The organism is Emticicia sp. W12TSBA100-4, from assembly GCF_040253585.1.
Lineage (GTDB): Bacteria > Bacteroidota > Bacteroidia > Cytophagales > Spirosomataceae > Emticicia.
The window spans coordinates 1-369,980 of the sequence record NZ_JBELAU010000008.1 but is presented as its reverse complement, the minus strand read 5'-3'; the positions used below and the strand labels follow the sequence as shown (position 1 = coordinate 369,980).

General features: G+C 38.0%; 293 protein-coding genes. 153 read left to right on the top strand and 140 right to left on the bottom strand.

Annotated elements, in window-relative coordinates:
- From ABR854_RS13945 to ABR854_RS13915, 7 genes are all read left to right on the top strand, one after another.
- A partial coding sequence (locus ABR854_RS13945) for a VOC family protein (protein WP_350266022.1) occupies window positions 1-916 on the top strand: 916 nt, incomplete at its 5' end.
- Between the two features lie 76 nt (window positions 917-992).
- Window positions 993-1,625: a ribonuclease H1 domain-containing protein gene (locus tag ABR854_RS13940; protein ID WP_350266021.1), complete on the top strand. Its 633-nt coding sequence runs from the start codon at window positions 993-995 to the stop codon at window positions 1,623-1,625.
- Between the two features lie 90 nt (window positions 1,626-1,715).
- Window positions 1,716-2,426 (top strand): tRNA1(Val) (adenine(37)-N6)-methyltransferase, encoded by a 711-nt coding sequence (locus ABR854_RS13935; RefSeq protein WP_350266020.1) that lies wholly within the window; start codon window positions 1,716-1,718, stop codon window positions 2,424-2,426.
- Between the two features lie 31 nt (window positions 2,427-2,457).
- Entirely contained in the window at window positions 2,458-3,417 is a 960-nt protein-coding gene (locus ABR854_RS13930) for a glycosyltransferase family 2 protein (protein ID WP_350266019.1), read from the top strand.
- 80 nt (window positions 3,418-3,497) lie between these two features.
- A complete protein-coding gene (locus ABR854_RS13925; RefSeq protein ID WP_350266018.1) occupies window positions 3,498-5,828 on the top strand; it encodes a penicillin-binding protein 1A in 2,331 nt (776 codons plus the stop codon).
- A 2-nt stretch (window positions 5,829-5,830) separates the two neighbouring features.
- Window positions 5,831-7,006, top strand: coding sequence for an MFS transporter (locus ABR854_RS13920; protein ID WP_350266017.1), 1,176 nt, complete (start codon window positions 5,831-5,833; stop codon window positions 7,004-7,006).
- Window positions 7,007-7,059: 53 nt separating this feature from the next.
- A complete protein-coding gene (locus ABR854_RS13915) occupies window positions 7,060-7,959 on the top strand; it encodes a YihY/virulence factor BrkB family protein (RefSeq protein ID WP_350266016.1) in 900 nt (299 codons plus the stop codon).
- 1 nt (window position 7,960) lies between these two features.
- On the opposite strand, the gene ABR854_RS13910 is transcribed toward ABR854_RS13915, so the two are convergent.
- A complete protein-coding gene (locus ABR854_RS13910) occupies window positions 7,961-8,122 on the bottom strand; it encodes a hypothetical protein (protein WP_350266015.1) in 162 nt (53 codons plus the stop codon).
- Window positions 8,123-8,372: 250 nt separating this feature from the next.
- Here ABR854_RS13910 and ABR854_RS13905 point away from each other — a divergent pair, with 250 nt between their 5' ends.
- Window positions 8,373-8,768, top strand: a complete 396-nt coding sequence (locus ABR854_RS13905; protein WP_350266014.1) for a hypothetical protein — start codon at window positions 8,373-8,375, stop codon at window positions 8,766-8,768.
- A complete protein-coding gene (locus tag ABR854_RS13900; protein WP_350266013.1) occupies window positions 8,765-9,202 on the top strand; it encodes a DUF3299 domain-containing protein in 438 nt (145 codons plus the stop codon). Before ABR854_RS13905 ends, ABR854_RS13900 begins: the two co-directional genes overlap by 4 nt.
- Here the strand turns inward: ABR854_RS13900 and ABR854_RS13895 are convergent, their stop codons facing one another.
- From ABR854_RS13895 to ABR854_RS13875, 5 genes are read right to left on the bottom strand one after another with little or no spacing between them, the layout of a single operon-like run.
- Window positions 9,203-11,410: a carbohydrate binding family 9 domain-containing protein gene (locus ABR854_RS13895; RefSeq protein WP_350266012.1), complete on the bottom strand. Its 2,208-nt coding sequence runs from the start codon at window positions 11,408-11,410 to the stop codon at window positions 9,203-9,205.
- 13 nt (window positions 11,411-11,423) lie between these two features.
- On the bottom strand, window positions 11,424-12,119 hold the full coding sequence (locus ABR854_RS13890) for a M15 family metallopeptidase (RefSeq protein ID WP_350266011.1): 696 nt from the start codon (window positions 12,117-12,119) through the stop codon (window positions 11,424-11,426).
- On the bottom strand, window positions 12,116-13,486 hold the full coding sequence (locus tag ABR854_RS13885) for a DUF3526 domain-containing protein (RefSeq protein WP_350266010.1): 1,371 nt from the start codon (window positions 13,484-13,486) through the stop codon (window positions 12,116-12,118). Before ABR854_RS13885 ends, ABR854_RS13890 begins: the two co-directional genes overlap by 4 nt.
- A 1-nt stretch (window position 13,487) precedes the next feature.
- Window positions 13,488-14,906 (bottom strand): ABC transporter permease, encoded by a 1,419-nt coding sequence (locus tag ABR854_RS13880; protein ID WP_350266009.1) that lies wholly within the window; start codon window positions 14,904-14,906, stop codon window positions 13,488-13,490.
- A gap of 4 nt (window positions 14,907-14,910) precedes the next feature.
- The gene (locus tag ABR854_RS13875; RefSeq protein WP_350266008.1) at window positions 14,911-15,606 is read right to left on the bottom strand and encodes an ABC transporter ATP-binding protein; all 696 of its coding nucleotides are present in this window, start codon (window positions 15,604-15,606) and stop codon (window positions 14,911-14,913) included.
- Between the two features lie 144 nt (window positions 15,607-15,750).
- Here ABR854_RS13875 and ABR854_RS13870 point away from each other — a divergent pair, with 144 nt between their 5' ends.
- Window positions 15,751-16,017, top strand: a complete 267-nt coding sequence (locus tag ABR854_RS13870; RefSeq protein WP_350266007.1) for a hypothetical protein — start codon at window positions 15,751-15,753, stop codon at window positions 16,015-16,017.
- Window positions 15,984-16,403: a type II toxin-antitoxin system VapC family toxin gene (locus ABR854_RS13865; protein ID WP_350266026.1), complete on the top strand. Its 420-nt coding sequence runs from the start codon at window positions 15,984-15,986 to the stop codon at window positions 16,401-16,403. The genes ABR854_RS13870 and ABR854_RS13865 overlap by 34 nt, the downstream gene beginning before the upstream one ends.
- Window positions 16,404-16,461: 58 nt before the next feature.
- Here the strand turns inward: ABR854_RS13865 and ABR854_RS13860 are convergent, their stop codons facing one another.
- From ABR854_RS13860 to ABR854_RS13845, 4 genes are all read right to left on the bottom strand, one after another.
- Window positions 16,462-17,817 carry a DUF3526 domain-containing protein gene (locus tag ABR854_RS13860; protein ID WP_350266006.1) on the bottom strand — a complete coding sequence of 452 codons (1,356 nt, stop codon included), beginning with the start codon at window positions 17,815-17,817 and terminating at the stop codon, window positions 16,462-16,464.
- A 1-nt stretch (window position 17,818) separates the two neighbouring features.
- Window positions 17,819-19,267 carry an ABC transporter permease gene (locus tag ABR854_RS13855; protein WP_350266005.1) on the bottom strand — a complete coding sequence of 483 codons (1,449 nt, stop codon included), beginning with the start codon at window positions 19,265-19,267 and terminating at the stop codon, window positions 17,819-17,821.
- A gap of 10 nt (window positions 19,268-19,277) precedes the next feature.
- A complete protein-coding gene (locus ABR854_RS13850; protein ID WP_350266004.1) occupies window positions 19,278-20,276 on the bottom strand; it encodes an NAD(P)/FAD-dependent oxidoreductase in 999 nt (332 codons plus the stop codon).
- Between the two features lie 69 nt (window positions 20,277-20,345).
- Entirely contained in the window at window positions 20,346-22,847 is a 2,502-nt protein-coding gene (locus ABR854_RS13845; protein ID WP_350266003.1) for a TonB-dependent siderophore receptor, read from the bottom strand.
- A gap of 246 nt (window positions 22,848-23,093) precedes the next feature.
- Between ABR854_RS13845 and ABR854_RS13840 the strand changes: the two genes are divergently transcribed.
- On the top strand, window positions 23,094-24,305 hold the full coding sequence (locus ABR854_RS13840) for a GTP-binding protein (protein ID WP_350266002.1): 1,212 nt from the start codon (window positions 23,094-23,096) through the stop codon (window positions 24,303-24,305).
- Between the two features lie 53 nt (window positions 24,306-24,358).
- Here the strand turns inward: ABR854_RS13840 and ABR854_RS13835 are convergent, their stop codons facing one another.
- The 7 genes from ABR854_RS13835 to uxaC all read right to left on the bottom strand — a co-directional run bounded on the left by ABR854_RS13835 (window position 24,359) and on the right by uxaC (window position 35,100).
- Window positions 24,359-25,843, bottom strand: a complete 1,485-nt coding sequence (locus ABR854_RS13835; RefSeq protein WP_350266001.1) for a RagB/SusD family nutrient uptake outer membrane protein — start codon at window positions 25,841-25,843, stop codon at window positions 24,359-24,361.
- Between the two features lie 12 nt (window positions 25,844-25,855).
- Entirely contained in the window at window positions 25,856-29,020 is a 3,165-nt protein-coding gene (locus ABR854_RS13830) for a SusC/RagA family TonB-linked outer membrane protein (protein WP_350266000.1), read from the bottom strand.
- A 262-nt stretch (window positions 29,021-29,282) separates the two neighbouring features.
- Window positions 29,283-30,167: a 4-hydroxy-tetrahydrodipicolinate synthase gene (gene dapA, locus ABR854_RS13825; protein WP_350265999.1), complete on the bottom strand. Its 885-nt coding sequence runs from the start codon at window positions 30,165-30,167 to the stop codon at window positions 29,283-29,285.
- A 211-nt stretch (window positions 30,168-30,378) separates the two neighbouring features.
- A complete protein-coding gene (locus ABR854_RS13820) occupies window positions 30,379-31,653 on the bottom strand; it encodes a serine hydrolase domain-containing protein (protein WP_350265998.1) in 1,275 nt (424 codons plus the stop codon).
- A 140-nt stretch (window positions 31,654-31,793) separates the two neighbouring features.
- The gene (locus ABR854_RS13815; protein WP_350265997.1) at window positions 31,794-32,228 is read right to left on the bottom strand and encodes a nuclear transport factor 2 family protein; all 435 of its coding nucleotides are present in this window, start codon (window positions 32,226-32,228) and stop codon (window positions 31,794-31,796) included.
- Between the two features lie 50 nt (window positions 32,229-32,278).
- Complete coding sequence (locus ABR854_RS13810; RefSeq protein ID WP_350265996.1) at window positions 32,279-33,571, bottom strand: MFS transporter; 1,293 nt, start codon at window positions 33,569-33,571, stop codon at window positions 32,279-32,281.
- Window positions 33,572-33,699: 128 nt separating this feature from the next.
- Window positions 33,700-35,100, bottom strand: coding sequence for a glucuronate isomerase (gene uxaC, locus ABR854_RS13805; RefSeq protein WP_350265995.1), 1,401 nt, complete (start codon window positions 35,098-35,100; stop codon window positions 33,700-33,702).
- A 229-nt stretch (window positions 35,101-35,329) separates the two neighbouring features.
- Between uxaC and ABR854_RS13800 the strand changes: the two genes are divergently transcribed.
- Window positions 35,330-36,949, top strand: a complete 1,620-nt coding sequence (locus ABR854_RS13800; protein WP_350265994.1) for a T9SS type A sorting domain-containing protein — start codon at window positions 35,330-35,332, stop codon at window positions 36,947-36,949.
- Here the strand turns inward: ABR854_RS13800 and ABR854_RS13795 are convergent.
- Window positions 36,925-37,134, bottom strand: a complete 210-nt coding sequence (locus ABR854_RS13795) for a hypothetical protein (RefSeq protein WP_350265993.1) — start codon at window positions 37,132-37,134, stop codon at window positions 36,925-36,927. The two genes, ABR854_RS13800 and ABR854_RS13795, sit on opposite strands and share 25 nt — an antisense overlap.
- A gap of 39 nt (window positions 37,135-37,173) precedes the next feature.
- On the opposite strand from ABR854_RS13795, the gene ABR854_RS13790 reads away from it, so the two are divergent.
- Complete coding sequence (locus ABR854_RS13790) at window positions 37,174-37,323, top strand: response regulator transcription factor (RefSeq protein ID WP_350265992.1); 150 nt, start codon at window positions 37,174-37,176, stop codon at window positions 37,321-37,323.
- Here ABR854_RS13790 and ABR854_RS13785 read toward each other — a convergent pair.
- Window positions 37,320-37,955: a sensor histidine kinase gene (locus ABR854_RS13785; RefSeq protein WP_350265991.1), complete on the bottom strand. Its 636-nt coding sequence runs from the start codon at window positions 37,953-37,955 to the stop codon at window positions 37,320-37,322. The genes ABR854_RS13790 and ABR854_RS13785 overlap by 4 nt on opposite strands.
- 3 nt (window positions 37,956-37,958) lie before the next feature.
- Window positions 37,959-38,504 carry a hypothetical protein gene (locus ABR854_RS13780; protein WP_350265990.1) on the bottom strand — a complete coding sequence of 182 codons (546 nt, stop codon included), beginning with the start codon at window positions 38,502-38,504 and terminating at the stop codon, window positions 37,959-37,961.
- A 26-nt stretch (window positions 38,505-38,530) separates the two neighbouring features.
- Between ABR854_RS13780 and ABR854_RS13775 the strand changes: the two genes are divergently transcribed.
- From ABR854_RS13775 to ABR854_RS13730, 10 genes are all read left to right on the top strand, one after another.
- The gene (locus tag ABR854_RS13775; protein WP_350266025.1) at window positions 38,531-38,773 is read left to right on the top strand and encodes a LytR/AlgR family response regulator transcription factor; all 243 of its coding nucleotides are present in this window, start codon (window positions 38,531-38,533) and stop codon (window positions 38,771-38,773) included.
- Window positions 38,774-38,881: 108 nt separating this feature from the next.
- A complete protein-coding gene (locus tag ABR854_RS13770; protein WP_350265989.1) occupies window positions 38,882-43,249 on the top strand; it encodes a LamG-like jellyroll fold domain-containing protein in 4,368 nt (1,455 codons plus the stop codon).
- Between the two features lie 38 nt (window positions 43,250-43,287).
- A complete protein-coding gene (locus ABR854_RS13765; RefSeq protein WP_350265988.1) occupies window positions 43,288-44,097 on the top strand; it encodes an ester cyclase in 810 nt (269 codons plus the stop codon).
- Window positions 44,098-44,139: 42 nt separating this feature from the next.
- Window positions 44,140-44,553 carry a nuclear transport factor 2 family protein gene (locus ABR854_RS13760; RefSeq protein WP_350265987.1) on the top strand — a complete coding sequence of 138 codons (414 nt, stop codon included), beginning with the start codon at window positions 44,140-44,142 and terminating at the stop codon, window positions 44,551-44,553.
- Window positions 44,554-44,755: 202 nt separating this feature from the next.
- On the top strand, window positions 44,756-45,577 hold the full coding sequence (locus tag ABR854_RS13755) for a DUF6597 domain-containing transcriptional factor (protein ID WP_350265986.1): 822 nt from the start codon (window positions 44,756-44,758) through the stop codon (window positions 45,575-45,577).
- A 72-nt stretch (window positions 45,578-45,649) separates the two neighbouring features.
- A complete protein-coding gene (locus ABR854_RS13750; protein WP_350265985.1) occupies window positions 45,650-46,444 on the top strand; it encodes a hypothetical protein in 795 nt (264 codons plus the stop codon).
- Window positions 46,445-46,452: 8 nt separating this feature from the next.
- On the top strand, window positions 46,453-46,896 hold the full coding sequence (locus tag ABR854_RS13745) for a nuclear transport factor 2 family protein (RefSeq protein WP_350265984.1): 444 nt from the start codon (window positions 46,453-46,455) through the stop codon (window positions 46,894-46,896).
- A 101-nt stretch (window positions 46,897-46,997) separates the two neighbouring features.
- On the top strand, window positions 46,998-47,324 hold the full coding sequence (locus tag ABR854_RS13740; RefSeq protein WP_350265983.1) for a LytR/AlgR family response regulator transcription factor: 327 nt from the start codon (window positions 46,998-47,000) through the stop codon (window positions 47,322-47,324).
- Window positions 47,325-47,406: 82 nt separating this feature from the next.
- Window positions 47,407-48,000 carry a DinB family protein gene (locus ABR854_RS13735; protein ID WP_350265982.1) on the top strand — a complete coding sequence of 198 codons (594 nt, stop codon included), beginning with the start codon at window positions 47,407-47,409 and terminating at the stop codon, window positions 47,998-48,000.
- Window positions 48,001-48,036: 36 nt separating this feature from the next.
- Window positions 48,037-48,417: a hypothetical protein gene (locus ABR854_RS13730; protein WP_350265981.1), complete on the top strand. Its 381-nt coding sequence runs from the start codon at window positions 48,037-48,039 to the stop codon at window positions 48,415-48,417.
- Window positions 48,418-48,517: 100 nt separating this feature from the next.
- Here ABR854_RS13730 and ABR854_RS13725 read toward each other — a convergent pair whose 3' ends face one another.
- From ABR854_RS13725 to ABR854_RS13705, 5 genes are all read right to left on the bottom strand, one after another.
- Window positions 48,518-50,428: a glycoside hydrolase family 88 protein gene (locus tag ABR854_RS13725; protein ID WP_350265980.1), complete on the bottom strand. Its 1,911-nt coding sequence runs from the start codon at window positions 50,426-50,428 to the stop codon at window positions 48,518-48,520.
- Window positions 50,429-50,499: 71 nt separating this feature from the next.
- Window positions 50,500-51,858, bottom strand: coding sequence for a glycoside hydrolase family 88/105 protein (locus ABR854_RS13720; RefSeq protein ID WP_350265979.1), 1,359 nt, complete (start codon window positions 51,856-51,858; stop codon window positions 50,500-50,502).
- A gap of 47 nt (window positions 51,859-51,905) precedes the next feature.
- Window positions 51,906-52,220 (bottom strand): L-rhamnose mutarotase, encoded by a 315-nt coding sequence (gene rhaM / locus ABR854_RS13715; RefSeq protein WP_350265978.1) that lies wholly within the window; start codon window positions 52,218-52,220, stop codon window positions 51,906-51,908.
- A gap of 308 nt (window positions 52,221-52,528) precedes the next feature.
- Window positions 52,529-53,230 carry an acyl carrier protein gene (locus ABR854_RS13710; RefSeq protein WP_350265977.1) on the bottom strand — a complete coding sequence of 234 codons (702 nt, stop codon included), beginning with the start codon at window positions 53,228-53,230 and terminating at the stop codon, window positions 52,529-52,531.
- Between the two features lie 87 nt (window positions 53,231-53,317).
- Entirely contained in the window at window positions 53,318-55,711 is a 2,394-nt protein-coding gene (locus ABR854_RS13705; RefSeq protein WP_350265976.1) for a glycoside hydrolase family 95 protein, read from the bottom strand.
- Between the two features lie 334 nt (window positions 55,712-56,045).
- On the opposite strand from ABR854_RS13705, the gene ABR854_RS13700 reads away from it, so the two are divergent.
- Window positions 56,046-56,396 carry a hypothetical protein gene (locus tag ABR854_RS13700; RefSeq protein WP_350265975.1) on the top strand — a complete coding sequence of 117 codons (351 nt, stop codon included), beginning with the start codon at window positions 56,046-56,048 and terminating at the stop codon, window positions 56,394-56,396.
- Between the two features lie 201 nt (window positions 56,397-56,597).
- On the opposite strand, the gene glyA is transcribed toward ABR854_RS13700, so the two are convergent.
- The 7 genes from glyA to ABR854_RS13665 all read right to left on the bottom strand — a co-directional run bounded on the left by glyA (window position 56,598) and on the right by ABR854_RS13665 (window position 63,479).
- Window positions 56,598-57,890 carry a serine hydroxymethyltransferase gene (gene glyA, locus ABR854_RS13695; protein ID WP_350265974.1) on the bottom strand — a complete coding sequence of 431 codons (1,293 nt, stop codon included), beginning with the start codon at window positions 57,888-57,890 and terminating at the stop codon, window positions 56,598-56,600.
- 266 nt (window positions 57,891-58,156) lie between these two features.
- Window positions 58,157-59,476 (bottom strand): hypothetical protein, encoded by a 1,320-nt coding sequence (locus tag ABR854_RS13690; RefSeq protein ID WP_350265973.1) that lies wholly within the window; start codon window positions 59,474-59,476, stop codon window positions 58,157-58,159.
- A 145-nt stretch (window positions 59,477-59,621) separates the two neighbouring features.
- On the bottom strand, window positions 59,622-60,122 hold the full coding sequence (locus ABR854_RS13685; RefSeq protein ID WP_350265972.1) for a hypothetical protein: 501 nt from the start codon (window positions 60,120-60,122) through the stop codon (window positions 59,622-59,624).
- A 23-nt stretch (window positions 60,123-60,145) separates the two neighbouring features.
- Window positions 60,146-60,892 (bottom strand): CDP-alcohol phosphatidyltransferase family protein, encoded by a 747-nt coding sequence (locus ABR854_RS13680; RefSeq protein ID WP_350265971.1) that lies wholly within the window; start codon window positions 60,890-60,892, stop codon window positions 60,146-60,148.
- 75 nt (window positions 60,893-60,967) lie between these two features.
- Window positions 60,968-61,603: an MBL fold metallo-hydrolase gene (locus ABR854_RS13675; RefSeq protein WP_350265970.1), complete on the bottom strand. Its 636-nt coding sequence runs from the start codon at window positions 61,601-61,603 to the stop codon at window positions 60,968-60,970.
- Between the two features lie 92 nt (window positions 61,604-61,695).
- On the bottom strand, window positions 61,696-62,385 hold the full coding sequence (locus ABR854_RS13670; protein ID WP_350265969.1) for an SAM-dependent methyltransferase: 690 nt from the start codon (window positions 62,383-62,385) through the stop codon (window positions 61,696-61,698).
- Window positions 62,382-63,479: a PDDEXK nuclease domain-containing protein gene (locus tag ABR854_RS13665; protein WP_350265968.1), complete on the bottom strand. Its 1,098-nt coding sequence runs from the start codon at window positions 63,477-63,479 to the stop codon at window positions 62,382-62,384. The genes ABR854_RS13670 and ABR854_RS13665 overlap by 4 nt, the downstream gene beginning before the upstream one ends.
- Window positions 63,480-63,584: 105 nt before the next feature.
- On the opposite strand from ABR854_RS13665, the gene selD reads away from it, so the two are divergent.
- The 3 genes from selD to ABR854_RS13650 all read left to right on the top strand — a co-directional run bounded on the left by selD (window position 63,585) and on the right by ABR854_RS13650 (window position 66,641).
- Complete coding sequence (gene selD, locus ABR854_RS13660) at window positions 63,585-64,616, top strand: selenide, water dikinase SelD (RefSeq protein WP_350265967.1); 1,032 nt, start codon at window positions 63,585-63,587, stop codon at window positions 64,614-64,616.
- Between the two features lie 79 nt (window positions 64,617-64,695).
- The gene (locus tag ABR854_RS13655) at window positions 64,696-66,120 is read left to right on the top strand and encodes a glycoside hydrolase family 125 protein (RefSeq protein WP_350265966.1); all 1,425 of its coding nucleotides are present in this window, start codon (window positions 64,696-64,698) and stop codon (window positions 66,118-66,120) included.
- Window positions 66,121-66,323: 203 nt separating this feature from the next.
- Complete coding sequence (locus tag ABR854_RS13650) at window positions 66,324-66,641, top strand: hypothetical protein (protein WP_350265965.1); 318 nt, start codon at window positions 66,324-66,326, stop codon at window positions 66,639-66,641.
- Between the two features lie 95 nt (window positions 66,642-66,736).
- On the opposite strand, the gene ABR854_RS13645 is transcribed toward ABR854_RS13650, so the two are convergent.
- From ABR854_RS13645 to ABR854_RS13625, 5 genes are all read right to left on the bottom strand, one after another.
- Entirely contained in the window at window positions 66,737-67,168 is a 432-nt protein-coding gene (locus tag ABR854_RS13645) for a GNAT family N-acetyltransferase (RefSeq protein WP_350265964.1), read from the bottom strand.
- Window positions 67,169-67,173: 5 nt separating this feature from the next.
- On the bottom strand, window positions 67,174-67,605 hold the full coding sequence (locus ABR854_RS13640; protein WP_350265963.1) for a GNAT family N-acetyltransferase: 432 nt from the start codon (window positions 67,603-67,605) through the stop codon (window positions 67,174-67,176).
- 7 nt (window positions 67,606-67,612) lie between these two features.
- Window positions 67,613-68,140, bottom strand: coding sequence for a histidine phosphatase family protein (locus ABR854_RS13635; RefSeq protein ID WP_350265962.1), 528 nt, complete (start codon window positions 68,138-68,140; stop codon window positions 67,613-67,615).
- Window position 68,141: 1 nt separating this feature from the next.
- Complete coding sequence (locus tag ABR854_RS13630; protein WP_350265961.1) at window positions 68,142-68,561, bottom strand: DUF1801 domain-containing protein; 420 nt, start codon at window positions 68,559-68,561, stop codon at window positions 68,142-68,144.
- 141 nt (window positions 68,562-68,702) lie between these two features.
- A complete protein-coding gene (locus ABR854_RS13625) occupies window positions 68,703-69,731 on the bottom strand; it encodes an Omp28-related outer membrane protein (protein ID WP_350265960.1) in 1,029 nt (342 codons plus the stop codon).
- A 141-nt stretch (window positions 69,732-69,872) separates the two neighbouring features.
- On the opposite strand from ABR854_RS13625, the gene ABR854_RS13620 reads away from it, so the two are divergent.
- The 4 genes from ABR854_RS13620 to ABR854_RS13605 all read left to right on the top strand — a co-directional run bounded on the left by ABR854_RS13620 (window position 69,873) and on the right by ABR854_RS13605 (window position 75,478).
- Window positions 69,873-70,349 (top strand): TlpA family protein disulfide reductase, encoded by a 477-nt coding sequence (locus ABR854_RS13620; RefSeq protein WP_350265959.1) that lies wholly within the window; start codon window positions 69,873-69,875, stop codon window positions 70,347-70,349.
- A complete protein-coding gene (locus ABR854_RS13615; protein ID WP_350265958.1) occupies window positions 70,346-72,007 on the top strand; it encodes a DUF6029 family protein in 1,662 nt (553 codons plus the stop codon). Before ABR854_RS13620 ends, ABR854_RS13615 begins: the two co-directional genes overlap by 4 nt.
- A 21-nt stretch (window positions 72,008-72,028) precedes the next feature.
- The gene (locus ABR854_RS13610) at window positions 72,029-73,087 is read left to right on the top strand and encodes a DUF922 domain-containing protein (protein WP_350265957.1); all 1,059 of its coding nucleotides are present in this window, start codon (window positions 72,029-72,031) and stop codon (window positions 73,085-73,087) included.
- Between the two features lie 105 nt (window positions 73,088-73,192).
- The gene (locus ABR854_RS13605; protein ID WP_350265956.1) at window positions 73,193-75,478 is read left to right on the top strand and encodes a T9SS type A sorting domain-containing protein; all 2,286 of its coding nucleotides are present in this window, start codon (window positions 73,193-73,195) and stop codon (window positions 75,476-75,478) included.
- Between the two features lie 72 nt (window positions 75,479-75,550).
- Here the strand turns inward: ABR854_RS13605 and uvrC are convergent, their stop codons facing one another.
- Window positions 75,551-77,365, bottom strand: a complete 1,815-nt coding sequence (gene uvrC, locus ABR854_RS13600; RefSeq protein WP_350265955.1) for an excinuclease ABC subunit UvrC — start codon at window positions 77,363-77,365, stop codon at window positions 75,551-75,553.
- Between the two features lie 156 nt (window positions 77,366-77,521).
- On the opposite strand from uvrC, the gene ABR854_RS13595 reads away from it, so the two are divergent.
- The 11 genes from ABR854_RS13595 to ABR854_RS13545 all read left to right on the top strand — a co-directional run bounded on the left by ABR854_RS13595 (window position 77,522) and on the right by ABR854_RS13545 (window position 87,641).
- Complete coding sequence (locus ABR854_RS13595) at window positions 77,522-79,813, top strand: PQQ-dependent sugar dehydrogenase (protein WP_350265954.1); 2,292 nt, start codon at window positions 77,522-77,524, stop codon at window positions 79,811-79,813.
- 147 nt (window positions 79,814-79,960) lie between these two features.
- Entirely contained in the window at window positions 79,961-80,653 is a 693-nt protein-coding gene (locus ABR854_RS13590) for a DUF1361 domain-containing protein (RefSeq protein ID WP_350265953.1), read from the top strand.
- Window positions 80,625-81,032: a diacylglycerol kinase family protein gene (locus ABR854_RS13585; protein ID WP_350265952.1), complete on the top strand. Its 408-nt coding sequence runs from the start codon at window positions 80,625-80,627 to the stop codon at window positions 81,030-81,032. The genes ABR854_RS13590 and ABR854_RS13585 overlap by 29 nt, the downstream gene beginning before the upstream one ends.
- Window positions 81,029-81,652, top strand: a complete 624-nt coding sequence (locus tag ABR854_RS13580; RefSeq protein WP_350265951.1) for a hypothetical protein — start codon at window positions 81,029-81,031, stop codon at window positions 81,650-81,652. The genes ABR854_RS13585 and ABR854_RS13580 overlap by 4 nt, the downstream gene beginning before the upstream one ends.
- A 97-nt stretch (window positions 81,653-81,749) precedes the next feature.
- Window positions 81,750-82,043 carry a winged helix-turn-helix domain-containing protein gene (locus tag ABR854_RS13575; protein ID WP_350265950.1) on the top strand — a complete coding sequence of 98 codons (294 nt, stop codon included), beginning with the start codon at window positions 81,750-81,752 and terminating at the stop codon, window positions 82,041-82,043.
- A 68-nt stretch (window positions 82,044-82,111) separates the two neighbouring features.
- Window positions 82,112-83,623, top strand: coding sequence for a DUF4153 domain-containing protein (locus tag ABR854_RS13570; RefSeq protein ID WP_350265949.1), 1,512 nt, complete (start codon window positions 82,112-82,114; stop codon window positions 83,621-83,623).
- A 4-nt stretch (window positions 83,624-83,627) separates the two neighbouring features.
- Window positions 83,628-84,146: a hypothetical protein gene (locus ABR854_RS13565; protein ID WP_350265948.1), complete on the top strand. Its 519-nt coding sequence runs from the start codon at window positions 83,628-83,630 to the stop codon at window positions 84,144-84,146.
- Window positions 84,127-84,513 (top strand): ribosomal maturation YjgA family protein, encoded by a 387-nt coding sequence (locus tag ABR854_RS13560; protein ID WP_350265947.1) that lies wholly within the window; start codon window positions 84,127-84,129, stop codon window positions 84,511-84,513. Before ABR854_RS13565 ends, ABR854_RS13560 begins: the two co-directional genes overlap by 20 nt.
- A gap of 36 nt (window positions 84,514-84,549) precedes the next feature.
- Entirely contained in the window at window positions 84,550-85,308 is a 759-nt protein-coding gene (locus tag ABR854_RS13555) for an oxygenase MpaB family protein (protein WP_350265946.1), read from the top strand.
- 115 nt (window positions 85,309-85,423) lie between these two features.
- Window positions 85,424-86,686, top strand: a complete 1,263-nt coding sequence (gene clpX / locus ABR854_RS13550) for an ATP-dependent Clp protease ATP-binding subunit ClpX (protein WP_350265945.1) — start codon at window positions 85,424-85,426, stop codon at window positions 86,684-86,686.
- 238 nt (window positions 86,687-86,924) lie between these two features.
- A complete protein-coding gene (locus tag ABR854_RS13545; protein WP_350265944.1) occupies window positions 86,925-87,641 on the top strand; it encodes an alpha/beta fold hydrolase in 717 nt (238 codons plus the stop codon).
- A 138-nt stretch (window positions 87,642-87,779) separates the two neighbouring features.
- On the opposite strand, the gene ABR854_RS13540 is transcribed toward ABR854_RS13545, so the two are convergent.
- Together ABR854_RS13540 and ABR854_RS13535 are read right to left on the bottom strand one after the other, a co-directional pair.
- Complete coding sequence (locus tag ABR854_RS13540; protein WP_350265943.1) at window positions 87,780-88,328, bottom strand: nuclear transport factor 2 family protein; 549 nt, start codon at window positions 88,326-88,328, stop codon at window positions 87,780-87,782.
- Window positions 88,329-88,462: 134 nt separating this feature from the next.
- The gene (locus ABR854_RS13535) at window positions 88,463-89,224 is read right to left on the bottom strand and encodes a DUF2927 domain-containing protein (RefSeq protein ID WP_350265942.1); all 762 of its coding nucleotides are present in this window, start codon (window positions 89,222-89,224) and stop codon (window positions 88,463-88,465) included.
- A gap of 340 nt (window positions 89,225-89,564) precedes the next feature.
- On the opposite strand from ABR854_RS13535, the gene lysM reads away from it, so the two are divergent.
- The gene (gene lysM / locus ABR854_RS13530; RefSeq protein ID WP_350265941.1) at window positions 89,565-90,023 is read left to right on the top strand and encodes a peptidoglycan-binding protein LysM; all 459 of its coding nucleotides are present in this window, start codon (window positions 89,565-89,567) and stop codon (window positions 90,021-90,023) included.
- Window positions 90,024-90,097: 74 nt separating this feature from the next.
- On the opposite strand, the gene ABR854_RS13525 is transcribed toward lysM, so the two are convergent.
- The 4 genes from ABR854_RS13525 to ABR854_RS13510 all read right to left on the bottom strand — a co-directional run bounded on the left by ABR854_RS13525 (window position 90,098) and on the right by ABR854_RS13510 (window position 98,492).
- Window positions 90,098-92,629 (bottom strand): T9SS type A sorting domain-containing protein, encoded by a 2,532-nt coding sequence (locus tag ABR854_RS13525; RefSeq protein ID WP_350265940.1) that lies wholly within the window; start codon window positions 92,627-92,629, stop codon window positions 90,098-90,100.
- 206 nt (window positions 92,630-92,835) lie between these two features.
- On the bottom strand, window positions 92,836-95,778 hold the full coding sequence (locus tag ABR854_RS13520; protein WP_350265939.1) for a sensor histidine kinase: 2,943 nt from the start codon (window positions 95,776-95,778) through the stop codon (window positions 92,836-92,838).
- Between the two features lie 25 nt (window positions 95,779-95,803).
- On the bottom strand, window positions 95,804-97,666 hold the full coding sequence (locus ABR854_RS13515) for a tetratricopeptide repeat-containing sensor histidine kinase (RefSeq protein ID WP_350265938.1): 1,863 nt from the start codon (window positions 97,664-97,666) through the stop codon (window positions 95,804-95,806).
- Window positions 97,667-97,739: 73 nt separating this feature from the next.
- Window positions 97,740-98,492: a LytR/AlgR family response regulator transcription factor gene (locus tag ABR854_RS13510; protein ID WP_350265937.1), complete on the bottom strand. Its 753-nt coding sequence runs from the start codon at window positions 98,490-98,492 to the stop codon at window positions 97,740-97,742.
- 205 nt (window positions 98,493-98,697) lie between these two features.
- Between ABR854_RS13510 and ABR854_RS13505 the strand changes: the two genes are divergently transcribed.
- From ABR854_RS13505 to ABR854_RS13485, 5 genes are all read left to right on the top strand, one after another.
- Window positions 98,698-99,012 carry a ribosomal protein L7/L12 gene (locus ABR854_RS13505; RefSeq protein WP_350265936.1) on the top strand — a complete coding sequence of 105 codons (315 nt, stop codon included), beginning with the start codon at window positions 98,698-98,700 and terminating at the stop codon, window positions 99,010-99,012.
- Window positions 99,013-99,042: 30 nt separating this feature from the next.
- Entirely contained in the window at window positions 99,043-100,275 is a 1,233-nt protein-coding gene (locus ABR854_RS13500) for a hypothetical protein (RefSeq protein WP_350265935.1), read from the top strand.
- Between the two features lie 270 nt (window positions 100,276-100,545).
- Window positions 100,546-101,418 carry a phage tail-like protein gene (locus tag ABR854_RS13495; protein ID WP_350265934.1) on the top strand — a complete coding sequence of 291 codons (873 nt, stop codon included), beginning with the start codon at window positions 100,546-100,548 and terminating at the stop codon, window positions 101,416-101,418.
- Between the two features lie 11 nt (window positions 101,419-101,429).
- On the top strand, window positions 101,430-101,756 hold the full coding sequence (locus ABR854_RS13490) for a LytTR family transcriptional regulator DNA-binding domain-containing protein (protein WP_350265933.1): 327 nt from the start codon (window positions 101,430-101,432) through the stop codon (window positions 101,754-101,756).
- Between the two features lie 18 nt (window positions 101,757-101,774).
- Window positions 101,775-102,275 (top strand): ABC transporter permease, encoded by a 501-nt coding sequence (locus tag ABR854_RS13485; protein ID WP_350265932.1) that lies wholly within the window; start codon window positions 101,775-101,777, stop codon window positions 102,273-102,275.
- A gap of 60 nt (window positions 102,276-102,335) precedes the next feature.
- On the opposite strand, the gene ABR854_RS13480 is transcribed toward ABR854_RS13485, so the two are convergent.
- Both ABR854_RS13480 and ABR854_RS13475 read right to left on the bottom strand, forming a co-directional pair.
- The gene (locus ABR854_RS13480) at window positions 102,336-105,692 is read right to left on the bottom strand and encodes a PAS domain-containing hybrid sensor histidine kinase/response regulator (RefSeq protein ID WP_350265931.1); all 3,357 of its coding nucleotides are present in this window, start codon (window positions 105,690-105,692) and stop codon (window positions 102,336-102,338) included.
- Between the two features lie 108 nt (window positions 105,693-105,800).
- On the bottom strand, window positions 105,801-108,221 hold the full coding sequence (locus ABR854_RS13475) for a TonB-dependent receptor (RefSeq protein WP_350265930.1): 2,421 nt from the start codon (window positions 108,219-108,221) through the stop codon (window positions 105,801-105,803).
- Window positions 108,222-108,521: 300 nt separating this feature from the next.
- Between ABR854_RS13475 and rsmA the strand changes: the two genes are divergently transcribed.
- From rsmA to ABR854_RS13445, 6 genes are all read left to right on the top strand, one after another.
- Window positions 108,522-109,295, top strand: coding sequence for a 16S rRNA (adenine(1518)-N(6)/adenine(1519)-N(6))-dimethyltransferase RsmA (rsmA, locus tag ABR854_RS13470; protein WP_350265929.1), 774 nt, complete (start codon window positions 108,522-108,524; stop codon window positions 109,293-109,295).
- A 36-nt stretch (window positions 109,296-109,331) separates the two neighbouring features.
- A complete protein-coding gene (gene mgtE, locus ABR854_RS13465; protein ID WP_350265927.1) occupies window positions 109,332-110,687 on the top strand; it encodes a magnesium transporter in 1,356 nt (451 codons plus the stop codon).
- 89 nt (window positions 110,688-110,776) lie between these two features.
- Window positions 110,777-111,229 carry a D-aminoacyl-tRNA deacylase gene (gene dtd / locus ABR854_RS13460; RefSeq protein WP_350265926.1) on the top strand — a complete coding sequence of 151 codons (453 nt, stop codon included), beginning with the start codon at window positions 110,777-110,779 and terminating at the stop codon, window positions 111,227-111,229.
- A gap of 48 nt (window positions 111,230-111,277) precedes the next feature.
- Complete coding sequence (locus ABR854_RS13455; protein WP_350265925.1) at window positions 111,278-111,538, top strand: DUF8507 family protein; 261 nt, start codon at window positions 111,278-111,280, stop codon at window positions 111,536-111,538.
- A complete protein-coding gene (locus tag ABR854_RS13450) occupies window positions 111,535-111,948 on the top strand; it encodes a putative toxin-antitoxin system toxin component, PIN family (protein ID WP_350265923.1) in 414 nt (137 codons plus the stop codon). The genes ABR854_RS13455 and ABR854_RS13450 overlap by 4 nt, the downstream gene beginning before the upstream one ends.
- A 31-nt stretch (window positions 111,949-111,979) precedes the next feature.
- Window positions 111,980-114,148 (top strand): S9 family peptidase, encoded by a 2,169-nt coding sequence (locus ABR854_RS13445; RefSeq protein ID WP_350265922.1) that lies wholly within the window; start codon window positions 111,980-111,982, stop codon window positions 114,146-114,148.
- 99 nt (window positions 114,149-114,247) lie between these two features.
- Here the strand turns inward: ABR854_RS13445 and ABR854_RS13440 are convergent, their stop codons facing one another.
- Both ABR854_RS13440 and ABR854_RS13435 read right to left on the bottom strand, forming a co-directional pair.
- Window positions 114,248-115,687, bottom strand: coding sequence for a sulfatase family protein (locus ABR854_RS13440; RefSeq protein WP_350265921.1), 1,440 nt, complete (start codon window positions 115,685-115,687; stop codon window positions 114,248-114,250).
- Window positions 115,688-115,901: 214 nt separating this feature from the next.
- Complete coding sequence (locus tag ABR854_RS13435) at window positions 115,902-117,269, bottom strand: Gfo/Idh/MocA family protein (protein WP_350265920.1); 1,368 nt, start codon at window positions 117,267-117,269, stop codon at window positions 115,902-115,904.
- A gap of 209 nt (window positions 117,270-117,478) precedes the next feature.
- Here ABR854_RS13435 and ABR854_RS13430 point away from each other — a divergent pair, with 209 nt between their 5' ends.
- Together ABR854_RS13430 and ABR854_RS13425 are read left to right on the top strand one after the other, a co-directional pair.
- Window positions 117,479-118,276 carry an SDR family NAD(P)-dependent oxidoreductase gene (locus ABR854_RS13430; protein WP_350265919.1) on the top strand — a complete coding sequence of 266 codons (798 nt, stop codon included), beginning with the start codon at window positions 117,479-117,481 and terminating at the stop codon, window positions 118,274-118,276.
- A 35-nt stretch (window positions 118,277-118,311) separates the two neighbouring features.
- Window positions 118,312-118,839, top strand: a complete 528-nt coding sequence (locus ABR854_RS13425) for a DUF4833 domain-containing protein (RefSeq protein ID WP_350265918.1) — start codon at window positions 118,312-118,314, stop codon at window positions 118,837-118,839.
- A gap of 56 nt (window positions 118,840-118,895) precedes the next feature.
- On the opposite strand, the gene ABR854_RS13420 is transcribed toward ABR854_RS13425, so the two are convergent.
- Together ABR854_RS13420 and ABR854_RS13415 are read right to left on the bottom strand one after the other, a co-directional pair.
- Window positions 118,896-120,875, bottom strand: a complete 1,980-nt coding sequence (locus ABR854_RS13420) for a S9 family peptidase (RefSeq protein ID WP_350265917.1) — start codon at window positions 120,873-120,875, stop codon at window positions 118,896-118,898.
- A 462-nt stretch (window positions 120,876-121,337) separates the two neighbouring features.
- Window positions 121,338-122,702: an aldehyde dehydrogenase family protein gene (locus tag ABR854_RS13415; protein ID WP_350265916.1), complete on the bottom strand. Its 1,365-nt coding sequence runs from the start codon at window positions 122,700-122,702 to the stop codon at window positions 121,338-121,340.
- A gap of 212 nt (window positions 122,703-122,914) precedes the next feature.
- Between ABR854_RS13415 and ABR854_RS13410 the strand changes: the two genes are divergently transcribed.
- Window positions 122,915-124,723 carry a MutS-related protein gene (locus tag ABR854_RS13410; protein WP_350265915.1) on the top strand — a complete coding sequence of 603 codons (1,809 nt, stop codon included), beginning with the start codon at window positions 122,915-122,917 and terminating at the stop codon, window positions 124,721-124,723.
- A gap of 53 nt (window positions 124,724-124,776) precedes the next feature.
- Here ABR854_RS13410 and ABR854_RS13405 read toward each other — a convergent pair whose 3' ends face one another.
- The 8 genes from ABR854_RS13405 to panD form a co-directional block, all read right to left on the bottom strand.
- A complete protein-coding gene (locus tag ABR854_RS13405; protein WP_350265914.1) occupies window positions 124,777-125,124 on the bottom strand; it encodes a HopJ type III effector protein in 348 nt (115 codons plus the stop codon).
- Complete coding sequence (locus tag ABR854_RS13400; protein WP_350265913.1) at window positions 125,124-125,900, bottom strand: gamma-glutamyl-gamma-aminobutyrate hydrolase family protein; 777 nt, start codon at window positions 125,898-125,900, stop codon at window positions 125,124-125,126. The genes ABR854_RS13405 and ABR854_RS13400 overlap by 1 nt, the downstream gene beginning before the upstream one ends.
- A complete protein-coding gene (locus tag ABR854_RS13395) occupies window positions 125,897-126,640 on the bottom strand; it encodes a hypothetical protein (RefSeq protein ID WP_350265912.1) in 744 nt (247 codons plus the stop codon). Before ABR854_RS13395 ends, ABR854_RS13400 begins: the two co-directional genes overlap by 4 nt.
- A gap of 134 nt (window positions 126,641-126,774) precedes the next feature.
- A complete protein-coding gene (locus ABR854_RS13390; RefSeq protein WP_350265911.1) occupies window positions 126,775-127,911 on the bottom strand; it encodes an iron-containing alcohol dehydrogenase in 1,137 nt (378 codons plus the stop codon).
- A gap of 118 nt (window positions 127,912-128,029) precedes the next feature.
- Window positions 128,030-128,731, bottom strand: a complete 702-nt coding sequence (locus ABR854_RS13385; protein ID WP_350265910.1) for a zinc metallopeptidase — start codon at window positions 128,729-128,731, stop codon at window positions 128,030-128,032.
- 39 nt (window positions 128,732-128,770) lie between these two features.
- Window positions 128,771-129,250, bottom strand: a complete 480-nt coding sequence (gene rfaE2 / locus ABR854_RS13380) for a D-glycero-beta-D-manno-heptose 1-phosphate adenylyltransferase (protein ID WP_350265908.1) — start codon at window positions 129,248-129,250, stop codon at window positions 128,771-128,773.
- A gap of 26 nt (window positions 129,251-129,276) precedes the next feature.
- Window positions 129,277-130,260, bottom strand: coding sequence for a lysylphosphatidylglycerol synthase transmembrane domain-containing protein (locus tag ABR854_RS13375; RefSeq protein WP_350265907.1), 984 nt, complete (start codon window positions 130,258-130,260; stop codon window positions 129,277-129,279).
- Between the two features lie 43 nt (window positions 130,261-130,303).
- A complete protein-coding gene (gene panD, locus ABR854_RS13370) occupies window positions 130,304-130,654 on the bottom strand; it encodes an aspartate 1-decarboxylase (RefSeq protein ID WP_064198132.1) in 351 nt (116 codons plus the stop codon).
- 185 nt (window positions 130,655-130,839) lie between these two features.
- On the opposite strand from panD, the gene ABR854_RS13365 reads away from it, so the two are divergent.
- From ABR854_RS13365 to ABR854_RS13355, 3 genes are all read left to right on the top strand, one after another.
- Window positions 130,840-133,059 (top strand): carbohydrate binding family 9 domain-containing protein, encoded by a 2,220-nt coding sequence (locus ABR854_RS13365; RefSeq protein WP_350265906.1) that lies wholly within the window; start codon window positions 130,840-130,842, stop codon window positions 133,057-133,059.
- 54 nt (window positions 133,060-133,113) lie between these two features.
- The gene (locus ABR854_RS13360) at window positions 133,114-133,629 is read left to right on the top strand and encodes a gluconate 2-dehydrogenase subunit 3 family protein (RefSeq protein ID WP_350265905.1); all 516 of its coding nucleotides are present in this window, start codon (window positions 133,114-133,116) and stop codon (window positions 133,627-133,629) included.
- Between the two features lie 104 nt (window positions 133,630-133,733).
- Window positions 133,734-135,452, top strand: a complete 1,719-nt coding sequence (locus ABR854_RS13355; protein WP_350265904.1) for a GMC oxidoreductase — start codon at window positions 133,734-133,736, stop codon at window positions 135,450-135,452.
- A gap of 53 nt (window positions 135,453-135,505) precedes the next feature.
- Here ABR854_RS13355 and ABR854_RS13350 read toward each other — a convergent pair whose 3' ends face one another.
- Both ABR854_RS13350 and ABR854_RS13345 read right to left on the bottom strand, forming a co-directional pair.
- Window positions 135,506-136,435, bottom strand: a complete 930-nt coding sequence (locus tag ABR854_RS13350; RefSeq protein ID WP_350265903.1) for a DUF4249 domain-containing protein — start codon at window positions 136,433-136,435, stop codon at window positions 135,506-135,508.
- A gap of 31 nt (window positions 136,436-136,466) precedes the next feature.
- Window positions 136,467-138,908 carry a TonB-dependent receptor gene (locus ABR854_RS13345; RefSeq protein WP_350265902.1) on the bottom strand — a complete coding sequence of 814 codons (2,442 nt, stop codon included), beginning with the start codon at window positions 138,906-138,908 and terminating at the stop codon, window positions 136,467-136,469.
- Between the two features lie 213 nt (window positions 138,909-139,121).
- Between ABR854_RS13345 and ABR854_RS13340 the strand changes: the two genes are divergently transcribed.
- On the top strand, window positions 139,122-139,802 hold the full coding sequence (locus ABR854_RS13340; protein ID WP_350265901.1) for a hypothetical protein: 681 nt from the start codon (window positions 139,122-139,124) through the stop codon (window positions 139,800-139,802).
- A gap of 244 nt (window positions 139,803-140,046) precedes the next feature.
- On the opposite strand, the gene ABR854_RS13335 is transcribed toward ABR854_RS13340, so the two are convergent.
- Both ABR854_RS13335 and ABR854_RS13330 read right to left on the bottom strand, forming a co-directional pair.
- Window positions 140,047-140,370 carry a phage holin family protein gene (locus ABR854_RS13335; RefSeq protein WP_350265900.1) on the bottom strand — a complete coding sequence of 108 codons (324 nt, stop codon included), beginning with the start codon at window positions 140,368-140,370 and terminating at the stop codon, window positions 140,047-140,049.
- 126 nt (window positions 140,371-140,496) lie between these two features.
- Window positions 140,497-142,179 (bottom strand): N-acyl-D-amino-acid deacylase family protein, encoded by a 1,683-nt coding sequence (locus tag ABR854_RS13330; RefSeq protein ID WP_350265899.1) that lies wholly within the window; start codon window positions 142,177-142,179, stop codon window positions 140,497-140,499.
- Window positions 142,180-142,451: 272 nt separating this feature from the next.
- Between ABR854_RS13330 and ABR854_RS13325 the strand changes: the two genes are divergently transcribed.
- Complete coding sequence (locus tag ABR854_RS13325) at window positions 142,452-143,237, top strand: hypothetical protein (protein ID WP_350265898.1); 786 nt, start codon at window positions 142,452-142,454, stop codon at window positions 143,235-143,237.
- Window positions 143,238-143,240: 3 nt separating this feature from the next.
- Here ABR854_RS13325 and ABR854_RS13320 read toward each other — a convergent pair whose 3' ends face one another.
- The gene (locus tag ABR854_RS13320; RefSeq protein WP_350265897.1) at window positions 143,241-143,735 is read right to left on the bottom strand and encodes a dihydrofolate reductase; all 495 of its coding nucleotides are present in this window, start codon (window positions 143,733-143,735) and stop codon (window positions 143,241-143,243) included.
- Between the two features lie 175 nt (window positions 143,736-143,910).
- On the opposite strand from ABR854_RS13320, the gene ABR854_RS13315 reads away from it, so the two are divergent.
- The 4 genes from ABR854_RS13315 (at window position 143,911) to ABR854_RS13300 (ending at window position 149,602) form a co-directional block, all read left to right on the top strand.
- The gene (locus tag ABR854_RS13315) at window positions 143,911-145,326 is read left to right on the top strand and encodes an inorganic phosphate transporter (protein WP_350265896.1); all 1,416 of its coding nucleotides are present in this window, start codon (window positions 143,911-143,913) and stop codon (window positions 145,324-145,326) included.
- 237 nt (window positions 145,327-145,563) lie between these two features.
- A complete protein-coding gene (locus tag ABR854_RS13310) occupies window positions 145,564-146,787 on the top strand; it encodes a porin (RefSeq protein ID WP_350265895.1) in 1,224 nt (407 codons plus the stop codon).
- An 11-nt stretch (window positions 146,788-146,798) separates the two neighbouring features.
- Complete coding sequence (locus ABR854_RS13305) at window positions 146,799-148,106, top strand: putative porin (RefSeq protein WP_350265894.1); 1,308 nt, start codon at window positions 146,799-146,801, stop codon at window positions 148,104-148,106.
- A gap of 224 nt (window positions 148,107-148,330) precedes the next feature.
- Window positions 148,331-149,602: a sterol desaturase family protein gene (locus ABR854_RS13300; protein WP_350265893.1), complete on the top strand. Its 1,272-nt coding sequence runs from the start codon at window positions 148,331-148,333 to the stop codon at window positions 149,600-149,602.
- A gap of 63 nt (window positions 149,603-149,665) precedes the next feature.
- Here ABR854_RS13300 and ABR854_RS13295 read toward each other — a convergent pair whose 3' ends face one another.
- Window positions 149,666-150,580 (bottom strand): patatin-like phospholipase family protein, encoded by a 915-nt coding sequence (locus tag ABR854_RS13295; RefSeq protein WP_350265892.1) that lies wholly within the window; start codon window positions 150,578-150,580, stop codon window positions 149,666-149,668.
- 297 nt (window positions 150,581-150,877) lie between these two features.
- Here ABR854_RS13295 and ABR854_RS13290 point away from each other — a divergent pair, with 297 nt between their 5' ends.
- On the top strand, window positions 150,878-151,852 hold the full coding sequence (locus ABR854_RS13290; protein WP_350265891.1) for a polyprenyl synthetase family protein: 975 nt from the start codon (window positions 150,878-150,880) through the stop codon (window positions 151,850-151,852).
- A 239-nt stretch (window positions 151,853-152,091) separates the two neighbouring features.
- Here the strand turns inward: ABR854_RS13290 and ABR854_RS13285 are convergent, their stop codons facing one another.
- Window positions 152,092-152,895, bottom strand: coding sequence for an Fpg/Nei family DNA glycosylase (locus tag ABR854_RS13285; protein ID WP_350265890.1), 804 nt, complete (start codon window positions 152,893-152,895; stop codon window positions 152,092-152,094).
- A 127-nt stretch (window positions 152,896-153,022) separates the two neighbouring features.
- On the opposite strand from ABR854_RS13285, the gene ABR854_RS13280 reads away from it, so the two are divergent.
- Together ABR854_RS13280 and ABR854_RS13275 are read left to right on the top strand one after the other, a co-directional pair.
- Window positions 153,023-154,747, top strand: a complete 1,725-nt coding sequence (locus tag ABR854_RS13280) for a GMC oxidoreductase (RefSeq protein WP_350265889.1) — start codon at window positions 153,023-153,025, stop codon at window positions 154,745-154,747.
- A gap of 131 nt (window positions 154,748-154,878) precedes the next feature.
- Window positions 154,879-155,472, top strand: coding sequence for a gluconate 2-dehydrogenase subunit 3 family protein (locus tag ABR854_RS13275; RefSeq protein ID WP_350265888.1), 594 nt, complete (start codon window positions 154,879-154,881; stop codon window positions 155,470-155,472).
- A gap of 310 nt (window positions 155,473-155,782) precedes the next feature.
- On the opposite strand, the gene ABR854_RS13270 is transcribed toward ABR854_RS13275, so the two are convergent.
- The 3 genes from ABR854_RS13270 to ABR854_RS13260 form a co-directional block, all read right to left on the bottom strand.
- Window positions 155,783-158,764: an amidohydrolase family protein gene (locus ABR854_RS13270; protein WP_350265887.1), complete on the bottom strand. Its 2,982-nt coding sequence runs from the start codon at window positions 158,762-158,764 to the stop codon at window positions 155,783-155,785.
- Window positions 158,765-158,961: 197 nt separating this feature from the next.
- The gene (locus ABR854_RS13265; RefSeq protein ID WP_350265885.1) at window positions 158,962-160,425 is read right to left on the bottom strand and encodes a SusD/RagB family nutrient-binding outer membrane lipoprotein; all 1,464 of its coding nucleotides are present in this window, start codon (window positions 160,423-160,425) and stop codon (window positions 158,962-158,964) included.
- 33 nt (window positions 160,426-160,458) lie between these two features.
- Window positions 160,459-163,686 (bottom strand): SusC/RagA family TonB-linked outer membrane protein, encoded by a 3,228-nt coding sequence (locus ABR854_RS13260; RefSeq protein WP_350265884.1) that lies wholly within the window; start codon window positions 163,684-163,686, stop codon window positions 160,459-160,461.
- Window positions 163,687-164,130: 444 nt separating this feature from the next.
- On the opposite strand from ABR854_RS13260, the gene ABR854_RS13255 reads away from it, so the two are divergent.
- A complete protein-coding gene (locus tag ABR854_RS13255) occupies window positions 164,131-166,002 on the top strand; it encodes a M61 family metallopeptidase (protein WP_350265883.1) in 1,872 nt (623 codons plus the stop codon).
- 61 nt (window positions 166,003-166,063) lie between these two features.
- On the opposite strand, the gene ABR854_RS13250 is transcribed toward ABR854_RS13255, so the two are convergent.
- Genes ABR854_RS13250 through ABR854_RS13230 form a run of 5 tightly spaced genes read right to left on the bottom strand, consistent with a single transcriptional unit; the run spans window position 166,064 to window position 174,874 of the window.
- Complete coding sequence (locus tag ABR854_RS13250; protein ID WP_350265882.1) at window positions 166,064-167,518, bottom strand: FG-GAP repeat protein; 1,455 nt, start codon at window positions 167,516-167,518, stop codon at window positions 166,064-166,066.
- Between the two features lie 20 nt (window positions 167,519-167,538).
- Window positions 167,539-172,167: a 3-coathanger stack domain-containing protein gene (locus ABR854_RS13245; RefSeq protein ID WP_350265881.1), complete on the bottom strand. Its 4,629-nt coding sequence runs from the start codon at window positions 172,165-172,167 to the stop codon at window positions 167,539-167,541.
- 54 nt (window positions 172,168-172,221) lie between these two features.
- A complete protein-coding gene (locus tag ABR854_RS13240; protein WP_350265880.1) occupies window positions 172,222-173,025 on the bottom strand; it encodes a hypothetical protein in 804 nt (267 codons plus the stop codon).
- A 23-nt stretch (window positions 173,026-173,048) separates the two neighbouring features.
- A complete protein-coding gene (locus ABR854_RS13235) occupies window positions 173,049-174,482 on the bottom strand; it encodes a hypothetical protein (protein ID WP_350265879.1) in 1,434 nt (477 codons plus the stop codon).
- On the bottom strand, window positions 174,479-174,874 hold the full coding sequence (locus ABR854_RS13230; RefSeq protein ID WP_350265878.1) for a LytTR family transcriptional regulator DNA-binding domain-containing protein: 396 nt from the start codon (window positions 174,872-174,874) through the stop codon (window positions 174,479-174,481). The genes ABR854_RS13235 and ABR854_RS13230 overlap by 4 nt, the downstream gene beginning before the upstream one ends.
- Window positions 174,875-175,024: 150 nt before the next feature.
- On the opposite strand from ABR854_RS13230, the gene ABR854_RS13225 reads away from it, so the two are divergent.
- Window positions 175,025-177,028 (top strand): tetratricopeptide repeat-containing sensor histidine kinase, encoded by a 2,004-nt coding sequence (locus ABR854_RS13225; protein WP_350265877.1) that lies wholly within the window; start codon window positions 175,025-175,027, stop codon window positions 177,026-177,028.
- 43 nt (window positions 177,029-177,071) lie between these two features.
- Window positions 177,072-177,698 (top strand): response regulator, encoded by a 627-nt coding sequence (locus ABR854_RS13220; protein ID WP_350265876.1) that lies wholly within the window; start codon window positions 177,072-177,074, stop codon window positions 177,696-177,698.
- 5 nt (window positions 177,699-177,703) lie between these two features.
- Here ABR854_RS13220 and ABR854_RS13215 read toward each other — a convergent pair whose 3' ends face one another.
- Both ABR854_RS13215 and ABR854_RS13210 read right to left on the bottom strand, forming a co-directional pair.
- A complete protein-coding gene (locus ABR854_RS13215; protein WP_350266024.1) occupies window positions 177,704-178,063 on the bottom strand; it encodes a GNAT family N-acetyltransferase in 360 nt (119 codons plus the stop codon).
- A complete protein-coding gene (locus ABR854_RS13210) occupies window positions 178,036-179,148 on the bottom strand; it encodes a DUF2911 domain-containing protein (protein ID WP_350265875.1) in 1,113 nt (370 codons plus the stop codon). The genes ABR854_RS13215 and ABR854_RS13210 overlap by 28 nt, the downstream gene beginning before the upstream one ends.
- 662 nt (window positions 179,149-179,810) lie before the next feature.
- Here ABR854_RS13210 and ABR854_RS13205 point away from each other — a divergent pair.
- Window positions 179,811-181,574: a DEAD/DEAH box helicase gene (locus ABR854_RS13205; protein WP_350265874.1), complete on the top strand. Its 1,764-nt coding sequence runs from the start codon at window positions 179,811-179,813 to the stop codon at window positions 181,572-181,574.
- Between the two features lie 145 nt (window positions 181,575-181,719).
- Here ABR854_RS13205 and ABR854_RS13200 read toward each other — a convergent pair whose 3' ends face one another.
- From ABR854_RS13200 to ABR854_RS13165, 8 genes are all read right to left on the bottom strand, one after another.
- Window positions 181,720-182,094, bottom strand: a complete 375-nt coding sequence (locus ABR854_RS13200) for a hypothetical protein (protein WP_350265873.1) — start codon at window positions 182,092-182,094, stop codon at window positions 181,720-181,722.
- Between the two features lie 23 nt (window positions 182,095-182,117).
- The gene (locus tag ABR854_RS13195; RefSeq protein WP_350265872.1) at window positions 182,118-183,401 is read right to left on the bottom strand and encodes a Gfo/Idh/MocA family protein; all 1,284 of its coding nucleotides are present in this window, start codon (window positions 183,399-183,401) and stop codon (window positions 182,118-182,120) included.
- Window positions 183,402-183,471: 70 nt separating this feature from the next.
- Complete coding sequence (locus ABR854_RS13190) at window positions 183,472-183,879, bottom strand: OmpA family protein (RefSeq protein WP_350265871.1); 408 nt, start codon at window positions 183,877-183,879, stop codon at window positions 183,472-183,474.
- A 48-nt stretch (window positions 183,880-183,927) separates the two neighbouring features.
- The gene (locus ABR854_RS13185) at window positions 183,928-185,292 is read right to left on the bottom strand and encodes a CotH kinase family protein (protein WP_350265870.1); all 1,365 of its coding nucleotides are present in this window, start codon (window positions 185,290-185,292) and stop codon (window positions 183,928-183,930) included.
- Window positions 185,293-185,407: 115 nt separating this feature from the next.
- Window positions 185,408-186,757, bottom strand: a complete 1,350-nt coding sequence (locus ABR854_RS13180; protein ID WP_350265869.1) for a monooxygenase — start codon at window positions 186,755-186,757, stop codon at window positions 185,408-185,410.
- A gap of 182 nt (window positions 186,758-186,939) precedes the next feature.
- Complete coding sequence (locus ABR854_RS13175) at window positions 186,940-187,806, bottom strand: DMT family transporter (protein WP_350265868.1); 867 nt, start codon at window positions 187,804-187,806, stop codon at window positions 186,940-186,942.
- Window positions 187,807-187,809: 3 nt separating this feature from the next.
- Window positions 187,810-188,598, bottom strand: coding sequence for a TatD family hydrolase (locus ABR854_RS13170; protein WP_350265867.1), 789 nt, complete (start codon window positions 188,596-188,598; stop codon window positions 187,810-187,812).
- On the bottom strand, window positions 188,598-188,903 hold the full coding sequence (locus ABR854_RS13165; RefSeq protein ID WP_350265866.1) for a c-type cytochrome: 306 nt from the start codon (window positions 188,901-188,903) through the stop codon (window positions 188,598-188,600). The genes ABR854_RS13170 and ABR854_RS13165 overlap by 1 nt, the downstream gene beginning before the upstream one ends.
- A 154-nt stretch (window positions 188,904-189,057) precedes the next feature.
- On the opposite strand from ABR854_RS13165, the gene ABR854_RS13160 reads away from it, so the two are divergent.
- From ABR854_RS13160 to ABR854_RS13150, 3 genes are all read left to right on the top strand, one after another.
- The gene (locus ABR854_RS13160) at window positions 189,058-189,813 is read left to right on the top strand and encodes a glycosyltransferase family 2 protein (protein ID WP_350265865.1); all 756 of its coding nucleotides are present in this window, start codon (window positions 189,058-189,060) and stop codon (window positions 189,811-189,813) included.
- A 63-nt stretch (window positions 189,814-189,876) separates the two neighbouring features.
- A complete protein-coding gene (locus ABR854_RS13155) occupies window positions 189,877-190,380 on the top strand; it encodes a metallophosphoesterase family protein (RefSeq protein WP_350265864.1) in 504 nt (167 codons plus the stop codon).
- Between the two features lie 18 nt (window positions 190,381-190,398).
- Window positions 190,399-191,895 carry a hypothetical protein gene (locus ABR854_RS13150; protein WP_350265863.1) on the top strand — a complete coding sequence of 499 codons (1,497 nt, stop codon included), beginning with the start codon at window positions 190,399-190,401 and terminating at the stop codon, window positions 191,893-191,895.
- 1 nt (window position 191,896) lies between these two features.
- Here the strand turns inward: ABR854_RS13150 and ABR854_RS13145 are convergent, their stop codons facing one another.
- The 3 genes from ABR854_RS13145 to nhaD all read right to left on the bottom strand — a co-directional run bounded on the left by ABR854_RS13145 (window position 191,897) and on the right by nhaD (window position 194,966).
- Window positions 191,897-192,763, bottom strand: coding sequence for an FAD:protein FMN transferase (locus ABR854_RS13145; RefSeq protein WP_350265862.1), 867 nt, complete (start codon window positions 192,761-192,763; stop codon window positions 191,897-191,899).
- A 106-nt stretch (window positions 192,764-192,869) separates the two neighbouring features.
- The gene (locus ABR854_RS13140; RefSeq protein ID WP_350265861.1) at window positions 192,870-193,568 is read right to left on the bottom strand and encodes a hypothetical protein; all 699 of its coding nucleotides are present in this window, start codon (window positions 193,566-193,568) and stop codon (window positions 192,870-192,872) included.
- Window positions 193,569-193,706: 138 nt separating this feature from the next.
- Window positions 193,707-194,966 (bottom strand): sodium:proton antiporter NhaD, encoded by a 1,260-nt coding sequence (gene nhaD / locus ABR854_RS13135; protein WP_350265860.1) that lies wholly within the window; start codon window positions 194,964-194,966, stop codon window positions 193,707-193,709.
- A gap of 174 nt (window positions 194,967-195,140) precedes the next feature.
- Between nhaD and ABR854_RS13130 the strand changes: the two genes are divergently transcribed.
- From ABR854_RS13130 to ABR854_RS13095, 8 genes are all read left to right on the top strand, one after another.
- Window positions 195,141-196,187 carry a hypothetical protein gene (locus ABR854_RS13130; protein WP_350265859.1) on the top strand — a complete coding sequence of 349 codons (1,047 nt, stop codon included), beginning with the start codon at window positions 195,141-195,143 and terminating at the stop codon, window positions 196,185-196,187.
- 143 nt (window positions 196,188-196,330) lie between these two features.
- Window positions 196,331-196,906, top strand: coding sequence for an RNA polymerase sigma factor (locus ABR854_RS13125; protein ID WP_350265858.1), 576 nt, complete (start codon window positions 196,331-196,333; stop codon window positions 196,904-196,906).
- A gap of 4 nt (window positions 196,907-196,910) precedes the next feature.
- Window positions 196,911-197,213, top strand: coding sequence for a hypothetical protein (locus ABR854_RS13120; protein ID WP_350265857.1), 303 nt, complete (start codon window positions 196,911-196,913; stop codon window positions 197,211-197,213).
- 4 nt (window positions 197,214-197,217) lie between these two features.
- Window positions 197,218-197,745 carry a Spy/CpxP family protein refolding chaperone gene (locus ABR854_RS13115; RefSeq protein WP_350265856.1) on the top strand — a complete coding sequence of 176 codons (528 nt, stop codon included), beginning with the start codon at window positions 197,218-197,220 and terminating at the stop codon, window positions 197,743-197,745.
- Window positions 197,746-197,980: 235 nt separating this feature from the next.
- A complete protein-coding gene (locus ABR854_RS13110) occupies window positions 197,981-198,754 on the top strand; it encodes a YHYH protein (protein WP_350265855.1) in 774 nt (257 codons plus the stop codon).
- Window positions 198,726-199,310 carry a toxin-antitoxin system YwqK family antitoxin gene (locus tag ABR854_RS13105; RefSeq protein ID WP_350265854.1) on the top strand — a complete coding sequence of 195 codons (585 nt, stop codon included), beginning with the start codon at window positions 198,726-198,728 and terminating at the stop codon, window positions 199,308-199,310. Before ABR854_RS13110 ends, ABR854_RS13105 begins: the two co-directional genes overlap by 29 nt.
- Window positions 199,307-199,990, top strand: a complete 684-nt coding sequence (locus ABR854_RS13100) for an SCO family protein (protein ID WP_350265853.1) — start codon at window positions 199,307-199,309, stop codon at window positions 199,988-199,990. The genes ABR854_RS13105 and ABR854_RS13100 overlap by 4 nt, the downstream gene beginning before the upstream one ends.
- 62 nt (window positions 199,991-200,052) lie before the next feature.
- Window positions 200,053-203,268, top strand: a complete 3,216-nt coding sequence (locus ABR854_RS13095; RefSeq protein WP_350265852.1) for a S41 family peptidase — start codon at window positions 200,053-200,055, stop codon at window positions 203,266-203,268.
- A 57-nt stretch (window positions 203,269-203,325) separates the two neighbouring features.
- Here the strand turns inward: ABR854_RS13095 and ABR854_RS13090 are convergent, their stop codons facing one another.
- The gene (locus tag ABR854_RS13090; protein WP_350265851.1) at window positions 203,326-206,670 is read right to left on the bottom strand and encodes a VCBS repeat-containing protein; all 3,345 of its coding nucleotides are present in this window, start codon (window positions 206,668-206,670) and stop codon (window positions 203,326-203,328) included.
- A gap of 220 nt (window positions 206,671-206,890) precedes the next feature.
- Between ABR854_RS13090 and ABR854_RS13085 the strand changes: the two genes are divergently transcribed.
- From ABR854_RS13085 to ABR854_RS12915, 35 genes are all read left to right on the top strand, one after another.
- Window positions 206,891-210,001: a SusC/RagA family TonB-linked outer membrane protein gene (locus ABR854_RS13085; protein ID WP_350265850.1), complete on the top strand. Its 3,111-nt coding sequence runs from the start codon at window positions 206,891-206,893 to the stop codon at window positions 209,999-210,001.
- A gap of 22 nt (window positions 210,002-210,023) precedes the next feature.
- Window positions 210,024-211,568: a RagB/SusD family nutrient uptake outer membrane protein gene (locus ABR854_RS13080; RefSeq protein ID WP_350265849.1), complete on the top strand. Its 1,545-nt coding sequence runs from the start codon at window positions 210,024-210,026 to the stop codon at window positions 211,566-211,568.
- Between the two features lie 295 nt (window positions 211,569-211,863).
- Window positions 211,864-214,320 (top strand): glycoside hydrolase family 95 protein, encoded by a 2,457-nt coding sequence (locus ABR854_RS13075; protein ID WP_350265848.1) that lies wholly within the window; start codon window positions 211,864-211,866, stop codon window positions 214,318-214,320.
- A gap of 26 nt (window positions 214,321-214,346) precedes the next feature.
- On the top strand, window positions 214,347-216,017 hold the full coding sequence (locus ABR854_RS13070) for a glycoside hydrolase family 43 protein (protein ID WP_350265847.1): 1,671 nt from the start codon (window positions 214,347-214,349) through the stop codon (window positions 216,015-216,017).
- 21 nt (window positions 216,018-216,038) lie between these two features.
- On the top strand, window positions 216,039-216,659 hold the full coding sequence (locus ABR854_RS13065) for a pyridoxamine 5'-phosphate oxidase family protein (protein WP_350265846.1): 621 nt from the start codon (window positions 216,039-216,041) through the stop codon (window positions 216,657-216,659).
- A 26-nt stretch (window positions 216,660-216,685) separates the two neighbouring features.
- Window positions 216,686-218,239, top strand: a complete 1,554-nt coding sequence (locus tag ABR854_RS13060) for a glycoside hydrolase family 43 protein (protein WP_350265845.1) — start codon at window positions 216,686-216,688, stop codon at window positions 218,237-218,239.
- 10 nt (window positions 218,240-218,249) lie between these two features.
- Window positions 218,250-220,205 (top strand): glycoside hydrolase family 97 protein, encoded by a 1,956-nt coding sequence (locus ABR854_RS13055; protein WP_350265844.1) that lies wholly within the window; start codon window positions 218,250-218,252, stop codon window positions 220,203-220,205.
- 19 nt (window positions 220,206-220,224) lie between these two features.
- Entirely contained in the window at window positions 220,225-221,061 is an 837-nt protein-coding gene (locus tag ABR854_RS13050; protein ID WP_350265843.1) for a sialate O-acetylesterase, read from the top strand.
- 59 nt (window positions 221,062-221,120) lie between these two features.
- On the top strand, window positions 221,121-222,020 hold the full coding sequence (locus tag ABR854_RS13045; protein WP_350265842.1) for an alpha/beta hydrolase: 900 nt from the start codon (window positions 221,121-221,123) through the stop codon (window positions 222,018-222,020).
- Window positions 222,021-222,031: 11 nt separating this feature from the next.
- Window positions 222,032-223,594, top strand: coding sequence for a carboxylesterase/lipase family protein (locus ABR854_RS13040; RefSeq protein ID WP_350265841.1), 1,563 nt, complete (start codon window positions 222,032-222,034; stop codon window positions 223,592-223,594).
- A 21-nt stretch (window positions 223,595-223,615) separates the two neighbouring features.
- The gene (locus tag ABR854_RS13035; protein ID WP_350265840.1) at window positions 223,616-224,734 is read left to right on the top strand and encodes an esterase; all 1,119 of its coding nucleotides are present in this window, start codon (window positions 223,616-223,618) and stop codon (window positions 224,732-224,734) included.
- A gap of 19 nt (window positions 224,735-224,753) precedes the next feature.
- Entirely contained in the window at window positions 224,754-225,917 is a 1,164-nt protein-coding gene (locus ABR854_RS13030; protein ID WP_350265839.1) for an esterase, read from the top strand.
- Between the two features lie 6 nt (window positions 225,918-225,923).
- Window positions 225,924-227,000: an alpha/beta hydrolase gene (locus ABR854_RS13025; RefSeq protein WP_350265838.1), complete on the top strand. Its 1,077-nt coding sequence runs from the start codon at window positions 225,924-225,926 to the stop codon at window positions 226,998-227,000.
- An 18-nt stretch (window positions 227,001-227,018) separates the two neighbouring features.
- The gene (locus ABR854_RS13020) at window positions 227,019-228,134 is read left to right on the top strand and encodes an alpha/beta hydrolase-fold protein (protein ID WP_350265837.1); all 1,116 of its coding nucleotides are present in this window, start codon (window positions 227,019-227,021) and stop codon (window positions 228,132-228,134) included.
- Between the two features lie 179 nt (window positions 228,135-228,313).
- Window positions 228,314-230,440, top strand: a complete 2,127-nt coding sequence (locus ABR854_RS13015) for an endo-1,4-beta-xylanase (protein ID WP_350265836.1) — start codon at window positions 228,314-228,316, stop codon at window positions 230,438-230,440.
- 148 nt (window positions 230,441-230,588) lie between these two features.
- On the top strand, window positions 230,589-231,848 hold the full coding sequence (locus tag ABR854_RS13010; protein ID WP_350265835.1) for a family 8 glycosyl hydrolase: 1,260 nt from the start codon (window positions 230,589-230,591) through the stop codon (window positions 231,846-231,848).
- A 31-nt stretch (window positions 231,849-231,879) separates the two neighbouring features.
- On the top strand, window positions 231,880-233,805 hold the full coding sequence (locus tag ABR854_RS13005) for an alpha/beta hydrolase-fold protein (RefSeq protein WP_350265834.1): 1,926 nt from the start codon (window positions 231,880-231,882) through the stop codon (window positions 233,803-233,805).
- A 29-nt stretch (window positions 233,806-233,834) separates the two neighbouring features.
- Window positions 233,835-234,173 carry a hypothetical protein gene (locus ABR854_RS13000; protein WP_350265833.1) on the top strand — a complete coding sequence of 113 codons (339 nt, stop codon included), beginning with the start codon at window positions 233,835-233,837 and terminating at the stop codon, window positions 234,171-234,173.
- A 73-nt stretch (window positions 234,174-234,246) separates the two neighbouring features.
- On the top strand, window positions 234,247-236,523 hold the full coding sequence (locus ABR854_RS12995; RefSeq protein ID WP_350265832.1) for a beta-L-arabinofuranosidase domain-containing protein: 2,277 nt from the start codon (window positions 234,247-234,249) through the stop codon (window positions 236,521-236,523).
- Window positions 236,524-236,535: 12 nt separating this feature from the next.
- On the top strand, window positions 236,536-238,077 hold the full coding sequence (locus tag ABR854_RS12990) for an alpha-N-arabinofuranosidase (RefSeq protein ID WP_350265831.1): 1,542 nt from the start codon (window positions 236,536-236,538) through the stop codon (window positions 238,075-238,077).
- 203 nt (window positions 238,078-238,280) lie between these two features.
- On the top strand, window positions 238,281-238,979 hold the full coding sequence (locus tag ABR854_RS12985; protein WP_064198207.1) for an NUDIX hydrolase: 699 nt from the start codon (window positions 238,281-238,283) through the stop codon (window positions 238,977-238,979).
- Between the two features lie 128 nt (window positions 238,980-239,107).
- A complete protein-coding gene (locus ABR854_RS12980; protein WP_350265830.1) occupies window positions 239,108-240,745 on the top strand; it encodes a ribulokinase in 1,638 nt (545 codons plus the stop codon).
- Window positions 240,738-242,228 carry an L-arabinose isomerase gene (gene araA / locus ABR854_RS12975; RefSeq protein ID WP_350265829.1) on the top strand — a complete coding sequence of 497 codons (1,491 nt, stop codon included), beginning with the start codon at window positions 240,738-240,740 and terminating at the stop codon, window positions 242,226-242,228. The genes ABR854_RS12980 and araA overlap by 8 nt, the downstream gene beginning before the upstream one ends.
- 56 nt (window positions 242,229-242,284) lie before the next feature.
- On the top strand, window positions 242,285-242,755 hold the full coding sequence (locus tag ABR854_RS12970) for a methylglyoxal synthase (protein WP_350265828.1): 471 nt from the start codon (window positions 242,285-242,287) through the stop codon (window positions 242,753-242,755).
- Window positions 242,756-242,802: 47 nt separating this feature from the next.
- Window positions 242,803-243,507 carry an L-ribulose-5-phosphate 4-epimerase gene (locus ABR854_RS12965; RefSeq protein WP_350265827.1) on the top strand — a complete coding sequence of 235 codons (705 nt, stop codon included), beginning with the start codon at window positions 242,803-242,805 and terminating at the stop codon, window positions 243,505-243,507.
- Window positions 243,508-243,540: 33 nt separating this feature from the next.
- The gene (gene fsa, locus ABR854_RS12960; RefSeq protein ID WP_350265826.1) at window positions 243,541-244,197 is read left to right on the top strand and encodes a fructose-6-phosphate aldolase; all 657 of its coding nucleotides are present in this window, start codon (window positions 243,541-243,543) and stop codon (window positions 244,195-244,197) included.
- A 168-nt stretch (window positions 244,198-244,365) separates the two neighbouring features.
- Complete coding sequence (locus ABR854_RS12955; protein WP_350266023.1) at window positions 244,366-245,472, top strand: aldose epimerase family protein; 1,107 nt, start codon at window positions 244,366-244,368, stop codon at window positions 245,470-245,472.
- Between the two features lie 369 nt (window positions 245,473-245,841).
- Window positions 245,842-248,970, top strand: a complete 3,129-nt coding sequence (locus tag ABR854_RS12950) for a SusC/RagA family TonB-linked outer membrane protein (RefSeq protein WP_350265825.1) — start codon at window positions 245,842-245,844, stop codon at window positions 248,968-248,970.
- Between the two features lie 11 nt (window positions 248,971-248,981).
- Window positions 248,982-250,865, top strand: a complete 1,884-nt coding sequence (locus ABR854_RS12945) for a RagB/SusD family nutrient uptake outer membrane protein (RefSeq protein ID WP_350265824.1) — start codon at window positions 248,982-248,984, stop codon at window positions 250,863-250,865.
- 49 nt (window positions 250,866-250,914) lie between these two features.
- Window positions 250,915-253,941, top strand: coding sequence for a SusC/RagA family TonB-linked outer membrane protein (locus ABR854_RS12940; protein WP_350265823.1), 3,027 nt, complete (start codon window positions 250,915-250,917; stop codon window positions 253,939-253,941).
- Between the two features lie 42 nt (window positions 253,942-253,983).
- On the top strand, window positions 253,984-255,774 hold the full coding sequence (locus ABR854_RS12935) for a RagB/SusD family nutrient uptake outer membrane protein (protein ID WP_350265822.1): 1,791 nt from the start codon (window positions 253,984-253,986) through the stop codon (window positions 255,772-255,774).
- A 42-nt stretch (window positions 255,775-255,816) separates the two neighbouring features.
- Window positions 255,817-256,779 carry a DUF5627 domain-containing protein gene (locus ABR854_RS12930; protein ID WP_350265821.1) on the top strand — a complete coding sequence of 321 codons (963 nt, stop codon included), beginning with the start codon at window positions 255,817-255,819 and terminating at the stop codon, window positions 256,777-256,779.
- A gap of 30 nt (window positions 256,780-256,809) precedes the next feature.
- On the top strand, window positions 256,810-258,492 hold the full coding sequence (locus tag ABR854_RS12925) for an endo-1,4-beta-xylanase (RefSeq protein ID WP_350265820.1): 1,683 nt from the start codon (window positions 256,810-256,812) through the stop codon (window positions 258,490-258,492).
- A 179-nt stretch (window positions 258,493-258,671) separates the two neighbouring features.
- Window positions 258,672-262,757, top strand: a complete 4,086-nt coding sequence (locus ABR854_RS12920) for a hybrid sensor histidine kinase/response regulator transcription factor (RefSeq protein ID WP_350265819.1) — start codon at window positions 258,672-258,674, stop codon at window positions 262,755-262,757.
- Window positions 262,758-263,021: 264 nt separating this feature from the next.
- Window positions 263,022-265,172 (top strand): hypothetical protein, encoded by a 2,151-nt coding sequence (locus ABR854_RS12915; RefSeq protein ID WP_350265818.1) that lies wholly within the window; start codon window positions 263,022-263,024, stop codon window positions 265,170-265,172.
- Window positions 265,173-265,236: 64 nt separating this feature from the next.
- Here the strand turns inward: ABR854_RS12915 and ABR854_RS12910 are convergent, their stop codons facing one another.
- From ABR854_RS12910 to ABR854_RS12845, 14 genes are all read right to left on the bottom strand, one after another.
- The gene (locus tag ABR854_RS12910) at window positions 265,237-265,575 is read right to left on the bottom strand and encodes a YrdB family protein (protein ID WP_350265817.1); all 339 of its coding nucleotides are present in this window, start codon (window positions 265,573-265,575) and stop codon (window positions 265,237-265,239) included.
- A gap of 33 nt (window positions 265,576-265,608) precedes the next feature.
- On the bottom strand, window positions 265,609-267,030 hold the full coding sequence (locus tag ABR854_RS12905) for a CotH kinase family protein (RefSeq protein WP_350265816.1): 1,422 nt from the start codon (window positions 267,028-267,030) through the stop codon (window positions 265,609-265,611).
- An 86-nt stretch (window positions 267,031-267,116) separates the two neighbouring features.
- Entirely contained in the window at window positions 267,117-268,568 is a 1,452-nt protein-coding gene (locus tag ABR854_RS12900) for an arabinan endo-1,5-alpha-L-arabinosidase (protein ID WP_350265815.1), read from the bottom strand.
- 48 nt (window positions 268,569-268,616) lie between these two features.
- On the bottom strand, window positions 268,617-269,351 hold the full coding sequence (locus ABR854_RS12895) for an acetylxylan esterase (RefSeq protein ID WP_350265814.1): 735 nt from the start codon (window positions 269,349-269,351) through the stop codon (window positions 268,617-268,619).
- 218 nt (window positions 269,352-269,569) lie between these two features.
- Complete coding sequence (locus tag ABR854_RS12890; RefSeq protein ID WP_350265813.1) at window positions 269,570-271,000, bottom strand: family 43 glycosylhydrolase; 1,431 nt, start codon at window positions 270,998-271,000, stop codon at window positions 269,570-269,572.
- 53 nt (window positions 271,001-271,053) lie between these two features.
- Window positions 271,054-271,803 carry an acetylxylan esterase gene (locus ABR854_RS12885; protein ID WP_350265812.1) on the bottom strand — a complete coding sequence of 250 codons (750 nt, stop codon included), beginning with the start codon at window positions 271,801-271,803 and terminating at the stop codon, window positions 271,054-271,056.
- A gap of 133 nt (window positions 271,804-271,936) precedes the next feature.
- On the bottom strand, window positions 271,937-272,278 hold the full coding sequence (locus tag ABR854_RS12880; protein ID WP_064198230.1) for a hypothetical protein: 342 nt from the start codon (window positions 272,276-272,278) through the stop codon (window positions 271,937-271,939).
- Window positions 272,279-272,325: 47 nt separating this feature from the next.
- The gene (locus ABR854_RS12875) at window positions 272,326-273,429 is read right to left on the bottom strand and encodes an endo-1,4-beta-xylanase (RefSeq protein ID WP_350265811.1); all 1,104 of its coding nucleotides are present in this window, start codon (window positions 273,427-273,429) and stop codon (window positions 272,326-272,328) included.
- Window positions 273,430-273,988: 559 nt separating this feature from the next.
- Window positions 273,989-274,819 carry a fumarylacetoacetate hydrolase family protein gene (locus ABR854_RS12870; RefSeq protein ID WP_350265810.1) on the bottom strand — a complete coding sequence of 277 codons (831 nt, stop codon included), beginning with the start codon at window positions 274,817-274,819 and terminating at the stop codon, window positions 273,989-273,991.
- Between the two features lie 70 nt (window positions 274,820-274,889).
- Complete coding sequence (locus tag ABR854_RS12865; protein WP_350265809.1) at window positions 274,890-276,164, bottom strand: mandelate racemase/muconate lactonizing enzyme family protein; 1,275 nt, start codon at window positions 276,162-276,164, stop codon at window positions 274,890-274,892.
- 286 nt (window positions 276,165-276,450) lie between these two features.
- On the bottom strand, window positions 276,451-277,398 hold the full coding sequence (locus tag ABR854_RS12860) for an RraA family protein (protein WP_350265808.1): 948 nt from the start codon (window positions 277,396-277,398) through the stop codon (window positions 276,451-276,453).
- 37 nt (window positions 277,399-277,435) lie between these two features.
- A complete protein-coding gene (locus ABR854_RS12855; protein ID WP_350265807.1) occupies window positions 277,436-278,377 on the bottom strand; it encodes a bile acid:sodium symporter family protein in 942 nt (313 codons plus the stop codon).
- Between the two features lie 63 nt (window positions 278,378-278,440).
- Window positions 278,441-279,994 (bottom strand): SusD/RagB family nutrient-binding outer membrane lipoprotein, encoded by a 1,554-nt coding sequence (locus ABR854_RS12850; protein WP_350265806.1) that lies wholly within the window; start codon window positions 279,992-279,994, stop codon window positions 278,441-278,443.
- Between the two features lie 17 nt (window positions 279,995-280,011).
- On the bottom strand, window positions 280,012-283,161 hold the full coding sequence (locus ABR854_RS12845) for a SusC/RagA family TonB-linked outer membrane protein (protein WP_350265805.1): 3,150 nt from the start codon (window positions 283,159-283,161) through the stop codon (window positions 280,012-280,014).
- Window positions 283,162-283,465: 304 nt separating this feature from the next.
- Here ABR854_RS12845 and ABR854_RS12840 point away from each other — a divergent pair, with 304 nt between their 5' ends.
- The 4 genes from ABR854_RS12840 (at window position 283,466) to ABR854_RS12825 (ending at window position 290,428) form a co-directional block, all read left to right on the top strand.
- Window positions 283,466-284,632 (top strand): LacI family DNA-binding transcriptional regulator, encoded by a 1,167-nt coding sequence (locus ABR854_RS12840; protein WP_350265804.1) that lies wholly within the window; start codon window positions 283,466-283,468, stop codon window positions 284,630-284,632.
- Between the two features lie 341 nt (window positions 284,633-284,973).
- Window positions 284,974-287,388, top strand: coding sequence for a TonB-dependent receptor domain-containing protein (locus ABR854_RS12835; protein ID WP_350265803.1), 2,415 nt, complete (start codon window positions 284,974-284,976; stop codon window positions 287,386-287,388).
- Between the two features lie 544 nt (window positions 287,389-287,932).
- Window positions 287,933-289,747, top strand: coding sequence for a histidine kinase dimerization/phosphoacceptor domain -containing protein (locus ABR854_RS12830; RefSeq protein ID WP_350265802.1), 1,815 nt, complete (start codon window positions 287,933-287,935; stop codon window positions 289,745-289,747).
- A 6-nt stretch (window positions 289,748-289,753) separates the two neighbouring features.
- The gene (locus ABR854_RS12825) at window positions 289,754-290,428 is read left to right on the top strand and encodes a LytR/AlgR family response regulator transcription factor (protein WP_350265801.1); all 675 of its coding nucleotides are present in this window, start codon (window positions 289,754-289,756) and stop codon (window positions 290,426-290,428) included.
- Between the two features lie 87 nt (window positions 290,429-290,515).
- Here the strand turns inward: ABR854_RS12825 and ABR854_RS12820 are convergent, their stop codons facing one another.
- The 7 genes from ABR854_RS12820 to ABR854_RS12790 form a co-directional block, all read right to left on the bottom strand.
- Window positions 290,516-291,097 (bottom strand): collagen-like triple helix repeat-containing protein, encoded by a 582-nt coding sequence (locus ABR854_RS12820; RefSeq protein WP_350265800.1) that lies wholly within the window; start codon window positions 291,095-291,097, stop codon window positions 290,516-290,518.
- 352 nt (window positions 291,098-291,449) lie between these two features.
- The gene (locus ABR854_RS12815; RefSeq protein ID WP_350265799.1) at window positions 291,450-293,117 is read right to left on the bottom strand and encodes a M6 family metalloprotease domain-containing protein; all 1,668 of its coding nucleotides are present in this window, start codon (window positions 293,115-293,117) and stop codon (window positions 291,450-291,452) included.
- Window positions 293,118-293,639: 522 nt separating this feature from the next.
- On the bottom strand, window positions 293,640-293,816 hold the full coding sequence (locus tag ABR854_RS12810; RefSeq protein ID WP_350265798.1) for a hypothetical protein: 177 nt from the start codon (window positions 293,814-293,816) through the stop codon (window positions 293,640-293,642).
- A 32-nt stretch (window positions 293,817-293,848) separates the two neighbouring features.
- The gene (locus ABR854_RS12805; protein ID WP_350265797.1) at window positions 293,849-295,558 is read right to left on the bottom strand and encodes a CotH kinase family protein; all 1,710 of its coding nucleotides are present in this window, start codon (window positions 295,556-295,558) and stop codon (window positions 293,849-293,851) included.
- Between the two features lie 231 nt (window positions 295,559-295,789).
- On the bottom strand, window positions 295,790-296,797 hold the full coding sequence (locus ABR854_RS12800) for a Gfo/Idh/MocA family oxidoreductase (protein WP_350265796.1): 1,008 nt from the start codon (window positions 296,795-296,797) through the stop codon (window positions 295,790-295,792).
- A gap of 44 nt (window positions 296,798-296,841) precedes the next feature.
- A complete protein-coding gene (locus tag ABR854_RS12795; protein WP_350265795.1) occupies window positions 296,842-297,192 on the bottom strand; it encodes a LytR/AlgR family response regulator transcription factor in 351 nt (116 codons plus the stop codon).
- 128 nt (window positions 297,193-297,320) lie between these two features.
- A complete protein-coding gene (locus ABR854_RS12790) occupies window positions 297,321-298,433 on the bottom strand; it encodes a C1q-like domain-containing protein (protein ID WP_350265794.1) in 1,113 nt (370 codons plus the stop codon).
- A 159-nt stretch (window positions 298,434-298,592) separates the two neighbouring features.
- Between ABR854_RS12790 and ABR854_RS12785 the strand changes: the two genes are divergently transcribed.
- Complete coding sequence (locus ABR854_RS12785) at window positions 298,593-300,686, top strand: tetratricopeptide repeat-containing sensor histidine kinase (RefSeq protein WP_350265793.1); 2,094 nt, start codon at window positions 298,593-298,595, stop codon at window positions 300,684-300,686.
- On the opposite strand, the gene ABR854_RS12780 is transcribed toward ABR854_RS12785, so the two are convergent.
- Window positions 300,652-301,314, bottom strand: a complete 663-nt coding sequence (locus ABR854_RS12780) for a response regulator (RefSeq protein WP_350265792.1) — start codon at window positions 301,312-301,314, stop codon at window positions 300,652-300,654. The two genes, ABR854_RS12785 and ABR854_RS12780, sit on opposite strands and share 35 nt — an antisense overlap.
- Window positions 301,315-301,426: 112 nt before the next feature.
- Here ABR854_RS12780 and ABR854_RS12775 point away from each other — a divergent pair, with 112 nt between their 5' ends.
- From ABR854_RS12775 to ABR854_RS12765, 3 genes are read left to right on the top strand one after another with little or no spacing between them, the layout of a single operon-like run.
- The gene (locus ABR854_RS12775) at window positions 301,427-301,645 is read left to right on the top strand and encodes a putative signal transducing protein (RefSeq protein WP_350265791.1); all 219 of its coding nucleotides are present in this window, start codon (window positions 301,427-301,429) and stop codon (window positions 301,643-301,645) included.
- On the top strand, window positions 301,626-302,462 hold the full coding sequence (locus ABR854_RS12770) for a phosphatidate cytidylyltransferase (protein ID WP_350265790.1): 837 nt from the start codon (window positions 301,626-301,628) through the stop codon (window positions 302,460-302,462). Before ABR854_RS12775 ends, ABR854_RS12770 begins: the two co-directional genes overlap by 20 nt.
- Before the next feature lie 55 nt (window positions 302,463-302,517).
- On the top strand, window positions 302,518-303,186 hold the full coding sequence (locus tag ABR854_RS12765) for a carboxypeptidase-like regulatory domain-containing protein (protein ID WP_350265789.1): 669 nt from the start codon (window positions 302,518-302,520) through the stop codon (window positions 303,184-303,186).
- An 11-nt stretch (window positions 303,187-303,197) separates the two neighbouring features.
- Here ABR854_RS12765 and ABR854_RS12760 read toward each other — a convergent pair whose 3' ends face one another.
- From ABR854_RS12760 to ABR854_RS12725, 8 genes are all read right to left on the bottom strand, one after another.
- The gene (locus tag ABR854_RS12760) at window positions 303,198-303,404 is read right to left on the bottom strand and encodes a P-loop NTPase family protein (RefSeq protein ID WP_350265788.1); all 207 of its coding nucleotides are present in this window, start codon (window positions 303,402-303,404) and stop codon (window positions 303,198-303,200) included.
- A complete protein-coding gene (locus ABR854_RS12755; protein ID WP_350265787.1) occupies window positions 303,308-304,687 on the bottom strand; it encodes an ABC transporter transmembrane domain-containing protein in 1,380 nt (459 codons plus the stop codon). Before ABR854_RS12755 ends, ABR854_RS12760 begins: the two co-directional genes overlap by 97 nt.
- Entirely contained in the window at window positions 304,636-305,298 is a 663-nt protein-coding gene (locus ABR854_RS12750) for a cysteine peptidase family C39 domain-containing protein (protein WP_350265786.1), read from the bottom strand. Before ABR854_RS12750 ends, ABR854_RS12755 begins: the two co-directional genes overlap by 52 nt.
- A gap of 90 nt (window positions 305,299-305,388) precedes the next feature.
- Window positions 305,389-305,898, bottom strand: a complete 510-nt coding sequence (locus tag ABR854_RS12745; RefSeq protein WP_350265785.1) for a peroxiredoxin family protein — start codon at window positions 305,896-305,898, stop codon at window positions 305,389-305,391.
- Between the two features lie 4 nt (window positions 305,899-305,902).
- A complete protein-coding gene (locus ABR854_RS12740) occupies window positions 305,903-306,541 on the bottom strand; it encodes a hypothetical protein (RefSeq protein ID WP_350265784.1) in 639 nt (212 codons plus the stop codon).
- 297 nt (window positions 306,542-306,838) lie between these two features.
- Window positions 306,839-307,435: a hypothetical protein gene (locus ABR854_RS12735; RefSeq protein ID WP_350265783.1), complete on the bottom strand. Its 597-nt coding sequence runs from the start codon at window positions 307,433-307,435 to the stop codon at window positions 306,839-306,841.
- An 85-nt stretch (window positions 307,436-307,520) separates the two neighbouring features.
- Entirely contained in the window at window positions 307,521-307,709 is a 189-nt protein-coding gene (locus tag ABR854_RS12730; RefSeq protein ID WP_350265782.1) for a hypothetical protein, read from the bottom strand.
- A 92-nt stretch (window positions 307,710-307,801) separates the two neighbouring features.
- A complete protein-coding gene (locus tag ABR854_RS12725) occupies window positions 307,802-308,092 on the bottom strand; it encodes a hypothetical protein (RefSeq protein WP_350265781.1) in 291 nt (96 codons plus the stop codon).
- 324 nt (window positions 308,093-308,416) lie between these two features.
- On the opposite strand from ABR854_RS12725, the gene carA reads away from it, so the two are divergent.
- The 4 genes from carA to thrC all read left to right on the top strand — a co-directional run bounded on the left by carA (window position 308,417) and on the right by thrC (window position 311,536).
- Window positions 308,417-309,517, top strand: a complete 1,101-nt coding sequence (carA, locus tag ABR854_RS12720; protein ID WP_350265780.1) for a glutamine-hydrolyzing carbamoyl-phosphate synthase small subunit — start codon at window positions 308,417-308,419, stop codon at window positions 309,515-309,517.
- A gap of 79 nt (window positions 309,518-309,596) precedes the next feature.
- Window positions 309,597-309,806 (top strand): hypothetical protein, encoded by a 210-nt coding sequence (locus ABR854_RS12715; RefSeq protein WP_350265779.1) that lies wholly within the window; start codon window positions 309,597-309,599, stop codon window positions 309,804-309,806.
- A 4-nt stretch (window positions 309,807-309,810) separates the two neighbouring features.
- Window positions 309,811-310,212, top strand: a complete 402-nt coding sequence (locus ABR854_RS12710; protein ID WP_350265778.1) for a type II toxin-antitoxin system VapC family toxin — start codon at window positions 309,811-309,813, stop codon at window positions 310,210-310,212.
- Between the two features lie 13 nt (window positions 310,213-310,225).
- Window positions 310,226-311,536: a threonine synthase gene (gene thrC / locus ABR854_RS12705; protein ID WP_350265777.1), complete on the top strand. Its 1,311-nt coding sequence runs from the start codon at window positions 310,226-310,228 to the stop codon at window positions 311,534-311,536.
- Window positions 311,537-311,609: 73 nt separating this feature from the next.
- Here thrC and ABR854_RS12700 read toward each other — a convergent pair whose 3' ends face one another.
- The 5 genes from ABR854_RS12700 to bshA form a co-directional block, all read right to left on the bottom strand.
- Window positions 311,610-312,539, bottom strand: coding sequence for a DUF1338 domain-containing protein (locus tag ABR854_RS12700; protein WP_350265776.1), 930 nt, complete (start codon window positions 312,537-312,539; stop codon window positions 311,610-311,612).
- A 34-nt stretch (window positions 312,540-312,573) separates the two neighbouring features.
- On the bottom strand, window positions 312,574-313,650 hold the full coding sequence (locus ABR854_RS12695) for a saccharopine dehydrogenase C-terminal domain-containing protein (RefSeq protein ID WP_350265775.1): 1,077 nt from the start codon (window positions 313,648-313,650) through the stop codon (window positions 312,574-312,576).
- A gap of 320 nt (window positions 313,651-313,970) precedes the next feature.
- A complete protein-coding gene (nspC, locus tag ABR854_RS12690) occupies window positions 313,971-315,122 on the bottom strand; it encodes a carboxynorspermidine decarboxylase (RefSeq protein ID WP_350265774.1) in 1,152 nt (383 codons plus the stop codon).
- A gap of 214 nt (window positions 315,123-315,336) precedes the next feature.
- Entirely contained in the window at window positions 315,337-316,176 is an 840-nt protein-coding gene (locus ABR854_RS12685; protein ID WP_350265773.1) for an energy transducer TonB, read from the bottom strand.
- Window positions 316,177-316,379: 203 nt separating this feature from the next.
- Window positions 316,380-317,519: an N-acetyl-alpha-D-glucosaminyl L-malate synthase BshA gene (gene bshA, locus ABR854_RS12680; RefSeq protein ID WP_350265772.1), complete on the bottom strand. Its 1,140-nt coding sequence runs from the start codon at window positions 317,517-317,519 to the stop codon at window positions 316,380-316,382.
- A 205-nt stretch (window positions 317,520-317,724) separates the two neighbouring features.
- Here bshA and ABR854_RS12675 point away from each other — a divergent pair, with 205 nt between their 5' ends.
- Entirely contained in the window at window positions 317,725-318,588 is an 864-nt protein-coding gene (locus ABR854_RS12675) for a geranylgeranylglycerol-phosphate geranylgeranyltransferase (protein ID WP_350265771.1), read from the top strand.
- Between the two features lie 56 nt (window positions 318,589-318,644).
- Here ABR854_RS12675 and ABR854_RS12670 read toward each other — a convergent pair whose 3' ends face one another.
- The 10 genes from ABR854_RS12670 to ABR854_RS12625 form a co-directional block, all read right to left on the bottom strand.
- Window positions 318,645-318,983: a DUF2853 family protein gene (locus ABR854_RS12670; RefSeq protein WP_350265770.1), complete on the bottom strand. Its 339-nt coding sequence runs from the start codon at window positions 318,981-318,983 to the stop codon at window positions 318,645-318,647.
- Between the two features lie 158 nt (window positions 318,984-319,141).
- Window positions 319,142-320,245: a D-TA family PLP-dependent enzyme gene (locus tag ABR854_RS12665; RefSeq protein WP_350265769.1), complete on the bottom strand. Its 1,104-nt coding sequence runs from the start codon at window positions 320,243-320,245 to the stop codon at window positions 319,142-319,144.
- Window positions 320,246-320,348: 103 nt separating this feature from the next.
- On the bottom strand, window positions 320,349-320,738 hold the full coding sequence (gene gloA2, locus ABR854_RS12660; protein ID WP_350265768.1) for an SMU1112c/YaeR family gloxylase I-like metalloprotein: 390 nt from the start codon (window positions 320,736-320,738) through the stop codon (window positions 320,349-320,351).
- Between the two features lie 77 nt (window positions 320,739-320,815).
- On the bottom strand, window positions 320,816-321,277 hold the full coding sequence (locus tag ABR854_RS12655; protein ID WP_350265767.1) for a RidA family protein: 462 nt from the start codon (window positions 321,275-321,277) through the stop codon (window positions 320,816-320,818).
- A 25-nt stretch (window positions 321,278-321,302) separates the two neighbouring features.
- The gene (locus tag ABR854_RS12650; RefSeq protein WP_350265766.1) at window positions 321,303-323,453 is read right to left on the bottom strand and encodes a tetratricopeptide repeat protein; all 2,151 of its coding nucleotides are present in this window, start codon (window positions 323,451-323,453) and stop codon (window positions 321,303-321,305) included.
- Entirely contained in the window at window positions 323,429-324,664 is a 1,236-nt protein-coding gene (locus ABR854_RS12645; protein ID WP_350265765.1) for an ATP-binding protein, read from the bottom strand. The genes ABR854_RS12650 and ABR854_RS12645 overlap by 25 nt, the downstream gene beginning before the upstream one ends.
- A 251-nt stretch (window positions 324,665-324,915) precedes the next feature.
- The gene (locus tag ABR854_RS12640) at window positions 324,916-326,223 is read right to left on the bottom strand and encodes a GntT/GntP/DsdX family permease (protein WP_350265764.1); all 1,308 of its coding nucleotides are present in this window, start codon (window positions 326,221-326,223) and stop codon (window positions 324,916-324,918) included.
- A 234-nt stretch (window positions 326,224-326,457) separates the two neighbouring features.
- A complete protein-coding gene (locus ABR854_RS12635) occupies window positions 326,458-327,726 on the bottom strand; it encodes an McrC family protein (RefSeq protein WP_350265763.1) in 1,269 nt (422 codons plus the stop codon).
- Window positions 327,727-327,828: 102 nt separating this feature from the next.
- Window positions 327,829-329,823 (bottom strand): plastocyanin/azurin family copper-binding protein, encoded by a 1,995-nt coding sequence (locus tag ABR854_RS12630; RefSeq protein ID WP_350265762.1) that lies wholly within the window; start codon window positions 329,821-329,823, stop codon window positions 327,829-327,831.
- Between the two features lie 155 nt (window positions 329,824-329,978).
- On the bottom strand, window positions 329,979-331,661 hold the full coding sequence (locus ABR854_RS12625) for a hypothetical protein (protein ID WP_350265761.1): 1,683 nt from the start codon (window positions 331,659-331,661) through the stop codon (window positions 329,979-329,981).
- 222 nt (window positions 331,662-331,883) lie between these two features.
- Here ABR854_RS12625 and ABR854_RS12620 point away from each other — a divergent pair, with 222 nt between their 5' ends.
- Together ABR854_RS12620 and ABR854_RS12615 are read left to right on the top strand one after the other, a co-directional pair.
- On the top strand, window positions 331,884-332,765 hold the full coding sequence (locus tag ABR854_RS12620) for a nucleotidyltransferase family protein (protein WP_350265760.1): 882 nt from the start codon (window positions 331,884-331,886) through the stop codon (window positions 332,763-332,765).
- Window positions 332,766-332,771: 6 nt separating this feature from the next.
- Complete coding sequence (locus ABR854_RS12615) at window positions 332,772-333,317, top strand: GNAT family N-acetyltransferase (protein ID WP_350265759.1); 546 nt, start codon at window positions 332,772-332,774, stop codon at window positions 333,315-333,317.
- On the opposite strand, the gene ABR854_RS12610 is transcribed toward ABR854_RS12615, so the two are convergent.
- Window positions 333,314-333,535, bottom strand: coding sequence for a hypothetical protein (locus ABR854_RS12610; protein ID WP_305951801.1), 222 nt, complete (start codon window positions 333,533-333,535; stop codon window positions 333,314-333,316). The genes ABR854_RS12615 and ABR854_RS12610 overlap by 4 nt on opposite strands.
- Window positions 333,536-334,594: 1,059 nt before the next feature.
- Here ABR854_RS12610 and ABR854_RS12605 point away from each other — a divergent pair.
- Window positions 334,595-336,148, top strand: a complete 1,554-nt coding sequence (locus ABR854_RS12605; RefSeq protein WP_350265758.1) for an FMN-binding glutamate synthase family protein — start codon at window positions 334,595-334,597, stop codon at window positions 336,146-336,148.
- Window positions 336,149-336,818: 670 nt separating this feature from the next.
- Here the strand turns inward: ABR854_RS12605 and ABR854_RS12600 are convergent.
- From ABR854_RS12600 to ABR854_RS12590, 3 genes are all read right to left on the bottom strand, one after another.
- Window positions 336,819-337,457 carry a response regulator gene (locus ABR854_RS12600; protein ID WP_350265757.1) on the bottom strand — a complete coding sequence of 213 codons (639 nt, stop codon included), beginning with the start codon at window positions 337,455-337,457 and terminating at the stop codon, window positions 336,819-336,821.
- Entirely contained in the window at window positions 337,457-339,370 is a 1,914-nt protein-coding gene (locus tag ABR854_RS12595) for a sensor histidine kinase (protein ID WP_350265756.1), read from the bottom strand. Before ABR854_RS12595 ends, ABR854_RS12600 begins: the two co-directional genes overlap by 1 nt.
- 97 nt (window positions 339,371-339,467) lie before the next feature.
- The gene (locus ABR854_RS12590; protein WP_350265755.1) at window positions 339,468-340,703 is read right to left on the bottom strand and encodes a spore maturation protein; all 1,236 of its coding nucleotides are present in this window, start codon (window positions 340,701-340,703) and stop codon (window positions 339,468-339,470) included.
- A gap of 107 nt (window positions 340,704-340,810) precedes the next feature.
- Between ABR854_RS12590 and ABR854_RS12585 the strand changes: the two genes are divergently transcribed.
- Window positions 340,811-341,572 (top strand): M15 family metallopeptidase, encoded by a 762-nt coding sequence (locus ABR854_RS12585; protein WP_350265754.1) that lies wholly within the window; start codon window positions 340,811-340,813, stop codon window positions 341,570-341,572.
- Between the two features lie 124 nt (window positions 341,573-341,696).
- Here the strand turns inward: ABR854_RS12585 and ABR854_RS12580 are convergent, their stop codons facing one another.
- Window positions 341,697-342,086, bottom strand: coding sequence for a LytR/AlgR family response regulator transcription factor (locus ABR854_RS12580; protein WP_350265753.1), 390 nt, complete (start codon window positions 342,084-342,086; stop codon window positions 341,697-341,699).
- Between the two features lie 250 nt (window positions 342,087-342,336).
- On the opposite strand from ABR854_RS12580, the gene pheS reads away from it, so the two are divergent.
- Entirely contained in the window at window positions 342,337-343,371 is a 1,035-nt protein-coding gene (gene pheS, locus ABR854_RS12575) for a phenylalanine--tRNA ligase subunit alpha (protein ID WP_350265752.1), read from the top strand.
- Window positions 343,372-343,459: 88 nt separating this feature from the next.
- On the opposite strand, the gene ABR854_RS12570 is transcribed toward pheS, so the two are convergent.
- Complete coding sequence (locus ABR854_RS12570; RefSeq protein ID WP_350265751.1) at window positions 343,460-344,002, bottom strand: RNA methyltransferase; 543 nt, start codon at window positions 344,000-344,002, stop codon at window positions 343,460-343,462.
- A 120-nt stretch (window positions 344,003-344,122) separates the two neighbouring features.
- On the opposite strand from ABR854_RS12570, the gene ABR854_RS12565 reads away from it, so the two are divergent.
- The 4 genes from ABR854_RS12565 (at window position 344,123) to ABR854_RS12550 (ending at window position 346,732) form a co-directional block, all read left to right on the top strand.
- On the top strand, window positions 344,123-344,743 hold the full coding sequence (locus tag ABR854_RS12565; protein ID WP_350265750.1) for a LysE family translocator: 621 nt from the start codon (window positions 344,123-344,125) through the stop codon (window positions 344,741-344,743).
- A 71-nt stretch (window positions 344,744-344,814) separates the two neighbouring features.
- On the top strand, window positions 344,815-345,267 hold the full coding sequence (locus ABR854_RS12560) for a YHS domain-containing (seleno)protein (protein ID WP_305951811.1): 453 nt from the start codon (window positions 344,815-344,817) through the stop codon (window positions 345,265-345,267).
- 28 nt (window positions 345,268-345,295) lie between these two features.
- A complete protein-coding gene (locus ABR854_RS12555) occupies window positions 345,296-345,688 on the top strand; it encodes a DoxX family membrane protein (RefSeq protein WP_350265749.1) in 393 nt (130 codons plus the stop codon).
- A 33-nt stretch (window positions 345,689-345,721) separates the two neighbouring features.
- Window positions 345,722-346,732 (top strand): hypothetical protein, encoded by a 1,011-nt coding sequence (locus ABR854_RS12550; RefSeq protein ID WP_350265748.1) that lies wholly within the window; start codon window positions 345,722-345,724, stop codon window positions 346,730-346,732.
- A gap of 304 nt (window positions 346,733-347,036) precedes the next feature.
- Here the strand turns inward: ABR854_RS12550 and ABR854_RS12545 are convergent, their stop codons facing one another.
- Window positions 347,037-348,560 (bottom strand): McrB family protein, encoded by a 1,524-nt coding sequence (locus tag ABR854_RS12545; RefSeq protein WP_350265747.1) that lies wholly within the window; start codon window positions 348,558-348,560, stop codon window positions 347,037-347,039.
- Window positions 348,561-348,909: 349 nt separating this feature from the next.
- Here ABR854_RS12545 and ABR854_RS12540 point away from each other — a divergent pair, with 349 nt between their 5' ends.
- The 8 genes from ABR854_RS12540 (at window position 348,910) to ABR854_RS12505 (ending at window position 366,036) form a co-directional block, all read left to right on the top strand.
- On the top strand, window positions 348,910-352,074 hold the full coding sequence (locus ABR854_RS12540) for a SusC/RagA family TonB-linked outer membrane protein (protein WP_350265746.1): 3,165 nt from the start codon (window positions 348,910-348,912) through the stop codon (window positions 352,072-352,074).
- 19 nt (window positions 352,075-352,093) lie between these two features.
- Window positions 352,094-353,536, top strand: coding sequence for a RagB/SusD family nutrient uptake outer membrane protein (locus ABR854_RS12535; RefSeq protein ID WP_350265745.1), 1,443 nt, complete (start codon window positions 352,094-352,096; stop codon window positions 353,534-353,536).
- 887 nt (window positions 353,537-354,423) lie between these two features.
- Complete coding sequence (locus ABR854_RS12530) at window positions 354,424-357,618, top strand: SusC/RagA family TonB-linked outer membrane protein (RefSeq protein WP_350265744.1); 3,195 nt, start codon at window positions 354,424-354,426, stop codon at window positions 357,616-357,618.
- A 58-nt stretch (window positions 357,619-357,676) separates the two neighbouring features.
- Complete coding sequence (locus tag ABR854_RS12525; protein WP_350265743.1) at window positions 357,677-359,314, top strand: SusD/RagB family nutrient-binding outer membrane lipoprotein; 1,638 nt, start codon at window positions 357,677-357,679, stop codon at window positions 359,312-359,314.
- 39 nt (window positions 359,315-359,353) lie between these two features.
- Complete coding sequence (locus ABR854_RS12520; protein WP_350265742.1) at window positions 359,354-359,935, top strand: hypothetical protein; 582 nt, start codon at window positions 359,354-359,356, stop codon at window positions 359,933-359,935.
- A gap of 331 nt (window positions 359,936-360,266) precedes the next feature.
- A complete protein-coding gene (locus ABR854_RS12515; protein ID WP_350265741.1) occupies window positions 360,267-363,548 on the top strand; it encodes a SusC/RagA family TonB-linked outer membrane protein in 3,282 nt (1,093 codons plus the stop codon).
- Between the two features lie 39 nt (window positions 363,549-363,587).
- Complete coding sequence (locus ABR854_RS12510) at window positions 363,588-365,264, top strand: SusD/RagB family nutrient-binding outer membrane lipoprotein (RefSeq protein WP_350265740.1); 1,677 nt, start codon at window positions 363,588-363,590, stop codon at window positions 365,262-365,264.
- A 55-nt stretch (window positions 365,265-365,319) separates the two neighbouring features.
- A complete protein-coding gene (locus tag ABR854_RS12505; RefSeq protein ID WP_350265739.1) occupies window positions 365,320-366,036 on the top strand; it encodes a hypothetical protein in 717 nt (238 codons plus the stop codon).
- A 101-nt stretch (window positions 366,037-366,137) separates the two neighbouring features.
- Here the strand turns inward: ABR854_RS12505 and ABR854_RS12500 are convergent, their stop codons facing one another.
- Window positions 366,138-367,469 (bottom strand): alkaline phosphatase D family protein, encoded by a 1,332-nt coding sequence (locus ABR854_RS12500; protein ID WP_350265738.1) that lies wholly within the window; start codon window positions 367,467-367,469, stop codon window positions 366,138-366,140.
- A gap of 203 nt (window positions 367,470-367,672) precedes the next feature.
- On the opposite strand from ABR854_RS12500, the gene ABR854_RS12495 reads away from it, so the two are divergent.
- The 3 genes from ABR854_RS12495 (at window position 367,673) to ABR854_RS12485 (ending at window position 369,966) form a co-directional block, all read left to right on the top strand.
- Window positions 367,673-368,059 (top strand): DUF3127 domain-containing protein, encoded by a 387-nt coding sequence (locus tag ABR854_RS12495; protein WP_350265737.1) that lies wholly within the window; start codon window positions 367,673-367,675, stop codon window positions 368,057-368,059.
- Between the two features lie 120 nt (window positions 368,060-368,179).
- Window positions 368,180-369,400: a diaminopimelate decarboxylase gene (gene lysA / locus ABR854_RS12490; protein WP_350265736.1), complete on the top strand. Its 1,221-nt coding sequence runs from the start codon at window positions 368,180-368,182 to the stop codon at window positions 369,398-369,400.
- Window positions 369,401-369,432: 32 nt separating this feature from the next.
- Window positions 369,433-369,966: a Uma2 family endonuclease gene (locus ABR854_RS12485; RefSeq protein WP_350265735.1), complete on the top strand. Its 534-nt coding sequence runs from the start codon at window positions 369,433-369,435 to the stop codon at window positions 369,964-369,966.
- The last annotated feature ends 14 nt before the right edge of the window (window positions 369,967-369,980 follow it).

Genomic DNA, 369,980 nt, shown 5'->3' with positions numbered 1-369,980 from the left:
AAAAGGATTTTATGCAGTTTTTGCTTATCATTGCTCTTATTCTAAAAGAAAATCAGGTGTTATGCAGTTAAGAATCCTATTTTTATTGACTTTGGTTGGTCTTAATTATCCGTTATTTGGGCAGGTTTCACTCACGGGTATTTCTGTAAATCATGTACCAATCGTTGTGTCAAACCTACAACAAGTGAAGACTGTTTTTGCTGATTTAGGCTTCAAAATCAAAAATGGTAGAGAGCATGAAGGCATCAATAATTGTTTTACAAAGTTTCAAGATGGCACTTATCTCGAATTTATTGAACCGATGAACAATAAGCTCAGCATTGGTAAATATTATACAGATTTCTTGAAAAAGAAGCAAGGGGCAACTGCTTTGGCCATTGATGTGCAGAGTACGGAAGCCGCTAAACTTTTTTTGAGCAAACAAAACGTTCGTTATACGACTGATAGTAACAGTATTTGGCAAACAATAAACCCAGAAATTAAAGGTACAGAGTTATTTTATATAGAGTATGCCAATAAAAATTGGAAAGACACAAAAGAGAATACAACCCACCCCAATAGTACTTTACAGCTAAATACAACATGGTTTTTGACAAAAAATCTGAAAGAAAGTATTAAAAAATACAACAATCTCGGATTTGAGTCAGAAGGCAAAAGCGTACATTTCGGCATGAAAGCACACACACTTCGACTGGCGAAAAATAAGCTAATTTTACTTGAAGCATCGCCAAAATTACCATCATACATTACCAATAAAAGCCTTGAAGGAATCTGTGGATTTACCATCAAAACTTCTTCTGTTGATAGCGTGAGAAAGTTTTTCAAAGATAAACCTCAACAAATGATTGTAGCTAATCAAAAACAGACATTGGTATATTTCAGTGAGTATAATTTCTTCATTGAGTTTGTTGAATGATGAACTTATAATAGCTTTTTCGTGAATTTTTCTCTGAAATTGTTTTCAAACCCACAAAAATCTGCAATTTTGCAAAATGGCAAAAAAACAAAAATTTTATACAGTCTGGGAAGGGCGAAAAAAAGGAGTTTATGACTCGTGGGATGACTGTAAAAAGCAAGTTGAGGGAGTTCAAGGAGCAAAATATAAGGCTTTTGAGTCGAAGAGTGAAGCTGAAAAAGCTTTGGGCGAAAATTATTGGAAACATACGCAAAAAGCTGCCGAAGGAAAGCAAACTAAACTTCCGAAATCGGCATTTCCTCCGCCCAATTTAGAGTCGGTTGTAGTCGATGCCGCTTGGAATTCAGTCAAGAAAGACATGGAATACCAAGGGTTTTATCTGAAAACCAAAGAACGTTTGTTTCATAAAGGCCCGTTTCCACAGGCTACCAATAATATCGGTGAGTTTTTGGCCATCGTACATGCTCTGGCTCATTTGAAAAAACAGAATTCTTCGTTACCCATTTACTCAGATTCTCGAACAGCCATAAGTTGGGTGAAAAATAAACGAGCTAATACAAAACTTGACGAATCGACTGGAAATCCTGAGATTTTTGATTTACTCGAACGTGCTGAAAAATGGCTCAAAGAAAATACCTATCCCAATAAAGTACTAAAATGGGAAACCGATTATTGGGGCGAAAACCCCGCTGATTTTGGAAGGAAGTGATTTTTAGAGAAATTAGACAAGAGACAACAGAAAGTATTTTCAAATAAATCTCTTGTCTTTTGTCTAATCTCTCTTGTCTATTAAATAAAAATGCCTAAAAACTCATTCACATTCAAGCAATTCACGATAAACCAAGACCGCTGTGCTATGAAAGTCTGCACCGATGCGTGTATCTTGGGAGCATCGACTGATGTTGAAAATGTGAATAATATTTTAGATATCGGTACAGGAACGGGGCTTTTATCATTGATGCTGGCTCAACGAACTAATGGACAAATTGATGCCGTTGAAGTTGATGAAGATGCTTATCAGCAGGCTTTTATGAATGTGAAGGAAAGTCAATTTTCTGAAAAAATTGAAGTGCATCATCAACGGATTCAAGATTTTACTACGACCGAAACCTATGATTTAATTATTTCAAATCCGCCATTCTATCAGCAATCTTTAAAATCGACTGATGCTAAAGCCAACAAGGCCTTGCACGCCGTTGAGCTAAGTTTTGATGATTTGATTGATTCGGTACTCAGATTATTGAGTGTTGATGGGAAATTTGTGGTTTTGTTACCTCCTTTCGAGATTGAAAAATTGATAAAAATTGCACAAAAAAAAGGCTTATATTTGTCAAAAAAAATATTGATTCGTCACGATGAATCGAAACCCATTTTTAGGGTAATTGCTACGTTTCTGACTCAAAAAGTACATAATTTGGAAGAAAAAACGTTAATTATTCATAAAGAAGATGGCAAAACTTACTCGAATGAATTTCGAGATTTATTGAAAGATTATTATTTGATTTTTTAGCCCCTATCTCCCGATAAGGGCGTTTCCTAATATGAACCAACCACTGCAAATATCAATCGTTGTGCCACTTTACAACGAAGCCGAATCTTTACCCGAACTCCATGACTGGATTGTGAGAATAATGAATCAAAACAATTTTTCTTACGAAATTTTGTTTGTCGATGATGGCAGTACTGATGAGTCTTGGGATGTAATTAAACGTTTATCGATTAGTAATCAGGCTGTTAGAGGGTATAAGTTTACAAGAAACTATGGCAAAACAGCGGCTTTACAAACCGCTTTCATCAATACAAAAGGTAATGTTGTAATTACGATGGATGCCGATTTGCAGGATAGCCCCGACGAAATCCCCGAACTTTATCGAATGATTACGGAAGATGGCTATGACTTAGTTTCGGGCTGGAAAAAGAAACGTTACGACCCAATTACGAAGACACTTCCAACCAAACTTTTCAATGGGGTTTCTCGCTGGGTTTCGGGGGTGAATCTGCATGATTTTAATTGTGGTTTGAAAGCTTATAAATCGAGGGTTGTGAAAAGCATTACGATTTATGGAGAAATGCACCGCAATATTCCAATCATTGCAAAATGGAATGGCTTTAAGAAAATTGGAGAAAAGGTAGTTCAACACCAAGCTCGCAAGTATGGAACTACTAAATTTGGCCTTGAACGCTTCATCTTTGGTTTTCTTGATTTGCTAACCGTTGCATTTGTCAATAAATTTGGCCGTCGCCCGATGCACTTTTTTGGTACGATGGGCGTGCTGTCATTTCTGATTGGTAGCTTGATGGCCATGTATTTACTTTTTGAAAAATTATACAATATCAATCAAGGTCTTCGTTATCGAAATGTGACTGACAATCCACTGTTCTTTTTGGCTTTGGTGGCCATTATTATTGGCTCACAGCTATTTTTGGCAGGTTTTATTGGCGAACTTTTCGTGAAACAGAACTTTAAAAAAGACGAATATTTGATTGAAGAACAAGTGTAGAGCGTGTTGATAGATTATTTTATAAAAACCTTAGTAGAAATCATACATACACCATACATACAAACACTGACCCAACAAAAATGAAATTTCCTTTTTTTCAACTGGCAGATGGGCCGTATAAAAAAATCATCGGTAATATTTGGAAATTTACCAGATATGGAGTTCTTGCCTTTATAGTTTATTTAATAGCTGTAAACTTCAATTTCTTTTGGCTTTTTGGTAAAATGCCAAGTTCGGATGATATAGATAATCCGAATAGTGAAATTGCATCGGAAGTTATCTCTTCTGATGGAAAAGTTATAGGGAAGTTTGCCTATGAAAACCGTAGTCCGATTGATTTTAATGAGCTTTCTCCTAATATCGTTAATGCATTGGTAGCTACTGAAGATGTACGTTTTACGGTACATTCGGGCATTGATGCACGTAGTACGTTGCGTGTAGTTACAGGTATTTTTACTGGACAAAGAAAGGGTGGTGGAAGTACTATTTCGCAGCAATTGGCCAAAAATCTTTTCAAACTCCGTGAAGATGATTTCTATAAAGGCCCATTATATCATGTTCCAGGAATCAGACAGTTACTTATCAAAACAAAAGAGTGGATTACTGCCATCAAACTTGAGCGTCGCTACACGAAGCAGGAAATCATGGAGAAATATCTCAATACTGTTGAATTTAGTAGTGGAGCGTATGGTATAAAATCGGCAGCAAAAACATATTTCAAGAAAGACCCAAGCGAACTGAATCAAGAAGAGGCTGCAATTTTGGTTGGAATGTGCCAAAATCCATCAAGATTTAATCCTAAATTTCATCCAGTGGCTGCCAAAGAGCGTAGAAATATTGTTTTCGACCAAATGGTGAAATACAATAAGATTTCGCTCGAACAAGGTGAAGCACTCAAGAAAAAGCCAGTAATATTGAATTATTCACCCGAAAGTCATAATTCTGGTCCAGCTCCTTATTTCCGTCAATTCTTAAAAGATTGGCTAAAGGCTGAAATTGTGAAGGAAGGTTATGATGCCAATGATATTTATACAAAAGGATTTAAGATTTATACAACCATTGATTCGCACATGCAGACTTATGCCGAAGAAGCTTTGCGTGAAAACATGAAAGACCAGCAGAAGAAATTTTATGCTCACTGGAAAGGCAAAGGAAATCCGTGGGTGTTGGAGTCGAAAGCCAAAGAAGGGCGGTATGAAGAGATTCCGAACTATATTGAAAATATTGCCAAAACTACTGCTCGATTCCGTGAGTTGAAAGTTGAATATGATGGCGATATGGATAAAGTTTGGCGTGATATGAAAAAGCCGACAAAAATGAGAGTCTTTACTTGGGCAGGCGAGCGTGATACCGTGCTTTCGTCGATGGACTCGATTCGTCATTATAAATTTTTCCTACATTCGAGCTTCTTGGCAATGGACCCTCGCAACGGCCATATCAAGGCTTGGGTTGGTGGAATTAATTATAAAAATTTCAAATACGACCACGTTTATCAAGGAAAACGCCAACCTGGCTCGACCTTTAAGCCATTTGTTTATTGTACGGCGATTGATAATGGCTTTTCGACTTGTGAGCGGGTAGTTGACCAACCAATTACGATTCAAGTACCGGGAAGTAGTTGGACACCGAAAAACTCGGATGGTAAATACTCGTATCGCTCAATGACGCTTCGTCAGGCCTTGGGACAATCTATCAATACGGTGAGTGCTTATCTGATAAATCAGTTTAAGGCAGAAAATGTGGTGAAATATGCCCATCGTCTGGGAATTAAGAGTGAACTCGACGAAGTCCCTGCTATTTGCTTAGGTATTAGCGATGTTTCGTTGTATGAAATGCTGGCGGGCTATTGTGTATTTGCTAACCAAGGAAAATATACCGAACCAATTTTTGTAACCAAAATTTCGGATAAAAATGGCGAGGTAATCAAAGAATATTACTCTGATAGTAAGGAAGTTATTAGCCAAGAAACGGCCTATAAAATGATTCACTTGATGCGTGGAGCAACACAACCTGGTGGTACGGCGATAGGCTTATCAAGATACGGTGTTTTAGATGGTAATGAAATTGCCGCCAAAACTGGTACAACTTCAAACTTCTCGGATGGTTGGTTTATGGGCATTACGCCTACGCTCGTAGCGGGCGGCTGGACAGGCGGCGACGACCCAACGATTCACTTCCGTGATATTAATTTGGGGCAAGGAGCAAGGCTCGCAATGCCAACTTGGGGCGGTTTCTTCCAGCGTGTGTATGCTGATAAAACACTCGAATATAAAAAAGGAACATTCTTGAAGCCTTCAACTGTCTCAATATCAGGCGATTGTGTATTTACAGCAGGCGAAGGTGCATATATTGATTCGACGCAAAAATATACACCACCAACGGCCAAGCCTGCCGATGATGAGTTGTTGTAAGTATGTCGCAAAAACGCCCCTCATTTTTCCTACTCGTACTGGTTTTTGCACAATTTGCAGGAACTACCCTTTGGCTATCGGGAAATGCCGTATCAGCTCAAATTGAGGTCGAATTGGGCGTAAAATTGGGTGGTTGGCTAACGTCGGCGGTGCAGATGGGTTTTATATTGGGTACGCTTCTCAATGCTATCTTTGCCGTACCTGAGCGAGTGCTTAGTTCGAGACTCTTTCTGTTTTCGGCAGTTTTCGGGGCTTTGGCTAATATCAGTATTGCCGTGTTTCCGCTGAATGTGCCATTGGTTTTGATAAGTAGGTTATTTACTGGGCTTTTTCTGGCGGGGATTTATCCAATCGGGATGAAGATTGCCGCTGATTGGTACGGCAAAGATTTAGGTCGAGCAATGGGCTATTTGGTGGGAGCGTTGGTTTTGGGAAAAGCTTTTCCGTATTTACTGAAAGGCATTAGTTTTGAGCTTCCTTGGAAAACTTTTCTGTTTTGTATAAGTTTTATCTGCTTTTTTGGTGGGATATTATTATGGTGGCTATTGCCTGACAAACCTCTACCTTCGCAGCGTAATAGCTTTTCTATCAGTGCTTTAACTTCTATTTTTAAACTGCCAAACCTACGTGCAGCAGCCTTTGGGTATTTTGGCCACATGTGGGAATTATACGCTTTTTGGGCATTTGTGCCTGCTATTTGGAAGATCTACTTGCATTTTCATCCCGAATATAGTTGCAATGTCTCGATAGCAACTTTTACCACTATAGCAATGGGTTTTATGGGCTGTTGGATTGGTGGTTTACTTTCGGTCAGATTTGGAAGTGGTCGAGTTGCATTAGTTCAGCTTTTAACTTCTGCAATCTGCTGTTTTGTTTTGCCATTTTTATTGAGTTTTCCGTTGACCATTTTCTCAATTTTAATGCTCATTTGGGGCATAACGGTAGTAGGCGATTCTCCTCAATTTTCTACACTGGTTTCAAGATTTACACTTATTGAGCGGCGTGGCAGCATTATTACACTCGTTACGAGCATTGGCTTTGCTATTACTATTTTTTCTATTCAACTAATTGATTTTCTGCTTGCATATTTCTCAAACGATTTCCATATCTTTTGGGTGCTTTGTCTTGGGCCTGTGTTGGGTTTGGGAGTAAGTTTTCGACGAATATTCAAGGAATAGATGTGTTTTTGGTCAAAAATGTTCATATTTGCATAAACAACGAAAACTTTTCCTTGAAACGAGTCATTAAATTTCTCCAAAGCATTTACCTCTGGGACACCACCGTGTCGCTATACCATGTACTTAAAATTCTTTGGAAAAAAATCATCACTTTCGATATTGACCAGCGTGCCGCTTCGGTTTCATATAGTTTTTTACTGGCGGTTTTTCCTGGGGTTATCTTTTTGTTTACGCTCATTCCGTTTGTGCCGATTGATAATTTGGATGTTTTAATCATGAATTTCTTGCGTGATGCCATGCCGCAGGGAATCTATGAAAATACATCGAATACGATTCAAGACATCGTGAGCCGCCGCCGTAGCGATGTACTTTCTTTTGGCTTTTTTTTTACGGTTTTTGCCGCAACTAATGGCATGATGGCACTCATGCGAGCTTTCAATATGGCTCTACAAGTGCGAGAAAAACGTAGCTATCTGAAAGCTCGTTTTATTGCATTATTTCTGACCTTGCTTCTAATTGTAGTATTGATTTCGGCCATTTTGGTCTTAATCGTTGGTACAATTATCATTGATTTTCTTTTCAGTCGAGGACTTCTCAATGAAAACTTTAACTTCTATTTACTTCAAATTGTGCGTTATGGTGGTATTTTCCTAATCTTTTATTTGGGTATTTGTGCCATTTATTACTTTGCCCCAGCCGTCCATAAACGTCTAAAATTCTTTAACTTTGGAGCGTTGATTTCCTCAGTTCTTGGTATTTTGGTTACTAATCTTTTCTCGTTTTATTTAGCCAATTTCAACTCCTACAATAAACTTTACGGTTCAATCGGAACGCTTATCGCTCTCATGGTTTGGATTTATTTAGTAGCCTTAATTCTGATTTTGGGCTTTGAAATCAATATTTCGGTGCGTGATGCTCTTTTGGTGCATGGAGCAAAAGAAAGTAAGAAATAATCTATTGTTTCAAACGTTCAATTCGAGCTTTCATCATTTTTTGTTTTTCGGTATGAAAAGGCTCGAAGATATTTAAGTAGAACGAAAAAATAATCAGCCCTAAATTGAGCCACATCAGTACGTTTTCACCAGATAAACTGGTGTTTTGCTTCTTCCTTTGCATTATTCTCGATAGAAGAAATATAAAAATGATAAGTTGCATTCCCATCAGTAACTGCTTCGTAGTATCTGAAAAAAACAAAAATGACAAAAAATTGAAGCCCAATAAGCTAATTGGGAAAAGGCAGCACACCAAGTGTAGCAGCGTAGTGAGGATAGTCAGACCAAGTGTTTTCATTTTCAACGATTAATGTTGCAAAAGTATAAATGTATTTTTATATTTGCAACATTGTTGCATTTAATAAAAATTAACTATGAAATCAAAAATATTTTTTCTGAGTATTTTCGGAATAATGATGGCTTGTTCGGGAAAACAAGAGCCAAGTGAGTTATTGAAAAAAGCAAATGAGATTCATTTAGCGTCAGTAAAACTGCAAGAAGAGATTGAAAATGACTTAGATAGCTTAAAAAAACTGCCTGAATTGAAATTACAGGTCGATAGTTTGGCTGAGGTTTTAGAGAATTGGGAAGCATCTCTCATCGAAATAGAAGGTTTTGAGCATGAGAATAAACATGGCGAACATCACCACCATAAACATTCGTCTGCACCAAATATGACCGATGAACAAATGCTTGAATATCAGCAAAATACCAAAAGTGCGATAATCGAATTACGAGAAAGTGTTTTAAAACTGAAATCTAAGAAATGAAACTTAAAATATTGATAATCAGTGTTTTATTTGTCTTCGGGTTTGTGGTTGAAGAACCCATGAAACTCACTTGGAAGTTTCTGACACAAGTGAAGTTTAGCCGAAAATTGAATATCGAGGTAGGTGAATATTTTCTGTATCCAACATTCGGGAAAAATATTTTGGTACTCAATGGTCGCCCAGTTTCTATCAAAGGCTATATCATTCCGATTGATGTAAAATCGGGACTTTATGTGATTTCGGCTAACCCTATGGCTTCGTGTTTTTTCTGCGGTGCTTCAGGCCCAGAATCGTTGATTGAACTTAATTTCAAGAAAAAAGGACAGCATTTCAATACCGATGATGTCCGTACCATCAAAGGGATTTTTAAAACCAACGAGGCTGACATTGACCACCTCAACTATATCATTGAGCAAGCTGAGGTGGTGAGGTAATTAAAACTGTTTCATGTAGCTCAATTTACTAATAAACGCCTGATTTTGAGTGGGAGTATCTCGAAAATGGGTTTCGTTAAATACTAAATATAAAAAACTCAGTGGAGCAAATTCCCAACTACCACGCAGGTTGATGCGGCCTCGGTTATCAAAAGTATTGTATTGATAAAACGAAGAAAACTGTATGCGTGGATTAGGGGCAATGCGTAAACCAACCGAATACAAATCTGTACTAAAATCTTCATTTTTTACTCCAAAATCTTTAAAATTACTATGTTCGTAACTGGCTGTTAATGCCAAATGAGGAACAGGGACTAATCTACCCGAAAGGGTTAATGTGTTTAGTTTTCCATTGAAATAGCCTCCAAATTCATATCTTGACTCCAGCGAAACTTTTTTTGACGCATCGGTTTCGTACCTTATCATTTGTCTGATAACATTGTAATTTCCAATCGGTACCGTTCGATTTAAAATATTGAGAGTGAAATTATACGTTTGCCAAGTCGGGTAAATAGCATATTCAATTTGCCCATTGGTAGCCGTAATGACATATATCGGGAATAAATATAAGCTCGTTTCTTGCGTTTTTAGGTCGTTGGCATTTTGGTAATAATTCACAAAAAAACCTGGGTCCCAGCGGCGAATCATTTTTCCCAATTTACCTTTGGGTCGCCAGATATAATAGCCTCCTGGATTGTGATGGATGGTATTATTGGCAAAAACAAAACCCATACCTGGTATATATTTTTGGTCAACGTATTTGGTGAGCCAGCCCACATAAAAGTTTTGTGGCGAATACCCTGCAAAGAAATATGCCGCCAAACCTGTGCTGTCTAAGCTATTTTCTCTCGAAGCCGAAAGCATATAATTAATTGTCCAACTGTCGTTAGGTCTAACTAAACCATCAACCGTTAATGTTGTATTATTTCTTTGTAAAAAACCTTTTCTGATGTTGGCTTCATCGAGTCGGTGGGTCAGCATTACGCCGACGTTGTTTTGTTTACCATAATTTTTGAGGTAACGAAATACTCCAAAATTTGCTCCTGCTTGGTTGTCATTGCCTCGTTGATGCACATAAAGCCCCGCAATAGTACGTTTTTGGGTGCGGTCGGTGTAGCGTATGCCTGCATCTATCGGCACCGATTCGGCATTAAATTGAGCATTGGCCAAGCCTATGGTTCGGCTAAAAAACGGGTTGATACCTTCGGCACTTGCACCTGCATATATGCCCGAGTTTTCGAGAAAAAACTGACGGCGTTCGGGGAAAAATATATTGAATCGGGTTGTATTATTTACGGCTCTATCTACATCGGCCTGTGCAAAGTCGGTATTGAGAGTGAAATCCAAAACCGAATGAGAATTTACAGCCCACTTCACATCACCACCCAATTTTGGATTTGAAACAATGCTTTTTTTGCCATCAGTAGTGGTTATTCGGTCGTTTTGGTACAAAATATAAGGATTTGCTCTAATATTGACCGAAGGTTTGGGCAATTCCAATCCTTTTAATTGTGCAGCGTATGTCATTCTATAAGGCGAAAAAGATTGCGGAATGGCAGGAAACGAAGTCAGTTCATAATCACGGCGAGCCAATCGAGAAAAAGTAATCCCCCAAGAAACTTCATTGCTGTTTTTCTCATATCTAAGGGATTTGAACGGAATTGCAAATTCAGCAAAGTAGCCCTTATTGGTTTGGAAAGTTCTTACTCGCCAAAGTGCATCCCAGTCGTTATCTCTGAAAGTATCGTCGAAAGCCTGTAAGTCACGTTGATTTCCGTAGGGCGTGGTCTGAAAACTCACACAAAAACGTTGCAGATTCATGGGGTCGAGCTGCACATAGAAAATGTCATTTTCGCCAAACAAAAAATCACGACGTAAATCTTGTACTCTTATACCTTTTTTGCCTAAACTATCGGCACAAAATACTCCGAAATATAGGTTTTTGTCATCAAATAACACTTTTACCTCGGTTTTATGCTTGATTTTTCCTGCTTGGCGAGGTTCCATCATAAAAAAATCAGAGGTGATGGGGGCATTTTTCCAATCAATTTCGTCGAGTTTTCCGTCAATAATAAGTGATTCTTTTGCTCGAACTGCTTGCACCACTGAAGCTTTGGCAGGTGGAGCAAAATTACCCGTTGCCAACGAATCTTGACCGTAGATTTTAGTGTAAAGTATTGTTAATGAGAGTAGTAATAGTTTTTTCATAAAAAGTAAAATTTTATAATTCCAATCTCTCAAAAGGAATATTGAGCAGCTCAAAGACCGTATCACTCACATAATTAAAATGCCACCATTCCATTGGGTCCACCTTGAAGCCGTGTTTTTTCATGACACTTTTCAGCAATTCACGATTTTTAATGACTTCTTCAGGCAATTTCATAAACTCAGGATGAGCCGCATAGACCAAAGCATCAAATGGCGTAGGCATTTTGAGCTCTTTTTTGGTTTTGAGGTCAATTAATGTCAAATCCAAAGCAATGCCACGATTGTGCTTACTTCCTGTCCAAGGCAAACCCATATATAGTGTATCTGGCAGCATTTCAAACATCTGACAAGTAACCGAATAAGGTCTGTAGGCATCATAGATTTTCAGACTATAACCTTGCTCATTCAAATCTTTTTGCACCGCTGCCAAAGCTTTTGCCACTGGTAACCTCACCAAAGCAGCAGGCTTTTTGTAAAGTTGGGTGTAGAAAACATTTTGGGTAGTGGCGTATTTGATGTCTAAAGCAATGTTGGGTACATAGTCTTTGATGCGTACCAATGCTTTATTGGGGTCTTTTTTAATGGTTTCTTTGAGAATTTTTGGGTCTGAAATGATAGAAAGATTGTATTTATTGGTGTTTTGAGCCTTTGCAAAACCCCAAAAGCAAAGCGTAATTACAAAAGTTTTTATTAGAATTTTTCTCATCATTTTTTCATCATTATTCCAATTCCCCAAACCACAATGACGCTCAACAAAAGCATTAAAATTCCATTATTGGTTTCATTGTTGATTGGTTTTTTCTTGAATTCATATTTCGGAATCTGTTCAAAATCAGCAAGTTTGAAGGTTTTGTTTTGGAATATTTTGGTATAAAAAAAGACTTTCATTTCTGCATGAAAACGACCCGCTTCTTCCAAAAAATGATAATGATATCGAGTATCAGTTTGAGCTAAAGTATTGAAAATCTGCTGGGTAAGTGCTGCAGCAGAAAGTACGCCTAATTTTTGTCCTACCGATTCTTTTTGCAGGTTAATATTTTGGTATTTGGCAAATAATGGAGCAAGTCGTTCATCATAGAAATCATATTCGGCAAGCATGTATTTGTCTTCCCAGTTATAGCTGGTGTCCGATTTGTATTCAGGATACTTAGCTGCCAGTTTTTGTGCCGTTTGATAGCGATGGTTTTTGTCGTCATATTTTGCCCAAATTTCTTCAAACTCGTGTCTGATGGCTTGGGTGAGGTCGTTTCGGGGTGGAGCAGCATAAGCACTCGCCAAGTATAGATTGATAAGCGTTGGAACTACGATGACAATCACAATCCACGTACCCAACAAACTAAAGGCATTGAAAGAAGAGTTTCGTTTTAAATTGTTGATTATCAAAACTATACCGATCCAAAATGCAAAATACAGAGCCGTAGCCAACAACCACCAGAGCAGTGTATTATCTATTTTTATACCACAAATGATTACCGCCAAAACAACCAAAAACAGAGCAATTCCAAAACTCAATAACCATCTGAACGCTATTTTGATATACGTAATTTGGCTTTCTGAAATAGGATTTGATAAAAGCAAAGAAAGCGTGCCACCTTCTCGTTCGCCCGAAATGAGATTATAGCTAAGGGCGATAATAAACAAGGGAAAAATGTAAATCAGCACAAACGCCAAATCGAAATTACCCGTTAGCAATTTCTCTGGATTGGCAATCTCAGTAGTCATAATCTGACGGCTGAGGGTATAGTATCGCACATAAAGTTGATAAGGAAATATATCTCGCTGACCGATGGAAAGACTGGCCCAATCGGAAGGCGGATTTTCGACCAAGCGAAAAGTACGATTGCCGATGACGTTGGGCAGCGTATCGGTAGAAATTTTACTTCTGAGCGATTCCATTTTTTTGGCTTCATCGGCCCTAATTTCTTTCAAAACCGCTCGCTGCTGGTCCATTTCTGATTTTCCGTAATAAATCGCATACAATCCAACCAATAGCAACAAACCTATGGCCACCTGAAACAAGCGACTGCGAACCAAACTAATGGCTTCGTATTTGAACAATAATCGTATGTTTTTCATCTTAGCTAAGGCTTATGTTTTTAAGATTAGACACCATCTTTATGCACATAAAAACCCAAATCAAAAGTGCCAACAGGGCTACCCAATTTTGGCTTAAAACCGAGGTAATGGATGGGTTTTTGAAATCAAAATCAGGAATTTTGGCATAAATACCGGCATCGGCCTTTTTCTCCCAATCACCTGTTTTTGAGAAATCACGCATGTGAGTATTAAGTGTTTCCACCATTTCGTAGCGGTATTTTTCGGCGTATTTCTGAAAAGCCAAAGCCGTTTTGTAGTCGCTCCCAGCCAAGCCCATCGAAAGGTTTCTGACCGCCATAAAAGGATTTAGAATTGCCGAATACGCCGCCACCGAGTTTTGATTTTGATAGATGTTTTCCATCCTATCAAAATGCTTGTTATACACCATCGTCGAGTATTTTTCGCCTTCCTGCATAGCGATGGCATCGAAATTTACTGGGAGTTGTTCCACAGAATCGACCTTATATTGTGCCAGAACTTGCTTTTTTAGTGCCTCAAAACGTTTATCCGAAGGGTTGTGGCCGTCAATGCCGTTTTCTTCATCTTTGTGAATGGCCTCTCTGAACTCAAAATTGGAGGGTGCTTTGAAAATACTCGCTCCAATATTGGTGGTGGCTTTGGGCAAAATCACGCAAGCCAGCACCCAAATACCCAATAATGAAAGGAGGGCATTGCGAGAAGACCCAGCCCGTGCCGAAATAACTACCGAAAGACTGATAAATACAAAGAAATAGACCGCATAAGCCAGTAAAGTCAAGGCAAAACGGAGCAGTAAATCGGCTGAAAGTGAGCCTTCGGTGCCGATTAAAATCAAGATAAAAGTAAGTAACAAAGCAGGAACGATAATCCAAGCCAAGGCTTTTGAAAAACCTTGAATCTTGCCCCATGCAATTAGACTCATACTTATACCCTGACTAAGCATGAGTTTGAGAGTATTGTCTTCTTTTTCTTGCGAAATGCTATTGAAACATAAGAAAATAATGAGCAAAGGTACCAGCATTTGCAAAACAAAGGCAACGGTCATTTCGCCAAAACGAATCAAGGATGAACTATCCTGAGCCGCCGAAAACTTGGGGTCGTTTTGTCGGTGAGCTTCTAAATACACATTTGTACCCGTGAATGAATCTACTCCGAAATCGAAGAAACTCATTTCGGACTTAGGTCTGAGTGCAAACGAGCCGTAGTGAGCCGCCGAATGCGGATTTTTTTCTCCCTGATTGAGCCAAGTTTCACGGGCTTCTTTTTGTGCTAAATCTCGTTCTTTTTTGAGTGAACGATACGATGCAAATCCTCCTAAAAGTGCCACCAAAAGTAAAAAGGCAATCAAACCACCCATGAGTTTGAAGCGTTTGTCACGCAGCAGGGTAGTGTATTCTTTGTTTGCGATGATTTTTTTCATGATTTCACACCGTTTGTAAGTACAACTTCTCTAACTCATTAGCCGAAATTTCTTTGGCATCAATCACCGAAACCAAGTTGCCTTCTTTCATAATTCCGATGCGATTGGCTACTTCTTTCGCTCTGAAAATATCGTGGGTAGCCATCAAAACTGCCGTTCCATTTTGAGCCAATTCACGCAGAATCTCTGAAAATTCGTTGGAAGCTTTGGGGTCAAGTCCTGAAGTGGGTTCATCGAGCAAAAGGGCTTTGGCTTTTTTGGCAATGGCAATAGCAATGCCTACTTTTTGTCGCATACCTTTTGAATAGCCACCCACTCGTTGATTATGAGCCGTATTTTGCAAACCAGCTTTGCTCAAAAACGAACTTAATTCATCTTTTCCATACGAAAAACCTGCCAAAGAAGAGAAAAACTCTAAGTTTTCGATACCCGTTAGATTGGGGTACAACATCACTGTTTCGGGAATGTAAGCGAGGTATTTCTTGGTTTCGAGGGCATTTTCTGCCACCGAAACGTCATTGATGCTTGCCGAGCCACCCGAAGGCTGAATGAAGCCTAAAAAGCAATTGATAGTAGTGGTTTTTCCTGCACCATTTTGACCCAACAAGGCAAATATTTCGCCCTCATTGATGGTCAGATTCAGACTGTTGAGAGCCGTTTGCTCTCCATAAGTTTTGGTTAAATTTTTTGCCTGTAACATATCTTTAGATTTACGATTAATTCGATTTTTGATTGTGTTTTAAATCTGTGAAAATCAGCGTTTTGCAGAATCCGTTTCATCAGCGTGCCATCATGTCTTTACTAAATTTTAATTTCTTATTTTTGTACACAAAATGTATGTATAATGCTTACAATTCAATTACGTAATCTTCCCGAGAGCCTTTATTTGGCGATTCAGAAATCGGCTGTGGCTTCAAAACGTTCGATGACCAAAGAGGCTATTTTTTTAATAGAAACTGCCTTGAAAGTCAATCATTTGAGTGTAAATCAAGATTCCCCAAAAACCAAAGCATTATCAGAGTTGAAAAAGCTGGCGAACCAAAATCAATCACCACTCAGCCTTGAGGAAATCAACTCATTTATAAGCGAAGACCGAAACCGATCATTTTAGATACCAATGTTTACCTAAAATTTTGTTTTGAGCCTTCCGAAAAGCTTGAACAACTCATCAGTCAAAACGCACTTTTTGCACCTTCGCTTCTTCGCTTTGAGGTGGTGAATATTTTAAGGAAATACCATTTCTTTAAAAATGTACCTTTAGAGCTTATTCAGGCTTACGAAAAAAATGTGTTTGAGCTAATCGAGGCTTTTGTACCTGATGATGAACTTTTTACTACTGCCAAAGAACTTTCTTTTCAATTAAATCATCCTATTTACGACTGCCTCTTCCTCGCTCTGGCTTTAGAAACTGTTGATATTTTTGCCACTTATGACCAGAAATTATCCACAAAAGCTGCCTCTCTAAATATCGCTACTATTGACTTAAATGGCCTTTAGTGACAGACATTCTAATCATTAAATCTGCGAAAATCAGCGTTTCGCAGAATCCGTTTCATCAGCGTGCCATCATGCCTTTACCAAATTTCAATTTTGCCCAAAAAACACACAAAATGCTGATTATCAATAATGGTAAAAGTATTTTCAACCAATTAATACTCGGTTTTTCTTGGTAAAATTCTAAGCCAAATTTCTTCCAGTTTTCATCATTTACTGCCGCTTCGGTAAAGATTTTAGGGTAGAAATAAAGTCGTTTTTGCTCATGAAAATTTTCCAGTTTTTCGATAAAATTCAAGTAATTATCCATATCCGAAAGGCTCAAAGCATTGAGGCTCAATTGCGTATGAATACTCGGAAAAAACATACCAGCCGTACTGCTGAAGGCATTGCGTTTTTTGAGTTTCTCTTTAAATGCCAATGCTTCTTTTGCCGCCTCATCGTCGCCCATTTGTTGCATGGCGTAGTACCACAACCAACTATAATCCTTGCCTTCGGGGTGTTTAAATTGGCTAAACTGGGGGTATTGTTGATGAAATTTTGCTACGGTTGGTTCTTTGGGTTCGTCCCATTTATTGTGGTAGCCATCACGACTTTCCAACACAGTGCTGAATGCTTCGGGAACAGGATAAAGATTGACTGTAATTGCATTAATTCCAGCAGGAACTACGATGGTGAGTGTTACCCAAGAAAGCAATAAAATCAAGGCATTTTGGCTCGAATTTTTATGAAAACTGGACACCAACCAAGCCAAAGCAAACCAAAATCCAACATATAAAATGGCAGTAAGAACAAATGCCAAAAATGCAGTATCGAACGGAATGGACAAGTAGAATTTGGCGATGATGAGTAATGAAATTAAAACCAAAAGCACACTCACGAACCGAATTAAAATCTTTGTTCGTAGCATTTTTAGCGGATTCTCGGACTGGCTCAAAACCAAACTCCAAGTGCCTTCTTCTTTTTCTTCCGAAATAAGGTTGAAACAAAACGCAATAATAATGAGCGGAAAAAAGTAAATCAACACGAAACTAAAATCCATATTTCCGAGCATCTGATACATGGGGTTCATCAAATCGGTGGCGTATTTTTGCTCTTCCAGATTCCGAATCGTTACGCTTTGTAGCGAAGGATTAATATCTCGCTGACCAATGGCCAAACCCGCCAAATTGGGCATATCATTTACCAATCCAAAACGCACATAATAAAGCAATAAACCAATTTCTTTTGGGTGAAACTCTACGTTTTTGGCAATGCTTTCTTGCTGATAATGAGCAGTTTTTTCGATGATTTCTTTGTTTTTGTCTAAAAAATGTTTACCGATATTGAGGCTAATCAAGCCCGCCACAAACAGTATCAAAAGACCTGTCATTAAGCCTTTTGAACGAAGAAAGTTTTTTATCAATAGTGCTTCCATATCAAAATGCTTTGAGGTTTTTAATCGAATAATTAACTAAGAGAAACAGTCCTAAAGTCCATAAAATCAGTGAAATAATAGATATGACTTCGTTTTTAAATACTTCTGCCAAACTCAAAAACTGATGATGGAAATCGGGTAAATCGGCCCAGTGTTTTTTGCTGATAATGGCTTTTTTATCGGCCGATGATTTTACCTTATTGCCGATGTATTTTATCTGTAACTCGTTCATGGTTTGAGCCAATTTATATCGGAAATCTTCGGCTTGATTCTGAAAATCGTTGTAAGCCGAGTAATCAGTTCCCGAAAGTGCCATCGAAAGATTTTTGATAGCCATATAAGGATTCAGAAATGCAGTAAAACGTACTACATTTTGTTGTTTTTGGTAAGTTTTTACTAACGCAGCCTGATGTTTTTTGTAGGTTTCGGCACTGAGTTTTTCGCCTTCACGCATTATATAACCGCTGTAATTGAATGGTAATTTATGCGTAGAATCTACTTTGTAAGCAGTTAATAATGAGTCTTTTAATGCCTTGAAATGTGGGTCATTGGGGTTGTGGCTATCGCCCTGCTTGATGAGTTCTTGCTCTACGGTGGTATCAAACTCAATTTTTGATGGTGATGGAAAAAGATTCTGACCCACAACCTGCGAAACTTTAGGCAACATCAAGGTAAAAAACAACCAAAAACCAATAAGCGAAGTTAGAGCCGATTTGGAAGATTTTGCCTTAGCCGAAACTAAAACTGCCAGTACAGAAAGGATAAAAAAGTAAGCTAAATAACTGATAATGAGAAAGAAATATCGCAAATAGCTTTGCGGATTTTCGGAAGTAAATTCGTTGAAAACCAGCAAAATAAGACCAATAATGACCGATGGAACGAAAATACTGAGAGCCAAATCAAACAAACCGAGCGATTTGCCTAAAATGAGTTCTTGCCAACTTACGCCTTGTGTGAGTAAAATTCGCAGCGTGCCGTGTTCTCTTTCACGAGCTACCAAATCAAAGCCCCAAAAGAAAATGAGTAGGGGAAGTAAAAGTTGCAGAATCATCCCTGCCGAAATTTCACCAAAACGCAGCAATCCATTCGATAAACTGGCTTCTGAAAAGTTGACCGTATTTTGTTTGTGAGCTTCCAAAAAAACGGCATTTCCTACGTAGCTATCCATGCCAAAATCGAAGAAACTCAGCGGAAAGCGATTCCTAAATGCTACATAACCATAATGTGCCATGCGGTGCGGATGTTTATCGGGACGATTTTCCCAGCGTTCTCGCACTTCGTGGCTATAATGTTCTACGGTTTCTTGTTGATTTACAAGATTTTTGTATCCTGAAAACAAAGCAAAAAGTAATAAAACGTTAAAAATCCCAATCAGCCAAAGCGTACTGGAATTCTTGATTTTACTACTCCAAACCTGTTTTGAAATAAGTTTTAGTATGTTGATTCGCATTTTTCTTAATTTAAAAAGACTCTTCAATAAGTTCTCTATTGGCCATAATTCCTGCCAGTGAACCTTTGGCCACGGCATTGGCCACTTGGCGAAGTGGCGAAGCATTATCGCCAGCGGCAAAAACACCTTTCACGTTTGTTTGCTGGAAATCATTGACTTTTATAAAGCCCATTTCGTCAAATTCACAACCCAGTTGAGCTGCGATATCCGATTTTTGGCTAAACGGTGCTCGATGATAAATCACAGAAATAGGGAAATCTTCCGCATCATTTAAGCTAACTGAAGTTACTTTTCTTGCCAGATGATTAATTTTTACTATCTGATTCTCTATGATTTGGATGCCTTTCGATTTTATTTTTTGTGTTTGTTCTTCGCTTAAAGTTGAGCTACCATTTGTCAAAAGCGTGAGATTTTTTGTCCAATGATTTATCATTTTTAAATACTCAAAAGCTTCGTTTCCATTGGCTATGATTGCTGTTGGCTGATTTTTTACCTCATAACCATGGCAATAGGGACAGTGAATAACCGAATTTCCCCAACATTCTGACAATCCTTCTATTTTTGAAGTATCGTCTTTCAAGCCCCAAGCCAGAATTAGTTTTTGTGCTTTTACTTCACCATTTTCTTTAAGTTTTATTTCAAACCCATCCTCTGATTTGCTGGCATTTATAGCTGTATCATTTATAAATTCCACGGTTGGGTATGCCTCCAGTTGCCTGCGAGCTTCCGCCAAAATTTCAAGCGGAGGTTTACCGTCTTGAGTCAGGAAATTGTGTGAATGTGGTGTTTGGTTATTGCAAGGTTGCTGATTATCAATGATTAAGACCTTTCTTAACGAACGCCCCAAACTCATGGCAGCCGACAGTCCTGCAAAACTTCCTCCGATGATTATTACTTCGTATTGCTCTTTTTTCATATTTTGTTTTTTTGAGGGTACATCAAAAGGGAAAATTAGGCTTGCTAATGCTGCACTTGATTTCTTGATAAAGCTTCGCCTTTTATTGTTCATCCGTAATGATTTTTGCCACGAATTCACGAATGATTGAGTTTCAATTAGTGAATTCGTGGCATATTTTATTTAAAATTTATAAGACGCAGTCAGCATAAAGTTTCTTGGTGCTCCTGGAAACAAACGGGTATAATTCTGAGCTCCAATCCAGTAGGTTTTATCGAAAAGGTTATTCATGTTCAAAGCCATTTGCACATTGCTTTTGCTCGGATTGTAGTAAATCGCCGCATCAAAAGTGGTAAAGGCAGGCACTTCAAAAGCTCGACTGAACCACGGAATTCGACTACCTTGGGCGTTCATTCCTGCACCAATTCCCAAATCTTTAAGTTTAGAATTAGCTCCGAAATTGTAGCGAGTCCAGATATTACCGCTATGTTTGGCCACATTTTCTTTGCGTTGACCCACCAATGTTTCGTTGGCATCGGCCATGATTTTAGCATCAATAAAGCTATACGAAGCGTTGATTTGCCAGTTGGGCAAGATATAACCCGCCAAATCGGTCTCGAAACCACGACTGCGGTCAGCCCCACGCTGTACCAATAAGTCTGGCATGGCAGGGTCGTTGGCACTCATTAAAATATTTTTTTGATTGATTTCGTACAATGCCATGTTGAGCGTAAAGCGGTTATCTAATAATTCGGCTTTCATACCCAACTCTTTCAAATCGCTGATAAGTGGCTTGAAGGTTGCCGCTGAAGTTGGTGTCCAAAAGTATGCCCCAGTGCTTGGCATGAGCGTTACGGTGTTGGATTGTGGCTGATAGCCTTCTAAATAAGTACCGTAAACATTGATGTTTTTGGTTACTTCGTAAGTCAGGCCGATTCTCGGAATCAAAGCTGTGTTTTTGAAAGATGCTTCGTTGGGAGCGTTGTAGTTGGTTATATCTTCAAACCATTCGTTTCTTAAACTCAACAAAGCAGAGAATTTGTCGATTTTAAGCTGCTCTTGAATGTAAATAGCATCGGTCGTAGTCAATGCTGATGGCACTGCAATACGGCTATTCATGGTGTAATCATTCAAATTTCTGACGGTGTAAGTAGGATTATTGAGGTCAAAATAATTGACATTCGGTCTTGGTAATGTTTTTCCACCAATCGTAACAGTCTGATAATTAGCTGCATTGGCCACTACGAAACTTCCTGCCACCGAGCCATCTTTCAACAAAAAACCACGAGCAGCGTTTTGTCCACCACCTTTGAGTTTGTTCCAGCTTTGTAAGTCATAGCCCACCAAAAGTTTATGCGAAGTTTTGCCCGCATTAAAATTGAAATTGAAGTAAGCGTTTAGGTTATCAGTATTCCATAATTGCTTGCGTTGCACCATTTGCATTCCTACCAAATTCGTTACTTCGGCACCCGTGATGTCTCTCGCAAAGGCGTTAGTGGTGCGATGTTCCTGCAAATCTTCCGACCACGTTTGTTTCATATACGAGGCATTAAAACTGATTTTTTCACTGAATTTATGCGAAAGATTCGCCGTAAGAATCAATTCTTTCGATTTGAAAAAATCGTTAGCTGCACCTAAATTTAAGCTGATTGGCGTACTATTTAGGTTGGTTCTGCCTGCTACCGCCCCAAATATTGGCTGACCACGGTCGAGATTACCCACCATATTTGAGTAAATCAACTCCGTATTTATGGCAGTTTTATCGCTCGGCAAATAGGTAATAGATGGAGAAATCAAAACCGAATTATTTTTCACCAAATCACGGTAAGATTGTGCTTCTTGGTAAGCTCCGTTGATGCGATAAAGCAAAGTTTTTGATTCATTCAATGGTCCAGTAAAATCCAAAGCCCCACGCACTGTACTGAAACTTCCTGCACTCAGACTCACCTCTCTACGAGTTTCGGCCAAAGGTTTTTTTGTTACCATGTTGATACTTCCACCTGGGTCAACACTGCTAAAAGTAACCGAAGCTGGGCCTTTCAGCACCTCTACACGCTCCACATTGGTAGTAAGTGGTTGCAAAAAGTAAAACTGGCGGGTACGCATTCCGTTGATAATTTGCCCTTCCTCGTTTTGACTTATTCCTCTGATATTGAATTGATTATAAAAACTCGAAGGCGAAACCCCCGAAGCGATTTTTACGGCATCGGCCAACTGAAAAGCCCCACGGTCGGCAATCAACTCTTTGGTAACGGTGCTGAGAGCCTGCGGCAATTCCTTGTTTTTGATGGCAATTTTGGTAGCCGAGAAACTATAATCGGAGTTATAATCTTTCTTTGCACGGCCAACTATTTCCACGCTTTGAAGTTCGGTAGTGTTTGACTGTAATTTTATGACAATGTTTTGTTGATTATTGCTAATGACAATATTTTGTTCATACTTTTCGTAGCCCACTGAGCTTACTACGAGTCGATAGTTTTGGTTTGAAAGGTCTTTGAATTCAAAAATACCTTTTAAATCGGTCAGCGTACCTTTAGTTTCTGATGCCGAAATGAGCTTTACGCTGGCATTCACAACAGGTATTTTGCTTTCGTCGGTAATTGTGCCGACCAAAGTATTTTGGGCATTTGCCGCAAAAAACAGCATAAACAAGAGAATTGTACTAAGTAAATTTTTGAGAAGCATAAGACTAATAAATAAAAGTGTTTATTGTTTTAGAGTATTTTTTTGCTGATAATCAGTGGTTTATGGTTAGACTAAATCTATACATTGAAAAATCCACAGGCCATGAGCTTGTGGATTTTTTGTAAAAACATCTATACTTAAAACCTACCTTTTGCTTTAAGTGATGCAATATTATTGCATTATTATTTCATTTGCAACATAATTGCATTTATTTTTGCAACAAAGATGCAAAAATAAAAAAATAACATGAGAAAATTACCCGTTACTGTATTATCTGGCTTTCTTGGAGCTGGAAAAACAACTTTACTCAACCATGTTTTACATAATAAGGAAGGCCTCAAGGTGGCCGTCATTGTGAATGACATGAGCGAAGTAAACATTGATGCCCAATTGGTGGCTAAAGAAAATACGCTTTCTCGCACCGAAGAAAAACTCGTAGAGATGAGCAATGGCTGTATTTGCTGCACTTTGCGAGAAGATTTGATGATAGAAGTAGAAAAATTGGCCAAAGAAAAGCGATTCGATTATTTATTGATAGAATCGACAGGGATTTCTGAGCCTGTGCCTGTGGCTCAAACATTTAGTTTTGTTGATGAAGAAAATGGCATTGATTTATCGAAATGGTCGTACATTGATTCTATGGTTACGGTGGTAGATGCCTTTAATTTTGGTAGAGATTTCGGCTCGACTGATACCGTGAAAAGTCGAAAAATGAACGAAGATGAGCAAGATTACCGCACAATTGTTAATCTTTTGACCGACCAAGTTGAATTTGCCGATATTATTATTCTCAACAAAACCGATTTGATTACGCCTTTTCAGTTGGGTGAATTGAAAGCGATTATTAAGTCGTTGAATCCTATGGCAAAAATCATTGAATCGTCGTTTTCTAAGGTAAATCCTAACGAAATTATCAATACAGGTTTATTTGATTATGAAAAGGCAGAACAATCGGCTGGTTGGATTCAAGAGTTGGCGAATCGTGAAAATGGAATTGCTCATAACCCTGAAACGCTCGAATATGGAATCAGTAGTTTTGTTTTTCGTGATAAACGACCTTTTCATCCTGAGCGTTTTTGGAATTATTTGACTGAAAATTGGCATGCGGGCATTATTCGCTCAAAAGGTTTATTTTGGATAGCCTCTCGCCCCGACGAAGCATTGAATTGGAGTCAGGCGGGTGGTTCGCTTCGGGCAGAGGGGGCAGGAGTTTGGTGGGCAAGTATGCCTTTCAATGAACGAACACGATATGTTGCTTTCGTAGAAAATCAAAAAGAAATTGAAAGTAGATGGGACAAACGTTTCGGTGACCGACAAAATGAATTGGTAATTATCGGACAAGATTTAAACGAAGGTGTGATTCGGTTCGAACTGGAAGAATGTCTTTGTACCGAGGACGAAATCAAGCGAGTGGAACAAAAAGGAAAGTTTAAAGACCCATTTCCTGTAAGTATGTAATAAAAAAATCCGTAGGCATGGCTTACGGATTTTTTATGTTTAGTACAAAAATCTTACAATGGATTCTGTACGATTGCTGGGTTTGATTGTATTTCTCTTAATGGAATCATAAACTCCCATTGCTTATCACCAGCAGGAACATCAAATAAAACAGCTACTGATGCAATTTGGTTAGTTCCATTTCTGTTCAAAGGCTGATTTAGTCTTTTCAAATCAGTAAATCTTACACCTTCTCCCCACATTTCCACTCTTCTATGAAATAAGATTTCATCAATTAAGGCTGTACCTGTTGCTGTCGAAAGTTTATAACCTGTATCACGTTTGCTTATCAAATCGAATAATACTTTTGCGGCGTCGGCACTATTTCCTAAACGTGCTTTTGCTTCAGCTTCGATTAAGTACATTTCGGCAACTCTCATGTATGGTACATCGCCCATCGCAGAAGTAGAAGGCGTGCCTGGAAGTCTGAATTTTTGGTTCAAATATGCAGGTCTCACACCACCCGCAGGTACAATTGAGTTAGCTGCAGTAGGAGTTTTTACCCACATTTTCGAGCGAACATCCGTTGCAGGTATCTTATCATAAAGTGTATTATTGATTACTTTAGGATAAGTTCTGATTACGGTAGAGTTATAGTTACAAGAAATATATGAGTGATAACCGCCAAAAAACTCTGATTGGTCTTCGAGGTGGTCAAAACCCCACATCCATTCTGGATTTGTAATATCGGCAAATCCTTCTTGGTATTGAGCGGCTGTCATGATGCTTGAGCCTGTGCTACGTGCTTCTGCGGCAAATTTTGCAGCATCGGCCCATCTTTGTTGCGTTAATGCAACTCTTGCCAAGAAGCCTTTCACCACTTCAAGATTGATGTGTGATTTGAAACTTCTTGCTGATTTCAATAAAGTGGCTGCTTCTGTAAGGTCTTTGTTGATTTGCGTATAAACATCTTCAACTGTTGCTCTTGGAAGGCCTTCGGTTGTTGGTGTAAGTACCAATGGCACACCTAATTGTGCATTTGGTTTTGCGTTAGCATCATAGCGTTTGCCGTATAACTGTACCAAATTAAAATATGCCCAACCTCTCAAAGCCAATGCTTCTCCTTTTACTTGGTCTCTTTCTGCTTGTGTTCCTACGGCTTTATCAATGTTAGCAATACCAATATTGGCATTTCCGATAGTTCTGTAATACAATTCATAAGGAAAACGAGCCATCGTACCAACGTCAGTTCTGTGGCTTGTCCATCTTGTTTCGCCAACGTGCCAGCTTGCAGCTGTTGTTCCAAGAATCATGTCTTCGCCCATGTGGTCGAGAATAATCATCATTGCAGGGTGTCCCGAATGCCCTTGTGAGGCGAGATAACGGTATATCAATGAGCGGTAAATTCCATTAATTGCTGCAGCCGCATTTTTGGTTGTAGCATAAGCCGAGCCAGCATCAACACTCTCGGTAGGAACTGTATCAAGGTATGTTTTTTCGCATGAAATCGAACCCATGCTCAAAACGATGGCGAATAAAATTATTAATCTTTTTTTCATTGTTAATTTCAATTAAAGTGAAAATGAAACACCTAATACTATTGATTTTGCAGGGCTGAAAGCATTGCTTGTTACGCCATCAAAGTTCTGTTGAACGTTCATACCTTTTCTGCGAGAAACAATAACGAAGTTTTCAGCACTTGCATAAACCTGTGCATTTTCTAAAAATACTCTTTTAGACGCTCTGCTTGGTATTGCATAAGCTAAGGTTATGGTACGTATGTTTAAATAGCTTGCATCAATTAACCAACGGTCAGAAGCGGCATCGAAATCAGCAGTACGACCAGCATCCATTCTTGGTACATTTGTGATGTCACCAGGGTTTTGCCATCTGTTCATGATATCTACGTGTTTCGCATTATTATAACCCGCACCCATCAAACTCGCATAAGCACCATCGTAAGTTTTACCACCTAATTGGTAAATAGCTAAAGCTGACAATGAAAATCCTTTGTATTTAAAAGTGTTAGTAACCGCACCACTTACTAATGGAATAGATGAACCATTATAATGGAAACGAGCATTACTTACTACATTCGTTAGGGTATCGCCAGTTTCGGTAATACGTGAGTTGGCAGGTACATAATTGATTGCTCTATACTCTGCCACACCAGTTTCTGGATTTACGCCTTTGAATTCTCTCAACCAAAAATCAAAAATTGATTGCCCTTCTTTCAACTTTTTAGTACCACTGATAATCTCTTTACTGGCATCAGGCATTTTGGTTATTTGGTTCTTGATTTTGGTTGCATTCAAATTTATATTCCACGAAAAGTCTTTGCTTCTTACAAGTGCAATGTCTAATTCAAGTTCAACTCCTTTGTTGAACATCGTACCGATATTACGAGTTTGAGTAATGATACCCGCCGAAAGTGGCAAAGGCACATCAAAAATCAAATTGCTTGAACGCCTGTCAAAATACTCGATTGTACCATTGATACGATTTTTTAACAAACCAAATTCTAAGGCTATATCAAAAGCATTGCTCGATTCCCACTCAAGTTCTCTGTTTCCAAGACTTGATTGCAAAATACCTGCTTCGGTTGCATTATTATCACCCAAAGTATATAATGCTTGCCAAGCATAACGGCTAATATCTCCGTCGTTACCTGTTTGTCCGTATGAACTTCTAAGTTTCAAATTGCTAATAAACGTGAGTTCCTTAATAAATGCTTCTTGGTCTAAACGCCATGCCGCACTAACTGAGTAGAATGTACCCCAACGAGTATCTTTGTAGAATTTACTTGAACCATCTCTACGAGCAGAGAATGATGCAAAGTATTTTTCATTGAAGTCATAGTTAACTCTTGAAAAATAACCTTCTACTCTTCTATCTCTTCTACGAGAGTCGAGATTGGTAGTTGTAGTAAAGTTTAGGAGTTCAACGTTGCCATCCAAAATCTGACCTGACCTCGAACCGTTAAGTCGGTTATCAGTTTCGTTATAGTTTTCGTGACCAACTAATACACCAATGCTATGGCTACCAAGCGATTTATTGTAGTTTAATAACTGCGAAAGGTTGTAGCTCGTAACGTTTTCAAATATATGCGTAGCTCTTCCTGATGGAGCAGCATCACCTACGATTGGGTTACCATAAGTTATGGTGTTGATATTTGTTAAATCTACACCAAGATTAGTAGTAAATTTAAAATCTTTTAAGAAGGTAATATCTGCGTAACCACGACCACCTATAACATTTCTACGGAAAAAGTTTTGATTCAATGTTGTTTCAGCAAGTGAATGACGGCCACCATACACAGGTCTATTTGGTAAGCCCAAAGCACTTAAATTACCTAAATCATATCTTTTAGTGCCGTCTTCATTCAACAAGAATGAACCAGGATTTGCAGGGTCAAAAGCATAAACAGGGTAGATTGGAGCCATACCTCTTGAAAAGAAGAATGGATTTACAAATGATGTATTACCATCAGCATCTGCTTGGTTTGATTTTGTGATGGTTGTCGAAATGTTTGAACCCACTTTAAACCAAGATTTTATTTGATTGTTTACGTTCAAACGAGCCGTGTAACGGTCATAATCCGAACGAATCAAAAATCCTTTGTCTTTTAAGTACGATAATGAAAGGAAATAATCTGACTTTTCTGATGAACCAGAGAAGTTGATGTTAAGCTCATCACGCACACCTTGACGTACCAATGGCTTTTCCCAGTTCAAATCATCAGCACTATAAATCATAGTAGCACTCGGATTCAATTTCCCATCAACTCCCACCAACTGAGCAATCGGAACGTTGAATACGTTATAGGCTGCACCAGTAGTTGAATTAACACCTATTATTCCTGCTAAGTTAGCTGAAGCGTTGGTGCTGGCTGTTGCAAGTGCAATAGGATTTGTTGCTCTGTAAGCAAAACTATTACGGTTTGCTTCCCACATCAACGGATAATACTCTGCTGCTCCAACTCTTTCATATTCTTGTAAACCTCTGCTATTAAAGCCTTTTGTGAATTTTACACTGATGTTGTTTTTGCCTTTTGCACCTTTTTTGGTTGTTACCATTACAACACCGTTGGCTGCTCTTGCACCATAAAGGGCAGTAGAAGCTGCATCTTTCAAGACCGTAATTGTTTCGATATCATCATTGTTAAGGTTGGCGATACTTGCACTGTAAGGTACACCATCAACAACATAAAGGGGGTCGTTTGAAGAAGAAATCGAGCCGAAACCTCTGATTCGGATAGCAGGAGCAGAACCTGGCTGACCACTACCCACAGTAGTCTGAACACCAGCCGAAACACCAGCAAGGGCTTGTCCGATGTTGGTAATAGGTCTTGGGCCTATTTTGTCAGCCCCAATCGTGGCTGCCGAACCTGTAAATGAGGTCTTTTTAGCTGTACCGAAAGTAGTTACTACTACCTCGCTTAGAGTTTCACTACTTGTCTCAAGGCTAATTTTGAGAGAGGTTTGATTCCCAACTGCTACTTCTTGACTTACGAAGCCAACATAACTAAATACTAAACGTGCATTGCTCGGAACACTAATTTTGAAGTTGCCATCAGCATCTGTATTTGTGCCTTTCGTAGTTCCTTTTATGGTTATAGCTACACCTGGTAAGGCTGAACCATCATCACCGATTACTTTTCCAGTAATAGATTTCTCCTGAGCCATCGACGAGAATGCCAACGAGCAAAAGAAGAAGAATTGGAGAATTCTCTTCATAAAGTTCTTAGTTTGAAGTGATTAAGTAATATTTGAATTAAAATAAGTAACAAATGTATATTAAAATTGTATTAAAACTATATTGCGAAGCAAATAATTTAGACAAAATGGCAATGTTTAACTGATAAAGTCATGGATAATAGCTTTGAAATGGTATTTTTTAGCGAAAAATAACACTGATTTTAGTGAAATATTGGGGCAAAAAAAAATCTGTAAAAGATAACTTACAGATTTTCTTGAAAAAGTACTTTTTATTTTTTTATTATTTCCAAAAACCTTCGGCAAGCATCGCTTTTTCGAGTTTTACTCCCAGTTCGTCAGAGGCTTTTACTAAAGGCAAACGGACTTCTGAACTACAAATGCCTTTTATCTCGCAACACTTTTTGATACCAACAGGATTTGATTCTACATACAATAGTGTATCAAAATCAACGAATCTTTGTTGAATTTCTGCTGCTTTATCAAAATCTCCTTTTAAAGCTGCCCAAGTTAGTTCTCCAAATTCTTTCGGGAAAGCATTAGCAATTACCGAGATAACACCACTAAAGCCCATGCTGATTGAAGTTGTCACGAGGTTGTCATCGCCCGAAAGCAATAAGAAATCGGCTGGACAACGTTTCGTTAATTCAATCGCATTTTCGATGCTACTTGCATCTTTGATACCAATAATATTTGGGTGCTTGGCCAATTCTAAAACTGTCGGGATTTGAATTTGTGTAACCGTACGCCCAGGAACATTATACAATAAAACTGGCACTGGCGAAGCATCGGCAATAGCAGTAAAGTGAGCAATCAAGCCCGCTTGTGATGGCTTATTGTAGTAAGGACAAACTGATAAAATAGCCGAAACCCCACTTAAATCAGTGTTTTTGATGGTTTCGAGAACTACTTTTGTATTATTTCCCCCCAAACCATAAACAATTGGGAGCTTCTTTGGATTATTTTCTTTTACAAATTTCAGTAAATCTGCCTTTTCTTGAGCAGTTGTGGTTGAGGTTTCGCCCGTTGTACCTTGCACAACGAAGTAATCTACGCCTCCTTCGCTCGTAGTTTCGAGCAAACGACGCAAACCATCGTAATCAATTTCGTGGTTTTGGTCAAATGGTGTAATTAGAGCGACACCTACGCCCATCAATGGATGTTCCATTATTTTATTGTTATTTTTTCGAGCCGTAAAATTCGGTAGAATATTGTATTAAAGAAAGATTATCGCCTGAAAAGTTTGCGTAAAATATTAGTTTAGTTATTTTGCCAAAGGGCTGAAATGTTGTTTTAGTTGCAAATCGTTACATATTGTTAAAGCTTTTTTTCTTAATAAAAACAACCATCTGCAACAATTTTAACCATTAACAACATTTTCAAAGCATCGACTGATAAACCAAAACTCTGAATTTACGAACGATTTCAGAATAGTGGGCGTAAGGATGCACATTTGTAAAGACCAACATTATTGTTTCTTCTTTTGGGTCGATGGTGTATTCTGAGCAGTACATTCCCCCCCAAGTAAGCGAACCAGCTGTGGCGTTATCACCGTAGTGTGACTCGGGAGTTATGATTTGCAGCCCCAAACCAAATTTATCTTGTCTGTCCCATACAAAGCTTTCACCAATTTGATTTCTGCCCATGATTTCTACCGTTGAGCGAGCTAATAATCTTTTACCGTTAAATTCGCCTTTATTGAGAATAAATTGGCATATTTTGGCATAATCTTCAACCGTACTCAATAGACCAGCTCCACCCGAAAAATAGCTTCTTTCGCCAGAAATGGCATATTTTCGGTAAGTTTCGTTGGCGTGAAGACTTAATTTGTCGTTTATGTTTCCTTTCGAGTAAAGTTCTACTAAGCGTGAAGCCTTGGCATCGGGCAAATAAAAATATGTATCGTTCATGCCGAGTGGGTCGAGTACTTTTTTGCGTAAATATTCATCAAACGACATTCCCGAAAGTACCTCAATCAATCGGCCGAGTACATCGGTGTTTAGTCCATAAACGAATTGTGTACCTGGGTCGGCGATGAGTGGGCGAGCCGCAATTTTATCTACTACATCTTTCAGAATATCTTTATCTGTTGAGCAGAAAAATGGCACTTGGAATTCAGGCAAATCTTGCAAAGCGTGTTCGTACGGAATTCCTGCCGAATGGCTCATTAGTTGCCGAATCGTGATTTCAGATTTGGCAGGACGAGTGATATATTTACTTCTGTCCTTTTCGTCATAACTTACCAAAACTCTCGGATTTTTGAAAGCAGGAATATATTTTGAGATTGGTTCGTCGAGAAAGAATTTTCCTTCTTCAAAAAGCATTAAAAGCCCAACCGTAGTAATAAGTTTTGATTGTGAAGCAATTCTGAAAATATCATCTTTTTTGAGTGGCGTTTTTGACTCAAGATTGCTATATCCGAATGCTTTATAGTGAACAATTTTTCCTTTTTTTGCTATAAGCGTAACAATATTTGGGGCAATTCCTTTGTCAATTACTTCTTGAAAATGTGCATCCAGACGCTTCAAACGCTCGCTCGAAAACCCAACTTCTTCGGGTGTTTTGGCGGTTGTGAGGTTTTGAGGGACTTGGGCTTTTATTCCTGTAATGAGAAATAAAAATATGAAGGAAAGGAGAATAGATAAATTTTTCATAGAGGAATTTCATTCAGGGTTTTGTTTTTACAAAAATAGAGTAGAAGACAAAAGACAAGAGATAAAAGATTTTATAATCTAATATCTCTTGTCTTTTGTCCGCTTCGGCGAACCGATAATTTCTCTTGTCTAATTCCGCATCAATTAGCAAGTTTCAACGACTGCCAAGTGTTTAACTGCCAGCCTTTTTTGCCGTTTTGGTTATAAACAACGGTATATTTTAAGGGTAAAATAGTTGGTTTTCCACTTGCGATACCCTGTGTAATAGCAACTTTTCCAACGACAACTGCCGCTTTACCATATACTCTAACGTTAAGTTCCTGAACTTCAATTTTATCATACACACTTTTACCGTCTTTGATAGATTGAATATAGGCTTGCTTATCGTCTTGTTTTCCACTTGAGTGCGTGTAAACCAAATCATCGGCAAAGACTTTCTCCAAAAAATCAAAATCCTTTGAAACTTGAGCTGCAAAGCGTTTGCGTTCAAGATTTTCGATTACTTCTTGAGTACTTTGTGCCAAAGCCATTTGCCCAAACATGAGCGATAAAGCTACTATTAATATTTTTTTCATTTGATAAATGTTTTAAAACTATCGACCGTAGTCTGTTGACGATCGACTAATTAAATATCAACTTTATTCATGCGTGGTACTAAAAGATGCATAATGAGCCATGCCAAAAGATATGCTCCTGCACAAATCGCAAACATGATATAATATGCTGTTTCGATTTGGTTGATACTACGGTAGTACACAAACATATTTTTTTGTACAGCCCAAGTGAGCAAAATACCGCCCAAACCACCAGCCATTCCTCCGATACCAACTACCGAACCTGTTGCTTTTTTAGGGAACATATCTGATACGGTTGTGAAAATATTTGCACTCCAAGCTTGGTGAGCCGATGCTGCGATGCCAATCACAAAAACTGCCAACCACATATTTACTCGTCCAGCCATTTGTGAGAAAATTACTGGAATTACGAATAGGGCAAAGATAAACATCGAAGTTTTGCGAGCTTTGAATACTGGCATCCCACGGTTGATAAGAGCCATTGGCAAATATCCACCACCGATACTTCCAACGGTAGAAATGATATAAACTACCGCCACCGGAACCGAAATTTCAATGAGTGAAAGTTTGTATTGGCTTTGTAGGAAATCGGGCAACCAGAAAAGATAAAACCACCAAACGGGGTCGCTGAGGAATTTACCCAAAGCAAAAGCCCAAGTCTGGCGGAAGCCCAAAAGCTTAATCCAAGGCACTTTTTCTTCGTTTTTGATATTTTCTTCTTCCTCTTTATCTGAGTGAATATAATCGTATTCTGCTTTTGTTAGTTTCTTAGAATCTTTCGGAGAAGTATAATAAACTTGCCACAAAACCAACCAAATGAAGCCAATTACGCCCGTAATGATAAAAGCCCACTGCCAACCCCAAACTACTGCAATGGCAGGAACAGTTAACGGAGCTACGATTGCTCCAATGTTTGTTCCCGAATTGAAAATACCAGTGGCCAATGCACGCTCTTTTTTAGGGAACCATTCGGCCGTAGATTTGATAGCCGCAGGAAAATTACCTGCCTCAGTAAGACCTAAACCCGCACGAGCAATCATAAACCCAAACGCCGAGTTTGCAAATGCGTGTCCGACTGCTGCCAAACTCCAAAGTCCAGTTGCCCAAGCGTATCCCTTTTTTGTCCCGAGTTTATCAACGATACTGCCCGCAATGAGCATACCGAATGAATAAAATATTTTGAAAGTAATTTCGATGTTGGCGTAGTCGCCGTCATCCCATTTGAGTTCTGTTGTGAGAACAGATTTTAACAAGCTAATTACCTGTCGGTCGAGGTAATTGACTGTTGTTGCAAAAAACACCAGAGCACAGATGGTCCAGCGGTACTTCCCGATTTTTTCCATAATTTATTTTAGGGTTGAATAATCTTTGCTGTTAGCTTTTAGCAATTAGCTTTTAGCCTTAAAAAAGATACTTAATTATACTCAATTCCTTAGCTAAAAGCTAAGTGCTAATCGCTAAAAGCCAGTGTTTAAAATCCAAAATACTCTTTTGCGTTGTTATAGCAAATATTTTGCACGATTTGACCAGTCCATTTAATATCGTTCGGAATTTCACCATTTTCGATGTCGTTTCCAAGAATATTACACAAGATACGACGGAAATATTCGTGACGGGGGAATGACAAGAAACTTCTCGAATCAGTCAACATTCCGATGAAACGGCTCAATAAGCCCATGTTTGAAAGAGCGTTGATTTGTTTTTCCATGCCATCTTTTTGGTCGAGGAACCACCAGCCTGAGCCAAACTGCACTTTTCCTGCAATCGAACCATCGTTGAAATTACCAATCATGGTAGCGATGATTTCGTTATCGGCTGGATTTAAGTTATAAATAATAGTTTTGGCCAATTGATTATATTCGTCCAAACGACCTAAAAACTTAGAAAGAGCAATGGCTTGCGAGTAATCTCCGATTGAATCCCAGCCTGTATCTGGCCCCAAAACTCTCAAGGCACGAGTATTATTATTGCGTAAGGCTCCGAGGTGAAATTGCTGTGTCCAACCCAATTCGTGGTACATTACGCCCAAAGCGTGCAAAATGGCTGATTTGAAAATCAAGGCTTCTTCCGAACTTAGGGTTTTACCAGAAATCGCTTTTTGGAATGCTGCATTGGCTTGCTCAGGCGTGAAATCAGCGGCGTAGAGTTGCTCCAAACCGTGGTCGCAGAGTTGGCAGCCATTGCTTGCAAAGAAATCGGCACGTGTACGAAGTGCTTTTAATAAATCTTCGTAAGTATTGATTTCAAAATTAACGATTGTACCGAGTTTTTGTACGTAAGTAGCAAAATTCGGGTTTTCAATCAAGATAAATTTATCAGGGCGAAACGCTGGCAACATCTTAACTTTTGCCGTCGCATCTTTGTGGTAGGCTTGGTGATACTCAAGGCTATCGAGTGGGTCATCAGTTGTGCAAACCACCTCAACATTCATTTTACCCAATAGATTTCTTACCGAATATTCGGGCGTTTGAATTTTTGCCGTGCAATCATCATAGATTTTCTGTGAAGTGGCTGGATTTAAAACTTCGTGAATACCAAAATAGCGTTGAAGTTCCAAGTGTGTCCAGTGATACAACGGATTTCTTAATGTATAAGGCACAGTTTCTGCCCATTTTTCAAATTTTTCGTAGTCAGTGGCATCGCCCGTACAAAATTTTTCGTTGATGCCGTTAGTTCGCATGGCTCTCCATTTGTAGTGGTCGCCGTAAAGCCAAACTTGCGTGATGTTACCAAATATTTTATCGCCCAAAATTTGATCAGGCGGCAAGTGATTGTGGTAATCAATGATGGGCATATCTTTCGCATACTCATGGTAGAGAGTGCGTGCGGTCTTGGTTTGTAACAGAAAATCTTCGTCTAAAAACGTCTTCATCCTTTATTTAAAAATACATTAATTTCAATTAACAAAACTATTGAGTTTATTTTATTTATTTTACTATAATGTTTCTTTTTTTAATACTATTTTGACAAAGAAAATTACCAACTGTGCTGTTTTTGTTATTTCCCGTCGATTGAGTAGTCAAATATTCTATTTTTATAGTAGATGATGTTCATTAAGACTTATCACAATGAGAGAGTATCTATTTCAAATTAATAAAAATATGAAAAAGCTATTAGTATTTATACTTATTATCTCGAATCCAGTATTTGCACAAACAATGATTCGTTTTAAGGCGAATAAGACTCAAATTGATAGCAAAAATCAAGAATTTGGCCAAATTGAACAGGATGGAGAGAACTTTATTGGAAAAACCATTATTCAATTAGGCGATATAAAAATCAATTTATCGCTTACGGAAAGTCCGATAAAAAATTATAAAAGTGTTATTTATACAGAAGGAGAAGTTTTAAGCGATGTTGAGATATTTGTAGATTGTTCGCAAACAACTAAGTATTTTATGGCTACTATCAATAAGCAATTTTATAGTTTGTTGATGCTCGAAAATGGTCATCTGAGTAGCCTTGAAAAAGCAGAAAAAGGCATTTCTATTTACAAGAAAAACACGGTGATTGAGTCACAATTAAGTGAACAAATTGATATGGATTTACCTTCAAAGATAGGTTTGGCAAATCTCAAGACAAACACTGCGAGTGGCTGCGTTGAGTTTCCGATTGGGTTTATTGTAGATTATGCTCAATACCAACGTTATGAAGGTATTGAAAATGGTAGGGCTAAATTAGAGGCTGATAATTTACTACAAATAGCTGCCGTACAGGAGCTTTATGCCCCGTATGCGTTTAATGCCCGAATTAAGTTTAAGGTTCTCGGACAAATGATTTTTGATAAAACAGGAATGTCGCTTTGGCCAGAAGATGATAAAAAAATCAATTTGGGGCAAATCATTACTTATGCGTCAACCGCTATAAAAAAGCCTTTGGAGTGGCAAAATAGTAAGTTACTCATTACGATGATAATAACAGGTGCGGACTACGAATCGCCTTATATTTATGGTAGAGGGGGAAGTAGCCCAAAAGAATCTGACTTAGGGCAAGCTATCGTGAAAGGTTTTCTGGATAAAGAAAAGTTAGTATGGATTATGGCTCATGAATTAGGCCATGTTTTTGGAGCATCACACGATGATGGCTCTATAATGGCTCCACTTTATGAAGGGCGTGGGTATAATTTTAGTTTAAAGAGTAAGGCCGAAATCAATGCTGTTTTAGATATTTTGGATACGAATAAATGGCTAAAAGTATGCCCCGAAATCTCCTTGAACTGGGATATTCAGAATGATAGTTTAGAGTTTATTTGCCGAACAAATTATGATAAATTGGGTGACTATTTTACCGTCGAATACAGCGAAAATAATGCCCAAACGTGGAACAAAGTGGCCGAAATTAAATCGAGCGAGAAATTCAAGTACCAATTTGCATTACCTTTAAAAAAAGAATACATATCGGGTCTATATTATAGAGTAAGGCAGAATGGCATAAATAATATGACCTCTGAGCCTGCCTATATTTTGCTAACGCCTACGGAAGAAGAAAACATCCCAAACCAACCAGTTGTATTTTTGGATAATACAAGTAATCAATTAATAATCAATTCTTTAGATATTGAAAATGTAAGGATTTATGATTTTTACGGAAGACAACTTTTGCATGAAAATATCACAAATGAAGAGCAAATGATTGATATTAGTACATTTTCTACGGGTATTTATATAGTCAGATTAGAAGGGAAATCGGTGTTTAGTTATAAGATTTTTAAGGCTTTATAAAAACTATCTCGGTAAGACGTTCCGCCTATTCCGCCAACACTAACAGTTTTGTTGAAGCTAATAGTACCATCGGCTTCTTTTTCTACAAATTCATTCAGCATTCCTGCGTTACCTTTTTTAGTTGCGGCTAAATAGGTAGCTGGTAAATATCTTTTACGTACAACCAGCCCGCTACAATTCAGCAACTAACAGAAAGAGAGATTGAAATCCTGCGGTTGATTGCCATGGAGTTTTCGAGTAGCGAGATTGCCGATAAGTTATTCATCAGTATTTCGACGGTTGAAACATACCGTCGAAATCTATTTCAAAAACTCAACGTAAAAAGTGCCATTGGTTTAGGGAAATACGCCATCAAACATGGGCTTTCTGACTAAACATTTACTGCAATTTCATTGATAAAACCTTGGTTTTGGAGAGTTGAAACTTCCCAAGTACCATTCAAAGAATCGACTCTCGCTTTTACATTTTTCATGCCTTTACCATCGCTTTCGTTTTTGAATGTGCCAATACCATTATCGGCAATAAGGAGTTTCACTTGGTTTTCGGTGCGGGAAAGTTTAATTCTTGCCTCAGTTGCCTTTGAGTGTTTGATGATATTGTTTATCAACTCCAAACAAATGCTGTAAAGCTCAAACTCTACTTTTTTATCCAGTTTCCCGAAGTTGTCATCAATTTGTAAATTGAATTTGATGCTTGAATTTTGGTTTACTTTCCTTACGAAATATTGCAAAGCGGCCGTAAGTCCTTGTTTTTCAAACTCTTCTGGAAGTAGATTATGTGAGAGCAGCCGTACTTCATCATAGGCATTCGATAACATCTTTTTAAGGTTTTGATAGACATCTTTTTCTTCGGTAGCGAGTTTGTTGGCATCAATGGCATCCATCGTCCAAATAAGCGACGACATCGTACTTCCTAAATTATCATGTAAATCGGCGGCTACACGTTTGCGTTCGATGGTTTGGCCTTGGAGTAGAGCGGCAGAAATTTCTGCGTTTTTATTAATCAAAGATTAATTAACATTTCTCAAACGTTTATTAGTATAAAGTACATAGACCATAGTTAAAATGCCAATTATACTTAATGTAACCCAAAACCCCCGAAGCTGATTTTGTTTGGCATTTTCAGAACGTAATTTATCAAGTTCGGCCTTTTGAAGTTTTGCAGTTTGTTCTTGTAATGCCACTTGCGATTTCATTCCTTCAATATTATTTGTCTCAATTTTCTTTTGTTCTTCCAATAAATAGAGCTGGTATCGTTCAAGAGCATCTAAAGCTACTTTATGATTTCCTAAACCTTTTTCAACTTCATAAACGAATTTGGGTAAAATGTCTTTATGTAATTCATCATAGCTAAACTCTTCTAATTGAGGTAGATAGTGTTTTGCCTCTTTGAAATTTTTCTTATTCCAGTGATAAGAAATTAACTCTTTGTATGACTCCCAATGTAAGTATTTTTCATGTGAAGAATTAACAGAGATTTTTCTGAGTGTGGGAATTATTATATTCAATGCCTCGTCTAAGCTATCAAGTTTAAGAAGAGTAAAGCCTATATTCAACTTATTACCTAAATTATTATACGGTCATTCATCTATCCAACGGCAAGAAAACGATTGTTGCTACTCCATTAAAAACCCTCGAAGCTCGTTTTCATCCTTATGATTTTTACCGAACGCACAAATCGTTTCTGGTTAATCTGGCCTATATCAAAACGTATATGCCAACACACAACAAAGTAGAAATGGTTGGTAATCAGAAGGTTTTAGTTTCACGAAGAAAAGCAAATGGATTAAAAAGGTATTTGCACCAGCAATCAAAAGACCGTTAAATCGAAAACTCTACCGATAAATCGAATTTTGAAGAAGGTTTTCGGGAAGATTATAAAATTTGGAATAATAAATCTATTAAATGAATTAGGTCTAATTATTTACAATCAATGAAAAAACTATACATAATTTTTATTGCATTATTAGGACTTCCCTTCTTTTCATTTGCTCAGGGCCGTCCAGGTATTCCAGGTGTCTTCATTAATCCTGTGGCATCTACTTGTAAAAAAACGAATGGTTTGATATTCACTGTTGCCGCTCCAGTATCTGGTGGAGCTCCAACCTCTTATGTATGGACTGTCAGTCCAATCCTTGACCATCAATCAAATCCTGTTGCAAGAATTAATGGTAGCACAACGTTCCCTCTTGAAGTTACGGGTAGCACTCAGGGCAGAACCGTTACGATTGATATTTTAGATGCTTTGGTCTATACTTCTGTAACCATTTCTGTAAAAGCTAAAAATAGTGCAGGAGAAAGTAATGCACGAACCTACACACTGGCATTGAATGAAATCCCGACAGTTCCCGTAATAAACTCAAACGTCATCAATGCAGGTTCATTTGCCACTCTTACCTCCATTGGTTGTAATGGCAAGGTTAATTGGTACGCCAATCAAGAGACAAGCTCATTACTTCAAGCAGACACCGATACTTTTAATACAAGTGTAATGTATGAAAGTAGGCTTTATTATGCTAAATGCGTTTCTGATTTTGGTTGTGTTGGGCCTGTTGGCAGAAAAATGGTAAGTGTTGTCGAGGGTACTTATGAATGGGCGGCAGATGTAATTACCAAGAACAGTGACATTCCGGGTCGAACCACTGGAGGAGCAATAGCAATTGTAAAAACTGATGCTTCGGGTAATTTTTACATAGCTGGTAACATGGTGAATGCTTATAATTATACGCATAATAACACGACAAATGTTATAAATGGCTTTCATCTTGGAGAGTCCGAACTCTTCATCATGAAATTAGACCCTAATCGAAATTTTTTATGGGGTAAATCGCTCGGTATGAAAGACTCAAATGATGGCTTTGCCGACTTAGAAATAAGTAATGACGGTTTTGTTTATCTATTGACCAGTCACGGTGCTATGGGAGACGCAGAGGGGAATTCTACTACTCCTACTGATTTTAGATATGATAACATAAATTATCAGAATATCTGGTTTAGGGGTGGCACATTGACCAAAGTGAATGCTTCGACAGGAAATGCCATTTGGGTAAAGAGTGTCAATGGGTTGGATAATGGATTCACTCGCTGGGCTGGCCCCGTTGAGGTAAATGCAACCAGAGTTTTCTCAGTTGAAGCCATGACACCCACAAGTCAAAGTTGGAACATTCCTATGCTATTTGCTGCAGAGTTAAGCACTCTAAATGCCAGTTCTAATAACCAGATTGAAACAGCTAATAAAATATGGAAACTTGGAGGTGGCATAATGACCGATTTAGAATTTAGGTATTTCGGTGATTATAAATTAATTAATAATGGTAATAGCATGATTGTAACAGGTTATGCTGGAATAGATTGGGACGTCTTTGTAATGTGCCGATTAGATAATATAAACACAAACACGCCCACAGTCGCTTGGAAAAAAGATGTTGGTAAAGGCGTACATGGCTTTACAGTTGACAATAGTGGTAATGTATATACCATAGAGTCAATAGGGTTTAGTCCTAATTCTCCAAGTTCTATTTATACATTCGCTGGCGAAAATTTTGATTTAGGATGGGGCTATTCTCATGGATTCATCAAGAAATTTAATGCCAATGGTACAGAGGCTTGGGCTTTGAAATGGGATGCTCCGAACTATATTTCGGGTGGAGCTTATGACAAGATTCTTTCGGATGGTACAAATATTTATGCCATAAGTTCTATGTCGGAGTCATTTGTTTCGATTGGCGGCAAAGTAACAGGAGGCCCCGAAGTAAACAAGTGGTTAGTAAAAGTAAAACCCGATAAAACTGTTGATTGGGTTCACAACCTTAATTTAATGGGGCAACAATTGGATATTTCGTTCTATGTAAACCCTCAAAATTTGTTTTTTTATGCAAGTAATATCAACACTACACTTGGTATATTCAATTTAGCACCGGGTTTTTCTTTTGATAATAATCCCGAAGGTGCTACGCTTATTAAGTACCGACCAATAGACAGAAGTTGTTTGCCAACCAGTCCATCAAGCATTCAAACCCAAACTGTTAATTTATGTAAAGGACAAAAAAATGTAAGTTTTTCGGTAAATAACTCTCAAAGTACATTGAAATGGTTTTACAGAGGTAAGGGGATTCCGCTAAATTCAGATACAGGAAACCAGATAAGCCTCAATATCAATGTAGATGCCACCTCAGATACACTCTACTGTGTGCCTTCAAATACTTGTGGAGCGGGGAATTATCAGAAGATTTTCTTAAACATTAATCAAAATTCACCAACAACACGGATATCTCCTGCAACTGACGTAAACTTTATCGCTAATAATACCACAAGTTTTAAAGTAGATTTTACTGGCACTCCACCATATAATTTCACAATGTCAGACGGTTCGGTCTATACAAGTACGACCAACTCAAAGATATTTGAAAAAAACGGAATCACCCAAAGTCAACTTTTTACCATCTCAAGTGTTTCTGATGCTGCTTGCCCTGCTGGTTTGAACTACGGTGAGGTTTTCATAACACTCCCAAGATGTTTAGATAAGGCCTTAAAATTATCGGATGGTTCTTTCAGGAATGTAGATGGCTATTTTTTTAACGGCGATAGAATCACGGCTTCGGGTCTGCCAGAAATGAACAACGAATGGACGGTAGCGATGTGGATTCACCCATATAATACATTGGGGTCAGGAATTTTTGGAGGAGGAGGCCTTTACATTGGTTTGGCCAATGAACATTTAGTTGTAGGCACAACAGAATTGACTAATGTTTTAATCGAAAAAAATAAATGGACACACATTGCTGTTTCACCCTACCCAACTGAAGGTAAAATATTTGTTTATAAAAATGGCATTCAAGTTGCATCGATTGCCACTAATGCCAATTATGATATGAATAATAGTGGCTTTACTATCGGCAATGATGGTGGAGCAGGCCCTTACTATAGAGGTTTAGTTGATGACGTAATCGTTTTGAATTACTCGTGGCTGATTGATGATGTAAGGAAGTTTATATTAGGTAATTTAGGAGATTACTCCTACGATTTAAAATACCGTTTAGGTTTTAACAATAACGGAACAGGTTCGGGTATAACCGTCTCAAACTTGGCTTCAAACGGAACCGCTGGCAATGCCACAACCGCTGGCCCAACAACGGCATTTCCTGATATATGTATAGTTCCACCTGCCCCAAATCCGATTACAACCAATGTTACAAACTTTTGTAAAAGTACAGTGGCAGGTTTTAGCACCGATTTTACCCAAAATACAACTTATGCTTGGAGTTATAGTGGATCTGATGTGAGTTTGTTTAGAGAATATAATACAATTAAGCTAATTTTTGGTCCAAATGCAACCTCAGGCGTACTCAGTGTTCGTGCTTACAGCCCGAGTGGTTTTAGTGCACCAGTAAATTATACAATTAATGTTGGAAATTGTAACGCCATACCTTGTTTCAAAAATTCGATAAAAATGCAGGGAACTGATAACATTGTGGTTTCTAATGCACCAGATGTCAATACAGGTGCAACTTCAATCGCCTTCTGGATGAAACCAAGCTCTTTCGATGGGAAAGGTATTATGTTTGCAAATCATAATTTTGGGAATAATTTTATAAGGTTTAGTACTACTGGTAATCTTGTTTTTGGAAGTTATCATTATTGGTATGGAGTATCTGAGATTGCTACTCAAATTCCTTTTTCAGATACTTGGCAGCATATAGCTTTGTGCTCTAACTTACCATTAAATTCTACTGATGTTTACTTGAATGGTGCATACATTCAAACAATACAAAATGCGGCCTTATTTACAACTTATGCAGGCTTAACGATTGGGAGTGATTACAGGGCTAATTCTGGATTTGATGGAGAATTAGACGAAATAACGGTTTGGGATAAACAACTTTCGGCTGCCGAAGTCAGTCAGATTTACGAGGCAAAAACCTTGACAGGATACGAAAATAGCCTCGTGATGTACTATAACTTCAATGGTATAACTGGGCAAGGTCCAAATATAGCTATTCCTAATCAGGCTGTTTCCAATTCTCAAAACTTTTCTGGAACCACAAATAGTACTACCCCAACCAACCCTATCGTTTCACTATATTCTGGAGAATCTATTACTAATTCTGTTTCGGGGGTTATCAATTCAAACAGAAAAATAGTGAGTAATAGCATCTTATATGCTCCGCCGTCAAATCAGACAAATACTATATCTACTGGTACAAATGTAGAGTACTATGCCAACAATTCTGTAATGCTTCAGCCAGGTTTTAAAACTGACGAAGGAGCTGTATTTAAAGCCCAAATCGCTGGGTGTAATTAACAGAAAAAAACAAAATATCTTATAAAATATCAAACCCAATGAAAAAACTTATCATCTCCATCCTCTGCTTTTTAGCAGCCATTCAGTTTTCGTTTGCACAGTCGAATATTGAGAAATTATTAGATAAGGCCATTGAAGAATATAGCCAAAACCCTGCTGCCGCTATTCAGAAATACGGCTCAGATGATTTTACTTTTATTAATGCCGAAGGTAATATGTTGAATAAAGCTCAAACAGTACGGGTTGCTTCGGCAGGAAAGTTGGAAGACATAAAATTTACTGATAGAAACATTAAAACTTACGGCAACATTACGATAGTAAAGGGCATCAATACCGCAAGGTGGAACATCGGCGGTACGATTATTAACTACAAAGATGCCTTCACGTACATCTATCAAATCAACGGAAACGACATCAAATGGCTTTCGGCTCAACATTCGTTGGTTACTCCTAAAGACCGTAATAAAGCTGTTTATAGAGAAATGAATCAGGCATTTAATAGGAGACAAGTTTCAGACTATGGGAAATACTACGCAGATTCTCACGAAGTAAAGGGTATCGGAAAAGGCCCGAAAGCTATTGACGAATTCTATAGGATAAATTTGAAAGGTTTTCCCGATTTGCAAATTAATGTAATCGAACTTATTGCAGAAGGAGACTTGATATTTGCCCGTTGCGAAAATACTGGCACTCATAAAGGAGATTTTAATGGAATACCGCCTACGGGTAAAACTGGAAAAATTGCCCACTGGACGGTTAATCGTTTCAATGCCGAAGGGAAAATCGTAGAAAGCTGGAATCTGAATGATAATCTATCAATGATGCAACAGTTGGGAGTAATAAAATAAATGCAAACCTTAATCAAATGTGGCGACATAACGCATGAATCAATGAAAAAAATAATTCTTACATTAGCATTTTTGTGCTTCTCATCCATTCTTTTTGCTCAGAAGTCTTTTACTATGGTTACACTCAACGGAATTTTGGAAGAGTATGGAAAAGATTCCAAAGCTTTTTTTACTAATCGTTTGTCCAATGATTTCAGATATATTAGTGCTGAGGGGACTTTTAGCAACAGAGATGAAATCGTCACTCGTGACTCTCAGAAATATTTGAAAACTGAGGTATTAGAACCCGTAATCTTTCAATCGGGCGATTTGGCTGTTGTCAGTGGTGTACACGCCTATTATGATTCGACAGATGGAACTAAGATTACTGGAAAAGTGGCCTGTACTTACACCTTTCAGCTAAGGGCTAATAAATGGATGTTTATTGCATCCCATCATACGGCAATTAAAAAATAATAAATAGCTACCTTTTTAGTTGTAGGCTATAATCACATAGAATGACGCCAAATAAGATTCATTGTTGATACCAATGGTTTACGTCAAAATACGCTAAGGGTTTTCATCTATTTTAAATCCTCCCCCAAATTAAAATAGATGAAAACTATAATTATCCGATTTATTTCCATAAATTGCTTTCATTGGAAATAAGAAAACTGCTATGTATTATCGTAAATTTCTACCTCCACCTCACCTCCTTTCGTATATAGAATGTTTCTATATATGGGAAACCGATTTCTTACATAACCCCATCCTTGTCGAATCGCCTCCGAGTGGTTTTTGTTCCATGGTTTTTAACTACCAACAGAGCTATCAAGTAATCAGTGCTAAACATCAAAGTCAATTCATCAGTACACCACAGAGTTTTATTACAGGGCAAGCCACCAAAAGTTATCAGCTGCAACTTCAAGGACAAATCGGCATGGTTGGTGTTGTTTTTAAGCCATCAGCAATTGCGAGTGTTTTCGGGCTACCGATGTATGAATTTGTGGACGAACGCCACGACCTAAGGGCGGTTTTAGGGAAAGAAATCGAAACTATTGAAGCCAAAATACAAGACTGTGTTTCGCATACTAAGAGAATTGAAGTCTTGTCAAATTACTTTTCTTTCAAATTATTGAGGGCAGAGCTAAAAAATACCAGAATTGACTATGCTGCAAATTTGATTGGCGAACAAAACGGATTAGTTAATCTATCCGAATTGATTGATGATATGTTTGTTTGCAGAAGGCAATTTGAGCGTCAGTTTTTAGTAAAAGTTGGGGTTTCGCCAAAATACTACGCACGAGTCCGAAAAATAAGCCATTTGTGTAAGGTAATTGCCTCAAAAAGATGGAATATTGATGATTGGCAAGAGTTGATTTTTCAAAATGGATATTACGACCAAGCCCATTTTATCAAAGAATTTAAAAGTTTTACAGGAAAATCTCCATCATTCTACCTAAAAAACAACATTGAATTAGCACATTTTTTGGATTCCTAAAAATGTCGCATTTCTACAATTTTCATAAATCAGAAGTTATCAATTTTGGGTATTCAATTCAATATTCAAATCATGAAGAAACTTCTATTTTTAATCACTATTGCCGCTTTGATGTTGTCGGCGTTTATCGAAAAAGAACCCGTAAGTAAACTTAACGGAGCATACATAAGAAGCGAATTTAAGTTTGGCGATATGACCGAATGGGGTAAAGACAAAGACCAAAAAGTAGTAAAGCTTTTCAAAAATGGCTATTATATGATATTTTACTACGATGACCACCGTCCAAATCGAAAGCTTTTCAACGGTGTAGGTGGAGGTACTTACGAAATCATTGATGGAAAATACCACGAAGGCCATGATTTCTATTCGTGGGATTCGACTCATATCGGACAGATAACCGTCATGGATTATAAAGTAGATGCCAACGTATATGAGCAGTATGGTAAAATAAATACTGCCAAATACAAAGATTATCAAGTAACCGAAAAACTGAGCCGAATAAAACCTACCGAACCTCTAAAAAACAACAAACTCGAAGGTGTTTGGGAAATGACCGAGGGTACTTGGGGCGGAGCAACCAAATTTGGTGAAGGAAAATACAAAGATGCCACCGTCAGAATGATTTTTCAGTATCCAAAAATGGCAGTAGTTTACTATAACCCAAAAAATAAAACCTTTGATGGGGGCGGTATTTTTAATTATCAATTTGATGGAAAAACATTTACCGAATATTGTGAAGGTTACTCGTGGGATTCTACACAAGTAGGCAAAATAGGAAAGTTTTTAATCAAGACTGATGGTAAAACATTTACCAAAACCAGCGAAAATTGGGCAGGATTTAAAGAAGTTTTCAAACGTATAAAATAAAAATAACCATGACTACCGAAACTAAAAACAACGAAACACAGTCGCTCACTCGCAAAGGTACTTGTGTAGAATTTTTCTCTGCTTATCAAGACCATGAATATGAAAGAATGGTGTCGTTGTGTACACCAGATGCCGACGTAAATTTCACGCCACTCGGCGAAAACGGAAAAGGCAAAGTAGCCGAACTGGGCAAAGGGCTTTGGGCAGCCTTGATGGATAGTTTCCCAGATATTGATAACACAATTGATACATTTGAAGAAAATGACGATGCTATCATTTGTAAGGTTTCCATATTCGGTACACAAGCGAAAGATTTTGCAGGAATCCCATCAAAAGGTTTGAGGTTCGAATCAGACCACATTTTTATCTTCCGCTTCAACGATGACGACCAAATCACTTCTGTCGAAATCAGTTGGAATCACGAGAGTTTTTGTACGCAATTAGGAAGCTAATTCAGTAAAAAGCCCAGCTTCAACTATTATTCCATCAGTGCTACACTGGTGGAATAACTTCCTATTGTCTTTACGCAAAAAATTAAGCCTTAAACTTCAACATGAAAACAAACAAAATTGCTGTGGGCGGCCGTACATCCGTAAATCCAGAAGAGGTAATAATCCTAAAGGCCGATATAAATTATACGATTATTCACTTCAAAAACGGTCAAAAATGTATGGTTGCCACCCCTCTTAAAAGCCTCGAACAACAATTTGAGCCATACAATTTTTATCGTGTTCATAAATCGTTTATGGTCAATTTAGCTTACGTAAAAACCTATTTTCAAACCAATAACAAAGTCGAGATGATAGATAACCAAAAGGCTTTGGTATCGAGACGAAAAGCCGTTGGTTTGAAAAAGTACTTGTTAGCTAACCTAACATGACCGATAATCGAAAACTATACCGATAAATCGAATTTTAAAGCCAAACTTAATAAAATACTCAATATTTGTTCAAGTAGAAATCATGAAAACAATTTACATAATACTTTCATTTCTAACACTTTGCCTTTCTGGTTTTTCTCAAAACGCAGAAAATAACGACCTAAAAGTTGTTGTTGAAAACCTAAATCGAACAAGAGACGATTTGATAAAAGTAACCGAAAATCTAACACCTGCTCAGTGGAATTTCAAGGAATCGCCTGAGCGGTGGAGCATTGCCGAAATTGTTGAGCATTTAAGTATCTGGGAAATTTTATGGAATAAAGAGTTGCAAGTAATGACTCAAAATAAACCCCAACCTGAGCTTCGAGCAACCTGCCTACCCGATAGCTATTACAAGGAGTTTATTTTGGAAGAAAAAACACACAATTCGGCTGACATAACACATCCGAGAGGCTTTATAGAAAGTAAAAACACAATTGTATGGTTTACTAAATTACGTGATATTAATATCAAGTTTGCTGAAAATCTAAAAATTGATATGAGAGATTACTTTGAGCGAACTGGCACGCCAAATCCTCGAAATATGTATAATGTATATATCTACGTTTGGGGGCATATCGACCGACATATTCGCCAAATCAACAAAGTAAAAGCACACCCAAATTACCCTAAATAATTTTTTTAAACATTTATACCTAAACACTTTTCAACCATGACACGTCAAACCTTCATTCTCATCGTTAGTATCTATGGTTTTTTGCTTGGAATAAGCATGCTTTTATTCCCTAAAATGGCACTGAGTTACTTCGCCATGAACGCTGAAGATACTTTTACCATAGGCTTAATGCAGTTTTTCGGAATTTTGCACATTGGCCATAATTATATGTCTTTTATGCTCCGTAAAACGCATGATACCACCGTAGCCAAAGCCTTTTTATTAGGTGGAGCTTTCATTCTACTTGCATCATTGGGTTTAGGGCTTTATAATGTTTACGGAAGAAACCTTCCTATGCACAGCACTGCTTGGCTCGATTGGAGTTTCTGGGGGATTTTAGGAGCTGCCAGCCTTTATTTTTGGAGTAAAGAAAAATAATATTTTTTATTCAGCATCATGAATAAGCAATTATCAGAAGAAAGAGACACATACATCAATATGTGTCTCTTTTGTAGCTCTTAACTTTTAGGAATCAAAATTACTTCACTCCCAAAGCCCATTTTGCCAAATCTTTGGCCGCACTGAAGTTTTCGTAAATCATCGGAATTCTTCGTCCGTCGGTATATTCGTTGTATAGCCACGGGTCGCCTACAATAAATACACTTCCTTTGCCTACTTTCGCCGTTGCAATGATGTTATCGCCACCTTCGCGTACAATCGTTTTGGCTGGGGCCTTCACATTGAGTGTTACTAATTCTTTGATATAAACCAATTTAGTATTTTTGAAAACTGGATTTCCCGCAGGAATATCTACACGGCCTTGTTCCCATTTTGTGCCTTGCACCATGTTTCGGCTTTTGTTCGTAAACTCAATACCAAAGGCTTTTGCCAGTTCATTAAAATGAGGAATCTCGCAGTTAGCAGTATCATTGGCCATCATAATGAGTGTTCCACCTGCTTTTACCCAATCAGAAATCACTTTAATATCTGATTTTTGAACAAAATTTGGGTTAGCCGTTTCTTTCTTGGTGTCAGGGTCAACGATGATATAAACATTTACATCTTTTAGATTTGCCGCCGTTGGGGCTGCTGAAATCGTTTTAAGTTTTGCTCCCAATTCTTGGTAAATTTGTCCCCAAACCCAAAAACCTGAGTGCATACGGTCGTCCCAAGTATAGTGGAAAGATTCTTGATTTCCGTTTAAATCTTTTCTGAATTCATTATTGAAGTAATTATCAACCGCTACGGTCTTGCCTTTGCCGAGTGAATTTTCGGCTGCGATTTCCATTTCAACACTTGCAAAAATAAATGGACCAACGCCTTTCAAATCATTTTTGCGGATTGGTTCGCTCAGATAATATTCGTAGCTACCATCACGGTAAGGTGTTCCGCCCAAACCTCCAACACTGACAGTTTTGTTGAAGCTGATTGTACCATCGGCTTCTTTTTCTACAAATTCTTTCAACATTCCTGCGTAACCTTTTTTGGCAGCGGCTAAATAAGTGGCTGGCAAATAACCTTTGCGTACACCTTTGGCGAGGGTATAAACAAACATCGCCGAACCAGAAGATTCAAAATAATTGCCTTTGCGAGTGCCTTGGGTGGTCATCTGATACCATACGCCAGATTTTGGGTCTTGGTATTTGACCAAAGCAGGAGCAAGGCGTTGCAAGTATTTGATAAGATTAGCCCTTTCGGGGTGATTTTCGGGGAAATAATCAAGTACATCGACCAAAGCCATGGCGTACCAGCCAATCGCACGACTCCAAAAATGTGGCGAAAGTCCAGTTTTTTTATCAGCCCATTTTTGTTCTTTGCTTTCGTCGTATCCATGATAAACCAATCCAGTTTTGGCATCAACGGCATATTTTTCAATCAATGCAAATTGCTTGGCAATATCATTGAAATGTTCTGGTTTATTGAAAATCTTGCTGTATTCGGCAGCGAAAGGCTCGCACATGAAAAGTCCATCAAGCCACATTTGGAATGGATAACGTTTTTTGTGCCAATAGCCCCCTTCGTTGGTTTTTGGTTGGTTTTCTATTTGTTTCCAAAGTGCATCGGCTGCTTTTTGGTACTTTTCTTTATCTGGTTGAGATTGTTGGGCAAGCATTAACAAAGCACGGCCAGTTGGTATGTTATCGAGATTGAAATCATCGTATTTGTAAGTACGAATGCTACCATCTTTTTGCACATAACGGTCTAAATCATGGCGGATATACTCAAAATATTTGCCATCACCTGTGCGATACCATACTTTTTCGAGAGCTTTGAGCATCAAACCTTGCTCGTAGTCCCATGCGGCAGGTTTTCCTTCTTTCACGGCAATCGAATCTTTATGACGTTTCATGAAAGATTCTGCCATCCAGACGGAGTATGATTGCCCCCAAACTCCTAAAGGGGAGCTAAGGATAATTAATAAGTAGAAAAATAGTTTTTTGGTATTCATTATGAAAAAAGATTTTGATTTGGATATTAATATTCCCCTTTAGGGACGGTCAGCCGCCGCTGTTAGGGGATTTATTTAGTCAACATTATCGCACTATCATTGAGAGCAAACTTGTGTTTTTTAATAAGGTTAATGATTTCTGCACCCGCAAAAATAGCTGGGCCGTAGCCGTGAGCAGCATACACATTTACTGGGCGATAGTAATAAAATGCTGGTTCGAAGCTCATTCCAGTGCCTACGCAAACGCCTTCTACTTGTCCTTTTTCGGTAACTTTGGTGGCTACGGCATTCCAACCCAATAGTGCCATTGGGCCGTAAGTGGCAGCATCGAGCCAACCTTCGTTGATTCCCTTTGCAATACAATAGGTATAAATAGCGGTTGCCGAAGTTTCTAAATAAGAATCGTTTTTATCGAGCAATTGATGCCAAAAACCTGTACCTGTTTGGTAATAAGCCAAACCTTTGGCGTGGGCTTTGTATAAAGCTAAAATTTCAGCACGCCCTTTATAATCTTTTGGTAGAATATCCAATACCTCAACCATTGTCAGAATTGCCCAGCCGTTGGCTCTTCCCCAGTGAAATTCGGGGTGAGTTTCCATGCTTTCAACCCAACCGTGCATAAAAATACCTAAATCTTTATTGAACATTCGCTTCGAAAAAAGTTGAATTTGTTTCACGGCATCATCATAATATTTAGTATTGCCCGTAAGTTTTCCCATTTGAGCAAGAGCGGGTACACCCATAAACATATCATCGAGCCAAAGTGTGTTTTTGAGTGGACGATTACGAGCCAAAGTACCATCGGCTAAACGATATTCTTTTGTGTAAATGTAATTTAGGTAATTGTCAATCAGTGGGCGAACGTTTTCTTTTACCAAACCATCTCGCATCGCTTTTATCATTGAAACCGACATTGCTCCACAATCATCTAAGGCGTGTGGGGCAATGATTTGGCGAAGTGGCATTCCTGAACTAACAGGAAATTTTGCTTTGATGATTGGCGTCAATTCGGCCAAGAAATTAAGGCGTTGCGTGGTGTATTGAGCAAAACGTGGGTCGCTGGTTGCTTTGCTGGCTGCCAACATTGCTGCATACGTAACACCCCATTCGTAGCTTGTTAGACTAAAATCACCACGATAAACGGTTGCGTTTGTATCAATTTTAGAATAATCTTTAATTTCTTCTTTAGTTGCTTTATTGATAACTCTTATTGGCGTAACGGTATCTAAATAACCGTGAATACGATTTAAAACTTGTGTAACTTCCTCTATTTTCGGACTTCCATAAGGTGTCGGATAGTCAGGTTTGGCTGTATGTAGAGCCTCCGAGTGTAGGGTAGAAGCAGGGGCTTGAACTTGGGCGTAAACAGTGTTTACAAGGAAAAAAGCTACTATTACTTTTTGAAATAAATTTGATGAAAATTGTATCATGATTTTAAGTAAAATTATCGACTGTCGTCTGCGGACTATCGACTAAATTAAGCTAAATAGAAAACATCTTTTAAATCAACACTAACAGGTGAATTATCGGGGTTTGTGTCCATAATATCGGCCATGTATGCCCACCAACGTTTCGTGACGGGGTTATGAGGAATTTGATTGAATTTTTCTAAATCTTCTACTTTCAGCGTTCCGAAAAGAGTATTAGTTTCTTCATCCAAAAAAATCGAATAGTCGCTTACGGTGGCATCTTTCAACACTTGTCCAAGTTCGGGCCATAGTTCGTCGTGGCGACGTTTGTATTCTTCTGCTTGTCCAGCGTGAAGTTTCATTTTAAATCCTAAACGGTGCATATAACTAATGATTGAATGAGCGAATGAATGTTTTATGCTTTATTGGATTGAATAATTTAGGGTCTAAAGCCTTTAAAATTAGCCCGATTTTTGTAGTAAACCAATAATTTTTATGGCTTATTTTACGCAAACGTTATCGGGAACGTTCCCGGAATGGAATTCCCGAAATGATATTTTGAGAAAAAACAATTATGGATAATGAAGGTGAATATTTTGGTAAAGAGAAGGATAGGTAAGTTGAATGTAATAATTGTACTAATAAAATAGCGTATTTTTTATATTTGTTAAGTGAGAAGACACTGGAAAGATTAATCTATGCCTAAATCATGACATATTTTCTTATCAGGTGTTATGAAATGTATTTCGAGTCCTGCCGCATCAGCAATTAGATAGTTTATGATTGATTCCATTTCAATTCTACTTATACCAGTATTTTGAGATAAGGTAGAATAGTTTAAGGAGACTATTTTTGGTGTAAAGTCCAAAACGAATGAAGGGGTAATAGTCGTTCTTAATGGTTCAAGTTTCTTTGAAATGATAGTTGTTAGGATGATTCCCAAAATAGGGGAGACAAGACTCCATTTTGTGTAATCGAAAACTATAATTAGAATTGCTGAAATAAGAAGTCCACCAAGAATTGTTATCACACCAAAATAGTTTAAAAATTTACCCCAAGATTCATTTAAGGTGAGATTAGGGACTTCTAAATTTAAGTTTTTTGAAAATTTTAGATAGAAATCTTTTCGATTTTCTTTTGGAAAAACATCATTTAAATTAGTTGAGAGCAAAAAATCTTTCTTTTGAAATTTAAAATTATCAAAGACATATTGGCGAATTTTGTAGAAAAGCGACTGAGAAATGCACTTTTCTTTATTCTGGTGGTCAAGTTTCCCCCAAACTGCATTATGCAATTCTCCAACTGTTTCTATTTCTTCAGCTTCGTGGTCTGAAATTGATATACTAAATGTTTTTTCAATTTTCACCAGTAAATCAACACTATCAAGTCCCATAATATTCTGTCAATTTTAGGGAATATACATAAAATTATTCCCGTAATCTTATAAAAGTTTTGCAAGATTACGGGAATGATTTTTGATTTACCAAACAATCTCCATTTTCTGCCCAGCAGTCAGCGAAATAGCTTTGGTTTTATTGCCCGAAATCAAGGTAGTTTTACCGCCTTTTTTCGATGAAATGATTACTTTTTTTAGCACTTTTTCGTTCCAATCAAGCGAAACTTCAAATCCACCTCTGGCACAAATTCCTTTTACTGAGCCACTTTCCCAAACGTCGGGTAGGGCAGGGAGGAGGCGAATCTCCTGTTCGTCAGATTGCACCAACATTTCGGCATAAGCGGCTGCTCCACCAAAATTACCATCAATTTGGAAAGGTGGGTGAGCATCGAAAAGATTCGGATACGTTCCGCCACCATTCATGCCTTTCGGTCTAATGGCATCAGGTTCAACATAATTCAATAATTCACGAATCATCTTGTAAGCGTGATTGCCATCTAAGAGCCTTGCCCAAAGATTAATTCTCCAACCCTTACTCCAGCCTGTTGTTTCATCTCCTTTAATTTCAAGCGTTTTGCGGCAGGCGTCGGCCAAAGCAGGGGTTTTTAGTGGCGAAATATGGTTTCCTGGGAAAAGTCCAAACAAATGAGATTGGTGGCGGTGCTGTGGTTCGGCATCTTCCCAATCATAATACCATTCTTGCAGATTGCCTTTTTTACCGATTTGATACGGATATAATTTTGCTAAAGCCGTTTCGAGTTTTGCTCTAAATTCGGCATCGGTATTTAGTATTTTCGATGCTTTGATAGTTTGTTCAAAACATTCACGAATCATGGCTAAATCGGCTGTTCCGCCGTACATGGTAGCTCCTTTATAGCCATTAGGTGCGATGTAAATATTTTCGGGAGACGTTGATGGTGAGGTGATAAGCTTACCATTTTTATCTTCTACCAACCATTCTAAACAAAACTGTGCCGCACCTTGCATGAGCGGATAAGCTTCGTTTTTCAAGAAATTTTGGTCTTTCGTAAAAATATAATGTTCCCACAGGTGTGTACTGAGCCACGCACCACCCATATTCCAGTTGGCCCAACCTGGGTCGCCATCACCAAAATCACCTACTGGATTGCTCATTGCCCAAATGTCTGAATTATGAGCAACCGCCCAGCCATTTACCCCATAAAATGTCTTGGCCGTAACTTTGCCAGTAGTGGCTACATTCTTGATAAATTTCATCATTGGCTCGTGCATTTCGCTCAAATTCGTATTTTCGGCCAGCCAATAATTTTCTTCGGCATTGATGTTGGTTGTGTAATTACTGCTCCACGGTGGACGCATGAACGGATTCCATATACCTTGTAGATTGGCTGGAACTCCCATGGTGCGTGAGCTACTGATGAGTAAATATCGGCCGTACTGAAAATAAAGAATCTCTAAGTTTTTATCTTCTTCGCCTTTGGCGTAGCGTCTGAGACGTTCGTCAGTTGGAAGATTCGGAGCAGTTGTTTTTCCTAAATCTAAACTCACACGATTGAAAAACTTCTGATAGTCAAGCAAATGAGCTTGTTTGATTTGGGTGAAAGTTTTACCAAAAGCTTTGCTTAAATTACTTGCGGCAATTGCTTGATTATTAAGGCCTTGCGTAGCGGGGTTTTTATCGAAACCATTAAAGCTTGTGGCAATCGAAACGTAGATAATGGCTTCGGTTGCACCTTTTACACCCAAAGTGCTATCAGTGCTTACAATTGAGCCGCCAGTATTTTTTATTTTTGCCAGTGTTGTGAAGCGTGTGCCTTTGTTTTCATCAAAAACAATAGGGTTCTCAACCCTTCTATAATTGGGCTCGGCTTTGATTGGTGCGTAGCCATTGGCCTGCAACGTTTGGTTAGGTGTAGAAACCTTGTATTTGAGTAAACTATTAAACTTTACATCAAATGTCAACGCTCCTTTTTGACTACTTGTGAGTTTTACGACCATGATTTGGTCAGGTTGGGAAACAAAATATTCACGAGTATATTTAACACCGTTAATTTCGTAAGTAACCTTTGAAATCGCCTGCGAGATATTCAATTCACGGTAATAGTTTGAGTAATTGGCAGTATTGGCGTGATTAATAAACATCGTTCCGAGCGGTGCATAAGACTCCGAAAATTTACCTTGCAATTTGCGTTGAAGTTGGTCGGCCAATTTATAATCTTCATTTTTGAGAGCCTCTCTGATGGCAGGTACGTTTTTATACGCATCAGGATTCATATTGGCGTTGACTGGCTCGCCCGACCAAAGTGTGGCATCATTAAGCAAGATTTTATCTGATTCTACCCCACCAAAAACGGTTGCTCCAAGTTTTCCATTTCCGAGAACGAGTGTTTCTTCAAAATGCTTAGCAGGTTGTTTGTACCAAAGTGTATTGGTTGATTGAGCGAAGGTTTCGCACGAGAGTATAAGCAAAGCCAATACTTTCAGAGACTTATTGAACATAATTGATTAAGGAGGGTTTATTTTTTGTAAAGATAAAAAAACACGTTTAAATAATCGCTTGTATTTGAAATATTACTATATTTATCTACATTTGTATATATTTGTTAAAGAATGTTAACAAGTAGAAAAATATCTGTTTTAATCTGCAACTTTGTACTACGTTTTTGCATCTTATATATGTAATCTGTTTTACGAACCATTTATCATAATTTTCGACCGTTCATCAGAAAATATGAAAAATAAAAGGTACTATGTATTGCATAATACTAAATAAAACACATATCTTTGTATTGTCAATCAGATAATGAGTTCAGACACGCTAAACGCAACACTTATGAAAAAGCTATTATTACTTCTTGCAATCACTTCAATCAGTTTCGGTTCGATGGCTATGGGTTTTCCTCAGAATACCTACGAGCAGCAACGCACATTGAGTAAGAATATCAAGCAAAAGAATTTGGTAAACGAACTCGAAAAATCAATTAAAGTAAATCTTGAAAGTATTACAAGCGTAAAAGAAGATACCAACGTACAATCGTTTGTAGAAATGTTAACGAATTATGTGGTTGAGTTTTTTTCAGAAAGATTATTTGGCAAAAGTGTAGCGAAATGCGAAATTTTGAAAGAAACTAAGAATGAATGTTTGGCAATCAAACAAGAATTTGAGTATTATTTTGTAGCATAATCTGTCGAACGAAGCGTCGTTTCGTTCGCAAAGAATTTATATACGGTTTAGTTAGGGTTTAGAAAAAGGCTTGATTCGTTTGAACCAAGCCTTTCTTATTTTTTGTGGAGCGAACATCCTGTTCGCATAATGCACAAAAAAAGTGTGATACAGTCTGAAACCATATCACACTCTCAAACAAGTTAGAAACTTATTCTACAATCAATATTGAAACAACGGATAGTTTTTCATCCAGTTGTTGATTTCGCCTCTTACATTCGCAATTTTTGTTGCGTTATCGTGGTTCATCAATACTTCATCAATCAAATCTACGATACGAATCATGTCGGCTTCTACCAAACCACGAGTGGTCATGGCTGAAGTTCCTACACGCATACCCGAAGTAGTCATGGCGGTTTTATCATCAAACGGAACCATGTTTTTGTTTACCGTAATATCTGCTTGAATCAATGAGTTTTCAGCAATTTTACCAGTTAAGTTTTTCGGACGTAAGTCAATCAACATCAAGTGATTATCTGTTCCGCCAGAAATAACTTTATAGCCACGGTTCATAAATTCTTGAGCCATTACTTTGGCATTTTTCTGAACTTGTACTTGGTAGTTATAGAAACCTTCGGTTAATGCTTCGCCAAAAGCAATTGCTTTAGCGGCTATAATATGCTCCAATGGCCCACCTTGTGTTCCTGGGAAAACACCAGAATCCAATAAAGACGACATCATTCTGATTTCGCCTTTTGGCGTTGTAATTCCGAAAGGATTTGGGAAATCATTACGCATCATGATTACACCACCACGAGTACCACGGAGGGTTTTGTGCGTAGTTGTTGTCACGATATGGCAGTGGTCGAATGGGTCATTTAATAAACCTTTCGCCACTAAACCTGCCGGGTGAGAAATATCTGCTAATAGAATAGCACCGATTGAATCGGCAATCTGACGAAGACGGATATAATCCCAGTCACGAGAATAAGCCGATGCTCCACAGATAATCATTTTTGGACGCTCACGGTGAGCAGTTTCTTCCACCTTATTCCAGTCGATTAGACCAGTTTCTTCTTCAACACCGTAGAAGAATGGTTGGAAGTACTTTCCTGAAATATTTACTGGCGAACCGTGCGAAAGGTGTCCACCGTGGGCAAGGTTAAAGCCCAAAATTTTATCACCAGGTTTCAAACATGCCACAAAAACTGCCATATTCGCCTGAGCTCCAGAGTGCGGCTGAACGTTTGCCCAAGTAAGATTAAATAATTGTTTGAGACGGTCGATAGCGATTTGCTCAACTTGGTCAACTACCTCACAACCACCATAATAGCGTTTTCCTGGAAGACCTTCAGCGTATTTATTTGTCAAAACACTACCTGCCGCTTCCATCACCTGTGGCGACACGAAGTTTTCAGAAGCAATCAGTTCGATGCCATGTAATTGGCGATTGTTTTCTTTCGTGATTAAATCAAAGATTTGCGTGTCACGAATGATGGAAGTTTCTACAGACATAATTTGGTAAATTGGTTATCAGTTATTGGTTATTGGTGTTTCCAACCAACACCAGCTTTGGAGTCATTAGATTACAAAATTAACTGATAATTAATAGAAGATGAATTTTTGACAAAATAATATTTGGCAGACTTTGAATTGTTGAGGAGTTTCTTGGTAAAGTTATATTTTTAGTGTGCAGTTTGTTGTCTTCAGTTTGCAGTCAAGAATCTTTAAACTGCTCATTGAGCATTGCCCACTGAGAACTGCCTACTGAAGACTGTAAACTATCGCACAAACGTACTTTCTTTCAGCATTTTTTCTAAAACCTCACAGCTTGAAACATACGAAAGTTCGGTTTGATAACTACCTCCATTAATAATAAAGACTCGTGGGTGTGCCTTGAAAAATGCTTTTTTGTAGGCATCTGCCAATGTTTCTAAGCCAATATCAAGGCGTTTTTCGTTGATTTCGGCTTCGCTGTATTCTTGTAATGATTCTTTCTGCCAATAATTTCTCGAAATCTTTCTCTCTAAATCTGGAATATTACACTTTAGATTGGCATCTATTTGAATGCGATAAGCCTTTACTTTGCCAAATGAAAATATATTAATTGCATCATTTGAATTATTTGCGACTGCTTGACTCCTAAAACCTCCTCTGCTTGCATAAACTCTATTAATATGATGAGGCAATAATTTCCCATCTCTGACAGCCTGAGTAATTATTGAGCTAATATCGTTTTCTTTTGCTGGGAATGAACTGGAAAAAATGTCAAGAACGATACTACTATTCAGCATCGAATTATTGAAATTTTGCTCAGAGAAGTAAAATATACGTCTATCTTTTGAAGGGTTTTGGGAATCTCTACCCGAAAGCCCAATCAAATTTTCATCAGGATATCCGCTATTTTCGATGATTCTGATAATGGAATTATATACAAGGTGCTGATTTTTTGAGAATATCTCGTTATTAATTTTTCTTAAACTGTCTTGTTGGAGTTTGAGTTTTCCTGATAAATTATTAAAAAAATATAGACTATCAGTAAAGCTTATTCGGTTGATTGTTATGGTTGTATCTTTTCCATTTCTTTTGACGTTTATTGTCTGGGGAAGTGCTTGGCTCTTTTTAAAGTAATCTCTTAAATCAGCTGTGAGAGGTGTATAAATTTCTTTTGTACCGAAAGCATAAATTTTATTCAAACTATCTCTCAGTTCTCGATTGATATTGGGCTTTACCTGCTTCATTTGGCTCTCAAATTTGTTCCATGTTTTGCAAGTATCAGCCACATAATGAAAGAAAACATCTTTACGCAAACTATCCCAAGGATAACCTTTTTCTACGATTTTTTCTAAATAATCAAACATAGTTGGCATCTTGCCTACCATTGCGGCACAAATGGCGGCATTGTAATAATCTTTGGCGAAGGGCTTTTTTACATTATCGAAAGCGGCTTTATAATAATCGAGTGCTTCGTAATAATTAGTATCGACAATTGCCAATTCGGCCGAATTGATGATTGGGTGGTAGATACGAGTAAAATCGCCTTGGGCGAATAAAACCCGATAGGGGAATAAATAGATAAGTATCAGTAATAGGTTTTTCATAAATGTGGTGCGAGTCGTGTATTTGTTGAGAATAATCGTAGGAACGTCCAAATTGGACGTTCTGAGGAAAATCTATCTAAAAATAGAAAAACCTACTCAAAGTTGAGCAGGTTTTAGGAAACATTAACATTGTTTTAACAAATTCTTAGGATAAAAACTTGAGGTTCATTGCATAAAGCCCTGAGAAAATAGCGGCATTAATCAAAGCCATAACTCCAATACCCCAGCCAGCAGCTCCACCCATGATAACGATTGGAGCAATAATACCAATGGCATTGCCAGCAATATATACCCAAAAGCCCTTTTTACGGAGTCCCCATATCCAAACTGCACCTAAAATCAATAAAACACTCGAAATCAAGGTCATCACTCCCGAAGTAACTAAAGTATCTTTTTGAATGAGTTTGTTGGCTTCTTCTTGCGATTCTTCAATTTTTTCAAGGTCTTTTTCCGACATATATTTTGAAAACATATCCATTACCATTTCGTTGGCTTGTTCTTTACTTTCGATTACTTTTTCGGGAGTAAAAATATTCGGAATTGCTCCATAGAATTTGTAGGCGTTCCAGACAAGTGTTAGAACACATAAAATCGTCAGAAACATCGGACGAACGGAGGTTTGGTTTTCTTCAAATGGATTTTGCATGATTTTATATTTTAAATGACGGTTTATGAGTTTTTCGGTAGAAAGTTATTGATAACCGATAAAATGATATACAAAAATATGATTAACGGTATGGCCAAGAATTTTAAACTCACGAGTAAAATTACAGAAAGAATCAGAAAAATGTATTTGATTTGATTAGATTTCCAAGCAAAACTCTTGAATTTGAGTGCAAATAATGGTATTTCTGAAATTAGTAAATAACTCATAATGAGCGTGTAACTAATTAAGAATGTAGAGTTAAGAATTAAGAATTTGTATTCGGGATTAAATTCTAAAATCAATGGAAACGAAGCCACCACAAAAGCATTGGCGGGTGTAGGAACACCAATAAATGAATCGGACTGACGGGTATCAATGTTGAACTTGGCCAGACGCAAACATGAAAAAAGTGCCAAAATAAATGCCACATAAGCCAAAGTAGGCAAATGTGTTTGTGATAAAAGATTTGATGGAATTAAATCAGATAAAACGGTATTTTGGGTTGTTGTAATCTGAATCAATTTGGCAAGAATAAACGAAGGCAAAACGCCAAACGTAACCATATCGGCCAACGAATCGAGTTGTTTACCAATTTCAGAATGCTGTTTGAGTAAACGAGCCACAAATCCATCTAAGAAGTCGAGCACTCCTGCTATAAATATCAAATAAGAAGCCCAAAGCAGATTTCCTTCAAAAACAAAAACGATACCCAAGCAACCACAAAGTAGATTGCCGAGTGTCATTATATTTGGAATAGTAAATAATTTCATAAGATTGTAGAACAAGTTTCTAACTTGTTCGATTACGTCAATAAATTTATACAGAGAACAACTCACAAAATTGTTCTACAAAAAAGGATTTGTCTTACGTTCGTAGCCGATAGTCGTTGGGTCGCCATGACCAGAATAAACCTTATAATCATCATCAAGCGTCAGAAACTGCGTTTCTATGCTATGAATCAATGCTTCGTGGCTGCAGAATGGAAAATCGGTTCTGCCAACGCTTCCTCTGAAAAGTACATCGCCACCAATCACAAATTTTTGAGTATGATTCACAAAAGCTAAATGTCCAGGAGCATGACCTGGCACAAATCTGATTTCAAGTTCCGAATTTCCGAAGAAAATTTTATCATTTTCATCAATAAAATCATCGGCTTCAACTGGTTCGTAGCCTCTTATTCCCCACATTCGGCAGCGGTTTTCTACATCAGCCAAAATCGGAATTTCGTTTTTGTGAATCAGCATCTGCACGCCGAATTTACGCTTCACATAAGCAGCTCCAAAAACATGGTCGAGGTGACAATGTGTTTGCAATAACTGTTTTACTACCAAACGATTATCGGCAATAAAATCGGCCAGTTCTTCTTTTTCGTATTGTGCCAAACAGCCAGCATCAATAATGACGGCTTCGTGAGTTTCGTCCCACAAAATATATGTATTTTCCGCAATCGGCGAGAATGTAAAGAAATGTATGTTTATCATAAATGATTAGTCAACGATCGATGGACGATAGTCCACAGGTTTTTACTTATTTGTTTTTTCTATCGACTATTGTCTATCGACAGTCGACTATATCACAAAAGTAAAAAAATAGTGGGCTTTTTGTGTAAATCGGGTTTAGATTTTCGCCAGTCTTTCACTCTTAGCGTTTTGATGAACTCGTCTTGGTCAGTTACGTTGCAGGCGATACATAGTAAAGTTTCGGGGTTGAGGTTTTGCAAAACATCTTCCAGTAGTTGATTATTGCGGAAAGGTGTTTCCATAAAAATCTGCGTTTGGTGTTTTTTCTTGGCCAATTGCTCTAAATCTTTCAAGACTTTTATTCGTGCTGATTTATCAATCGGAAGGTAGCCATTGAACGTAAAACTCTGCCCGTTGAAACCGGAAGCCATCAAAGCCATGAGAATCGAACTTGGACCCACCAATGGTACAACTTTATGCCCGAGTTGGTGAGCAAAACCTACGGCAACCGCTCCAGGGTCGGCCACACCTGGGCAACCTGCTTCGCTAATGATACCCGCATTGGTTTTTAGTTTTTTGAGCTGAGCAAGGGTTTGGTCGTGGGGTGTATCTTTGTTTAGTTCATAAAACGTAATATCATCAATTACTTTATTGAGCTTTAGGCTACTAATAAATCGTCGAGCGGTGCGGAGTTCTTCCACAAAAAATACATTCAATTCGCTCACGACTGCCTTTATTTGGGGTGGTAAAACGGTTTCTTGCGTGTCGGGTGCGAGAATGGTAGGTATCAGAAAAAGGGTCATAGTTTGTTTAGTTCAGCTTCAATTTCTTCGATGCTTGGAAGGCTTCCTTTGAGTTTTTCGGGTAAAATTTTCCTTAAATCATATTCTGAGATGCCAATTGGTTTTTCAATGCCTCTGAGAGCGTATTCGGCTTCTAAATTATCTTTCGTTTTGCAGATGATTATTCCAATCGTTGGTTGGTCGGTTTCATGTTTTAGCTTTTCATCAACAACATTCAAATAGAAGTTGAGTTTTCCTGCAAATTCGGGTTGAAATTCAACAACCTTTAGCTCAATAACCACAAAACACCTGAGTTTGAGGTGATAAAAAAGCAAATCAATAAAATATTCTTTTTCACCTAAATAGATAGGATATTGCTTGCCAACAAACGAAAAGCCAGCACCTAATTCGAGCAAAAATTCAGTAATTTGCTGAATGAGGGCTTTTTCTAAATCTCGCTCATTATACTTTTCGGTTAATTGAAGAAAATCAAATTGATATGGGTCTTTCAGCAATTGATTGGCGAGGTCAGACTGAGATTGTGGCAAAGTGGCAATAAAATTATTGACAGCTTTACCCTGTCTTTCGTATAAATTACTTTCAATTTGATGCAATAAAATACTTCTACTCCAATTATTTTCAATTGTTTTTTGAATGTAAAATATCGCTTCTTGGGTATTTTTTATTTTTTGAATAATTACAATATGATGTCCCCAAGGAATCTTAAATAATTCATTATCTAATTGCAAAGCAGCTTGTTGACTTTTTATAAGTTGTTGATTATTAGTGGTTTCAAATTCGTCAACAAGTTGTTGGCGAATTTGATTAGAATTATAAAAGAGAAAAAATTGCTTACAATACTTTAGATTAGACACTGAAAATCCACCAATATTAGGAAACTCAGCTTTTAAGTCTTTGCTAAGTTGGTCAATAAATCCACTTCCCCATTTGGCGGTTTCTTGCTTCTCTACAATTTGCTGACCCAGTTCCCAATAAAGTTGAATCAACTCTCTATTAACAGCCAGCGATGCTTTTATTTGACTTTGTTGAATCTTGATTTTTAGTCCAAAAAGCCAGCTTTTATAATCAATATTACTTATTTCACTATTCATCATAGATAATTTTGTTTCTGGAATGCTGATTTTAAAAACCAGTTTTATCAAAACCATTCTACAATATTATGTATTTTTACGACGGTTTACAAAATCATCAATTCTACCATGTCTGAAATAAAACTTACACAATATAGCCACGGCTCTGGCTGCGGATGCAAAATTTCCCCGAAAGTTCTTGACCAAATCTTACACACAATTACGCCACAAAATACTTTTTCGAACCTTTTGGTGGGAAATAAAGATAAAGACGATGCCGCAGTTTTTGATTTAGGCAATGGCGAAGCCATTATCAGTACGACTGACTTTTTTATGCCAATCGTTGACGATGCCTTTGATTTTGGTCGAATCGCTTCGACCAATGCTTTGAGCGATATTTATGCAATGGGTGGAGAACCAATGATGGCGATTGCCATTTTAGGTTGGCCGATTGATACAATTCCTGCCGAAATTGCTCAGAAAGTGTTGGATGGAAGTCGTGCGACTTGCACAGCCGCCAATATTCCGTTGGCAGGTGGACATAGCATTGATAGTCCCGAGCCATTTTTTGGTTTGGCCGTAACTGGAAAAGTAAAAATTGAGCATCTAAAACAAAATTCAACTGCTACCGAAGGATGTTTATTATACCTCACAAAACCGCTCGGTGTTGGCCTTTTGGCAACGGCTCAGAAAATGGGGATTTCAAACCCAGAATATTTGCAAGTGGCTGTTAATCAGATGGCTACGCTCAATAAAGTAGGGGCAGATTTAGGAAAACTTTCAGAAGTAAAAGCCATGACTGATGTAACAGGTTTCGGACTTTTAGGACATTTGGTAGAAATGTGCGAAGGAAGCAATCTAAGTGCTGAAATCTCCTACGAAAAAGTGCCGAAAATGCCCGAAGCGAATGATTATTTATATCCGTTTTGTGCTCCCAAAGGCTGTAATACCAACTGGGAAAGTTATGGTGAAAAAGTTTCGGCCATCAATGATACTCAAAGGATTTTATTGGCTGACCCACAAACCAGCGGCGGACTTCTGATTGCCGTAGAACCAGCAGGAAAAGAAGCATTAGAACGAATTTTGCAAGAAAATGGCATTTCGGCTGAGCCTTTCGGACAAATGATTGCTAAAACTGAGAAAAGTATCAATGTGATTTAATTACCCAATTTTTTATTCATAGCGATGGGTTTGCAAACCCATCGCTATGGAATTTGAGAACAAAACATCGACCATATAAATGCAAAACATCAACCGTCGCAAATTTATTCAGCAAAGTACATTGGCTGGTATGGGTTTATTGATTCAAACCAAAGGTTTCGCACAAGAATTTCCAAGTGTGAGGGTTTCGGCCGACAAACGAAATTTCAGTAGCCCCGCTATCGAAGCGACCATTAGCCGCATGAAAACTCAGATTAAAGACCCTGAGTTGGCGTGGTTGTTTGAAAACTGTTTTCCGAATACACTTGACACAACAGTTCATTTCAAAAAGAAAGGCGACCGTCCCGATACTTTTGTGATTACGGGTGACATTCACGCCATGTGGTTGCGAGATAGCACTGCACAAGTAACACCGTATTTGAGTTTGATGAAAGAAGATGCCGCTCTGCAACAACTCATTGCGGGGGTAATCAACCGCCAAACCGAATGTATTTTGATTGACCCTTACGCCAATGCGTTTAATGATGGTGCTGGAAAATCAGAATGGATGAGTGACCATACCGACATGAAACCCGAACTCCACGAACGTAAATGGGAACTTGACTCGCTTTGCTACACAGTTCGTTTGGCTTATAATTATTGGAAATTAACAAACGATATAAGTGTTTTTGATGAAAAATGGCTGAAAGCTGCCCAAAGTATTATTGCCACTTGTCGAGAACAACAACGTTTCAATGGTGTAGGAAAATACCGTTTCGGACGAACAACTTCTTGGTCAACTGATACTGTTCCAGGTAATGGATTAGGCAATGTAACCAAACCTAATGGCTTGATTCACAGTATTTTCCGCCCGTCGGACGATGCCACGGTTTATCCGTTTTTGATTCCTGCTAATTTGTTTGCCGTAGTTTCGTTCCGACAAATAGCTGAGATTGCAACAAAAGTTTATAAAAATGCAGGTTTTGCCAAGGAATGTCAAGATTTTGCGAATGAAGTAGATGCCGCCATTAAAAAACATGCTGTTATTTCGCACCCAAAATTTGGTAAAATCTACGCCATGGAAGTAGATGGTTTCGGGAATTGTTTACTGCAAGACGATGCCAACGTACCGAATCTGATGAGTTTGCCGTATTTGGGTGCAGTAAAAGCTACCGACCCAATTTACCAAAATACTCGCCGATTTGTGTTGAGCGACTCGAACCCGTATTTCTTTAAAGGAAAAGCGGCAGAAGGAGTTGGTAGTCCACATACATTGGTTAATCAGATTTGGCCATTGAGCATTATTATGCGAGCTATGACCTCGACCGATGATAAAGAGATTTTGCAACAACTCAAATTTCTGAAAAATACGCACGCCAATACGGGTTTCATGCACGAGTCATTTGATAAAGATGATGCTGCTAAATTCACAAGAAAATGGTTTGCGTGGGCCAATACACTTTTTGGTGAAATGATATTGAAAGTTGCCAAAGAACGCCCACATTTATTGAAAAACATGCTTTGATTGTAGGGCAGATTTGTAATTTGGCAATTTTATTTTTGCTCTCCGAAGTCGGAGACTTCGGAGTAGTGTTAGCTGTTCTCTGAACAGCAGTATTTGGATACGTCGTTCAGAGAACGACATTCACACCTATGAAGTCACAGACTTCGCAGAGCGTTTTTAGCACTAATTAATTTAGAAACATTATTATCCCAAGCTGTAAAACAATGAAAATATTAAAGATAGCCATCTTAAAAGATGATTTTGATGAGATTTTGAGTGGAGAAAAAAACGAAGTATATCAAGATTTTATACCTTTTTGGGAAGAACAACTATTGATAAATGACAAAGAAGGAGTCCGATTCAGAGAATATGATGCTGTGGAGTTTAGAAATGGATTTGAAGCAAATGTTCCGATAATACTAATAGAATGGAAAGGCACAGAACTCGAACTTTTTGATGAAGCACCAAGAGGCTCGAAAGACCCAGAAGATTATTATTTTGTAATCAATTTAGGTAAAATCATTGAAACCAAAAATTGCTGATGAATTATGAATCGAAAACGCTTGTGTTTGTCTTGTACCGAAATAGATGCACGTAAATAAATGGCAATAACTAAGACAGTCTGATTACAAAGAAATTATAGTCTCATTTTCAGAATCGGATAAGGTTTGTTACAGCCATCGAGTGGTGTACGTTCGTATTGTACAAAACCTAAGTTTTGATAGAAACAAACTGCATTTGTATTATCTTCGTTTACATCAACTTCATTGACTTTGAGTTGCTCAATGGCAAACTTTGTCATTGATTTCCCTAATCCTTTACCTATATAATCGGGTTTCAGAAATAGCATTTCGAGTTTTTGTTCGGCTATTCCCATAAATCCAATAAGCTGATTTTTATCAGAAAAAGCACAATAAACCTCAAATTCATTGAAATTTATATCTTTTACTAACGATTTGTAAAATTCTATATCTGTTTCGCTCAAAAAAAGATGCGTTGCTCTGACCGAACTTTCCCAAACCTCAATTATCTCATTGCGGAAGCTATTTTCGTAAGGCTTTAAATTCATGATTTTTATTCAAGAATCATTTTATAAACATTGGTTTCTCGTTTATTGAAACCCACTCTTGGATAGAGTTTATTGGCTGCAATTCGGCTTGGGTGTGAGGTGAGCATCAATAAACTTACATTTTTCGATTTCACAAACTCAATAGCGTGCTGCACCAGTTTTTCGCCAATTCCTTGTCCACGAAAAGTATCATCTACTACTACATCTTCAACCCACGCCTTTTTGCCAGTTGGACTGTAATACATTCCTACGGTTAACATCCCCATTATGTGTTCTACCTCATCAAAAGCTAAAAACAAATGGCTGTTTTCGGATTCTACAAGAGCCGTAAGAGTCTCATTAGAAGCCGTATAGGGCGTGGTTACGAGCAAGTCAATGAAATGTTGAATGGCTGTTTGTATGGTTGGTGTAAGGGTGGTTATCTCTTTGATTATCATTGGGTATCTATTTTTCAAATATATAAACTTTTGCATTAGCGGGACTACCGAAACTTTTGCCTTTGAAACCCCTCCTTTTTAACTCTTTTTGCAAATATATCATCACAAATCCATGACTCACCACAAGCGTTTGTTTTTCTTCTTGTAATAATAGTTCATCAACAAATGCTTTAATCGTATTTCTAAATTTTTTCAGCGTATCGTTTTCAGAAGAAGATTTAATACGAATGATTATTGCCCAAACGATAAAAGGAAGTTTTAGATTACTATTGAGTAAAGGAGAAACCGCTAATTCTTTTAGTTCATTGAGTATTTCAATCTCTCCGTCGAAAATAGATTTTGCGGTTGTCATGGCTCTTGGAAGTGGACTACTAAAACATCTTTCCCAATTTACATTTTTCAAATCTACTGCTTGATGCTCTACATCTGCCAAATCGTATCCCGAAAACCATTCGATAACTTCAGAAGTAGTTAGTAATATTTTTTCTGGGGCTTTATGCTTTACTTTAAAATGTCTGACTAATCCAATTTTCATTTCAAGATGGATATAATTGTTTGAGAGAATTCACCGAAATATCAATCAACTCATTAAGTATATCGAGGTTAATATCAGCGAGTTTCTTTACATAAATACAGCCTTTTCCTGATTTAGTTTTGCCCAGTTTTTGCAATAAATTCTCTCTCCGTTCGGCTGGTAAATGCAGATACAAAGAAATGGCTGTAGCTCGTGGCGAAAATGCTACCAATGGAGCGTCGCCTTCATGCCCGCTGGCATATTTATAATGATAACTTCCGAAACCAATGATACTTGGTCCCCACATTTTAGGTTCAAGATTTGTTTGATTTTGGAAAATCTCAACTAACCGAAAGCCATCGTTGCGTTTGATTTCGTCAGTGATTTGATTAATAAAATCGCTAATGCTTGCGTTTGTTTCGGTGGTTTTATTGGTTGCCATAGTAAATTTTATTTTGCCTTCTAAATAAACAAAAAACCTCTGTATATCAAAATATACAGAGGTTTTCAAGATATTTTAATGATTGAAGAAAGAATAAATTTGCTTTTCTGTGGACGGTTGACTGAAAACTGCCGACTAATTTTATTCCCAATCTTTCACTTTTTCAATTGCAGCAATCTGAACGTTTACGATTTCATTGGTTTTCTGATTTATTAAAAATGCCACAATTTGACAATTTTCTTTTACCTTAATGCTATTTGGAAGCGTAATTTTGAATAGTTTCTTGTAAAGTTTACTGTTTTTGGTAGCTGCGGTTGGGATATTTAAACCTCCAATCAAAGGAGCGATTGCATCACGAGCAACGTTTTCGTGCAGAATATTATCAATCATTGACGGCAAAGTATAGGCTTCATATTTCTGAAAAAGGGTATTTCGGCTTGCATAATTTGCCTGTGGAAAGCCAGAAACTTTATCTTCTACCAAATAAATCCCCAAACCATAGGTGTCATCCGCAACGGTATTTACCTTTACATGACTCAAAACCGTGAGTTCGTTTCCAGTTAGATTACTTTCTATGGCAATTCCTGCCGCAACTTTCTCGGTTTTTAGTAAATCATTGACATTTGCGGCCCAATCGCTCTCACCAATGATAAATGTACTTCCCACAATCGACTTTCTACGATTTACCATGCCTGAAGGCCAAGCAGGATGCCCATATTTATTTTTCAGTGGATTATAAATTTTATCTTTATCGGCCGTCATTTCATCATTATAATGAATCTCAACGCTTATCACTCTCGAATTTGCAGTCAGCTTTTTAGAGGTTTCTTTGGCCAACGGACACCAACCGCACCAAGTGCCAGAGTGCTCTTCGAGTAAGATTTTTTTTGTGAAATCTTGTGGAGTTGTGCTCGAAATCATACTTATATAATCATATTTACAGCTACAATCATCTTCGGTGGCGGTTGATTTAAAATTGGTAGCAACGGCATCTGTACAACCAATATTTGGGTCGGTCGAAACGGGTTCGGTTATAACAATAGGTTCTGGCTCGGAGGCAGTTTCTTTGGTACATTGCACGAACACAAACGTGCTAAAAACAAAGACAATCGCCTTGAGAAGTGTTTTATTCATCGTGATGTATTTTCCTGAAACAATTACAAAAATCATGCCTTACAATCTTTGGCATTAGAATTGCGTTTTTATTTATAAATGAAACTTATGAATCGAGGTTCAAAGCCACAAAGGCACAGAGGCACAAAGACAAACCCAAATAAGTTAAGGAATATAAATGCCAAAGTTCTTAAAACTATGTGTCTTTGTGCCTTTGCTACTCTGCACCTTCTCAACACTTTCGCTCAAAAATCGCTACCCGATGTTTCAATAAAAGACCTAAAAGGCCAGTCGATTTCTACAAAACAATTTGGTGAAGCCTCTCAACCAACAGTCATTAGTTTTTGGGCTACTTGGTGTAAGCCTTGTTTGCAAGAAATCAATGCCATCAACGAAAATTTAGAAGATTGGAAAGCCGAAAAAAAAGTCAGATTTATTGCTATTTCAGTTGATGATAGTCGAAGTAAAGGGCGTGTGCCGACGTTTGTAAACAGTAAAAAATGGCAGTTTGAAGTGTATATTGATGAAAATGGCGATTTTCAACGAGCTTTGAATGTACTTAACGTACCGCATACGTTTGTGTTAGATGCCCAAGGTAAAATCATTTATCAGCACACTTCTTACGCTTCGGGCGATGAAGAAGCTTACATCGAAGCTATCCGAAAAATTAAATGAGAAAGTATTACTGTTTTAGACTAAAGTCTGATAATGTTTGTTTGAAGTACCGTCAGATAGAGCAGACAGGTTCGCCCAAGACGGCAATGAATAATATTTCCACTATTCTTTCGATTTTTCTTTTCATAATTTCCCCATCGAGGATTTGGGGGCAGTCATTTTCTGGAAGCATCCAATCTGATTTTCAGCGATATACCAATGATAATTCACTGATTTATGAACAATTAGATTCAAAAATAGCCTCAAATAATTACCTTACATTACAAGCACAATATCGTAAATTTAGAGCAGGAGCGAGGTTTGAAGCATACCTTCCTCCCTTGTTGGGTTATCCATTAAATTTGGAAGGACGAGGATTAGTTAATAAATTTTTGACCTACCAAAACAAAAAAATCACGGCAACGGTAGGCAATTTTTATGAACAATTTGGTAGTGGAATGATTCTCCGAACACAAGAACAACGCTTTTTGGGTATGGATACTTCGCTCGATGGTTTTCAACTAAAAGCCAATCCAACTAAAAATTATACAATAAAATTGATAGGTGGTAAACAAAGATTGGGTTTTAAGCATGCCGACGGATTGGTAATTGGGCTTGATAATGATTTTAAATTTAGTAAAGATTCGGCCACCAATCAATGGAGCGGGGGACTCAGTTTTGTAAACAAAAACGAACCTTATGATGGTATTCTGACAAGCGTAAAACCCAACGTTTGGACAGTTGGTGGAAGATTAAATTTTCAGAGAAATAATTTTAGTTTTTCGACGGAATACGTCACGAAATCGGCTGATGGGACGCCAGCCAATCGCTACATTACGCATCGAGGTTCGGCTTTATTGATAAATAGTAATCTGGATTTCGATAAACTTTCGTTGGCGTTAAATCTCAAACGTATTGATAATTTCGATTTCCGCAGTCAACGCTCCGAAACCCTCAATAATGCACTACTAAGTTTTATTCCTGCCACAACCAAACAACATTCTTATCGACTGCTGACGCTTTATCCGTACGCCTCGCAAGTGATGGGCGAAGTTGGCGGACAGCTTGATGCCATTTATACATTTAAAAACGATGCTACGCTTTCGCTCAATTTTGCGGCACTCAATGCTCTGAATAAAAAAACAATTGAAGGCGAAGAAGGTTATAAGAGTAGTTTTTTTGAAATTGGAAAAGAAAGATATTACCGAGATTTGAATATAGAATTTGAGAAAAAATGGTCGAAGAAGTTTAAGACCAACATCGTTTTCGTTTATCTCAATTATAACAAAGGACAGATTTTGGGTACTTATCAAGAAATGGTAAAATCTTATACTTTTATTTTTGACGGAACTGTCAAGTTCTTGAAAAAGAAGGCTTTACGTTTTGAATTACAGCATTTAGCCACCAAGCAAGACAAAGGAAACTGGGCCATGAGTTTGGTAGAATACAGTGTTTCTCCCAAATATTTTTTTTATATTTCTGATGAAATCAATTATGGTAGCTTTAGCTTTGAAAAAGTAACGCATTACCCAAATATTGGTTCGGCTTTTAGCTATAAAAGTCACCGATTATCACTTGGCTACGGTCGTCAGCGTGAAGGGCTTTTGTGTGTGGGCGGTATTTGTCGGCTTACGCCTGCTTATACGGGTTTTAGTGCATCACTTACGAGTAGTTTTTGAGTTTTAAACACCAGAAATCCGATGAAAATACTCAGACTTTTACCAATTTTACTGTTATTTTTCGAGTCTTTTGGGCAAAGAATGATTAGCCTTAGTATGGAAAAAGTGAGCTTTTCTCCGAGTTTTTCCATCAATAGTGTAGTTGATGTTCGACCACAACGAGAAAACATTGGAAGTGTTTTTTTATCAGCTACACAAAAAGAATCGATTAGTTTTAAAGGTGGAATTGAGCCTACAATTAAGAAATTTCTTACGCAATCGTTGCCAAACAAAGAAACCCAACTTTCGCTTAGATACCGAATTCTTGATTTAAAAATAAGTGAAACAAAACTGCCAAACGGCAATTTTTCGGGACAAGTACAGTTAAAGGTTGCTTTTGACCGAATCGGTAAGAAAGACACGATTTCGCTCACTGAAACTACCACCAGTACCTCATTTTTACGCTCAGATCCCCAAATGCCCAGTGGGAAATACGAGACTATTTTAGCTTCTTTATTTATCAAGTCACTCGAATATTTTGATAAATGGCTCACCCTCAACGGGAGCAAACACGAAGCACTTATTAAAGGCGTTAAAATTGTTTTTCTTCCCGAAACAGATGTAAACGATAACGACACGATTTATCATCATACCCGGAAAGTTACGTGGGATGATTTCAGAGGAAAACCAACAAACACTCGCTATGGAGCTGCTATCTTTGCCAACTTTGCTTATGGGGCAAGTTTTCAGGTAATTGACGGCTATATTGTGGCCAAAGTTTCAACAAAAACTTACATGGTGAGAGGGATGTCTTGGGTTTTGCCAAGTTCTCTAAACGATTATGCTTTGGCTCACGAACAACTACATTTTGATATTGCCAGAGTAGTAACCGAGCGTTTCAAAAAGAAAATTGCTGCCATGAAAGCAGATTTGATTATTGATTTGAATAGTATGATTCAATACGAATATTTGGAATCTTATCGAGAAATGAATCTGCTTCAAAAGCAATATGATGCCGAAACCAATCACAGTCTTTTTCGTCAAGGGCAAGCAGAGTGGGAATCAAAAGTAAGAAAATGGCTGAGTGAAAAGAGTAGTTAAGGCAGCAAATTTCTTTTAATAATTCAAAACTCATGTTGTTTTAAGAAAGATTTAAGAAAATGACTATATTTGTGGTCATTTTTTAACAAAATACAGTATTTACTGATGCGAAACCTTGTTTTGTCTGTTGTTTTATTATTCATTAATCTTGCTGGATTTGCCCAAATTACAATTAACCTGCCATTAACAAGAAGTGTCTTCCAAAGAGATAATAATAACACTTCAAGTGTCTATATATCAGGAATTTATGAGGGAGTTGTCGAGAAAATAGAAGCAAGGCTCGTGCCTATAAAAGCGGGACAAGGCGTAGCTACTGATTGGACTATAATAAAAGATAAACCACAAAATGGCTCATTTATAGGCTCAATAAAAGGTTCGGGTGGCTGGTATCAGCTACAAGTGAGAAGCTGGAAAAACGGTGCCGTTGTTGCTCAATCTTCAGTCGAAAAAGTTGGTATTGGTGAAGTGTTTTTGATTGCTGGTCAATCAAATGCTGAAGGAAAAAGAAATTTTGGAGAAAAAGCCTCTGTCGATGACCGTGTAAATTGTTTTGATTATCAAAAGATAGACTTTTTAGACGAAATCCCTCCATTTCAAAGTTTTTCTCACATCGAACGAACGTCATTTATTGCTCCACGTGGTCAAGGTGCTTGGTGTTGGGGTGAATTAGGCGATTTACTGGCCAAACGCCTCAATGTGCCGATTATGTTTTTCAATGCTGCTTACGAAGGTACGAGTATTGAAAATTGGTACAGTAGCTCGATTGGGGTTTCTACCAAACATCCATTTTTTCAGTTTACATTCCCTCGTGAAACACCTTATTCTTATTTACGAATTTCTTTACAATATTATATTTCTCAGTTAGGACTCCGTTCGGTTTTGTGGGATCAAGGAGAAGCTGAATCAGAACTCAATACTACACAAGAGTATTATGTAACGGCTCTTAAAAAAATCATCGAGAAAAGCCGAACAGAAACGGGTAAAAAAATAAATTGGATGGTTTCTCGCTCTTCTTTATTCAAAACTAACCAAACATATCCAACCGTAATCAATGCACAGAATAGTGTGATTAATCCTGCGGATTTTATCTTTGAAGGGCCATTTACTGATTCTATTCAAGTTCCTCGACCAGAGGGTGTTCATTTTACAGATGCTGGTATTTCAGATTTGGCAAAGGCTTGGGATACAAAAATGACAAATCGTTTTTTTACTCAATCAACGCCATTTTTACCTTCACCAATTGTTTCTTTAAATGCTTCTTGCCAAGTAATTGATAAAGTTACGCTGAGTTTACCCACTTCATATAGTTCACATAAATGGTCAAATAATACAACTGCTACAACGCTTTCGGCATCAGAAGGCGTATTTAGCGGAACAGTACGTGACCAAACAGGTAACTATTTCTTTACCGCTACTATTGATGTAAAAAAAGTATTTCCTTCCACAATACCTTTTGCTTATGCAAAGCAAAGTCCTTTTTTCTGTGAAGGAACAAGTACAGATTTATTGACCGACAGCCCCGATTATACTTCTTTTCTGTGGAATACTGGCGAAACTCAAAAACAGATAACTGTAAAAAATACAGGATCATATAGTGTGCGAGGAATTAATACTTCTGGTTGTGCTTCGCCTGAATCAAATATCATTCAAGCCCAAATGCTTGCATTACCAGGCAAACCTGTGATTTATCAGAGCGATGTCGCAGTATGTGAAGGAAATACGATTACTCTGGCATCTACAAGTATAGCAGAAAGTGTTTGGAGCACTAACCAAAATGCTCCTGTTATTACGTTAGGAAATGCAGGAGATTATAGAGTGACTGTTCGACAAAAGGATAGAAATGGATGCTTTTCGGTTGAATCTGAGCCTGCAATTTTTTCAATAAAACCTCGCCCAGAAACCCCCGAAATTACCCAAGTTGGTGCATTCACTTTACAAGCAAAACAAAAAACGGAAGTTAGCGATTTGACTTACGAATGGAAACAAGATGGCAATATTTCACCGAATAGCACTGGATTTCTAAAGACGAGCAATCAAAGTTTCATAACCGTTACAGCACTCCGAAATTTTACGGTATCAAACAAAAGTCTTACTTGCCGTTCTAATCTTTCGGGTGCGTATTCATTTGTACCAAATACTGAGTTATCAGGAATTATCGTTTACCCAAATCCAACACCTAATGGTGTGGTTACCTTGGAATCAAAAGAAAATGTAGAAAATTCACTGTTGGCAGTCTATAACGAAAAAGGGCAATTTGTTCATTCTGAGGCTATTCTCAATCTCTCGGAGCGTCGTTTTGTTAATTTATCACATTTGAGTTCAGGAAAATATATATTGAAGTTTAGCTACGGTGCTTTTGTAGAGACGAAAAGTATTTTGATTATGAAGTAAGGTTATTTCTAAAAGACCTTAAAATTGTTTCCGTGGCACGTACTGCGTGCCACGGTTTGATGAGATTATTTCCTAACTCTCCTTCTCCAAAAACTCCTTAATTCGGTGAGTCTTATCTTTCCCGATCAGTTTGATTAAATCTTCTTCAGGTGCATTTTTAATATTAGAAATTGTCTTGTATTGCTTTAAAACTTTGGTAGCCGTTAGTTTGCCGATGCCATCAGCACTTTCGAGGCTACTAATCAAGAAATTCTTACTGCGGCGGTCACGGTGATGTGTAATTCCGAAACGGTGAGCTTCGTCACGGCAACGCTGAATGAGTTTTAATGACTCTGATTTTTTATCAATATAAAGTGGCAGCGTATCTTCGGGGAAATAGATTTCCTCCAGACGTTTTGCAATACCAATGATTGGAATTTGTCCATAAAGACCGATTTCTTTGAGTGCATCGCATGCTGCCGACAGTTGACCTTTTCCACCATCAATAATAATCAAATCAGGTAGTTCCGCTTTTTCTTCCATCAATCGGCTATATCTTCGGCCTACGACTTCTTTCATCGTCGCAAAATCATTTGGCCCTTCAACAGTTTTAGGAATGTAATGTCTATAATCTCTGACCGAAGGCTGACCATTAATAAAACAAACCATTGCTGAAACAGGGTTTGTACCTTGAATATTCGAGTTATCGAAACATTCTATGTGGCGAGGAAGCGATTTTAACTGCAAATCTTGTTTGAGTTTTACCAATACACGGTCCCGTTTATTAGTTGCCCCACTGGCTGCAATGGCCTCACGTTCGGCTTTTTCACGCTGGAAATACATCACATTTTTAAGCGACATTTCCATCAATTTTCTCTTATCACCAATTTGTGGAACGGCAATTTCGGCTTTCATATCAATTTCGAGCGGAATATTCGTCACAATTTCTTTCGCCTTACTTTCATACGTTTGTCGAAGTTCCACTATCAACATCGTTAAGATTTCCTCTTCGGTTTCATCCAGCTTTTTCTTTACTTCTAAAGTCTGACTCTGCGTAATTGTGCCGTTGATCACTTTGATGAAATTGAGGTACGCCGAATTTTCATCAGAAACAATGCTGAAAACATCCAAATCCTTAATAGCAGGATTGACAACCGTAGCTTTGCTTTGATAATTTTGCAGAAAATCCAATTTCAACTTATACTGATGAGCTTCTTCAAATTCCAGTTTAGCGGCTGAATCTTGCATCTTTTGTGCAAAAAATTGCTTGGCTGGAGCAATGTTACCTTTGAGAATATGATGTACTTGCTCAATTTCTTTGTTATACTCTTCTTCTGATTGACGATTTTCGCAAGGGCCTTTGCAGTTGCCGATATGGTATTCTATGCAAATTTTAAACTTCTTGGCCGCCACATTTTCTTCCGAAAGGTTCAGAATACAAGTCCGAATTGTATAAAGTTGGCTAAACATTTCGAGCAAAGCATACATGGCTCTCGAATTGACAAAAGGCCCGTAAAGTTTGCCTTTGCTCTTATCTTCCATTCGGCGGGTGGTAATTACCCTCGGAAAACGTTCGTTTGTGACGCACACATACGGATACATTTTATCGTCTCGCAGCAAGATATTGAAGCGAGGCTGATGCTTTTTTATAAGTGTATTTTCGAGTAAAAGTGCATCGTATTCGGTCGGAACGATGGTAAATTCGAGCCTCCGAATGTTTATCACCAAACGACGTGTTTTGCGGTCGTGGCGATTGAAATTATAAAAATAACTACTTACCCGATTCTTTAGATTTTTGGCCTTCCCGACATAAATTATCTCGCCAGTTTCATCGAAATAACGATAAACCCCAGGTTCTTCGGGGAGTTGTGGCAGTACAGATTTATAATCAAATGTTATTTCAGACATATACTATTTTCAAAAATTAGTAGCACAATTGCTACTTGGTGTCTATCGAAAACAAAATTAACTTATTTTACGGTTCAATATTTTTTTAGTGCCTCTTTGTTTGACAACTTATTGCATAAATTTGTTCTATGTTTTTTTGAAATTTATGTAGCTGTTATGACTAAAAAGATATTTTTGCTTGTTTTTGGGTGTTTTATTCTGCAACTCTTCCATTTTAACTCCTTCGCTCAGCCTTCTGGTTTTATTGATGAAGTTATTTCCGACAATTGGACGATACCGACTGGCCTTACTTTTGATGCTAACGGGCGAATGTATGTATGGGAAAAGAGTGGAAAGGTTTTTATCGTTGAAAATGGCGTAAAATCTGCCAAACCAATTATTGATATAAGTGAAGAAGTACTCGACTACGGCGACCATGGACTCAATGGTTTTGCTCTCGACCCTGATTTCTTGAAAAATGGTCATGTTTATTTAATATATGCCGCCAAACGCTATCATGTGCTGAATTTCGGCAAACCTGATTATACACCTCAAGAAGAAACGCCTTTTCAGACTACAATTGGGCGTATTACTCGCTATACTTTAACTACTTCGAGCAATTTTACTGAAATTGAGTTGAACTCAAGAAAAGTTTTGGTTGGTGAAACGCCTTCGACTGGTATTCCGATTTTGGTTGATAATCATGGCGTTGGTTCATTGGTTTTTGGGCTTGACGGAACACTTTTGGCAACAATTGGAGATGCCGCATTGGCCACCGATGGCGTGGTTGATGATACCCAAAGCGATTGGTTTAAAGAGGCTGTAAGCTTAGGTTTTATAAAGCCCGAAGAAAATATCAATGCTTATAAAAGTCAATACCTCAATTCTTTAGATGGTAAGTTAATAAGAATCGACCCAAATACGGGTGATGGCTTGCCTTCTAATCCATTCTATGAAGCTGCAAATCCACGTTCGCCTAAATCAAGGGTTTGGAGTTATGGTTTGCGTAATCCATTTCGGTTTTCGATTAGACCAAATACAGGAAGCACAAATTCGGCAGATGGGAATCCTGGAATAATTTACATGGGCGATGTGGGTTGGTCGCACCGAGAAGAAATAAATGTAGCTGCCAAAGGCGGGCTAAATTTTGGCTGGCCAACTTATGAAGGTATTGATTATGTGAATAAATCTTATCAAAACCCTCAGTTTTTGCCACAAAATCACCAAAAACCAGTAATTGACTGGCGTGGAACTTTTGCACAGGGAATTGTCGATGGCGAGGCTTTTGCGGTGAGTTCACCACAATTTAAAGGAAATAAGTTTTCAGGAATTTCTTCAATTGGTGGTATTTGGTACAAATATCAGCAGTTTCCGAGAGAATACCAAAACCTTTATTACCACGGCGATTATGAAGGTTGGATAAAAGCTTTTAAGTTTGACACGAAAGGGAATCCGACCGAAGTTATTGATTTTGTAAGTGATATTCATCCGACTTCTTTTGCTATCAATCCGAAAGATGGAGCAATTTATTACACCAATTATTTTTATCCTAACATTCACGAAATCAGACGATTATCGTATAATCCAAATGCCAATCGTCGCCCAACTGCTGTTCAATCGGCCACTCCAATTTTCGGAAAAGCTCCCTTGACTGTCAATTTCCGAGCCAGTGATTCTAAAGACCCAGAAGGCACTTCGCTGAAATACGAATGGGATTTTGGCGATGGAAATAAATCGAATGATGCAAATCCAAATCATACTTACAATTCAAACGGAAAAGTTGCAACTTATACCGCAACCGTGAAAGTAACTGACGAGGCGGGGCTTTCGTCGAGTAAATCAATGAGTATTTTTGTCGATAATACGCCTCCGCAGATTAATAGCACGAGCCTTGATAAAATCGAAGAATTTGATAACTCAAAAGATTTTCCGATTACATTCAATGCTGAAGTGACCGATGCTGAACAATCAAAAGAGCAGTTGAGGTATTTATGGTCTGTGCTTTTATACCACGACGACCATATTCATTTTGTTACATCTTCATATCGTTTAACTGGCGAAGCAGTGCTGAATATTGTCCCTTGCGATGCTCAAACGTATTTTTATAAAGTTACGCTCACTGCCACCGATGCCGAAGGGCTAAGTTCGACTTATGAAAAAATTATCAAACCAAAATGTCCTAATGCTGGCCCAGTTTTAAGCACCGAAACTTTAAATACCAATTTTAGTGTTGCACCCAATCCAACTGAACATACGATTGATATTTTTCCACTCAACGAACTTACTAATAAAACACTGAAAGCAACATTGTACTATGCCAATGGAGGAGTTTTGATGGAAAAAGAGGCTTTTTGGCAAGAAATTAAACCTATTCTCGACTCAAAACTTATCGCCGCCGAAAGCGGAATGTATCTGCTCAAAATTACCACTGATGGTTTTTTTAAAACATTTAAGGTGATAAAGAATTAGATTAAAAATTGAATTCTGCTCGTAGGAACGTCCAATTTGGACGTTCCTATCGAATTTATCAAAACATTAGTGTAAAAAAATCTACAAAATGCTTGCATAATGACTTTTTTAAAATTTACTTTGCAGTACAAAGTTCTTTTTAAAATAATGCAAACGAATCAAATTAGAATATTTTTCAGAATCAGCCGAGCCACTTTGAGTTTGGCTTTGCTTTCGGCATTGTGCTGTTTGTTATTGATCATCAGAGCGATACAAACCGAACAGCTTCGAGGTTTATTTTTACTTTGGAATCTGTTTCTGGCTTGGATGCCATTACTTTTTGCCCTCGTCGCTCGCCGAATATCCTCATCTGTATTTATTTCAAAACCCATGCAGCTACTTATTTTTATTAATTTGGGTTTATGGTTACTTTTCTTTCCGAATGCCCCTTATCTAATTACTGATTTGATGCACTTAGGAGAGTACAATAATCAAATTTTATGGTTCGATACCGTAGGATTTTTTATTGCGGCTTTGGCAGGAATCTGCACAGGATTATATTCGCTGCAAGTTACCCATCAAGTACTTAATCAGTTTATTAGCAATGTTTTAGCTTGGATCGTTATTTTAGCAAGCATTGTTTTATCAGGTTTTGGTTTGTATCTTGGACGTTTCGTAAGATTCAATAGTTGGGATTTATTCACGAATCCATTGTATTTGTTCCGAAAATCGTTTCAAGAATTACAAAATCCACTGGCTATTCAGACAACTTTGGTTTTTACGTTGGTTGTGGCGGTGTTGTATGTTTCGATGCTCATTTTAATTCCGAATCATGATGCAAATCTTAAAAATGCTGCGTAGCTTTCGCCATGCTTTTGCTGGGTTACGATTTTTGATGGAAGAGAACAATGCACGATTTCATGTATTAGCTGCTATAATTGTCTTAACAGCAGGTTTTTATTTGAAACTATCAGCCATTGAATGGACGATAATTATTACTCAAATCGGATTAGTTTTGGCTGTCGAGACACTCAATACGGCAATCGAAAAGCTCTGTGATTATGTATCACCCGAATACCATCAATTAATCGGAAAAGTAAAAGATTTAGCTGCTGCGGCAGTTTTGATTATGTCGATTGTTGCGGTTATTGTCGGAATTATCATATTTTTGCCAAAGATTTTTGGGGTAAATAATTTATTCACTCATTCAATCATTCAAAAATCATTCATTGTTTCATGAACGAACATCTCGAAAATCTAAAAGAAATTCGCTCCTTGATGGAACGCTCCTCGAAATTCCTTTCGCTGAGTGGACTTTCGGGTATTTCGGCGGGCGTATGTGCTTTGTTGGGTGCTTGGTATGCTCACCAAAAAATTCATATCGAGGGCTTATATTTGCTTTTTGACCCTACCGTTAGACAAGAAGTCGTGCCTTTGCTTTTAGTTGATGCTTTATTAGTATTGGTAGGAGCGTTGTTTTTTGGAATATTGTTTACTGTCAGAAAATCTCGGAAACAAGGTTTGAATGTTTGGAATTCTACTTCTAAACGCCTATTGTTCAGTATGCTCGTTCCATTATTTGCAGGAGGTATTTTTTGTTTAGGTTTATTATACAACGGTTTCTTTTGGATTTGCTTTCCTGCCACATTAGTTTTTTATGGTGTGGCTTTAGTTAATGCCAGTAAATATACGGTACATGATACTTATTATTTAGGCTTGGGACAAATCATTTTAGGATTAATTTCGCTATTTTTGGCACGTTGGAATCTGATTTTTTGGGCGATGGGTTTTGGGGTGTTTCACATTATTTATGGTGCAGTAATGTATTTTAAATACGATCGTACAGCTCCCAAATCGTAGGGGCTATTCGCCATCAACAGAGTAATGGAAGCATAACTATTTGATTATCAGTATTTTTTAATGCTAATAGCTAAATGCTAAAAGCTAATAGCCAAAGATGTTAATATTACAGAATTTTAATAAAGCATTTGAAAGCAAAGCTCGACTCGGTATTATGTCGGTGCTGATGGTCAATGACGAGGTAAGTTTCATAGTTTTGAAAGACCTCTTGTCGATGACTGACGGCAACTTAGCTACGCATTTACGTGCCTTAGAAGAAGCCAACTATATTACATTCAAAAAAGAGTTTATAGGCCGAAAACCAAGCACGGTTTATAGCGTAACCGAAGAAGGGAAAAAAGCATTTGAAGACCACCTTAATGAACTTGAGAAGTTTATAAAAGGCACGTAAATATATATTTTTTGTCAATTAACTTTGAAAAACAAAGTACTTTCAATTAAATAAAAACTGAAACAAAAATGAAGAAACAGACCATTCAAACCGCCAGCCTGATAGGGCTACCACTGCTTTTTAATGCTATTTTTTGGGAAGAAGATTTTGGTATTAATCTCTTCATATTCAGTAATTTAGTAATGTTTGTTTTAGCTTTCTTTTTGTTTCCTGAAAGTATTCGTAAACGTAATGTGCAGGTAGTTGTCGTACTTACTTTGGTGTCGGGTTTGATGGTGCTTGTGCATAATTCGGTGGTGAGTAAGCTTGGGCATTTGGCATCGTTTTTTCTGATGATTGGTTTAATGCAAGAAAGTCGCTCAAAAACACTTTTTGAAGCGGCTTTGCAATATATCATCAATTTTTTTACGACATTTATCGAAGCTCCAAGATTACTACAACGAGCCTCGGAGTCGGTATTTGGTGAAAATAAATTTGCCAGATTTATTAGTCGAAATATATTTTTGACTATCATTCCGATGTTGGTTTTTGGCGTATTTTTCTTGATATTCTTTAATGCCAATCCTGTTTTTAATGAGTTGGTGAATAATTCTTGGAAATATGTAATTAGTCTTTTCAATCTCACTTTCGATGAAGCCTCGTTGGGTCGAGTTGGGTTTTTTCTGTTTGCTACTTACCTGACATTTAGCATAATATTTGATTGGGGTGTGGCGAAAAACCTTCTAAAACTATTTCCTCAAAATGAATATATTACGCCATCGGAGGAAGTTTCGGAACAAGGTTCAAATTACCAACGTAATGAGTATAAAATTGCATTAATGCTTATTGGCTCAGTGAATGCTTTATTGCTGATTATCAATGTAATAGATATCAATTTTCTTTGGTTGAGCTTCGATTATTCGCAGGCGGGGAATCTCTCGAAGTTGGTGCATGAAGGCACAGGAACGCTTATTCTAAGCATCTTTTTGTCGATAGCCATTCTACTTTATTATTTCCGTAAAGACCTCAATTTTTATCAAAATAATAAACTGCTGAAATCTTTGGCCTACACTTGGATTGGACAGAATGTGGTTCTGATAATATCAGTCAGTCTGCGAAACTACTATTATATTGATTTTTACGGACTGACGCATTTACGTATTGGTGTTGGTGTTTTCTTACTAATAACTTTGATTGGATTATGCACTTTATGGCTAAAAATTAAAGATTTTAAGTCGTTTTTCTATATGTTTCGTGTAAATACTTGGGCTTTATATGCAGTATTTATGGGACTGACTTTGGTAAATTGGGATGTGCAGATTGCTCGTTATAACCTTTCAAATACATTCAAAAATGGCGTTGATTACAACTATTTACTTACGCTTTCTGATAAAACCCTGCCGATTATTTATGAAAATCGTACAAAGCTACCAAGTGAAGGGAATCAAAACTGGTTGATAGCAAGAATAGAACGATATTTTAAACGCCAAGAAGGATATACTTGGTGTTCATGGAATTTTGCAGATGAGGCCGCTGTTGAAAAACTAAAAGCTCAGGTTGCCGCAAGTCCGATTGTACCAGTTGTTCAACCCAAAAACTAAAAAAATGGAAGAAGAAGAACGCTTGATTAGGATGCTTCGAGGCTTGAATGTTTTGCCTTTAGTTGTCTGTTTTCTTATCGGAATTCTGCTTATTGGAATTGGAAAAGGCAAAGAGTTATTACTTTTTCTAATACCTTTATTTTGTATAATTTCTTATTTTTTGATTTATTTCATTGATATTGAAGAATCAAAAAACATGAAAACGGCTTGGATTTTTTCCATAAATCTAATTTCGACAACGTTTTGGTTGGTGATATTTTCGGCACTTTCTGCTGAAATGTTGAAAACGATTGATATTATGCCGATTTTGTTGAGTATTTTCATTATCGGTTATCCATTGTGGATGCTTTATTATAATTTCAGACTATTTATGAATGAAATTTCAAAACCATCATGGCACGCTGATGACGCTGACGGTTCGCCGCTGCGATGTTCCACCGCAGATTTTTACGGATTTTTGTTGATGAAATTTATTGCAAATCTGTCCCATCAAAAAATATCTTATGTTTACGTTCAAATTTAAACCGTTTATTACTTTTTTACTGCTGTTTTTGGTAGAAGTCGGTATCGCTATTTGGGTCGATGATGCTATTGTTCGTCCCTTTTTTGGAGATTTCTTGGCAGTAATTGCCTTATTTTTTCTACTAAAAACTTTTCTAAACTCGTCTGATTTAAACTTAGCTCTTGTATCGGTTGGTTTTGCTTATTTTCTTGAATTCTTACAATACTGCCGTGTTCTGAATCATTTGCCTTTCAAACCCAGTAAGTTTCTGGTGATTCTTATCGGTAGCACTTTCGACTGGCGAGATATTTTTGCTTATACGCTGGGTATTTTGGCTGTTTTTCTTTTCGATAAAGAAACCTTGGGTTTGAGCGAGAATAAGGTCTGACGGCAAGTCTGACCAAATAAAATAAATATCAAGAGCATGAATTTCGTACATAAAAACTCAATTGTCCGTGAAATTTGGGGCAATGCCGATACCATTTTGTTTATTTTTGGTGGGGCAGCGGCCGAATTTTCATTAAATAAGGCTGTAGATTGGCTCTATTTTACTGGTAAACTTCCCGCCGACCCGCTCGGTAGATTATTTTCTACGGTGGTTTATGCCCAACAAATTATTTTTTCTGATGAGCGAACTGCCCTTGCAGCTATTGATAAAATCACGGCAATTCACCAGTCGGTTGAGCAGAGTAGGGGCAAGAAGATTCCCGATTGGGCGTATTGTGATGTGCTTTTTATGCTTATTCATTATTCAATTTCTGCCTTTGAATTGCTTGAAAGAAAGCTAACCGATGCCGAAAAAGAAGAGATATTCGATGTTTTCAATCGGGTAGGAGAGCGAATGGGTTTGAAAGATTTACCTCGTAATCACACCGATTGGTTGGTAATTCGGGAAAAACATTTGCAAGAGAACTTGCTCAAAAGTGCCTTTACTGATGATTTATACAAGCAATACCGTAAGCATTTGGGTGTATTACGATATTTGATTTTGTGGGAAGGGCAAAAACTCGTTGTGCCACTTCGGGCAAGAAATTTACTGTCAATGTCTCGTTTTTCTGTTTTGAAGCCTTTTCTGCTATTTTATAAATTCACACAAAAAATTAAATTTGATAAATTCCTAAAACAAGCACTTTTACCGCCTGATTATGCTCAGCAAATTATGGCTTTGGATAGAATGGCGTAGTTCGGTAGCACAATTTTCTAAATTGTGCTGTTAGACAACAATTTAGAAAATTGTGCTACAACAAACCCAAACATTTTTCGTATTTTTGTAGGATAAATCAAAAAAATACGCTCGAATGAATGCTGGACAAGCTTATTGCTCTTTTTGTGGCAGACGTAAAAACGAAGTTGAATTATTAATATCTGGGTCAGAAGCGAATATCTGTAATTTTTGTGTCGAACAGGGTTTTCAATTAGTACAACAAGAATTAAACGGAGGAGTGACTCCACCTAAAAAAGAAAAGAAAAAGAAATCAGAATTACCAAAGTTTGATTTAAGACCGCCAGTTGACCTCAAAAATCACCTTGACCAATTTATTATCGGGCAAGATGAGGCCAAAAAGGTATTGAGTGTGGCGGTATATAACCATTATAAACGCCTAACACAGCCAAAACGTGAAGATGATGTAATGATTGAAAAATCGAATATCATTATGGTTGGCGAAACTGGTACAGGCAAAACTTACTTGGCTCGCACGATTGCAAAGGTGCTTCAAGTACCATTTGCCATTGCCGATGCAACAGTGCTTACCGAAGCAGGTTATGTGGGCGAAGACGTAGAAAGTATCTTGAGCCGTTTGCTCCAAGCGGCCGATTTTAATGTAGAATTAGCCGAACGTGGCATTGTTTATATTGATGAAATTGACAAAATTGCTCGCAAAGGTGATAATCCTTCTATCACTCGTGATGTGAGCGGCGAAGGTGTGCAGCAAGGACTTTTAAAATTATTGGAAGGTTCAATTGTGAGTGTGCCACCACAAGGCGGACGCAAGCATCCAGAGCAAAAATTGATTCAGATAAATACCGAAAATATCCTTTTTATTTGTGGAGGAGCATTTGATGGTATCGACCGCCACATCGGAAAACGTATGAATACTCGCCCGATTGGTTTCTCAAATACGGGTAAAAGTATTGACCTTGCCAGCGATACAAGTTTATTGCGTTTCGTGACTCAGCAAGACCTTAAATCATTCGGTTTGATTCCAGAGTTGATTGGTCGTCTGCCTTTATTGACGTACCTCAATCCGCTCGACCGTTCTGCACTTCGTAGAATCTTGACTGAACCTAAAAATGCGTTGGTCAAACAATACAAAAAACTTTTTGCGATGGAAGATGTTAAACTCGAATTTTCGGATGAAGTTTTGGAGTATATCGTTGACCAAGCTATGGAGTTTAAACTCGGGGCAAGGGGCTTACGCTCGGTTTGTGAAGCAATCATGACCGATATTATGTACGAAATCCCGTCGGATAAATCAATCAAAAACTTTACGATTACGCTTGATTACGCACAAAATATGTTTGAACGTTCGGCGTTCTATCAGTTGAAAGTAGCTGCTTAGTTAAAGTTGAGAAAGAATATTTTATTGCCGTCTGCTTTAGCTGACGTATAGAAGAATCAAGTAACCGATAGACTTTAGTCAAATCGTAGTCGTGATTTAGACTAAAGCCAATCTTGTTTTAATTATTAATGACCGTCAGCTAAGGCAGACGGCAATGAAAAATAATTCTATTAAAGTCTCATTTTGTTGTCAAAATGAGACTTTTTTTGTAGCTTTCATTATAAAATCTACAATCAATATGAATGTTGTTTTCTTGCATGGTTTTGGCGAAGATGCCACCATTTGGACCGATTTTCTGAAACTTTTACCCAAAAAGCATACTTATTTTTGCCCTGATTATGCCTCACTAACCAATATCGAAAGTATTGATGGCTATGCTGATTGGTTAAAAGCATACACAAATGAAAAGTCTATTACTGAATCTGTAATCATAGGACATTCGATGGGTGGTTATATTGCGTTAACTTATGCCGAAAAGTTTGCAGATGAAGTTCTGGGCTTGGGGCTTTTCCATTCATCGGCTTATGCAGATAACGAAGAGCGAAAAGAAATTCGACTCAAAACCGCCCGTGTAATTGACCAGCAAGGGACTGCCAAATTTATCAAAGGTTTTTACCCAAATATGTTTACCGAAGAGTTTAAGGAAAAAAATGCTGATTTCATAGAAAAACAAATCGAACGCTATTCATATTTTCCGAAAGCAGCATTGATGGATGCCCAAATTGCGATGCGTGGGCGAGAAGATAAAACCTCAGTTTTGAAAGAAGCCGATTATCCAATTATGATTTTAGCAGGAGAAAAAGATACTTTTGTGCCAAAAATAGCTGCTTTGGAGCAAATTGCTTTGTTGAAAAACAGCCAAAGTGCAGTTCTGGATGGCGTAGCTCATGCAGGAATGTTTGAAAACCCAACCGAAAGTGCAAAAGTTGTGACAGTTTTTTTATCGAAAATTTAAGAAAGTATTTGTGGCACATCTTTAAGATGTGCCACAAATTTCTCGCACTAAATGAATAAAAACCACAAAAGCCAACACATCTGCTGGCTTTTGTGAGATATATCTGCTGATTTGCGAACTATCGATCGTTAACTTATATCATTTCCAACCATCGTCCGAAGGCTTTGGTTTTGGGGCAGGTTTTTTAGCTGCTGCATTTCCTTTAGCTGGAGCAACTGATGCTGCCGTAGAAAAACCACCACCACTTGGACTTGACGAAGCAACTGCCACATTTTTCTCAACTCTCGAATACACACGGCTTACGATTTTCCATTCACCATTGATTTTCAAGAGATTCAAGAAATCAACGAATTTAAAAGTTGGTAACTCTTCTTCGGTTACGGCTGTTGCGGCTGTGCCAGCATAGCTATAATTTACGATTTTACTCGTCCATTTTGCTCCACCCGCAGGCACGGAAGCAATGAATTTTTTCACGGGCATTTCCGAAACTTTGCCTTCTTTACTCAGATTGCGTAAGTTGGCATAAGCAAAAAAAGCACGATTTAATCGAGCTGTATCGCCTACGGCACCGCCATCCAAGTAATTATTGAGGGTTTCTTTAATCGCCTCATCTTCCGATTGTGCAAAGGTGCTTATCGAAATGCCTAAAAAGGCTACAAGTGCAAGTAATGATTGGTTGAATTTCATCGGTATAGATATGTTTGTAATCCTATGGTAAATTAACGAAAATATTTTTTGACTATTGCTATTATCTAATTTGTAAATTTAATATTGACACAGGTTTTGTTTTCAAAAGTCTGAAAAACAGTGTTTTATAAGTTTTATTTGGCTGCATATTCCTTTATTACAGCACTAATATTGGCCTCTGAATTGCCCTGTTTTACTCTATTGTCAGCCAAAATTTGTATCACTCTTTGATCTAAAATCGAAAAGTTATTGAAATCATAATTATTACTACTCATTACTGCTACCATTATTGATTTGGTGTTTTCGGTATGTCCGATGCCCAATGCGTGTGTAAGTTCGTGACGTAAAACCCCATTTTGTATCGTAGTTGGAGCAGAGGGCGATAGCCATACAATTGCCTTCGTGATGGCATCACTTGTCCACTGCGTAAAAGTTGTTCCTTGAACCGAACTATTAGTTATTTTATAACTGGCATATTTATTATTGTGGGTAGCTACATCGACACGATTAATGATAATATCGGCTTCGGCAACTACCTCTGTTCTGACCATTTTATTAAATTTATTAAGAGCATTCATATCTGCCATTACTTTATCTAAAGCACTTATCAAGGCACTTGTTCGACCTCCGTCCCAATAAATTTTTATTTGGGTTTTGCTCGGAAGCCATTTTCTAATAGTCATTGCCGCAGTGCCTGCCGAATTTTTGAGTGTAAGACGCACAAAAGTATCATAAATTTCTTGGCTACTTGGTTTTAAAGTTGTTGTGGTGGAAGTGGATGTATTTGTCGAATTGGTAGTTGTATTACTAATTGGTGTAATATTTTCTTTTGAGGTTTGGCAAGCAATCGTAAGAAAAATTAATGAAATGGCTGTTAGGGTAATAATAATTTTCATTTTTGGTAAATTTTATTTCAACTTCTCAATAGAACCTTAATAGTACTTTGTGTGAAAATTATACTAAAAATAAAGCAAATTTCATACCATCAGAATCCGAAAAAACTTTTATTTTAGACGAACAGCAGCCATGGATATAATTATCTAACGAAAAAAAAAATAATTTGTTACTTTCAGGATAAAATTCGTCAGAAGGGATGTAAATGTAATAATTGGTAGCTTTTATACCGAAAAGTAAATAAATTCATAAAAAAAATGAATTTTATCTTGCGGAAACTAAGTTTTTAATACATTTGCAATAGTTAAATTTTATTTACTCCAAAACCAAAAATTACACAAAATGGGATTAATGTCATTTTTTAAAGGTGTAGGCGAGAAACTTTTCGGAAGCAAAGAAGAGGCTGCACCAGTAGAACAAAAAGAAGAATTGAAAGCAAGTGTACTATTAGCACATGTTCAGAAACTTGGATTACCTTTCAATACCCTTACTGTTAAGATTGCTGGTGATACTGTAACCTTAGTTGGGGAAGTAGATAAGCAAGAAGATGCTGAGAAAATTGCATTAGCAGTAGGAAATGTAGAAGGCGTACACGTAGTTGATAATCAATTAGTGGTAGCTACTCCAGAGCCAGAAGCTCAATTCCACACAGTTGTAAGTGGCGATACTCTATCAAAAATTGCTAAAACCTACTACGGCGATATGATGAAATATCCTGTGATTTTTGAAGCTAATAAGCCAATGCTTACGCATCCAGATAAAATCTATCCAGGTCAAGTATTAAGAATTCCTGCTCTTTAATTTGTATAAGAGAAGTTATAGAAAAGCCCCTCCTGTAAAGAGGGGCTTTTTGTGTTAATATCTGCAATCTAATTTTATTTTTCAATCACTATCTTTTTAATGATGGTTTTATCATCGAAAAAGCTTTTTATTAGGTAAATACCTGATGAATACTGGTTTATATCAAAAATTTCCTCCTGTTTTCCTATTCCTTTTAGTTTTCGTTCCTGCATTATTTTCCCATTAATATCTGTAATACTAATGCCTGCATTTTTAGGTGTTGTCTTGAAAAACTCAACCACAAACTGCTCACTTGTCGGATTTGGGAAAATGTTTACTGTATTTTCTACTGGCTCTTCAGCTGCTAAAGGCTCTAAAATTGTTATTTTAGCACTGCCATTTATGAAACCCACACCACATGAGTTTTTGATTTCTTTTAGTGTGTAAGTGGTTGATTTAGAGGGCCTTACCTCGATGATAAATGGTGTTTGATTAGCGATAAATGAACGACCATCCGATAGTTTTAGTTCGGCAGGAAGTTCACCTGTCAGATTTACTTTCAGTAGAGTGCTATCTCCATTTAATAAGCTTGCATCGCCGCTGATGGTGGCGGTTGCGAGTGGAATAATGGTTACATTAATTTTAGCTTTTTTGCTTTCACAGCCATAGCTATTACTTTGGCTAACGAAGTAGCTGGATATTCCAACATTACCTGTCGGTGGAGTGATATTCAGAAATGGTTTTATATCAAGTTCGCCTGTGTACCATTTTAGATTTGTACCTATGGCAGTGAGAGCAGCAGTTTCACTGTTTTGACAAAAAGTATAGTTCTCAACAACAACAGGAGGTTGCGGAGGGGGGATAATACTTAAAGGCCCTAAAACTGAACTAAAATAGTTGGTGTTTTTGGCGGCTACTTTTATTCTGTATCCACTTCCAGTCTGAAAATTCATAGGGATTTGTGCCGAAAGCGTAAACAAAGAAACTTGGGTTGGTAAATCAGTATAATTATTGCCAGTTGGGTCAGAAATTTGAATAACTAATTGGTTGTTGCTGGATAATTTACCAATTATTGAAATTGAAAGTCTAATATTTTGCCCCTGACACATTGTACTGGTAGATAGTGCTTCAGCTTGAATTTGTGGCTGAATAACATTGATAGCCGCTGAACCACCAGTGCTGCCAGTTCCGCACATATTTTTTACTGAAATAATTGAGTAGCTTGTGCTTTCAGTAGGCGATTTGGAAATTACATAAGAATTTTGCAGAAAATTCTCAACTAAAGTCCCATCTGAAAGTTGAAAAGACCATGCTCCACTTCCTTCTAAATTTACAACTAAGTTGGTACTTTCACCAGCGTAAATGTTGGCGTTTGTGCTTGAAATAGTAGCACTTGGATAGGTTCTTACGGCAAAATGCTCACTGATTGGACTTATAGTTTCGGGGCGTGTTGCTGTTAAGCGAATACGGTAGTTGTCTCCTTCGGGTAGCGTGAATGGTAGTTTTATCGCTATTTTGTCACCAATAAACTTTGCTTCAATTCGTTGAAAATTCTTGCCGTTTTTGTCTGAAATATCAACAAATAATTGATTGTTGTTCTCAAACATTCCTTCCAGATTAAACTTAATTTTTACCGAATCTCCTATACAATAAACTTTCTTATCAAGCTCTTCAACACTCAAAAAATTAGAATTTCGCGAAACAATTTGGTATTCAGCCAGTGGTGAAAAGCGAATGGCAAACGAAGCCTGCATTTTTTGGTATTGCTGTTCGGTGAAGACATTGCCACAACGCTGCTGATACGACATAATATTATCAATGGGCGGACTGAAAGTATTTCCGTGAGCATCTTGCAGATTTGAGGGTGTTTTTTCATCGCAATTAAAGGCATAAATGAGCGGCAGGCGTTCAAATGGGTCGGCTTGGGTGTCGCAGAGTTGGTCGCCAGTTGATACGCAGTTAGAGCCTGCTCCACGAGTGACGAGTTCTCTTTTGCTTATATCGGCATGATTACTATCTTGAAAAGTGTGTAAAAGCCCAAAATAATGCCCAATTTCGTGAAGAAATGTTTTGTTCTTTAGATTATTGAAATCGTCTTCGGTTCGCTCAAAATAAGAATAAAAAATACGATTGGTGCTTGCAGCATAACTTGGCAAGGCAGCATAACCGCTCAAGATTGTGAGGTTTTGAAGCGTAATATATTTTACAAAATAGATATTAATGGCATCCGAAACATCGTTTGCCTGACGAAGAGCTACTTCATCGACAATCTTGAAATCGGCGTATTGGTCGCTTTTTATCTGAAATACTTTATCGTTGTAGAGATAAAGCTGAATGTTGATATTTTGTAGGTAAAGATTTGCATTATTGATAATCTCTCTCACATCAGATTCGCTCAAAAAACTACTGGCATTTGTACCTGAAACTACGTTTGCTTTTACGGCTACTCGATAATTGGTAATTACTCGTGCATTTTTTTGCTGTTTGAACTGCTGAAACAACTCAAGTAATTCTTGTTTCTGTTGGTCGTTTGGGGAAGGTGTACCGCACTGAAACTGGGCAAAAACATTTTTGCCTTGCCCCAGCAGAAGAAGCAATAGAAGTATTAAAAATTTTACTTTTTTCATTTATTATAAGGGACTCTCTCAATTTTTCATCGTAACAACAGCGATGCGTTTTTTACAGCAAAAATTTTGCCGAAGGAATTTTTGGGACTGTATTTTTATATAAAGGTAACAAATTGATGGGCTTGAGAAGAAATGTTCGTCAGAATTTGAGTGAATTTTTCAAGGTTTTTATCGAATGGTCAATAAAAAAACTTCATGCCAAAATCTTATAACGGAATCGTAATTTTTACCTCCGTGCCTTCGAGAAGGTCTTGATAAATAATAAAATCGTGCTTTGTTGAGGCGTTGGATAGAAGTTTTAATCGCTCTTCGGTAGCCGAAGTAGAGAATGAATCAAACTGCCGTATTCGTTTGGCGTTTATTTCTTGGGCTTTTGCTCGCCCGATTCCGTTGTCGGTTACCGTACAGATAATATTTTCTTCGGCAGTATCTAATTCAAAGTGTATTTCAATTAATTTTTTGCCGTTTTTGTGGAGCAAACCGTGTCGAATAGCATTTTCGACAAAAGGCTGAATCAATAAGGGTGGAATCTGATGATAATCTTCGTCAATTGTATCGCCAAGCGTAATAGCATAACTGAAACCTTCAGAAAAACGCATCTTTTCGAGGTCGAGGTATTTGGTCAGAATTTCGATTTCGGTAGCAATTGGAATGCTTTTTTTGCTTGAAACCTCTAAAACTTGACGTGTAAGGTGCGTAAAGTTGCTCAGTTGGTCGCTGGCGGTAGATTTATCGCCAAACAAAAACTGCTCTTGAATGCCATTGAGCGTGTTGTACATAAAATGCTGATTCATCTGCGATTTGATGGCCGTGAGCAAATGTACTTGCAGGTTTTTTTCGAGCGTTAATTTCTCAGCTTGCAGTTCGGCTTCTCGTTTGACACGTCTGATGTTTTGACTAATGAAAAAATAGGCCACAAGTGCAATCAACCCAAGAATTAAACTCCAAAACCAAAACGTTTTCCAGAAAGGTTGATTGATGGTAAACTTAAATGAAACTATTTTACTTTCAAGTCCATCCGTATCGACGGCTTTTATCTGCACTTGGTAGTTATCGGGCGAAAGTTCGGGTAAACTTAGGGTGTGAGCATTGGTGGGTAGGAGTTCCCAGTTTTTATTATTGATTTTATAATAGGTTTTTATTTCGCCGATATTTCGGTATGATAAAACTGAAAAATGAATATCAATATTATTTTGATTGTAGTCAAGTGTCTGATTATCAGTTAATTGTATTTGTTTCTTGTTGCTTTCAAAATCGTTGATGATGATTTTGGGTGGAAAAGTACTTTTGCTGGCTTGGTTGGTCGGAAAGCTAACTAAGCCCGATAGAGTTGCCACATAAACGGTATCTTTCACGAAAGCCAAGTCTTTGAGGTCGGCTTCGGGCAGGCCATCGGCTTTGGTAAAGGTCTTTATATGTTGGGTGGCAAAATCGTAGGTTTGCACGGCTCGCTCGGTGAGCCACCAAAGCTGATTATTATGGTATTTTATTTTATAGATGCCATCGTCTTCGAGGCCGGATTCTTTGTTTAGATGTTTTACTACCCGATTGTTTTCTATAAAATAGATGCCTTTGGTGCTGGTAGCGGCAAAAATTGTACTTTTTGAGCCTTCTCGAATGGCCAAGTCTAAGGCTGAAATTGTTTCGTTTTGGGCTTTGATTTCGGATTGTTGCTTGGCCGAATCTAACCGCCAAAGCCCGTTAGAAGTAGCAAGGAAGATGGCTTTTGTAGAAGTATCAATTACGGCTGAACGAAATCGTACGGCTCCCACACTAAACTGCTCAACTTTATGCACAGGATTCCAATCGTAGGTTCCTGTAAAGCCTGTTGCAGCTACCAAAACTTTGTTTTTATCATAAGTTTTAATGTCTTTTATGGCATATTTCCCGACTGGAGTTACTTTTTTTGTCTTAATGTCAATCTGATAAAACTTATCGGAGCTAAACAATATTCTCTTTTGTCGATTATCGTAATGCAGCGAAAACACCTCATCGTTGGTGTGGCCATTGTGCAGGTTTTGCTTGGTCAGTGTTTTTAGATTTAGCTGATAAATTTCGTTTTTGGTAGTACCAAATACGATACTATTTTCTTCACCGACGGCTCGAAGTTTAGAAAAACTGAGTTGAGGGGCAATTACTTTCATGCTCAACGATGGAACAAACAAAATCCCTGAATTGATGGTAGAAATCCAGAAATTTCCTTCGTTGTCTTTGATAGCAGCCGTAATATTTTTGTCGGTAATGTTAGGGAAATATTGTTTTTTTAGGCTTTGTGTATCTACCAAATAAAAACCAGAAGAAGTATAGACTCCTAAATATTGCTGGTCGATTAAACTCATGTTTTGAACAAGGCTTGCTCCGACAAGCGAAATTTTGTCTGTTATTTGTCCATTTTCAAACACAAAAATGTGCGTTGCGTTGAGTTTTGGTATAAAATAAATTTTGTTATTGTAAACCGCATGATAAAAAGCGTTTTCCTGTTTGGGTATCGAAAACTCGATTTGTTTTCCATCGGACGATGTTCCGATTATTTTGTTTAAAAGCTCAGAATATCTATAACAATATTGTTTATCGGTACTGGCGTGGGGCGATGGCGATTCTTGAAAAACGGTTCGGGTAAGTTTTTGGAGTTTTATGTCAAAAATTCTTACGCTACGATTTCCCATTGATAATAGGTAGCGGCCTTGCAGGATTCGTCCTTGATAAAAATTGCCGATTGGTGTAAGCTGATGACAGAAATTAAGGCTGTCGGCTTCGGTATAGAAAAATTGCCCTGAGAAATTCTGACACCAGATTCGGCCATTGCCGTCTTCTATCAAATTACTGAGCGATTTACCATCTTGTTTTTTGCTCGAAAAAAGCTTGAATTCACTGCCATCGTAGCGATAAAGGCCTTTGTCTGTGCCAAACCACATAAAACCACGTTTATCTTGCAATAAATCATAGACCGTATTGGTAGGCATTCCGTGGGCTTTATCGAGCGACCGATAACTAAAATCTTGACTAAAACTGACTTGAAAAAGAAATAAGAATAGGGGGGCGAGTAGTCGGCGAAGACTCAGATACCAATTATCTGACGCTTCATAAAATGTAGAAGAGAGCTTTGTTTTTTGGCTATAAAGTTTCGATATTGGTGAAAGAGTAAACATTTTTTATAACAGCATGATGTGGGTTTTAGCTTAAAGGAATCTTGATAGTCACTTTTGTGCCTGTCGAGTTTCCGTTAGTATCTTTTAAATCTTCGTAATGTACAAAGTCGGTGGTATTGAATTGGTTGCTGAGCAAGCGGAGACGTTCTTCGGTGGCGGCAGTTGAAAACGACTCGTGTTGTTGGATGCGTTTACTCTTGATTTCGGCCGATTTTTCACGCCCAATACCATTGTCTTCAACGGTGCAGATGATATTTTCTTCGGAAGTATCTAAATCGAAATTGATGTATATTTTTTTGTCTCCTTGCTTGTGCATGAGGCCATGCTTGATTGAGTTTTCGACAAATGGCTGAATCAGCATCGGCGGAATTTGGTGGTAGTCTTCGTCGATATTTTTGCCTTGTGAAATCTCGTATTGGAAACCATCAGCAAAACGAATTTTTTCGAGTTCGAGGTATTTTGTCAGAATCTCTTTTTCGGTTTCGAGCGAAATACGTTTTTTGCCAGAAATGGTCAGGATTTGGCGAGTTAAGTACGTGAAATTGCCCATTTGCTCATTTGCCAGATTTTTATCGCCGAACATAAATTGCTCTTGAATACTATTGAGAGCATTGAACATAAAGTGCGGATTCATTTGGCTTTTCAGTGCTTTCAGTTCGCTTTCAGTGGCTTTTTGTTCGATTTCGATGCGTCGTTTGGCTTCTTCGAGTTGGTTTTGTAAAATTTCATTCTCTTTCTTAGTCCTGAATCTTGTAAACGAAAAATAGCTGATAGAAGCCAAGGCCAAAATACTTATCAAAATACCGTAGATAAGGGTAGTTTTTCGTTTTGATTCAAGTTCAGAGATTTGTGTTTGCTGTGCAAGGGTTTTTATTTGTGCTTCCTTTTTCTCGGTTTCATATTTCGTATTTAGCTCTTGAATAGATTTGTTTTTTTCGATGCTAAAAAGGCTATCTTTTAGTTGGGTATATTTTTGCAGATAAAAATACGCATTTCGTAAATCGTTTATCTTCGAGTAATTTTTTTGCAACTCAAAGTAAATATCGCTCATGCCCTCATTGTCTTGGTTGGCGACACTTATGGTTTTGGCTTCGTTGAGGTATTTAAGACTTTGTATGGGTTGCCCCAAAACGGCATATACTTTGCCTAAATTTTTGAGATTTTTCCCTCGCACAAAGTCAACATGGTTTTTTTCGATTTCGGTTTTGGCTTGTTCAAATAAAACTCGTGCTTTTTCGTATTGATTTAGTTCAAAATAAGATTTCCCTAAATTATCAAGTGTTAGAGCAATTCCAAAACCAATATTTTGTTTTTTACAAATAGCCAGAACACTTTCATAAATCGGGATGGTTTTTGCAAATTGTTTGAGATTTGTATAGGAATTAGCCAAATTTGTAAGAATAGCCGCCCGATTTTGTGAAAGAGTATCGCCTCGCTGAATCAGAAGTTGGTCGGCTTCGGTCAATAATTGAATGGCTTTATCATCATGGAATGTATGCGAAAAAACATTAGCCAAATTACTTTTTCCGATGATTATATTGGGGTAATCATTGGTTTGTTCGGCCAATTTGAGAGCCTGTAAGTAGTAGCTGATGGCTTTATCGTTTAATGCTCGATTGAAATAATAATTACCAATACAGTTGAGCGACCTAATTTTACCGAGTCGATAATTTAATTTATTGGCAATCTGATTGGCTTCGGTAGCCATTTTCAGTATGAGTGTATCGGCCCTGAAAGTAGCTGCCACACAAGCATCAATCAATAATTCGGTACGGATGGTATCTTTTTGTGGATGATTTTGTAAATCTTTTAGTAGGTTTTCGTATGTTTTTTGTCCGAAAGATTCAAACGAAAAGCAGAAGATTAGAAAAATAGTTAGGTGCTTCATAGTTTATGGGTCAGGTCTTATTGTAGTTGTTTTTACTTCCATTGTCAGTATCTTCACTGACAATGGCATAATTTCATACCTTCACTCCTGCAATAAACTCATCAAACTCTTTCACTTTTTCACGGGCAATTGGGGCCGAGAAACCATTCGGAAATTCTATCATTGCTCCATCTTTTTTATTATACTTAATAATCTGATGCGTATTTATCAGATAAGAGCGGTGTATTCTGTAAAAACGAGTATCATTCGCCAGTAACTCATCAAATTCTTTGATTTTTTTACTTACAAGGGTTTTTCCTGTCTTCATAATCACATTGGTGTACGAACCATCGGCTTCAAAGAAATAAATGTCTTCGAGTTGGACGAACACTAAGCTATCGGACATCGGGAGAGCAATTTTTTGAAGTTTATTAACACTCAAGTTTTCCTTCAAGACATTCACCCGTTGAATGATTTGGTTTTGTCCCACCATTTTGACTGCTTTTTCGGCGGCGGCTAACACTTTTGAAATACTGATTGGCTTCAAGATATAATCAACGGCCGAAACCTCGAAGGCTTGCAGGGCAAAATCAGAATAAGCCGTGCAGAAAATTGTCTCGAACGTAGGCTGATTGAAGTAATCAAAGAGCATAAAACCATTTTCTTCGGGCATTTCGATGTCCAAAAAAACTAGGTCAATCGTGTGTTTATTGATAAGTTTTACAGCCGATTTTACATCAGAAGCTTCATCAATTATATGAATCATCGAACAGTGTTCGGTAATTATTTGGCGAAGCAATGAGCGTGCCGCAGGTTCGTCATCTACGATGATGGCGTTGAGAATCATAAGTATAAACTAAAAATGAGAGGTTAAATATATCACTTAGTTTTTAGAAATAACTAAAAAAAGTACGGATAGTTTGAAATCCTTCGTGAAACAAAACCAACAATTCATGATTTATCGGCTACACTTCGTGAAGTTATAATAAATACGTATAAGCGGGTCATGTAGTTTTGAAACGTTAAATCAAAAACGCTAAAACATTAGTATCATGAAAAAAATATTTTTTGTATTCGCCCTCGCTATTATCGGATTAACAGCTACTACCATTCAATCGAAAGCCCAAAGCACTTTTCAGAAAGAGCAACCACAAATTTTCATTATTAGAGCAAGTCAGTCAAATGCCAAGCAGTCGGTTTCTAAAGTGTTATCATCATTGTTCGGGATGAACTTCGGTACAGCCATGAAACAATTGGGGCAAGGAGGAACAGTTATTTTGCCATTGAAAACAGGCGTAACGAAAGAAGAAGCAGCTACTATCAAGTCGGCACTCGAAGCAGCAGGTGCTGAGGTTGAAGTGAAATAACCAAATCATGACATTTTAATATTTACTCCCATGAAAAAAACAGTATTATCATTTCTTTTACTCGTCTGTTCGTTCTCTGGTTTTTCGCAGTCATTTTCGGTTGATAGTAAAAGTCTTTCAGTTCCTCGTTATGCCAATCAGGCAGCCATAAATACGGCGAACCCCTCGCCAACTGCTGGTAGGTTAGTTTACGATAACTCGCTTAATCAATATGCTTATTATAATGGTAGTGCTTGGACGAATTTTCCAACATCTTCGAGTGCTTCCACTAACTATTGGGTGCTTAACCAAACAACTGGGCGAGTAGAATTAATGGCGGGATTACCGAATGGTATTGAGGCCAATAGATTTACATCAAATGGTGTAACTTCGGCAACCGCTCCGCTGATTAATTCAATCGGTAATGCCAATACATTTCTTCGTTATGGGCAGCCGCAGGGTAATCATGCCATTATGCAAGAATCTACAACAGGTAACAATTTGAGTGGTTCCAGCATTAATTGGCGATATTATGATAACGCTAATCCGCAAGGAATTACCCATTTATTTGGTTATTCGGCCAATACATTTAATGTTACTGGTGGATTGACTACCACAGGAAATGCAACAATCAATGGCACAAGTACTGTCACTCAAGCAAGTGCTTTAAGAGGCAAGACCACCATCGGAACAACGGCAACTGCGGGTAATGGCTTGGAAATTCAATCAAGTACAACAAATGCGGCAAGCCCAGATATTTATATTAAATCGCCTAACAATATAATCAGATATGGTGGAACAACTGGAAATGCAGGTATGATGCAATCAGTTATTAACTCGGCAACGCCAGCCAGTGCGTCAATGTCTTTTGTGCATTTAGATAATGCTGCTACGCCAACTCAAACAACAATGATGACCTTAGATGGTGAAGGAGATATGACAGTGTCGGGCTTTACAAAATTAGGCGGTTTCGGAGCTGATGTGCCAGCCATCAAAACAAAATATTATACTGGTACAATGACCACCGCCAATGGAGGCTGGCCTGCTGCGAGTTATGATATTGCACATGGGCTAACCTTCTCAAAAATTATCTCAATGTCCGTTTTGGTATCAGGGTTGTCTAATATTACAGTTGGAGAAAACTCGTCTCTTGGTGGATACCAGTATATTGCCTATTTTGATACCAGCAATATTAAGTTAGTTCGTGGGGCTTCAAGTGCCAGTATCACACCTGCGGCAGGGTTAAATGTTACTTTTAAGGTTTTAGTGACATATATACCTTAATGTGATACACGTAGGAGGAAACTACCAGCTTCAAGCACTTCAATATAGACGCTGATGTAAACTAAACATCCAGCAATAGCTATTTTACCGAAATAAGAAACCTCTCGAAAGCCAAGTATTATTTGAGAGGTTTTTTTATAGAAAATTTTCAAAATGCTTTATGGAATCAAAGCAACAGTTCGTGTGTGTAGAATGGTCTTTCGTGAAGTAAACAAAAATAAAGAAGTGCTGTTATGTAGCTTTGTTTCATCAAAAAACAACAATATTACCATGAAAAAAAAAATATTATCATTTGTTTTCGTAGCATTTGCCATTTCGGGTTTCGCTCAATCATTTTCGGTTGATAGCAAAGGCATATCTGTACCGAAATTTGCCGACCAAGCAGCTATCAGTACCGCAATTCCGACCCCAACCACAGGAACATTGGTTTATGATAATGCTCTCAATCAATATGCCTACTATAATGGTAGTACTTGGATAAACTTCCCTGCGGCAAGTGTTAGTCAGTGGCAAACTACAGGGTATTATACCCCCAATGATATACAGTTTAGTGCTGGAAATGTGATTATAGGAAATATTACAAGCAATAGATTTTTACAAATTCAAAACCAAAGTGACCTTGCTACCAGTTTAGAGTTACTTGCCAGAAGTTCTACTAATCAAATGAGATTTACCTCTCTGAATCCATCAGCAACTATCAATCAAAAGTTTGTAGGAAGCTCTACTGCGGCAAATTCAACCCTTTCTTGGAATCGTGTTGATTTAAATAATAATCAGGCTGAAACGCCCTTGATGTCAGTGCAAGGAAATGGAAATTTTACGGTCAATGGTTTCTCAAAATTTGGTGGTTCAACTTCTGCTTTTCCTGCTATGAAAACAATGATGCTCACCGGAACAACTGCAGCATCTGGACTCACAACAACGGTAGTACATGGCTTAACGGCCTCTAAGATTATAGGTTTTCAAGTAATAGTTGCAGGTGGAGTATCAAGTGATATCTATGTGCCGAGCAATCATCCTGACCCTGGTATGACTTTCTTTAGTGCTTATGATGCTGGTTCTTTCTATATCACAAGAAGTAGTTCAAATGGCTCGCAGCTCATATCGAAACCCTACAAAATTATTATTACTTATACGAATTAATATTTATAGTCATGGAAACTAATATAAAACTCGAAAATTCGCTCGTACATGTAGGCGGACGTAAAAAATTGCCAACTCGAAGCATTATCAACATGGACGCCGATGAAAACTATACCATTATCACGATGAATACAGGGCAGAAAATAATTGTGGCCACAACCTTGAAGAAAATTGAAGCCAAAGTAACCGATTTCAAAAATTTCGTTAGGGTCAATAAATCAACAATTTTGAATACTGATTATGCTTGTCTGCACGAAAATACCTTTATTCTTCCTGACAAAAGAGTAGTAGAGTTTTCAAGAAGAAAGTGGAAGAAGTTTCAAACAGAAAATTATTAATTATCAAATTTAAACATCATGAAAAAAGTATTATTTAGCCTATTATTTTTGAGTGCATCGTTTGCAAAAGCCCAAAATGTTGTTGAATTAACAGAAGATAAACCTTCTGCCAATAATGGAATTGAATACACCTACACGATTCGTAATGAGCGTACGGAAGATACATATTCTCGCTATGAAGTAAGCGTGATGGCACAAAATAAAAGCGGTTGTATGCTGATTTATTTCAAAAAAGCAGGAGACGAACTTAATAGTATTTTTGAAGGAGACCCATCGGCAATCGCTCGTTTTGAATGTATAAATGCTACGGGGAAGCGTCTTACATCGAAAGGGGCAAATGTAAAAGCAAAACCTTTCAAAGTACCTTATATTCAAAATGGCACAACCATTCAGGTAGAAGGTGGTTTTTTGTTAAAAAATGGCTCAACTGTATCAACTGACCTTATCGTGATTGTACCAAAGGGTGAGCGACCTAAATTTAAGGTTCGTACACAACAATTTGCCGAACTAACAGATTGATCTTACAGCTTAAACTCTTGAAGAAGGGTAGTAGGAGTGCGTCCTACTACCTTTTTTGCTTTAAAGCAAAGTCTTATACTTTTCTCTAAAGATTTTAAATTCCTCTTCTAAAAAAACTAAATTCTCTTGAAAATGAGTTAAATCGCCCGTTTTTGAAGGGACTTCGATGATTTCGGTAATATCGTGGATGCGAGCAAGTCCGATAGTTCCTGAATTTCCCTTCAGCGTATGAAGTTCTCGTTGAATCGTTTTTACATCATCAGGGTAAGCATTTTTTGCATTTTGAATTTGTTCTTCTGCCTCTCGCTCAAAATCTTCAAAAACTGAAATTAACAATTCTTCACCCACCATTTCTTTCAGTTGATTGACAATTTCCATATCAAAAACTTGAAATTCAGGGTTTATCGGACTGTTATGTGTAGATGTTACATCAGAAATTTGAGCTTCTAAAATACTATTTAGTGTTGGAGAATTTTGCGTTGATTTTTCTCTCTCCCTATCGGACGGTTCGACGGGTCGAAGGGTCGGGGTGGGGCTTTTCGGCACAATTTCATTCACTTTCTGAATCAAAATTGAGGCACGAATCGGTTTTGGCACGTAGTCATCCATACCTTCGCTCAAAAATCTCTCACGGTCGTGCTGCATTGAATAGGCAGTCATGGCTACTACTTTTGGTAGTGAATTTCCGTATAATTCACGCATCTTTTTTGTGGTTTCAATACCATCCATTTCGGGCATCTGAATATCCATAAAAATTACGTCGAAGTTGTGCTTTTCGCCAAAAACTTCAATGGCTTTTGCTCCACTGTCGGCCGTAATTACTTCACAACCAGCTTTAATCAGAATTTCAGACGCTACTTTTCGGTTTACTTGGTTATCATCCACCAGTAAGATTTTTGGCGTATGATTACTAAAGAAATCGGTCAGTTTGATTTCATTCTCGTTGTTTTCGCTCACACTCGGGCTGATGGTTGTTGAGCGTACTTCAATCGTAAACCAGAATGTACTGCCTTTTCCTTGCTCAGAAACTACGCCCATATCGCCTTTCATCAATCGACAAAGTTCACGAGAAATAGCTAATCCGAGTCCAGTTCCGCCAAATGATTTTTTGGTCGAATTATCGACTTGCTGGAAAGCTCCAAACAATAATTTTTGGTCTTCGTCCGAAATTCCGATACCTGAATCGGTAATCTCTCCTTTCAGTACATGGATTTTACCGTTTGATGAAATTCTTGATAATGAGATAGTTACATCACCATTCTCGGTAAACTTGAGGGCGTTTGAGGTAAGATTTGAGAAAATTTGTAATAAACGAGTTTGGTCGGCTATCAAATACGCAGGAACATCTTCCGCAATTTTATAAATCAATTTATTGTTTTTCTCAATGGCTCGTTGGCGGAAAAGTGCCACCAATCGCTCCAAGATTTCCTTAATATCGAGTGGAGCATTGTGCAAATCCATTTTGCCCGCTTCGATTTTCGATAAATCCAGAATATCATTCAAAATCGTGAGTAAAGTCTCCGACGATTTCTTGATGGTCTGTACATAATCTTTTTGCTCGGGGTTGAGTGGCGTTTCGTACATCAAATCAATCATTCCGATTACGCCATTCATCGGAGTACGAATCTCGTGACTCATGTTGGCCAAGAAACGTTCCTTCACTTTTAGCGAGCGTTCGGCTTCGTCTTTGGCAATCAGAAGTTCTTCGGCAGTTTTCTTTAATTCCGAAATATCACGAGCCACACCTTCTACCTCAACAGGGATTCCTTTGGCATCTTTAATCATTCGGATGTTGAGCATAAATTGGCGGAGTTCACCATTTTTACGCTTTACAATCACTTCAAAATTTGTAATACTTCCTGCTTTCAGTAATCCTTTGATATTTTTTGAACTATCAACGGCATTCTCAAAGAATTTATCAACTTTATTGCCCATCACTTCTTCAAGTGTATAGCCTGTGTGGGTCAGTACCGAAGGCGAAATCATTGTTATATTTCCTGCTAAATCGGTTCGGTAATAAATATCAATAAATGACTCGATGGTGTCTCTAAACTTCTGTTCGCTTTTTTGAAGCGTAATCGTCGAGTTTTTCTTGTCGGTAATATTCTGAGCAATGCCCGAAACTTCTTCCACTTGTCCACTTTCTGACGAAAGAATGGGGTTCAAGAAAAACTCGTACCAGTCATCGCCACCGTCAATATTTCCCCAGTGCATTTCAAAATACTGCGGTTTTCCTGTGAAAGCCTCGTTGTACTTTTCCCGTAAAATAGGGCGGTCTTCGGGCGAAATAAGTTTCCAGCCGAGCTTTTCGATACTCATGTTAATTTCGGGTAAAGTACCTAAATTTCGCTGTATCAGATTGACGTAGTTTTTGTTGAAAGAACTCAACTGGCGTTTCTGGTTTACCGTCCAGATTACGTGCGAGCTGCTATCAAAAACAGCATTCAAACGAGAGGTCTGGCGAAGCAAATCTTCCTCTTTTTGTTTACGAACGAGAGCAACGGCAACTTGTCCAGAAACAAATTCGAGTAACTCTAAGTCTCTGATATTGAATTTGTTACGGTCGCTGTAAGATTTTACGCCAATTACGCCCGTAGTGCGGTCTCCTACGTGAAGTGGCACGCAAAGCATGACTTCGGGCAGTGATGAACCATAGAAATATATTTTATCAACTTCGACCAGTTTTTTGATGTCTTCGTTAGATAAAAACAGTGGTTTGTTTTGCACCATTGAATATTCTACGATGCCGTTTCCGAGTTTTCGACGGTGATAATTTTCTTCGGTTTCGGAATATTCATCAATAAAATAAGGGAAGTTAATTGTTCCATCTTCGGGTTCAAAAAGAGCCACAAAAAAGTTATTAGCTTGCATATTTTTCTGCAATTCATCATGAACTTGCGTCAAAAACTCTTGCAGATTGGGTGTGTTGAGGTTGAGTTGAGCGATTGTATAATAAAGCTGTTGGGCTTTTTCGGCACGTCGTCGTTGGGTAATATCACGGAATAAACAGCGGAAAGCCGTAGGTTTTCCATTTTCAAATCTGCAACTAATGTCTCCCAAAAGATAAACTCTTTTACCTTCTTTGTTTCGTGCAACTGTCTGAAAATCAACTACTTGTTCGTCTCCATCTTTGATTCTTTGGAGGGTTTCGAGGGTTTCTTCAGCAAATTGTGGATGTAGTATTTCTTTTAGAGTTAATTGCGAAAGTTCGGTATCAGAATATCCAAAAGCTTCACGAAAAGCAGTATTAACGAACAAAAAACGCCCACTCAACGATAGCAACATGATGATTTCGGAAGTATTATCTACCAAATCTTGAAGCTGGTCGATGCTTTGTTGATGTTCGGTCTGTGAAAGTTGTACTTTTAGTTTTTCGATTTCGAACAAAAGTTCTTCGTTGGATTTTTCTGTGAGCATACCGCAAAATAATAGAATTAATGATGCGGTAAATATAAGAAGATTTTGATTAGATTTGACAACCTACGAATCGCTGTAACGTTCAAAGGTTGTCAAATCTTGGAATCATCACCCTTCCAACTCCAACTTTTTACCCTTACTTGCACCTTTCGTTTGCTTGATGCGGTAGTTGAGCGTTAGGTTAAATTGTCTTCTTCTGAATTGAGAATTGCCTTCTGTACGGAAATTTATGCCTTCGGTGATACTTCTAAATTTACGGGTATTAAAGACATCTAAAATACTAAAATTAAGTGTTCCGTTGCCTTTCAGAATATCCTTACTGGCCGATAAATCGAAGTAATAAAGTGGTAAGCGAGTGCCTTGAACGGTTTTTTGTTTGGCTTCGTAGTTGGCTCTAAGCTGTACGTCTAAGCCTTTAGGAAGTGAAAAACGTGAAGTTTGACGCACAAACCAGCTGTTGGTTTCTCGGAAATAGGTTTTGTCGATATTGCTACCATCAATTTCAGCATGAAAAAGGTTGAAATTAAAATCAAGTTTCCACCATTTTACGGGTGTAAATTGACTCGTAAATTCTACGCCGTAGGCTTGTTCGCCCAATAAATTTTCGGGGCGAGTGGTGGCAAATCCTGTTTCATTTACTTGGCGAATACGCTCAATTTTTCCGTCGGTATCTCTATAATAAACCGATGAACCAAGCGAGCCTTTTTCAAAATATTTGATATGCCCAACTTCGTAAACATTACTAAACTCAGGGTTCAGATTTGGATTTCCACTAAAGAAGTTTCGGTTATCAGAAAACGTTGAAAATGGACTTAAATCATTGTAAAAAGGGCGACGAACTCGGCGACTATAACTTACTTGAAAAGAGTTTTCTTTCGGCAAAGAGTAGGTCAAATGCACACTCGGAAATAGATTTGCGTATTTTCTTGGGTTTACTTCGTTGGTTTCTCGAAGCGTAGTTTTTACGTTTGTCCATTCGGCACGTAGCCCCGCTTGGTACGAAAACTGCTTGGTTTTATTGCCTAAAATAGCGTAAGCCGCATGAATATCTTCGTTATAGATAAAGTAATTTTTTAAACCAGGCACAACCACAAACTGTCCAGCTTCATTTTTCTGATTTACCACATAGTCATTGACCATATCTCGGAAACTACTTCTTGCACCCGTTTCAAATTTTCCTTCTTTTCCAATCGGTTGTACATAATCAACTTGTAATAAATATTGCTTTTCGTATTCATCATTCAGCGAGTTCTGAACCAAAGATTTCGATGCAATTGGCGTTTCGTTGGGCGTGAAATATTCTTGCGTAAAAAGCTGGTCAGAGCTTTCCCAGTTATCTAAGAAACGGACTTCGGCATTGAATTCTTGACCTTTTCGAGCATACGTTTTTTTATAACTCAATACATACTCAGAGTTTGGCTCGGTTTCTTGTTCGTCTTGCTGGCGTTTGCTGATTCCTGTGAGATTTTTATCGGTCAAAATATAATCTTCATAGCGTAAATTTGTAATGCGTCGAGCCTTGCTTCGGCGATAAAGATAGGAAGCTGTAAGGGTATTTTTATCATTGAAAAAGTAGTCAAGTCCACCTCTAATATTGGTATTAAAACCCGTAATTGTTCCGTTATTGTTTTGTTTTAGGAAAAATAAAGAATCATTGCTTTGGCGTTCTTGGTAAATAGACGAAACATTCGGACGGATATTATAGGCCAAGCTATAATTAACAAAAAAATTGACTTTTCGGTGGCGATAATTGATATTTGCCGCACCGCCATAATTGACAGGTTGCCCCGTAATAATATCAAAAGAGCCATTAAATCCTTGTTTTTGGTCTTTTTTCAAGACAATATTGATGATTCCTGCCATACCTTCGGCCTCATATCGTGCAGATGGATTGGTAATAACCTCTACTCGCTCAATCATGCTTGCTTGGAGTGATTGCAGTCCACCGCCACCTTTGAAACTCACCAAACCTGATGGTTTTCCATCAATCAAAATTCTTACGTTATCGCTACCACGCAGTTTTACGCCACCGTCGGGGTCAACGGAAACCGATGGAATATTTGTTAGAATATCCGATGCCGAACCACCTGCATTAGCTAAATCTTTTCCGACATTAAATACTCGTTTATCGAGCTTCATTTCCATTGAACTTTTTTCGGCTTGCACCACGACTTCTTTCAAGGCATTAGCCGACGATTCAATTTTTATAGTACCAAAATCATGCGTTGGTTTTTCTTTTGTTACCGAAATTTTGCCCGTTTTGGTATTTTTATACCCCATATATTCCACCTCAACTACATAATTTCCGAAAGGTGCAGGAATCGAAAATTCGCCTTTTTCATTCGTGATATTTCCCGTAATGAGTTTATTATCAACACTATTCGAGATTCTGATACTTGCAAAGCTGAGTGGCTCGTTGGTGATGGCATCAACAACAATTCCCTTCACTTGAGCTTTACTGCCCGCTTGGGCAAAAAGTAGCTGTTGAGAAAATAAAATTAGGCTAAAAGCGAGTAAAAAAGATTTCATTAAGATTGAATTTTGAATAGATAGGATACTACAAATTAAGCAATCAAAGGCGAGATTTTAACAATAAATCTACATCTGATACTTAGAATCCTATAAATGAGCATTTTTACTCGACAATTATTAAGACATGAGATACGAGACATGAGATACGAGACATGAGATAGGGGATACGAGATAGAAGATTTAGATTTTAGCGTTTGCGAAATAGAAATATATAAAATTTGTGATTTTTATGAAATGACCTTCTCGTATCCCGAATCTCGCATCTCAAATCTCGAAAAAAAGACGTAATTTTGACCTATGGAAAAAGTAAAAGCAAAAAAACACCTCGGCCAGCACTTCTTGAAAGATTTGGATGCCGCTCAGAAAATCGTCAATCTGCAATCGTTGCACCGTGGCTATAATAAAGTATTGGAAATTGGCCCTGGAATGGGCGTTTTGACCCAATATTTACTTGAAAGAACTGACTGCGAGACATTTGTGGTGGAAATTGACCGTGAGTCAGTGACTTATCTCAACGAACATTTCCCGACGCTCAGAGGGCGTATTTTCTCAGAAGATTTCTTGCAAATGAACCTTGCCGAACTTTTTAAAAACGAGCCTTTTGGAATCATCGGAAATTTGCCATATAATATTTCTTCGCAGATATTTTTTAAAGTACTCGATTATAAAGATTTAGTGCCAGAGATTGTCTGTATGCTTCAAAAAGAAGTTGCTCAACGCATTGCTTCTGGCCCTGGAAAGAAAGACTATGGCATTTTGAGCGTGTTTTTGCAGGCTTATTATGATATTGAATATAGTTTTACGGTTTATCCCGAAGCCTTTATTCCACCACCAAAAGTTGATTCGGGTATTATTCGTTTACGACGAAATAATGTAGAAAAACTGGACTGCAATGAGAAAAAGTTCATGCAGGTAGTAAAAGCAGGTTTCAACCAACGCCGCAAGACCCTCCGCAATGCTCTCAAGCCGCTGGGTTTGAATTTTGAGCATGAATTATTAAATAAAAGAGCCGAACAATTGGGTGTGGCCGATTTTGTATTATTGACTAATTTGTTTGCCGAGAATGCTTGATTGATAATTGATAACTGATACTTGTTCACTGAGAAAATGACAACTTTCGAGCTAACCAAAGAGTATTTAGAGAAAATAGAAACCGCCATTGAGCAAAAGGATGAAACTATGCTCAAGGCTGAGATGGAAGAGCTATACCCTGCCGATATTGCCAGTATATTGCTCGAACTTGATGGTGAACCCGCTCATTATCTGATGACGCTCGTCGATACAGAAATGGGTGCCGAAATCTTGTCGCACATTGAGCCAGACGACCGCAAACGATTCATCAAAGAGCGTTTTACAGTCGAAGAAATTGCCAAATACGTCAACCTTTTTGACTCCGACGATGCTGTCGATTTACTCAATGAACAAACCATTGAGGTGCGTGAAAAAGTAATCGCCCTTATCGAAGACCGAGAACAAGCACGATTTATCTTGGATATGCTGCATTATCCAGAGGACGTAGCGGGTGGTTTGATGCAAAAAGAGTTGATAAAAGTAAATGCCAATTGGACGGTTAGTGAATGTGTAGAAGAAATTCGTCGACAAGCTGAAGATGTAGAGAAAGTTTATGCCGTTTATGTGGTTGATGATGAGCAGAAATTGAAAGGAATTGTTTCGTTGAAACGCATCATTTTAGCTCGAAAAAATACCAAAATTGAAAATATTTTTGATGAAGAAATAGTTTACGTAGAAACCACTCGCCCAGCCGAAGAAGTGGCCGAAATCATGCAACGTTATGACCTTGATGCAATTCCAGTAGTAAATACTTTGGGGCGTTTGTTAGGTCGAATCACGATTGATGACGTGGTCGATTTTATTACCGATAAAGCCGAAGAAGATATTCAGGTGATGGCGGGTATCACGGGCGAAGCCGAAGAAGATGATAGCGTTTGGCAGTTGGCCAAAGCTCGTTTGCCGTGGCTGATTGTGGGTGTAATTGGCAGTTTGTTGGCCGCCACAGTTATCGGAAGTTTCGAAGATGAGTTCAAAAAAGTAGCGGCACTGGCGGCTTTTATTCCAATCATGGGTTCGACGGGCGGAAATGTAGGTATTCAAACTTCATCCCTGATTGTGCAAAGTTTGGCCGAAAAGTCAGGACTAACGACCAGTTTGGGGCAGCGTTTGTTTAAAATTATCTTAGTTGCACTTGTAAACGGCATTATAATTGGCTCACTGGCAGGACTTTATATTTATGTCAGTGGTGAAACCCAACTGTTTTTTGTTGTGTGTTTATCACTGCTTTCGGTGGTGGTTTTGGCTTCATTTACGGGTACAGTCACGCCACTTTTATTGGATAGACTCGGCATTAATCCAGCTATTGCTTCTGGGCCATTTATCACAACAGCCAACGATATTATCGGTATTGGTACATATCTGATGATTGCTAATTTGCTGTTGCATTTGTAGGTTTTCAGACAATAGAAAAGAGACAATAGACAAAAGATTTTTTTAATATAAAACTGTTGACTGTCGTCTGTGGACAGTGGACTAAAACCATGATTGCAGTAATACAAAGAGTTACCCAAGCATCCGTAACGATTGATAATGAAATAAAAGGTCAAATAGGCTTAGGATTCATGATTTTGTTGGGCATTACGCACACCGATTCCCAAGAAGATATTGAATGGTTATCTAAGAAAATCGTAGGCCTAAGAGTATTTGGCGATGAAGAAGGCAAAATGAATCTCGACCTAAAATCAGTTGATGGAAATATTCTACTGATTAGTCAATTCACACTTCATGCCAGTACAAAAAAAGGAAATAGACCTTCGTTTATTGAAGCCGCTCGCCCTGAAATTGCTATTCCGCTCTACGAAAAAATGATTGCTCAATTAGAATTTGACTTAGGAAAACCCATCAAAACTGGCACTTTTGGTGCTGATATGAAGGTTTCATTGCTCAATGATGGCCCCGTAACGATTATTATTGATTCTAAGAATAGGATTTGATATTAAACTCGTATTATTTATCTTTGTTTAGTAAACACTTTACATTTTATGGGAGTAGCTATTCAACCACCATTTACGGAAGCTCAAATTGAGTTGCTAAGTTTGTTTAAAGTCAAACTCAACCAATCTGATATGCAAGAATTACGTCAACTTTTGTTGGAGTTCAAGTTCCGTAAGTTGCAAGAAAATATCGAGCAAATTACCGAAGAAAAAGGCTATACCGAACAAGATTTTGATAAAATGAAGCAGGAACACAATCGTACTTCGTATAAATCATATCGTAAACATCTTCAAAATAAATCTTTATGAGGGTCGTTATTGATACCAATCAGTTATTGACCTGTTTTTCTGCTCGTTCAAAAACGCATTGGCTTTGGCAGGCTTTTCAAAAGCAACTATTTGAGTTATGCGTTACTACCGAAATATTAGATGAATATGCTGAGGTTTTTGAGCAAAAGTATAATTTCGATGCTGCTGAATTGATTCTTGATATTTTAATCGAAAGCCCTAATGTAGTTTTTATTAAGGAATATTTCTTCTGGGAATTGATAAAAGTTGACCCCGACGACAATAAATTCGTCGATTGTGCTTTAATGGCGAATGCTGATTTCATTATTACAGAGGACAACCACTTTAATGTACTGAAAAATATTCCTTTCCCTAAAATAGAGGTACTATCACTGACCGAGTTTCATCAATTAATACTCAATAAACTTTAATTATTATCTTTATCACCCACCTCAAAGTTATATGAAAAACAAAAATCTCTTATTACTCTCATTCCTAATTCTAACAACCCTCGTCCAAGCCCAACAAATCAGATGGACGAAAGATGGCAATGCTTACACACGCACCGAAGGTGGCGAAGTGGTGGCTTATACTTTGCCAACGCAACAAAAAACGACTTTAATAACTAAAGCCCAACTCTCGCCCAAAGGAGCAGAAAAACCTTTGAATGTAAGAAGCTATACATTGAGTGCTGATGACTCAAAAGCACTCATTTATACGAACACTAAACAAGTGTGGAGATATGATACCCGTGGTGATTATTGGGTTTTAGACCTCAAAACCAATGCTTTATATCAATTGGGGCAAGGTAAACCTGCTTCGTCGTTGATGTTTGCGAAATTTTCCCCCGATGGCTCGAAAGTAGCTTATGTGAGCGAACATAATTTGTTTGTGGAAGATTTGGCAACAAAAAAAATCAAAGCCTTGACAACCAATGGCACTCGCCGAATGATAAACGGCACTTTCGATTGGGTGTATGAAGAAGAATTTGCTTGTCGTGATGGCTTTCGTTGGAGTCCAGATGGGAAAAGTATTGCTTATTGGCAAATTGATGCCACCAAGATTCGTGATTTCTTGATGATAAATAATACTGACTCGATTTACTCATATAACGTGCCAGTTGAGTACCCAAAAGTGGGAGAAAGTCCATCACCATATAAGATTTTGGTGGCAAATGTAGCTACTGGAAAAACCATAAAAATGAACATCGAAGGCGACCCGCAACAAACTTACGTGCCACGTATGGAGTGGGTGCCAAATACGAATGATATTATTATTCAACAATTGAATCGTAAACAAAATCAGAGTAAAATCATTATCTGTCAGGCACTTACGGGTAAAACTAAAACTATTGCTACCGAATCAGACGAGGCTTGGATTGATACAAAAGAGCGTTGGGCCGATGAGCAAGAAGGCTGGGAATGGCTAAAAGGGGGCAAAGAATTTTTGTGGGTAAGCGAGAAAGATGGCTGGAGACATATCTATAAAATGGATTTGAATGGAAAAGAAACATTGCTCACCAAAGGTAATTATGATATTGTTCATATTCCATTGATTGATGAAGCAAACGGTTATGTTTATTTCACTGGTTCGCCACAAAATGCACTGCAAAATTATCTTTTCCGCATCAAATTAGATGGTAGTGCCGAAATGCAGCCAGTTTTGCCAAATGCTCCCGCAGGAACGCATAATTATGTGCTTTCACCGAATGGAAAGTTTGCTCGACATTCGTTTTCAAGTGCGAATATTGCCCCAATGACCGAATGGATAAATTTAGCTGACCATTCACCATTGTCCGAAAAAGAAAGCATTTCGGCTAAATTGGCCAATTTGAAAGTAAACAAGCGAGTAGAGTTTTTCAAGGTAAAAACCGAAGACGGTATTGATATTGAAGGTTGGATGGTAAAACCTACTAATTTTGATTCTACGAAACGTTATCCAATTGTATTCAATGTTTATGGCGAGCCAGCATCTGCTACCGTAAAAGATACTTATGGAACAGGAATGAATGGACTTTATAATGGCGATATGGCAAAAGATGGCTATATCTACGCTTCGGTCGATAATCGTGGTACGCCACTGCCCCGTGGACGTGCTTGGAGAAAAGCCATTTATCGCAAAATCGGTGTCGTGAATATTCGTGACCAAGCGATGGCGGTAAAGGAAATCAGAAAATGGAAATATGTTGATACTACTCGTGTGGCAGTACATGGCTGGAGTGGGGGAGGGTCTTCAACTTTGAATTTACTTTTCCAATATCCTCAATATTACCAAACTGGTATTTCGGTGGCGGCCGTTGGAAATCAACTTTGTTATGATAATATCTACCAAGAACGCTATATGGGACTTCCACAAGAAAACCGTGAAGATTTTGTCAATGGTTCACCCATTACGCACGCTAAAAATTTGGTCGGAAATCTATTGTATATTCACGGAACAGGTGATGATAATGTGCATTACCAAAATGCTGAAATGCTTGTAAATGAACTAATTAAGCATAATCGCCAGTTTCAATTTATGCCTTACCCGAATCGTAGTCATGGAATTTATGAAGGAGAAGGAACTCGTAAGCACTTAAATACGCTTTTTACAAATTATTTGAAGCAAAATTGCCCTCCTGGCGGGAAATGATATAAGTGTTAGAACGCAGATTATTAAGATTTTTATGATGATGTATGATAATCATAATTAATCATAAAAATCCGCTAAATCTGCGTTCTAACATTATTTTCAATCAATCAAACCACTCGCTCTCACATTTTTGCCTTTTCTATTTGTAAGGTCATCGCCGAGGTCTTCTCTGGCTTCTTCGGCAATTTTTTGTAGTTCGGCTATTATTTCTGGATAAAGTTTTTGTACATCATATTGCTCCGATGGGTCACGGCGGAGGTCGTAGAGTGCCATCGGTGTCAGAATATCTTCGGGGGCTTTTCCTGCAAAACCATCATTTCCTGGCAATTGATTCATGTATGAGCGACCTTTGTGCTCAAAAACCAATTTCCAATTACCCATTCTCACAGCTTCTAATGAGTTTTTGCGATAATAATAGTAAAAAGTCTTTCGTGGACTTTCACTCAAATCTCCTTTGATTAATGGTAAAATATCAACACCATCAATTTTATTTTTCGGCAATTCTGTACCAGAAATTTGAGCAATCGTTGGTAAAATATCAATCGTTGAAGCAAGCTTATTGCAAACTACTCCTTCGGGTGTTGTGCCTTTCCATCGAATTATGCACGGTACTCTTTGTCCACCTTCAAAACTTGTACCTTTTCCTTCCCGAAATCCACCCGATGAACCTGCATGATTGCCAAAGTTTAGCCACGGACCATTATCACTCGTAAAAATCACCAGCGTGTTTTTATCCAAGCCATTTTCTTTCAAAGTTTTCATTATTTCACCTACTGACCAATCTATTTCCATCATCAAATCGGCGTAGAGACCTTGCTTGCTTTTTCCTTTAAATTTATCCGAAACGGCAATCGGTACGTGTGGCATCGAATGAGGTAAATACAAGAAAAATGGATTTTTTTTGTTCTTTCTGATAAAATCTACGGCCTTCTCGGTGTAGAGTGTCGTAAGCTTTGCTTGGTCGTCGAGGGTTTTTATTTCTTCTTTTTTATCATTATTCTGAATCAACGGCAAAACAGGGTATGTACTTGCATTTTGATTGGGAGTAGCTGGTTTTCCATCATAGTAAACTGGCCACATATCATTTGAGTAGGGCAGACCCACATATTCATCAAAACCGTGTTGGAGCGGTAAAAATTCTTTGTGATGTCCCAAATGCCATTTTCCAAAAATTCCTGTGGCATAACCTTTTTGTTTGAGCATTTCGGCAATTGTGGTTTCGTTGGAATTAATACCGTTTTTGCTGTATGGCATCAAAGCTCCCGAAATACCAATCCGATTTGGATAACAACCCGTGAGCAATGCCGCTCGTGAAGCACTACAAACCGCTTGAGCTGCCAAAAAATTAGTAAATCTTATGCCTTCAGAAGCCAGTTTGTCAATGTTGGGTGTTCGATAATTGACTGCACCATAACAACTTAAATCGCCGTAACCCATATCGTCCATGAAAATTAAAATGATATTGGGTGTTTGCTCTTTTTTAGGGCTACTGCTTTGTAATAAAGTGATGGCGAGAAGTGAAAAGAAGACTTTTTTCATAGATTAGGTGTTAGTTTTAGGTGTAAAAAAAGCTTCCCGAAAGTTGTATATTTCAGGAAGCTTGATGTCAGTAAGGACACTGACATCGGCGTTGGATTAATTTCCGATTGATACGGAATAGCCCGTGCGATTTAAGATTACTAATTGATGATTTTTTCTAAGAAAATCATTCTTCAATTTGAAATCCTTAATCGTCAATTCTAACTAACTGATTTTACACATTCCCTACTTCGGGGTGTTTCCACGGTCCACGATAGGGTCTGCGGAGTAAAGCATTTGCATCTTTATCGTTGACAACTTCTCGTTTTTTCGGGTCATAAACCAACGGACGGCCTAATTTCATTGACATATTTGCCAGAATACAACTGGCCGTTGAAATGTGTCCTTCTTCAATATCAGCAACTGGGCGAGTATTATTTTCGATGGCATTCAAGAAGTCCAACATGTGCAGACGAGTGGCAGGTGCGGCATTCAATTCGATGCGTTCTTCGGTCAAATCTTCTGGATATTTTTCTTTTTCATAAACCACATCTTTATCTATTTTCTGACCTTTGCCTTGCGGAACAAACGTATATTTCATGGTGCTTGCATAAAGCGTTCCTTTTTCGCCATACAAAATAAATGCCCATGGATAATCCGCATTGGCGGGTGTTCCCCATGAACGATGTTGCCAGACACAGTTTAGTTCATCATATTCAAAAACAGCCGATTGCGTATCAGCAATATTCGATTTCCCTTCTTTTTGTACATAAATGCCACCTTGCGAACTCACACGTTTTGGCCAACCGAGTTTGAGCATCCACCGTACAGTATCGAACATGTGGATACACATATCGCCCATGATTCCGTTACCGTATTCATTAAAAGTTCTCCACCAACGAATGTGTGGCAAACCATCGTACGGACGCATCGGAGCTGGGCCTGTCCACATTTCATAGTCGAAAAAGGCAGGAACTGGCTCAACTGGCGGGTTTCCGTTGTTTCTCATGTGATAATAACAGCACATTTCTACATGTGAAACTTTCCCCAAAAGTCCAGCATCAACGATATTTTTCTTGGCATCAATTAAGTGAGGCGTACTTTTACGTTGCGTGCCAACTTGCACTACCTTGTTATATTTTCGGGCTGCGGCTACCATTGCTTCTCCCTCGATAATATCAACACTGATGGGTTTCTGCACATAAACATTTGCCCCTGATTTCATGGCTTCGATAGCGTGCAGAGCGTGCCAGTGGTCGGGCGAGCCTACCAATACAATATCGAGTTTGTTTTCAGCCAATAGCTTTCTGAAATCGCCGTAAAGTTTTGGTATTTGCTTCGATTCTTGTCTTTTGGCTACCAAATCTCCTGCGGCTTTGAGCATATTTTGGTCAGGGTCGCAGAGGGCAACAACTTCAACTGAAGCTACTTGTATGAGTCGGAAAAGGTCACTTTTGCCATACCAGCCTGTACCGATTAAGGCGACTTTATAGGTTTTTGCGGGCGTAAAAACAGGTTTGGCTTGCGTTCCAAGTGTCGATAAGGCAATCGTAGCCGAAACTCCCTGAATAAATTTTCGGCGGTTGAGATTGAGGGTTTCCATTTGTTTTTATAGAGGATTGAATAAGATACGAATTGTATTATCCAAATATATTTTATAATCCGAACAAAGACAAATTATATAGATATAGAAGCAAAAAAACAGGACGATAATACTGAATGAAACAAAAATCTTGCGTAGAGTAGGGGAATGCTAAAAATGAGTTGTCTTTATTAAAATGGCTCGAAAGCCAACACACTTTACACAAAATTATGAAAAAACATACAGTTATTACAGGGGCAAGCTCGGGGCTTGGTCGAGCCTTTGCTATTGCCTTTGCCAAGCGTGGGCATCATCTTGTTTTAGTAGCTTTACCAAACGAAAATCTCTTAGAATTTTCCACAGATTTACACAAAGCGTATGGTGTAAATGCTGCCTATTATGAAGCGGATTTAAGTAATCGTTTAGCAATCGAAAACTTTGCTAATTGGTTGAAAAACAACAAAATAAGTGTTGATGTCTTGGTAAATAATGCAGGTATTGGTGGCTCAAAATCTTTCCAAGAATCTGATACTGACCAACTTGACAGAATCATTCAGCTTAATGTAAAAGGTACAGCAATTCTGACTCGAAGTTTGTTGCCTTTTTTGCTACAAAATACAGATTCATACATTTTGAATGTGGCAAGTATTGCAGCTTTTTCGCCGCTTCCATATAAAATGGTGTATCCTGCCACAAAAGCATTTATCTATTCGTTTTCGTTGAGTTTAGGTTCTGAATTGAAAGAAAAAGGCGTAAAAGTTTGTGTGGTAAACCCAGGTGCGATGCCTACCAATGAAGATATTCGAAGAAGAATAAAAACGCAAGGCTGGCTTGGCCGTATTAGCATAACAAGTACCGAATACGTTGCCGAAAAAGCAATAGAAGGTGCTTTTTCGGGTAAAACAATTGTAGTGCCAGGTTTGGTAAATTGGTTTAATTATTGGATATTTAAGCTTGTTCCGTGGTATTTCATCGAGCCACTCGTTAGTCGAACTATTCGCCGAGAATTAGTGGTATCAGCTTCTTAATAAATTACGTTATCAGTCTCTTGAAAAGCTACTCTATGAAAAAAATAAAAATATTTATAATATTGATAGTCAGTAGTTTACAGCTATTGGCCCAGAAGTTTCCTGCTCCCCCTGCATCACCCAATCGTTTGTTTTATATTCAGCGGAGTAATAATGCTCATACGGTTGTTTATGATGCCAATTTTGTAAATGTTAAGACACTTCATCATGAAAATCCCGTAAACGTATATTGGATTAGGTATGATGAAACAACACACACGCAAAAGCTAAATGCAGTAGAGAAAGCACTTGCTTATGGCGTAGAAACTGAGCGAAATGCCAAAGAAAAAGATAGTTTTGATGTAAAAATTGTAGCACTTAAAAAACGAATGTTGAAAGTAAAAATCAATGATTCGGGAAAGCCGATAGCTTTAATGCAAATAAATGGAATTGAAGGACAGTTATGCAAAGTTTTTGTACAACTTGAAAACGATGATGCTTTAAAACCAACCGTAAAATACATTGAACTTTTTGGTAAAAACCTTTCTACAGGCGAAGCTATTTATGAGAAGTTTGTACCGTAAACTATGTAAGAAGGAAGGCTTCGTTTCAAACGAAGCCTTCCTTACTCCTCCAAATATTATTTCTTCAAATATTTATTAAACCAAGCAATATATCGCTCGAAACGGTCTTTTTGATAACTCGGATTGGTAATTCCATGAAATTGGTCAGGATAAATAATCAATTCAGTTGGAATACCCAACGAGCGGAATGCCTGATACATTTGCTCGCTACCCACCGAAGGAACATTAAAGTCGCTTTGTCCAACCATAAACTGAGTAGGAGTTTTGATGCGGTCGGCTTTTAAGAATGGATATGAAAGGGCAATATATTTATCAAAATTCTTCCACGGAGAGCCTAATTCATGCTCATATTGCAAAATATATTGGTCAACACCATACAATGAAGAAATCAACGACACTCCCGCACCACTTGATGCCGCTTTGAAACGAGTATCAGTTGCAATCGTGTAGTTTGTCAAGATTCCACCATAACTCCAACCACCAATGCCCAGTTTTTCGGGGTCAGCAATACCATTTTGAACTACATAATCGGTTGCTCCCAAAATATCCAATACCTCTTTATTACCCCAATCGGCCGAAATAATTTTGCAGAAATCTAAGCCTCGTCCACTCGAACCACGGTAATTTACTGCCACAACGGCATAACCCGCAGCCGCCAACATTTGACGAGACATATCATAACTAAACTCATCTTGTGCCACTGGCCCACCGTGAATAAATAGTAAAGTTGGTAGTTTTTGACCTTTTTGTGCCGTAGCAGGCAAATAAAGCAAGTTTGAAACCGAAGCCCCATCTTTACTTTTTGAAGTAAAACCTTCAACCGTTGCCAATGCTAATGGTGCCAAAAACGCATCTTGGTGTTTGGTGAGTTTTCTGACAACCGCTGCTTCAATAGCATAAAGCTCGCTTGGTGTTTGTGGGTCGCTCATGCTCGCAAGCAAGTTTCCAGAAGTATGTCTTTCTATACCTGTAAAACTTCTATTTCCACCCACTAACTTGGTCATTTTACCATCTACCGCTGAAAAATTAGCAATGTATCTTGTACGGTCATCAGAAACAATGGCGAATATCGAAGTTCCGTCTTTGCTCCATCTTGGGTTACCAACTGGGCGGTCTAAAGATTTACTCAATAGTTTTGGTTCGCCACCATCTTTCGATATTGTACACAAAATCGACTGGTCGTACATGATATAACTTTCGGCCGAAGTGGTGCGTAAATAAGCAATTTGTTTGCCATCGGCACTCCATTCGTGGGCATAATCACGTCCTGTAAAAGTCGTGATTTGCTTCATAGTTGAGTTGGGTTTTGCATCAATTACCCAAATGTCGGTGTTTTCATTACGGTCGGGGTCTTCGGTGCGATTGCTGATAAAAGCGATTTGCGTTCCGTCGGGTGACCATTTTGGCGAAGTTTCATCGTAAATTCCCTTCGTAAGCGTATCAATTTTCTTGGTTTCGAGGTTATAAAGGTATAAATGCGTTGTTTTTTTCATTAAATAACCTTCCACATCTTGCTTGAAATGAAAACGGTCGATAACAATCGGTTTTGGCGATTTTGATTTTGCGGTATCAGCATCGTTTGTAATTACTAAGGCAATCTTTTTACCATCGGGCGACCACGCATAATCCGATAAATCACCTTTTTTTATATCGGTTAATTGCTTGGCTTCTCCGCCACGGCGGTCCATGAGCCAAATTTGACTTCCAGTTAAGCCTCCACGAGAAGAAGTAAAGGATAAATATTTTCCATCAGGACTCCAACGAGGTTTTGATTCTCCATCGGGTGAAAAAGTGAGTTGGATAGATTCTTTTCCATCCCACGATTGCATCCAAATATCAGAATTGCGTTTGTTTTTTACTGAATCAACACTCGAAAGTGAATAGGCTACCCAATTGCCTTCGGGCGAAATTTGTGGGTCACTCAAACTAACTTGGCGATATACATCCGATGGTTTGAGTTGCCTTTTGGCAGGAGCTATTTGTGCAAAAACACCCGAACTAAAGACTAAAAGTGTAAATAGTATTGTTTTTTTCATGCTTTGGTTATTTGTTGATTGGTGAAATTGTTGATTTGTTATTAGGAAACTGGTTACTGGTAAATTCTCTTTGCTAAGGAAAAGCCTGAAAGGCTTAAACTTGAATAGTAGTAGGCAACGCCTACGGAATGTTTATAATGTGATGATGCAACTCTGGAGGAGTTGAACATGCTATTGTGTTTTTGTTTAACCCCTTCAGGGTTATGAACTGCCTTCATTTCTTGTTTCCATAGGCGTTGCCTACGGCTATTCAAGTTTAATCCTTTCAGGATTATTTTACAATAAACGCTACCTTCGTTTCTTGTTTGCGTAGGCGTTGCCTACGGCTATTCAAGTTTAATCCTTTCAGGATTTTTAATTTTTATCTTTCGTTTCAGTAGGTTTTACCTACGGCTATTTATGTTTAACCCTTTTAGGATTTCAACTCATCATTCGTCAATCGAATCATTCGTCAATCAAAAATCAACCTCTTAAATGCCAAGCTTTTGGCTTCACAAATGCACGAATACCTGCGTGCGAGAGTGTAGCCCCAAAGCCCGAATGTTTACGTCCACTCCAAGGAAGCGGAGCCGAAACACGGTCGCAACAATTCCAATAACTGCTTCCTGCATTTACTTGTTTCAAGATTCTTTCAGCACGTTTTTTATCGGGCGTATAAACTGCCACCGTGAGTCCGTATTCGGTATCTTGCATTAATTTTGTGGCTTCTTTGTCGTCTTTTACTTTCATAATACCGATAATTGGCCCGAAAGATTCTGCCTGCATCACATCCATTTTGTGGTTGACGTTGGTCAAAACTGTTGGCTCGAAGTAATATCCATTTCCTACAATTCTTTTACCACCAGTAAGTAGCGTTGCTCCTTTTTTTACGGCATCTTGTACTTGTTTTTCGAGAAAATCTACCTGAGATTTTCGGCTCAACGCACCGATGTAAACACCATCTTCGGTTGGTTTGCCAATCTTGAAGCTTTTTACTTCCTTCACAAATTCCTCAACGTAGCGGTCATATACTTTTTCGTGAACATAAATACGCTCAACCGCACAACAACTTTGCCCATTATTATAGAATGCTCCATCGGCAGTTCCTGCTGCAACTGACTGAATATCAGCTACATCATCGGCCACATAGAGTGGGTCTTTACCGCCTAATTCGAGTTGGCAAGGCACCATTTTAGGTGCTACTTTTTCATAAATATAAAGTCCAGTTCGGTAAGAACCTGTGAAGAAATAGCCATCAAGCGGCATTGCTAAAAGTTGTTCACCTACTTCTTTTGCACCAACTGCCACCGCAAAAACATCTTCGGGAACACCCGCAGCTTTCAAAAACTTTTCAATTTTTAAACCAGTCAAAGTTGAAAACTCAGATGGTTTGTAGAAAACGGCATTTCCACCAATCAAAGCAGGAATAAAAACATTTACACCCACCAAAAACGGATAATTCCATGCCGAGATATTACAAACTACGCCCAAGGGTTCGTATGAAATACGTTCGGTTAGTCCTTCTTGCTTGGTCATTACTTCATCTTTCAAGTATTTCTGCGAATTTTCCACAAAAAACTTGATTCTTCCTCTGGCTCCGTTTACTTCATTACGGGCTTGTTGGAGTGGTTTTCCCATTTCAGAAGTGAGCGTTGCAGCCAATTCTTCGATATTTTCGGCCAATAATTCAGAGAATTTGGCGATGATAGCGATACGTTTTTTTAGATTAACTTTCGCCCAAGATTTTTGCCCTTTTTGTAAGGTTTTTAGTTTGTTTTTAAGGCTTTCGGCCGAATCTTCTTGTAAAGTAGCAATGATTTCTTCGGTAGCTGGATTGATGATTTGCATATAAATTTATAAAAGTTAAGTCAAATTTTTTGGACACAGAGTTGATAGGAGTTTTTCACAGAGTTTCACTGAGTTACTTTGTGAAAAACTTTGTGTAACACTGTGACCCAAAATATGTACGATTATGGACAAAAATAAGCATAAACTTTTCATTTATTCCTAAAACTCCGACATAGTTGGCTATTTTTGCGACAGATACAAAAATTGCTTGCATGGAAAAGACTTATCAAGAAAAAATAACCACATTACTTACCGAAATAACCACCTTAAAAAAGAAAAGCGACCAGATTTCGATGTACCGATTATTGCTGATAATTGGACTGTTGATTTTGGTATATCAGCTTTTTAAACTCAATGAAATCCTTGGCGGACTTTCAATTATTGGCGGCATTTTAGGTTTCTATTATTTAGTAAAGTACCACGAAAAAATTGATGCCGAGATTGATTTAAAAGAAACTACGCTCGCCGTGATTCAGAATGAATTGACGTGCTTAGAGAGAATTTCGGGAATGTATTATAATGGTCAAGAATACGGCCGACCAACGCATAATTTCAGTGAAGATTTAGATATTTTCGGTGAAGGAACGCTGTTTCATTTAATCAACCGAACAAAAAGTAAGTCGGGAAGTGATTATCTGGCTCAACAGATTTTGGGTGAAAATCAAACTTTTTCTATCAGTCAAAAACAAGAAGCGGCTAAAGAAATGGCGGCCAAAACTGACTGGCGTTTGAGCTTTTTTGCTTCGATGTTTAAGATTTCTAACGAGGAGCGAGGCGTGAGCAAAGTGCTGAATCAAATTGAACACCCACCAGTCTTGAAGCTGGAAAAGTTTATTGCAATTTATGCCAAAATCTTGCCCTTTTTGTGGGTAGCGGTCTTTGCTTCTGCTTATTTTGTGTCGCCATCGTTTGCTGGTTATGGAGTGGCGGCTTTGGCTTTGATAAATTTTAGACTTACGGGCATTAACCGCAATCACACTGAAGAATATTTTGAAACAGTGGCAGGAGCGGGGCGTTTGATGGAAAAATTTGGAGTAGCAACTGGCCTTATCGCTCAAGAAAATTGGCGGTCTGAAATCTTAAAAACGGCTCACGAACGATTGCCAATTTCAAAACTAAATACCAAAAATCCGATTGATGACTTTGTAGTGATTCTGAAAAAACTTGATATGCGACGCAATATGTTGGCTTCGCTTTTTTTGACTTTGGCTACTCCCTTTCAGCCAGTTCAGTTAATCAAACTGAGGGCTTGGCTGAAAGAAAATCCTGATTTTTTTGAGAAAATATTTGATGTAATTGGTGTTTTTGAACTTTATGCCAGCATCGGGAATCTACATTTCAATAAGCCTGACTGGTGTTTTCCTGCAATAAATAGTAGTAAAACTTTCAAATTATACGGGCAAGAGATGGGGCATCCACTCATCAATACCAAAAATGTGGTTTGTAATAGTTTTGATTTTGATGAACGAAATCGACTAACGCTCATTACTGGCTCAAATATGTCGGGCAAAAGTACATTTTTGCGTACGGTTGGGCTAAATATTATCTTGGCGTATGCTGGTTGTCCAGTTTTTGCCAAGAAAATGAGTGTAAGTGGCGGCATAAAACTGATTTGTTATATGCGAATCAAAGATTCTATTCAGCAAAATGCTTCAACTTTTAAGGCCGAAATTGAGCGAATTAAGCTCGTTCTGGCGGCAATCAATAATAATGAAAATGCTTTGTTTTTGATTGATGAAATGTTGAGAGGAACAAATTCAGAAGATAAGTTGGCGGGTTCGATGGCTTTGTTGGAAAAAATAGTGAATTCAAATGCGTATGCAATGGTAGCTACACACGATTTGCGTATGACTGAAATTTCGGAAGAGTATCCCGATGTAGTGAAAAATTATTATTTCGAGTATGCTACTGAAAACGGCGAATTATTATTCGATTATTTGATAAAAGAAGGCGTTTGTAAGAGTTTCAATGCTTCACTTTTATTGAAATCTATTGGCTTGCCGATTGGTGAAAACCTTTAAAAAGTAGGTGCAGATGTGGCACACCTCCGAAGGTGTGCCACATTTTGCTTACTTTACTTTTTCTCAGTTAGAGCGGTTCCTTCAAAAGAAATTCCTTTCCAACCAGTTTTCATAAAGTTTCTGATATTTTGGTGGTTCGTTGCGTCAGGATTTTCGAGAACATCTTTGTGGTAAAAATCACCAAAACAAGCGAGCGTTTGTTCTACCGAAAAGTTTTGAAGTTTTGCGAATGAAAATAATTTGCATGAACCCGAATTTTGTCCAGCTTCGTTGTGTAAATCTCCATTTTGGAAAGCCGTTGGCGTAAAATCATAGAGTGCTTCCACAACGGCCATAGTATCTGTAAATGCTACTTCTTGAGGGGTTTCGTTGAGTTTTTTTAGAAAAGAATCGAGTGTCATTATTGAATTTTTGATTGAATATTTTCGACGAAACTTTGTCGAATTTTATAAGAAAAATTATTTTGTTCAGCATTGATAATGCGTTCGGGATGCCACTGAATGAGCATTAAATAATGGCTTGGTTGGCTTCGACTTCGCTCAGTCACCGAGTCAGAATCTGTTGGGTGAGCGGAGCCGAACTCAAGAGTGAAGTCGTACTCCAAACCTTCCACCACTCTATCATCTGATAAGGCATTGATTTTTAGCGGTTTGGCAATAATATCAGCCGATTGATGATGTGCTGAATTCACATCTCCAAATACAATATTGGTAATTTTTGAAAGTTCGGAGTCGTGAATGATTTCTATGTTATGATAACGGTCTTTTCCTTCAAAATACTTTGAATGATTCTCTTTCCCAGCAGTAGGTAAATCTGGAATCAGCGTACCACCAAGAAATACATTCACCAATTGCAAACCTCGGCAAATGCCTAAAACTGGCACTTGATTTTTGAAGATATATTCACACACTTTCCATTCAAATTCATCACGGCGTTCGTCCATGAAATTTGGATTGCACAAATTCAAAAACTCAGGCCGATTATATAAACTTGGATGCACATCTTCGCCACCCGATAATATAATGCCGTCGCATTGCTCAATTTCGTGCAAATTGTTGAGTTTATAACCAAGTTTAACAACTTCGATGTGAGAATTGCCGACCAAAGCATTTTGCGACAAAATCCATTTTTCATAGATTGGATGTTTCTCTCCGCAATCTGTAATACCTATTTTCATTGTGGATTTTCGAGTGAGTCGTAGTATTTAAAAGTACTTACGAGTCCGTTTTCTGTTTTAAGATTGATATTATTTGCCTTTACATACTGCTCAACTAAAGGCTTTTTGTCTCCAAAAAGATTAAGAAAATTTTTGCCTCTCGGCAACTGCACCACCGATTCGTCTTTCAGAATAAAAAACTTAGAAGACTTTACAAATTCACCTTCATATTCACCAGAAGCTTCATAGCCAGTTTTTTCGGTATTAGAGCTATGCAAAACGCATGAATATTCTTTCAAGAGTGTATTTTTACTGATGTGAACAACTTCATAATAGGCGTTTTCAAACTTACTGAAATGATGCCCCATTATTGTAAATGCTTCAGGCTTGATAGCGATTGCATCTTTATTGATGTCTTCTACAATATAAAGTTCGTTTTTCTGTACATTAAAAGCCATCAAAAACTGCATATCTTTCCCACTTTCGGTGCTTATTTTTCCTTTGTACCACCCATTCTTAAAAAATGGTGTGCCTTTATAGATTTTTGTAAACTCTTGTTGGGTGTTATTTACCACATCTCTCGAATTATAATACGCCTGAAAAGTAGTATCGCCATTGTTTTTATTTACAACTATTCTACTGTCGCTACTTCCCGCAATTTGCATCTTCCTCAAAAAATAATCGTATTTATTATTGGTTATTTGCCCAAAAATTTGGTTAGAAAATAAAAATAAGAGAATAAAAGTCAAAGAGAGTTTCATGACAGTAAATGTTTAGAGTTACATAAATAAAAGGAGTTTTATGAAATATAGTTAACCACAAACAACACATAAAATTCGAGTATTTGTGGTGTCTAATTAATGTTTTTTTAACAAATTTAAACTATTATAACAAATTATAACGCTTCGAGGTAAAGATTCTTGAAGTCTTCTCTCGACACTGGTTTCGGGTTATTTGGGTGAGCAAAATCGGCAATTGCTAAATCGGCTAAAGTTTCGATATGCTCAGATTTTACACCAATATCTCGCAAACGGTGCGGAATATTTACTTTAGTATTTAGCTCAAACAAATACTGCACAACCGCCTCGCCCGATTCATCTTTCAAATCAAGCGTGCGAGCAATTCGGCGGAATTTATCTTCAAAACCTGCAATATTAAACTTCATTCCATACGGAATGTTTACTGCATTGGCTAAACCGTGATGTGTATCAAGCAAAGAAGATAGTGGGTGAGCCAATGAATGTACTACTCCCAAACCTTTCTGAAATGCCACGGCACCCATCAATGAAGCAATCAACATTTTACTACGAGATTCTAAGTCGGGTTTGTTGACTGCCTTTTCTAATGACTCATGTATCAAAGCAATTCCTTCCAGAGCAATACCATCACACATCGGATGCCAGTTTTTTGCCACAAAAGCCTCCATGTTGTGGGTGAGTGCGTCCATTCCCGTAGCTGCGGTGATAAATGGTGGCAAATCCATCGTAAGTAATGGGTCGGCAAATATGATTTTAGCGAGCAATTTTGGCGAAAAAAGAATTTTTTTCTGATGCGTTTCGTCGTCGGCAATGATGGCACTGCGACCTACTTCACTGCCTGTTCCTGCTGTTGTCGGAATCGTGATAAAATGCGGAACATCGTTGGTTACATAAACATCGCCACCAATCAAATCATCGTATTTGAATAAATCTTCTCGGTGATTGATTCTTAGTAAAATAGCTCTCGCTACATCTATTGCTGCACCACCACCGATTCCAATGATGCTATCACGCTCAGTGCCATAATAGGCTTCGTCTCCTTTATAGACATCTGATTTTACTGGGTTTTTATGAATATCGCTGAAAACTTCAACGCTGATACCTTTCGAGGATAAATCTTGAACAATTTGTTTGAAAAATGGCAAATTTGCCACATTTGGGTCGGTCACGACCAAAGGTTTTGAAAGATTATTGTCTTTCAGATACGCAGGAAGTTCGGCAACGACTCCCGCACCGAATCGGATTTTAGTAGGAAAATTGAATTGTGAAATCACTTTGTTGGCTTTTATTAGTTTGAGAGTGACGAAAATACAACAAAAAACCACGAATTCAACAAAAGGTCTGTTAAATTCGTGGTTTTGTAATACAATTCTCTTGAATTGTCAGAAAGGCTTAGTCGTCTCTTCTACCTAAGAAAATGCTTACATAGTAAAGTAAATTGGCTACTGCACCTGCGGCAGCTACTACGTACGTTAAAGCGGCCCATTTGAGAGCATCTTTTGCCATATCGTGTTCGCCTGTTGTTACTATTGAACGAGTTTCCATCCATTTCAAGGCACGGTTACTTGCATCATATTCTACGGGTAATGTAATGAGCGAGAATATTGCCAAAGCAGCATTTGCCACAATTAAAATCATCAATAACATATTGCCAAACGAGCTACCACGAGAAAGCATATATACTCCTCCGAACATCAAAAACATATTGGCAAAGTTCATGACATTTGTAGCAACGTTAACGGCTGGTACTAATGCCGAACGCATCTTGAGCGGTGCGTAAGCCATAGCATGTTGCACGGCGTGGCCACACTCGTGAGCTGCCACAGCAGCCGAGGCGGCACTTGCACCTGTGTAAACATCATAGCTGAGGTTTACGGTTTTATCGAGTGGGTTATAGTGGTCAGTTAATTGACCATCTACTTGAATGATTCTTACATCATAAATACCGTTATCGTGTAGCATTCGTTGAGCTATTTCTGCTCCTGTCATGCCATTTCGCAAACGTATTTGAGAATATTGAGCAAATTTACTTTTCAAGCGTCCTGATACTATCATGCCAAGTACCATAAAGACGATACCAATAATTATTATCATAATTTTTGTGTTTTTTGTTGAAAACTGTTTGTCTATCGACTAATAATTTTCTTTTATTTTCTGAATAATTGAGCTGGTTGAATACCCTTTCACCAACGAAATAGTTTTTACCTCGCCTCCATTGGCTATAACAAAATCTGAACCAACGATATTTTCGACCGTATAATCATCGCCTTTGACCAAAATATTCGGACAAAGTGTCTCAATTAACTCCTTTGGTGTTGGTTCGTCGAACAAAATGACAGCATCGATAAAACTCATCGCTGCCATCATGCGTGAACGTGCGTATTCATTTATCACGGGGCGACTTTCTCCTTTTAAACGTCTCACCGAAGCATCGGTGTTTAGGCCAAGTACGAGCTTATCACCTAAATTTCGGGCTTTTTCGAGGTAATCAATGTGCCCGAGATGTACAATGTCGAAGCATCCGTTAGTAAAAACGATTTTTTTGCCTTCAGATTGCCATTGTTCGATTTGTTGTTTAGCTTCTGTTAGACTTAATATTTTTGATTCGGTCATTTTTTGTAAAATATTCTAAAAATTTATTATTTAACCTCTCTCTTGGGCAAAACCAATGTTAATAAAAAAGCAATACTACCAAAAATAGCTACAAAGACCATCCCTTGCATGGCATGAAGGAATGTAGCGAGTGTGATACCATCTTGTTGTGAAAGTCCATAAAGCACTACAATACTTCCTACTAAAAAGTGATAACTTCCTATACCGCCTTGCGTTGGTGCTGCCATTCCGATTGACCCCATCACGAAAATAGAAAGTGCAGCCAATGGCGAAAGGTTAGCTGTTTCGGGCAATGCAAAGCAAAGAACGTAAGTCATAACGAAGTACATTGTCCAAATCAGAATTGTATGGAAGATAAATGCCGAAGGATTTTTAAGGTTTCTGACACTCATAAAACCACTGGCAAAACCACCGATTATTTTAGCAACTTTCTGATAAAGAGCATTTTGTGCGATTTTCTCTTGATTTTTCTTGAATAAAAAATAAGCCACTACAAGTAAGCCGATTCCTACTAAAGCATAGCTGCCGAGTAGGAGCGGATTTTTGAATTTTTCGCCAAAAAAATTAAAGAAAACGTCTTTCAGACGGTCGAATTCGAGAATAAAATTCAAGAAAATCAATAATAAAAGTACCAAAACATCAATCAAACGCTCAGCTATTACTGCTCCAAACGATTTTTCAAATGGAATATCTTCTAATTTATTAAGTGTTCCGCAACGAGCCACTTCACCCGCTCTTGGAAAGATTAAATTTGCTCCATAACCTACTAAAACCGCCAATGTTGTACGAAAAACCGAAGGTTTATAGCCCATCGGCTCAAGCATCAAAACCCAACGATAAGCTCTACTCCAATGTGCCACCAAAGCCAAAACGGCCGAAAGGGCTACCCAGCGATAATCGGCTTGTTTTATTTTTTCCCAGAGGGTGTTTAGGTCGATGTCTTTGAACGTAAACCAAACCAAAACAGCGGCAACTGTCAGTGAGATAAGGTACTGGAGTGTTTTTTTCATTAAAAAGAGGTTTTATGTACAATTCTGGAGAATTGTGCTACAATTATTTTACTACCAAGTTATTTTCGTCAGGAAAAACAATCATTGGCTTGTGAGTTTTTGCTTCTTCTTGGGTCATCCAAGCATAAGAAATAATAATTACAATGTCGCCCACTTCGGCTTTGCGAGCGGCGGCTCCGTTCAGACAAATAATACCTGAGCCGCGTTTACCTTTGATAGCATAAGTTTCCAGACGCTCACCATTATTATTGTTTACGACTTGTACTCGCTCATTTTCCATGATTCCTGCGGCATCGAGCAAATCTTCGTCGATAGTGATGCTCCCTACATAATTGAGTTCGGCTTGAGTGACTTTCACTCGGTGGATTTTTGATTTGAAAATATTGACTAACATCTGTCTGAATTTACGATTATACGAATTACGATTTACGACTGAGTCGCCCGAGCGATGATTTATATTTTAAATCTTCAAACGGACTGCAAAATTATAAAATTGCTTGTGAAAGAAACATTTGGCACAACAATAAAATTCAGATTAAATTTTTTAATTAGTTTTGTGGTGAAAAAGCTTATTACGAAATGATAAAAAAACTACTCCTCTTTGTTTTTGTAGCCACTACCTCTATTGCCTTTGCTCAGGATGCCAGTATTTTTGAACCAGATTCGATTAAGAAAAAAATTGAAGCCTCTCCGATTCGTACTTCACTTCGCATTGACGGAGTGATGAATGATGCCGAATGGCGAAAAGTAAAACCAACATCGGGCTTTACTCAAATCGAACCCTTTCAAGGCAAAAAGCCTACGCATGACACCGAAGTAAAGGTGCTTTACAATAAACAATACCTCTACTTTGGTATTTTCGCTAAAGATTCTTTGGGCAAAAAGGCCATTCGTGCTACCGATTTTAAGCGTGATTTTAGCTTTCGCCAGCATGATATGGTAGCCTTATCGTTTGATGGATTCAATGATAAACGCAATGCCATGGTTTTGGTAACGAATCCGTATGGTGTACAGCGTGATTTACTTTCGTTCGATGACCTCTACTACGATGTCGATTGGGATGGGCTTTGGCGAGTACGTACCACTCGCACCGATTCGGGCTGGGTGGCAGAAATGGCTATTCCGTGGCAAACGTTGCGTTATCCGAAAACTTCTGATAGCCTACATACGTGGGGATTTAATGTTTTCCGTAGCCGCCGAATGAGCAACGAACAAACGGCTTTTTCGCCGTATCCTCGTACATTTTCTAATCTACGCATGACCTATGCGGGAGAACTGAAAAATCTTCAGCCACCACCGCCATCGCCTAATATCCGAATTCAACCTTATTTCTTGACTTCGTACGACCAATATAGTGGTCAAAAAATACCGAAACCGACCGAAACAAATTTTAAATTGGGCGGAGAACTAAAATGGGCGATTAACTCAAATGCCGTTTTAGACCTTACGACCAATACTGATTTTGCCCAAGCCGATGCCGACCGCCAAGTGAATAACGTTACCCGTTTTTCGGTGTTTTTTCCTGAAAGGCGTCAATTTTTCCTTGAAAATGCGTCCCTTTTTGGTGTGGGTGTAGGGCCTAATGATGATTTATCGGGTGGAACGATGCGTGTACAACCTTTTTTTAGTAGAAGAATTGGCTTAGATGATTTCGGGAATCCGATTCCGATTGATGCAGGTGGACGTTTTGTGTATCGTTCATTGAAGCGAAATTTTGGAGTAATTGCGATGCGTCAGCGTGGCGTAGGAGAGACTCCAGCAACCAACTTTTTTGTTGGGCGTTTTTCTGAAAACTTTGGCGAACAAAGCCGTGTTGGTGGACTCGTAACAGTGAAAAATCGTCCAGAAGGCTCAAATATTGTTGGTACGGTTGATGGATTTTTCCGTTTGAATCAATTGCATTCGGTCAATGCGATGGCTACTTACTCGAAAACAACTAATACTGGGCAGCAAGGTTTTTCGGGTTTTGCTCAATATTATTTTACGAATAATCAGTTTAAAGTTTGGTGGACACAGTCGGTTGTTACGAAAGATTATAATCCTGAATTGGGTTTTGTTTCACGTACCGATGTCATTGGCACAACCCCAGGGATTTTTATTTATAACCGTGGAAATTGGTTACCGAAAAAATACATTCGTGCATTCGAGCCTGGAATCATGACGGAGTTTTATCACCAAGCTTCAACGGGGCAGTTGATAGAACGCCAAATCAATATTAATCCTATTTGGTTTAATTTTCAGAATGGTGGATTTTTCGGATATTTGGTTAACCCAACTTTTCAGCGTTTGAATGAGCCATTTCAACCATTAGGCGTAACAATTGACGTGGGTGATTTTAATTATGTTCGCCATCAAATTTTTGCGAGTTCCGACCCTTCAAAAATTATTAATGTTGTAGTTGACCACAGTTGGGGAACGTATTTTGACGGAAAACTTAACTCAACCGATATTAAATTACAATTTGCACCAATTCCGCATGTTTCGGTTGTAGGGCGTTATAATCGAAATGGTTTTAAAGACGTTGGCGATGCAATTGATGGCAAAAAAGTTGATTTGTATTCAATCGAAGGACGTTTTGCTCTTAACCCAAGAGTACAATTGATTGGTTTTTACCAGCAAAATTCGGAGAATAATTCAAAAAATTATAACATTCGTTTATCGTGGGAATACCAACCTTTATCGTATATTTATGTAGTTTTTAATCGCCGAGGATTCAATAATGTAAATGAGCCAAGCGATATTCGTTACGAAAAAGAAAGTCATGTAATTGCTAAAATTAGCTATTTGAAGCAGTTTTAAACAGTAAAATATTCAACGACAATATAATTTATTCAACCTAAAATCAACAAAACTATGCAACGACGCACCGCACTGAAAAGCCTTTCGGTGGCTCTCGGTGGTTTGGTGTCCATGCCCGCTTGGGCTACAAGTTGGACTCCCGACTCAATCGGCAACGACAAATCTTTATCTGCCAGCGACGAGGCTATTTTAGCCGAAATCGTCGAGACAATTATCCCCGAAACCAAAACTCCTGGGGCAAAATCGCTAAAAGTGCACCAATTTGCCTTACGCATGATTAATGATTGTTATGGAGAAACTGCCCAAAAAAGCCTACGACAAGGCCTTGCTAAAACTGATGATTTGGCTAAACAAATCAACAGCAAACCTTTTATTGAATGTGATGCTCAACAACGCAAGGATACTATTTTGCAGCTAAGCAAAGCCGATGACGCAAGCAAAAAGTTTGTGGAAATGATAAAAAACCTTACAATTCGTGGCTATACAAATTCTGAATATTATATGGTCAATGTTCAGAAATACGTCATGGCTCCAGGTTTTTATCATGGCTGTGTTCCTGTAAAACAATAAACCCTCTACTCAAAAGAGAGCCTTTAAAGTAGCTTTTAAAAAAATATTCTTCGCTTTAGCCCTCCCTATCGGGGAGGGTTGGGTGGGGTTAATCAACGAAAAAAATGCCAAATTTTAATATAGATTCAGTAAAAGACCGCACATTCGATGCCATCGTGGTTGGCTCAGGAATTAGTGGCGGTTGGTCAGCTAAAGAGTTGACAGGCAAAGGTTTACGTACATTGTTATTGGAGCGTGGGCGTGACGTAAAGCACGTAACCGACTACCCAACTACGATGATGAATCCGTGGGAGTTTGACCACCTCGGACAAATTACGAAGGAACTCAAAGATGCCAATCCGATTGCGAGCCGCTGCTATGCATTCAACGAAGATGCTGCTCATTTTTTTGTAAAAGATGCCGAACATCCTTACGTACAAGAAAAACCATTCGATTGGATTCGTGGCTATCAAGTTGGTGGAAAGTCGTTGATGTGGGCCAGAGGTACACAACGTTGGTCGCAATACGATTTTGAAGGACCAGCACGTGATGGTTTTGCGGTAGAATGGCCGATAAACTATGCAGATATAGCTCCGTGGTACAGCTATGTAGAGAAATTTGCGGGTATTTCGGGAAATAAAGATGGACTTCCTCAGTTGCCCGATGGCGAGTTTTTACCGCCTCACGAGCAGTCGTGTGTGGAAAAGCATTTCACCAAAGAAATGGCCAAGCACTATAAAGGTACTCGACCAATTATTATTGGGCGTTGTGCTCATCTTACTGCACCGCAGCCGATTCACTTTCAGCAAGGCAGAGCCAAATGCCAACAAAGAGACTTATGCCAGCGTGGATGTCCGTATGGTGGATATTTTAGTAGTAATTCATCAACTATTCCGTGGGCCATGCGTAGCGGAAAATTGACCATGAAAACTGACTCGGTGGTTCATTCAATCATTTATGACGAACAAAAAGGCAAAGCCACAGGCGTGCGTGTGATTGATGCCCACACCAAACAAATGACCGAATATTATGCCCGTGTGATTTTCTTGAATGCCGCCACGCTCAATACAAACTTAATTTTATTAAATTCTACCTCAAATCGTTTTCAGAATGGCTTGGGCAATGATAATGGACTTTTAGGAAAATACATAGCGTTCCATAATTTCCGTACGACGATTTCGGGAGAATACGAAGGTTTTTTGGATACCACCACCGAAGGTATTCGCCCAAATGGTAGTTATATTCCTCGTTTCCGCAATGTTTTCAAGCAAGAAACCGACTTTTTGCGTGGATATGCTGCAGGTTTTAGTGCCAGCCGCATGACCTATCGAGATACGTCAGGCATTGGAGAAGATTTGAAAGAAAGCCTCAATCATACACGATACGGAAATTGGAGAGTTGGCTCGCACATGATGGGCGAGACGATTCCGAAAGAAAGTAATTACGTGGCACTCGATAAAAATCTGCTTGACCCGTGGGGAATTCCTCAGCTAAAAGTGTCGGTCGCTTATGATGATAACGATGAAAAAATGATAAAGGACTTTCATGAGCAACTCACCGAAATGTACACAAAAGCTGGCTTTACGAACATCAAAACGCATGATAAGCCAGATAAAGCCCCAGGTTTGGATATTCACGAAATGGGGGGGGTACGAATGGGCAAAGACCCAAAAACATCAATGCTCAATAAATGGAATCAGTTTCATAATTGCAAAAATGTATTCGTGACCGACGGAGCTTGTATGACTTCCAATTCGACACAAAATCCATCTTTGACTTTCATGGCTATTACGGCTCGTGCCGCCGATTATGCCGTGAAGGAGTTTAAGAAAGGAAATTTATAGTGAAGACTAAAACCGAAGACCTCCCCAAATTTATAAATTTGGGGAGGTCTTTTTTATTTTGCATTAAACTCCTGCCAAGTAGCATTGTAAGCACCAAAACAACCAAATCCACCATTGATATTGGTATAGAGCAACACAGGTTCGGCAAATGGATTATTGTTTTCTCGTTGTCGGCGGAGTGATGTATGATAATTGTAGTAATGAATATCGGTTTGAAATAAACCAACTTTTATTTTATTTAAGCGTTTATCACTTACTACTCGATTATTTTGCACACCAGCAATATTAATCGACGGCAAGAAGGTTCTGTTCAATGAAAGTAATTGACCATCAGTGTCTTTATCATCAATGGTTCGTAAATCTACAAGGCTCGAAATTAATGTATCGCTTAGTTTCTTATTTGTTCTTGTTTCCGAAATCTCATAATTGACATCATAAGCACTGATGGCTCGATAATAATTTGTTTCGCCTGCTTTATCTTGCCAAATTACTTTTACATCAAATTCGGTATTGGTAACCGTATTCCCTCGCTGAAAATCATTCACGGTTGAGGAGTCTATTTTTACTTCCTTTATTGTAATATTATTCGGAACAGTGGTTGAGGCATTTATTTGTCGGCCATCAGGTGTACTTACTGTAATTGTATAAGTTTTTCCTACTAAAATTGGTAATTCTGAAGGTAAAGCACGGTAATATCCCAATTTTGGACTGTAAATCAATCGAATACTTTTATTGCCATCCGATAAATTTACCGTTGCGTTCGTAATATCTTTTCTAATATCGCCCGTAGTCCCAATTAGCAATTTGGTCTCGGTAACTTTGGCCGCCAAAACCGTATCTTGTGGAGAAATAAAACAAGCCACAACCAACTTAGAATCAGTTTCGGGCAGAAACGAAGGGTCAATCTCCTTAATCAAACTTTCACACGAAAGCAGAAAAGACTGACTGAGAATAAGTATAATATTTAAAAACTTGTTTTTCATTTTTATAAAATCCCCCTTTAGGGGTTAGTTTTTAAAACTTAAAATTATAACTAAATGATGGAATAACAGGAAATATAGAATATCGCTGTAAGATATTGATAATCTGGTTATTAGCATCAACTTTGGTATTGAGCTGGTAGAAAAACGGATTTTTTCTATTATAAGCATTATAAATACTAATTTCCCAAGTGCGTTCGTGGCGGCGTTTCTTTTTGCTAAATTGAATGCCCAAATCAAGTCGATGATATGGCTCCGCTCGGAAAGTATTTTTCTCGCCATATTCCTGCACAGCTCGCCCTGCAAAAAGTGGACTTACTGGGGTTGAAGTATTATTGATAGCATTATTTGCCCCAAAACGAGTATTAAAATTGCTATACCCATTATACCTCGAAAGCGGCACTGTGAGAGCATTTCCAGTACCGAAAACCCAAACTGCCGAAACCGTAATGTTTGGTTTTATATCATAAATTCCGACCAACGAAATATCATTTCGGCGGTCGTAGCGAGGGAAAAACTCTTTGCCAAAATTCAGTTCGTCAAATTGCCATTTTGTCCAAGAAAGCGTGTAGCCTGCCCAACCCGAAAACTTCCCGACTTTTTTCTGCAATAAAAACTCCGCTCCATAAGACCAACCTTGACCAATCGTTACGTTATCCTCCCAACGCACTCGGTTATTTGAAGTTGGGTCGTTGACCAGCAAAAAACTCGCCCCTTCTTTATAATTAATGAGGTTATTCATCTTTTTATAATATCCTTCGATGGTCAGCGTTAAGCCTTTTTTATCGAAATCCTTAGCAAAACCAGCCGCCACTTGTTGCGATTGTTGTGGGGCAACCCTGTCGGTAGTTGGTACCCAAAGGTCGGTTGGTAAGCCAATGCCAGTATTGGTAAGCAAATGCACATATTGATTCATCAGTGCGTAGGAAGCCTTAAAAGCCAAATCACTTTTCAGTTTGTAAGCCGCCGCCAAGCGTGGTTCTGGACGCACATAACTTGCTCCCGAAACTTGATAATTGCTGATTCGGAGACCAGCGTTCATTTTTAGTCGGCTGGTTGCTTGCCAAACGTCTTCGGCATAAATTCCCGATTCTACAACGTCGATATTATCAATTCTGTTTTCAAAACGGCTAATATCGGAGTCTTGTAGCACAACTGCACTTGGTGTAAACCGATGAAAAGTGGACTGAATACCAAATTTCAAGGCGTGCTTTGGGGCTGGAAAAAAATCGAAGTCGTATTTAATAGCATAGTCTCTTATGCCTGATTGATAATCTAAATTATAAGTAGAATTAGTATTAGTATTGAGGTCGAGGGAATTAACTACCGAACTAATATTGAAGCGATAACGGCTATAAATAAGTGATAAATTGCCAAAAAGCTTCTGTGAATAAAGGTGGTTCCAACGCAAAGTGGCAGTTTCATTACCCCAGTTTAGACCGTTTGATGAATTGCTTTCGGGACTTACAGTGTTTGTACTAAACTTATCTTTTCCAAAATACCCACTCAAATACAGTTTATCTTTCTGCCCGAAATCATAATTCATTTTAGCATTCAAATCATAAAAATAATAGCCGCCCTTAGTTTTTTCGATAGCATCCCTTTGAGACGCTTTCACGAGTGGAGCAGCCACAACATCAAGATAAGTGCGTCTTGCCGAAACAATAAATGAAGATTTTGTGGTCTTTTGTTTTTTTGTTTTAATCGGCCCTTCGAGGGTTAATCTTGAAGAAATAAGTCCGATCCCGCCCTCACCGTGCAGTTTTTCTTTATTTCCTTCCTTCATATTCATTTCAATGACTGACGAAAGTCGGCCTCCGAAACGTGCAGGAAAACCACCTTTGGTGAGTTCTACACTTTTGAGGGCATCGCCATTAAAAACTGAGAAAAACCCAAAAAGGTGACTGGCGTTATAGACTACGGCATCATCTAAGATTATCAAATTTTGGTCAGGGCCTCCGCCACGCACATAAATTCCTGATTGGCCTTCCGAGCCTTTCTGTACGCCTGGCATGAGTTGAAGCACCTTCAAAACATCTTTTTCGCCCATAAAAGCTGGGATTTTCTTGATTTGATTGATTGGTACATCAATTTTACTCATTTCTACCGACTCGCTCACTCGCTCTTCTTGGCGTTTTGATGAAACTACCACTTCGTTGAGCTGATTGGCCGAAGCCAACTCAATATTTATTTCGATATTTTTGTTGAGTACAAATGTTTTTTCGATGCGTTCGTAACCTACAAAAGAGAAAACTAAAGTAGCGGCATCGTTGGCAGGAAGCGTTATTGAATAAAAACCGTAGTTATTGCTACTTGTGCCGAAAGTGCTACTGGGAACATAAACGTTTACACCGATAAGTTGCTCTTGACTGCCTTTTTCACGCACGTAACCACTGATTGTAAATGTTCGCTGGGCAAAAGTTGTATGACTCAAAACAGCTAAGAATATTAAAACTAAATGTATTTTTTTTATCATGGGTAGCAGATTATCCTATTATATTACTACGAAAAAGTGCCTATAAAAGTTGTGTAAAGTCTAAAAATTAAAAATTGTAGTGTTTTACGAAGATTAACAATAAAAAAACATCGCAATTGCTTAAATATCAGTTGTTTAGTTTTTATTTGTGCCAACAAAAATTGTAATTTTACGCCAACATTAAAAAGTCTTACCTTCAATCATAAAATTATTATGGCAGAGAACGAAAAAAGCGTTACAGATAAAGCAACGGAAATAGCTGGAGAAGCAAAGGTCGCTGCAACTGAAAAATTGACAGATTTGAAAGCAGAAGCAACTGAAGTAATCGGTGATTTGAAAGCAAAAGCATCGGAGTTAGTTAGTGAAGAAAAAATCAACGAAGTAAAAGCACAGGCAGCCGAGAAAATTGCTGATTTGAAAGAAGATGCAGCCGAGGCAGTAGAAGCTGCCAAAGCAAAAGCACAAGAAGTTGCTGCAGGTGCAAGTGAAAAAATTGCAGACTTGAAAGAAGATGCTGCTGAGGCAGTAGAAGCTGCCAAAGCAAAAGCACAAGAAGTTGCTGCAGGTGCAAGCGAAAAAATTGCTGATTTGAAAGAAGAGGCGGCTGAAGCAGTAGAAGCTGCCAAAGCAAAAGCTCAAGAGTTTGCAGCAGAAGCATCGGCTACGGTTGATAACTTGAAAGCTAAAGCTACGGAATTTATGAAAAGTGAAAACGTTGATGCTATGAAAGCAGAAGCGGCCGAAAAAATCGAAGATTTGAAAGCTGATGCTGCCGAAGCAGTAGATGCTGCGAAAGCAAAAGCTCAAGAAATTGCAGCTGAAGCAAGCGAAACAGTAGCCGAAGTTACTCAGAAAGCCAAAGGTTTTTGGAGTAAATTGTTTGGTGGTAAATAATCTGAATGATACACCAAAACGGTGAATCTGCTTGCAGGTTCACCGTTTTGGTGTCATGTACAAAATTGTATATATACAGCTTTATATACAGTTTCATACGAAGCATTTTCATAGAAAATTGGAACGCTGATTACGCGGATTCTTTCAGAAACGCAGATTTTCACAGATAAAATCCGTTTAATCAGCGTTGGCACATCAGCGTAATCAGCGTTCTATTTTTTAATATTATGGAAATTTCAAGTTTTTACAAAATACTACTCGCCGCCGCCATAGCCACAGCAATGACAATTGCGGGTAGATAGCCATCAATTGTGAGGTCGTCGGTGAATTTGTCAATTAATTTGAGTAAAAGAGCTGTCACGAGCATACGCACAATAAAAGTAAACATCCCCAGTGTCAAAAAATTGAGCGGTACTCGAATTAGAAAACCAATGGTGGCATTCAGGATACCCAAAATTAAAGCAACCACGATGGCAAAAACATAGCTTTTTACGTGCACTTTTGGCCATAAATAAGCGATTCCGAGCAAAACGCCCGCATTAAGTAGAATTTCTAATACAAATCTCATGGTGTTTGGGTTTAATGTAAATTTTTAGTTTAACTGAATTATTTAGACTAAAAAACTATGCCACAGTAAATTAATTATTTTTGCTGACCTAATTTGTGTACTGCGGACTATCGACAGTGGACTTTCTTACTCACTTTTCCACCCCGGTCCTTTCACAAATCTCCCCGATTTTATGCCAGTATGTTGGCCGTCTTTCACAACTTGCTTACCATTAACAAACACATGAAGCATTCCTGCTGAAAGCTGATGTGGCTTCTCAAAAGTTGCTTCATCCTGAATTTTATTGGGGTCAAAAACTACAATATCTGCATAATTGCCAACGGCTAAACGCCCACGTTTCTGAATTTTGAGATTATCGCAAGGTAAAGATGTGAGTTTTCTAATGGCTTCTTGTAGTGTAATCACCTTTTCTTCACGCACATATTTGCCCAAAAGCCGAGAAAAATTGCCATAAGCTCTCGGATGATTACTGGATTTCAAAAACACCCCAGCAGGATTCATAGAGGCCGCATCTGAGCAAAAACTCATGTAGGGTAGTTGAATCTGTTTTTTTACGTTTTCTTCACTCATCAAAAAATATACAACATCAACTCTTGACCCATCCGAAACCACCAAATCCATTGCGGTTTCATACCAAGTTTTTTTCTTGATGGCAGCTACTTCGGCTAAAGTTTTGCCAATATATTTTCGGAGAGAATCCTGCTTAAAACCAATCAATAATGTTTTATCTGCTCCTGCAGCTAAACATAAATTTTCCCAGTCATTTTGTGGTGAAATCATTTCTCGCCCGACTTGCTCTCTGATTGTGCCCGATTTGAGCCTTCTACTCCATTGGTCGAAACCACCTTCTTGCACCCACGGTGGCATGGCGGCGTCAAGTCCAGTTGCCCCAGCAATGTAGTTGTACATATCAGCAGTTATATTGATACCTGCTTTTCTTGCACTATCAATTTTAGTAATCACTTTATCAATTTTGGGCCAATTGTTTTTTCCTGCGGCTTTCAAATGATAAATTTCTGCGTGAATATTTGCTTCTTTTGCAATCGTAATTAGCTCATTGACAGCTTCTTCAAGTCGATTTCCTTCACTTCTTAAATGTGAAATATATGTGCCGCCATATTCGGAAGCTACTTTCGATAACTCAATGAGTTCGTGCGTGTCAGAATAAGTTCCGGGTGTATAAATTAATGCCGAAGCCACACCCATTGCCCCTTCTTCCATGGCCAGTTTCACGTGCTTTTTCATGCGGTCGAGTTCATCAGGTTTAGGCGGACGGTTGGCATAACCCAACTCCATTGCTCTTACAGTTGAAGCTCCCACAAACGAAGCTACGTTGGTCGAAACTCCTCGTTTTTCTAAGTAAGAAAGGTATTCTCCCAAAGTATTCCATGGAATATCGTATTTTATATTGCCTTGTGATTTTTTAGCATCAAGCTTCATTGCATCACTGATTGGCCCCATTGAGTCACCTTCGCCCATAACTTCGAGCGTAACGCCCTGCATTATTTCTCCCATCGAACGCCCATCTTCAATCAGACTTTCGGTACTCCAACTTAGCATATTTACAAAGCCAGGAGCAACTGCCATGCCTTTAGCATCAATTACGGTCACATCTTTTGTGTCAAATTGAAAACCCAAATTTCCAACAAATGCAATCGTATCATTTTTTATAGCAATATCGGCCAAAATAGGAGTAGTTCCATTGCCATCGAAGATAAGACCATTCTTGATGATGAGGTCATATTTGCTTTGATTACAGGAAAATAACAGCAAAAAACTGCTAAAAAAGAATAGTTTATGGGGTTTCATATAGGTTTCATTCAATTTGACTTAAAAATATAGAAAAACTATAAGCAATGAAATTTTTGTTGGCTATAAAGCGAGATTTTATTTTAAATGTAGAGATTTAATGGCAGTAGTATTAAAGAAAACTACTCTTTGAAGCAGGTCATAAATATCATAATTTTACCAAAAAATCTAAGTGGAGAATGTCGGCAGGTTTAAAACCCTGCCGACGTTAATTAACAAGTAAGTTTGCCTGCTATCTATTTGAATAATAATTTAATTAAACTCATTTTGCTATGAAGAAACTCATTTTATTTTACTCACTTTTTATGATGATAGAATCCCCAATTTTTGCTCAATCATTTCTTGGAAACTGGCAAGGTCAGGTGAAAGGAAGCAACGGAAGTTTAAAAGCTGAATTATTATTAAAGACAGCCAATGCAAACCAACTTTCTGGCCAAATGGTAGTTTTCTCTGGAGGAGAGACTAATACTTATCAAATTAAAGGAAATACGGCTGCAAATACGGCGTCGGGTACGCTTACTTATAATGATGGAACGGTGTTTACTTTTGTGATGCAATTACAAAATAATGCCATTCAGCAGAAAATTAGCTATAATAATCAGGTGATTCTGGAGGGGAGTTTTGCAAAAGCTACTGCTGCAGTTTCGCCACAGACAAACAATACAGCAGTAAAACCCGATGGTCTTTATCGAGACCCCAATTTGGTCGGAAAATGGACAAACCAAGAGAATTATTCATCAAATGGTGGGTTTTATGGCGGAAGTAGCACATCAATCATCCTTAATGCCGATGGCACGATTGACGATGGTGGTTCAAGTTCGTATGTGAGTGGGCCGAATAGTTCGGGAAACTCGTCGGGTGGTGGAAACTCAGCCATTGCTCAAGTAAAAGCAGCAGGGGCAAGGTGGTTTACAAAAGGGAATATTCTTTACTGGCGAGTAAATGTCAATGGTAAAATCACCGATGTTGCAAATTCAAAATATTATATCGAACGTGGAGCATTACTACTCACCGATGTAAATACGGGCAAAAAAATGCTCTATTATAAAGGTAAGTAAGTTTTATTTACGTTCAAAAGTCAAAATCGAGATGTCGTAAGGGGTATTTTGTCCTGCCGAAAACTCCTTACGTTCGATGATTTTAAATTCACTTTCATCAAACTCAGGAAAAAAAGCGTCTCCCTCAAAAGTTTCATTAACGAGCGTGAGATAAATCTTATTAGCATAAGGAATCGAAAGTCGGAATATTTCTTCACCGCCCAACACAAAAACTTCATCATCAAATTTACATTTTTCAAAGGCAGTTTCTAAGCTATCAACCACTTCAAAACCTTCATCTGCCACATAATCTGCTTGGCGAGTAATCACATAATTGCCAACTTCAGACCAAATTCGGTGTGGATTATCGTAGCTTTTTCGGCCCATAATCATTTTCTTTCCTTTTGTTACTTCTTTCAAATTATCCCAGTCAGCCGCAATAGGTGTCCACGGTAACGCATTATTTAGTCCAATCGCTCGGTTCAAACTCATTGCAGCAATCAAAGAAATTATAGGCATATTACTATTTTTTATTTTAATTTTACAACAATATCGCTGAAATAACCAATGTTAATCAATACTTAACAATTTGATAACATTGGATTTTTCTTGGATTAATCAAAAATACTCACTTTTGTACCCAAATTACAAACACCAATATAATCAATTAAAAATTAACTAAACCCCAAAAATTATGTTTGGCTTAGAAACCGACATTTTCCTCTTATTGTCATTCTGCCTTTTGGCTGCTTGTGCATTTGAATTTATCAACGGATTTCACGATACAGCCAACGCTGTTGCAACCGTAATCTATACCAACTCTCTCAAACCAACTCAGGCCGTAGTTTGGTCGGGTATTATCAACTTCATTGGGGTTGTGACTGGTGGAGTCGGAGTTGGAATGAGTATCGTAAACCTGCTTCCAGTAGAACTACTTATCGACCAAAATGTTTACCATAGTATCGCTATGGTGCTTGCTCTTTTGTTTAGTGCAATCATTTGGAATTTCGGAACTTGGTATTTTGGTATTCCAGCATCAAGTTCGCACACCTTGATTGGTGCGATTTTGGGTGTTGGTTTAGGATATGCTTTGCTTCCCGATAATAAAATGGGAATTGCAGCCGTAAATTGGGACAAAGCCAAAGAAATTTTCTCAGCACTCTTATTATCGCCGATGGTAGGTTTTGCTTTGGCGGTTTTCTTGATGTTTGCTCTTCGCAGATTATTGAGTAAACAAATCAGAAAACAAGTGTTTGAAGAACCAAATAAAGACGAAGTTCCTCCATTTTGGATTCGTGCCATCTTGATTACAACTTGTACGCTCGTAAGTTTCTTCCACGGTCGTAATGATGGACAGAAGGGTATTGGCTTAGTGATGTTGATTTTGATTGGGGTTTTACCAACTTATTTTGCTATCAATAAAACCATTGATTTCAATACATTAAAGCCAGAATTGGCAACAATTTCGAGTCAAATCTCTCTTATTGATACAACTCACGCTTCAACTGCCGAAAAAGAAAAAATCGCAAAAGTAAAGAGTAGTATTGCTTACTTAAATAGTGTTGCTGATAGCGGCAAAGTTGAGAAAGCCAATGCTCTGGATATTCGAAAAGCTCTTTTGACGGTGAGTGGAACTACCAAGAAATTGATTGAAGATGAAGAAATCGTATTGAGTGAAAATAGTAAATTAATATTAAAAAATCTGGCAACCAAAGAAGAAAAAGGTATCCGCCGTTTTACTGACCACGCCCCAATGTGGGTAATCTTAATGATTTCGTTATCATTGGGTCTTGGAACAATGATTGGTTGGAAACGTATCGTGGTTACGGTTGGTGAAAAAATCGGTAAATCTCACCTTACTTATGCTCAAGGTGCTTCGGCCGAACTCGTTGCAGCAACTACAATCGGTTTAGCTTCTTGGTTCAAACTTCCAGTAAGTACAACACACGCATTGTCTTCGGGTATTGCAGGTACGATGGTAGCGAGTAAAGGTATCAAAAATCTTCAAGCAGGAACAATCAAAAGCATCCTTCTTGCTTGGTTGCTTACTTTGCCTGTCGCAATTATTCTTTCGGCTTCGTTGTTTGTATTCTTCCGTTGGTTATTATAATCATCCTTTAGATTACAACGTATCATATCTCTCAAGTATGTCTGAAAATGACATACTTGAGATTTCCATTGCTTCATCAGTTCTATAAGTTTATATTAAAAGTATCTTTTCGTAAGAGAATTAAACGTGTAATATGCTTATAATTAGAGTATTACATTGAGTTTCTTCACAGCAATCCACACTCGCTGTACCTTATAACACTATTATTTTTAATAACACCAATATAAAAGAATCAAGATGAAACTCCGTAAGACCTTAATTGGACTGGCGATAGCTTTGTGCCCAATCATGTCCAATGCTTCCATTTTTCCACTTTCTACCAAAGACTCTACAAAGAAAGAAGTGAAAAAAAACTGGTACGATAATATCGCTATCAGAGGCTATATGCAAGTACGCTATAACCGTTTACTCGAAACTAATTCTCAACTAAAATGTGAGCAATGCGACAGGTCAATGGGCGATGGTGGTGGTTTTTTTGTGCGTCGAATGCGTATTATTTTTAGCGGAAATCTCGGTGAAAGAGTTTATTTCTATGTTCAGCCCGATTTTGCTTCATCGGCATCAAGTACGGGACTTCACTTCGGACAAATCAGAGATATGTACGTTGATGTTGCTCTCGATAAAAGGAAGGAATATCGCCTCCGACTTGGACAAAGCAAAGTTCCTTATGGCTTTGAAAATATGCAATCAAGCCAAAATCGTTTACCACTCGATCGCAACGATGCCCTCAATAGTGCTGTTTCCAATGAGCGAGATATGGGCGTATTTTTTATGTATGCACCCGCTAAAGTGCGTACACTATTTGCTTCTTTAGTAGCCGATGGCTACAAAGGCTCAGGCGATTATGGCGTTTTTGCTTTTGGTGCTTATAATGGACAAACCGCTAACCGACCAGAACTTAATAATGAAACGCACATAGTAGCACGTTTAACTTATCCATTTCAGTTAAAAAATGGGCAAATCATTGAGCCAGGTATTCAGGCTTACACAGGAAAATATGTTTTGCCAACCGATTTGCGTAGCACAGGAGTTACGAGTACAAGCAATTTCTCTTACCTCGACCAACGTGCGGCTGCTTCGTTTATTCTATACCCGAAACCTTTCGGTATTCAGGCCGAGTATAATATCGGAACAGGCCCAGAATTTAATAAAACAACTAAAGTTATTGAAAGTAAACCGCTCAAAGGTGGCTATATTACGGCAAGTTATATGGTGAAACAAAAACAAATTTTCATTCCTTTTGTGCGTGGACATTATTATGAAGGTGGAAAAAAACACGAATTAGATGCCCGTAGCTACCACGTAAAAGAATTGGAAGTTGGTTTAGAATGGCAACCCAACAAAAATTTCGAGTTAGTTACGATGTACACTTTCTCAGAAAGAAGGTTTGAAGATTTGAGAACTATTGATAATTTGCAAAAAGGACGCTTGTTAAGACTACAAGCACAATTGAATTTTTAAATGTATAATGAATGAAGCATACCAAAACGAAGAGTATATATTTTACGCTGATAATGCTTTTGGGTATTGTATCCCAACTATATGCCCAGCAAAAAGGCTCATTGATGGATGTGGATACTTCGACCGTAAAAAAACTCTTATCGACACTCAAAAAATATGAATATATAGGTATCAGCGGCTATATTCAACCACAATTCCAATTTGTACAGACAGAGGGTGCGAAGTCATTTAATGGAGGAGATTTTGCCCTAAATGTCAATAATCGTTTTATGCTCCGTCGTGGTCGTATTCGCTTCGATTATGCCCGATTTGATAAAAATAATATGCCCCAGCTAAATTTTGTTTTTCAGTTTGATGGAACGGAAAGGGGCGTTGTAATCAGAGATTTTTGGGGAAGAATTTACGAGAATAAGTGGAATATGTTTTCGCTCACTACGGGTATGTTTGCACGCCCATTTGGCTTTGAATTAAACTACTCTTCGAGCGACCGTGAAGCCCCCGAACGTGGACGAATGTCACAGTTATTGATGCGAACAGAGCGTGATTTGGGCGTAATGGCATCGTTTGAGACTCGAACCAAGACAACATTTATTAAATATATCAAATGGGATATTGGTGCTTTTAATGGTCAAGGTTTGGCAGGAACAGCCGATTTTGATAGCCATAAAGATTTGATTAGCAGACTTTCGTTAAAGCCTTATAAAATTTCGCCCAAATTAATTATCAGCGGAAGTATTTCGGGTTTGTTTGGTGGTATGGAACAATTTACGAAGTACATCTATCAAACAACTGATAGTAAATTGTTTATGGTCGATTCGTCAGCTTTAAACGTAGGCAAAATCGCACCACGAAAATACTACGGTGCTGATATACAGATAAGAATACCAAACCGAGTAGGGCAGACCGAATTTAGAGCAGAATACATCAGAGGAACACAAACCGCTACTCAAAATTCAACCGAAACGCCAGGCGTAGTACCAACACTCAATGGCAAAAATGCTCCGTTATACATTCGTCGTTTTGATGGGGCATACTTTTATTTTTTGCAACATTTAGGAAGCAAAAAACACCAATTTGTAGCTAAATATGATTGGTATGACCCAAACAAAAAAGTGAAAGGTACAGAAATCGGCAAAGCATTTACGTTGGCTGATGTCAGATTTAATACGCTCGGTTTTGGATATTTGATGTATCCGAACGAAAATTTAAAGCTAACATTTTGGTACGAAATACCCAAAAATGAAAGCACAAACTTGACCGATTATTCGACTGATGTAAAAGACAATAATTTCACTTGTCGTGTGCAATATCGTTTCTGAAAAGACAAAAAAAAAGAAGAAAATCCTGCCGAAATCTCCGCAGGATTTTTTTATACCAAAATTTATATCTTTTATAAAAATCAAAATACTTTTTCATAAATTTGTACAATGTTCAGTATGCAAGCATACTAAATTAAGCTTTTGTCAGAGGAATTACTTTTCAAGTTCTTTTGAAAAACTTTAGTTCTTAATTTTAAATTCTAAATTCTTAATTGCGTCAGCAAATGGAAACCTACGGTAAAATTCTTACGATTGCCAGTCCACTATTTTTATTGTTAGTGCTTATTGAAAAAGCCTACGGTTGGTACGCCAAAAAAGATTCATTCAAGGCAATGGATATGATTTCGAGCTTGACTTCGGGTTATACCAATTCTGTGAAAGACGTTTTGGGCTTGAGTGTTTCAATCCTAACTTATGATTGGATGGTGAGCCATTGGACTCTCTACAAAGTTGAATCAACGATTTGGGTGTATATCATTGCCTTTGTATCGCTTGATTTGACAGGCTATTTAGTGCATCGCATGGCACATTCCATCAATTTCTTCTGGAATAAACACGCTATTCACCATAGTAGCGAAGAGTTTAATTTGGCTTGTGCTTTACGCCAAAGTATTTCTTCGTTTGTAAGTTTATTTACTATCTTCTTGTTGCCAGCGGCCTTACTCGGAGTTGATACTAAAGTCATTGCTGTTGTTGCACCACTGCATTTGTTTGCCCAATTTTGGTATCATACGGTGTATATTGGCAAGATGGGAATTCTTGAAAAAATCATTGTTACGCCTTCGCACCACCGAGTGCATCATGCCATTAACCCTGAATATTTAGATAAAAATCACGGTCAGATTTTTATTATTTGGGATAAACTTTTTGGGACTTTTCAAGAAGAATTGCCCAATGTTCCGCCAGTTTATGGCATTACTCGCCCTGCCAGCACTTGGAACCCTATAAAGATAAATTTTCAGCATTTGTGGTTTCTGATAAAAGATGCCTATCATACGAATAGTTTGAAAGATAAATTCAGAATTTGGTTCATGCCCACTGGCTGGCGACCAGCTGATGTAGTCGAGCGTTTTCCTGATAAAAAAATAGAAAATCCTTACGATTTCGAGAAATATGCTCCAAAAAGCTCAAAAAATATGCTCGTTTGGATATGGTTTCAGTTTTTGTTTACTTTCGGAATGCTTTTTTATTTCTTCGGAAATATCGCAAAAATCGGTTCGCCCAATATGTTTATTTACGGCGGTTTTATTTACTTAACCGTTTTTGCATACACAGAATTGATGGACAGAAATCCTTATGCAATCGTATGGGAATTGCTTAAAAATATCATAGGTTTTGCCTTAATATACCAAATGGGCGATTGGTTTGGCAGTAGTTCGCAATACTCGTGGTCAACTGCCATAATGATGGTTTACTTCGTAGTTTCAAGCATCGTTACGGCCTATTTCGTTTGGTTTGAGATTCGGGAAGGGAAAGAAAAAATGACTTTGGCGTAAGTGTTTTCTCAGAGTAGCTGGAGATAAAATTTGGCACATTTCGAAGATGTGCCAAATTTGTTTTTAATACCCAAACAATGTCTGATGTCCATATTCGTAGCCTTGTTTGATGATTTCTTTTACGTCTTTGGTCGTAAAATCGGTCAATTCTATGTGCAGCGGTTCTTTTGGACGAATAACCGTGAGTTTGATTTTCTTCGTGAGATGGAATGGTCCGATATTTCCATAACTTTGAGCGTAATTTTCCGCCCATTCAATGTCGCTATTTTCAAACTGATTGACCGTAATATCTTTTATTCGCTCAATTAAACTAAAAAAACTACGGTAATTGAAATGCTCAAGCGGGCGGTTTTTCGGGTGAGTGGCCACGCAATAAATCTCGGTTGCTCCGTCTTCAATGGCTTTTCTGAGTGGCACAACTTCTCGCAAGCCACCATCCATGTAGGCTTGTCGGTGGTCGCCACCAATCTGAATGGCGGGCATGATAAAAGGCAACGAACTACTGGCACGTAGATAATCCAAAAAATGCTGTTCGAGCGGGTCGGTGTAGTGCATTTCGCCTGTATTGATATTGACTGCACCAACTTTTAGCTTCACAGGGCTTTTTCTCATTGTGGTTACATTGAGATACTTTTTTAGCTTTTCGTGCAGCGGATTAGTATCAATCAAGCCATCGAATCGACTTAAAAGTGTATCAATTCCCAACGAAAACTTCGATTTCAGTACGCCAATATCCGAAGGCTGCGTAATATTTTCAAGCCAAAATTGTAGTAATTTTTTATTGACCAAATCCCAGTCGATGCTACCTTTTTCGAGGTGCTGTTTGCCTGCTTCATTGACCATAAATGAGCCATTCAAAGCCCCCGCCGAAATTCCATAAATCATTTCTGGCTTAAAACCAGTGTCCAGAATCGAATGAATCACGCCAACTTGCCAAGCTCCTTTGAGTGAGCCACCACCTAAAACTAATGCCCTCATTATAAATAGTATTTTTTTATCACGTCAATAATACGATTAAAATAGCTAATTTTGAAAAAAAGTTTAGCAAATACAATGCTCAAAAAGTAAACCTTATTGTCAGACAGGGTGTTTATCTTTAAAATGAGCTTTTATACTCAAATATTATTAAAAACAAGTAATTGTAATTGATGTAATTCAAGAAAAATTTGAACAAAACCATTAAAATTAAGATATTTTTCTTTATTCTGCTCAATAAGTCAGAAATCAATTGTAAAATTGCATACCCAGAGCAAACAACATTTTGCTCACCTCTTCATGACGTTAGATATTAACCAAATACAAGCCCCAATCGAACAAGATTTGGAGATTTTCGAGAAGAAATTTCGCCAGTCGATGAAGACCGACGTAATGCTGCTCGATCAAATTATGAAATACATTATTCATCGGAAAGGTAAGCAAATTCGTCCGATGTTTGTATTTTTAACCGCTGGAACTATCGGAGAAATCAACGAAGCTACTTATCGTGGTGCTGCTCTTATCGAACTTCTACACACGGCTACCCTCGTACACGATGACGTGGTAGATGATTCAAACTACCGTCGTGGTTTTTTCTCAATTAAGGCACTTTGGAAAAATAAAATTGCCGTTTTGGTGGGCGATTATCTACTTTCTCGTGGTTTACTTTTAAGCGTTGATAATGGAGATTTTGACTTGTTAAAAATTGTTTCGACAGCCGTAAAAGAACTCAGTGAAGGCGAACTTTTACAAATTGAAAAAGCCCGTAAATTGGATATTACCGAAGATGTTTATTATGAAGTGATTCGTCAAAAAACGGCTTCTTTGATAGCTTCATGTTGTGCAGTTGGGGCGGCATCGGTCGGTGCAAATGCCGAAATTGTGGCCAAAGCAAAGCTTTTGGGTGAAAAAATCGGTATGGCGTTTCAGATAAAAGATGACCTCTTTGATTATGGCGATGCTGAAATTGGCAAACCAACGGGCATTGATATCAAAGAAAAGAAAATGACCTTACCGCTGATATATGCTTTGAATCATGCGTCATGGTCTGACAAACGAAATATTATCAATTTAGTAAAAAATCACTCCGAAAACCCTAAAAAAGTAGCAGAAGTGATTGATTTTGTGAAAAAATCAGGTGGAATTCAATATACCACCGAAGTAATGAAACGCTTCGTTCAAGAAGCAAATGATATCCTCTTTACATTTCCCGACTCTGCTTTCCGTCAATCATTACATGATTTGGTTCTATTTTCTATCGAACGAACTAAATAGATTGTAAATTCAAAATCAATTGTTTGTTTGAAATTTTTTAAACAAATTGTTTTTATAATATTTTCATATAAAAATAAATTTTCAGAATAAACTATATTTTTAATTTATTTTGATTTTTTTAATAAAATTGAGTTTACAAAATATTTAATTTTACCTGTAATTATTGTAAATATTGTATTTTCAATAAAAAATGAAATTAAACTTTGTTCAGTTTCATTGACCAGAATGTTCGCTTCCCCTTACAGGATTTGTCGAGTAGGGCAGAAGAATGTTGTTCGTCCACCAACTTTTGAAATGCTGATTGCTTCGCCGCAATCGGGGCATTTTCCTATTAAATCTTTTTGCTGAATTCCCCAACCTCGTGCGTGAATTAAGAAGTTTTTCGGGAAATCATCATAATTAGCTTGGCAATCAATGGCTGTTTGAATGACCAATTTGATGGCTTTGTCAATCTCAACTACTTCATTATCAGATAGTTGACTCGAAGTGCGTTCGGGGTGAATTTTTGCTTGAAACAACACATCATCAACAATCCAATTGCCGATTCCTGCGACGGTCGATTGGTCGAGCAGCACCGATTTGATGGGTGCGTTTTTCTTCTTTAAGGTTTTACTTAATTCTTCCACCGCAATTTCGAGGGCATCTTTGTTTATTTTCTTGCGTGAAAGATATTCGTCAATGTTTTCTACAATTCCGATTCTCTCAAACTTTCTTGGACATAAAAAGCCGAGTTTAAAACCATTCGCAAATCGGAAAACTATTCGGGCAAAGCGTGGGGTATCTTCTTCGTCTCGGAAATAGGCCAAATCGCCCGTCATGCCGAAGTGAAAATGTAGCCAATAAGAAGCATCCAGTTGAGCAAATAGATTTTTACCGATGCGTTTGGTGCCAATAAACTGCTTATTTCGTAGTTTTTCTACCAAAACATCATAATCTGTGGTAAGAAGTTTTGTGTCTTGCACATACACATCGGCAATGGGCTGATACAGACTCGTTTCTTCAAAATATCGACGGTAGGTTTCTACTTCTGGGAGTTCGGGCATGGAGTTTTGCTTTTTGTTTTTCTGATTTAACCCTTTTTTATGGCTTTTGTTCGACAAAATTTTTTGTCGAAATGAAATTATCAATTATCTTTCCTAATTTGTACTCTATTCAATCTTAAAACATAAAATGGCAAATCTGAATACCAAATTAAACAAAACCAATACCTATGATGCCATCGTGATAGGCTCGGGCATGAGCGGTGGTTGGGCTGCCAAAGAGCTTTCGGAGAAAGGACTAAAAACTTTAGTGCTCGAAAAAGGTCGAATGGTGAATCACATAGAAGATTACCCAACCATGATGCTCGACCATTGGGAACTCGAACACCGTGGAGCATTGACTGATGAAGACCGTAAGCGTCATCATATACAAATCCGAAGTGGCTTTGTGGGTGAAGCTGCCAAGCATTTCTTTACAAATGATTTGGAAAATCCGTACCAAGAAATCAAGCCTTTTGATTGGATTCGTGGCAACCACGTAGGCGGGCGTTCGATTACTTGGGGAAAGCATACGTATCGCTGGAGTAATTATGACTTTGAAGCAAATGCCCGTGAGGGAATCGCCATCGACTGGCCGATTCGCTACAAAGATATTGCTCCGTGGTATTCGTATGTCGAGAAATTTGTGGGTGTCAGTGGCGAAAAACTGGGTTTAGAGCATCTGCCCGATGGCGAGTTTTTACCGCCAATTCCGCTCAATTGTTTGGAAGACCATTTCAAGCAACAAGTCAAAAGCAAATTCAAAAATCGTATCGTAACGCCTGGTCGTGTGGCTCACCTAACGCAACCAACCGAAGTGCATTTGGCTTTGGGGCGTGGTAAATGTCAGAACCGAAACCGTTGTTCGAGAGGCTGTCCGTACGGAGCGTATTTTAGTAGCAATGCAGCTACTTTGCCCGCTGCCAATAATACTGGTAATTTTGTAATCAGACCAAACTCAATCGTCAAAGAAATTATTTTCGATGAAGCTACGCAGCGAGCAACGGGCGTAAGAGTGATTGATTCCGAAACCAACGAAGTGCATGAGTTTAAAGCAAAAATCATCTTTTCTTGTGCTTCTACACTGGCTTCTACACAAGTGTTGCTCAACTCAAAGTCGAGTCGTTTCCCGAACGGAATGGGTAATGATAGTGGCGAATTAGGCCATAATCTGATGGACCATCACTACCACGTAGGAGCAATGGGCGATTTTGATGGTTTGGAAGACCAATATTATAAAGGACGAAAACCCGCAGGACTTTTTATTCCGAAATACGTGAATATTGATGAAGCATCGAAGAATCCGAATTTCTTGCGTGGCTACGATTATCAAGGAGCGGGAGCAGGCCGAGCTGGTTGGGGCAGAGGGGCTGACGAACATGCCATTGGTGCAGATTTTAAAGAATCGCTCTACAAACCAGGCGGCTGGAATATGGGTTTGATGGGTTTTGGTGAAGTGTTGCCTTACCACGAAAACAAAGTGACACTCCACGAATCAAAAGTTGATAATTGGGGTATTCCACAGTTGGTTTTTGATGCTGAAATTAAGGATAATGAACTAAAGATGCGTAAGCAAATCATGGCCGATGCTGCCGAAATGCTTGAAGCGTCAGGTTTTAAGAATGTCCGAACTTTTGACAATGCTGGAGGTTTGGGCAATGGCGTTCATGAAATGGGAACGGCTCGGATGGGTAAAGACCCAAAAACTTCAGTTTTGAATGAAAACAACCAAATTCATGGAGTAAAAAATGTTTTCGTAACGGATGGTGCTTGTATGACTTCATCGAATTGCGTAAATCCATCAATTACTTACATGGCTCTTACGGCACGTGCCGCCGATTTTGCTGTTTCGGAATTGAATAAGAAGAATTTGTAGTTGAGTTATTACATCCCCCTGCCCCCTTCAAAGGGGGAGTTTTCTGTTCTCGTGTAACAATTCCCCCTTTGAAGGGGGCAGGGGGATGTCTTTTCAGCGAAAAAGTATTAAAAAAATAAAAAGAGGATACCATGAATCGTAGAGAATATATAAAAAATACAGCATTGGCATTGGGTTTGGGAGTTTCGGGCGTGGCTTTTTCCGAAATCTTTATTGCTTGTGCGAAAGATGCTAAATTAAGTTGGAAACCAGTTTTTCTATCTGCTAATCAGGCCGCCACCATTGCCGAAATTGCCGAAACTATTTTGCCGAAAACCAAAACTCCAGGGGCAAAAGAGTTGGGCGTACCACAGTTTATTGATAAAATGGTCAATGACACGATGGATGCTGCTGGCAAAGAAAAGTTTACGAAAGACCTCGAAGCTTTTGATGAGGTTTGTAAAGATAAATACGGTAAGAACTTTGTAGAACTCGAACCAGCTAAACGTGAGGCATATTTGCTTGAACTCGAAAAAGATAATCCACGCTCAGGCATGAATTTGTGGGGAATTAATCTCGAACCCGATGCACCGAAGCCAACGTTTTATAAGACCGTGAAAAGCCTAACATTATTTGGCTTTTATACTTCCGAAAGTATTGGCAAAAATGTGTTAGTTTACGACCCAGTTCCCGGTGAATATATTGCTTGTATGCCGCTTAATGGGCAAAATGCTTGGAATGAGTAAAGAAAAAGGCTGAATGCCCTGAGTTTTAAAAACTACCTCAGGTATTTTTAATGTAAGTTCGGGATTAAAATAGTTCGTATTTGCCCCAGAGGGGCTTCATATCGACGGTCGGCCGCTGCCGTAGAAATAAGCTAAATCTATCTTCTAAGCCCCATCGGGGCGAAATATTTCGCCCCGATGGGGCTTAGAAGTTTCTTGGTTCATTTTTTTCTACCAATATTTAACTCCTACGGAGTAATTTTGCACACATAACCCATTTACTATAAGGAATTTATTTTTCTAATAGAATTCGAGATGACTTAACTTTACCTCAAGGCTTTTTCAAAAGTTCTTCAATGGTATAGGCTTTTCCATTCACCAAAACGTATTTTACTCGTTGAGTATCTCGGATATTTTCCAAAGGATTTCCTTCTACGATACTGATATTGGCTATTTTTCCCACTTCCAAACTACCGAGGTCTTTATCTACATTAAGGGCTTTAGCAGCATTGATGGTGCTGGTTTGTAGAGCCTTGAAATTACTCAGTCCGTTTTCTACGTAATTCCAAATTTCTACGTGTAAACTCGTTCCGTAAGGCATAATGGGCGAGTCAGTTCCGCTCGTAATATTTGCCCCACTTTCCGAAAGCTTTTTTAGTGTTTTGCCAGTATTGCTATACGTTGCCAGCATCGGAAGTGGCTGACTTTTCATCTGTTTAGCAGTTTCGAGCATTGCCGTACGATAATAAGCTGGATATATTTGTTTGAATTGTGGTGTATCAAAAAGTGAGGTGTCTTTAGTAATCAATGTCCAAAATCCACCCGAGAGAGCTAAGGTTGGCGTAATAACCATTTTTGATTGACTGATAATTTGAATCATATCATCGTAGCTTTTGCCTGCGGTTGTGATTTTCGGCGAATATCCTCGGCGGCTCGTAGCGGCAATGTGTTCGACCGCATCTACACCATAACGTGCCGCAGGAAAAATCTCGTGCGATGACACCGACATTCCGTTTTGGTGGGCGTATTCCGTAATTTTCTTCTGCCATTCATCGGGCATTCTAACGTAGGTTTTTATGAGGTCATACTCTAAAGTCTTTGCTCTGTTGAGTTCCAATTTTAGCTGTTCTTCTGAGCCAATGGCGGTTGCCATGTTATAATAAATTCTTCCACCATCGGTCAATGCTCCTGTCAGGAAATGAAATGGGCCGGGACGTTTTCCGCTGTGCCACGATTCTCGTTGTTCGACGGCATCGTAAGGGTCAGAGCCAGGCTCACGCACGCTCGTAATGCCATAAGACAACCATATTCTACCTGTTTTTTCGCCAAATTGCGAGTCGAGGTGAGCATGAGTCTCGAATAAACCTGGCATAACGGTCAGATTCGAGGCATCAATTTTTTTATATGTTGCAGGATATGAATCTTTGTGAGCTTGAATAGCAATTATTCGATTATTTTCGATGATTATATCAACGTTAGTCAATAGTTTTTCATTTTTTCCATCAAAGAGTTTTCCTGCATGAATCACCGTTTTTTCTTGCGATTTTGTAATTGTCCAAGTCAAATCTAAGGGAATGTCTTTTTTAGAAGCATCTGCGATAGTTACTTGGCGAAGTTTATCAGTAGCTAAATAAACGATTGATTTTGAATCGCCCGTCCAAGTTGGGGCTTCGGCCAATTCAGTAGTTAAAGCACGAGGCTGCCCCATAAATTGTCCATCGGAGTTTACATCAATCACCCACAAAAGAGCATCTTTTACATAAGCCAGTTTTGTGCCATCGGGCGACCAAATCGGGCCGTTTCGGTATCTCATTGCCATTGTTTGGTGCGGAAATGGCGTAGTTGTCGAAACCGATTCGCCACTTTCGGCATTAACCAGCAAAAATTTACTAACACCCTCACGGAATTTTGAAGAATAAGCATCTAAGGCGGCCATCATAACATATTTCCCATTCGGCGACCAAGTTGGTTGACCAGGCAAAAACATAGGTTTGTGTACTTTCTTGACAAGGCCAGTTTTCAAATCCATGATATTGAGCATTGTTCCAACGCCCAAAGTATTGCGTAAACCTTGCTTTAAAAATGCGATTTTAGTGCCATCAGCTACCCACGAGCCTTGATTCTCATCTTCATCAGTTTTGGTAAGTTGTGTGATATTTTTAGTAGAAAGTTCTAATGTATATAAATCCATATTGCCCGATTTGTCGGCCGAAAAGAGAATTTTTGTGCCATCAGGCGACCAAGTTGGGTCGGTTTCGTAATACACATCATCGGTGAGTTTTACAGGTTTTGGATTGCCGATTGTCAGTAACCACATATCGCCCAAAGCCACAAAAACTACCTGTTTTCCATCGGGGGAAACCACTGGGCAACGAATTCCTTTGACATTTTTGGCATTTATTCCATCAAAATCGTAGGTTTTTCGTTGATAAACTGGCGTACTGACGGTCAGTTTTACTTGAAAAGGAATTTCTGAAATTTGTTCATTGTTGGTATCAGCGGTTTTTATTTTGCCATCTGACGTATAGAAAAACTTATTGCTGGAAACCCAAGAAGCACGGAAAGGGAAAACGTCATCTCCCTGTTTATTAATTTGAACGGTTTTGCCCGTTGCTACTTCTACTTTCATCAAAGAAGTTTGGCTTCCGTTGGCTACTTGATAGCTAAGCCAAAGGCCATCATTACTCCAAGCAGGAGCATTCGGAACTCCTTTGCCAGTAGCTGCCAGTAGTTTCTCGGAGCCGTTTTCATCAATAAGATAAATTCCTGCACCTTCGCTTCGGGTTGAGGCAAATGCTACGGTTTTGCTATCGGGCGAGTATGCGGGTGCGTAATCGTGGTCTTTGTTGGTGGTGAGGGCGGTCATTTCGCCCGTGGCGAGATTTTGTTTCCAAATATCATAATTACCGTTTCGGTCGGACGAACAAAGAATACTTTTGCCATCGGGCGATGCAAAAGGCTCTCGATGGTCGAATGGCCCAGTTGTGTGCTGTTTTAGGTCTTTTCCTTCGCTGTTTACGCTCCAAATATGAAACGTTCCCCCTCTGTATGACTGAAATACAATTCTTTTGCCGTCGGGCATCCAATGTGGTTGACGGTCGTCACCCATGCCATCAGTGAGAGCCAAAGCATTGCCACCACTCGATGAAATTTTGTAGATAGTGCCTTGTAAATCAAGAGCAATGCTTTTTCCATCGGGCGAAAGTCCAATAGCCATGTTTGTGCCTTCTTTCAAAACAAGCTGCTTGGAATTTAACTTTTGAGCCAAACAATTGACCGCAAAAAACAGCATAAAGAGGGGGATGAGTTTCATTTTTAGGTAGGGTTTAGGTAAGAGAGTGATAATTAAGAATGGTTAAGTAATTATTTATTATCCCACAGCAAATAGTTGTCCTATTGCAAAGAATAACAACACAGATGTAATTCGTATTAATTTCCCCTCCTTTTTCAAGGAGGGGAAATCGGCTTCTGCGTAATATGGGAATTAAGTACCTAAATTCTTAAGCACAATTATTTATAAATCGTCATGGTATCAAAAACACCTGGGACAGGCTTTGGTGCAAGCGGATTTCCGTTGATTTCGTTTTGAGAATAAATAAATCTCCACGGTAATCGTGTGCCTGTGCTTGGTGTTATTTTTACGCCAACAGCACTATTTCTATTTCGGCGTTCATCATTCCAGCCAATGGTTTGGCAGTAGAAAGTTACGTATCTTTCTTCTAATATTTCACGCAATAAAGCATCGTTTTTAGCGATATTATCTTTGTTTTCCATGCCACCACTTACAAAATCTGCATCTTCGTACGGTAAATATTTGAAAGTGAAGTTAGTGGCCGTTGTCGGATTGATATATCCACCACCCGAATTCATAAAGGCACGGTATTCATTCAAAAACTTTAACCCATCAGCAAAACTTCCTGCACGTATGGCCATTTCAGCTTGTGTGAGTTTGTTTTCTTGGAAAGTAACCAATGGAAACGAGGCATCAACACTCATAAAACCAACTTGGGTAGCACGCTTGATGGTATTTGGCTCAACACGATTGGCCACATTTACACCTTGACGAAGATAGTAAAAATTAAAACGAGCAGTTTCATCGGTTTTGGCGTTTCCACGGTACGAACTTGTGAGCGTTGGGTCAATGAGTTTTAATAATTGAGAAGCCTCACCTGTTTTCGTAACGGCGGCGGCATCGCCAATACGGCTTACTGCCAAGAAGTTATAAATAAAATTCTGGTTTTGATTCAAGATAGTTCCATGCGGAAAATACATCGAATTGGCTGCTCTACTTACGCCTTTGGCTGCTGCGGTAGCTGCTAAGGCATATTCTTTAGTATCGGTATAAAAACGTGCTTTTAAAGTGTAGGCCACTTCAATCCACTTTTTTGGGTCGCCACCCAACAAAATATCCGTTCCTGCTCTCGGAATACCAACACCAGTTTCGAGGTCAACAATTGCCTCATCTAATAGTTTTTGCATACTGGCATAGATTTCGGCTTGTGAGTCATATTTGGCATTAGGATAGGTTTCTAACTGTGCCGCTTGCGTGTATGGAATATCGCCGTAGAGGGCAGTCATTGTACCAATATTATGAGCCATCAAGACTTTTGTCATGCCCGCCATTACTTTCAAACCTTGTGGTTCGATTTTCTCCAAGATAATGCGGGCATTGCGATGAATGCCGTAATAACTACTGCTCCACATACCATCGAAGTACGAACCCGCCACGTTATATACCTGAAAATCAGCCCATTGGCGATCGTAGCCGATATAATATCCCGACCAAATACTTGATAACAAGGAGTTGTAACCTTCGTGTACTGATGCGGCTGCAAGCTCAATGCCCGTAAACATCAGCTCGGCAGGGGCATCTGTTGGGTTATTCAAATCGTCGTTGAGGTCGCTTACCAACGATTCACATCCTGTGAATGTCAGGGTAAAAGAAAGTGCCAGTAAAGAAATATATTTTTTCATTTTTTGTCGAATTAAAAGTTTAAAAATCGTCTATCAATAATTGATTCTTACTGAGAAAACCACCGATTTAGAACCTGGATTATTGAAGTAATCTTGCCCACGGCCATTTCCTGTCCCATTGAGCGAAGTTTCGGGGTCAATACCCACCACTTTTGTCCACAAGAATAAATTACGGCCTGTTGCCGATAAACTTATGTTTCCTAACTTTAATTTTTCTTTCAACCAACTGCTTTTCCAATTATAAGAAAGGGTAGCTTCACGCAGACGAGTCCAGCTTCCATCCACAATAAATTGTTCTTGCAAAGCACTGAAACCTTGCCCCAGAGTAGTGTACCACGCTTGGTCGAGCAATACTGGCCCAGCACCGAAATCTCTAATATTTCCACGCACGGTTTGTCCGCTTTCTATGGTTTTGCCATCATAGTTTTTCAAACCACCCGCAGGAATCGTTACTTCATTGCCCACATCGGCGTGTGTTCCAAAATTATACATAACCGATTGTGTATTTGGAGCAAACTGCGAGCCTTGGAAGGTTTCAAACAAAACATTTAGTGAGAAATTTTTATAATTGATATTTGTGCCAAAACCCGCACGATATTTCGGATTTGGGTCGCCAATTACGCCATAAGTTGGAGCCAATTGCGGAAAACCATTGGCGTTAAGGTCTAAACTTCCATCGGCTTTGCGAAGGTAAGTTCCGCCATAAAGTGCTGATAATGAATAGCCTACTTTGGCCACCGAACTTGTGAGTGTGCTAAAACCACCCAACACGATTTGGTCAGTTCCTGCTAAGTCTTCTACACGGTTTTTGTTCTGACTAATATTTCCAATCAATTGAATATTTAGGTCATTGTTTTGGAAAACATCGGCCGTAATTTCCGATTCCCAACCTTTGTTCGACATCGTACCTGCGTTGGTATAGCGGCTCGTAAAACCTGTCGATGGCGAAGCGGCCACTTCAAGCAATAAATCTTTGATTGTATTTTGGTAGTAAGTATAATTTACCGAAAGTTTGTTTGAGAAAAAGCGTAAATCTGTTCCGATTTCCCATTCGGTCTTGCGTTCGGGACGTAAAAGAGCATCTCCTTGCTGAGAAGATTGTACGAACGCACCGTTTCCGTAAGCTACACCACTGGCAGTACCGCCCCAACCACCCGTGAATTCGGCAGTAACGAAGTCAGTTGAGGTACGGTAAGGTTGTGGCTGAACCCCCACAATGCCGTAACCTCCACGAAGTTTACCAAAACTTAGCCATTTTAAGCCTTTTAATGCCTCTAATTTGGTGAATTGCCAAGCTAAATCGGCCGAAGGATAGTAGAAAGTACGGTCAGTTTTTTCGCCAAACGGAGAGCCAGATTCGGCAGCAATACCTAAATTAAGAAACATTTGGTCGTAGAAACCAAAGTTCGTTGTAGCATAAAGACGAGCTGTTCGGATACGCTGCTCGGTATCGAAAGGTGTGCGGTTTACGGCCGTTGCATTGCTGGCATCTTTCGGGCCATTGGGTATCAAGAAATTTACCATCGAATACCCTAAATTTAAGTAATCACGGTTATTTACGTTCCAACCAACAATGTAGGTTCCTGCAATTTTAGGCGTAATATCTTTTACCACACGAGCAATTAAATCGAAATTTAGTTCCGTTTCTTTGAGTTCTTCTTCTTGATAGCTACCCGTGTATGCTCCACCTGCCGAACCAACTGGGAAATAAGATTTACGTTCATCGGTATAAGAATCTACACCGCCTCGTGCTTTTAATTCAATCCATTTGGTTGGTTTGAAGTTGATTTCGGAAGCTGTAATGAAACGGTTAACTATTGTCGGATTTTCCAATTCATTGATTACCCAAAGAGGCGAATCGTAAATAGGATTATCGTTACCCAAATAACGACGATACGAACGCTGACGTGGAATTGGTGCAGCCGTAGGTGATGAATAATAAAATCCTTTATAATCGCTGTCGTCAAAATCGGGTGGAGTTCGTACCATACCCAAGTATAAACCATTCACATTCGAGCCAGTTTGAATACGATTCGAGGTTGACTTTACGTAAGAAGTTTTGGTCGAAACCGAAAGCATATTGCCAAACTTGCGGTCAGCATTGAGTCTAAATGTACTTCTGTGGTAATCGCTTTGCCCACGGATGATACCTTTTTGATTCAAATCTCCGAGACTCATGTAATAAGTGCTTTGTTCATTACCACCGCTGATACTCAAATTATTATCGGCAAAAAAGCCCGTTCTAAATACTTGGTCAACTCTTGCATCGTTGAAGATTTCTTTAGAGTTTTTCTTGGCAATTGGGTAATATTTAGTGCCATCTTCGGCTTGAAAAAATTGTCCAGTCGTATTAAATTCGTCGGCAGCACCTGAGCGAGTTTCTATTTTATCGCCCCATGACGTAGAAGAAGTCGGACTAAAAACGCCGTTGATGCCTTGACCGTATTTAGTTTGAAGTGGATGAAGAACATTTACTTTATCGAACGAAACCGACGAGCTAAATGAAATATCTGGTTTCGAGCTATTACGGCCTTTTTTTGTCGTAATCACCATTACACCGTTGGCCGCTCTCGACCCCCACAACGAAGCTGCTGCCGCACCTTTAAGCACTTGTACATCGGCAATGTCATTTGGATTAAGGTCATTGAGGCGAGATTGCTGACGCACACCACCTGCCGACTCTCCGATGCTACTATTGCTCATCGGAACGCCATCTATAATAATGAGCGGTTGATTATCGCCCGTGATGGTACTTTGACCACGTATTTGGATGTACGAACCAGCACCAGGGTCGCCCGACGAACGAGAAACTTGCAAGCCCGATGCTCTGCCAGCAAGCCCATTAATTACGCCCGTTTCGCCAGTTCGGGCCAAAGCCACGCCCGATACTTTTGAGGAAGTTGCTCCCTGTACATCTTTGTTTTGTTCAAAACCAAGAGCAGTTACTGAAACCTCCATCAAAAGTTGGGTTTCACTTTTAAGTTTTACATCAATAGTACTTTGATTTCCAATCGTAATTTCTTGTGTAGTCATACCAATAAACGAAACCACCAATGTTCCGCCAGTAGTAGGAACATTCATTGAGAAATTGCCATCTGTATCTGTGTTAACACCAACTTTTGTGCCTTTTAGCAAAATGTTTACGCCAGGTAGAGCAGAATTGTTGTCAGCATCGGTGACTTTTCCCGTAATTTTTCGGGTTTGTCCGTAGGTAGTCAGCACCGAGCAACCTAACAGAAAAATGAGTAAAAATGACTTCATAGGGCTTATTTAGTTTGTTTAATTGAAAAATCAACTAACAAAATCTAATACTGAAGCCACGGGAATGCAAATAATATTTTAAAATTATTTAATAATTCAAACTTATTATTTGTAAAATTATATTACCAACAAACAAATTATTTGTCTTTAATCTGAGTAGCCAAAGAAAGTACTGTTTTAAGGTTTTGGGCGAGATTTTTTAATGGAAAATTAATTGAAAAAACTTGTAAGTATTTTTACTGTTTCGTAGTGGGATGAATTTGTAAATGAGTATTTTTCATGAAGAAAAACGGCGAAATACTCATAAAAAAATACTTAAATGGCAGTTTATAGCTGTTTTCGACCCTTTATCCGCTATTTGGCTTGCTCATGAAATTCTATGGTTTTCAGAAAAGAATTTGGTTAATTTTGTAAAATTTTCAAAAAATCTAAAATAGATAACCTATGCAAAAAGCTCTGATGGTTCTGACCTTTGGTTTGCTCATGGCGAGCTGTACCAAAAATGCTGTCGTCAACTCCTCACAATCTTCTAATGGTTCTACGTACCAATATTCAGTTGATTTGACCAAAGTAGAAAACGATAAACTGGAAGTAACATTGATTAGTCCAAAAATCACGACTGATGAAATAACTTTCCGTTTGCCAAAGACGGTTCCTGGTACTTATTCGACCGATGATTATGGCCGTTATTTATCTGATTTTAAAGCCTTCGACTCGAAAGGTAATCACCTTATTACCAACAAATTAGATGTAAATAGCTACACGATTAAAGATGCTAAGAAACTCCATAAAATCAGCTACAAAATAGATGATACGTGGGATTCGCCTGAGATAAAAGGCACGAAGATTTTCGAGCCAACAGGTTCGGATATTGTAGCTGGTAAGGAGTTTTCTATCAATACGCATTGTTTCTTTGGCTATTTCGATGGCATGAAACAAGTGCCGTATCAGGTGACTTTCACGAAACCAAGCGGTTTTTATGGAGCAACTTCGATGGTGGCAAAAAGTAGCACAGCTACCACTGATGTGTTTGAGATGAATAACTACATGGATTTGGTTGATGCTCCGATTCTTTACACACAACCCGACACAACGGTGCTGAAAATCGGTGGTGCTGATATTTTGGTTTCGGTATTTTCACCAAATAAAAAAGCTACTTCTAAAGAAATTGCTGCCAACGTAAACACATTGCTTGAAGCACAAAAAGAGTATTTGGGTGGAAAACTTCCAATCAAAAAATATGCGTTTTTGATTGTGTTATCCGATAACCCGAACTTAACAAGTTATGGAGCTTTGGAGCATTCTTATTCATCATTCTACTATTTGCCAGAAGCTACTTCGGAGGCACTTTCGCAGACGGTAAAAGATGTGGCTTCGCACGAGTTTTTTCATATCGTAACACCGCTTAATATTCACTCAGAAGAAATCGGTAATTTCGATTATAACGACCCGAAAATGTCGAAACACCTTTGGATGTACGAAGGTCTAACAGAATATGCAGCTGGACACATGCAGGCAAAATATAACCTCATCACGTTGCCAAAATATTTGGATATGCTTCGTCAGAAAATCTCGACCATGAAAAGCATGAAAGATAATTTGCCGTTTACTGAAATGAGTGCTAATGTATTGGATAAATATAAAAATCAATACATGAATGTGTATAACAAAGGTGCATTGATTGGAGTGTGCTTGGATATTAAACTTCGCCAGCTTTCGGGTGGAAAATATGGTACACAAAATCTTATGCAAGATTTATCGAAGACTTATGGCAAAGAGCAGTCTTTCAAAGACGATGAATTATTTGATAAAATTACGGCTTTGACTTACCCAGAAATTCGTCAGTTTTTTGCTACTTATGTAGAAGGAAAAGACCCACTTCCGTTGGCTGAAATCTTACAAAGCGTAGGCATAGATTATTTGCCAGAGGCAACGGTAAAACAAGCAAGTTTGGGGGGAATATCGATTGGCTTTAATCAAGCTACGAATCGTTTGAAAGTTTCGAGTATTGATAAAGTAAATGATTTTGGCAAACAAATGGGCTATAAAGCCAACGATGAATTGGTTTCGGTCAATGGCGAAGCTATGGAAATGATGAAGATTCAGTCAATTATGAGTGAATTTGGTACTAAAACTAAAGAAGGTGATACCGTAACCGTTGAGGTAGCTCGCAAAAATGCCGAAGGCAAAGAAGAAATCATAAAACTTTCTGCTCCAGCAATTTTGGTAGAAACCAAACAAAAAAATGTTTTGCGATTGACCGAAAATCCAACGGCTGAACAATTGAAGTTGAGAAATGCTTGGTTGAAACCTTGATTTTTCTACAAAAAAATACAGCAAAAAGTCCATCTCTGTATTTCAGAGATGGACTTTTTTATTAAAAACTATGGTTATATTCTCCAAAAATCACCCTGCCAGCTCTTTTGCATGAGCTTGTAAAACAAAGGTCGTCGGCTTCTCCAATCAAATATAAACCATTATTTATAGTGGAAATACGGGCATTTCCATACAAATGGGTACGAAAATTAGGTAAACCTATCGTTTGGAAAGATACATCGGTGCTGTTTGTGCCAGAAGTTGTAACCTTAAAAAATTCACCAAATTTTTCATAGGTATCAAGTACTAAAATTTTGTCGTCATCAATTGCTACGGAAACTCCAAAATAAATGTCATAGCGTGCCGTTACGATTGGATTAACCGAAGTACTCAATAGATTGGTTGTGGTGTTATATACATATAATCCAGGGTTATTGTTTTGCCCACCAACAAGCACTAAATTTCCACTGATTTCAATATTTTGACCTAAATAAGCTAAATCACCGCCATTTATTGTTTGTACCAATGCAAAACTCGAACTTGTATTTCTATACATCTGTATTTTACCATTATTAATATTAGGCGAAATATCAAAATTTCTCTTGCCTGAAAGAATTGTAGAGGCATCTTTAAATCTAACAACCATACTTGAGCCTTCGTTACTTTGCCCGCTACTTTCCATTATTTTCTGAAAAAGTGTCCAAAACGTAGTAGAATTATAGGTATAGACATAAAAAGAACCAATACCCGCTACGCTCGGCGAAACAAGGTCATCGCCAGGAGAAGACGCAATAACCATCGGAACATTAGGCGTAACGGCTGTATTCAACAGAAAATCAATCGAACTTCCAAACAAATCGCCTGTGGAGGCATCCGATGGAATTATTTTTGCTTCTTGAGTCCAAACACCCGAAACTCTTTTAAAAACATAAACCGCACCTGTGTTTGAGTTACAACCCGTAGCCCCAACAATCAAATAGTCACCTTTCAGAATCACACTTTTACCAAAATTATCATTGGCTTGTCCGTCGGCAGCTACTAATTTCTGCGTCTGCGACCATGTTTTTGATGAAGTACTGTATGAATAAAGATACACCGCACCTTGATTGGTGTTGCTGCCGTTTTCGGCATTTAAAGCCCCAACAGCTGCCCGATTATTTGGTGTATCAAGGCTTACGGCTCTGCCAAAACCATCGTCGGCGGTACTATCCGATGCAAACACAGTTTGTGGTTTTCGGTCGGTAATCACATCATTTGATGCACAATACCAAGTAGAAGTATAATAAGTACATAAATTTTTGCGGTCTTGGTCAAAAACCATAAGTCCATCAACAGCATTTACTAAATTCAACCTTTCAACCGAAGTCATCGTCGGGATTTTATATCCACGCTGATAGTCATTACTTGTGTTTATCATAGCAGGGTTTTCATTAGTTCCAGGGCTAATCGTGATGCTTTGAGTATATGAATTTACAGATATCAATGAAACTAATAAAATAAAAAGTGATTTACGCATATTTGTATTGAATAAAGAGATTAATTACTACACCCACCAATTTCGGCCTTAAAAACATTTCCTGCTTTTACTTCAAAAACGCCATTAGTGGCGTTGAGCAAAATGTGTTTTCCTGCTTTAAAAGTTACGTTGGCACTGCCCTGAATCACGATATTGGCTTTAATGGTTTCGTTGGTATTTTGAGTAGAAGTGCCACCATTGATATTATCTTGTGGACTCACTAACACAATCGTACTATTACAATTATTCGCTCCGCAGGCAATCGTGTTAGTTATTTCGCCCACAAAAACATCATCTACATAATAATAAGCATTGGCGTGTTCAGAATTACCAAAGGTTTTGATAGCTTGAGAAGTAAACGAAATCGTAGTTTGGGCATCTCGCCTGAAATTTCCGAGATAAATATGGGTGTAAGCTTGGTCAGCCGTTACTTCTGCCGAAATATTTACCCAATTTTCGGTATCGCTAATTACTACATTATTGGTCGGATATACGATTCGCTGAACTGCCAAAGTATCAAACGTACTCACGATTTTTTCGCCGATATTCAATCCAAAACCTATGTTATTGGTAGCATATTGCATATAATCGGCCCTCGAAACCCACATACTCAGCACATATCTTTTACCCACTTGCATCGGGCTTGTAAATGCTGTTCCGATGTATTCTCTATAATTATTAATAGCCGTGAAAAATCCGGCATAAGCACCGCCATTGCGTGGCGATTGCACACCAAAACGGATATTAAATGGGGTTTCGATATTGCTACTATATTCGCCACAATCATTGAAGTAATCGGCCGAACCTTTGGTTGGTATTTTCCAGAAATTGTTGGGAGAAAGCCATTGTCCTTGCGTAGCAGGAGTAGGCGTAAAGTTGGTTGGACAAGTTTCATAATATTCAAAACCTGGATTTGGAATTAGATTTGTACCGATGCAAGTGCTGGCATAAAGCGGGTTATCATTGGTTTCGGTGCTGTTGAGGGCGTGAATTTTAAATTCCAATGGAATTTCGACGGTGCTAAAACCTACGGTAGTTTCGCCCGTAGAAATGACCCGAACAAAATACGTTTGTCCGACCGTAAGATTGATTAACGGCACCGAGTTATTATTCAGCCCAAATTGAGAAATGGAGTATGAACAGCCGATTTGGCTTAATGTTCCGCAAGTTCCACTATACACCGTTACGGCACTATTGGTAGATAAGTTTTCTACGATAACATTCATTCGGGTGTGCGTAGCTACCATCGAAAACCACACATCTTGTTTAGCTTTGTAGAAGCAGTCTGGCGTATCGCCAGTAGCATTTGCAGTCGAATGAAAACTGCCATTGACTAATGGAATTGCTCCCGAACAAAGGTCATTAACTGGAACAGATGGAGTAGTAACGGCAATTTTAAATTTGCCTTGATGGTGCAAAACTGTTGCCGAAGAACCCACTAAAATAAAATATTCCGTACCAACTGTCAATCCAGTTGCGTTAAATCCGCCACCACCATTAGCAATTCCTATACAAGTGCCTTTTATGGTCAAAGCTCCACAAGTTCCTGAATAAACACTCAAAATTGCACCTGTAAGATAACCCTCATATAAAATACGGTGCGTGGTGGCAGTTGCCGTAAATTTATACCAAACATCACCGCCAAAATTGCAAGTGGTTTGTTCATTTCCAGCCATTATATTGCTACCATTTGTAAAATTAGGCACATTATTGCTCGAAACACTCAAAACTGTAGCATTGGCACATAAATCATTGGTAGGAGCATCAACATCATCGGTCAAAGAGATAGAAAAACGTCCTCGAACAGTGGCCGAACTCGTAGAACTAAACACCCGAATCAGATAAGTTTGACCAGCCGTAAGTCCCGAAACGATTCGGTCTTGGGTAAATTCTCCACTAACGGCCGCACTACACATGACGGCCGTTAGAGCTGTGCAAGTACCGCTATAAACTACAAAACTTGGTTGTACAAAAGTTGCCGAAATCCTGAGCCTTACTCGACTTTTGGTGGCCGTGAAGCTATACCAAACGTCGTCATCGTTAGCACCTAAGCCTGTGCAGCCCAAAGTTTGTGAACTGGCCGTTGCATTGGTAGTGATGCCAGCCGTAAAAGTTGCCGTTGGTGTACTTGTTTGAATCGTGAGTGTCGTTGGCGTAGCACATTCATTATTGGTTGGGGCTGTGGTTTCTTGGTTTACTTGTATTCTGAAACTCCCCTGTGTGGCGGTGGTGGCAGTTGAGGCATAAACTCTAATAAAATAAGTTTGTCCGATAGTTAAAGAATTAACTTTCAGGAAGTTTTCTGTTGTCGAAACCATTGAGGTTGTTAGGCACGAAAGCTGCGAAATGCTATTACAATCGCCCGAATAAACCGCCACCACAGGCGTTGTCATCTCTATATCATTCGTAAATCGAGCAATGGCTACCAATGCTGAAGTGCTGGCAGCTGTAAATTTATACCAAACATCAAAGGTGTTGGCTTGGCCGCACGTATTAGTGCCTGTGGTAGCATTGGCATCTAAGGTGCTGCCCGTTACATAATTAGAGGTTTGCCAAGTGGCGTGGTGCGTAAGCGTAGTAGCATTTGTACAAATATCGTTGGCTGGTGGCGTGAAAGTTTTCAGACAACCTTCAAAATAAGTAACAGTTGATGAGGAAGAATAAACTCTGATAAAATATTGATTACCAACGCTTAATCCTGCAAAAACTTTTTCCTCGAATGTGCTGATATCGCCTGAGCAATCTACGTACGTGAGTGTTCCACACGAACCAGCGTAAAGTTCAAACTTAAAATTCCCTCCCGAAATTTTACTAAAACGAATCCTTTGCTGAGTAGCCGTAGCCGTGAATTTATACCAAATATCTCTTATCAAAGTGGTGTTATTGCCCGTTCCTGCGTTACATTCTTTGATAGATGATTGAGAAGTATTTTGTAGATTACCCGAAAAAGTATTACACTCTAAAGCACTTCCCGATGCCGTAATGGTTACCGCTCCGCTACATTCATCATTGCTCTGAAAAGTTGGGGTAGTGATACAAACCCGATAACTATTGAAAGCATTATTGGTTGTAATAATTCTGATAAAATAGGTTTGTCCAATCGTTAGTCCGCCTAAATTGAAAAGAGAATCGAGACTTGAACCACAACGTAAATGCTGTAAACTTCCGCAGGTCCCTGCATGAAACGAGGTTATAAAGCCATTGTTTTCGATATTTATAATCTTGATTTGGTGCTGTGTGCTGGTCGCTACAAATTTTAAGTAAATATCTTTCGAGACATCATTACAAGTGCCAGAAATGCTTGAAGGAAAGGCATTTGACATCGTTACAATTGTATTTGTACAACTTGAATTGGCTGAAACTGGAATTGTGAATGCCGTTGAACATTCATCATACACCGAAAATGCAGGTGTTGTAACCGCCACCGAAAACACCGATTGCCCCGAACCTGTGGCGGCACTGTATGCTCTGAAAAAATACGTTTGTCCAGCCGTTAGTCCAGTCAAAACATTGATGGCTGTATCGCCCGAAAAAGTGGTAGTATTACAACCCAATGAAACCAACGAAGCACACGAACCACTAAAGGCTTGGATTCTACCAAGGTTCGACTGCCAGCCTTTTACCTTGATTTTATGCACGGCTTGGGTGGCTACAAAACTATACCAAACATCGTCGTCAGTAGTGGTCGAATTATTACAGTCGAGCGAAGATTGAGTAGCCTCAAAGCTACTTCCTAACATTGCTCCCGAAAAATTTTCTCCAACCGTTGGCGTAAGGCTGGTAGCTTGCAAACAATTATCGTTGGTAGCATTTGAAGTGATTGCTACCGAAAATGTTCCACCAGAATTTGTCCCTTCCGAACTGTAAACTCTAAAAAAATAGGTTTCTCCAATAGTTAAACTCGTAAAAAGTGCCGAAGAATTATCTAATGAAGTAAAACCCGATGAAATACATTGTTTGGCTACCAATGCCCCGCACGTTCCTGAAAAAAGTTGAGCTTCGAGTGAGCCATTAAATATCAACGATTTCAAAAACAACCGATGCGAAGCCTGTGTAGCCGTAAACGAATACCAAACGTCATCGTCGGCCGTTCCGCTACAACCTGTCAACGATTGGCTGGCAAACTTGGTAGTTCCGTTGGTGCGATTGATTGGAGCATTTGAAGTATGAACCGTAAGCGAAACTGCACCCAAACATTCATCATTGACTGGTGGAGTGGGGGTAATCAAGCAAATATCGAATGTACCTTCCTCAAATTCTTCACGAGTAGAAACGGTAATAAAATATTCGTTTCCAACAGTCAATCCTGCCAAAGTTTTGGTAATTACAACATCGTTTGTGCCTATTCCACAGGCACTTACAGCTGTTCCACTACAATTTGACCAAACATCAACCGAAAAATTCTGAATACTTCCACGAGTAACCTGAATGATTTGATTGGGAGATGTAGCCGTAAACCTATACCAAACATTGCGTTTATTAAATTCGGCACAGTTGTCATAATCAGTACTTATTACGCCTACGTTTGTGCCACTGGTAGAGCTACACGCAGTAGCGGATGTAAGCACAATTGCATTTTCGCAATCATCATTGGTGGGTGCTTGGGCAAATAAACCAAGCGAAATCAGAAGCAAAAGTAAAGTTTTCATGGCATATAATTATTGAGGTTAAATCGGAATGATAATTCTCTAACTCACTGATAATCAATTTGCGTCTATCACATGCCAACGGCTTTCAGTTCCATCATAAATAAGGGTTGCTCCCCCTCTTACCGATAAAATATTAGCCGAACCTGTGGTTGTTATAATACGATTTATAGTGATTGAACCAGCGTCTTCATTTTCTAATCTAATCGTAAAGTTATTTGTCGGATAAATCCAGAGCATCATGCCATCAACTCCACCTGCTATGCCCGTAAGGGTAATGGTTTGGGATGAAGCAGCAGCACCTGTACAAATAACAGAAGCTCCATTTCTATCTAAATTATTGACAGTCTGAGTAGTAGTGGGTAGAAGTGTTTTTTTGCGAATTACTACATCGCCATTTAAATCTAATTTGGCTGTAGGAGTGGTTGTGCCAATACCTATATTACCTGTTCCTTTTTCAATTTGAAATCGAGAACCACCTCCTCCAAATTCAAAAATTTGGAAGTCATCGCCTAATGGTTCATTCCTTACATTCCATTTAATTATACCGCTTTTGGCAAATCTTAATGCTGCATCGCCATTAAAAGCATCAATATCAATGGTTGTAAAAGTTGAACTTGATTTTACCCGAATTCCCACTTCACCATTATTTAATATATCTAATTTGTGTATAGGGTTAGTTTGTCCAATTCCAATATTTCCTGCACTACTTATCTTTAACCTTTCCAGCCCATTGGTCTTGAAACTCAAAGGCTGATTGGTTTTTGCTTCGATAGTTGTGTTTTCTGGAGTTAGTGTGATACTGCCTTGTGTGAATGCAATGTTTGATACTAATGATAGAAATTGAATAAGTTTTTTCATGAAAATTTTAAGAATTAAACAAATTATCGAATTACGGCGATGTTAATATCAAAATTGCTAAGACTGACGGCAGAAGAAGTGGTATTATAAAAACCGACTTTTACTTCTCCAGCTACCTCGCAAGACACATTTTGAATCACCCCAACAGGTAGGCGTTTTGAGGTAGTAACAGCAATAGCCGAACCTGGCTGTGCATTTGGCACAGATATATTAAAATTTACCTCAATACTCGAATTAGCGGACAGCGAAAAGCTAACTCCAGAGTGGGTATGCCTAATGATTTCCTTAATTACGGTGCCGTTTGTGCCTATTTTTGCAGTACCATTTACATCTAATTTAGCTGTTGGCGTGGTTGTGCCGATACCTACATTCCCCGAATTATTTATCCTGACCTGAGTCTGATTATTATTTGTTCTAAAATCTAATGCTCCCGAAGACGCATTATTATAAATGATTCCGCCACTAACCAAACTCGAAGGCAATCCAAAGAGTAAACCAGCCTCGTTGGTTTGTGGATTCATCATCTGAATATAATTATTGGCACTGTTTTCTATGATAAGCTCATCGGCAGGTGTGCCACCAACGCCCGAATTGCCATTAAAAATATGCAACCGAGCTGCTGGCGTAATCGTATTGATGCCTATACGCCCAGTTGCTCCGATGAGCATACGGTTGGTCCCATCGGTTTGGAATATCATACGGTCGTCAGATTTATAAGTGATACCACCTCCAAAATTCGGATTATGGTTCGGGTTACTGAAAAAAATGGCATTATCAAAACCATCTGAAGCAGCCATGTGGAGGTAATTATGGTTGGTGTTTTGTATAAATACTAACGGATTAGAAAAGGGTGTTACGCCTGAAGTGCCAGAGCTTTTTACTTCAAATTTGCCCGTTACAAATGTTTTTGGGGTTGCCGAATTAACCGTAATACCTGTTCCTACATTTGAATTCAAACTCAGATTATTGTAATCGCCCGTAATGCTCGTAAAGCTCGAACCATTCCCTTGAAAGTAAATAGCCCCTTTGCTATTTGCACCACCAACAAGGCTAATATCAGCATCCGTATCTGAGCGTATTATCATGCGGGTTGTAAAAGGTAAGACGGTACTATTGCCTCCATCTTGAATATGAAATTGTGCCAAAGGGGCATTGGTTCGAATACCTACGAATCTTGTGGCTGAATCAATCGTTATGACCGAATTAGCGGCATTCCCCAAATTTCCAATACCAAAAAGTAGTTGTTTGGGTGAATTGGTTAGTGCAATACCAGCCGATACTAAACCGCCTCGAAAAAAATCAAAATAACCATTACGACCTGTTTTCATTCCGATTCTGAATGGGAATCCCGAATCAGAGTTGTCGAGTTTTGCACTATTAGGTGTAATGGTATAGCTTTGAGCAAAAACTGTTTTTGTGAAAACAATGATTATGAAAAGTAGTACATAATTTTTCATAAGATTACATTAAATTTAGATGTATTGATAGTAAACTTAGGTAAATCTACTAATTTATTGCGTCTTCTGCGAGCAACTTGACACTCTAAACCATTTGATAATTGGATTTTATTTTGGGTATATTTCAGTATATATTGCGTATTGATGATATATGAACGATGAATACGAATTAGGCTTTCGACCGCCATCAACCGCCCTTCTAATGTTTGAATATTGGTGCTTACAAAGATTTGTTTTCCGCTATTCATAAAAATTTTAGAATAACTTGTAGATGCCTCAATAGCTACAATTTCGTTTGTGAAAACATTTATTCTACTACCAAGATGTATCTCCATTGGCTGATTAATCAGACTGGTTAATGCTTTTTCAACTCTTTTTCTTTTTGGTTTCATGCTATATTTATTGTTATGACAAATTTACTTTTGAAATAAAAGCTATACAATCCCCCGAAATTTGTATTTTCAATATCCCCGAAAACTGGTATTTTTAGGTTGTTCTTTGGAATTTCCTCAATCTTGATTTAGTTTTATTCCGCAACCATCATGAAGCACCATCAGCCAAGCATGTATAAATCTATCAAATGTCTTTTACTATACGTTTTACTAATCAATCGAATAGCGATTGCTCAAGAAGACCGCATAAAAGTTCTTCAAGACAGTGTTCGATTGACTAAAAGCGATAGTGCAAGATGGCAGCACAAACTATGGCTGGCTAAGGAGATTTATAATAAAGATACAAATCAAGGTAAAGCCGAATTTAAGCTTTTACAAAACAGTGAGGAATACAAAAATACAAGATGGAAACAATTACACTTTCATCGTATATGGGGCTATGTTTTTTTTGAATCTGGCAGAAATGTTCAATCAATTATCGAGATAGAAAAGCAGTTTAACTTGCTCAATTCAATAGCTGACAATAGAGAAAGACAACGCCAAAAAGCCTTTACTTTAGCAGATTTTGGAGCAACATATGTAAATATGAGTGAGTATGAATTGGCTCAGAAAAATTTTGAAGAATCAATAAAAATTCAAAAAGAATTTAAAGACAATAAAAATGTATCGACCAATTTATTCAATTTGGCATTCATATTTATTGATGCCCAACAATGGCAACAAGCCTACCAATATTTAAAAGAATGTGATGAGATTTCAAGAAAAATAGATATTGGTTGGATAACTATCATCAATCGCTCTCGATTAGCTGCCATTTGTACCAAAATCAACAAAATTGCAGAAGCCGAAAAGCTACTCATCGAAACCGAAAAATTATTACCAAAAGTAACCTACGATTTAGAAAAGGTATATTTCTATAATGCCAAAGGCGAGTTAGCCTTTCATCAAAAAAAATATGTAGAGTCGCTACGCCACCATCAGCAAGCACTGACCATTGCGAATGCCTGGACTGACCCCTATTATATTGTTGAAGAACACACCGCACTCGGCGAGGTTTTTCAGAAACTCAATAAGCCTGATTCTTCGCTAAAATACTATCAATCGGCATTGAAATTGGCAAAAGAAAAGGATTTTATGCCAAAAGTGAAGTTAGTTTTAGAAGATTTGGCGAGTTTCTACGAACAAACTGGCGATTATAAATCTGCTAATGAATACCGAAAAAAATGGGCAGAATACAACGAGGCTTTCTTGAAAAAACAAAACCAAAATCGTATTCAGCTCAACGAAGCACGTTTTCGTTCGGCACAAAAACAAGAAAAAATCAATAGCCTCGAACAAGAAAATCAGTTAAGAGAATTGCAGCTTCGTCAACGAAATTTTATGCTTATCGGATTGATTATTAGTGTTTTAGCAGTTTCATTGTTGGCGTTTTTATATTTCAAGAATTACAAAAAAGAAAAGCTACTGGCACAGCAAAATTTCGAGATTCAGCAACAAAAAATCCGTGAACTCGAACAAGAAAAGCAACTCATAAGTATGAACAGTATTCTGAAAGGCCAAGAAGAGGAACGTAGCCGAATGGCAAAAGACCTCCACGATGGCCTCGGAAGTATGCTCAGTGGAATCAAACTAAACCTATCGGCTATGCACCAAAACTTTATTATCCAAGCAGGCGAAGTACATATTTTTGAAAAGGCCCTGACTCAACTCGATAGTGCCATTGCCGAGATGCGTCGAGTAGCTCACAACATGATGCCCGAGGCACTTTTAAAGTTCGGCTTACACGAAGCAATACAAGATTATTGCGATGGTATCAACCAAAATGATACGTTGAAAATGCAGTTTACAGCAATTGGTGAAAGCAAATCGCTTGATGCAACGGTACAGAAAGTTCTTTACCGAATCTTTCAAGAACTCACCAATAATGCCATCAAACACGCTGCCGCCAAAACAATTTTCATACAAATGAGTCACCACGAAAAAGGCATCACACTCACCGTCGAAGACGATGGCAAAGGATTTGACACTTCAAAAACTAATGGTGCAGGCTTGCAAAATGTAAAGTCAAGAGTTGATTATTTGAAAGGAACTTTGCACATTGATACCAGCCCCGAAAATGGGACATCAATAACTGTTGAAATACCTACGCTGTAAAGACGTTGCATGCAACGTCTCTACAACGAGAACATGATTTTTTATGAATAAAACTGCCAAAATACTACTTCTCGACGACCATTTTATGGTTCTTGAAGGATTAAAATCAATATTAGCTCAAAGTGCTGATATTGAGATAGTTGCTACTGCCGTAAACGCTTTTGATGCACATGATTTATTGAAGAAACATCCAGAAATAAACTTAGTGCTAACTGATATAAACCTGCCCGATGTCAGCGGAATAGAGTTTTGTGCAAAAGTAAAAAAAGAATTTCCGCATATACAAGTAATTGGCATTAGCACTTTCAAACAACGAAGTTACGTTTCGCAAATGATGCAAAATGGTGCTTCGGGTTATGTAGTAAAAAGTGCCAATGCCGATGAAATTCTGTTTGCGATTCGAGAAGTGATGCATGGCAAATTTTATTTTAGTAGTGAAATAAATACTGCCGAAAACATCGTTTCGCCCGATTCTGCCCCAGCCCTTACTCGTCGAGAAAAAGAAATTTTGTTACTGATTGCTCAAGGTATGACTAATAATCAGATTGCTGAGAAATTATTTTTGAGTCCATATACCATTGATACCCACCGCAAAAATTTACTTTTCAAATTTGAAGTTGCTAATTCAGCCCAACTTATCAAAAAGGCTACCGAGGTGGGGTTGGTTTGAGTGTTTCAAAATCGCACATCTTGAATCTCTTTTGTTCGCTCAAAGAGAGCCTTTGCAAACGGACAAAGTGGTAGAATTTTAAAATCATTAGCACGAGCATAGTCAACCGCTGCCATCACAAGTTTTTTGCCTACTCCTTTGCCTTCAAATTCAGGAAATACTTCGGTGTGGTCAATGATAAACTTATTTTCGCCCGCCCAAACATACGTCATTTCGCCTGCAATTGTATCATTTTCAATGGCTTTGAAGATGCCATTTTTTTGATTGTTCTCTTGTGTGATTTCCATAGTTTTATAATATTGAAGTCTCTGATAAACAGAGACTTCAGTAAAATGATTTAATTGATATCTTTCCCTTCTTTCAATTTTGCAATTTGTGCCTCTATTACTTTTTTACCTGCCTCATTCGGGGTTTGTTTCAAAGCCATTTCTGCATATTTTACAGCATCCATAAATTTGCCTTTGGCCGAATAGCCACTCATCAAACCGCTATTTACGCCCAACACATCGCCATATCTTTTCTGCGATGCCAAAAATACCTCCATTGCTTTGTCGATACGTTTTTGCCCAATCAACTGACGACCATAAGTAGTATATTGATTAGCCGTGGCTATTTGCAAGGCTTCATTCATTACCGAATCTGCTTCCGAGACTCGATTTAGTTTCTCGTAAGCCGTAGCGAGGTTGCGTAAAGTCACGAATGTTATTTGTCCGCCAGTGCCATTAACCGCTTTTTTGCTCCAAACTAACGCTTCATCTAAATTGATATTTTTACTAAAGCAATACTGAGCTGCCGACATCACAAGTATAGGATTGAAACCTTTGCGGCTTGTCAGCTCTTCTCTGATTCTGGCTAAAACTATATTATCAACATCTACTTCAACCCTAAATGGTACCGAAACTTTCTCCCATTGCATGGCTATCACACATGACTTTTCCTTATGTTCAATAAATTCATACTTGAGCCATTCTACACTTTTATCCAAAGCAACAGGTTTCACGTTTACCCTCAAAACATCATCTTTTTCATCATAGCTAAAGCTACCCCAAGCCTCAGTTTGCTTCGAGAAGATAACCATTACGCTCTCAGCTCCCATCGCCATAAAAATTCCGTAAGTGCCTGCTTTAATTGCTTGGCCTTCCACTTTTACATCATGTTCAAATGTGATTGTTGTGCACTCGTTTGCTCCCGCTCGCCATGGAGAATTGTTTTTGCCAGTAGTAAAATTACCCGACGAAAAACCATAAGTTACAGGATTGCCATCGCCAAAAATCTTGCCTTCACGCTTATTTACATCGGGGCGGCTATATTTAATTGTAATAGATGTGATACCAACTTCTTCCGAAACGGTAGCTCTTGGATTATTGGCCGATGCGGGCAAGTCTAATTGAGCTTGTGCAATTTGAAGAATGCATAAAAAATGAATAGCCAAAAGGAATACTTTTTTCATAGTAGAGAAAGGATTAAATGGTTAAATTCTTTTTAGATTTTATTTTCTCTGAATTTTATATGCTTAGAGAAGTAAAATGAAAAGTAAAAATAGTATTTGTTGTGAAACTATTGATAATTACCTCCTAAAACTTGATAACTTGTCTGAAGAAATTTGAAAATAGTTTACCGTAAATATGCACCAAATCTTCAATTGAATTCTTTTTAAACTATAATTCAGAATTTTGTATAAATATCTTTCCTCCAAATAAAATTCTTTAATCATGGAATAGTTATATATATTAATGTTTCAAGACTATTGTTGTTTTTCATAGAAATGCCTTATAATTAACACCTTAGATGGCCTTTTTATCATTTCATTAAAGGTTTTGAGCGACACATTCTTTGCGAGTGTCTAAAAAAAATACAAACTTTTATACAAACACTTGTTTTATAAAAATATTGGTAGTAGTTTTGCACTTGTATTAAAAAAGGCACATCTGTATAGAGCCTCTGCGTTCATAAAATCGTTTCAAAGAGCATATCTCTTTCAATCAATTTCCTTTCAGGGCAGCAACAGATGGTTCTCATCGTTCGCTTTATCATTTTTTTTCGGCTATCGGGGCAATCCACGGTTTTGCGTGAGGACGACAGTGACGTTCCGACTAAAACATTTTATCCTTAATGGAACAAGTAAAATTTTCTGACCTTCCGGTCTCAGAGTACATCCTGCGTGCAGTTGAAGAAATGGGTTTTGAGTACACAACTCCAATTCAAGCACAAGGTATCCCAGTTGTGATGCGTGGTGGCGACTTTATTGGTCAAGCACAAACAGGAACAGGTAAAACAGCGGCATTTGGTATCCCTGCAATCGAAGCAGTTGATGTTGATAGCAAAAGCACACAAGTATTAGTAATGTGTCCAACTCGTGAGTTGGCTCTTCAAGTAAAAGAACAAATCCAGAAATTAGCTAAGTACAAAAGAGGCCTCAATGTAGCTGCCATTTATGGTGGTGAATCGTATGAGCGTCAGTTTTTGGCTTTGAAAAAAGGTTCACAAATTGTGGTCGGAACGCCTGGTCGTATCATGGACCACATCGACCGCAAGACCTTAATATTGAGTGATATTAAATTGGCGATTTTGGATGAGGCTGACGAAATGCTTAACATGGGCTTCAGAGAAGATATCGAAAAAATCTTATCTTTCGCACCAGAAGAGCGTCAGACAGTATTGTTCTCGGCAACAATGTCACCAGAAATCCTTTCGATTGCGAAACGTTTCCAGAAAAACCCTGAAATCGTTCGTACATTAAAAACTGAGGTTTCAAACGCAAACATCGAGCAGTTCTATTTCTCAGTTCGTCGTGAGGCGAAAATGGAGGTAATGACTCGTTTGATTGATGTACATAACTTGAAATTGATGTTGGTATTTGCTAACACAAAGTCAAAAGTTGACGAAATCGTAAGTGATTTGCAGATTCGTGGCTATGCTGCCGAAGGCTTACACGGCGATATGCGTCAGCAAGTACGTACACAAGTAATGAGCAAATTCCGTGCGGGTACAACCACAATCTTGGTTGCAACCGACGTAGCTGCTCGTGGTATTGACGTATCGGGTGTGGATGCAGTATTCAACTACGATGTACCGCAAGATTTAGAATATTACGTTCACCGTATCGGTCGTACTGGCCGTGCTGGAAAGACTGGAAAAGCATTTATGTTTATTTCGGCTCGTGAAAGAGGTGCTTTACGTGGTATAGAAAACTACACAAAAGCGAAAATCGAACAAGGAACAATTCCTACGTACGCTGAGTTAGTTCAGACTCGTCACCAAAGATTTGTTGACCAAGTAAAAGAAACGCTTACTGCTGGTGTTGATGAAACCTACGATGGTATCATTGAGCAATTGAGAGAAGAAGGATACTCTGATGTACAGATTATGGCTGCTTTGATTAAAATGCAAGTGGGTGTTGTGAAGAGCGATTTTGCTGACCACCAATTATCTGATACTTTCCGTGAGTCAAGAGGTGGTGATAGAGATGCAAGATTCGGTGGAAACAGCCGTGACTCAAGAGCTCCTTATGGACGTAGAGAAGGAAGCAATAGTTTTGGTGGAAGCCGTGACGGTGGCCGCCGTGATGATGGCGTACAACGTGAACGTCGTTTTGAACCAAGAGAAAGACGTCAAGAAGGTGGACGTGGTTCTGGCAATGCCGACATGGTACGCTTATTTTTGAGCTTAGGTCGCAAAGATAATGTTGCTCCAAACCATATCGTAGGTGCAATTACATCTGAAACTCGTATTGCTGGTCGTGCGATTGGACAAATTGATATTTACGACAAATTTAGCTTCGTTGAAGTACCGCAAGCTGATGTGAAGCGTGTATTAGAAGGAATGCAAGGCAAAACTATCAATGCTCGCCAAGTGAGCATGGAAGTTGCTAAGTAATATTTTAGCGGGCGGCGTTCCGCTCCACAGACGATAGTCGACGGACGACAGTAAAAAAGCGAAGTGAAAGTTTTTCGAGACTTTTGCTTCGCTTTTTTTGTTAAAATCAGGCCTTCGACAGCCGAAGCTGTCGAAGGCCCGAAAATTACTTCACATATTTCTCCTTCACGGTCATTTCCCAATCTCCCAAACTGCCGTAAAGAACCATCGAGCCGAAGCGGAATTTATCAATTATTTCAGTGCCTTCCGAGACAGAATCATAGAATTCCTTATCGACTGGCAATTCAAATTCTATCGCATTGACTGCATCTTTGATATGCTTTTTAATACTCAACGAAAGATGCGACTGCTTCAGCCGAAGTTTGAGCATATACTTCGGACCTTTGGCATTTACGCCTTCTTTGAGTGCTTTTACTTGAGCAGCTAAGGCCGCATTTTCTTTTTTTAGATTTTCGAGTTCTTCATTATTTCCGCAAGAAATAAGTGAAAATACAGCAAGAATTGTGATAATTGTTTTCACTGTGGTGATTGTTTAGTGGTGATTTAAACTAAATCCCAGCCTTTGCGGGGTTCTCTCGAAAGTAGAGCGTTGGCATCAGTATCGTGTCGGAATTTTTCTTTTTTAGGATTCCAATGAAGCTCTCTACCCAAACGGTATGAAATCAGACCCAAGTGCATGGGCATTGTCATTTTTCGTGCATATTCGAGGTTCGATTGTGGTTGTGTACGGTTTTTTACGGCCGTCACAAAGTTTTGCTGATGCCCTGCTGAGCGTATAATAGTTTTAGGAATTTCGGGAATATCACTCATAGTTACACCATTGATTATTATTTCTTTACTGCTATAATCACAAATCAATGTTCCTTTTTCACCCTCAAAATACGCTCCGATACCACGTTTTTCTGCTCCTGGTACATTTGGTGGAGTGGAAGTCCAGTAGAGTTTGAGGTCTTCAAAATCATATTCAATATCAATCCATTTTGGAGCATCGCCCGTTCCTTCGGGAGCTTCGCCTTTGGCACTGATGCGATTGAGGTTTTTCGGGTCGATTGCCCACCAAACTACATCTGCAATATGACACCAAAAATCTTGAAAAACGCCACCCGAATAGTCAAGAAAATAGCGGTATGTAAAATGGCATCGCTCGGGCGTGTACTGCGAGTAGGGGGCTGGGCCAAGCCACATATCCCAATTGAGGTTGGCTGGAGGCGTTTGAAAATTTGAAGGTCCCAAAACTGGCGGAAAACCTGTTTTCCATAATCTTACGGTTTTTACTTTACCGATTGCACCCGATTGTATGATTTCGGCCACTCGGTGGTAATTTTCGCCTGCGTGTATTTGTGTGCCAAGCTGAAAAATTCGGTCATATTTTTTCATGGCTTTTAGCATTTGTTGTCCTTCCCGCACATTATACGAGAGCGGTTTTTCGCCATAAACATCTTTTCCTGCTTGAAATGCCATAATTGCTACTTGTGAATGCCAGTGGTCAGGTGTGGCACAAGTGATGGCATCAACATCTTTGCGTTCGAGCAGATACCTGAAATCTTCGTAGGTTTGGGCTTTATTATCAGGGTGTATTTCTTGGAGAACTTTTTGGGCTTTGGCCAAATGATTTTTGTCTAAATCGCATAAGCCAACTACCTCAACTTCGGGCAGATTCGCAAACCATTTAAGGTGTTGCGTTCCCATGCCATTGATGCCGATGTGTGCTACTCTCAGGCGGTCGCTGGGTGCTACTTTTCGGGCAAAAGTTGGAGTAAAAGCCAAGCCCAGAGCAGCAAGGCTGGTTTGCCGCATAAAATCACGGCGATTAATGAGAGTTTGCATTGAGTGAAGGTATTTTTAGGCGTTGAATATTGTTGTTTACTCGTCAAAGTTGTCTTATATTTTGGTCTTTTCAAAATACAATCGGTTTAAACTGAATATCAACCCTTCGGTTTCGTTCTCGGCCTTCCCAAGTATTATTGTCATAAGCGGGTGCATCGAAAGCAAAATCTTTAAACTTTATTTTTTCCTGCGGAATATCCATTGCTTTGAGCAGATCAATAACCGAGGCACTTCGCATTCGACTGAGGTATTCGTTAAATTCACGTCCGCCAATATTATCGGTGTGGCTCATAATATTGATTTCGTAATATTCAAGGTGCTTAATGTTCTTCACAAAATCATATAACTCTTGGGCTTGTTGCTTGCTGATGTAGGCACTGCCGCCTCCAAAATAAATACTTCGTATCATTTCTTTTACTTCCTGACCAAAGGCAGCAGTATTCAAAGAAAATAGGAGTAAAGCAAAAAGCGTTTTCATGTGATTGTAGTTTTGAACAAGTGCTTCTTCAAATTTATGAAAAAAATACTACAATCGTTCAATATTTTCATCCATCCAATGTGCGTGTTCTTTCAGCCAAGATTTCATTCGGCTGATTTCTTTTTCGTGCGAACCTTTCGTTGAATTTGGAGTGATTCTTTCATTCAGAATATCCCATCGCTCGAAGTTTCGTGCCACCATTCCTTTTTCGGTGATTTCTTTGTTAAAACCATCAATCGTTCTATCGAGTTGATTATCAGATAATTGTTTTGCTCGCAAAGCCTTCCACCTTACAATAAGTTTGTTTTTGAAAGCTTCATCTGATACTAAACGTTTCCACCAAAATGGCACAAGCCAAGCATCGCCCGAACAATATTGGTTATACTGAAATACCCATGCGTGGCGATTCATACCATCACAAAAACCATTGTCAGAGCCAAAGGCAATGTCAAAGTCCCAGATTGGACCCATTTGTAGTTTTCGGCCTCGGTCTTTTTGCAGATATGTACTGAGTCGGTAGCCATCGTGGTTTTGCATAAGTTCGGTCAAGATGAAAAAGTCAATGAAACTATCTACATCAATGTAATTTTGATAGCCTTTTTCGGGGTCTTTAAAATTTTCGGAAGCCAAGGCATTTTCAAAAGCCGAAATGTAGTTTTGGATGTATTTCCGCTGAATAGGATTGATATTTTTTACCTTCGGATATTCATACAAAAAGTGTGTTTTGCTTCTTTTACTCGGCCTTCCTTTGGTATCATATTGAGAAACGAAAGAGTTTTCTTCATTATAATCTGAGTCATTACGGTCGTTTCCTACGGTTTTATCAATTTTCAAGATATAACCGCCCGTAATTTTCTCGGCAGTAGTATCGTTTTTGCTCAGCTTAGCAATTTTTATGCGGTCATTGTCTTGTTTGAGTTTTTCCATCAAGACATAAAAACCCAAGTATTCACCATTGATTTCTAACTCCACAAATTTTGTACGGGCGGCATATCGACCAATGTCGTTTGAGAGTTGATATGCAACTGTATTTCGGAGCAAAGTTTTATCTCCATAAGGGCCGTGCAAGACCCAAGCCGAGTTTTTGGGTAAACCTAAAAGTGAAGATGCTGAAGATTCATCTTTGGCGTTGCGGAGTTCAAAACCATACGATTTTTTGTTATAAAACATCTGAGAAGTAGCTCCACGAAGCTCGATTCCGATAGACGACTGGAAAACTGTACTATCTTTTAGTACGATTTTCATGGCAGCTTTTCGCTTGGGGTCGTCAACGATTTCTTTATCAGATTGAATGATGATGCACGGAACGTTTTTGTTCTTGGGTGTTTGCAGAATGTAGTCTTTCTGATGCGAACTATTACAGTTCAGCAGCCCCCATACAATGAAGAGAGGGAGAGTTAAAAGTAATTTCATTTTTATAGCTTTTTCAATTTGTGCTGTAATTTATAGATTTCATCAGAAATCCACAAAAAAAGCGTAGCAAGTTTTGAGTTGCTACGCTGAAGTCTTCCTTTTTATTCAGTCAACTTTACTCTTCATAATAATACCCAAAGATTATTCCCATTTCGTCTTCGGTTGTTAGTCCGAATCTTACGGTTTTATCGGAAGTATTATTATATGTAATTCTTGACGTTAGACCCTCACCTTTTTTGAGCGAAATATTGGGCAAATAGTTGATTTTTTCGGGGTGTTCCCAGTTGGTTGAGGTATAGACCACTTCGCCGTTTCTTGCACCTCCTTTGATTAAAATCTCAAATTTTTCACCAAATTTATGGGTATGCGAGAAGAGCATCACGATTTTTACGTTTTTATCGAAAGTAAAATCTTTACTTATCACTGTGCGAGTTTTGGCAGGAATAGTCAGGCTTTGATTGCCGAAATCAATCACTTTAAGTACATTTTTTACTTTGGCTTTTGGTGTGGTGTAAAGATTGATATTTACTTCGCCAGGAATTGCTTTTGTGCCTCTATTATAGTAATGTGAATTCATATCAAAAGTAGCATTGGCGGGTACTTCAACGGCAGTTCCTTCGGGGAAAGTATAGTCATCGTTGGCTTCGCTACCACCAAAATTGAAAACATGATTACCCATTTGAGCAAAAGTTACGATATTATAAGAGCCATCGGGATTACGTAAATCACGGATTTGGTTGATTGCTCCAAGATTGACGTTATTTCTGAAACCATATAGAATAAAATGGTGGCTTCCTGGACGCATACTTATTTGCATACGATTGACATACACGGTTTCGGTATTGCCCAGTGGTTTTCTGACAAATAATTCTCGTTCGAAATTGGGAGCAACATCAAATTTATCCAAAACCATTTGGAAGCCAGTGCCTGCCGCTGGAGGTGGCAATCCCAAGAAAATAGAAGTACTTGGAGTGGTATCATCGAGCAGTGAGGCATCGGCTACATTTCCAGTTGCGGGAGCTCCTGCTTCAATCCAACGTCTGATAAATTCGATTTGCCCGACCGAAAGTAAATCTCCTCCGAGTGGCATAACCAAACCATAACTTTTGCCACTGTGGTGAATGGGGTCGGTAAAAAGTTTATGATAAAGTAAACTTTCAAATGATTTGAAGGCTTTTACAAGTTTAAATCCATCTTGTACTGCATTTTTGTTGACGGGGGGGACCTCAAATAAATTTTTGTAGGCTTGTCCTTTGGCCAGGACCAATTTGTGTTGGGCAAAAGTACCATCAGATTGTGAGGCGTGACAGCCTATTGTGGCACAACTTTTAGTCAAGATTTTATCTTGAATTAAATCGAAACTGGAGGTATTTGCTGCGATTTGTTCTTTCTGAGTGCAAGAGTTCATCAAAGTTGCAGTCAGCACTACGGCAGCAGAGAGTGTCGATAAAAGTGTATATTTCATAGAAATTGGTTCAGTAGAATCTTATTCTTGAACGAATATAGCCGTAAAATGTTATTTTTTGACCAAAAACTTGATAAAAGGTTTAGTTTTAATTGATAATTGTTAATGGATAATTAGGTGAGCTTTTATAAAATGTAAAACTCCTATTTCTTTATAAGCTATAATTAATCATTAATAATTTATCATTTAGTAAGTTTCTCCCGCTGACCAACATACAACCCAACAATCACTAAGGCCGTACCGAGAAATGTGTGGTAAGTGATGGGTTCATCAAGTAAAAAATAAGAGTAAGTAAAGCCAAAAATTGGACATAAAAATAAGAAAAAAGAGGCTTTTACCGCATCAATTTTTAATAAATATAACCAAAGATTTACGGCAATAATTGAAACTGGAACAATGAGCCAAAACTCTGATAGATAGAAGATTAGGTCGTAATTGTTTGGTTTTTTGTGCATTAAAAAGGTAAGTGGAAGCATAAGTAAACCACCCAAAAACACTTGCCAACCGTTGATGGCCGTACGTGAAAGTTTCCAGTCGATGTTAGAATAATAAATAGTGCCGATAGAGTAGGAGAGCATACACAAAAACATATACAACAGACCCAGTGGCGTTGCATAACTATTTTGAATGAGCGGATAGCAAGCCAGTCCCACGCCAATCATACCCAAAAGTACAGCCATCCACTCAGAAGATTTTACTTTTCTACCCAACCAAACGGCTGATAATATACTGATAAAAAGCGGGTTAGTGGCAGTTGAAAGACTGCCAATTCCAGCAGCTACTTCGCTTACTCCCAATACAAAAAAACTTAGGTAAAGCGTAACGTTCAATAACCCAAAAATCGTCAGTTCTTTCCACTCTTTGCCTTGTGGAAGTCTATCTTTTTGAATGAAAAACGAATAGGCAAGCATACCAACACCTGCCACCAAAAAACGAACTTGAAAAAGCACCAAAGGCTCAACCGAACGCAAGCCAATTTTGGCCGCCGCCGATGCCGACGCCCACAAAGCGGCAAAAAGAATACCAAGAAGTATAGTTTTTAAATTCAAAACTTATGATTTTAGACCGACCAAAGATAAGGCATTTTGGGTGGTTTGTTGCACAACTTCTTCGAAATCTCTTGCTTTGATTTCGGCAATTCGGCGAGCCACCAATTCGAGGTAAACTACTTCATTGCGTTTGCCTCTGTACGGAACTGGGGCAAGGTAAGGCGAGTCGGTTTCGAGAACGAGGTGTTTTAAATCAATATGGGGCAAAATTGTGTCCATTCCGCCATTTTTGAAGGTAGCCACTCCACCAATTCCCAATAGAAAATTTATTTCGACGATTTTCTGAGCTTCCTCTAAATTTCCCGAAAAACAGTGAAAAATACCTCGTAAATCTTCCCAACCAAATTGTTTGATAAGCTCAATACAACGCAAAATAGCATTATGTTCGTTGTTTTTTGAGTTGCGAGAATGAATACAAATTGGCAAATTATATTTCTTGGCCAGAGCCAGTTGACGTAAAAAAACTTCTTCTTGCTGAGCCACAAAAGTCAAATCCCAGTAGAAATCAAGGCCAATTTCGCCAATCATGATAAACTTTCGGCGTTCGAGCCACTGCTCAACTACGGCCAATTCTTCCTCAAATTTTTCTTTTACATAGCACGGATGCACGCCCATCATGGCATGGCAAACGTTGGGATATTGTTGTTCGAGAGCCAACATACCATCAATGGTTTCGTGGTCGCAATTGGGCATCCAGATTTGTTTTACTCCTGCCGCAAATGCACGTTTGAGCATGGCATCACGGTCTTCATCAAATTGCTCATCGTAAATGTGAGCGTGAGTTTCTATCATTATTCTTTAGTTTTTTGCTTCAAAACATCCAAATATTCAATCACTTGGTTGATTTGCTCTGTGCTTAGTTTTTCTTTCCAACTGGGCATTTTACCTTTTCCGTTGGCAATAATTTCATAGTTTTCGGTGGTAGTCAATACGCTTTTTTGAAGGTTTTTTGCTCCTAAAAGTCGTTTTGTTCCATCTTTTCCGTGGCATTTTGCACAGTTTTTCTCGAAAATCTCTTTTCCAGTAAATTCTTGATTTTTCTTGTTAAAACTTATGGCTGACAAGCCAATGGCAATCGAAATGATGATTGTTTTCATGTTAAATTTTTAGTTTTTCTTTGAACACAAATCATTTACGTTGGTTTTGTTAATGAAGATTCAAGAATGACGAAAACTTATGGTATCAAATTATTCAACAAAATTACGATTGAAAAATCAAAAACCTTAACTTTGGCAATAAAACCATTGATGAATGAAAGTTTCGGTAGTAATTATTACGCTTAATAATGTTCGTACGATTAGGCAAGTTTTGGAGTCGTTAAAAGGTTGGGCCGATGAGATTGTGGTAGTAGATAGCGGAAGTACCGACGAAACCGTAAGCATTGCCAACGAGTTTGGTTGTAAGACACAATACCGAAAATTTGATGGTTTTGGTACACAAAAACGTTTTGCCGTTGACCAAGCCCAAAACGACTGGATTTTTATCGTAGATTCTGACGAAGTTGTGAGCGAAGAACTAAAAAAAGAAATTGATATTGCTTTGCAAAGCTCTGAATATCAAGGATATATGATACCCAATACGCTCGTTTTTCTCGGAGGAGTCATGCGGTATGGGCGTGAATATAAAATGCCTCATTTACGCCTTTTTAATAAAAAATTTGGTAACTATAATGACCGAGAAGTACACGAAGATGTGGTTTTGAATGGTAAAATTGCTACGCTTAAAAATCATGTGTTGCATTATAGCTATGCCGATTTGGCTGAGGTCTTTCAGAAAATGAATAACTATTCATCTCGTGGAGCGAACGAACTCTATAAAAAAGGCAAAAAGGCTTCTTTGCTCAAAGTCGTTACGAAATTTCCGCTTACTTTCTTTACCGAATATTTTATCAGACTTAATTTTTTGAATGGTTATCGTGGTTTTGTTTGGTCTTTCACACAGAGTGTTTATGCTACGATGAAATATTTGAAACTTAGAGAATTATTAATGGTTAATTGTAAATTGTAAATTATTTTTCATCAAACATTCACCACTAACAATCGTACGGACTACTCATTAGCATTATTTTTAATGACCAAAATCGGATTAATATCAGACACGCACGGATTTCTTGATGAATCAGTTTTTACGCACTTCAAAGACTGTGACGAGATTTGGCATGCTGGCGATATTGGCTCGCTCGAAATCATCGAAAAACTGGAGGTCTTCAAACCAACTCGTTTTGTGTTTGGCAATATTGATGAAAAAGAGATTCAGTGGAAAGTGCCTGAAAATCAAAACTTTACGATTGAAGGGTTTGAAGTTTGGATGACCCACATTGGCGGAAGTCCGCCCAACTATAATCCTGCCGTGAAGAAGCAGTTGAAAATAAAAACGCCCGATATTTTTGTTTGCGGACACTCACATATTTTGAAAGCTATGCGTGACCCTAAGCAAAATAACATGATTTTTCTGAATCCTGGAGCAGCAGGAAAACAAGGTTGGCATAAAATGAAAACTTTGCTTAGATTTACGTTGGACAGCGGAAAAATGTCTAACTTGGAAGTCGTAGAACTTGGCTTGCGAGGAAAATAACACTTGGCCCTCAACACTATGAAAAATTATCAAAAATACATATTTACAATCTTATTTTTGTGCTTTGCGTTTTCGGCTTCTGCTCAGCTTACGCAAGCAAAACGTATTGAATTTGACCGCCGAAACGATGCTGAGGAAGAAAATGTGGTGATACCTCTCAAAGAAAGTGGCGTATTGCTCATGCAGTCGAAAATTGAGCCTTATCGACAAAAATCGACTTACGATTTTTATAGGTATGATAGTACACTTACACAAACTTGGAAGGCTACTTTTGTGCCTGACCCCGATTATGACTTGATAAAAACTTTTAGAAACGAACAATTTATGTACGTTTTGTTTAAGAAAACCGATAAAATTGATATTGGTGTATTGCGTATTGATGTTGAAACAGGCGATAAATCTTATGCAGAAGGAAGTTTGCTAACCAGCATAGATATTGAGCATTTTGTGGTTTTGCAAAGTAAGGCGTTCATTGGTGGAAAATATAATGACCGTCCCGTGGTAGTGATGTTTAGTTTTTTTGATTATACCTCAAAAGTACTTCCAGAAGTTCATAGTAATAACCTTGCAATCAATGAATTAGATGTTGATGAACACGGTAATTTTTTATACTTAATGCTAAAAAATGACCGAAATTGTCAATTCATTGTGAAGAAATATTCTTATGAAGGAAAGTTGATTAAGAGTTTTTCGTTGGGAAATCGTGATACTACACCGATTTCGGGCGAAGTGCTAAACATTGATAAAGAACACCCAATTTTAATGGGTAATTATGCCGATGGTTGTTCACTTTTTGCACTCGGTTTTTATGTTCAGCAGCTAAACGAAGACTCAAAAATTCAGTATATCAATTTTGCTGATTTAGATAACTTTTTCAGCTTCTTAAATGCCAAAAGAGAAGAAAAAATCAAGCGGAAAATCAGAGAAAAAAAGCAAAAAGGAAAAGATGTAAAACTGCGTTATCGTTTATTTCTACACGATATTATTCCAACAAAAGAAGGATGGCTGATGTTGGCAGAAGTTTTTTATCCTGAATATAAATCGACTCCCAATACCGCAGCATGGAGCAATTGGAGAAATTATCGCATCGGAAATGATGTCTATAATAATTTTCGATACTCGCACGCCATCGTTTGTGGCTTCGATAAATCAGGGAAATTGATTTGGGACAATAGTGTTTCGCTGAAAGACATTGAAAGTAGCGAATTAAACGCTAAAGTCCAGATTACACATCATGATGACTTTCATATTTTAGCGTATCCTGATGAAAAGCTTATTCGTACTGCCGTAATTCGAGGCAATCAAAAAGTAAAAAACTTAGAAAATTTTGACCTAAAAGCCAGTTCAGAAGCCGATAGAATTGTTGATGCTGAACGCACAAATTTGGCTGCTTGGTACGGCCAGAGTTTTTTGGCGTATGGTTATCAGAGCGTGAAACGTAATAATGAGCTTATCAATTCGAGTGTTTTTTACATCTCTAAACTGACTTATACTCTGAAGGAAGAAACAAAATAGATTATTGTATGATTTTCGCTTTTTGTTTTTTAGCGAGTTTTTTACCTTTTTCTTTGGGCATTAAATATAAAGCGGTCGAAATCCAATCGGATGCTGTACCGTTTTTGGCAATGATGCTTATTTGATGAGGTTCGGCAAAGCCGATGCCAGTTTTAGGGTCGAGAATATGAGTGTATTTTTTACCATCGATTTCTACAAATTGATAAGCATCACCCGAAGTTGAAATTCCACAGTTTTTTAAGAAATATTTCTCATTATTGATGATAATCTCCCAACCTTTGGGCGAATCAACGGGTGAATTTGAAACAACGATATTTCCACCAGCTTCAATCAAGGCCGATTTTATGCCATTTTCTTTTAAAATCTTCATCATTTCATCTTCGGCAAAACCTTTTCCGATTCCGCCAAAATCAAGCCTCATACCTTTAGTTTCAAGCATCACCGATTGATTTGTGTTGTTGAAAACTATTTTTTCAATACCAATTTTGGTTTTGGCTTCGCTGATTTGAGCAGGCGTAGGTAATTGTTTTTGGCGTTTCATGCGTCGCCAAAGTTGGGTGAGTGGGCCGATTGTTACGTCAAAATTTCTATCTGATAGTTGAGCTGCTTTTACTGATTCTTGCAGAATATTCCATAAATCGAGGCTCACCTTAATGTAGTCGCCACTACCTGCGGTGCGGCATAGCGTATTTACTTCGCTATCTTCTCGATAATCGCTGAGTGTTAGATTCAATTCGTCAAGTCGAATGAAGGCTTTTTGAGTAGCATTTTTGGCCGATAGAGAATCGGTGGTATGAACAACGACTCGAAACATCGTTCCCATTTGTGGGTGTGTAAATTCAAAACGTTTCTGTGCAGATAGTTGCAAAGACAAAAAGAGGAATAGCCCGAAAAAGGTATTCCTCTTTGTTGTATTTCTTGAAAAGAAAATATTCATTATTTCCGTTGTCTGTAAACTAACAACCATCGACTAATTATTTAATCTCAAACAAAGCGTCAGCTAAATTAGTATTTGCTTGAACTTTAGATGCAGTAAGAGCCAATTGAGCCATTCCTAAATCTTGATTCAATTTATGAGCGAATTTTACACCACTTACTTCTTTGTAATCAGAATAATCAGAAGTGATTGTTTGGCTGCCCATTGGAGTTTCGGCTGTAATTACTTGACGGATTTTTAAACCCGAAGCCACATCATAAAATTCTGTCATTTTAACTTCACCCACTGCAACTTCGAGTTTGTGTGCTTCTACATCACCTACTTTTTCTTTGCCGATATAAGTTATTTTCGCTCCGATAGCTGTGTAGTTTGCTTCTGGAACAATGTAAGATTGCATTGCAATTGCTTTTACTTTTTCTGGCTCAGTAATATCTTGCGAACCTTGCATTCCGCCAACTTGTGCTTTTACACCATCACAAACTTGCTTTTGGACTTCACCCATACCAACGATACTTACTGATTGGAGAAATTTATTAGTTGGTTTTTTCTGAATCAAAACTTCCAATGATTGTCCTTGGATTTCGCCAGTCATCGTCATTGAAAAATCCTTTATTTTGGCGATAGCATCGCTGCCACCCACTGCTTTTACATAATTAGCTATTACTTCGTCGGCAGTTTGAGCAAAAGATACAGTGCTTATAAATAAGGCAGCTAATACGATACTAATTTTTTTCATTGTGTTTTCTGATATAGTTAAAGTTTAAAACTGCGACAAAGGTGTAAAACCGCCGAATATATTCCAAATGTTTTTGTGATAATTGGTGTTTTAAGACATTCTTTTGGTCGGAAACAATGGTAATTTTACTGAATGGTGTCAGAAAAGCAAATAAACCCCCGCTCCTGCAAAGTATCCCAGCAGTGCCAAAAGCGAGATACGCTTCAAATACCACAAAAAGTCAATTTTTTCCATACCCATAACTGCAACCCCTGCTGCTGAGCCAATGATTAAAATACTACCGCCCGTGCCTGCACAATAGGCCAAAAACTCCCAAATTCGGTGGTCGGTCGGGAAGCTATTGAGATCATACATTCCCATCGTGGCGGCTACTAATGGAACGTTATCAACAACCGCCGATGCCAAACCAATGATCAGAATTATTAGGTCATGATTTCCGATGGCATCGTTCATGCTTACGGCTAAACTTTGTAAAAGCCCAGTTGATTCTAAACAACTGATGGCCAACAAAATACCCAAGAAAAACAAAATACTGCTCGAATCAATCTTGCTCAAAGCGTGCGAGGCAGTGAAAGGTTTGCGGTCTTCTTCGTCTTTTTTGCTGTGCAAAATTTCGCCCACTACCCAAACAATTCCTAAGCCAAGCATCATGCCCATATAAGGCGGTAAATGAGTGATTGTCTTGAAGATTGGAACAAAAAGTAGTGTTCCGAGTCCGACAAAAAACATAGTGTTACGTTCTTTGGCAGTTGTTTCTATGAAATCGTTTTCTTCAATGGCTTGATTATCAATTGTTTGTCCTCTCATGGTATAACTTAAATACAGGAGTGGAATAATTAACGAAATCAAACTCGGAATAAGCAAACTTTGCATGATATTGGTTGCCGAGATTTGCCCACCAATCCAAAGCATGGTGGTTGTTACGTCTCCAATTGGCGACCACGCACCGCCAGCATTGGCCGCAATGATTACTATTCCTGCAAAAAACTTACGTTGATCGGTATCTGAAATGATTTTTCGGAGTAAAGAAACCATCACGATAGCAGTAGTAAGGTTATCAAGAACTGCCGAAAGAAAAAATGCCAATAAACCGATTGTCCATAGTAAAGTGACAGATTTTTTGCTTGAAATTTGGTCAGTGATAATCTTAAAACCTTGGTGAGCATCAATCAACTCAACGATGGTCATTGCTCCGAGTAAGAAAAACAATATTTCGGCAATGGCTGCTAAATGATGCGAAAGATTTTCTTGAATAGCATGGCTTTCAGTACCGCTCATGGCATAGACCGTCCAACAGATCGTGCCGACGAGTAGGGCAGAAGCCGTTTTGTTGATTTTTATTGGATGCTCAAAAGCGATGGCCAAATAGCCAATAATAAATATAATTGTGATAAGCATAGTGTCTAACAATGATTTGGAACAAAAATACAAATAAATAAAAGGTTTATCAATCTTTTACAAGGAGTCATCAAGCCCCGCAACCATTCATTCAAAAAAATAATTGAGCAGATGAAAGTATTTCTCTATTTTTGCTCAACACTTATTTTATTTCACAAATAAACCAATAGTAAAATGAACAAATTAACCCCTTTTGCAAGATTTCTGATAATGCTTGTAATTCTTGGAGCAATTTTTTTCGGTGGGAAGTATGTCCTCGAAAATACATCATGGGGCAAAAATATGCTTGCTAAAAGCACAACTGAGCAAACCGATACCGAGACAAAAGCACCTGAAGAAAGTCCAGCTTCTGAAGCTTCGAGTTCAGCAAGTTCATCATCAAGTTCGAGCGATACTGAAGCAACTGCTGGCGGTAGTGGAAGTTTCAGCTATGTAGCACCAGAGCCAATTAATGGTAAGTTGAAAGGTGTAGTAGAATTGGGTGCAAGTGGTTTCAATTCATTCATTGTAAGAATTGATAAAGATAAAAACTGGAAACTCGAAAAAGCAGATTTTGGTAATAGTTTAGTAACCGAAAATATGGCAACCGATGAAGATATCCGTGCTGGTTTGAAGCAATATATTGGTAAAATGCTTGATTTTGGTGTGAGCGGTCGTGATATTCACTTTGTGGTGAGTTCGGGTGCAGTAAAAGCTGAAGTTACCCAAAAAATCATCAAAAATCTAAAAGCCTTAAATTATTTTGTAAATACAGTTTCGGCTGAGCAAGAAGGTGCCTTAGCTTTAAAATGTGTGCTACCAAAAGATTTTGAAGAAGAAGCTTTTGTAACTGATATTGGTTCGGGAAATACAAAAATTTCTTGGATTAAAAGTGGCGGAGTTTCGGCGGTTGAAACTTATGGAGCAAAGTATTTTCAAGATGGAACTGATGATGGTAAAGTATATGATGAAGTAAAAGCCAAGTGTGCGGGAATTCCGAGTATGAAACGCAAAACTTGCTTTATTATCGGGGGAGCTCCATTTTCGATGGCAAAACAAGTGAGAAATGGCAAAGAACGTTATACCGTTTTGAAAGCACCAAAAGATTATAAAATGGATGATGCTAAAGGAAAAGCTGGTGTAAATATCTACAAAGCTATCAAAGATGCTACTGGTTGCGAGCAATTTGTGTTCGACTGGGACGCTAACTTTACGATTGGTTTCTTGTTGAATTTACCTTAATCTCATCAATATACATTTAAGTCGAACGACGGCAAGATTCAAAATCTTGCCGTCGTTTTTTATGTCAAAAATTTTTCAAGATTCCCGCAAGTTTTTTCTAATTTCCACATCTAATACTCAATACCTAATCAAAACGCACCTGTTTGGACGAAAAACAACTCATTACTGATTTACAGAAAGGCTCGCAAAGTGCTTTCCGCCACCTCGTTGATTCATTTCAAAACAAGGTGTTTAATACAGTATTGTCAATCGTGCAGAATGCTGAAGAAGCGGAAGATGTATCTCAGGAAGTTTTTATTGAAGTTTTTGAGTCGGTTGTTAAATTTAAAGGAGAAGCAAAACTTTCTACTTGGATTTATCGAATAGCAACAACCAAGGCCTTAGAGCAGCATCGCCGAAAGAAAGCCAGCAAACGCTTTGCATTTCTGACGAGCCTTTTCGGAGAAAATGATGAAATTGTGCATCACCCCGCCGATTTTGAACATCCTGGAGTTGTGTTTGAAAACAAAGAACGAGCAAAAATATTATTTAAACATATTAATCAATTGCCTGATAATCAGAAGGTTGCTTTTACACTCTGTAATGTTGAAGGGCTGAGTTATCAAGAAATTTCGGAGGTAATGCAACTGTCATTGTCATCGGTTGAGTCATTATTATTCAGAGCAAAAACAAATCTCCGAAAAACACTAAAAGAGTATTATGTGAACCAAATCATATAAGAAAATGAAAAATCAAGAAGAAATCGAACGCCAAATAAATGAAACCTTAGGAGTATTAGAAGGAATCGGACGAGCAGAACCTCGACCATTTTTTCAAACACGTCTCGAAGCCCGAATGCAACAACGCTACGCTCCGCTACCAAAGTTTATGGCACGGCCAGCTTTTGTATGGTCGTTTCTCGTTTTGGTTGTTTTGCTGAATGTTGGGGTCTTGATTCGATACAGCCAGAAAACAGTTTCGGAACCACAAAATGCCAATACTTTTGCCAAAGAATACGGCTTGGGAGCATTTGATACTAATTTATAGAGTCATGAAAGAAAACAATAAATATAAGATACTTTGGGTCGCTATTGTTGTGCTTTTGCTGCTCAATGTCGGATTGCTTGTTTGGATATCCTTCTTTTCAAATGGCAATTTAGCACAGCCAAAGCGTTTGTTTTTGGAAACTGAATTGAAGTTTGACGAGAAACAAACAGAGGTTTACCGAAAACTTCGCCACGAACACGCACAGCAAATGCGAGGAATGCGTGAAGAGGTAAAAGCCATGAAAGAAGCGTATTTTAAAGATTTAGCTCAAACAAACTTATCAGAAGATACGTTGCGTGCAAGAGCCGAACGCATGGAAAGTAAAATGGCCGAAGCGGATGTAATTACGTTCCGTCATTTTCAGCAGGTTCGCCAAATGTGTACTCCCGCTCAACAAAAACATTTTGATGAGGTCATTCTCGACCTTATTCGTTCAATCGACCGCCCAGGCCCTCCAAGGGGTGGCCCACACCAAGGAGATCCAGACCGTCCGCCGATGGAAGATATGCCACCACCGCCACCTGAGAGATAAAGATGGTTTGAAATATTGCCGAATTTATTCGGCATAAAATGAAAGAAATTCAATTGTTCCCTTAGCCGCCGAATTTATTCGGTGAAAAAAATAAAAAATACCGCAAGTTTTTAAAAGCAAGTGCATCTAAAACTCAAACACAAAAAACATTGACCAACACAGTATTCTATGGATTGAACTTTACGAGAAAAAACACTTTCACCTTTTCAAAGTTTCACTTTAAAAATCAACTCCAATGAAAAAATCAATCATAGCAATCTGTGTAGTAATGCTTTTGGTTTCGGCTTGTGGAAATGAGTCTGACTTATCGCCAACTACTACAACTGGTTCGACTACCAGCACAACCAATGCAAGCACTTCGCTCGAAATCTTCAAAAAGATTTACGGAGCAACTGAGGTTTATATCGAAGGAAATTACGCCATTATCAAAACCAATGGTTTGCCAGACCATAAAAGCCCATATTACAAGGATACTCAATGGGCAACCGCAAAGTATGAAGCCTATAACGGGACAAATACAAAATTTGCACTAAACCCCAACCGAATTACTTCACAAAGTTTGGTTTTTAAGATTCCGATAAACCCAACAAAAGCAAGTTCTACAAGTGCCACACCACTCGGTCCGATTGGAGTTTCGCTCAATGGTGTGCCGTTTTTTAATCAATATGCAGCTATGAATGCCCCATTAACTAACGAAATTAATGGTTTTGACCAATATAACGGACATCCACAGCAACAAGGGCAATATCACTATCACGTTGAACCAACTTACCTAACTGCTCAAAAAGGTAAAGATGCACTTTTGGGCTTTTTGCTGGATGGATTTCCTGTTTATGGGCCACTTGAAAAAGGCAAAACCGTAACCAATAGCGATTTAGATGGCTATCACGGACACTCGCATGCTACTACCGAATACCCGAACGGTATTTATCATTATCATATTACAGACGCAGACCCTTATCTCAATGGCAATGGTTTCTATGGCACGGCAGGTACTGTATCTAAGTAGTGTTTGGTTATTCTTGGTTGCTTGTCAGCAGGCAATCAAAACTAACCCTCCGCTGATAAAAGTCGAAGCGAATAATGCTGCTTTTTCGCACAATCATGGAGAATTATTGTACGAAAATAAGCCTTTTTTTGGCACTCAATTCTTACTTTTTGCAAATCAAGATACCGCCAAAGTTTCAACTTATATAGCAGGAAAAGAGCAAGGTTGGAGTAAAACTTGGTACGAAAATGGTCGATTAGCCGAAGAACGCTTTTACGGAAAAGGGAAAAAAGAAGGTACGCACCGAGCATGGTGGCCAGATGGAAAACTCCGTTTTGAATATCATTTCAAGAATGACGAACATCATGGCGAACAAAAAGATTGGTTTCCCGATGGAAAACTCGCTGGAGTGTTTCATTACGCAAATGGTCACGAAGAAGGTCAGCAACAAATGTGGTTTGATGATGGCTCGCTCAAAGCCAACTATGTTATAAAAGATGGTCGACGATTTGGCTTACCAGGTGTGAAAAACTGTGTTTCGGTAGTAGAAAACAATACTTTTCGAGCGAAAAAATGAATTTAGATAAAATAAATAGAATTATCTCTTTGAAGCAGATGGGAGGGAGTATGTGTATTCTACTATTGGCTTTGTGTGCTTGCCAACCCAAAGAACAGACTCAAAAAGAAAACTTACCCTACTACAATACGGCCAATTTTACACCAAATTGGTACACCGAAACGCAGCTTGATACATTGAAACTGCATAAAATCTCAGATTTTAGTTTTATTGACCAAGAAGGCAAAAAAGTATCCAACGAAACCGTAAAGGGCAAAATCTATGTGGCGAATTTTTTCTTTACGATTTGCCCAAGCATTTGCCCAAACATGACCCAAAATTTACTGACTGTACATCATATATTCAAAAACGATGCTGATATACTGATGCTTTCGCATTCGGTTATGCCTGCCACTGATACCGTAGCCCAACTAAAAAAATATGCCAATCGCTGGGAAATTGATGCCCAGCGATGGCATTTACTCACTGGCGAAAAAGATAAAATATATGCTTTAGCTCGACAATCGTATTTTGCCGAAAAAGAAATTGGCTTGCAGAAAGACAAAAATGAGTTTCTCCACACCGAAAATGCTTTTTTAATAGATAAAAACGGCTACATTCGTGGGGTTTATAACGCTACATTAGCACTCGATGTCGAAAATTTGGTGAAAGATATTCAAAATTTAAAGGCAGAACTCTAAAAAATCATAACTTTGTTAGTGAAATGGGGTTAATTTCAGACCCTTCAACAAACTAACGCTATATGAAAAAAACTATCCTAACCGCAGCATTTCTTGGCTGCTCAAGCCTTTTTTTACAAGCACAAAACAATTTACTACTCCGTCAGCCAGCTATCAATAAAGATGGCTCAACAGTAGCATTTTCGTTTCAAGGCGATATTTGGACTGTCCCAAGTTCGGGTGGAAAGGCTGCTCGCCTGACCATCCACGAAGCTTATGAAGGCAATCCTGTTTTTAGTCCAGATGGCAGTCAGATTGCTTTTTCTGGAGCAAGATTTGGCAATAACGATATTTTTGTGATGCCAACCGAAGGAGGAATGCCCAAGCGTTTGACTTATCATTCTGGCTCTGATAATATTTCAAGCTGGACTCACGCCGATAAAATTTTATTTTCTACTAACCGAGAATTTAAGCAAATCGAACGCCCGAGTGAGGTTTATTCGATCAGTCCAAAAGGAGGAACAGAATCCCGTTTTTTAGATGCTGTTGGCTTTGACCCGATTCTTTCGCCAGATGGGCGTTTCGTGGCTTTTGTGCGTGGCGATATTAACCCAGTTGCTCGTCAAGATTACAAAGGAAGTTCTGACCGTGATCTTTGGTTATATGATACCAAAAACAAAACTTATCAACAACTCCCAAGTTTTGAAACCAACGATGTTTTGCCACAATGGGGCGGAAATAATACACTTTATTTTTTGAGTAGTATTGACGGTGCGTACAATATTTACCGCCTAAAAATGGATGCCAATGGCAAAGCAGCCGAAAAAGCTGAAAAATTGACCAATTTTAAAGATGAATCAATTCGTGCGTTTAGCGTTTCTGCTGATGGTAATTCAATAGTTTTCGAGAAAGACATGAATCTTTATACCATGAAAACTTCGGGTGGTTCGGCTCAAAAACTAAATGTTCAAATAAGTGCCGATGACCGTTTGGATGCCACCGAGCAAAAAACATTTACCACAGGAGCGAGCCAATACGCTGTTTCTCCTAATGGCAAACTATTGGCTTATTCGATTCGTGGTGAGGTTTTTGTGAAAGAAGCCGATAAAGAAAAATCAAGAAGTATCAATGTTTCGGAACATGGTTTTCGTGATGTTGAACCAACTTGGTTGAATGATTCAACGCTACTTTTTACAAGCGACCGTGCCAATGGAAATTTCGATATTTACATGGTTCGCTCGGCCGATACTACGCAACGCAATATTTTCAAATCTTTGAAGCACGAACTTACGCAAATAACCAAAACTCCCACCGATGAAAATACTTTAAGTGTGTCGTCTGATGGTAAAAAGATTGCTTATGTGCGTGGAAGAGGCACTTTTGTAGTAGCGGATATTTCGGCAGATGGAAAATTATCAAACGAAAAAATCTTGAATGATAGCTGGGCATCGCCGAGCAGTATCGTTTGGAGTCCTGATAATAAATGGCTGGCTTACTCACTCGAAGATTTGTATTTCAACGAAGAAGTTTTCATTCATGCGGCCGATAATTCGTCAAAACCTGTTAATGTTTCGATGCACCCAAGAGGTGATGGTCGTCCGTTTTGGAGTGCCGATGGCTCGAAATTAGGTTTTATTTCTGAGCGAAGTGTGGGTCGTAGTGGTGATGTTTGGTTTGTATGGCTTAAAAAAGAAGATGGGGAAAAAGAAACCCAAGATTGGCAAGAGCGTGAAACGCCAGCTGAAGCCGCTCCCGCAAAACCAAGCGATAAAAAAGATAAAACTCCAAAGTCAATCAAAATTGATTTCGATAAAATCTATGAGCGTGTGGTGCAAGTAACCAACTTCCCAGGCGATGAAAGTGACCTTGTAATATCGAAAGATGGTGATACTTTTTATTATACCACCACCAGTAGTAATGCCAAAGGCAGAGATTTGTTCAGCATCAAATGGGACGGAAAAGATTTGAAGGAAATCACGAAGGGCGGAGCAAATCCGAATGGCGTTTCTATGGACAAAGATGGAAAATACTTGTATTTTACCAAACAAGGGGCTTTGGGCAGAATTGATACAAAAACAAGTGCATCGGAAAACCTACCTTTTGTTTCAAAAATGAAAGTTGATTATACCGCCGAGCGTACACAGGTTTTTGAAGAAGCATGGCGTACCATCCGTGATGGTTTCTACGACCCTAAATTTCACGGAAACGACTGGGTAAAACTCCATGACAAATACAAAGAGCGTTGCGTAAATGCCAGCACTGGAAATGATTTTAGAGATATGTTTAACCTGCTTTTGGGCGAACTCAACTCAAGCCACATGGGGCTTACTGTAACTGACCGTGCCGAAACTCAACGTGAAGCAACTGGATTGCTGGGTGCAGAAATTATGCCTGTGAATGGTGGTGTGAAAATCAATCATATTGTACCAGAAACTCCAGCCGATAAAGAAAAAAGCAAACTCAACGAGGGTGATGTAATTGTGGCAGTAAATGGTGAAAATGTAAGTGAAACTGCCAACTTTCATGGTTTATTGAATGGTTTAGTCAATGAAAAAGTATTATTGACTGTAAAAGCTGCTGATGGAAAAACTCGTGAAGTTGCTATCAGATTGACTGCCAGCATTTCAAATAATTTGTATGAAGAATGGGTAGAAAATCGCAAGAAATTAGTAGAAAAATATTCAAACGGACGTTTGGGCTATATTCATATCAAAGGTATGGATTTTCCGAGTTTTGAAGTAGTTGAGCGTGAATTTACAGCAGCAGGCTACGGAAAAGAAGGATTATTGATTGATGTGCGTTATAATGGTGGAGGCTCAACAACCGATTATTTGATGACGATGCTCAATTATAAACAACACGCCTATACGATTCCGAGAGGGGCGAGCAATGATTTGGAAAAAGATAAATTGAAGTTTAAAGATTATTATCCAACTGGCGAACGCTTGGTTTATGCCGCTTGGACAAAACCTTCGATTGCACTATGTAATGAAGGAAGTTACTCAAATGCAGAAATCTTCTCGCACGCGTACAAAACACTCGGAATTGGTAAATTGGTGGGCGTTCCAACCAATGGTTCGGTAATTTCGACAGGTGGAAAAGCCTTAATGGATGGTTCGTTTGTACGTTTACCTTTCCGTGGATGGTTCACAAAAGCTACTGATAAAAATCAAGAACTCGGGCCAGCCGTACCTGATATTATCGTAGAAAACCAACCAGATTGGATTTCAAAAGGCACTGACGACCAACTCAAAACAGCAGTTGAAGTACTTTTGAAAGAAATTGATGCTAAGAAGTAAAGACTGAAAATAGTATTTTAACGTCGGCAAGGCCTAAGCCTTACCGACGTTTTTTTGTTATCTCACTTGCGAAAAAGAGGTAGAAAGTTGTTCTGTTTTTGGCAGCACGCTATACCTAAGGCATTTCCCTGAATTTGCAAATGCGAGTAAAAAATTTTGATTTTTAAAGAATAGACATTTACGAGTATCATTTGTTAGATTTAAACCACTTATTTCAAAAGCCAGAGCCTTGAAATTCCCTTTTCCATCACCCAATAATGTCACACCTCTCGACGCATCTTGTCGGCCTTGATGAGCTTCATTTGGAAAAAAATTGCCAGCTAAAAGCAAATCTACTTTGCCATCAGCATTAAAATCTTCAATAATTATCGAAAAAATAGGTGACTGTTGGGCTTGCCACGGAAGCTTTATTAGTTGAAAACTGTCTTTCCCATCATTAATTGCCACACAAGACGACAATTCATAAGCTTCCTTTCTGATTGCTCCATTTTTATCATTTTCTGAAAATAAATCTTCTAAAAGTACCGTAGAAAAATCTTTGTAAGTTGTGTATTTTTTACGGAAAGCATTGATTTGCAAATTCAAATTTTCTCTCGGATGCACCGGAACTAATTCATTATTGATGTACTGCCCCAATATTGGGTCAATTCGGCCATTTCCATCGAAATCTTTTGCCAGAAGCACTACTGGTTTTTCTGTATTTGCTTTGTAAAAAGAGTTTTTCCCTTCATTACCAAGCACTAAATCAGGCAATCCATCATTATTTAGGTCAGCAGCTTCAACTGTATTCCACCAGCCTTCGGTGTGTTGTTTTTGTTGAAGGGTCAGCTTTCCATGATTATTTTTAAGAATCGTCAGTGGCATCCATTCACCAACAAGCACTAATTCTTTAAAATTATCTTTATCTATATCAATCGCTACCGCACCGCAAACCATGCCGAGATTCGATAAAAATGGTGCAGTTTGAGCTGTAACATCAACAAATTTCCCATTATCATTTCTAAGTATATGGCTCTTGGGGCTTGTCGGGTATTGGTTAGGTATCATTCGTCCACCAATAAAAATATCGAGGTCATTGTCATTATCAAAATCAAAAGTTTCAATAACTTGACTACTAACATTGAGCTTGGGTAAATCATCAGTAAACGAAAATTTGCCTTTCCCATCATTTTTCCAGAGTTGTGGCTGAAATGCTTCAGAAATATCAAGCGGTCTTTCGCATCCGCCTCCTGACAAAATCAAGTCTTGATCGCCGTCTTTATCGGCATCAAAAAACTGGATAGCTCCTACTTCCATACTTTTACTGGTTGGAATTTCCATGATTTTCTGAAATCCACCTTGTTTTGTTTGGATAAAAATCTGCGTTTCATTGCCCATATACGCTCCGCCTACGGCCATGTCTTCTAAACCATCTCCATTTATATCGGCTTTTGCTACAACTGGCCCAAACCTCGAAAGCATTTTGTGTAATGTTGCTGATTCGTTGAAATCATTAAAACTTGACTCTTGATGTTCGTATTCAAATGAGTCATTTACAAGCTGAAAAAGTGGTTTTGTTGTAAGTTTTTGCTTCGGACTCTGTTGGGCTTCTGAGTATTTTAAAGTGAGATTTTTGGTCGAACTATTAATATTATATTTCTTCTGACTCTTACCATCAGGCCAAATAACAACCAATGAATCAATTTTCTGAGTTTTTCCTACTCCTATTAAAATACTTTTTGGCATCGAAGAAAGGTATCCTCTAACGGGGAAGTTTTCAAAAAATAATTGTTCGCCACCAATCCAAGCTGAAATTTTTGCACCAATTCCTGAAATATTATTCTTATCACCTTCAAATTGTACCTTTAAACTTTTATTTTGTGTTTGTTTTTCAGCATTATTTTTAAAAATAGATGCTTCACTATCAATATTATTCACAATTAAATCAAGGTCTCCATCATTATCAAGGTCGGCAAAGGCCGAACCATTTGCGTATGAAAGTTCATCTAATCCCCAGATTTCAGAAACATTTTCAAAATCAAGGTTATTTTTATTACGATAAGCATAATTTTTTAGTTGAATTTCGGGTACTTTTTCAAGTAGTTTTAATCGGTTTTCAGCTCTCGCTTTGTCAGAGCCAAACATATTTTGGTTTTGATAATAGCTTATAAAGTCAAGGTCTGTTACATTTTTTCTATAACCATTTGAAATAAAAATGTCTTTTAATTGATCATTATCAAGGTCGCAAAGGAGTGTACTCCAACTCCAATCAGTTCGAGCTACGCCTGCCAATAGTCCATTTTCACTAAATTGCGGAACTCCATCACTATTTCCTAAATTAACTTGCAGCATATTTCGCATATATTGAAGTTGATAGTTGTAAGGGAGCTTGATACTCATTTCCTTTTTGTCATAATCATGTTTACCGAGCATCTGTTTTTGTCGAGCATTATCTTCGGGCAACATATCAAGCTGAAAAATATCAACTTTTCCATCTTGGTTTATATCAGCTGCATCAACTCCCATACCCGACATAGCAGTATGTGGCATTGCATTTTTTGTAATGTTTCTGAAAGTGCCATTGCCATTGTTTAGATAGAGGACATCCGAACTTAAAAAATCGTTTGAGCAATAAATATCGGGCAGATGATCATTATTGTAGTCGGAAACCACTACGCCAAGCCCCAAACCTTCGTAAAAAATACCTGCTTCTTTTGATACATCTTTATAAACAGGATGCCCATCGGCGATGCTATAATTTTGGAAAAGTTTACTTGTTGAAGGGTGTGTGCCGTCGTCTTGAGTTGGACGTAGATAACTCGGATTTTGTGTATCGGGCGAAGTATTCAGCAGAAAAACATCAAGGTCGCCATCGGTATCATAATCAAAAAAGACTGATTGCGTTGTATATCCATCATAGTCAAGTCCATAAGCAGCGGCTTCTTCTTTAAAAGTAGGGATTTTAGTTTTTTGATTAATAAATAATAGATTGCGAGTTACCTTCATAGTTGGATGAAACGCCACCGAAACATAAATATCATCCCAACCATCGTTGTTGATATCTACCACCGAAACACCATTGCACCAACGGTTAGTCGTTAGTCCTGCCGACTTCGTAACTTTCTCAAATTTTAATTCACCCGATTTCGTATCGCTTCTATTTAGATAAAGCTCACAGCTTATCTGATTACCCGTAAAAAATATATCTTCGAGCCCATCATTATTAAAATCACCGATTCCGACCCCGCCTCCGTTGTAGAAGTTTGTAAATGTAAACGCATTTAGTTCATCACTGGCTTTGAGTGAGTTTACAAAGTCAATGTTTGTAGTTGAGCTTGAAGTTCTCTCAAACAGTTTAGCTGAATTTTGCTTGCATCCCGCTAATACCAATAAGAAAATTGAGATAGATAGAATTAATTTCATGATTTTTAAATTGTAATCAACGGTGATTTTAATTAATTATTTCGAGATATAAAACAATTTATGTCAAAATAGTACCAATTAGTAAAAAAAAAGTAACATTTCCTTTTTTTGAATTATATTATGTGTACTTTTGACACGTATTTATATGTGTACAAATGACACATAAATCATTTCGGCACAATATTACAAATTCTAACATTATAAAATCAACTTTCTCAAAATGAAAAAAAACAATTACAATCCCATCCATTATCAAGAGAATTCTCAATGGTCGAGAAATCTATTACTGGTTTTAGCATTGTCTCTGTTTTCATTCGGAACATTGATGGCTCAGGTCAGAGGTGTGGTCAAGAATGAAAACGGTGAAGCATTTCAAGGCGTAAACGTAACCATCAAAGGTGCAAACAAAGGTACAATCACTGATGCATCTGGTCGATTCGAACTGGCGGCAACGCAAGAAAATACGTTAGTATTTAGCTTTTTAGGTTATAAGCCTACTGAAAGAAAAGTTGGTAATCAAAGAGAAATTAATGTTTCTTTAGAAGTTGACGAAAGTCTAATGGAAGAAGTTGTAGTGGTTGGATACGGTACACAAAAGAAAACCTCATTGACAGGTGCAGTATCTTCAATTACTAACAAAGATTTAGTTACACAACCAGTTATCAGTGCCACACAAGCCATGCAAGGTCGAGTAGCTGGTGTTCAAGTTGTAAACAGCAGTAGCCCAGGAACCGAGCCTCAGGTACGTGTGAGGGGTATTAGTTCGATTAGTATTAGTTCTGATCCATTATATGTAATTGATGGTATACCTGGTGGTGCACTTAATACTATAGCTCCCAATGACATAGAGTCTATAGAGGTATTGAAAGATGCCAGTGCTGCTGCTATCTATGGTTCAAGAGCCTCAAATGGTGTAATTTTAATTACTACCAAAAAAGGTAAATCAGGTAAATTGAATATCACTTTGGATTCGTATGTAGGTACACAACAAGCTTGGAAAAAGTTAGACCTTCTCAAAGCTGCTGATTTTATTAATTATGGTAAAGCAATGGCTGCATCAGCTGCCACTCCTATCTCAATTCCACGTTTTTCTAATTTGGACCAACCTGTGTATGCGGGTGCTACAAAAACTTTCGCCCAAACAGATAATGACTGGCAAGATATTATGTTCCAAAATGCTCCTATCAACAATACTCAGTTAGGTCTTTCTGGCGGTACAGATAAATCTAAGTTTTATTTATCATTGGGTAGTTTTAATCAAGAAGGGATAATTCCTTATACTGAATATAGACGTAAAAGCATTCGTTTAAACACAGACCATACCCTTAATAAATTTATTTCTGTTGGTCAAACTTTAATGTTTACAAATGATAGCCGTATTGGTGAAGGCCAAGTAGGTGGTAGAAGCTTAATAATGAACATTATACGTATGTCTCCTATTCATCCAACGGAAGACCCTACAAAGTTAGGTGGTTATAGTTCTCCATCCAATTCATTTGATGGTACTGACCCTGTTAACCCATTGAGTATTACTAATATAGTTCAAAAAAATGCAAATAACAATACTTATAAATTGTTAGGTTCTATATTTACTGATGTTAAATTAACTAATTGGTTGAAGTATAGATTTAGCTTAGGTGTTGATTACTCCAGTAATATAGCCAGAACTTTCACCCCAATTTATTTTGACGGAAATAATGGTAATCCAAATACTGCTACAATAGCTCAACAAAGAGGAAAATATTTTTCATCAGTTATTACTAATCAGTTGACTTTTGACAAAACATTTGATAAGCACTATATAAATGCTACAGCAGTTGCTGAAAAGCAAGACGCTGAGTTTAGTGGTATTAATCTTTCTGGCCAACGCCCCGACAATAATATTCAAGAAATACAGGGTGCTGCCAATCTTGCAGGCACAACCAACACTACTGCCAACAGCTTGATATCATATATTGGTCGTTTGAACTATGAGTTTGGTGGTAAATATTTATTGAGTGGCTCTGTACGTCGTGATGGTTCATCAAAATTTGCACCAGGTAATAAATGGGGTACTTTCCCATCGGTATCTGCTGGTTGGAGAATCAGCGAAGAGTCTTTCATGAAGGACTTGAAAGCAATATCTGAGTTAAAACTTAGAGCAAGCTATGGTGTAACAGGTAATAACTCATTGGGTGATTATGCATGGCAGCCATTGATTCAAGCCAACAATACCAATTATTCATTTGGTAATGGTACTCAATTAGGTTCATACTTTAATGGTTTAGGTAACACAGGTTTGAGATGGGAAGAAACTATCACTAAGAATATAGGTGTTGACCTTTCATTGTTTAACAATAAAGTTACCTTCACAACAGAGTTATTTGAACGTAAAACTGATGGTCTATTGTTGTCTGTTCCACTTCCTCAATCATTGGGTTACTCAAATAGTCCATTGGCCAACGTAGGTAGTTTACAAAACCGAGGTATCGAAATATCACTTGGCTACCGCCTTGACGCAGGTGATTTGAAATCAACTATCTCAGGTTCATTCGATTTAATCAGAAACAAAGTACTAAGTTTGGCAACACCAAATGCTACTATTAATGGTGGTGGCGGACAAGATTTTGGTGGTGATTCTTGGCGTACAGAGGCTGGTCAGGCATTCCGTTCATTCTATGGCTGGCAAGTTGCTGGTATATTCCAAAGTGCAGACGAAATTGCTGCAGCCAATGGTTCAGATGGTGATACAAAAACACCTTATCAATTTGAATTTACAAAACCTGGCGATATCAAATTTAAGGATCTAAATGGTGATGGTAAAATTGATGCGAATGATAGAACCTATTTAGGAAGTTATTTACCTAAATTCAACTATGGTTTAAATTATGGTGGTACATACAAAAACTTTGATTTCCAAGTGTTCTTCCAAGGTGTATATGGTAACAAAATATTTAACGGAACTAAATATTTAGGTCAAGGTATGTTGAGATTCTTTAATGCGACCACTGATGTACTCGATGCATGGACTCCTACTAATACAGATACTGATGTACCACGTATTGCTACTGGTGACCCTAACCAAAATGCCAGAATTTCTGACAGATTTATAGTAGATGGTTCTTATTTAAGACTTAAAAACCTTTCTATAGGCTATACTTTGCCATCTAATAAATTGTCAAAAATAACAAACAATATACTAACTAAAGCTCGTATATACGTTACCAGTCAAAATTTACTTACAATTACTAAGTACACTGGTTATGATCCTGAAATCAATAATGGTATTGATACTGGTAATTTTCCTCAGGCTCGTACTTTGACTGTAGGTATAAATCTTGGTTTGAATTAATAAAAATTTTAAAATGAAGACAATGAAAAAAATATTAATGTTAACGGGAGTGATTGGACTCTCTACTATATTAAGCTGTAACGAAAAAGATTTGGAAAAAGTAAATCCAAACGGGGTTACGTTTGAAACATATTTCACTAATGATGCTGAACTTGTAGCAGGAGTTAATTCAGCGTATGCCTTATTACAAGGCTTTGGTCTTGGTGCGAGAGAGTGGTTTTTTGTCCATGACCTCCGTGGCGATGAAATGGCAACAGGTGGAGCACAACTCGAAGCACCTCGCAGTCAATTGCTTATAGGTTCAAATGCTCCTAACAATTCTGTTGCATCGGATGTGTACACAGGTTGGTTTAGAGTTATACATAGAGCTAATGTGGTTTTAGAAAGTTCGGCCAAAACAAATGCTACTTTTTCCAGTGCTATAAAAACACGAGTAGCTGGTGAGGCTAAATTTTTGCGTGCTCTGGCTTACTTTGAGTTAGGAACACTTTGGGGTGGCGTACCTATAAATAACGAATATGTAAAATCTGTTGAAGGTTCAAAAGGAAGAGCTACTATACAAGAAGTATATAAATTAGTGGTGGATGATCTTAAGGCAGCAGAGGCCGCTTTGCCAGATAGCTACCCAGCCAGCGAGGCTGGTAGAGCTACCAAAGCTGCAGCTCAGACATTGTTAGCTCGTACTTATTTACAGCAAGGCGACTATGCAAGTGCAAAAACTGAGTTAGAAAAAGTGGTAAATTCTGGAAAATATAGAATAATAGATAATTATCTTGACCTTACCAACGAAGAAGGAGAGTTTAATGCTGAGTCAATATTTGAAATAGTATTCTCTAATTCAAACGGAGCCTTCAATTGGAGTGGACCGGATGGTGACGGTAATAGCTTGCAAGAAGAGTCAATTCGCTCTCAAGAGTATTCTCCTATTGGTTGGGGAAACTTAGTGCCTTCAGCTAAAATGGCAGCTGCCTACGAGCGTGTTTCTAAAGGAGATGCTAAAAACGACCCACGCTTTGATATGTCATTCTGGAAGAAAGGTGATAGCTTTAATAGCGGTAAAGATGTAATGGGTGAAATAGGACCTGGTAGCCCAGTAAAAGTAGATGGAGCAGACACTAAATTAGCTTGGAGAAAATATTCTTTACTTTATAAATCAAACTCTGGTTTTGCCACCAGCGGTATCAATATGCGTGTGATGCGTTATGCTGATGTGCTTTTAATGCTTGCTGAATGTGAAAACGAACTCGGAAACTCAGCCAGAGCCATCACATTAATGAACCAAGTAAGAGCAAGAAAATCGGTTGATATGCCTCCGTACCCAACTAAAAACTACCCTTGTAGCAATAAAGCTGAAGTTTTTGCAGCTGTGCAACATGAGCGTATGGTCGAATTAGCCGCTGAGCAGGTGCGTAATTTTGATATTTTGAGATGGAGAAAAAATAAAAAACAAACCAGTGAGCCTATATCTTATTTTACGGCTAACAAGTTTGAGCTTTTACCTCTACCTCAGTCTGAAATTGACAATAATCCAAGTATTGATAATAAGGACCAAAACCCTGGTTATTAATGAGTTGACTTTAGAACAGACAGCATTTTGCTGTCTGTTCTATTATTTTCAAAAGCACCATTTAATTCAGTCTTTTTCAATAATTTGTTTCTGGAAATAACTATTATTATTACCCAAAACCTTGAAACTTATTAATCAAAACTCTCAGGTTAGAAATACAAAATAAAATCTTTTTTTCTTACAATTAATTTGGCTTAATTTATAATTAAATTATATTTGTGTTAATTTGACACATTATATTCTATTTATAGTCAGATATAACTGTTTTCAAACTTTTTATCCTAACCAGAAATCAATGAAAAGAAAGTTTCTCCTCGTATTTTTTGTAATTCTAATAGAGTTTGCCCAAGCCCAAACACCCCTCAAACTTTGGTATAAACAACCAGCAGGCAATACGTGGGAAAATGCTTTACCAATAGGCAATGGCCGATTGGGTGCGATGATTTATGGAAATGTAACAAAAGAAATAATTCAACTCAACGAACACACAGTTTGGAGTGGCAGCCCCAACCGGAATGATAATCCACAGTCTTTAGAAAAATTGGCTGAAATTAGAAAGCTGATTTTTGAAGGAAACCACAAAGAGGCCGAAAAATTGGCGAATCAAGCCATTATCACCAAAACTTCACACGGACAAAAATTTGAACCTGTCGGGAATCTCAACTTAGTCTTCGATGGCCATGAAAACTTTACGAACTATTACCGAGAATTAGATATTGATAAAGCCATTTCAAAAACCACCTATCAAGTAGGCGATGTGGTTTATACCCGTGAAGCCTTTGCTTCATTGGCCGATAGAGTTATTGTGATGAAAATTTCTGCCAGCAAAGCAGGAAATCTTTCATTCAATGCCAATATTTCTTCTCCACAAAAAAGAAAAACGATTGCTACGACTTCTACAAAAGACTTAACGATTTCTGGTACAACCAGCGACCACGAAACCGTAAAAGGTATGGTCGAGTATAAAGGAATTACTCGAATAAAATTAGAGGGTGGCAGCCTTCAATCAACCGATACTTCTTTGATAGTGAAAGGAGCAAATTCTGCTACAATTTTCATTTCAATAGCTACTAATTTTAACAATTATCAAGATTTAAGTGGTGACGAAAACAAACGTGCCGCCGATTATTTAAACAAAGCCTACCCTAAAACATACACTACACTACTGAATTCGCACACTTTAGCTTATCAAAGGTTATTTAATCGAGTAAAAATTGATTTAGGTGAAACCGATGCGGTAAAACTCCCTACCGATGAACGCCTAAGAAATTTCAGAAATACCAACGACCCACAAATGGTGGCTCTGTACTACCAATTTGGGCGATATTTACTTATTTCTTCCTCACAACCAGGTGGGCAACCTGCCAATCTGCAAGGAATTTGGAATCATCGCATCAATCCACCTTGGGACAGTAAATATACCATCAACATCAACGCCGAAATGAATTATTGGCCTGCCGAGAAAACTAATCTTTCAGAATTGCACGAACCTTTCTTGAAAATGGTGCAAGAACTTTCGGTAACTGGTAAGAAAACCGCCAAAGATATGTACGGGGCAAGGGGCTGGATGGCTCACCACAATACAGACATTTGGCGAGCAACGGGTGCGATTGATGGTGCTTTTTGGGGAATGTGGACGGCTGGCGGTGGCTGGGTGAGCCAACATTTATGGGAGCATTATCTTTACACTGGCGATAAAGCATTTTTGGCTTCGGCTTATCCTGCACTCAAAGGAGCGGCACAATTTTATGCCGATTTCTTGATTCCGCACCCAAATAAGAATAATTGGTTGGTCGTAAACCCAGGAAATTCTCCCGAAAACGCTCCTGCGGCTCACGATGGTTCTTCGCTTGATGCGGGTGTTACGATGGATAATCAGATAGTTTTCGATGTGTTCAGTAAAGCCATTAATGCTGCTCAAATTCTCAAAAAAGATGCTTCTTTCGTTGATTCTCTCAAAAAATTAAGAGATAAATTGCCGCCAATGCACATCGGGCAGCATAATCAACTACAAGAATGGCTCGATGACATCGACGACCCCAAAGACCAACACCGCCATATTTCGCACCTTTATGGACTTTATCCGTCGAATCAGATTTCGGCTTATCGCACACCCGAACTTTTCGAGGCTTCAAAAAATTCTCTGATTTACCGTGGCGATGTCTCGACAGGTTGGAGCATGGGCTGGAAAGTAAACTGGTGGGCAAAACTCCAAGATGGTAATCACGCCTATAAATTGATTCAAAATCAACTGACACCTATCGGCAACGAGCGTGGAGCGGGTGGTACTTACAATAACCTTTTCGATGCTCACCCACCTTTCCAGATTGATGGAAATTTCGGTTGTACGTCGGGGATTACCGAAATGTTGCTGCAAAGCAGTGATGGTGCGGTGCATTTACTTCCTGCTTTGCCAGATGTTTGGCCTTCGGGTAAAATTTCGGGCTTGAAAGCAATCGGAGGTTTTGAAATCGTAGAAATGCAATGGGCAGCTACCAAATTGGTGAAACTGGTCGTAAAATCTAATCTCGGAGGGAATCTGAGATTGCGTTCGCCAAATGAATTGAAACAAAACAATGGTACAAAACTTAAAGAAGCCAACGGTAAAAATACCAACCCATTTTATAGTTTAGATGAAACCGCTAAACCCATCATTTCAGAAAAAGCAAGCATAAAAAACCCAACTTTGGCAGCAACAAAATTGTATGATATTGCCACTCAAAAAGGTCAAATCATCACTTTATCACTTTAAAATTTACGAATTAAACAAAGATTACAATGTTAAAAAAAGTAGCAAAAATTTGTAGCATCATCGTATTGGTTTGTTGTGTAAAAATCACATCAGCACAAGTAACCCTTACAAATCCGATATTAACAGGCTTTTATCCCGACCCAAGCATCGTAAAAGTAGGTGCAGATTATTATTCCGTTCACTCTACTTTCTCTTATTTCCCTGGTTTGCCCATCATGCACAGCCGTGATTTAAAAAACTGGAAACAAATTGGTAATGTAATCAGCCGTCCTTCGCAAATGGATTTCATGGGTGAGCGTATGAGCCGTGGACTTTTTGCACCTGCCATTGCCTATTACAAAGGTATTTATTACGTTACTTGTACCGATATTGACCATGACGGAAACTTTGTAGTTACAGCCACAAATCCTGCTGGACCTTACAGTAATCCTGTAAAACTACCACAAGTAAGAGGCATCGACCCATCTATTTATTTCGATGAAGCCACCGATAAAGCCTACATTACTTACAACAGCGATGCTCCTGATAATAAGCCACTTTACTCTGGCCACCGCACCGTGCAAATGTATGAGTTTGATTACAAAAACTTGAAAACCATTGGTGAGAAAAAGCAATTGATAAACGGCGGTGTGGACATCACCAAAAAACCAGTTTGGATTGAAGGTCCCCACATCATGAAACGCAACGATTGGTATATTTTGTACTGTGCCGAAGGCGGAACATCGGTGAATCACTCACAAGTGGCCTTGCGTAGCAAAGACATTTGGGGGCCATATGTGCCTTATGAAGGAAATCCTGTTTTGACTCAAAGAGGTTTACCAGCCGACCGACCAAATCCAATTACTTCGGCTGGACACGCCCAGTTTATCGAAGGTCCAGACGGTAATTGGTATTCTATTTTCTTGGCCGTTCGCCCTTACGAAGGTGATTTTTACAATACAGGTCGTGAAATGTTTATTGCTCCGCTTAAGTGGGTAAATGATTGGCCAATGATTGAACACGGCGAAAAAGCCTTGGAATATAAATACCAAACTAACATCAAAGAAGTAAAACAAAAAGGTGCTTTGCCGCAAAACGGCAATTTTGCTTATACTTTGAAGTTCGATAAAGGTCTTGACCTTTCGATGATGCACTTACGCAAGGTAGATAGCAGTTCGTTTAAAACTTCTAAAAAAGGACTTACGCTCAACCTCAAACCTGAAACTATTTCAGAGTTGGGAAATCCGTCATTTGTAGCCAAACGTCAGCAACACATGAATAGCACAGCCGAAACAGAGCTTGTTTTCACACCAAAATCTGAAAAAGAAAAAGCTGGTTTGGTGATTTATCAAGACGAAAGCCATTATTATTTCTTGGCAAAATCAATCAAAGAGGGTAAAACTCAGGTAGAATTATACAAAAGCGTTCACCGCAAAAAAGATGTAGAGTTGATAAATACGTTACCAGTTGGCAATGGGAAATTAGTGCTACGCATCACCAATAACGAAGATAAATGCCATTTTGCTATTTCAGAAAACGGCAAAGACTTTAAGATTTTGGCCGAAAACCAAGATGGTAAGCACCTTTCTACCCGAGTTTCAGGTGGTTTTATTGGTAATGTTTTTGCCATGTATGCTACCTCAAACGGTGAAAAGTCAGACAATAACGCCACATTTAAGTACTTGAAATACAGCGGTGATGATGCCGTTTTGAGATAACATTTCATTCTATTTATAAAAATGAATTTCGAGAGTATCATAACATCAGAAGAGCAATTGCGTGAAACTTTGGGCTATCCATCAGAAATAGTTACCCGAAAAACCATCAGTTATATTGATGAGCATTGCCGTAGTTTCATCGAAAAATCGCCATTTATTACAATTGCCACTTCAGACTCGGAGGGAAACATGGACGTATCGCCCAAAGGAGACCCAGCCGGTTTTGTGAAAATACTGGATGAAAAAACATTGGTGATTCCCGACAGACCTGGCAACGCCAAAGCGGATACGCTCAGTAATATCATCAAAAACCCTAATATCGGACTGATATTTTTGATTCCGGGCGTGAGAGAAACTTTGCGGATAAACGGAGAAGCTAAAATTGTACAAGATAAATGGGTGTTGGAGCAACTAACGGTCGATGGTAAAACGCCATCCTTCGCCATAATTGTAACTGTAAAAGAAGCATTTATGCACTGTGCCAAATGTATAATCAGGTCGAAATTGTGGCAGGTGGATAGTGCCAAACAAGCCAGCATACCCTCTTTGGCCAAAGTTTTGGTGGAGCATGGAAAACTCGAAATTTCGGTAGATGAACTGGATGGTATGATAAAAAATGATGAACAAACAAATCTCTATTGATTTGTGGTTAGCATTACGCTTTAAAAATGAGAAAATTCTTAAATATTTGTTTATTGCTATTGGCAGGTCAGATTGGGTTTGGGCAAGCTCATAACCCAATTGTCCATGCCGATGTTCCTGACCTTTCGATGATTCGTGTGGGTGATACGTATTACATGAGTAGCACCACGATGCACATGAGTCCAGGTTTGCCCATTATGAGTTCAAAAGACTTAGTAAACTGGAAACTCGAAAGCTATTGCTATGATAGATTGGTGGAAAATGATGCCATGAACCTCACAAATGGTCAGAACACCTACGGTCGAGGCTCTTGGGCAAGTTGCATTCGCTACCATAAGGGCGAATTTATGGTCAGCACCTTTGCCGCTACATCGGGCAAAACGCATATTTATACCTCAAAAAGCATCAAAGGGCCTTGGAAAGAAAAATCTTTTGCCCCTGCTTATCACGACCATAGCATTTTTTTTGATGATGATGGGAAAACGTATCTCATTTATGGAGCAGGAAAACTCAAAATCTTAGAATTAAAGCCAGATTTGAGTGGTAAAATGGAAGGCACAGAAGAAAAAACCTTGATAGAAAACGCTTCTGCGGCTGCCAATGCTCCAATTATGCTAAATGCCGAAGGCTCGCAGCTTTTCAAACATAAGGACAAATATTACCTTTTCAATATCGTTTGGCCACGAGGCGGAATGCGAACGGTGCTTATTCACCGTGCCGATAAAATTACTGGGCCGTGGGAAGGAAAAATTGCTTTGCAAGATTTGGGCGTAGCTCAAGGTGGTTTGATTGATACGCCCGATGGACGCTGGTTTTCATACCTTTTTCGTGATAATGGAGGTGTGGGACGTATACCCTACTTAGTGCCTGTCGAATGGAAAGATGGCTGGCCAATTTTGGGAGAAAATGGAAAAGTACCGATGAGCCTAAACTTGCCAGCTAACAAAAGTCTAATTCCAAATTTGGTAAATTCCGATGAATTCTCTCGAAAAAAAGGTGAGCCAGCATTGCCATTAGTTTGGCAATGGAATCATAACCCTGATAATTCGCTTTGGTCGCTTACTGAGCGAAAAGGTTTTCTTCGCCTAAAAACTGGAAGAATTGACACGTCTTTCGTTTCTGCAAAAAATACACTTACGCAACGTACTATCGGACCCGAAAGCACGGGTTCGATTGCTCTTGATGCCTCAAAAATGAAAGAGGGCGATATGGCAGGTTTGGGTTTATTGCAAAAAAACTATGGTTTTGTAGGAGTAAAAGTTGAAAACGGCACAAAGTCTATTGTCATGGTGAGTACCAAGGGTGGTAAAGCCACTGAATTAGAGAAAGTTCCAGTTTCACAAAACACCGTATTCTTCAAAGCCGAATGTAATTTCAAAGACCGAGCCGATATAGCTCATTTCTTTTACAGTCTCGATGGAAAATCATGGACGAAAATAGGCGAACCGCAAAAAATGCCTTATACTCTACCGCATTTTATGGGTTATCGATTCAGTTTATTCAATTTTGCCACCAAAGAAATAGGCGGTTTTGCCGATTTTGATTATTTCAGAATCGAAGATAAAATTTCAGAAAAATAAAATAGACCCGATGAAAATTATAAAAATACTTACTTGCTTAATTTTTGTATTAAACATGGGTGCAAACGCCCAGAATAGTGCTAAAGTAAGTAGCCCTGATGGAAAATTAGTGGTTTTGATAACGACCGAAAACGGCAAACCAAGCTATGAAGTAAGTTTGAATGGAAAGCAATTTCTAACGAAGTCTCCACTCGGACTAAAAACCAACGTGGCCGACCTCAGTGAAGGATTAAGCATGAATGCGAGCGTAAAGGAGTCGAAAATCGACGAAAATTATAGCCTGCCAACCATCAAAAAATCAAAAGTTCATTATGTCGCCAATGAGGCTATTTTTACTTTCAAGAAAGACACCAACACAGTTTTCGACGTAGTTTTTAGAGTAAGTAATAACGATTTGGCGTTCAAATACAAATTGTATCCTTACAAAAAAGCACTTTCGTGTGTAGTAAACGAAGAAACCACAGGCTTTAGCTTTCCGACTGGAAGCACCACCTTTTTGTCGTCACAAAGTAAGCCAATGGTAGGTTTTGCCCGCACCATGCCCAGCTATGAAATCCCTTACACGGTGGATGACGCAATGGGTCAAAATGGCCGTGATAACAACGGCTACACATTCCCATGTTTGTTTAAGGTAAATGATAGCGGTTGGGTATTGATTTCTGAAACTGGTGTAGGAAGCAACTATTGCGGCAGCCGACTTATGGGGCAAAAAGATGGACTTTACACCATTGGCTACCCAATGATGGGCGAAAACAATGGCAACGGAACAACTTCACCAGGTATCATGCTCCCAGGAGAAACGCCGTGGCGAACCATCACGGTTGGCGAGACCCTTTCGCCAATTGTGGAAACTACCGTAGCTTTTGATGTCGTAAAACCCTTGTATGAAGCCAGTCAAAAATACGAATACACTAAAGGTAGCTGGAGTTGGATTATAAAAATGGATAGTCGAACCATTTTTGAAGAACAAATCAATTACATCAATTTCAGTGCGGCTATGGGCTATAAAACCGTTTTGGTTGATGCCCTTTGGGACAAACAAATCGGGCGTGAAAAAATTGTAGAGTTAAGCAAATATGCCAAGAAAAAAGGCGTGAGTTTGTATTTATGGTATAACTCAAATGGATACTGGAACGATGCTCCGCAAGGCCCAAGAGGTATTATGGACAATACAATTGCCAGACGTAAAGAAATGGCTTGGTTGAAATCTATAGGGGTGAAGGGAATCAAAGTCGATTTCTTTGGCGGTGATAAACAAGTAACGCTCAAACTTTACGAAGATATTCTCTACGATGCCAACGACTATGGCATTCTCTGTATTTTTCACGGAGCAACTTTACCTCGTGGTTGGGAACGAATGTACCCAAATTTTGCTGCGAGTGAAGCCGTTTTGGCGAGCGAAAATTTAGCATTTTCACAACAATTCTGCAATAAGGAATCGTTTAATGCTACACTTCATCCGTTTATCAGAAACGCTGTTGGAAGTATGGACTATGGCGGTAGTGCTTTAAATAAATTTTATAATGGCAATAATACGCCAAATCGTGGGTCAAAACGAATGACTTCCGATGTGTATGCCTTGGCAACTGCGGTTTTGTTTCAAAGTCCTGTACAGCATTTTGCATTAGCTCCCAACAATTTGACTGATGCACCTGCTTGGGCAATCAGTTTTATGAAAGAAGTACCAACCACTTGGGACGAAGTAAAATTTATTGATGGTTACCCTGGGAAATATGTGATTTTAGCTCGTCGTCAGGGTGCAAATTGGTATATCGTGGCCATTAATGCTGAAAAGGAAACCTTAAAAAAGACAGTAAAACTTCCGATGTTGAATGCCAATACAGAATACAGATTGTATGCTGATGATGAGCAATTAAATGGAAAATTGAGCAAAATTAAAGTACCAGCAACACAAGAAATTGAACTAACAGTGCCGTTCAATGGTGCGGTTTTAATTGTTAAATAAACTCTTTAAAGACTATAAAATGAAAAAACTTTTTTTGATAATTTCTTTAATCATCTTGGGTGAAAATACCTTCGCCCAAGACCCTAATTTTCATATTTATCTCTGCATCGGGCAGTCAAATATGGAAGGTGCGGCTCGCATTGAAGCACAAGATACTGTCAATATCGACAGCCGTTTCAAAGTTTTGGAGGCCTTAGATTGTGCTAAACTCAACCGTCAAAAAGGGCAATGGTACACCGCCAAACCACCACTCTGCCGTTGTGATACTCGCCTTTCGCCGGCTGACTATTTTGGTAGAACAATGATTCAAAATATGCCTCAAAACCAAACATTGGGCTTGGTTCATGTGGCAGTGGCAGGAAGTAAAATAGAAATTTTCGATAAAGTAAAATACAAAGCCTATCTCGATTCTTCGGCCAAAGAAAAACCGTGGATGATAAATATGGCTAATTCTTACGGAGGAAATCCCTACGAAAGATTGATTGAAATGGCCAAAATCGCTCAAAAATCGGGTGTGATTAAAGGTATTTTACTGCATCAAGGAGAATCAAATACGGGTGACAAAACTTGGCCTGCCCAAGTAAAAAAGATTTACGATGATATTTTAGCTGATTTAAACATTGCTCCAAATTCTATCCCTTTGTTATCAGGGGAATTGGTATCAGCAGAACAAGGAGGTAAATGTGCCAGCCATAATCCAATCATTGCTACGCTTCCACAAGCCATTCCTAAAGCGGTGGTGGTGTCGTCAACTGGTCTAACAGCTGCCAAAGATGGTTTGCATTTCGACTCGGCGGGCGTTCGTGAATTTGGCAAACGCTACGCTGAAGCTTTAATGCAATATTTTAAAAAATAAAAAAGTGTCATTGTTTGTATCCTCACAAACAACAACCGATATTTTAATTCAACCTTACAATGAAAAGTAAATTCCTCTTAATAACCGCCCTTCTTGTCATTGTCTGTGTCTTCACAGATAATATTTCCGCTTTTTCGCAGGAAATTATAAAACTCTATCCTGCCCAAGTTGCCAACTCCAAACCCACTGAAAAAGCGGAGACATTTGACCGTGGAATGTATCGCAATGTAACGGAGCCAACTCTTGAGTACATCAAGCCCGAAAAACCGAATGGAACGGCTGTAATCGTAATTGCTGGTGGTGGTTATGCTGTAATTGTGTATAACGGAGAAGGACTGGGAACCGCCAAAAGTCTGGCCGAAAAAGGAATCTCTACTTTTGTGTTGAAATATCGCTTACCAAGCGATGAAATCATGCAGGATAAGAAAATCGGACCATTGCAAGATGCTCAACAAGCCATTAAATACTTGCGAGAAAACGCCGAAAAATATGGCATTGATAAAAATAAAATCGGTATCATGGGCTTTAGTGCAGGTGGACATTTGGCCAGTACTGCCGCTACACATTTCGAGAAATCTTACATTGAAAACCCTCAAAATACCAATCTCCGACCTGATTTTCAAGTGCTTGTTTACCCAGTAATCACGATGCAAGATGCACTTACGCACGGCGGTTCTCGTGATGCCTTGATTGGTAAAACGCCTTCACAAGAAGACAAAGATTTGTTCTCCAATGAGTTGCAAGTAAAAGCCAATACACCAATCACTTGGCTTACTCATGCTGCCGATGATAAAGTGGTGGATGTTGATAACAGCATTCAATATTTTGAAAAACTGCGTAAAAGCAAAGTCGAGGTAGAAATGCACATTTTCCCCAAAGGCGACCACGGATTTATCTTCCGCCAAAAGGGTTGGACAGACCCACTTTTCGATTGGATGAAACGAAATAATTTATTGTAAATCAGATAATTATGAAAAAGTTTAAAGCCGTTAAATTCTTTGTGTTTTTTCTTACTCCGTTCCTGAATTTTGCTCAAATCAGCGAAACGGTAAAAGTAAAACAAGGTTTGGTTCAAGGGACGGTCGAAAATGGACTTGCAGTTTTCAAAGGCATTCCGTTTGCCGCTCCACCTGTTGGTGAATTACGTTGGAAAGCCCCACAACCTGCACAAAGTTGGTCGGGCGTGAAAGAAACCACCAAATTTGCACCTGTTCCGTTTCAAGGAGGGAATCCACCATCGGGAAAAAGCGAAGATTGTTTGTACTTAAACATTTGGTCGCCAGCAAAATCTGCCAATGAAAATCTACCAGTCTTGGTTTGGATTTATGGGGGTGGCTTTGCTTTTGGTTCTACGGCAGAGCCTGTTTCAAATGGTGCAAATTTGGCAAAAAAAGGCGTAATCTTAGTAAGTATCGCTTATCGAGTTGGCCAGTTGGGCTTTTTAGCTCACCCCGAACTCAGTGCCGAAACTGCTCAAAAAACCTCTGGCAATTATGGACTTCTCGATATGATAGCGGGTTTGAAATGGGTACAAGAAAACATCAAACAATTTGGCGGAAACCCGAATAAAGTAACCATTTTTGGTGAATCGGCTGGCGGAATTGCCGTTAGTATGCTTTGTGCTTCACCTTTGGCCAAAGGACTTTTTCACGGAGCAATTTCGCAAAGTGGCGGTTCGTTTGGACCACATAGAACGACTACTTACCCAGGAGAAAACATGAAATTATTGTCTTTGGCCGAAAGCCAAGGAGTAGAATTCATGCAAAAAACAGGTGCAAAATCTCTCGCTGAAATGAGAGTGATTCCAGCTGAAAAACTCCCAGGTGGATTTGGGCAGCCAGGCGGATGGCCAATAGTAGATGGTTATGTAGTGCCTGACGACCAACACCTTTTGTATGAAAAAGGAAAATACAACCATACTCCTGTCTTAATAGGTTATAATTCAGACGAAGGTGCGAGTTTTCAGCCTCCCAAAAACCCGAAAGATTATATTGAAGGCACACAAAAACGCTACGGTAAATTTGCTGAAAGTTTGATAAAAGCCTATCCAGTTGGCGAAAACAATGTGCCAAAAACTGCCCGTGACCTCGCTCGTGATGCGGCTTTTGGCTGGCAAACGTGGGCTTGGGCGAATCTGCAAGCTAAAACATCGAAAGAAAAAGTATTTTACTATTATCTCGACCAACACCCAGAACATCCAGCTGGTTCTCCAAAATATGGCTACGGCTCACCGCATGGTCAAGATGTGGCTTTTGTATTTGGAAATCTAAATCCAGCCGACCAAAATCGTACACCGACTGACGAAGCAGTTTCTGAAACCATCATGACCTATTGGACAAATTTTGCCAAATATGGTCATCCCAATGGCGGTTCTGTGCCTAAATGGGAGGCGTTTTCGCCTAAAAATCCAAAGGTGATGTATTTCAATCAAAAACCCTACATGGGGCCAGTTCCGAGCGAAGATGCCATGAAAGTTTTAGATAAATATTTTGAGTGGAGAAGAACGCCCGAAGGTAAAGAATGGGCTAAGTAATTAATAATCAACCTTTAAATTATGAAAACAAAATCACTTTTACTTTTTTCAGGTGCAATTCTGTATGCAAATCTAAGTTTCGCTCAACCCACACCACGCCCAAATGTGGTGTCCCCCGAAGTACATGCCGACAACAGTGTTAGTTTCCGATTTTATGCCCCAAAGGCAACAGAAGTAAAATTGAGTGGTCAGTTTGAGAAAGCAGCTTTGGCGATGACCAAAGACCAGCAAGGCGTTTGGTCGGTAAAAACCAGCCCTATCAAGCCAGATATGTACCCGTATTCATTCAATGTGGATGGTGTTTCGGTGGCTGACCCCAATAATACTGCTATTTTCCCAAACGAAGGTTTTCAAAATAGTGTAGTCGAAATTACGGGAAGTACGCCTTTGGTACATACTTTACAAAACGTACCGCACGGAACGGTTTCTTATCGCTATTATCAATCGCCCGAACTCGGTACTCGTCCAGTAGTTATTTACACGCCAGCAGGTTACGAAACTAATCCAAATGCCAAATATCCAGTGCTTTATTTGCTTCATGGCACTACCGACACCGAAGAAACTTGGACAAAAGTTGGCCGTGCAAATATCATTCTCGATAACCTCATTGCCCAAGGAAAAGCCAAACCTATGATTATCGTCATGCCTTACGGAAGAGCCTATCCAACTATTTCAAAATCTTCGGGAAGTTTACGCAATTGGGACAACCTACAAGAGTTTGAAAAAGATTTCTACGGAAACCTTATGCCTTGGGTAGAAAAAAACTATCGTACTATCAACAACAAAGATAACAGGGCAATGGCTGGCTTTTCAGGCGGTGGCGGTACTACCATGTATTTAGGTTTTAACCACAGCGAAAAATTTGCCTATATCTGCGGTTTTGCTCCAGGTTTACTCAATTCAGAATTTGAACGCAACCACGCTCTTGCTTTCAAAAATCCTGCTCAAACGGCCAAAAACCTCAAGCTATTTTGGATAGGTGTAGGTACAGAAGACCCTCTTTACAAAGTAGATAATGAATTTATGCAACTCCTTGACCAAAAGGGAATTAAATACGAAAAATACTTTACCGAAGGTGGACACACATGGATGAATGTAAAACATTATCTGAGCGTAATCGCTCCCAAACTTTTTAAATAATAAACCTTTCTCTATAATTATGAAAACAAACAAAAGTCTATTCATTTTAACACTAATTGCATTTTTGGGATTTAGCAACTTTGCAAAAGGTCAGCCACCTCGTGGGCCAATTGTGGTTTCTCCGAAAGTAAATCCCGACAAAACTGTAACTTTCTCATACTTAGCACCCAACGCAACCGCAGTTTTGCTTGATGGTAACCAATTTGGTTCGGCCAATGTACCGATGACTAAAGGCGAAAATGGTGTTTGGTCAATAACGGTTGGACCAGTGAAACCCGATATTTATCCCTATGGATTCAAAGTTGATGGCGTTACGGTAAATGACCCTGCTAATACTTATTTATTCCCGAACGAACGTTTCAAAGGTAGTTTAGTAGAAATTCCTTCGGATTCTCCTGCCATTTATGCCCTACAAAATGTACCTCATGGCTCAATCACCTACGAATATTATCCATCAGTAGAAGGCTCAACGGGTACAGTAGTAGTTTATACACCAGCAGGTTATGCCAAAGAAACGGCTAAAAAATATCCAGTTTATTACCTAATTAGCGGTACTACCGACACAGAAGAAACTTTTTGGAAAGTAGGAAAAGTAAATTTGATGCTTGATAACATGATTGCTCAAGGCAAAGCAAAACCAATGATTGTGGTGATGCCTTATGGAAATCCATTGGCACGCATTGCCGAACAAACTGGCAAAGACAAACCTTCGGATGTCATGAGCCGTGATGGCGAAGATGCCCTCAAACGAATGAAGTTATTTGAAACAGACCTTATCACGAACATATTACCTTACGTAGAGAAAAACTATCGAGTAATTGCCAACCGTGATAACCGTGCTATAGGTGGTTTCTCTCGTGGTGGCGGTCAAACGCTCCGTGCGGCTTTCAACAATGTCGATAAATTTGCTTACGTATGTAGTTATGCGTCATACATTTCACCTGCTGAAATGGATAAAAGTTTTACGAATATCACGGCAAATCCTGCTAAAACTAACAAAGATTTCAAACTTTTATGGTCAGGAATTGGCACCGAAGATTTCTTGTACAAAGGCACTACCGAGTGGGAAGCATATTTGAAAGATAAGAAAATAAACGTGAAAACTTACGCCATTCCAGGTGGACATACTTGGATGAATGTGAAGCAATATCTCAATGAAACTTTGCCAATTTTGTTTAAATAATACCAAATGAAAAGCTCAAAATTATTTGTTTTAATTCTTCTTCTTTTGGGAGGATTTGCAAACGCACAGCGACCACCTGCCATTGTTTCGCCGCAAGTACATGCCGATAAGAGCGTTACGTTTAAGTATTTCTCTAAAACAGCTAAAGAAGTGAAACTTTCGGGGGAATTTCTGAAAGACCCTGTTTCATTGAGCAAAGATACTTCGGGTGTTTGGAGCGTTACTGTTCCTTCGATTACGCCAGATATTTATCCTTACAATTTCGTAGTGGATGGCACTGGCGTTTCTGACCCAAACAACACTTATGTATTTGCAAATGAGCGTTTTAAGCGTAGTATTGTAGAAATTCCTGGCGATAAACCTTTGGTTCATTCCTTACAAAATGTGCCACACGGAAAGGTTACCTATCAGCTTTATAATTCAAAATCGTTGAATACTACTCGTCAAGTATTGGTTTATACGCCACCAAATTTTGATGCCAGTGGCAAAACCAAATATCCTGTTTTGTATTTGATTCATGGCGGTTCAGACACCGAAGAAACATGGACAAAAGTAGGAAAAGCCAATTTGATTGCCGATAATCTGATAGCACAAGGCAAAGCCAAACCGATGATAATCGTGATGCCTTACGGAAATGTTCGTCCAGCTGCAATGCCCGATTTTACGAAGGATGTAGTCAATGATGTCATTCCATTTATCGAAGCAAATTATCCTGTAAAAGCTGGCTCAGAAAATCGTGCCGTAGCGGGTTTCTCGGTGGGTGGTGGTCAAACGCTCAATATTGGGTTTACAAATACCGATAAATTTGGCTACATCTGCTCGTATGCACCTTTTACTGCAACCGAAGAATTCAAGAAAAACTTCGATAACTGGACTCCAAACGCCGATTTGATAAACAAACAAGTCAAATTGTTCACCATCAGCGTTGGTACAGACGATTTTCTTTATGAAAGCGTGAAAAAAAATATCGCCATGTTTGAAGAAAAGAAAATCAAAATTAAACCGCTTATCGTTTCTGGTGGACACACCTGGATGAACTGTAAGTTGTTTTTAGCCAATTCTTTACAAGAAATTTTTAAATAATATTCAACTCAAAATTAAATGAAAAACTTTCTCAAAATTAGCCTGCTCGCTACCTCTATCGTGGGTAGCATCAACTTTGCACAGGCACAACAGCCTGCCATTGTCGAAGATTTCAAACCTTCGGTACTTAACCAACCGCAGCAAGAATACCCAATGGTAAACTCGCAGGGGTATGCACGTTTCAAAATCATCGCTCCTGCTGCTGATAGCGTGCGAGTGAGTTTAGGTTTGGGTGGCCGTGGCGGTACAAAACTCGCCAAAGCTGAAGATGGCTCTTGGATGGGTACTACAGATGGGCCAATGGATGAAGGTTTTCACTATTATAATGTAAAAATAGATGGTGGTAAATTCAATGACCCAGGTACTTTAAACTACTACGGTTCGGTTCGTTGGGAAAGCGGCATCGAAATTCCTGCCAAAGACCAAGATTTTTATGCCCTCAAAAATGTTCCTCACGGAAATGTTCAACAAATTCTATTTCCATCTCCAAGCACCGGTACTTCTCGAAGAGCATTTGTTTACACACCTGCTGGTTATGAAAAAGGTAAAGATAAATATCCAGTTTTGTACCTACAACACGGTTGGGGCGAAGATGAAACCGCTTGGATGAATCAAGGAAGAGCCAATTTGATTATGGATAATTTGATTGCGGAAGGGAAAATCAAGCCATTCATCATTGTTTGTACGTATGGAATGACCAACGAAATAAAAATGGGTGGTATGCGTAATTTCAAAATCGACGGTTTCCAAACTGTTTTGGTGGATGAATTGATTCCTTACGTGGATGCTAATTTCAGAACAATCGCCAAAAAAGAAAAACGTGCAATGGCTGGTCTTTCGATGGGTGGCATGGAAACAAAAACAATCACTTTGAACAAACCAGAAGTATTTGATTATTACGGTCTTTTGAGTGGTGGAACTTATGCTTCAACCGATTTCAAAGATAAACCAAAGCCAAAATACATCTTCTTGAGTTGTGGCAGCAAAGAGCGTCCAGATGGAATTCGTAAGGCAACCGAAGAACTAAAAGGTGCTGGTTTTAACGTTGATGGATATATTTCGGAAGGTACAGCCCACGAATTCCAAACTTGGAGACGCAGTTTATTACAAATGGCTCCGAAGCTTTTTAATTAATTTCTTGAAAAAATATTCATGAATTTCCACGATTTTCATTCTAAACCTAAAAGGCTCATCGGTCTTTTAGGTTTAGTTCTCATTTGTTCGTTTACCATAAATGCACAAAAAGAAAAGTACAGAAATATGAGTTTTTTGAATTTGTGTTTGCAATGACATAAATAAATCATGTACTGATTATGAAACAAAAATTACTATTTTACACAATTTTTAGTGTTTGTATTGGTTCGGCTTTTATTTCTAATGCCCAAATGGGTAAATGTAAAGGCAAGTATTTAGGAAACATAATCGGCTACAGCGTACCGAGTAATTATACATCATTGTGGAATCAAACTACCTCTGAAAATGGTTCAAAATGGGGTTCTGTACATAGAGGTACAAATAATTACAGTTGGGGCAATTCTGACTTGGCTTATAATACCGCCAAAAATTCAGGTGGTTTGTTTAAATTTCATGCCTTGATTTGGGGAGCTCAAGCTCCACGTTTCTTGGCCAGTGCATCAGCCGCTGAGATTGAAACTGCGATTAGGCAATGGTATCAAGCTGTTCAAGACCATTACGACCCTATGGGTGGTTTAGAAATGATTGATGTATTGAATGAACCTGTTAATACTCCAATCAACAAAGAAATAGCCAACCTAAAAGCAGCACTCACATTAGCTTATCAGAATGAACCTGCAAATGCCAACGATAAAAACAACCCTTATGGTTGGGCAATTTGGCCTTTTCAATTAGCGAGGAAACATTTTCCAAAAGCTGTACTTTTAATCAACGAGTTTAATGTTGAGCACAACTGGGGCAATTGTAGGGCAGAATATATAAACATGTCAAATGCAATTAAAAACGCACCAAACTTGACTGATGGTAAGAAAAATATCATAGACGGAATCGGTTTGCAAGGTCATGGCATGAACGGACGACTCAATCTATCTACGGCAAATTTTAGAGCTTGTTTAGATGAAGTCTGGACTAAAACAAATTTACCGCTTCATATCACAGAGTTAGATTTTGTAGCAGACCCGAATGAAAATGCTCAAAGTACTAAGTATCAAGATTTTTTTACAATTGCTTGGGAACATCCTCACGTTGCGGGCATTACATTATGGGGGTATATTCAGGGTTCAACATGGATTCCAGGAAATGGCGTAAGTGGCTCAGGTGGCACTTATACTGGAATTCAGTACGCCAATTTAACCGACCGACCTGCTATGACTTGGATGAAACAATACATGAATGCCAGACCAAGTCTTTCGTGTTGCCCAGCACCAGCACCTTTTGCCGATTGTAGTAATAGTAATTTTCCGACTGTAACACTCATAAGTCCTACTAGCAATACAACTTTTATACAAGGTGAGGCAATAAATTTATCAGCAACAGCTACTGATGCCGATGGCACCATTGAAAGTGTTAAATTTTATGATGGAACTACGCTATTAATTACTGATAATACTTCACCTTATACTTTTAGTTGGACAGGTGCATCAGCAGGTACTCATATTGTTAAAGTTGTGGTAACAGACAACTTAGGTAATGTTACAGAGGTTAAAATAACAATAAAAGTGAATCTTCCACAACAGCCCTACAATGGAAATGTTCACCAAATTCCTGGAACTATTCAGTTTGAGGAATATGATTTGGGGGGTAATGGAAATGCTTATTTAGACAATACTGCGGGAACTGAGGTGACACCTGCCGTTAATTTCAGAACCGATGAAGACGTTGATATAGAAACCTGTACCGATGCAGGAGGAGGGTATAATATTGGGTATGCAACATCTGGAGAGTGGTTAGAGTACACCGTACAAGTAAACAATACCACTACTTACGATTTAGACTTGCGTGTAGCATGTAATGAAGCAGGAAGAGCTGTATCAATAAGCATGGACGGGGTAAATGTAGCTTCGAATATAGCGATCCCAAATACTGGTGGCTGGCAAAATTGGCAAACAGTTACGGTTAAAAATATTCCTATTACCGCAGGAAAAAAAGTAATGAGACTAACTATAGGAAATTCGGATTATGTGAATTTGAATTATTTAGCATTTAAAGCTATGGTTATTACAGATTTAGAAGAATCTGAATTGTCTGAAAGCCTTTTATATCCAAATCCATTTAATAACGACGGAATTCATCTAAATTATACGGGTGAGTTTAGTTATTACATTGCCGACGTTACAGGTCGTGTGCTTGAAGAAGGGAAATCCAACCTCCCAATTATAGTTGGCAAAAATCTAAATCAAGGCTTATATTTCTTAACTATAATTCAAAATAATAATTCCGTATCAACAAAAATTATAAAGCAATAATCAGAGCAATTTTCGGTAATACGAAACGCATGGCAAGTATTTATCAAGGCAAAACTGATTTAAAAGGAAACTAACGGCTTGTTTGTCTAAATACGAATTTGATTAGTTTTTACAGTATAAAAGGTAATAATCTCTTAAAAATTTATTCATGAATTTCTACAATTTTATAGTCAATCCAAAACCTAAAAGGCTCATCGCTCTTTTAGGTGTATTGTTCTTTTGTTCATTTTCCATAAATGCACAAAAACCTAAGTACAGAAATGTATTTAAGGAAATGGGTTATAGTCAAAAAGACATAGACGCCAAACTCCAAAAAGCCTATTATGATGTTTTTGAAGGCCCAAACAAAGTTTATTTTGAAGAAGAAGACTCGTTGGCTTATGTTTCGGATGTAAAAAACAAAGATGCACGCTCCGAAGGAATGTCGTACGGCATGATGGTGGCCGTTCAATTAAATAAAAAAGAAGTTTTTGATAAAATTTGGCGATGGGCAGTTAAATATTCTCAACACCAAAGCGGGCCAAGAGAGGCGTATTTTGCGTGGAGTATAAACCCGATTACTAAAAAGAAAAATTCTCAAGGTTCGGCTTCTGACGGTGAGCTTTATTTTGTAACCAGCCTTTTGTTTGCTTCCAATAAATGGGGTAACGATACGGGCATCAATTATTACAAAGAAGCCCGCCGAATTTTAGATAATATGTGGAAAAAAGATGGTACTGGAAATATTTATAACGTCATCAATACCGATGCCAAACAAATAAGTTTTGTGCCAGAAGGAGCCAACTATAAATGGACTGACCCTTCTTATCACTTGCCAGCTTTCATGGAAGTTTGGGCAAAATACGCAAAAGATGGTCACGAAGATTTCTACAAAGCATGTGCTGATACTTCAAGAGTATTTTTGCACCGAGCTTGTCACCCCGTAACTGCCTTAAACTCAGATTATACCGAATTTAGCGGAGCTCCACACCCAACTCGTTGGATGCCGCCAGGGTTTAGATATGACTCGTGGCGTGTACCGATGAACATTGCAATGGATTATACTTGGTACGGAAAAGACAAAAAATGGCAATTAGATTACGCCAAAAGATTCCAAAACTTCTTGCGTTCAAAAGGGTTGGATACGTACGACGACCAGTTTAATCTTGATGGTTCAAAACCCGAATTTATTTTGCAAGCTGGCCCAGTAAAAAAACTTCGACATTCCATTGGTTTGGTTTCTACTGCTGCCACAACTGCCCTTATCAACAAAGGAAAAGAAAGCAACGATTTTGTAAAAGCTATCTGGAATGCCAAACTCGAACCTTACGAAGACGGCTATTTCGATCCTTACTTCGATGGGCTCATGTATTTATTCAGTTTGATGCACCTAAGTGGTAATTATAAAATCATTGAACCCGCCAAATAACCTCAGTCTTTCACCTTTTTAACCTCAAAATATGAAAAAACTACTCGCAATTATCACTTTTTTGTTTGTGTGTGAAAACCTAAGTTTCGCACAAAATATGGAGAAAGAAATGCCAAAAGGCTACGAAAATGCTAAAAATGGTATTGCCAAAGGTAAAATTGACACAGTTCAGTATGAATCAAAAACAGTAGGTAGTACCCGTAAAACCTTGGTTTACACGCCGCCAAACTACGATAAAAAGAAAAAATATCCTGTATTTTATCTCCTTCATGGCATCGGTGGCGACCATCTTGAATGGTTTAAAGGAGCAAACCCTCAAAATATTTTGGATAATCTTTTTGCTGAAGGAAAAATTCAACCAATGATTGTGGTAATGCCAAATGGCCGTGCCATGAAAGACGACCGTGCAGGAGGAAATATCATGGCTCCCGACAAAGTTCAAGCCTTTGCCACTTTTGAAAAGGATTTATTAAATGACCTCATTCCGTACATCGAAAAAAACTATTCAGCACTAACTGACCGTGAAAATCGTGCGATTGCTGGGCTTTCGATGGGGGGAGGACAATCATTGAATTTCGGACTGGGAAATCTCGATAAATTCGCTTGGGTGGGTGGATTTTCTTCAGCTCCAAATACAAAAGTGCCGAAGGAATTAATGCCAAATCCCGAAGAAGCTAAAAAGAAATTGAAATTGCTCTTTATTTCGTGTGGTGATGCTGATGGATTAATCACATTCAGTAAGCGTACGCACGAGTATATGTACGAAAATGACGTGCCTCATATCTATTATCTCGAAGCTGGTGGACACGATTTTAAAGTTTGGAAAAACGGATTGTACATGTTTTCACAGTTTTTGTTTAAACCTACTAATCCAAGCACTTTTACTAAATATTCAGTTTTAGGAACTCCTGCCGCAAGCAATATTCGTAATGCCAAATACCCACAAATTTTGCCCGATAACCGTGTAATTTTCAAAGTAAAAGCACCCGAAGCACAAAAAGTACAGATTGATTTAGGGAAAAAATACGACATGGTAAAAGACACCAGCGGGTTTTGGAATGTAACAACCGATTCAATCAGCCGTGGATTTCATTATTATTCTCTCTTAATTGATGGCGTAGCCGTTGCCGACCCTGCCAGTGAATCATTTTATGGTATGAGCCGCATGGCAAGTGGCATAGAAATTCCATACAAAGAAGGTGGTTTTTATGCTTTGAAAGATGTTCCTCACGGCGATGTTCGTGTAAAAAAATACTATTCAAAAGTAACCAACTCTTGGCGTGAAGCATACATTTATACGCCACCAGGCTACGATAATTCTAGCGAAAAATATCCTGCCGTTTATCTTCTTCATGGTGGTGGCGAAGACCAACGAGGTTGGGCAACACAAGGCAAAACCGATTTGATATTGGATAATCTTATCGCCGAAAAGAAAGCAAAACCAATGGTAATCGTGATGATGGATGGGAATTTTCAAGGTGGTGGTGGCCCAGCAGGTTTTGGCTTGCCACAGCTTAATCAGTTTGAAAACGAACTCAAAAATGCCTTGATTCCATTTGTTGAAGCCAATTTTAAAGTGTCAAACGAAGCCAAAAATCGTGCATTAGCAGGTCTTTCGATGGGTGGCTTGCAAACTTTGCACGCTGGTGTTAAGAATCCCGACTTATTTAGTTATTTGGGAGTTTTCAGTTCGGGTTGGTGGGCAAATAATACCAAACTTTCAGACCCACAATACGAATTCATGAAAACCAATAAAGATAAAATCAATGCCAATATCAAAGAATTTTGGATTTCGCAAGGTGGGAAAGAAGATATTGCCCACGCTAATTGCCAAATTATGATGAAAAAAATGGACGAAATGGGTATCAAATATAAGTACAGCGAATATGCTGGCGGACATACTTGGCCAGTTTGGCGACATGATATTTACGAATTTGCACAATTACTTTTTAAATAAATTTCCATCTATTTTAATCAAAAAAAACAATGAAAAAAGCACTTTTAACAATCGCAATGATAATTTCTACGGTAGTGGCTTTCGCACAAAATGCCGTAGATGGTAACTGGAAAGGCTCACGAGAAACACCAAATGGTGTAATGGAAGTGAATTACTCTTTCAAAGTAGAAGGTACTAAATTAACAGGAATTTGGAAAAACCAACGAGGAGAATCAGCCATCGAAGAAGGAACGATTGATGGCAAAAAAATCTCGTTTACGATTTCTTTCGGCGAGCGTAAAATCAACTACACAGGCGAGTTAGTGTCTGAAAATGAGTTAGTTATCAAAAACGAAAGAGGCGAAACCAAACTGACAAGAGTAAAATAAGTCACCTGAAAGAGTAGCCGTTCCCTTTTGAAAGGCTACTCTTTCATTTTTAACGTTTTATCAATAATTTTTAATGAAAATTAAGTACGTTTTATCTTTTCTGGTTCTAACTTTTTGTGCCGAAGCACAAATGCAGCCCTTTGCCTTGCAAGAGGTAAAACTAAAAAATGGTATTTTCAATAATGCCCAAGATGTAGATTTAAAATACATTTTGGCACTAAATCCTGATAAATTACTCGCTCCGTATCTTATTGATGCAGGTTTGCCATTGAAAGCTGAGCGATATGGAAACTGGGAAAGTTCGGGTCTTGATGGTCACATTGGCGGACATTATTTGTCGGCGTTAGCCATGATGTATGCCAGCACAGGAAATGCCGAATTGAAGCAACGCCTCGATTATATGATTGCCGAATTGGCTCGTTGCCAAGCAAAAAATGGTAATGGCTATGTGGGGGGAATTCCGCAAGGAAAAGTATTTTGGGAAAGAATCCACAAAGGCGATATTGATGGCAGTAGTTTCGGACTCAACAATACTTGGGTGCCGCTGTATAATATTCACAAACTTTTTGCAGGTCTTCGTGATACTTACGAATTTACACAAAATCAACAAGCCAAACAGATTTTGATTGGGTTGGGCAATTGGTTTATCGAATTAATAAAACCCCTTAACGAAGAAAAAATCCAGCAGATTCTTCGTACCGAACACGGTGGAATGAACGAAGTTTTTGCTGACTTAAATATACTTACCAATGAAAAAAAATACCTCGAAACTGCTCAAAAACTAAACCACCAAGCAGTTTTGAATCCCTTACTTCAAAAACAAGATAAACTTACAGGGCTTCATGCCAATACGCAAATTCCTAAAGTAATTGGTTTTGAAAAAATTGCTACCCTCACCAAAAATGAAGAATTGTCGAGTGCGGCACAGTATTTTTGGCAGAATGTTTCGCAAACTCGAAGCGTGGCATTTGGTGGAAATAGCATGCGTGAGCATTTCAATCCTGTTAATGATTTTAGTAAAATGTTGGCCTCCAATCAAGGCCCAGAAACCTGCAATTCGTTTAATATGTTGCGGTTGAGCAAGGCTCTTTTTCTTGATAAAAATGATGCCAGTTATTTAGATTTCTACGAGCGAACACTCTATAATCATATTCTTTCGAGTCAACACCCCGAAAAAGGTGGATTTGTTTACTTTACTCCCATTCGCCCTAATCATTACCGAGTTTATTCACAACCCAATACGAGTATGTGGTGCTGCGTGGGTTCGGGTATCGAAAATCATACGAAATATGGCGAGTTGATTTATAGCCATTCCGAAAATGATGTTTTCGTCAATTTGTTTATTCCTTCTACTTTGAATTGGAAAGAAAAAGGCATACAAATCGAACAAAATACTGATTTTCCTTATAAAAATGAATCAGAATTGATGCTAAAAATAAGTAAATCTCAGATTTTTGCTCTAAACATTCGCCAACCTAAATGGGCTGAAAACTTTGAAGTTTTGGTAAATGGCAAAGTTTTTCAAACCTCAAAAACTGGAAATAACTATGTTTCAGTAAATAGAAAATGGAAATCGGGCGATAAAATTATGGTGCGTTTCAAGACCACTACACAATTAGAAAACCTACCCGATGGCTCAAATTGGTCGGCATTTGTGCATGGCCCAATCGTTTTGGCGGCTAAAACTTCAACCACAGATTTAGTTGGACTTTTTGCCGATGACAGCCGAATGGGACATGAAACCAAAGGCCCCCTTTACCCAATGAATAAAGCTTACGCCTTAGTTGACGAAAAAGGTGATTTTAAATCAAAAATAAAACCTATCGGTAACCTTAAATTCAGTTTAGATTCGCTTACTTTACAGCCGTTTTTTGAAATTCATGATGCCCGTTACCAAATGTATTTCCAGACTTTCAATAAAACTGCCTTTGAAAATTATCAAGCAAGTATCAAACAAAAAGAAGCCGAACAATTGGCTCTCGAAGCCCGAACAATTGATAAAGTAAATTGTGGAGAACAACAACCCGAAGTTGACCACAATTATAAGGGCGAAAGAAGTAATTCGGGCTATGATGATGAGCAATTTTGGCGAAACACTCGCTCATATATTTCATACCAATTATCCAATAAAAACAAACGGGGTAAAGTTTTGATAATAAGTACTTTAGATGATTTTAAATTAGAGAACATTTCAATAATTATCAACGAAAAACCTATTGAAAATGTCTCAAAAGAAAATAAAACAATTCAAATAAAAGACCTTGATAGCGAGAAGATTAACATTAAAATTAGTACCAAAAACAATGTTCCTTCGCCTCGATTTACCGAGTTCAGAGTAGTAACCGATTAAATTATCTGATTAATGAAAAAAACAATTTTAGCCGTTGTAGCAGGTTGCATAGCACTTTCGGCAACAGCCCAAACCAAAATCACGTTAAACACGGATTTGGCCAAAACCAAAATCAATAAACATATCTACGGCCATTTTGCCGAACACCTCGGTCGCTGTATTTATGGTGGTATGTATGTAGGAGAAAATAACACAAAGATTCCTAACACGGCTGGTGTAAGAAACGATGTAATTCAAGCCTTGAAAGAGTTAAAGGTGCCTAATCTTCGCTGGCCAGGTGGTTGTTTTGCTGATGCCTATCAGTGGAAAGATGGTATCGGCCCAAAAGAAAAACGCCCTAAAATGGTCAATGTTTGGTGGGGTGGCGTAACCGAAGATAATAGTTTCGGCACACACGATTTTCTTGACCTTTGCGAAAAAATTGGTGCAGAGCCTTATTTGGCAGGAAATGTGGGTAGCGGAACAGTTCAAGATTTATCGGACTGGGTAAGTTATGTGAATCAGCCAACGGGCAGCCCGATGTCTGACCTACGCATTCAAAATGGTCGTCAAAAGCCTTGGAATGTAAAAATTTGGGGAGTTGGCAATGAAGCTTGGGGTTGTGGTGGAAACATGACACCCGAATATTACGCCAATATTTACCGCCAATATGCCACATTCATGAAAGATATTACACCAGAATCTAAATTGTACAAAGTGGCTTCGGGTGCAAGTAGCGATGATTTCAACTGGACAGAAACATTGATGAAAAACATTCCGCACAATATGATGTCGGCTTTGGCATTGCACCATTATTCGGTTTTGAGTTGGAAAGATACCAAAGGTCCTTCGGTTGGATTTAACGAAGCAACTTATTTCAAAACCATGGAAGAAGCTTGGAAAATGGAAGAATTCGTAACCAAGCACAGCACCATCATGGACAAATATGACCCAGAGAAAAAAGTAGATTTGATTGTGGACGAGTGGGGGGGGTGGTACGAAACCGATGCCGAAGGTAAAGGGGCTTTGTACCAACAAAATACCATGCGTGATGCCATGATTGCGGGTCTTACACTTAATATTTTCAATAATCACGCAGACCGTGTTCGTGGAGCAAATTTGGCTCAAATCGTCAACGTTTTGCAAGCAGTAATCTTGACTAACGAAGAAAAGATGTTGCTTACGCCAACTTTCCACGTAATGAAAATGTACAATGTGCATCAAGATGCAACGCTCGTACCAATAAGTATTGAGTCGCCAACGTATGAATTTAATGGTAAAAAACTGACAGCCGTGAATTCGTCGGCATCAAAAGATGCTTCGGGAGCATTGAATATTTCTTTGACAAACATTGATTATCGTAAATCGCACGAAGTTACAATCAATCTTAGAGGTGAAGATTTCACTAAAGTTTCGGGGCAAATTTTGGCATCTGCCAACATCAGCGACCACAATACTTTCGAGCAACCAAACAAGGTTTCGATAAAAGATTTTTCGGGTGCAAAATTGGAGAAAGGTATTCTGAAATTAACGATTCCTGCGTATTCAGTAATTGTTTTGAAAGTTACAAAGTAATCAAAACTAAAAAATACGCATCATTTTTTAAAATATAAAAAATTGTGTTAAATTTACACAATTATAGGATGGTATTGATTATTTAGATTAAAGATAGGTTAAAGATGGTTTTATTCGAGAAAATCAATGATTTTCTCGAATTTTATTCAATTAAAAGAATAACAATTATAATATTTGCACAAATTTGTGCAAAACATTAAAAAATGAATAAATACCCTCACTCGACACGAATACTTGTTGCTCTCGATTGTATCGTTTTTGGCTTCGATGGCGAAGCACTTAAACTTCTCTTAATTAAAAGAAATTTTGAGCCAGAACAAGGAAAGTGGTCATTAATGGGTGGTTTTTTGGAAGAAGAAGAAGACCTCGAAGTAGCCGCTAATCGTATTTTATATGATTTGACAGGCCTAAAAGATATTTATTTTGAAGAAATTAAAACTTTTGGAAAAGTAAACCGTGATCCAGTTGAGCGTACTATCTCGATTTGTTTCTTTGCTTTAATAAATATTCATGCACATAACCAAGATTCGGCTAAAGCTCAAAATGCTTATTGGATTGATTTAAAAAACAGACCAAATCTGATTTTTGACCACAACCAAATGGTTGATCTGGCACTCGAAGAACTTCGTTACAAAGCTGCGTTGCATCCAATTGGTTTTGAACTTTTGCCCGAAAAATTTACTATTCCACAACTACAAAAACTTTACGAAGCTATATACGATTCACCACTCGATCGACGAAATTTTAGTCGAAAGATTCTATCAACTAATCTGTTGATAGACACTGGTGAAAAAAATCAAAATTCAACAACTAAGAAAGCAATCCTTTATCAGCTCGATAAAGAAAAATATCAAAGCCAATTTAGTGCCTTTCATTATTTTATTTCTGATTCAATGAGATAAAATTTGAACATTTGTAGTTGAGAGATTACCTCAATGAATTGCCACGATGGAATTATGTGCAATTTTACTACTAAAATCGTTATAGAATTTAATAAAATAATAATTGTGTCAATATAACACAAAATTAAATGGAGAGTACATACACAATAGGAGTTGATTACGGCACAGATTCGGTGCGTGCATTGGTTGTAAATACCCAAACAGGGGAAAATATTGGAACCGCCGTGCATTATTATAAGCGTTGGAAACAAGGACTATATTGTAATCCATCAATTTCTCAATTCAGGCAGCACCCACTTGATTATATCGAAGGGCTTGAAAGTGCCATAAAAGGTGCTTTGGAAGGAATTTCTGAGGAAATCAAACAAAATATTGTGGGAATTTCAATTGATACCACTGGTTCGACACCTGTGGCAGTTGATAAAAACGGAACACCTTTGGCGATGCTTCCTGAATTTGCCGAAAACCCAAATGGAATGTTTATTCTATGGAAAGACCATACCGCCAATGCTGAAGCAGAAGAAATAAATCAATTGGCACATCACTGGAATGTTGATTTTACAAAATATGTGGGCGGAATTTATTCTTCTGAATGGTTTTGGGCAAAAATTCTCCGAACGCTTCGAGTTGATGCAAGTATCCGAGAAAAAGCATTTTCTTGGGTTGAACATTGCGACTGGATTTCGGCGGTTTTGACTGGCGAAACCAATCCACTTATTATGAAACGCTCTCGTTGTGCGGCAGGGCACAAAGCCATGTGGCACGAAGAATTTGAAGGACTTCCATCAGAAGATTTTCTTACCAAACTCGACCCACTTTTAGCAGGCTTACGTGAGCGACTTTTCAGAAATACCTACACTTCTGATGAATCTATGGGCAAAATTTCAGAAGAATGGGCTTCAAAATTAGGTCTTTCAGCAAATGTGTCGATTGGCGTTGGGGCATTTGATTGCCACATGGGGGCAGTCGGTGCAGAAATCGAACCGTATGATTTTGTGCGTGTGATGGGGACTTCTACTTGTGATATGCTTATTGCCCCTAACGAAGAAATCGGACATTTACTCATCAAAGGAATTTGTGGACAGGTTGATGGATCTATCATTCCGAATATGCTCGGAATGGAAGCTGGGCAATCGGCCTACGGAGATTATTACGCTTGGTTTCAAAGAGTTATCACCGAGCCAGTGCGTGAACTTTTGGGCGAAAAAGCAGCCGAAGAATTAACTCAAAAATTAATTCCATATTTATCAGAAAAAGCTTTTTTGCTACCCATTACTGAAAATGACCCAGTTGCAACAGATTGGATTAACGGACGACGTACTCCCGATGCCAATCATGAACTTAAAGCGGCATTTATAGGGCTCAATTTGGGAACTGATGCTATCAAAATATTTAAAATGATTGTAGAAGCAACTGCTTTCGGCTCGAAGGCGATTGTTGATAGATTCATTAGTGAAGGGGTGCCGATTAAGCAAGTAATTGCCATTGGTGGAGTTGCTAAGAAATCACCTTTTGTGATGCAAACGCTGTCTGATGTGTTGAATATGCCAATAAAAGTAGCAAGTTCCGACCAAGCTTGTGCTTTGGGTGCAGCCATGAATGCTTCGGTAGCGGCTGGAGTTCATGCTAATCTTTTTGATGCACAAAAAGCCATGGGTTCGGGCTTCGATGCTCGTTATGAACCACGTGGTGAGTATGTAGAGGTTTATCAAAAGTTATATATAAAATATCAAAGTTTAGGAAAATATACTGAAAAAAATGCTTGATTTAAAATCTTATGAAGTTTGGTTTGTAACGGGTAGCCAACATTTATACGGAGAAGAAACACTTCGCCAAGTTGATGAACACTCAAAAGTTATAGCCGATTCTTTCAATAATTCGCCAGAAATTCCAGTAAAGGTAGTTTTCAAACCAGTTGTAAAAACACCTGACGAAATTCTTCAAATTTGCCGAGAAGCCAACGTCACTCCCAATTGTGTGGGTATAATTACTTGGATGCACACCTTTTCGCCTGCCAAAATGTGGGTTCGTGGACTCACGGCTTTGCAAATTCCTTTGTTGCATCTTCATACACAATTCAACCGTGATATTCCTTACAACGAAATTGATATGGATTTTATGAATCTGAATCAATCGGCCCACGGCGACCGTGAGTTTGGGCATATCATGACCAAAATGCGATTGAATCGCAAGGTTGTAGTTGGGCATTGGCAGGCAGCTTCGGTTCTCGAAAAAATCAATACTTGGGCTCGTGTTTCGGTGGCAAAATACAAAATGCAAACCATGAAAGTGGTTCGTTTTGGTGATAATATGCGTCAAGTAGCCGTGACCGATGGCGATAAAGTTTCGGCAGAAATGAAATTCGGTTTTTCGGTAAATACGCACGCCGTAGGAGATTTAGTACAGGTAATCAATCAAATTTCCGATGCTGAAATTGGGAAACTGATTCAAGAATACGAAGATACCTACGATTTGATGCCATCATTGAGTAAAGGTGGCGACCGTCGTAGTTCACTTTATGAAGCTGCACGCATCGAATTGGGCTTAAAAGCATTTTTAGAAGACGGTGGTTATTCGGCATACACTAATACTTTTGAAGACTTACACGGAATGCGTCAACTTCCAGGCATTGGCTCGCAACGCATGATGGCTGCTGGCTACGGTTACGGTGGCGAAGGCGATTGGAAAACATCGGCAATGGTACATATCATGAAAGTAATGGCAAGTGGAATGAAAGGCGGAAACTCTTTCATGGAAGATTATACTTATCATTTCGACCCAGCCAATTCGATGGTTTTAGGTTCACACATGCTCGAAATTTGTCCAACCATTGCTGCCAAAAAAGTAAAATGTGAAGTACATCCGCTCGGAATTGGTGGAAAAGAAGATCCTGTTAGATTGGTATTTAATGCTGCTGCTGGGCCAGCTCTGAATGTTTCGTTAGTCGATTTAGGAAATCGTTTTCGTCTGATAGTCAATGAAGTAGAAGCGGTGGAAGTAACTGAATCTTTCCCGAAACTACCAACAGCTCGTGCTTTATGGAAGCCACAACCAAGCATGGAAATTGGCTTGCAAGCATGGATTTTGGCTGGTGGAGCCCACCATACGGTTTATAGCCAAAATCTAACTACCGAATACATCGAAGATTTGGCCGAAATGCTCGATGTTGAGTTGGTAGTGATTGATAAAGATACAACCATAAGAGGATTGAAAAATGAATTGAGATTTAATGATATTTCCTATAAATAATCTGCTAATTTAGGATAAAATCAGACTTGTAAACTCATTTCTTTCAATTTAAATCTATGGCAGATTCATTTAGCACGAAGATAGTTTCGGCAAGAAAACGTATTGCTTTGGTAGCACATGATAATAAAAAAGATGATTTGATTGACTGGGCAATTTATAACAAAGCCGTTTTATCGAAACATCAATTATTTGCCACAGGTACAACTGGACGGCTACTCGAAGAAGCTCTTGATATTTCGGTGGTGAGGTTGTTAAGTGGCCCACTCGGTGGCGACCAGCAAATTGGAGCTTTGATTGCCGAAGGAAAAGTTGATATGCTATTTTTTTTCTGGGACCCCATGGAAGCACAACCGCACGACCCCGACATTAAAGCACTTTTACGCTTGTGTGTGGTTTGGAATATTCCGATGGCTTGCGACCGTGCAACCGCCGATTATATCGTTACATCGGCATTGATGCACAAAGAATACGAAACGGCCGTGCCTGATTATAGAAATTATACGAAAAGAAAAATTAATTTAGGTTGAAGCAGTTTTATGCAAATCTGAAATTGAATTTCACAATTACATAAAAAATGAGCGAATATAAATCTTTAAAAGAAGAGTGTTTTGAGGCAAATATGATGCTTCCGAAACTGGGTTTGGTGCTTTTTACATTCGGGAATGTGAGTGCCGTTGATAGAGAAAAAGCGGTTTTTGCAATCAAGCCAAGCGGTGTGCCTTATGAATTACTCAAAGCCGAAGATATCGTGATAATGGATTATGATGCGAAAGTTGTAGAAGGTAAAATGCGACCGTCGTCTGATACAAAAACACACGCTCAATTATACAAAAATTGGGAAGATATTGGAGGAATTACGCACACACACAGCACTTATGCGGTTGCTTGGGCTCAGGCAGGCATGGACATTCCAATTTTTGGCACAACTCATGCCGACCATACACATCAAGATATTCCGTGTGCGGCGGTTTTGACCGATGAAATGATTTTGGGCGATTATGAGTTTGAAACTGGCAATCAGATATTCGACTGTTTTGCTGAAAAGAAACTTTCGCACAAGGAAGTAGAAATGGTTTTACTGCAAAATCATGGACCATTTACTTGGGGAAAAAACGCTGAAAAATCGGTTTATAATGCGGCTGTTTTGGAAGAAGTGGCTCGAATGGCAATGTTTACCCTTCAAATAAATCCAAATACTCCGAGAATAAAAGATACTTTACGTATGAAACATTTTGAGCGAAAACATGGCAAAAATGCCTATTACGGACAAGGTTGCTGAACAAATTTACTATAAACATAAATCTTAAAACAAATGAAATTTTTTATTGATACTGCCAATTTAGCCGAAATAAAAGAAGCAAATGACTTGGGCGTGTTAGATGGTGTAACTACCAATCCATCGTTGATGGCAAAAGAAGGTATTTCTGGACAAGAAAATATTTTAAACCATTATAAAGCCATTTGTGAAATCGTTGATGGGCCAATTTCGGCCGAAGTAATTTCGACAGATTTTGATGGAATTATCAAAGAAGGTGAGCATTTGGCTTCGCTTCACCCAAATATTATCGTAAAAGTACCGATGATTAAAGATGGAATTAAGGCAATCAAATATTTTACGAATAAAGGAATCCGTACGAACTGTACATTGGTTTTCTCGGCAGGACAAGCTCTTTTGGCCGCCAAAGCTGGTGCAACATATGTGTCGCCTTTTATTGGTCGTTTGGATGATATTTCAGTAGATGGCTTGGATTTAATTGCCCAAATTCGTCTGATTTATGATAATTATGGCTTTGATACACAAATCTTGGCAGCGTCGGTTCGTCACCCAATTCATATTATTAAATGTGCTGAAATCGGCTCTGATGTAATGACTGGCCCGTTAAGTGCCATGTTAGCACTATTAAAACACCCACTAACTGACTCTGGTCTGGAGAAGTTTTTGGCTGACTACAAAAAAGTAAATGGTTGATAGGCACACGCCTATCAACTTTTTTCAACCCTATATTGATGCTCAAAACGCACAGTCGGGGAATCTTCACGAGTTATTACTTTTTGGTAAAATCTATTCAATCTTACAAATATGAAACTAAAAACTCTCGGATTAGTACTTGTTGGTGTCGGACTTTTGCAAGTTGGAATGGCACAATCGCCTTCAAAAACCAAGAAAAATACCGCAGGAAAAGTGAATAAAATCGAAAAGTCAGCTTTCGGAACATTGCCCAATGGCTCGAAAGTTGACCTCTATACGCTTCGTAATTCTAATGGTATGGAAGTACAGATTACGAATTTTGGAGGTATAATTACAAATCTTACAGCCCCAGATAAAAAAGGCAAATATGCCAACGTCACCCTTGCCTGCGATTCGCTCAAAGGATACTTAAAGGGTGTCCCTTATTTCGGAGCATTGATTGGACGATTCGGTAATCGAATTGCCAAAGGTAAGTTTACGCTCGAAGGCAAAGAATATACTTTGGCAACTAATAATAGACCAAATGCCCTTCATGGTGGAAGAAAAGGTTTTGATAAAGTACTTTGGACAGCAACGCCAATTGATGCCGCCGAACCACAATTGAAACTAAATTATACAGCGGCTGATGGCGAAGAGGGTTATCCTGGAAAATTAGACGTTGAAGTAATTTATACGCTTCAAAAAGATAATTCGTTAAAGATTGATTACAAAGCCACGACCGATAAAACGACAGTTGTGAATCTTACAAATCATACATATTTCAATCTCTCGGGTGATGCCAGCAATGATATTCTAAATCATGAACTTTCTTTGGCTGCTGATAAATTAGTACCAGTTGATGCTACACTCATTCCTACCGGTGAACTCACAGCCGTCGCTGGGACACCATTTGATTTTACTAAACCTCATAAGATTGGTGAAAGAATTAATGAAGCCAATGATGCTCAAATCAAATACGGAAAAGGGTATGACCATTGCTGGGTATTTACTGATGCAAGTAATAAGTTAAAAAACGTAGCATCGGTTTATGAAGCAACAACTGGTCGTGTGATGGAGGTTTTTACAACGGAGCCAGCCATTCAGTTTTATTCGGGAAATTTCTTAGATGGTTCAGCAATTGTTAAAGGAGGTGTTCCTGCAAAATTCCGTTCAGGGTTCTGCTTAGAAACCCAACATTATCCAGATTCACCCAATCAACCGAACTTCCCAACTACGGTTTTAAAACCTAATGAAACCTATCGAACAACTACTGTTTATAAGTTTTCGGTAAAATAATCTACACATAAGTTCAGTAGAAAACGCAATATAAATCTTTATTAGGTTGTATTGCGTTTTTTTTATTCAAAATTACTACTCAAGACTTTCATGAAAATAGCCCAAGGTTAAGATGTTGATATATTCAATTTTTTCTACGCTAAAAATGAGTTATTTCTTCTCAAAGTTTATCATATTTTACGTATAGTCTTCATTTTTTGTATTAGCACAGAAAACTTGCATAATAATAGTGTAAAATTGACACTTTTTAAGTTTACTGAACATTTGTGGTGTTTATTTAGTGAATTGTGCTACTCTATTTTTAAGTCAGTGCCTTACTTTGCAAGCGTAATTTTATATTATTTATTAAATGATTCATATTTATTAATTATGAAACAAATTGACTTGTACATTTCAATCACTCGGAAAAAGCTGTACTTAGTTGTATCAGGTATTTTTCTTTTGATTGGCTTTTCAGGCTTTTCGCTAAAAGCTCAAACAGTGAAAGGAACAGTGAAATCTAACACAGGAGAAACGATTCCTGGGGCAGCCGTTACTATTAAGGGCACAACGCAGGGCGTTAATGCTGGTGCAGAGGGAGAATTCTCAATTTTTTGTACACCGAAACAAACTTTGGTTGTCAGTTCAGTTGGATTCAAGGCCAAAGAAGTTGTAGTTGGTAATCAAAAAATTATCAATGTTGTGTTGGAAGAAATTTTATCGGAATTATCCGAGGTAGTAGTTGTTGGTTATGGAAGACAAAAGAAAGAAGGTGTTGTAGCATCCGTTACTCAAACTACCAATAAAGAACTTGAACGAGCAGGGGGTGTTTCGAGTATTGGTGCTGCTCTAACAGGGAATGTACCAGGTTTGATAACCAATGCAAGTACTGGGCTTCCTGGTGCAGAAGACCCACAGATTTTGATTCGTGGTCGTAGTTCTTGGAATAACTCTGAACCATTAATTTTGGTGGATGGCGTTGAGCGTCCGATGAATAGTGTGGATATTAGTTCGGTAGAAACAATCACTGTATTGAAAGATGCTTCGGCAACTGCAGTTTTTGGTTCAAGAGGTGCAAATGGTGTAATCTTGATTACTACCAAACGTGGGCAGACTGGTAAAGCATCAATTAGAGCGACAGTAAATACGATTGTGAAAGCACCATCAAAATTGCCACAAAAGTATGATTCTTATGATGCTCTCGGAATCAGAAATGAAGCAATCGAATATGAGCTTGCCGCCCGTCCAGAAGGTTGGAGAAACATTACACCGCAAGCCATTATTAACAAATATCGTAATCCTGCCAATCTTGCTGAGGCAGAGCGTTATCCGAATGTTGATTGGGAGGAAGCATTATTTAAGCCTTATGCTATTTCAAATAATGCTAATCTAAATATTAGTGGTGGAACAAATTTGGTAAAGTATTTCACCAGTGCAGATATTTTGCAAGAAGCCGATTTGTTTAAAGTGTACGACAATAAGCGTGGATACCAACAAGGCTTTGGCTTTAATCGTCTGAATGTTCGTAGTAATTTAGACTTTCAATTATCAAAAAGTACTTTGTTTAAAACAAACCTTTCTGGTTCATATGGTGTCAGAAAAAGTCCGTGGGGTTTCTCAGGAAGCCAATATGGCCCTTGGATTGATGCCTACAGTGCTGCACCCGATTTATTTTTGCCAAAATATGCTGATGGTTCATGGGGATTCTATGCTCCAAACCAAGCAAGGGCTGAGAACTCTGCATTGAGTTTGGCGATTGGTGGTATTCAATACCAAACTACTGCACGAATTACGACTGATTTTACTTTAGAACAAGACTTAGAACGACTTGTGAAGGGGCTAAGGGCTTCTGGAACTGTTTCGTTGGATAATACTTTCGTAGAATCTGATCGTGGTGTAAACGACCTTTTCAACGGAACACAACGCAAATGGATAAACCCTGACAATGGCGTTGAAACTTTTCAACAAGCCGTTGATGGTATTACTGGATTTGATTTTCAAGAAGGTATCAAGTGGAATCCAGCAGCAGGAAATATTGGAGCGAGTCAGAGAAGGCTATTTTATCAGTTGCAATTAAATTATAATACAACCATTGCAGGAAAGCATAATATTACTGCGATGGGTTTGACGAACAGAAATGTTTTTGCAAGTGGAAATACAATTCCGTCGTATCGTGAAGACTGGGTATTTAGAACAACCTACAATTTCAATAATAAATACACTATCGAATACAACGGTGCTTATAATGGTTCTGAGCAATTTGCCAGCGATTATCGCTTCGCATTCTTCTCATCTGGTGGAGCAAACTGGGTTATCTCGAATGAAAACTTCATGAAACCAATAAAATTCATCAATTCATTGAAACTCCGTATGTCTTACGGGCAAACTGGTTTTGACAATTTAGGTGTAAGATGGCCGTATTTAGAACAATGGTCTTATGGTGGAAGGTCAAGACTTGGAGTTACGGGTGAAGGTGCCGAACAAAGCCCATATACTTGGTATTCTCAGGCAACAGTTGGAAATCCTACGGTTCAATGGGAAGAGTCAGAGAAGTTTAACGTAGGATTAGATTTTGAGATTCTGAAAGGTTTAGTTAAAGGTAAAGCTGACATATTTCAAGATAATAGAAGTAAGATTTTGTTGACAGGAAGGGCTGATGTTCCGAGTTATTTTGGAGCTGCACCACCAGTAGCAAACTTGGGGGCTGTAAAATCTCAAGGTTATGAAGTAGAACTACATTTCAATAAAAACGTAGGAAAATTTCGTTTGTGGGCTGACCTTAATATGACCCACACCGAAAACAAAATTTTGGAACGTGCCACTCCAGAATTACTCCCAGATTATCAGAAACCAGAAGGAATGCAAATTGACCAAGTTTATTCGTACGTGAATAATGGAATATATAATACTTGGGACCAACTTTATGGCAGTACGATGCACAATGTAAACGATAATCAGAAACTTGTAGGCAATTATTACTTAGTAGATTATAATGCTGATGGTGTAATAGATTCACAAGATAGAATTCCGTACGGACACACGGGTTGGCCTCAAAATACCTACAACGCTACATTCGGTTTAGACTGGAAAGGACTATCAGCGTTTGTTCAATTTTATGCCGTAAATAATGCAACACGCCAAGTAGTATTTACAAGTCTAAGCGGTCAAAGTAATACAGTCTATCATGAAGGAGCATACTGGTCGCCACAAAATCCAAATGGAACACCCATTCCACGCTGGCTTACTACTCCTTTCAGTGATTACCGAGGCACGCAATATATGTATGATGGCTCGTATGCAAGGTTAAAAAATGCCGAAATCGCTTACACATTTACTACCGAACTCAGCCGAAAAATGGGTTTCAACAGCCTCAGAGTATATCTCAATGGCAATAACCTCTACGCTTGGAGCAAAATGCCTGACGATAGAGAATCAAATTTTGCGGGTACAGGCTGGGCATCGCAGGGAGCTTACCCGACTGTAAAAAGATATAATTTGGGTTTAAACATAACTTTCTAATTAATAAAATCATGAAAAATAGAATAAAACTTTTAGTCTTAGTTTGTTCACTATCTTTTGGGGTTACTTCATGTTCAGACTTTTTAGACCGTGACCCTCAATCATTGGTATCAGATAGAGATGCCTTTAAAAACTTCGTTAATTTTCAAGGTTTTACCGAAGAACTTTATCATACAATTCCCGATTTTACCAATGGTTATTGGACAAATTCTTTCAACTGGGGAGAAGATGAGATTCAATCAACTGCTCAGAATTTCCACTTTGGTGTAAAAATCGACAATGGGGATTTTTGGGGCTGGCAACGCAATTTCGACGGTTGGCAAGCTGGTTGGATGGACCGCAATAACAATGTAACAAACGATGACCGCTTTGCAAAATCGCTTTGGGGCTTGGGCTGGTACGGTATCCGAAAAGCAAATTTGGGTTTAGCAAATCTCGATAAACTAACTGATGCTACCCAAGAAGAAAAAGACCTAATCAAAGGGCAATTATTGTTTTTCCGTGGATGGTATCATTTTATGTTCATGCAATATTTTGGTGGACTTCCTTACATTGATAAAGTATTGCCTGGTGATGAAAAACTAACAATGCCACGTCTGAAATATAGCGAATGTGCCGATAAAGCTGCTGCCGATTTCAGAGAAGCAGCCAATTTATTGCCAACCGACTGGGATAATACAACTGCTGGAAAAAGAACGCTTGGCAAAAACCAATTGCGTATCAATAAAATCATGGCATTAGGTTATTTAGGGAAAAATTATCTTTGGGCAGGTAGTCCGTTGATGAATCAAGTTTCGGGTGGAAGTACTTCTTACAATGCAGATTATTGCAAAAAAGCAGCCGAAGCATTCGGTGAATTGCTTACTTTGACTGAAAGTGGTGCTGCACCTCACAAATTAATCCCGTTTGCACAATATTATACTAATTTCTATACAACTGGTCAGAACTGGCAAATTCCAGGTGGCACAGAAGCTATCTTCCGTGGGCCATATTATGGTGCAAATAACTCAAACTGGGGAACAAGCAAGCAATACAGTCCACTGATTATCAGTGAGGGAGACGTGAAGTTTTTACCAACTTCAAACTACGTTAATAACTACGGAATGGCAAACGGAATGCCGATTAAAGACATTACAAAAGCTGACCCAGAGTCTGGCTATAACCCCGAATTTCCGTGGAAAGGCCGTGACCCACGCTTCTACAACGACATCGTTTTCGATGGTGTAAGAATGGTTGCAGGAAGTATTCCAAACGCTGCTGAGGTAAATAACCGCCACGCAAATTTGCATACAGGTGGTTCATACCGTGATATTGCTACTGGAAGCCGTACAGGATATTTATTATTCAAATTTGTACCGAGAACTGCCAACAAATACGACCAAGGATATAGCTACGATAAAAGTTTGAATATCAAAGTTCCTTACATGCGTCTCGCTGACATTTATTTGATGTATGCCGAAGCTGCTGCACAAGGCTTTGGTTCTGCTTTAGGCAAATCAAGTAACTATTCAAAATCATCAGTCGATGCCATTAATGTAATCAGAGAAAGAGCAGGAGTAAGTCCCGTAAATGCTAAATTCTTGGGTTCGTTAGAGACTTATATGGAAGAAGTAAGACGTGAGCGTGCCGTAGAACTTGCTTTTGAAGGACATCGCTTTAATGACCTTCGTCGTTGGTTATTGATTTCAAAAAGCCCTTACACACTCAAAAAATCAATTGAATTTGATAGAGCTGCTCCACTTGACCCAGCCAAAGACCCGAAAGATAACCGTGTTTTGAACTTGCGTGAAACTACAATCTTAGAACGTAAATTCACTGACAAACATAATTGGTTGCCATTAAAGGTCAATGATGTGAATTTATATCTGGAATTTTCGCAAAACCCAGGTTGGTAAGCAAAATTCGATTCATAAAATGAGATAATAATTGATAAACGAATAAAAAATGAAGTTTATAAAGATAATTATGGGCTTGTGTCTGCTACTTGTTTTACCCAAAAACAATGTAATAGCACAAAGCACTCCGACAATTAAAATGAAGGCCAAAGTAGTTGGTTCTGACAAACAACCAATCAGCGGTGCAATCGTTAAGGGCTCTGAAGAAAACGCTAAGGCTGTTACTACTGACGCTTCGGGAGCATTCATGATTGAAGTGCCAAAAAATGATGTGGTTTCGATAGTTGCGACTGGCTTTATCGTAAAGTATGTCACGGCAACCGAACAAATTAGTGAAATAACGATTTCACCAAGCAAAAACACCGAAAAAGTAAATGTTGCTTTTCGTGAAGTTGATAAAAAAGACTTGCTTGGCGGGGTAGAATCTGTAAATGTGAGAGAGCTTCTCACCAAAAACTACTTTACTTACTCACTTGCCGATATGGAAACCTTAGTTCCGGGTTTCAATGGTAATAGTAATTGGGGAATGGGAAATTATTTGTTTATGATAGATGGTGTGCCTCGTGAAACTGGAAACGTGGCACCAACCGAAATTGAACAAATTGTTTTCTTAAAGGGTGCAAATGCGGTGGCCTTATACGGTAGCCGTGCAGCCAAAGGTGTGATTAATATTATCACAAAAAGAGGTGTTGCTGGCAAAAATCGCTTTGACCTCCGAATCAATAATGGTATAAATACTCCAAAGGCAATGCCTCGTTATTTGGGTTCGGGCGAATACATGACGCTTTACAATGAGGCTCGTAGAAATGATGGATTAACAAATCTGTATTCTGAATTAGATATTTACAATCATGCTTCAGGAAAAAACAAATATCGTTATCCAAGTATTGACTTTTATTCACCAGAATACCTCAAAAGCTCTTATGGAAGTTATGATGCAACAGCCGAAATTTCGGGAGGAAACGAGAGGGTTAAATATTATACTAATTTAGGGTATGCTAAAACCAGTTCGCTATTAAACTTCGGTGAAGCAAAAAACAATAATAGCTCTGACCGACTCAATTTTCGTGGAAATATTGATGTAAACCTCAACGAATATATCAATTTCAATGCCGATGCTACGGCCATCTTTTTCACAGGCCGTGGCGTTAATGCTAACTTCTGGAATAGTGCCACAACTATTCGTCCGAATCGTTTTTCACCACTTATTCCAATTGATTTGGTTGAAAAAGAAGACGTAGCTTCACAGGTATTTATTCAAAATAGCAATAATATTATTGATGGAAAATACTTATTGGGAGGTTCACAGTTAGACCAAACCAATCCGCTTGCTACTATTTATTCGGGTGGAAATAACCAATACACTAATCGCCAATTTCAGTTTAATACTGGAATCAAAGCTGATTTACGAAATGTTTTACAAGGACTAAGTTTCAAGTCGGCTTTTGCGGTTGATTATGCTACCGAATATTCATTATCATACAATTATACGTATGCAACGTACGCTCCAACTTGGAATAGTTACAGTGGCACTGACCTCATAAGTGGACTTACGCTCTATAATCAAGATTCAAGGTCGGGAACTCAGAATGTATCGGGTAATAGATACCGCCAAACGATAGCTCTATCAGGACAGTTCAATTACGATAGAACATTCAACGCCAATCATAATTTGTCGGCTATTTTATTGGTCAATGGCTTCCAACAATCAGAATCTGCCATTTATCACCGAACAAGTAATGCAAACTTGGGATTTTTAGCAAGTTATAATTTCAAGCAAAAATATTATGTGGATTTAAGCTCGGCTTATGTACATTCATCGAAACTTCCACCGAGTAATCGCCAAGCATTTTCTCCATCGGTTTCTTTGGGTTGGAGAATAAGCGAAGAGTCATTCCTCAAAAATGCTGAAGCAATTGATGATTTGAAGCTGACTGCTTCGGCAAGTATTTTACAAACCGACCTCGATATTAATAACTATTACTTATATCAAGGCATTTACACAGGTGCGGGTTCTTGGTATGGCTGGAAAGATGGTACGGGTATTCAAGCAACCGAATCAAGAAGGGGCGATAACCCAAACATGACTTTCCCTAAACGTGAAGAAATTACTGTCGGCTTTGAAGGTTCATTTTTTAAGAAATTCTTGACCTTGAATGGTACATTTTTCATGAATAAAATTTCAGGAAATATCATTCAAGCGGCTGTTTTATTTCCGAGTTATTTTACAACAAACTTTCCAGTTTCTTCATTTATTCCATTCGTAAACTACAACGATGATAAGCGTGTTGGTTTTGATTTTGGGGCAAATTTGAACAGAAAATCAGGAAATATTAACTGGACAATGGGTCTAAACGCTACATATTATGAAGCTACGGCCTCTAAACGAGCTGAATTATTTGAAAATACCTACCAAAATCGTCAAGGAAAACCTTTAGATGCTATGTGGGGTTTGCAGAGTTTAGGATTGTTTCAAACTAAGGAAGAAATTGCTTCATCGCCAACACAAACATTCGGACAAGTAAAACCTGGTGATATTAAGTACAAAGACCAAAACAACGATGGCACAATTGACACCCGTGACGAAGTATATTTGGGAAGAGGTGGTTGGTTTGGTTCTCCGCTTACTTTGGGTCTAAATTTTACGGCACAATGGAAAAAACTCACATTTTTTGCTTTAGGAGTAGGGCGTTTTGGAGGAAATGCCATGCGTAGCAATTCTTATTTCTGGGTTGATGGCGAAGACAAATACTCGGAAGTAGTGAGAGATAGATGGACAGAAGAAACTAAAGCAACTGCTCAGTTTCCAAGATTGACTACCTTGAACAGCGATAATAATTTCCGCTCTTCTGATTTCTGGATGTACAAAACAAACCGTTTCGACTTAAACAAAGTACAAGTTTCATACGATTTAACGAATATGCTGAAAATGAAATCACTTGTACGTGAATTAGGTGTATATGTGAGTGGATTTAACCTCCTGACCGTTTCTGAGAACCGCAAAATCATGGAAATGAATGTAGGTACTGCACCACAAACTCGAATGTTCAATGTAGGAATAAAAGCCCTATTCTAAATCTGAAAGCATCAAATTTTGACTATTACACTTATGTTTTATATGAAGAAAGGAATATTAACGGCGGTGGTTTGTGCAGCTGTATTACTGACAGGATGCCAAGACCTCATAGAACCCGCCATTGAAAATAACCGACAATTAGATGCCAGTGCATATGTACCAAGCGATTCGAGATTCCCTTATGGATTATTGCTTAATGGTTATAACCGAATTCCAACGAATAACTGGTCATTCAATGATGTTGCCACCGACGACGCTGTAAGCAATGACCAAAACAATGGTTATTTGAAAATGGCAACGGGGCAATGGACTGCCAATAACAACCCAGCCAACCAATGGACCAACTGTTTCGCAGGAATTCAATACATGAATATTACCCTTGGCGAAATAGATAAAGTTCAATGGGTAACAGACCCCGTTACAAACAAATTGTTTGCGACCCGTATTAAAGGTGAAGCTTATGGTCTTCGTGCTTTGTTGATGTATCATCTTTTGCAAGCTCACGCAGGTAAAGGTGCAAATGGCCAAATGCTCGGAATACCGATTTTGCTTAAACCACAAACTACTTCCGATAACTACAATCTGCCAAGAGCTACTTTTGATGAGTGTGTTAAGCAAATTTATCAAGATTTGGATAGTGCAGATGTAAAACTTCCGTTAGACTATCGAGATATAGCCTTGGGGCAAGCGTCGCAGATTCCTGCCAAATATGGTACAGTCAGCGTTGAGCAATATAACCGTGCTTTTGGAGTTACTTTCAGTGGTTTATTTACTGGTCGAATTGCAAAAGCAATAAAAGCACAAACGGCATTATTGGCGGCAAGTCCAGCTTTTGGCAATGACAATGCAAGCAGGTGGACAGATGCAGCCAATGCGGCAGCAGCAGTATTGAATCTGAATGGTGGATTGAGTGCCATTACAAGCAATGTTGCGAGTGGACTTAATTGGTATTCAAACACTGCCGAGATTGCGAGTTTGAAAGATGGAGCCAATCCGCCCGAAATATTATGGCGTAACAACTGGTTTGAAAACAGAGATTTGGAACAAGCCAACTTTCCACCAACATTATTCGGAAATGGTCGTATTAACCCAACTCAAAACCTTGTTGATGCCTTCCCGATGTTGAATGGCTACCCGATTAATAACCCTTTAAGTGGTTATAATCCAAATGACCCTTACACCAATCGTGACCCACGTCTAAGAATGTTTATTTTGGTGAACGGTGCAACAGCAGGCGTAAATAATACAGTAATTAATACCAATGTTGATGGCACTACAAACAACGCCCTTAACCGAGTAGAAACTTCAACTCGAACTGGCTATTATCTGAGAAAATTATTACGCCAAGATGTAAACCTTAATCCAACATCACCCAGCAATCAGCGTCATTATAAACCGCATATTCGTTATACAGAAATTGCGTTGGCGTATGCAGAAGCAGCAAATGAGGCTTTCGGGCCAACAGGAATGGGGTCAAATACTTACTCGGCTTACGACATCATCAGAGCGATTCGTAGAAGAGCAGGAATTGGCACAACCAACAACGATGCTTACTTAGAAAGTGCCAAAGGAAGCAAGGAAACCATGCGTCAGTTGATTCGTAACGAACGCCGTTTGGAACTATGTTTTGAAGGATTCAGGTTTTGGGATTTACGCCGTTGGAATGCCGACCTTACTGAGCCAGCCAAAGGTATGAGTATTCAAAATGGTGCTTACACGGTTATTCCTGCAGTACAAGACAGAGTATTTAGGAGTTTTATGAAATATGGGCCTATTCCATATTCAGAAATTCTAAAATATCCTGCACTCGTACAAAACGAAGGTTGGAATTAATTCTCAACCATATTTTTAACATTGACAAAATTTTATATCAATATGAAGAGATTAATTTATATGTCGGTACTGCTCCTAATTGGGCTTGCCTCTTGTAATCAGGAAGTTGAGTTTCCTGATTTTAAAACACAGAACGTATATTTTGCTTATCAATATCCAGTAAGAACAATTACTCTCGGTGATGATGCTTTTGTAAATACGGATTTAGATAACGCTAAAAAATGCCAAATTTATGCCACAATTGGTGGTGTTTACGAAAGCAGAAGTGATATAGCAATACAAGTATCGGTCGATAAATCACTTCTAAAAAATGGAATGTTGTTTGGTGCAGGCCGAGATGAAATACTTGCTATGCCAGATAACTATTATTCATTGGCATCTGATAAAATTATTATTCCCAAAGGAGCATTAGCAGGTGGTGTAGATGTGCAGCTAACGGATGCGTTTTTTGCTGACCCCAAATCAATCAAAAATACTTATGTAATTCCGATGGCAATCACTCAAAGCGATGTAAACAAAATTCCTGCTCTTGCTGGAAAAAATTTCGTTTTGTATGCTATAAAATATATTAATCCGTGGCACGGAAATTACCTCAGACGTGGAAATGATGTTGTGACTGGTGCAGTGAGCAGAACGGTTGTTCGCCATGCTCAGTTCGTAGAAAATGACGAAGTAAATAAACTAACAACTAAATCATTGAGTGAACTTGAATTTCCAGTAGTTCTCAAAGATAAAGATAACAAGAATGTTAGTGTAACACTATTGATGAAGTTTGATAACGATGGAAAATGCACAATTTCGTCGCTAACAAACGGAACTACTGCCACAGGAAGCGGTGCATTCATCAAGAAAGGAGAAAAAAACAGTTGGGGTAATAAAGACCGTGATGCCCTGTATTTAAAGTATGAAGTCAATGTTGCTGGAATGAAAGTTGCAACTACCGACACGCTCGTGATGCGTGACCGTACGGTAGCTTTTGAGACTTTTTCGCCAGTGGCTAAGTAATGTTTCATTCAATAATAGAATAGTTTTTTTATGAACAAATTATATAAAATAACACTGGGGCTGACTGCAATCATGGCGGCTTCGTGTGCAACATTCGAGCCTTTGGAATATAGTGTTCCAAAACCCGAAAATGTTGCTATGCAAGAAGAGATAGATGCTTATCCTGCTCTAAAATCTCTTATCAATCGTACTGCACATCCAAACTTCAAATTTGGTACTGCTCTTTCGTTGGCCGATTATAACAACAAAGGTGTGATGTATCGATTGGCAAATAAAAATTTCGATGAAATCGTACTGGGCTACGAAATGAAGCACGGCGGTGTGGTTCAATCGAATGGCAACTTGGCACTTGATAATGTTTCAAGATTACTCGAAAATGCCAAAACTGCTGGCGTTTCAGTTTATGGTCATACGTTGTGCTGGCACGCAAATCAAAATGCAACTTATTTGAAAAGTGTCATTGCACCTGACGTTTTATCATCAACTGGACCGGGCTGGGATTTAATCACTTCAAATGATTTTGAAGGCAATACAACTAACAACTTTGAAGCCAATGCTAATGCCGTAACATCTTATACTGCTGCTGGCGGTGGTGCAAATGGTGTTGGAAGAGCCTTGAAAATAACCAATGCAAGTGTTCGTGCCAATGATTGGGAAGCTCAACTTTTTATAAAATTTGCTCCAGCTGCTGTTTTAGGCGAAAAATATACGCTTAAAATGGATATCAAGGCAGATGTTGCGGCATCTTACCCAACTCAGGCACACGTAACTCCAGGTGCATACAAACACTGGGATTTCTTTGGAACTCTTTCGGCTACTCCTACTTGGACTACTTATACCAGAGAAATTACTGTTACCGCAGATATGGCTACTTGCGGTGCAATTGCGTTTAATCTTGGCAAAACCGCCACAAGTTATTATTTTGATAATATCACCTTGACAAAGTATAATGCTACTGGAAGTATTCAAACAAAAGAAAAATCTCCTGAAGTAAAAAAGACACTCATTACGAATACGCTGGACAAATGGATGTCTGGAATGTTGTCGGTAAGTAAGCCCTACGTGAAAGCATGGGACGTAGTAAACGAACCAATGGACGATGGAAAACCTTACGAACTTAAAACAGGAGTAGGTCGCACATTGAAAGCAGATGAGTTTTACTGGCAAGATTATTTAGGTAAAGATTATGGCTTAATGGCATTTCAGATGGCCAGAAAATACGGAAATCCGAGCGATATTCTCTTCATTAATGACTATAATCTCGAATATAGTCTGGATAAATGTAAAGGACTCATCGAATACGTAAAATATATCGAAAGTAAAGGTGCAAAAGTAGATGGTATCGGAACACAAATGCACATTGACATCAAATCAGATAAGACCAAAATTACTGAAATGTTTAAATTGTTGGCCGCTACTGGCAAGCTGATTAAAATTTCGGAAATGGATATCGGTTTGGCAGGTGTAAAAACCGCTGCTGCTACCCAAGATCAGTACAAAGCACAAGCCGAAATGTATAAATATGTAATTGATAAATACTTTGAGATTGTTCCTGCTGCTCAACGTTATGGTATTACATTGTGGAGTCCGTTGGATAGCCCTGCTAACTCAAGTTGGAGAGCCGATGAGCCAATCGGACTATGGAATCAACAGTATGTAAGAAAATTGGCATATTCGTATGTAGCCGAAGCTCTCAAGGCAAATATGAAATAAAATACACAACAAATCATCGATACTAATTACCTTTAATCCCCCACATTCAACAATGCTGGGGGATTGTTTCTGTAAAAGAATATTTGATAGAAAAATCAAGTTTGAGAATAACATAATTAATTTGTTTGAGATAAGAAGTGATGATACTTTTGGTGTATAGAAGATTAAAGTCTATAAAAATGAGAAAAATATACATTTTATTAATTCTTTCAGGAATTACTCACTGGATTCATGGTCAACAAGTAGAATATAAATTCATCAATTTCAGTAGTAAGAATGGACTCACTTCCAATTCGGTCAATGCCATTATAAAAGATAAAAATGGTTTTATGTGGTTTGCTACCGAAGACGGACTCAACCGATTTGATGGCCAAAACTTTACAGCATACCACCACAAAGACCGTGATATTACAAGTATCGGCCGAGGACCAGTTATAGCAATGACACAAGACCGAGCAGGTCGAATTTGGCTGGCCACTAATCTGACATTATCTGTATATAATCTCAATTTAGATTCATTTATCAACTATGACTTCTCAAAGTATGGATGGATTATTAGTCTCTGTGCCGACCAGTCAGGAAAAATCTGGGTGGGTACATATGCTGGACTTTTTGTCTTGGACCCCACTACTAAAAATGTGAAAGCTTTTAAAGCGGATATTAACAATAAATCTAAGCTAAACTCAAACACAATTAAGTGTATTTTTGAAGATAGTCGTAACAATCTATGGATTGGTACAGAAAATGGCTTACATCTTTTCAACAAAAAAAGTGAGCAGTTTACGAGGTTTCTAAGCGACCCAAATCGCCCAGATGCCATTTCAAGTAATCAAATTACATGCATTACCGAAGACAAAAACGGAAAACTTTGGATTGGAACAAGTAAAGGTGGGCTAAATTTAATGAATGGTACAAAAAATAGCTTCATTGCCTATAAATCTGATAAAAATGATGCAAATACGCTTTCTAACAACCATATTCACAAGATTGTTTTTGATAAAACTGGACAACTTTGGGTTGGAACAGAGAGTAATTTAGACATTCTGAATCCCGCAACAGGAAAAGTAAGCAGAGTAAAAAGTACTTTAGTAGAACAAAATGGTTTTACTCCTAACACTTATGGCCGTTCGGTCAGAGATATTTATATTGATAATGCAGGAATTTATTGGATTGCTTTTTATCAGGCGGGCATCAATAAATATGATACGAACTTGGCTTTCTTTAACCACAAACAATTTAAGCCCAATGACCCCAATGGATTAACAGGAAGCTCAATAATGTCATTTGCAGAAAGCCCATCGGGGGATATATTTATCGGAACAGAAGGTACGGGCATTGACATCTTCAATCGAAAAACAGGACAAATAAAACCTTTCCGCCTGCCCCAACAACGTGCCAATAGTTCTTCTATTCTTGCTCTTGAATGTACTGGGAACACACTTTGGGTGGGCACATATCAGGCTGGTTTGTATAGTATTAATCTAAGTACTGGGGCTTCTCGTTATTTTTATATACCGAAAAGTAGCACTGATGCCAACGATATAGTAGTGAATTGTTTTAAAACAGATAAAAATGGCAAAGTTTGGATAGGAACTAATGGAAACGGGGTTTATCGTTTCGACCCCACAACCAATCAATTAGAAACGAGTGAACAGATTTTTAATTTAAAACCAGGCCAAAGAATTCCAATAAATAACTTTATTACCACCATCGAACAAGACCATTCGGGCAATTTTTGGTTTGGCTCAAATGGTACTGGTATTGCTGTTTATTACCCAACTCAAAGTCGTTTTCAGGTGCTTAATTCGGGCAATAGTAGCCTTCCAATGGATAGAGTGCAAGCAATTTACTGCGACCATTCGGGCAGTATTTGGGTAGGTTCTTTGGGGGGGGGACTCAGTTTGTTCAAATCCGACACAAAATCTTTTGAACGCTTTGATGAAAGCTATTCATTGTCGAATGGTGTAATTTACAAGATCTTAGAAGATGAAAAAGGCAAGCTTTGGGTCAGTACCAACAAAGGCATTAGTTCTTTTGATGTTAATAAAAAAGTATTCAGAAATTTTACTCATTATAACGGTGTTCAGCAAAGTACTTTTAATATTGGTTCGGGTTTAATAACTGCCGATAAAACCTTATTTTTTGGTGGACTCGACGGCTTTAACTATTTCAAATCGGCCAATATTTTTCAAAAAAATAACATTCCGATTTTGGTTACTACTAACCTGAAAATAAACAATAAACAGGTAAATCCGGTAGAAAATACCGAAATAACTGAACATATTTCAACAGCAAAAGAAATGGTTTTGAGTTATAAACAAAATTTCTCAATTGATTTTATTGCTTTAAATTACACAGCCCCCCACGAAAACAGATATGCTTATAAACTTGATGGATTTGATAAAGAATGGAATGAAGTTGGCACAAATACTACTGCTGTATATACAAATTTAGACCCTAAAAATTATACTTTTCGACTAAAAGTACACAGCGAAGATGGCTCATGGGAAACCCCCGAAAAAGTCATTGAAATAATTGTTAAACCACCATTTTGGCGTACATATTATGCCTATTTCTGTTACATAGTTCTGATTTTGCTTACTGTTTGGGCGATAAGAAGGAGTTCTATTCAAAAATTGAAAAATGAATTTATGAGAAAGCAGGAACGCTTAGAAATGAATCATTTAATTGAAAAAGAACGACATGATGCAGAACAAAAAATGGAACTCGAAAAGGTTAAAATCAAATTCTTAACAAACCTAAGCCATGAATTAAAAACCCCACTTACGCTTGTTTTGAATCCGATTGAAAATTTGATGTTTCATGAAAAAAGTACAGAACGCTTAGAAATGCTTAATTTGATTAGTCGAAACGCCAAAAGACTGCTCAATTTGGTCAATCAATTGCTTGATTTTAGAAGAATCGAAGACAACGAACTAACTTTACACAAAACTGATGGCGATTTAATTACATTCACCCAAGAAATCGTAGATTCGTTCAAATACATAGCCGTTAGAAAGCATATTTCATTGCACTTTGTGAGTTCATTTAGCACTTACAATGCTTCGTTCGACAAAGATAAATTAGAACGAGTGCTGATAAATCTACTTTCAAATGCTATAAAATTTACCAACGATGGCGGAAATGTGAGTCTTCAAATAACAGCAGAAGGTGACACAGGCATTAGAATGACACTGAGAGATACAGGTATCGGGTTGCGAGCAGATTTGACAGAGAAGATTTTTGAGCGTTTCTTTCAGGCAGATAATAACGTAGATATTCTTAATCAAGGAAGTGGCATTGGTCTATCAATAGCTCAGGAATTTGTAAAACTTCACGGCGGAACAATTAGAGTAGAAAGCGAAGAAGGCGTAGGAAGTGCTTTCATCATTTCGCTGCCCTTGACTCCTATTAATTACCAGCAATCAACGTCGCTGTTAAATACAAACGAAAGTTTAGACGCAGTTGAAAGTTTTGCGAAAAACGAACCACCAAAAATCGAAAAACCAATTGTACTAATCATAGATGATGATGCCGACTTAAGAGCATATTTGGTTGAAAGTTTAAAAAATAAATACAAAATCATAGAAGCTGCCGATGGTAAGCAAGGTTGGCAAAAAGCATTGGCCAATCACCCACAGCTAATTATCAGTGACGTAAATATGCCAGTAATGGATGGTGTAGAAATGGTGAGAAAAATCAAGAACGATAGTCGAACCAAACACATTCCTGTGATTATGCTGACAGTTTTATCTGAGGAAACTGAGCAGTTAAAAGGATTAGGGGCAGGTGCAAGCGATTATCTGACCAAACCCTTCAGTTTTCATTTATTGAATATTAAAATTGAGAATTTGCTCAGTTTGAATAGTTTATTAAAAAACACTTATAGTAAACATATTCAATTTGAGAAGTCAGAAATAGAGACAATTTCGGAAGATGAGAAGTTCTTACTAAAAATCACTCGTTATGTAGAAGAAAATATTGAAAACCCTAATCTTTCGATTGAAGAATTAAGCAAAGCGATGTTTGTCAGTCGAGGTACATTATATGCAAAAGTTTTAAATCTCACAGGTGAAAGCCCCGTTGAATATGTGAGGTCTTTGAAATTGAAAAAAGCACTTTCGATGTTACAAAAAAATGACTTGAAGATTTCTCAAATTGCTTACTCGGTAGGTTTTTCAAACCCAAATTATTTTGCCAGAGCCTTCAAAGCCAAGTATAATGTGTCACCGTCTGAATATTTATCGCTCAATAAAACGTCATAGCCAACCTAAGAAATTGCTATCGGGATTAAAATTCGGATTTGACTGGATGTGCTTTATTGAAAGTTCATTTGTTGTGTTTTTTATGAAGGACAAAAACTACCAAATGAACTACAACGAAAAATACCAGATGTCATCCGAAGGATTTGTTGCGTTGAAAATTATTCATTTAAAATTTCGTCCTCGGCTATGGATTTCACCTTTATCACTAACTTTAGATAAAATCATTCGATATTCAACCATAAAGAAAATTAAAAATACAAGTTTATGAAAAAACTTTGTTTAATACTCTTACTCTTTGCATTGCATAGCATAGGTTTTTCGCAATCTGTTCAACTTATTTCTTCATTAGATGCTTCAAAAACTGCTTACTCCAAGCGTATGCTCGAAAAAACGCTTAGTAAGAAAGGATATATTTTAAAAAATAATCCATCAAAATTTACGATTAACTTAAAAATAGATGCAGGTAAATATGAACCTGAATCTTTTGGTATTTTAACCGACAAAACCACCATTAACATTATTGGGGGAGATGTACGTGGCTTGATTTATGGGTCATTGGCTGTTTGCGAAAATATCAGAAACGGTGTTAGTTTAGATAAAATAAAAACTTTTGAGGAAAAAGCAAAATATCCCTATCGTACAATAAAGTTTGATTTACCTTACGATACCTATCGCCATAGTTATGCCTTAGATTTACATCAAGAGACCTGTAAAGACATTAAATATTGGGAAGCATTTTTAGATATGATGGTGGAAAATCGCTTTAATATCCTAAGCCTTTGGAATTTGCACCCGTATGTGTACATGATTCGTTCCAAAAACTTTCCCGAAGCTTCTCCTTTTTCTGATGCTGAAATGAAAGAATGGCAAACACTTTTTCATGGTATTTTACGAATGGCCAAAGAGCGAGAAATAGAAACCTATTTAGTGCCTTTCAATATTTTCGTAAGTCCAGAATTTTCCAAAGCTCATAATGTGGCCATGGATAATCTGGACCACCATTTTTTTGTGAAAGGCGATACTTCGAGCATCATCAAAAAATATACCCGTGAAAGCGTAGCCCAAGTATTACAAGAATACCCTGAACTAACAGGGTTTGGTCTGACCTTAGGTGAAGGCATGGGAGGAATGACTCCTCAGCAGCGGGAGGATTGGATGAAAGAAACCATTATTGAAGGCATGAAAATGTCGGGTAGAAAGTCTAAATTGATTCATCGTATCCCTTTTTCGAGTAATGTTGGTTCACTTGGACCCACCAGCATCGAAACCGAAAAGCTAACCCGAAGAGCTATTGACGAAGAAGGCACAATGGATTTTATCGAAAAACCAATTTGGGCAGATTTTAAATACAATTGGTCGCATGCACACTCTACGCCTACGCTTGTAAAAGTGCATGGAGGAAAACTTTTCGATACTTACTTTGTACCCAAACCTCAAACCTATAAAGTTACTTGGACGGCTCGAAACGAGGATTTTTTCTGCCTTAGATGGGGGGTGCCTGATTTTATCAGAAGCCATATCAAAGAAAACAGTCAGGAATATGTTGGTGGCTATACTATTGGCTCAGAAACATACATTCCTGCTAAGGATTACTTTACAAAATCTGACATAGAAGTTGATTGGAAATATGCTTTCGAACGTCAATGGTTGTTTTATAAATTGTGGGGTAGATTGCTCTACAACCCCAGCACACCCGATGCAGTATTTCAAGCCGAGTTTACTCGCAGATATGGAAAAGATGGACAAAATTTACTGACTGCCAGCTCATTAGCAGGTAAAACACCACTCAAACTTGCTTCGTCTTTTGATTTTACTTGGGATTTTAGTTTGTACAGCGAAGGCTTTTTATCCTTAAAAGATAAAACTGTTAGTTATATTGACATTATCCGACAAATCGAACAGCCTGTTACCGAGCCAAGCTTTGTTTCAATTGCCGATTATGTAAAAATAAGAGCCAATGATGAAAGTATTGAGACTGGAAAAGTAACACCACCTATGTTGGCCGAAATGCTCGAAAACGATTGCAGAAAAGCACTTGAATTAGTAAAAAATATCAATACCAAAAACAATAATACGCTGATGTTTGAGGTGGCAGATATACGGACTTGGGCATATTTAGGTCTATACTATGCTGAAAAAATTAAAGGAGGGGTTCATCTACAAACTTATCGAACTAAAGGCGGTTTAGAGAACAAACAACAGGCAATAAAGCATTTGGAAGCGGCCTTAAAATTTTGGGATGAAGTAATAGCTATCACCAAACCCATCTATAACGATATGCCTTTGGTGCATTTTACCGAGCAAGCAGGAAACACAAAAGAACAAAATGAAGCACTGCGTTTTCATTGGCACATTTTACGCCCTGCCGTGGCCAATGATATCGAAATTGCAAAGAAAACTATGTTTGAAAAGTGATTTGGGGGCTGTGTCCAAATCATTTGAAATCCATGTAAAAGAAAGATTGAATTAAGGCAGAATGTTATTCCCCAAAATAATATTCAAGACTTAAATTAATAATCGCTACCGTTCCAAAAATAATGGTATAGTTAGTATTTCCTAATTTATACAGCGACCATGTAGCGACCATAAACAACACAAATTCAAATGTGATTCTATAGCCTAAACTTAATCTATTTTCAGATTTTGGGGCTGCAAAATAGCCCCAAAGCACCACTAACACCGCAATAAGTAGCAAGGAAATTCCATATTTTGAAAGTGTGGTTTTACCTTGTAAATAACCCCAACGGGCTACGGCTGTCAGCATGCCCAATTCTAATAAAAAAGCAACTGTTTGATTGATAGTTTTAATGATTTGCATATTTTTTTGAATAACTCTACTATATTCTTATAATCATTGCTGTGTCCGAGCAAATTTTACTTGGCTTTTTAGTGTATTTACCGCCGAGTTCCAAGTAGCTTCTGATGTTGCTTTTTTATTAAACTCACTCGTGATACCTGTGTTATAATAAACGTCAGCTTCTTTAATAAATGGCTCAATTTGCTTTGCCCAAATATCCATTTGTTTGATAGTTTTATCATCGGTTAAGATATTTTGCTGTAAATGTCTTCTTAAATCTGCATATTCAGTTTTGAAGCCCGCCCATGCGGCCGTAAGTTTATCGCAAGCTGCCGAACGCTGTTTGTAAGCTGGATTTCCTAAATTGATTAAACCACAATTATTCGAGATTTCGCCCCATTTGTCGGCAATCGGCACTATCGTATTAGCATTTCGTATCACATGCTCAAAAGCACCATCTAAATCCCACGGAATTAGGTGCATTTTTCGGTTCTTTTTGTCTTCAAACCAATAATAATTGTGGTTATAGCAAGAGGCCAAGTCATTACAATACCAATGAAAAGGACCATCGTCATGTCTGATAAGTCTATCGACCACAGCATAGGATATAATTTGATTGACATCCATATATTTTCTAACCAAATCCTTCGAGGCTATAGTATTTGATGCCGCAAAAGCACTGCCAAATTCCCTAAAGAGACTCACATCTGGTTTTTCTTCGTTAGTTTTTAGAGCATCAATAAATGCCCTGTCGGTTTGAACTTCTCCGTTGGGTTTGAGTGGCCAAACTTCTTTATAAATATCGCCTTTGCCGTTTTTATAAAAATATTCGGCAAAACGATTGTCAATTTCTTCCGTAAGGCCAAAAAGTCCCCAAAGTTGTCCATTAACCACTACTCTTGCATGTACCGAACGTGGGGCAGGGACACCCATCTGAGCAAAAAGCCAATAACCCAACCGCTCCCGAAGCTGTGATTTATCATAGTTTTGACTATGAAATTGGAGTTTATTCAAATCGTAGAAACGCTCTTTGCGGTCTTCCCAGTTGATTTTTACTTGCATACTTAGTTTCACGCAAGTCTTATACCCCGACGGCTTCGACCAATCTGTACCCGACAAACAATTCAAATAAGCACCAACTGAACCTTTATAACGAACTCCGACGGGACTAATCGTATCACCTTCAAAAACCAACGCAGCTTCTACGTATTCTTCTTTGGTAGGGTCGGCGTTTAGTTTTGACAAATCAGCATCTCTAAAAATCAGCTGATAAGTTTTTACTTCCTCTTGATTATAGACATAATCGGAGTTTTTGGCAAGATATTTCTCCGTGCCTTTCGGAGTGATTTTTGGTACAACATCCTTTACGATTGGTATTGGTGAATTATCCTCCAATTTTTCTTTCGAGCAAGAAACAATTATTAAAAATCCTACGATAGATAGAAAAAAGAGTTTGGTAAGAGTTGAAATTTTCATGGCAAATCTTTACGAATGAAAATAGATTAGTTTTTTGTGTGGTTTTTGAGGGAGACGTAAGCTTTTGCCTACGTCTCCAACTTTAATTACGGCAATTTAAAATTCCATTTAGAATTATCGCTATTAAAATCAAATTTTCCTAACGTGGGTGTACTATCACCCGATGAAATTAAGGCAAGTTTTTCATTAGAGTTTGGAACAACTTTTGGCATGATGCGGTATGTACCATCAATCAGTTGGTCGATTCTCCACAACTGTTCTGCTGCTCCTGTAAACTTCGGAACGGTTATCAATTCTGCTTCTGCCGTTGCGGCCAAAGCACGTTCTGTTCCAGCAATCACAATTTTGTAATATTGTCCGCCTGGATACCCACCGCCTTCAGCTACTGCCGAAATTGTCCATTTTTGGTGTGGTCTTGCTATGTAATCGCCTGCTCTTACTCCAATATTGCCCGTAGGCCAAGTGCCAATAACGTCTTTAAGCTCTTGCGATGCTACAGGTTTTATTGGTTCGTTAGGGTCACGAGGCCCACGAAAACCACCAGCCATACGAGTGAAATCTACAATGAGTTCAAGTCCATAACCACGGCGTTCTGATTCTATCATGTAAGTTCCTTCTTTGAAAAGCTCACCGCCAACAGGCCAGCCGTTTTTCCAGAGCAATGGACGAATCGCCAAAACGCTGCGACCGCTCTGGTCTAAGTCTGCTTCGTAGTGAAACGACATTTTCTCTACGCCGTCATCAATTTTCCAATGTCCAAAGTGGCCAGCACCATTTACCCTTCCTCCACCAGAACCCATCACCATTTTACCACCACCTTTTAGCATATCTCGTCCCATATTATCAAGATACGGGCCAGTCACTTTCTTAGAGCGACCCACCACAATATTATAAGTCGAGTTTGCACCATCGCAGCAAGTGCCGTGCGTTCCGAGTAAATAATACCAACCATCACGATACATCAAGGCTGTAGCTTCGCAGTCGATGGCAATATTTATTTCTTTGTTTCCTTCCATACGTTTACCCGTTTTTGGGTCAAGTTCAATCAATCGAATAAACCCAAAATAAGTACCGTAAGAAACCCATAATCTGCCATCGGTTGGGTCGAGCAATAAACCTGGGTCAATGGCATCACAATCTTCTTTTCCATCAGAAGATGCCACCACTATGGCTTCGGTATATTTAAAATCAGGCGATTTTGGGTCGAGTGTTTTGTTCCACATCGTCAAAATTTTTCCGCTGTGTCCACCATTCAGACCACCACCAGTTGCACCATAAACTACCAAATAACGGTCGCCAATCTTCAAGGCATCGGGTGCAGCACCGCCACCAGGTCTTTCACCGCCAGCGTTCCACGTCCAACCATCTTCTGAAACTAAACCACCGCCACGAGTACCAAATGTATAATATTTGCCATCAGATTCCATAATCGTAGATGGGTCATGGATAAATGGTTTCCCGATTTGGGCATTCGCTTCGGCCGATAAAAACCCTATTGCAAGAGCCAATTTGCCAATATTTTTTATATTAAATTTCATAGTAAACTAATTTTATAAGTCAAGATTTTAAACGTGAAAAAGCAATTTTTACTGGCAAGAGATAGAAAGGTCTTTGATTGGCTGTCCGTTTTCGTCTAAGAATCTAACACAGAAATCACTCATACCTGGGCCATTAATAATTGCTCCACGTAAAACATTACGGCCTTTATTGAGCGTCAAGCGATTAGACACTACATCATCCATTACCATACGTCTATCGCCCGAAAGTAGTGCTGCTTCTTTGCCATTAAGCCACCACATCGAAGCCGAGTTTGAGCCAACTGCCAAGCGTACATTTTTCATTTCACGAGGACTATCAATGACAGTCACACCCCAAAATAACACGCCATAAACAGGTTTGTAAAGTCCGTAAGCAAAACGGAATAGTTTCACATTGTAGTTGTTTGTCTCCAGTGCATGCCAAGTGAGTTCTTGTTCGCCTGCTTTTACTTTTTCGCCATCTTTTGGCATGATGGTAAACTGATTCGGGAAATATTCTTTCGCAAAGTTTTCTCGTAAATAACTATCAGTAAAGACGGTATTGCCACGATTGGGCTTATTGATTGGTTCAAGCAACATCCAACGTTGAATAAAACCCTCATTATCAGGCGTTTTTAGTTTATTGGTGGCTTTTACAAAATACGGAGATAGGCTTCGAGAAGTATCGGTTTTAGCAGTACTGCTATTGGTGCTCGGTTTAGCTGAATTGCAGCCTTGCAAACTGGCACCCAATAACATCGCAACGCCTGTTGTAAGCAACAATGGTTTGAGATTAAATGTCATAGATTTGTTTTAATTGTTTAGAAATAGAATGAATACAAAATTTTTATCAATGGACTTATCTAATTAATCTATATGTGTCAAATAAACACGATTTGATTTGTGAATACTTTTTGTTGAGAAAAAATAGAATTAATTATTCCGACGTCGAGACGTTGCATGCAACGTCTCGACAATACAATATAAACTCAACCACAAAAAATTAGTCGATTATTATCATTTCAATGACTCCTAAAATTCCATTTAGAATTATCGCTGCTAAAATCGAATTCGGCTAATGTTGGCGTGCTGTCTCCTGAAGAAACCAATGCCAATTTTTTACCAGAATTTGGAATAACTTTTGGCATAATTCTGTACGAACCATCAGTTAATTGGTCAATTCGCCACAATTGTTCGGGAGAGCCACTAAATTCTGGTACAGTTACAACTTCGGCATTGGACGTGGCTGCTAAAGCTCGGTTTGTTCCTGCCAAAACAATTTTGTAATATGGCCCTCCCAAGTATCCAGTCGAATCAGGAGCATCGGTAATCGTCCATTTTTGGTGTGGACGAGACATATAATCGCCAATTCTTAAATTGATATTCCCCGTTGACCAAGTCTTGATTACATCGTCTAATTTCTGAGCAGAAACAGGCTTAATTGGTTCATTACTCGGTTGGTTGAATCCTCGTGGGGCATTGGCCATTCTTGTAAAATCGACAGCTAATTCTAAGGCATAGCCTCTTCTTACTGATTCGATTTCATAAGTACCTTCCCTAAATTTTTCGCCAGCCACAGGCCAGCCATCTTTCCAAACTACTGGCAAAATGCCCAAAACGCTACGTCCGCCTTGTTCTAAATCTGCTTCGTAATGAATTGACATTTTTTCTACGCCTTTTTCAAGAATAATATGTCCGAAATGACCTGGGCCTATCAAATCACCACGAGTAGCAACTACCATTTTTCCGCCACCTTCGAGCATGCTTCTGCCCACATTGTCGATGTAGGGACCAGTTATAACTTTTGAACGCCCCACTACAACATTGTAGGTGGAGTTTGCTCCGTCGCAACAGCTTCCGTGCGTAGCGAGCAAATAATACCAACCATCACGATAAACAGGTACACTGGCTTCACATACAATAGCTACATTTACTGGCTTGCTGCCTTTTTTTAGTCCCCCTGTTTTTGGGTCGAGTTCTACTATACGAGTATAACCAAAATAAGTGCCATAGCTAAGCCAAAGTCTCCCCGTAGAAGGGTCTAAAAGCACACCAGGGTCGATGGCATCACATTCTTCATAACCATCTGAAGTTGCTACTATCACTGGTTCAGAATATTTGAAATCAGGAGATTTTGGGTCGAGCGTTTTATTCCACATCGTATAAATTATTCCTTTGTGATTCGTCGAACCACCCGTTGCTCCGTAGATTACAAGATAACGGTCTCCAATTTTGATAACATCTGGAGCCGCTCCGCCACCAGGTCTTACGCCACCACCGTGCCATGTCCAACCGTCGTTTGATATTAGTCCTCCGCCACCCGTGCCAAAAGTATAGTATTTACCCTCACATTCGGTTACGGTTGAAGGGTCATGAATGAATGGTTTTCCGATTTGTGCCATTGATGTTTGCACAAGTAAAAAAGCAAAAAGCGTATATGTTACTATTTTCATTGGATTTTTTTAGGTAAAAGAGAATGAATGATTAGACTTTTGAACCTATTCGATTATTCGTTACTGATGGTGAAGTTCTTGATAGGTTCACCTTTTTCATCTATAAATCGAATACCGAAATTTGCCATCCCAGGGCCATTAATCACAGCCCCACGAATGATATTTTTCCCTTTTTTGAGCGTTAGGCGTTGAGAAGTGACATTATCGGCAATCATATCTCTATCGCCCGAAAGCGTCATGACTTCCTGACCATTCAACCACCACATACTTCCCGAATTACATCCTGCAGTCATTCTTACGTTTTGCATTTCGTATGGGCAGTTGATGACCGTAACGAGCCAAACCAATATGCCGTATCTTGGTTTATCGAGAGCATAAGTGAAATGAAAAAGATTAAAATTAAACGCTTTGCTATCCAAACCATACCATTTTAGTTCTTGGTCGCCTATTTTTACGGTTGAACCATTTTTGGGAATGGTATTGTAATCGCTGGAAAAATTATCGGCAGAAAAAGTTGTTTTTAAATAGCTATCAGTAATAATATTATTACGGGCAATGTTTTTCTTAACTGGTTCAAGTACCAGCCAACGCTGTATAAATCCCTTATTATCAGGCGATTTTGGTGTTAAAGAAGAGAATATAAAATCTCTGGTCAGGGAATGGGTGGTATCTCCTTTAATTGGAATCGGCGGAAGCGAAGGCCTTGGAGGCCCCTGTGCAAGAGCAGATATGCCACTTATTTGTAATGTTGTTAACGCAACAAAAACAATCATTGACAAAAATGATTTAGTTTTTCTGTTCATAGTAAATGTCAGTAAAGGTCATGGTTGAATTAGAGAAAAATTGGATGATATTTTTCTTAAAATGAATCAGAAATAAAAACCTCAAATATGAATCGAACCATATTTGAGGTTTTTATTTATAAGTGGCTTATTATCAAGGTTTAACTCGTTTTAATTTCATCTCGCCACGTTCGTTTTTTGTAACGATTTCGTCATTATTGATAAGCTCACCCGTATTGCTGATGGTCATATCATTGAACGAGATACTGTAAGAAAATTTCTTTCCTTCTACTTTACCGTTTTCGATTTTAGTTTCACCAAATTGAGTTTTCCAAGTACCTGTAAGCTTATCTCCTTCCACTTTAAATGTGTATTCGATTTCAAAGGTACCGTTTGGTGTTTCACGAGTTCCTTTCCAATTGCCATCAATCGGATTGGTTTGAGCAAATGATGCCATGCCGCAAAGCATGAAGAATAATACAAATAGTTTTTTCATTGTTTGAATAGATTTTTGGTTAAAAAAGGTGAAAGCTTTAAAATTTATTAATTTTTCAGACCAACTACCTTAAAATATGCAGGTTTTGGTTGGTTGCTTCGGTCGAAAAGTAATGGGTAACTTGTGCGTCCACGTACTGGCCAGTTATTCAACCAGCTATCGCCGTCGTTTACACCCCAGAAGGTTACTCTTGTAACTTTATCTTTGTGTTTCAAGAATAACTTAAATAGGGCTTCGTAGTCATCAGCAAGTTGTTTTTGGATATTTTCGGGCAAACCATTTGTGTATGGATTCATATCAGGGCTATTGGCCATTCTTTGACCAACATCAGCACCTTGAAAATCTCTTTTCAACACTTCGATATCCAATTCAGTAAACATTACCTTCAAGCCAAGTGCCGAATATTCAAGAATACTCTCTTCGATATCTTTCAAAGGAATTTTTCCTAAATGCCAGTGTCCTTGAATACCTACGCCATCAATTCTTGCACCTGATTCTTGAATTTTTTTGATTAACTTAATACAGCCTGCACGTTTGGCTGGTTGCTCATTGTTATAATCGTTATAATACAATTCAGTATTGGGCGATGCTTCTTGTGCTAATTTAAAGGCATCGGCCAAATAACCTTCGCCCAGGTGTTTCAAGAAAACTGAATTGCGGAGCGTTCCGTCTTCGTTTAATGCTTCGTTTACAACATCCCACGAGAAAACTTTTCCTTTATAGCGACCCGCTACGGTTTTGATATGGTCGGTAAAGAACGTACGAATTGAATCGCTGCTTTTGATTCCTCTGATAAAATTAGGCAATTGGCTATGCCAAACCAAAGTATGACCATTGATTTTGATATTGTTTTTCTTTCCATATTCTACCAGTTTATCAGCCATCGTGAAATCGTACGTGTCCCATTTGGGGTGAATCAATGCCGATTTCATAATATTTTCGGGCGTAGCGGCATTAAATTGTTTCTTGATAAGGTCGTTTACTGCAGCATCTTTTTCGTCAATCTGAGAATTATTGAGAGCTGTACCAATTAAAAAGTCTTTTTTGAAGGCATCTTTTAGTGATACTGGATTATCATTTGACGCTTGAAATGTGAAGTTTGAGAATAAGATTACTCCTAAGACTAATGTAATAATTGAAATGTGTTTCATCGGGTTTACTATTTATTTCGAAATTAAAAATGACACCTTTTAGAGTTTTAGAAAAAATCTAACGTCCATAAATTACAGACGTTAGACTGAGCATGAAACAAAACTTTACTTTTAACCTAATTATTATTTTGTCAAAATATATCATTTGACTTGTATTTTAGTCGCTCATTGGTTTGCATACGCTTGTGTGTCGGAGTATCAACTTTATGTGAAAAATACAATTTTCAGTACAGAAACTTCAATTGATACATTTAAGCGTGTTTGAATTCATTAGGCGAATCTAAGGGTAGAAATTGAAAAAGCAAATTAAAAGTGTCATTTTGACACATAATATAGATTAAAAACAATCGGTGACGTTTCCGATAGATAAATTACTAAGAAAAATACCTAATTTACGATGTTTATTTTGTGTGCTTGAGAACCTTTCTTTTGTTGAAAATTTGAAAAATGTAATTTATTACTTTTTCAAAACTAAGAATAGTACAAAAAAATCTCTTTAATCAACCATGAAAAGGCTACAAAAAAGGTTAGCAGATACTGCTAACCTTTTAATGATAAATCATTCAACGAAATTTCTCAATGTCCCAATGCCATCAATCGATATATTTATTACATCGTCTTTGGCCAAACTAAAGTCATCAGGCGGGACAATTCCTGTGCCTGTCATCAAAAATGTACCGAATTTGAAAGTACATTCGTAAGTAAGATATTCAACGAGTTCGGTAAGCTCTCGTTTCATTTGATTGAGTTTGGTGGCTTGCTCGAAAACAGTTTCTCCAGCTCTCACAATTTGAAGTTTTATTTCGGTTTCTTTTGAAATCGGTTCTTCCATTACTAAGATACACGGTCCGATTGCTGCACTTTTATCATAAGATTTAGCTTGCGGCAGATACAAAGGATTTTCGCCTTCAATATCTCTCGAACTCATATCATTTCCGACGGTATAACCAGCAATTTGTCCGCTCGAATTCACAAAAAGTGTTAGTTCAGGTTCAGGAACGTTCCACTTGGAATCTCGTCTAATTTTTACACCTTCTCCATGCCCAACTGTTCGGCCAGCGGTTGCCTTAAAAAATATTTCTGGACGCTCTGCATCATACACTCTATCATAAAAATCACCACCACCTGCATCTTTCGATTCTTCCATACGAGCGTTTTTACTACGTAAATAAGTTACACCCGACGCCCAAACTTCTTGCGAAACAATGGGTGCTAATAGTGTTTCTTCTAAATTAGGTTTTTGCTTTGCATTTTTTGTTTCAATAGTTTGTTTTAAGAACTGAAATAAATTTGGCTGATTGACAAGTGCATCGAAAGTCAATTCTTTAAATGAAAAGTAATTGTTATTGTCTTCAACTAATGGTCCTGAGGTTGTATTGTAAATTTTCATTAATATTTTGATTGTTTTTGAGTCAAATAGGGAGGTTTATTCCCTATTTGATGAGATTTAATCTTGTTTATTACTCAAAGAATGGAATTCCTGGAGTTGCATATTTTTTCATTCCTTCTTCGTTGATTTCTACGCCAATACCTGGTACATCACGTACTTTGATAAAACCATTTTTCTCAACCATTTCGCCCTCAAATTTTACTATTTCTTTATACATTGGCTCTTTGTGGAAATAAATTTGCCATTCCATAATCATAAAGTTTGGCACAGATGCACACACGTGGGCACAAGCCATTGCTCCCAAATACGAAGCCACCATGTGCGGTGCAAACGGAACATAATAGAGGTTTGCGAGATTTGCAATACGCTGTCCTTCGCCCAGACCACCACATTTTTGTAAGTCAGGCATGATGATATCTACTGCACCTTTTTCGAGCAAAGGTCGGAAACCATATGCTAAATAATGGTTTTCGCCCGCACAGATTGGTGTTGAAGTAGAATCTGTTATTTTTTTGTAGGCGTCAACATTTTCGGCAGGAACTGGTTCTTCGAGCCACATTAGATTTAGTGGTTCAAGAATTTTAGCTGCTCTTTCGCCTGTTATGGCATCGTATCGGCCGTGCATATCGGCACAAATATCTATTTTATTCCCGACCTCTTTACGTGCTGCGGCCATTTGGTCGTACATACGTTGTAGTTCAGGCTGACTTGCAGTCCAATTAAAGCGGTCGTATTTGTTAGGGTCGTTTGCTTGGTCTAAGTCAAATTTTACTGCCGTGAAGCCCATATCAACTGCTTCACGTGCGGCTTTGGCGAAGTCTTCGGGTTTTGGAAGTTGATTTTGATAGAGTGCTGTATCCATATAAACTCTTATGCTATCTCTGAATTTCCCACCTAAAAGCTGGTAAACTGGTACTCCAAGTGCTTTTCCTGCAATGTCCCAAAGGGCGGTTTCAACGGCTGTAAGTACAGCTACAAACATACCAGATTGAGCCCCTTCAAAAAAACCTGATTTACGGATCTGCTCAAATAAACGATTGACATTCAATGGGTTTTGTCCTTTTAAGCGTTGCCCCATAGATTTTACGAGATGATAAGTTCCAGGTGTTGCATCTACACCTTCTCCATGCCCAATGATTCCCTGATTGGTATATATTTTTACGAATAAGCTATGTCCACCACGAATATAACCAGCTTTTAAATCAGTAATTTTTAAATCGGATGGAGCAGAACTTTTTGGTGCTTTATCAATTGCTTTTACATATTCGTTGCCGAATGATGAAAACGAACTGGCCGCAAATGCAGAGCTAACTGCCGCTTTTTGGAAAAAATTTCTTCTATTCACTTTGGTAAATGATGTTTTATGAGGAAAACCTCGTTTGATTGAATAAATATTGTCTAATTGGTAGTGTTCAGAAAATTTAGTTTTGTGTAGTATTTTTTACCACAGAGGTTTAAAGAGGACAACCACAGAGGAAAAAGAGGTATTACTAATATATAAAACTATATTTTCAGAACAGTAAATAGTAAATTTAAAACACTTCCTATAAGCCAATTATAGCTCAAAGTAAATATAGGGTAGGTTTAGAGTTTACTCGTAAATCGTAATTCGATTCATTCGTAAATTCTTCTTACCATGTTCTTTCTTTCAAGATTTCTTGGATTTGTTCTGGAGCAACAGGCAATTCGTTGATGTGTTCTTTGAGCCATTGAGAAAAATCTTTTTCAATATCTGCCGACCAACGAGTATCAATCTGACCAGTGGTATATTTCCCTTCTTTCAGACGTTGGTGGCTGAATTTATCTCTCAAACGAACTACTTCTGATGATTTTACGACGTCTTCTGCCAAATGAGGTGGAATAAAGATTACGCCACCATCACGCCCAAGTACTACATCGCCTGGCATACAGGTTGCATCACCAATTTTGGTTGGTTGATTGATTCCGACTAAAGTTGTATTCAATCCACCGGGTTGAGTGGGCGAGTTTAAGTGGTGACTTGGATGATAACTTCTAAAAAATGAGGTAAATCCACCAATTTCTTTTAAACCACTTATATCTCTGATTGCACCTTCGTAAACGATACCATTTCCTGTGCGATTAAAAATAGCATTTCCAAGATTATCACCGATGGTTGGCCCATCTTCGTAAGCATTGAATTGGTCAACTACATAAACATCTCGTTTTACGAGAGTTTCAATTACCCAAGTGTTTTGTGCCTTCAAACGACCATCTTGCTTTGTGCCTTTTTCGTCAATGGCAATTTGAATATCTGGTCGGCCTGGCATAAAAATGGCGGTTACGGCACGTCCAACTAAAATACTATCAGGGTTAATTGTTTGCCAATTACCTACATATTGATGGCGATAATTTTTATTTCGTAATACTGCCCAAGCCTCTTCGTGAGTAACTTTTTTCATACGATTCAGAATCGCATCTGATACTTTTGGGCGGCCATCGGCAAAACGCTCACCCTTCCATTCACGAGTTAGATGAAGTAAATAATCTTTTGATATTTGTTGAGCATTGAGCTGGAAAACACCAAATAACAATAAGATTGCTAAAAAACTTTTTTTCATAGTTTTGAGATTGGGGTTAATATAAAGATTTGAGATTTTAATTTTCGGTAGGGTTTTGCGGTTGTTTTTTACTCCAAAAATTGGCCAACATCGAACCCGTGATGTTCATCACTGGGCCAAAAATCGCTGGGGCCAAACCTGCGGTGGCAATTTTACCCATTTCGTTGGCAAGTGCCGAAGCAAGTCCTGCATTTTGCATTCCAACTTCGAGCGATACAGCTCGTGCATCTTGCTCGTTTAGTTTTAATAATTTTGCAAAAATGTATCCAAGCGAATAACCAAAAACATTGTGAATAAAGACCACTATGATTAGCAAAAAACCAACTGTTTTGAGAGCTGTTGCACCACTTGCCGTTACAATCAAGATGATGTAGGCAATACCAAGCATCGAAAACACTGGTAAAATTTTATTAAATTTGGTAACTAAATTGGGTGCAATTTTATTGATGGCTAAACCTATAAAAATGGGTAAAAGTACCATTTGTGCCATGTCCCAAAACATTTTTAAAAATTCAACTTCGATGAGTCCACCACCAAGGGTTTTCATCAAAAAAGGGGTCATTAATGGGGCAACGAGTGTTGCTAAAGTAGTAATTGTGATAGACAATGCTACATTTGCCTTGGCCATGAGTGCCATCACATTAGAGGCCAGTCCGCTTGGGCTGCTGCCTATCAAAATTACACCAGCTGCTATTTCGGGCGGAAAATCAAATACTTTTGATAAACCCAAGCCCAAAAAAGGCATAATTGTAAATTGACAAACTAATCCGATAATTACTTTTTTAGGAGATTTGAAGACTTCTGCAAAATCTTCGACGGTCATGGTTGCCCCCATACCGAGCATGATTATCTGTAAAACAGGCTTAATAAATGTATTGAGTTTTACGCCGAAAACCGTACTAAATGTTTCAGGGAAATTATAGCCTACAATTACGAGCAAAATAATACTTAATGTGTACCAGTAGTCTTTGAGTTTCATTGGGTTAGGGTTAAGTGTATTGAAAAGGACTAAGGTAATAGCCCTTTTCAATGGAAAAGAAATTTATTGTTTGTCCCAGAAAACACGAGTCGTGAGATTATCAGGCCCCATGCGAGTTACAGCTTTTTGATAATTTTCGTTGTTTCTTGAATTTTCTGAATTTGGATAAGCGAAGCGTCTTGTAAAGCCACCTTGCAAGTTGTTGTTATATTTGTTTGGACTTAAATTCGGGAAGCCCGTTCTTCTGAAATTCGCAAACGATTCGGCACCGTTGCCCAACGAAGCTATCCAATATTGAGTATTGATAAGTTCAAGAGCTTTGGCATCATCATACTTAACTTTCGGATTTGCCAAATAACTTGCTTTCAATGCTGCCGAAAACGCATTTGCTGGTACTGTTGGGTAAAGTAAATATTCGTCCATGGCGGCTGAAACACCCGCTTCATAATATTCTTTGGCAGTTAGGGCATTGCTTAGTCCTGCTAACCAACCTTTTTGTGCTGCTTCGGCCAATAAAAGTTTAGTTTGTGCATTCGTTACGTAGAAAACTGGTGCAGTGGCACTTCCAAAAACGGTATAGTTAAGCTGCGAATAGTTTTGTCCAGTTCCAGCCGTACCTCGGTATCCTGTTACTTTCAAAACGCTTGTTTGGTCGTAGCCAACTGGGAAACCGAATTGTTTGGCAGAAGCCGTATCTGGTGTTAGTGCTAAAACTTGATTAGGGTCGCTGTATTTTCCAGAAATATATTTCAAACGTGGGTCGCCAGTTGATTTTAATTGCTCAACAAATGGTTCGGCTAAGTAATAGAAATAAGGGTTTGTTCCTCTTGGGCCAGCATTCAACGGATTGTTGTAAATAGCATTATAAACAATATAGGCATTATCAGCATTTGCTTGAATAAGCCCACCTCTAAATGCTTCTTGCACAATCGTTTTTGCTTTGTTTGGGTCAACTTTTGAATACCTCATACCGATTCTCAAAAGAAGTGAGTTTCCCAATTTCTTCCATTTATCAATTTGGTCAGCCGCTGCTAATTTCCCAAAAAACAAATCTTCTTTCACTGCACCTTTCGAGGCATCGAGAGCTGCTGTTGCTGCTTTGATTTCATTATAAATGTCCTCATATATGGCTTTGTCTTCATCGTATTTTGGATAAAATATCGCATCGAGGTAGCCTTTTCCTGCTTGGCTGTATGGAATATCGCCATAGGTATCAACGAGTGTCATGAAAATATACGATTTCCAGATTCGTGACATATTATAGAGATTGCTTTTGGTAGCATCGGCCTTAGTAAGGCTAAGGATTTGTTCGAGCGATTTTAGTGGCCCAGGATAGCTATTGTTCCAACGAGGAGCATTGAAGTTATCGTTGTCTTCATTGAAATTGAAGCCAGCCGTAGCTCCTGTATTGTAGGCGTTTACAAACTGTTGAACCACTGTTTGTTCTCCTTCCCAAAAGCCACCATCAGTCAGGCGTTGGGCGTTGGTAAAAAGTATGGCAGGGTCAATTTTTGTGAGGGCGTAGGGGTTTGTATTTACTTCCACAAACCCATCATCGCACGATGATATTGCAAAAGATGCAAAGAAAAGAGACGATATATAAATTAATTTCTTCATTTTTTTGATTTCGATTTTTAGAATTTCACATTAAGATTAATACCATACGTACGAGTAGTAGGCAACGACGTTTGCTCATAACCAACCCTCGAATCGCCCGACGAAGCAAATGACTCTGGGTCTAAATCATCAATGTATTTTTTGATGATAAGTACGTTTCTGCAAGAAGCCGAAAGCGTAAGTCCTTTGACAAACTTAACTTTTGAACTCAAAAATCTTGTAGCATCGTAGTTGAGCGTAATGTTTCTTAATTTTATGAAATCAGATTTGAACAAGAAAGGGTCAGCAATTTGTAAGTTTCTGTAATCTGTATAGAATAATTGTGGGTCAACTTTAACCGTATTTTTCTCGCCATTGGCATAAACACCAGGGAATAAAACGCCACCATCACGACCAACCAATGATGCTTGTGTGTGTCCTTGTCTCAAACCATTCAAAGCCGTTGATGATAAAACTTTTCCACCCGCTTTGTAGTCGATGTGAACTAATAAGCTCAAGTTTTTGTACCCAAACGTATTTGTCCAACCACCTGTAAATTTAGGTAAGGCACTGCCAAATAATACGTCTGCACCATCGCTTGCCAATAATCTACCGTTCGTTCCGACCATAATTTCACCATTGGCATTTCTTTTGTAAGTTTTTGCTGCAAGCTGATTGAGCGGCTGACCAACTTCATAAACCAAGCTACCTAAAAACTCATTTCCACCAAATGATGTAACAACGATTCGATTAGTGTTCGGAGCTAAAGCCAATACTTTTGTATTATTAATGGCCGTGTTGAACGAAGACTTCCAAATGAAATCACCTTTTTTGTAAGGTGTCACATCTACCATAAACTCAAAACCTCTGTTTTGTAATGCTCCAAGATTTAATGGTGTACCATTATAACCCGTTGCGTTCGATACCGCTACTGTCAAGATTTGGTCTCTTGTTTGTTTGTCGTAGTAAGCCACATCTACGTTCACTCTGCTTTTAAACAATTTTAATTCGATACCAACTTCACGCTCACTTACACTAAATGGACGAAGAAGCGGGTTTGGACTATTGCCATTATTGATTTGACCAAGTGCATAGCCATTGAATGGATTTTGGAGAATTCCATAAGTAAGTTGACCGCTGTAAGCATTGATACCGTTGGCACTTCCTACGTCAGCAAATGATGCCCTTACTTTACCATAATTCAACCAAGAAATATCTTTTAAAACTTCCGAGAAAATAAAACTTCCACTAACCGATGGGTAAAAAGAACTATTATTTTGAGGGTTTAGCACCGAAAACCAATCATTACGACCAGCAAGGTTTACAAAAACCATGTCTTTGTAGCCTAATTCGGCAGTTCCATACAATGAGTTTACTTGCTCCGAATAAATTCCGTAGCTTTGGGCTTTTGTGATACCGTTTTCAATAGAATATAAGTCTTTTACCGTGAAATCTGTTACACTTTGGTCGAAAGTACGGTTATTGTTCGTGAAAATGTTTCCACCTAAATTAGCATCTACCGAGAAATTGCCAAATTCTTTATTTCCTGCAAGCAAGAAATCCATATTCATCTGCCGACCCGTGCTTGAGTTTACACCGTAAGTTCCATTATAGCCTGTACCTGCTTGGTTAAGTAATGTCGAAGTACCAACGCCTGTTGGTAAGTTTTGCTCCAAAAACGTCACGCCATAATCCATATTTACACGACCTTGAATGTACAACCATTTTAAGATGTCATATTTTACGGCCACTGTACTCAAAATACGGTCTCTTTTATTTTTGATAAACTGGCGGTCCATGATGTAGTATGGGTTTATCAAAGTTGTCTGAAAACCCGAAGTTTGTCTTTCAGTACCATTATCGGCTACTGCTTTTTCTTTCAAGACATCAAGACCTATCGAACCTGCTAAACGATACAAAAAGTTGGGTGTTCCAACCCCCTGAACTCCTACCTGTGGTGGGTTATTATTGATTTCGTTGGTGTAGTTTACATTAAATGTCATCGACATTTTATTACCAATTTTCTGATTCAAACCAGCATTAAAGATTTTTTTGTGGTAATCGTTGTTCGGAGAAATACCTAATGCATCTTGATTTGAATAAGACGCTCTGAAACTTCCCGTTGCATTTCCACCCGAAAGGGCAATTGTATTAGTAAATGCACTTCCTGTACGATAAAAATCTTTAATACGATTCAATGCAGGAGAATATGGCCTTGAAACACCATCAAACTGAATCGTTGGCTGTCCATCGTATTTTGCTCCCCAACCAAATTGACCTGTCGTAATCGCTTGTCCTTGAGTTGTTGGGCGAACACCTGCTTGTCCTTGACCATATTCGGTTTGAAAATTAGTGAAGTCAAGTACTTCATCCGACGAATAATTAGCCGAATATTCAACACCAATACCTGAGTTTTTGCTTCCACTTTTGGTGGTGATGATAATCGCACCATTGGCCGCACGAGAACCATAAATGGCTGCCGCTGTTGCACCTTTCAATACGGTCATACTCTCTACATCATCAGGGTTGAACTGTTGCATATTATCCCCTAAGTCAATTGAAGCATTACCATTGGCTCCACGAGCTCCTTGATCCATTGGCAAGCCATTGATTACAATTAGTGGCGAGTTGTTTGCTCCTGCAAAAGCCGATTGTCCTCTCAAACGAATCTTTGTACTCGCTCCAGCTCCTGAAGATGGAGGTGTAATATCCAAACCTGCCACTTTTCCTTCAAGCGAAGTCATAATATTCACTGTACGGTTTTGTTGAATCTCGTTTACTTTGACCGATTCAGCCGAATAACCCAATTTTTTAGATTCTTTCTTGATTCCCAGTGCCGTAACTATCACTTCTTGAAGGTTCTGAGTATCTTCAACCAAGCTTACGCTAATTGAGCTTGAATTTCCTACCTTAACTTCTTGCGTTGTAAAACCAATAAAACTAAAAACCAAAGTTTCGGTACTTGCTACTTCAATCTTAAATTTACCTGTTGCATCGGTTGTTGTTCCACGTGTTGTACCTTTAACAGTAACGCCCACCCCTGGCATTGGGTCATTGTTTGTACTACTGTTTACTTGCCCGCTGACTTGCTTCGACTGTGCAAAAATGCTCAACGGACTCAGACACAAGAGTAAGGCCATCAGTCTGAGCCACGATTTTAGGTCTTTTGATTGGTAATTTTGTTTCATTTTAATAGAGGGTTTATTTGAAAAATACAATTTAATAGAGTTGAAATACTAAAAATTGACTAAATTTGGATTGAATACTTTATCGAAGCTATTCGTAGGATTTTGATTTCCAAACAAAAGGTGTCAATTTGACACTAATATTTTAACACGAAATATCGTAAACGTTTTAGATGTACGCTATTTATAGATTTGAGCTTACTATATTTTCTTTTGAAGAATTATAATTTAGAAAATGAGCTAAGAATCTACTTTTTTAGTAATTTAAAAAAATTACACAAAATATTAAAAAAATACAATAACAATTATGCAGAAATGTATTAAATGTAATTCGGTTGATGGGGTAATAAAATCAGGATTTTTGAGAGGAAGCCAGAGGTTTTATTGCAAACAATGTGATTTTAATTTTGTGTTAGATACTGAAAGTATTAAGCCTATCAAAAAAAGCGGGCAGGTCACTATAGTCGATTTGGCGAAACACCTCGGGATTTCGGTTGCGACAGTTTCAAGAGCCTTGAATGATAAATCGGATATTAGCCAACTTACCAGAAAAACAGTATTGGAAGCTGCTATTATGTTGGACTACAAACCTAATCTATTAGCCCAGAGTCTCAACAAAGGAAAAACAAATACGATTGGTGTCGTGATTCCGAATGTTGAGTTGCCTTTTTTTGCAACAGCACTGGCCAAAATGCAACAAGTAGCTCTTGAAAGTGGATATCGAATTATTGTTTGTCATTCTGGAGAATCAGCTGAAATCGAAGTTTTGAATACCGAAACTTTAATTGCTTGCCGAGTAGATGGTATATTATTGAGCCATGCCAAAGAAACAAATTCTTTTGAGCATATCAAGCACGTGATTGATAAAGGTATTGCCATTGTGAATTTTGATAGGGTTTGCAACGAGATTGATACAGCCAAAGTTATACACGAAGATTTTAAAGGAAGCTTTGATTTAGTAGAACATTTAATTCAACAAGGTTGCAGAAAAATAGGAATAATGCTCGGCCCTGAAAAGTTCTATATTTCACAAATTAGGCTTGCTGGCTATAAGGCTGCTCTTGAAAAACACGGAATCGAACTTATCAATGATTATATTGTATATTCAGAAATGAATAAAAATGATGGTGGTCGAGTGTTTGATTATTTTATGAGCCTTCCGCATCCACCTGATGGTATTTTTACGATGCTATCAAGAAATGCAATAGAGATGATGGTTGAAGCAAAAAAAAGGAAAATTAAAATTCCAGAAGAAATTGCTTTTGTTGGCTTTGGAGACGATTCGCTTGCCGAACTATTTGAACCCTCGCTTACAGTTTTTAATCATTTTCCTACTAAAGTTGGCGAAGCATCTATCAAAATGTTGATAGATAACATTAATAAAAGAGAAGCGTTTTTACCCTATACTCAATCTATTCAAGGAGAATTAATCATTAGAAATTCTTCAAAAAAGGATTGTTCTGAAGTAGATTAAAACTTTGAGAGTATAATAGAATCCACAATAATTTCTATCTATAGTTCAAGTTTTATTTTTCAATAAAACGACTTATCATAACTTCTTTCTATGCATATACATTTTTATTACGAAATATCTCGTAATAAAATTTGTATTCAAAAAAAATTTAGCTTTATCTTTGCTACGAAATATTTCGTAGATAAAATTCTATGCTTTTAAGTTTTTTGTGTAACCTTTTCCAAAGAGTAAAGTATTCACAATAAAATAGGCGAAGCAACACAACTTTATAAGCAGTCACGGGTCATGAACGTGTATTTGCACCCTATAACATTTTATGAAAAAGCTATAACCATTTACTTATGAAAAATCTATTACTCGTGTTACTCACGAGCCTATCGAGCTATGTCTTTGCTCAGACCTACACCGTAAAAGGCACTACCAAAACCCAGCAAAATGAAGCTGCTTCGTTTGCTACAATTTCGCTTCATAATGCGATAGATTCTACACTTTTTAAGGCCGATATGGCTGACGAAAATGGTGGTTTCAAAATCAATGGAGTGGTAAAAGGCAAGTATTTTATAAAAATTTCGGCCGTAGGATTTCGAGCTTTTGCTTCGCCTATTTTTGAAGTAGTTGATACTGATATTGAATTTAATCCTTTTGTACTGACTGCCGATACGCAACAATTAAAAGAGGTAAAAGTAGTAGCTTCCAAGCCTTTGATTGAGGTAAAAGAAGATAGAGTCATATTCAATGTCGAGAGTAGTATTAGCTCAACTGGAACAAATGCCTTAGAATTGATGCGAAAATCGCCAGGCGTGCAGGTCGATAAAGACGAAAATATTTTAGTAAAAGGAAAAACAGGCGTACGAATCTATATTGATGGCCGCCCTTCGCCGATGAGTGGGAGAGACTTGGCTTCTACACTAAAAAGTATGAATTCGGCCGATATTGAAGCCATCGAAATTATCACAAATCCTTCAGCAAAATATGATGCCGCTGGAGATTTGGGCATTATTAATATTCGCTTAAAGAAAAATCGAAAACTCGGAACAAATGGAAATATTAGTTTGGGTGGCTTGTTCGGAATTTCACCAAAATATAACTCTTCACTGAGCCTTAATCATCGAGATAAAAAAGTAAATCTTTTTGGTACGTATAGCTATAATCAAGGTGCTTGGCATAACCGAACACTCGACGACCAAATTTTGAATAATATCATGTATAACAAAACTTGGCGAGGGCTTTGGCGTGATACTTCGAGCAATTTGAAAGCAGGAGCAGACTACTTTATCAATACCAAAAATACCATAGGTTTTAATCTGAATGGTCGTGTGAGCAACCACAACGGCGGCGGTGAAAGCGAAACTTTGATAGGACGTAGGTATGCAAGTGTGCCAGATTCAGCTATTTTATATTCACAGACATCGAACCCTGAAAAGAATAAAAATCTAAATTTTAATCTCAATTATCGTTATGCCGATACTACTGGCCACGAGCTGAATTTCGATGTCGATTATGGTGTTTTTAATTCACGAGGCATCAGTTATCAGCCCAATAGATATACTTTTGTGAATAGCGATAGACCTTCCTTTGAGCGAAATTATGTAACTAAAACACCAATTGATATCATTATTAAATCGGCCAAGATTGATTACGAACAACCTTTTAAGAAAGGAAAATTGGCCTATGGTGTAAAATTATCAGATGTAACTTCTGATAATACTTTCGATTTTTTTACCAAAATTCAGAACGAAGAAATCAGAGATATTGACCGTAGTAATCAATTTAGATACACCGAACGAATATATGCTGCTTACTTCAATTATAATAAATCACTGGGTAAAAAATGGAATATTCAGGCGGGTTTACGTGCCGAAAATACGCAGTCGTTGGGTAAGCTGACGAGTTTCAAACAGAATGATTTAGACAAAGTGGATACTACGTATTTGAATCTTTTTCCGAGTGGAGCAATTTCTTATAAAGCCACAGATAATCACTCGTTTAACCTCAATTATAGTCGCCGAATCAATCGCCCGAGTTATCAAAACCTCAATCCGTTTGAATACCGCATTGATGAACTGGTTTACTCAAAAGGAAACCCATTTCTTCGCCCCGAATATGCCAATAATTTCAAAATAACGCATATTTATAAAGGAAAACTTACAAGCTCATTTGGCTATTGGCGTACAAAATATCCAGTTGTGGGTTTACGAATTCCGTATGATGAAAGTAGGACCTATTTTATTTCCGAAAACCTTGATTATTCGGAAGGATATAATCTGGATTTGAGTTTTAATACACAGCTCACCAAATGGTGGGAACTCAACATCAATGTAAATGGATTTCATAATTTATGGCGAGCAAAATTAGATAATGGGCTGATTATTAATAATCGAACGACTGCTTTGAACGGAAATGGCCAAAGCACCTTTAAACTAAAAAATAACTGGACGTTTGAGCTTTCGGGTTGGTATAATTCGCCTTATCGACGCATCGACTATAATTCGGCAATGGGTATGCTTGACGCTGGGGTTCAAAAGAAGTTTTTAAAAGATAATGCTACCTTGAAAGTTGTATTTAGTGATGTGCTGAATACCGCTCGTGGAGGGCATCATTCGGAATATGCGGGGATTGCTACGAATCTGAGATTTAAGTTTGAGGGTCGATTACTACGAGTAACCTTCAATTATCGTTTTGGTAGCAAAGAAATCAAGGAAGCCCGCAACCGACGCTCAGGCTCAGAAGATGAATTGAGAAGAATAAAAGGCTAATAGCTTGCCATTTATCCAATAAAAAATCCTTTTGTGTAAATGAAAAAATATGTTTTTGACATGAATACTATTGTGCTTTATATTTGCGTTTATAAACAAATTATGAAATATAAAAAGCGTATTTACTTTTCTTCACAGAAATTGTAAACATTTTTTCGCTTCGTTAGTTTTAGGTTATAATTCATAACCGAAATCAGCAAAACACGCATCAATAGCACAAGACATTAAAGATTTTCCTGTATGTGACCCATACAGTTTGTTGTTAGAACTATAAAGTCCCAGCCGATTGTGTTGGGATTTTTATTTTTTATTGATTCGTTGTACTCTATTATAAATAATCATTCCCCGAGATATCTTCTATCCCTAAAAACAAGGTTCTATCCCACAAATTTTGATGGTGCTTCTCGTGAAAATAGATTTACATTTTCAAATATTCAGAAAAAACCGATTTTGTTTCAACTTTATAGCCTACCTTTTACACTACTCTAAGATTTTTAGATGAAGGTTATCCTGTATATTCACGCATTATTTATGAAGATGAATCATGAACTTGATAATTAAATTAGTGGTTTCAATTTTAGTCTTTACTGCTACGTCTGGATTTGGACAACCGCTTAGTTTACCTACAAAAGAGGTAGATGTACTGAAGCAAAAATTGGCAGTGTATGCCGAAGACACAAACAGAGTTATCAATTTATGGCGTTTGGCAAGGTACCATACCATGACAGAGCCTCGCCAAGCAGTGATAAATGCCAACGAGGCAATTTCGCTCGCCCGAAAATTGAATTATGTTTATGGCGAATTGGTTTCTTTGCAGGCATTAAGTTTTATATCAACCATCACAGGCGATTGGCAAAAAGGTATGCAGACTGCCGTTGAAGGTTTACAAATAAGTCAAGCCAAATACCCGAAACTGGAGATAGCATTTTATAACGTAATAGCACTTGTGTACGAAAAACAGCAAGACAGCAAACAACGCTTAGAATGGTTATTAAAAGCCTATCATCACCCTCAAATCGAATATCTTCCAAATAATGGGAAATGGCTCATTTATCATAATATCGGTGAGGTTTACGAAAAGCTAAATGTGCTTGACTCTGCCATGTATTTTGGAAAAATAATAGATATTAATTGCAGAAAACTAAGCATACCCGTAGAAGTTTCGTATGCAAATGCGATTATGGGTAGGGTAGAAAATAAACGAAAAAACTATCCTCAAGCATTGCAATATTTAAAAATCGCTACAAATTTTTCAAATAAATCGGGGAATCTTTTTTTAGAATCCGAGCAATCGGTTGATTTAGCACGAGTTTTTCATGCAATGAATCAAGCAGATTCGGCCATTTTTTATGCAGAAAAAGCCTTAAACGGTGGTCAGAAATTTAAAAACTTAGTGTTGACGGCAGATGCTGCAAAGCTTTTAGCTCAAATTTATGAGCATAGTAATCCATCAAAAGCTACTACTTATTTGAAAATTCTGAATGCGGCTAATGATAGCCTTTACACTGCCTCAAGAATCATTCAAACACAAAACATTGTCAATGCAGAAGCACAACGCAAAAGAGATTTAGAAGAAGCAAAAAAAGAATATTATAACTCAATTAGACTTTATGCTCTTATAGGATTTCTTGTTTTTTTAGGTATTTTGTCAGTCGTTTTGATACGCAATAATCGCCAAACCCAAAAAGCTAATGCAATCTTAAATGATAAAAACTTAGAAATAAGTCTTCAAAAAGATAAAATTGAAAAGCAAATTGAGCAAAAACAGATTCTACTTTCAGAATTACAACATCGAGTAAAAAATAACTTGCAGTATGTTATCAGTATTTTAGAAATTCAGAAAGAATCGGTTAATTACAGCAATATTGATGACCTAATAAAAAACAACCAAAATCGGATACATTCGATAGCTTTACTTCATAAAAAACTAAGCATCAACGATAGTGTCAATGATGTAGATTTGAAAAGATACGTTATCGAACTGGCCGAATTAGTAAAGGAATCTTACGTAAACGAACGACAAGTAACTCTTTTGGTGAGTTGCGAAGTCGAAACGCTATCCATCTCGAAGGCTTTGCCCGTAGGTTTGATTATTGTAGAATTAGTCAGCAATAGCATGAAACATGCATTTACGCAACAGACAAAAGGTATTATTAATATAGAAATTACGCAAGACACGCAAGCTAAAATGAATAAACTACATTATGTTGATAATGGCGTAGGTTTTGATTTTAAAAATGTAGAAACAAAAGGGCTTGGGGTAGAAATAATGAAAGGATTGATTGACCAACTCAGTGGTAAAACAGAAACGCCATCGCACAGCAAGGGTTTTGAACTAATTGTTTATTTTAAATCGTAAATTCCGATGGATACAAAAACTATTTTAGTAGTAGAAGATGATTTTTTGAATCGAAGATTGACTAAAAAGATTCTGTTAGAAAACGATTATAAAGTCTTTGAAGCAAAAAATGCTAATGAAGCCATTGAAACACTTAAAAAAGAAGCGATTGACATCGCTATTTTGGATATAAATTTGGGTGAAGGTGAAACCGATGGCATTAGTCTGGGAAAACAAATTCATGACAAATTTCAGATTCCGTTTATTTATCTTACAGCTTATGATACTTCCAAAGTTATCAATGAAGCAGTGGCTACTTCGCCTTATTCGTACCTGACAAAACCCTTCAAAAATAGCGATTTGATTGCATCGGTTGAAATTGCAATAATAAAATCAGCTAACCAAAAGAAGCACAAACCTACGATTTCGGTCAAAGACTGCGAATATAAAGTAGAATTACCTTTAGAAGAAATCAATTACATCGAATCCGAAGGGAACTATCTACTCTTTCATACTGATAACAAAATTTATAAATGCCGTTCGACCATCTCTCAAATTATCGAATCTCTTCCGTTATCATTTGTGCAAGTTCACCGAGCATTTATCGTCAATAAAGAGAAAATTGAGAAATCTAATTTAAAGAGCGTTGTGGTGCGAAACATGAATATTCCTGTTTCTAAAAACTTCTATCCAGTAGAATAGAAATTTCCTAAAAAATCTAAGAAAGCATAAAAAATCCCCTTTCCAAAAGATTGTTGAGAAGGGGATTCTTTATTCAATGACTTTTGATTAATCTTTCAAGTTATAATATTTCTTTACAGCATTATAATCGTTGAAATCCACCGTTTGGCGTCCGTTGCGAAGGTCGTTGGCAGGTATAAGAATTATACGGGTAGTCGCTGTAAGTGTTGAAGCTGAAGCTATTTTTCTATAAACATTTATTCCTGAGGTATTTCCCGCAAAAGTAGTTTGGAAATAAAACTCATGTTCTACAAGGTCTGTGGATAGTACAGTGCCTGGTATAGAATACCAAGGATAACCGGTTGTGTTGCTGAGATTAGAAGCCGACGTCATATAAATCAATATTGCACTACTATTCATTATTGCTGGTGTAATATTAGGAAATACAAATTGTTGAACTGAACCTCTCGATGCTGCCCATGTTTTGGCTGCATAAGTAATCTGAATCACATTGGCATTGCCTGTTTGTCCAGTTGCTCCCGTTGCACCTTGTGGGCCTGCTGCTCCTGTTGCACCCTGTGGCCCCGCTGGCCCAACTTCTCCCGCAGGACCTTCACAACTGCTAAATAATAAACTACTGCCCAAAACAAGAGCAGTTAATACAATAGAAAAAGAACGTGAAATTTGCATAAATACAAAGCGTAACTCCGCCGAGTTTGGTTTGATTGAAAACAATAGTTTTTATGTATTGCTATAAATAAAGATAGTTTAGTATTGGATAGAAATCCACTTACCCTGCATTACATCAGTAAAACTATTATCAACTCCACCAAGCTCAAAAAAACTGGGATGAAATGGCGATTTTAGGGATAGAATGAATATGCCTAAAATTGGGAACTCAATCTAAAAATGTAGAGTAGGGGCAATAAAAGAGGAGTAGTGCGAAATTTGAAAATCCCTGTTTCTGAAAATTTCTACTCAAAAGAATAGTCATCTTAGAAACAGGGATTTACTGGATAATCAGTCAATAGGTGTTTGGCGTTTACTTCTTCTCAAAAGTAACTAAATCGCCATTGGCACTTCTTGATGTATAGGTAATCGAAATGTTATTATAAGTCAATGTCTGATTTAAACTCAATGGGGCATCAAGTTTTTTATCATCAGTTAGGTTTATGGGTAAGACTTTGATAGCACCCTCACCCGAATTGATTCTTGTATCTACAACATAAACCAAGGGGCCTTCTTTGGGTAATGAATTATCGTAGCCTAATTTTCTTCTACATTCAACAACTACGGCTGAATTTGCGTCTATTGGTATGGTCAGTAATTTAATTCCACCTGCGGTTTCGATGGGTGTCAAAGTAACTGACCCATTGCCTGTGCTGTTCTGACACACAACTTGGTCATCTTTCATCCATCCTAAAAGCCAACGCTCCCAACCAAAAAACTCTGTACCAGCCCCACCAATATTGCCCATAATACCAAACTGTCCTACAAATCTAAGACTTGGTGAGCCAGAATATGTATAGAGGTCAACAAGGCCCATTGAATGTCCAAACTCATGACAAAACCATAAACCAGGTTTCCAAGAAATCAAATCACGTCCTGAAGTGATAGCATTGTTTAATACCACTCCATCGACCGAAATACCATTAGCAGGATGATTAGAAGTAAAGGTGGGGCCAATAGTAAAGGCACCTGCATCGGGATTTGAAATGACCAATAAATGCTCGAATTTTGAAAAATCAACTTTTGAATCAGCCAAAGAAATGGCTTCCTGAATATAAGCCTTATGACCTGCAAAAGTTGATAATGTATAACTGGTTGTTGGTTTACTCATTCTGAACCATTGAAATGTTGGTTCAAATGTTACATTTAGATTGTTATACGAAGAAGCACTTAAAAACTCTTCTGCATGGGGAGAAAGCGTTTGATTAAATAAAGCTTGTGGAGTTCTGGTTGCTATATTGTCCGTAAAATCTACAAAAATTACCCCTACTTTTACTGACTTAGTTGATGGCGTGCGATAGGGTCTTACTGGGAAACCAATACCGATTGTTGTAGAAGTGGCTGCGTGTGGCAACTTACAAGCTGTAACCGAAACATTATTATAAGTAAATCCGCTAAACGTGGCATTTCCACTTGGGGTGCTTACGACGACATTTCCACTACTTCCAGTGCCTACAACAGCCGTAATAGTTTTATCATTTACAACCGAAAATGAAGAAGCAGCCACTCCGCCAAAAGACACGGCCGTTGCTCCCGTAAAATTGGTCCCAGTTATTGTAATAGTCGAATTTGTAGTACCATTATTCGGACTAATTGCCGTAATCGTAGGTTGTGGTATCACGTAAGTAAAACCTGCAAGGGTTGCTGTGCCTGAGGGAGTTACCAAACTTACATCTCCACTTGCACCCGTGCCTACTACTGCGGTTATTTTTGTATCACTGACAAAAGTAAAAGAGGAGGCTGCTACTCCACCAAAAGAAACAGCTGTTACACCTGTCAATTTTGTGCCATTAATCGTAATCTCAGTTCCTGTTGGGCCAGATGTAGGAGAAAATGAGGCAATGGTTGGTTTAATGACTGGCGGTGGCGGCGGTGGAGCTGCTTCTGTTTTACTGCATCTGATTGTAAAAAAAGGTAAGGCAATTGCGATTAAAAAAAACACGATTTTTTTTACAGAATTTGAAACGTCTAATTTCATCATGGTATATAGTTTAGGTTGATATGATGATGCTCACAGTAAATTGTTAGTTACTTTTTCGCAATTAGTGTATTACAGTTTTTACTGTTTCAATGCTGTTGTTAAGTTAACATTTCAAAATGTAAATTTCACTTGAAAGCCCCAAAACATAATGACAGTAAAAAAAAAGATTTAAGTTATAAAATAAAATTTTAATCTACGTACATCAAAAAAACTGGGATAAAATGGAGATTTTAGGGATAGAATGATGAAAAGTAGAAATCTCTCTCAAGGATGGCTTAAATTATTTCTATATTTAAAAAAACGATTCCAATTTTAGACTGAAAGATTGTAAAAAATATGCTTGTTACAGAGGAGTTTGTCGAAGCAAGAATGCCCAAAAATAAGTAATCAAAAAACATTAAGTAGTCAATAAATAAAGAGGCTGCCTTTTTGGGCAGCCCCTTCAAACTCAAATTCCCTTCACCATTTCAATCATCCGAATGCCTTCTTCTCGCACCAAAAGACTCGATTTTAGCGTTATTTTCAATTTTCCATAATCCATTCGTATATCAAAGGCACCGTCAATGCTTGAACCTTCTCGCTGCGTGTAGGTTTCGTCAGAAATTGCCATTGGTAAGCCGAAAAGTATAATTGTTTGGTTGATGATTTGAGCCTCAAATCATATAAGACTCCATTGGCTGGACTTACTTTTCTTTCCATTTTTTAGGATTTAAGGTAGGCGTATTTCGATATTACTGGCATCCTTCTATTTTAGCAAGGAAAACGGTTCCATTAGCTGTTTGGAATCCAGGGTTCAACTCAATCGAACCTCCTGCTAAATACTCAATTTTAGAAGAAGAATCAAGAGAAGCAGTTGAGGATATTGAATATTTTGTCTTAAATTCTTGAATAGGGGGATTAATAATATGAGACGTAAAATCCATACTATCAGGACAATTATTGGTTACCACAATGGTTTTACTATTAGTATATTGTGGGCATACCTCTTGACAAATTGCTGTATAAGTGACCGTTTGGGATGTAACAACATTTGTTGGATTTCCAGCCGTAAAATAACCACTTGTTCCGTCATTATTTTCAAATTTCCAAGTAACGAGTCTTGAAGCACAAGTAGAAACTAATTCGAATGATTGATTGGCGTTTGCTGCTGAAGGTGCTGCAAGTATATTTCCATCATTTGTAATGTTATGGATATTATTATCCATCCAGTTGATACGATTAGAGATGAAGTTTTTTAATTTCTGAATCTCATCTGTAAAACTAAGGCTTTCAGTAGGAAACCATTTTTCTCTATCCCTTGCAGCGGCAGTTTGCAGTACATTCGCCAAACTATCAATAAAGTGCTCTCCTGTGGTGTAGGTCAAAAAGGTTTTTCTGAAATCTTTATATTTATCAATAACTTTATTTTTAAAAACGCAGTCTTGCATCATGCGTTCTGCCCAAAAGAAACGTGGGTCACACACTCCACATGAAAATCTCCAGCCTGTAGTATAAGTATCATAAAGTCCCAAAGAAGTATCCCATAGGGGAGAAGCTACCATTTTTTTACCTCTATCTTTATAGAAGTACTGGCTACGGGCAAAAATATCAAGATGAATACTGTATTCTTGTAATACAAAATTTTCAACAAAACTATTTTCATCAATATAATTTCTAAAACCTAAAGCAGGGTCACTGAAGTTGGCACTTTTCAAGACATCTTCAAAGTCTCGGATGTAGGTTTGAATATAGTTTAATTGTGGAGCAACTGGTTCTTTTGGATAGACACAGTCAAAATACATATGATAATTAGAGGCTGGTGAAGACTGGTGTGATGATTGCCAAGCGTAATCTGAGGTCAGTATTTCAGATTCACGGGAAGCTTCTATGATATATCCTCCCGAAATCTTAGAAGTAGTCGTATCTTCTTTGTCTAATTTTTTTATATTTATTCTATCAGCTCCTCTTTTTATTCTTTCAGTAAAAACAAAAAGCCCCATGTACTCACCATTTAATACTACCTCAACGTGCTTTAAACGAGGGGAATAATTGCCTGTTTTTGACCATAAATTATACACATAAGCATTTTTTAAGTATGTTTTATCATCATAATTAGCAATCAATGCCCAATCTGAACCTTTTGGCAATCCAAACATAGGGAAGTCTAAATCTTTGCCTAAATTATCTATTAATTCAATGGAGTATGATTTTTTGGGATATGCTTGTGAAGTAGTTCCTCTAAATTCAATACCTGCAAGCCCATTATAGTGGAAGTCAGTATCAGTTAGATAGTTGGTACTATTATCTTGGTGATATAAAATTTTGAGGTTTACAGTTATTTTAGGGTCATTTACTATCGTGTCACCATTTGTTTCGATTAAAACTATTGGGAGGTTAGAACTTGTAAATTGAGCAAAAGATAAGTGCGAAACACATATCAAACCTATAATAAATTTTAACATTTTAGTTGTGATTGTTTAGTACAGCAAACATATTATTGTTTCAAATATATTGTAGTACTCACTAATTTCAAATAAAAATTTATTATTCGGTTATGAAGAACAGCTAATGGTTTTAAAGTTCTTAAATTTCGCTAAAAATGAATTTCAAAGTTATATACTTATTTGCTTTTATAGTTCGAGGACAGGTTGCAGAGCATACCAAAAAGACTCCTCGAACTATATAAAAAATAATCAAATTCCCTTCACCATTTCAATCACCCGAATCTGCTCTAAAACCTGCTCAGGTTTGATGTAGAGTTCTTTGCCTTCCGTTATCGCACCGTGTAGGTTCTGAAAAAGTAAATCCCAGTTACCTGCTTCGGTTTCTATGTGTCCTCTGAAGTGCTGGCCTCCAATTTCAGTATTCAAAACACCCCATTTTTCTTTGGGTTCTACGCCAAAGCCTTCCATTCTTGGCATAAGTCCTGCTTTTAGGTGGTCTTCTTGTACATCAATTCCGTATTTTACAAACGAGCCTTTCGTGCCATGAATAATATATCTTGGACCTTCTTCTCGCACTAAAAGACTCGATTTTAGCGTTACTCTCAATTTTCCATAATCCATTCGTATATCAAAAGCATCATCAATACTTGATCCTTCTCGCTGCGTGTAGGTTTCGCCCGAAACTGCCATTGGCGAGCCGAAAAGTACAATTGTTTGATCGATGATATGAGCCCCCAAATCATACAAGATTCCATTGGCTGGACTTACTTCTTCTTTCCATTTTTTAGGATTTAAGATGGGCTTATGGCGGTCGAAATGCACTTCAAAGGCTACCAATTCGCCCAAAAGTTTGTTTTCAATTACTTTCTTGACCGTCATAAAATCGCTATCAAAGCGACGATTTTGGAAGATTGAAAGCACTTTTCCTTGCTTTTTCGACAACTCAATGAGTTCTTCGGCTTCAGCAACGGTTGCCGTGAAAGGTTTTTCTACTAATACGTGTTTGCCTGCCAAAAGTGCTTGTTTGGCTTGGCTAAAATGTAAATGGCTTGGTGAGGCGATGCTCACTAAGTCAATTTCGGTATCGGCTAAAACTTCGTCAATACTACGGGCAACGCCTACGCTTGGGTATATATGTTGAGGATTTTGCGAACCCGAAACGATGGTTTTTAGATTAAAATCTGGATTGGTAAGAAAGAACGGAGCTTGGAGGTATCTCCCCGAAAGTCCGAATCCGACAAGGGCAACGTTGAGCATAATGGCTTAGAATTTTTGGTTGAAGCCACTAAAGTAATGGCTTTTTAAGGTAAATCCAAAATTCTCATTTTTCTACGTGAAACATCAATTCTTTGGCCAGTAGAAAGACATGCAACGTGCCCGTCTTTTGTGCGTTCAATACCCGTAAGATATTTCAGATTTACTAATGTTCCTCGGTGGATTCGAGTAAAATCACCTTTCCCAGAAAGCTGTTTTTCAAAGATTTTCATAGTGTATGATGCCAAGATTACTTGTCCATCGTTTAAATAAAACCTTGTGTAGTTGTCGTAGCTTTTTAGATAAACGACATCTTCGGTGTGTACGCTTTTTTTGCGATGATTGAGGTAAAGTATCTCGGAATTACAAGTTTTTGGGTTGATCGTGTTTGTTTTCATGGCTTTCTTTAAATTTAATATCACTAAATTTATGTTTTACTCTAAACTTTCCCATAATTGCGAATAGTATAGCTAAAGTAAGTGTTGTTTGCTATGTAAAGTGTTTATAGTGAGGTAGTTATATTGTGTTATAATGCCAAAACTAAGTGACCTGAAAATCTTGCGTATTCAGTAGCAGGCGATATAAATTGATTTACACCTGATGTTTGATTGGCTACCACTTTTACCTTGTTACCAGCAGAAAGTCTAAAATCTACACTTATCGAATTTGTCATGAAGTTAGTTGTAGTGGCAGTAATAAGTTCAGTATCCAAGCCTACGATGCCTCCATCTTTCTGAATTTGCAAATTATATCCTCCTGCACCTGCACCAGAATTCCATAATATAAAAGCATCAAAATGGTAAATACCATCAACGGGGGCTGTAAATTCACCCGTAGCAGTATTATAATTGTTAGAAATGTCATACTCTTCGACTGTAAATGGCACGGTGCTATTGCCATTACTTACAGGGAATGCTGAAGCACCAACATCTTTCGCTGCAAAAGCAGAAGAATTTGCTACGCCATCAATAACGAGCTTACCGTTGGCATCAGCCGATACATTTCTAACACCAGTGCCAGCTAAACTCGAAGACCCAATAGTGCCATTTACCTCTAATTTATTACTTGTAGGCACTGTACTAATTCCGACATTGCCATTGGTGGCGTTGAATCTAAAACTCCAACCTGGAGTGCCATAAAACCCGAAAAGATCGTCGGTTTCCATACCTACAAAAACCCTCTCTGCACCTGTGGTATTGTCATACCAAATGCCCGCAGTGTTAAATCCCCCGTTGTTTCGGAGTCTAATTCTGCCATTTACATCTAAAGGATATGTGGGTACAGAAGAAGAAGGCAAACGGATACCAATATTACCTACAGTGCCATCGGTCGGGGAGAAGTGAATAAATCCCAATCCTATACCTGTATTTTTTAAAAAAATTTGTGGAGTACCACCAAAGGTAGTGAGAGCAAATGGATGATTGGAAAAAGAGCCAGCATAAACTGTTTTCTCGGGGTAAGGAGCCATCCAATCTCGAAAAATAGCCGTACCGTCGCTATGGGAATAGCCACTGGAGTTAGTAATAGTTTTTAAAATATGCCCAGAATTAAGAAAATCGGCATCAGAAGGTTTTATGGTGATTGATTGTCCAAATATATTTAAGCTAATAAAAAGCGAGAAAAATAAGATTTTTTTCATAGCAATAAAGTTTGAGAAATATTTTAACAAAGGTCATTGATTAAACAGCATCAGTCAATAACGGTAAACCGTGAATCGTATCACGGAAAACCGTGATTTTTTGTGTTTTTTTGCTTTCTAACGAAAAAAAAAGATAATTTTAGGATAAAATCACAGCCAATGAAGAAGTTTCTACTATACCTTTTATTGTTTTATTTTAACCATGATATTGTACAAGCTCAAGTATCGAATTTGTCTGAAATTGTGGAATCGAAACAACGCCTTAATGAACTGGCTAAAACCAAACCTTCGTTTGTAAATGATACTTTAGAATTATTTTATTTAAACAAAATCTGCAAAAATTATTCGTTGTTGACTCGGGTTTCGGCCGATACGGGTCTTTATTTTACTCAAAAACTCTATGATAAAGCATTAAGCCTCAAAAGCAATCTTTATCAGCTTAGAGCCTTATTCTTATTCTCTAATTTTTATATCAAAAAGAGTCTTTACACTAAAGCTTTGGAGGCAAACTTGAGTACCCTCAAAAAATGCGAAGAAGGCAATATAGTCTGTGACGATATTTGGAAAATAAACTTGCGTTTTGGCCAGATTTATTATAATATTAAAGAATATGAAAAGACGATTGAGTATTTGAGAAAAGCCATTGATTATTTGGCAGCAAAACCTAATCTCTCAACTGATCTTCAACTTCAAATTGCGGAAGCGTATAGAATTTCGGGAATATCGGCTCAGCTTCTTGGACAAAAACGAGTAGCAAAGTCGATGTTTTTGAATGTCTTAAAGTACTGTGAACTATCAAAAAATGATATTCAGATTGCATTTGCTCAGTCGGTAATGGGCGATTATTATTTAGATGTCGAGCAAAATGCCAATGAAGCCCAGAAGTATTTAGACGAAGCAGATAGGCTTTTTTCAAATAAAGGATATTGGCAAGGAAAAGCTTCACTATACTCAAGTTATGTTTCGCTTTTCAAACTAAAAAAAGACCCTACTAATGCCGAAAAATATGCTCAATTAACACTCTCAAATGCCAATGAATCGAAAAACAATACAGTAAAATTACAGGCTTTAATAGATTTATCAGATATAGGATTGATGCAGAATAATCCAAAGAAAGCTTTGTCATTTTATAAAGAAGCTATCGCTCTTCGAGACAGTATGCAGAAAAGCCAAAAGCTAAATGATTTAGTTGAAATACAAAAGAGGTATGATCTTGAAAAGATGCAAATTCGCTACGAGAACGAAAAACTGGTTCAGCAAAAAACAACAGATTTCCTGCAAAAACAATATGAAATAACTAAACTCAAAAGCGAAAAACTCGCCCAAGATTTTGCCTTAGAAACCATCAGCCGTAAACTCGAAAAAGAACATGCACTTGCTACTGAACAGGCTCTGAAAATAGAAACTGATAAACAAAAAAACGAACAAGAAAGGCTCTCTAAACAATTGAAAGTAAATGAATTATCGAATAGTTTGAAACTCGAAAATCAACAACAGAAATCACTTTTAATAATTGTTGCACTGATTTCATTGTTGGGTTTTTCGGCAATCATTTATAGTTTTATTTTACGCAAAAAGAATAAGGAATTATTGACCAAAAATCATGAAATTCAAGAAGCATTGCTCAAAGGGCAAACCATCGAACGTAAGCGAGTAGCCAGCGAATTGCATGATAATGTTGGCTCGTTACTATCGGCCGTAAGAGTAAGTTTATTGACACTAAATAGTGCAAAACTACCTAATCGTGACCAAAAAGTATATCTGCAAATACAAGAAATGGTAGAAAATGCCTGCCGAGAGGTACGCCTGATTTCGCATAATTTACTGCCAGAAGAACTCGAAAAGTATGGACTGGAAGTTGCCCTCGAAAAAATGATTGAACGCCTTAACTTTTCAACACCAATTGAATTTACTTTAAACACAAAAGGTTTAAAGGAAAATCATCTCGACCGCAAAACTGCTTTTCATTTATACTCAATTTGCCTCGAACTTATCAATAATATATTGAAACACTCCGATGCAACTGACGCAGCTTTGACTTTTCGAAAAAATGAGAATATCCTTGAATTATTTGTACGAGATAACGGTAAAGGGCTACAAAATTATATGAAGGGAAAAGGAATATCAAGTATCGAAGAACGAGTTGAGGCAATGAAAGGAGTATTGGAAATAGAGTCAATAATAGAAGAGGGGACACGCACACATATAAGTGTTCCAATCACTCAGCCAGTTTATGCCGCATCGCAAATTTGATGAGTCCGACCACGTTTTTTACATCCAATTTTTTCATCAAACTCTTGCGGTGGCTCTCTACAGTGTTGACACTTACAAAGAGCAAATCAGCAATTTCGTTAGTTGAGTATTCCTGAGCAACTAATTTCAAAACATCGATCTCACGGGCAGAAAGTTGTGCTAATTCTTTACTAATCAGTGATTTATCTTTCTCGCCAGTTGTTATAATCTTCAATACCTTTTCGCTATAATAGGGCATCCCTTGATGTAGTTTTTTGATGGCCTCTTCGAGTTCGGCTTTGTCAGTATCTTTCAGTAGATAGCCCGAAGCACCCGCTGCGATTGCTTGTCTGATTTTGTGGGGTTCGTCGTCAATTGTCAGAATTAACACTTTTATATCAGGAAATTTCGCATGAATTTTTGTAGCCAGTTCAATACCATTCATTTCGGGCATTTGAAGGTCAGAAATAACTACATCGACCGAATTATTTTCCAAAAAGCTCAATACTTCAGTTCCACGACGAAAAACGTTGATGTTTCTCACTTCTTCCATTTGTATTAATAATGAAGAAAGTGATTGCCCAAAAAGCTGGTGGTCATCAACTAAAATTATCTGCATGAAACGACTTAAATCTGATTTTTTAAGCAATTTATTGCTTTTTGACTTACAAAAAAAGTAAATCTCCAAAGTACATTCTGTTACAAATATTACATTTCAACATTTTCGCCCTATATTTGAATAAAATTCACAACCAAACAAAATGGCAAACTGGGTAAAAGTTTTTGAGACCAAAAATGTTTTTAAGGCCGAATTATTAAAAAATGAGTTACAAACCCACGAAATAATGGCCGTTGTACTCAACAAACAAGACAGTAATTACCTCATTGGCTACTACGAAATACAAGTATCTGACGAGCAAGAATCAATAGCAAAAGTAGTAATCGACATATTTAACCAAAATGACTTCGAAGTTCAATAACCTTTCAAATCTTTCTCAAAGAGCCATTGCAGCAGTTGTAGGCGTGGCTATTATTTTGTGCGGCGTACTTTATAATGAATGGACTTTTTGGATTTTGTTTTTGGCCATCAGTATTCTCACTCAACGAGAATTTTATAAACTTCTTAAGCTCGATGAGAATCATCCTCTAAGCGTTTATGGTACTTTTTGCGGAATTGTACTTAATACACTTACGTTTTTTATCGAAAAGGATCTGCTGCCTTTTAAATTTTATTATTTGATTGTTCCATTGCTCACGACCACGTTTTTTATCAAACTTTATCGTAAAAAAGATACCAAACCTTTTGCCAATTTGGGCTATACATTTTTGGGGATTATTTATGTGGCGGTTCCGTTTGCACTTATTAACGAAATGGTGCTGACCGACGCTCACGGCTATGCTCCGCAACTGATTTTAGGTTGTTTGTTTATTCTTTGGGCCAATGATACGGGAGCATATTTTGCAGGAAGATTTCTCGGAAAAAGAAAACTTTTTGAACGAGTTTCACCCAAGAAAACGTGGGAAGGCTTTTTTGGTGGGGCAATAACTTCTTTAATTGTAGCGTTTATTCTAACAAAGTATTTCGATAGTTTGTTAAGTTGGCAATGGTACGGAGTCGCTATCATTATTTTTATTACAGGAACGCTCGGCGACCTCGTTGAATCGCTCTTTAAACGTAGCATAGCCATCAAAGATTCGGGTAATACAATTCCAGGGCATGGTGGCTTTATGGACCGATTCGATGGACTATTGCTTTCAATGCCTTTTATTGTTACATTTCTGAAAATTTTTGGTTGAATCACTCACAATGAAAAATACGCTTACTCTACTGTTGATTTTTACGTCCTTGATAATGAGCAATTTAGCTTTTTCTCAAGGAGAAATTAAATATATTACGTTTTCGGGTTTGGTTATTGACAGTCAAACCAAAGAGCCACTTCCTGGAGCATATATCACGATTCCGAGAGCGGGAAGAGGTACACTTTCTAATAGCAAAGGATATTTCGTTTTAGGCGTTTTCCCTGGCGATACTGTTAATTTTAGTTACTTAGGTTTCAAGAAACAATTTCATATTATTCCCAAAAAGGCGGATGTTGATTATTCGGTTTTTGTTGAGCTGCAAACCGATTCTAAAATGTTAAAAGAAGTTAAAGTTTATCCTTTTAGCACCGAAGAAGAATTTAAGCAAGCCTTGGTCGATATGAAACTTCCCGACGACCGAGAACGCAAAATCTTAGCCGAAACTTACAGCCCCGAAAATATCGCTAAAATGGCTTCAGTGCATGGCATGAGTGCCGAGGCAAATTATAGATATGGGCAGAATCAGTTTATGAAGCAAATGGAAACTCGTGGACAAGTAACTACTAATCCTTTGTTGAATCCGTTTGCGTGGGCAAACTTTGTGAAAGCCGTCAGGAATGGAGCGTGGAAAGACCAATCATGGAAAGCAGGAGCTGCTGCCGCACCCCGTGATAACGTAACTCGTGATAAGTTTTTTAGGGATAATACTAAGAAAGATTGAGTTAATGCTGTTTATATTGTCTGAATTTGGCAAGTCATTCTATTTTCTAATTCATAAATATCATCAGCTATCTCTGCAATATTTTTATTGTGTGTAATCATTAGTATCCCTAAATTAGGCTTCAATTTTTCGAGTAAATCAAGCACAAATTGCTCAGTTTTACTATCCATTGCCGAAGTTGCTTCATCAAGTAATAGCAAATTTGGTTTGTGATACAAAGCTCTTGCCAGTGCCAATAATTGTTTTTGTCCACCGAAAGATTTATACCCTCTTCGCCAATGATAGTCAAATAACCTTGTGGTAAAGTTTCAAAGAATTGGTTGAATCTTAGTGTTTCACAGAAATTTATTGCTTTCTCTCCATCTTCAATAATATTTCCTAACACGATATTGTCAAGTAGTGTTCCATTGAAAATTTTGATTTCTTGTGGCACTATTCCGATTTTGCTACGCCAAGTATCTGAAGCAATATTTTTGAGCGAAATGTCTCCATTGATAAGAATTTCACCCGTTTCGTAAGTTTGGAATTTTTGCAGAATTTGCAGTAAAATGCTTTTGCCAGAACCTACTTCTCCTAATAATACCGTTATTTCACCTTTGTTTATTGTAAGCGAAACATCTTTCAATAATTGACTTTTTCCTGCAAAACGAAAACTTAAATGATGAATATTGATGGAATTTATCGTTTCTATTTCTTGATTTGTATTGATATTTTCAAGTGTTTTTTCAGGAGAAACACTCGCAAATTCATACATTCGCTCAAAAGCTACTTTGGCTTCCTGCAACTGAATATTGGTTGTAGCCAATCTTCCAACCGAACCAATCATGCCCGATGCAATAGAAATGATTGCCATCATTTCGCCAATTTTTATCTCTTTTTGTAGAATGGAATAAGCTGATAATGACAAAATCAGAATGAGTAATAAAACATTCAAAACTTCGTTCCAAAGTCCATATCTATTGCCCAAAGTACCCAATTCATAACTTTTTTGCTGAAAAACTTGATAATATGCTCTTCCAACGGTACTAAATAGCGATTCTTTATTATTGGCTTTTATGGTAGAAATTCCTGTAATGGCATCAACAAAATGGCTTTCGGTGTTGGCGTATTGGCTCATAACTGCTTTTTGATGTTTGATGATGTGGTCGTTATATCGCCAAATCAGAAAACCAAATAGCGGTACACTCAATAATGCTACACAGCCAATAGTAATTGAGTAACTAAAAATAAAAACTGCCGAAACCAACAAAGCCAACACATCAATGACCACATTTCCTGTCAGATAACTTATCACGGTTTGGATTCTACGTGTATCATTCAACCGAGTGATAATCTCGCCAGTTTTGCGGGTATCAAAAAAAGCTTTTGGGAGATGTAGAAGCTTATCATAAAAATCATCCATCATACGAGAATTAAAATCTCGGCTTTGGCGAAGTAAAAAGAAACCTCTCAAATAACCAATTCCCGCCCGTGCCAGCAATAAAACTGCATACCCAGCCAAAGGCGTTGGGTTTGGTGTTTAGGTAAAATTTCGTCTAATAACTTTTGGCTAAAAATAGCAGTAGCCATGCCCAGTGCTGCCAGAGCAATGCCTAAAACTGCCGCAATGACAAGCATTGGGGTATCTTCACGAATGATGTTTCTAAACCATTCAATCTTCTTTTTATTTCCTTGCGGCACACGCTCAAAATTTTCGCATGGTTTAAGCATCAAAACTGCCCTCGATTTCCAAACCGAAAGTAGTTTTTCTTCGTTCCAAGTCTCAAAACCATTCGCAGGGTCGAAAATATTGAAAACATCACCCTTTGGTGGCTTGTGTGCTATTACATAATGTTCTAATTTCTCATCTATCACTACATGCAAGATACAAGGAAATGTAGCTTCTTGTTTGAAAACTTCAAGGTCTTCTACCTCAAAAGCCTCAGCATCTAAGCCCAGAGTATTGGCGGCTTGTTGCAAACCTAAAACGCTCGTACCTTGAATACTCGTACCACTTAGTTCACGCAAATGCTCAAGAGAAGCATCGCCACCATGAAGACGAATGACCGATAAAAGGCAAGCTACGCCGCAATCTGACTCGCCTTGTTGCTGCACAAAAGTTGTTGGTTTCATACTAAAGTTGGGGTAAAACAAAATGTAAAAGCCATGCCAATAGCAGAGCAACGAGTTGCCAAAGGTATTTTTGCATCGGTTTTGGTTGGTTTAGTCTTGGTTTGTGTATCTTAGAAGGGCTTCTATTTTGGTCTCTCCTCGAAATTCTTTTTGCAGAACGCCAGTTTTATCATAAATAAAAATGTGAGGTACTGAGACCGAACCAAAGGTTTCGACAACTTTTTCGGCTGGAAGTTTTGCAAAATAGTGGTTAGAAAGGTTATCTAAATTGTATTTTTGGCTAAAATCATTGATTGCTGAACTATCAACCGTGGTAACCCACCAAAAATTGGTATTTGCAAAATCAGAGTTATGTTCTAAAATCGACTTTGCTTCATATTGGCAATGGTCACAATCGGGATTGAAAAATAATATAATTATTGGTGCATGATTTTTTTGTATCTGCTTACCTATCCATTGAAAATTAGTCGATTTTGGTAAGTATTTTACTTGCTCGGCAAAAACTTTTTTTGCTTCGATTTTTTGATAAATTTGAAAGCCAAAATATGCTATTAGTGCCAAAATAAAGGTAAAAATGCTTATGATTAATTGTTTTCTCATAGTTTTAAGTGGCATTTAGGCTTAAAAATGTAACGAATACTACCCAAAGCAAAAGTCCAGTTCCGTAGCTTGCCACTACAATTTTCATACCTTTAGTAAGGGTGATATTGAGCAAACGCTTAAACCAATAAGCAAGTAATATCCAATAAACTAATTCAAATATATTCAGCAATTGAAGTGGATAAATTTGCCAAGTTGGTAAGTTTTTTACTTCAAATAGCTGCAAAGCTGATAAAGGATAAAAATATTGTAAATCGTTGAAATCGTATTGGGTTTGAATGAACAAAAACCAAAATAACTTAATAAAGGGAACTAATAGAAATGGCAGTTCAGCTAACATGACAGCCTTGAAAAGTACAGAAAAACTCACCTTTTGATTAATGAAGAAAAAACCAATTAGCAAAGTAAGTACGATAAAAGAGAATTTGAAAAAATAGATTATTGGAATGATAACGTATCCTAACCAAGACCACTTTTGTGCTTGCTCAATCAAGCCATCAATTTTTTCTGCGGTCAATTGTTCTGCAAAAGTATTGTAGTATAAAGTTTCAGAAATTAATAATTGGTTTGACAAATACGTTATTGTCAACAAAATAGCCATGATGATAAAAAAGAAAAGGATATTTTTAGAGGGAAAGTTCATACATTTTTAGTTCAAATTCTCTTATCTTCGACTCTTTCTTGAAAGATTTTTATCAACATGAATTAGATACAAGAAAACCTATTATGGTTGTTTTTTTTTGCTAAAACTATTTGTTAAATAAATAACAAGAAAACTACATAAAAAACCTGCTGAAAACTTCAAAACACTTTCGAGAGAAATCGTTTTAAACCAAACTTCCCAATTTTGAATCGGATGTCTTTTTGTGTACCAAATGATTGCTAATGTAATTACGATTAAATAAAATAATTGATTGTTTCTTTTAGTGTACATTATTTGTTATCTCGTTATTTTGGTAGGTTTTCTGGTATATATATTTAAGGAAATTTTAAGAAGATTCTCCCTATATACAGGTAACGCTTTAAAAGAGTTATCCATTAACGGCTTATAATAACTAATTCCTAATCCTAAATTTTGGTAGAAATATTCCACTCCAACATTTGCCGATAACCCTAATATTATGGAATTGCTAAGTTTTTGTAAATTGGGAATATCAGATTTGAATAGCCACGAATTAATGTCTCCTTGTATGTAAAGACGAAACTTCTTATTTGTTAAATAATATCGAAGGAACGGGGCAATTAATTTAGCATTTTTAATTGTTCTGTCTATTGTATCTATAGGGTATTGGGTTGTTGAAGAATAAGCTTTAATTAACGAAGATGTACTATAAGGGAGAGTCATTCCAAACATCAATCGTTCATGCCTTAAAAAACCTATATGGATGTTCCCTAAAAGACTCACTTTATTTGGGTAAGGAATATTAGTTGCTATTCCAAATCCAAAAGAATAATAGTTTGAGTTTGGTTTGGTTTGGGCATTAGAATATACACTGAATAAAATTAAGATAAAAATGAGAAATGTTTTTTTTTTCATTTATGTAAATTTTTGGTAAAAACTAAAGTAAACAAAACTAAGAGAAGAAATGCCTTAAGATACTTTTCTCTTAGTTTTGCTGGTATTAAGACCAAATAGGAGGAAGTTCAATTGTCAGTTGCCCTCCACAAGGGTCTCTATTTAGTCCAACAATTAACCATGCTGAAGCACCAAAGATAATCCATGCCCAAAAAGGAGTATTATTAACAGCTTCTTCAACAGTACAACTACCTCCTTGAATTAAACACATCTCATCAAGTTTAATTTTTTTCATTGTGATAAGATTTTTATAATTGCCTTACAACATCGTAAGGTGCTACAAACATAGCGTGTACCACTGAACTAAAAATTCAGTGGCGAAAAAAACTAAAAAAATTGTAGCAACATACTTCTCCCACCACTCAAATTTGCTGCTTTTTCAGGCGTTAGTTTCTTAAATCCAATTTCAAAACTACCCTCTTCGGTATAAACGTAGCTTCGGCTGTGTGGGCAATAATCAATCGGTAGGTTTAGGTCATTGATGAGTTCGTCTCTAAATTTGTACCAAGCTCGCTCCGTAATACAAAGTTTTTTGGCAAGTTCTTTGGGCGAGCCTGTTGCTCTTTTTTTGATAAGGTGGTTGAGATAGGTTAGTCGTTGGTGCACTTTAAACAGCATAGTTGTAAAGGTTTAACGTTTATAGAAATTCCTGACCAATGCTTTGGGCAATAGTCAGAACAAAAGTTATAGGATATTTTTACTTCTTGGATTTTGGGCAATATACTATTAATTACGAACAGAAAACAAGCAAAATTATTTTTGGGGTGACATATTTATGCAAAATGGTGACAAACGAAGTAGTACGGTGATGTAACTCTTATTTTGTACTTTTACAAGAAAGACTTTGTTATTATTTATATTAAGGCAAACTTTAAACATTTTTTCACTACCTTTGTTCTCCGATAACCATAAGTATTTTCGGAACTCTTTTATTATTCTTCGATGAATCAAAAACCCTCTGATGCCCTTCTACTCCTTGAAGATGGCACTTTTTTCAAAGGAAAAGCACTCGGCAAAATTGGTACTTCGGCTGGCGAAATCTGCTTTAATACAGGAATGACTGGCTACCAAGAAATCTACACCGACCCTTCGTATTTTGGTCAAGTAGTAATCAATACTACTTCTCACATTGGAAATTACGGTGTTGTTTTAGATGACGAAGAAGAATCTTCGAGCGTAAAAATTAGTGGAATGGTTTGTAATGCTTTCGCTAATCACTATTACTCACGTGTAACCGCCGATTTTTCTCTCCAAGAATACTTCGAGCGTGCCAATATCGTAGGAATCTGTGATGTTGACACTCGTCAAATCGTACGCCATATCCGTGATGCGGGCGTGATGAATTGCATTATTTCTTCCGATATCCTCGACCCTGAAGTTTTAGCACTCGAATTAAAGAAAGTCCCTTCAATGGATGGTCTTGAACTTTCTTCGGTTGTGAGTACAAAAGAAGCCTACTATTTGGGCAGTGAAGATGCAAAATACAGAGTAGCGGTTTTGGATTTTGGAGTGAAGAAAAGCATCTTAAAAAACTTTACCGAAAGAGATTGTTATTGCAAAGTTTTCAATGCTAAAACAAGTTTTGAAGAAATTGCGGCCTTTAATCCAGACGGTTATTTCTTATCGAATGGCCCTGGTGACCCTTCGGCAATGCCTTATGCAGTTGAAACCATCAAGCAAGTACTCGAAACCAATAAACCAGTTTTTGGTATATGTCTCGGCCACCAATTGCTGGCTTTAGCAAGTGGAATCGAAACTTATAAAATGAAAAATGGCCACCGTGGATTGAATCACCCAGTGAAAAATCTACGCACAGGACTTTGTGAAATTACTTCACAAAATCATGGTTTTGCCGTTAAGCCCGAGCAAGTTTCAAGCATCGAAAATATCGAACTTACGCACGTAAACCTTAATGATAATACCATTGAAGGTATTCGTAGAAAAGATAAACCAGCGTTTTCAGTACAATATCACCCAGAAGCTTCTCCTGGCCCACACGATTCTCGATACTTATTCGATGATTTCGTGAAGATGTTGGGATAAAATATTATTTCCTCAAACCTGTAAGGCATCTTGAAGACCTTACAGGTTTTTTTATATCTTTGTAGAAAAGGAGGTAAAGATGACCGAAGTTGTAAGAAGAAAATCGAAGAAACCATTTATTCCAAGAAGCAAAGACCCCAAGCTGAATTTATATAGTCCAGACGATATAATGAAAGCAGGAGGGTTAGCAGCTTTTAGTAAATTAATCGGAAATGATAAGCCGATTGCTCCTCCACATATTCATTTTACTGAAGAAGAATGGGATGCAATGATGAAATATTTAGATTGACAGCATGCTTTTATTAGATACGAATATAATTATTGGTTATATTAGAAAAGATGTTTCTTGTCCACCAGAGAGGTTTATTTCAATCATTACCGTTGGAGAGTTAAAAGCTTTTGCTATTAAAAGTAAATGGGGTGTTGAGAAGCAATCAAGATTAAATAATTATTTAAAAACATTACAAGTGCTTGATATTGATGAAAAAATATCAAACATCTACGCTGAAATAGACGCTTTTAGCCAAGGTTTGCATCCCGAGAAAAAACTTACAATTTCTTCTCGAAACATGGGGAAAAACGACCTATGGATTGCTGCAACAGCTTTCTTTTTTGATATTCCTCTTCAAACAACCGATAACGATTTCGACCATCTGACTGAGTTTGGTCTGAAACTTGATAAATCATCTCTTTGATAATCAATTATTTATGAAATTATACAGCACAAACCACCAAAGTCCTAATGTAGATTTAGCCGAAGCGGTTTTTCGTGGGCTTCCTCCCGATAACGGACTTTATATGCCAACTGAGTTTAGTCCATTGCCTCAATCGTTTTGGGATAATGTTCAGAATCTTAGCTTGCAAGAAATTGCTTTTGAGATAGCCAATGCTCTAATCGGTGAAGATGTTCCCGCCGAAGATTTACGTCAACTCATCAATAGTGCTATTGATTTTACCGCACCGATTGTTGAGGTTGAGGCCAATACTTATTGTTTAGAGCTTTTTCATGGACCTTCGATGGCTTTTAAAGATTTTGGTGCGAGATTTATGGCAGCTTTGATGTCGTATTTTCTACAGAAATCTCAGAAGCAAATCCATATTCTGGTGGCAACTTCGGGTGATACTGGTGGAGCGGTGGCACAAGGCTTTTTCAAAACACCAAATATTGATGTCACGATTCTTTACCCAAGCGGAAAAGTAAGCGATATTCAAGAAAAACAGCTCACAACTCTCGGCGAAAACGTAAGAGCCTTAGAAGTAAACGGCACTTTTGATGATTGCCAAAAACTCGTAAAATTAGCTTTCTTGGATAAAGAATTGACCGATAAATTTGATTTAGCTTCGGCTAACTCAATCAATATTGCTCGTCTGATTCCGCAGGCATTTTATTATGTTAATGCTTATGCTCAACTAAAGAAATCGGGTGCTGATTTGTCAGTTGTGATGTCGGTTCCGAGTGGAAATTTTGGTAATCTGAGTGCAGGAATTATCGCTTGGAAATTAGGCTTGCCAGTGCATAAGTTTATAGCCGCTACCAACGTTAATAAAGTTGTACCAGCTTATTTAGAAAGTGGCGTTTACGAGCCGATAAGTCCTTCATTATCAACGATTTCTAATGCAATGGATGTAGGAAATCCGAGTAATTTTCCACGCATGAAAGCCTTGTTGGATAATGATTTAGACACAATGCGTAGCTTGATAGTTGGATATTTCTACGATGATGAAGCAACAAAAGTAGCCATGAAAGATGTATTCGACCGCACGGGTTATGTGATGTGTCCGCATACGGCTGTTGCGTATTTGGGCTTGAAAGCCTACACAAATACACTTTCAGAGCCAGTAAATGGTGTGTTTTTCTCTACGGCACATTATGCCAAATTTTTAGATGTGGTTGAAGAAGTGGTTGGCAAGCAAGATATTCCAAAACGCCTTTCTGACTTATTGAGTTTAGAAAAACAAGCAACGTCAATGTCAACGGAGTTTTCTGATTTCAAGGCTTGGTTGATGGCAAATTTGTGATATATTTTATTTTTTCTTCGTTGCCTTCGACAGTTTCGGCTGTCCGATCCGCTCAGGCAACGAAGAAAAAAACTTACATCTCAGCCTTCATTGTTTGACTGGTGAATGTACTTTCAAAAATCTTATCGGCATTGCCAGTTTCAAAGCCATCACGACGATGAATTCTTTCGATTTTATCAATCGGTAGTTCTGCAAATTGAGGTAAAACTTTTCTTTCGGCAAATTCTACGTAACTTCCTGATATTGCGTGCGTCCTCCCATCCGCAAATTCCGCTTCAATCATTTCTGCTACTGTTGAACTTTGTAATAAACCTCCATCGGGACTTATTTTTATTTTTCCGCCTGCATCGTTGAGTTTTATTCCAATTCTCTCTAAAAAATCATTAAATTCTTGAATTGTACCGTAACCTTCTTTCAGATTATGCACACTAATGGTATAATGATTGAGGTAATATCGGTTATAAATTACCCAAGCCGCATACTCACTTTCCTGTTGGAGTGCCTCATAATCTTCCCATGTGGGTGTTCGCCATAAAGGTTTATGCAGAAATTCATCTACTGCCACGCCATCATTCAAATCCAAACTATCGGCTGGGTCAGATTTTACCTCGTCGGTATAACTTCTGATGATTCTTTGGGCATTTTCTGATAAATCATCTACTCGAAGTTCGCTCACAAAAATTCTTGGAAATGCGGAACGCCGCCCGTGTGGTTCTGGTGGCGAAAACCAATAAGCATTCAGTTTTTTGCCCTCAAAATTGAAAAAATCACGTTTTTCGTAACCGAAATTCAAGAAAATTTTCTCGAAAGATTGAATTCCTAACTGCGGAACGCCCATTGTGCGAAAAGCTACATGGTCGTTTTCGATGTCGTTTCTATCCGAAATGATTCCTTCGGCAATCATGGCATTGGCTACTTTATTTACATCGGGTACTCGTTCGCTGTATCTACGCATCAGGCCGTTGAGTACGTACTCTAAGGTTTCTATTTTACTGTTTTTCATTATTTACTTCAATAAATAAGCTGTATTGTAAGGACTACATCTGCGAACTGGAAGTTCGCTCCACAAAGAATGAACCGTTTTGGGTTTCAAGATAAGAACCGAAATCTATATCTTCTTGTTTCAAAAATCCTTGTTGTGGTAGTTTTCCATCGGCTACCATTTCTACAACCGCAGCTACCGAAGCGGCTGTTGTCCACGAAATTGCTCGCCAATGTTTACCATCAATTTCGATTGGTTTATAAGCTCTGTAAAATTCTTCACGAGCCAATTCTGTGCCTTTCCAGCCTTCTACTACTGCATATACATAAACTACGTCTTCTTGCACAGGTGGTTTCGCTTCGGTCAATATTTGTTCAACTAATTGGCGTTTATCTTTCAAAATTAGCTCATAAAGTAAGAACTTCATCAATTTTGCATGGCCTGGGTAGCGAATTGTTTTATAATTGAGTGTATCTACTTTCCCTGCAAAGGTTTCGCACATTGTGCCAAGTCCACCCGAAGTGCTGAAAGCCTCAAATTCTTGTCCTTCAATCTGAATATGCTCAATACCATCGAGAGAAGTTACCATTTTTACTTCGCCGTTGTGAATCACTTCTGCATCGTTAATGTATTCGTTTATTACACCTGCTGGCGACCACGTAAACGAATATCCCATCAAACCATTCGGAAAACGAGGTAAAGCTCCTACCCGAAGCTCAATATCACGGAGTTTGGTAAAGCGTTTGGCTAAATCTGCTCCTACGATTCCGATTAAACCTGGGGCGAGTCCGCACTGAGGAGCCATGACTGCCGTAGAAGTTTTGGCCATTTCTCTGATGGCTGACGTGGTTGGTACATCTTCGGTCAAATCGAAATAATGAATGCCGAGTTTGTGAGCCGTTTGAGCGATTGGCAAGTTGAGGTTGTAAGGCATGGCCGATACAACCGCATCGAAGTTTTTGAGGGTGGATTCTAAAAAACTGATGTCGTTTACATCTCCGAGTAAGACATCAAAGGGCAATTTGGTAGAAGGTTGGCGTAGGTCCATACCCGTAACGGCAAAGCGTTTTGCGAGTAATGTACCAACCAACGAACCTACCTTGCCCATACCAATGACAAGTACGTTTTTCATTGTTAGGAAAAAGATTAAAATGTTATAGATGAAGTATAAATGCGACAAATATTAGGCACAGAGATTCAAAGGCACAGTGGCACAAAGAAACATCAAAGAGATATTTTGTCGGGAAATAAGTGTAAAAAGACAACCTAACAAAAGTCAGGAACAAATGAGCAGGCACTACGAAGATAGGCGAGGCGTGCTAAGAGATATTTTAGGTCTTTAAACAATGGAAGAATAATATTTTTGTGCAAATGTAAACAAGGAAAAATTATTTGCAAGAAAAAAAGCGAGAAAAAAGAACCCTCCCTATTGGGGAGGGCAGGGAGGGGCTATTAAATCCTATCCTTATAAGTTTCATAACCAAAACTTTTTAGTAACTGAAACTCATCATTTTCTTTCCAAATACCGATGGATGGTAAACCAACGCCGTTGAAAGTCGTGGTTTTTACCATTGTATAGTGAATCATATCATCAAAAACTACGCTATCGCCCACTTGTAGAGGCTTATCGAAAGAATAATCTCCCATGTAATCGCCTGCCAAGCAAGTCATCCCTCCCATGCGGTAAGTAGGTTTCGGGCGGCGTTCCGCACCTTCAACAGCATCGGTTGCTCCCCAAATGCGTGGTTTGTAGGGCATTTCGAGCGTGTCGGGCATGTGAGCTGCAAACGATACATCTAATATTGCAACATCAACACCTTGGGCATCGACAATATCGAGAACCGTTGAAGTTAAATAGCCAGTCTGCCAACCAATGGCTGAGCCTGGTTCGAGAATAATTTCGATGTTATAAGTTTCACGTAGGCGTTTGATTAAACCAATCAAATGTTCATGGTTATAGCCTTCACGAGTCATTAAGTGTCCACCACCGAGATTAAGCCATTTTACTTGATGTAGCAAATCGCCAAATTTTTCTTCGATATGCACAAGTGTACGTTCGAGTGTGTAAGAATCGTTTTCGCAGAGGGTGTGCGAGTGCAATCCTTCGATGCCTTCTGGGAGTTCTTTGCCCAATAATTCACGAGTAACGCCAAGTCTTGACCCTACAATACATGGGTTATACATATCGGTTTCAACCTCAGCATACTGTGGGTTGATTCTGATTCCGCACGAGATTTTTCGTTCAAAGCCTTGTACTTGGTCTTTAAACTGATTCCATTGATTCAATGAATTGAACGTTATATGGCTGCTGTTTGCCATAATTTGAGCAAATTCAGCTGGTTTATAGGCAGGGCAGTAGGTATGTGCCAAACAACCCATTTCTTCTACAATCAAGCGAGTTTCGTTGAGTGAACTGGCGGTTGCTCCCGACAAATATTGTTTTACCATCGGGAAAGTGGCATACATCGAAAAACCTTTTAAGGCTACGATGATTGATGCACCCGATTCGGTTTGAACTCGGTTTAATAATTCAAGATTTCGGCGTAGGAGTCTTTCTTCTAAAACATAGCACGGCGAAGGAATTTGAGAAATATCTATTGGCATTATATGCTAATGAATAATGTAAAATGTATAATTGAAAATGTAAAATTAGTCATTTCGTAGCAATACACCATAAAAATAGCCCGAACAATGTTGTGCGGGCTGTTTGTGTGGATTTAGGTAGATTGATTTGGTTGTATTCGGTGGAGACAGGACATTGCCGAGCGAAGGTCGCCCTGTCTCTACCTGTGAAAAAATATTATATTTATACAAATATCTAATCATCGAGTCTAAAAAAAACAGGAATTGTAAATTTTACTCTTACATTTCTGCCATTTTGTTTGCCTGCAATCCATTTTGGCATGAGTTTTACTACTCGCATTGCCTCTTCATCGCAACCAAAACCAATGCCTTTCATGGTTTCGATGTCGGTAATGCTGCCATCTTTTTCAACGATAAAACTTAAGAAAACTTTACCTTGAATATTGGCTCGTTGAGCTGCACTCGGATATTTGAGATTTTTACCTAAAAACTTGTACATTTCGCTATTTCCACCCATGAATGATGGTTGTACTTCGACGGTTATAAAAGCTGTGTTATCTTCTTCTGGAAGTTCTATGATTGTTTTCTCAACTGATTTTGTTTCAGTAGGAGGGGCAGCCGCAATTTCGTCTGTATCTGTTCCTGGGTTACTTTTATCACTTATTATTGCCCCTTCAATTTCAGTTTGGCTTGGTGGAGGGGTTTCTTCCATTGTTTCCTCAACTACTTTTGGTTCTAAATAAGCAACTGTCCGTTGTTGTTCTATTGGTTTTGGTGGTTCTACTTCCTTTGGTTTTTCAAGTTCGGGAAGTGGTTCGTCTGGTAATTTAATTGGGCTATGCTCAACGACAATTAGTTGAGACTCGTCTTTCTGTCTCGCAAAAAGAAAGTTAGTGAGTAGCATGAGCCCGAAAAAACCAATACCGATCAACAAAGCTCGATTGATGTTTGTGGTGTAATGAGTACGAAGCTCATAAGCACCGTAGGCCTTGTTACGATGTTCAAAAACGATGTCATCGAGTGTACTCGGAGTGGGCAAAGCAATAGCTGACAACCCTTGTGTGTGAGGTTTCATTTTAGTAAAAGTTTAAGTTGAACATTTGTAGTTTCGCTGAACTACGACACAATGTTAGAGAAGAAAAATGAATTGTGCAAGCAAAAGAAGAAAAATATTTAGATATTTATTTAAATATATATATAACGTCCCTGTAAATAAAAGAGGCACATCTGTTATCATTAGATTTCGGAATGTGCCTCTTTGTACAATATTAAAATTTTTTATCTGGTTTCGACCAGCATTCCCTCCAAAACTTTCTCATAATGACGTTCGTACATCGGAACGATATTCGTAATATCAAATTCTTTAGCACGAGCTAAGGCATTTGCTTTAAAAGTCGGTAAGTTTTCGTCCTGCAAAATATACATCGCATTTTTTACCATATCATCTACATCGCCCACATTACTTAAAAATCCGGTTATGCCTTGAACGTTTAGCTCAGGTAAACCGCCAGTATTTGATGAAATTACAGGAACTTCGCAAGCCATTGCTTCCAAAGCCGCCAATCCAAAACTTTCTTTTTCCGAAGGCATCAAGAATAAATCAGCCACTGACAAAACTTCTTCGATGGCGTCGAGTTTTCCTACGAAACGAACATCTTCCCCCAGATTCATATCACGGCTGAGTTGTTCCATTGGACCACGCTCAGGGCCATCGCCGACGAGTAATAATTTACTCGGAATTTGTTTTTTCAGTTTTGCAAAAACTTGAATAATATCTTCAATTCGTTTTACTTTACGAAAGTTTGAAGTGTGTACCAAAAGCTTTTCGTCGTTTGGACAAATAATGCGTTTGAAATGCTCTTTTCTTTGCTTTTTAAAACGCTCCAAATCAACAAAATTTGGAATCACTTCGATTTCTTTTCTTATTTCAAAAGCTTCGTAAGTATCTTTTCTTAAATCCTCTGAAACCGTCGTTACGCCATCCGATTCGTTGATACTAAAAGTTACTACGGGAGCAAGCGAGGCATCTTTACCTACAATTGTAATGTCTGTGCCGTGCAAGGTGGTGATAATGGGAATATTTATACCATGGCATCTCAGAATTTGTTTAGCCAAAAAAGCCGAAGTTGCATGCGGAATTGCGTAATGAACGTGTAATAAATCAAGTTTTTCGTACTTTACCACATCTACCATTTTTCCAGCCAGAGCCGACTCGTAAGGTGGATATTGAAACAACGGATAGCTGGCAATATTTACCTCATGATAAAATATATTTTCGTTGAAAAAATCCAGACGAGCAGGTTGGGTATAAGTAATAAAGTGTACTTGATGGCCATTTTTGGCAAGGCCCTTACCGAGTTCGGTGGCCACAACGCCACTTCCACCAAAGGTAGGATAACAAACAATTCCGATTTTCATAGATGCGGTTTATGTACTTTTTTGAAAGATTTTCTTAGATTAGACCTAATTAAAATCTGCTATTTATAGTACAACAAAAAAAATTAGAAAAAGTCTCAAAATCAGATTAAGGATTTATGAATTTATAGAAAGACGTCCTCTATTACGTCAATATTAGGAAAACATAACTTGTAATTACTTCAAAGTTTTTGTAATTTTGAATACGATGAGCTACAAACTTTTAGAAATCCTTAGTGCCTTTTTCCGACTGATAAGGTCACGAAATATCTTGATTGTGGTATTGAGCCAATACATGGTCAGGATTTTTCTGATTGGCCCCAAAGAAAATTGGCTCGATTATCTGCTTGATTTTAAGCAGTTTCTGCTGGTATTTGCTACAATCAGCATTGCTGCTGCTGGCTATATTATTAATGATTATTTTGATATAAAAATTGATTTGATCAATAAACCTAAAGAAGTAATAATTGGCAAAATTATCAAACGTCGCCGTGCGATTCTGATTCATCAAATACTTAATTTTATCGGTCTGGCGATTGGCTTTTTCTTGAGCTTGAAGGTCTTTCTGATTAATTTTTTGGCTATTTCGGCTCTTTGGTTTTATTCTGAAAGATTCAAGAGAAAGGCGTTTATAGGTAATTTTTTAGTTGCGTTTCTGACTGCCTTTTCACTCGTTATTTTGGGAGTTTATTACCAAAAAAATGTGGCTTTGGTCAATATTTATGCCTTGTTTGCTTTCTCAATTTCGTTGATTCGGGAAATCATCAAAGATATGGAGGACATCAGAGGTGATGCCCGCTACGGTTGCCGAACGTTACCCATTATATGGGGAATTAGACAAACCAAAATTCTGCTTTACATTTTCATTATTTCGTTTGTAATGATTCTGCTGATTATGGCGTATTCGCTCAATAATCAATATCTTATTGCACTTTTCAGTTTAGGTATATTTCCGTTTTCGTGGTTTGTTTATAAACTTTATTGGGCTGATAAACGCCGTGATTTTACGTTTCTGAGCAAGGTCTGTAAACTCATTATGCTCTTCGGAATCGGTAGTATGATTTTTGTGTAGTTATAAAAAAAGCGACACAAAGTAATTTGTGTCGCTTCGTAAGAAATCTTTATTTATTAAGCATAAACATCTTCTTTACCGAATTTTTTGCAAAGCAAGGCATATACATTTGCACGATATTTATTACGGTTTGAAGAACCCATTTGCTCTATTACTTCCGCAATTGCTACGTCAAGCTCTGGGCCATCAGCTAAACCTAATTTACCAATCAAGTAATTTTCTTTTACGCGTGCTAATTCTTCTGGGTCAGTTCCAGAAACTTTAGAAGAATCTGCGTTGTAAATAGATGGGCCAAGACCTTTTGCTACTGCTGTGATAAGTTCTTCGCTAAGACCTAAATTAAGTTCGTTTGATTGAGCAACGTAAGTTTCAATTGCTTCTGCTAATTTACTCATAATTTTTGTTGATTATGGGGGTGATTGAAATACATGAATATTTTGTAAATTTTAAATAAAAACTTATCTTTTCCAAATGTTTTAGGTGCTTTTTTGAGTAAAACAGGCAGGGGCAAAGATTGAAAGTTTTTAATTTCGTTTTTTACCTAAAATAGTTATTAAATACTAATCTTCCGCTTTCTACCCAAAACTTGCCAAGTTTCTTTAACTTCTTCATTTTCAACGATGTATGCTTCGTCATAAAGATTTACTGTTGGACAAACGTGGTACGGAACACCATACAAAACATCTCCAACTTTTACGGCTTCCCAATCTTTTACGGCAATTACTCCGTGTTCTTCGCTTTGTCCGAGAAGCTCATAATTTTCTAAATTCAAAAACCTGATGCGTTTATCAATTGGGTTTTCGGCTGCTACAGCTTTATGCCCCATATCAACTGTGATAATGCCGTGCTTTGGTTTTGAAATAACACGGGTCAGAATCAACGCAGCATACTCAAAATTTTGTTCAGAAAGTTTATCGCCATAGCCCCAATCCCACAAAACGCACGTACCTGGGCTGCAAAAAGTTTCTTCTCGTAATGCATGAGAAGTAAACGCTGGCGTGCCTCCTGCTATCACGATTGGCTTCGGCAAGTCTGCTGCTTCGATTGCTTCGAGAAAATGTTTTACATCGACAAAACCAGCATCACATTCTTTTTTTCGTTCGTTGAAATCACTTGCTCGTAAATGCCCATCATAGACGTGCAAGCCGTGTACTTTGAGATGAGAAGAAGTACTAAGTTTATTGTATAAATCTAAAATTTGGTCGTCTAATTCGTGACCTGACCTGTTCATGCCGTTGTTTACGTCTAAGAAAACATCGGAAACGAGCTTATTTTGGCCAAAAATAGCATTGTGAGCATCAGCTATTTCAGCAAAATCAATAAGCGATGCAAAAAAAACTTCGGGGTATTTCTGACGTAGTTTGACCAAACGCTCAATTTTTGGGCCAACCAACTGGTGAGAAATTAAAGCGTATTTTCCGCCAGCGATTGCCACCATTTCGGCTTCGGCGATGGTGGCACATTTGAATTTTGTAATACCAGCAGCAAGCATCATCTTGACGATTTCGGGCATTTTGTTGGTCTTTACGTGCGTGAAAAGTCGCTCGGCCGAACCTGCAATCGAAATCATCTGTTCAATATTTTTTTGTACTCGCTCTTTGTAAATAAGCAGCGAAGGAGAATCTAATTCGTTGACGTTGTTGATGTTAAACCACATAATTTAATGATAGAATGAATGATTGATAGAATGAGTGAATACAGAAAAAATATTCTATCATTCACTCATTCTGAATGGGTGGCGAACCGCTTCAAAATTGATATTATTGTTCGTAAAATTCGATTGGAAGGTCGTCTGGGTCAGCGAAAAAGGTAAATTTTTTGCCTGTAAATTCATCAATTCTGATGTCTTCCACTTCAATTCCTTTTACTTCGAGGTTTTGTTTTGCTGCTGCTACATCTTCCACTTCAAAAGCCAAATGGCGGAGTCCGCAAGCTTCTGGGCGTGATGGCCGAGCGGGCGGATTTGGAAAAGAAAAAAGTTCGATTACATAATTTTCGCCAATGGCTAAATCGAGTTTATACGAATCTCTTGCTTCACGATAGACTTCTCTAACTATCTGTAAGCCAAGTATTTCGGTGTAGAAATGCTTCGATTTTTGATAGTCAGATGCAATGATGGCTATGTGGTGTACTTTGTTTATTTTTAGCATTTTGATGAATTGTTTTAAGGAAGACTTCCGACTGGGCGTCCCCCTCGAAGGGAAGTCTTCCTTTTATCTCGGTAAGTTTAAGCCAACTCAAACATTACTTCAATTTCAACTGGAATATTTTCGGGCAATGAGCCAAAACCCACTGCTGAACGCACACCGATACCATTTTCAGTTCCCCACACATTGGCAAAAAGTTCGCTACAACCATTAATTACATACGGGTGACGCTCAAAATCAGATGTACAATTGACCATTCCCAAGACTTTTATTACACGCTTGATGCGGTCGAGGCTGCCTAAATTTGCTTTTAAAGTAGCAAGAATTGTCAAACCCACTTGTTGAGCTGCCAACTTTCCTGCTTCAATATCCATATCGGCACCAATACGACCAATGATGCGTGAGCCATCCATCTGCACAGGGCCATGTCCTGAAACATAAATAAATTTATCAACGATTAAGCAAGGCTTATAAACGCCCATCGGCGATGGTGCTGGTGGTAATTCAAGACCGAGTTTTGCGAAATTTTCTTCTGCTGTCATTATTGTCGTGGTTTTGTTTGATTTTTTAGTTCTGTGCAAATATCTTTCTTTTTTCTAAAATCTCACGCACAAAAAACGCTCTTTGTTCTTTTGGTAGCTCCAACAATGCTTTTTCTTCTTTTTCTAAGACAAAACGGCGGAAAGTTTTTAAATACAAATAAGGTATTTCCAACTCTTTGGGCATTTCGTATTCTTTTTCGATGATGTTTTCTAAATGCTTAGCTTCTTCGATAGTTAGATTTTGTTCGTGTTGGAGGATGAAGATTATTCTATCTGATACACATAATAGCATTTCTTTTTTGGGCATCCAACTTTCATTTTTTATAAAATCAGCCCCTGTTTCGATGGATTTATGAAAAAAACTGTTTGCTTCTGCATAATTACTTTTTTCGGCATAGATTACACCTAAGTTTTCCCAAGCTAACCACTTCGTTGGCTCAATTTCGGTAGCTTTAATGTATGCTTCAATTGCCTTTTTTTCTTCTCCTATTTCATAATAATTAACACCCAGATTATACCATATTAGAGAGTTTTGCATCGGTTCAATTTCGATGGCTTTCAGACTTGCCTCAATAGATTCTTTATACCTTTTAAGTGTACCGAATAAATTTGCCAAGTTATACCAAAGTACCACAGATTTAGGGTTAAATTGAAGTGCTTTTTTATGTACTTCAATTGCCATTTCGTATTTTCCAAGAATACTTAAAACATACCCCAATCTACCATAATATTCTTCACTACGCTCATTTTCTGGTACTTGCTCTGCGAGCTTTATTGCTATTTTATAATCTTTATCTTCGTACTTTTTTTTAAATTTCAGGAAAGCCTTACTCCACTTCCTATTTGTTTCCAAACGAATTTTCAAATCAATAGCTTCCTCTCTCGCCTTCACATCGTGCCATAAGTCTTCTTTTAGTTGTGGGTTGGTTTCATATTCCCAAAGATTCTCAAAACGATTTTTCTGTGTTGCTAACTCATCAAAAGAATAATATAATGCCAGAAAATCAATGAATAGGGCAGAAATACCCTCTCGGTGTTCGCCAATTTCGATACTAATTCTTAATAAAGGTTCAGAAATATCATAGAGTTTATTTCGCTTGTCGTCAGGGTCGGTTATGGCATCAATCAGGTTTCGGCGGCTGAGTTCACTGAGTTGTTTTGAGAGTGTTTTTTGCTCAATAAAACAGTTTTTGCCTATTTCTGTGCCATTTTGTGGTATTTTAGCCAGTGCTATATAATGCAAAATCTTTTGCTGTTGTGGAGGTAAATAGCGTATGAAAGTCTCATAATAAGGCTTTAAATCATTGAGTGTTTTGATAAAAATCTTTGAGAGCGTTGCCAGTGTATCGGCTTTCAAAAACTCATAAAAAGTAACCAACAATCGGTGATTTCCTTTGACCAATTCATGCATGGCTCGCACTTGGGCAATACCTTTACTTTGTAGGTGTTTTATGACAACATTATTTTTATCTTTCCCTTCCATTTCAGCCAATCGGCGGAGTAGAGCCAGCGAGTCTTCGTAGCTGAGTTTTTTTAGATAGATTGTCGTAAAAAAATTATAGAAAGGTCGGTCTTCTCGGCCCAAATCGGGGCTAAGAGCTTGCGAAGTAGCGATAATACTCGTACGGCTATGACGGTACAGAAACGAACGTAGTTTTCCTTGTCCATCTTTGCCCAAAGCCTGCATAATATCATCGAAGTTTTCGGCTAAAATCAATAATGGTTTATCGCCAATGTAGTTGGTTATGATATTTTCGGCTGTATCAATTTGGCGGCTGGGGTGTGTTTCACGCAAAATATCCATTTGTTTGTTCAACTCCTCACGGTCATCATCATTCCAACGGATAAACGCATTTAGCACTCGAATCAAAAAATCTAAATAACCCGAAATACCATATTCTTCTTCCGAAAAATAGGCAATCATCAGTTTTTTATCTTTCAAAAACGATTGTGAACGCTGGTACAAAACCCTCAGTAAGTGCGTTTTTCCCATTCCTCGCTGCCCAACCACAATTATTTGGTGATTGATACCGTCATCGGCAATTTCGCCCACACATTTTGTTAGGTAATTGATATCGTCTTGCCGACCGATTAGCAATTCTTCTAAGATTTCGGGTTTGACACTCTTAGCCCCAAACGATAAAAATGTGCTTATGCCTTGTTGAGTTTCCACCATTTTTTAAAAATTTCGTATTTGAATTGATAATACCTTTTCTCTTCGTTTATTGTCCTGTTTAGGTATTGGTCTTTACACAGAACTCTCAAAATACTTTTCACTTCTTTTGGTGTAAAATCTACACTCCTTAAAATATCATCTTCTTCTTTAGCTATGGTTTGTATCGAAAGATAGTCCAGAATACCAAGCATGATGTCGCTTTCTGTCTTTGGATAATAACTGGCTATTCGAGTATCTAATTGCTCAAATACATCATCGTCGTTTACATTAGTCAACAATTCATTCAGTGCATTTTTGATATTTTGGAGACTTATCTGTGACTGAGAAGAGCTTCTTAGAATTTCAAAAGTTTTATTGATATAAAACGGTAAATTTTCGACTTGTTTACAAATAAGTTCTATGCAAAGCATTTTATCATCAACAAAAGTATAGCCTGATAAAGCCAAACATTCACAAAGAAATGTAGCATCTGTATCAGACATAGCCTCTAAAACATAAGATTTTGTATCATTAAATGGCTCTGCTGTATATTTGTACTCACTTCTTAAATGATTAAGCACAACATCTAAACCTACCGAGCCACAGATGATGAAACGAATCTTCTCTTTTTCTTGCAGACTCATTCGTAAGCTTCTAAACAGGTTTAATAGCTCAATTACATTCTGAACTTTTTTATTTAAAATCCACTGCCAAAGCATGTATGGAAACTCATCTAATATCAGTGTTAGTACTTCATCGTTTTCAGCCTTTCTTTCCGCTAAATCTTCAATGCAGGCTGTCAGAGCTTTTTTCCATTCAGTCTTAAATTCGGGTAGCTTGAATGATATTTCTGGCAAGTAGCTTGTGCCTGTAGAAACTTTTACTTCGGGTGGTTTCAACTTGTTGTAAAGCTCTTTGCACCAATTGAATTGTACTTTGAGCCAACCGTGTTTTTTATGTTTGGTTAATTCCATGAGTAAAGTATCAGTCAATTCAGTCACATCTGATACTTTCATTAAATCAAACCAAATGGCTTTGTTTGGTCTGTTTTCTTTAACCGTGATGTAGGCAAACTTTTGAAGTAAGAGAGTTTTACCCATTCGTCTAATCATCGATATGACTAAACTGCCTGCCATTGTGTGTTGATAAATATCTTCAATTTCATTTAAGCGTCCTACAATTTTATCAACTGGCATAGGGCCTGTTGTTGGTGGTATTTTATACGGTGTCATTTTTGCAGCTTAGTTGTTTTGAGTACAAGTTTGTTTTATCGTACGTTAAAAATATCGTACGATGATTTTGACGTACAAATATTGTAAAAAAAACTAATTATACAAATAATTAGTTGGAATAATGGGGAAATATCATACAAAAGGGAGTAAATCCTGTTGGACTTACTCCCTAAAAATCAAAAAAGTCAAAGTTTTATTCTGTGAATTTACACCTTTGTGCCTTTGAAACTTTGCACCTCTGTGCCTATTTTCTACACAAATAAATTTAAAATCAATACCCCAATCAGACCGATGATAGAAACGAGGGTTTCCATGACTGTCCAAGTTTTGAGGGTATCTTTTATTGATAAATTGAAATATTCTTTGAAAAGCCAAAATCCTCCATCGTTGAGGTGCGAAAACATCAAACTTCCTGCACCGATAGAGAGTACCATGAGTTCTGGTTTTACACCCGTTTGTTGCTGAATGAGTGGGGCTAAAATTCCTACGGCCGTTAAACCCGCAATGGTTGCCGAGCCTACACATATACGCAAAACGCCTGCAATCGCCCAGCCTAAAATCAATGGATTAATGTCAAAACCTTGAAGTTGTGACCCTATATAATCGCTCGTACCACTATCTTTCAAAATCTGTTTCAATGCACCTGCACCCGCAATAATCAATAAAATTCCTGCACTACTTTTGAAAGCTTCTTCGAGTTGTTTACTTACAGCTTGAATATTATTTCCTTGACGCACACCAAGCAAATAAACCGCCAATAATAGAGAAAGAAGCATGCCAATATACGGCTCAGAAATTAGTTTAAGTAGCTCACTATCAGGAGCATATTTTTTTACAGCCGATGTAATTGTTAGTAGAAAAACGGGCATCAAAGCTACCAATAAACTCACTGCTAAACTTGGTTGTTTGTCTTTCGGAATGTCTTTGATAGCAAATAAATTTCCATCAATTTGAGGTTTGTATTGCTTCAGGGTTCGTCCAAAAAGTACCCCAGCAATGGCAATAGCAGGAATCGCAATGATGATTCCATAAATGAGCGTTTGCCCAACATCGGCTTTTAATTGTGAGGCAATAGCAGCAGGAGATGGGTGAGGAGGCAAATATCCGTGAGCGGTCGAAAGGGCAGTCAACATTGGCATCCCAACATAAAGAAGCGGCAGTTTTGCTGAGGCAGCAATCGAAAAAATGAGCGGCACAACGATGATAAAACCCGCATTATAAAACAACGGAATACCGATAATAAAACCAGCAAGTGCCAAGCCCCATTGGAGGTATTTTTCGCCAAAAAGGCTAATGAGAGCATCGGTAATGCGTTGAGCAGCACCACTTTCGGCTACGAGTTTACCGAGCATTGCTCCAAAACCAATAATCAGAATTAAATCGCCGAGCGTGCCACCAATACCCGACTGAATAGATTTTCCGATGGCCGAAACGTCCATCTTGGTGGCAATTCCCAGCCCGATGGCAACCAAAATAAATGAAACGAAGGTGTCGAGTTTTACGTAAGCTACCAGCAAGACAAGTACCAGTATAGCAAAGAAAGTTAGTAAAATTGGCATTTTTTAAAGAGGGTTGAATATGATGATGCAAGATAATAATTTTAGTCAATTATCAATCTATACTCATCAAAGCAGAATGGTTTTGTCATAAAAATTTCAGCGAATAAATTCACTGACTAAGGGAACAAAGGATTGTAGAAGTATTATTTTTGACGATTTAAATCGTCAAAATAGGAATGAAAATATTCCTTTGTTCATATAAAGAGTGATTTTAATCACCTAAAAAGAATACTATCAGATTAACTTTATTAGACTACTTTGCAAATTTTGCAGGTTTTGGGTCAAATCAAAAGGTATGATTTGCAAACGCATATCTGCCTCATAATCAAAGACTTGGAGTGGTGTTTGGAAGTTTTCGTTGGCTGGATAAATCAAAAAAAGTTGTTGGGCATGATATTTTTTTCCGTAGGCATACATTTGATATAAATCTGATTGCTCAATACCATAATTTTGTTTGGGTTTTGCAGCATCAATCAACTTCCATTTTGTATCGAAAACAAAGGTTTGTGTTTCGTTTCTCAGCACAATATCGGGTATTAATCTAAACTTAGCCTTTTCTAAATGGCTGTCAATTAGAAATTTGGCTTTGTCTTGGAGTTTTACTTCGTAGTTTTCTGAAAAATATTTCTTGAAGAATTTGCCAACGTAATTTTCAAACAAAACTTCCATCGGAAACAGCAAACCAAGTTGTAAATATTGTCCCGAAAAAGGCAAGAATGATTGTCCTTTGATGAAAATATTCGCCCAATGAAGTAGCTTTTCGTAACGAACAAAAAACAGGTTTTTATGAAAAGATTGAGCTAAATCTTGCTCGATATTTTTGCTTGGATTGACTTCTTCAAAAATACCAATATTTTTATTGATTCTTTGCTGAGTTCGGTGGCTAAAGCCTTGTTTATAAAGTATTTGTAAACAATATTTTAGAACTCTGTTTGGCGGAATATCGGCTGTAAATTCATCAAAAGCTATGAAGAAACGTTCTTTTCGGATTGGATTTTGGCGAAGATTTTCAGCCATTAAAATTTTACCTTTTATAAAAGTTTCGTTGGCTTCTTGTCGTTCAAAATTTCTGCCTAAACCTTGTGAAAGTAATTTTTCGAGTTCATCTAAAAATACATGCACAAAAATCTCGAAAAGTGGTAAATGTGAAGTTTCGAGATGTGAATTTGATAAAGATTGATAAGGAGAATATGGCAAAACTCTGAGCATTTTCAAGAGTATTTTGCGTGCTTCTTTCGGCGAATTTGCAGTTGATTTTGGTAGAATTTCAATCTGCTTGCCATCGGGCGTTTGCAGCAAACCAACGTAGTTTTTGAGTCGAATTTGCTCTTTACCTTTTTGTGTAAAATAGCTTAATAGTAAATCATTTGCTCCCGAAAAAGCAAAATTTTTGAGGTGTTGAAAAGTTCGGTCAGAAACAAAAATCTCCGAAAATGTATCATCAGCCAAGTCATAATCGCTTGCTTTTTTGATGATTCCAAATTCGGAGATTGTTTGAGGCATATATTTTAGTCGATAGACGACGGTCAACGGTCGATAGTTTTTAGTTTTGCAAAAATAATCAAAAATCTGTGCTCTATCGACTATTGACCGTCGTCTAAGAAACTATTTAACCACTTTAATAATTCCCTGCATTAATGTATAATGCCCAGGGTAAGTACACACAAAAGTATAATCGCCTGGGGTACTTGGTGCTACAAAATAGATAGTTTCTTGACTTTCTGGCTGCATTAAACCTGTGTGGAAAAGTACTTCTTCTAAATCAGGAACATAAGCTTTTGCTTCGCCATCAAGGTCCATTTTAAATGCTGCTTCGCCAACTTTAGCTACGGTTTTAGGTTTCACGATAACCAAATTATGGAGCATATCATCGTTATTGTTGAAAATCAAACGAATCTTGCTACCTGCTTTTACTTGGAATTTAGTTACATCAAATTTCAAACCTGGCTTTGTTCCTACCGAAAGCGTTTGGTCAACTTTTCCACCCCAATCAGCTGGCATTTCGTTGACTCGCTTGGCCGAAACCACATTTACAGCTTTCGACATTCCTGACATATTATGTCCTTCGTGTGCCATTGCTTCAGCTTTTTTCTCAACTACCGCATATTTTGTCAAGTCGAGCGGTGCGGCTGAAGTGTTGATATTATTAAGTGTATAATAACCAAATGCGTGTAAAAGTGGACGGTCATCGGTGTTTTTCAATCCTTCAAGTCTTAGTTCGTGAATGTAACCGAGACGTAGCGAATCAATCGCCAAACGAACGCTCATACCATCTTCTGCTACTTGTATTCCTTTGATTTTCAAGTTTTTAGCATTGATAATCGGACTTCCGTAATTGTGGTGATATTTGTATGTAAAGCTATTGATTTTATAAGATTCAAGTGCTTTGGCTGTCTCTTTATTCACAGGTTGTGTAAATTCAATCAAGAAACCATCTGACATTGACTTCACGGCTTTCATCTCGAAAGGCGTTTTTCCTGTCCATTCTAAGCGTTGTAAACCAAACTCATCTTTACCCGTAGAAGACCAACCACGGCTCGTCATGCCCACAAACATCGAAGCGTCAAGTCCCCAACGCATACGCAAGATACCCGACTGAAAACCTTCTCTGAAAGGAAAACAAATACCTTGATATTTACCATCAACTTTTTCTAAATAGACACGCATGATTTTGCTATGTCCTTGGTCGCCAACAAATAATTGTCCTTCAAAAGGCCCAAATTTTCCACCGAAAGTATCTTCAATAACATCAGCCGTCGAAATTCCCATTAACGTATGCGGAAACCAAACTGCTGGTACTTTAATGCTCGGAAAACGCTTCGCCACTTCATAAAGTGGTTCGCCCGTATCGGGTACATCCGATGGCTTAACACTTAGTGGTGAACCTTCTTCCGAAGTCCAACGCAAACCCATTGGATTGCCGGCAAAATCGCCTTTTTCGAGGTGCGTCATGCGGCCAGAGCCAACCCAATCTCCTTGATTTTCGGTATAAAAAATGTCACCGTTGCGTAATGCACCAAAACCTGCGGGCGAACGTAAACCAGTTGCCCACGGAGTCATTTTTCCGTCGGGAGAAACTTTTAGCATCCAGCCTCTCCATTTTACCAAACTTACACCTCTTCCTTGCCAGCCAAGATTTAATGTATAAATCATGTCATTATCAGGCAAAACTACTGGGCCGTAAGAATATTCATGGTAATTTCCCGAAAGCGGAAATTTCTGAAATGCTTCGTATTCATCGGCAATTTCATCTCCATTATTATCTTTCAGAATCGTTACTTCGCCACGCTGAGTTGCCCACAAGTTTCCTTTGATATAAGCCAAACCCAACGACTCGTGCAAACCCGAAGCAAAACGTTTGTAAGTAGGCGGTGTACCATTTTTCATGTACGGATTTGAAACCACCCAAACATCACCACGGCGAGTAGAAACTCCCAAACGGCCATCAGGCATCACGGCCAAACCACCCACTTCGAGTTTTACGCCTTCGGGAACTGGCAAGGTAACAATACGATAGAAATCTTCTTCTACCAAAGGTCTATTCTGAGCAAAAGCTCCCAAATTGCCCAAAATGAGAAATAGAACTAATATTTTTTTCATTGTTTATGTCTTTTGCAATATTTCAAAAATAATATTTTAAGTAACTAATACGAAATAATTGATATTTTAATAGTTCATAAACGACTGAATAACAATTATTTATCGCATTGACGAACCATTCGTTAATCGTCATTCGAGTAATTCGTAATTACTACTTACCACGAAACTGAATAAGAAACCGCATTGCTCAAAGGCATAATAATTTCCTGTCCAGCTTTTGAGCTACGAATGATTGGCTTTGCTTTAGGGTCAACTAAAATATATTGATTATCAACTAAATAACGCCCTTTTTCAATCATTGAAACCGATTTTCCTTCTGCCAGTTTGCAATATAAATTTGCACCATTACTGGCCGAAGTTGTCACCGAAACTCCTTCGGTATCTGGCGTAATTTTTTGTAAAATTTCAGTTCCGTTTAATGAAAACTTATAAGTCGGTAAACCTTCACTATCAAGCGAATAACTTTTGAAAACCAGCGTTTTATACGCATCCAACGAATCGGGCATTGGAGCGTTTGCATCTGCCAAAACAGCTACCGAAGGTTTTCCCGAAAATTTCGTTTTTACGCCTTTTGCTTCCAATAATTGTGGTTCGCCACGCTCATGGAACATCTCGGTTACATCGGCAAAATCACCACGCCAAGCATAAAGCAAAGCGGCTTGGTCTAAATCATAAGTATAATGTGAGCCTTTCGGACTACCAATCGAAATTACGTGCGTGCGTTTCTGTCCATTAAACATCACAAATGAGCGAACCATTTCTACCTCATTTTTTGGTTGAATATCAATCTCACCAACGGCTTGTGGCGTTGGCAATGACGTTTCGGAATGAAGTGCATACGGTCTGATTTCTGGGCCAGCCGCAAAAAGTCCAAGTTCGGCTTTCCACCAAACTTTTATGTATTTCATTTCAATCGAATGTTTGCCTTTTTTCAAGTCTAAATACGCAATTCGTGGTTTACGGTAGCTTTCATCGCTCATGGGTAATACCTCTTTTCCGTCAACTATTAAGGCAGATTTTCCTGCACAATCGGCTATTAATGAATAGCTTCCATCTTTTTCAACCTCCAAATCTCCCTTAAAAACTAACAAGAAACGATTAAAGCCAACACCATAATCCTTGGTGAGTTCTGTGGCTTTTCCTGCATCGTTGGGTGTTTCTTTCTTTTTGGCAAACTGTTTGTCCCAGTCGAATGTTTCATAAAGTTCGTAGCTCAAACCACTCAATTTCAATGGTTTTTCGTTATTATATTTCAAATACTCCAAATCTTTTACAGCCACACTGCCTGACTTATTTTCAAATACAATTGGGCCTTCGTTTTTACCTTCTGATGCTAAAACATAGCCTTGATGAATCAAAACATCATTCAAAACTACTTTTTCGAGCGTAATGGCGTTGCCAAATGAAGCTTCCGAAAACGTCAATTCAAGCGTTTGCCAGAGTCCTGCCGTTCTTCCTGCATTCTGATTTGGTAATTTCACACCGCCATCTTTCAGTAAAATTGTTCCGCTTGGGCGTAAATTGCTCAAAACGATGGCGTGTTTGCCTTGAATGTAGAAAATCGCTTCGCTATTATTGCCCAACATAAACTCAAATCTTACTTTGGCATCGGCAGTAGTGAGTTTTGAAGTCATTTTGCCCGCAGTATTTGTAAACAAAAATTTGTTTCCTGCTACAAAAGAGGCTTTTTTCTTAAAAGGATTATCAACAGATTCGACTTGTTTCCAATTGCCCAAATCCCAGTCGCTGAGAGGCAATTTATTCATCGAAAAACCTTGTGCATAGCTTTGCAAAGAAGCACAATACAGCATAAAAAATGCTAAAAAACGTAGATACATAGTCAGATTGATTAGATATTAAGCAAAATTATAGATTAAGTGTAGATTTAACAATTATTATTAATCAAAGTTTTTCTGTCAGTCCGAAAAGTGTTTTGTAAATTTGTCCGAGAAAATAACTTGCTATTAGCATTTAGCTATTGGCTTTTAGCTTTTTACAGTCGAAATATAGCTAAAAGCTAATAGCCAACGCTAAAAGCTGTAAAAAAACAACAATCATTCATGTCAAAACCAACACTTCTTATTTTAGCCGCAGGAATGGGCAGCCGCTACGGTGGTATCAAACAACTGGATAAATTCGGTCCAAACGGCGAAACTATCATTGATTATTCTCTCCACGATGCCATCAAGGCAGGTTTTGGGAAAATCGTTTTTATTATCAGAGAAGAACTAAAAGCAGATTTTGAAGAAATATTTGGGCCAAAGTTGGCTGGGAAAATCGACTACGATTTTGCGATTCAAGGTGTACAAAAATACGTAGCTCCCGAACTCGGAACGGTAGAACGCACCAAACCTTGGGGAACTGGCCACGCCGTGCTTTGTGCGTGGGAACAAACCAGCACGCCGTTTGCGGTTATCAATGCCGATGATTTTTATGGCTACGAAGGTTTCAAAATCATGGCTGATTTCTTGACCAATAATACTGACGACACTTGCCACGCAATGGTGGGCTATCAAATCAAGAATACGTTATCAGAAAATGGTTCGGTATCGAGAGGAGTTTGTGAAGTGGATGAAAATGGGTATTTGGAAGTAGTAACGGAGCGTACGAAGATTTATCGCCAAGAAGATAGTTCTATTGTATTTGAAGAGGGTGACGTTTTAACAGCTTTGCCAGAAAATACGCCAGTTTCGATGAATTTTTGGGGTTTTATGCCGAATGTGTTTCCCGTAATTAATGAAATGTTTAAGGAATATTCAGTAAAAAACATTGACTCACCCAAAGCCGAATTCTATATCCCGACCGTAATGACATATTTGATTCAGAACGGTTTAGGAAAATGTAAAGTTTTCTCAAACGAGTCGGAATGGTTTGGTGTAACTTATCCAGAAGATAAGCCAACAGTAATGGAAGCATTACAGAAATTATCGGGACTTTATTAATTTATAATGGATAATGGAGAATTGAAAATGATGGATTTTCATCACAGTTATCCATTATTCATTCTCAAATCTCCATTAATTATGCAAGTTTCTTATCGAAAAGCAACGCTTGATGACCTTGAAGAATTGGTGCGTCTCCGTATCGAATTCTTACGAGAAGTTCAACCAGCCGAGACACATCAATACAGCGAAGAGCAACTTAGCGGCTCTCTGCGTGATTATTTATCAAGAGCGATGCAAGCCGATGAGTTTGTAGCATGGTTGGCCATTTACGATAACGAAATCGTAGCTACAAGTGGCTTGTGCTTTTTCCAGATTACTCCTGGATTTACGCTTATTGACGGCAAAATTGCCTATATTTTAAATATTTATACGTTACGTCAATGGAGGGGCAAGGGTGTGGGAAAGGAGACTTTCAATCAAATCTTACAAGAGGCTATTAATCGTGGTTATAAGCGAATTTCGCTACATGCTTCGGATGCTGGCCGACCTGTCTATGAAAAATTTGGGTTTCGCCTCACAGGCGACGAAATGGAACTTCGATTACCTTAAAAAGTTATATCAGCGTTCCAAACATTTGTTCTGTTTTGAAGAGTAGTTGTTACATCTAAAATCTCCAAATAATAGTTTGACTCATAGGTTAAGCTCAAATTGTTCTTTGCCATAAATATCTTGGCATAATCTTCTTTTTCTTGTTGAGCAACCAAAGTATTGATTTCGTGCAATACTTCGTCCATTGAGTTTAAGGTTGTTTTTGCAGCAGACTTCATTTTTCTTGTTTTCCGTTTGTTAGAATAGTACAATTTTTATGTCACTTATAAATCGGTCAGCCTTATCAAAATCTGTGCCACTGTTTAGGGTAAGTGCTTTTGCTACCGCTGAATAATTTATTTATTTTATGCTATAAAATTACAGAGTTTTACAGACAAATTTTAATTTAAAATTTAAATTTCTTAAAAAATCTTATCAAAAGGTAACAAATATTGAATTTCTTATCCAATGGTATTTTTTCTTTACAAAATCCAGTGCTTTTACTATGCGAAACTCCCTTCAAAGGCCTATATGTCAGCTAGATAAGGGGTGATAAAAACACTTATTTTAAGATTTGGTACGATTATTTCATTGTAAAATGTGGGACATCGTAATGGTCACTCCAACCCCTCCATTAGCGAGAATTCATGCTTTCCTAATAACTAAGTACAAATACTCGTTTGTGGGGGGTGTTGGAAGTGATTTTCTGGGTTACTTGTATATTTTTAGTAAATCTATTGAGCGAAATAACTACTACGATGATTGAGCAACTGCTCTTTCTTATTTTACTCTCTGCTAATAGATTTTATTTAAAAAGTACAATACAATAGTTTTACTAAATTGAGATATCGAATGTGGATTCTACTCAAATTTGTAGAACACTCAGTGGTTTAGGTGGTATCAGAATGTCTCACTCAAAATTAAATTTTCAATAGAAATTATTCAATAATAACGATATTCACTCAATAGCAATTGTCAGTAAAAATGGGGTTGATTTCAGCTCCATTTTTCTTTTTTAGTAGTTGTTATTCTGACTACACATACGAAATTTCGTCACATTGCTTTTCAACTTTATGATACTTATTTTAGTGTTTTTCGTTAAAAATAGGCTTTTTTGTGTATATGTAACCTATTAACGGTGAGTTATTTATATATAAATGGTACCGCTTAATAACTTTATCGTTTTTCTAAAGCCAATTAGATTTTAATTAAAAATCATCAGTTAAACTTAAACCTTTTGTTTGGATTAAAATATCCTTGTATCTTGCCACATCAACATTCTATTAAGATACTTACACATGGAATCCATTGTACAATTTTTTAGTGGTATAGCTTGGTGGGCTTATATTATCATCTTTTTTGCTATCATATTTATTAGAGATATTCTCCAAAAAAAGCACACTATTCAGCATAATTTTCCTATTGTTGGGCATTTGCGTTATTTTATAGAAAGCGTTGGTCCAGAGTTACGTCAGTATATTGTGGCCAATAATCGAGAAGAACTACCTTTCAATCGTCGTCAACGTTCGTGGATTTATGCTTCTTCAAAAAAGGAGAATAATTTTCAAGGTTTTGGCACTGACCAAGATATGTACAGTGCAGGTTATAATTTTATAAAACCAGCTCTTTTGCCCTTTAAATTGCCCAAAGACCATCCTAATTTGGCAAATCCCTACATTTGTCCATCTGCCAAAGTTATTGGCGAATATCATCATAGAAAAAAGCCTTTTTTGCCAAAATCAGTAGTCAATATTTCTGGAATGAGCTATGGTTCGCTTTCAGCCACTGCTGTTGATTCAATGAATAAAGGTGCTACAAAGTTTGGTTGTTACCACAATACAGGTGAGGGAGGACTTTCGCCCTACCATAAAAATGGAGCAGATGTGGTGCTGAATATCGGGACTGCTTATTTTGGAATTAGAGATGATGATGGGAATTTTGTCTTAGAGAAACTGGTTAAACTTTGTCAAGATAATCCTTGCATAAAAATGATTGAATTGAAGCTTTCACAAGGAGCAAAGCCTGGGAAGGGTGGTGTTTTACCAGCTTCAAAACTGACCCAAGAGTTGGCTGATATTCGTCATGTTCCGCTTGGAAAAGATGTAATTTCGCCAGCCTATCATAGTGCTTTCTCAAATATAAAAGAAATGGTCGATTTTATTGAATTGATGGCCAGTGCTACGGGTTTGCCTGTAGGAATAAAATCTGCGGTTGGAAAGCTTGAAATGTGGGATGAACTGGCCGATTTAATGAAAAAAACTGGTAAAGGCCCAGATTTTATTACGATTGATGGTGGAGAAGGTGGCACTGGTGCTGCTCCACCGAGTTTTGCCGACCACGTTTCGTTGCCATTTGTCTATGCTTTTCCGGCGGTCTATAAAATTTTTCAGAAAAGAGATTTAACCGATAAAATTACTTTTATCGGTTCGGGGAAACTCGGTTTACCTGATACTGCAATTATGGCATTTTCGATGGGAGTCGATGTAATAAATGTGGCACGCGAGCCAATGATGTCTATTGGGTGCATTCAAGCACAGATATGTCATACAAATCGCTGCCCGAGTGGGGTTGCTACGCAAAATAAATGGTTGCAAGGCGGCATTGACCCAGCTTTAAAAAGTGAGCGTTTTTATAATTATGTGAAGACACTTACGAAGGAAATTTTGGATATTTGTCACGCTTGTGGATACGAACACCCAAGCCAATTTATGATGGACGATGTGGATGTGGCAATGGGAGATAATAATCGTACGCAATCGTTAAGAACGACTCATTTATATCAGAAAACTCCTGTAAAATTTGAAGGGTTGAAGAGTTTACTTGAAAACCCTTATTTGGGGGGTAAAAATTAAAAGTTCATAGATAGATTGTAAAGCAGTTTTCGAAAGAAACTGCTTTTTTTGTACAAAGCATTATAAAATATGCTGATTCGGATAGGAGGCTATGAAAATAATAGGTATTTGACGTTATATGGGACACCGTTAATGAATCCTCACAAAAGTCTGATTATTAGGAATATACATGTCGGATTTGCTTAAAAAAAATAGAAAAGCAAGAATCAAGCGGCTCTTGCTTTTGCTCTCGTCAAACTGCTGTTGATTATTAAAACCACCACTTTGTCAAATGGAGAAAATGGGGGTTTTAATGTTATGCTTTACACGCATTGATAGCAACAATCACTATAAAGATTGATACAAATAGAAGTTCGTCAAGATGTTCGTAAAATAATTTTTTCATGTTTTTTTCGGCTTTTAATACAATGATTCAAATAATCATGAAAAGGTTGAAAGCACACCGAAATTTATTTCAAAAAACAAAGAACAATCTACTGGTACCATTTTAATTTTGCTTGTTAATGCGTGTGAATTTTCAAATGTGAGTATTTACATGGCTATAATCATTGTGATTATTGTTGATACAAATTTCGGAAGACTATGGCCACTAAACAATACCCCAATTTTGGTATTTTTTAAAAACTTATATCCGTACCAGTACGTACATTAGTATATTTTAAAGAATGGATTAAATTAATTTGTGTTCAACCGCATATTTAATTAAGCCTACAATGGTTTTAGTATTGGTTTTGCGATAGATATTTTTACGATGGGTTTCAACGGTTCGCTCCGAAATGCAGAGTTTATTAGCAATTTCGGCGTTTGAAAGTTCTTGAGCAATAAGTTTTACGATTTCGATTTCTCGTTCGGTCAGATGGTAAACTTCCTCTTCAGTACGGTTTGATAAGCTACGTAGAATCTCGTTGGATACTTCTCTACTAAAATAAATATTTCCTTGGGCAATGGTCTTAATGGCTTCGATGAGTTCGTTACGACCAATCGTTTTAATAATAAAACCTGAAATACCTGCATCAATTAAATCATGTACAATAGATACATCATAAGAAACCGAGAGTGCTAAAACTTTGACATTTGGGAAGCGTTTCTTGACCTTCTGGGTGAGTTCCATTCCTGTCATATTGGGCATATAGAGGTCTGTCAGCAAGACATCAACTTGATTTTCACTCAGAAAACTCAAGGCACTATTTCCGTCAGAACACTTTCCGATTACCTTAAAATCGCCAACTCCATGAAGCATAGCTTCTATACCATCCAACAAAATTTGGTGGTCATCAACGATTAAAATTTGTAATTTATTACCTGACATTAGATTAAATTCAAGGGGACTTCAATCACTACACTTGTGCCTTTTCCGATTGAAGAGTCAAAATTAACACTTCCATTTAGATATTCGACACGAGTTGCAATGTTTTTTAGACCAATTCCATGGTTTTCTGTACGAGCGGTATCAAATCCCCTTCCATCATCCTCAACAATCAAGATTAGTTCAGTATCGTGCCTGACTAATTCGATATTTACCTTTCTTGCATCGGCATGTCTGATGATGTTACTGATTATTTCTTGTACGATTCGATAAAGCATTAACTCGATTTTTTCATCGGAACGTTCTTTGAAACCGACAATTTGGAGTTCGATTTCGATTTTTCCGAGAGCATTGACTTTATTCGTAAATTGTTTGAGTGCTGAAGTTAGTCCAAATTTTGTGAGCGAACTTGGCATCATATTATGCGATATTTCTCTGATTTCCTTGATGCTATCTTCAAGTAAATCAAGTGAGTTTTGCATCTCCGATGACTCAATTTTTTTTTGCGAAAGGTAGTTGCCGAGTGTCATACGAGCAGCGGCCAGCGTTTGTCCAACGCCATCGTGGAGGTCACGTGCTATTCGGATGCGTTCACGCTCTTCAGCTTCTAAAACTGCTTGTGTACGTTGTTGCTGAATAAAGTTTTTTTCAATTAAAAGCTTTTCGCTCATACCCTGCATGAGCTTTACACGATAAGCCAGCAGCCCACTCAAAGCAATAATTTCTATAAAAAAAGCAATTACAAAAAAGTCGATTCCTGTTAAAAAACTGCCAGGTACAAGTTCATAAGTACTTAAACCCGAATAAAAAGCTACAAAAAATACTGGCAAGTTGGCTAAAAGATAGTAGGTAGCATCTTTTTTAAAGTGATTGATGAAAATACAATAAATTGTTGTGCCAAAAACGAAAAAAGGAGGAATGGAAAACCCTAAACTTACCAAAAAAGTAATGGGCATTGTATAGTTATTGAATAAAAAGTTATTCAGTATGAGATTATCGACGTAGGCAACTAAAATAAGTAAACAAAACGAAATAATAAAGAAATTGCTGTACCAATAAAATAGTTTGTTTTTTAGTAAATCCCAACGTAAATAACTTCTTACAAATAAAAGATTACTAATCATGAGTAGCATTGTGGCGATGTACCGCACTTTATCACCTTCAATTCCGAAATTACCATCACCATAAAACCGAATAAAATACCCTTGCATGGTATAAATGAAAGTGAGTGCCGTTAGTACGTAAATGCCATAGTAGAGGTAAAGTTTTTCGTTGAAAATGAGTGATAGGAGAAACGAAATTATGCAAACAAAAATGAATATTCCTGAAATAAATCCCCAATTATAGTGGTCATTGGTCGGGTAATAATAATCAAAATTGTTTTTCTCCCAAATTGAAATTGGAAATGAAATTGCTCCAAAGTTTTTTCGGATTTTTAAGTAATAAAATATTTCTTGACGAGGTTGTAGGGTAGTCGGGAATATAAAATCTCGGTGTTTAATACGACGGTTTTGTTGGGGTATTTTCCAATTAAGTGATTGATGGTCAATTACTTGCTTTTTTTCTACTACATAAAACTCTACTACATCATAAAGTGATAATTGTAAATGAATAAGTAAATCTTGAATCATATTGGTCGAATTCTTCAATTCAATTCTGAACCAATAGGGGCGACCACCCGCCCAGAAAGTAGGTACGCTACCTTTTGCTTTTTGAAAATTGTAAACCTGAGGAAACGAAACGAGTTTCTCAATCTGAAACGCTTCGGTGAGTTCGGGCAAATAATAGATTTTATCTGGTAAATCAAGTTTTCGCCACGTACCATCGTAATTAATGACTTCCCCTTGGCTTTTATCTTGTGCTGAAAGATGAAAGCTCAATAACAAAAGCAACATAGAGAGAAGTTTTTGTTTCATGGTTAATATGAGTAGCCCACGGTTGAAATCCTACTGATTATTCAATATTTCCGTGACACATTCTAAATATGGTGTGTCACGGACAATTAACGCAAAATCAATAAAAGAAAATGTACGAAACAATAATAGCTGTTATGACGCCAGCTAAGTCAGCCAAAAGCCCTGCCACGAGCGTATAACGAGTATTTTTGATATTTACTGAGCCAAAATAAAGAGCCAGAACATATAAAATAGTGTCTGAACAGGCCTGAAACACACAAGATAATCGCCCAACGAATGAGTCAGCTCCGAAAGTTTTCATAGAGTCAATCATCATGGCTCTTGAGCCGCTACCGCTCAGCGGGTGCATGAGGGCAGTTGGAAGGGCATCTGTGAAGTCGGTGTTCATACCTGTCAAGCTAAAAATCCATTTAAGTGCTTCTACAATATAAGTCAAAGCACCCGAATTACGAAACGCACCAATAGCAACCAACAAACCCACCAAATATGGAATCACTTTGATAGATGTTTCAAAACCCAATTTTGCACCTTCAATAAAAGCAGGAAAAATATTAACTTTTTTATAAACTGCTCCACCAATAAAGCCCACAATGAAGACAAACAAAATCATATTACTGACTACTTTCGAGGTTACTTCGATTTCTTCTTTTGGCAAGCGTGAAAAATACCAAAGTACAAAACCAATAAATCCGGTAAGTCCCAAAAGCCAAGATAAGAGGGTTTTATCAAAGAAATTGATACGTTGTTTGATTCCCACAAAAAGCATTCCTGTCAGTGTAGCTACATAAACCGAAATCAAAGCAGGAATAAAAATATCGGCAGGGTCAGCTGCATTATAGATGGCACGTTGAGCCATAATACTGAGCGGAATAAGCACTGGTCCAGCACTATGCAGCACCATAAACATAATTTGGGCATTTGAAGCAGTATCTTTGCTTGGGTTTAACTCTTGTAAACTCTGCATGGCACTCAAGCCAAACGGAGTAGCCGCATTATCGAGGCCGAGCATATTAGCCGAAAAATTCATAATCATTTGTCCATTAGCTGGGTGGTCTTTTGGAACTTCAGGAAAAAGTTTGCTAAAAAAAGGAGCAATGATTCGAGCCATTCGACGTATAACGCCAGCTTCTTCCCCAATTTTTAGAATTCCCAAAAAGAAAGTCATCACACCTGCCAGCGGCAAAGCAATGTCCATGACGGCGATTTTTGAAGAATCGAACATCCCTTCAATGATAATTTTAAATATCTCGGTATCGCCCAAAAAGATGAGTTTGAACAAAGCAACTACAAATGCAATCAGAAAAAAAGCTACCCAAATATAGTTTAATGCCATAAATTTGACGGTTTAAGTTTAGATTTGTGGCTAATTTAAGGATAAACCATGATTTTTCGATTTTTTACCTAAAATTTGATTCGGTTAAGCTGAAAAAAATGTCTAAAATGATGCTTTCAAATAGAGTTTTACTATCATATATATTATTGTTGAGTATTTGGGCTTGCCAAACAAAAAGAGCGGAGGAAAAAAAGGAAACAGACTCAGTAGGCATAAAAAAAGATAGTACTGTAATTGTCAAACAACCAGAAATTCCCGAAGTTGAGCAGCGAATGATTGAACAAGGGTTGGTTGATATTCAAACCCTCGATTCGACCATAATGGTTGAATTGAAATATTCTACAACTGATAATTTTGTAAAAACCGATGTCTATGGCGATTTGACTCGTGCTTATCTGCAACCAAAACCTGCCGAAATGCTTGTAAAAGCCAGTAAGGCTTTGCAAGAAAAATACCCAAATTACAGACTACTGGTGTATGATGCTGCTCGCCCGCTTACTGTACAGCATACACTTTGGAATCTGCTGGATACGATTCCACCCAAAAAAAGAGAGGATTTTGTGGCTAATCCTACCATTGCTTCGATTCATAATTTTGGTTCGGCCGTTGACCTAACCGTTTATGACCTTATAAGTAAAAAGCCACTTGATATGGGAACAAAGTATGATTTTTTTGGTGATTTGGCATATCCACGTTTAGAAGATAAAATGCTAAGAGAAGGCAAACTGACAAAAGAGCAAATAGCAAATCGAGTAATATTACGTGATGCAATGAAAAAATCCGGTTATATGCGAATCGAGAGCGAATGGTGGCATTTTAATGCAATTTCACGTGCAAGAGCGAAGAGTTTGTATAAAATTGTGGAGTAGAAAAGCAAAAAGCAACTATCCAAAAGACAGTTGCTTTATTAATCACCTAACCACTAAAAAGTATTATGAAAAGAGTATAATACCAGTAATCTTTATTTAAAAATGCCTTTTTGGCATCCAATTTCTACTTATTATAAAAAGAAAATTTCTCAATGACAGACTTTACTTTTCTACGAGAAATCTCAATATTTTTACCTCCATCAAATGCTACCGCACTATTATTTGCCTGAATATCTAAGCCTTTTGCATGAAGGATATTTACGAGATGTGACTTATGAATTCTGATAAAATAAGTGTCATCTAAAATGCCTTCATAGTGCTTTAATGTTCTTGCCGATATATATCGCTTAGTTTGTGTATGAACAACAGTATAATTACAGTCACCTTCCAATCTCACGATTTTTTCTACGGGAACACTCACAAGTTTATTTGAGCAATGTAACTTTATTTGTTTCTTTTTATGTTTTTTGTTTTCGGCAACAATGCAGTTTGATGTATGGTCTATATTCTTCATGGTTTTCAGAGTTTTGTTGCAACAAACATAACTCTTAATTGACAAAATTCAAGATTACGTAAAAATACACAAAATTTATAAGTATCTGATTGTCAATTTGTTATATGGATTTTTTGGTTAATAATACGTAAAAACCCCTAACGAAATAGGTATTTTTACGGGTATTCTTTTTAGTATTTACAACGTAAAAATATGGGAGAATCTGACATTATTCATATCTTTGCACATAAATTTATTAAACGGTACTCCGGTGTTAGACAAGATTCAAGAATTATTAGGCGAAGTTGATGCTGTTGTGGTCAATAGCAAAGATGACTTAGAAAAATTTCGGATTAAATATATTAGCCGAAAAGGAATTCTCAATGACCTTTTTGAAGAGTTCAAAACAGTAGCCAATGAGCAAAAACGTGCTGTTGGACAAGAACTCAACAAACTGAAAAATCTTGCTGAGCAAAAACTAAGAGATTTTACGGAAAATCTTGAACAAAGTGCTGGCGATTCGGGTGCAAATGGGCTTGACCTAACGTTACCTGTTGCCCCTAATTTTGCAGGGTCTATTCATCCGCTTACGCTTACTCGTCAACGAGTGTTGGAGATTTTTGCTCGAATGGGTTTTAATCATGAAGATGGCCCCGAGGTCGAAACCGACTGGTATAACTTTACGGCTTTGAATTTTCCAGAAGACCATCCTGCCCGTGAAATGCAAGATACGTTTTTCGTAGAAAAGAAGGAAATCCAGAAAGATGATGTATTGCTTCGTACGCACACATCAAACGTACAAGTGCGATTGATGGAACACAAAAAGCCACCGATTCGCTCGTTGATGATTGGTCGAGTGTATCGTAATGAAGCTATTTCGGCAAGAGCTCACTGCCAGTTTCACCAAATTGAAGGGCTTTATGTTGATAAAAAAGTAAGTTTTAAAGACTTAAAAGATACGCTTTATCATTTCGCCAAAGAAATGTTCGACAAAGACACCAAGATTCGTCTGCGTCCGAGTTATTTTCCTTTCACAGAGCCAAGTGCCGAAATAGATATTTCTTGCTTTATCTGTAAAGGGTCGGGATGTAATATCTGTAAACATTCAGGCTGGGTAGAAATTGCTGGTTCGGGAATGGTTGACCCTAATGTTTTAGAAAATAGTGGAATAGATTCTGAGGAATATACAGGTTTTGCTTTCGGAATGGGAATTGAGCGTATCACTATGCTCCGCTACGGGGTAAAGGATTTACGCCTTTTCTTTGAGAATGATGTAAGATTTTTAAGACAGTTTGAGGGAGCGTAGCCTCCAGCCCTAAAGGTGAGTTAAACAAAAACGGTTAGTTTTCATTTATGAAAACTAACCGTTTTTGTTTATTACTAAAAGCTTCTCTTTAGATGTGTGTGGGCGTGTACATTTTACTCACAAAATCCCAACATATAATTCCGACGGTTACCGATATATTCAATGAATGTTTTGTGCCGAATTGCGGAATTTCTAAGCAATTGTTGGCTATTTCTACTACTTCTTGGTTTACGCCAAAAACCTCATGTCCGAATACAAACGCATATTTTTGGTCATTTTCTGGCTTGAAATTATTCAATTTTAAGCTATTTTCTACTTGTTCAACCGCTAAAACTATGTAGCCTTCGGCCTGTAATTCTTTTACCAGCTCAATTACATTTTCTCGGTATTCCCAAGTTACTGATTCAGTTGAGCCAAGAGCCGTCTTTTCTATCTCTCGGTGAGGAGGCGTGGCCGTTATGCCGCATAAATAAATTTTTTCTACCAAAAACGCATCAGCAGTTCGGAAAGCCGAGCCTACATTATTCATGCTTCTAATATCATCCAGAATGATACAAAAGTTATTTTTACTGGTTTCCTTAAAATCTTCAACCGACAAACGGTTGAGTTCGTCCATTTGGAGTTTTCTCATCTTTTAAAATTTTGTGCAATTTACCAAAAATTAGCATGCTATCTTAAAAATTGTGTCAGATTGCAGACCTTTGTTTACCAACTAAACCTTTAACTTTGAGTTTTCAAACTTATTCTTACGATGGATTTTGCACTATTCTTATTAGTTGTATTGGTTAGTTTTCTTGGCTCAATTCAGATTGGTGCTGTGAGTCTGGCCGTTATTCAAACCACGCTGAATCGAAGCCGTTCGGCTGGTGTCTGGGTGGCATTGGGTGGTAGTATCCCTGAGTTTATTTTTTCTTTTATTGCTTTAAAAGGCCTACTTTTTTTGCAACAAAATCAATCTATTATAGACTGGCTAAATTTGTTGATTATTCCAATATTTCTGTCGTTGGGCTTGTATAATTTTTTTCAGAAAGAAGCAGACAGTGATGAAGAAGGTATTACTGAGACCTCAAAAAACTTTGATTTTGCGAAGGGTTTTTCGCTCGGAATGCTCAATCCTCAACTCTTGCCCTTTTGGTTTTTTAGCCTTGTTTATATAAGTAAGTATTTCTCTATCAATACTTTATCTGCAAAATATGCTTTTGTTTTAGGAACTGGAGTTGGGGCATTTGGCATACTCGTAGTTTTTGCTCAACTGACGCATCTGTATCATTTACAAATAAGAAAAATTCTAAAAAATTACTCAATCAATCGTTTGATGGCGTTTGTTTTTATCAGTTTAGCTTTGATTCAAGCAATAAAGTTTTTTATATAAATTGGTCATTTGCCCGACAATTTGTGTTTCAGAGACACCCTACCTTTGCTTCACAAAACAAACATACTCCAATGAAAAAAATAACTTTTTTGTTCTTATTATCACTTAATCTATTTGCACAAGATGCTGTAAGCCCAGTACTTCGTCAGAAACACTTTTTAATTGAAAAAGGAGTGGCCATCAGTGGCTATGACCCCGTAAGCTATTTTTCAGGCAAACCACAAAAAGGAAAAATCGCTTATACCAATGCTGGTATTACTTATAGGTTTGTATCGGCTGCCAATCTGGAAACTTTTAAGAAAAATCCTGCTAAATATGAGCCAGCTTATGGCGGTTGGTGTGCTTACGCAATGGGTGCAAAAGGCGAAAAAGTAGAGGTTGACCCCGAAAACTATAAAATTGTCAATGGTACATTGAATCTGTTTTATAAAAACTTCTTTTCTAATACGCTTGATGATTGGAACAAAGATGAAACAAAACTAAAAAAACAAGCCGATGCCAATTGGCCAAAACTGCTAAAATAATTTTTCGACTATTAGACCTTCCTCAAAAATGAAAATATTACAATTAGTTGCTCGAATTATAGCTGCGGCCATTATGTTGCAGACACTTTATTATAAATTTACTGCACACCCCGAAAGTGTTTATATTTTTTCTACGCTTGGCATTGAGCCTTTTGGACGAATCGGTTCTGGAATTGCAGAATTAATTGCCTCGATATTATTGCTTATTCCTAAAACAGCTTGGATGGGGGCTGTTATGGGTTTGGGGGTGATGGCAGGTGCGATAATTTCTCACCTTACAATTTTAGGAATTGATGTAAAAAACGATGGCGGACAATTATTTTATATGGCATTGTTTACTTTTGCTTGTTGTTTAATTGTAGCATTTTACGAACGATTAAAAATAATTAATCTCGCTTCGGGTTTGTTTAGTAAAAGATAAGTTTATCTATAAATTGTGTGAGAAATTATGCGGATGCCTCTATTTTTTGTAAAAGTTTTCAATTATGAATATTGGCCGTGGTGGCTGTTTTATTTGCCAATGACTCCGTACTGGATTTATCAGGCCATCAGGGCTAAGTCATTGACTTTCTTTACGGCGGTGAATCCTGGAATTGAAGCGGGTGGGTTTTATGGTGAACATAAAACCGAAATTATGAAAAATATTTCGCCTGAATATTTGGCTAAAACAATTTTCATTCCATTCGGAACTGATTTTGAGGTTTTGCCTAAGCTATTGATAGATAACAACTTACAATATCCAGTTATCGGAAAACCCAATGTTGGTGAGCGTGGTAATTCGGTGGCCAAGATTCATTCTGAGACTGAACTGAGAGCTTATCACGAGACAGCTAATGCAGATTATTTGATTCAAGAATTTATTACTTATTCGATAGAATTTGGCGTTCTGTTTAGCCGTATGCCCAATGAGACCGTCGGCAAAGTTTCATCATTGACCTTAAAAGAATTTTTGAGTGTTACGGGCGATGGAAAATCTACGATTGAAGAGTTAGTGTTAGAGAGTACTCGTGCAAGATTTCAGTTAGAGGCCTTGCAAAAAAGGCTCGGTAATAGTATGCAAGAGGTGCTACCTTTGGGCGAAAATCGACTACTCGAACCAATTGGGAATCATTGCCGAGGAACGAAGTTTGTTAATGCTAATCATTTGATTAATAGTCAATTACACGACGTTTTTACGAAAGTTGCAAAAGGCTTTGATGGTTTCTTCTATGGTCGATTCGATATGAAAGTTTCGAGTATTGAAGATTTGTATGAAGGTAAAAATATTAGGATAATGGAGCTAAATGGCGTAAGCTCGGACCCTGGACATATCTATGACCCTCGTTACTATTTATGGCGAGCCTATCGTGATTTGATGTGGCATTGGAAGCGTGCCGCTAATATTAGCATCGTGAATCAGAAAAATGGCGTAAAACCTTTACCATTTTCCGAAATTTGGGCGATTGTGAAAGGGCATTTTGGTTGATATTTTGGTGCTTTCGGCTTCGCATAAGTACCAAAAATTGTATGTTATGGTCTTAATGTCGTAAGTTTCTTTTCATTATAAGAGCGAAACTGAAGGGAGAAATTGGTTCTAAGTTTTCGTTATTTTCCCCTCCTTTTTTCAAGGAGGGGTGTCCTGACGGTAGTCGGACGGGGTGGTTGTAGTCTATAAATCTTTGAAAAATATTCAAAATTGGGGCAAACCACCCCGTCAAAATTCGACTTTGTCAGAATTTTGCCACCCCTCCTTGAAAATAAGGAGGGGAAGTTTTAGAATCAAGGAGGCATTACTGATAAATTCTCAAGAAAACTTCTTTATCAATTTCCCCCGAAACTAAATCTGGATTGATGCTATATCTGAAAGATTCATCTTCAAATTCATCCAGTACTTGCCCAAAAATTTGCTTTGTTTTTAGGGTTTCTCGCAAAATGATTTCGTTGCCGATTACCAATCTGATTTTCTCCCAATCGTTATTGAAATATTCTTGTAATAATGGTATAATTTTTCCAGAAAAAACTTTGCACAAATCGTTAAGTGATTGACAATGAATAAAATATGCGTGACCAATGCAATGTTCACGGTCAATCAGAAACTCAATTCGTTGATTGATTTTACTGATGAGTTTCTCGATGTTTATTTCTTCAATATCTTGCAATAAATGTAGTTGTGGACTCATTTCTTTGAACTCAAAACGGCGGCGAAGTGCCAAATCGAGTAGAGCAATTGAGCGGTCGGTGGTGTTCATTGTGCCTACAATATGCAAGTTAGCAGGAACTCCAAATTTTTCTTGTGAGTAGGGGAGTGTCAGCCAAAGTTCATTTTTTGCTCCCAGTCTTTTATTATCTTCGATGAGAGTAATTAATTCTCCAAAAACTTTTGAAATGTTGGCACGGTTGATTTCGTCAATTATCAAAATTTGGCTTCCTGCATTTCTAAAATTTGCTTCTCTGTTTTCAATAGAATCATTTTCACATTCACCAAATGATTGATAACCAGCTTTTCGCAAAGCTGCCAAACAAGATTTGTAGAAAACACCTTTGACGATTTCATAAATAACTTGTCCATTTTTGCTGATTGGGCGAATACCTTCCATAAATTCTTCGTAGCTATACGATTGATGGAAAGTGATAAATTGAGAGTCAGCTTGTTGAGCAAGTTGTTGAACTTCGTAAGTTTTGCCAGTTCCTGGCGGGCCTACGTATATAAGATTAAGTGGAATGTTGAATTTTTTTGTGTATGCAGGTTCATCTTCTTGTAATAGAGTCAGCCCTTCGGTATGGCTCTTTTCACTATCGGAATTTGAAATTTCCCAGAAAAACTCATTCCGAAGGCTTTCGTTTTCGGCCATTTGATACATGAAATGATTGTGCGATTCTTTTTTCTTACTCGAAGCGGCAGTTGCTTTCAGTTCTTCCAAGCAATGTTGCCAAGCACTCATAATTTTTGTGTCGTCGAGAATGCGTTTGTTTTCAGAGGGTATTTTTGCTGTAATAAAATCGGAGCTATCGGAATTAGTTTGAATCGTTACTTCTTTGAATTTATTGAAAAGTGCTTGGTCACGCTTAAAAAACATCAGTTCGAGCCATACGCCACTTTGGCGGTAAAGTTTGAGAGCGGCATAAAAATTAATGTTTGCCGTGATGCCTTTATCTTTCCTGACCGAAAACGCAATACGGGGGTCGTCGATGTCAACGTTTGCAATTTCGATAAGCTCTTGTAATAACACAAAGAATTTTAGAGAGGCCTCTCGGTCGTTGATTTCTTGTATTTTCTTAGAAAGTATATTTTTTTGTTCAGTCAGATTACTCATCTAAATAATACTCTTTGAGATGGATAAATAAGTGTAATACGCAAAAGTATCTAATTTATTGAAACAATTCTTTGTTAGCTGGCGTTATTATGGCCCATCCTCCATTATTCTACTAATAGTCTGATTTTGCATATTCTCCAAGTTGTTTTTAATTATTTTGTAATTTTATTAAATGCCCTTTTTTTATTCTGTAATTTTAAAAAGTTCAAGGCATTATAAATTTTTTTATATTATTATATCAAATCAATATTAGATTTTCATTAGAAAAATCATTTAATTATTATAATTATTTAAAATAGTACCTATTTTTGTGTTAGTATTTTTTTTATTAACCAAAACAACAAACTAAATGAAGAAGAAAAAGCTACTTCTTAGTATGCTGGGATTACTCTTTTCTTTGGCCGTATTGGCACAAAGTAAAAGGGTTACTGGCAAAGTAACATCGTCAGATGATGGGTCCGCATTACCAGGTGTATCAGTACAAGTGAAAGGTACAACAAGAGGTACACAAACAAACAACGACGGCAATTTTGCTATTGATGCCAGTGCCAACGAAACGTTGATTTTCAGTTTCATCGGTATGCAATCTTCTGAGGTTGCAGTAGGTGGTAAATCAGTTATCAACGTTACTCTTGCCAACGACGGCGTTCAATTAGAGCAATTGGTAGTTGTTGGTTACGGCACACAAAACCGTAAAGATGTAACTTCGGCGGTTTCAACCATCAAAGGTGATGCCATTAAGTCAATTCCTGCTCAATCATTCGACCAATTACTTTCGGGTAAAGCAGCTGGTGTAAACATCAGTATTCCGAATGGGGTATTAAACAACCCACCAGTTATTCGTGTACGTGGTTTCAACTCAATCACTTCGAGTTCTTATCCATTAATAGTAGTTGACGGAGTTATCGTTTTCTCACAAGATGCAGGTGCTACTGGGCCAGGTGGTATTGCATCAAATCCACTTTCAGACATCAATCCTAACGACATCGAAACTATCGACATCTTGAAAGATGCGGCTGCTACTGCCATTTATGGTTCACGTGCGGCTAATGGTGTATTGGTTATCACTACCAGAAAAGGAAAAGCAGGTAAATCAACGATTACTTATGATACAAACGTTGGCTGGACTACGCCATACAGAACATTTGATTTATTGAATGGTGCTGAGTACATCATGATGAAAAACGAGGCTGAACAAAACAGAGCTACTTTGGCTGGACAAGCTTACAGTCCATTATATTTTGAAAACTTAGACCCGAATGGTAAACCTTATGATACAAACTGGTACGACTACGTTTTCCAAACGGGTTTCCAACAAAGTCATAATATCAATATTTCGGGAGCTACTCCAAAATCATCTTACTATTTTTCAGGTGGTTATACAAATCAAGAAGGTTTCTTGAAAAAGAATACTTTTGAACGTAAAAATGCACGTTTGAATATCAGCCATAACGTAACTGAAAAGTTGATTTTTGGTGCAAACGTAACATATAGCTCATCAGATGCTTTTGCTCCAAATAGTGGCTCTTTGGCTGGAACGAGTTTCAATACAGGTGGTTTAGGTCGTGTTCCTTTGGTAACTGCTCCTAACGTTCCTGCATTTTTACCAGATGGCTCGTATAACATCAATACAACAGGTGCATTGGCAAATAGCCCCGGTAACTTATTGAACAAAGACCGTAGCGGTTTCTACAATCCAGTTGTATTGTTAGACTTAGATAAAGCAACTGCACAAAGCGACCGTTTCTTGTCGAATATTTATGCAACTTATAACTTTACTAAAAACTTGTCGTTCCGTACTGATTATGGTATTGATAATCAAACAGTTGATTCTCGTACTTTCAATAATCCTATTCACGGTGACGGTTTTGCGGCTAAAGGTATTGCGGCTAACTATCTTTATAAAAGCACACGTTGGACATGGCAAAATTATTTGAACTACAACCAAAAATTTGCCGAAAAACACACCGTGGGTGCTACGATAGGTACTGAACAACAATATACAAAGCGTAACATGTGGAGTGCGTCTCGTCAGACAGTAGCTGACCCATTCTTTAATACTTACGAAGGTGATTATACAGTAAACAATAATCCTCCCTTTAATTTCTTGACTGAGAATGGCTTCCAATCATACTTTGGTCGTTTGACTTACGATTTCTCAAAACGTTATTACTTCACAGCAAGTTTGCGTCGTGATGGCTTGTCGGCTTTGGCAGCAGGTAAGAAATTTGGTAACTTCTATGGTCTTTCGGCAGGTTGGAATCTTTCAGAAGAAACATTCTTTAAAGATGCTCTCGGCGATAAGATTTCTACTTTGAAACTTAGAACAAGTTATGGTAAAGTAGGTAATGCTGGTATCAGTGATTTTGCTTCATTGAGTTTATACAGTTTCGGTAACTACGGTGGTGCTGCTCCTGCTTTATATTTCTCGCAAGCGGGTAATCCTGATTTGAAATGGGAAACAAGTACAAAATTAGATATTGGTTTGAACTTCGGTTTCTTGAATGATAAAATCACTGGAGAATTGACTTACTACAAAAACAATATTGACGGATTAATTCTTAACTCTCCTTTAGCTCCTTCAATGGGTGTACCAGGAAACTCAGTTGCTAAAAACGTAGGCTCTATGTATAATCAAGGACTTGAATTTGCTGTTAACGCATCAATTATTAACAATAAAGCTTTCAGATGGAATACTACTTTCAACATTGCAACTCAGAAAAACGAAGTTACTGCATTGGCAGAAGGAAACTCTGACATCTTTGGTGTTACATCATTAGAAACAGCTAATATCACAAGAGTTGGATATTCTTTGGGTAGTTTATATGTAGTTGAAACAAGAGGAGTGAATCCTGCAAATGGCCAACGTATTTATGTAAATGGTAAAGGACAAGAAGTGCAATATTCTCATGCAGTAGCTACTGGCAGAAGCCGTTGGACATTCCTTGACGGAACAACTGCACCAGCTATTACAGCCGCTTCTGATTCTAAAATCATGGGCAATACAATCCCGAAAGTATATGGTGGATGGGATAATAACTTCAGCTACAAAAAATTCGATTTATCGGTTAGTTTGATTTATGCTGCTGGTTTTTATGTATATAATGGTACAAAAGCTGGTTTACATGACCAACGTTTCTGGAATAACGAAGCTGACATCTTAGACCGTTGGACTGAATCGAACAAAGGTGGTTCATGGCCAAGAGTTGTTTACGGCGATAATATCTCGAATGGTTCGTCATTCCCAATCTCAAATAATGTTGAGAAAGGTGATTTCATTAAATGTCGTAACATTGCTTTAGGTTATAATATACCAGCGAGCCTTATCAATAAAATTAAATTGACTAATGCTCGTGTGTTTGCTCAAGTAACAAATGCCTTTATGATTACAAACTACTCTGGTACTGACCCTGAGACATCATCAAATGGTAACTCAAACTTAGCACCAGGTATCGACCGTAACTCAGTACCACAAGCCAGAACAGTTTCTGCTGGTTTAAGTTTAACATTCTAATTTATTGAAATCTAACATCATGAAAAATACAATATATACAAAGCTACTCGTTACTGCCATGTTGGCATTTTCGATAAGTAGTTGTAAGGATGATATCCTCGACCCAGTTCCGCAAACATCGGTTTCTGATTTAAGTGCTTACGATACCGCTGATAGAATCGAGTCGTTAGTAAATGGCCTTTATCGTGGCGTTAAGAATGGAAACTTTTTAGGTGGACGTTATTTTATATATAACGACATCAGAGGTGAAGAGTTCTTAAACCAAACAAACAATGGTGTAACTGGCCTTCAAACTTGGAACTTCACAATCAATGCTTCTTCAAACGAAGTAAATAACCTTTGGACAACGGCTTATGCTTCTATCAATAACATGAATTTGTTTTTGGACAAGGTTGACGCAGCTTCAAGTAAAATTTCGGCTGATAAGTTGGCTAATTACAAAGGTGAAGCTCGTTTCTTGAGAGCATTGGCTTATTTTTCGTTGGTAAATATTTATGCACAACCATATACAAAAGATAATGGTGCTTCTCTTGGTTTACCATTGCGTTTGAAAGGTGAAAATGGTTCGGGTAATTCAAATAACTTGAAGCGTTCGACAGTTGCAGAAGTTTATGCTCAAATCTTAGATGATTTGAATTTTGCTGAAACAAATTTGCCTGCAAACTACGCTACGCAAGATTTGAATGTAACGAGAGCACACAAAAATACGGCTATTGCCTTGAAAGTAAAAGCATACTTGGCAATGGGTCGTTATAGCGATGTAGTGAAAGAAGCGGAGAAGATTGTGCCAACAGCCGCTCCGTATAAAGCTGCTACTGGTGTAAGACATGAATTGAATGCCAACTTTGCGGCAATCTTTACTACTTACAGAACACTGGAGTCGATTTTGTCAATGCCAATGGCTACCAACGATGTGCCAGGTACTCAAAATCAATTGGCATTTTATTACTTGGCTGGCCCAGTAGGTGGTGGTGAGTTTTCGTTGAATCCAACGGGAATTTACGGTTCGGCAAGTTTTGCCGATACTGATGACCGTAAGAAACTAACTTCAGTTAATGGAACAAGAATCTATCTTAACAAATTTACAGGTGCTTCACCATACATTGATTGGGTGCCTGTGATGCGTTATGCTGAGGTTTTATTAAGTTATGCTGAAGCAAAAGCTCGCTTAGCAGCTGATGTGGATGCTTCGGCGGTTGCTTTGTTGAATGCAGTGCGTAGCCGTTCAAAAGGTTCTGTATTAGCACCAACAACTAAAGCTGAGTTGATTACAGCAATCTTAACAGAGAGAAGAATTGAGTTTATGGGCGAAGGTTTACGTTCGTTCGATATCACTCGTACTAACTCACCTTTCCCAGCTAAAGGCCCAGTTAATGCTGTAAATACGAGTCAGTCTGAGTATGTTTGGCCAATTCCAACGACCGAATTAGCTGTAAACAAAGACTGTGTACAGAATCCATAAAAGATTCTCTATAAAACTTCTTTTTAAAACGCCGTATGAGACCCATACGGCGTTTTCTTTTGTTATGGGCCATCATTTTCTATTACTGATTGAGAAAAGTCTTTAGAAATAGTACAAATCAATAAAAGAATAAAATAGAAAATTACTGAGGTTTTTGGTACTTCAAAAGATCAATACAAGAATAGAATGTTTACACTATTCATAAATATCCTGAAGTGCATTTAAAGTATCCAGACGCATATTTTTATAAAAAAATCTATCAGTATAAAGCTGTTTTGTTGTGTAATATTTGAAGAAAAATATCATCAAAAGGCAGCCTGAATAGTGTTACTTTGGAATGTGGTCAATCTTAGAAAAGTACAATTTGAGTATTTGCTATAAAAAAAGTACTTCGCTCTTGAAGTATTTTATGATTGACTAATTCGATGTGCAGAATTTAACCTAAGTAATGTCTATTTATTTTAAAATGATATATATGAAAAACCAATGTTTGTCGAAATAATATTATATATTAGTAGGTGTGCATACTATTTTGGAACTTCTATTAATTGTATTTTTTCAAGAATTTTTGTGTTTATACTTTATTAAGTAAAAGTACTTAATTTGAGCATATTGACTTATATGAAAATTAGGTATTTTGATGAATATGCCATAATATATTTTGTGTAATTATGAATTTATAAAATATATAGTAGCTATTGTATTTATTTTATAATAAAATTAACTATATTAAGAATGTTCTCGAAATTGGTAAAAATATTTCGCCATTTCTGAAAAATGTTATATGTTTAATTCAAGAAACTACAAGAGTACTGTTTTATCGTGTGTTTAAAATAAGTATTTTTGTAACAGTTAATTATCATTTAATAACCTAAACTAAAATGTACATGAAGAAGAATCTACTTCTTAGTTTGCTGGGAGTCATCATGTCCTTTGTTGTAATGGCACAAGGCACGAAGATAACTGGTAAAGTAACGTCATCGGATGATGGCACAGGATTGCCGGGTGTATCGGTTCAAGTAAAAGGTACATCAAAAGGTTCCCAGACTGATATAGAGGGGAAATACTCTATTGAAGCTCCTGCTGGTAGCACTTTGGTGTTTAGTTTTGTGGGTATGAACACCCAAGAAGTAAAACTTGGTAGTCAGACTGTAGTGAATGTTTCACTTGGTGCTGATACCAAACAACTTTCAGAAGTAGTTGTAACTGCTCAAGGTATCCAACGTGAAAAGCGTGCCTTAGGTTACTCAGTTGCAACTGTCGATAAGAAAAATATCGAAGATCGCCCGCAAGCTGACGTAGGTCGTGTATTACAAGGCAAAATTGCTGGTGTAAACATCACTTCAACTTCAGGTGTTTCGGGTACTGGTACAAACATCACGATTCGTGGTTATTCTTCAATTACTGGTTCTGTACAACCACTCTTTGTGGTTGATGGCGTGCCTTTCAACTCAAACACTAACACTCGTGGTGGTTTTACTTCGGGTGGACAATCTTCTTCAAGTCGTTTCCTTGACCTCGACCCTAACAATATCGAAAACATTACGGTATTGAAAGGTTTAGCAGCAACCGTAACTTACGGTGACCAAGGTCGTAATGGTGTAATCTTGGTAACAACAAAGAATGGTAGCAAGAAAGCTCGTAAAACAGAATATAACGTTACGCAATCTTTCTTTACGAATACAGCCCACTTACCAAAATACCAAAATTCTTATGTTGGTGGTTTCCAACAAAACTTGGGTTATTTCTTTAGTAACTGGGGACCAACTTTGGAAGAAGCAAGAACTTATGCTTCGCAAAGTAGCAATGCAGCCTTGACAAATCACCCTTATGCTTTCTTATCAAATGCGGCATTGAGAGCAGGTCAAGCTGATTATGTAGCTTCAGTGAGTCCATATAAAATGGAAATTTTCCCGAATAACGTAAGTGATTTCTTCCGTACAGGTCAAATTTCAAATACTTCACTCAATATTTCGGGTGGTGGCGAGAAAGTTGGTTATAACGTATCTGCTGGTTATAATAAAGAAGGTGGATATATTCCTGAAAATAACCTTACTAAGTTAAACTTAGGTTTGGGTTTGAATGCTCAAATGAGCAAGAAGTTATCAGTAAATATGTCAATTAATTTTGCTAATACTGACCAATCTTCACCTCCTTTGAGTGCTGGTCAAGGAAATAATGCCAATGATTTTCCTTCGGTATTAGCCAACGTAATGTACACACCTCGTCAGGTTGACTTGATGGGCTGGCCTTACGAAGACCCGGCTACTGGAAGCTCAGTTTATTTCCGTGGTGGAAATGATATTCCGAATCCAAGATGGGTTTTGAAAAATTATAAAACTACTGGTGTTGTTAATCGTGTATTTACAGCAACTACTTTCAATTATGACATCGCTAAAGACTTATCATTAATTTACAAGGTAGGTTTGGATACTTATGATGAAGTACAAGAATTTAAGATTGGAAAAGGTGGGGCTCAATTGCCTAATGGTTTGTATAACACTTTAAACTTTAAAAATACAATCTGGGATAATAGTGCTATCTTGTCTTACAGTAAATCTATTACTGAGAAGCTCTCTTTATCAGGTAAATTAGGTGGAAATATCCGTAATGACAGATTTAGTGTTTACAACATTAATAGCCAAAACCAATTGGCAAGAGGTTTGTTTGTTCATACTAACTTCATTGATAACGTAGCTTCAAGCGGTAGAACTGAACAGACTCGTATGGGGGTTTTTGGAGAAATTACAGCTGATTACGGCAATTATTTATTCCTCAACGTTGCTGCTCGTAATGACTGGACTTCAACTGTAGAAAAAGAAAATCGTCGAATTTTATACCCATCTTTTAGTGCGTCATTCGTGCCAACAACTGCTTTCCCTGCATTACAATCAAATGTATTAAATTTCTTGAAAGTAAGAGTTGGTTATGGTACATCTGCTGGTTTTCCAGACCCATATAGTACAAGAAATATCTTAAATCAAAGTGCAAGAGGCTGGTTGAATGCAGCAGGTACGGCTGTACAAACTCACTCGGTTGATAATACTTTGGGTAATCCAAACTTGAAACCAGAGACACATGCAGAAACTGAGTTAGGTATCGAAGGTAAAATGTTGAATAACAAAGTAGGTTTTGATTTGACATTGTATCGTCGTAATACTAAAAATTTGATTACAAGAGCTCCATTGGATGCTTCAACGGGTTATACACAAACTACTATCAACATCGGAAAAATTCGTAACGAAGGTATTGAGTTTAGCTTAAGTGGCACTCCAGTAACATTAAGCAATGGTTTCTCATGGGATATAGCAGCTACTTATTCTCGTAACTTGCCAAAGGTTATTGATTTAGGTGGAACAATCCAAGAAGTACAAATCACAGGTTTTGGCTCATCATTGGGTAACTATGCCATCGTTGGTCAGCCATTCAATATCATCAAAGGTACTGGATTCCGTAGAAATGAAGCTGGTCAATTATTGATTGATGGTGGTGGAAACTTACAGTCAACTCCAACACCAGTTATACTTGGTGATCCGAACCCTGCCTTTAATACAAGTTTAATAAATACCTTCAACTATAAAGGGTTATCATTAAATGTTATGTTGTCATATCGCCATGGCGGTGTGCTTTATTCTTCAACTGCTGGTGCATTGTTGGGTCGTGGTCTTACGATTGAGTCAGGTACAGAGTCGGGTTATGATAGAGCTCAAACGTTTATCTTCCCAGGTGTGAAAGCTGATGGTCAGCCAAATGATATTCAAATTACTGGTTCAGATGTAAACTTTAACAACGTTTATTTCTTCGGTGATGAAGGTCGTATTTTCGATGGTTCAACAATCCGTTTGCAAGAAGTATCATTATCTTATTCTTTGCCTAAGAAGTTATTTGGTTCATCAATCGTGAAAGGAGCTTCTATCTCTTTCTCTGGAAACAACTTATGGTATAAAGCTTTGAATGTACCTGAAGGTGTAAACTTAGATACGGATAACTTAGGACTCGGAGTTGGTAATGGTCTTGGATTTGAATTCTTGACAGGACCAAGTGCAAGAAGACTTGGTGGAACTTTAAAGTTGACTTTCTAAGAAAAAAATTGCTTAGATATTCAGCATCAATCATTAATCAGTTAAATCATAATAAAAAATGATAAAGAAACTTAAAATATCCTTATTGGCTTTATGCACGGTATTAGTGAGTTCTTGCGAATTGGATTTATTAGACAATCCGAATGCCGTAACGACCAATAATACTGACATAAACTACCTGCTCAATCAAATTCAAGTAAGTTTTCCTGGCCACTTTAACCAATTTAGTGGAGCGGATATGGGACTTATTCGTATGATCAATCAAGGAGCTGCATTTTATGACAATGCAGTTACTCCTGGTGGACTTGACGGTACTTGGAATACAGCTTATGCTAATATTTTGAACGACGTAAAAACGTTGATCCCTTTAGCTGAAAAAGCAGAATTATTCGTTCATGCAGGTGTTGCTCGTACAATCAGAGCTGCCGTTTTGGCTAACTTGGTTGACCACTTCGGTGATGTACCTTACTCAGAAGCTCTTGATGCAGCTAACTTCAACCCTAAAGTTGAAAGTGGTGTAACTATTTATGCTGCTGCTATCAAAGACCTTGATGATGCGATTGCTAATTTTACAGCAAAATCGAAGGCTAATTTAACAAGTGACTTGTATTATGGTGCTGATGCAGATAAATGGCTTCGTGCAGCTAATACACTAAAATTGAAAATGCTTTTGAATCGTCGATTGGTTGACGCCGCTGGTTCTACTGCTGGAATCAATGCATTGATTGCAGGTGGGAAGTTAATTTCAAATAATTCTCAAAACTTTGTATTTAAGTTTGGAACTAACCTAACAAACCCTGACACTCGTCATCCAAGATACCAAGGTCAGTATTTACCAGCTGGTGGTGGTGATTATCAATCAAATGCCTACATGGGTATTATGTATGATAAAGGTGACCCACGTATTCGTATGTATTTTTATCGCCAAACGATTAAAAATTCAACGAACGTAAACGAGGTACGTTGTATTACTAATTCAAAACCAAACCATTATTCAGTATCTGATTATTTCTGTTTACCAACGCCAGTAGGCTACTGGGGACGTGACCACCTAAGCAACGAAGGTATTCCACCAGATGGTTTATTACGTACAGCTTGGGGACTTTATCCAGCGGGTGGTTTATATGATAACGATGCGGGTAGAGGCGTTTCGCTTGGTGCAGGGGCAGGTGGTGCAGGTTTACACCCAATTTTGACGCAATCATTTGTAGATTTTATGTTGGCTGAATCGGCTTTGACATTGAAAACTACGGGTTCGGCAAAAGCATTGCTTGAGTCAGGTATCCGTAAATCAATGGCAGATGTAAGAACAGCTGCATTGGGTACATCAGAAGCTTCAAAAATTACTGCTTTTGAAGCTGACAAGAAGATTGTTTGGGCTGATGAAGTTGAGAAATATGTGGCTGCAAGATTGGCAGATTACGACAAGGCAACTACTGATGCTGATAGATTAAACATCATTGCTAATGAATATTGGTTTGCTCTATACGGAAATGGTATCGAAGCCTATAACATGTACCGTCGTACAGGAATGCCACGTAATATGCAACCTGCATTGGATCCAAATCCAGGTGCTTTTGTGAAGTCATTCTTCTATCCAACTGCATTCATCGCTCGTAATTCGAATGCCAAACAGAAAGCAAACGTTACAACTCCAGTTTTCTGGGATAATGGATCGGCAGGTACATTAAAGTAATTACTTTGATATTTATTTAATTCAAAATTTGAAAATATTATGAAATACATAAAAGAAAGTTTAAGCATACTGTTTTTGGGAGCTATGATGGCTTCGTGCGAAACACAGATGATTGAACCAATTGATTTGGAAAACTTAGAGCAAGGTGGCTATATTCGTACAATCTCGCCATTATCAGGAACAAGTGCTGTAAGAAACTTTAATGTTAGTAAAGCTAATATGGCCGGTACTAAGATGGAAATTGTTGCAGAAGCCGTTACACCAGATAAAGGTGCGTTGTTTGCTTCGTATGATTTGGTAGTGAAATTTGTAGATACAACTCCTGCAAATGGCACTAAAACAACAACTGATGTTGCCTTAAAAAGTATTCCAGCTTCTGCATTTACAAAGGATGCTACTACTGGATACCCAAGAGCAACAATTTCAATAACAGGGGCAGAAGCATTGGCAGCAACTAAAGTAGCCGCTGCTGACGTTTCAGTTGGTGATAGATTTGATGTTACTGGAACAATGAAGTTGACAAATGGTAAATCATTTACAGCTACAAATACTGGTGCAAACATTACTGGTGGTGATTTCTATGCTTCACCGTTCAGCTATCGTTTGAATGTAGTTCAGTAAAATTCTAAATTCAATAAAGAGGGTGCTTCATCTTGAAGCATCCTCTTTTTGTTTGTAGGGGTTCAACCTTATTTACTTTTTATACGTATTTTATTATGAATGGTTTAAACAACAATTATAAGATTGAAGTTTATGATATTGTAGAAAAATAAGGCTCGATTCTTATTGATTTGTACATATAAAAGTATATAAACTTTTGATAATCAGTATTCTACATCTTTTATTCTTTAATCTTGATTCAATCTTAGCACTTTAAACTTTGAAATAATATTGTTTTTTACTGAAAATAAGTATTTTTGTAATAGTCGAAACTCTAAATCAAACCTAAATTATGAAGCACAGACTAATACTTAGTTTGTTAGGAATATTTGCTTCCTTAGCGGTACTGGCACAAGGAAAGAAAATTACGGGCAAAGTTACGTCTTCTGATGGTACAACTTTACCAGGTGTAACCGTGAAAGTCAAAGAGACATCAAAGGGAACGCAGACTGATATTGATGGGAACTATATGATTGATGCGGTTTCAGATAATACCTTAGTTTTCAGCTTTGTGGGTATGAACTCAAAGGAGATAAAAGTTGGCAATCAGTCAATTATAAATATGACACTTGATACCGACACCAAACAACTCTCCGAAATAGTAGTTACGGCCATCGGTATTCAGCGTGAAAAAAAAGCGATTGCTTACGCTATCTCAAACGTAAAAGCCGAAGACTTGCAACAACGCTCAGAACCTGATGCCTTGCGGGCATTGACTGGAAAAGTACCAGGGGTAAATGTAGTAGCAGGTGGTGGAGCCCCAGGACAGTCAACCAGAATCACAATCAGAGGAAATACTTCATTTTCTGGTAATAATCAGCCACTTTTTGTGGTAGATGGTATCCCATTCGATAATTCGGTTAATGCAACTGATGGTTTTAATCAAAATACAGTTACCTCAAACCGTGCTTATGACATTGACCCGAATAATATTGAATCATTAACGATTTTAAAAGGAGCAGCTGCATCGGCATTGTATGGCTCTCGTGCTGCCAACGGTGTTGTTGTGATTACAACCAAATCAGGTAGCAAAAGTGCAAAGAAAGGCTTAGAAGTAAACTTTAATTCGTCTTATTCGTTTGAACAGATTTCTACAATTCCCGACTACCAAAATACTTATACTCAAGGTTTTGAGCAAACTTACAGCAATGGCTCGATCGGTAACTGGGGAACAGTTTTTCCTTCAGAAGTAACGAGAGTCAATCAGTCATTAGGTTTTGTACGATATTATGATGTTATCGAAAGTGGCTATCCTGCTGGTTTTGTATCGCATCCGTTGGCAGGTAGTTATGGCTCTTCGCAAAATTATCCTTCGATTTTTCCACAGATTGTTGATGGTCGGGGAAATCCGGTTGGAGTGCCATTAGTGCCACATGATATTATTGGCGGTTTTTTTCGTACAGGTAATGTTATTGAAAACAGTATTAACATTAGTTCTACTGGTGATAAAACAACTATTAGTGCAGGAGCTTCACGCATGACTAATGAAGGTATTGTGCCGAATTCGGGTGCAAACCGAACGACGCTTAATTTTGGTGGCAATGCTACTTTGGTTAATAAACTTAATCTGAATGGTAATGTAAATTACGTAAATACCAATCAGTCTTCTCCTCAATCAGGAGCGGGTTTCTTTTCTGATTACACTGGAGGTTTGGGAACGGGTTCTATTTACTCTCGTTTGTTTTATATGCCTCGTAATTATGATTTGAATAACTATCCATTTGAAAACCCTGTTACGGGTGAAAATATTTTTTATCGAGGAGATGCCGATAATCCTTTATGGACAGCCAAGTACAATGTTTATAATAGCAATGTAAATCGTGTTTTTGGAAATTTAGCTCTCAACTATGATGTTACACCGTGGCTCAATTTGACAGCTAAAGGTGGCGTAAATACCTATTCAGAAGTTCGTAGAGATGTTTATCGGCCAGGTGGAAATTTAGTACCACTGGGTCAGGTCAATCGTCGAGATATTACAAATACCGAAATAGATTTTACATTCTTAGCGTCGGCCAATCGGGATATTAACGAAAAAATAAATATGCGTTTGTTGGTTGGTTTTAATGCCAATCAACGCTACCGAAATTTTAGCTCGGTCTTAGGACAAAAAGTAATTGACCCCAACCTCTTAGTTATTACAGGTACTGATGCTCAAACAGCTTCTGAATACAGAGAAAGACGTAATCTATATGGCTTCTTTGCAGAATATGGGGCTTCCTACAACAATTATGCCTTCATTACTGCTACGGTTCGTAATGATTATTCGTCTACCTTACCTTCGACTAATAATAGCTATCTTTATCCATCGGTGAGCGGTTCGTTTATTTTTACCGATGCCTTCGATTTACCAAAAAGTATATTGAGTTTTGGTAAACTTCGTGCCAGTTATGCCAAGGTTGGAAAAGATGCTGATCCATATAGCGTATTCACAACTTATAATTTTAATGTTCAATACTTTAATGGCAAGCCAGTTCCAGCTATTAGTTTACCTTCATCACTAAATAATACAACGCTAAAACCTGAGTTTACTGCTGAAGTTGAAGTCGGTACAGAACTACAGTTTTTTAAAAATAGAATCGGTTTAGATGTAGCTTTTTTTAATAGAAACTCTACTGATTTGATTGTTCAGGCTACTATTCCGAGTTCTTCTGGTTTTGGTTCAAAGCAAACCAATGCAGGTAAAATTAATAATAAAGGAATTGAAATTGGCTTGAATTTAGTGCCAATAAAACTAAAAAATGGCTTTACTTGGAATTCATTTGTGGCATTTACGCAACTTCGCTCGAAAGTGATTGATGCGGGTACAAGTGGAGAATTGTTTTTGGGAGGAACTGGCTTATCTTCACTCGGAACGATGCACCGTAATGGATTTCCGTTTGGTATGATTTACGGTTCACGTATTGCTCGTGACGATGAAGGAAATTATCTGATAAATCCAACAACTGGCTTGACGATTATCAATCAAGTATCAGAAATTCTGGCAAACCCAGCACCAAAATTCACCGTAGGTTGGACAAATACGTTTTCCTATAAAGCATTTACACTCACAGCTCTCATGGATTATCGACACGGAGGAAGTATGTTTTCATCAACCGCAGCTTCTTTATTGCTCAGAGGCCAACTGACAAGCTCGGAAGACCGTGAAGGTTTAAGGGTAATTCCTGGTGTTTTAGGCGATCCCGAAACTCAGAAACCTATACTTGATGAGACTGGGAAGAAAATAAAAAATACCATACCTCTCTCAGCTTTTCAATATCACTTTGCCAACGGTTTTGGTGCTTACGGTGCCGATGAAACCAATATCTATGATATAACTACTATTCGTCTGCGTGAAGTATCAATGGGGTATAATGTGCCTAAGCCACTTTTGAAAAAAATACTGCCATTTTTCGGTACTTTAAGAATTTCGGCTTCGGGTAGAAATTTATGGTTTTATGCCCCTAATATGCTGAAGGGCCTAAATTTTGACCCAGAAGTATTATCTGATTTTGCGGATTCTAATGTACAAGGGTTTGATTTAGGAGCTTCTCCATCGACTCGACGTTTTAGTATCAATTTATCAGCATCATTCTAAGTTACAATTTTTTCAGTATATCAAGTAAAAAAAGAAAAAATGAAAGGAAGATATATTTCAATAATTGCAATAGCTACCATACTTATTTTTATGGTAAATGCTTGCCAGCTCACCGACTTAGATATTAACCGAGATCCTAATAGCCCCACTACTGTTTCACCAAGATTATTATTGCCAACTGCCGAATATGCAGTAATCAATGCCACAACAGCTTTGGGACAAAACTCAATGGGTTTTGCAGGAATGCTTACGAGTGCTGATGATTACGACTTATCAAATCAATCTTACAATGGTTTATGGAATAGTTTTTATCAGAGTATGAATAATGTGGAGGCAATTATTAAAAGTAGTACTAATAGCCCTCATTATTTAGGTGTTGCACAAGCATTAAAAGCTTTTGCAATGGGAAACTTTGTTGATACATTTGGCGATGTCCCGTATTCGGAGGCGTGGCAAGGAAACGGAAATAATACACCTAAATTTGATAAAGATTCACAGATTTATGAAGACTTAATCAAGTTGTGTGATGTAGCCGTAACGAATCTTTCAAGAACAACTGCCGAACCATTAGACCCAACCGCTGATTTTATGTACGGTGGGGGAAGTGGCGGTGCTGCAAAATGGATTAGATTTGCCAGGACTGTCAAGATAAAATTATTACTTAATTCTCGAAAGGGTAGGCCCACAGGTAATGCTGATTTACGAACCGCTCTTGCAGCAGGAGGATACATCACAAGCCCGGCCGATGATTTTACTTTTAATTTCAGTACAAGTTCTACTCCTGTTGATGGGCGTCATCCGTGGTTTCAAAGTGCTTATCTCACAACTAATAATTTCCCCTATATTAGTCATCAATTAATGCAAGAAATGCTATTTAATCGTGATCCTCGATTAGACTTTTATTTTTATCGCCAAACTGCAAGCATTCTTGATGTTTCAAACCCAACGGATAGAGGCGTTATTCCTTTTGGTGGTACTTATTTGGTATTAAAACCTGCTTTTTGGGCAAGATGGAGGCAGGTGTTTGGCCGAGAAACAAGGTCGGACTCGCTTTATGTTGCAGGTTTTTTTGGTCGAGATAGAGGAGATAATACTGGGCAACCACTTGATGGAAATCTACGAACAGCTCCTGGTGCATACCCCGCAGGAGGACTCTACAGTGGGCGAAATACCGTGGCCAGAACGCTTACAGGCGGAACAGGCTCAGGAAATGGGATATTTCCTCTTTTAACCAGTAATAATGTTAAGTTTTATCAGATTGAGTCTATTTTGGATGGAGGTGGAACTGGTAATGCTCGAACCATTTTTGAAGCAGCAATCAGAGAGCATATTGCAAGAGTGGTGGCCGTTGGAGTAAAAGCTGACCCATTAGCTCAAACCCCAACAGCATCGGCTATTAATGAGTATGTGAGCAGTGTGTTAAAATCTTACGATGATGCTACCACTAATTCAGCGAAGTTGAATGTGGTAATGAAACAGCTTTGGTTTTGTTCATGGGGGCAGGGGCAAGAAATTTGGAATGCCATGCGTCGAACAGGTTTCCCGACAACTATCAATAAACCAATAATCAGACCCCCTCGACAGTTTGCTTTACGATTGCCATATCCGTCACAAGAAGGAGCAATTAATCCAAATGCAACCCCAAAACTAACTGAAGTGATTTTTGATAGAGACCCCGTGTTTTGGGACACAGTTAAATTAAAATGGGAGTTTTAATTGTTAAATTTAGCAAATGTATAATTAGAAAGACTTCAAATTTTTAAGTAAATAAATGAAAAAAATACTCAGCTTAACTGTCATTATCTCGGTCGTTTTTGCTTTTGGAGCTTGTCGAGATGAATCGCTAAATCCAGTACCTGCTTGGGAGCCAGGGGTACATGCTTACACTGTTTTTGATGGAATTTTGTTTAATGGTAACGTGCTACAAAGGCCACAACCTTATGAGGTCGAAAATGCTCGTAATTTTCCAAGAGCAGTACAAGGCTCGGCAAGAGTTAATTTCAAAATTCGTTGGGTTTCGTTGGATAAAAAATTGACTGTCAGTAAAATAGATATTTATGTGCGTATGTTGGAAGCATATAATGACCCCGAAGGAAATCCCAAAGTAGCTGATTTAAGTGGAAATGGGAAAGGTAAATTATTGACAACCATTGCTACCCCAGCCGAAAATAGGGTTTGGAATCTATTTAGTATTACGCCTGACCAAGTATATAATCTTTATCGAACTGCAACTGTAAAGTATGATAATGTGAACAGCGTTAATGTATTCAATAATCCTTCACGACCACGACCAGTAGGAGCAAGATTTCGCCCAAGAGAGCAAGCCGCTTATGGAGCTGTTGATGCCGATAGCTTTATTGTTACATGGGTGCTAACTACAACCGATGGTTCGGTTTTTAGTACTTGGAATTTCGATGGTATTTGCAATGACCAAACGGCAGTATCAGAAGCAAATTCAAACTGTCAACTCGCTTTTACTGTAAGATAAACTTTACCAATAAACAAAAATTAGGAGTCAGTAAAATCAAGTTACTGACTCCTAATTTGTTTATGAACCTATTTTCTTTAAGGTGATTTTCTATTGATCACTTATCTTAATTCACTTGCTTTAATTTCTTTTGTCCAGATTTCTTTTCCGTCCTTATCCAAAACATTTATTTTCAAAACTCTTTCATTTCTTTTTCCCGAAACTTCCAATAATCCATAATTGTGTTTTGTTACGGTTGTGCCTTCGACATAAGGTGTATCTTTTTCTTCTTTTACAGGTCCTGATGGCCCCGAAGTAAGTGCCGAAACCGTCAAATCATACAATGGATAGGTACTTGCACGCTCAGTTTTGCAGAGGGCCGTCCAGTGGCGGTCTCCGCTAATAAATATCACTCCAGGAATTTTCTCTTTTGTAATTAAATCAAAAAACTGATTGCGTTCTTCTTCATAATTAGCATAGTTTTCAAAAATCTTAGCAGGATTTCCAACCTGACCACCCACAACTACAAACTTGAATGGAGCATTCGAGAATTTCATGGCATCAATCAGCCATTGCATTTGTTTTTGCCCGAAATAATCTCTTGAACCAGTCGTGCGGTCGTTTGGGGTTCTCCACCAACGGTCGTCAACCAAAAAGAATTGGCAGTCAGCCCATTGAAACGATCCCGTAACTCCCTCATTATCAAAAGCATAATTCAGATTTCCCCAAAAAAGTTTGAAGGCATCAAGTGTTTGTTGTTTACTCACAAAACCTCTGTCAGAGTCATTTGGGCCAAAATCATGGTCGTCCCAAATGGCATAGTTATGTACATTTGCCAAAAGCGGCTGCATTTCTGGCAACGAGCGAGTGTGTGTATATCGGTGTAAAATACCCGTTTTTGTGTTCCAATCGGCTTCTCTCAGATAGGTATTATCACCGCTCCACACCATAAAATCAGGCTTAGATTTGTAGATACTCGTAAAAATCTCATACTCAGAACCATACGGTTTACCAGGGCGGTCGAATGCTTCTTCGTTCACGTAAGTACAGCTCCCAACCGCAAATTTGAATGCTGGTGCGTCGGTTCTCCATTGCCAGAGGGTTTGGGTCTGAAATTCGAGTGGATAATTAAAATTTACTTTTTTCTTATCCACATAAACTTCATAAGTATATTTTTTTCCCGGTAAAACCTTATTCGCAACCAATTTTGCTACAAATACATCGGTTTTATTGGTTTTTGCTTCATCGGTTGAAAATTTTACTACTGGATTTTCTTTGTCCCAATAAACAAACTTTACGTTGGCTTCTTTTTGGGTTTGTACCCAAAGCAAAACCTCTTTCATTTCTGAGTAACCCAACATTGGCCCGGACTGGATAGGCCCAGATTGAGTTTGTGCGAAAGAAGAAACTGAAAGAATAAATGAAGATAAAACTAAAATGAAATGTTTTCTCATGCTGATGATTGGTTAATTTTTTTACTCTTGTGATATAAAAATGTGTGCAATAAGAATTCAAATTTACAGGATTATTTCAAAAGCCTATATTAATGTTTTGTAAAGCTTCTAAGTTTACAGCTCGATTCGCATATCCTTTCTTCTTTGCTTTTCCATTTCAAAGATTAGGCGTACTTTTGTGTAAACTTTTATTTAATCAAAAAATGGAAATCAAAGGAAGACTTATTCACGTATTAGCTGTGCAATCAGGCGAAGGCAAAAATGGGCCTTGGAAAAAACAAGATTTTGTAATAGAAACAGATGGACAATACCCAAAGAAAGTATGCCTTACAATCTGGGGAGATAAATTTAACGAAACTTTTTTGACAATCGGAAATGAACTTTTAGTGTCATTCGATGCCGAAAGCCGTGAGTATAACGGCCGTTGGTTTACTGACCTAAAAGCGTGGAAAATTGAATTAGCTGGCTCAGAATCTGCCGAGGCACCAGCTCCAACACCTTACAGAGCATCTGCTCCTGCACAACCAACTGCGGTTGCTTCAGAGTTTGCAGTTTCTGCTGAAGGCGACAAAGACGATTTGCCATTTTAACCTTCGACTTCGCTCAGGTAACGGTAGTTTTTTAAATTAAAAAATTCAATGTAATTGATTGAAAGTAAGTATTCTATCATTCTATCATTCTTTCATTCAATCATTGAAAATTAAATTCGTATGTTTTCAATACAAAATATTGGCGTCGAAGCCTTAGCCGAACAATTCGGAACACCAGTTTATGTCTATGATGGGCATAAAATTGAAGAACAAATTGCCAAAATGCGTACTGCATTTGCGGGTACGAATCTTAAAATAAAATACGCTTGTAAGGCATTGACCAACGTTAGTATCATGAAATTGATGCGTAAAAATGGCGTTGACATTGATGTCGTTTCGATGCAAGAAGCCCATTTGGCTATTTTGGCTGGTTATGCACCCAATCAGATTCAATACACACCGAGTGGCGTAGCTTTTTCGGAAGTGCAAGAAGCCGTTGAAATGGGTTTAAGAATGAATCTTGACTCGTTGCCATTGCTTGAAAAATTTGGTCAAACTTACGGCAATCTTTTTCCGATTTGTTTGCGAATCAATCCGCACATTATGGCGGGTGGAACGCTCAAGATTTCGACAGGACATAAAGATTCAAAGTTTGGTATTTCGATTGAGCAAGCTGAAGAGATTAACGCTATTGTGCAGAAATACGACCTAAATGTGGTGGGTTTACACCAACATACAGGTTCAGATTTCAAGAATGCCAACGTAATTATAGAAGCCGCCGAAAAGCTTTTTGACCTTACTTTTAAGTATTTCCCAAATATTCAGTTCATAGATTTAGGTTCGGGCTTTAAGGTAGCTTACAAAGAAGACGACCACGTAACCGATATGGAGAAATTGGGTGAAGGTGTGGTGAAAGTTTTCAATGATTTTTGCGAAAAATTTGGTCGTGACGTAGAACTTTGGTTTGAGCCAGGTAAGTTTTTAGTAAGCGAAAGTGGGTATTTGTTGGCTCGTGCGAATGTAGTAAAGTACAGCCCTGAACGCAATTTTATTGGTGTAGATTCTGGTCTAAATCACCTTATCCGCCCGATGATGTATGATGCTTACCACGAAATAATCAATGGCTCAAATTTGGATGGTGAAGAGAAAGAAATGTATGATATTGTAGGCTACATCTGCGAAACAGATACTTTTGGCAAAGATAGAAAACTGCCAAAAACCAAAGAAGGCGACATAATCGTGATTAAAAACGCTGGTGCCTATGGTTTCTCGATGGCCTCGAACTATAATTCACGTTTCCGCCCAGCCGAAGTGCTGATTTACAACGGACAAACCCATCTCATTCGCCAACGTGAAACGATGGAAGACATTCTGAAAAACCAAGTGATGATTGATTTGTAAATTTCTTATATTTGATTAAAAATCATAATATTATGGAACTATTGGCAAACATTGAGACGAAAAGTCTGCAAGATTGGGACTTAGTTCAAATTATAAATGGGGAAGAAATTATGTCGCCAAGTCCTATTTCAAGACACCAAATTATTTTATCTGAACTGAATGACATTTTTAAAGTATTCACAAAGAAAAAAAAGCTGGGTAAAATTTTAATTTCACCTCTTGATGTAATTTTTGAAGAAGATGTAAACCGAGTTCAACCAGATTTGATTTATATTTCTGATGAAAACAAAGGAATTATAAAAGATTGGATTCGTGGAGTGCCAGATTTATTGGTTGAGATAGTTTCAAAGAGTTCATTTTACATTGATACTGTTGATAAAAAAGAAATCTATCAGAAATACGGCGTAAAAGAATATTGGATTATCTTTCCTGAATATGATACAATTGAGGTTTTTTCATTAGAGAATGATGGCTACAAGATTTTCTCGAAAGGAACAGATAATGAAATCGTAAAATCAAAATTACTTGAAGGACTTGAAGTAAAAGTTAGCGATATTACAAATTAAATAGAACGAATTTT

Excerpts from the sequence above, each read along its gene's own strand:
- ABR854_RS12505 (WP_350265739.1), top strand. The coding sequence starts at position 365,320 with ATGAAAAAAATACTCAGCTTAACTGTCATTATCTCGGTCGTTTTTGCT.
- ABR854_RS13880 (WP_350266009.1), bottom strand. The coding sequence starts at position 14,906 with ATGAAAAAAATCATCGCAAACAAAGAATACACTACCCTGCTGCGTGAC.
- ABR854_RS13290 (WP_350265891.1), top strand. The coding sequence starts at position 150,878 with ATGACGTTAGATATTAACCAAATACAAGCCCCAATCGAACAAGATTTG.
- ABR854_RS13855 (WP_350266005.1), bottom strand. The coding sequence starts at position 19,267 with ATGCGAATCAACATACTAAAACTTATTTCAAAACAGGTTTGGAGTAGT.
- ABR854_RS13800 (WP_350265994.1), top strand. The coding sequence starts at position 35,330 with ATGAAAAAGCTATTAGTATTTATACTTATTATCTCGAATCCAGTATTT.
- ABR854_RS13710 (WP_350265977.1), bottom strand. The coding sequence starts at position 53,230 with ATGGGACTTGATAGTGTTGATTTACTGGTGAAAATTGAAAAAACATTT.
- ABR854_RS13740 (WP_350265983.1), top strand. The coding sequence starts at position 46,998 with ATGAAAACAAACAAAATTGCTGTGGGCGGCCGTACATCCGTAAATCCA.
- ABR854_RS12985 (WP_064198207.1), top strand. The coding sequence starts at position 238,281 with ATGAATAAATACCCTCACTCGACACGAATACTTGTTGCTCTCGATTGT.
- ABR854_RS12765 (WP_350265789.1), top strand. The coding sequence starts at position 302,518 with ATGAGCAATTTAGCTTTTTCTCAAGGAGAAATTAAATATATTACGTTT.
- ABR854_RS13080 (WP_350265849.1), top strand. The coding sequence starts at position 210,024 with ATGAAAAAAATATTAATGTTAACGGGAGTGATTGGACTCTCTACTATA.
- ABR854_RS12790 (WP_350265794.1), bottom strand. The coding sequence starts at position 298,433 with ATGAAAAAAATCTTATTTTTCTCGCTTTTTATTAGCTTAAATATATTT.
- ABR854_RS12915 (WP_350265818.1), top strand. The coding sequence starts at position 263,022 with ATGAAAAAACTTTGTTTAATACTCTTACTCTTTGCATTGCATAGCATA.
- panD (WP_064198132.1), bottom strand. The coding sequence starts at position 130,654 with ATGTTAGTCAATATTTTCAAATCAAAAATCCACCGAGTGAAAGTCACT.
- ABR854_RS13320 (WP_350265897.1), bottom strand. The coding sequence starts at position 143,735 with ATGCCTATAATTTCTTTGATTGCTGCAATGAGTTTGAACCGAGCGATT.
- ABR854_RS12485 (WP_350265735.1), top strand. The coding sequence starts at position 369,433 with ATGGAACTATTGGCAAACATTGAGACGAAAAGTCTGCAAGATTGGGAC.
- ABR854_RS13725 (WP_350265980.1), bottom strand. The coding sequence starts at position 50,428 with ATGAATACCAAAAAACTATTTTTCTACTTATTAATTATCCTTAGCTCC.
- ABR854_RS13525 (WP_350265940.1), bottom strand. The coding sequence starts at position 92,629 with ATGAAAAAAGTAAAATTTTTAATACTTCTATTGCTTCTTCTGCTGGGG.
- ABR854_RS13415 (WP_350265916.1), bottom strand. The coding sequence starts at position 122,702 with ATGCAAATCATCAATCCAGCTACCGAAGAAATCATTGCTACTTTACAA.
- lysM (WP_350265941.1), top strand. The coding sequence starts at position 89,565 with ATGGGATTAATGTCATTTTTTAAAGGTGTAGGCGAGAAACTTTTCGGA.
- ABR854_RS13885 (WP_350266010.1), bottom strand. The coding sequence starts at position 13,486 with ATGAAAAACATACGATTATTGTTCAAATACGAAGCCATTAGTTTGGTT.
- ABR854_RS12560 (WP_305951811.1), top strand. The coding sequence starts at position 344,815 with ATGAAAAAAATAACTTTTTTGTTCTTATTATCACTTAATCTATTTGCA.
- ABR854_RS12990 (WP_350265831.1), top strand. The coding sequence starts at position 236,536 with ATGAAAAAAACAATTTTAGCCGTTGTAGCAGGTTGCATAGCACTTTCG.
- ABR854_RS13500 (WP_350265935.1), top strand. The coding sequence starts at position 99,043 with ATGAAAAAAACAGTATTATCATTTCTTTTACTCGTCTGTTCGTTCTCT.
- ABR854_RS13335 (WP_350265900.1), bottom strand. The coding sequence starts at position 140,370 with ATGAGATTTGTATTAGAAATTCTACTTAATGCGGGCGTTTTGCTCGGA.
- ABR854_RS13385 (WP_350265910.1), bottom strand. The coding sequence starts at position 128,731 with ATGATAATAATTATTGGTATCGTCTTTATGGTACTTGGCATGATAGTA.
- ABR854_RS12850 (WP_350265806.1), bottom strand. The coding sequence starts at position 279,994 with ATGAAGAAATTAATTTATATATCGTCTCTTTTCTTTGCATCTTTTGCA.
- ABR854_RS13030 (WP_350265839.1), top strand. The coding sequence starts at position 224,754 with ATGAAAACAAACAAAAGTCTATTCATTTTAACACTAATTGCATTTTTG.
- ABR854_RS13475 (WP_350265930.1), bottom strand. The coding sequence starts at position 108,221 with ATGAAATCTTTTTTACTCGCTTTTAGCCTAATTTTATTTTCTCAACAG.
- nspC (WP_350265774.1), bottom strand. The coding sequence starts at position 315,122 with ATGCCAATAGATATTTCTCAAATTCCTTCGCCGTGCTATGTTTTAGAA.
- ABR854_RS13755 (WP_350265986.1), top strand. The coding sequence starts at position 44,756 with ATGTATTATCGTAAATTTCTACCTCCACCTCACCTCCTTTCGTATATA.
- ABR854_RS12735 (WP_350265783.1), bottom strand. The coding sequence starts at position 307,435 with ATGAAAAAAAAAACATTTCTCATTTTTATCTTAATTTTATTCAGTGTA.
- lysA (WP_350265736.1), top strand. The coding sequence starts at position 368,180 with ATGTTTTCAATACAAAATATTGGCGTCGAAGCCTTAGCCGAACAATTC.
- rfaE2 (WP_350265908.1), bottom strand. The coding sequence starts at position 129,250 with ATGACCGAATCAAAAATATTAAGTCTAACAGAAGCTAAACAACAAATC.
- ABR854_RS12995 (WP_350265832.1), top strand. The coding sequence starts at position 234,247 with ATGAAAATTAAGTACGTTTTATCTTTTCTGGTTCTAACTTTTTGTGCC.
- ABR854_RS13405 (WP_350265914.1), bottom strand. The coding sequence starts at position 125,124 with ATGACACTCGATTCTTTTCTAAAAAAACTCAACGAAACCCCTCAAGAA.
- ABR854_RS12830 (WP_350265802.1), top strand. The coding sequence starts at position 287,933 with ATGAACTTGATAATTAAATTAGTGGTTTCAATTTTAGTCTTTACTGCT.
- ABR854_RS13790 (WP_350265992.1), top strand. The coding sequence starts at position 37,174 with ATGGAGTTTTCGAGTAGCGAGATTGCCGATAAGTTATTCATCAGTATT.
- ABR854_RS12800 (WP_350265796.1), bottom strand. The coding sequence starts at position 296,797 with ATGCTCAACGTTGCCCTTGTCGGATTCGGACTTTCGGGGAGATACCTC.
- ABR854_RS12550 (WP_350265748.1), top strand. The coding sequence starts at position 345,722 with ATGCCTCTATTTTTTGTAAAAGTTTTCAATTATGAATATTGGCCGTGG.
- ABR854_RS13350 (WP_350265903.1), bottom strand. The coding sequence starts at position 136,435 with ATGAAAAACAAGTTTTTAAATATTATACTTATTCTCAGTCAGTCTTTT.
- clpX (WP_350265945.1), top strand. The coding sequence starts at position 85,424 with ATGAATGCTGGACAAGCTTATTGCTCTTTTTGTGGCAGACGTAAAAAC.
- ABR854_RS13110 (WP_350265855.1), top strand. The coding sequence starts at position 197,981 with ATGAAAAAATCAATCATAGCAATCTGTGTAGTAATGCTTTTGGTTTCG.
- ABR854_RS13090 (WP_350265851.1), bottom strand. The coding sequence starts at position 206,670 with ATGAAATTAATTCTATCTATCTCAATTTTCTTATTGGTATTAGCGGGA.
- ABR854_RS13180 (WP_350265869.1), bottom strand. The coding sequence starts at position 186,757 with ATGAAATATACACTTTTATCGACACTCTCTGCTGCCGTAGTGCTGACT.
- ABR854_RS13835 (WP_350266001.1), bottom strand. The coding sequence starts at position 25,843 with ATGAAAAAAAGATTAATAATTTTATTCGCCATCGTTTTGAGCATGGGT.
- ABR854_RS12810 (WP_350265798.1), bottom strand. The coding sequence starts at position 293,816 with ATGGAAAGAAAAGTAAGTCCAGCCAATGGAGTCTTATATGATTTGAGG.
- ABR854_RS13730 (WP_350265981.1), top strand. The coding sequence starts at position 48,037 with ATGACACGTCAAACCTTCATTCTCATCGTTAGTATCTATGGTTTTTTG.
- fsa (WP_350265826.1), top strand. The coding sequence starts at position 243,541 with ATGAAATTTTTTATTGATACTGCCAATTTAGCCGAAATAAAAGAAGCA.
- uxaC (WP_350265995.1), bottom strand. The coding sequence starts at position 35,100 with ATGAAGACGTTTTTAGACGAAGATTTTCTGTTACAAACCAAGACCGCA.
- ABR854_RS12925 (WP_350265820.1), top strand. The coding sequence starts at position 256,810 with ATGAACAAATTATATAAAATAACACTGGGGCTGACTGCAATCATGGCG.
- ABR854_RS13585 (WP_350265952.1), top strand. The coding sequence starts at position 80,625 with ATGATGCAAATCTTAAAAATGCTGCGTAGCTTTCGCCATGCTTTTGCT.
- ABR854_RS12870 (WP_350265810.1), bottom strand. The coding sequence starts at position 274,819 with ATGAAAATTTACAATACAACCTCAGGACCATTAGTTGAAGACAATAAC.
- ABR854_RS12520 (WP_350265742.1), top strand. The coding sequence starts at position 359,354 with ATGAAATACATAAAAGAAAGTTTAAGCATACTGTTTTTGGGAGCTATG.
- ABR854_RS13490 (WP_350265933.1), top strand. The coding sequence starts at position 101,430 with ATGGAAACTAATATAAAACTCGAAAATTCGCTCGTACATGTAGGCGGA.
- ABR854_RS12855 (WP_350265807.1), bottom strand. The coding sequence starts at position 278,377 with ATGAAACTCAAAGACTACTGGTACACATTAAGTATTATTTTGCTCGTA.
- dtd (WP_350265926.1), top strand. The coding sequence starts at position 110,777 with ATGATTGCAGTAATACAAAGAGTTACCCAAGCATCCGTAACGATTGAT.
- ABR854_RS13430 (WP_350265919.1), top strand. The coding sequence starts at position 117,479 with ATGAAAAAACATACAGTTATTACAGGGGCAAGCTCGGGGCTTGGTCGA.
- ABR854_RS13480 (WP_350265931.1), bottom strand. The coding sequence starts at position 105,692 with ATGCTCACAGAAAAATCCAACGAAGAACTTTTGTTCGAAATCGAAAAA.
- ABR854_RS13210 (WP_350265875.1), bottom strand. The coding sequence starts at position 179,148 with ATGAAAAAAGTATTCCTTTTGGCTATTCATTTTTTATGCATTCTTCAA.
- ABR854_RS12825 (WP_350265801.1), top strand. The coding sequence starts at position 289,754 with ATGGATACAAAAACTATTTTAGTAGTAGAAGATGATTTTTTGAATCGA.
- ABR854_RS13760 (WP_350265987.1), top strand. The coding sequence starts at position 44,140 with ATGAAAAAAATAATTCTTACATTAGCATTTTTGTGCTTCTCATCCATT.
- ABR854_RS12935 (WP_350265822.1), top strand. The coding sequence starts at position 253,984 with ATGAAGAAAGGAATATTAACGGCGGTGGTTTGTGCAGCTGTATTACTG.
- ABR854_RS13895 (WP_350266012.1), bottom strand. The coding sequence starts at position 11,410 with ATGAAAAAACTATTACTACTCTCATTAACAATACTTTACACTAAAATC.
- ABR854_RS12950 (WP_350265825.1), top strand. The coding sequence starts at position 245,842 with ATGAAACAAATTGACTTGTACATTTCAATCACTCGGAAAAAGCTGTAC.
- ABR854_RS13870 (WP_350266007.1), top strand. The coding sequence starts at position 15,751 with ATGCTTACAATTCAATTACGTAATCTTCCCGAGAGCCTTTATTTGGCG.
- ABR854_RS13250 (WP_350265882.1), bottom strand. The coding sequence starts at position 167,518 with ATGCGTAAATCACTTTTTATTTTATTAGTTTCATTGATATCTGTAAAT.
- selD (WP_350265967.1), top strand. The coding sequence starts at position 63,585 with ATGTCTGAAATAAAACTTACACAATATAGCCACGGCTCTGGCTGCGGA.
- ABR854_RS12500 (WP_350265738.1), bottom strand. The coding sequence starts at position 367,469 with ATGAGAAAACATTTCATTTTAGTTTTATCTTCATTTATTCTTTCAGTT.
- ABR854_RS12905 (WP_350265816.1), bottom strand. The coding sequence starts at position 267,030 with ATGAAAATTTCAACTCTTACCAAACTCTTTTTTCTATCTATCGTAGGA.
- ABR854_RS13820 (WP_350265998.1), bottom strand. The coding sequence starts at position 31,653 with ATGAAAAATTTATCTATTCTCCTTTCCTTCATATTTTTATTTCTCATT.
- ABR854_RS12840 (WP_350265804.1), top strand. The coding sequence starts at position 283,466 with ATGCAGAAATGTATTAAATGTAATTCGGTTGATGGGGTAATAAAATCA.
- ABR854_RS12940 (WP_350265823.1), top strand. The coding sequence starts at position 250,915 with ATGAAGTTTATAAAGATAATTATGGGCTTGTGTCTGCTACTTGTTTTA.
- ABR854_RS13235 (WP_350265879.1), bottom strand. The coding sequence starts at position 174,482 with ATGAAAAATTATGTACTACTTTTCATAATCATTGTTTTCACAAAAACA.
- ABR854_RS13565 (WP_350265948.1), top strand. The coding sequence starts at position 83,628 with ATGGAAGAAGAAGAACGCTTGATTAGGATGCTTCGAGGCTTGAATGTT.
- ABR854_RS13205 (WP_350265874.1), top strand. The coding sequence starts at position 179,811 with ATGGAACAAGTAAAATTTTCTGACCTTCCGGTCTCAGAGTACATCCTG.
- ABR854_RS13940 (WP_350266021.1), top strand. The coding sequence starts at position 993 with ATGGCAAAAAAACAAAAATTTTATACAGTCTGGGAAGGGCGAAAAAAA.
- ABR854_RS13060 (WP_350265845.1), top strand. The coding sequence starts at position 216,686 with ATGAGAAAATTCTTAAATATTTGTTTATTGCTATTGGCAGGTCAGATT.
- ABR854_RS13160 (WP_350265865.1), top strand. The coding sequence starts at position 189,058 with ATGAAAGTTTCGGTAGTAATTATTACGCTTAATAATGTTCGTACGATT.
- rhaM (WP_350265978.1), bottom strand. The coding sequence starts at position 52,220 with ATGCACCGTTTAGGATTTAAAATGAAACTTCACGCTGGACAAGCAGAA.
- ABR854_RS12650 (WP_350265766.1), bottom strand. The coding sequence starts at position 323,453 with ATGGTGGAAACTCAACAAGGCATAAGCACATTTTTATCGTTTGGGGCT.
- ABR854_RS13545 (WP_350265944.1), top strand. The coding sequence starts at position 86,925 with ATGAATGTTGTTTTCTTGCATGGTTTTGGCGAAGATGCCACCATTTGG.
- ABR854_RS13620 (WP_350265959.1), top strand. The coding sequence starts at position 69,873 with ATGTGTCTTTGTGCCTTTGCTACTCTGCACCTTCTCAACACTTTCGCT.
- ABR854_RS13395 (WP_350265912.1), bottom strand. The coding sequence starts at position 126,640 with ATGAAACTCTCTTTGACTTTTATTCTCTTATTTTTATTTTCTAACCAA.
- ABR854_RS13015 (WP_350265836.1), top strand. The coding sequence starts at position 228,314 with ATGAAACAAAAATTACTATTTTACACAATTTTTAGTGTTTGTATTGGT.
- ABR854_RS13890 (WP_350266011.1), bottom strand. The coding sequence starts at position 12,119 with ATGATGAGAAAAATTCTAATAAAAACTTTTGTAATTACGCTTTGCTTT.
- ABR854_RS13120 (WP_350265857.1), top strand. The coding sequence starts at position 196,911 with ATGAAAAATCAAGAAGAAATCGAACGCCAAATAAATGAAACCTTAGGA.
- ABR854_RS13875 (WP_350266008.1), bottom strand. The coding sequence starts at position 15,606 with ATGTTACAGGCAAAAAATTTAACCAAAACTTATGGAGAGCAAACGGCT.
- ABR854_RS13105 (WP_350265854.1), top strand. The coding sequence starts at position 198,726 with ATGGCACGGCAGGTACTGTATCTAAGTAGTGTTTGGTTATTCTTGGTT.
- ABR854_RS13050 (WP_350265843.1), top strand. The coding sequence starts at position 220,225 with ATGAAAAAACTTTTTTTGATAATTTCTTTAATCATCTTGGGTGAAAAT.
- ABR854_RS12510 (WP_350265740.1), top strand. The coding sequence starts at position 363,588 with ATGAAAGGAAGATATATTTCAATAATTGCAATAGCTACCATACTTATT.
- ABR854_RS12635 (WP_350265763.1), bottom strand. The coding sequence starts at position 327,726 with ATGCCTCAAACAATCTCCGAATTTGGAATCATCAAAAAAGCAAGCGAT.
- ABR854_RS13355 (WP_350265904.1), top strand. The coding sequence starts at position 133,734 with ATGCCAAATTTTAATATAGATTCAGTAAAAGACCGCACATTCGATGCC.
- ABR854_RS13515 (WP_350265938.1), bottom strand. The coding sequence starts at position 97,666 with ATGAAGCACCTAACTATTTTTCTAATCTTCTGCTTTTCGTTTGAATCT.
- ABR854_RS13365 (WP_350265906.1), top strand. The coding sequence starts at position 130,840 with ATGATAAAAAAACTACTCCTCTTTGTTTTTGTAGCCACTACCTCTATT.
- gloA2 (WP_350265768.1), bottom strand. The coding sequence starts at position 320,738 with ATGCTAAAAATAAACAAAGTACACCACATAGCCATCATTGCATCTGAC.
- uvrC (WP_350265955.1), bottom strand. The coding sequence starts at position 77,365 with ATGTCTGAAATAACATTTGATTATAAATCTGTACTGCCACAACTCCCC.
- ABR854_RS13325 (WP_350265898.1), top strand. The coding sequence starts at position 142,452 with ATGAAGAAACTCATTTTATTTTACTCACTTTTTATGATGATAGAATCC.
- ABR854_RS13650 (WP_350265965.1), top strand. The coding sequence starts at position 66,324 with ATGAAAATATTAAAGATAGCCATCTTAAAAGATGATTTTGATGAGATT.
- ABR854_RS13245 (WP_350265881.1), bottom strand. The coding sequence starts at position 172,167 with ATGAAAACTTTACTTTTGCTTCTGATTTCGCTTGGTTTATTTGCCCAA.
- ABR854_RS13270 (WP_350265887.1), bottom strand. The coding sequence starts at position 158,764 with ATGAAACTCATCCCCCTCTTTATGCTGTTTTTTGCGGTCAATTGTTTG.
- ABR854_RS12930 (WP_350265821.1), top strand. The coding sequence starts at position 255,817 with ATGAAGAGATTAATTTATATGTCGGTACTGCTCCTAATTGGGCTTGCC.
- ABR854_RS13020 (WP_350265837.1), top strand. The coding sequence starts at position 227,019 with ATGAAAAACTTTCTCAAAATTAGCCTGCTCGCTACCTCTATCGTGGGT.
- ABR854_RS13670 (WP_350265969.1), bottom strand. The coding sequence starts at position 62,385 with ATGACCCTTTTTCTGATACCTACCATTCTCGCACCCGACACGCAAGAA.
- ABR854_RS13935 (WP_350266020.1), top strand. The coding sequence starts at position 1,716 with ATGCCTAAAAACTCATTCACATTCAAGCAATTCACGATAAACCAAGAC.
- ABR854_RS13495 (WP_350265934.1), top strand. The coding sequence starts at position 100,546 with ATGAAAAAAAAAATATTATCATTTGTTTTCGTAGCATTTGCCATTTCG.
- ABR854_RS12580 (WP_350265753.1), bottom strand. The coding sequence starts at position 342,086 with ATGAAGAATATAGACCATACATCAAACTGCATTGTTGCCGAAAACAAA.
- ABR854_RS13440 (WP_350265921.1), bottom strand. The coding sequence starts at position 115,687 with ATGAAAAAAGTCTTCTTTTCACTTCTCGCCATCACTTTATTACAAAGC.
- ABR854_RS12495 (WP_350265737.1), top strand. The coding sequence starts at position 367,673 with ATGGAAATCAAAGGAAGACTTATTCACGTATTAGCTGTGCAATCAGGC.
- ABR854_RS13420 (WP_350265917.1), bottom strand. The coding sequence starts at position 120,875 with ATGAAAAAAACAATACTATTTACACTTTTAGTCTTTAGTTCGGGTGTT.
- ABR854_RS12570 (WP_350265751.1), bottom strand. The coding sequence starts at position 344,002 with ATGAGAAAACTCCAAATGGACGAACTCAACCGTTTGTCGGTTGAAGAT.
- ABR854_RS13640 (WP_350265963.1), bottom strand. The coding sequence starts at position 67,605 with ATGATAATCAAAGAGATAACCACCCTTACACCAACCATACAAACAGCC.
- ABR854_RS13810 (WP_350265996.1), bottom strand. The coding sequence starts at position 33,571 with ATGGAAAAAATCGGGAAGTACCGCTGGACCATCTGTGCTCTGGTGTTT.
- ABR854_RS13910 (WP_350266015.1), bottom strand. The coding sequence starts at position 8,122 with ATGCAAAGGAAGAAGCAAAACACCAGTTTATCTGGTGAAAACGTACTG.
- ABR854_RS13605 (WP_350265956.1), top strand. The coding sequence starts at position 73,193 with ATGCGAAACCTTGTTTTGTCTGTTGTTTTATTATTCATTAATCTTGCT.
- ABR854_RS12920 (WP_350265819.1), top strand. The coding sequence starts at position 258,672 with ATGAGAAAAATATACATTTTATTAATTCTTTCAGGAATTACTCACTGG.
- ABR854_RS12880 (WP_064198230.1), bottom strand. The coding sequence starts at position 272,278 with ATGAAAAAACTATTTGTATTATTCTTCATGCTTTGCGGCATGGCATCA.
- ABR854_RS13665 (WP_350265968.1), bottom strand. The coding sequence starts at position 63,479 with ATGATGAATAGTGAAATAAGTAATATTGATTATAAAAGCTGGCTTTTT.
- ABR854_RS13400 (WP_350265913.1), bottom strand. The coding sequence starts at position 125,900 with ATGAAAATAGGTATTACAGATTGCGGAGAGAAACATCCAATCTATGAA.
- ABR854_RS12625 (WP_350265761.1), bottom strand. The coding sequence starts at position 331,661 with ATGTATCTACGTTTTTTAGCATTTTTTATGCTGTATTGTGCTTCTTTG.
- ABR854_RS13330 (WP_350265899.1), bottom strand. The coding sequence starts at position 142,179 with ATGAAACCCCATAAACTATTCTTTTTTAGCAGTTTTTTGCTGTTATTT.
- ABR854_RS12700 (WP_350265776.1), bottom strand. The coding sequence starts at position 312,539 with ATGAAAAACAGTAAAATAGAAACCTTAGAGTACGTACTCAACGGCCTG.
- ABR854_RS12965 (WP_350265827.1), top strand. The coding sequence starts at position 242,803 with ATGAGCGAATATAAATCTTTAAAAGAAGAGTGTTTTGAGGCAAATATG.
- ABR854_RS12770 (WP_350265790.1), top strand. The coding sequence starts at position 301,626 with ATGACTTCGAAGTTCAATAACCTTTCAAATCTTTCTCAAAGAGCCATT.
- ABR854_RS12835 (WP_350265803.1), top strand. The coding sequence starts at position 284,974 with ATGAAAAATCTATTACTCGTGTTACTCACGAGCCTATCGAGCTATGTC.
- araA (WP_350265829.1), top strand. The coding sequence starts at position 240,738 with ATGCTTGATTTAAAATCTTATGAAGTTTGGTTTGTAACGGGTAGCCAA.
- ABR854_RS13130 (WP_350265859.1), top strand. The coding sequence starts at position 195,141 with ATGAACAAATTAACCCCTTTTGCAAGATTTCTGATAATGCTTGTAATT.
- ABR854_RS12900 (WP_350265815.1), bottom strand. The coding sequence starts at position 268,568 with ATGAAATTTAATATAAAAAATATTGGCAAATTGGCTCTTGCAATAGGG.
- ABR854_RS13070 (WP_350265847.1), top strand. The coding sequence starts at position 214,347 with ATGTTAAAAAAAGTAGCAAAAATTTGTAGCATCATCGTATTGGTTTGT.
- ABR854_RS13625 (WP_350265960.1), bottom strand. The coding sequence starts at position 69,731 with ATGATTTTTGTAATTGTTTCAGGAAAATACATCACGATGAATAAAACA.
- ABR854_RS12670 (WP_350265770.1), bottom strand. The coding sequence starts at position 318,983 with ATGAGTAAATTAGCAGAAGCAATTGAAACTTACGTTGCTCAATCAAAC.
- ABR854_RS12555 (WP_350265749.1), top strand. The coding sequence starts at position 345,296 with ATGAAAATATTACAATTAGTTGCTCGAATTATAGCTGCGGCCATTATG.
- ABR854_RS12535 (WP_350265745.1), top strand. The coding sequence starts at position 352,094 with ATGAAAAATACAATATATACAAAGCTACTCGTTACTGCCATGTTGGCA.
- ABR854_RS13765 (WP_350265988.1), top strand. The coding sequence starts at position 43,288 with ATGAAAAAACTTATCATCTCCATCCTCTGCTTTTTAGCAGCCATTCAG.
- ABR854_RS12605 (WP_350265758.1), top strand. The coding sequence starts at position 334,595 with ATGGAATCCATTGTACAATTTTTTAGTGGTATAGCTTGGTGGGCTTAT.
- ABR854_RS13025 (WP_350265838.1), top strand. The coding sequence starts at position 225,924 with ATGAAAAGCTCAAAATTATTTGTTTTAATTCTTCTTCTTTTGGGAGGA.
- ABR854_RS13075 (WP_350265848.1), top strand. The coding sequence starts at position 211,864 with ATGAAAAGAAAGTTTCTCCTCGTATTTTTTGTAATTCTAATAGAGTTT.
- ABR854_RS13595 (WP_350265954.1), top strand. The coding sequence starts at position 77,522 with ATGACTAAAAAGATATTTTTGCTTGTTTTTGGGTGTTTTATTCTGCAA.
- ABR854_RS13580 (WP_350265951.1), top strand. The coding sequence starts at position 81,029 with ATGAACGAACATCTCGAAAATCTAAAAGAAATTCGCTCCTTGATGGAA.
- thrC (WP_350265777.1), top strand. The coding sequence starts at position 310,226 with ATGAAATTATACAGCACAAACCACCAAAGTCCTAATGTAGATTTAGCC.
- ABR854_RS13150 (WP_350265863.1), top strand. The coding sequence starts at position 190,399 with ATGAAAAATTATCAAAAATACATATTTACAATCTTATTTTTGTGCTTT.
- ABR854_RS12730 (WP_350265782.1), bottom strand. The coding sequence starts at position 307,709 with ATGAAAAAAATTAAACTTGATGAGATGTGTTTAATTCAAGGAGGTAGT.
- ABR854_RS13035 (WP_350265840.1), top strand. The coding sequence starts at position 223,616 with ATGAAAACAAAATCACTTTTACTTTTTTCAGGTGCAATTCTGTATGCA.
- ABR854_RS12750 (WP_350265786.1), bottom strand. The coding sequence starts at position 305,298 with ATGAAACCAACAACTTTTGTGCAGCAACAAGGCGAGTCAGATTGCGGC.
- ABR854_RS13300 (WP_350265893.1), top strand. The coding sequence starts at position 148,331 with ATGGAAACCTACGGTAAAATTCTTACGATTGCCAGTCCACTATTTTTA.
- ABR854_RS12640 (WP_350265764.1), bottom strand. The coding sequence starts at position 326,223 with ATGCCAATTTTACTAACTTTCTTTGCTATACTGGTACTTGTCTTGCTG.
- ABR854_RS13905 (WP_350266014.1), top strand. The coding sequence starts at position 8,373 with ATGAAATCAAAAATATTTTTTCTGAGTATTTTCGGAATAATGATGGCT.
- ABR854_RS13630 (WP_350265961.1), bottom strand. The coding sequence starts at position 68,561 with ATGGCAACCAATAAAACCACCGAAACAAACGCAAGCATTAGCGATTTT.
- ABR854_RS13375 (WP_350265907.1), bottom strand. The coding sequence starts at position 130,260 with ATGAAAAAAACACTCCAGTACCTTATCTCACTGACAGTTGCCGCTGTT.
- ABR854_RS13310 (WP_350265895.1), top strand. The coding sequence starts at position 145,564 with ATGAAACTCCGTAAGACCTTAATTGGACTGGCGATAGCTTTGTGCCCA.
- ABR854_RS13540 (WP_350265943.1), bottom strand. The coding sequence starts at position 88,328 with ATGAAATTCAACCAATCATTACTTGCACTTGTAGCCTTTTTAGGCATT.
- ABR854_RS12740 (WP_350265784.1), bottom strand. The coding sequence starts at position 306,541 with ATGAACTTTCCCTCTAAAAATATCCTTTTCTTTTTTATCATCATGGCT.
- ABR854_RS13570 (WP_350265949.1), top strand. The coding sequence starts at position 82,112 with ATGAAGAAACAGACCATTCAAACCGCCAGCCTGATAGGGCTACCACTG.
- ABR854_RS13750 (WP_350265985.1), top strand. The coding sequence starts at position 45,650 with ATGAAGAAACTTCTATTTTTAATCACTATTGCCGCTTTGATGTTGTCG.
- ABR854_RS12805 (WP_350265797.1), bottom strand. The coding sequence starts at position 295,558 with ATGTTAAAATTTATTATAGGTTTGATATGTGTTTCGCACTTATCTTTT.
- ABR854_RS13195 (WP_350265872.1), bottom strand. The coding sequence starts at position 183,401 with ATGCAAACTCTCATTAATCGCCGTGATTTTATGCGGCAAACCAGCCTT.
- ABR854_RS13095 (WP_350265852.1), top strand. The coding sequence starts at position 200,053 with ATGAAAAAAACTATCCTAACCGCAGCATTTCTTGGCTGCTCAAGCCTT.
- ABR854_RS13850 (WP_350266004.1), bottom strand. The coding sequence starts at position 20,276 with ATGAACAATAAAAGGCGAAGCTTTATCAAGAAATCAAGTGCAGCATTA.
- ABR854_RS13635 (WP_350265962.1), bottom strand. The coding sequence starts at position 68,140 with ATGAAAATTGGATTAGTCAGACATTTTAAAGTAAAGCATAAAGCCCCA.
- ABR854_RS13535 (WP_350265942.1), bottom strand. The coding sequence starts at position 89,224 with ATGAAAATTATTATTACCCTAACAGCCATTTCATTAATTTTTCTTACG.
- ABR854_RS13510 (WP_350265937.1), bottom strand. The coding sequence starts at position 98,492 with ATGATTCTCAACGCCATCATCGTAGATGACGAACCTGCGGCACGCTCA.
- ABR854_RS12665 (WP_350265769.1), bottom strand. The coding sequence starts at position 320,245 with ATGTGGTTTAACATCAACAACGTCAACGAATTAGATTCTCCTTCGCTG.
- ABR854_RS13575 (WP_350265950.1), top strand. The coding sequence starts at position 81,750 with ATGTTAATATTACAGAATTTTAATAAAGCATTTGAAAGCAAAGCTCGA.
- ABR854_RS12540 (WP_350265746.1), top strand. The coding sequence starts at position 348,910 with ATGAAGAAGAAAAAGCTACTTCTTAGTATGCTGGGATTACTCTTTTCT.
- ABR854_RS12745 (WP_350265785.1), bottom strand. The coding sequence starts at position 305,898 with ATGAGAAAACAATTAATCATAAGCATTTTTACCTTTATTTTGGCACTA.
- ABR854_RS13255 (WP_350265883.1), top strand. The coding sequence starts at position 164,131 with ATGCAAAAAGCTCTGATGGTTCTGACCTTTGGTTTGCTCATGGCGAGC.
- ABR854_RS12515 (WP_350265741.1), top strand. The coding sequence starts at position 360,267 with ATGAAGCACAGACTAATACTTAGTTTGTTAGGAATATTTGCTTCCTTA.
- ABR854_RS12685 (WP_350265773.1), bottom strand. The coding sequence starts at position 316,176 with ATGAAACCTCACACACAAGGGTTGTCAGCTATTGCTTTGCCCACTCCG.
- ABR854_RS13065 (WP_350265846.1), top strand. The coding sequence starts at position 216,039 with ATGAATTTCGAGAGTATCATAACATCAGAAGAGCAATTGCGTGAAACT.
- ABR854_RS13155 (WP_350265864.1), top strand. The coding sequence starts at position 189,877 with ATGACCAAAATCGGATTAATATCAGACACGCACGGATTTCTTGATGAA.
- ABR854_RS12945 (WP_350265824.1), top strand. The coding sequence starts at position 248,982 with ATGAAAAATAGAATAAAACTTTTAGTCTTAGTTTGTTCACTATCTTTT.
- ABR854_RS12590 (WP_350265755.1), bottom strand. The coding sequence starts at position 340,703 with ATGGCATTAAACTATATTTGGGTAGCTTTTTTTCTGATTGCATTTGTA.
- ABR854_RS13360 (WP_350265905.1), top strand. The coding sequence starts at position 133,114 with ATGCAACGACGCACCGCACTGAAAAGCCTTTCGGTGGCTCTCGGTGGT.
- ABR854_RS13815 (WP_350265997.1), bottom strand. The coding sequence starts at position 32,228 with ATGAAAAAAATATTAATAGTAGCTTTATCGCTCATGTTTGGGCAAATG.
- ABR854_RS13745 (WP_350265984.1), top strand. The coding sequence starts at position 46,453 with ATGACTACCGAAACTAAAAACAACGAAACACAGTCGCTCACTCGCAAA.
- ABR854_RS13340 (WP_350265901.1), top strand. The coding sequence starts at position 139,122 with ATGGCAGAGAACGAAAAAAGCGTTACAGATAAAGCAACGGAAATAGCT.
- ABR854_RS12845 (WP_350265805.1), bottom strand. The coding sequence starts at position 283,161 with ATGAAACAAAATTACCAATCAAAAGACCTAAAATCGTGGCTCAGACTG.
- ABR854_RS13485 (WP_350265932.1), top strand. The coding sequence starts at position 101,775 with ATGAAAAAAGTATTATTTAGCCTATTATTTTTGAGTGCATCGTTTGCA.
- ABR854_RS12860 (WP_350265808.1), bottom strand. The coding sequence starts at position 277,398 with ATGAAAAAAAGTTTTTTAGCAATCTTATTGTTATTTGGTGTTTTCCAG.
- ABR854_RS12645 (WP_350265765.1), bottom strand. The coding sequence starts at position 324,664 with ATGACACCGTATAAAATACCACCAACAACAGGCCCTATGCCAGTTGAT.
- ABR854_RS13305 (WP_350265894.1), top strand. The coding sequence starts at position 146,799 with ATGAAGCATACCAAAACGAAGAGTATATATTTTACGCTGATAATGCTT.
- ABR854_RS12980 (WP_350265830.1), top strand. The coding sequence starts at position 239,108 with ATGGAGAGTACATACACAATAGGAGTTGATTACGGCACAGATTCGGTG.
- ABR854_RS13280 (WP_350265889.1), top strand. The coding sequence starts at position 153,023 with ATGGCAAATCTGAATACCAAATTAAACAAAACCAATACCTATGATGCC.
- bshA (WP_350265772.1), bottom strand. The coding sequence starts at position 317,519 with ATGAAAATCGGAATTGTTTGTTATCCTACCTTTGGTGGAAGTGGCGTT.
- ABR854_RS13345 (WP_350265902.1), bottom strand. The coding sequence starts at position 138,908 with ATGATAAAAAAAATACATTTAGTTTTAATATTCTTAGCTGTTTTGAGT.
- ABR854_RS13645 (WP_350265964.1), bottom strand. The coding sequence starts at position 67,168 with ATGAATTTAAAGCCTTACGAAAATAGCTTCCGCAATGAGATAATTGAG.
- ABR854_RS12630 (WP_350265762.1), bottom strand. The coding sequence starts at position 329,823 with ATGAAAAAAATATTAGTTCTATTTCTCATTTTGGGCAATTTGGGAGCT.
- ABR854_RS13445 (WP_350265922.1), top strand. The coding sequence starts at position 111,980 with ATGAAAAACAAAAATCTCTTATTACTCTCATTCCTAATTCTAACAACC.
- ABR854_RS13685 (WP_350265972.1), bottom strand. The coding sequence starts at position 60,122 with ATGCAAAATCCATTTGAAGAAAACCAAACCTCCGTTCGTCCGATGTTT.
- ABR854_RS13705 (WP_350265976.1), bottom strand. The coding sequence starts at position 55,711 with ATGTTCAATAAGTCTCTGAAAGTATTGGCTTTGCTTATACTCTCGTGC.
- ABR854_RS12620 (WP_350265760.1), top strand. The coding sequence starts at position 331,884 with ATGTCAAAACCAACACTTCTTATTTTAGCCGCAGGAATGGGCAGCCGC.
- ABR854_RS12675 (WP_350265771.1), top strand. The coding sequence starts at position 317,725 with ATGAGCTACAAACTTTTAGAAATCCTTAGTGCCTTTTTCCGACTGATA.
- ABR854_RS12895 (WP_350265814.1), bottom strand. The coding sequence starts at position 269,351 with ATGACATTTAATCTCAAACCATTGTTGCTTACAACAGGCGTTGCGATG.
- ABR854_RS13930 (WP_350266019.1), top strand. The coding sequence starts at position 2,458 with ATGAACCAACCACTGCAAATATCAATCGTTGTGCCACTTTACAACGAA.
- ABR854_RS13410 (WP_350265915.1), top strand. The coding sequence starts at position 122,915 with ATGGAAAAGACTTATCAAGAAAAAATAACCACATTACTTACCGAAATA.
- ABR854_RS13055 (WP_350265844.1), top strand. The coding sequence starts at position 218,250 with ATGAAAATTATAAAAATACTTACTTGCTTAATTTTTGTATTAAACATG.
- ABR854_RS12885 (WP_350265812.1), bottom strand. The coding sequence starts at position 271,803 with ATGAACAGAAAAACTAAATCATTTTTGTCAATGATTGTTTTTGTTGCG.
- ABR854_RS12600 (WP_350265757.1), bottom strand. The coding sequence starts at position 337,457 with ATGTCAGGTAATAAATTACAAATTTTAATCGTTGATGACCACCAAATT.
- ABR854_RS12795 (WP_350265795.1), bottom strand. The coding sequence starts at position 297,192 with ATGAAAACAAACACGATCAACCCAAAAACTTGTAATTCCGAGATACTT.
- ABR854_RS12695 (WP_350265775.1), bottom strand. The coding sequence starts at position 313,650 with ATGAAAAACGTACTTGTCATTGGTATGGGCAAGGTAGGTTCGTTGGTT.
- ABR854_RS13690 (WP_350265973.1), bottom strand. The coding sequence starts at position 59,476 with ATGAAAAACCTATTACTGATACTTATCTATTTATTCCCCTATCGGGTT.
- ABR854_RS13615 (WP_350265958.1), top strand. The coding sequence starts at position 70,346 with ATGAGAAAGTATTACTGTTTTAGACTAAAGTCTGATAATGTTTGTTTG.
- ABR854_RS12525 (WP_350265743.1), top strand. The coding sequence starts at position 357,677 with ATGATAAAGAAACTTAAAATATCCTTATTGGCTTTATGCACGGTATTA.
- ABR854_RS13560 (WP_350265947.1), top strand. The coding sequence starts at position 84,127 with ATGTTTACGTTCAAATTTAAACCGTTTATTACTTTTTTACTGCTGTTT.
- mgtE (WP_350265927.1), top strand. The coding sequence starts at position 109,332 with ATGACAACTTTCGAGCTAACCAAAGAGTATTTAGAGAAAATAGAAACC.
- ABR854_RS13770 (WP_350265989.1), top strand. The coding sequence starts at position 38,882 with ATGAAAAAACTATACATAATTTTTATTGCATTATTAGGACTTCCCTTC.
- ABR854_RS13170 (WP_350265867.1), bottom strand. The coding sequence starts at position 188,598 with ATGATAGAAACTCACGCTCACATTTACGATGAGCAATTTGATGAAGAC.
- ABR854_RS13100 (WP_350265853.1), top strand. The coding sequence starts at position 199,307 with ATGAATTTAGATAAAATAAATAGAATTATCTCTTTGAAGCAGATGGGA.
- ABR854_RS13040 (WP_350265841.1), top strand. The coding sequence starts at position 222,032 with ATGAAAAAGTTTAAAGCCGTTAAATTCTTTGTGTTTTTTCTTACTCCG.
- ABR854_RS13240 (WP_350265880.1), bottom strand. The coding sequence starts at position 173,025 with ATGAAAAAACTTATTCAATTTCTATCATTAGTATCAAACATTGCATTC.
- ABR854_RS13005 (WP_350265834.1), top strand. The coding sequence starts at position 231,880 with ATGAAAAAACTACTCGCAATTATCACTTTTTTGTTTGTGTGTGAAAAC.
- rsmA (WP_350265929.1), top strand. The coding sequence starts at position 108,522 with ATGGAAAAAGTAAAAGCAAAAAAACACCTCGGCCAGCACTTCTTGAAA.
- ABR854_RS13185 (WP_350265870.1), bottom strand. The coding sequence starts at position 185,292 with ATGAAATTACTTTTAACTCTCCCTCTCTTCATTGTATGGGGGCTGCTG.
- ABR854_RS12725 (WP_350265781.1), bottom strand. The coding sequence starts at position 308,092 with ATGCTGTTTAAAGTGCACCAACGACTAACCTATCTCAACCACCTTATC.
- nhaD (WP_350265860.1), bottom strand. The coding sequence starts at position 194,966 with ATGCTTATCACAATTATATTTATTATTGGCTATTTGGCCATCGCTTTT.
- ABR854_RS13045 (WP_350265842.1), top strand. The coding sequence starts at position 221,121 with ATGAAAAGTAAATTCCTCTTAATAACCGCCCTTCTTGTCATTGTCTGT.
- ABR854_RS13230 (WP_350265878.1), bottom strand. The coding sequence starts at position 174,874 with ATGAAACCAAAAAGAAAAAGAGTTGAAAAAGCATTAACCAGTCTGATT.
- ABR854_RS13000 (WP_350265833.1), top strand. The coding sequence starts at position 233,835 with ATGAAAAAAGCACTTTTAACAATCGCAATGATAATTTCTACGGTAGTG.
- ABR854_RS13285 (WP_350265890.1), bottom strand. The coding sequence starts at position 152,895 with ATGCCCGAACTCCCAGAAGTAGAAACCTACCGTCGATATTTTGAAGAA.
- ABR854_RS13920 (WP_350266017.1), top strand. The coding sequence starts at position 5,831 with ATGTCGCAAAAACGCCCCTCATTTTTCCTACTCGTACTGGTTTTTGCA.
- ABR854_RS13680 (WP_350265971.1), bottom strand. The coding sequence starts at position 60,892 with ATGAAATTATTTACTATTCCAAATATAATGACACTCGGCAATCTACTT.
- ABR854_RS12585 (WP_350265754.1), top strand. The coding sequence starts at position 340,811 with ATGATGCTTTCAAATAGAGTTTTACTATCATATATATTATTGTTGAGT.
- ABR854_RS13845 (WP_350266003.1), bottom strand. The coding sequence starts at position 22,847 with ATGCTTCTCAAAAATTTACTTAGTACAATTCTCTTGTTTATGCTGTTT.
- ABR854_RS12775 (WP_350265791.1), top strand. The coding sequence starts at position 301,427 with ATGGCAAACTGGGTAAAAGTTTTTGAGACCAAAAATGTTTTTAAGGCC.
- ABR854_RS12875 (WP_350265811.1), bottom strand. The coding sequence starts at position 273,429 with ATGAAACACATTTCAATTATTACATTAGTCTTAGGAGTAATCTTATTC.
- ABR854_RS13555 (WP_350265946.1), top strand. The coding sequence starts at position 84,550 with ATGAATTTCGTACATAAAAACTCAATTGTCCGTGAAATTTGGGGCAAT.
- ABR854_RS13140 (WP_350265861.1), bottom strand. The coding sequence starts at position 193,568 with ATGAAAAAAATTAGTATCGTATTAGCTGCCTTATTTATAAGCACTGTA.
- ABR854_RS13455 (WP_350265925.1), top strand. The coding sequence starts at position 111,278 with ATGGGAGTAGCTATTCAACCACCATTTACGGAAGCTCAAATTGAGTTG.
- dapA (WP_350265999.1), bottom strand. The coding sequence starts at position 30,167 with ATGGAACATCCATTGATGGGCGTAGGTGTCGCTCTAATTACACCATTT.
- ABR854_RS12890 (WP_350265813.1), bottom strand. The coding sequence starts at position 271,000 with ATGAAAATAGTAACATATACGCTTTTTGCTTTTTTACTTGTGCAAACA.
- ABR854_RS13675 (WP_350265970.1), bottom strand. The coding sequence starts at position 61,603 with ATGATAAACATACATTTCTTTACATTCTCGCCGATTGCGGAAAATACA.
- ABR854_RS13225 (WP_350265877.1), top strand. The coding sequence starts at position 175,025 with ATGAAGCACCATCAGCCAAGCATGTATAAATCTATCAAATGTCTTTTA.
- ABR854_RS13085 (WP_350265850.1), top strand. The coding sequence starts at position 206,891 with ATGAAAAAAAACAATTACAATCCCATCCATTATCAAGAGAATTCTCAA.
- ABR854_RS13010 (WP_350265835.1), top strand. The coding sequence starts at position 230,589 with ATGAATTTCTACAATTTTATAGTCAATCCAAAACCTAAAAGGCTCATC.
- ABR854_RS13505 (WP_350265936.1), top strand. The coding sequence starts at position 98,698 with ATGAAAAAAATATTTTTTGTATTCGCCCTCGCTATTATCGGATTAACA.
- ABR854_RS12610 (WP_305951801.1), bottom strand. The coding sequence starts at position 333,535 with ATGAAGTCTGCTGCAAAAACAACCTTAAACTCAATGGACGAAGTATTG.
- ABR854_RS13190 (WP_350265871.1), bottom strand. The coding sequence starts at position 183,879 with ATGAAAACGCTTTTTGCTTTACTCCTATTTTCTTTGAATACTGCTGCC.
- ABR854_RS13275 (WP_350265888.1), top strand. The coding sequence starts at position 154,879 with ATGAATCGTAGAGAATATATAAAAAATACAGCATTGGCATTGGGTTTG.
- ABR854_RS12655 (WP_350265767.1), bottom strand. The coding sequence starts at position 321,277 with ATGACAGCAGAAGAAAATTTCGCAAAACTCGGTCTTGAATTACCACCA.
- ABR854_RS13840 (WP_350266002.1), top strand. The coding sequence starts at position 23,094 with ATGAGAAAATTACCCGTTACTGTATTATCTGGCTTTCTTGGAGCTGGA.
- ABR854_RS13315 (WP_350265896.1), top strand. The coding sequence starts at position 143,911 with ATGTTTGGCTTAGAAACCGACATTTTCCTCTTATTGTCATTCTGCCTT.
- ABR854_RS12815 (WP_350265799.1), bottom strand. The coding sequence starts at position 293,117 with ATGATGAAATTAGACGTTTCAAATTCTGTAAAAAAAATCGTGTTTTTT.
- ABR854_RS12615 (WP_350265759.1), top strand. The coding sequence starts at position 332,772 with ATGGATAATGGAGAATTGAAAATGATGGATTTTCATCACAGTTATCCA.
- ABR854_RS13720 (WP_350265979.1), bottom strand. The coding sequence starts at position 51,858 with ATGATACAATTTTCATCAAATTTATTTCAAAAAGTAATAGTAGCTTTT.
- carA (WP_350265780.1), top strand. The coding sequence starts at position 308,417 with ATGAATCAAAAACCCTCTGATGCCCTTCTACTCCTTGAAGATGGCACT.
- ABR854_RS13700 (WP_350265975.1), top strand. The coding sequence starts at position 56,046 with ATGAAAAAGCTATTATTACTTCTTGCAATCACTTCAATCAGTTTCGGT.
- ABR854_RS12785 (WP_350265793.1), top strand. The coding sequence starts at position 298,593 with ATGAAGAAGTTTCTACTATACCTTTTATTGTTTTATTTTAACCATGAT.
- ABR854_RS12820 (WP_350265800.1), bottom strand. The coding sequence starts at position 291,097 with ATGCAAATTTCACGTTCTTTTTCTATTGTATTAACTGCTCTTGTTTTG.
- ABR854_RS13295 (WP_350265892.1), bottom strand. The coding sequence starts at position 150,580 with ATGAGGGCATTAGTTTTAGGTGGTGGCTCACTCAAAGGAGCTTGGCAA.
- glyA (WP_350265974.1), bottom strand. The coding sequence starts at position 57,890 with ATGTCTGTAGAAACTTCCATCATTCGTGACACGCAAATCTTTGATTTA.
- ABR854_RS13655 (WP_350265966.1), top strand. The coding sequence starts at position 64,696 with ATGCAAAACATCAACCGTCGCAAATTTATTCAGCAAAGTACATTGGCT.
- ABR854_RS13220 (WP_350265876.1), top strand. The coding sequence starts at position 177,072 with ATGAATAAAACTGCCAAAATACTACTTCTCGACGACCATTTTATGGTT.
- ABR854_RS13165 (WP_350265866.1), bottom strand. The coding sequence starts at position 188,903 with ATGAAAACAATCATCATTTCGATTGCCATTGGCTTGTCAGCCATAAGT.
- ABR854_RS13925 (WP_350266018.1), top strand. The coding sequence starts at position 3,498 with ATGAAATTTCCTTTTTTTCAACTGGCAGATGGGCCGTATAAAAAAATC.
- ABR854_RS13860 (WP_350266006.1), bottom strand. The coding sequence starts at position 17,817 with ATGGAAGCACTATTGATAAAAAACTTTCTTCGTTCAAAAGGCTTAATG.
- ABR854_RS12970 (WP_350265828.1), top strand. The coding sequence starts at position 242,285 with ATGGCAGATTCATTTAGCACGAAGATAGTTTCGGCAAGAAAACGTATT.
- ABR854_RS13900 (WP_350266013.1), top strand. The coding sequence starts at position 8,765 with ATGAAACTTAAAATATTGATAATCAGTGTTTTATTTGTCTTCGGGTTT.
- ABR854_RS12715 (WP_350265779.1), top strand. The coding sequence starts at position 309,597 with ATGACCGAAGTTGTAAGAAGAAAATCGAAGAAACCATTTATTCCAAGA.
- ABR854_RS13520 (WP_350265939.1), bottom strand. The coding sequence starts at position 95,778 with ATGTTTACTCTTTCACCAATATCGAAACTTTATAGCCAAAAAACAAAG.
- ABR854_RS12530 (WP_350265744.1), top strand. The coding sequence starts at position 354,424 with ATGAAGAAGAATCTACTTCTTAGTTTGCTGGGAGTCATCATGTCCTTT.
- ABR854_RS13115 (WP_350265856.1), top strand. The coding sequence starts at position 197,218 with ATGAAAGAAAACAATAAATATAAGATACTTTGGGTCGCTATTGTTGTG.
- ABR854_RS13450 (WP_350265923.1), top strand. The coding sequence starts at position 111,535 with ATGAGGGTCGTTATTGATACCAATCAGTTATTGACCTGTTTTTCTGCT.
- ABR854_RS13735 (WP_350265982.1), top strand. The coding sequence starts at position 47,407 with ATGAAAACAATTTACATAATACTTTCATTTCTAACACTTTGCCTTTCT.
- ABR854_RS12910 (WP_350265817.1), bottom strand. The coding sequence starts at position 265,575 with ATGCAAATCATTAAAACTATCAATCAAACAGTTGCTTTTTTATTAGAA.
- ABR854_RS13260 (WP_350265884.1), bottom strand. The coding sequence starts at position 163,686 with ATGAAGTCATTTTTACTCATTTTTCTGTTAGGTTGCTCGGTGCTGACT.
- ABR854_RS13265 (WP_350265885.1), bottom strand. The coding sequence starts at position 160,425 with ATGAAAAAATATATTTCTTTACTGGCACTTTCTTTTACCCTGACATTC.
- ABR854_RS12565 (WP_350265750.1), top strand. The coding sequence starts at position 344,123 with ATGGATTTTGCACTATTCTTATTAGTTGTATTGGTTAGTTTTCTTGGC.
- ABR854_RS12955 (WP_350266023.1), top strand. The coding sequence starts at position 244,366 with ATGGCACAATCGCCTTCAAAAACCAAGAAAAATACCGCAGGAAAAGTG.
- ABR854_RS12595 (WP_350265756.1), bottom strand. The coding sequence starts at position 339,370 with ATGAAACAAAAACTTCTCTCTATGTTGCTTTTGTTATTGAGCTTTCAT.
- ABR854_RS13590 (WP_350265953.1), top strand. The coding sequence starts at position 79,961 with ATGCAAACGAATCAAATTAGAATATTTTTCAGAATCAGCCGAGCCACT.
- ABR854_RS13425 (WP_350265918.1), top strand. The coding sequence starts at position 118,312 with ATGAAAAAAATAAAAATATTTATAATATTGATAGTCAGTAGTTTACAG.
- ABR854_RS13435 (WP_350265920.1), bottom strand. The coding sequence starts at position 117,269 with ATGGAAACCCTCAATCTCAACCGCCGAAAATTTATTCAGGGAGTTTCG.
- ABR854_RS12545 (WP_350265747.1), bottom strand. The coding sequence starts at position 348,560 with ATGAGTAATCTGACTGAACAAAAAAATATACTTTCTAAGAAAATACAA.
- ABR854_RS12710 (WP_350265778.1), top strand. The coding sequence starts at position 309,811 with ATGCTTTTATTAGATACGAATATAATTATTGGTTATATTAGAAAAGAT.
- ABR854_RS13610 (WP_350265957.1), top strand. The coding sequence starts at position 72,029 with ATGAAAATACTCAGACTTTTACCAATTTTACTGTTATTTTTCGAGTCT.
- ABR854_RS13830 (WP_350266000.1), bottom strand. The coding sequence starts at position 29,020 with ATGAAGAGAATTCTCCAATTCTTCTTCTTTTGCTCGTTGGCATTCTCG.